Origin of the sequence: Bradyrhizobium yuanmingense (genome assembly GCF_025200905.1) — a bacterium.
In the GTDB taxonomy this organism is placed as follows: Bacteria; Pseudomonadota; Alphaproteobacteria; order Rhizobiales; family Xanthobacteraceae; genus Bradyrhizobium; species Bradyrhizobium yuanmingense.
In genome coordinates this window covers 5047608-5508980 of record NZ_CP104173.1, presented here as the reverse complement: position 1 = coordinate 5508980, position 461373 = coordinate 5047608, and the positions used below count along the sequence as shown (strand labels likewise).

Genomic DNA, 461373 nt, shown 5'->3' with positions numbered 1-461373 from the left:
GGCCACGAGAACCAGATCTTGGGCGACTGCATCCTTCACAGCCCGCAGACGACCGGAGAATTCATCGATATCAGCGAGCGGATGCCGCTCACCAATGAGTGAGTTCAGCTTTGGGAAGCAGCTGTCCTCGAGCGAGACGCCTGCCGCGCCAGCCTGACTAAGTTTGCGTGCGAGCAGGCGAGCATTGTTGAAATTACCGAAGCCGCCATCCCCATCAACGAGCACAGGTAGCTCTATCGAGTCCACTATGCGCTCGACGCTCTGGACGAGCTGGCTCCATGAAGCTTCATTGGCATCACGATAGCCCAGCGAGCTGGCAATCGACAGACCAGATGCCCATAGCCCCTTAAATCCTGAGCGCTGGGCGATTGTAGCGGACAGGCCATCATGCGCTTCCATCAAGAACGAGAGTTCATCATTCGAGCAGATCTGGGCGCGAAGCATTTCGACAGGCGACGGCCGCGCGCATTGAAGGCTGGGCGGAACGGCTTGTGGTTGATACTGCATGCCTAAATCCTGGAAAACGAGCGATTGGCACCAATGTCACTGCTCATATCGTTTCGGCGTGATGCCGCTCAATGACCAGCATTGGTAGTTTATTGGGACCGCAAAGGCTTGCATGATTGCCACAGGAGTCGCGCCGAACGCAAAGCTTTCGCTATGGATTGATTGGCGTCGTGCCCTAAAGGCTGGAAAGAAGAGTTTTGGATGCAAATGAGTGGCCTTTCGTTCGCAAGCCTGATGCTGCGGCCCCAGAGAGAATTGCCCCCGACTCCTCCGCGGGGGAGGAGCACCTAGTGAAAGGGTGATCTCCGGCTCACATAGAGTTGGACGCAAATATCGAACAGTCACGATTGTCGCAATGCTGCTGTCGCCTTGACGACATACGCCGCAAGCCTGTCTACAGGGCTGCGGCGGGATGGCCTGGATTTGCGCGAATGGCGTAGCAATCGCCGAACAATTTGTCCTGCCTCGCCGACAGTTTGCTGGCGCCACTGAGTGGTATGGCATTTGCTGATGCTTTCCTGTTCGTCTCTACTACAGGAGAAGTTCATGGCGGATGGGCAAGAGGTTGTGCTGTCGGCACGGGAAATACAGTGTTTGCGATGGGTCGAGGAAGGGAAGTCATCCTGGGCTATCGGAGTGATCCTGAAAGTGAGCGAGAATACCGTTAACTTTCATGTCAAGAATGCGATGCGAAAGCTGGAAACGTCCAGCCGGACTCAATGCGTCGTCAAAGCGCGACGTGAGGGTATGATCTAAGGTAACGGCATCGGTTCCGTTGCCCCCCAATGCAGATCTAGCGAAATGCAAGGGGCGACTGTGGGTCGCTCCGGCGGAATGCGAAGCTAATTACGCGCCCGCAGCTGTTTATGAACACGGCGTGCTTCTATTTCGTCGCCGATCGTCACGGCGCGCCGTGGACCACCAGGCGAGGTGAGACCACGGCGCATAACGCTCTTGAAAGCGCGACGGCCGGTCGGATCCCTATTTCAACGTTGTGATCGGTCCGTCCCCCTGGTGCGGACGCGGCGGTCGTATGAGTGTTGAACATTGGGAGCCGACGTAGCGGCTTGGTACTAAGTCGTTGTCATCGGAACGGCGGTGTAGACGGCCTGGGCCGGACACGAAGACGGCAATGATAATCCGTGGACAATCGAAAGCGTGCTGCTGTTAGACGTTGCACCATACTCTAGCGGTCTGCGTGCTACCAAACGGCCAGAGGGCGTCATCGATGATGTGGCAGTATCGGGGCGGCCTTGAGAAGGAGTCGAGGCGTGTAACGCGACTACAAATTGTTGCGCAATGTGGAACTCATATGCATTCTCCGCGAGGTGGGTACGACACGTGCGGAGCCATTAACGGCGCACGTTCCTGTCAAGCTGGTCAAGCATTCGAGCTGCAATTTCGTTCGTGTCGCATAGTGGAGAGCCGCCCGCATTGTTTGCGCCGCTGGCGGAGCATCAAGCCGACCACATCGGAAGGTATCCTCATCACGGTATGAACAGGGGCATGTGATTGAAGCGATCGTATAACCGCGCAGCTGATAGGGGTAAGCTTGCGATAGCTTGAAGGAAGCTTCTCTGAAGGCTTCAACTTGGTATTCGGATGCGCGATGATGCGCGAGGGGCGGACCACGCCGGAGCGCTATGATGCCGTCTATATCGTACCGTTGGGATGCCGGGCAGGCCGGCGGTGTTGCGAGCAAGATCGGCGATATCCAAAGCCTACTCCATAGACTTGTCATTGCGCGCTCGCGCCATTTGGTGCCGATCTGGACGGTCACCTCGCCACAGCGCCCGAGTCTTTCCAGCGTCAAGGCCCATGCGCGTCGCCGGCTACGACGGCAACGCTCTGCTTGCACTCATCAACTCGATGAAGCCAAACGTCGTCTTGCCTTAATCCGGCATTTCGTCGCCTCATCCGCCACGACCGCCTTGAAGATGCAGCAATCCGACTATTTTGCTCGGCTGGTCAGCTTCCGGAAAGCTGGACCTGCAACCGTGGCTTAGTGGAGATATCTCGGGGCTGATCTGCGACTGCACCAAACGTAAACATCGTCAAACGGGGTTGCGAGATGGTTCGAATCCAAGACACGCTCGATACGGCAACGTTGGACTCCGGCAGCGCATCAGCCGCCACGGGGCAAGGTGAAACGACAGGCCAGGCGGCCTTTGACCAGCACCTGCACGAGATGCCGTTGGAGCAGGAGCAACAAGGAGGTGCAGGTCCTTCCGATGCTGTTGTGCCGGGCGAGGTGGAGGACCGTCTCGATACGGTCAACCAGAAGCCCGAAATGAAGCTGGTTGTGATTTCGAACCGCGTTGCGCCGTTCGACCCCAATAAACCCCAGACCGGCGGGCTTGCGGCGGGCCTCGAGCCGGTGGTGGAACGTTCCGGCGCGGTTTGGATAGGCTCTTCGGAGGCCCGCGGCGATGGGATCGAGCGGCCCCTGCCACTGGTACCGACTGGTGCGGGCCACGTCGCCAGGCTCGATCTGCCGGCCGCGGACCATCCTGGCTACTATCGGGGCTATTCGAATTCAACGCTGTGGCCAGCATTGCACTCCCTGCCGGAGCGGATGTCGGTCTCGGAAGACGATTTTGGCAGCTATCGAAGGATTAACGACTTCATCGCGCGCGCGGCCTTCGACGTACGAGATCGGGACGCATTCTGGGTGCATGATTATCATTTGCTTCCGCTCGGGGCCGATCTGCATAGGCTCGGCATCGAGCGGCCGACAGGCTTTTTCCTACACACGCCATGGCCGACGCCCGACATGATAGAGCACGTACCCAATCATCACGAACTGATGAAGTCGATGCTGGAATACGATCTGCTCGGCTTCCAGACGAACCGGGATCTGAACAATTTCTTGGCCTGCCTGCGAACCGACTTCGGGCTGGAGAGCAAGGATGGCGTCGTGACCACGGAGCGTGGCCAGACGCGACTTCAAAAGTTCCCAATCGGTATCGATCCCAAGCAGTTCGCAGAGTATCTTGCGGCAGAGCTCGCGCCCGCAGAGCAGGAAAAAATCTCGTCATTATTGCAAAACGTCGAGGGCGCCAAGTTTGCCATCGGCGTAGATCGGCTCGACTACACGAAGGGCATCGACAAACGGGTCGAAGCATTTAGCCAGATCTTGGCGGCCGAGCCGGGAAGCATCTCGCTTTTACAGATCGCGCCGTCCTCACGCGCCGACGTGGACGAGTATCAAAAGTACAAGGAGGACGTGGAGAATGCGATCAACCATGTCAATGCCGAGCATGGCACAGACGAATGGAGGCCGATCCAATACACTAATGATTCGTTCAGCCAGGCTGCACTCGCGCGTCTTTACCGCGCCGCACATGTAGGTGTCGTCACGCCGCTCCGGGACGGCATGAATCTGGTAGCGAAAGAATATGTTGCTGCTCAAGATCCGAAGGATCCGGGCGTTCTGGTCTTATCGAAGTTTGCTGGGGCGGCTGAAGACTTCAATGCTGACGAGGCGCTGCTGGTGGATCCAAACCACCCCGAAGAAATCGCAGACGCGATTTTGAGAGCGACCAACATGCCGCTTGAGGAGCGTGTGAAGCGCTGGCGGTCGATGATGGATAAGATTGAATCCTATACCATCCACGACTGGTCGGCGGACTACCTCGGGGAGCTGGACAAAGGCAGCATCACCGTTCCGGCTGATCAGTTCCACATTCTCGGTCTCGGCTGGACCAACGAAGCTCACATGCCCTTGTATCAAAATTATGCCGCGGCGCTGACCGCCTATAACGAGATCGATCCCGCTGATGCCGCTTTGAAGGAGGCTGCCTATGGAGCCGTGAAGTCGGCCTTTGACGCTTTAGCGGCCCCACTGAAGCATACACAGGACAGACTCTGGGATCTGCCGGCGGCGACAGCTTCACGCGATGGTCATCGCGGACAAGAGCTCCGTGGCCGCGAGAACTGACCAGGTGAAAAAGCATAGCACCGGCGGGATGACAGGCTTCTGTAGCAGGACAGAGGAGCAATCCAGGTCTTTGGCGCTGACGCGGTTCTTGCGCACGACGCAGGCCTAAGAAGCCAAGGCATCATGCGAGTGGTCCATGACCAGAATGGGGCGATACAGTCAACTCGTGTTCTATGTCTAAACGACGCTGATGCGAACGGTGGCGGGGTCAGTCGGCGCGCTGCTGCCCGTTGATCGCTCCGCGGCGGAAAGCGGCGCTTGCTCTGGGCCCGCGACAGCACGTTACGGAACAGTTCGCAGTGAGGCACTAGCTTGAACCGGCCGCGGATGATCAGGCAGCAGCGGGCATTCTCGATCGAAAATTTCGCCCTTGATCTCGTTCGTGTAATAGGGGGGGCACGGCTCGTGCGTCGGTCCCCGCACCGATAGATCAGGATCGTTTCAAGTTGGACCGTAGCTCCCTCAATTGCCGCTGATGCCCAGCTTCATTTCGCCATTACGTTGCGCAGAAGAACCTGATCTGGTGCTTGTATGTTGTTTGTTGGCTCAATGCCAAGACGTGTTGCAGCGTAGGCCGTTTCTTGGGCATTTTTACTCTCCTCGTCTGGAGCGCAATCCTCCCGGCAATCAGTTAACGAACCGAGTTATCGGCGTGACATCGCGTGTTTCGCAAGGAAAAAGCTCCTCGAACTCGGCAATGCTTGCAGCCGACGGGTCCGAGCGCCATGCATACCACCCTTAGCATGATGTCGATCCGGCTGGCTGCTAATCAATGCGCTGATCTTTGTCCTGATGATGCCCGTCGACAAGTCTGCCCGTTGACGCCAGCTAGGAGAACCTCCGATAGGGAGGTAAGCAGCACCGCTGCGTCCCGGGCTTGCCACTGAAGATCGAAAAATGCTGGCGCTGTCTCACAGGCTGTCCGCCGACACGCTGTGATGTCCGCTTGGCAACCAATGGCGGCAACGGAACATGGTCGTGCAGCCTCCGAACGACTGAAACTTGCGACTCTTTAGCCGGCACGCAGCTTGCAGTGAGCGGCCCATGACATAGCGCAAGACGCGCGTCATGCGCTTGCGCGCTTTCCGCCGCTTCTGGTTGACGCGTCAGGACCCGCGCGCGTGGCCGCTCGACCTCAACCGGAGCAAATTCATGGAGACATCACTCCTCTTTGTCGCGCTGTTTTCGATTGCCTGCTTCACCTCCACGGCGTGTTTACAAGAGCGAACGGATGCGCCGATGACTGATGATCCATTCCGTTGGCTCGAGGAGATCGATGGGCCACGCGCATTGGCTTGGGTTCGCGCAGAGAACGAGAAGACGCTCGGGGTGCTTCAGTCAGATCCTCGCTATCGGCACTTCTACGAACAGGCGCTCTCCATCCTGAGGGCCAAGAAACGGATCGCAGACATTCCATTGGAAGGTGGTAGGGAGCATTTCTGGCAAGACGAGAAGCATGTGCGCGGCGTCTTGCGGCGCACCACGCGCGAGAGCGATCGTAGCCAAGATCTAAAGTGGGAAACCATCCTCGACGTGGACGCCTTGGCTGCCGCCGAAAACAGAAACTGGGTCTTTGAAGGTGCCAACTGCCTTCTGCCTGAAGGGCGCCTCTGTTTGATTAGTCTTTCCGATGGCGGCAAGGATGCCGTGTCCATACGAGAGTTCGATCGCTTCGCCAAGACCTTCGTCGCGGACGGCTTTTATCTCCCAGAGGGCAAGCAGGACGTCAGCTGGGTCGATGGTGACACACTCCTTGTTGCACGGGACTGGGGCGAGGGGACTTTGACGCAAGCCGGCTACCCCTTTGTAGTGAAGGAGCTCAAACGCGCTCAGCCGCTCGGTGAGGCTCGCGAGATCTTTCGTGGTGAGCCCACCGACAGCGAGACGCAGCCCCTCGTGCTTCGTGACATCGAAGGTCATATTCATGTGACCGGCGCGGTCCGCGCAATCAGCTTTTTCGAGTCCGAATATGTGGTCTTCGGCGCCGATGGGCCCGTGAAACTCAATCTGCCGAAGAAGGCGGAGATCGTCACGATCGCGTGCGGCCGCCTGCTTGTGAAACTTGACGAGGACTGGAGGCCGTCTGAAGACAACCGCTTCACGGCGGGCTCGGTGATCTCGTATGAACTCGACGAATGGAAGCAGGATCCGCTGCGCGCCAAAGCCTCGCTTGTCTTTCAACCTGGGCCCCGCCAGGCCCTGGGCGAGTTAACCGCCACAAAGAATTGTTTGATCCTGACGATCCTTGAGAACGTTCAGAGCAAAGCGTTCGTCTATGAGTACGATCAAGGAGCTTGGTCCGCAACGCCGATACCGCTGCCGGAACATACAGGTGTCAGCCTGTCAGTTGCCCACGATGAAGCGGACCGGGTCATGTTTACCGTCTCGAGCTATCTCGGACCAGCGTCAGTCTGGCATTTTGATGCCGAAAGCAAAAGGCTCGAGGAATTGAAGAACACACCGTCCGCCTTCGATGCGTCCAACCACGTCGTGGAGCAGCTCGAAGCCACTTCGCGTGATGGCACGTCAATTCCGTATTTTCTGGTGCGGCCAAAGAACGCTAGGTTTGACGGCGCAATTCCGACGCTTCTCCTTGGCTATGGCGGCTTCCAGATCCCGCTTCTGCCTTCTGATCTGGGGCCGGGCGGGCGGCTCTGGCTCGAACAGGGCAATGCCTATGTCGTTGCGAACGCCCGCGGGGGCGGCGAGTTTGGCCCACAATGGCATCAAGCCGCCCAGGGAGCAACGAAGCAGACGACATGGGATGATTTTATCGCCGTTGCCGAGGACCTGGTCCGCCGCAAGATCACGAGTCCACGCCGGCTTGGAGCAATTGGCGGCAGCCAGGGTGGCCTCCTCGTTGGCGCAGCAATCACCCAACGTCCCGAGCTCTTCAACGCAGCGATCATCGAGGTGCCGCTGCTTGACATGCTTCGATACACCAAACTGGGCGCGGGCGCCTACTGGATCGGCGAGTACGGTGACCCCGCCATTGCCGAGCAGCGTGCGTGGATCGAACGCTACTCGCCCTACCAGAAGCTGGTGGCGGGCAAGACCTATCCCGGGCCCTTAATTCTTACCTCCACCAAGGACGATCGCGCGCATCCAGCGCACGGCCGCAAGGCTGCCGCAAAGCTTGCCGCGCTCGGCCAGCCTTACCTTTACTACGAGAACATCGACGGGGGACACAGCGCCGCGGCCAATCTCATGGAAGAGGCGCGTCAACTGGCCCTTGAATACACCTATGCATGGAGGCGGCTTTGTTCCGAGTAACGTTTGCTCAACGGGCTGATCAAAGCAGACAGAACGGAGACCATTCGTTATCTCAACGTCTTCACGTTGCTTCGCTGAATTCATCGAAGCGGAAGTCAAGGCGAGAGGATGATGAGCCGCCGGCGGCGCGACGAAGTTCGTCAGATGCGCAAGTTACCGGTTTGAACATGCTCCGCCGTTTGTCGAGCAGGTTTGCGGGCTGGGATAACCTGCCAAATGTGCTTCCTTTAGGATTGTCTCGGCGGACGTTGTTCGGCGACAGGGCGCGACGTGCGATCAGATCCGAAGACAAACAGCCAAAGCGCAGCCCTGCGAGCGTCTTCGTGCTTGATAAAACACCCAGGGATCTTCATGCAGGCATGATCGGCTTGATAATCCTGTTCCAGGCTGCGCACAGGAGTTCAAGGCTTTGTTGTCAACGTCGATGAAAGCCATCTGCCGACTCTGGATGAGAGCGACATGCTCGAAGCTCCGCAACTCTTCTATAAGTCGGTGGCGCGCGACGGGTGAAGCGAAGGTCAAAGCGTCATCTGGGCTGAAACCTTGAGGCGAAACTGTCGTCGACGTCAGGATTGTTGTCGCGTCCACGATGCGGGCGGAGCGAGGCCACGCGATAAAAGAATGGAGCACGTGACCAGCGCAGCGACGCTGGGTGTCTCTTGCCGACCGTCTTGATGGACGGGAGACTCTTCGCTAGATCACAACGGTTCACTATGGAGATGCCGCCGTGGCAATGGGTATTGTGAAGTGGTTCAACTCGACCAAAGGTTATGGGTTCATCAGGCCTGACGACGGAGGTCCCGATGTCTTCGTGCACATCAGTGCCGTCGAAAAGGCCGGTTACACTACTCTCGAAGAGGGGGCCCGCGTCAGTTATGAGCTCAAGGCCGGGCATTCGGGTAAGATGTCAGCTGAGGATCTCCGAGTTGGCTGATCCGACTCGTCTTCGGAAAACTGCTCTCTCAGAGCGTGTTCTCGTACCTGTCCGGCGATGCGCTGTCACGGCGCGCCGGGCGTTCGGCCGTCGCTTCCAGCCATGAGGCTGTCTCACAAACCGCACGACAGCCTTGGTCTCCTCAGGCTATCGAGGGGGCACTGCGGCCAGAGTTACAGGAGTTGCAGCCTGGTCGCGCAGTGCTGGCGTAGCAAGATATTCCTGCCCGCGGGCCACAAACGGTCCGAACCGTACGCTCGTGACCAAATGCCGGAAAGTACACACCGGTCGGGCTGGTGCTCACCTGTCCAGGCGTGATCCATGTGGTTCATGACGGTGCTCGCAAAACCGAGCTCGTCCGTTGTAGACCATACCGCCCAGCTGCGCTGCGGCTGCAGGCTACTCTGCTACGCTGATGCCGTGAGCCTTCGAGGGCTCGTGTAACCAAAGCCGGGTTGGCTTGATGAGGCGCGGCGAGGTCAAGCCCCGAGGCGCCCATGAGTGGGTCGATCGTAGGAAGCGGTTGGCCGTACACGCGCCGGACCTGAATATCTTTTCGACGAATTATGTATTTCACGATGCTCTCGGCTCGGAAATTGCACAAGACGGGCGGCAATTCCTGTCTGCGATCGCAAAGGCCGTTTCCGGTCAAAGAGAGCGGCCCTGATCACCATCTATTTGTCGTCCAGCGAGGTCGCTGATGCTGGAAACCTTATTTCCTGCGCGCACACCGTCAGAGGCCGCCGCGACGCAGGAAGGGCGTGTCCAATCGACGCACAGCGCGACGCAGCAGTCGCCTCGACTGCGAAGCGCGCACCACCTAACTTCAGGTAAAGTGCTATCGTTCTCACGCAGCATCGATCAAATCGACAGCGGTTTTTGATGAGCCCGGAATGATTGTCTTTCCGAGCTGAGAAAGCGTGCGCGCAATCGTCGCTAGATAAACTGTGATCAGATTTGGTCAGCTGTCACTGTGCTGCGCATGTGAGCTGTCGCAGCACGCGATGGTCTTTGGGCGAGCGCAGGCGCTGTTGCGCCCGTGTGTTCATGCTGTTGATCAAGATCGGTTTCCACTCTCACGCTCGATGCTGGGTATGGCCTCGCCATACCAGTGGCATCGGCGCACAATTCTAGCGCGGATGTCGTTACTCGCGAGCCGGCTTCGGATGGGTCGAGAGGACTCTGGAGCGGGGCTTTGGTGAACCTTTCAATCGAACTTGTAAGAAGCCTGAAAGAATGTACCCCAGCGCTCCATGCTGTACTTCGCAAATGAGGACGAGTGCTCGATGCAGCCGTTACCGCAGTGCATGGACCCGGCGCCCCCTTTGGTCCACATGGCCCAATAGCGGCCACCAACGCCAATGCTAATGTTGTAGGTGAGGAAGTAGGACAGCACGCCTTCAAGCTGGACTCCGCCACCACCATTGCCGCGTTGTTCAGAAAAGGTGGTCTTGGGACGCAAGAGATGATAGTCACGCCCCTTGAAATCGGTCCATGGCAAGTAGGCCACGTCGGCGCTCAAACGCCAACGGTCGGTCAGCATGGTTTCGGCGCTCACGCCGATCCGGGGCGCATTCCATTGAGTATCCTCGCCGCCGATGATCCTGTTGTCACCCGGCGCCAAGCATGAATACAGCGGGTTGGCCACCTGCATGCATCCGGTCGAGTCCGAACTCTGGCCGTAATAGGTCCAGCCTATAAATCCGCCGACTTTGTAGTCGGTGCTGCGCAGAAAATCGTAACCGACGTCAGCCGTGTAATAGGTGAACCTTCCGTTTGACTGGCCTGAAAGGTTGTTGATGTAGGAAAATCCGTGGTTGGGTATCCAATCTTCATTATTTATTTTTCCTTTGTTGAAGCCCCCGGTACCAAGGTTGCTCTTCAGGAAAACTCCCCAGGGACTGTCAAGACGGCCGAATAACTCCCCAGACAATCCGTCCAAACCATGATACGTGAGCCGTGATATCAGCAATCCGGGATCTTGGCCTTCGTGCGCTGCGCTGTGATCCCACTGGAATTTCCCGCGGCTGAGCCAGAGCCGCGAGCCGCCTTCGAACGACCAACCGCTCGCGTAGGGAATGGGCTGCACGCTCGCGGGTGCCTTCGTGTACAGCGGAGCATTAGACCATTGTGCGGCCTTTGAGTCGGCGTCGAAATGGTAGTTAAGGCCAATCTTTCCGATGTGGTAGTTGCTGGACAGGCTGGTTGTGTTCGCCGGCAGAATCGCAAACGGCGGAAACTGCACTGTCGAAGCGGTCGCGACGCCGGGTCCGCCAAAGTGCAAATAGTCATACTCGACGTTCACCGACCATGCAGGCGCTAGGGCTTGCTCGATGCCCAGCCCGATGATGCCACCGACCCGGCCATAGCCGAAATGGGTTTTCTCCTGGGGCAGGTAGCCAGCTTCAAAGTTGTTGACGACATCGCCTCTATTGTTTTGCCAGGCAACGCCTGCCTTGAGATAGGCCAGCGTGTGCCCGAGGGCGCCAAAAGCGTAACCAATGCGGCCAGTGCCGGTCGCGAAGAGGTTGGGACCTGCCTTGCAGTTTGCGCTCACAACGAAACCCGAAGGGGCAAGGCATGTATTTGTGCCCTCAGAGACAGCACCGCTGGCATCGAGCTCAATGCCAAACACCCAGTTGTAATTCTGCCAGTTGTAACCGATCTGGCCACCTGCAAGGAACGCCGGGGTATCGACGATGCCGCCATAGATTGATGGGCCGTATGGATTGCTGAAGGAGGTGCGGCCGTACCCACCGCCGGCATGCCCGCCAATATAGCCTCCAGACCAGTTCCACACCGCCTGTGGCAGTTTAAGTTGTGGGTCCGCCGGCTTGGCTGCGCTGCTTGCGACGAGCGCAATTGTTGTCGCACCACAAAAAATAATTCTCGATCGCATCAAAGTTTTCCCTGCACTTCCCAGTTCACGACCCGCCTCCTCCAAGTATCGCCGCACGACGATCGTCGGAGCAGACCAGATACGCGGTAACGCGCCCCAGGTCCGTCCCGAAGATCACCGCACTACAATTGGTGATGATTTCCCGAATAAAGCAAACCGCGTGCCGAACTGAATTCGTATGCTTTGCGGGGTCTTCGGAGAGTTTGTCGCGTCAACTTGCCGACGTTGGTCTCAAGGCTGACAGTCGAAGTGTCCGGATGAGAAGCACGGTCGCAGCAGCCTGGTTAGAAGTGCCCTCCAGTTGAGAGGCGGCGGAGCAGGGAGTCGAACGCGCGGTACTGAGCTTATTGCACGAGGATTCCGGGGAACGCTCGATCATGAAAAGAAGGCTCTACCCGCAGGCTTGGATTAGACGTAATCCGCAGGCGAGCTCATATTCATTCGGTCCGGCGGCTCTAGGCCGGTTTGGTGAGGAGGGCTCTCCTGATGCCATCCGATAAATCGTAACGATCGTGAGGAAAGAACCGTCTCAACGAGCGATGACCGTCGCTCTGCAAGGGCCGCACGAGCGGCGTGTCGCCTGCTGAGGAGTACAAATGCACATGGCGAGACCCTAGATCAGCGCGGTCAGTGAGCGTAGATCTGGCTCATTGCGCGAGGAGTCAGACAATATTGTCTGCCGGGCGGCATGATCCCGACACATCTATCACGAATGTCAAAACCGCTATCAGGACGCTACCTCTCATTCGCCGAACGTGAGGAGATCGCCATGAACAGGAGGCTCGCGTGAAGAACGGACTTGTACTCGGCCCGACATGGCGTTGAGGCAGTGCGCGCCGCCATTACCTGCGTAAAGGTCAGCATGCCCGAGGAATTGCGCCGGTCGCTGAGTTTGGATCAAAGAGCTGAGCTGGCTCAGGCTGCACGTCTGAGGATCGATGCAGGGCTGCATTTCCACGATCCTCACAGCTCTTGGCAGCGCGGCACCTACGAGAACACCAAGGGCTGCTGCGCCAGTACTTTCCAATGGAGACCAATCTCCGCATGCACCAGGCCGATGATCTCGAGGTCGTGGCTCTCGCACTCACACGGGGGCCCAGGAAACCCTTGGCTGAAAAACGTTCGCAGAAGCTCTCGACCAACTGCTACAACTGAGCGATACACAGGGTGTTGCGACGAACGGTTGATCCTCAACGCAGTTGTTCAGACCACTGGCAGGTAGCTTTACCGACCTGCCGAAATCATGGGCGCGCCGTGATCACCTAGTCACGTGGTTTGACGCGCTTTCGCGGCAGCTGGATTGTCCCCTATGTTGCCCATCGCTGTGATTGTGAGCCGCGTGGGGCCGGCCGCTCCGCTCGACACCGATTGGACGCTAAGGACCCTCTTCACTCGACGGGGGATTAGCGGACATTTTCCGCGGGTCGTGGTCGATCTCTCTTCAATAAACCAAGGTGGTATGAGGAGTAGAATTCCCGCTCGGTAACTTTGGGCTGCTCAGCCTCGTTTTTGACGTAAGTGTTCCCGATCGGTAACTTTGCTGCTTCCCCTCGGGAGCTACTTGAAAGTTCCCGTCCGGTAACTTTGTGCTGGACATTCGCTGCCTCAACGCATAAAGTTCCCGCTCGGTAACTTACGACGAGAGAGCTATGAACACGCCTCCAAAGGGTACTCTCCCCTCGCCTCGAAACGACCAACCTGGCGAGACCGGTGTCGCGCGCCAAGCCGCCGAATTCGCTGCAGCATTCGGCCGCCTCATCCAAGAAGAACGCAAACGCCAGGGCCTCCGGCAGGACGAGCTCGCCATGGTGAGCGGGACAGGAAAGCGCTTCATAGTCGACCTCGAGGCCGGAAAAAGCACCTGTCAGCTCGGGCGCAGCCTGCACGTGGCAAACGTGCTCGGGCTGCGCATCGAGGATGTTCTTAAGGAAGCCCAAGCCCGCCGCGCGAACGCTTCCGAGACACCGGACATTCCCGACAGCGAGGAGGAGGAGGAGCCTCATGGACCGTCTTCCGGTCTACTTTGAGACGCGAGAGGTCGGATGGATCACGGCCGCCGACGAAGCGTCAGGCTTCACTTATGCTGAATCCTGGCGCGGGCTGACCGGGGCCTTTCCTGTGTCGCTCACCATGCCGCTCTCGCGGGCGTCGCACAATGCCTCGGCCATTCTGCCATGGGCGGCAAATCTGCTGCCGGAGAACGCAACTCTCGGCGCCGTAGGTCATATGCTCGGCAAGTCGCCAGCCGATGTCATTGGTCTTCTTGCCGAGATGGGCCGCGACATCGCCGGCGCGCTCTCAGTCGGACAACCGGGCACCGGGCTGGTCGCTGGCAAATGGCGCGAGATCCCCGACAAGGCCTCGCTCGAGCGTATCCTCAATGAGCTACCCCACAAGCCCTTCCTCGTCGGCGAAGATGGCGTGTCGATGTCGCTTGCCGGTGTGCAAACAAAGCTTGCCGTCGCTCTGGACAGCGACACCCTCTACGTACCGATCGACGGCGCACCATCGACCCACATCATCAAGCCCGATGGCGAGCGATTGCCCGGCGCCGTCCAGAACGAGGCATTCTGCCTGACGCTCGCGCGCATGATCGGAATCCCGACGCCGAACGTGACGACCGGGACGGCAGGCGAACGTAGTTACCTGCTGGTTGAGCGCTATGACCGCCGTCATGACGGCAAGAGGTGGCGGCGGCTGCATCAGGAGGACTTCTGCCAAGCCCTGGGCCGACCGCCAGCTGCCAAGTACCAGAACAACGATAGAGGCCTAAAAGGACCATCATTGGCCGACATGGTCGGTGTGACCCAGCGCCACATGACAGCACAGCAGACCGCCCGCTTTGTCGATCTTGCCATCTTCAATCCGATGGTGTGGAATACGGATTCCCATGCCAAAAACTACTCGCTGATGCTATCGGCGCGCGGCGCCGTCATGGCACCAGGGTACGACATCGTCTGTGCGGCGCCATATCCGAAGATCACCCGCAACATGGCGCAGAAGATCGGCGGGCAGAAGCAGGCGGACCAGCTCGGACGCAACCACTGGGAGCGCTTCGCCATCGACTGCAAGCTCTCTCCAGCCCAGACGATCCGGCGCGTCTCCGAGATTGCTCAGGCAGTGACGCACCATGCAATGGCGGCCAAGGCCGAGGTCGAAGCCATGCCTGCCGGCGGTCATGCCGTCCTGGACGCGGTGCTCGAGGCGGTGATTTCGCGCGCACGCGGCTACCTCGAACGCCTCAAGCAAGCGGAGCCCGCGCAAGGCGCAGCAGCCCCATCGCCTTAGCAGCAGACGCATGTCGTGACAAAAACATAGCCCGCCCGCCTCACCAGTCTGAAACGTGGCTGCACATCTGCCGAAACGGCGGGCACTGTGTGACGAAGCAAATCCCGGCAAGAAAATTCGCAGTGTTCGCGAGGCTCGTCGCAAGATCGGCTCCGAACAATTCAAGTTACGGCAAACAAGGCATCGCTCCAAAATGGTGAGAGGCATTCTGGCTGACGTCCGCAAAATTTTCTCTCTATATTGACCGCTGCCATACTGAGCGCTGCTATGGCCCTTGTAGCCTGCGGCTTTGGCTGTATCGTTCAAGGCACTCGTTTGTTTCAACAGCGACAACAGCACCGCCTGCAACCACGTGCTGCGGGAAAACCGACATCGTTTCTTTATAAGGAACGCTCAAGCGGCATTGGCATGCCGGTTGCTTGACGATTTGACGAAACCACTTATGACCATGATGCTCGTTGGGCATCCATCCAGGTGTTCAGATGAAACTTGCCGGCTTATCGATGGCAGAGCTCTCCCGATGCGCTTTCCAAAAGGTGCGAGTGCGCCGCGAACTCTGCCACGTTCGGACGCGCTCAGGTTTGCCGGGCAGAACTCGAGTGTCGTGTAGGGGGCTCGCAACGAATGGTCGTCCTCAACCAGATCGTGCTGCAGACCAGGGTAAAGGCGCTATACCATAGGACGATTGTTTGCGTCACTTTTGGCCGGTGGCTGAAGCGCGGGAATCTACGACATGCCGAGCCTGGGTTCGTGATGTCAAGCGGCGGCGTTCAGTCGGTGCTCTACAGATGGTCAATGAGCTGATGCAGGACGATTGGGATCCTGAGAAAATACTCAGGCAACAGGACGAGCTCAAGGTCACGCTGCTTCGCGCCCAATCGGTTGTCGCCGAATGTAAGGCAGGATTGGCGGATCTGGAGCGGAGGCTTGAGCGTCGAGCGGTATCATCGCCGAGCGATGAACGCCAGCGAAACTCCGCGGCAAACAATTCAATACGTAACGCAGGACCGCGCAAATCGCGTCGATGATCCTGTTGAAGGGATGCGGCCCTTGAATTTCCGCGTCGATCATGGGGCCTCTGAAAGCTGCCGCCGCGCACGTTAACGGCGACAGGCTTTGTCACTGACCTGCCGAAGATCTCAAGACCCATGTTGTTGCGAGCCCGGCGGGCGGTGCGGCCCTGCCGATAGGCTCGGCTTTTAGTTGACCGCGGTGCATTGGCCAGGGGATGCGCGTAGAGTAGCACCACATACGGGGCGTATCGCCGCGTCTTTGGCTAGAGTCGCCGGTTGGGAGCTGCTCACGTATTTGTCCTGAATCGAATGTCAAAGAGCTCTCCACCTCGAGCCAGCCAGTTCGCTCGTTTTGCCCGTCTTCAAGGCGCTCAAATTACCGGTAGAACTGTCTGGCGGCGGCGCGAGGGGGGCGCGTTCACTGAAGCAATGGTCTGCTATGGCGCGGGGCAAGGCATGCGAGTGACGGGCGGTCCTGACCGCGGAAGCCGACCATGCCTCATCTGGCATAGCTTGGATGATGACGAGAATTGGGTGACTATGTCCGCAAGCGATCACAATGCGATGCTAAGGAGGGCGGGCAACGGCAGTCACCTAAGTTCGTGCGAACCCAGGAAGAACGGTTCCGGTGCGATGCGATCCGGTGCCGGCCGTAGCTCGTCAGCTTCTCGAAAGCTTCTCCGAATACCGAATAACTTGATCCTCGAGGGGAGGCTGGCATGGACGCGCACAAGTTCGATATATCCGCTCCAGACGATCAGCACACGCCTTTGAGTAGCGATTGGATGCGGCGCGCGGGGCCGATCCCGCTGGCCTTGCCCGAGACCCCGGCCCCAAACCGCCGCCGAATGTGTCGCGCGCGGATTTTGATTACATTCACGAGATGATGAGCGGTGTCAGTACTCGCCGAAAACTGTCACCGTTGACCGCTGAGAAGTATGTTCAAATGCTTTATGGCGTTATCTCCGGGAACGCGGGCAGTCGCTCGAAGCCAGCGATGATAATGCACTAAATCAGCTGACAATGTGTTCAAGGAGAACAAGCACGTAGGTATGGCTTTGCGGGCGCTTCAAGAACAGCGCGGAGGTTCATCAGCAGTCAGGGTCAGGCGCATGCGTGCCGCACCTTCGGCGGGGGCCGGGCGCATACCTGTTGCTCCTACTGAGCTTGATGCGCCGCTTATCGAAAGCACTGGGCGCCGGCGACCGTCCAGCATCATGACATGCCCTTCGCAAGCTGTCGAACAGTCTCGGCACGCGGGCGAGACGCTTGCCGGAACAGGATGATGCGCTGTACGAATATATAAAAGGAGCGTTCCCGAAGAACTGGAAGAGAATGACGACTTCGCTCTGGCACCGGCTAAGTGGCCGGGCTCAATCGAAGCGCAGCTGCTTGGGCAACGCTTAGCCCGAGCGTCCCGAATCGCGCGGGCGCTCGACGTCGAGCTTGCCGCCCTGAAAGCCGCTCCCCCGGTTCGTCCACGGACGTGTCGCTACAAATCTGGCGCCGCGCCTTGCTGGCTGAACGGTAGCTTCCGTGTCAGGTGACCGCGGGCGCTCCTGTCAGTTCTTGTAGTGCGGCTGCGATCCAACGTCGATGCGGCGGAAGCGTCCGGATTCACGCGCAGTTGAGATGCCGGAAATCCGGACCGGTCGGGCCCTTAATCATTGTGAGATCGGTGAGAAGCTGTTTGGATTTGGACTGTCGCAACGCTTCGTCTTTTTCGCGCATAGGAAAGATGTTACGGCGCGATCGCAAGATACAGGCCTTTGCTGCGTCTTATAAATGTCATCTTGCGCAGGCCAGTGACGCGCGCGGCGGCTCGATCGAGCCAGCGCTCAATACCAGACAAGGCACGCGGCAAGGACGCGCGTGACAAAGCACGAGCAGGTCGATGACAAAGCGTTTTCGCAACTGGGCCCTATTGTCCATACTCGCCTCGATGGCTGTCTGCCCAGCCGCAAAAGCGCAAGACCGCCGGACTATCGCCGAACCTGTTGCACCTCATGCGGTTTGCGATCGCCCTGTGCCTACCGGCAAGAACGATACATTTAGCCTACAGGACGCCATTGAACATTGCCCCGCTGGCGCTGCAGTTTATCTCGGGCGCGGCGAGTTTCGCTCAGGTCCACTCGAGATGAAATCGGGCGTGACCTTATGGGTCGGACGCGGTGCGACGCTGATCGCCATTCCCGACCCTGCTGCTTACGACAAGGGCCTTGGACAGTGTGGTCGCATTGCGGGCAAGGGCGACGGTTGCCGGCCATTCATCAGCTTTTCTAAAACGCGCGGCGGCGGACTCTACGGGGAGGGCATCATCGATGGTCAGGGCGGTGCAATTATGGGCGGCGGCACCGAAACCTGGTGGCAGCTGGCCCGCCGCGCGCAAGCCGAGGGCGGCAACCAGAACGCCCCGCGCTTGATCCAGATCGATCATGCGCAGGACATCACGTTCTCCGGTGTCACCTTGCGCAACGCCCCCAATTTCCATGTCGCGATGAACCGGGTCGAAGGTGCCACTTTCTGGGGCCTCACCATCGATTCACCGGCGTATGCGCGCAATACCGACGGCATCGCCCGCGGGGCGAGTCAGGATGTGACCATTACCCACAGCTTGATCCGCACGGGAGACGACAACGTCGCGATCAAGGCCGGCGACAATGGTTCAAGCAGCCATATCTCCATCATCGATAATTATTTCGGCTGGGGGCACGGCATGTCGATCGGCAGCGAGGTGAATTCCGGGGCTAGCGACATACTGGTGCGTAATCTGACGCTGGACGGTACGACGTCTGGCCTGCGCATCAAGAGCGATGTCAGTCGAGGCGGTCTGGTCCAGCGCGTGACTTATGAGAACGTGTGCCTGAGGGGCAACCGGTGGCCTGTAGCGTTCGATGCAAAATATGATCCGAGCGCACAAGGCACGAGGATTCCAGTCTATCGGCAGATCGTTCTGCGCCATGTGCATGGCGACACTGGTGTGTTGCTGATGCGCGGCGTAGACGAGGGACATGCCCTTGACGTGGCACTCGAGGATGTCCGATTTGCCAATTCCGCGACTTGGCAACTTGAACACGCGAACGTGACTGCAAATCACTCCGACGTATCGCCGCCGCTGCCGGGACGAGCTGCAGAATCGCTGCCGCGCGGATTGGAGGCATGTGCCAGGGCATTCCGCGACGGCAAGCGGTAAGCACGAGACGGGGCGCCGAACCCGGGTGGTGAGTTCCGCATCGGCGGCCTAAATCTCTGGTGTTGCTGAAGGTCAGCCTCATGTCCGGTACTTCGTTGGACGCGGCCGCCGGGTTTGCAGGGCCGAAATTGCGAGAGTTCGTGCAGGTTCTGGTTTGGCGAGGAAAATATGTTTGACCATGCACGGCGGTCATCTCGGCCGGATATCGACTATGTCGAGCGTGCCGCGAACTCAACGAAGAGTGAGATCACATGCGAATTTCCCTGCCCAACGCGCTTCTGGCCGGATGTTTCTGCATCTCGGCAGCGTACGGTCAGCCACTATTGGTGTCTCATGCCGAAAATGCAGACTATCACTCCGTGCAGCAAGCCATCGACGCGTTGCCGGCGGAAGGCGGAAAGGTCCGGATCGCGCCGGGCATCTATCGCGAGAAGGTCAAAATCGTCAAATCCGGTATTCATATCGAAGAGACTGGCAGGAAGCCTGAGGATACAGTCATCGTGTATCGCGACGGCGCGATTAAGGTTGGAGGAACCGCCCGTTCGGCGACGCTGGATGCTGCTGGCGATGACTTCCGGCTCGATAATCTGACCATCCAGAACGACTACGCCCTCAATCCGGCCAATCCCTCCTCGCAGGCGGTCGCGCTGTCCGTTACCGGAGACAGGGACGTCGTTACGCGCGTCCGCCTGCTCGGCGCCCAGGACACGCTGTATGCCGGCAAGGGACCAAACGGCAGAATGTCACGACAATACTTCTCGAACTGCTACATCGAAGGGCATGTCGATTTCGTATTTGGCAACGCCAAGGCCTGGTTCCGGCAATGTGAGTTGCACGGCATCGCCAATCAAGCGGTCGTCTTCACCGCTCAGAGCAAGGCAGCACCCGATGAGGACAGCGGCTATGTTTTTGATCATTGCACCCTAAGTGCCGACCCTGCCGCGCGCGATATCGCGCTTGGCCGCCCCTGGCGGTCCTACGCCACAGTGATCTTTCTATCGACAAAGATAGATGCACAGGTCATTCCGGAAGGCTGGCGCGAATGGGATCCGGGGAAGACCAACAACTTGAGCACGAGCTATTATGCCGAATATAGATCCTTCGGGGCCGGGGCTAACCCCTCAGGCCGCGAACCCTTACTCCCATCAACTGACAGATGCCGAAGCGGGGAGATGGTCGCTGAGAGTGTCCTTCGGGGGTGCCACAGATTGGCTGCCAATGGAATCCTATGGATGGAAGACAAAGCAACGCTGACGGTCAGGGAACGACCGCGATCCTCGGATGGATGACGGAGGTGCAGCAACCAAACTGCCGGGGGAGTGTGAGAGGCAGCGCTTCGGCTGTTACTCCCCGTTAGAATTGCTCGTTACGACTCCCGATCGTTCGCCGCGAACAACCTGATCCCGGGGCCACCGCTTCGGGCAAGACAACTCTGTCCAAGGCGCTGATTGCGGCCATCCCGCCGCATGAACGCCTCAGTACGATCGAAGACACCCCCGAGCTCGTCACTGCTTCCGGTTGCTCTACGCCAGGGACGGACAGGGCGCCGGCCAAGATCGGCCGCCGCGAACTCCTGGAATCGTCATTACGCATGCGGCCTGACCGTATCCTGTTGCAGGAACTACGCGACGGCAGCGCTTCCCTTATCTCCGGAATGTGAAATCAAGGGCACCAGGATCGATCACGACGGTACACGCGGACAGCGTCGCCTTGTCTTCGAACCGCTGACGTTATTGGTCAAGGAGAGTGCGTAGGGACGCTAGCGACGAGATCCGTTCGCTGCTACCACATCTCGCCGATTTGGTCGGTCCAAATGCAGAAGCGCAGGGCCGGTATGGCATTGCGGAAATCTGTCATGACTCTGTTCGCCAACGCGACCATGTCCGTTCGACCACGTCCGTTAAGACCGCCTCGGCACGGCCCTGGCGCTCTGAACCGGAGCTGTTTTCTGCTGGTCGCCTCGAACGTTCTGGTACTCGGGCTCGAGCTTCACAATGCACATGCGCAAACGCGCGGGGGATTTCGACATGCCCAATGTCGATGTGGCGACGTCACCATTGCAGATGGAAGGAAATGTTCGGATGTCTACCGCCCCGACGGCGCCCGTAGTCCTTGCCAAGCGTCGCGGACTTGGTGGTAGTGCACCTCGGGCAGGTAATCCGGCGTGTTCAGGTTCAGCGTCTTGACGTCGAGATGGCCGATGGCGCTGAGCAGCGTGTAGGAGGCGATCACGCGGTCCCGCTGCGCGCCGATCAGGCGGGCCTTGGCCTGGATCAAATCCGCTTGCGAGTTCAGAACGTCCACCGTCGTGCGCTGTCCGCCGGCCGCTTCGCGCTGCACGCCCTGCAACGCCACGGTCGCGGCGTTCACCTCGGACTCGGAGGCTGAGACCGCGACCTTGGCACCTTTATGAGCGACCCAGGCGCTGATCGCCGCCGTGTGCGCCTGGTTGCGCACCTGGTCGAGCACGAGCCGGCTCTGCGCCGTGATCTCCTTGGCCTGGCGGGCATGCGCGGCAGCTTGGCCGCCGTCGTAGATCGACGCCGTGACTTTGGCGACAATCGAGGCCTGGCCCTCGGCGGAGGTGCCGGGCGTAGGATCGTTGTTGCGGCTCTTGTTGGCGTTGCCCTGGATGGTCGCGCTGGGCAGCAGCGTGCCTTCGGCGATGCGGATGTTGGTGGAGGCGACGTCGACGTCGAAGCTGGCGGCCATCACCGCCGGATGCTGGCGGATCGCCATCGTCATGGCGTCCTCGCGGCTCTTCGGCAGATAGCGGTCCACGGCCTCGGCAGGCCTGAGCTGCGACGGCGCATTGCCGATCACCTGCGCATAGGTGGCCTGGCTGACCGCAAGCGCGACCTCGGCAGCGTTGAGATCGGCAAGGCCACGGTTGAGGCGGGCCTCGGCCTGGGCGGTGTCGGTCGGCGTGACGTCGCCGGCATTGAGCCGGCGCTGCGTGACGGAGAGCGTCTCGCGCAGGAAGGCGACGTTGGAGCGCTGCGCCTCGACCAGCGATTGGTTGGCGAGAACGTTCGTGTAGGCGGTGACCGCATCGAGCAGCACGCCCTGGCCGACATTGCGCAGCGCCTCGCGGCCCGACTGCACCTGGAGCTCGGCGGCCCGCACGCCGTTAGCGGTGCGGAAGCCGTTGAACAGGCTCTGCGTCACGGTGATGCCGATGATCCAGGGCTTCAGATTGCCGGTCTGGATGGTGTTGTCCGGCAACAGATTGCGCACCGATTGCAGGCCGGCGCTGAGGCTCGCCACGATCTGCGGCCGGTAGCCGGCCAGCGCCTGCGGCACGTTCTCGTCGGTGGCGCGTTGGCGCGCGCGCTCGGCATTGAGCTGCGGATTGGTCTGATAGGCTTTTGCCAATGCCTCCGGCAGGGCTTCGGCCGATGCCGCGGAGGGCAGGGCGCAAGAGAGCGCGCCCGAGAGCGCCAGCGTGGTCCATGTCGCAAGCATAGAACCCGCGCCCGATCGACGTCGCGTCAACCCGCGACCAGCTCTGGCGGTACGCCCAATCATGTAATCCCGCTTAACCCCGGCTGTCCGCCCCCGCCGACGATGGCCTCTTAACTGTTTAGCCAGCCGAGGTCTCGCAGGCAAACTGCCGCGGGGCAACCTCTTCGTATGACGGTCTGAGGCAAGCAGGGGATTTCGCTCCAAGCTTCGGTCCAAGCCTCAATACTCCCCTTGAGCGATATGGCCTTTCGGCAGCTCTGTTGATCGGTACCGGCGGGTCCAGCAAATCCCGCATTCTCAAACAAGAGGTGGAGGCGTTCGGCCAACAAGAGCGTCGTCGTCCGCGACCTATCCCGTCACTGAGCTAACCCAGAGAGCTTGAGGATCTCGGCGACAGCGCAGGAAGCTGCTCACCTGCTGCAGTCAACCTCGGATGTTTGAAATATCGCGTAAAGGCTGCTCCGCACATTCAGCGCGAGAGCAGGCCTTTGTCAGGGACTTGCTGCACCGGTTGTCGGTATTAAGACAATGCAACAAGCCTGACAGTGCGAAGTGCCTGCTGAGCCTACGATCCACTCCGGCACGCGATTTGCTCCGTTCACCGCATCATCGCAATCGCAACGCGATTTGTCTTTGAGGTGGAAACGGCACATTCGCTGTTCGCGTCTGGTCCGTTCCTACGGTTTGCGATGGCAATGACTTGGCGCTCGGTTGTGGACCGGCAAATGCAGGGAAGTGTTGAATGCGATTTAAGGCTCTTCTTCATCAGCAACAGTTGCGCTCAGCGCTAGCGGTGTAACCAAAGCGGCAGATCTTGAACAGGAGTGAAACTGCGAATGGCACTGTGGAGGGTCCGGAGGCTATATCTGACAGACATGTCGGTGGCGGGTGGGTTGAGGCTCCTCCACCAATCCTTGCGGACATTCGATCTATGGCAGTCGGTTCGAGTCCTACGGCGGCATAACGCGCACTGTCGCTCGGATATGGGCCTCATTTCTGCCTTGCGCTGCGCTGGCGCGCCTGGAAATGCGCGGTGCGCCTTCCCCGCCTAAGCTTGAAACTCGACAAAGAAGCGACGTGGAAACTGAATAATGCGTTATGAGCATCTCGGTTTACTTCCAAGGGTTTGAACGAGCGCGGCGTCAGGTTGTAAGCACACGAGAGAACGTCGGCGACGAGACCTTCAAAATGACGGACCCATTTGTCGCTCCGCATCTTGCGGAATCCACCGCGAGCGAGCTCGTAGAATTCATGTCAGGAAGAGCCAAGCCGCGCTCCGGACGTTCGCATGCGCTTTCGCGGCTTTGTTGGCCGCGCTGCTGCGCGCTGCGCAAGCTGGACCCGCGGTCGAGACTCAGAACTGGTCCTACAGTAAGAAATCAAATGGCACCGATGCAGTCGCGGTCGAAAAGTCGATCTCTCTGATCTGGGACACTCGGATCGGCGCCGACATGACTGTAGCGCGGGACCCTACCACAACATGGGATTTATTGGCTGAGAAGGCCGCTAATCGCGGCAGCGTGCTGCAATCCTCCGGCACCGCCTGGGCTGCAGCTACCGCTCCCGGCGCAGGCTCCATCTGGGATAAAGCCGTTGTGGGCGCGCGCTTCGATTCGGGCCAGCAGAGTAGCAAGATCAGTATCTCCATCATGAAGTCGGTGCCGCTGCGGAGGAATGATTTGCTGGCTCTGCAGATCGACGCCGATGTTGCAAAGAAACAGATGCCGCTTTTCAGGCTGCTGGGACATGTGACTCGTGACTTCGAAATCCATCACTCTGCAAAAGTCACATTCACCCGGATTGGCACGAGCTTTGTCGTTGGCGAGACCATCTCGACTACGGACGACAAATGGCTCCGCTACTTTGGGGCCGAGCAGACACTGTCCAACGCTATCACCATCTCCGGCGTCATCCGAGAGACCGCACAAGGCAGCACCGACATGAGTCTGACAGCAGGATTTAAGAGAAGCTGGTGAGGACGGATGAGTTCCTGCCCCAGCTGCTGGTGAGATGTTAGCGGGGCAGACCGAAGCCACCAAGGAGATAAGTGATTGGATTTGTTGGAACTCAGTCATCCACCCAGGAGTCAGTAGCAAGCCTCAAAGAAGTCGGTAACATCATTGGCCGAATCTCAGAGAATTTTCGGCCACCGCACTTGCTCTGGAAGCGCAAGGCGCTGCAAACCAGGAGTTGCCCGGAACGTGCAGCAGGCGGCAAACGGTGCGACCCCGGCCGGCCTAAAATGTCGCAGCAGCAAACTGCGGTACGGATCAGACGGGCACCGCGTCAACGCAGGTGCCTCCTGAAGCCAGGTCCCCTAGTTGAGGATAGCAATCGTCTGAGCTGGAAGTGCAGAAGGGTCTGGCGACGATTTTGGAACAGTGACTCGATCTCGGCCGAGGCAAGGCAGCAGCGGCTTCAGCATAGAGCCCCAGAGCCGCGATGGTGCTTTATCTCAACGGCGGCCAGCGGAGGCTTTTCGGCCGAGTAGCTGAAAACAAACGGCGGCAGGCGGTCCGAATGCCAAGTTCACGGCGCCCCTCTCAGATGCCTCGGCAGTCGGCGTCGAGCTGGTCATTGCGAAGCTTGACCGGTTCACCCACAAGCTGGATTGCTACGCTCATCAGTAGCAACCTGAGCAACTCTGAGGTTCTGCAGCGACACTCGTCAGCTCATCGAAAGGTAGGCCTGCTAACGGCAGAACGTTACGCTAAGCCCTTGGCCTCCTACCGGACTTATCTGGTCAACGAGAGGGAGCAAGCTCGCGCAGTATCGGTCCATTCGCCACGGTCCGGCTCGTGTGAACCTGTACCCACTTAAGTCGGGCGGGAGCCGCAGAGCACGTGCACCGGCGGTCGAATGATCATTGCGCTGCGTAACCACCTGCTTCGCGGGCTTCAGAAGCGGGCGCATTCTTGTTCTGACGGTGGAGAAATTGATGAACACGGGACAGGCGCAGTGGAGTGCAGGTTCTTCCTCGGCGCCCTCTGAAGACGCGGACCAGGAAAGCTACCGCGGCGGCTTCAATCGAGCCGTGGCGAATTTGGTCGAAACCTTGACAGGGTATCGGACCCCAGCCTCCGCGCGCGCGCAGATCCTGGACAATTGGGTTGCCGAAGAGGGGCAGGGCGAAGCCGAGAATAGGCGGCAGGGACGCAGACGAATCAGGAATTCGGATAACACAAGCTCGCACTCGCTGGATTTGTCCTCGCTCTCGCTGACCGCTCTGCCTGCCGCGATGCCGCCAAGGTTGCTGGAGGTGCGCGCCAGGCACAACGAGCTAAGCAGCCTGCCGGCTATATTCCCACCCGGGCTCCGGCATCTTCTCATTAGCCATAATCGCTTGATCAGTTTGCCGGACGATCTTCCGGCGACTCTCTCTGAGCTGGAGGTCGCTGACAACAGCTTGACCAGTCTGCCGGCGAACCTTCCGGCCGGCCTCTCGATACTGAACGCAAACGACAACCGGCTAACCAGCTTGCCGGACACTCTCCCGAGCGACCTGACCTTGCTTGCGGTTAGTGGCAATCAGCTGACCGAGCTTCCCGCGTCCCTCCCATCGGGTCTCATTGAACTCGATGTCAGCAGCAATCAATTGACCAACGTCCCCGAGTCCCTTCCGAGCTGGCTTCAGTCGCTCAATCTCAGCGGTAACCGGCTGATCAGCCTGCCCGAGGATCTCTTATCGGGGAGTTTTAGCTATCCTCATTTGGAGAACCTCGAGTTCGGCGATAACCCATTCCCCGACGAGGTCCGCGCTCACCTCGCGGCACCGCATCTTGAGCAGCGGCCACTGTACGAGGCTGCCGCGCACTGGCTGGGGGACGATCCGGCGGCACTGGCCACGTGGCAGCACTTTGCGGATGAGCCCGGCGCCCAAGACTACGCACAGTTCCTGGAGAGGCTACGAGGCACCGTGAACTACGGCAATGTCGAGTTTCGGCGGGCAGTCGCTGATGATCTGCGGCAGGCCGCGGCAAATCCGAAACTGCGCGAACAGTTTTTCACACAGGCTTCCGAGGCCAACGCGAGCTGCGAGGATCGTGTCACCTTGCACTGGAACGGTATGCAGACCGCGCTCCTTAACGCTGACGTCGAGAACGGGGTGTACGACGACCGTCTTGGTGAACTGATCCAGCGCGGCCGCGTTGCGTTCCGCCTGGAGGCGCTGGACGGGATCGCGCGCGACAGGGTCGACTCGCTCGCCAGCGGCAACCCGAACGTAGACGACATCGAAGTTTACCTCGCCTATCAACATCGGCTGCGCGAGCCGCTGGAGCTCAGTCATCTAGCCCCTGACATGCGCTTCCTGTCGGTCTCTCACGTAAGCGAGGATGATGCGACGGAGGCGCTCGACCTGATCCGGGAGCGGGAAGGACGCCAGCTCGCCGACTACATGGCAACCCGCTGGCAACCCTGGGAGACGGTGCTGAGGCGCATCGCTCCGGACGAATATGAAGCGATGCAAGACCGGCTCGTGGAGGCCATGGGCGAAGAGTTTCAAATCCGCTTGGATCAGCGACTGGCCGACCATAATCTTATAGGCGATTCGGATGCCGAGCGGGTGCTCGGAGCCAAAGTCCGAAACGAGATCGCTGGCGAGATCAAACGCAAGGTCATGCACCGTGTGCTTGCGGAGCGTGGCCTCGAATTATGAGTAGCCGCCGAAAGAACAAGTCGCTCGCGCATTAAGAGCGAGTCATGCGAAGATGCATCTGAACGGATAGTCGGTGCGCGCCTAGAAAAACGTTCTCGTGCGAGCTCGGTTCGGCGCGTGCGGAAGAATGTTTTGCTAAAGAATGAAATAGGCGGCGCCGGTGAGCGAGCGGCGTTTTTGATTGAAGTACCGCGTGATGTCAGCGAGCGTCATCGCCTTGAACGCGCGATCCATGCAGCCGAAGCCAAGGGCAGCCTGATGCCGAATCGAACATCCATGGATGCGCGTTGATCTCGTCGGCGACGTCGTTCTTTGCGCATGCCTTCAGCATCGACGTCGATCTCGTAGCCCGGCCTGCGATGAAGCTGTCGACAGGTCAGAGATCCTCGCGCAAGCCCTTGGAAGGGTGCCGGACTTTCCTTCCGCGGACTTTGCGCGGTATTCGATCTCGGCGAGAAGCTTAAGGCGCCGCAGCGTTCGCGGGCATCATGTGCGATCCGGGAGAGCCGGGCTCAAGTCGATCGGCGTGCTGCCGGTGGCCTCTCCAAGGCAAGAAGGGCAAGGTCTCGACCAAAGCTAGTTCGAAGCGGCGCTGCGCCTGCAGTCGAAGCCTCACGAAGAGGTCGTCCCGGAGAAGCGGGAGAACCACGAGGTCTCGTAGAGGAACAAAGAGGAGGCCGTCGCCGTGGTCAAGAGCGGGCTGACGCCGCACCACGTCGCGCAACGCATGGGCGTGTACCATCGCGTCGATGGCGAAACAGAATTCGACGTGACGGCCCGGGTTAGGCCGGCAGGAAAGTTCGAGCCCTATGCCGACGCGATCGTCTCGATGATTGAGGCCGATACGGCGCGCAGCACGCACGCGCTATAGAAGGATTTCAACAAGGCTCATGGCCTGGAGGTGGCTCACACGAGCTTCTCGAGCTTCGTTGCGGAGATCGGATTTCGCGCGATCCTGCGACCGGTCAGTTCCGGCGAGTACGACCAGCATAATCCCGATTCGGGCGATCGGCAGTATGATCAGCGGGATCGGCAGCCGCATGATCAGCATGCCGATCATCAGATGAGGCATGCCGCCGACGCCGATGATCAGCAGCAGCACCGGCATGCCGATCGCCGCTGTGCTTGGCCGGGGGCTCGTCGACATGTCGAGCAGACGGCTACGGCGTTGTCGATGCCGTCGGCTTCGCAATTGAGACGCGCGCCAGAAGACCTTCCTTGCCTCCCGTGAGCCCGTACTCCTCTGCCGGCTTGCGATCGAGTTTGGCCGCTTCGGCTACGCCCTTCGAAAGCATGGCGAAGGTGTCGTCCGAAAGGCGCAGGGCGCCAACGCCGAGCCGTCGTCGCCATCTGGCTCCGCGTTCCCATGCTTCCATCCAGGCAAAACCCAGGTCGCTGCTACGCTTGACGGCATCGAATGCCTGAATGAGTGCGCCAGCCTGGTTGATGTCCTTCTTGGCCTTGTCCGCAAAGAAGACGTTCCGTTTGGTTGCGATGATCAACTTGTGGACAGCGTAGCGCTCTGGCGCTGGCACAAGAACCGGCACGCCGGCGTCGTGCAAGACCACGGAGCGGATCGGCTCATTGATCAGGTAGTCCAGGTACCGCAACACCTGTGCCCCCACGGATGGTCCCAATGAAGGCATCTGCGTCAATCTGGAGGAATAGTCCTCATCGCCGCGGTGTGGCGTAAGGAATTCGACCTTGAAGCCGGTTGCATTGGCAAAACCGCTGAACAGCTTGGTTTCGTCGGGGGAGAACGAGGGGGCGAATGTCGGATCGACCTTTTTCAGGATCTTTTCGATGTCAGGCATGCTGTCATCGATCGAAATCGAGATGCCGTAGAACTTCGCGATGTCCATATCCTCGGTCGTCACGAGTTCGTCGGGCAACTTGACGCCGAGAACGCCGCTGTATGTCTGATAGGCCATCGAACCGACGAGCGTGGCACGAAGCCGGAAGAGTCCCGCGCGCGCGAGTTCGTTGACGACAAGACCTTCCATGTGGGGAGGGGCAGGGCAGCCGGCTCGCCTCAACTTCGCTGCCAGCTCGCGACGCGCGCGATAGCCAATCTTGGTGCGCTGGAAAGCTTCGGCGCGTTTGGCTATCTCGCGATCATCAGCCGGACCGACATATTTGAGGGCCGTCTTCGTCGGTCCCTCGCTGCCGGAGGGTTGGTAGGCCTTGTAGTAATAGTATTCGCGATTGGCTCGCTTCTGTTTGAGAAAGGTCCCGTTTTCCCGGAAGTTCTCGTCGAAATCGGCGTCGGTCGCCTTCTGTACCAGGTCGGAGAACATGACCTGCTCAATGTGTGAGAACTGCTTCATAGGTGTTGTTACCATTTCGGCGAAGTAGTCTTGTATCCACGCTGCCAAACGGTAACAAAATAATTGTGTCCTTTTTGGCAAAATGGTAACAATAATAAATCAGGATCTTGCGTCCGAATTGTTCCGGAACTCTCTCAGAGCCAGACCCACTCCGATGCGATTTTCGCAGCCTCGACACCGTTCGGGCTGGAAAGCTATATCAGAACATACTAAGAACCATTCTTCCGATTGTATTTTCGACGGTCACACTCGACAATATAGTCCGGCAGAGTTTAGGCGGGGCCCTCGGGATGAAGTCGGTCCAAGGAGCGTTCATTGACCTTGTTCCGCCACCTGCACGACGACGCGTTTCTGGCCTTTTCGCGCGATCACAAGCACCTGTACGCGGCGTGTCTGCTCGATCTTCACGAGCGCTTTTTTTCGGGCGCGCCGGCGTTTCCGACGCCGCCGCAGGTCGTGCACGCCATCTACGACATCATGCGGGCCAATCCCACGATGTGGGCCGAGAGCGATGATTTCGGCAGCCTGCCGGAGATGATTTCGGCGGGGCGCCGCCGCATCCGGAAGGCGGATGTCGCGCTCGCCTCTGAGAAGGGCGACAAAGCGCTCGGCCTGGCACGGCAGCTCTACGCGCGGCTACTCGCCTGGGGATGGCTTGAGGAGGAGGAATATGGCCTGCGCGTCACCGTGGACATGGCGATGGGGCCTCTCCTGGTCATCCAGCGCTTGGCGAGCCTCAACAAGGATCTTTCGCAACGGTTCGGCGGACTGATCGTGCAGATACGCCTCAATCTCGAGGCCGTCGAAAAGCTCACGCCCGAGATCACCGACCGCAAGCAGCGCGAGGCCGCACTCGCCGTCCGTGAGGCGCGCAACCAGGCTGACCAGTTCACCAAAAGCCTGCGGGCAATTCTCGCCGACCTCAAGCGCATCCGCCGGACGGTGATGGAATCGAAAACCGTGGGCACTCGCCTGGAGGCCTTCTTCGAAGAGTTTGTCGACCAGCTCCTATTGAAGGATTTCGAGTCCATTCTGACCGTCAACCATCCGTACCGGTTCCGCGACGCCATCGTCGACCTCGCGCGCAGAATCTCCTACACGCCGGCCACCATGCAGGTGCTGGCCGAGGAGTACGTCTCCGCCAGCATGGCGTCCGACGTCGAAGACGGCCACACGGCCGCGGCCGACGACCTGCTGGCCATCGAGAACATCTTCGAACAGATCGGCGAGATGTTCGATCGGATCGAGACCTTCCGGCGGCAATTGGAGGCCCGCGTCCGCAACACCATCAAGTACGCGGAGCGCGGCGCACAAGGTCTGGTGGGCCGCGCCGGCGACCTCGTCCGTCGTCTCGACGCGCTGTTGCGAGACGGACGTCATGAGCGTGCTACCGTCGAGTGGAGCGTCGAGCCGCTTCGTTCTCCCTGGTCGGAGCACCACCAGGCACCGAGCCGCCAGCCGCGCCGGCCCGTCGAGGCGAGGGAGCTTTCGGCGCCGCCTTCGGATCCGCTCTATGAGCTGAGGAAGCAACTCCGGCTCGAATACATCGCGCGCATCGCGCCGCGGCCGGAGGACGTCCGAACGTTTCTCGAGGGTCAGGTCCCGCCGTTCGGAACGAGGGAGGCGCGCTTCTTCGAAATCGGGACGGTCGACGACTTCCTCGCGTTCGACTGCGCTCGCCGGTACGCCCTGACCGGCGAAGTGCCGGCGCAGATTGCCGGAAACTTCGAACTCGAACCGTCGCCCGACACGCCGCCGCACGACAGCGAGTGGCTGCGATGCGCGAATTTCGTGATCCGTCGTCGCGGTCTTGGCAGCGGCTCTGGCAAGGGAGCGACGCATGCTTAGCGAATTCGAGAACATCGAGCGCTCCGCCGGCGCCGACAAGGCCGCCGATCTGCGCAAGGCGCTGCACTTCCTGCTCCGCCGGCAGTTCGTGTTCGCGGGCGATCCTCGGACCGGCACCGTCTACAACTCGATCATGGACGGCCGCTTCCGCGACGCGGTCGACGGCTTTTTCGATACCTGCGGTTACCGCGTCCACCGCGATCCGGAGGCGCAGTGGGCGGGCATCGTCGCCATGGACGAGGACGTGCCTCTGCCGCGGATGAAATTGGACGAAACCATCGTGATGCTCGTCCTCGCCGCCTACTGGCAGCAGGAGATCAACGCGGGCGCGATGGAAGACCGCGCAATCGTGGTCGCCACCCTAAACGATCTGTTCGACCGCTATCGTGAGATGGTGCAGCCCAACGGCGGCAGCGCCATCTCGAGTCAGCGCTTCCGCGACATCCTCAAGGAGGCGGCGCAGCGCAGCCTGGTGGAGATCGGCGACTTTGACAACGAGCAGCAGGATTGCGAGGTCCGGATCCGACCTATGATCAAGCTGATCAGCGGTGGTGATGCCCTGCAGCGGCTGGAGCGATACGTCCGTAGCGAGGAGGTCCGCTTTCCGCAAGGCGCGGGAGATCAGGCATGATGGAGCTGCGGCATCTCGCCATGGTGAACTGGCACCTGTTCGACGTCGCCGACATCGCCGTTGCCGGACACATCGGCGTGCTGGGCGAGAATCGGTCGGGCAAGTCGACGATCCTGGACATGGCCCAGGTCGTTCTCACCGGCGGCAACCGCCGCTTTCTGCGCCTGAACGCGGTCGCCGGCGACAGCGGAAAGTCCCGCAGCGGATCCAAGCGCAGTGTCGTCGACTACTGCCTCGGCACGCTCGGCGAAGACCAGCGCCGCCGAGACGAGGCTCGAACCTACATCGCGCTCGGATTCGAGGATACCGACGGGGACCGGCCTCCGGTCACGATCGGCATGGCTCTCGAGGCGCGGAAATCCGACAGCAAGGAAACCGTGCTCGCGCTCTTCGTCTCCGTCGGTGCGGTCCTGACCGCGAAGGACTTCATCGAGTGCAAGGGCGCGCAGCAGTTCCCGGCGCATTGGGAGGACGTGCGTGCGCGGATCGTGTCCGCGGTGGGCGAGGCGAATTTCGTCAATCACCGGGACCGGGCCGGAGACTACGTGCGCGAATATATGCGTCATCTGGTGCCGCATGCGCCCTTCGGCGAGCAGAACGCGAGCGCTTTGCAGAAGTCCATCGTGAACGCGATGACCCTCGACCACAATCAGACCGCCACCCAGTTCGTCCGGGACTACATCCTCGAGGATAGCCGCATCGGTATCAAGGAGCTGCGCGAGTCCATTCAGACCTACCGCAATATCAGCGAGACGATCCGCAAGATGCGGGAGAAGCTCGACGCGCTGAAGGCGCTGCGGGCGATCCTGGCCAGCCTCGAGGAGACTCTGGAGACCAGGTTCCGCGAGGAGTGGATCGCCAAGCGGGCCAATTGGCTTGCGGCAAGGGCGACTAATCGCGATCTGAGAATCAGACTGCGCGATGAGCAGGCGCAGCGCACTGCGGCGACCGCCGAGCTCGCCGACATCGACGAGGACGTCAAGGCCATCGAGAAAGAGATCGATCGTCTCACGACGGCGATTGCCGAACATGACGCCAAGACGGGCCGCAAGGAACTGTCGCAGACCGCTGCGGTGGCCGAGCAGGCCGCGCAGCGCGCCCTCTCCGCCTTCAGGAGCCGGGTGGAAAGCATCCGGCGGCTTCGTCCGCTGCTTGCGATGTACGGCTGCGGGTTCGACGGGTTCATTCCCACAGTCGAGAGGCTCGTTGGCGAAGCCAAAACTGCGGAAATCGGCGCCGCGTCCGACGGGCTCTCGGCGGCCGAGCAGGCGTTCGTGTCGTCGGCTCCGGCATGGTCGGCCAAGGTAGACGAGGCGAGGCAGGCGATCATGGCCGAAGCGTCTCGGCTGCGCGCGCAGCGCGGCGAACTGCTCGAACGCATCCGACAGCACGACTCCGGAGGTGTGCGCGCACACCTTGAACCGGACACCGAACGGCTGTGCCACAGGCTCCGCCAAAAGGGCATGGCGCCGCGGGTGCTCTGCGAACTGATCGAGGTCGCGGATCCAGAATGGGCGGGAGCCGCCGAGGCACTCCTCGGCCGCGACAGGGACGCGGTGTTCGTTGACAGGCCGGACATCGGTGCGGCGACCTCGATCTTCAAGGAGGGGCGCCGCGAGTTTCGGCACACCTCGCTGGTCAGCCTAAACAAGCTGGAGCAATTCAGGGCCAAGCCGGACCGTGGAACTTTTCCTTCGATCTTCCGTACGGATGATCCTGACGCGTTGTCGTTCATCATGCGGCGCTACGGCTCCGTGCGCCTGGCCGATACGCTCGAACAATTCAACAAGCCGGGCAGGGCCGTCATGAAGGACGGCCTCTACGATGACGGCCTGGTGCGGACCCACCGTTCGATCGATCCCTCGCAGCACAAGATCGGCAAGGTGGCCCAGGCGAACGCGCTGAGAGCGCTGCAGGACCAAGCGGACGCACTTGAGGACGCCCTTGCGCAGAAGGCGAGGGAGGCTGAGGCGGCCGATGGCGCCTTCGTGGCCCTGAACTCTCTTTGCGCTGATGGGGGAGCCGGTCTGAGAGACTGCGCGATAGCCTTCTCCGCCGCGCAGGCCGAGAAGATCGATGCGCAGGCAAGATTGTCGGCGCTGGACGGGGCCGGCGATGGCGGACTTCGCGCCAAGAAGAAGGCTCAGCTCGACCTGAAGGAGCGCCGCCGCATCGAGCGGGAAACGCAGCAGAAGGCCTTCAACAAGCACAATGGTGAGGTGCGGCTCATTGAGGGCAAGCTCGGCGACGGCGAGAATGTGCCCGGCTCCGAGCTCAACTTGAGGGTCGTCCGCTCGATTTTCCTCAAGAACCGGCCGCTCTACGCCGCGAGCAAAGGGCGGGCGGCGTACCGGTCCCGCCTCGATGGGCGCGCGCAGAGGAGCGAAGCGGAGAAGCATCGTTCCATCGCCGAGAAGGCGCTGCAGGATGTGGAGGCGTCGGATGTGGAGCGCAAACGCATCGAGCGCCAGGTACGGGAATTCCTGGACGGATACTTCGAAGAATTCGGCACGAGCTCCCAAGTCGGCATCGAAAGCGAACCGCTCCAAGAGGTAAAGCCTTGGATGGAGCAGTTGATCGATGACATCGAATCCAACGAGCTGCGCAGGTACGAACGTCAGGCGCGCGAGGCCGCCGAGAAGGCTTCGACGCTGCTCCGCGGAGAATTCATCAATGCGTTGACGTCCCGGATCGGAAAGATGGAACGGGACCTGCAGTCGCTCAACCGTAGCCTCCAGTCCCATCCCTTCCACAACGAGCGCTATTCGTTCCATCGCACCCAGGTCGTAGAATTCCAACCGATCCTCAAGATCATCGAGATCGGCAAGACCTCTCCGGAGGCGCTGGACATGCTCTTCCGGGGCGACGTGCCCGACGACTTCCCTCACAAGGACACGATCAAGGCGCTGGAGGCTTTGCTCGAGGATCCCGAGAAGGACTTCACCCAGTTCGAAGACTACCGGAATTTCTACACCTTCGAGATTCACATGGAGGACGTGGCGACCGGTCGCTCGACCCGATGGGAGCAACGTCGTGGCACCGGCTCCGGCGCGGAGCAGCAGGTGCCGATCTACGTCGCTATCGGGGCTTCACTCGCCGCGGTCTACGGCAGTGCCGAGCGGCGCGCCGGAAAGCCGTCCGGCTTCGCGCTCGCGATGTTCGACGAGGCGTTCTCCAAGATGGACGGTCGAAATCAGCGCCAGATGATGGCGTTCTACAAGAAGCTCGGCCTGCAGTTCGTGATCGCGGCGCCGTTCGAGAAGCGGGTGGCGGTGCTGGAGCACATGGACACGATCGTGGAAGTCGACCGGATCGGCGAGCAGTCGAGGGCGACCGTGGTTTCGCTGAAGGAAAAGGCCAAATGCGAACTCATGGCGATCGATCCTGACCTCATGTCCGACCAGGATCTCGCTGCGCGACTCGCCGCCGAGTAATCATGCCGCGGCGATTCACAGACGCGAACGAACTGCTTGGCGATCTTCTCGACCGCTTCGAAGCCGGCGCCGTGAGTCCGATCGCGCATCCGGACTATGCGGCTTTCCCATCGGTTGTCGACGCCGACGCTTTCCTGAAACAGATCAGGGAAGCCGAAGCTGTCGGCGCGGTCTCCTTGGGTTGGGGCCGCGGCGCCAAGCGGGACCAGGTCGCACACGTGCGGCTGGCCTCGGCAGAGGCCCTGTACCGATACCTCAGCCGCACCCCGGCGCCGCAGATCGCGCAAGACGCCGCCGCACGGCTTGTCGCCGGATCGGCGCTGCACGACTCGTTGAAGGCGGGCGCTTCTCAGATCGCCGAGGTGTGGGGACGGGGAAAGACGTGGCACGGGTTCGCTTCGTCCGACGTCGACACACTCCGCCACGCGTTCGATCTCGCCCAGGCGATCTTGGACAACAAGCATCTTGACGTCGACTACAAGACATTTTCGCGACGGACGGTAAAGCATAGTAAGACGTTGGAGCGCGTCGAAGGCGTTGTCGTTCGGCTCCTGAGCGGCATCATGGAGTTTCCTCCGGGCGCACGGCCCCGCGAGGCACTGCGGGCGATCGGATTGGAGCGCTTTGCCCCGCCGCTGCTGATCGCGGGCAAGATCGATCTTCTTGGGGCCGATCTCTCCGGCGCGGCTCCGCTCTATCTCGGCATTGCGCCCAAGGAGGCGGATCGTGTCCGCTTCCGTGAGCCGCCGGCCTACGTTTTGACGATCGAAAACTTCGCAAGCTTCAACAGGCATATCGCCGAGGCCGATCCCGGTCGGCTGGGAACGACGATGTATGTCGGCGGGTATCCCTCGCTCGCCACCCAACACGCCCTGCGCACGATCTCGGGAATGGTGTCCAAACAGACACCGATCTTTCATTGGTCGGACATCGATCCGGACGGCACCTGGATATTCCACACGATCGAGCGCGCCGTCGGACGAGCGATCCTTCCGCATCTCATGAGCGTCGAAATTGCCGAGCGTTCGGGGCAGGTGCCTACCAAGAAGTCCGCCGCTGCTCGTTGCCCACCTGACTCCGGTATCGCTTCACTTGCGGCATACTTGGCAGAAGACGGCGCCAAGATCCTTGAGCAGGAGGAGCTGGATCCCGTGCTGCCAGCGGTGCAACCCGTGACTGGATGACCTCACGATCCTATATGCTCTGGCGCGGAGCACCCCACACAGCCGAGCTCACCCCATCGAGGGTCTCACCGCTTAGGTGCTTACAGGTCTGTGTCTCCTTTGATTTCAATGCGTTGCGCCGTGCGACTCGATCCTATCGTCAGATACCGTCGATCGTCTCGTTCCTAAAGTCAGCAGCGCCTCGTTCATTCGTGGCCGCGTCGAGGAATTTCAATGGTCTAGGCGACTCGCTGTTAATGTGGCGGCATAATGAGGCTCTCAAACCGCCGCAGAGATATTTATCACTGCTCTGTGGCGGTACGGAAAGATCGATCGTGAAGCCGCGCCCATGGCTTCCAAGGTGCTTTTGCCCCTTGGAAAGTGCGCGCTGCCGTCGACCACGGCCTTTCGGTCTTGCCGGGCGACGAAAATTCCCGCGCGCGAGGCGAGGCGTATCTGCGTCCAGTCGAAAGCCGCTTCGGGACGAGAGCTGCGTCGGTCGAAAACTTGTTGAGGAGAGCAAGGCGAGTGAAATCATCGGTTGCGGCGCTGCCGCAGCCAAACAGCTGGTTGACGAGGCAGCTGAACTGTTCGGCAGGTCTACTTGAGTTTCGGTCCTTACTGCGAGCTCCATTTTGGCAGGTAAGTTGTGGCTTTCAAGCATGCACCGCGTTGGCAGCTTACGATGGACAAGCCGTCGTGCAGGTGAAATTGTGCGCGCGTTAGAGCGGGGCGGTCCCGAGACTGCACGAGAAGCCTTGCGTCCCTCAGTCAAAGACTGAGCCAGATTGAGGTGAGCGAATTGAAGTCTGCCGGATCTTTTGCCGACTTGGCTTGCCAGGCCCGCAAGCGAACTGCGTGCTGGTTCAACTTTGAACCTTTCCGATCCCGAGAGGCGCTCGGCGATACGTGCTGCGAGCTCAGGACAGACTCTACATCTTCTCAAAAAAAATTGGCGGTCGTTCTTGATGCTCGAACGCGCTCGTCGCCACTGGGCGAGCACCTCGTCTTCAAGGGCGGAACTTCCTTTTCGAAGGCTTGCAGCGCAGTCCCCCGTTTCCCGGACGACGTGATCTCACATACGGCATTCGAGCAATAGCTCCGGACCTGTGAAACACAAGCGAGGACAATTCGGTCCTCTGAACCGCAGTCAAACCAAAAGCGGAACTCCAAGCCACGAGAACGCCTCCCGGTCTGCGTCACGGAAAAGACGTTGTGCGTCATCAATGAGCGTCTTCAAAAAAGAACAAGCTCACTAAGTTGATGCCAAGAACGACGAGATGCTCGCCAGGTACGATCCATTCGAGACTGGTAGCCGCTATGTGAGCCCCGCGGTGATGCTTGACTTCGGCGCACGATCGACAGGCAATCCATTGTTATATCGCGAGACGTATTGTCAGCTCGAACAGCGGGCCGGCGAAGAGGTGCGGCAAAACTGGAGCGATCCCGTCCCTCGTCAGGGTGCCGATGCGAGGCCGGCCTTGTGCGCAGCGATATCCTGATCTCGTCAGCTTTTCGAAAGGTTGCGGCTACAACAATCGAGAGTCTGAGTCTTACTGAATGAACTGCTATCTGGTCGTAATCCAGCCTGTAGGGATTGCTGCAGGGTCAAATACAAACGTGAGGAGAATAGGATGGATCCGGTTGACCCATTCTTCGATTCAGGAGCCTGGATGCGGGAGTACGCCGCCCTTCAGGGACGGACTGGGCAGCGAGCGGCCAACCCAAGCGAGCACGGTGACTTTGAACGGCAGCTGAAGGAGTTGAACCTCGATCCGTCTGATGAAAGGAACTCTACCTCGCCTGATCGGCCTCCCGCAGGAGGTGGTCGAGCAGTCCGGCGAGACGATTTCGGCGGTTCGATGCGGGTGCCGCCGTACTCCGCATTTGGGGAGAGTGCGCTAGATGGCACGCGCCGGAGCGCAGACATTCCCACGTTTCACCTTCCCGCTTCGGCGCAACCGCAGTCTAGTTTGCGAGATGATCTGTTCAGCAGCGCACGTTACAGCTTTCCGGACGCAGAGCCTGCCGCGGTGGCCAAGAGCGGAAAAAGCCGCGGTTTATGGTCACGCTTCAAGTCGGGAATCGGCAAGGCTCTTGGCGCCAGCGCCAGCGAAAAGTCGCCGCGCGAGGCGGGCCAATCTGACGTGTTTTCGACGAGTTTGCGAATTGATTGCGCAAGGCAGCCGGGCCGGACGCGCGGGGTCCCTGCGGCCGATGAGGAGCTCATCGAAGATTTCAGAAAGAAAGCGACGGGTAACCTCAGCGACGGCACCATCAAGAATGCGGCAGCCGATTTGCGCCATTTGAGCGCCCTCCTGAGCGACGCCGGCAGGCCCTCGATCGCCGATCGAATTCGCCGGGAATTGGAAAACGCGCAGTTGGAAAATCCCGATGTGGAAAACCACCAGCTCGAAGCTGAGCTCGATGTGGACGTCGACGCCTACACCCACACAAAGGACCGCCGCAGGCGCATCAAGGCCGCCCTGAAGAAGCTTCGTGAAGTCGGTGCCGGAAACACACTGGCGGCGGACGTCCGCCGGCTGGCTCCTCATGCTGAGGACGCAACCCTCATCCGCATGTGGGCGGCGGCGGAAAAGGCAACAAGCAAGATCGATCCAAAGACGATCGACAGGCAGGCTCGCCGCATGTTCAGGCTGAGTGAGTGGCTGCAGACGCATGACAGACTCCCGATCGCCGGCCGACTTTCCAACCCCGCATTTCTCCAAGATGTCGAGGAGTACAGGCGCGAAACTGACGATAGCAAGATCAACCCTGATCTGGTCAAGCTTCGCCAATACGAGCAAATCCTGGAGGCGAACAGGGCGCTTGGTTTCCGGACTCCTGAGGATCCCGGCCTGCCTTCTCGGGAAGCTGCTCGACAGCCGCACACATTGCAGGAGCCTCCCGCAACGCCAGCTACCCCGAGCGCGGGAGCCTGGGATTGGCTGGGCGAGCAGATCCACGGCCCCACTACATCGATGCCAACGCCGCCCAGCGGTTGGCAGGCCGGCGCGTCCCAGCTGCTTCCCGCAACGCCGGCGACGCCGAGCACGGGAGCCTGGGATTGGCTCGGTGAGCAAATCCACGAACCTGCCTCACCAGTGCCGGCGCCGCACTGGGCCCCGCAAGCTCATCCGCCGCTCGAGCTTCCTGTCACTCCGGCCACCCCGAGCGAGGGAGCCTGGGCCTGGCTTGGCCAACAGATGCAAGAACCCGGATCGACATCGTCCGTGAGGCCTCGATCGTCAAACGTCTACGCCGGTCTCGACTCTTTCGTTGATCTGGATCCAACCACACCCCACGACTTGCGCGACGATGCGCGCTCTGCGCCGGCACCTGAATTTGCGACCGCCTCGTGGTTCGCAGGACCGCCGGGGGCGACTCCGGAGCTGCGGGACATTGGAGCGATCGTTGGCGCCAACTGGCGCCACGGCTCCCAGGCGGCTCCAGACGTGTTGATCGATGTCTTGGGCAATATCAATCTGCTGCCAAACCAGTTCGGGCCAAGTCAGTTTGCGATCAACGGCGAGCGCTATTCGGCGACTCTTGGACCGGGGGGCCGCAGGGATATTCGCCTGGTACATCATCCGCGCGCCGGTCTGATGAACGAAGCCGGGCCATCCCAGCCGCTGCATCGCCCACCGCCAATCGTAACCGCAAGACAAACCGGGGAAGGTGCAGTCGATCTTGGCTATCTTATCCGGGGCGGCTGGGAGCATAGGGAGCGGTTCCTGCCGCCTTTCCTCGTGCGCGTTTTGGAAGGCGAGCGCATGATGCCCCAGCCCGGGCGGCCGACCTATTTTGAGATCCGCGGAATGCCTTATAGGGGCGAGTTGGTGGAAAGCGAAGGACGTCAGCGCGTTCGCATCTATCCCGAACCTCGGTGAAGAAGCAAACTTGGCTGCAATTCCAAATGCTCGTCGACCAGCTCGCGCGAGGCGTCCCGACGAAGGTAAAGGCGCCGCGGCCCTGTTCGGTTGTGCGTTTTTCTGCGCCGCATGTTGAGCAATCGCGCTGTCGATAAGATCCCGGTCCTCTGTAGTAGATCGGGATGGGAGCCCCCACCGCCGACGCGAGGGGGCGCGGAGCTGAAAATGCAAGCGAGCGGACACCGCCTCAGAATAGTCAGTGACCAGATCGCCTTTCGGGGCCTCACGAAGGCCGATCCCCACTTGGGAGATGCGGCTGATGAGTTGGAGCAGCTTGGGCACAATTTCGCCTGCGAGGTCCTGCTGTAGCTCCAGAAAATTCACAGCGGAGCGGTGGGCGCCAGAGATCTGTCGCTCGTCTATACGTATAGGGGCATTGAGATGTTTCAAGCGGTCGGAGCGAACAAGTTTGCAATCTTCGCTATCCAAAATTGATGATGATGGCGACGTGGCGGTGACGCTGATGCTCGCGGCTGAGCATGGCGTGCCGATGTATGCTGGAGGGCCCTCCTGGAATGGCAACGACTATAGCGCATTGAAGACCGGAATACTGAATGCGCGAGCTTCAGTTTGGTTTGTTATGAAGAGTGGAGGCTGCAATGGTCAAACTCAAAGTCGAAAAAAAGTCACGAATGTAGACCGCAAGCCGTTGCTGAGGTCAGCAGCAATTCGCAGATCCAGGCGAAAGCTTCGCTACCTGTTTTCGGTACCCTGCAGCACTTGCCCAAGCTCACTCCTGAGAACTCTGCTCTGCGTCGAATGCGATGTGCCCTTGCACGAAAGCCGACGTGGCGGGTTGATCATCTCGCCGTTCCTAAAGCTCCTCTGCTTATTCATCATCAAGCAGTCGCCGAAGCTCCCCTGTAGGGAACTGCTCTGGGTCGAAAGTAAATTCTTCTGGATCAATGGAGACCGAAGGGGCGAAGTGATTGTCCTGTCGTCCGTGAAGCTCGTCATGCAAGTCCTTGTCCAGTTGCTGAAGTTCCTCTGGAGGGACGGAGACTGGCGAACGGCTGGATTGATCAATAAGATGATCCGGTACTCGCCGAAGATCTGCGTGAGGGAGCTGCTCCGAATCGAATGCGACTTGCTCCTGGATGAAAGCCGGCGTGGCGGGTTGATCATCTCGCCCTTCCACAAGCTCCTGTGCGTCCTCATCCTCGAGCAGTCGCCAAAGCTCCCCTGGAGAGAACTGCTCTGCTTCGATGGTAAACTCCTCTGGATCAAAGGAAAACGACGGGCCAGGGGGGGCCTCCCATTGCCTGTGGAGCTCGTCACGCAATTCCTTTTCAAGCTGCTGAAGCTCCTCTGACGGGAGGGAAACTGGCAAAGGGATGGCTTCGTCATCAAGATGATCCGTTACGCGCCGAAGCTGCTCCTGAGGAAGCTGCGATGGATCGACCGCGACCTGTCCTTCGAGGAGAGCCGACGGGACGGGTTGGTTATCCTGCCCCGCGTGATGCTCCTCTTGCCGATTAGCTTCGTGCGACGCGCGGTGCTGTGCAGCGGCGCCGCCGATGCGTATCGGTTCCGCCAGTAACGCGCTTTCGGGATTGATGGGAGGCACTTTCTGGGGGGGAGGATTTAGCTTGGCGCGAGTGCGCCCCGGACGCACGATGGGCACGACGATCCCCGTCGACCGAAAGGTCCGCAGATGCTCTAATGCTTTAAGGAGTCTGTCGCTCTTGCCGAACTCGTGCAAGTCACCGCCGTTGGTCAGCGACTGGCCGTCCACCCGAGTAACAATGCTTGGCTTGTTTTTTGCGAACAGCCAACGGCTATAGCCAAGAAGAGAACTTACATATTGCTTCGCCGGCTTGGCAGTCATCCCGCCCTTGATGAGGGCCTCCTCAAGGCTCAGGATGGCGGTAGCATCCTCGGGATAAAGAGGGCGACTGTCCCACTGACTCCGGACTATGACGCCCATTGAGGCGACCGGCATCGCTCCGCTGCTTTGTCCTGAAGCGGCGTTTGCGCTTGGCTGCCGGTATATCACGACCTCTTCCGGATCGTTCAGCGTCCTCGGTCTCTTGGCCGCTCTCGATGGACCTGTGTCATGCTCATGATTGATGAGGACCTCCTCACGTGACAGGAGATTGCTCCTGGCACGTGCATCCATCGCTTCATTTGGGGATTGCTGGCTATCGTTAGATGTGTCTTTGGCTGAGGGGAGAGCGCGCGGTCGCCCGCGAGAAACTAAATGGTCGGGTTCATGATACGCCCTAAGAACGCTTACGGCTGTCTTCATGGCCGTGTCTTTCGGGAAGTAAGTATCTGCGTGATCAAGCAGAGACTTGTGGTCCCCTAAATCAGTCGTTTGGCCACGAGCGTGCAGATCATTCGCCAGCCGACGAAGTGCCTGAGTATAGAAACTGACCGTGCTCGGTTGCAGGTTTCTCTGAGCCGCATATTGAGCAATCGCCCTGTCGATAAGGTCCCGGTCTCCTGCAGATAGATGGGGATAGGAGCCCCCATTGCTTACGGGAGCTGAATCGGCCTGCCTTGCCTCGGCCAAGTGCTGCTCAAAGCCATCTTGTGCGGCCGGGCTGATCTGCGGCGCTTCCGAGACGGCGTGCTGCACCTGCGACCAAGCTGGTACGTCAAATGGGTCAAAATCTCGCGGGTCCACGCTAACCTCACCTCAAGGATCACCTGAACAGGTCTCCGTAATCGGGCAAGCTTTCGAGAACCTGACGAGGACATGGTTCCGTACGGGGAGTTGTTCGCGCTGGCCAACTTCCGAAATGACGACGACCGGGACAGCCTCAACAACCCGCCGATCCTCCCTGGAGAACTAGCGACATCCTGCCGTAATCTCTTCCAGCTGGCGTCCCCTCACATCCGACTTAGCGGGCTCGCCTAGCGCAAATGCAGGCCGATCCCCTTTCAAGAGCTCGCAAAGCTCAGGTCCCATGCGTCACAAGAATGCAGGAGCAGAACGGCGCTTGCGGTGATCAGAAGAATATTAACGTGGATACCAATAGATTCAGCGCATGTTCCGTTCGCGGCGTGTGTGTGATGCTTGTCGGGCGATGAATGTATGACAGTCCCACGCCCGCATATACTCCCGGAGCAAGATGGGCGGTATAAGTTCCAGTGATTGCCGTGGTATCGCGATGCGCAAGCTGGCCCTTAGCCAAGGCAGCATCCACCGCAAATGTGCTCCAACTCGTCTTGCCAGCAACCAGTGCGATCAGATCACTAGGCCGACTGGCAAATGCTCCCTTCGCATAAAGACGAAGCTCGTAATACCGGCTGATCCTGTTGAGCTCAGGTGGAGCTCCCATCACTGAGAAGCCGCCGTAGATGCCGCGAGACGGCGACCCAAAGGCATCACTCTGCCAGAGCTGCATGTCCGCAGCGAGGTAGTGAAAGTTATTTCCGCTCTCCCTCTGTTGCCTGGAATGGGCCAAATTCGTGTAGCGGCTACTGTTCAAACCAATGCCCGCCCGCAGCCACGTGTCCGGCACGCCCGGAGCGGCCTTGCTCCTGTAGCCGGCTTCCTCAACGAGAAGGATGCCTGCATTGGCCGTGCTCCAGTTCAAGCCGGTGGGATTTTCGGTTATGTGAGCATATGCACCATCTGGACTGATTGAGCGCTGGACGGAGGCCTTGTTGTACAGGCGATCGTCAAAATTGTACTTCAAGTTGACCGCCGGCGTCGGCGCAGCATTGGTGCTCATCCCTGCCTGGAACAAGGCAGACATGTTCGATCCCGTAATCCCTCCGAACAACGTGCCGGTGAACTCATTTTGGTTTCTGAGGTAGCCAAGCTTGAGCTCTAGTGTCCTGTCGAATAACGTCTGGTAGTAGGCGAGCGTATTAAGCCCCACTCGATCTGGTCCCGGGCGATCCCATGTCGAGTATTGCTGCTCGGCCCCTAGGACAATTTGTCCATCGGAAATGCCAAACCGGCTGAGATCGTACGTGACGATCATGAAGTTTGCGGACGCGAAGGTCGGGTTCTGGCCCATATAGAGCTGGTTTGCGATAGTGCTTCTGTCGGCATTCGGCAGCAGGTTGTTTGCAAAGCTGTTGTGTGTCCAGCCGATGTAGCCAATGCCGACATCTGCAAGCGCCGATCTAACGCCGCCCTTGTCCTGATCGATCGTGTCTGCAGGGCCGGGTATGTTGAACCACACCCCTTTTTCGCGCAGCTTGTCGTACTTTGCGAAGGGATCGATCGTCTTTTGCGGTCTCGTCTGAGCAGCCCTGCCCACATTGCCCCGCTTCTCGAAAGGCACTCCGGGACCTGCTGCTGGCCCTGGGGCAGCAGGGCGGATTGGCTGTCGGGTCAGCTCGATCGGAAGCTTTGCGGCCCGATCGGAAGTCTTTCCTCTTTTGCTGGTCTGATCCACGGGGCGGTTACTAGGATCAAGTCGGCTCGCGGTTTGTGCCAGTACGGAATTGCCGACCGGACAAGCCGCTAGCGAAAGGGCGATGGCAAGCCCAAATTGCTTTCCCTTTGGTCTGAAATTGAAAGAAAGTGCTGCCGTAGCTGAGTATGTCCGAGGCGAGGTCGTCGCAAGAAGGCAATCACGCATGGCGTACTTCGGTCCCATGTCTGCCGGCCATGAACAGATTGAACTGCAGCCTGATTGACCCAGAGTGAGCTGCAGGCGTTTTCGCGTCCGAGGGCGAGAGGAACGAGCCAGAACTCGATCTATCGGAAGAGAACCAGTCAGCTTCCTGAACCTCTCAGCTCGCGGCGCGATGACGATCCGGTCCGAAACGTTGCTTGTGCATGACGCCGGTACCTGAGAGCCAGCGGAGAGCGCTGGCTCGCCAAATGCTCACGACCAGCGCGCGGGAATTTGCTGTCCTGGCCACCAAACATAGCGAATGTCCGCCTTGCTCACTGTGAGTCAGGCGGGTCTGTCGGTGTGGCGTATCCGCAACGAGGGCGGCTTTCTGGACGAAACGGCAGCTACCAGGGAGTAAGGCTCGCCCTGCAAGAGGCTTGGTTTCACCAACCGCTTCATTGGCATCGTTGTCACCGAAACACGAAGCAATCGCCAGGCCTGAAGGCCGAAGAGCATTTGAATTTGCGCGTGCGGCAAGCAAACCAGAACATCTAACGTGATGGCCCAGGAGGCCGGAGGAATCAGCCATCGAGCAGCTTTGGCGCGTATCAGCGAGCAGTTGCTGGCTGCCGTCAGCGCGACACGACCTGTGTTGCATCCGAATCCTTGACGTGCGCGGCGTTAGTTGGCCACGCTTGCCACGTGCCCGTCATCTCGGACAACCTGTCGGAATTGGTAGTTGATCTGGTGCAATGGTTGCCGGTCCAACGGCCATTGCGGCTCGGCCGATCAGCTGTCGCGTTTACATGGCGCTCCCAGATGAAGGTGCTGGGTCTAGGGCAAGGCGTGGGGCGGGGCTCCATCCAACACACTGCAGGAATGAGTGGGTGGTTTGCAATCCGAGGCACGGTAAGAAAGTCTGCAAGGTTCTTCTGAATGATGAGAAAATGCCTGCACCAGGGCCGCGGAAGATGAGAACCATTGCTCGCTGGTGACGCAATCATGGAGAACGCGCAAATTGTCGCGTTGCTCAAGAACTAGTTTCATAGGAGCAGGGCATCCGATCGGGAAGCTCGGCTAGAATGATTATTGTCGACGCTGGCAGCTCCTGGAGCGTGTGAGCATCGCAGCCTATCGCGTCGAAAAACAAGCCTGGAATGGGATGTTGAGCGACGGACAATGGACTTGATTGATCAAGCGGCCGCTTCAGACTTGCGGCCGCTCTTGCACGGGCCGCCAAGACGGATTCTCTCCGTTTTTTTGCTCCCCTAGGTCGTGTGGACAGTTACCTTAGCCAGAGCATAGTTGCAGCGATAGTTACGAGGGCGAAGTAATTTCAGGCCGCAACAGCTTGGCTGCTTCCCCACATCATGCGCGTTTGCTTTCGGACAGAAGCAAAGGCTGGTGCACAAGCCGATTTTTGAGTCGCGCATGTGCGGCACTGTCGGTAAGCGAGTAACATTGCAGGCGGAACATTGATCACAGTATCCCTATCGCGCTTTGAAGGTGACGCGAGCAGCAGCGGTACGAACCGGCGGCCTTACCGCCTTTCGTCGAACCATGGCTAGCTCCATTTGCTTCGCGGCGGAGCTGCCGGCGGGCGGGTCTCATCGCGATCGCTCAATCGAGCATGGCGGCGGCCGAGTGGAGGATTGACAGGCCTCGCATGAACGGCCGCTTTACAGCTCCAGGCCGTACGGTTTGAGCACCTCGCGCGTCACCGCATCCCTGATGTCGCGGGCGATGTTGCTGCGGATCTGGGCTCCGAGCTCCCGCTCGGCATCGGGATCGCCTGTCAGGCCGTACTCGGCGAGAGCCCGGTCCAGGCGAGTTTGAAACTCCTCGCCCATCGCATCGACGAGCCGCTCCTCGATTTCCGGCCTGATGCGCGCCAGCACCGTCTCCCAAGGCTGCCAGCGCGTTAGCAGATAGTTCCTGAATCCCGTCGCCTCCTGGTCCCGCACTGACATCGCAGCCCTGGCAACGTCGTCTTGCGTCACGTGAGAGATGTTCAAGAAGCGCATGTTCGGGGCGATGTGCCATAGTTCCAGCGGCTCGCGCAGCTGAGTCTGGTAGGCAAGATAGACCTCGATCTCGTCGATATCGGCGTCCGCGTCGGTGTCCACGTCGGTGTCCGCGTCGGCGTCTATATCGGCGTCCGCATCGGCGTCGCGGAGCGAGTTGACCGTCTCGCACGCGATCCTGTCCAGCGCCTCCAAGCGGAACATGACACGGCCCTGCTGGAGCAGTTCGTCAAGCCGCCCGTCATAGGCGCCGGCCTCGACATCAGCGTTCACGCGTGCGGTCTGCATGCTGTTCCAAGTCAAAGTGATGCGATCCTCGCAGCTAGCGGTCGCTTCGGAGGCGAGCGTGAAAAATTGCTCACGCAGTCGCGGCCGTGCCGCCGCCTGCCGCAGATCCTCGGCGACCGCGTGCCGGAACGCGTCATTGCCGTAGTTCACGGTGCCCCGCAGCCTTTCCAGAAAGCCTGCGTAGTCCTGGGCTCCCGGCTCTTGAGCGAAACCCCGCCAGGCAGCCACCGTCTCCGGCTCGCCCTCAACCCAGCCCGCGACAACTTCATGCAACGGCCGCGGCTCGACTTCCACCGCTCCTTCGCCCATCTCCACCACTGCTTGGGTCATAGGCAAAAATATCCGCGGGCCGGCATAGTCCCCGGCATGCATGGCTGTCAGCAGATTGGTCTGCAACCAGTCGGGCAGCGGATTATTCTCCAGATCAACGCTGGACTCGGGGCCCAGCTGAGTCAGCAGAGTCTCGGGCACGCTGGTCAGCTGATTGTTGCTGGCGCCGAGCCATAGCAGCTCGGCGGGCACTGGGTCGGGCAGGCTGGTCAGTTGGTTGTTCGTGGCGCTGAGCCATTCGAGCTCAGCCGGGAAGGGATCGGGCAGATTGGTCAGCTGATTGTGGTCGACGTTCAGGCGCCGGAGCCCAGCTGGAAGCTCAGGCAGGGTGGTTAGCTGATTGGCGCTGGCATCCAGCTCCCGGAGCGTTGCGGGAAGGTTACCGGGCAGACTGGTCAACTGGTTATTGTCGACGCTCAGGCGCTGAAGGCCAGGCGGTAGATCTGCAGGCAGACTGGTCAGCCGGTTTCTGATAGCGGAGAGCCGCCGGAGCCCGGCTGGAAGTTCGGGCAAGCTAATCAGGCGATTGTTGCTGGCGTTGAGCCGCTGCAGATCGGCTGGCAACTCAGGTAGGCTGGTGAGCTGATTTCCCTCAACGTTCAGGCGCCGCAGCTCGGGCGGGAGGGGGCCAGACAAGGCGGTCAGGGACAAGGACGACAGATTAAGCGGCTGATTGACGTTGGCCGCCTCTTGCCAAGCCCGCGCTCGGCTTACGTCCTCTTGTGGACGCTCATCTTGGGCTTGCCCCTCTTCGGCAGCCCAGGCAGCAAGGACCTGGTCCTGCGACGAGGCGTAATCAGCGGCGGATGTGTCCGCCTCGGTCAAGGCTTCGGCCCACTGAGCCGCCGCCGGGGACCCTGGTTCTGAGGTTTCGGATTCGGAAATCTCGGAAGGAGTGCCAGCCCCAAGCTGGGCCCGTTCTGCATTCATCGATGCCGTCTCTTCGGTAGCTAAACGAAAGGGAATGTGCCGGAGCGCCGCTTCCCGAAGCCGGTAGCTCTCGCCATTGATGGTGATCACCGACTGGCGAGAATGCAGGCGATCACAGAGCGCGCTTGCCAAGCGACGAATACGCTGTGCTATTCGTCCAGAAGGTAGTTGCAGCCAGACGTAGTACGTCCGGACGGAATCTCTGAAAGAGCTATTTTGTTAGAGCAATCCATCCCATTCTCGTCTGCAGCAGATCAAGCCGGACCTCTCAGTCCAGCTGGACAGTACCCCATCTTATAAGACCTAGCTGTCGATAAACTGACGAGTCTCGGAAGACTCAGATACCTTGTCCTCAGTGACCTGCTCATCGTTGAAGCGACTTCCCGGGCTTTCGGCGTCTCGACAAACTCTTCAAGTTTAGCCCAAAGTTAGGCGCCAGCAGCACACGCCGAAGAGGACTAGGGCATGAAGCGCGGCCGCTTTACGGAAGAGCAGATCATCGGGATTTTGAAGGAGCACGAGGCTGGCGTGTCGGTTGCCGATCTGTGCCGGAAGCACGGCGTCAGTGACGCCAGCATCTACAAATGGAAGGCCAAGTTTGGCGGGATGGAGGTCTCGGAGGCCAAGCGGCTGAGGACGCTGGAGGACGAGAACACGCGGCTGAAGGGGCTTTGGCCGACGCCATGCTTGACAATGCGGCATTGAAGGACCTCCTGGGAAAGAAATGGTGACGCCCGCGGGGAAGCGGAAAGCTGTCGCGCATCTCGTGGAGGCCCACGGGATGAGCGAACGGCGAGCGTGTAAGCCATCGGCTGTTGCCGCATGACGATCAGATATCTGATGACCCGGGCGCATGACGCTGCCCTACGCCAACGCATGAGAGCGATCGCTGAGGTGCGCCGTCGCTTCGGCTATCGGCGCCTGCATGTTCTGCTCTTTCCGTCGGAGGCGCGCCAGTAATCGCCGGACCGAAGACAGCCGAGCCTTGAGGTCTGAGACGCTGCAGGCGTGGTCTAGTCTCCAACTGTGCTCGAGAAGGTGGACCGCAGCTTCGCAAAGCTGCCACCAGGCGTAAAAATGCCCGAAGCTTGTGCGGGCGCCGGCGTTTCCCGCAGTATGCCGCTGATCCGTCACCATCATCGAGAGCACTCAAGGCGAGGTGGGGCAGAGCCCTTTCCGCATGATCGAGCCGTGGCCCTGAACGGCGGCAATCCGCTGCGCCTCTCCTTTAGATCAGCTCCGTTTTATCAGCCCTCGCCAGTTCTGAGACCATATCTGAATGGGGTGTCATCACACCGCCGCCGCCTCCTCGAAATCTGGCCTGTCTGCCCGAGGCGCTTCTTCGGATCGCTTCCTTGGCAAGTGCTTAGGTGTGGGATCTGCTCACACGCCCGGCTAAGTTAATAGGGGGTACGGTCGAGACAGGTGTCGAATGCGGCAGCAACAGCACGAATGACAAACCGGTGCTCCTGCTTGACCCGGATGAATCCCTCTTCAATGTCCACTATCCCGTCATCGGCAAGCATTCCCAGGCGGTCGGCCGAATCGAGAAAAGCAATCGGATCAAATCCGTGAGCCGCGCAGATCGCTGGTACGTCGGCCTGCAAATCGCACATCAAACGCTCGATGATTGAGGCACGGAGGCGATCTTCGGCGGACAGACAATAGCCTTTTGAGGTTGCCAGGCGGCCGGCCCGAATGTGTTGATGATAGGAACCGGTTGCGATCTCGTTCTGGACGTAACCCTCACGCAAACGGCCGATGGCGGACGGACCTAAGCCGAGCACGGTTTTGCAGGTATCAGCCGAATAACCCAGGGAGTTACGGCGCAGCCGACCAGCTTTCTGCGCCAGCGCGAGCTCGTCGTTGGGCAGGGCGAAATGGTCGAGCCCGATCTGGCGGTAGCCGGCTGAGACCAGCGTGTCTGCAATGGCCGCGGCTTGCTCAGCGCGGGCGACATTGTCCGGCAGCGCCGTCTCATCGATCTGGCGCTGACGTTTCATATAGGAGGGGACGTGTGCATAGCCGAAAACCGCAAGCCGGTCTGGCCGCATGGCCAGAGCGGTCCGCGCGGAGTCCACGCAGGACCGCACCGTCTGATGCGGCAGTCCGAAGAGAAGGTCGAAATTGATGCGGCGTATCCCATGCTGGCGTAGACTTTCGACGACAGAAGCCGTCAGCGCCTCGCTCTGCAAGCGGTTGACGGACCTTTGAACCAACGGATCGAAGCTTTGCACGCCGATGCTCGCGCGGCTGATCCCGGCCGCCTGTAACGTTTCGACCATCTCGGCCGTGACCCCACGCGGATCGATTTCTATGGCGATGGTAGCTGATTTGCTGAATGCAAAGCAGTAGCGCAGGAGTTCCATCAAGGCGAGAAAATCGCTCGGTGCAATGATGGTCGGCGTCCCGCCGCCGAAATGCACGTCGCTCACCGGCAGAGCGCGCGGCACTTGCTCTGCGACCAAGCCGATCTCGTCCCGCACTGCTGCCAAGTAATTGCGGACCGGTCGCTCGCTGCGAGCGAGGCTTGTAGGGAAGCCGCAATACCAACAAATAGAGTGACAGAACGGAACATGGATGTAGAGCGAGACGGGCTCGTCGGGCGGCAGCCGCCTCAGCCATGTCTCACAAGTCTTGGCACCCACCATCGCGGAGAAATCCGGTACGGTTGGATAGATGGTGTACCAAGGCAGGCGAGCATCGCAATACTTGTTTAGGAGGGGGGTCTGCAAGGCTTAACTTTCCCATGCTCAAACAGGACGAAGCTGACCGATGCCCTCTCTTATGTCTTTGCGTTATGTCAAGCCCGCCTAGTGGTTCTGAGATCTGGTCTCGTTTTTGATCTACTGGCAACGCGACTTAGGGGCATGGCAGAGGGTAAGAGCCGCTCTTCGGCGATTATCTGGACGTTTAGGATGTGAATTTCTCGTGCGAGCACGGTTGAAGCGTTAGACGTGCCCGACGAGCCGGCGCGAACGAACAATCGCTCATCCAAGGGCACATCCTTTCGCTTTCGCTGATGGCCAGTCACCTTTGCGACGAAAACAGGGGCTTGTTGGTCTCGCCAGGAGCAGCTGAGCTTGCCACCGGATGTTCAAGCCGGTTTTTCAAGCAAAAGCCGATTTGGCTGCTTACAGAGTTCAGCTGATGCCTTCCGTCCAAGTTCGGCATGCCACAGAAGATAAGTTGCTTGCTAGTTGAGAGCGCTGCGAGCGCAATAGCACAACGTGACGCGACGTGCGATTCAAGTCGTTTGAAGCAGCCAACGAAAACAAGTGTACATCGGTCGCTAGTACCGAACGCATAAGCCTCAATTCCGCCACGCTGGTTGTCTCATTGCCAACAAGCATCATCACGGATGTACTGATGATGTTGGGGCGACCCCAGCGCACTTTCAGCCCCCCGGCGAAGTGCGTCGGGGCGCCTTGGTTCAGCGGCGTCTCGTCCCTGTCTAATGCAGCTCACCAACTCACAAACGGCTTTGGACGTCTTGCTGACGGCAAACCGAATCCCAGCCAGATGCATCGACGAGACACTATCTGCAATGGTTTCTATTCTGCGTCGTCCAACTGGTTGCTTTCTTTTAACATCGCCTTTGCAGCTATCGATCCCCTGCCAGAACGGCAGATCTATTCCGTTAACCTTCATGGGCGTCGCCTCGCTCTTGGAGCTCTCAGTTTCACATAGCCCGCCTGGTCAGGCGTCGACCGTCCCGTCACTACGTTCTGGATGCTGCGAGCTGAAGTCCTCTAAGCAGGAGCCGGCTGGGATCTTGGCACTGTTCATTGCGTGAAATTGGCCTTCATCCTGGGATTCCAGTCCATTCACAATGGATCGAGGGAAGCTTGTGGTTCGGTAGGCCAATCGAACCTGGAGCTCGTCTCGCGCGAACGGGAGCTGAGCCTACCTAGGCGTCAAGGAGATTGCTTCCAAAGAGCTTGATCATCGAAAGTGGGCACCCCACCCAACCTCCGTTGCCCACGCCGACGGCATCGCACTCATCGGGCTGTAATGGCAAGGCCGCGCAATCCCGTTTCCTCGCGTGTGTCGGTTACGTTCTCAAGGAGAATGTCAGGAAAGGTCATGTTCTGAGCGCTCAGAAATTCGCATGCAATTCGGGAGGGCGTGGATGCGAAAGCCGCGGCAATGGGCCACCTTGACGACGGAGCCGTACAAATGTTGCGCGTGGTGCCTTCGAAATCAGCCGCGCCAAAATAGTCATCCTTCCAACATTGAAGTAGATCGTCCATCCCTATCGCTCTTGATGAGGTCGAATGCGCCCGCTGGCGCGATCCGCTGGGTTAGCGAGAGCTTGCCAGATCGCCTCGCATCAGGTGCTCTTCTTCGTGCAGATAGTGCGCGCTAGATCAACGGGCTGCGCAAGCGATAGACGAAATGGAGATACGCCTCATCCCGCTCGCGCGCCGCGCCAACATTGCCCCTCCTGCCAAATGGGAAGACGAACGGGACGTGACTAGGGGCGGACCGCTCGGCTCAGGACGATCAGCTGGAATGCACGAGGTGATCACCCATCATCAGCCGAAGTTGGTACTTGATTGGGATGGAATAGGGCGGCGTTTAGGCCCTGGGGGGGCGGCACTCGAGGGGGCCGCCGAGGTGAGCTGCATTACTTTTGCTTTAGCTCACCTCGTGCCGCGGCTCGCAATGGTGCTGTCACCTTTCCTCCGCATGTCATGAATGCTTCGACGCACCTACCTAGTGACCAACCGTGCGCGTTCGAAGCCATTTCTGCGACGTTTGATTTTGGTGAAATCAACGACTGGTATGACACTTGCTAGTCTGGCCCGAGTCCTATCCCTGCTGGAGAAGCGCATGCAAAGTTTCCTCCGCATAAAGCAGTTCTCGCGGCTACGAATATCTCTCGTTGCGCCTTTGAAGTGGCCCATTTCTGCGCGTTCGGTACGTTTGCGCCAAACCTGCCGCACGGCGTCGATGAGACGCCGCAAAATGATGCGAGGAGTATGGCTTCTGCCCCGGCTGGTCCGTATTGCTTATCGATCGCGTTCCCGACGCCGTCACACGGCCGAGGATCAGCGAACGGCTAGCGATGGCAATTTGCACGATTGGGAAAAGAATGACTCTTCTGTATCTTTGTCTTTGGGCAGAGAGCGGATGCTGACATGAGCCCCGCATCGCCAAGCGCGTGCTCAAACTTGGGCTGATCACTTCCGCTCAGGCTCGGAGCAGGGATGCGGCGCTATCTCCGGTTGTTCAATGCGATCATGCAGGCGCATTCGGCGGCAGGGCAACGAATTCGGCGAATGGCCCCCGGCACAGCGCGAGCGCTCAGACTTCACGAAGAACAACCCGCGAGTTCAGCTCATGGACTGGAATTTGGCTCCGCCTGAACCAAGCGCGATCGAACACTATGACGGGGAGATCGATGGTCCTACTGAAGCGCCCATCATGAACCTCTTTAGCTTTACCGAATGCGCGAACCAGAGTCATTCACTCAGAGCGCTGTTCGAGCTTCTTGTACGCTGTGCCACCAAGGAAGGCTTCGGTGAAGTCGCCTACGGCGCTCTCAACTTCGTTGATCCACTTCGGCTGGCGGAGTATCCACCTCCGACGGTGGCTGTGAAGTGGCCGCCGACTGGTGCGACCAATACTTCAAGCGCAATTACCATGCTATCGATTCGGTGGTCCGGCGGACGCCGATGCTTTCGCGGCCGTTTTTGTGGGACCAACTCGCCGACTTCTATCAACTTCAACCAGACGAAAGACGCGTACTAGAAGAGGCGAGAGAGGCCGGTCTGAAGCATGGCATGAGCGTGCCGTTGTTTGGCCCGTTGGGTCGGGTATCTGTGGTGTCGTTTGCATCCGCGCTCGACCATGCTGATCCTCAGGACCGCATCGGTCATCTCAACGCGCTGGCCTGCCTCTTTCACAGCGCCTGTAGCGAGATCGCTCGTCCTTGCAATGATGTTTGCGAGAGAAAAGCGGCATTTTCGAAGCGAGAGATCAGTTGCATGCGGTGGCTGGCGGAAGGGAAATCGTCTTGGGAAATCGGAATGATCCTGGGAATCAGCGAGAATACAGTCAACTTCCATGTCAAGAATGCGATGCGCAAGCTTGGTGCCACCGGCCGAATTCAAGCGGTCGCTCGCTATTCGCCTCAATGTTCTTTGAATTGTGAGGAGCGGGCGCCCACTGCCAAATCGTTGACCCAGCTGGCATGTTGAGCATGGCACCTTTGGCGAGCTCGCAGATACGACGCTCCTTGGGGCAAGTCCGCTATCTCACGCTGCGTGAGGTTGGGGGAATCGACTGACCCGTTTCCCCAGTATGTTGGGGCATCTCCGCAACAAACCATCCAGGCGGATCCATTGCTCAGACGAGCTCCGCACCCGGTGCTTCGGAACTCACATTGGGGGCCAGCAGGAAGAGGAGCAGCTGAGGAAAGAACCCCGACCGCGGGTCGGGGTTCCGATTCACGCAGCCACGTGGAGGTCTCTACCTGGCAAACGGGGAGCCAAACTTATAGTTGAGCCGCGCCGTGATGAGATCGACGTCCTGGTGGACGCGATCCGCGCCAAGAGCCGCTGGGAAAGTTATGTTGCTGCGCTGCATGAACAAGTGGTTGTACTCGACGCCAGCTGACCAGTTCGGCGTGAGGCTGACTTCTGCGCCGGCGCCCAACACGCCCCCCCAACGCACATCACTGTCTTTGCCAATCTCGGCGCCAGTAGCGACCGAGTTGACGTGATAGGTGTTGCTGGTCACCGCAGCACCACCCTTGCCGTACAGCAGCACGGCATTGAACGCGTAGCCGATATGACCCGTGAGTAGACCGAATGCATTTGTCGTGGTGTGAACGGTGTCTGCCGGAAAGGCGGTGCTGACATTGGAGCCGCTGAAATCGGCCCAGTTGCCCTGGCCTTCGACGCCGTAGACCATGTTGAAGATATGCCAACGATAGCCAAGCTGGCCGCCAATGGTTCCCCCAGTCGAATTATGGCAACCCTCGGGAGTGACGCCATTGAAATCCCAGCAATTGTGGCTCGTACCCCAGCCGCCATTTGCACCGATATAGTAGCCGGACCAATCGATAATCGGGGCTGCGGCCGGCAGCGGTGCCGCCTTGACGTTAACAGGCTGCCCGGCCAAGTCCGTGCCGAACGAGGGGGCGGCCGCACTGAGTGCGCCGATGCTTGCAGTCAGAATCAGAATGTTTTTCATTCGAGTGTCGTTTCCTTTCGGTGCCCCCCGGCGCCGTGCGTTTAACAATACGAACGCGAATTGCTGTAACTGCCGCACAACATGTCTTGGAAAGAAATGTGTCCAATCGTACGCGGCGTCAGATTGCGGAGCGCGCCGATTGCCGCTGCTCCGCATCCATTGAGACGCTGCGGCCCGGCGGTGGGGGGCTCGCGCGGGTCCTTCTTTGAACACGAGCCGTTCATCATAACCTGCGATGCGCAGCAACGTGGGAAGTGCTCGCTCTCCTTCAGTCGCTAGCGAGCGGCAAACGAGGCTGCGCCTACACGCTTCATGCATGCTGGCGGCTCAGACAGTTCGGCAATGAGGACGGTTGATCGCGGTCGCGCCTCGGCGCTCAGGGTCATTCTTCTGGCCCGCTTGCAATCATGAGCGAGGTGGTGATTATCGATCGCAGGCTCGATCGCTTTGGCTCGGGAGCTATCACAGGTGTAGCTCGATGTCCGTCAACGTCTACCTCGATCGAAGGGTCGAAGGCGATGCGGCTATGCTTGAAAACGCTTTCGCTTGAAGTTGCGCAAGCTCGTACCGAGCTCAAGCTCAGTAGAAAAAGGGTAGGTGGCTTCTTGGCGCGAGCGATACTAGCGCTTGCCTCGTCTGGCGGCCCATCGGCTCTGGTGTCCAGCTTGCTGGTCTCGGGTCTAAAAGCCGCAGCGGCAAGAGCCAACGAACGTTCTCGTCTAAACGGGGCAGAACATAAGTAGAGGAAATTCTGCTCGACACGCTCTGAGACCGGATTTGTCTATCGCATAAGGCCCGTTTAGATGCGTTTACCACCCCAGACGCTTCCAGCAGTACGGGTGCAAGCGCTCATTGCTCGGTCGAGCGGCGCCAGTTCAGCGCGCAAGTTGCGTATCGCCTCGTTTGCCAGATTCAGAGTATTCCGTTCGCCGCTTTTTATCGAACACTCAAGGTGAGCACGCAATCGGCTGTGAAGAACGGCCTTGAGATTATGTGCCAGCAACGGATCCTTCTCGACAAACCCCCAAGCCTTGTCAAATGCGACGCTCACGACAGCATCTGGCACCTGCACTTGATCGGGAAAAACTTGATCCATCTCGAACACTCCTGGGCATCCTGATACAAGGGAGTACCTTCAACAGCTAACCGGGAGTTCATCACGTGTCTCAGCAAGCAAGACATCAGCGCCTCAGACTCTCGATCGAGCTGCTCTCGGTGCGTCAGGAGAGTTTATAGATGTTTGTTGAAAGTCCGATGACCGAATGATGTATTGCGCGGCCCAGTTCGAATAGTTCTGAAGGGAGTGAAACGGGCAGGGGTTGCCGCGCGCGTCTTTGCCATAGTGGGCTGTTGGTCGGGATGAAATGCGGCCAAGCCGCAATACGTGGAGGCAGCCTCGGAAAGCTGCTGATGTGAGGTTTTCGGTACGGCAGTTGGTGCGCGCCGCGCCTCAGCGCCACCGGTGCGCGGCCGGACCATGTCGAGGGCTCGGCGTGCGGTGTCGAAGCGCTAGGCAGCCGGTGAGAAAGCACTCTATGGGATCGCTCGACGTCAATGCCATCCTGCGCGGCCTTCCAGCTATGGATCCAGCATTTTGCTGCGAAAACGATACAGCCACATCGTGTCCAGGCCAAAAAGGACGGCAATTCCTGCGAAGCGAACCTGTCCTGAAGCTCCGCACCCAAGCATAGCGCCAACAAAGTTGCCGAGGGCCTCTCCGAGGCCCATACCGATGGCCTTGATTCCTAGCAAGGCGAGATGATCTGGTGTTCTGGACAACCAACACTGACAACACGCGCAGGGCGATAATCTCCTCGATCGTCAACGATGCGACGGCGAGATCGAGCATGGACAGGTTCACGAACGCCGATAGCAGCGCGAATCACGGTAAGACCAGGACAGTCGACAAGATCAGCGGCCCGACGTCGTCGACTTGCGCGAGCTCGAGCCCTTCATCAGCGGTATCCATGTCCCGATCAGCAAAGCTGCATTTAGGAGGCAATGGTCCAAAACGATTTCTGGGCCTGCCAACAGGAGGCTTAGCCGGATCGGCGCAAATGAAAAGATCTGCGCCAGGGCGAACCACGTGAAAACAGTGACCACGAATCCCAAGCGAAGGTCGGACTGCGTTGCGCTATAAAGCAGCGACTTCCACTAGCTGCCGCCGCGGTCCAGGACCGGCAACCCGTTCTCCAAAAGGCATGGCAGACCAAGCCACCCGACTGATCATCAAACCAGTGACGAGGAAGGGGTATTTAGGCCTGCTTTGGGTAGCGTATTGGAGTGGCGAGTTCCGGAGCCTACTGGTTTGCTTTCTGACATGTCCGTGACTCATTGTCGTACTCTTCACTCTGCGCATGGATTTCTGCTCTCAGCAGGGTGCTTGTTCCAGATCAGTCAGCCTAGAGAGGGAGGCGAGATGCAACGTCAAGTACGATGCCCACAATCGAGTGTTTCTCACCTGGCAAAGAAAGGTCGGTCGCCATTCATTGCGGGTTTGTAAGAGAGAGTGGAGTAGGAAGGCCGGCGCAAGGTGGTACCGCAAGCCGGGATAGCCGTCCGATGTCTCGAAATATATGTGTTGGGTTGCGCTTCCGCGCTATCAGCCCTTGCAGCTGGCCAGAGGCGTCGAGGAACAGTAAGGCCTAGCTAGATCGAGCGTGACTGTGTCGTCCGCGGGCGAGATAAAGCGAGCCTGCTCTCGAACGTGGTGGCGAGCAGTTGCGATATGGAAAGCCAGCGGAAGCGGTGCGCTTATGGACGGGAGCCCATAAGCCGCAAACCTTCTATCCCTCGTGCGGACGACCTTAGCACGATTGTCAGCCCAACGATAAACGTTCGGTCAGCGCCGTCAACGTTCAGAAAAGCCCAAATTTAATCTCAGTCCACTGCTGCACGCGAAAGAATCAGCTTGGCGATCGTCATTCGATTAGCGGAGGTTCGCAGCGCTGCCGGTAGTGCCGCCACAGTCTGATCGAATAGGCGTCCCAGAACCTGAAGATCTTCGGGGAGATAAACGCCACGGTCTCGCGAAAGCCGCATTCGTTCGTCGCTCGTTCCCGTATCGCCACGCTGGCCGAGCTCGAGCTCCGCCGTAATCATTTGGCTTATGAGTGCATTGAGGAGGCGGATCGCTTCGAGCTCGTTGCCTCCGTCACGCATGAGCGCGGCCACGATGTCGAGTTGCAGCTCGATGCGATCCTCGAGGTCCTGTATGCGTGAATTGGAAGGGTCAAGTTCCACGGTAGTTCTCCAAAGTGGTGAAATGTGAGACAGGCGGAGTGAAGGTTCCGTTTTCCGTTCGCCAGAGGGGATGCGTCGCTGGGCGAATGGTTGCTGCACAGGAGGTGCGCACGGGTCCAAAGAGAGTGGCAGACATGTGCCTCGAAATGATTGCAAAAAGGGGAGGCGAGCGTATCGAAAAGCGCTGTAGCTAGCCGGGATTTTGATTGGACCGAGCCGCCCAGCGCACCGGGCAATGGCCGGACTCCAGTCGCGGGCACAGGTGATGTACTGCTTTGGTTGGAGGTCTCGGCGATAACGTCGGATTGTTGACAGCGCGAAAAGTCCAGCCCGCGCCAGTGCAAAGGGCGCTTCACTTGCCGGAGTTCTATGCTGCGGACGCATTTACCTTCGCCCAAGAGTGTGCGTAAGAGCTGTCTCTGAAGCCGTCAAGTATCATGGCAAAGGGGGAGACGACAACGCGATAGATTGCGCGCCGGACTGCGATTTGTCATCGCACTGCATTGGCGCCCCGCGTGTGTCGCTGTCAAACATTGCGTGATGCAGCCACGACAGACGTGAACTGGCTGCGACCAAGCTGAAACGATTCATTGTCGCGCGACATTCGTGAACTGTTCTTTCCGTAATCCGGCGATCGACTTATGCGGTGGTTGGCTTGAATTAGTAAAATCGAAAGTGTTGATGGGATGCATCCAGTTCGTAGATGGCGAGCGTAAGCAGTCTCACCGCCTTCATCGGAAGCGGGTTAGTTGGTATGTCCTGCGATCTCGGCTTAGAGCGCAAGGGATGTTGGGCTGGGCTGCTGATCTGTTGATGACCGACCGTCGTTGACAAGACAAAAGTCACAGGGCTGCACGTTTGCAAATGGCTTTGAAATGGCCCCCAAAAAGCTCTTGGTAGTCCCAAGCCGAAGAGGGAGAGACATGCAATCTCGGCCGCGACTAGCCAGCAGGGCTGGGCTGACGGCAATCCCCCACTATAGGTGACGTGCAGAATCCTGGCTGTTTCACGCCGCCGCGCTCTCCCTTCCGCGCGTAGATCTGAGCTTGCGCTATATGATCGGCTACGAGAATGCGTAGATAGCGGTCTGGCCATTAATCTGATAGGGGTGGCGAATGCGACTCCAGAATGAGCCCGTGCTTGACCGCAAACATTGCTGGCTTCGCCTTCCTCGGCCTGAACCTTCAATCGCTTGGCCGCAGAAAGGTCATGCCCTCGAGCCCGGCAGACTTGTAAATGGCCGCTTCAGAGGTCCTTTGCTGGCCGGATCAGACGACGGTCCGCTATTTGTCGATCATCGGACGTAGCACGTCGGTGACGTCGACGCTGGGTAGCTCTGCGAGCGCCGCAACGAACGCGAAAAACGCTCCAAAAGCGGCAACTATGAGACAGCCAGCGAGCATCGCTGCGCCAACGTTCTGAAGTCGTGTCATCATTCGCGATACTTTGGGTTCGCGGAGGCCGCCTTGCATGCGAACATTTCTACACACTTTCAAAACGGAGCGTTGCGCCGGCGGCAACTCGGCCAGAACCCGAGTCTCTTTTTGGTCGAACCAGAGCCGGCCAATCTTACCGATCGGCCAAGCCAAACGTGCGTTGGCTCGCGAGCTTCCAACGACGGTGGAGCCTACAATCTGACGTTACGTGCGGATCAAGCCCTCTTCGGGAGCGCTGGATGCGCCAGGGGCACGGAACGCCGGGCTACGGCGATCTGTCCGCTTGAGCTCATAAGACTGCCAGCCCGTATCACAGCGACCGATCACCTGGCGTCACTCAGCTTGCCCTAACCGAAGAGTGAAACCGGCCGTAAGCGCGTCAGTATGGCTGATCCTCTAACCCGCTAAGGGCGAGATCGAGATATTGCATCAGACAGGGATCCCAACCAGCCAGACTGCGGGGCGCGCTTAGTCGTGCAAGTACCTTCAGGATCATCGAAACGCGAGAATCGGCGCCGGCGATTTCGCTGATCAGCGAGCGTGCTGCAACCGCGACGGCCCTTGTGCGATCGCCGCAAGGGTGCTCGCCCCCATCCATACAATCGCGAAGATCGTCACGGATTCGCCGCCAGCGGTCCTCGCGTTCTGCAGCTAAGTTGCAGGTGCATCTGGACGTCTGGCTACGGGTCTCGACCCGCGACATGGCATTCAGGGTGGCAGGCAGCTCATCCACACTTACCTGCACCTCGCCGTCGATGGTCATGTTGCGCAAACGGTCGCGCAACAGGGTTGCTCGGGCGACTTGAAGTTCTATGCGCTCTAGATGTTTGCGCAGCAGGTCCGTCAGTGAGGTCGTGCCCTCCATAGCCTTACGAATCTCGACTAGCGAGAAGCCAAGCTCACGCAGCGCGCGAATCTGGTTAACCCGTTGCATGCTTTCGCGGTCATACATCCGATGGCCGCCGTCAGTGCGCTCTGCGGCTGCTAGGAGCCCTGTGTGCTCATAATGGTGCAGCGTGCGTACCGTTACTCCGGTCGCCTCTGCAAGTTCTCCAATGCGCCATCGACGCCGTCTTGGTGTAGCTCTGTTCATGTTGTTCAATTTCAAAGCCTACAACCTAACGTCACGTATGATTCAAGCTGCTTTCAAAGCGCAAGCTGAATCCTCTTCCCTTCCAGCGCGAGAGTGGTGACTATCCTTAGAATGACGGCGGATCAACCCTGAGGGGAAAGGGTGATCAACAAGTTCGCCAGGCATGCCAGCTGAGCCTCGCCAGCCGCTGTACGCTCCAGGATGAGTCTGGCGATTGCTGTGCGATTTTCTGGACTCCGCATCGACGGGGGTAGCGCGCTAACGGCGCCGTCGTAAAGTCGTCCGAGGGCAGAAAGCTCTTCTGGGTCGAACACGCCGCTGCATAGCGTCAATCTTCAGCTCCTCTTTTAATTGCGTCGAGGGCAGCGCACGTCGTCAAAACGTTTGGCTGCGGTAGGGCCAAAAGAAGTCATACCTGCGGCGCAGAGCGAGGAAGATGCGATGCAATGTAGGGTGATGCGATAGGGTGACATGCATGCGCGAAGCTTCGATCCGCGCGTAGACCCTCGCCCGTACGCATGATCGATCGATCACCCTCTATGCTCATAATGCATTCAGGAGCGACTCCGAATAAGCCGATCGTCTCCATGCATCGCGAGCAACTACTGACACGGAGAGTTGACGACAATAGCCGCCTAGCAGTCCGAGTTCTCCAGAGAAGTGCGGGGGGCGGCCGCGGTTGCAACGTGAACACCCGGCCCAAGCCGCACGCACCCTCCCCGGCTCTGGACGTGCTAAGAACAACAAAAAAACCTCGTGAGGCGAGCGCGGCGAAAATCGTTATCCCGCAGCAAGCCAGGCGAGGTGGAATTGTATGTGCTTGCGGCTCGCAGAATTAGCGGACGTGCTTACGATAACGGCGAGACAGTTCGTCCGAAATGCCCGGCAGTGTCTGCTCCCTCTGGGATGCAGGTCACGGGGTGATCTTGTGCGGTTGCCATGCGGGTGGCCTCCTGCAACAAAATCTCTCGCATCCACAGGCTTTCCGGGTCGCTGTTGTGAAGCACGGGCCATTGGATCGCCTCAGTGAAGGCGGGGAATGGATGCGGAAGGTCGACAATCTGAAGAGGCATCGTTCTTTGGAAATGCCTTACGAGCCCCAGTGGCATCGTGCCAATGCGGCTCGTGCCCACCACTAGGGGCGGGATCATGTTGAAGCTCTGCACGAGAACGTCGATGCGCCGATTGGGGCCGAGACCGGTTAAAAAGGACTGCGCGACGGACGCCTTGTGCGCTCCTTCGTGCTTAACCGCAACGTGGCCCATCGACATATATCGATCAAATGTAAGTTGGCGTAGTAGTTCCCTGTTCGTGCAGCAGCCTACGCTTACGAGTCTCTCCACGAAGAGGGCCGCCCTGGGGTGAGCGCCGGACGTGAAAAAGTCTGGCAGGATAACAAAATCGACTTCGCCGCGGCGAAGGAGCTCCTGGTGTTCATCGGTAGGCGCCATAACGTCGAAGCTGACGGCCGGAGCTTCTCGTGCGACGCGCTCCACGACATTGCGGAAGAATGCAACGCTTATGAAATCAGAAAGGGCGATCCTGAATCGGCGGTTCGATCGAGCTGGCTCGAAGACGTCTCGCGCTATAATTGAGACTTCAATGTGCGTTAGAGCCTCACGCACAGGACCTGCGAGCCCCTCCGCGCGTGCGCTCAAAACAAGTTCGCGACCCCTCATTCCAAACAGCTCATCACCGAAATAGGAGCGCAGCCGGGCAACGGCAGCGCTCATGGCCGGTTGGCTGAGATTGATCTTGCGTGCCGCCGAGGTGAGGCTGCGCTCAGTTAACAGAGCATCCAGCACGACGAGAAGATTTAGATCCAGACCCTTGAAACGCATCTCTTCCTATCCGCCGCAAACGTCCTTGCGCCGCAAAAAGACGAGCGGCAGCGGCTGCGTCAGAAGCCGTCGTTTTTGCTCGCCCAAATGACGTTGGCTCCCTCTTGGGATCGCGAAAAGACGCTCGCGAATGACGCAGGAATGGAGAGCGCAGCAAGCCGATCAGCAGCGGCGGGAATGCTGCGGGAGCCACCAAGCTAATCGGTCTCGCCGCTCTTGGCGGGCCACGCAGCTGGACCCGGTCAGTTCACTAATGGCAGAACAAGCTAATGTCCGGTCAGCGCCGTGTGCTCGCCAAAACGCAACGTCGAGGGCTGCGTAGTGCAGCGCTAGTCACCCTACAACCTGACGCAGTGTGCGATTCAAGCGTTTTTCTTGGCCAAGCTGGACATTTGAACTGGAGGTGTGTTCTGCCGCAATAGTGCTTGGCGTAGCCTGTTGCAGCGCAAGCGCTTCAAATGACGCAGGGGTCACCACGCTCACGACTCGGCCGATCGCCGCATCGCGACGGCTGTAGCAGCGTTTCGCCGCAAGTCCTTGAGTGGGGAAAGGAACGGAGCGCGTCGCAGGAGTTTGAGCGTATTTGGCATGTTCCGCGCGTAGTTTACGGTAAGCGCTAGCAGCGCCTGCGAGTCGGATGCTCTTGATCCCCAGTTGCCATCTTGGATGCCTCCTCGAGCAATATGCGCCGCATCCAAATGCTCGCGGGCTCCGTATTGTGGAACGAGGGCCATTGCACAGCCTCGGTAAATGTGGGCAGCGGAAGAGGCGGTTCGACGATTCGCAGTGGCATCCGTTTTTCGAAATGTCTGGCGAGGCGTAAAGGCATCGTGCCGATACGACTCGTGTCTAACAATATGGGGGGAATTAGGCTAAAGCCCTGCACGACGACCTCTATTCGTCTCCTCAGACCGTGTTCAAGCAAAAACCATTCTTCGAGGTTCGGTCTCAGTGCCCGTCCGAATTTGGCCGCAACGTGTCCCATGGAGATGTATTTCTCGACCGTAAGCTGCCGGGATAGCTGCTTGTTCGCGCGGCACCCGACGCAGACGAGCGTCTCGTCGAACAGCGTTGCCTTAGGGTGCGCGCTCGACATGAACAGTTCCGGCAGAATAAGAAAGTCAACCTCGCCCCGACGGAGTAGCTCATCGGGTTCATCGGAAAATGGCAGCAATTCGAGCCGCACGGCGGGAGCTTCCTGTGCCATGCGGTCCACAATTCTGCGGAAGAAAACGATCGTCATGAAATCTGAGAGAATGACTCTGAAGCGTCGGCTCGACTGAGTCGGGTCGAACGCGTCTCGTGATATGATCGAGAGTTGGATGTGCAGCAGGGCCTCGCGAACCGGACCTGCAAGCGCCTCCGCGCAAGGCGTCGGGACGAGCTCGCGACCCCTCATAGTAAATAGTTCGTCCCGGAAATAGGTGCGTAGCCGTGCGATAGCAGCGCTCATAGCGGGTTGGCTCAGGTTAATGTTGCGAGCTGCCGCTGTGAGGTTGCGTTCCGTCATAACGGCGTCGAGCGCAACGAGAAGATTTAGATCAAGTCCCTTGAACCGCATGCTGTGAGTCTATCCATCGTGTGGATGTGTTCTATCGAAACAATCGATTGTACCAAATTGCGGGATGTTGGATAGCAAACTGAAGTTTGAAAAGTCATCAGGCACACACCACAATGGTTTCTGATCGTTCACGTGAGCTCGGGGAAAAGCTCCTGGAAGTACGAGCGCGCCGCCCCATCGATTTCGTGGGCGCCTATGGGCGCGCCGTGCGAGCCTTCGCTTCGTGCGAAGCTCTTTCGTTGGACGCCAAGCGAGTCCCGATAAACCTTGGTATGCGGGTGCCATCCGTTTCAATATTGGAGGTTTACTCGCGTACACTTGAGAGCGCACTCAGCGTCAATTTAGGGTCGGGAAGTAGCGGCAGGCGCAGATTGCGATGCCGAGCATTTCAGGCGCCTTTCCAAACGGCGCGCCTGTCCAGCGTTTTTGGGGCGTCTTGAAGATGTATGAGAACCAGTTTGATCTGATGCCGCTCAGATGCGCGATCGATGAGACACCGCGCGTCGATGGCTTGTGCCCTGACGTCGCTATGCCAGCCAGCGATGCGACCGCAGGAGTAAAAGCTCTCTGGTGCAGACAGGCTCTGGCTAGTCCAATCGCCTCGATGGTGCCTTCTGATATATCGCGCGCATGGCACATTGGCCGGATGACGAGCGCGCACCATCGTCGCGAGCAAAGACGAGCGGCGCGGGTGCAGGCGGGCGGCGCCGAGCTCCGACAAAGCATGGCGGTCGTCTTCAGCATTGACCGGCGGCTCGGCGAGTAACGAGTTCACGTGGTCATCCCCGCTCTTAACTCTGTTGGCGCAAGGACGCTCGCCATGAACATTGCCGTATCCCCGACCACGGAAGGTGCTTCCGCGCGCGCTCAAGTGCAGTGGGGCCGTCGTTGGGAAAGCGAACTGGGGCTTACCGATCATGCCGAGCTCTCTGAGTTCTTCCGCAAGAGTTACGGCCCGACGGGTGCGTTCAATGCGCAGCCTTTTCAGGGGAGCCGAAGTTGGGCCGGCGCAAGACCCGAGCTCCGCGTAATTGGTCACGACGCGCGCGGGGTAGCGGCTCACCTCGGGCTACTACGTCGCTTCATCAAAGTTGGTGGAGTCGATCTCCTCGTGGCCGAACTGGGGTTGTATGCGGTGCGCCCGGATCTCGAAGGACTTGGAATCAGCCATGCCATGCGGGTGATGTATCCCATACTGCAGGAGGTTGGCGTTCCATTTGGCTTTGGCACGGTTCGGTCGGCGCTTGGGAAACATATGACGCGACTGGTCGAGAGGCAGGGGCTCGCCACCCTGATGCATGGCATTCGCGTCCGCTCCACGCAGCCGGATGTCTATCCAAATTTATCGCCGACCCGCATCGAAGACGTGGTCGTGTTGGTGTTTCCCGTCGGAAGCTCGATCAGCGAATGGCCGGCCGGGACTGTCATCGATCGTAACGGGCCCGAGCTGTGAAAGAGCGCTTCGCCCTATCTGCTGTCCGTTGCGACTACGCTGACGTGAGCGAAAGTCGAGCTGTCTATCTAACCTTTGACGATGGGCCAAATCCATTTTGCACGCCCGAGGTGCTCGATGTGCTGGCGCAACATCAGGTACCGGCGACATTCTTCGTCATCGGCACGTACGTGACTGAGCATCCTGAACTCATTCGACGAATGATCGCGGAAGGGCATGAGATTGCGAACCACACGATGACGCATCCGGATCTATCAAAGTGCGGACCTTCGGAGCTGCACGATGAAGTGTTGACGGCGAGTGAGGCAATCCGTTTGGCGTGCCCGCAGGCAGCCCCCAGACATATGCGAGCGCCGTACGGCATATGGACACAAGAGGTGCTCGCTATGTCGGCGAGCGCTGGCCTCACGGCCGTTCATTGGTCGATCGATCCGAGAGATTGGTCCCGGCCCGGAGTTGACGGAATTGTGAATTCAGTACTGGCGAACGTTCGCCCGGGTGCAATTGTGCTCCTGCACGACGGGTATCCTCCCGATGAGGAGGGGCTGTGTACGGATGCATCGCTGCGCGATCAGACCACGATGGCGCTGGCATATCTGATTCCGGCACTACAACGGCGCGGGTTTGAAATCCGGCCACTCCCTCAACTTCACTGAACAAAACTGACATCCTATGGACCTACTCGCTACAACCAGTGCTGCCGCCGTTTCGACTTATGCACTACTCTCGACTATCTACAAGAGCGCGCAAGCGCTCTATGCTCAACCGACGATCAACACATCGCTAGAAGACGTGCTGGGACAATCGGAGGTGGTTTTTCCCACTGTGGACGTCATTGTGCCGTGCTTTAACGAGGATCCAAACACGCTCGCCGACTGTCTGAAGTCGATTGCCAGTCAGGACTACACCGGCCAGATACAGGTCTATGTGGTCGACGACGGATCTGCAAACCGCGACGTCGTCGCGCCTGTACACCAGATATATGCCAATGATCCGAGATTCAGTATCATCTTGCTGCCAAACAACGTGGGAAAGCGCAAGGCGCAGATCGCTGCAATACGCAGCTCGTCCGGCGACCTGGTCCTCAACGTCGACTCAGATACGATACTTGCTGCTGACGTCGTCTCGAAGCTTGTATTGAAGATGCATGACCCGGAAATCGGTGCGGCCATGGGTCAGCTGATAGCAAGCAATCGTAGCCAGACCTGGCTGACCAGGCTGATCGATATGGAATATTGGCTCGCGTGCAACGAAGAGCGAGCGGCACAGGCGCGTTTCGGGGCCGTCATGTGTTGCTGCGGCCCATGTGCCATGTATCGGCGCTCCGCACTTGCATTGCTTCTTGATCAATACGAAGCGCAATTCTTTCGTGGGAAGCCTAGCGATTTCGGCGAGGACCGCCATCTCACGATACTCATGCTCAAGGCCGGTTTTCGAACGGAATACGTCCCTGATGCGATAGCAGCCACAGTCGTCCCGCACAGTCTTCGGCCATATCTACGACAGCAACTCCGCTGGGCGCGCAGTACCTTTCGAGATACATTTCTTGCGTTCCGCCTGCTGCCAGAGCTCGATAGCTATTTGACGCTGGATGTTATCGGGCAGAATCTCGGCCCATTGCTTCTCGCCATTTCATCACTCGCTGCGCTCGCACAGCTCCTGATCGGCGGCTCTATCCCCTGGTGGACGGGATTGACGATTACTGCAATGACTTTGGTCCGGTGCAGTGTGGCAGCCGTTCGTGCTCGCGATTGGCGGTTTATCGGCTTCTCGCTCCATACACCGATCAATATCTTTCTCTTACTGCCTTTGAAGGCCTATGCGCTTTGTACGTTGAGCAATAGCGATTGGCTATCGCGAAAAGTCACCAATGTGCCGGCGGATGAGGAGGAACAGCGTGTCCTCCTGGACCCGAACGCCGGACGAAGTGCGGCTAGTGTAGGAGGAGGGCCGACCCCCATTCATAACGTCGGGTTATCGCACCTTCCATCGAGCCTGGCGGCGACGGAGTGTGTCTCCTGTCGCGATCGTTCGACTGCCTACAAATAAGTGGTCGGCTCATGACGCAGGACACGAATCGCCAGCTATTTGAGCGAGAGTTGGCTGTCGACGATCCATGGCGGCTCGACACTAGCACGTTCGAGCAGGAGCGATACGCGCAAATGCTCCAGATGTCGCGTTGCAACGGAGATGCTGGGTCTGCTCTCGAAGTAGGATGTGCAGCCGGTGCATTCACGGAGATGCTAGCGCCGCTCTGCGAGCGACTTACCGTGGTGGATGTCATGCCGCAGGCGATCGAGCGAGCACGCCTGCGGACCACTAAGTGGTCGCATATTACTTGGGTGACCTGCGACATTCAGCGGTTCTCGACCGCTGAGCAGTTCGATTTGATTGTCGTGGCCGAAGTTCTTTACTACCTCAAGGATATGGTCGAGATGCATGCGGCTATCCGCAACCTAGTGAGTATGCTTGCGCCAAGCGGCACTCTGATTTTCGGGTCTGCGCGTGATGAACTATGTCGACGCTGGGGGCACGCTGCTGGTGCCGAAACGGTGATCGCTCTCTTCAACGAGAGCCTGTCGGAGATCGAGCGTCGGCACTGCCGCACCGGGTCGGCCAACGAAGACTGTTTGATCGTCCAGTTTCGGAAGCCGGGCGGCTTGTCAGAACAATCACACTTCGGTCACTAGGCCAAGGGGGTCGTATGCGCATCTGCGGAATCAAGCTAACACACGACGGGGCAATTGCTGTCGTCGAGGACGGTCGGCTTCTTTTTTGCATCGAGCAAGAGAAGCGCGGCAACAGTCCACGCTATCAGTCCATCGACAATCTCGATGCAGTCGTGCTTGCGCTAGCGGAGCATGGCCTGGATCCGCGGGATATCGATCAGTTCGTCATTGACGGCTGGGACGGGGAGAATGAATCGCAGTTCGAGGTCCTAACCGGAGCTGTGCCGGTCGTGCTAAAAGGGGCGCCATATGTCGAGCGCCATTCCGAGGGCCTTCTTGATTCCGTTGACGGCTTTGGCCTGATCCTCGGAGGCAAGGTGTTTCCATATAAGAGCTATTCGCATGTCACGGGACACGTCGCTTCAGCATATTGCACCAGTCCATTTGCCAGCGCGGGAAAACCATCGTTTTGTTTAGTGTGGGACGGCAGCATCTTTCCACGTCTTTACTACGTCGAAGCTCGCGGCGCACGGCTCATTGCATCGCTGTTTCCGATGATCGGCCACGCTTATGCTGCCGCGGGCCTTCACTTCGGACCTTACAAACAGCCGAGCCGCTCTAGTTGGGATTTGGGCGTCGCCGGCAAGTTGATGGCATACATCGCGCTTGGTGCTGTCGACGAAAGCATCGTGGCAGCGTTTCAGGAGCTCTATGAAAAGCGCTTCGCGGCTGACACGGAGCAGGCTCGTCGCTATCGCGCGGACATTAGCAATGCGGAATCGTCTCTTGCGGCTATGCACGATTTCTTCGAGGCTAGCGCATTGCGCCTGACGGCCAAGCGAGCGGAGGACGTTCTTGCATCGTTTCATGTGTTTATGGAGCGTCTTCTCGTCAAGGAAATCGCGATGGTTCTGCTGCAACACTCGTCGCTGCCGGGCGCGCGAAATCTATGTGTCGCCGGAGGTTGCGGTCTCAATATCAAATGGAACAGCGCGCTTCGTGCGACGGGGCTGTTCGATGATGTCTGGGTGCCGCCGTTTCCGAATGATAGTGGCTCGGCAATCGGCGCCGCGTGCGGTGCTATGGCAGCGCAAGATGGCTTCGGGCCATTGGAGTGGTCAGTCTACAGTGGTCCGGCCCTACAGGAGAGCGAGATTCCGCCGGACTGGGAGGCGGCGCCTTGCAGTTTGCGTGAACTTGCGTCGATCCTTGCCGACAACAAGCCCGTCGTCTTTCTTTCCGGGCGTGCCGAGCTTGGGCCGCGGGCGCTGGGCGGCAGAAGCATTCTTGCAGCCCCAACGTGCCCGGCAATGAAGGATCATCTCAACGACATCAAGCGTCGCGAGCACTTCCGACCGGTAGCGCCCATCTGCCTCGAAGATCGGGCGCCGGAGATCTTCAGCCCGGGTACGCCAGATCCTTACATGCTGTTCGATCACCAGACCCGGGCGAATTGGCGAGACAAGGTCCCCGCGGTGGTCCACCTTGACGGCTCGGCGCGGCTGCAGACAATTTCCCGCAATTCTCCCCACAAAATTGCCGCGCTTCTCGTCGAATTCGAGCAACTCACCGGCATTCCGCTGCTCTGTAACACGAGCGCCAACCTCCACGGACGGGGATTCTTTCCGGACGCCGCGGCGGCCTGCCAATGGGGGCGTGTCGAGCATGTTTGGTGCGAGGGCATGCTCTGGAGCAGAACGGTCGTCACGAAGCCATCGTCCACGGAACGACTTCTGTCAGCCTAAGGTGACCATGTCCGCTGTGGCGATCGACCTTGCCCGTGTGAATAAGTCATTTGGCGACAAGCTTATCGTCAATGACCTTTCCTTCTCAGTTGCGCGCGGAGAGTGCTTCGGGCTGCTTGGGCCAAATGGAGCTGGCAAGAGTACGATTGCGCGCATGCTCCTCGGCATGATTTCGCCTGACGGTGGCAAGATTACAGTGCTCGATGAGCCTGTGCCTTCTCGCGCTCGTGCAGCGCGTGTGCGCGTCGGCGTGGTGCCGCAGTTCGATAACCTCGAACCCGCGTTCACGGTCCGAGAGAATTTGCTTGTGTTTGGCCGCTATTTTGGCATGAGCGCTCGTATGATCGAGGCGGTTGCACCCTCGCTGCTTGAATTTGCGCGCCTCGAACGCAAAGCGGATGTGCGCGTTTCCGAGTTGTCTGGTGGCATGAAGCGGCGGCTGACGCTGGCTCGTGCCCTGATTAATGATCCACATCTACTCGTGATGGACGAGCCGACGACTGGTCTGGATCCGCATGCACGTCACCTGATTTGGGAACGCCTAAGAGTCCTGCTTGCACGTGGCAAGACCATCCTGTTGACTACCCACTTCATGGAAGAGGCAGAACGCCTGTGCGATCGGCTGTGCGTGCTTGAGAGTGGATGCAAAATTGCCGAAGGCAAGCCAGACGCTTTAATTAACGAGCATATCGGCTGCAACGTGATCGAGATCTACGGTGGTGATCTACATCAACTCCGAGATCTGATCGCGCCTTATGCGCGGCACATCGAAGTGAGTGGTGAGACGCTGTTTTGCTACGCGCGGCAGCCGGAGCAAGTCCGCGTGCACCTGCGCGGGCGAGCGGACCTCCGCGTTCTGCAGCGCCCACCGAATCTCGAAGACGTGTTTTTACGATTGACCGGGCGCCAGATGGAGAAATGAGCGATGGATGATGGTTATGCGTCGGTAATGCCAGCTAACGCGTACAATTGGATCGCGGTATGGCGTCGAAACTTCCTGGCATGGAGGAAGGTCGCGCTTGCATCGCTTCTAGGCAATCTCGCAGATCCGATAACCAATCTGTTTGGCCTTGGCTTTGGCCTCGGACTCATTGTTGGGCGGGTTGAGGGGACTTCGTACATTGCCTTTTTGGCGGCCGGTATGGTCGCAATCAGCGCGATGACATCCGCGACCTTTGAAACCCTATATGCAGCCTTTGCCCGAATGGATGCCAAGCGCACCTGGGAGGGAATTTTGTTCACACAGCTCACGCTCGGCGATATCGTTCTAGGTGAGTTGGTGTGGGCGGCTAGTAAGTCCGTTCTCGCCGGGACATCTATTGGGATTGTCGCTGCGACGCTGGGTTATGCATCCTGGACGTCCATTCTCTTTGCGATGCCAACAGTTGCCCTTACTGGCTTGGTGTTCGGTAGTCTGGCAATGGTCGTCATATCTCTCGCTCCAACTTACGACTACTTCGTGTTCTACCAGTCGCTCGTCCTCACGCCCATGATGTTTCTCTGTGGCGCGGTCTTTCCGACAAGCCAGCTGCCCGACTCATTTCAGCACTTTGCCGGCGTGTTGCCGCTCGCACATTCGCTCGACCTTATTCGTCCAGCGATGCTTGAGCGCAGCGCCGAGAGTGCTGCCTTGCACGTAGGCGCGCTCTGTGCTTACGCGGTCTTGCCCTTTTTCGCGTCGACAGCACTATTGCGGCGCCGCCTGCTACGTTGACGTGAGTTGAGCGAAAGGGAGGACGAGAATCGATGCAGTGTCATGAGTCTTGCCGCCGTAGTTCGCGAGTGAGTGGGTCTGTTACAGCAGCTTCTGCAACGGCTTTAAGAGCCCACGATTGGGCCAGCTCTACGACCTGTTCGGCCCCTCGGTGTCGGACGCCAGCACCCTGTTCTAAGCGCCTGTCGCTAGACGTCGAGACAGGCTTTGCAAAGTCGTGTTGTGCCTTCTGGCCAGCGCACCGACGGAGCGTGACTGTTCAGGTTAGTTCGGTGGGATAGTTGGCCTTCCCATCATGACGAATGGAGAACGGAATGTTGTGCCTGGGACTGAGTGGTGGTCTTGATAGAATACATGAAAACTCTCCGCAGCTGCCGAATACATTTCTTCACGACGGTGCTGCGGTTCTTGTGCAGGATGGCCGCGTAGTTGCTGCTGTCGAAGAGGAGCGCCTCAACCGCCTCAAGCACTCCAACAAGTTTCCTAGCAATTCTATCCGATACTGCCTGTCTACCGCAGGCGTGGAGCTCGGCGAGATCGACCGTATCGCGTTCTACGCGACTGAAGCCTATTGCGGAACCATGCTCGAGCGTCTTTCTGTTTCTCAGCCCGTTCCGTTGGACGCCAAACTGTTGCTACGGCAGCTGCTGGCACGGGAATTCGGGGCCGAGATCGATCCGTCCCGGCTTTCCTTCGTGAATCACCACGAAGCGCATGCCGTGAGCGCGTTTGCCATGTCCGGGTTCGAGCAAAGTCTCGTCTTTGCGATCGATGGCGGTGGCGATTTTCTCTCAGGCTTATTGGCGGTAGGGTCTGGTACCGAAATTGCGCAACTCCAAACCTTCCCGGAACATAACTCCCTGGGGCTGTTCTATCTCGAGACGATCCGATATCTCGGCTACGGGATGTTCGACGAGTACAAAGTGATGGGGCTTGCACCCTATGGTGATCCCGATCGCTATCGCGCGCTCTTTGCGCAGTTCTACGAGTTGTTGGACAGCGGTGGCTACCGCGTTCACCTGGACCGAATCGGACCGGCCCTGGTCCGAAACATTCAGGTTCGGCGAAAGGGACAACCATTCACGCAGCAGCATCGAGATGTCAGCGCGTCGCTGCAGGAAGCGCTGGAGCGGATCGTGTTTCACACCCTGCGTCACCATCGTAAGGCGACTGGCATGACACGCTTGTGCCTAGCTGGCGGGGTGGCCCATAATTGCACGCTGAACGGAAAGTTGCTTTATTCTGGTTTATTTGATGACATCTTCGTTCAACCCGCGGCGCACGACGCTGGTTGCGCACTCGGCGCTGCATTGATGGTGTCAAACGAGCTAGGCAGCCCAGCGCCGCGCGAGCGACTGTCGGACATTTATTGGGGACCCGATCTCGGGAATGAGCAAGCCATCGAGCAAGAGCTCAACGCATGGTCAGGCCACCTCGACATTCAACGAAGTGATGACATAGCATCCAGTGCGGCAGACTGGCTGGCAAATGGCGCTGTAATCGGCTGGGTTCAGGGCCGCTCTGAATTCGGCCCACGGGCGCTTGGCAACCGCAGCATTCTCGCGGACCCGCGGCCTGCGGAAAATAAGGACCGCATCAACGCCATGGTCAAGAAGCGTGAGGGCTACCGCCCCTTTGCGCCATCTGTACTCGAGGAGGATGCGAGCGAGTTCTTTGAGCTCCCGAACGGAACGCGTCAGCTCCCCTTCATGAACTTCGTGGTTCGTGTGCGTGAAGCCAAACGTAATGGGCTCGGTGCCATCACGCACGTTGATGGCACTGCTCGGCTGCAGACGGTGTCTCGCGAGACAAACCCCGCCTATTGGGATGTAATTAGTGCGTTCAAGAGGCGAACAGGAATTCCGATCCTTCTGAATACCTCATTTAACAACAATGCCGAGCCGATCGTGCAGTCCGTGTCAGATGCGATCACCACGTTCTTGACGACTGAACTGGATGGACTTGTTATTGGGCCGTTCCTCGTCAGGAAGCGGGTAGCGTCACTGCGGGATTGGAGTGCACTGGGCGTGTCATTGCCGCCGTATGCATCCCTTCATCGCGTTCGTTCTTACACGACGCCTGATCGTCAGGAAACGGTCTGCGAGATCCGCACGGGACATTCCGCCCACTATAGTAAGCGTATCTCACCTGAGCTTTTCGAGGTGTTGATGCGGATCGAAGGCGAGGCGTCGCTCGGGTGCCTATTCGACGCAGCCATGATGGACCAGGCCAAGCGTGAAGATCTCGTGAAGGAATTGCGGCTCGTATGGGAGCTGCGGGGCGTTCGCCTTCATCCGCTGCGCGCAGCTTGAGGCCACAATAAAGTGCAAGGCGGAACATAGGCGTAGGTCATGAGCATCGCCAAGCCCGTAGGCGAGGGGGCCAGGCCATCCGACGGACAGGGGCATTGTGCATCCGACTTCCGGCAGGTCGATGCAGCACCGCTGAAAAAGGGAGAGAAAGTGTTGAGAGAACGCGGCCCATCACGGATAGCCCTGCTATGAAGTTCTACCGACGCAGCCCGCCGGGACCGCTTCGGACCGTGACGCCGGGCGAGAAGATACCCGAGATGTCTGTGTCGACGTCTTTTGTGCAACCAGCAACGCGCGAAAAGGCAATCCAGATGGTTAGCGGCTCGATGAATGATCGGTTCGTAGTGTCCCGACGACGTACGGGGTTCGGCGACTGTCTGTGGTCACTGGCGGCAGCCTGGCATTTTGCAAAGCAGACAGGGCGCACGCTAGTCATCGATTGGCGGGGGTCTTGTTATCTCGACAAACCATTCCGTAATGCCTTTCCAGTCTTCTTCGAACCGGTTCAAGACATAGCCGGCGTGCGAGTCATTTGCGACGACGACCTCAATGAACGTTCGTTTCCCGGGCCATTCTTTCCGGCATGGTGGAATAAGCCAGCTATTGATTGCGTCTATCGTCCGGACGAGCAGATTTTTCGCGAACGTGACCAGCTGGACCAACTGTTCCAAAGTAAGAGAGATTGTGACGCTAACACGGTGGTGTGTGATGCGTGTCTGATGTGGCGCTGCGATCAGAAAGCGGAGCGAGAGATCTTTCGGAGTATCAAGCCGCGAGCGGAAATTCAGGCTCGGATTAATGCTATGTACCGCGAGCACTTTGAGCCATATAGCGTAATCGGGATTCATGTCCGGCATGGCAACGGCGAAGATATTATGGGGCATGCTCCTTATTGGGCGGACCCGCAGCGCGCCTTGCGACAGGTCTGTAGGGCCATCGACAAGGCCAGGGGGTTACCCCACGCGAAGCCTGTGAGGGCGTTCCTGTGCACGGACAGTGCGCTCGTCCTTGAGCAGGTTTCGACAATATTTCCTGATGTTTTTGCGATCCCAAAACAGTTCCAGGCGCCTCACGCCGGCCCGTTGCACAGCGCCGCCCTTGGAGCTGAGGGTGGCGTTTCTGCCCTAATCGAGATGTATCTGCTTGCGCGCTGCGACACGGTGATCCGTTTTCCCCCAACGAGCGCCTTCACGCGCTATGCGCGTCTTTTTGCTCCACGCGTTATAGAATTCGACTTGAGCGATCCGAGCCGGTTGATCCTGATTGAAGACAAATCGCAAGAGCTCGTGGCTTCATGAAAGTCTTAACCCGCTTGATCGACCTGATTGCCGCTCTTTGCATCCAAGAGTACTGGCAGTTCTTTCACAAGCGACAACCGTCTGCCCAACGTGATGCTGTCGGCGCGAACTTCCAGCGACGAACAGAACGAGGCGACAGCTAAATGCCGTCTGCTGAGCCGCGAGATCGACAACAACGGCCCTAAAGTGTTGCGCAGCGGCAAGCAGGCGTAACACGTTGTCATCATCGCTCCGGGCCAACCACGATTCGACGTAAATACGTACGGGCGCGGATGATCACATCGCGCGCTCGCGCCCGCAACGAACCCGTCCGACGATCCCCGTGCTGTTCAGAGCAGGGTGCGAAAAATCAAAATCGACGGCCGACAAATCTAACGTGCGAGGCTGGTACGTCAGCTTTGGATTGCGCGGCTGTAGTCGGCCGTAGCGATCGTTGACTTCGAAGAATGGGGCCGACCAGCGGCGGGCTCATTCGCTTCGATCAAGGAAGCGAGCGCGGTTCATAGTCTCACATGAAGCAAGCGAGTGTGCTTGTAAACTTACGTAACTAATTCACCATCGCTGTCACAAAGCACACCAACGGATGTCTTGAATCAGCCAAGTCGTCCGCGTGCGCGGCAATAGGACGCAAAACGGAAGTAATTTACGTGCACCGCAGTGGCGCAAATCCTGCTACGCGTTCGCCGGCGCAACGTTAGAGGAGGCTGCCGTGAGTCTCGATCTGCCAAATGATAATCTGATCAGAGACCCGCTGCCCGAAACACATTTGGGGTGCCTCGTTCAGCCCGACAAGGCGCGTGTTGAGCGTAGAGAACAGAAGGCGATATTGCTCACCGGGGCATCGCGCGGAATTGGTCATGCCACTGCCAAGCTGTTCTTGGAGGCGGGCTGGCGCATCATTTCCTGCGCGCGTCAACCTTTCGATAGCGAGCGATGCCCCTGGGAGGCAGGGAACGACGATCATTTCCAGATCGACCTCAGCAATCATCGAATGCTGCCGCGCGCGATCACCGAAGTCAAGAAACGCTTGGCTGGTGCGCCCTTGCACGCGCTGGTAAATAACGCCGGTGTCTCGCCGAAAACGATCACTGGTGATCGGATGACGTCGTTGACCACGTCAACCGAAACCTGGATGAGGGTGTTTCATCTTAATCTGGTGGCTCCGATCCTGCTGGCGCAGGGTTTGTTTGACGAGCTAAAAGCCGCGTCAGGATCAATCGTCAATGTGACTTCAATCGCGGGTTCCCGGGTGCACCCATTCGCCGGTAGCGCCTATGCCACCTCGAAAGCGGCGCTTGCCAGCCTCACACGCGAACTGGCCCATGATTATGCGCCGCATGGCATCCGTGTGAATGCGATCGCGCCAGGCGAAATCAAGACCGACATGCTATCGCCAGAGACGGAAGCCCGTCTCGTGCCAAGTATCCCGCTGCGTAGAGTGGGGACCCCGGATGAAGTGGCCAAGGTCATCTTCTTCCTGTGCTCGGATGCGGCGAGTTATGTCACGGGGGCCGAGGTGCCGATCAATGGCGGGCAGCACCTGTGAAGCGGCCCACTTGGACGACGCGGCTGGCTTGAGCTGCAGCGGCACCTATGTGCTCCGCTGACACGCACACAATCCGCAAAAAGTGAAACGAAGGCACATGAAGTTTACTGTCGTGCATAAAAAGGTGTCACGGTTCCATGTCATCTCGTCAACACTTGGCGCTAGATCGAGAGTGACATGCAAGACCAAGCTCGCCAACCCGAACATGGCTCCAAGGAGGATAATCAAGACAACGGAGACAGGCTCATGCTGCATATTCCATCCTCGAGCGAAAGACCTGCCTCGCAGCCGGACCCGGAGCGTAAGCCCTCGGAGGTGCCGTCTTATGAGGGCGCTCTGAACGGCATCTTCGAAATATCGAAAATACTCAGCGCCCCTGATTATCTCGAAGTCACGCTGGCCAGGGTCGTTGGCCTCCTGCAATCGTTTGTGCAGATGCGACACGGCATCGTCTCACTGTTCGATGATGACGGTGTGCCGGAAACTACAGTTGGCGCCGGCTGGAGCGAAGGCAATGACGAACGTTACCGGACCTGCCTGCCGCAGAAAGCAATCGAGCAGATCGTAGCGACAGACAGGCCTCTTGTCGTCGAGAATGTAGCCGCCGAGCCGGCCTTCAGCGCTGCCGACCGGGAGGTTCTAGGTGCCTCCGATAGTATGCCCGTATCGTTCATCGGGGTTCCGATTCGCATTGATCCAAGGGTCGTTGGTACGCTGACGATAGATCGTACCCAGGACGATAGTTCAAGTCTTCGACTCGAGTACGATGCTCGGCTGCTCGCCATCGTCGCCAACCTGGTAGGACAAACAGTGAAGTTGCACCGCTTGTCCGCCTGCGAGCGAGAACGACTGCCAGCGGAGAAAGACCAGCCACAGAAGCAGATAGTTGAACTCGGGCGGCCCGCTCGCGAGCGCAAGAAGCTTCACGCCCACGGGATCATTGGCGACAGCGCTGCGCTGAGCGGGCTGCTCGAGAAGATTGCGGTTGTGGCCCAATCGAACAGCACGGTTCTGCTGCGTGGCGAATCCGGTACCGGCAAGGAGCTCGTAGCCAGGGCCATTCACGAGTCTTCGTCCCGTGCTAAGCGGCCGTTCGTTAAGCTGAATTGCGCGGCGCTCCCTGAGACGGTTCTGGAATCGGAATTGTTTGGCCACGAGAAAGGTGCCTTTACCGGTGCGGTCGGCTCGCGCAAGGGGCGCTTCGAGTTGGCTGACAAAGGGACGCTGTTTCTGGATGAGATCGGCGAGATCTCAGCTCCGTTCCAGGCGAAGTTGCTGCGAGTTCTGCAAGAGCAGGAGTTCGAGCGCGTGGGCAGCAATCACACGATTAAGGTCGATGTTCGAGTTATAGCTGCGACTAACAAGAACCTTGAAGAGGCCGTGACAAGGAGCGAGTTCCGCGCGGACCTCTACTATCGTATTAGCGTAGTTCCCTTGTTGTTGCCGCCGCTGCGCGAAAGACGCAGTGATATTCCGCTGCTGGCCAGAGAGTTCCTCAGAAAGTTCAACAGTGAGAACGGCCGTACGCTGACCCTGGAGGCGAGTGCGATCGATGTACTGATGAACTGCGGGTTTCCGGGAAATATCCGCGAACTCGAAAACTGCATCGAGCGAACAGCGACGCTGTGTGCCGGATCATCGATTGTGAGAAGTGACTTTGCCTGCTGCCAAGGGCAGTGCCTTTCCATGATGCTCTGGAAAGGAACATCGGACGACAAGCCAGAACAGGCGGTACCCATGCAACCGGTGCCCGCAAAGTCGCTCATTCCGCCAGCTCAAACGACCTTGCCGCCGCAGTCTATCGGCGAAATGACCTCACTTGCACCTGCCGGCAGAGTTCTCGATAGCGGTGCGAGGATGGCCGATCGCGAACGGGTCATCGCGGCCATGGAAAAATCTGGCTGGGTGCAGGCTAAGGCAGCGCGCCTACTCGGGCTAACCCCGCGCCAAATCGGCTACGCGCTACGGAAATACGGAATCGAGATAAAGCGGTTCTGAACGACCACGTCGGCGCGGAACTGCGACTGCCAATGAGATAGGTGAAGAACGATCCCGAATAGGCATCTACGCAATCTGAAGGGAAAGGGGCCCGCCGGCGGGCGCTGACGTGGCGCGCGCAACGAACTCGAGGCGAGCCCTTCTGTTCGGGGACAGATGGAATTATCCGCCACGAGTACAGAGCCGCAGCTGCGGGCCATACAATGGCAATCATCGGCAGCTCGACATGTAACAAGCTATTCACCCCTATTCTCAATCAAGGGAACGAGTGAGGAGCAATGCTTATTGGCCCTCAATCGGTCTGACGCCCGCAGGTGATTGGCGCAGGGCTTGCGTCACTCGGCTGGTGTGCCGAGCGGAACAGCGTTGTCGGCGCCATGACTTGTGTCAGCATTCGTTCGTCCGGAAGGGCGCGCTAGAGCGGCGTCTCACCCATTGAGCGCTTGTGATAGCGAGCCGATTCCAATCCGGTGGCGATGGTACAACACTTGCTGTCTCTTCGCAGCCATCGCATCTTTGGAGCAACATCGTGCACAATGTCGTCTGCATCAAGCAGGTTCCGGACTCGGCGCAGATCCGTGTTCACCCCGTCACCAATACAATCATGCGTCAGGGAGTGCCCACCATCATCAACCCATATGACCTCTTCGCGCTGGAGGCCGCGCTGGAGCTGCGCGATCGGTTCGGCGGCGAAATTACCGTGCTTACGATGGGACCGCCATCGGCGGAAGAGTCGTTGCGAAAGGCGCTCACTTATGGTGCTGATCGCGCCGTCCTACTCACCGATCGCTGCTTTGCGGGGTCCGACACGTTGGCCACAACGTATGCACTTGCAACCGCTATCCGGAAAATTGGTAAGGAATATGGCCCGACAAGCCTCATCTTCACGGGAAAGCAGACGATCGACGGCGATACTGCGCAGGTTGGTCCCGGCATCGCAAAGCGACTGGGTGTAGTGCAGCTAACTTACGTTGCGGAGATCAAATCCTTGGACCTCGTCGCCCAAACCATTGAAGCGGAACGACGCTCCGAAGGTGGTGTGCAGGTGTTGCACACCAGATTACCGTGCCTCATCACTATGCTTGAGGCTACGAATCAGATTCGGCGCGGCGCAATGACGGACGCCTTGCGGGCCGCGCGTGCCAAAATCGTGAAATGGAGCGCGCAAGATGCCGGTGTCGAAGACATCTCCAAATGCGGCCTCCGGGGCTCGCCGACGGTCGTCAAGCGGGTGTTCGCCCCCTCTGCGCGCGCCGAGAAGGCGGCACTGGTTGAGGCCGTGGAGCAACCGGCGCAGGCGCTGATTGACGCAATTTTCAAGCAGCAACCGAAGCTGGAAACCGATCTTGCTGCACTTGCACGTGACGCTCGATCTGGGGAGTCCAGGCAAGCATAGTGAGTAAGCCTCAAGGAATGTATCCCGCACCCGTGTCGATGGGCGCGCAACATGTAGCTACGCATCTCGGCCTGCTACTAATAGAGTCTGCCTCTGGCATCCGTCGATCTCGCGTTCAGCCGGGGCTGCATGTTCTGTACAAGACGTGTGGCCAAATCGATGCGCCGGAATCGCCCGGGATTGTTTGGACACGGCAAGGGGGGCGCATGCTCCAGATCCAGTGTTGGTGGTGTTCGACGACGTGGCGGGCCATTGCTGCGCCTAACGGTCGCGAACGAAGACCGAATACGTCAGCGACCGGGTCACCATACTGCGCTGCGGGCTGCGCGCCCAAAGCGCTGTCGCTGGTTCCGAGGCGCAAAGTCAACGTATGCGGCGCCTTTAAAGCAAACTCCGCCATTCAGCATCCCTTTACGCGTATGAGCAGCCGCTGGCTATTCGTTGTTTCGTTTCTGACGGCGGTCCGCAGCCTCTCAATTCCATACGCTTGCGATGAGAGGGCCTCACGAGCATTTGCCAACCTATTCAGAATCTTACTGAGCGAATTCAAGAGTTGGCATGATGATTGCTGTGAGCCAGTAAGAACTTAGAGGTGGTAATTACGAACGCGAGGGGCGAGCATGTTTTTGAGAGTGTTTGTGCGCCACCGAGGAATGCTGGCCGTGGCAGGCATTTGGGCGTCGGACTGCTGGTGGACCGGAAACCGACCGGCTCCCCATCGCTCCATTAACGAAGGCATTCCCTTCGATGTGCATGAGCTGGACTAAGCATGCCGTTGTCTGCCATCGCGCAGGAAACTACTAAAACGTCACCTGGAAGGTGAATGCAATCATTGGCCCTTCGAAGCCAGTGAACTGGGGTGCGTTAATGGTTGGTCCGGACACAAAGTGTCTTTGTCACAGACCATTCGCTTGTGCAGGGATCAAATGACATCTCAAACGTCTAGATTTGCAGCGGGTCAAGCTCCGAAGCTATCCTGCGAGTACTTGACCGAGCAAGCGCGGTCCTTGTTCGGCCCACATCCGTTCGCCTCGCAGCTGTCTGAAGATCAGGTCACCAGCCTGCTACCTGAGTACCTGGCGATGTCGCAGGCGTTCCCGTACCTGCAGGCGGGTGCTCAAAGAGATCTCATATTCGATGCAATCCATCACAATCGGGATCTTACAAGGGACATTGAACTGACCAGCGTGGTCGCGAATTTTATCTGCTGGGACGAGACCGGTGGCCACGGCCGGGTTCTCCAGGGCGGCAACGCCGCACTGCCGGATATTCTGTTGACAGAAAACTTTCACTCCAACCTGTTGAAAAAGGATGCCTCGCAACTACTCGGCAGAGCAATACTGCCCAACTATAGTTCTACGACGAAGCAGTACCTGCATTCTCTCTATGCCGGATTGTCATCGAAAGACTCCTTAGTTCGTTGCGCTTACATGGTCGCTTTTGAGCTACATGCTGCCGACATGATCCAGTCGCTATGGACCACTCTGGCTAAGACCTTTAAAGCGCGGCCTGACGATCTTGAGTATTTTCGGAGCCATGTCGGCGGAGAAGATCCCGCGGAGAAGTACCACGGTGAAATGACGAGCCGGCTGATTGGTGAACTTGTGCAGGCGGACGGTAGAGGTCGCTTTTTGGATGAATTCGTTCGAGCCTATCGGCTCAGCGTCCAGTGGTGCCACGATCTGCTCGGAATTGACGGGCTCACGGGAAATGATCACTCGGAGATCCAGCATCATGGCCGATGTCATTGCGGCTCTATCAAGTTCTACGTCAGAGCGCCCCGAGAGCTCTCTGCAGTTCGATGCAATTGCTCAATTTGTCAAATGTCCGGATTTGTCCACTTGCTCGTAACTGGCGATAAGCTACGTATCGAGTGCGGTGAAGAATTCCTCACTACGTACCAGTTCAACACGAACATTGCTCGGCACACGTTTTGCCGGCTTTGTGGCGTAAAGCCATTCTATAGGCCGAGGTCGAACCCCACAGGGTTCAGCGTAAATATTCGATGCCTGGATAGAACGACGATCGCACGCATAAAAATAACCGAGTTCGACGGCGAGCATTGGGAGCAAGCATTCGTTTCAATGCACAAGGACCCGGAGACCTGCATCGAAGATCAAAGGAGTGAGCTCGAATGGCGCGCGCAGTGAATGACAAATCCCGTCTGCTCTCTGAGGAAGTGTTAACAAAGTACCGCATAGAGCTGTTAGTAAAGGGGACGGTCGTGATCGCCCCCCACGTATTGTTCACCCAAGACGACTTGGCCAAGATCGATCAGCTGCAGGCTGAAATTCCCGAAGAAGAAGTGCGGGAGGGAGATGCCGGCGACTTGCACAGCGTCTTTGTCAAGCGCGTGAGGGTAGACCCTCCGGGCAAGGCGCCGAGCAACGTGAGTGGTACAGCTTCAGGGCAGATTATGGAGCTAGTTGAAAGCAAAGATCGCAGCTTTGCGCTGAGACATATCTTCGGAGCGTCCTCAGATTACGTGGTTCGCCGATGCCAAATGCACCGTATGCCGCCGGGTTCCTTTGTCGGCATCCATTTGGATGCGAAGAGTGATCCCGATTTCGAGTACTCGGTGATCGTGCAGCTAGCGAGAGACTTCGAAGGGGGTGAATTCGTGGTATATCCAACCGGGTACGAACAGCACGTATTCAGACCGCCATTTGGTGCTGTGCTTGTCACAACATGTAAGGTCCGGCATGAAGTAAAGCCGGTGTCGAGTGGGGAGCGACGATCTCTCGTCTACTTCTGCTCAAAACGCGGCGGAGCGAACCGCCGGATCGTCGAAAGCTCTGCCGCTCGGCTATGAGGTGGTGCGCCTGATATGGTTCTCTGAGAATCGGGGGCGGGCGAGCTTTCCGGGAATTTAATCGCTTTCCATCTTGTGGTCAGCCTGTCCTGGTAGAGTCTGCGGCAATTCTGGAAGGTTCTAGTTTCAGAGCTAGGCGCAGACATAGAAGCTCACATCGGCTCACAGACCCCGCGCGGGCGGTGAGTTGAGCGTGTGAACATCTCGTCGCTAAGACCTCAATAGTCGGTGTTGCTGATCGTGGGCCGCGGTCCTGTCGGGGGCTATCACAACGCACTCCACGGTACCAGCCTCTTCGTCGGCGGCAAGCGGGATCACGCCGGCCTTACGTGTGCGGTCAAATAGAAAACCTTCTTTGAAGAAGCGATCGTGCGCCGCTTGAAAGGATGGTGATCGCACATTTCTTACAGATAGAATAACGTTGCGACCTGAATAGTCGACGCCTAGCAGCCGGATGGCAATGTTGTGTAGCACCGAGCCGCCACCCCAGCGGCCGTTCGCCTCATTGAACAGCAACCTTCCGTTTTTGGCGAAAATGGCGTCGATGTTGATCATTCCGCGATAGCCGAGGTCTCTCGCTAGTGCCACAAATCGGTAGGCATGCTCCTGGGCAGTCAACCATTGCTCGTTCTCCAGGTCGCTAGGAAGCTCGAGCCCTGTCCAGATCAAAGCCCTTTCGGACCGGTCCGTGCTTTTACGCAGACGTATGTTTCCACTGTTGATAAAAGCGATTGATGCATCATCCTGGATTGCATACTCGAGGTAAAATAAGGATCGGGCCAAGTGATACGATTCCACAACCAGAGTCTTGCACGATGCTGTTGTGATCTCGGAGTAAAGCGCGTCAGGATCAAGCGAAGGCCACGAAATCCACCGAGTATCTCTGGCCCCAGGTAGCGGATCGCTTTTGCTGCTGGTCAGAATGACGTTTCCGACTCCTCCAGCTCCATTGTCCAGCTTTACAATGACTCTGCCGGTCTCGGATTTGAGGGATGTGACCGCTTTGAATAGTCCATTTGGGTCTGTCGCGACACAACCATGAGGGAGCGGAAGTGCGACGCTTGTTGCTAACTGACGGAAGTGGCTCTTCCGGTTCAAAAGATCAGGCCCGCGCTGCAGAGCGAAGCCCTCGCCGGTCTGCGGTATGCCCAGCATGGCCCCCAGGCGTGCGACGCCTTCCGTAAAGTAGCAGGGATACAATTGCCAGGCGGATTTCTGACGAATATGTCTTTTTATTTGCTCGACAACAGTCTCGCACAGCAATGTGCCGTCGTCGAGAATCGTTGAGTGGCCGTTCGCAGGTACAAGCAGGCGAAGGCTCGATGCGTCGAAATCGAGCGTCGCGCCAATGAAGGATAGAAGGTCCGCCGGGATCCCTACCGGGGAGACTATCAGGTCGCCCTCCTCCGCAAACCAGGCTGAACGGTATGCCGACCTGGCGGCCAGCGAAAGTTGATCCTTTGTTAGATGCGCGCCCGACATCTGAGGCGTACCGGCATTCATAATTAGGATCCGCGGCATTCGTGACCTCTGGCATCTGGATGTGATCAGGATGGGATCGTCATGGCAACCATCATGGCATTGCCATGCCGTGATGATGAGTGTGCCCCGCCTTGATGTCATCGGCGATGTAGTGGGAGAGAAGGGCCCGTCGACGATCTGCCGATCTCAATCGATAGCTCGGTCGCGTGGCGATTCGCGTCGGCAAAAGCGCAGGATGTTCCCCAGCGCGGTGTCCCGGTACTACGGAGGTAAATGATCTTGCGAGGCTCCCTAAAATGGGCTGTGACCAAACGTATGCGATTAGCGCTTGCGGCTCGATCCGGGCCCCCGGTGGCCTGGTCACATGAGCGACCGGTACTTCTTCACGGCGCGCATGGGGTCGACCGACTAGCCGCGTTCGCCTACATCCGGACGTTCCGTAAGCACTTGCACTATTCTTGTTGGATGGATATTCGCGGCCGAGATAATCGGGTGTTGTTTTACTGGCGTGAAGCGGAAAAGATCTATCGGCCCCGAAGCGTCCGATGTCCCGAGGCTGAGGATCTTGCTCCTGTCTCCCCTCTGGACACCAAAGTAGCTCTCGAAGGCGCGAGCGATCCCCTTGATGTGTCGATTGAGGATGAAATAGCTGGGCGTCTTCAGTTCGAAATGGATTGCGGTCTTGCCAGGCGTATATGTAGCGTTTCGCTCGACCAGCGCGGCGAAATCGAACTCGCTATTCATGTGCATCATCACACGGTCTTGGCAGAATCCGGCTTTCGTGACTTTCATAAGTCGCGAACAATCGATATTGCTCGTGGGGAATCTGCCGATTTGTCACTCCCCTCGCTCTGCGAAGCTGCAGTCGTGTGCATCTGTCGGTAGTGATAGGCACACCACGAGGAAGTTTGCTTGCCGCGTCTTTGATATATGGGCTCGCCGCATACGCCGCTCTCAGATCTCCATCTTTGAAGCCGATGATGCAGCGGCACTGTCCTTCAATATGATCAATTAGCTGAACCTTCTTAAGGCCATCCGGGTCTTTCAACTTGCTGCTCCAGCATCCCGAGAAATATCTTGCGGGTCCGCGCTGGTCACGCGGAACTACACGCGCAGGTCACTTTTCGAAGACCGGCGCAGCCCACCCATCTGCCACACCTTTGCGCGTTCGAAACGATTTGCCAGGTGCGTGAGAGCAGTTTGAGGGTAGGCGGTTCGACGAACTGAGTTGGCGCTGCGCCAGAGGAAGGGCTCGCGTCAGCTTCAGCAAAGCACGCCAAGCGCTTCGGATAGAGCTCGGCGTCGGTCAATTCTGACCTTATCGGCTCTTCCGCGACGCGGTCCCCGACAGTCACATCGTCCGAAACGAAATGCCGAACCATTCAAGGTTACGTCCTAGCTCTAGTGCCGCAATCAGAACTCGCCGCAAAGCCCTCCCATCTGATGGGCCATCGGCAACGAGGAGCATGATCGGCGATCGGTTCGGGGATCTGACCAGCTGAGGCATTCGGAGTCCTTCACCACCCCAGATAGGTGACACTCTCAAGAGCCTACGATGTAACGTTACGTCAGATTCAAGCCCCTTTTTGGCCGCCTGTAAGAATATGACCAAGCTCATGCTGCCCGAGGACGGCCGTCGGGCCGAGATGGTGTCGCGAGCATTTAGCGCTGCCCTGAGGGAAACGCAGGCTGTGGCTCTTGAAGCCTTTGAGGAGAGATCCCGTAAATGTGCAGCGGCGCGCCATCCAAAGCACGCCTACGCGGGTGACTCTCGACAAAATGCAGAGTTGCTAAGGGTGGGTATGCGGGCCGTCACCATTGGATGACAAGCCGTCAAGGGCCAGGTAAGTGGCGTAGAGCAAGGGCCATTGGAGCCACCGCTGAACCAGTTGAGCTGCTCGCAGCCAGCTTGGCGGCAGGCTTCTTAGGCCTGCGCGCAAGGCGCGACGCGGGCCTATCAGAGTCTTGCCGTGTGTAGACGCGCATCGCGGACCTAGTGTTCTCTCAGGAGAACACGCCGTTTTGCCTCCAGAAGATGCCCGTCCAGCGTCTCGTGAAGCGCACGCCTCAGCTCCGGCGGGATCGAGCTATCTGTGTCGATCAATTCCCGAAACTTCCGAATGATGTGTTCTATCGTTGCGATCGTTCCGAGTGTTTCAATCCTCTGCCAGGGCATCCTCGATTGTCTCCTTTCGGCGCGTAGCGCATAGCTCGTCGCGGGTCATCACCTCAGCAACCAGGGCTCGAACGACTCTAATGCACCAAATGTTCGCTGTCGGGCTGTGTGCTCAGCACGAGCTGTTTTGACCAGGATTTTCGAAAGCGGTGCTCCCTGACGATTCCACACAGGTGAAGCGCATCCGCGGCCGCAGTATTGTTTTGCGCGCGTAAGCTGCACCGTTGATGGTAATCATGGAGCATCAGCCAGCTCGGTTGTCAGGCGTTCGAAACCGCGATCAAGCGATTCAGTCGAGCGGCTGCAGCGCCCCGATCAAGCGAGTCTTGTCCAAGTGCCACGCCTTCCTGGAGGTTCGAGGCCCGCCCGGCCACCACCAGTGCCGCCGCCGCATTCAAAAGTGCGACATCACGAAAACGACCTGGCAGACCATCAAGCACCTTCTTTAACGCAACGGCATGAGCCTCGGCATCACTGCTCTCCGGCGTATCGGTGCGGTAGCGGGGGAGCCCGGCTTCTTCCGGCGTCACTTCGAACGTGCGGACTGTACCCGCCTCAACCGCAGCAACAAAGCTTGTGCCGCCGAGACTTATTTCATCGAGCCCGTCCGAGCCATGAACAACCCATACTGAATCGGCACCAAGGTTCCTCAAGACGTATGCCAGAGGCTGCACCCATTCGGGAATGAACACTCCAAGGATGTGCCGCTTGACCCTGGCGGGATTGGAGAGAGCCTCCATCAGATTGAACATCGTGTGGGTTCCAAGTACGCTCCGGATCTGGCTGATGCGGTGCATCGCCGGATACTCCGCTGACACAAACGTGAAACCAATGTTGGCTTCGTGCACACAACGTGCGATTCCGTCCGGGTTGAGATCGACCTTCACGCCCAGGCGGGCCAACACGTCTGCGTGGCTTGAGCCCGAAGATGCAGTACGGTTGACATTCTTGGCGACAGGAACGCCGACCCCGGCGACGATGAAGGAAGCGCACATCGATACGTTGAATGAACACGTAGCGGTGTCGCTCGTGCCAGCGATATCGATGGGGTCGCATCGCGTCTCGATCTTGGGCATAATATTTCGCATTGCGGACGCGGCTCCGGTAACTTCTTCGACCGTCTCGCCGCGAACCCTCATGCCAATCAACAAGGCACCAATTTGCGAGGGAGTTGCGTAACCTGCCATCATGCTGTCGAACGCAGACGCGGCTTCCTCACGCGTCAGAGTGGCGCCGGTGGCAACTTTCGCAATGATAGATTTAAGCGGTTCCATCGAACTTTACACGTTCCTTGTTCAATCTGAGGCCCGCTGTTCAACCAGACGTCTTTGCAACCGGGTGCCTTGATGTAGCCGCCGGTCCTATCCGCACGCGCTACGGTGCTAGCGCTCGAGGCGGCCGCTGGATGAACGTGGGCATCCCTCGCGACGCTACAACCTGACGCTACGTGAGGGTCAAGCTCTCTCCAATCGATGATGCCTTTGAGAGGACATTGGCGACTAGTCAGAGCACCTCAGTTGCTTGATCCCAAAACAATAGCTCTGTCTCGTGTCCGCTTGCCGGCGATGTTCCGGCCGAGCCACAAGGCCTTTTGCCCCCCGTGGCGGAGCCGCTGAGCAACTTCCTCACGTGCTATGAATACGATGCTATCTAGATTCCAATTTCAGGTTGAGGTCAGCTGGCTCTTCGCCCCACATCCTGTGATTCAACCTGCGCAGGACAGCCTTGAAGGAGTGATAGACGCGCCCCTCGACGCGCGCATCAGGTGGTTAGCCTTCCGGCGAACGCTCGGGTGACGACCTGCCCGTCACGTCGCGCCGACTTCTGAAACTATTCGGACGGAGAACAGGTCGTGGCATTCTCACTTTGATCCGCTGTTGTTTTTCCCTATCTCCCGCCCGGAGATCACGTAGCGACATTGCTGACTGAGGCTACCTTGCCTGGTCCTGAGGCAGGCAGTGATAGCGGTGCGATCTGGTATGTGACTGCTACAAAGGCGGAAGACGTCCTCGATGCAAGCTTCTTTCTCCTCTGCGGTCGGGGTTCGATCACCCGCGCTGACCGGTGCGAGCACTACAGCCTTCACTGCCACGCTAACCGCGAAAGCGCGGCAGTAGAGGCTAAGGCGCGAAGTCAAGTCAGTTCGGTTCTTTTGAAACATGACGTCCTTTCAAGTCGGTGGAGCTGCGAGTTCTTGCGGCGCAAAGCGCATCACCTGAAAGCCGGGTTACAGGCGCAAGTGCGTGCCGGCAAAACGCGTTCTTCCAGTTTGGCTGTTCTCATCGTGTGAAGCTTGTCAATCTGCATACAGCTGCGACACCTGCCGTACCGACAGAGCTCCACGAATAGGGGGGAGCACCGCTGGCTGTGCCGGCGCAGCAGATGATCATTTCGAGCTGCTGGTGATTGTGCGGCCGGTGCACTGCCTCGTTGTCGCGCGGCCTTGGGTTTGCCTGAGATGAGCTGAGGTACCATGGCTCAGCCTAATCGCCGGCCGACTAGCGACGACGTAGTCGCCGCGATATGGGGGCGAATTGGCCAGGGTAGCTCTCGTGAGGCATAGAGATCAGTCAAGCCAGTGCACTTAAACCGTTGTTGATGATGCATGCGATTCTGCAAGGCAACCTGATGGCGCGCTGAGTGTCAGAGGTGGTCTCTTTGTCCAGGACCGTACAATCTAACGCTGCGTGCGATTCAAGTCTCTTCGTGGCTCCGGTGGTCTGTAAGCATTCGTGCTGTGCATTCTTCGTACGAGCATCGTCCGCAACGTGTACCCGGCTGTTCCTTGTCTAACAGCTATGGAGTGGGCCTGACTGCTTCGGTAACCAGCTACGAGCGTCGTGCCTACGTGATTATACCGAGGGTCGGTGTCGCATTTCCTTGATCTACGAAATGCATGCTCTCGGCATGAATCCGAAAAGTAAACTCTACCAGCCCGATCACTGGCGAAGCCGCGCGGAAGCGACGCGAAAGAAAGCGGAAGCGCTCATTGACGGAAAAGCTAAGGACAGGCTGCTTAGGATTGCCCTGGAATACGACAAGCTAGCGCGCCGTGCCCACGTGTGGCAGATGCGCAAAAAAGAGGACGATACGTGGCCTGAGCAAAAGCTGTAAAGCGTCGCTACTGTCCGCAGCGCCTCAGCCTGTTGATCTCTATCCGGCAATCGCTAGGCAGATACCGTCCAACAAGCAAGTCGAAGCCGCCAGCAAGGGAGATTGAGGGAGCCATAGGGCGAGGCATCCCGACGGTCGTATGCCTGACGTGCATGAGGTCGGAGCTGGTCGCCTGCCAATACTCCTTCGGGTCAACCTGTTTCGTCAGCTTCTCGAAAGCAAAGTTTCATATTAAGGGAATATGGAGCCTGAACTTCTCAATTTGCGGCCAGCCGTCGTGCCTAACGTGGCAGGCCGGATGGCACCCGCGCGGGAACCCGCTGTTGAGCTGTTACAGGTTATTGTTTGGCACTTCATCGCGGTGCAACGGCATATCAGTGTCGCCAATCTGAAAGCATCAGCATTTCTTTCGCCCGCCGGAGCAGTGCACTCTATACCCAGGTAGCCGTGCGAAGTGCGCGTTGGAATAACGTCGTTCGCAGCCGAAGGGCTGCAGCATGCGAAAACCGCTCGCGCGGCTATGCCGGGTTACTTCAAAAGAACGCTGCGATGAGCCAGTAGATACCAGCCCAAAGCAGCGCATTTATGAGGAGTGCGGCCAGAAGCCACCAGTTCCACCTTTTCTGAGGTTGCTGGAAGGGACGATCGGGGCCGAAATGCTTGATCGTTGGGTGCATTCTGGCGCGGCAATGTGTCGTTCGATCACGCCGGGTGCCCGTCAACAGAGAAATTCCGAGCTTTGCATGCCTCCTATCGCTCATAAGCTAGCAGTCCTCTTTTCATGGGCGAGCATCAGAACCGGTGCTCGTTGCGCAGCGACCATTCTGCCAGTCAATTGCTCTTGCATATTCGGTACCGCGAGGTCGGGTCCTGTCAGCACAGCAATCTACATGCCAGCAGGTAGTATTGTCGGGGCCGCTTGCGACGAGGCGTCGGGCTTCTCCGAGTCGCTCCGCGATGTCGGAGTCGCGACGCACGCGTCGGAATCACAACACCAGCATTGGCAGCAAAGGGCGAGCGCTTCGCGAGCGCAATGCCGTAAACAATGCGTTAGGAGTTCCATCTTAGTGACGCGGAAAAAACGGCCGATCTACGCAGTTGCAGTTAATGAGAGTGACTACTCATTGGTCCTGACCGCTAGCTTACGAGGAGGAACCAAGAGAACCGGCAATACGCTGGACGTATCAGTCGGAGAAGGGGCGTGCCAGCTTGGCCGCCGTACAACTAAATCATGTTCAGATAAATGGCGCATTGGGACTGTTCAGCATTCGCGAAAAGGCTACGAGCGATCAAGTATCCTCCCACGAGGCAGCAAGGCGCCCCGAACTATCTAGTGTCGGCGCTGCCTTTTCGAGCATGATAAAATCTAGATGCAGCAGGCCAATGGAGCGACCCTGCCATGATGAAGACTAATTCATTCAGGACGAGGTGGCACGCCAACGGGCGCCCCTCGTATGCTCAAGCCGATCGACATGAAAACTGGATGGGATCGACGCATGCGTGAACGTGCGAGAGCGATGGCAAGCACTGCCGTTGCTGATGTGCGCTCTCCCGGCGATGGGCGGTGAACAACGTTTGGCATCGATGAGCAAACTGCTTCACCTTGGAGGGGCTTAATGATGGAAGTACATAACCGGGGCACGCGTAATCAGCGGGCCGATGGGCCAGCGCGTGATCGTGTTGCCGCTCATCCTCAGGCAACCAGTGCGAGAAAGCTGGATGTCTGTCATCACGGATGGTGGTCTGCAGACAGGCTATGAACGCTGAGCCGAAGACCGAGCAAGTCGAGATGTTGCGAGACAACATCATCCGCGTTGGTATTCGAGAGGCAAAGGAGCACGCGTGCGATCGCAGATGACGGAGAAGCTGGAGGCCGGCCGCGTACAACGCGGCCAGTTCGCTACTGGTCCAGGCTCTGGCCCTAGCGGCCTGTTCTTCGTGCAGGGGCCTTGCGGGTGTGAACTCAAGATAAGTGGATTCGTGCGCCCTGGCTGGGAGCATGTCGCTGTCTCAACCCCGCGTCGCTGTCCAAATTGGGAAGAGATGTGCTTCGTCAAAGACCTGTTCTGGGATGAAGAGGAGTGCGTCATGCAACTGCATCCGCCACATTCCCAATACGTGAATAACAGTCGATATTGCCTTCACCTGTGGAAACCCACCCATCGGGACATTCCGCTGCCGCCGCCGAGCTTCGTGGGTATCGTTGGATTAGGTCCCTCAGACGCGGCAACGTTGTTCGCGCGGATGAACGCGACAGCATGATGAGCTGAGTCATTAATATCCAAGCGGAAGGTGAGGCCGAGCCGGTGCGGAGGCCCGCTTCGGCGTCGCCAGAATGAGGTGCCACAAGCAGGTAAGTGTCGAGATCACCTAAAACCTTATTGCGATGAGGTCACGTCAAAATGGGCCGAATATAATTGGCGAGGTCGCTATCCGAAGTAGCCGTCACCCTGAATCCATCCGCAACTTCACAAACCCATCAGCCGTCGCTCTGGAAGAATGATTAGCTCGTCGGCAAGTACCGCCGCACCCGTCCTCGGGCTCGTGTGAAGTGACGATCGCGTCAGCTAGCAGTCTGGGGTAGCTTTCCTAAGGGGGACCTGGTGGTCAGCTTGTCGTCAGCTTGCAGCAATATCATTTGCAGGAATGGTGTAAGCAGCGCGTTTTGAGCAAACGTAAGTTGAAGAAGCAGGCGAGCGAGCATGCACAGTCGAGTTAATGGCCAATACACGTGCCCTAATCAAGGCGACAAACTGTGTCGGTCCGCGAATAGTAGCGAATTCGTCCAAGCACTCACCGATCTCGCTCGACGGCAGAACCTGCCGTCTGAGGAACTGTCCGACAGAATGGGATTGTGCTGTAGCAAGCCAGCTAGCTCAGATGCGACCCCGTATAGTCCACGCGCCTCGCGGCCCAGCGCATCCTCTCTGTCCTCAAGCTCGGGTCCATCCTTTCCAGCCAGCCCTGCCCGTCCTCTGTTCGAATACAGAACTGCTGAATTGCCCGGGGCCAATGTCACTGGAATTTGTGTTGGATTGGCAGCGGAGTGGCTCCTCAATCTCCCAAGCAGCCCTTCATCCCGCATGAGCGCTCTTCGCCCGGGTACTGATAGTCACCGTTCAGCGGCAATGCGGCAGCAGCGGTATGAGGAGATCAAAACTCGGTTGCGAAGCAACAGAGCGGAAGGTTCTCACAACCTCCAAGCAAAAAGCACGATGTTGCGCGAAGCCGGTCTAGAACCCGCCGCGTCACAGACGCAATATAGGTGTGGTACATCTTCGCGCATTGGCCAGATCGTGAACGAGGTCGCCAACGATGACTCGATCTATTTGGTGAGCTTGCGTTTCGCCGCCGGAGGCGCCCACACAATTGCAACTTGGACCTCGGGCGGAATGACGACCCTCTTTGATCCTAACTATGGGGAATTTTCTGTTCGGTCAGATCAGTTGGTTGAATTGTTCAAAAGCCTTGCCGACCGTTACAGCAACCCGAACCGACACCATATATCGACCGTCGTCACACAAAGGATGACGTGAGAGGCTTCGGAGGTTACAATAGACCTTCGGATGTTCACCCGCGAAGCCTCTCGCGATTGAGTTTAGACAGGCGCGTTGCCTCCAACAGTTGCAACAGCCCCTAAGGGACTACGGATTGCGGTGCCCTGAATGCGGGGGCGACGTGATGGCGGAACTCAATGCTGCCCTTAGGAGGTTGGGTGGTCCGCTCGACGGAGGGGGCAAATGTTCACTAGATACAGGTTTGCCGTTTACCCAGCTTCGTGAGCCCGCGCCTTGCGCGTCAAAGCCTCTGGCTGCGCTTGCACTTAAGCAGGATCGACCGTCCGCGAGAGCTTGTCCGAAAGCCGGCCAACCTTGTCGTGTTAGTCTCGTTACCTTTGCGACCGCCCGTCTCTGGGCTAAGATGGATGATAAGGAATCCATAAACCGGCACAAGTTGTAGTTCTTCTGCTTCAGAATCCCGGCCGGCTAGTTCTGCACTGACTTCACCGAGCAAACAGCTGCTGCCGTTGACAATTGCGGGCCGGCGCGCAAACCGTGTCCTCGCTCGCCACGAGCTCCGCAACAACCCGGGCCTTGCCCTGTGCATTGTTTCGTTCTCGCCTTGCGATCGAATCTTGCACCGAGCTGGACTACAAGGTCGTTTGAGGTATTACTTGCCGAAAGATGCGAGACATCCGGAATTTAGGACCTGGAGCTCTCTGCCAGAGCGAGCGCAAGCGGGCTATTGAGGATGATCTGGGAGATCGACGGATGGTGGTGTGGATAAGATCTCAGTTTTGCGCCGGAAGCGGCGCGGGCGCGGCTCAGCGCTGGTCGGCTGGGTGGATCAGACGCTGGTCTGCCACGCCCGCACTACTGGTTGAAGTTAGCAGAAACGTGACTCGGCGCCAAAATCCCCACGCATACTCGGGGCAAGCGCTGTCCCTACCACGCGCCGCTAACTTCATCATCGTTGTACATCAACTAGCTTTCCGAAAGCTGACGAACCGAGGGTTCTGAAGTGAGCCTGTGCGCGTCGATGCTCTCCTGTCCCGAATTTCAGTCATCTGCCTAGCGGACGACTCACTCGCGAATATTGTCAAGCATAGACGCCAGCCGGCACCTTGTGAGGGCGGTCCCTAGCTACTCTTAGGAGCGGTAGACACTTTTTTCAATTTTTCTGGCCGTGTTTAACGCGAAAAGATGCGATCAGATCGTGCCACACGTCGTGGTGCACTGGGTGATAAGTCACCGGCTTCGGCGGCTTTGATCCGGGAGGTTAACTGGCAGGCCGGCACGGTGACGATAGGATCATCGCTTAAAGATGCTCGATCGGCTCTACGAGAGAGAGTGCGCCATCCGTGCGCTGGACCAGCTGCGATCGCCACAAGCATTACGAGATCATTGAATGACTTGACCATCTTAATGCTGAGGCTGACTGTCAGATCGCTTAAACATGGCTGATGGGCCGTGCGTGAAACAACAGGAGCCCTATGGCATGGCTAGGTCATGGCGGTTATCTTGTTCCGGCAGCGATTCGTCCCCGCTTCGATTGAGCGAAAGGTACTACGAATGTAGGCGCGGGGCTTTTTGAACCACGTCCCTCTCGCGCCTTCGCGAGCGGCAAAAGCACGGTAGCGTCAGAATCGCCCAGGGCCGGCCATGAAACGGCGGCTGGTCATTATGGAGGCGGACGGAACGTGCTTAGGTCGGAGCGGTGTTCTGTCCTCTTCAGCGCGAAGCCATGCTGCGGTAGCGCGCCGCCAGGATATCCCGGAACGTGCCGCATTTTAGAAATAGGGCGTCCCACGCTAAATCCTGACGTGAAGAACGTCCGGCGTGCGCCAGATGTCAGATGTACTGCACCAATTTGAGGTAATCGTCTGTGAGGACAGGTGAGCGAATGGAACAAGCCGCGTCGTGAAGAAAGGTAGTCAGAGTCCGATTGGCTCGACTGCGGGCTTCGAAAGATTGTCGTGCTGGCGCGCGGGCCCGGAGAGATGCTAGTTCCGAATTTACCAGGTCAGCCGCTGCCGACGCGCAATCTGAAGCTGAGAAGCAATCAGTAGACATGATAGCTTTTGCCAGTCCAAGTGTGGTGAGCCAACCCGCATAAATCAGCACGGCACCGTCAGTCTCATTGAGCCCAGAAAGCTCGGCAATTGCACCAGCATGGACTGATGCCGCACCAACTGATCGAAAGAGATCGGCTACTTCATCACGCGTCGCTTTAGAGAGCAGGCATCGGCCGAGATGAGCTAGTAGCGCCTCCGTCGGACCTTCGAAGATGCGTAGGATGCGAGCGTCTCGATAGATTTTGGCTAAAGGCGTTCCCTCATCGTAACCGCGGCCGCCTAGCAGCTGGACGCATTGATCGGCGACAAGGCCGCACCACTCTGAGGACAGAACCTTGGTTGCCGACGCAAGGTGGACATTCGGCGTGCCCTGCGCTGAAACAAGCCGACAGGATGCGGCCAGCATCGCCTTCACGACTTCTCGCCGCAGCACCATCTGTCCAAATAGCTGCTCGATGTAGCTGTTCTCGATCATGCGCAGTTTACCAAGCCGCCGATGACTTGCATAAGAGGCTGCGACCTGGATAGCGCGCTCAAGGGCTCCCAGACCCATAGCCGCCACACCGATGCGACCGCGGTTCATACTAGATGCCGCCGCACCCCAGCCGTCTTGATCGCGGGAGAGCACGTAAGAGCGCGGCAGCTCGACATCCTGGAACTCAAGGGTATTCTGAATGATGCCTCGTAGACCAAGTGTGCGATGCTCGTGAGTGACCTTTAGGCCGGGCGCCTGTCTGTCAACGAGTACACCAACGAGCCGGCCTTTCGCGTCGGGTCCTGAGGCGCGCGCAAAGCAAACGATCCAGCGAGCCCAGTCAGCGAGGCCGATCCAGATCTTGCGGCCAGAGAGACGAACGTTATCTTCGTCTATGAAAGCTGAAGCCTCTATATGTCTCGGGGCAGAGCCAGCTCCAGGCTCCGTCAATGCGAAAGCGCAGAGATCGCCACGTGTTGCACCCCAAATGATATGCTTTTGTTCGGGTATGTGCGGAGCCGCTTCGATGCAGGGCAAGGCTAGGAAGTTATGGATAACGAGGGTGGATGCAGCGGAGACATCGAACGACGCCGTGGCTGAGATGAGCTCGATGGCCTCTTGCAAGGGAAGAGCTAATCCACCGTGCTCTACCGGGGCGGTCAGACCTAACAGTCCATGCCTTGCCAAAATGCTGTGTAGGGTGGGGGGGAATGCTCGGCGGTCGTCCGCGTCTGCGAAATTTAGCTGGCTGAGGTCAGCGATGACACTGGCGTATCGTGCAGTTGCACGGCCTTGAGTTGAGCGTTCCTGCGTCGCCCCGAATTGAACGTAGTCTTGAGTGTACATGGCCAAGACAATGGCCTCGGCCGCGCCTCATGCCAATTCATCCCACAGGCTAGCTTGGGTACACATTAGTATAGTGTGGATGCAAGCGCAGTTTCGGCATTTGGTAGGGGCGGGGCTCTTGCGGCGGCCCCGCTGAGGCATTTCGGCGCTTCCGACTACGCGACAGGAAAAGAAATTAGCCCGAACGCCAATGGCTCGAAGGTTTTGACGAGCAGAGGCAGATTCGTGAGGCAAAATAGCGATAGACCCGGCTCCATCGTCGTACTGCACGAGGTGCTGTCGCCGCTGAAGGAAAGGTCACAAGAAATTGGGCGGGCTCCTGCCGCCGCGCACATGGCCGATGGGCGGGATCTTTTGGGCGGCTTGCAAACGGCTACATTGCAAGGCCACCCCTTTAAGAAAAACCCTGACATTCCTGCCAGGGTTTTGCATGTCGTCAAGCATTTGAGAAGATGGATCAGAAGTCCATACCGCCCATGCCTGGGCTTGCAGGCATAGCGGGACCAGCCGCTGCCTTCTTCGGCAGCTCGGCGACCATCGCTTCCGTCGTGATCAGCAGCCCGGCCACCGAGGAGGCGTTCTGGACCGCGATGCGCACGACCTTGGTCGGGTCAATGATGCCTTTTGAGACGAGGTTGCTGTATTCGCCTGTCTGCGCATCGAAGCCAAAAGAGTACTGCTCGTTGTCTAGGACCTTGCCGACTACGATCGAACCGTCTTCGCCGGCGTTGATCGCGATCTGGCGGACCGGCCAGGACAGCGCTTTGCGCACGATCTCGACGCCGGTCTTCTGGTCGTCGTTCTTGGTGCGCAGGCCCTTGAGCTGCTCGGAGGCACGGAGCAGGGCGACGCCGCCGCCCGGAAGGATGCCTTCTTCCACGGCCGCGCGGGTCGCATGCATCGCGTCATCAACGCGATCCTTGCGCTCCTTCACCTCGACCTCGGTCGCTCCGCCGACGCGGATCACCGCGACGCCGCCCGCGAGCTTGGCGAGACGCTCCTGGAGCTTCTCACGGTCGTAGTCCGAGGTGGTCTCCTCGATCTGCGCCTTGATCTGGGCCACGCGCGCCTCGATGTCGGCCTTCTTGCCGGCGCCATTGACGATCGTGGTGTTCTCCTTGTCGATCATCACCTTCTTGGCGCGACCGAGCATGTCGAGCGTGACGTTCTCGAGCTTGATGCCGAGGTCTTCCGAGATCGCCTGACCGCCGGTCAGGATCGCGATGTCCTGCAGCATGGCCTTGCGGCGATCGCCGAAGCCCGGAGCCTTGACGGCCGCGACCTTCAGGCCGCCACGCAGGCGGTTCACGACCAGAGTCGCGAGCGCTTCACCTTCGACGTCCTCGGCGACGATGACCAGCGGCTTGCCGGCCTGCACCACGGCCTCGAGCAGTGGCAGCAACTCGTTCAGCGAGGAGAGCTTCTTCTCGTTGATGAGGATGTAGGCATCGTCCATCTCGACGCGCATCTTGTCGGCGTTGGTGACGAAGTAGGGCGAGATGTAGCCGCGGTCGAACTGCATGCCCTCGACCACGTCGAGCTCAGTCTCGAGCGACTTGGCTTCCTCGACGGTGATGACACCCTCGTTCCCGACCTTCTTCACCGCGTCGGCGAGGAACTTGCCGATCTCGGCATCGCCGTTGGCCGAGATGGTGCCGACCTGGGCGATCTCGTCGTTCGAAGTGACCTTCTTGGAATTCTTCTGGAGGTCGGCCACGACGGCTTCGACCGCCAGGTCGATACCGCGCTTGAGGTCCATTGGGTTCATGCCGGCGGCAACCGACTTGGCACCTTCACGCACAATTGCGGCCGCCAGCACGGTCGCGGTGGTGGTGCCGTCGCCGGCAGCATCCGCAGCCTTCGATGCTACTTCGCGCACCATCTGGGCGCCCATGTTCTCGAACTTGTCGTCGAGTTCGATGTCCTTGGCGACCGCAACGCCGTCCTTGGTAATGCGAGGCGCGCCGAACGACTTGTCGAGCACGACGTTGCGGCCCTTTGGACCAAGCGTGACCTGCACGGCATTGGCGAGAATGTCAACGCCGCGCAGCATATGATCCCGCGCGTCTACTCCGAACTTAACTTCTTTGGCTGACATAGAGAATTCCCTCAATTCCTATTTGTTCATTCCTTGGTGCGCCCGGTGGGCTCTCCTCAGAATGGGTGAGCTGTGCGAGCCCTGAACTAGGCGGCTTTCTTCTTGGAAAAAACGTCGGTGAGAACGCCCATGATGTCGCTCTCCTTCATGATCAACAGGTCTTGTCCATCGATCTTGACCTCAGTGCCGGACCATTTTCCAAACAGCACTCGATCACCGACTTCGATGTCGATCGGAATCAGCTTGCCGCTCTCATCGCGGCCCCCCGAGCCAACTGCAATGACTTCGCCCTGGGATGGCTTTTCCTTTGCCGTGTCTGGAATAATGATGCCACCAGCGGTCTTCTCATCGGCATCGATACGCTTGACCACGACGCGGTCGTGAAGCGGTCGGAAGTTCATAGATGTCTCCTGACGTGTAAACAAGTTGGAGTTAGGCCACAATATGACCAGCCCGGCTGTAGCAAGAGTCAGGCCAGAAGTAAGCTGAGCGATTCACCCCTTCAGTTCTACTGAAGCATGTACGGCCTGCGCATTTCTTTGTCCCGAAGCAAACGCCCATGAGGTGCACAGCCGGTCAGGCTGTTGCGAACACGACATTGCGTTTTGTCGAAATACCCGCACTGAGCCCCCGGGACACTCCAACATTGCACGGGCGGCGGTTGCACCGATCGAAAGGCCGCGGGTTTCGACGACGGCGTCGGGGTTGCACATGATTTCCTGACGGCACCATCTAGCAGCTGCGGCTGGCGAAGCGTGCGATCCACGAGCCTAATCCAAGAGCGGCTCGTCTAATCTGCCGTAGTCGGGTATGCGAACGAGTATGTAACGGTCTCGGAAAACTCGGCTACCGTTTCCTGTAGAAGGCGCGGTGCTCCAACACAGATCATCATCGTGTACCGAAGTCCAGCCGTGGCGCCGTCCCCCAAATGTTCTTGAAGAAGCGTGCATGCTCGCCGCGGAAGCTTGCTCGCGCTGAGCAACGCTTGCGTCGGGGGGCTTCCACCGAGTTCGAAATTCTCCGTCCAATCCGAGGCATGCATCGCCGGGAGCTACTCGCAAATCGCGTCAACGAATCTGAGATGGCGACCATCAGTCGGCAGAACAAATTTGTCATCGAGATGATTGGCTCTTGCTATGCAGGGGGGGCACTCTGCCCGGCAGGCGCCAGAAAACATATCCGACAGGTGACGCTCAGACGAAGGCGTGCTTCCGGCAATTCGAAAGGTCAAGACAACGATGTGGCTCAGCGAGGCTGTATTTGCCTACGCTAGGTCCGACATCGCATCGAGCGTGTTCGGTGGGCTTTCCATTTGATTTGGATGTCATCCAAACAGCTGTCGTGGGTCACAGGGGCTGGCGGATATATGAGTTGCATACCTTGATATGCGTTGTGCAGAGGCTTCTGGCGTGTGATGGCGGCTTCGAACTCGAAAAATCATCCGATCTCCGCGCACCATGGAAAAGCAGCTGTGTCGTCCCTAGAAGTACATCAACACATCGTCTCACTTCTTCAGAAGCCGAATCCGGTCATCCTGGATATAGGCTGCAATGACGGGACTGATACGCAAAAGTTTCTCGAGCTGTGTCCCCAACCCAGGCTCTACTGCTTTGAGCCGGACCCCCGCGCGATCGCGCGCTTCAAGAAGAAGCTGGGCCCGTCCCTCAACAAGGTGAAGCTGCTTGAAATCGCCATCAGTGATCGGAACGGGACGATCGACTTCCACCCAAGCAACGCAGATGGGGATGCGAAGGATTGGGACCTATCCGGTTCAATACGCCGTCCAAAGAACCATCTTACCGAGTATGATTGGGTGCGGTTTGATCACCCTGTAACGGTTGAAACACGGCGGCTGGACGACTGGTGCAGCGAAGCCATGCTGGACGAAGTCGATTTCATCTGGATGGATGTTCAGGGAGCCGAAGCCGACGTTATTGCCGGCGGCATGCGGACCTTGAGCAACACGCGCTTCATCTACACGGAATATAGCGACCGCGAGCTCTACGAAGGGCAGTTGTCCCTGCAAGCTATTCTTAACTTGTTGCCGTCATTTGAGGTGGCGGCTCACTATCCGCGCGCAGTGGAAGGTGATGTACTGCTCAAAAATATGCGTGCCTAGCGGCTACTCATATCGAGCGTCTCATCTATGGGAGGCCTGGTGAACGGATGCTGTGCTGACCACAGCTGCACAACGGCGTCGTCAAGGCTAGCGGATACGCTAGCGGGACAGGCAGTGCGGCTTCGGGCTCCCATTGCAGCCAGCGTGCACGCCGGCCGCTCTATCGAGAGCGGCCAGCGCTAGTGCAGTACGCGGGTTCGCGCGGTCCTGAGAGGCAGGGCCGTGCGGCAGCTGTGGCTGGATCGAACGATGGATGTAGGAACGCCGCGTTCGCGCGCTCATGGCGCCGCCAGGGGGCAGTTCCGCTCCACTGACAGATCGCCACGATCTAATGCCGATCGCGCCGAACCTGAACGGGCGACTTCACCGGCGTAGCCTCAAACCGGGTCCGGCTAATCGATATCACCTCCATCGCAACGGCAGAGGGGTGGCTGTATTTGGCGGTCGCCATGGATCTCTTCAACCGCAAGATAACCGCTTGGGCGAGGCGCGAACCCATGCGGATCGCAGCGTCGCTTCCTCGAGTTCGACGATCCGCTACCAACGGCTCCAAAGGCCCGATTGATTCATCATTCCGATCGCGGGTTTGCGCCACGCTTCACATTTATATCGCGCGGCCGTTGTCAGCGCCGGTGGCCGAAGGGCAGTGCTACGATAGTGGGCCAGGCGGGTCCGCACCATGCGCCTCGACCGGCAAGTAGGGAACACTTGCGGGATTCCAGCCGGCTTGGGCGGTGGTTTGGAAGTTCGTGAGCTGAACCGCGAGCCTTTGCGCAGACATTCAGGTGGATCCTGCTCGGCACGTCAATGATCGGGGCAGGGGGCGTAGAGGCCTATAATGGCTCATATGTTTGGACAATGAACGGATTCTGCAGGGATATGAAGTGGGATTCCTTTCGAACGGGGAGGGCTCAGCGCTGTCCCTTCTTCTCATCGAAACAAGGTGCGATGGCGTTAGCGGCAGACCACATCATGACGCAGGGTCCGGCGACCCGTCGGCGTGGCGTGTAGGCTTGCCCGTGCGTGACCCATTTCATGGAAAGCCCGGCTGTATTGTACTCCCGAGCAGGGCACGGCCGGCGCTCTGGAGCGTTCCCTCGTTTAGCGCTGCGTGCTGGGAAACCACGAAGCTGTCGCACATGGAGCGCGCTAGATTGCTGGTGGTATTGAGCGCCTCAGTTCCAGCAAGACCGCTGGCAATCCTGCAGACCTCAGCGCTCTGCCGCGCGGCGTTCGTGGCCGCGAGCCGCATTAGCATCGTCGTGCTCAGATTTACCTCATCCTTGAGCGCTTCTCTCCACAGCTCCTCCGTGGCCTCGTAGAAGAAGGAACGGGCGGAACGTAGCATGGCTTCGGCTTTGGCGATCTCCAGTTGTATATAGCCGCGCTCAGCCATCACGGGGGCTCCAGTGATCGAGGCGCGGCTTCCTGCCATGGCGATCACCTCGTCTAATGCGGAGCGCGCAATCCCGATGCCGACAATCGCATGCGCCTGTGCGGCAAAAGCCACGGCCGGATAACGATAGACCGGCCCGTCAAGTGTCGGCGGACCGCCGCGGATCAAGGTCCATTCCTCTGGAACAATGACATCGCTGACAACAACGTCGTGGCTGCCGGTGCCTTGCAGTCCGATCACGTCCCAATTTGGCCGGATTGTCACCTTGTCAGCCGGCATCACGGCTACGCGCGGAAGATCCCCTGTCGGATCGTCTTCCACAGTGATACCAACACCTATCAGATCGGCGCCCGTTGCGCCGCTAGCAAATGGCCACACACCGTTCACGACAAACCCATCGGCGCATCGCTTGGCGGGCTGGAGCGGGAAAAGCGCACCGGCCAACACCACGTCAGGTCCATTGGCGTACACCTGGCGAAGCGTGTCGTCCGGAAGAGCAGCGAGGTAGCGAGCTCCATCCCCGAAGCTGGCGACCCAACCGGCGGAGCCGTCGGCTTCGGAAATACGCTCGACGAGGCGACAAAAATCGGCTGGCGTTCGCTCCTCGCCGCCGAAACGTTTGGCGGCAATAGCCCTATAGACGCCGACGCGTCTGAAGCCGTCGATGATTTCTTTTGGAATCTTCTGCGCGCGGCTAAATTCGTTGCGACGCGCACGGATCTTGGCCAGTAGCGGCGACAGATTAGCCCAGGTCGCAGCCGCGGCGTTGGTTTCGGGAGTGGTCGTTTCTGGTGGAGCGTTCATAAATTGTCCTCCGTGTCTTGAGGCGATCATCGCCGTGCGTCACTCATATGGACTGCTCGCATAGCGAGCCCAGGTGAGTTGATACGGGCTCGACGGCATCCTCCAAGCTGCTGCAGTCGATATCGATGCATGAGATCGCACGCGTTAGCGTCCCAACTTAAGAGCCCGGAAACCTGACCGAGGATATAGCTGTCGCAGTTGAGGCTGGGTCGGAGCAGCCGATACGCGGCCGCGACATGGATCCGTCTTTGCCGCACTGGGGCTCCGGCGGTTGATCGGGGGAGCATGCGGCGTCATGTCTTCTCCAATGGAAGTGGTTTGGTCACATTTGGGACAGACCGGGTGTAACGGAGTCGGAATTACCGAGTTGTGTTTGCAAGGGCCCAAGGGTGCGGCTTCTTTTCTCTCTTCCCAGCAATCGACGTGCCATTAAGCATGGCTGCTGGTCTTGTTTGAATCGCCCGAGATCACTCCGCCTTGCCAGCATAATGCTCGTATGTCGGTGTCTGCTTTCAGGCACAACATGTCATTAACTCAGCAAGCCGCAGAGAAAACGTCAAAGACGACCTCCACCGCCTACCCGCCGGATTCAACGCTCCTGATTTGTTTAAGGCCCGCTCCGGTTTCGTGACGCTACCAACAGACCAATTTGCTGCTCGTGCGACTGCGGGTGAGTGCTTGGTCAGAAGCGGACCTCCATACGGCAGGTGTTCAACAAACTACGGCGGCTACAGACGCTGTAATTGCACGATCAAGGCGGGTTCGAGGTGACTGTAAGGGCTTTCGAGCCGCGCCAGCAACAGATGCGCCTATGTACGTTCGGCCGTACCGAATGCAAGAATTCGCGCGCGTTCCTGACCTCGCTACCTCTTTGCGGCCGCTGGCGGCTCTTTCTTCGGCGATATTCCAATGCGTCGAAGCTTGGTCGAGCTTACCAAATTCGTGCAGCAACTATGGGCGCATAACGAGCGCCGCGACAGACCGGGCACGCACGTTCTGAAGCTAGTGCTCTGTTCACACTGAGCGGCTCCGTGGTTTGAAGAGCCTGATTCCGGAAGCACTCGGTTGTCAATGATTTCCGGCCTGTAGGCGCGATACGCGCGCTTGGAATCATTGCTGCTGGTGCACCGAGTTCACCTGTACCAAAAAGTGTCCAAGTCCCCGCAGCGACTAAGAGCCTGCCAGTCTCCGTGTACAGCCGACGCACTTTGTAAGCTGCGAGTTTTATCTCGCGTCGGAATCGTCATGGAGGACATACAGTAAATTGTCCAAGTGGGGGTCTTGCGATTGCGTGAAACATTAGCGCGCATGCGGGAGCGTGGTGAGAATAGCCTTGCCGTCAACGGTACCATCGATGTGAGCCGCATCGGTGGCGACGAACGAGACAATCGAATCATTGATGCGAGGCTGGCTCTCTAGGTCGGGGTCTCCCAAATGGCTCATGCAGGAACTGCCTGAGCTACCTCTATTGGGCTAGGGGCTCAACCTGGAGGCATGAATGCTGTCGGACGCGGGATGTGCATCTCTTGATGCGGGCCGCGCGTTGCCAACATGAGTACGTAGAACACGAGAAGGACTACGAGGCCACGCATATCTAATGGGTTACCGAAATGATGACAATTGTGGAACGGATGGTAATCCGGCGCATATTCTGAAGACGATGGACCAACAAAACTGCGCGGAACAGAAGCGCTGTATCGGGCGGCAGAAGATCTGCCGCGGGTGTGAAGGCGATGGCGTCAGCTCACAATATCGACCTTGCCGGTGCCGATCCGATATAGTCCCCCGACGACCTTCAGTCGGTGCTGCTCGACCGCGGCGTTCAGAATCGGGCCCGTCGATTTGAGTTTGTTAACGTTATCGATCACATTTTGTCTGGTTGCTTGGGCGAATGTGTCGCCGGCTTGCTCGCGAGTTGCTTTCACTGCGGGAGCAAGCGCACTGACCAGGGATGAAATGTGCCCCGGCGGCGGCTTATCTTGATCGAGCGACTTGATCGTGGCGTCTATCGCACCACAATGATCGTGGCCAAGTACAAGGATCAGCGGTGTGTTCAGTACTGCGACCGCATATTCCATACTGGCGAGCGTATCATCGTTAACGAAGTTGCCGGCGACGCGGCAGACGAACAGATCACCTAGTCCGGCGTCGAAGACAAGTTCGGGCGCCACGCGAGAGTCGGCGCAGCTCAGAACCGCCGCACAGGGATTTTGGCCATCGACCAAGGCCGGGCGCTCGCGCCTGAAATCATCGACTCGTGGCACGCCTTGGACATACCGATCGTTCCCCTTCAGCAGCCGCTTCAGGGCAGCATCCGGGATGAGTAGGTTGTTTGGCTTGGGCGCGCGTCTTGCTTCCTTCGCATCGACAATGTTATTGCCGAACCCTAGGCAAACTGTCGAGGCGGCGAACAGAAACAGCGCCCGGCGCGAAGGCGCGATATTGGTTAAATGGTACATGTTTCAAGAATGGCCTGCGTTCATCTGTCGCCTCATCGCGCGGCCTTACGCCACCCCGTGGCTTCGGCTTCCGTTTCGCTACAAAGCCAGCGTTCGCCGCGCTTCTTCGTCATGTCGATTTGCTCGTAACCGAACTGCCCTGGCAGGTGATAAATGCGCTCGCCGCTGCGCTCGACGGTGCCTTTTATCAGGCACTCGGGCGATGGCGGTTCCGATAGCAGGGCGGATCCAAGCAGGACCTCCTGAGCGTCGATCGGAACCGACTTCGCGCCGACGATAATCGTGCGCCCGTTGCGGCGACGCCAGTCCCAGGGCGCGATGAACGCCCCAGACCACAGCCCCGTAGAGGCTGTGCTCGCCACCAACTCATAGACGGCATAGGTGTGTTGAGATGCGCCAACCGATAGTGGCCAGCCCGATAGTGCCCAGCCCGAGCGTACCATCCAGGCGTTCACATCCTCCCCTTCGATGAAGCAGCTGCCGAGGGTTCGCCTGTACTCATCGACTCTTTGGGTATGACAATTCCACTTTCGCCCATTCGAATGCTTAATAAGCTCGTCACGAGCAGCTACGCCGCAGGCCCATTTCCGGCCCTGGGAATCGAGGCAAATCTGATCAGTGTCAGGAGCTTCGATGCCTGAGAGCCGAACGTTGATTTGCTCGATCTCGATCGTATTGCCGTCGAGGATGCGCGGAGCACCGCTGAGTGTCGCGGCGCACACCGGAGATGTGATGAGAGTGAGCAATGCGAATATGATTTCGCGGTGCCTCATCCCAATTACAACCATTCGCTCCTGATCCATGTTCACGCACGATACGGCGCCGATACATTCGACTGCTCGACCGCAGATGTCCGTTCCGCCGGCATCTTTCGATGTGTGCTTTATGAGAGCTTGGCGTGAGTTCAAACCTACGCCCTGACGCTGCGTAAGGATCAAGAGGTTTCTTCCGGCTTGTGTGCGGCGGTACCCTTTGAGTATCGGCGGCTCTCTCACTGGGATCGCACTGTACTCTCTCGACCTGAGGAGGGAGATCCTCGCCGGTTGCGCCGAACTCGGATCTGGCGAACCCTGGGCCTCGGAATGCTGTGCTCTCTCCTTGTGTAAAAATGTGAGTGACTATGAAGCGTCGGCGCTCGCGGTTGGGTCACGCATGGAGGAGCAACCTACTATGGTTGGTGACGATTCCCATCGGCGAACTGGACGCTGCAGACGGTTCCGCCGAGGCCAATGAAAGTCGCCCTAAACTCTTGTCACGAAAAAAATCTGGTCTGGTTCGCTCTGACCGAGTTAGACGTAGATGCGATGGACTTCGGCGCGTAGATGGACCTCCTTTGTTCGAGCAAACCGCGCAAATCCGCTGCCTTCTTACGCCAGACAAGATGATCGTTGATACCAATCGCATTGTGGCTTTTGGCTCCTCCGCGCTGCACCCTAATTGTTCATGCTACCGCCCAAACGTTTGTGCAGGGATTGACTGAGGCGGCGCGACGCGCGACCGCTCTTGGGTAGTGGCGTTTCTACCCCAGCGAGCTCACATCTGTGGGCGTCTACTCCAGGATTGGAAAGGCTGCGATATTGAGCCGCGGCTTTGCCGTAGAGCCCCACCGGGGGGGGGAAGTTGCCCACGTGTTCGGACAATCGCGAGTGCCATCCTGACGCAGGTCAGTCCACAATACGCGGTTGCTCATCGCCGCAGTTGGGGCGGATAGCTCTGGTGCGGTTTAGCCGACTCAAGCTACACATCCTTCTTAAGCACTTCACTACACGACGGGAATGACATGGTCGCAGCCGGTCGGGAACTACCAATCTCTTCTTACGCGCTTGAAGTGGATGGCCGACTCAGAGCCGAGTTCGCAACCAGAGACGGTGCCAGGGCAGGTGGAGCAGAGCTAAAGAAGCGTTTTCCCATGCTTCAAATCCGGATCTATGACGTGCAGTTGAATGAGCGCGAGGAAATCTAGAGCAGAGTCAGTGTGGCCTCGGCGTTCCTCCCCACGGCTCCGTAGCTCATCGCCCTACGCACTCGCAATGGGGGGCGCTCGGGGGCTAACAGTGCTCCGTTTCGGCCGGCCTCCTGGCCGGCTTCATCTCAGCACTCGCTGCCTCGTACCATCTGAAAGGTAGGATTGCTCACACTGGCAATGCCTGGCGCGGGCGCCGGATCGGCCTTGGACGGAAGGATTGTCAGACGTGAAGAATGCATGAAAGCTAGTTCCCCCGCAAAGTTGGTGTCCTCTCAATAGGTGGAGTGCAGGCGGGCAAACAATATCTCGCAAACGAGTACACGCCGCTGAGCTCAACGCCTCGCGGAAAAATGCAATCGTGCCTGCCCGGCCTTTCCAATGACGGGCCGAAGGCTGCGAGAAAGGCTGCCCTGACTGTTGCGGAGCCGTAAACAACGCAACTGCAGAGCGCGTATGTCTTTTTAGTTGGTCCGAGGCGCTCGGCTGTGGAGGAGCCGTGGCGCGATGTTGCTCTGCGCGAACTTCTTAAGGCCTTCTCTCTCCTAAGTCTTCCTCTTCCTTTGGCTCGGTGCGTTGGAACCATGAGCCAGGAGGAAATTTCGCGATGCGCTTGGCGAATGAGGATTGTGGCTCCCAATCTCTTCCTTCACTCTTTTCGAAAGTGATGACGCCGTTGTGCGTAAAATAACGTGGTCCTTGGATATTGCAGTTCACCAAGAGCAGAACGCGCCACAGATCACCTTTCTCGGTCGGCTTGTCATCCTGCTTCGGTAAGTAGTCCACTCCAACAGGTTCAACGATAGTGCAGCTGCCCTGCCGCAGAAGATCGCCGAGCCGGCCTTGCGAGGTAGTCACGAAGTTGAAGTTGGTCGGATCATGCAGAAAGCGAAGATTTGCGTCCCTTTCGCCATCTGCGACTTCACGGGCGATCAACGAGAGTGCCAGAGCGCGCCAGCCCAATTCCATCGGCTTCGCATATGTTGACGCAAGTTCAATCGTACCGTCGGGCGCGATTTTCCAGGTGATAGCGTACTGTTCGTCTGATTTGTTGTCACGGTGTCTGGTCCACGAAACGAAAACGAAGTCGTTTTCGCCAAGTTCTGCGACGCCCCACATTTGAGGGACGAACTGTGCCACCTTCGAGACATTGGAGATGATTTGTTCTATCGTTTCACCATCTTGCGATCGCCAGGTTGACTTGAGTCTCTCGACAAGGGGGTTGTCGCTGGCGCGAGAATTGCTGCTCGTGGCGGCCGGCCAGGCGAGGCAGATTAGAAAGCTAGCTAGCCAAAGCCGAAGCGCGGATCTTCCACACAGTCTCTTCATAACCCCCGGCCTATCGCGTTTCATCCAGACATCTTTCAGCTATGAGCGGGCGCAAGAAGGTTACGGAGACGCGACGGGGCACCCGCTAGCTGTCCCGCACGAGTAGGTGCCTTCCTCCACGTCACGCGCCGCTAACTTCCCTCGCCAGCGGCAGCATCAATTCGCTGAGCTGGACATGCCCAGCAGGAGGAGTCTGCGCCTCCGGAGGATCTGCATTCTTCGTGCCAGGCAATAGGCGGAAAATTCGCACGGGCTTTGTGTTCATCTTGTCGACTTTCCGACCTGCTCACGTTTCGATGTTTCCATTCATTGTATCCGCCACAGCCTGTGCATCCGTGTGCCGCACCGGATAGTTAGCGGAAAAGGTGGACGCCTCGATGCCAAGTGCCTGCAGAATTGGGAGTGTGTTGGCTGCCAGTGGACCGTGTGGTTCCCTATCGTTGCCGTCGGCGTTCGCCTTACATGATGGCGACACGAAGCCGACTTAAGCCCGACCTTGAAGTCTGTCTGGCACGCAAATCAACCTGTTCGCCGCGTATGTTGGGCCTGTTCAATGTCTCCTTTAGTCGAAAGAACAGCTGGTCAGCGGACTTGCTGCGCGAACCGCTGGAGGTCGGAAGTCGCCTCTGCATTCTGCTTGGAATGGCGGTAATCCTGGCCGCGCAGACTGCTGTCCCTATCATCGATCTGGCGTACGGCGCCTTCTCAAGGCAGCTCCGATGCTCAATTTGACATCTGACAGGGGCATGTCTGATTACGACATCTGTGATGAGAGAATGTCTCTAGATGGTGGTTAATCATAGAGGTGCATGGTGAGTCACCTAGCAGATGTCGCAGATTAGCTTGGAGCACATAATCTGAGAGGTTGACGGAAGAGTTCTCCTGCCGCTAATTCAAGTCGTCGAGGTTCTCCGGTTCCCATTGGATCCGGAGCTAAGAGGGAAGCCGGTGCAAATGCCGGCGCTGCCCCCGCAACTGTAAGCGGCGAGCTACGTCCAATGATGTCACTGAAGCCTGCACGGCTTCGGGAAGGCCGGACAGGAGCGATGACCTGCAAGCCAGGAGACCTGCCCCGACAATATATTGGTCCACGGACGGGGTGTCTCGGTGGTGCGCCAAGCAGCCGTCGCTCGCGCGACTTCCCCTGCCTGCGTCCGCCATGGCCTTTGTCCCCAACAGGGGTTAACGCTAGCTATGTCTTCTCTCTCTCTTCCGGTTGCTACGCTCGGAACGCCACGCATCGGTCCACGGCGTGAGCTCAAACTCGCTCTCGAAAGCTACTGGTCCGGAAAGATCAGCGAACGGCAGTTGCACGAGGACGCATCCGGCCTGCGCGCAGCGAACTGGGCTCGTCAGAAATCTCTAGGCGTCACGATCATTCCCTCGAATGACTTCTCGCTGTATGATCAGATGCTCGATACAAGTGCCATGGTTGGCGCCATCCCGGAGATCTACGCCTCGAAAGGAGAATCCATTTCCCTCAAGACGTACTTCGCCATGGCCCGCGGATCACAATGCGACGACCAGGATGCGAGTTGCGGCCTAGGACCTCGGGGGTCTGGCGCACCCGCGCAGGAAATGACTAAGTGGTTCGACACCAACTACCACTACATGGTTCCCGAGTTTTACAGGGGACAGGCGTTCAGACTCTGCTCTCGCAAACCCATTGAAGAGTATGAGGAAGCAAAGGCTCTTGGCTTTCAGACCCGCCCTGTCCTGATCGGGCCAGTCACATTCCTAAAGCTCGGCAAGAGTGCCGATAGCGCGTTCCAGCCCCTCTCCCTACTGGATGATCTGATACCGGTCTATATCGAGGTGCTGCATGAATTGGCCGAACGAGGTGTAAGTTGGGTTCAGTTTGACGAGCCCTGCCTGGTCCTTGATCTTGACCAGGCGGTGCGAAAGTCATTGCTACACGCCTATAACCGGTTCGCCAAGGAGGGACCGGCTATCAAGATCATGGTTGCCAGCTATTTCGGCGACTTACGCGACAATCTGGATACCGCCCTGAGCCTCCCGGTTTCCGGTCTGCACCTTGATCTTGTGCGTGCGCCAGAGTTGTTGGATCAGATCATCGCTGAGGGCCGAAGTGATCTCGTCATGTCGCTCGGTGTCATCGACGGCCGGAATGTATGGCGCTCGAACTTATCTTCGCTCCGCCAGCGGCTGGAGCCCGCGATTGCGAAGCTCGGTAAGCACCGTGTACAGCTCGCTCCATCCTGCTCGCTGCTTCACGTGCCAGTCGATGTTGAACTAGAGACCGAGCTCACTTCCGACGTCAAGAGCTGGCTTGCTTTCTCGGTTCAGAAGATGCGAGAGCTTGCGATCCTGGCGCGGGTACTCGCCGGCGACCAGAATGTCGGACCAGCTCTTGCCGATTCAGAATGCGCTGCGACTGCCCGGCGGACTTCGCCCAAGATCCGCGACGCCAATGTCGCTGTCCGGATGAGGGCGATCGACCAGACAATGCGCCGGCGCGCCAGCCCATTTGCCCGTCGCTCCGAGATCCAAAGGGAACGCTTTGGACTACCCGCATTTCCTACCACGACGATCGGATCGTTTCCGCAGACCGCAGAAGTTCGAAATGCTCGTGCGGCGCATGCGCGAGGCGCGATGAGCGACGAACAATACGACAGGTTCCTCAAGGAGGAGATAGCCCGCGCGGTACGTTGGCAGGAGGACATCGGTCTTGACGTGCTCGTGCACGGCGAATTCGAGCGCAACGACATGGTGCAGTACTTTGGCGAGAAACTCGCCGGCTTCGCATTTACCAGGAATGGATGGGTACAGTCCTATGGTTCGCGCTGCGTCCGGCCCCCGATCCTGTTTGGCGATGTAGTGCGGTCGAAGCCGATCACGCTGGACTGGTGGCGCTACGCGCAATCACTAACTAGCAAACCAATGAAGGCGATGTTGACTGGACCGGTGACGATCCTGAACTGGTCTTTTGTTCGCGATGATATTCCCAGAAGCGAGGTCTGCCGCCAGCTTGCGCTCACGATCCGCGACGAAGTCCGCGATCTCGAGAATGCCGGTGCGGCCATGATCCAGATCGACGAAGCTGCACTCCGGGAAGGATTGCCATTGCGCCAATTGGAGTGGAAGGCATATCTCGATTGGGCCGGAGATTGCTTCCGCATCTGCTCGTCGGGCGTTGCCGATCAAACGCAAATCCATACACATATGTGCTACTCCGAGTTTAACGACATCATCGGTGCAATCGCTGCAATGGATGCGGATGTCATTTCGATCGAGACGTCGCGCTCGAAAATGGAGCTACTGGACGCATTCAGGAAGTACGAATATCCAAATCAAATCGGACCGGGCGTGTACGACATTCACTCTCCACGCGTCCCCGAGACGAGCGAGATAAAGGACCTGATGGCTCTGGCTCGGACGCGCTTGCAGGAGTCGCAGCTCTGGGTCAATCCGGACTGCGGCCTGAAAACGCGCAAATGGGAGGAGGTTCGGCCTGCGCTAACCAACATGGTCGCTGCCGCCCGCGAACTGCGCGCTGCATCCGATCCGTAAAACCAGGCTAGAGTCTGTTCTCGACAGAGCTAATTCCTTGTGGTCATTTGCGCTCTCACAATCTCGAGGCAAGCCGTCGGGTCGATAAAAAACGCCCGGCCCCGCTTAGGGGTCGGGCGGAAGTACAGTCTCGGAGGAGCGACGCTGACGCATCGCGCTACTTTCGTCGACGGAGGAGAATAGCCGACGGATCGATCACGGTGCGAACATTCACCGAAAATCTGCGCCTATATAAACCACCAAGTTATCGTAACTCAATTATACCGTGGTATGCGAGACCGTAAGCCTGAGATTTAGAAATCTAGACCGAGGTTTGTCGCTCATGAACACGTTGGCGCGGCTGCGACAGCAATGAACGAAGTATTGCCTGACGTCACAAAGGCACGCACCGCGGGCTCGGTCCGTTCCGAGATGATGCCCGTCAGGCTCGCTCATTCCATCGAGGCTACATCGTTCCCGAGGAGAGAGCGGCGAAGGCAGTCCTGCCCCAAACTCACGCTAATCTATTTTGCAGGATAACGCCGTTATCCGGGCCAGATACGCCAATGGGTCGGCTGCACGGCGACGTGCTCTCCGGTATTCGCATTGATCCATCCGCCGAAGACCCGGCGGCAAGAAAAGACCACCCGGTGAATTGAATTGCCCTCGATCACGGCAATCTCCAGATCCTGATCGAAGGGCGGCGCCGTTTCGAGCCGCTCCCAGGTGAGATCGCCCTTAGATCCTGGACGGAGTTCATTGCTGCGGGCTGACAAATTCAGATAACCTTGTGAATACTACGCACATCGCTCGGGTTCCGCGCAGACAGACTAAGCCCGATCGCTCGGACGGCCCGCGGTCTCGATCGCGTCCGCCGCAGAGGGCTATCGGCCGCGGCGCCGTTGTGACGGAACACGATCCGCTCGTGAACTGAAATATTTAGAATTCCGCCACGAAACAGCCCCTGAGCTTCCGTCGAATCGATAGGCGGCATCGCGAGTGGCGCAGCTTATCATGTGCAGGTCATTGGCGCGCGGCTCGGCTGCGCCCGGAAGCACTCCTAAAAATCGGCCGCTGATACCGGGACATGAATGCATCATGGGACGGCAAGTCCTTTTGTCTGCCATGCGTCTAACCTTACTGAAACATCGCTTCTATGAGCAGGCAGTCGACGCAGCATTGATGCCAGTCAAATTTGGTGCGCCTCCGGTAAAGGTTGTGCTCGAGCGGCTGTTACGAGCCGCAGACGCTTGCGTTCGCAGTCGGTATGTCCGAACTGGGGCTTCTGCCGGGGCCTCGCATTGTCTGCAACACGCCAGCGTGTTGATTTGAGGCGCAACTCGCGCCCATGGGCTACGATAGCATTTTTCCTGCATGGCTCCGTGCACGCAGATGCTCAGTTCGCTTTTCGCCTTTCGATGTCGCTAGCCTTGTCGGCGCTGATCCCACCCTTAAGCCTTGGCGCTGAAGTCCTGGACCGGAGCTCATCGAAACGAGGGCTCCCAAGCCTGATGATGGGCTTTGCTGTCGCGGCGGCAGGTGGACCGTCGGATGCAAGATCGGAGTTCTTGGTCTCATTGCGCCTTCATCGCTTGCGCTATAGCCCCGCCGCAGGCGCATATCAGAAATCAGCCCGCGATGCGCCGGCATTTGCGCCAGTGCTTCACGAAACTATCGCCTGTAAAGTTCGCTGCGGTCTTCCCTATAACCGCCGGCTGAGTATCAAAGCAAGCAAAGAATAAATCCCAGCATCTCGAGCGTGATAGCGCATGGTGGCCTCAATCGTCTCTGCGAGACAATCCTCGATGAGAGACTTGATTTTGCCCGTCAGCGGCATGAGCAGACCAGGAGGCGCTGCTCCTCAGCTCAAAGCAGCGTGCGACACGACAGGCAGGACAGACACGCGCTCGCGGTTCTTCGTGACAGCAGGAGGCTCGCGTCGCGCTGCTGCAGTCTGGACCTATCTTCAAAGGAGCGTACAGACTTCTTGGGATGCTGCTTGAGGCAGATCAAATACTCTCGCTGCGAATGGCAGAATACTGGATAAGCGAACCACAGGAAGAGAGGGGCATGCCTTCATTTAAAGTTCGGTTTATTAAGACCGTTTGTGACGATACCGGCGGCGAGCATCGTGCGTGCCAGGCAGCCTTCAAGGTCGATGCCGCCTCGCTGAGTGCTGCCGCTCAGCAGGCAGAGACCCATTTCTGCAGGCAAAAGAGTGTCCGCGATTGGACAATCTTCGCCGATGTGCTGGAGCTTCGAACCTCGTCTGCATGAGCTAATCCGTCCACATCAGCCTTTCGAACATCCCGCAAGGACGAGTTCTTCTGGTAAACAACGGCCTCGCACTTCCGAGTTTCCCACGGAAGCTGACCTTTTCAACACCGGCCAAGGCTCGTAGTTCACGTCCTCGCCAGTCATAGTATCGCCACCAGCATGGATGTCTTGGGCGCCCGGCGGGACCACGTGTTCGTCCCGGATGCCTACGGACACTGTGTCCGACAACCGCGCCTCGATTGGGGAAATACCTCGTCCTTTACAATGGTCGGGGCGGAGACGAAGTGATCGAGACTCCTCCCATGCTCCGATCACAATACTTCGAGACGCAATTTCTCAAGCCAATCTTCGCGTCCTATTTCGAACAAGGCGCGCGATGGTTAGTGATGCCACGCCCGTTAATGACCGACAGGTCATTTGGCCGTTCCTACGTCCTCTCAACAACGGTGGCCCAACAGAACCGATCAGCGATCCCGGAACGCACTCCTATGACGTTGGCCTGGAGCTGATGTGGGACGGTGCGCAGTGTTTGCGTTTGGGACGCGACCTGGTCGTAAATATTGCGACCGAGAATCACGCAATGGCATGTGATTGGGCTGGAGCGCCATTTGGAGGGACGATGTCGAATCTACCGTGCCTACAAGCTCAGCGATAGCCATATCGATAGCATGGTCATAGCGCTTGCACCGGGGCGGTTGCTCGTGCGGTCTCGCGAGGTGGCCGATTATTTGCCGGAAGCAATGCGCAATTGCGACATGATAATCGCCCCGGAACCACTCAAAAATAACTTCCCAACTTACGACGATGACGACCTGCTCTTGTCCAGCCTTTACATAGATATCAACGTCCTTTCGGTCGCTCCTGACGTCGTTGTGGTCGACGACGCCTGCCCCGAGCTGGCTCGGATCCTTGAACGGAACCGCTTTCAGGTGGTCCCGGTCCGACACCGCCACAGGCGGATCGTTGGCGGGGGGTCCACCGCTTTACTCTCACTCGTTTCGTGAAGGCGGGCCGGAGGATTACTTCAACTAGTCCCGACGATATACGTAATCCTCTGCTTCCCCGCGGCGACGATCGTAAAGCCGTTGCTTCGCGCCTGACAGCTGGCGGGGGCGTGCTCGCTAGAACTGGTCAAGCTTATACCGCATCAGCTAGTTGCCAGAATCGCAGCGTAGGCTCCGCAGTGCCGCGAAGTAGCTGAGCCAGTTAGATGGACTCTCCGCCTCGTCTCAGGTCGACGATCATCGAGTGCCCTCTCAGCGGCCCGTAGAGCACTCTCGCATATTGCGGCACCCTCGTGCCGTCACAGTCTTCACGGACCAGGACGGGAGCTTTGGAATATCATTCGATCCTCAGGTGACTCTAAAGAAGACCGTTCTTCGATGCCACCAGATGGATGAACGGCCGATCTACGCTCGTGCCTAGAGATACGCTAAATGTTCGATATCTATTTGAACCCAACACACGAACGATTCGCGCGGGATCGGGCGGCAATTGGAAGCGAAAGAAGCAGGGCGGTTCGTTTTGTGAGCGACGTCATTCGTCAAGATGTACAACGGCGTGGTTACGACCGACGTCGTTTGATCTCAAATGAGTCAAATGCGGCAGTTGAGAACTCGCCATACTCCTGGTCTACACAGCTATCTAATGCTGAACCGTTCTTCGGGACACTCTGGTCGGGATGTCGCCGATTCCGTCGAAAACGTTGCTTACCGCGGCGACGGCAGGCGGGTGTCGTGCATCGCGCTTAAGGAGGAAGCTCTCTTTTCGCCGCGCGGCTCTGAAGCTTACCTCCAGAAAAGTATTATGAGGCGTTTCCTTGAGTCCATAGCGTGCGCCTGAGTTTTCAGCTGTCCATACTGAAGAGACTTGCCGGCTAGCCGCGCGGTCGGGCGAGCATCGAAGTCGTTAAGAAGCATTTGGCTATCTATTATAGCAGCGGCCCGAATGGCCAGCTCGTATGCAGCGTATCGCAAGTCGCGCGTCTCAACTCGATATTTTCGGCCAAAGGCTGATCGAGCGGGAGGCCAGGTGCGGGATTATCACCTAGCACGCAAGAGATTATCTGAGACGCTGGTACACTTAGATCGGCGTACTATGCACGTTGAGCGAGAGATCGCGCAAGAGCTGAAAGCTGAGCAGCCGCCCCGTTTTACTTCGCAGCTGGGAACGAATGCACGCAGAAAGCGCCCCACGGCAAGCGATTGAGCCCTCGTAAACCGCTATCGGCGTGGCCGCCAGCCGCTCAATCCCTTGCTGATGGTGATGTACTTCGACTAGATCGCGAAGTTCAATTCAGAAACAGTGTCGTTGTTAATGGGTGTTGAAGTTTGTTCAATACGACTGGGGATATTGACTTGAGTCAACCTGAGGGATGGAGGATCCGGCCTTTCGCGCACATCAGCGCGGCTAAACTGATCTCGCGGAAGGCATTTTGGTCAGATATGAGAAAGATGGTCGATCGTTCAGGCAGAACCTGTGTATTGGTTGACGATGGCAGCCGGCGAGAGTCTCTGCCCGTCTTTGAGCGCTCCGCCCGCGCATGGTGCTGATCAGGCCTCACTCCCTTACGAGGCCGTGGATATAGCCGGAGCTTTGTTAAAGGCCGGTCTTTCTGCTCTTTCAGCAAATTCCTTATCGCGGAAACTGGACATGATGATCTTGCATTGGAATAAGGGCATCCCGGGCAGCGGGCGGCATGCTGGAATCCGAGCTCGACCTACAAGCATTTTGGATGGGAGGTCGGCACACGTGAACTTCACCAATAACCCATCACTCGAGGCCATCAAGCGGCGCCGGTCTCTTTAGGCGAATTTGAATCCGTAAGAAAGCGAAGTCGAGAAAGAGCACGCGATCAAGCAGAAGCTGAGCTTGGGTTTATCTACGCGGCCAACTCTTTCGAAACAATCGCGGGCGCGGAACACAACGTCTTTTCATTCTTGTCCGCACATCCCTTGGACCTGTTCAGCTTTGTCGTGATTTGCTAGAGCGTGTCGGTTCCTTAGCTTCGAATAGAAATGTCTCGATGAGAACGTTCTCAGAGTGCGAGGTCTGTATCAACCTTACAATTCCTCTGTATGAAATTTATAATCCAGCAGCTGCACTAGTCCAGCCGCTCGCGTTCGAAAGGCGGGACCGACGTGACTTCCAATGAGATTGTCTATTTTTTACGGTCGTCGCGCCGAGAAAACTATGTTACAAGCCCCCCTCTTCAAAAGGAGCATTCATCGTGAAGAAAGCAACCAAGAAACGCGTTAAGCGGCGCGAATGGACGAGGGCAGATATCAAAGAGCTCAAAGTCCATTCGAAGGCCCGAACCCCGGTCATAAAAATATCAAAGATGACCAAACGCAGCGTCGGTGCGCTCCGTCAGAAGGCCTTACATCTTGGAATCGGACTCGGACATCAGCGGTAGTTTTGGGCAGCGCTGGTACTGGCGCGGTAGGGCGGCTCGCAGCCGCCCTCAGTGCCTATACGGATTTTGTCGCAAATTAGCTTCGCCGATCCGCGCTGAGGGGTTTTTTGGACGAGTTTCAATGCTGGGCTCCAGCACCCTCTCATCATTGAAAGTGGTCTGAACGGTTACGACCGCTCGCGATCCATAACCGGCAGTGAAGACATTGCGTTGATCATAGCCGTCAAGGGTCTCCCACAGGAACGGCCGAACAATCTCGCTTCCGTCAGCAAGATGCGGCAAGCGCGCCTGCTGATCGGGTAATCTCGTGGCATCTTAGATCTGCTCCGTGATCTAACCCTTCTTAGCGCCGTCAGAAGCAACGTTGCAAGAGCCGCTAACCCAAATACGTCTTGCAGTTTGGACCAATGGGCTTGTGTAAAGCAAGCTGGTCGGAGCAATAAACCAGTGCGTTGACCGGACCAACGCCAGCGCCCATTGGAAAGTTGCATTTGGATCGCTCCTGCGTTGAGAAGATTGCTGCGTCCCGCTAAGTCTGATGTCCGCGATATGGTCTGCATCTCTGCAGCACTCTGCTCATATGCCGAAACTGTTGGGAGTATGCCGAGCATCAGCGAGGTACATGCCGCATTTGCCATCAAGGCTCCAGCGCATCCAACTTATGACGATACGCATAAGCCTTTCATGTGCGCGAGCGGGCTTCGGCAAACTTCCGTATAGTTCTTCCCAACCTTCACATATCCGCGATCAATCTCCGTGCAATTGAGCGGTCGCTTGACTTGGTTTTACTTGTCGAGCAATCGCATGAAGCGATTGCAGTCATCCCTTCTGCGATCCCGCCCGATCCATCGAACTGAACGGTTCCCAACGCGTGAGTGGCATGAAAAGATCTTGTCGTTTTTACACTTGGTACGAAAGCAGCTGCTCTCATGTGGTCCGGCGATTGGCTTTGTTTCGCGCAATCGAGCTAACGCCGACAAGGGGCGATTTTCAAGCACGAGTGTCCGACCGATGAGCGGACGTTCTAGCGGTTTGCCTGCGGTGTGCTTTCTCCTCGGTCTTCCACGATCCGGGACCACACTCCTGGCACATCTGCTCCAGCATCATCCAGACATTGTGGCTCCGCCTGAACCCTGGTTGATGCTGGCCCTTGAAGCATTTGGCAGGGTGGATCACCGCCATCCGGCGGGCAGCTCACTGATTGAGGCCGCGACCTTCGAATTCTTGGGGCGGATAGATCGCACGATCGTCAGCCGCGCTTTTGCCGATGCGGCATATAATCAGTATCTTGCAGAAGCGGACAAGCGGATCATCCTAGACAAGACACCACGCTATTGGACGGCGCTTGAGTTTCTCGAGTCTGTCTATCCAGAAGCGCCACATATCGTTCTGATGCGCAATCCCTATGCCATCGCGGCCTCCCTGAAATCGACGTGGGGCATCCCACTGCGGGCAGAAGGCTCGCATTCTCCCAGCGTCTCCAGTCTCGTCGATCTCATGCTCCGTCTGCCCGACGGCATCATATCTTCGCTCGCCGATTTGGTTCTGGGCCTTCCCAGGCTAGTCGCGCACCGCACTCGCCCGCAGACACAATCGGTGCAATACGAACTGCTCGTGGCGCATCCGGACAAGGAAATCCGGCGTCTGCTGACGGCGCTCGGGTGTGATCCTGCGGCCTTCACATCTACGGAGATGAGGCAGGCAGATTATCTCCGAACCAGCAGGTTCGGAGACCGGAAAATCCTAGAGCGAAGCGCCATCGACCAAAGCTCTGTTGACGCGTGGCAATCTCAATTGAGCGTCGAAGAGATGCAAACGGTGACCGATCTGGTCGGCGCCGAGGTTTTTCTAGAACTCGGATACGAGGAGGAACTGCTGCATGCCCAGCAAGCTGGAGTTCTGGACACAAGAGGGGAGGTAACCGAACTCTATCGCCGGACATTCCGGACATGGTGGGATTTGCGAATGACCAAATCGCGAGCGTTATCCGCCCCATCTCACGCTGGAGAGCCAGCCCACACTTCTTGGAAGGTTTCGGAGAATCGCGACGTGGCTATCGAGATGTTGCGAGGCGAGATCGCGCGGCTTGAGCAGATCCTCAATAACTCCTAAGGGGATCTGAATGCTTGCTATCAGAACACGCTCGTCGATGTGGCCACATACTTAACCCGCGCGAGCTGATCCCCGATCGGCTGTGACGCAGGCGCCGGCCACACCAGCGGCGGAATGCTCTAGGCTGCCGCGTCTGCAAGTCTGCTGTCCAACGTGGCTTGACCTGATGAACGAGCCATGCGTCGTCGCCGGCCGTTTCCGCCACGGATATTGTCACTCTGGGCGGGAGCCATAGAACGGCGGGAACAGAGATCCTGCATTGAAAAGAAGATATATGCTACCGAAACATCTGCGCCGTCTCGAAGCTGAATCCATTGAAATCATGCGTGATGTGGTCGCCGAGTTCAGAAGGCCGGTCATGCTTTACTCTATCGGAAAAGACTCCAGCGTGATGCTGCACATTGCGATCAAGGCGTTCTATCCGGCAAAATTGCCCTTCCCCCTGCTTCACGTGGACACGACCTGGAAGTTCCGGGAGATGATCAGCTTTCGAGACACGACAGTCGGGCGGCTCGGCCTCGACCTGATCGTCCATGTCAACAAAGAGGGCATCGCGCGCGGCATCAATCCGATCGATTCCGGCTCCGCGCTTCATACCCAGGTAATGAAGACCGACGCTCTGAAGCAGGCGCTCGACATCCACGGGTTTGATGCCGCCTTTGGCGGAGCCCGGCGCGATGAGGAAAAGAGTCGTGCAAAAGAACGGATACTCTCCTTCCGTTCGGCCGGACACGTATGGGACCCACGTGACCAGCGGCCGGAGCTCTGGAGCCTGTTCAACACACGTATCCGCCAGGGCGAAACGATGCGCGTGTTTGCCATGTCAAACTGGACCGAGCTCGACGTTTGGGAATACATCATGATCGAGAAAATTCCGGTCGTTCCGCTCTACTTTGCAAAACAAAGACCGATAGTGCGCCGAGATGGTGCGTTGATCCTGGTCGATGACCAGCGGTTGCCGCTTAAATGCGGCGAGACGCCGGAAATGAGGATGATCCGGTTTCGCACGCTTGGATGTTATCCTTTGAGCGGGGCTATTGAATCGGACGCGTCGACGATCGAAGAGATCGTCGCAGAAATGCGGACTACGACTGTGTCGGAGCGCCAGGGACGCCTAATCGATACCGATGACGCTGCTTCAATGGAGAAGAAGAAGCGGGAAGGCTACTTTTGATGTCTACAAAGCCGAAAACGGAACCCGTCCCGGCCCGGACAAAGGATCAGCTGCGATTCATCACATGTGGCTCGGTAGACGACGGCAAATCGACGCTGATCGGCCGATTACTGCACGACAGTAAGATGATCTACCACGATCAGCTCACGGTGCTGGAACGCGACAGCATCAAGCACGGTAGCACCGGGAATAACATCGACTTCGCGCTGCTCGTGGACGGGCTCGAGGCCGAACGGGAGCAGGGCATCACGATCGACGTCGCCTACCGCTTCTTCACGACGCCGCGGCGCTCCTTCATGGTGGCCGACACTCCGGGCCACGAGCAGTATACCCGTAATATGGCTACCGGCGCCTCGCATGCCCAGCTCGCCATCATCCTGATCGATGCCCGCAAAGGCGTAATGGTTCAGACCCGCCGCCACTCCTTTATCTGTTCGCTGCTCGGTATTCGTCATATCATGCTGGCAGTGAACAAGATCGATCTTGTCGCATACAACAAGGAATGCTTCGATCGGATCGCCCGTGACTACCTGGCCTTTGCCGCCGGTCTCGGCTTCACCTCAATCGTTCCGATCCCGATCTCGGCCTACTACGGCGACAATGTTGTGGACCGCTCCGCTCATACCAACTGGTATCATGGCCCCTGCCTCCTTGAGTATTTGGAGAGCATTGACATCCAGTCGGGCACCGCAAACCTCGGTTTCCGTTTTCCGGTCCAGTGGGTGAACCGGCCAAACTCGGATTTTCGGGGCTATGCGGGGACGGTGGCTTCCGGGAGGATCTCGGTAGGAGACGAGGTTGTTGTGGCCGCGTCGGGACGGACCACGTGCGTGAAGCGGATCGTGACCCACGGTGGCGACCTCGCGGGTGCCGAAGCCGGGGACGCGGTTACCATTACACTCGAAGACGAGATCGATATTGGCCGTGGCGACATTCTGTCGCGACCGGATGACGAACCGAACGTCGCCGACCAGTTCGCCGCACACGTGATCTGGATGGACAAGGAGCCGCTCGCTCCCGGACGCAATTATGTCCTGCGGATTGGATCGCAGACGATTTCTGGCAGCATTACTGCAATTAGACATCGGATCGACGTCAACACCTGTGAGCATCTGGCCTCCCGCATGGTTTCCCTGAACGAGATCGCCTTCTGCGATGTTGCGACCACAATGCCCGCAGTATTCGATCCTTACGACGTCAATCGAAAGACCGGATCATTTATCTTCATCGACCGTTACACGAACCGTACGGTCGGCGCCGGCATGATTGCCTTTCCGCTACGGCGGGCCGCCAATAGTGCTAGGCAAGCGCTATGCGTGGATAGAAGGGAGCGCGCTGCGCTGAAGAATCAGAAGCCTTGCGTCGTCTGGTTCACCGGACTGTCTGGGGCCGGAAAGTCGACGATTGCCAACCTCGTCGATCAAAAGCTGTTTGCCATGTCGAGGCATACCGTGCTGCTGGATGGCGACAATCTCCGGCACGGATTAAATGCGGACCTCGGTTTCTCCGAGGCGGACCGTGTGGAGAACATTCGGCGTGTCGGTGAAGTTGCCAAGTTGATGGCGGACAGCGGCTTGATCGTGATCTGCTCGTTCATCTCGCCCACTCGGGCCGAGCGGGACAGGGTGCGAAGTCTGGTTGGCAAGGAAGAGTTCATCGAGGTCTTTGTCGATACGCCGATCGAGGAATGCGCGCGGCGAGACCCAAAAGGGCTGTATTCAAAGGTGAAATCCGGCACCATCAAGAACTTCACGGGGATCGATTCGTGCTACGAAGCACCGGAAACACCGGACATTCATCTCAGGACCATAGAGCAGACGCTTGAGCATTCAGCGAAAGCGGTAGTGGATGTATTGATAGCGCGCTCAATTCTTAATGGTTAGATGTCCTCGCATCGCTCATCAATTCGCATGATGGCCTGATGCCGCGGCAGGAGAGTCGGCCCAGGCGGGCCCTGCGATCTGACTTTTCGCTCGAGAGGAATAAAATGGTCGCACCCACTCGTCGATTGCCCGCTTCCGGTTATGTACTCGAAGTGGATGGTCAATTCAAAACCGAGTACGCGAGCAAAGATGGTACATGGGCAGGAGCGGAGGAGCTCAAGAAACGCCCTCCGATGCTGAAGAGCAGAATCTACGACGCACTGAAAAAGACCAGAGAGGAAGTCCGGCTTCGGATAACTTGATTATTCCGAGCTAGCGATTCTTGCTGCGCGTTTGTTCAGCGACGCGCTGAGGTCTCGTTTGAGTCGAGCCGGAGCCGCGAACCGGCCGCTTCGATCTGTCGGCGCAGTGTGAGACTTGGGCCGGAGTGTTCCTGGCCTGTTCATCTGCGAGCTTTCGCTCGGTTTCGCGTACCCAGCGTCGATCACGACCGCTCCTGATGGGACGATTCCAGCGCTCGGGAAGCTTGCTTCCTTGTGTTCGCCGCTCGTCTGCGGACACCGTCGGCGTACGCCCCAAACCTTCGCATGCAGGCGTGGCTGCAGTGAACGTTAAGTAGCCTGTGCTAGGGAGTTCCCCCACGCTTTACGGTCCTACTCTGTTCCGGCTTCCCAGCGTTTTTGATCGCTATGAAGGCGGCGGCGGGCACGACAGAAAAGACAGAGGAGCTCATCTGTGGCAAGTGACCAAGGATGATCTCTTGATGATCCGCTCTGGTCAACCGTCAACGTGCTCGATCGCGCGAAACTGCATCGAACTCAGGCTCGCATCAACGATCAGGTGCTGCAGAGAGTCAACGCAAGCAGAACGGGTCGAAGTGAGGTTCACCGGGCCAGCCCCTAGCAGTCAGGTGCTTGTGTTCGTCGAGTGTCGGTGATGCCTAGACACTCCTGTCACCTTGCAGCCGAAGCTTTGGGCCAGCCATTAACCAAAGCACGTCGCCGCAGCCATGATCGATCAATGAAACGTTCTTGCCGCGAAGCAGCATGGACGCCCGAGAGGTGTTGCCAGCCTCGCGATCGCTTTCGGAAGGGACGCGTACGATCCTTCTGGAATCGGCTCCACATATTCCGGGCAATTTAGGGCGACACGTTCTGGTCGCCTGCAGATGTCGAACGGATCGTGGCTAACGCCCGCGAACCAAGGCCGCCCAATTGCTATCAAGCCCGCCTCGACTACGGTCGCAAAAGGCCGCTTCGCCCAAGCGCGACGACATGATGGAGGCTATGCGGCGTACACTTTCGACGCACCAGCATCCGGCAAGATCCCCCGGCACGGCGCAGAAGTCCTTACTGTTATCTGGTCCGATGGCCAGCAGCTCATGCGGACGGACGATCGGGATGATCGAGTCACTGCAAGTGTCCGCGCTCGCAGGTACAATCCCAACTGTCGGTGGTGATGTCGAACCCATAAATTATTCTAGCTCGCTGTGGACCTCCGCACGCAGCCGGGTCCGACGGATTGTCGCTATCAGAAGGCAGTCAAAAAAATACTCGAGAGGATCCTTGGAGAGGGTTGAAACGCCCGTAACGTCAAGTTGTACGATCTCCAAATGGACAATGACGGTATCAGCGCACCAAATCCTTCAACAGTGACAGAGTCTGTATGAATCAAGTCGAGCCATCAGAATTCCGCTGCGAAGGACCATCACCCATGCGCTGATCTGCATCCGGGCGCAATGACCCGACGGCATCGCTTTTCTGGACGTAAAGTGCACCTGAGTGGCACAGGTCACGCGTAAGTCGTCGACGACCTGGCGCTTGCCTGACGCAAGAAAGCGACGGCTCACCGGAGCATGCGTGATGGTTGGATGAGAGTGTGGGTCGGTGCGCCTTACGCTCGGGCGCGCAGTGCCAAGGGTGATTTGGGAGGGTCCGAATGGGTTCGGTAATAGCTTCGTGAAGGATCGCTGTGCGTCGGTGGTGAAAATTGGAGCTGTAATCTGTGGGGCTTGGAAGTCGCCGCCAAACGCGCCCGTGACCTATGGCGATTGATTCAAAGCTGTTGATCGAGGAAGGCGGCGCGCGCCACGGAAGGGTCATCTGGTGGCGTGGGCGTACTCCCGATCCAACGAAGAATGCAACTTGAGGAGAATGGTTTGACAAGACAGCGCTCTTTGCTGACGCCTGGTCCATTGTCATTGTCGCTGGCGGTGAGAAGCCAGATGCAGCTTGATCTCGCATCTCGCGATGACGAGTTCAAGGAGGTGACCGCCTGCATGAGGCGGCTGACCCTCGGCTTGCTGGGAAATGCTGAGGACTATTCCGTGGTGCCTATTCAGGGAGGCGGCTCCTTTGCAATGGAGGCCGCCCTCTCTTCATTTGTGTCGCGAGCCCACAGGCCGCTCGTTTGCATAAATGGCATCTACGGCGAGCGCATTTTACAAATGTTGCGGCTTTGGGGCGTCGAAGCGCTAAAGCTTGTCAAGCGAGCCACCGATCCTTTGGATCCTCAGGAAATTGGCGCGTATTTGAGCCAGAATCCTGGCGTTACCCACCTATGTTTGGTGCATTGCGAGACAACAACCGGGATCGTCAATCCGCTGCACGAGATAGTGGTGGAGGCGAGGCGACGTGGCGTAAAGACCATCATCGATGGGATGAGTTCTTTCGGCGCCCTCAATATCGACCTGAGGGAGCGCGGGCCTGACGTGCTGGTCACATCGAGCAACAAGTGCATAGAAGGGCCGCCGGGAGTAGCGTTTGTCATCGCCTCGCGCGAGCTGCTGGAGAATGCGGTTCAGGAACCGAGATCGTTTGTGCTCGATGTGAGAGATCAGTGGCTCTCGCTTGAGCGTACCGGTGAGTGGCGGTCGACCCCTCCGACCCACATCGTTCAGGCGACGACGATGGCGTTGAAGATTCTGCACGAGGAGGGCATCGATGCCAGGCGCCTCAGGTATGAGAAGGTCAGGGACAATATCGTCAAAGAACTCGAGGGGATGGTGTCTCCGCTGTTGCCCCCGGACTTGCAGTCGCCGGTCTGCGTTGCGTTTCGTGCGCCGTCCGGAATTGTGGATCAGGCTGGATTCGATGGGCTGTATCGCCACTTGGCGGCCCACAATCTCTACGTCTACTCGAAGCTGCATCTTGCGACGCGCAGTTTTCGCGTCGGTTGCATCGGGGAAATCCAATCCAGCTGGATCGAGCGGTTGGGGTGCGCTTTTCGTACATATTTTCGTTCCGGTCAGGCTAGGTCAGAAACGCTAATGTCGGGCCAAGAGGCATGGGGGGCTCGCGTAAAGGTGCCGGCTCGAGCGTCTGGGGACCGGCAGCTGTCGTTTTCTGCCGAGACTGCTGTTCTGCATGCGGGCTATCGACGCGATCCGGTGACAAAAGCTGTCGCAGTGCCGATCTATCAGAATACGGCTTATGAGCTCGATGGCGATCTAAACCACATCGCTGACGTCTACAACGTCAAGGCCGATGGATACACCTATACGAGGATCATCAATCCGACGACCCGCGCGCTGGAAAAGCGCTACGCCGCGGTCGACATGGGAAGCGATTCGCTCGCCGTTGCGTCAGGTCAAGCGGCGACGTTCCTTGCCATCGTCAACCTGTCGAGTGGCGAAGTTGGCGACAATGTCGTCGCCTCTCCGTATCTATATGGCAATACGTGGAATCTGCTCCACAATACATTAAAGCGCCTCGGCATTAGCGTCAGGACGGCAGATCCTCGAAGGCTGGAGACATTCGAGCGCGCCATTGATGATCGCACGATATGCCTGTTCGGAGAGGTGATTTCGAATCCCTGTCTGATTCCTCTCCCGGTCAAGCAGTTGGCGGAGATCGGCAGAAAATACGGCGTGCCTCTGGTCGTGGACAATACGACCACGCCGCTGGTATGCCGGCCCTCAGATCTCGGCGCTGCGATTACGACGTACTCCGCAACGAAATATATATCCGGCCATGGCACGACGCTCGGCGGGCTGATCGTTGACAACGGCGAGTTTAGCTACCGGGGAGCGTCCCGCTTTCCATTGTTCAACCGTCCCGACGAGGCGCATGGCGGAATTGTCTGGCATAACGCGGTGCGCGATGTCGGCGATCTTGGAAAGAGTGAGTTTCTCCTCAAGGCTCGCATGACCTGGTTGCGCGATACCGGCGCTGCCATCGCCCCGTTTGCGAGCTTTCAACTCATCCAAGGGCTCGAAACGCTGCCCCTTCGCATGAAGCAGCACTGCGCGAATGCCAAGATCGTCGCCGGTGTTCTCAAGGAGCATCCGAAGGTGCGTCGCGTCTTCTACCCGGGGCTCTTTGAAGGCGCCGATCAGGAAGTCGTCGAGCAGACACTCAATACCGCATACGGACACGGGGCGATGGTCATGTTCGAAGTGGAGGACGAACGGGCGGGACGAAAGTTCATTCAGAACGTCGATTTGATGTATCACGTTTCGAATGTGGGAGATGCCCGCACGCTCGTGACTCATCCTGTCTCGACGACGCATACCACTGTGCCGCGGGAAAAGCGTGAAGCCGCCGGCATATTTGGCGGCTCGATCCGGCTTTGTGTCGGGATCGAAGATGTCAACGACATCTTGCGCGATCTGGACAAGGCGCTTTCCGCAATCTGACAACCTGCAAGGTGATCAGGAGAGGTTATCATGAATCAGGCAGACGCTTGGAAATTGAGGTCATCACGCTTTGAGGCCGTTCAATTCAGTCGCGAGATCAATAAGCAACTCTCGGAGCTCAGGCCCGACAATATCACAGGGGCCGCCTACATTGCCAAAGATTACGCTGTCATCACGGTGTGCACGATCGCGACTGTCTCCGTCTCGTGGTGGCTCTACCCGCTGGCCGTTCTTCTGATTGGTGCTTATCAGCGCGGATTGACAACCATCGCTCATGATGCGGCACACCGCACGCTCGCCAAGAACACCACCTGGAATTATATCCTTGGTATTCTGTTCGCCTCCTATCCCCTGTTCCAGCGCCACTGGGCCTATCGGATATCCCATGTCTACTTGCATCATCCCTATCTTGGCGATCCGGACAAGGATCCTGATCTGAAGTTCTTCCTGGCCAGAGGTGTTTACGACGTGCAGCCTCCGGAGCGATACGCCTTCAACATGATCTGGAAGCCGATCTTCGGCGGCGCGACAGTAGCCTATCTGAAGTATCTTTGGACCAATCGGTTTTCGATCGATGAAGCCGAGGATCAGAGCCGGTCAGGCATACTGGTCGATAAGTGTTGCTTCTATCTCTTCTGGATCAGCATTCTGGCCGGTTCATACGCTCTTGGGCTGCTCCATATCGTCGTCCTGTTCTGGATTGTGCCCTATCTCACCACGTTTCAGGTCCTCGGTTGGTTCATCGAACTCGCCGAGCACTCACCCATGTGCGAAACCGAGACGCAGAACGTCTATCTCACAAGAAATCGGAAAGGCAGCTTCCTGGAGCGAGCCATCCTCGGGCAGAATTTGGATGAGTACCACCTTGAGCACCACCTTTCACCCGGTATCCCGTTCTGGCTGTTGCGCAAGGCCCAGAAAATCCGAATGCAGGATCCGAACTACGCGAAGGTCGCCGCGACTTGGGGCGGGCTCTTTGTCAAGGGACCTCAAGGTCAGCCTAGCGTCATAACTCAGTTGAAAGAGCGAAATCGTCGGCTGTATGAGCAGTCCGTTGCTGGCGCTGACACGCGAGGGCAGGTGGCGTGAGGTTGCAACAGCCCGAGCGCGCCCGAGCCGTTGTCGCGGTCACTTCGAACCGGCTTTTGGTCGATGGTGTGCATCGCGACTGGTTAAGGCGCAAGTACGTGCAGGCACTCCATCATCATGCGGGAGTGGCTTGCGTCATATTACCGACCGTCGATGCGGAAGATGTGAGGGAAGAAGTCGCCACGGCCATGATGCGGCGGCTCGACGGTCTGGTCTTGACAGGTGATGAATCGAACGTCGACCCCGCCGTCCTGTCAGCGCCTAAATCCTTTGCGGATCCTGATCGACAGGATGTTGAGCCTGGAATCCTTGACCGTCCGCGGGACAGGCTCTCTGCCGGAGCCATAGAGAGCGCCATCGCGCTCGGAATGCCTATTCTGGGTATCTGCCGTGGGCTTCAGGAACTCAACGTCTATTTCGGCGGCACACTCCGCGCGTCGCTTGCGGAGTGGAGCCGAGAAAGCGGTGCCATGCATGCCGAGAAGGCAGATCGCCCCAGGGACCGCCAGTACGATCCCGCGCACAACGTCAGGATATCATCCGAGGGCGCACTCTTTCCAATCGCCCGGACAATCGAAGCGCAAGTCAATTCGCTGCACAATCAAGGCATCGAGGCGCTTGCCCCAGCGCTGAGACGCGAGGCGTGGTCGCCCGACGGTCTGGTCGAGGCAGCTTCAGTGATTGGCGCTCCGACCCTGCAAATCGGTGTGCAATGGCACCCCGAATGGCACGTCTCAACCGACCTCCTCAGCAGGCAACTGTTCAAAGCATTTGGAGAGGCGTGTGCTGGGTACTGCTGGACCAAGAAGGGCTAGAGGCAGCTCGTGATATTGCAAACGAAACGTGGCCCGTCCGAGCCGAAAGCGCAGTCCTCCGAAATGGGCGCGTGCGCCTGGAATTCCGAGAGCGCCGCCCCCCGCCGCGGGTACGAGAAAGTTCGACGATCTACGAGTGGCTTCGCTCTAGGAGTGTTCTTTGTGGCCCTTTATGTCGTTCTGAGCGCGGCAGGGGAGGTTTATGCGGCATCGTATTTTCAGCAAGCAGACGTGTTCGTCGCGCTCCTGCTGTCTTTCGCCGTAGTTTGTCTGACGTTCAACTTCTTGGCTTGCCGCGAGGGAGGCGAGGCAAAAGTGGCAAATCGGTCGCTCCTGGTCCTTGTCGCACTTAACGTCGTGACGGCGATCAGCTGGATCGGCCTATTTATCGGACTGAAATATGCTGAACCTGCGATCGTCGTTGCCTTCATGGTAGCGTTGGGCCCCGCCGCAACGGTGTGGTTAAACGCATTGATCAGGCGCAGCGGCGCCCCGCCGAGATCCGATATTGTCGTGAGCGCCGCGATCGCGACGATCGGGGCTTACATGATTTGGATCTCGGCCAGTGGCAATGCGGGCGTGGAGTGGGGGGCTCGATCGTCCTTTGGAATGGCCCTGGCCATCGTGGCCGGCCTATCGCTCGCCCTTACAAATATACTGGTCAAATTGCTGTTCGACCGTGGGCTTTCCGGCCGACAAGTGCTGGCACATCGCTTTTATGGAACCATCCTCTTGCTGCTGGGGCTGGTCGACCGTTCCTCTATCGTGCTTGAGATCTCGCAGCACTGGTTTGCAATCGCAGCAATTGGGCTGTCAACGATCGTTTTGCCTTTGCTCTTGATCCAGCAGGGCATTCGCCGCGTAGAGCCCATCACCGTCAACATGGTCCTGTCCACCGCCCCCATCATCACCTTCCTGTTTCAGTACTTCGATTCTCGCATCGTGCCTTCCTCACATACGTTCGTTGGGAATGTCCTCATTACCGCTGTCGCTGTCGGCAACATCTACTTGCAGTACCGGAGATCCGCATGAAAGAACGGAATTGTGTAATCGTAGACGCATACTCTACCGGCCGATACCTCCCGGAAGAGTTCAAGTGTTATGGAATTGGAACGGTGCATGTGATGTCGGCTGCACAGATTCCACCGATATTCCAATCGCATTTCAATGCGGACCTCTATGACGAAGTCATTCGCCCCAGCGAGCGTATGGGGTATGACGAAATCGTTGAATATCATCTTCAGGCTCTCCATGGCAGGGAATTGGAGTTCGTAATCGCGGGCTGCGAGACCGGAGTTGAGCTCGCCGATTCTTTGTCGGAGCGGCTGGGCTTACCATCAAATGGGACCGCGCTATCCGCTGCTCGGCGCGACAAAGCCCGATTGTCTTGCGCGCTGACCTATGCGGGCGTGCGATCGATCAGACAAGTCGTGTCCGACAATGCTGCAGAGATCGTAAGCTGGAAGCGTGAAGCTAAGTTTGACGACATCGTGATTAAGCCTCTGAACAGTACGGGCACCGAGGATGTATTCTTTTGCTCGACGGATGCTGATATTCAGCGGGCTCTAAGCGCAATTGTCGGAAAAACGAACCGTGTCGGAGCGTTGAATCGTTTCGCCCTGGCTCAAGAAAAGATCAACGGTCAGCAATATACCGTAAACGCCGTCTCGATCCATGCGGAAGCCTTCGTTACGGAGGCCTGGACCTATGACACCGTTCCTATCGAGGGGGCATCATCGGTCTGCTCACTTGAGAGATTGTTGGAGGGCAGCGAACCAATCGTTCAGGAACTGTCCGGCTACCTGGACCGTGCGTTGCAGGCGCTTCAGATCACCGAAGGACCGGCTCATGCCGAGATCATCGTCGATCATCGGGGTCCGGTTCTGGTGGACTTCGGAGCGAGGCTTCAGGGGACTATGTCGGCAAAAGCGCGAACCATGGCGTTGGGGCATAACCATATGACGCTGACGGCCTGGCGCTACGCAGATCCCAAGGGCTTTAGTGAGTACATGAGGCAGCGCGGGCCCTATAAGCGAAAAGCGCACGCACAATGCGTCTCGCTGATCTCGGATAGGGGCGGTGTCGTTACCGGTTACCCGGGGCTCGAAGAAATCCGGAGGCTCCCAAGCTTTGCGGATGCTATCGCATTCGTCCCGATTGGTGGAGAGCTAGTTCCAACCATAGACTTGGCCTCGACGCCAGGCATCGTTTATCTCGTGAATAGCGACATGAATCAGCTCGATGATGACTACCGCAAGTTGCGGGCGATGCGTATGGACCAGGTGTTCGAATTGGTGACGCGGGATAGCGACTGATGCCAACTGAAGCAACGGTGGCCGGAGCTAATGCAGCCCAAGCCGCGATGTTCGGCGTGAGCGATTTCGACGGTGTACTGCGAGGCAAACACGTCTTAGGGGAAGATCTGTCGAACCGAGATAAAATCATCAAATTCTCTGAAGCAGTGTTGGCGTGGGATTGTTCTGATCGGGTCATTCCGGTCAGCTTCACGCAGAAGCCGCTATCAGCATTCGGGGATGCTGATGTGCGGATTCTGTCAGCCACAGGTCGTTTGGTGTCTTGTGTCGGCAATCAATATCTTTATCTCGCCGAGTTCACGGGCAAACATGAGAACATCTGCCCGCGGGGTATTCTGCGGAAGGTCCTGAGAAGGGCTGCTGACCATGGGTACAGATGCGCTGTCGGGTTCGAGTTTGAATTTATGTTGTTCAAGGAGAACGCCGACACAATTGAGGATAAGCCATTCGGCGAATGGACGCCTTTAACGCAGGGTCCGTTCGGCTACTCGATTATGCGATCCGTCGCTCAACATGAGCTGTTCGATGAGATCTTGGCGCTATGTGAGAAAGCTAGAATACCTCTCAGTGGACTACACTTCGAAACCGGGCCTGGCGTGGTCGAGGCGTCACTTCGTCATTGTGATGCGCTGGAAGCGGCCGATCGAGCAACCATGTTCAAGTCGATGATAAAAGCATGGGCGCAAAGGCGAGGCATGATGGCTACATTCATGGCCAAAGTCTCCGAGGAGTGGCCGGGCCAGTCCGGGCATATTCACGTTTCGATGTCCTCGGATGGTCGGAACGCGTTTTACGACAGCAATGCGTTCGGCAACGTCTCAAAGCTCATGAAGCAATTCATAGCCGGACAATTAAACTACATGAATGAGTTCTGTGTGCTCGCTGCGCCGAACTTCAATAGCTACAAGAGGCTGGTGCCTGGCTGCTGGGCACCAATCTCGCCAAGCTGGGGAGTTGACAACCGCTCCTGCGCTGTTCGTGCCATTCCGGGAGAGCCATCCGTCCATCGTCTGGAATATCGGCTGGCTGGTGCAGACGTGAACCCATACCTTGCGCTCGCATGTGCCATTGGTTCCGGAATATTGGGAGTCGAGAAAGGTCTGGCCCTGTCCGCGCCGAACGTCGGTGATGCAAGCGCAGAAATGATCCTTCCGTCCGCCAGGCTGCCTCAAAGCTTATCAGCGGCGACGTCTTGGTTTGCACAGTCGACCGCCGCCAACGATGTCTTCGGCGAAAGGTTTGTTGAAGCGTTTTCTTGCTCACGGCGCTGGGAATGGGAAGCCGTTCAACATCGAGTTACCGACTTTGAACGTCGGAGATACTTCGAGATTATCTAGCCGGCCGCTTGACAGTTCTGCGATTCATTCTTCTCGCGACCATGTGCGTTCCGCTTGACACACGCCTCCGCCCTACAAAACTCGGATTGAAGAGGCATTCAAGTTTCGTGGCTTTCGGCTAGGGTTGAGTGAAGACACCCAATGTCCATCCGCCATCGACGAGGATGCTTTGGCCGTGGATGTGGTCAGCCAAGCTGGAGCTGAGGAACATCACAGCATCTGCAATTTGTTGCGGAGTACCCCACTTTCCGTCGGGTGTCTGTGCTGCAAACTTCGCCTTGGTGTTCTTGTCGTAGATGTCGGTCATCGGCGTGTAGATAAAGCCGGGAGCGACGGCGTTCACGTTGATGCCATGCAGTGCGTAATCCATGGCGACTTGGCGGGTGAAATTGAGGGCGCCGCCTTTCGACGTGCAGTAAGCAGCGAAGCCCTGGTTACCCTGATAGTCGGAAATGGAACCGATAGATACCACTTTGTGTCGAAGGACGGTTCGGTATGGACCGCGTTGCCAAGCGGATCGAGAATAGCACCGACATCGTCATCGATATCATCGGGCAGCGGTATGACGTTAAAGGCGGGAATTTTCACGTATTCAGCAAATGGGCCCTGGATGTTGACGCCCAGCCCTTGTTGGTTGCGCGACATGGTGAAAGCGTCCGCTGCGAGCGGCGCGACCGTGCATTGCGATTACATGGCCTTCTCCCCGTCACACGCTGGCCGCATGCAAGGCCTTGGACGGCCGAGCCGAGATCAACTATCTCGCCCGCGAACTCGTGGTCCACCACCATCGGCACAGGCACTGTCCTACGAGCCCATTCGTCCCAGCGGAAAATATGAAGATCCGTACCGCAGATCCCGGTCTTCTTGACCCTGATCAAGACGTCATTCGGTCCGATCATGGGCACGGGCTCGTCGCGTAGACAGAGACCGGGCTCAGACTTGGTCTTGACGAGCGCCTTCATATCAGAATCCTTACGCTTTACTAGATACAGAGCCCTGCGATAGCGCGCGTTGAGTAGGCATCAGTGGCGATGGCGCAATTGCATGGGGCGGCGCGAGTGGAGACAGCAACTTCCATACCAACGTCCGGCGGAATGGATGAGCGCCCCCTGTAATCGCCCGTGAGGTGGTTTCACGTCGTCGGAATGCCTGCCGTGAGAGTTTCGATCCGGTTATGGGCCGAGCGTTCTTGTAGGCCGCGAAGGTTGGGAGAGGTTTGTAGGGATCGCCGGCCTCGGCGGCTGTTCTACCCGCGCCAGCGATCCGCGCAGCTTAACAGGATCATCTTGCGGCGGGGCTCCCGCGCCGCAAGGGAGGTCCGCGAAGCTCCACGATAGGAGGAGACCGAGGGACGGCTGAAAACCTCGACAGGTCAAAATGCTGAGCGCCTGAAGAGCGAACCAGCTCACCAACGTTGTACGAATATTACCTTCGTGAGGCTGTTGCTGATCGGCTGACACCCGGGCTGCGCTTTCACAAGCGCTAGCTCGCCGACAGCAACGGCTTGCGGGGCGAACGATGTTTCCTTCAATTGCCTGGCAAATTGCCGCACGAGCAACGCCTATTAACGTCTCCTCCTGTCGCAAAGGCGACATTCGGCCCCAAGAAGCAAGGCGAAGCGCACGATTCTTTGGCCTGGCTTTTGCTAGCCCACTTTGTGGCCACTCCGTCGGAGCACTCAAAGCGCTAGATCGGTAAGTCCAGAGTTCTGCACTCGCAGCGAAAGGAGGCACTATGCAAGCGAACAATGGGGATGCACTATCGATCAAAACTGTTGATCTTGAGGACCACTCGAGAGTTCTTGCAATCCTGACAGCCGCATTTACGATGTGTCCTTTGTTGAGGTGGCTGTATCCCGAACCGCAGCAGTACCTGCGGCATTTCAATGGATTTATTGAACACTACTGCGGCAATCCATATTCGATTAAGGGCGCATACCTTAACGATGGCGACAAGGGTGCCATCTTATGGGATACCGCTGGCCAAAAGCGCGACAACACCAGCATGATGGAATTCCTTCTGAAGAGTGTTCCAGCGCACCGACGTTCCGAAACCGAAAGAGTTTTTGAAGCGTTCGGTAAGTACCATCCCCATCAGCCGCATTGGTATGTCACCATGGTAGCCATTGATCCCATACATCAACGATCAGGGCTCGCAGAACATCTTCTTCGGCATGCAACCGAGATCTCAGATGCCGCGCAGCGACCTATGCACTTGGAGGCGACCAGTCCGCACGCGATGCGACTTTATGCTCGACAAGGCTGGAGTGTTTTGACGGAAGTCCAGGTCGGCGGTTCTCCACCGTTCTTCCCCATGTTGCGCCAACCAAAATCGGCTAAAAGCGTGATCGCTTGAATGTTGGCGGGGGCTCTTGATGCTTGATCAACAACACAAAAGACGCGTTGATGATCTATTTGAAGCCCCCTCGGCCTGAATCGGTCAGCTCGCCCTTGCTTCTGCTACGGCAATTGTATCCAGCACGGCATCACCTCAGAATGATTGCGAAAGCTTAAACCAGCGCAAGTACAAGTACGTTGCGCACGCCTGTCCAACCTCCGAAGGATTCCTGGCTACGCCGCGTTCAACGAGTGTGGGATAACAAACACGAGCTAACGAAGTACGCTGATATCCTGGACTACCTAAGTTCGCCGATCTCAGAACCTCGTCTGAAGCAGAACATTCGAATGAGTACCCTCCGCCTGCGGGCACTAGCGCACAGGGTGAAGACCTAGCGCTTGATCTTCGCTTTCTGCATGCGAGGACTGCGCTTTGACCCCATGGTCAATCCGAGCCGCATTTACCGGGCAGGAAAGACAGGAGCCTGCAATCCTCTGCCGTAAGACTGTGTAACAAGTAAAAGCGAGGCTTAATATTTGTTTTCAACGCACCAGGCAGTGGCTCGCTCAATCCGCGCCTGGGCACCATTTCCCCACCATTCGGTCTAAAAACCGCCAGCCATTGCAGAGCTCTCGTGGGCCTGTTCAGTCCCCAATCGGCATCTGCGGCGGTGTCGTCGCCGACGCCTCAGCGGATGGCAGCCTGTCGCTCCGCTCCGTGCCGCCTGGGCGCCACTTCAACCGCCGAAGCCAAAATGCTCGGCTGAAGCAGGGCGATGAACTCTTCGAGCGATACCGGCGGAGAGAAAATATACCCTTGCGCCATGGTCGCGCCGTTTTCGGCCGCGAACCGAAGGTCTTCGGCGGTTTCGATGCCCTCTACAACCGTTTCGAACCCCAATTCGTCCGCAAGTCCGAGCGCCAGGCGAAGGATCGTCTGCTTCTCGCGGTCTTCCGCGACACCCGCGACGAGCGTGCGATCGAGCTTCACGGCGTCGAAGGGGAGCCTCGCCATCGTCGAAAGATTCGAATAGCCAGCTCCGAAATCGTCCATTGCGAAGCGTATGCCCAATTGCCTGAGCAGGCCTATTCTCTCGCGCACGACATCAGGATTGCGCATCGCGACCGACTCTGTGACCTCGATCTCGAGGTGTGGCGGCGGGAAGTCGGCCTTGCGAACGGTCGTGACGATATCCTTGATGAACAGCGGGTCCTCGATTTCCGTTGCCGCGACATTTACGGCGAGCACGAGATTTGAGCCGGCCCGGATCAAGCCTCCGATTTCGGCGAGCGCGCGCCTGAGCACGAAGCGGTCGATCTCCATGATGAGGCCGATTTCTTCTGCGATCTTGATGAAGCGCTGAGGAGGAATGTTGCCCTCCTTCGGATGATACCAGCGCGCCAGCGCCTCCACCCCTACGATGCGGCCATCCACGCAGGACACCTTGGGTTGGTAGTGAACGACGAGTTCCTCATTGCGGATCGCCAAGGCGAGATCGGTTTCGAGCGCATGCCGGGCACGCGCGACCTCTGCGAGATCCGGAGTGAAGAACGCGTGGGTATTTCGTCCCGAGCTCTTCGCGACGTACATCGCAAGGTCGGCGCGGATCAGGAGATCGTCATAGGTTGTGCCGTGGGTGGGCCAGATCGCAACGCCGATGCTGGCGCCGATGGTCGCATGGTTGCTCTGGAGCTTGAAGGAAATCTGCAGCGTTTCGATCATCTCGCGGGCACAGAGGCTCGCGGCCTCGACCGTCTTCACCCCGGCGATGATGGCGACGAACTCGTCTCCGCCGACCCGGGCGAGCAGACTTTTGCCGGCAGCGACCTTCGACGTCAGCAAATTGCTCAGGCGCTCGGCCACCAACTTGAGCAGCTCGTCGCCAGCCTTGTGCCCGAAAGTGTCGTTGATGGATTTGAAGCCATCGAGATCGAGGAAGAACAGCGCTCCGCCTTCTTCAGCGTCGATGAGCGCCGGCGCATCGATACGCATCTTCTCCCGATTGGGAATGCGGCTCACCGTATCGTAGAAAGCGAGCTGACGAATTCTTCGCGTGCTGGCCCGCAAATGCGTCAGCATTCGCTCGAATGCGAGGCCGAGGCCGCGAACCTCGCCGATGCCCGTTGCGCGGAACGGAACGTCGAGATTGCCTCCCGCGATTTCCTGGGCAGTCTTGGCGAGCTCCGAAAGTCCTTTCGTGAGGTGCCTTACGGCGGCCAATAGCGCGACGACCAAGGCACCGAGCGCCAGCGCCGCGGATGCCAGGAACTGCCACATCAGCGAACGGGTATGGGCGGCGCCGATCTGGAACATCTGATCGCGTGTCGTCGTCACGAGCGATGCGTTCGCGAACGTACACACCTTGAGCGTCGCCTCATAATCGACGCAGCTCGCGACGTAGTTGCCGTCATCCGAGCGCTGCAGCCCGCCCGAACGCGTCCTGGCGCTGCTGAATTTCACCCCTTCAGGCCCCGCGGAAGACACGATCTCGTTGTCGCCCGCAATGATGACCACGCCGGCATTAGCCAACGAAGTGAAGTTCTCGAGAGTCCGCTCCGTGCGCCCGAGTGGTCGGATGGCGACAAGCGCGCCGACGAGGTCGCCGAAGTCGTCGAACACGGGCTCGATGGCGGTGTGCGCTATAGTGTGGCGCTGTGGCAGGCCGAGCGCTGACAATTCACTCAATTTAAGCTCATAGGTGCCTTCCTTGCCCCGTGGGTGCGAGCGGCTATTGTCCTTGAGGATCGCGCTGAGATTGACAGCGAGGTCGGTCCCCTCGATCGCCCCGTTCAGAGCGAGGAGGTCGAGGGGCGTGTTGGCACCGATCACGCGGCCGGTTTCGTCGAAGGCGATCAGCCTTTCGAAGCCGGAGGTAGAAGCAACGATGCTAAGCAGTTCCCGGATCGTCACATCGTTGTTCGAGGCGACCGCCTTGGCGACATCGGCGCGCTGAGCGATCTGACGCAGGCGTGATGCGGTTTGCGCGCCGAGGACCTCGATTCGCGCTCGCGCCAACTGCGCCTCGCCGTCGAGGCGACGAGCGAGCTGGTCTTCTGAGAGTTCGCCCAGTGCCGTAGCCTGCTGCCTCAGTTGCTCCTGCAGGCGTAGCGCCGTCAAGCCACCGATGAGGCCGAGCCCGAGCACGCCGGTCGCGAGAACGATGGCAACAAGGCGCATGGCGATAGACGAGGGGAAACCTGGGACCCCGGACGGAACGGCCCAACGACGCCAGCGGGGCGGCGCCCTCGATGCCTTCGCCATATCGGTGTCAGTCGCCACCACCTGCCAGCATCCTGAAATTGCGGGGACCGATCAACGTCGCTCACTGGGCCCCACTGATTTGTCTTCCAGGCGCTGAATTTAGGCGAGTGAACCCGTCTAAATCGTCTATTTGTTGTCTATTTGTGGCTAGTTAATTACCAATTGGTTTTTCGAAACCATCAGATTGTGTGCTTTCACTTTCTGTTCGCCACATTGATGATTCCAAAAGGCACGGCGTTGCGACAACAGAAGGTTTAAGTTTCTTTGCCAGATTATGCACCTCATGGTTCGAAGGGGTCTGCAATGGCATTTTCGAGGATAATGGCAGCCCTTTTGGGTCTTTGCCTTGCGGTGGTGAATGCCGCTGGCGCCGAAACACGAAAGCTCGACATCGTCGGGACTGGAGACGGCGTCGATGTCCTGCGCGCCATCGCCGCGAGCTTCATGCAGCAGGAAGGATCGGCACAGGTCGAGGTGCCGCCCAGCATCGGTTCCGGCGGAGGCATCGCGGCGGTGGGGTCCGGTAAGGCGATCTTAGGGCGCGTCGCACGCCGCCTGACCGACGCCGAAGCGGCTTCCGGCATCGTCTACAAGGCGATCGCCCGCCTGCCCTCAGCTTTCATCGTCCATCCCGGCTGTGGAGTGAGTGCCGTTACAAGCGCTCAGCTCGTTGCGATCTATTCAGGCCGACTTGTGAATTGGAAGGAGCTGGGCGGCGCCGATATGCGTATCCGCGTCGTGCGGCGCGAGGACCAGGACAGCACTCTCACCGTGCTGCGGGCCAGCATGCCCGGCTGGCATGATCTCGAGATCACCGAGAAATCGAAGATGGCAACGACCACACAGGAAGCGATCGAGACCGTTCGCGAGGTTCAAGGCGCGATCGGCTTCGGTCCCTACTCGCGGCCGTTGGAACAGGGGCTCACGGTGCTTCGCGTGGACGGCCACTACCCGACGGACGCGGATTATCCATCCAGCGTGGTGCTGGCGCTGATTTATTTAAATACATTGAAGGATCCGGACGCCCTGGCGTTTCTACGCTTCGCCGATGCCCAGAAGGCAGCCGACGTTATCACCAGCCTCGGTAGCCTGCCCGTCAGACCGTGAGGCGCCGGGGCTCGGCCGTCGGCGCTGCTGAACTCGGCATCGGCTCACAGACCGGGGCGATAAGGCCGCTCGCGGCTTCGCCATAGACGAGTGACTTTGTCCATCAGCGATGGTGTTTGAGAGCTCGGCAGGAAAGGATCGGCGTAGCATTGCGCATTGGCCGCGTGCGCCTTGTTCTTCACGATCTCGACGAGACCAACCGGGCCGGCGACGTAGACCGTATCCTCCAGCCCGAGCAGCGGCAGGTAGTGCGATGGACGCCCGGGCCTGATCCCCAGGGCAGACCCGACCTCCGTCGTCGCAATGACGTTGCGGACACCGTCGTCGATCAGCCACTGCAACGAGGGAAGCATATAGAGATTATCGGCATCCCGGCTGCCGGCGACGACCACCATCTCGCGGTCGCGCTGGGTCGAGCGCGCCGAGCGGGCGAGCGCCCAGATCGGGGCCCAGCCTGCGCCGCCGGCGACCAGCACCAGCGGCCCTTGGTCCTGTCGCAGATAAGCTTGTCCGAAGGGGCCCTGCACATGCACCGCATGGCCGGGCCTGATGGCTTTGCCGAGCTGTCTCGACACGGTGCCGTCAGGCAGGCACCGGATGTGGAAGACGAGTTCGATTTGCTTGAAGGAACCATCGAGCCGGAAAGTCGGGCTGAACTCGCGCGCAGGATACCCGGAAAACTTGACGCGCACATATTGGCCCGGCCGAAACTCGAGCGGCGCCGAGGTCGTCAGCACGACTTCGGCGATCTCCGGCGAGAGCTGGTTGATCTCGGTGACGGCGCCCGCCCTCTTCACCGGTAGCGGCAATTCTTCGAATTCGATCTCAGCATCGCCTGCGACCGCTGCCTGGCAGGCGAGCACAGTGCGGCCATGGCCCGAGCCGCCGTCATCGACCGAGCCCGAAACGACCCTCACCCGGCAGCTCTGACATTGTCCCGATCTGCAGTCGTGTGGAACGAGAATCGAGCCGCCGAGCGCCGCGTCGATCAGGCTTTCGCCCGCGCGGGCTTCGACGGGCTTGCCGTTGATGACGAGCCGACAATGCCTCTTCATCGCGAGGCCTCTGGGCGCTGCGAATGTCGGCGAGCAGGCCACTGATCGCCGAGCAAAAACGCGATGCGCGGGTGAGGACGAAGCCATGCTTCAGCAGAGCCGCGCCGTGGTGGCCTCCGGTCGAGCCCGTGGTGCGTCATGAGACGCCTATTTCTGCGACACGACACGCACCGGGCGGTTATGGCTCGCATGCCGCGTCTGTGCATGGTCGAAGACAGCGACCCACATGTAGAGATCTTTGCCTGGCACGAAGGCTTTGTCATATCTGCCATCGCTTTTCATGTTGCGCGTCAGCTCGAGGGTCCAATGTCCGTTGCTCCATTTTGAAACCCCGGAGACATTGGCTCGCTCTCCTTCGTTGTCGCCGGCAATAATCACGCCAGGCAAGATCGTGCCAACGGGAATCCTCGCGTCGGCCTCTGGCGTGTAGGGTTCGCTCTCCCAGTCGAACATGTACCAGCGGCCGTTCTCGTCGTCGCCGCTGTCGGGATTAAGATCGAATCTGCCGAGGGCTGCGACTTGCGCCTTCCAGTCCTTGGGCAGCCGCAGAACCGTGACGGGCCCTTTGTCGTTCCGGTGGATGAACTTGAAGTTGTAAGAATAAAGAGAGCGGCCAGGCTTATTCCAATAGCCGCCCTGATAGCGGGCATCGTAATTCTGCTCGTCCAGGGTCGGGGCGTAGGGCGGGCCGATATATTGGCTGTCGACGCGTCCAAGCATGCCCCCGCGCGACGCCTTCCACTGCCACATGTCTATGTAGCTGCCATCCGTCGTGTAGTGGAAGCCTCGGCCGTTAATCGGCTTCGGTTTGCCGGGCAGCGGGTTGGCGCCGAGACCCGTCGCGCCGGCACCGCCGAGCGATGGATTGTCCGAGAAAATAACCGCCAGTTTATCCTCGTAGAAGTCGGAGGCGTCCTGCAGACCCGCACGCTCGTCGAGGGCGTGCCAGCCATCCTCTCGCTTGATGATCGGAATGCGGCGGAGGGAGCGCGTGGAATCCTCCCAGCGGAAGGCAAAATAGATCTTCTGCCCGTCGTGCAGGGCGCGCACCTCCACGAGCGATTCGCCCGATCCGCCGAGATTGGCACCTTGCTGCGTGCGAATGAAGACCGGGGCCGCGCGCGACCAGGCGGGATCGCCCATGGCGCCGTCGAGCTTGGGCGCGGCGCGGACCCTCGCGATAACGAGCGTATCGCGCGTCGCCCAATCGAGCCCGGCGACGCCGCACGCGACTGCCACCCCGATTGCAGCTGCAACGAGAAGAGGCCTCGGCCGTACGGCCTTCGTGATCGCGAGCGACGTCGGCCGAAACACGCGGAAAATCTGCTGCCAGCCGCCATAGAGATAATGCGCCGCGACATGCGCGAAGATATAGACGAGCCCGACGAAGGCGGCGGTCGAGTGGAGATAAGCCCACCAGCCGCCATAGCCGAGATACATCATGACGCCCGTCCCCGTGAGGAAGATCACGAGCGCATAGACGAACCAGTGCAGGACGACGTTGACGGCTCCCCACTTGAAGCGAGCCGGGGCGCGCATCGCGAGAATCCGCGTCTTCTTGGGGCTGTTACGCTCGACGAGGCCGCTGCGCGCGAGGTAGGCGACGTAGGCCGAGCCGCAGAAGAAGACGGCGAACCCCGCGAGGAAATGCCAGGAAAAGATCTCGCCGTGCGGCAGGACCGGAGCGAGCCATTTCGAGAAGGGGGCGTGCAGCGCGTCTGCTGCGATGCGTATGCCGGTAACAAGGCATATGAGGAACGCGATCGCGATCGCCCAATGGAGGATGATCGTCCCGACATCGGTGCGTTGCGGGCTTTCTCGAGTCTTTGTCTGAGCGAGGCGTCTCTCGGTCAAGGCATCGGCGTTCGTTCGAGCGGTGACATCGTTCATGGCACAAAGCTTACCCACGGTAAACCAGCAGTTATGTCAGACAAGGCTGCGAAGCATTCGGGATTTTGCGAGATGGGCGTGGTTGCCGAAGAAGCCCAGGCGACCTGCAACGATCATTATCCCAATCAACGCGGTCGGCCAACGAGCTGACCTCGGGACCTACGCAGTCTCGAAGTCTGGTCTCTAACCCTGCTTCGCTCCGGTGCTGGGCGGCTCAGAGAGCGGGCGTTGCCCGGGTCCCAAAGCCGCGTCTATCATAAACTCGGCGGAAACGGTTGGGAGGACGTGGGTAGGCCGATGCGTCACGCAACTTGAATAGCAATTTCAATAGCATATGCTATCGCCCCGTATGATCGCTGGTTGGATCAATACAAGGACAATCCGAGTCAACAGACCAGTTGGGAATCGGAGTTGGCGATCGGCTGTTTGGCCATCCACCGACCCAGGAAGAGAATGACACCGCTCGTGCGCAGTCGTTAGATTTCTCCAGATTTCTCCGCTCCCGAGCTGGACTTGTACAAGATAGCAAGAATGGACCAGGCCTACCTGGAGGCCGCTGATGGCCACCTTTGCGCTCGCGGGCTATCTGACGATTGGCAAACTCGGCGGACAATGGCGCGAGCAACTGGGGCTGCCATACAGCGCGCGAGCCTCGTGCTCGCCAGTTGACCAAAGGAGAAACCCTTCCGGAATTTCCTTTTCCGAACTTCTCCGTGTTACCCGGTTCGGCAACCTCGCCGGCGCCACAGCAGGCAGTCTCCTTCCGGGATCTTCTCGATGGTTGGCAGGCCGAGCGACGGCCAATCGCCAAGTCCGTTTACGAATGTCGCGTGTCATCCGGGAGCTCGAGAAGTATCTTGGACATACCGATGCCCAGCTGACCGCTGAGAACATCGTCGACTGGAAGCGAGCGATGGTGGATGCCGGATTGCAGGCGAAAACCATCCAAGGTTCGAGGCTCTCCCGGCCACGCGAGATTGTCTGGATCATTGTTCGATGCTTCATGGTCCAGATGGGTCAGTTTTGTTGACCGTCTGCCCACATAAGCACCACCGGGATAAGGGTAAGTCAGGTCTGCAGTTCGTCATGCCTCAAATTGGTTGCGCTTCTTCTCGGTCGTCTAACTCTCTCCCGATGATCAGTTGGTTAGTTCAACGGGGGCAGGCAGCCTTCTAGTGACTTCGCAAAAAGCACGGCACTAGCCTCGATTGCCGATCATCCTTGCGTTACAGCGGCTCGTGCTTTTCAGTTATCTCTCGCGCAGCCAAGCTAAGCTCCAGTTCTCTGAGTTGCTCGATCAGCAGCTGTACGATGTCTTCGTAGTCAGATGGCGTGAGGGAATGCACCCCGCGCAACGTCAGTTGATTGTCGAGGATTGCCGCCATCATGGCTTTAACGCTCATGAGCCTTCTTGGTCCGAAAAATTATCGTCATAGAAACAAGCTGAAGTAGACGCTAAACATGCAGCGGGCGCGACGGCGATGACCTCACGTTCGGCTCCGTACAATTACGGCCCATTGGCGCTACGTTGCGTTGCGAAGTGCGCGTTTGTGAGATCAAGCGCCTCGCTCCGAATTCGGGTCCTTCGAAATAGTTCGTTAGCTTTCATGTGGCTTGCTGGGAGCGTGCCGATTACCGCCGATTGCGGCACATTGGAATGGGAATGCCGGCGCCGGCTGTTTCTCCGAACCAGCGGCTGGGGCCGTTTTGAACTTTCCTTGCATCGTTCAACCCGGTCCATAACCATGTTCAGAGGCATTGCCAGCGCGCTATTTGGAATGGGCATCTTTTGGCAGCTTGATCGAGCGTTCTTCTATGGCCGCCATACCGACGCCGCGCTCAAGCTTGCGCGGGAGATTGGCCGAGGCTTTGGGCTGTAGGTCGCCCGCGCTGCGCTCAAGATCGCTCGGGACTACTTCTTCAACAGCAGTCCCAACGTTCGCGCCATGCGCCCACCATCCGGCGTGGCGGCCGAGTTCGGCGGCTATCCTCGATGTGCCAAATCCCGCCGGGCGAGCCTGACTAATCGGCGAACCTGTTGGTTCGCCCATTGCTTTGGCATCGGTGTTTTCATGGTGCGGCGCTCGATCCGCACCAGTGATGCGCTCCTGGCGATGAGCAAGGACGTTCATCAGCTCGACAGGAAAGCGCGCTACGTCTGCGAACGTCTGAGGCAATATAGTCGTCGTAATTCCCACCAATAGCGGGATTAACAAGCCGCACCGCCTGACCGGTCCTGGTCCGCGGGCTTGCTCGCATTCGGCCATATGTCTTGAGTTTGTCGAACTTGCTACACTGCCCAGCCGAATCCTTCCACTCGCTAGCGGGCTGAAACACCGACAACTTCATCCTTTATCGGTCCGCCACCGCGGCATGGGATTTGCTCCATTAGCTGAGAGACCACGGGGCACTATTCGTGCCGCGCGGCACAGCGAAGGAAGGACACGAGTTGCTTGCGACCGGAAACGCTTCATGTGACCAGCAAAATCGCCGACAGCATTCTGCGCCATATCGGCGTAAGGGGTGGTACCGCGCAAAAGGGGGAACATCAATATTGTACGCGCCGGCCGCTGGCGCGCCTGCGCAATACCCTCACGCCGATGTTTTCATCTAGTCGCCACACGGCGAACGGCAGGGCGTTTGCGCTCGCAGGCCAGAACAACGGCCTCCAGCTTCGCAATAATCACGTAAACCGGCGCCGGGAAATCAAACGCTATGATTGTGCGTAGCCTACACGACGTTGAAGCGACCGATCACTTCGTCGATTGGGGCAATGGTACTAGCCACCGCCTTCTGACGAAAAAGGACGGCATGGGCTTTAGCATCTGCCACACCGTGGTGCGCGCTAACACCGTTTCGCTTCTGCAATACCGGAATCATCTCGAAGCCTGTTATTGCATCGCTGGAGAGGGCGAGGTCGAGGACATGGACGGCAATGTCTTTCCCATTCGCAAGGGTGACATGTATGTGCTTGACAAGCATGACAAGCATTTCCTGCACGGGGGACGGGGCAAGGACATGATCCTCGTTAGCATCTTCAACCCGCCCCTCAACGGAACCGAGCGCCACAAGCTCGACGACCCAACGGGCTCCGCATATTAAGCCATGCGAAGAACCGCCAATCTCATATGAACCGCCGCTTCTTGCGAGAAACATTCACTCGAGATCCAGCACTGCCTCGTACCGCATGGCGCGGACCTCAGAAAAAGTCTCCGCTGCGGGTTTCGCAGAGGCGCGAGCGAAGACGCTTAGGCTGAGCTGACAAATCACTTTGGCATTCCAGGTCCATTTTTCTTTGTCCGAAGCCCCGTGCGAGACTCCGGGTTGATTGTGCGTCCAATTGTACGATGTCCGGCACGCTGTTGGACACCTGACGTAGCACCGCTGTTCCTAAGGCATTGAGTGCAGTCGATTTCACCTTTGGCACGATACATGCGTAAGCTTCTAAAAGGCGGCGTGGAGGAGAAATCGTTCGATGAGAACGTTCACCAGAAACTCAGGCGCGGTTGACTGGCAGCTGCGGTACTTCCGGCGACATATTTGGTGATGCGAGAGCTTGGCAGGGAGGTTGGGAGATCTGGCTCTGGAGTGAGATTTCGTCCCATCAATGCAGGCCAGGTTAAGCCCCGAACAGGTTCGAACCAGTGTGAGCGATTTGCGTGGTGCGGCGCCTAGATGGGACAGGCCAGCATGATGCTGAAATCCTGAAAGGGTGAAGATGGTCCACCGATCTTCTCTCGGGCGCGCGATCCACTACGAACCACGCAATCGGGATGGACACTCTGCCATGCGATCAATCGTCTCCAGCGTGTTTGTTGGCAGCGGTACGCCCGCTATCCGCTGCGCTCAGCTGGCAATGGCAATGGAGCACGTCATTGGTGCAGCGCTGTGTGGCGATTCCACATTTGCTCAGTGGGCGACTGCTGCCAACATTCCGTGTATGGAAAGTGTTGAAGATCTCTCAGCGTTTTTAAAGGCGGAGCCGGTGGATTGGATCTTCTCAATTGCCCATCCATTCACATTGCCGCAGGACCTGTTTGGGCGAGTGCGTCGAGGCGCTTTCAAGTACCAGGACGCTCCATTGCCACGATGTGCGGGAACGCACGCGAGATCCTGCGCGCTCGCGCAAGGGACCGCGTGTGCCATCACGTGGCATCGGATCGACAGTGGTGTTGAAATGGGTGACGTCGTGGTTCGGCGCCCAGTGCCGGTTGCGCCCACAGATACGGCGCTGACCTTAAAGCTCAAATGTCATGATGCCGCGATCGATGGCTTCCGTGAACTTCTAACGGGTCTTGAGAGCGGGAAGCTTCCGACCAATCCGCAGGTGCTCGTTAATAGAAGCTCTGTTCCGAGAGGGCGATGGCCAGATTCAGGAGGGTGTCTGCGATGGGATCAATCCGCGCAACAGATGTCAGCGATGACACGGGCCTTAGAGCTTGGGCCATCTGATCACAATCCAATGTGTCTGCCCAAGGTTCTCCTGGACGATCAGGCTGTTACAATCAGGCACCTGCAGACATTGTCTCGAAGCTCTGGCCTTCCGGCTGGCTTCCTGGTTGAAGTCGACACCAATCATTGGCGCGTCGCGACGGGTACAGAGGATGTCGAGGTTTGCTTTGGCGAACCCCATGGACGGACGCTGGACGCACAAGCCCTCGCCACTCGTTTCAATGTGGATCAAGGTAGTCGCCTTCCTATCTTGAGCGATGAACAAGTGCAGAGCATAACTGCCGCACATGAATTGCTGGCGCCTCTGGAGGGTTTTTGGCGGCAGCGGCTCGAGCAGTTCAGAAGATTGCATTTTCCTTTCTTGTCATCGGCCGCGGCTGCAGCGCCTCCCCAATGGCGGTCGAGTTCGTGGTCCAGCCTAAGCGCTTTGGCTAAACTATCCCCACACGATCGCTCGGAATTTTTGCTCACGGCTTGGCTGATCTATCTCGCTCGGGTCACGGGAGAAAAAGAACCGCAACTGGGATGGAAGCCTGCATGGGATGGATTGCAAGATGGCTCCAAACTCGTCGATGCGTTGATCGCCTCCGTCGTGCCGATGGACGTGTGCATTGAGCTTGCTCATGATTTTGAAGAAGTGCGCAAAACAGTGGCGGCCGAAGTCGCTCAGCTGAGGGCGCACGCTAGCTTTGCCCGGGATCTTATTGCGCGCTGCCCGACATTGCGAGGTGTGGAGGCGTTACGGTCGCGCGAGCCTTGGCCGGTTGGCATTGCAATCACGACAGAGAGCGGGTCCGTCGCTGACGATCTGACGACGAGCCGCGAAGCTGGCCAAGTCTTGTGCGGCAATTTGCTGACCTTTGAGATTCGTGCGCTGGATGGGAGCTTCCGCTGGCATTTTGATTCAGCTCGATTAGCGCCAAAGCAGATCGACCGCATGATGCAGCATTTACAAACTTTGTTGCGCGGTGTGATGGACCATGCGGGGCAGCCCGTCGACCGAATCGACATTCTGCCAACCGACGAACGCACGTATCTACTTGAGGATTTGAATCGAACAGCGGCGCCTTATTTGTTCGAGCGATGTATCCATGAGTTGTTCGAGGCCCAGGTGCAAAAGGCACCGGAAGCGGTGGCGGTGGTCCATGAGAAGGAGAGACTGAGCTATGGCGAACTCAATGCGCGGGCCAACCGGCTGGCGCATCATCTGATCGAGCTCGGGGTCAAGCCGGACCAGCCGGTGGCGATCTGTCTGGAGCGCAGCCTAGCGATGGTGGTTGGTGTCCTGGCAATCCTGAAGGCCGGCGGCGCCTATCTGCCGCTAGATCCGGCTTATCCGTCAGCGCGGCTGCGGCAGATTGTCGATGATGCAAAACCGAAACTGCTGCTTTGCGATGTCGGCGGTCGAGGCGCACTGGGCGGCGGGGTCGTGGCCGATGTGACGGTGGTCGATCTGGAGATGGCGACCCCGTCCTGGGCCGAGCGGCCGCTTTCGAACCCGGACCCGGGCACGCTTGGCCTCACATCGCGCCATCTCGCCTATGTCATCTATACCTCGGGCTCAACCGGAATTCCCAAGGGCGTTGAAATGTCCCATGGCGCGCTTGTGAATTCGCTTGCGGGGATTAGCACTTTAAAACTGCGCACACTTCAATTCGCGACCCTGAACTTCGATGTGTCCTGCCAGGAATTGTTCATTTGTTGGAAGGACGGCGGAGTGCTTGTGCTCCTGCGGGAAGAGACCCGGCGGCGCTTCTCCGACCTGCTGGAACTTGTAGAGCGGGAGGCGATCGAGCGGCTCTTCCTCCCGTTCGTAGCATTGAATCATCTTGCGGAAGTCTGGAGCACGCAGCGCGTGCAGCTGCCCTCCTTAAGAGAGCTTTATACAGCCGGCGAGCGATTGCAGGCCACTCCACTGCTTAGGGCGTTCTTCGAAGCCCACCCGAACGCGAGATTGATCAATCAATACGGGTCGACGGAAATCAGCGTCATTTCCGAGCACCACCTTGCAGCTGATCCGTCATGTTGGCCACAGATGCCTCACGTCGGGCGTCCAATTGCCAACACGCGGGTGTACCTGCTGGATGGCGATCGCGCGCCGGTGCCGTTCGGTGCGGTGGGCGAGCTTTACATCGGCGGGGCAGGGGTGGCGCGTGGCTATTTGAATCGCCCTGAACTGACCGCGGAGCGGTTCATCGCCAGTCTCTTTGTCGAGGGCGACCGGCTGTACCGGACCGGCGACCTGGCACGTTATCTGCCGGATGGCAATCTGGAGTTCTTAGGGCGTAACGACGATCAGGTGAAGATCCGCGGCTACCGCATCGAGCCGGGCGAGATCGTGGCGCGGCTTTGCGAGCACGCCTGGGTGCGCGAGGCGGTGGTGGTGGCGCGCCAGAGCGGCGCCGGCGACAAGCATCTTGTCGCCTATGTGGTCTGCGCGCCCGAGGGCGGCTCGGACGAGGGCGATGGAGGCAGGCTTGCGGGCGCCTTGCGCGCGCACTTGAGTAGCCGGCTGCCGGACTACATGGTGCCGAGCGCGTTCGTGCGGCTGGCGGCGCTTCCGCTGACGGTGAATGGCAAGCTGGATCGGAACGCGCTGCCGGCGCCGGCCGATCAGGCCTATGCGCTGGCGGCCTACGAGGCGCCGCAAGGTGCGGTGGAAACGGCGCTGGCGCGGATCTGGGCCGAGCTGCTTGGTGTCGAGCGCATCGGGCGCAACGAGCACTTCTTCGAGCTGGGCGGCCATTCGCTCCTGGCCGTGCAGATGTCCAGCCGGCTGTCACAGGCGGTTGGGGTCGAACTGCCGCTGTCGACGCTGTTCGCAAGGCCAGTGCTGACTGACCTGGCGGCCAGCATCGTCGAGCTATTGCGCCGCTCCGGCCGGCGAGAGCTGCCGTCGATTGCAGCGGTGTCGCGTCATGAGCCGCTTGTGCTGTCCTTTGCGCAGCAGCGGCTATGGTTTTTGGCGCAGCTGAACGAAGGCAGCACGAACTATCACATTCCGCTGACCTTGCGACTGCGCGGGGTGCTCGACCGCAGCGCCTGGCAGCGCAGCCTTGACCGTGTGTTTGCACGTCATGAGGCGCTGCGCAGTGTCTTTGTCGCGAGGCAGGGCAAGCCCCGGGTTGAGGTTCTGCCGCCGGATGCGGGATTGCCGATAGTTGACCACGATCTGCGGGAGAGATCGGCTGCGGAAGCGGCACTTTTGGATCTGTGCCATGAAGAGGGGCGCACGCCATTCGATCTTGCGCGCGGTCCGCTGATCCGCGGGCATCTGGTGCGAATGTCGGACGTGGAGCACGTCTTCCTGCTGACCCAGCATCACATCGTCTCGGACGGCTGGTCGATGGGCGTGCTGCTGCGTGAACTTAGCCAGCTTTACCGAGCATTCGAGGCTGGGCAGGACGATCCCCTGCCGCCGCTTGCGATCCAATATCCGGATTACGCCGTCTGGCAACGCCAATGGCTGTCGGGCGAACGGCTGCAGAAGCAGGCGCAATATTGGCGCAGCGCCCTGGCAGGCACGACCCGTCTTGTCTTGCCGACGGACCGTGCGCGGCCTGCCCAGCAGTCGTTTGCCGCGGCCACGATCCCGATCGTCATCGATGCGGATCTGACGCGGGAGCTGAGGCGGCTAAGCCTGCAGCATGGCACGACGTTGTTCATGATCGTGCTGGCGGCCTGGGCTGCGGTGCTGTCGCGTCTGTCGGGGCAGGACGATCTTGTGATTGGCGTGCCGAGCGCCAATCGGGGGCACCGCGAGATCGAAGAGCTGATCGGGTTCTTCGTCAACACCCTGGCGCTTCGGCTGGATCTGTCGGGCAAGCCGAGCGTGTCGGAGCTTCTGGAGCGGACGCGGCGCACGGTGCTGGCTGCGCAGGAGCATCAAGACCTGCCGTTCGAGCAGGTGGTGGAGATCGTGCAGCCGCCCCGCGCTCTTGATCACACGCCATTGTTCCAGGTGATGCTGGCCTGGGAGAACAATGCGCTTGGGGCGTTGGACCTGCCGGGGCTGAGTGTCGAAGCTGCCGGGGACGAGATTGATCAGGTCGAGTTCGATCTGGAGCTGAGCCTTGGCGAGCATGGCGCGGAGATCGCCGGAACGCTGGCTTATGCCACGGCGCTGTTTGATCAGGCGACGATCGAGCGGCAGCGTGGTTATCTGCTGGCGCTGCTGCGGGCGATGGCTGCCGATGCGCAGCAAGAGGTCCGCCGGATTGAGCTGCTGTCCACTGCCGAGCGCACCTATCTGCTGGAGGAGCTGAACCAGACGGCGGCGAGATACCCCGCGGAGCGGTGCATCCACGAGCTGTTCGAGGCGCAAGTGCACAAGGCGCCGGATGCGGTGGCGGTGGTCTGCGACGATGAGCGGCTGAGCTATGCTGAGCTCAATGCGCGGGCTAACCGCCTCGCACATCACCTCATCGCCCTCGGGGTCAGGCCTGGGGATCGCGTTGCCACAGTGCTGGACCGCTCCGTCGCTCTTGTGGTGGCGCAGCTGGCGATTCTGAAGGCGGGCGGCGTGTATGTACCGATCGATCGCGCCCTTCCGTCGGCGCGACAAGAATTGCTGATGGCCGATTGTGCTGCACGCTTGGTGCTTTGCGGGGATGATCTGGTTGAGGCGACGATACCTGTTCTGGCTATTGAGCGGCTCATAGCTGGAACGGGATGTAGTTCCGATCCTGGGCTACCGTCGAGTGCTGAAACTGCCGCTTACGTCATGTACACCTCGGGCTCAACCGGCCTTCCCAAGGGCGTTGTTGTTCCTCATCGTGCCGTCAACCGGCTCGTGATCAACAGTGGGTATGTGAACATCGATGCAAGAGATCGGGTGGCATGGGCAGGAAATCCCGCCTTCGACGCAAGCACGTTCGAAGTATGGGCACCGCTGCTTAACGGTGGTTGCATTGTTGCCATGCATGCCGCCACCGTCAGGGATACTCCTAGTTTTGCCCGGGCGCTAGAACAGCACGGTGTGACATCACTGTTTCTGACAACAGCATTATTCAACCAATATACCTCATCGATTGCTCCGACGTTGGCGCACCTGAAGTACCTCCTCTGTGGGGGTGAGCGTGGCGATCTTGCCTCATTTCTAAGATTGCTGAAAGAAAAGGGCCCCGTACGTCTCATTCACTGCTACGGGCCCACCGAGACGACCACCTTCGCGACGTTCTGGACTTGCCCGGCTGATTTTGATGGATCGGTGGCCCCGATCGGGCGTCCAATTGCCAACACGCGGGTGTACGTGCTGGATGGCCATGGCGCGCCCGTGCCGTTTGGTGCGGTGGGCGAGCTTTACATTGGCGGGGCAGGGGTGGCGCGTGGCTATTTGAATCGCCCTGAACTGACAGCGGAGCGGTTCATCGCCAGTCCCTTTGTCGAGGGCGATCGGCTGTACCGGACCGGCGACCTGGCACGTTATCTGCCGGACGGCAATCTGGAGTTCTTAGGGCGTAACGACGATCAGGTGAAGATCCGCGGCTACCGCATCGAGCCGGGCGAGATCGTGGCGCGGCTTTGCGAGCACGCCTGGGTGCGCGAGGCGGTGGTGGTGGCGCGCCAGAGCGGCGCCGGCGACAAGCATCTTGTCGCCTATGTGGTCTGCGCGCCCGAGGGCGGCTCGGACGAGGGCGATGGAGGCGAGCTTGCGGGCGCCTTGCGCGCGCACTTGAGTAGCCGGCTGCCGGACTACATGGTGCCGAGCGCGTTCGTGCGGCTGGCGGCGCTTCCGCTGACGGTGAACGGCAAGCTGGATCGGAACGCGCTGCCGGCGCCGGCCGATCAGGCCTATGCGCTGGCGGCCTACGAGGCGCCGCAAGGTGCGGTCGAGACGGCGCTGGCGCGGATCTGGGCCGAGCTGCTTGGTGTCGAGCGCATCGGGCGCAACGACCACTTCTTCGAGCTGGGCGGCCATTCGCTCCTGGCCGTGCAGATGTCAAGCCGGCTGTCACAGGCGGTTGGGGTCGAACTGCCGCTGTCGATGCTGTTCGCAAGGCCAGTGCTGACTGACCTGGCGGCCAGCATCGTCGAGCTATTGCGCCGCTCCGGCCGGCAAGAGCTACCGTCGATTGCAGCGGTGTCGCGTCATGAGCCGCTTGTGCTGTCCTTTGCGCAGCAGCGGCTATGGTTTTTGGCGCAGCTGAACGAAGGCAGCACGAACTATCACATTCCGCTGACCTTGCGACTGCGCGGGGTGCTCGACCGCAGCGCCTGGCAGCGCAGCCTTGACCGTGTGTTTGCGCGTCATGAGGCGCTGCGCAGTGTCTTTGTCGCGAGGCAGGGCAAGCCCCGGGTTGAGGTTCTGCCGCCGGATGCGGGATTGCCGATAGTTGACCACGATCTGCGGGAGAGATCGGCTGCGGAAGCGGCACTTTTGGATCTGTGCCATGAAGAGGGGCGCACGCCATTCGATCTTGCGCGCGGTCCGCTGATCCGCGGGCATCTGGTGCGAATGTCGGACGTGGAGCACGTCTTCCTGCTGACCCAGCATCACATCGTCTCGGACGGCTGGTCGATGGGCGTGCTGCTGCGTGAACTTAGCCAGCTTTACCGAGCATTCGAGGCTGGGCAGGACGATCCCCTGCCGCCGCTTGCGATCCAATATCCGGATTACGCCGTCTGGCAACGCCAATGGCTGTCGGGCGAACGGCTGCAGAAGCAGGCGCAATATTGGCGCAGCGCCCTGGCAGGCACGACCCGTCTTGTCTTGCCGACGGACCGTGCGCGGCCTGCCCAGCAGTCGTTTGCCGCGGCCACGATCCCGATCGTCATCGATGCGGATCTGACGCGGGAGCTGAGGCGGCTAAGCCTGCAGCATGGCACGACGTTGTTCATGATCGTGCTGGCGGCCTGGGCTGCGGTGCTGTCGCGTCTGTCGGGGCAGGACGATCTTGTGATTGGCGTGCCGAGCGCCAATCGGGGGCACCGCGAGATCGAAGAGCTGATCGGGTTCTTCGTCAACACCCTGGCGCTTCGGCTGGATCTGTCGGGACAACCGAGCGTGTCGGAGCTTCTGGAGCGGACGCGGCGCACGGTGCTGGCTGCGCAGGAGCATCAGGACCTGCCGTTCGAGCAGGTGGTGGAGATCGTGCAGCCGCCCCGCGCTCTTGATCACACGCCATTGTTCCAGGTGATGCTGGCCTGGGAGAACAATGAGCTTGGGGCGTTGGACCTGCCGGGGCTGAGTGTCGAAGCTGCCGGGGACGAGATTGATCAGGTCAAGTTCGATCTGGAGCTGAGCCTTGGCGAGCATGGCGCGGAGATCGCCGGAACGCTGGCTTATGCCACGGCGCTGTTTGATCAGGCGACCATCGAGCGGCAGCGTGGTTATCTGCTGGCGCTGCTGCGGGCGATGGCTGCCGATGCGCAGCAAGAGGTCCGCCGCATTGAGCTGCTGTCGACTGCCGAGCGCACCTATCTGCTGGAGGAGCTGAACCAGACGGCGGCGAGGTACCCTGCGGAGCGGTGCATCCACGAGCTGTTCGAGGCGCAGGTGCACAAGGCGCCGGATGCGGTGGCGGTGGTCTGCGACGATGAGCGGCTGAGCTATGCTGAGCTCAATGCGCGGGCCAACCGCCTGGCGCATCACCTGATCGCCCTCGGGGCGAAGCCGGACCAGCCGGTTGCGATCTGCGTCGAGCGCAGTCCGATGATGGTGGTGGGGCTTTTGGCGATCCTGAAGGCCGGTGGGGCCTATATGCCGCTGGACCCGGCCTATCCGTCGGCGCGGCTGCGTCAGGTGCTCGATGATGCGGCGCCGCGGCTGCTGCTGGCCGATGTGGCCGGCCGTGCCCCCTTCGGCTTGGATGTGCCGGCCAATGTGAGCGTGGTGGAGCTCGATGCTGCGGCGCCGGCCTGGGCCAGCCTGCCGGAAGCAAATCCTGACCCGCGCGCGCTCAGCCTGTCCTCCCGCAATCTCGCTTATGTGATTTACACGTCGGGATCCACGGGCACGCCCAAAGGGGCACAGAATGAGCATCGGGCTATCGTTAATCGCCTGATCTGGATGCAGAACGCCTATGGTCTGAAGGCAACAGACCTCGTCTTGCAGAAGACGCCATTTAGCTTCGATGTGTCGGCCTGGGAGTTCTTTTGGACTTTGCTTGAAGGGGCAACGCTGGTGCTGGCGCCGCCCGGTGCGCACAGAGATCCCGATGCATTGGTCGACTTGATCGTCAGCCAGCGCATCACGACGGTGCACTTCGTGCCATCCATGCTGGTCAGCTTCTTGGATGCCAAGAGTGTTGACCGATGCACGTCCCTGCGGCGGGTTTTATGCAGCGGCGAGGCGCTCCCTGCGGCCAGTGTGCATAGGGTTCGGCGCGTGTTACCCTGGACGGAGCTGCACAATCTCTACGGTCCGACTGAGGCCGCGATCGACGTTACATCCTGGAGCTGCCCGGCTGAGTTTGATGAGGCCATTGTCCCGATTGGCCGTCCTATTGCAAACACGCGGGTCTATTTGCTGGATGGTCATGGTGGGCTGGTGCCGTTCGGTGCGGTGGGCGAGCTCTGCATTGGCGGGGCGGCGGTCGCGCGGGGCTACCTGAACCGCCCTGAGCTGACCGCCGAGCGGTTCATCCCCAGTCCCTTTGTGGACGGCGACCGCCTGTACCGGACCGGCGACCTGGCACGCTACCTGCCGGACGGCAATCTGAATTTCTTAGGCCGCAACGACGAGCAGGTGAAGATCCGCGGCTTCCGGATCGAACCTGGGGAGATCGTAGCAAAGCTTTGCGCCCACCCCTCGGTGCGCGAGGCTGTGGTGGTGGCGCGCGAGGATGGTCGCGGCGAGCAGCGGCTGGTTGCGTATGTCGTTGCCGCCGAAGCTGAAGAATCTCTTGCCGGCGGTTTGCGGGCGCATGTGAGTGCGGGGTTGCCGGACTACATGGTGCCGAGCGCGTTCGTGCGGTTGGCGGCGCTTCCGCTGACGCTGAACGGCAAACTCGATCGAAAGGCACTGCCAGTCCCAGGCGACGGGGCGTATGCGCGCCGGGCCTACGCACCGCCACAGGGCGAGATGGAGACGGTGCTGGCGCAGATCTGGGCCGAGCTGCTGGGGCTGGAGCGGGTCGGACGGCACGACAACTTCTTCGAACTGGGAGGGCACTCGCTCTTGGCGGTCCAGTTGATGGAGCGTCTGCGGCGGCGGTCACTGCGCATCGAGGTGCGCACCTTGTTCGTCAAGCCGGTGCTGGCGGACCTGGCCGCAAGCCTGGTCCGCCATCACGAGGTCGCGGTCCCGGCGAACCTGATCACCGAGAGGAGCGCGGCGATCACGCCCGAGATGTTGCCGCTGATCGAGCTGACGCAGGACGAGATCAACCGGATCATTGGCACGGTCCCAGGCGGGGTTTGCAATATCCAGGACATTTACGGCCTGACGACGCTGCAGGACGGCATCCTGTTCCATCATTTGCTAGCGGCAAAGGGCGATCCATACCTCCTGGTGTCCCAGATGGCGTTTGCTGAGCGTGGGCTGCTCGAGCGATATCTTGCCGCGGTCCAGCGGGTGGTGGATCGGCACGATATCTTGAGGACGTCCTTTGTCTGGGAGGGGCTGTCGCGGCCGGCCCAGGTGGTGTGGCGGAAGGCGCAACTGGAGGTGACCGAGATCGAACTGGATGGCGCTCATGGCGCTGGCGCCGAGCAGCTCAGGGAGCGGTTTGATCCGCGCCGGCATCGCATGGAGCTTGGCCGGGCGCCACTGCTGCGGTTTGTGATTGCGCGCGAGCCCGGCAACGCGCGCTGGCTGCTGCTGGAGCTGCAGCATCACCTGATCGGGGATCACACGACGCGTGACGTGATACATGCTGAGGTCCGGGCCGAGTTGGAGGGGCGCCAGCATGAGCTGACGGAGCCGCAGCCATTCCGCAATTTGGTGGCGCAGGCCCATCTGCGCGGTGATGCGAAGGCGGATGAAGCGTTCTTCCGGGAGCTGCTAACCGACATCGACGAGCCGACCACGCCATTCGGCCTGAGCGAGGTGCGCGGCGACGGCGGCGGGGTTCTTGAGGCGCATCGGATGCTGCCGCCAGCACTCCATGGGCACCTCGTGGAACAGGCGCGCCGGCTGGGCGTGAGTCTGGCGAGCCTGTGCCATCTGGCGTGGGGGCAGGTGGTGGCGCGCAGCAGCGGCCGCGAGCTGGTGGTGTTTGGCACGGTGCTGTTGGGCCGCCTGCAGGGCACCGCCGGCGCCGACCGCGCCATGGGGCTGTTCATCAACACCCTGCCGCTGCGGCTTGATCTCGATGAGACCGCCGTCGAGGTGAGCGTGCGGACGACGCACGCCCGGCTGGCTGAGCTGCTGGCACATGAGCATGCCTCGCTGGCGCTGGCACAGCGCTGCAGCGCGGTTGCGGCGTCAACGCCACTCTTCAGCACGCTGCTGAACTACCGTCACAACACGGCGCCGCCTGGGCCGGGCTCCGGGACAGACGATGTGTTGTCGGGTGTGGAATGGCTGGGCGCGGAGGAACGCACTAACTATCCGCTGACCCTATCGGTAGAAGATTTTGGCGAGGCGCTGGGCCTCACTGTGCAGGTGGCGGAGCCAATCTCAGCGGATCGGATCTGCGGCTACATGCAGCGCGCGCTCGAGCAGCTGGCAAAGGCGCTGGAGCATGCCCCGGATATGCCGGTACGCGAGCTGGACATCTTGCCGGCTGAGGAGCGCACCTATCTGCTGGACGATCTGAACCGAACGGCCGTAGCCTACCCATCGGAGCTGTGCGTTCATGAGCTGTTCGAGGCGCAGGTGCAAAAGGCGCCGGAGGCGGTGGCGCTGGTTTGCGAAAACGAGCGGCTGAGCTATGGCGAGCTCAACGCGCAGGCCAATCGGCTGGCGCATCATCTGATAGAGCTCGGGGTCAAGCCGGACCAGGCAGTTGCGATCTGCCTCGAACGCAGTGCGGCCATGGTGGTTGCTGTCTTGGCGATCCTGAAAGCGGGCGGTGCCTATCTGCCGCTGGACCCAGCCTATCCCAGCGAGCGGCTGCATCAGGTTGTCGACGATGCCGCGCCGAGGCTGCTGCTTTGCGACGTCGTCGGTCGCGCAGCACTCGGCGCCGAAGTGCTGACCGATGTGACGGTGATTGATGTGGAGACGGCGACCCCGCCCTGGGCCGAACGGCCCGCCTCAAACCCTGACCGGCGGACGCTTGGCCTCACAGCCGGCCATCTCGCCTACGTGATCTACACTTCAGGATCGACCGGATCTCCGAAGGGGGTCATGGTTCAACATCAGGGATTGGTCAATCTGCTATCGGCCCAGGTGGGTCACTTTGGCGCTTCTTCCAACAGCCGAGTCGTGCAGTTCGCCTCCATTGCCTTTGATGCAAGCGCTTGGGAGCTTCTTATGGCGTTTGGCTCCGGAGCCTCTTTGCACTTGCCTGCAGAAGAGATCCGACAAGCGAGTGACAAGCTATTGGATTATCTCCAAAGCGAAGCCATCACCCACGCAACATTACCCCCAGCCTTGCTTCAGACAAGCAAGGATCTGGAAGATTTGACCCCACAAGTTCTCATTCTTGCTGGAGAGCTGCCGAAGCCTGAACTCATCCGAAGTCTGACCCCAGCATCGATTGTCAACGCCTATGGCCCGACCGAGGCAACAGTCTGCGCGACGTTCTGGACTTGCCCGGCTGATTTCAATGGGTCGGTGGTCCCGATCGGGCGTCCAATTGCCAACACGCGGGTGTACCTGCTGGATGGCGATCGCGCGCCGGTGCCGTTCGGTGCGGTGGGCGAGCTTTACATCGGCGGGGCAGGGGTGGCGCGTGGCTATTTGAATCGCCCTGAACTGACCGCGGAGCGGTTCATCGCCAGTCCCTTTGTCGAGGGCGACCGGCTGTACCGGACCGGCGACCTGGCACGTTATCTGCCGGATGGCAATCTGGAGTTCTTAGGGCGTAACGACGATCAGGTGAAGATCCGCGGCTACCGCATCGAGCCGGGCGAGATCGTGGCGCGGCTTTGCGAGCACGCCTGGGTGCGCGAGGCGGTGGTGGTGGCGCGCCAGAGCGGCGCCGGCGACAAGCATCTTGTCGCCTATGTGGTCTGCGCGCCCGAGGGCGGCTCGGACGAGGGCGATGGAGGCAGGCTTGCGGGCGCCTTGCGCGCGCACTTGAGTAGCCGGCTGCCGGACTACATGGTGCCGAGCGCGTTCGTGCGGCTGGCGGCGCTTCCGCTGACGGTGAATGGCAAGCTGGATCGGAACGCGCTGCCGGCGCCGGCCGATCAGGCCTATGCGCTGGCGGCCTACGAGGCGCCGCAAGGTGCGGTGGAGACGGCGCTGGCGCGGATCTGGGCCGAGCTGCTTGGTGTCGAGCGCATCGGGCGCAACGAGCACTTCTTCGAGCTGGGCGGCCACTCGCTCCTGGCCGTGCAGTTGCTCAGTCGAGCATTAAAGCTTGGGCTGAGTTTTAACGCCACCGACCTCTTCCGAGCCCCCGTTCTGAAGGAGCTTGCATCGAAGATTCGTTTGCAGGTGCAACCCAGTAACTCTGCAGTGATTCCCGTTCGACCGACCGGCTCGCAGCCACCGCTCTTCTTTGTCCCCACAGGTTGGGGAGATTGTTCGTATGTCCTCGGTTTGGCGGCGGAAATGGACGCAGACTGCCCGGTCTACGCTCTACCATGGCCCCCTTTCGATGACGCTTGTCCACCGACATTTGAGGCGATGGCAGCAGAGGTAATTCTTGCGATTAAACAGATCCAGCCACGTGGCCCGTACCGCTTGGCCGGATACTCATCAGGTGCAATCCTGGCTTATGCAATCGCCGAGCAGTTACTAAGCATTGATGAAGTCGTGTCATTCATTGCGTTCATCGATGTTAGCCTACCTGCGGCTTCAAACGCGTCACTTAACCATTTGGCGGGAGAATTTGTTTTGGATCGTTGTGGAATCTTACGCGACGAACATCGCGAGGTTTTGGAACGCGATACCGAACAATGCTCCATCTCTGAGTTGCTTGAAAAGGCGCAGCAAATCGGAGCGTTAGCTCCAGATTACGACATCCAAAGTGGCGCTTCAACGTATCTAAGGGTCGCGACATTTCACCAGGCGCTGCAGTCTTATCGCCTTCGGTCGCTCCCGATTGAAATACACCACTTTTATGCCAATGAGCCTCTTGTCAATCGTTGGGTATCAGCTGACAAACAACTTGATCGCGACTTGCCGAGGCAGGGCTGGGACCACGTCCTGAATGCTGGGGCTATTCATGCGGTACCCGTTCCAGGCAACCACGAGACAATGGTGAGCAATCCAGAAAACCGCCGAGTTCTGGCTCGAGCCATTTCCACGGCCTTGATCGGGACTGTTGAATAGGCCCAAAGAACTTCTCCGAGGGCTCAGGGTTCGAAGGTTGTCTCGGGCCGCAAACTATTCACTACATGTGGCAAACGGACCTCTCGTGCACCTGGCTCCACTCTATGACATCGCGAGCATCCTTATGCGGCCACAGTCGCCGGTCGTGAGCTTTCCAGCAGGGCTAGGTGGACCGGCCATCGCGCGTCCTCAGGCGCTTACGTCGGCCATGCCTGCGATTGGCACTGTGGCCTTGTCGCCCCGCAGCAAGCACGGCAAGGTTACTTGCGAGAGGTTTCTCACTCCTGCCTTCGGGCGCTCGATCCGGAGCGGTCCGTGCGCCCATCTGTTCCAGCAAAGCAAGGAAGGCCCGGCCCTTGTCCGTTATGATCCACTGTCCGGGTTCTCGCGCAACCAGCCCTTGTCCGAAAATGTTGAGATCCGGCGCCCGCTCCGCCAATCGCTTCATACGATCCGTCCACTCCGGACCGCTGGTGTAGTAAACCGCCAGGTAATCCTTCAGGACAGCGAGACTCGCACAGCCATCAGGTTGGCCGGCGAGAATCTTAAGTATCGAGACCTGAAAACTCAATTTCTCCAACCAAACGCCTCTTAGCGCGGCACCGGTCGGACCCCGCGCTCGACTTCAAAACTAGAGCCTGAAAGAAATGCTGATGCACGGACCATCCGGCCAATTTGGATGAAGCTTAGGCTGTGCTTTGTTGTCTGGGGAGACCCTTTTTGAAGCAATCTTCGGCCGTGCTGGATGGCGTGCAGGCTGTCGAGCATCGAACCTGACTGATCGTGGACAGCCCAGAGCTTTGCGAAGGGAGCTTGCGCGTCTCACGTCAGGTCTCGCGAGCGAGAGTTTTTCGACTAAGGTCGACCCCGCAAGAAAGCTGAAGACTACCATACGCGCGTGAATGTATCGGCGCCCTTCAGCTTGCTGGGCTTGCCGTTCTGATCAACGTAGAGCAGCGTCCATGACGTTGGCATTTGAGGACCGTTGATTTTTCCAATCCAGCGGGTGAGAGAATTGCACTGCCCAAAAGTAACAACAAAATACAGTCCGGTTGGACGGACGGCTCCCGATGCGGGATAAGGGATACCCTGGCAGGCAAACCCTTGAGCATGGTTTGTGAAAGTACCTTGTATGGTCCCGCCATTCGTGGACCAAACAAACAGTTCCGACCCCCGTTCATTCTTCCAGTATGAGGGCGCAGGAAGTCCCTGCGCGCCCGCCTGACCGACGGCCAAGAAAAACTGACCGATCAACAAAAATGCCAGAAGTCTCTTCATAGTGAAGCCCCCAAACTCGCCTAAAAACGGCATTCGGGTCACCAGTCTGATACAATTTCTGGTGACGTTTGCTGCTCTTATTTCGCGTCTGGTGAAGGAATGCGGCGCATATGCAGGAGTTCACGCTGGAACTCGGCCTCGCTCCTCGGCTCTGCATCGGTGGGACGGTGCGCCTAAGCGGCCGAACTCCAAGACCATCATGGGCTAGCTGTCCGTCATGAGTTTAATCTCTAGAGGCAGAGGCAATTGCTGACACCGATAGCGGGACTTCCTTCGCGCACCGTGCCTCGCCCGCAGCTCTTGACCGGTGCCCATTATTACGTGAACGAGAAGCATCAAAGTCTGGGAATGGCAGCTGGAGAATGATGGAATCGATTGATGAGGCGAGCCCCTCGGAGTTACCGCGCGTATTGCACAAAAACTCATGGCGCTTGTCTTGGATTCTCGCGCTCGTGGTCATCTCCTTTGGTCTGTGTGCCGCGGCAGCCTACGTTTGGATTAACATCGAGACCATTTTGGCGAGGTCGTCGGCGCGTGAGCCTGCCCTGATTGGCTTGTCAACTGAGGATAGGGAAGCTCTGTCGGAGGTCCGATCAGGCCAACAGAAGGCGGTCGATGAAATTGCAGAACTCAATGGCAATATCGGTGCGCAGCAGGCCGAGTTGAAACGAATGGCGGACCGAATCGAGGCGCTCACCGCGAAGATCGAATCCTTGCAGAGTTCACTCATTGCTGCCTCTGCTGCTGCCTCTGCGCCGCCGGTTCCTTCTCAGCCTGTAGCCCCTCCTGTTTTGAGGCCAGCGAGGAGAGCGGTCCAGCCCTCTAAACCAGAAGGGCCGATTTCGGTTGGCGGCGCGCCGCTGATGCCCGAGCCTAGCGCTAGCCAGCATTGATGTAGACTGCAGTCTTGTCATGAGCGGACTTCGTAGGTGTAGCGCTTCCGTCCTTGCGAGTCGCGGCCGTGGCTAGTCTAGATCGACGGCTCAGTGGGTTCACGGCGCGCGGGGCAGACTCGACATAGTTAGTGATGCGCTATTCTCGATAGCTGATCGCAGTATGGTTGCGGGCGTAGCGCACCTTGCGGCCGCGTTCAGAAACCACGAATGCGATGCATCATGATCGCGTCCTGGGACTCGCTCGAGGACAAGTGCGGCAGCCTCTCTCGATGGTCCCAGTAGCGCTATCATCGTTCCCGTTCCGTGTGGTGGGTCCATTGACGCACACGGAAATTGGATCGAGATACTTCGATTCACTGATGCCAGCGCGCGGCGTCAGGCCCTTTACCCCGCTTTCAGAAACAGCTGCGCGGCCAGCAACCCAGCCCCACACTTTGCTCAAGAGCACGTACACCCGCGTTGCGCTCAGCGGAAACACTGGTGCGTTTGCCGGCAGTTCATCGCCGGCTTCCACTTATTATAACGATGGCAGGGCACCGCCACGATGCCTCAAGCGGCGGAATCCGCAGTCCTTTGTCCGCGGCTTAGCTCGGATGGATACAAAGAGCGGGAGAGTTGGCAGCCGAGGAACCGAAGAGAGGGCAACCACACGATGACCACTAGGGGGAGACCGCCCAAGCTGCTGCCTGCCGTTCTTCCAGCCACGATCAGGAAGCGACAATAACGCACGCGTTCGCGGTGCATGAGAAGATGGCCTACTTAAGTTGGGAGTGTCGCGGCTTTCTGACGAACTGTATGAATTTGTGAAGTTAACCGAAGTCAGCCACCGGAGGCGGCCAGATGGCACCTCGCCGGATCACGTGCATCACCAGGCATCGCGAAGACAGCTATCGGCGCATTCATGCCGTGGCGCGGCGGTTCAACTGAATAGAGCCAATTTAGCGTGCGTATTGAGCAATGGTGACTGCCTTGTTTTCTACAAAGGAAGCGCCAATGAGATCATGGCTCAAGATAGGCGTTTCGGTGCTGTCAGGCCAACCGTTGACCTGCCCTACTCTCCGAAGTACCTGAACCTTAAGCTTGCAGAGTGATGCGCTCAAAACGCGCGGCCCTGAGAGCGCGCCGCGAATTAGGCCACGCACCCGTATAGCTTCCGAGCAGTTCGCACCCGTTTGTTCCGGCGGCATTCGCACACAATCAACACCCACAACCGCACGAGCGCTAGGGGGTCCGCCTCCATCGGCCTCATTCACCAACATACTCAGCCACCCCAGGCTCCAAGCGCTCACAGGCATGCAACCGTGATTGCCGTGAAGCGAGTACAGCGCCAATTGCTAGCGCGGTTTCCTTCGTCCGCTTCCTTCTATCGCACGGACGACCCACCAGAAGTTATATGTGAAGGAAATTCCTCCGCCAATCGACTATCTGGATACCATTGTCCGTCACTCTCACGGAGAAAAGGGGGTGAGGTGCAATAATCAAGGCCGTTGTAGAGTCGTTAGAACTTGGGCCTCAGTAGCCAAATGCGACTCGGCACCGAAGTGATATATACTCGTCAGCGCACCGGCGATGTGGCATTCACTTTCAAGGTCGTAACCGTTTGTTATGCTCCCGGTTACGCGGACGCTGATTCTGCTGTACCTACGGCCTTCATGTTCGTACACGCTGAGGACTTCGCGACCGAGCGCATGAGCGAACGCAATAGCCGCTGAAGCCGCTCGAATACGTTACTCCATGTTGCCTCGCGAGGAGTAACGAGGCGGACCCGAAATGGTCTCGAAACATGTCAGGCCCGCCCCGGCATCACCAGCCCCTGCAAGACTGGTGTCGCTCATTGCACCCAAGCAAGCAACGTGCCTTTCTTCCAAAAGGCTGCTGTACCTCCCTGGCTGTGTATACTTGTCGAGTTTGTCCTATTTTGTTCTGTCCCAATGTCCATCAGGACGCAAAATGTTTGCAACCCGACATTCGCGTATCAGCGTTGAAGTCAAGCGCAGGTAAGCTCGCAATCGCACAGGAAGGCGACTTCAACGCACCGGAAGTAACATTGATGCTTTGCAGTCTACGACCCCTGCCGATCCCAAGCAGCGATGGGAGTTACTATTCTGAGTGCCGCCGACAATAAGCTGTGCATCGACAATAAAAATCGCGTCGCAAAAGATGGCAATCCCTTCGCTCTACGAATTCAAAGGGTCAGTTGCTCAACACTGGAATTTTGTACCCCTAATGGACCTTAGGTTTGCAGAGTGACTACCTTAACGGTCGCGACAATTCACGGCGCGCATAAACCGAATTTGCTGATTACTCGCAAGCTAGCGCATGCTATGATCATGCCGCAGGCGCAAATCCGAGTCGTAACGCAAAGCACGAAAATGAGTTCATGGGACGGACTTAGCCCTGGCCAATTCTTGGCGCGAGTAGCGTTTTCACTCGCTGTAACGTCCGCCGTCATCGCCGTGACTTTCTTCATAATCCGCTACATGGCCGGCTTTCATCGATGATCACAGCAGGCGCAGTGATCAAACGTCCCGCTCGGCCGCCCCAAACCGCTAGTGCGCGCGCAAAAACCACGAAAAAAGCGTACAAAACGCCGAATTTGGGTGCCCATGTGGAATTGGTTGCATTAGCTGATTTTCATCAGCATTGAGCGCTACGATTTCAGCGCTAAACGTGGGGGCCTCACGAAGGAAATCTCGGCGCCTCGGAAGAAACAAGAACGGGAAGCTTCGGCTATTCGCCGCACGGGAGCAGAATATGGCTCACCATTTGTACAGTCTCCGTATCGCACGATCTGCCATGAGGTACTCGATGTGCAGCGGCTCACGTCTGGCCACTCGCCCGCGACAACCGTCTAATCAGCGCTCGCTTCGCGTCTACCACATAGCTCCGGAATTGGGGCCGTTCTCAGCTGAGTGACGCGCCTGTAGCAGTGGGAGAGGAGTGTTCGCGCGGCTGATCATGTCTTTCTCGGTGAGACGCCGTTTACTAGTAGCGCCGACGGCTACTCAAGAAATGTTGAGAGAGAGAACTCGCGCCTATTGCGATCAGTTTGAGGACGAGTGAGCTTGCGATGGCGCCGATCATTACCGCTCATCGTTCGTCGCGAGTGATGGCATCTTGCGACAGGAGAAATCGAAAGTGCTGCCAGCGTTTACCTGAGTCCGTGGTTTGTTCGTAACTAGCTCATCTTGACCGGCGCTGGCGAAATGACATGGCCGTGCGATATCTGGATCTTGAGCGGAATCGTCGCGGATCCTAGCTTCGCTTCGACCGTGATCCGATGTCCAGACTCCTTCGCATTCGACTTTATGACTTCACCCTTGAACGTCGGGGGATCGGAGACCACTGGATCGTCGGGGGCTGGACTGAGACAATGGTATTGATCGCATCCAGCGCCTGGTGGGGCATCAGCTTCTCTGCGCCCAGTATGGACATACTCCGTGTGGCGCGTGCGTAGTTGCGCGTGACCACAAGCGCCATGCCGCTTCAGTACCAAGCGATTACGCCATTCCGATTGGGCCATCCTGACAAGGAAGCGCTCGAACCCGTAGTGCCCGCTAGCATATCGTGCGCGAGCGCGAGCTTACGGGATTCATTGAGAATGCGGGTTCGGACGCTTTCAGCCGATGCATTGTTGCCTTTTTTCACGATGTCTTCCCGGAATGGCCGACTTCGTCTCTTCTGCGAGACGCGCGAACGGCTCGAACTGCTGGAAGCAGCCGAGCTCTCGCGAGATTTCGATGACCTCGTTGCGCCGCCCCTCGTGACGTCCTTCATCGCTTTCATTGCTGGTTCGTCGCCGAGCTTGCTTCGGTAAGCGATCGAACTAGAATCACGCCTTGCAATTTTTTTTCGAGAGTCCGTCCAATCCCGGTCATGATTCCGTTGTCGCATCAGAGTGGCGATCGGACCGAAGAAGTACAGCACGGCGTTCATCAAGATAGAGCTCGAGCGGTTAAGCTCGCGGGCAAGGTCGCTTGGGACTGTCGGCGGCGAGGGGGCCGAGCACCTATCAAGCTGGCGAGCCCGGCGTGTCAGGGACGAGAAAGTCTTCGGGGAACGCAGGAGCAACGTCGTGGTCCGGCGGCTCGTCGGTTATGGGCGGTTCATTCGGATCGAGACGGCGGCGGCACGCAGCCGTCGGGTTCAAATTGGCTCCCGCGAAGTACCGTCGAGCTTTGCATGCCGTGATCAGGGCCTTAATGCACGCAGACGACGTGGCACAGACCTTGCTACTAATGTGCAGTCACCGCCAACGAGTGCTGAGTGCACATAGATGCGCGCCGCTCGAAGCTCTCCTTCCTTGAACGGATGTACCCCCTCATGAGTGAAAACATTCCTGCTTGTGACTTGGAGCGTCGGTGCGCTTAGCGGTGGCACCGACATTCGCCGCAGATCTCGCTGGGAAGCTGCCCTCATGCGGCAAGCCGGTCGCGCCTGCGATGCGAGATCACAAAAGGTCGCCCAAGGTTGGGCACTAGGTTTTGGAGAGTAACATGGTGCTCGGATTAGAATCCCCAGCTCCTCCGATAAAGGTGGAGAACTGGCTGCGTGGCCAGCCTCTCGCGAGCTTCCAGCCCGGAATCGTTTACGTCGTCGAATTCTGGGCAACTTGGTGCCCACCGTGTGTCGCGGCGATCCCGGAACTGGTGCAGTTGCAAGAGAAATACAAAAACAGCCGCATTGAGGTCCTCGGACTCGCGGCTCATGAACACGCTCCAACAGCGGACGAGGCCCGAGACGAGTTGGACGCCTGGTTGACTGAAAAGGTACCGAATCTCAATTACCGGATCGGGTTCGACTTCACAGGCGAAATGGAAAAGCTCTGGCTAGATCCCAGCTTGTCTCTTGGGATTCCCACCTCGTTCGTGGTCGACCGTGACGGCCACATCGCCTTTGTCGGTTTGCCGACACAGCTCGATGGCGTTTTGCCGAAAATTCTGACCGGCAGCTGGCGGACCAGCGATGAGGCTAAAGCCGCCGAAACAGAGCGGATCGCCGAAAACGAGCGTATAATGCGCGAAATGGAGCGCAAGAAGCCTGACTGAGCCGCTTTTCGGCAAATGTTGGGCTCGCGATAGAGAGATTGGGCCAAGCCGCGTTCCGCCCTCGAAGAGGCGTCGCTCTAAGGCCGGGTGAGCTTAGCGTCCGCGTGCTCCATGCGGATCCGTTGCTTCGAACAGACCGGTTTGCCAGTTGCGATTCAGTTTTTTCGCGGCGCGATAGGCAAGCACTGCGGGCTGTGGATGGAAGGGGCGGGACGAGTGCCGGCGACTTTAGTTAAAGGATGTGCGGTCCCATTGGCCACAAAGTATGCGTGTGCGGCTCATCAAGAGGGCCTAGAGAAATTGCTGGTCCATCATCGGTGGCGCCTAAAGCTAGTGCTGTCTCCACGACTGGACTGCACCCTTGTAATGAGACACGATATTACAGTGACAGTGGGTTGTCATGAATCGTTACGGCGCGTTGTTTTGCGCGAACGCGGTTCGAACCCAAGTGGCGGGCGGGGCATCGGCACCCAATCTTGCGCCCGTTTGTAGTTCGGTCGTATTTTCCACAAAGGCTAACATGCGAATCCACACGTCGGCAAAACCGGGCTAAGATGGGATTTTCCCTTCTGGGGGCACCTCATGTTCGATACGGCAACCAGCGCGCTTTTGCGCGCGGTACTTGATGAAATGTGCGAAAGCGTCTTAGGCCGACAGATCGGCGCACGGACGCACGTTGCTTCGAAGATCCTGGAAGCTGCGACCAGGGGCGAAGTCTCTCGCGAGAGGCTTAGGCCAATGGGGCGAGATGCCCTTTCGCAGGCGCCCAAGATGTGGCGTTGATCGCGGGGGGGGCGACGTGAACTTCCACGTCACGGTCCTCAAGATCCTCGTGGCATATCCGGATGGGTTTGCCGTGATGGAGGACCTCAAGAGGGACATGGCTATCCTGGCGACCAGCGGACGTGATTGGGCGGACCGAACCAGACGCCTCGCGGCGCGGGTGCCGGATCTCGACATCTGGTCACAAGGGCTCGTCGAACGCACAAGCGGTGGCTGGAGGCTGACTTCAAAAGGGCGGGAAGTGCTTGAATTTATGGAAGCCCGATCGACGCCGGAGCCAATCCAAGCGGCGGCGGCCAGCGAGACGCCCCCCCCGATAGCCGAAATAGCGGCGGTCCCTCCGCTGCCGCCGCAGCCCGCCGACCGTGCGAAGCTGCGGCGCGAACGCCGTGAACGCCGCCGCGAGGCCCGCGAACGAGCCAGGGCGAACGCCTCCTAGTCAAAGAAAAAGCCGCCAGCGGAGCTCGGCGGCTTTGTTGGTCCGGACTGTCGATTGCCTCCCCAGCTCCAAAGCGTACCGCCGTTAGCTTGGTTGCGGCCATGCCGGCCTGATCTACCGACCGCTTTCCGATTGGCCATCAGGCGGCCGACTTGTGCACCGCAGCTTTTACAGGCCCGATAGGGCCTGAAACGAAGTGGGCGGGAGGCGCACCCGCCCGATATCGCCGGCATTCTTCTCGGCGGCGGCTGAGTCTCGCGGCAGCCGGACAAGAGCTCTTCGATTGGCCGTCGCTCGGGCGCGGGCATTTTCCGGTTGAAGAGCTGGCGGCGGTCGCATTGGCCCTGGGTTATGCGGCTGCAGTCATTGCCGCTGTGAACCTCCCCGGCGGGTGTCGGATGCTGAGCTGGGCCGCACCGCTTGGCCGCATGGCGCTCACCAACTATCTCGCGCAATCTGTGATCTGCGGCTGGATCTTCTACGGCTATGGGCTAGGCCAATTTGACCGCCTCGGCGTGGCCGCGACACTGGCGATCGGCATTTTCGTGTATGTCGCGCAGGTGGTGTTCAGCGCGTGGTGGCTGGGCCGCTATCAGTTCGGTCCTGTCGAGTGGCTCTGGCGCTCTTGCATGTATGGGGTACCGCAGCCGATGCGGGCAAAGGTCAATTTAGCCATCCTGCGCGCGACCACAACAGATTGATGCGGCCCCCAGATACCAAAGCTGCGTTCTGCTTCAAGCGGAAGCCGCCCCAGCGCGTGAGGCTAGTTTTGGGCCCAAGCTGAACAAGAAACGAGGCGTCGCGGTATCGGCTGTCTACGGGAAACCGGACATTGCACCATGGTTTCGGCGACGGATCTCGGCCGGCGATATCGCGCCGGCTCCTCTCCTGCCCTTTGGGCGCTTGTGCCGTCTCTCAAGCGACCTCGTGGCACGAAGCGATCGGATGACGGACGGGACGAGAATGGCGCGGGGATCAGCAACCGGGTGCAAGTCTCAATACGACAGACCGCCAATTCGCGGGATTTCGAGGCCTGAGAGTGTCGCCTCGAATTGCTGAAGTACGTCGCGCCCACGTTCCTAAACGCACACGCTGCCGAGGCCCGGCAACTCGTTTTGATCTTGACGGCTTGCCCTCGCCCTACGCATGGCTGGGCCATTGGTGGAAGAGCAGATCCGCCTTAGCTGGAGCGGGGTAAAAGATCTATTGTCGGAACTCACGGACACAAAAAGGCTGCTTTCGGAGCTTGCTCCAGAAGACAGTTATGATTCGAACACCGGCACGTTTCCCACGGTCCCCCTATTGATGAGCGGAGCACGGAGCGTCCCGACGCTGAAACGCGGCGGAGATTTGCGAGCCTGGAAGGCTAACTTGTGCGACGAGCTAACAGCAACGTCGCTCCCAGACCGCACATGACAGCACCCGACGCCTGTCGCGTTTTGACAATGAACGACGGTCGCTTTGCAAATCCAGCTCTCGCTTTCGCGGCCCAATAGGTAACAACTAGATCTACGCTCGTATTAAGTGCGACGGAGATGAGGCCCAAAGTGATGAATTGAGTGGCAACGTTCGCCGATGGATCGACGAACTGCGGGATGAATGCGAGAAAGAAAGCGGCCGTCTTGGGGTTGAGCGCCTCAACGACGATGCCCTCAACGAAGGCTCGACGCGCTCCGGTTGTGTGCACGTCGGTCGGTTCGACGACACGCGCTTCGCGCCATGTTTTGATTCCCAGCCAGACGAGATACAGGCCTCCCGCGATCTTCAGCAAAGTGAAAGCCTCCGCGCTCGCCATGACGAGGGCGGAGAGGCCGACCGCGCCAGCCAGCACGTGCACAAGCCCACCGAGACCTAGACCGACGCTCGACGCCAAACCTTCGCCTCTGCCGCCGGCAAGCGTTCGCGCGACGATATAGAAAATACCCGGTCCTGGCGTGATCGCCACAAGCAGGGCCGCTGCCAAGAATAGGAGGAAAGTCTGGTGTCCGAACATGGGTGTCTCTTGTTGCGGTCCGGAGCACCCCGGCTCAGCCCTGGGTGGGACAAAGAAAGCCCACGTCTAAATTCCTGGGCCTCCTTGCTCCTGCAAGGCCGGCGGGCTCTTGGATGCGGTTAGCCTGTCGTGCGCTAGCCCTCGACTTGAGTACAGATACACACGTCCACGTCCACGCGCAACCGATTGCCGAAGCCGCGGTTTTTGCTCTTGTCGTCATCTGCTGCCGCTGGTTCGCGGAATTTTGGTGTTGATTTGATACGGGACGACCTCTTTCGATTGTACTGGCGTCGAGCGCACGTCCGATCGGCGGTAGCCCCCAGTGATGACGATCTTTGCGTTCGCAGGCTCTCCGGCGTGGCAGCCAACTGGACCAGGATGCGGCCATGATGCGAAAACGATCGGTGCACGTTCGAGACGGGGCAGGGACCTCCGAAACGGAGAACCGAAACCGCGTGGCGCTGCTACGCTTCAGCACATTTCCGGCGATGTCGATCTTCAAAAAAATACAACGGAATTCCCGGAGAGTTCCGACGTTGAAGTGTGCTCAAGCGGTGGCAGACCTGTTCGAGGCTCGTTCCGAAGCGTCGTTGAAGTCGTTGGAGTCGTACCGCGCCCAGCGCGCGGTGGTGAGGAAGGCTTCGTACGGCATGACCAGTGCGCCGGCATAGCAGTTGGCGAGAGCGAACCGTGCTAGCGGTGCGGCTTCCTCATTGCTTAATCGCCTGTCTGATCTGCCGCTCGATGCTCTCTCGCCGTTCCAGCAGGCCGATGACGTGAGCGATCCAGAACAGCCGGTTTCTACGCGGGCATCTCCAGATAGAAAAGAGTCTTGTCGTTGTTTCAAGGCGCCAGATCATCCCCTTGCCAAGATCCTCTGGAACTTGCGGCTCGCGGATCCCATACGCGTCGCGCAGAAACGTGATGAAGTCTCCACTGTGGTTCTCGGGATGGAAGTTTCGTCTCTCTGCGAGTCTTTGGGCGGCATGATCAAGCGGGTGGAAATAGTTCGCTTCCATTCAACCCAATCCCGGACCTCATGATAGGGAAAGCGGCTCGCGGCGCCCGAATCATTCTGTGCCACGCGCGTTTGCAGCGAACGATGCTCTACTCGAGCGCAAGCGCGCTGCGCAATCTCGGGAGCGACTCGGACTTCTGCGCTCGCCTCGTCGGCCGAGATGGCAGATGCGAGCAGCGGGTCGTTGGCGGTTTCACTCAATTCGCTCGCGAGACGCAAGTCATCGTCAGCCGCGGAATAATTCGATCCAATACCGAGCAGACGGCTGAGCCGCATTAGTAGCTTGCTCGTGGTCGGCCTTTGATCTCCTTCCATTTGGCTCAGATAGCCAGCCGAAATTCCAAGAGCGTCCGCGAGTTCGGCTTGGGTTGTCCCGCGTAGTTCACGCCGCCGCCGCAGTCGGTCGCGAGCAAAGATCTTCTGAATTCTGCTCACTTTGCAGACTTTGCACGTTGTGCCGCAGAGTCGACTGGCACTGACTGCGCCCGGTTTCGCGTTGCTATGCCCCGAGACAAGGTCATGATTGCGCATGTCCTTCCGCGGGACTGATGGGCGTTTCAGGCCTTCAGGGTGAATCAGGTCGGAGGCGCTACGTGAGCTATTTCACAATTGCGCGACTTGCCGGCAACGTGCCACCAACATGATCAAAAACGCTTGGGGCGAAGACCGGGACTTGAGCGACAAAGCGGGTCTTAGAGCAATTGCCGTGCCTGAGCTGGGAGAGGCTGAGCGCCGGAAGGCAAACATATCTCGACGGCGTTCGCGACGAACTCTAAGCGCGCGGTGAGCTTGTCGGATTGCTTAAGACATAAGGTCTGTTGACTTGTATTTGGTCCGGTCAGTTTCGGCCGCCACTTGCGCTGGGGGCGCACCAACCAGCTCCTCGTAGAGGCTGGGATCGGTCGCGCCCTCGGTATTAACTAGGAATACCCGTGCATCTTGTCCAAGGCCAATCCTGCCACGCAATGTGCAGTCCGAAGCAACCCTCAGCAACCCTGCAAGACCAACACCGCCACTTTCTCCTGCAACAATAGCGGGGTCTCCATCTCTGGGGTTTGCAAGGCGCTTCATAACATTTATTGCGTCCTCCTCGTCGACAGTCATGAAGGCGTCCGCTGCACGCGACAGGATGCGCCAAGCGACGAGCGAAGGCTCATAGCACTCGAGCATCGCCATCACCGTCGGCCGCCCATGAGGCACCTTGACCAGGCGGCCAGCTCGAGCACTCTCGAAGAGGCACGCTGCACGCGAGGGATCGACAACCGTAAAGAACGGGCGGTTGTTGCCGAATAGAAGCGAAAGATGTCCCGCTACCGCTGCGGCGATTCCGCCAACCCCGGCCTGGACGAAGACATGGGTCGGGATTTTGGCGAGCTGGCGCAGTGCTTCACTCAAGAGTGCGGTATATCCCTGCATCACAAATCCGGGGATACGTTCATAGCCCTGCCACGACGTATCAGAGACCGTGATCCAACCCTTTTCTGCGCCAACTCGGGATGCTTCTGCGACCGAGTCGTCATAGTTGCCGTTGACCCGGATCATCTGCGCACCAAAACGGGCGATTGCGTTGATACGTTCGTCGCTGACGCCCGAGTGAACGAATATGGCACATTTCGCGCCAACGAGTCGGGCGCCTAGCGCGACTGACCTGCCATGATTTCCATCCGTCGCGCAGGATACCGTCATTGCCCGAGCCACAGCCATCACGTCAGGTGTCTGAAGCTCAGAGACGTCAACAGCTCGGCCGAGCCGCCGAGTTGCTTCCTCCAAGACCAGCCGGATCACGGCATAGGATCCACCCAAGGCTTTGAAACTGCCAAGACCGAGCCGATGGCCCTCGTCTTTTATGTGGATCGCGGCCACGCCGATCTCACGAGCAAGGCCCGGCAGAGAGACGAGTGGAGTCTCCCTGTGGCCAGCGCGATGCCGGAGCAACCGCTCCACTTCGCGAGCGGCTTCGACGCTCAATGTTTCCGCATCCGATGCAGCCAAGGAGGTGCGGTGTTCAGTGTGCTGATTGAGAAGCAACATGGTTCGACTTTCTTGCTTGCTCGCACCATATCTGACCGCCCACCGTTGTGTAATTCATGTCACCTCGTTCCAGAAGTGAGATCAGGAGCGGACGGCGAAACATTCAGGATATCCGCTGCCTGCTGCGTCTTCAGCATCTATGCACGGGCACAAGCGTCACCGCATCGCCACGCGCGATATGCCGCAACAATTCCATCAGCAGGCACGATAGGCCTGGGGCAGGGTGATCTCAGTAGGCTTCTTGTGCTCGTCCTTGAGCACACGCAGCTTGCCGCCGCCTTGACCATGGGACGCGATTATCTGACGCAGCTGGTTGGTGGCCGCCTTCTCGCTGGCGGAGGCAGCCGGTCCACCCCTAGCTCATGGGCGTAGCCTGGCACGGTGTGATCTCGCTGATAGGCGGTATGTAAGCACCATTCGAGCAGACGCAATAAGCGCAATAAACGAAACAGACGAAATATCTGTCGCCCAAGGGGGGCCGAGGGGCTGTTGATTCAACACTTGGCCTGTGGGTTCGACTTAACCGTTGAACCCATTGATTGTTAAGGCAAAATGAGGTTTCACCAGCGAGGTATAAAATCAGCTAGGGTCGTTGAAACCATGGATTTTCAAGAACTTAACAATGACCAGCGCCGAGAGGTGGTCAATAGTCAGCAACGCTTCCAGGCCCTACGGGACGCAAAGGAGGCCTACAATGCTCATCGGGGTTCCGTGACTTGGGCAGAGTCCAAAGGCCGCCAATACCTCGTCCGGAGCTACTACAACAAGGCAGGCGTCCGGAAGCAGGCCTCGCTGGGCGCGCGTTCCCCCGAAACTGAAAAGATGAAGGCGGACTTCGAAGCGAAACGTGCTGCTGCAGAAGACAGGGTGAAGAATTTGCGCGATACCCTGGAACGGCAAGCGGCGGTCAATCGTGCGCTCGGCTTGGGCCGGGTGCCGTTGCTGGGAGCTCGGATCATGCGCGCTCTCGACGGCTTCGGAATTCTGGGTTCCGGAATTCGGATTCTGGGCGCGAACGCGATCTACGGTTATGAGGCCTCTTCCGGCGTCAGACTCGATCCAGGCTTGGCTACGACGGAAGACCTCGATCTGCTGTTCGACGCACGCGGCGGCCTTACGTTCGTCGCAGACGACGACGTCTCTGAATCATCGCTCATGAAGATACTCAAGCGAGTGGACACCAGCTTCGAACGTGCCAAGCAGACGTTCCGTGCCGTAAACCGGGATGGCTATCTCGTCAATTTGATCAAGCCAATGCAGAGCCCACCTTGGAAGAAGGCTCCAGACAAGATCGGCCTAGACCCGGACGATTTGCCCGCTGTGCAGATCGAAGGCCTCGATTGGCTGCAGAATGCCCCCGCGTTCGAGGCGGTGGCGATCGACGAAAAGGGCGAACCGGTGCGTATCGTCGCTCCCGACCCGCGGGTTTGGGCCGCCCATAAACTATGGCTGTCCCGTCGGCCGAACAGGGAGGCGCTAAAACGCCAACGAGATGCAGCGCAGGCTGGAGCCGTAGGCGCTCTGGTGGCGAACTATCTCACTCACCTCCCATTCGACACAGAGCAATTGAGGATGCTTCCGAAAGAGGTGCTCGACAGCGCGGCACCTCTGTTCGCCAAGAAAGATAGTCCTGCGCGAGCCTAGCAGCCAGGTCGGCAGCAATGGTACCGGCATATCCCGCCGATCATCCGCAGCACCAGGATGATCAGCATGCTGCTGCTCATTGCATGTCCGTGATGATGATGCCGGCAGATTTTTGGTGGGCAGGCCCCGGAAGTGGGGCCGCAACCGATATGCGAACGTACGAGCGAGCTTCAAGGACGTGGGACTGGGCGGTGCGGGCGCAAGATAGATCTGGGCATCCGCTGCGTTGAGATGGCGGAAAGTTAAACGAAGATGCAATGTCAACCGCTGCCGTATAATAACCGTTCCGGCCGGGCCCTATAGCATCGGTTCGAACTGGCAGTGCACGAGCATCTCGGAGACCGACGCATTGTTCGGCATCATGAGCGCAGCTTCCACCAAGCGTGCGATGTCGCCCGGCTGGCTCATCTCGTGGCGCGGGATCTCGTCCTCGTTCAGCGTCATGTCCGTGGCAACGTAACCCGGGCAGACGACCGTCGCCCGAATTCCCGCCGCGCGTCCTTCGCGGCGAATGCCGTGGGTGAGTGCAACCACGGCGAACTTGGTCATCGCGTAACCAACGTTGCTTCCGACGCGCTTGCCAGCTAGCGATCCCAGATTAACGACCCGGCCATGACCGCAGACGGCCAGATGGGGGAGGGTGGCCCTGGCGAGGCGCAGTGGACCTTTGACGTTCACGCGCCACATATCATCCAGCTCATTCTCGCCCTCATCAGAGACACGGACCGTCGGATGATGCCGGCCGCGTTGACCATGGCGTCGACGCCGCCCCACCGCGCGACCGTTGCGTTGACCCAGGAGATCGGGCTCTTGGCGTCTTCGGCGTCATAGCAGTGCGTCATGAGTCTCTCGCTCTAGACGAGGCGGCTCGGATCGCGAAGCCCCGCCGATACGCGAAAGCCCGACTCTAGCAGCCGGTCGACGACGGCGCGTCCGATGCCGCGCGAAGCCCCGGAGACCATGACGATCCGATTGCCGACTTCCAACACTAGTCCGTCTCCCATGGGTGAGCGAAGCGCATCGCAAATGTAAGGGATGCGCGGAGACGAGTAAGAGAAATTCATGCCTGCATCGGGTGCGCTTATGGCTTGCGCGCCGGACGACCTTCGGCCGGGGGATATTGGATGTCCTTATGAGGACAGAACAAATCCGCCAGACCCAGGACAGCCGCGGTATCATCAGCCGTCCGTTCACGCTCGCGCAATACGCCCGTCTGGTCAACGTGGAGCTCTACCCGCGCGTCCTCTGGACGACGCTGCGCATCAGCATCGTCACGTCGGTGCTTGCGACGGTGCTCGCCTATCCCGTGGCCTCGTGATGGTCAAGAGCCGTCCGATGGTGACGCGCATCATCACCCTGATCGTCATCGCGCCCCTGATCGTCAGCGTCGTCGTGCGCGGTTACGGCTGGCAATTGGTGCTTCAGAACGGTCCGAAGGGCATGCTGAACTGGATCCTGATGACGCTGCATGTCGTCGACGCACCGATATCGGTCCTCACCGAGGTCGCCGTCGTCATCGGATCGCTGCACGTGTTCTTCCCGAAGATGGTTCTGCCGCTGGCCTCGGCGCTCGGCAAGATCGATCCCAACCTCGAAGATGCAGCCCGGCTGCTCGGCGCGCCATGGTGGAAGGTGTTCCTCCGCGTGACGCTGCCGCTGAGCATGCCCGGTTTCATCGCGGGCTTTACCCTGGTCTTTTCACTCACCGCCGGCTCCTTCGTCATTCCGGCGATCTTGGGCGGCGCCTCGGCGGTCATGCTCGGCAATCTGATCGAGCAGCAGATCTTCGTCGTTTACGACTGGCCGTTCGCAGCTGCGATCGCTGTCGTTCCTCGTCGGCCTGGGCCTTGCGGTGAACGGCGTCTCGATGTGGCTTCTGGAAGGCCGGCGTCTCAGGAGGGCCGAGTGATGGATGAGCGGTTTTCCGGCTTCGGCGCCTTTATTCTCTACACCATCACCGCCGGCATGATGCTGTTCATCCTGTCGCCGCTCCTCCTCGTCATGGCGGTGTCAGTCTCTGACTCCGTCAGCCAGTCCAAGGAGGCGGCGCAGCCGCTGAAGATGATCGAGGAGCCAATGGTGCTGCAGCCGATCGACGTCGGCATGAAGAAGAAAGACCCGGCGCTGCTCGCGAAGATCAACCAGATCCTACTCGCGATGGACCAGGCCGGCGAGATCAACCAACTTTGGGACAAGTGGCTCTGTCCGAGCACCGAGTTTAAGATGACGCGCACCGACAAGGTCGCGCCCTCAGCCAGTTCACGCCGCTCCCATGATTTTTGAGTTGGCGCCATTCACATCGATTGGAGCAGGCTTTATCCCGAGCTAAGGGCTCGTCGCTGCTCTTTCGCCGGCGTGTGTACTTTCGAACGTGGTGCGAAGAACTTCAGCGCAGGGGAATGGTATTTTCGCCATCGAGTTGCGCCAGGAGCCAATCTGCAAAGGCCCGCACTGCCGATCTCTGGCGGCTAGCGCGCGGGTAGATCAGACGGTGACCGATATATCGGATATCGTTGGCGCGTCCAGCCAGCGGTGCAACTAATCGCCCGCTCGCCAGTTCACGTTCGGCGAGAAGCGTCGACTCAAGCGCTACTCCCAAACCCTCCGCCGCTGTCGCGATCGCGAGAAAGCTACGATCGAATCTCATGCCGTGGAGTGCAGGGGCTTCCAATCCGTTCGCCGTGAACCATTGGTGCCACTGAACCTGCTTCACGTCGGAGCGGATCAGCGTCTGATCGAGGAGATCGGCAGGTTTCCTTATTGATTTCGCAAGCGCGGGGGAGCAGAGCGGGGTGACCGTCTCTTCCGGCAGAGGAACGACCTCGACACCTTCCGCTCGGGGCGGACCGTAAACGATGTCGATATCAAAATCGTCGTTGCTGAAGCGAGCGTAGTCCGTGCTGGCAGCCAGCCGAACCTCGAGCTTCGGATAAGCGGTGAGAAACTGCGCAAGCCGCGGCGCCAGCCATTGCGCGGCAAAGCTGGGTGCGGAGTGCACACGCACCAGTTGCGGTCCGCGCGCGGCGACTTCCTCAAGGCCACGGCGAAGCTGATCAAAGGCCGCTCCCGTGTGACGCATCAGATTTTCGCCGGCCGGCGTGAGCCGCACGGACCGCGCGCTGCGTTCGAACAGAACGGTCCGAAGCGTGTCCTCCAGCTTGCGGATGGCATGACTGACTGCACTCGGCGTCAGGTGAAGCTCATTCGCCGCATCGCGGAATGATCCCGTGCGAGCAGCGGCTTCAAAGGCGCGAATTGCAGATATCGGGACGTTCGACAGCATTCCATAAGTGAACCAGATTCATCGATCCGTGACAACTGTGCGTTTGTCTGTTGCGCGTCCGCGGTGCATTCCTAGCTTGCCAAGGAAAAACAATCTGCGGGAGGAACCGATGCTGCTCAGCGGCAAGACGGGCATCATTTCGGGCGCGGCATCACCGCGCGGCATCGGCCTGGCCACGGCACGGCGGTTCGCCGCCGAGGGCGCTCGGGTCGCCATTCTCGACATTGACGCGAGCGCGGCGGCGGACGCCGCGGCATCGCTTGGCACGTCCCACATTGGGCTGCGATGCGACGTCGCCGACAAATCATCCTGCGAGCAGGCCGTCGCTCGCGTGATCGAATCCTTCGGAGGCATCGATATTCTCATCAACAACGCCGGCATCACCCAGCCGGTGAAGTTCCTGGATATCTCGCCGGCTGATTGGGATCGCATCCAGGACGTCAATCTGAAGGGCATCCTGTTCCTCTCCCAGGCCGTGATCCCGCATATGCGTGCACGGAAGTCTGGATCGATCGCGTGCATGTCGTCGGTCTCGGCTCAGCGCGGCGGCGGAATTTTTGGCGGCCCGCATTATTCGGCGGCGAAGGCCGGCGTGCTGGGTCTCGCCAAGGCGATGGCCCGTGAATTCGGCCCGGACGGCATCCGCGTCAATTGCGTGACGCCCGGCCTAGTCGGCACCGATATTACCGCGGGCAAGCTTACGAACGAGATGAGGGCGAAGATCCTGGAAGGCGTTCCGCTCAATCGCCTTGGCACTGCAGACGACGTCGCCGGCATCTACACCTTCCTGGCCTCGGATCTCTCCGCCTACGTGACCGGCGCCGTGATTGACGTCAACGGCGGCATGCTGATCCACTGAGCCAGCAAGACAAGGTCCAGATCAATGGAAACGCTGATCAACACGCCCAAGCTGGCGGACCGCGCCTACAATATTCGCCGCAATGCGCTGCGCATGGGCGAGGTTCAGGGCCAGGGCTATATCGCACAGGCACTGGACATCTCCGACGTCCTCGCCGTGGCCTATTTTCACGCGATGCGCTACCGGCCGGAAGATCCCTCCTGGGAGGAGCGCGACCGTTTCCTGCTATCGAACGGGCATTACGCCATCGCGCTCTATGCGGCTTTGATCGAGGCGGGAATCGTCTCCGAGGAAGAACTCGAAACCTATGGCAGCGACGAGAGCCGCCTGCCAATGTCTGGCATGGCCTCCTACACGCCCGGAATGGAAATGTCGGGTGGCTCGCTCGGGCTTGGGCTCAGCATCGCCGTCGGCATGGGCCTGGGCCTCAAGCGCAAGAAATCCGACGCGCGGGTGTACACGTTGTTCTCCGACGGCGAGCTCGATGAAGGCTCGGTCTGGGAAGCCATCCAGTCGGCGGGCCATTACAAGCTCGATAATCTGATCGGCATCGTCGACGTCAACAATCAGCAGGCGGATGGTCCTTCGACGCAGGTGATGGCGTTCGAACCGCTGGTCGAGAAGCTTCAGGCTTTCGGCTGGTTCGTGCAGCGCATCGACGGCAATGATCTCGATGCCGTGGTTGCCGCCTTCGATGTCGCCAAGTCTCATACGGCGCCGAAGCCGCGGATGATCGTCGCTGATACGCTGATGGGCAAGGGCGTTCCCTTCCTGGAGCAGCGCGAGAAGAACCATTTCATCCGTGTCGAGCAGCACGAATGGCAGCTCGCGCTTGCTGCGCTGGAAGCCGGGAGGCAGGCATGAAGACCATCAGATCAGCACCGCAGCCGGGCAAGCCGCGCCTGACCACCTCGGCCATGATCGCCTCGATCGCGGCCGAGGGACAGAAGACGAAGCCGGCGCCGTTTGGACACGCACTCGTCGAGCTCGCGCGCAGCCGTCCCGATGTGGTCGGCATGACGGCCGATCTCGGCAAATATACCGACCTGCACATCTTCGCAAAGGAATTTCCGGACCGCTATTATCAGATGGGCATGGCCGAGCAGCTTCTGTTCGGGGCTGCTTCGGGTCTCGCCGCCGAAGGCTTCATGCCGTTCGCGACCACCTACGCGGTGTTCGCTTCGCGGCGCGCTTACGACTTCATCCACCAGACGATCGCGGAGGAAGACCGCAACGTGAAGATCGTCTGTGCATTGCCCGGCCTCACCTCGGGCTATGGTCCGAGCCATCAGGCCGCGGAGGATCTCGCCCTGTTTCGCGCCATGCCGAACATGACGGTCATCGACCCCTGCGATGCGCATGAACTCGAGCAACTGGTGCCTGCGATCGCAGCGCATCAGGGGCCGGTCTATATGCGCCTGCTGCGAGGCCAAGTGCCGGTCGTGCTCGACGAATACGACTACAAGTTCGAGCTCGGCAAAGCCAAGCTGATCCGTGACGGGAAGGATGTTCTGATCATCTCATCCGGCATCATGACCATGCGGGCGCTCGAGGCCTTGCAAGCTCTGAAGAACGACCGCGTCGATGCTGCGGTGCTCCACGTTCCGACTATCAAGCCGCTCGACGCCGACACGATCCTGCGTGAAGCCGGCAAGTCAGGCCGCCTGGTCGTCGTTGCCGAAAACCACACGACGATTGGCGGTCTCGGCGAGGCGGTCGCCGCACTCCTGATGCGTTCAGGCGTCCATCCGCCGTTCCGCCAGATTGCATTGCCGGACGAATTTCTTGACGCCGGCGCACTACCGACACTGCACGACCGCTACGGCATTTCCACCGCCGAGGTCGCAAGGCAGATCAAGCAGTGGCTTTAGCGCACCGGCACTAAGCGCCAGCCAGGCCAAATACGAGTGAAGTGTTCCGCCCGCTGCATGTTGCGGCGGGCGAGCGATGGCTGTTGCCCGAATGCGGCCGGCGAAGAGCCCGGACAGCTGAAAACAGCGCAGGCTCATGCAGCCGGCACAACGTCAATACAGGACCAGGAGGAAAACATGACTGTCTCGAAGCCCGGACGCATCAGCCGCCGTTCGCTATTAGTCGCGGCGAGCGCGGTACCTCTCTGCGGGATTCTGACCCGTCCAGCGTCTGCCGCCGAGTTCGTCTACAAGTTCGCAACCGGACAGGATCCGACCCATCCGGTAAACATCCGCGCGCAAGAGGCGATCGACCGCATCCGCGAAGCGACCAGCGGACGGCTGGAGATCAGGCTGTTCCCGGCCAATCAGCTCGGCTCCGACACCGAGCTGCTGACCCAGGTTCGCAGCGGCGGCGTCGAGTTCTTTAACCAATCCTCCTCGATCCTTGCCATCCTGGTGCCAAGCGCCGGCATCGTGAACACCGGCTTCGCATTCACCGACTACGACAGCGTGTGGAAGGCGATGGACGGCGACCTCGGCACCTACATCCGTGCGCAGATCGCCAAGACACCGATCATGGCGGTGTCAAAAGCCTGGGACAACGGCTTTCGCCAGGTGACCTCGTCCGGCCGCGAGGTGCGGACGCCGGATGATCTGAAGAATTTCCAGATCCGCGTTCCGCCCGCGCCGCTGCTGACCTCGCTCTTCAAGGCGCTCGGCGCCGGGCCGACGCCGATCAACTTCAACGAGGTCTATTCCGCGCTGCAGACCAAGGTCGTCGACGGCCAGGAGAATCCGTTGCCCATCATTGCGACCGCGCGACTCTTTGAGGTGCAGAGCACGTGCAGCCTGACGGGGCACGTCTGGGACGGCTACTGGATCCTCGGCAACAAGCGCGCCTTCGAGCGCCTGCCGAAGGACGTGCAGGAGATCGTGACGCGCGAGCTCGACCGCTCCGCCGTCGATCAGCGCGCCGACATCGCAAAGCTCAGCCAGTCACTGCGCGCCGATCTTTCTGCCAAGGGCCTCAAATTCATCGACGTCGATCGCGCCGCCTTCCGCCAGGCCCTGGCGAAGACCAGCTTCTACGCCGACTGGAAAGCCAAGTTTGGCGAGGAGGCATGGTCGCAGCTCGAAAAAGCCGCGGGCCAGTTATCATGACCAGCGTGAGCCATACGCCCCACGTCGATGCCGGTATGGCGGCCGGTGCGTCTCAAGCGGGTTCGCGCCGCTGGGTGATCGCGGCGAACAGTATGCTCGGTCTTATCGTCGCTGTACCTGCAGCACTGCTCGTGCTCGCGGAAATCGCGGTGCTGTCCGCGGGGATTGTGAGCAGATATGTGTTCCGCTCGCCGATCGTCTGGTCTGACGAGCTTGCCGGCATTCTCTTCCTCTGGCTCGCCATGCTCGGATCGGTGATCGCGTTTCAGCGCGGCGAGCATATGCGGATGACCGCCATCGTCGGGATCCTCAGTGCGGAAGTTCGCGCGTTCCTGGATGTCGTGGCGGCCGCAGCATCGCTGGCCTTTCTCGTGCTAGTCGTCTGGCCGGCCGTCGAATTCGCCGCAGATGAGGTATTCGTCACGACGCCGGCGCTCGAGATCGTCAACAGCTGGCGTGCGGCAGCATTGCCGGTTGGGATCGGACTGATGCTGATCGCAGCGGTCCTCCGACTCATCCGCATCGCGAGCCTGCGCAGCTTGCTAGCTTCGGACGCAATGGTCACAGGCATCATCGGGGCGTTCGTTCTGCTCGCTCCCGTTTTGAAGCCGCTAGGCAATCTGAATCTCTTGATCTTCTTCGTGTTCGTGGTCGGCGCGATGGTCTTCGCAGCCGTACCAATCGCGTTCGCATTCGGCCTCGCCACGGTCGGCTATCTCGCCCTGACGACCAGTACGCCTGACGTGGTGGTGATCGGACGGATGGACGAGGGCATGAGCCACCTGATCCTGCTCGCCGTGCCGCTCTTCGTCTTTCTCGGCCTCCTGATCGAGATGACGGGCATGGCGCGGGCCATGGTCGGCTTCCTGGCGAGCCTGCTGGGCCACGTGCGTGGCGGACTGCACTACGTGCTGGTGGGAGCGATGTATCTGGTCTCGGGCATTTCTGGGTCCAAAGCGGCCGACATGGCTGCGGTGGCTCCGGTCCTGTTTCCCGAGATGCGGCAGCGCGGGGCCAAGCCGGGCGACCTCGTTGCGCTTCTGGCGGCAACCGGCGCGCAGACCGAAACGATCCCGCCCTCGCTGGTCCTGATCACGATCGGCTCGGTGACCGGCGTGTCGATCTCGGCGCTCTTCACTGGCGGGTTGCTCCCGGGCGTGGTGCTCGCGGTCATGCTCGCGGCCGTGGTCTGGTGGCGATACCGCCGCGAAGACCTGTCTCACGTCAGACGGGCTACCGGCCGGCAGATCGGCCGCGCCTTCGTGATCGCGATACCGGCCATCGCGCTGCCATTCGTGATCCGGACTGCCGTCGTCGAAGGGGTTGCGACGGCAACGGAAGTCTCGACTATCGGGATCCTGTACTCGGTCTGCGCGGGTCTGTTCATCTACCGTCAGTTCGACTGGCGTCGCATCTATCCGATGCTGGTCGAGACAGCCTCGCTGTCGGGGGCGATTCTGCTCATTATCGGCGCCGCGACGGGCATGGCCTGGGCGCTGACTCAGTCCGGATTTTCTGCATCTCTCGCAAAGTTCATGACGAGCCTTCCCGGAGGAGTTCCCGCCTTCCTGGCAGTAACGATCGTGACCTTCGTGATCCTCGGCAGCGTCCTGGAGGGAATTCCCGCGATCGTCTTGTTCGGTCCGCTGCTATTCCCGATCGCGCGGCAGGTCGGCGTAAACGACGTCCATTACGCCATGGTCGTCGTTCTGGCCATGGGCATCGGCCTGTTCGCGCCACCGTTCGGCGTCGGTTACTACGCCGCCTGTGCGATCAGCCGCATCAATCCGGACGAAGGCATGAAACCCATCGTAGGCTACATGATAGCGCTCCTGATCGGCACGCTGATCGTCGCGGCTGTGCCTTGGCTGTCGATCGGCTTCCTTTGACGACATGGCAGGACGCCTCGCGGAGCAAAGCGCGCGAGGCGTCTTGTCAGGCGAATCTTGGCAAATGCAACGGCAGGCCTTCGCAGGGCATATCGATCTCCTCAACCTGGCCCTTGCCGACCTCCGTCACCCGCAGCTTTCTGCCCTCGAGCGCAAAGGCGCAATTCGTCGGCTGGGGCCCATCCAGGATCAGGCGATCGGCGACCTCACCCCGCCGGTCGAGCACCGTAACATTCTTCTGGTTGTAGACCGTGCAATAGAGCCGACCGTCCGTTCCGAAGGCCATTCCGTCCGGACCTTTGAAATCGGGATTGGAATCCGACTGCAGCACGTTGCCGAAGACGACGCGTTTCGGCACGGCCTCGCCAAGCACGTCATATCGGTAGATCTCGCCGGTGAAGGATGCGTTGGCGTAGAGGTGGTTGTCGGGACCGAAGGCTATGCCGTTGGTGAAGCGGATCTTGCGATCGAGCACGCGCAGCACCTTCATGGCTGCTGGATCGATCTCATACACACGGCCGTCCCAGTCGAGATCAATATAACCGTCGACGAAGGCCTGGCCGTTGATGAAACCTTCCGCGATCATCCCGGAGTCGGTCATGTAGAGCAGTCCGTTCGGGCCGAAGCAGAGGTCGTTCGGAAACAGAAAGCGCTCCGCGCCTTCGCCCTGCATGCGCCGGATCTCGTTTCCGCCCTCGTCGATGCAGATCAGGGCCCGCAAACCAGCTTCCGCGATCCAGATGCGGCCGTGGCCATCCGTCGTCAGTCCATTCGGACGGCCGTCCGTCGTTCGGATCACGCGGCGATTGCCGCGAGGATCGAGCCGCGTGACGCAAAGGGTCGAGGCGGACATCTCCGTGACATACATCGAGCCGTCGGGCAGGCACACCGGACCCTCCGGCGCGCCAATTCCCGTTGCAAACAGTCTCGACGCCATTCATCCCTCCCGTTCTCGAATGTTGCTCTCGTTATGCGATGACCAGGCCGCTGGCCGGATCGATCAGCACCACGCGATTGAGGTCGATGGCTAGGTCGACCTGCTCGCCATGGCTGCTGACGTCGTGGGCCTGCAGCTCGGCAACCGCATCGACGCCGCCGATCTTGATGGTGGTGAAGGTGCGTGTCCCCGTCGGCTGAATGAGATCGGCAGTGGCCGAATAGGAGACCGCGCCTTCGCGCAATGGCCCGCCGGCCCGACTGAAGTGCTGGGGCCGAATGCCGACGAGAATCTCTCGCCTATCCATACTGGCCAGCGGCCTCGCCTTCGCGCTCGGAAGCGTCAGTTCACCGCCGGACTGAAACACCACTGCGGCGTCGCGGCCGTTTGTCTTGAGGATCGCGGGGATGAGGTTGATCGAGGGAGAGCCGAGAAAGCCGGCAACGAACCCCGTGCGCGGCTGCTCGAACAGCTCGAGCGGAGCGCCTTGCTGCTCGATCTGTCCCTCGCGCAGCAACACGATGCGGTCGGCCAGCGTCATCGCCTCGACCTGGTCATGGGTAACGTAGATCATGGTCGTCGTAATCTCGTGATGCAGGCGCTTGATCTCGGTGCGCATTTCGTCACGCAACTGAGCGTCGAGATTCGAGAGCGGCTCGTCGAACAGGAACAGGTCGGCCTTGCGAACGATGGCGCGGCCGATGGCGACGCGCTGACGCTGTCCTCCGGAGAGCTGCCGCGGATAGCGCTGGAGGAGATTGCCGATGCCGAGCATCTCGGCGGCTTCACCGACCCGCTTCCTGATCTCGATCTCGGGAGTCTTGCGCGCGCGCAGACCGAAGGCGATGTTCTCGCTGACGGTCAGATAAGGGTAGAGCGCATAGTTCTGAAACACCATCGCAATATTGCGCTCGCGCGGGCGCAAATCGTTGACCACCGCGCCGCCGATGGTGATCGTTCCACCATCCGGATCCTCGAGACCGGCGATGGTTCGCAACAGAGTACTCTTGCCACAGCCGGACGGCCCCACCAGCACAGCGAATTCACCATCGGCGATGGTGAGATCAACTCCCCTGACTGCATGCACGTTGCCGTAATATTTGTGTACTCCGGACAGCTTAACGTCAGCCACTCCGCTCTCCCTAACCCTTGACTGCGCCCAGCGAGATGCCGCGCACGAGATAGCGCTGCATCACCGAGACCGCGACGAAGATCGGCAACGTCCCCAGGACCGACATCGCCGCGATCTTCGCCCAGAAATTCGATTGGCCGCCGAAATAGTGCGTCAGCATCACCGGAAAGGTGATGACCTCGGTGCGCGTGAGCACGAGTGCGAACAGAAAGTCGTTCCAGGCGAACACGAAGGTGAAGACCGACGTCGCCATGAGGCCGGGGCGAACCATCGGGAAGACGACCTTCCAGATCACCTCCCATCGATTGAGGCCGTCGACGAGAGCGCTTTCCTCGAGCTCCAGCGGCACGTCGACGATGTAGCCGCGCATCATCCAGATCACGTAGGGAAGATTGAAGGCCGTGTAGAGCAGGATCAGCCCGAAATAGCTGTCGACGAGGCCGAAATACACGTAGATCAGGAAGATCGGGAAGACGACCGCAATCGGTGGGATCATGCGCTGGGAGATGATCCACATCGCGAGGTTCTCGCCGCCGGTGCCGAACCTGGCAAGGCTGTAGGCGCAGAGCGTCCCGAGAACGATTGCGATGCCGGAGCTGACGCCGGCGACGATTAGGCTGTTCAGGATCGCCAGGACGTCGCCATCTTTGAACAAGACGTAATAGTTTGAGAACTGGATCTGTCCGGGAATCCACAAGGGCGGGACGTGGTAGATCTCGTCCGGTGTCTTGAACGAAATCATGAACAGCCAGTAGACCGGGAACAGAAACAGCAGCGTTACGACGCCCGCGCCGAGATAGCGGGCCGTGAGGATCCGAGTCTTTCTCGCCGGAAGCCTGCCGATCCTCATCGCACAAGCTCCATGCGCTTGAGGACCAGGGTCGTGATCAGCGTCAGCAGCGCAATCACCAGGAAGGAGATCGCGGCCGTGTAGCTGGTCTCGAATTGCGAGAAGCCCTGCACATAGGTGTAGAGCGAAATGGTCTCGGTCATCGAGCCCGGCCCGCCTTCGGTGAGGGCCCAGATGATATCGAAGATGCGAACCAGATCGAGGCCGCGGATCAGGCAGGCGACGGCGATCACGGGCGCGATCGCCGGCAGAACGATCGCGCGAAGCACGCGCAGGTACGACGCCCCATCGATCTCCGCGGCCTCAAGCTGCGACTGGTCAACATTCGATAGTGCGGCGAGCAGCAGCAGGAACATGAACGGCGACCACTGCCAGACCTCGCAGATGATGATCGCCGGATAGACGTAGGCGGGATTGACAGTCCACAGGATCCGGACCGGCTCACCCGCGATGAAGCTGAGGATCTGGCCGATCGGACCGAAGCGGACGTCGAACATGAGGCGCCATGTCGCGCCCGCGACGATCGGCGAGATCACCGTCGGAAGCACCAGCAGCGCGACGAAGATCTGTCGACCCGGCATCCGATCAATGAAGAGCTGCGCCATTAGGAAGCCGATCAGCAGCTCCAGGGGCAGAGCGATCGCGGTGATGATGGCGGTATGACCGAGCGAAGCCCAGAGTCGGATATCCCTGAACAGCTCCGCATAGTTCAAGAGGCCGACGAAGGACGTGTCGTTCTCGGTCATCGTGATGCGCTGGAAGCTCACGATAAGCGAGTAGATCAGAGGGAACAGGCCGACCAGGAGGAGAATTAGGATAGCCGGTGCGACTATGAGATAGGGCAGACGGTCCTCGAGCATGCGCCCGAAGCGGCTGGGGCGGCGCTGCTCGGCGCCATTGAGGCTCACAGAAACTGTCATCATCAGTCCGGAAAACGGCACGGCACGGGAGGGCGATGCCTCCCGTGCGGTATCCAGTCAGTTATTGCGGGTAGGCGCCGGGCTTTGCGGCCCAGACCTTGTAGACGGCTTTCTGGTTCTCGACGCCGACCTTCTCCGTGATCGCGTCGAATTGTTGCGCCATGCGATCGAGAATGGCCTTGGGATCTTCACCGGCCCACAGGCTTGAAATCGCCTTGGTCATCGCCTCGTCGTACTTGTCCTGTTGCAGCAGCGAGAGATCGAGCAGGCCCTTCTCGCCCGACGTCTTGATCGTGTCGAGATAGGCGGCAGCGTCAGGCCAGAGGCCACGATACTTCTCGCTCGCGTAGTGGGAGAGGCGGAACGGATCGCGCAGCGTATAGGGGAGCTGGACGCGCTCGAGGCTGGTCTTCTTGCTGTTCAGCCACTGAATGAAGAGATACGCGGCCTCCTTGTTCTTGCTGGTGGCCGAGACTGACAGGTCGAAGCCGACGCCGAGCTCGGGGCGGCCGAGAGGCGTGAGCGCATAGCCGACTTTGCCGGCGACCTGCGATTTTGGCACCCACTTCAGGGCTTGCTCGCCCGAGCCGTAGCCCGCGGCCCAGCGACCGTAGGGCGGCCAGGAGATCGTCATCGCGGTCGTGCCCTGAAGGAACGCGGCGAGATTGTCGACGAAATTCCACTGCTCCACGCCCGGAGGCATGAACTTGTTCTCCGCCAGCATCTGCTTGAATACCTTGAGGCCGACGTCGCCATTCACCGTGGCCTTCATGGTATCCGCATTGAAGAATTTGCCGCCTTCCATGCGGAAGCGTTCCTGGAACATGTATTGCGGATAGGGCGCGGTGCGGAAGAAGCCGGCGCCGTAAACCTTGGGCGCCATCTTGTCGGTGATGAACTGGCCGATTTCGTCGAATTGTTTCCAGTCCTTGGGCGGCGCAAGCTCGTAACCGAACTTCGCCTTGAATTCGTCCTTCATCTTCGGATCCTCGAAGATGTCCTTCCGGTAATAGAGCAACATCACGTCGCCATCGTCCGGGAAGCCGTAGATCTTCCCGTCATACTGCATCTGATTGTCGCGATAGGCGGCCGCAATGTCCTGCAGTTCGTCGCGATAGCCGAACTTGTCGACATATTTGTCGAGCGGCTCGAGCGCGCCGGCGCGTGCAAGATCGGGCATCCAGGAGGGGATGACGTTCAGCGCGTCATAAGCCCCTGCGCCTGATTTGAAATCCTGCATGATCTTGGTGAACATCTGATCGGTCGGTACCTCGACTACCTTCACCTTGATGCCAGTGAGCTTCTCCCATTGCGGGCCCGAATAGTTCAGCGGGTCCAGAGACTGGAGACCGGCCTCCCAGACGATGCTGATCGTTGTGCCCGCGTACTTCTTCGCGGCTTCCACCGCTGTTTCGGCGGCATCCTTGTCGGCAGCCGGCGCCGAACCTGCAGCCAGCGTTAGCACTGCGGCCGCGCCGAGAAACGTCCTGAAATTCATCCCTTCCTCCTCCTCTTGGGCGTCCGGAGTCCGGGAGAGCCGGCTTCGGAGCGCTTCTCACGTGATCCTGGCCTGGTTAGTCAGCCGCCGGCGTGAACGGACGCCGTCGGCGGTGACCGGGCCGAGAGAAACAAATTCATCTATGTCGAGGATTTGCAGCGCAGGCGCATCGCGGGTCCGGGCTTGTCGCCCACAACCTGAATGGACGCCAGTTGGCGTTGTAGAAGCACGTATCCTCCCCAAAACGCTCGAGAGCGTTGACTTTGGGGCTAGTCTGCGTCGAGGCGGAACTGGTCGACAAATGAGAACTTTGCAAGCATTGGTGAACTGCAGTCACCTATTTGCTGAGGTCTCTCAGAAGCAAAGCGAGTCGATCATGCGGTTGCTCGATCGGGCAGGAGAACAGGCTTATAGGACTGTCCAGACGTAATGCTCGCGCCGGGTGCGATCGTAGCCGAATAGGCCGCGCTTCAGGACAGTGGTCGCGGGCGCGGCGCCATTTCCGAGTCGAGGATAAGTCGGCCGTCGAGACGGCCATCCAACCGCTTCACGTATTCCGAAGCTTCCTCCATATGCGCCTTCATGAGCGCGCGCACGCGCTCGCTGTCGCGTGCACGGGCGGCCTTGGCGATCTCCGTGTGAATCTTGACGTTGGCGCAGCCAAATCGCGTGTGCTCTTCCGGAGGCGTCTGGGTGCTGAAGACAACCAGCCGACGCAGCATCTCGTTGATCAGCTCGCATGCGAAGCGCAGGAAGGGATTGGGGTTTGCTGCAGCCAGGATGTCGTGAAAGTCGAGATCGGCCTGGCGTTGACGAACCAGAAGGGACGGGTCCTGCGAGGCCGGCTGGCATGTTTCAATGTTCTGCTCGAGCGCGTCGAGCTGCTCGTCCGACAGAAATGGCACCGAGCCGGCAGCTAATTCCGGCTCCAGCAAGCGGCGGGCCGCATAGATGTCCTCCATGCTGACCTCTTTGAAGAACAGGTAGTTCTGCAACAGCTGAAAGGTGCGCTCGAGCGGGACCTCCATGATCGTCGCCCCGCCGGTCGGGCCGGTGCTGATGGTGATCAGTCCCTGCACCTCGAGGGACTTGAGCGCCTCGCGGATCGTGCTCTTGCTGACCGAAAACAGCCGCTGAAGCTCTTTCTCCATCGGAAGCTTGTCGCCCGGACGGAGGTTCTTCTGGGTGATCAGCTGCTTGATCTCTTCGGTAACGAGGTCGGCGCGCTTTTGAATTTTCAGCCGCCCCCCAGGCCGCGGCAATTTTTCCAATTCGATCGTCATTCCGGTCTCCAAGTCTACCAGTAGCTTGAAAGGGCCTGTTCCGGGGCGAACCTGGCGCGGGCCAGGGAAAGAACCGACTCGTCGATTGACACTTCTCCCATAATAGGCATATTCATGCAAATCCGGTTTATAATGATAAATAGAATAGACCGGTCGGATAAGAAGGGAGCGAGTGGCGATGATGTGGAACATTCCGGAAATCTGGGCGGCGATTCACACCCCCTTCGATGCATCCGGTGCCATCGACGAGGCCGGAGTGCGCCGGAACGTCCGCCACTACATCGCAACCGGCTTGGCGGGCGTGTTTTGCAATGGGCTGATCGGCGAGGTCTGGTCGCTCACGCTGCAGGAGAGAAAGCGTGTCATCGAGGTCATTGCGGACGAGGCGTGGGGGCGCCTTGGGATTTCCGCGGTGATCTCGGGTCCCTCGGTCGAGGAAACCATCGAGCTCGGCCAGCACGCGCGGCGGCTGGGCGTCAGCCACGCCGTGCTCATGGTCCCAACCTCCGGGCCGCGATCCCCTGAGCAGCAGTTCGCGTATCTGCACCACATCTGCGTCCGCTTGGAGATGCCGATCGTCATCTTCAACGCGCGCACCGCCGCGGGCAGCCCATTGGATCCCGGCGTGTTCACGCAGCTCTGCTCACTACCAAATCTCAAGGTCCTGAAGACGACAGGCAACGCGGCCGAGAACGCAGCGCTTCGCCAGGCTGCACGAAACGGCGTGCTGGTGTCAGACCCGCTGGAAGAAAACTTCTTCGCCAACATGCAGGCCGAAGGTCAGTCGATCCTCTATGCCGACCCCGAGCCCTACCTCTATCAACGCGGCGAGTTTCGCCCGATCGCAGACTACGTGGCTCTGTTGGCGGCCGGGCGGACGGAAGAAGCAGCTCGCATCTGTGCTTCACTCGCCCCGCAACGGGTCATTTTCAACAAGTGGATCATGGACCCGCTGAAGCGCGGTCACATGCCGAATGCGGCGGTCAAACATTGGTGCGATCTGATCGGCCTTGCCGGCGGCGCCGTGCGCTCGCCGGTCACGCCGCTGTCCGCTGCTGAAAAACGGGAGCTGGAAGCCGATCTCATCGCATGTGGTGCGCCCGGCCTGCTGCCTGCTGCCGAACGAATTTCATCGTGAGTTGCTGATTGCAATCTTCAATGGAGGGGAACATGACTTTGAAGCCTGTTGACCGTCGCTCGGTGCTCCAGATGTTGGCCGCTGCCGGCTCCGCACCATTCGTTCTCAAGAGCACCGTTGCCCGTGCGGAGACGCCGCTCACCGTCGGAGTTCTCTACTCCGGCTCCAAGCAGGATTACGGCTTCAACCAGTCCCACGCGCAGGCTGCCGCGGCCCTGAAGAAGCTGCCCGGCATCAAGGTGATCGAGGAGGAGCGCGTCCCGGAAACGATCGCGGCCCAACGCAGCATGGAAGGCATGATCCGTCAGGACCGCGCTCAACTCATCCTGGCGACGTCCTTTGGCTATTTCAAGCCGCACGTTCTGGAAATGGCGGCCAAGTATCCGGACGTCACCTTCGCGCACACCGGCGGCGTGTGGGCGGCAGGCATGCCCGAAAACATCGGCACGTTCTACGCCTACATCTTCGAGGCGCAGTACATTTCGGGAATCATCGCTGGCCACATGACGAAGAGCAAGAAGCTCGGCCTCGTGGCTGCAAAGCCGACGCCCAATCTTCTGCGCAGCATCAACGCTTTTGCGATCGGCGCGCGTTCAGTCGATCCGGCAATTCAGGTGCAGGTCATCTTCACTGGCGACTGGGTGCTTCCTGTGCGTGAGGCGGAAGCGGCGAACACGTTGGTCGACCAGGGGGCCGACGTCATCGCCGCTCAGGTCGATAGCCCGAAGGTCGTGATCGAGACGGCGGAGAAGCGCGGCGTCATGTCATGCGGCTACCATTCGAGTCAGGCCGATGTGGCTCCCAACGGCTATCTCACGGGGGCCGAGTGGAACTGGATCACGCCGTACCTCGTCTATGCCGGCAGCGTGCGTGGCGGCAAGAAGCCGGAGCACTATCTCCGTGCCGGGCTTGGTGATCATTTCGTCAAGAACAGCTCGTTCGGGAAACTCGTTACGCCCGAGGCGCGCGCAGCGGCCGAGACGGCGCGCGCAGACCTCATCGGCGGCACGCGCGTGATCTACAGCGGCCCGCTCAAGGACAACAAGGGCAACGTCGTCATCCCAGCCGGCGTTATGCAGAGCAGCAACGACCGAGCGCTCGACGGCATCAATTATCTCGTCGAAGGCATCATCGGCCAAGTCTAGGAGGCGCTCTTGTCTTCGATTTCCGGAATCGAATCCGTGCCTTCGAAGCCGCTGGGAAATGCAGCCCAACTCAGTGTGGCCTTGCCCTTCCTGGCGGTGCTGCTAGCCTCGGCCATCTTCGCGGCGTTCGTCGCCTTGTACGGACAGAACCCCGCCACGGTGTTCGGCCTGATCGTCCAGGGCGGCTTCGGCAGCAGCTTCGCCTGGCAGGATACCTTGTCGCGCGCCGCTCCTCTTGTCCTCGTGGGGCTCGCCGTTGCGATCCCCGCGCAAGCGGGGCTGGTGATCATCGGCGGCGAGGGGGCCTTGGTGCTGGGCGGGCTCGCGGGAGCCGTTGTGACGCTGCCGTTCGCGGGGGCGCACGCGCTTCCCATGCAACTCCTGATGTTGCTGGCCGGCGGCTTGATCGGAGGACTCTGGTTCGGTCTGGTCGGTGTGCTCCGGCAATACCGCGGCGTCAACGAAACGATCTCCAGTCTGCTGCTGGCCTATATCGGAATCGCCGTCTTCCACCACCTGACCGAAGGTATGTTGCGCGATCCGGCAAGTCTCGACAAGCCGTCGACCCACCCTATCGATCCCTCCTACATGCTGCCGACGCTGCCAGGCGTGGGCGTCCACGCCGGCCTTGCCGTCAGTCTATTGCTGGCGATCGCCGCACATGTCGTGCTCCGTTACACGCGCTGGGGGTTTGCCCTGCGAGTGGTCGGCGGAAGTGCTCGGGTCGCGAGGATGATCGGTCTTGCCGTGAATCGCTGGATCATCGGCGCCTCGGTCGTGGCAGGCGGTATGGCGGGAGTTGCCGGCGCGATCGAAGTGGCGGCCGTGCAGGGGACCGCCAACTCCTCACTCATCGTTGGGTATGGTTATAGCGGGATCCTGGTTGCGTTCCTAGCGCGTCACCAGCCGCTTGCGATCGTCGCCGTCGCGCTGTTGATCGGCGGCATGCAGGCGAGCGCCAGTTTGCTGCAACGGCGTCTCGGACTTCCCGATGCGACAATGCTGGTGTTCCAGGGTCTGATCTTCGTTTGCGTTCTCGTCGCGGACGCAATTGCGCAACAACTCCGAGAAACGACGCGGAGGTAAGAGATGGACGCTACTTCAATCGGCTGGCTTGCGCTGCCGCTCGCGATCCTGGGTGGGGCGATCCGTGTGTCGACACCCTTCATTTTCGTGAGCATCGGTGAGCTGATCACGGAGAAATCGGGCCGTATCAATCTAGGCCTCGAAGGTACGCTAATGCTCGGGGCCATGGCGGGATACGCGATCTCCTACCTCTCCGGCTCGCCCTGGCTCGGCGTGCTTTCGGCCGGACTTGCCGGAATGGCATTCGGGCTGCTGCATGGCCTTTTATGCAGTGTGAAGCGCGTCAATGACACCGCGATCGGCATAAGCCTGATCGTGCTGGGGACGGGCTTCGCGTTCTTCCTGGGCAAACCCTTGATCGAGCCCAAAGCGCCGCCGCTTCCCTCGATTGGACTCGGATTTTGGTCGACCGTTCCGCAGGTGCGAGCTGCGCTGGACGTCAACGCACTGTTTTTCGTCGGAATTGCACTGGCTTTTGCTGTCTACGTTTTCCTGAACAGGACCGGCTGGGGGCTGATGCTGCGTACGGTGGGAGATAGCGAGGATGCCGCACGCGCGCTTGGCTTTCCCGTGCTGCGGGTACGAATCATCGCGACCATGGCGGGCGGCTTTCTCGCCGGCATCGGCGGCAGCTTCCTGTCGCTTTCGTATCCGGGGAGCTGGAGCGAAGGCCTGTCGAGTGGCCAAGGCATCATGGCAGTCGCGCTCGTCATCTTTGCCCGCTGGCGTTCGATCAACGCCCTCGGCGCATCGCTGCTGTTCGGCGGGGCGGGCGCTCTTGGTCCTGCGCTCCAGGGCATTGGCGTGACCGGCTACTACTACCTGTTCAATGCGGCTCCCTACATTCTGACCCTTGCAATCATGGTTGCGTCGACGTCGCGGGCGGCTCCGTTCGCCGATGCGCCGGGCGAGCTCAAGCTGCACCGGTGAGAAACGCTGTGACGAGAATTCATCCTCGAAGGATAGTCCGATGAGCGTTCCGCAAGTCGAGCTCAAGAACATGACGAAGCGTTTCGGGGCAAACCTCGCCCTGAACAACGTATCGCTGCTGATCCGCTCGGGCACCGTCCACGCGCTGCTCGGGGAGAACGGCGCTGGGAAGAGCACGTTGGTCAAATGCCTGGTGGGCTTTTACAATCCAGACGAGGGTCACATCCAGGTGGATGGGCGCGAGCACCGGCTGAACTCGCCGAAGGATGCCGATGCGCTCGGCATCGGCATGGTGTATCAGCATTTTACTCTCGTGCCGTCGATGACCGTGGCGCAGAATCTCGTCGTCAGCGGCGCGAGATTGCAGGCCTATATCAACTGGCAAAGCGAGCTGAGGCGGCTGGCGGAAGTCACCAAGAAGCTTCCTTTTCACGTGCCACTCGACGTACGCGTCTCGCAGCTCTCCGCGGGCGAGAAGCAGAAGGCCGAGATCGTCAAGCAGCTCTATCTCGGGCGCAAGCTCCTCATCCTGGACGAACCGACGTCGGTGCTGACGCCGGCAGAAGCCGATGAAGTGCTCGGCCATGTTCGCAGCCTGACACGGGCGGGCGAACTCAGTGCTATCCTGATCAGCCACAAGTTCCATGAAGTGCGCCGATTCGCCGACGACGTGACGGTGCTGCGTCGAGGCGCGTCAGTGCGAACGGGCGCCGTTGCCAATTTGACCGATGACGCTCTGGCAGAAGCTATGATCGGAGAGCCCGTCAGCAAGATGGTGCAGCACGCTTCGAAATCACCGCCAAGGTCCGATATTATCCTCTCCATCAGCGACCTCCGCGTGAACGGCGACAATGGTCTTCCCGCCGTGAAAGATCTCTCGCTCGAGGTTCGGGCAGGCGAGATTGTCGGGATTGCCGGGGTATCCGGAAATGGACAAATGGAGTTGGTCGAGGCCCTGATGGGGCAGCGGGATCGCAGCGGTACGATGACCGTGTCCGGCTCACCGTTCAACGGTACGCGACAGGAAATCGCTCGCCTCGGCGTCTATGGACTGCCGCAAGAGCCCCTGAAGAACGCCTGCATCGATCGCATGTCGCTGGCCGAGAATCTTGCACTGCGTAATTTCGATCGGATGCCGCTCTGCCGTGGTATCGCAATGAACTACGGCGCGCTCGCACAGCAGGCCGAGAGGCTGGTCGCACAATTCCGTGTCAAGGCCCCTGGCTTGCACGCAAGCATGAGCGCGCTATCCGGTGGCAATGTTCAACGCGCCGTGCTGGCGCGAGAGCTCACGCAAGACGTTCGATTGCTGGTCGCGTCGAATCCGACATTCGGTCTTGACTTCGTTGCGTGCGAAGAAACGTACCGTCGGATCCTCGAGGCCCGGAACGGCGGAGCCGCAGTGCTGCTCATCTCGGAGGATCTCGACGAGTTGCTTGGTTTGGTCGACAGGGTCCTTGTCATGAGCGCGGGTCGCATCGTCCATGAAGTGTCAGCCGAGGGTGCCAACAAGCGCGTGATCGGCAAGTACATGGCGGGAATGAAAGCGGCCTGACTTGAGGGCGGGTCTGATCAGAAAAAAAGGAGGAGACGTTCGTGGTCACGCAGATCAATCATTTCATCAACGGCAAGCAGGTCCCGGGTGGCAGCGAGCGCAGCTTGCCGGTCTTCAACCCGGCAACGGGCGAGCAGACGGGCCGTGTTGTGGCCGCGAACGCGGCCGTGGTGGCCGACGCGGTGTCCGCCGCCAGCAGGGCGGCCCAGGGTTGGGCCGACACGACGCCTCTACGCCGTGCACGCGTCCTCAATCGATTTCTGCGGATTCTGGAGGATCGCGCAAGTCAGCTCGCCGACGTGATCGTCGCCGAGCATGGCAAGGTTCACTCCGACGCTGTCGGGGAAGTTCAGCGCGGAATGGAGGTGGTCGAGTTTGCCACGGCCGCTCCGCAGCTCCTCAAGGGCGAGCTCACAGAGAATGTCGGTACCCACGTCGACAGCTATTCTACCCGCCAGCCGCTCGGTGTTGTCGCCGGAATCACGCCCTTCAATTTCCCGGTCATGGTTCCGATGTGGATGTTTCCGGTCGCCCTCGCCTGTGGAAACGCGTTCATTTTGAAGCCGTCCGAGCGCGACCCGTCGGCATCGCTTGTCATGGCGGAGTGGCTGAAGGAAGCTGGCCTGCCGGACGGTGTGTTCAACGTGGTGCAAGGCGACAAGGAGGCTGTCGACGCGCTGCTGCATCATCCAGATATTTCGGCGATCAGCTTCGTGGGCTCCACACCGATCGCGCAGTACATCTATTCGACGGCCGCGAACACGGGGAAGCGCTGCCAGGCGCTTGGTGGCGCCAAGAACCATATGATCGTGATGCCAGATGCCGACATGGATCAGGCAGTCGACGCGTTGATGGGAGCCGCCTACGGCTCCGCCGGCGAACGCTGCATGGCGATCTCAGTTGCCGTGCCGGTCGGCGAGGGGACCGCGGACAAGCTGATCTCCGCGCTCGAACCGAAGGTTCGAAGCCTGAAGATTGGGCCGGGTACCGACCGCGAAGCGGAGATGGGGCCTCTCGTGACGAAACAGCACCTAGAGAAGGTCCGGAGCTATATCGATGCCGGTGTCGCTGAGGGCGCAAAGTTGTTGGTCGACGGACGCAATTTCAGGATGCAGGGCTATGAGAATGGTTTCTTTGTAGGCGGAACTCTGTTCGATCATGTCAAGACGAACATGAAGATCTACAAGGAAGAGATCTTCGGACCTGTGCTGTCAGTCGTTCGAGCGCCAGACTACGCGACAGCGGCGCGCATGATCAATGAACACGAATTCGGCAATGGCACGTCCATTTTCACACGTGATGGCGATGCTGCACGTGAATTCGCGCATCAGATCAAAGTGGGTATGATCGGCATCAACGTTCCGATTCCGGTGCCGATGGCCTTTCATTCCTTCGGTGGATGGAAAGCATCGATCTTCGGCGACCATCACATGCACGGCCCGGAAGGCGTTCGCTTCAACACCCGGATGAAGACAGTCACCAGCCGCTGGCCGACTGGAATACGAGCCGGTGCCGAATTCGTCATGCCGACGATGTCGTAGGCAGAAGTGCTATCGAGTCTTTGAACGTCGCTTCCCCCTGACTCCGGGGGCCTCTTAGGCCCTCGCTTTTCTTCAGGTAACTTGATCCGCTACCCGCCGTGACACGTGACGATCGACGGATAGAGCCTATGTCCGCGTTTAACAATCGTGGAGATCTCCGTGAGATATGCTGCGGGCGCCTCGCGAAGCAATTCGCAAAAGATTGGTATCTCGCGCTGAAGGCCGGACTTCTCAAAAGAAGGAGAAGACCTTCAAACAAGCGGCCGAGCATGTCCTGAAAGAACACGAGATCATCTGACCTGCCGCTGTCCTCCAGCCTGTCCAGATAAGGGGTGAGAACCTGATCAGAGGCAATAATCTCTCGCAGCCTTGGTGTCCGCTCGATCTCGACCGCGATACGGTGTTGCTCATCCAAGCGAAAGCGCATCTCCAGCTCCACTTGAACGGAACACCGTCCGCATGGCCGAAAGAAGCCGAAGTCCTTGGTCGCGCTTTGTGATCGCTTTCCCGGCAACCGGTTGCAATGCCGGAATTTCGGGCCGCAGCAAAATCCGTTTGCCCTGGAAACCGAGCCAAATATCAGAAGGGGTACGAGGCGATCAAGAAGGCCGGCGATCCTCCGACTTTCACCGAGTATCTCGCTACTCACGACCCCCGCGTGGGATTAAAGATGCATGTAAACATGAACGTGAAGGTCTTTGACAAATGGACTCATCGGTAAGCACGTGAACAACATGAAGTGGGCGGTCGCGCCTCAAGCGCATCGACGAAGGCGCGATCCCCATCGGCCCTCGCGGATGGCATCGATCGTTCCGTGTTCCTTTTGCTTCTACGCCAGAGCCCTTTCGATCGCCGTTGCGACCAGGGTCGGTGGGAATGCGAGGAGCCCGTCCTGATCCCCTACGATGATGTCGCCCGCGTTCACGGGCATACCGCCGATCGTGATCGAGACGTTGATCGCTCCGGGACCGTCCTTTTATGGACTCACGATGAGTCACGCCGCGCGCGTACACGAGAAAAGTGCGTGCAAAGATTTCCGCAACGTCGCGACTGGCGCCGTCGAGCACCATGCCGGCAAGCCCGAGCGAGGCTGTGCTGAGCGTCATCATGCCACTGACCAGTGCGTTGGAGATATCGCCGGCGGCATCCGCAACCATCACGTCGCCGGAACGGCAGAAATCGTAGGCACGAAGGATAGCGAGGTTGTCGCCACCGCTCTTCGGAATGCCCTCGCAGGCGATCACCATGTCGGGGTACGAGACGAAGTCGCCCGGCTGTACCGATATGAAGCTGCCCGCCGATTCCGAGACGATGTCGCCCACCTTTCCGATTTGATCTCGCCCAGTGGCGAGGCGTTCGGGCCGGTTAGTTTTCTGGCATCGGTCAAGCTGCGCGCCTTTTGCTGTGATGGGGTGGACGCCCCCTCGACGGCATCAATGTGCCAAAGTGAAGGGTGTTGAACAGCCATCACGAGAGAGGAAGCGTCCGTGAACGAAGTTACTACGATCGGGTTGGATTTGGCGAAGTATGTTTTTCAGGCTCACGGAGCCAATGCCACCGGCAAGGTGGTTTTCCGCAAACAACTGCGCCGCAATAAAATGCTGGCATTCTTTGCCGAGCAGCCGCCTTGTCTCGTGGCAATGGAAGCCTGTTCGGGTGCGCATTACTGGGCTCGTGAGATCGGCGAGCTCGGCCATGAAGTGCGACTGATCCCGCCGGCTTACGTGAAGCCCTTTGTCAAGCGGCAGAAAAACGACATGGCTGACGCGGAGGCGATCTGCGAGGCGGCCCAGAGACCGACCATGCGCTTCGTTCCCGTCAAGAGCGAAGAGCAACAAGCGAGCGCAGTGGTGTTTCGGACTCGCGACCTGTTGATCCGGCAGCGGACCCAGATGATCAATGCCTTGCGCGGTCATCTCGCCGAATACGGGTTGATCGTGCCGAAGGGCACGGCTCATGTCACACAGCTTGTCGAGTGGGTGACGGACCCGAAAACCGACGTACCCGCAGCGGCACGGTTTGCACTCGACATATTGATCAAGACCATGGCCACACTGGAAACACAGATCAAGAAACTCGACCGTGAGATCGTCCGCCGCGCCCGAAAAGAAAAAGATGCCCGGCGCTTGATGACGATTCCTGGCGTGGGACCAATGACGGCGACGGCATTGCTTGCCCTTGCACCTGCCGCAGCAAGCTTCCGGTGTGGGCGGGACTTTGCCGCATGGCTGGGGCTGACGCCGTTGCAGCGCTCCACGGGTGGCAAACAGAAGTTAGGCGCGACATCGAAGATGGGGGAGCGAACGTTGCGGCGCTTACTCATCATCGGTGCGACGGCGGTCGTGCAGCATGCACGGTGACGAGGTGCGTCACCGTCATCATGGCTAGGGCGCATGATTGCCCGTAAGCCGCCCATGCTGGCGGCTACTGCCCTTGCCAACAAGATGGCTCGCATCGTCTGGGCTCTGATGGCCAACGGTGGGGTCTACAAAGCTCCGACCGTGGCGGCATAGCCGTCCGGTCAGAGGTCGTCGAGATGTAGGAAGGTCAAACGGAAGGTATGGCGCAACAGTCGAGAGACGGGGTCAGGAAAACCAGGACATGCCCAAGTGCTACCCGAGCACGCTGCTGTGATTTGGACCTGATCCGCGAACTCCCATACGGGCCGGCGACATTTGACGGTCGCGATAGAGGCCGGACAGATGTCAGCACCCGACTACAGCGCAGCGCTTGACGAAAGATTCTTCTTGCATCCCCGCGTCCACAGATGGGCATGTGGGCGCGCTATTGCGTTGCCAAAGCGCAGCGGCATGTCCACAGCGCCACGGGCTCAGGTCTTTCGGGCGGATGACCGTGTTCGGCGCAGCCTCTCGCCGGTGAAATCGAGACGGTGGGCGTTGTGGACGAGGCGATCGAGCGGGCAGGGATCTCGCGCGGGCTGCTGCGGCCCGTTGCGATGACAGGCGCTCCCTTGTCCACGGTTAAAGAATGATACGTTCACAGATCTTTTATGTTGGAAAGATACGTAAACAGAACACAATAGGTTGATGCCCGTATGTGAGCAGGATATGTATACGAATCTTTCTTTGGAAAAATGATACGAGTACAGATCATGGAGCGCGGCTCGGAGACCACCTTCCACCTAGGACGGCTCCTCCGGGATGCCAGGAAACAAGCGGGTCTGACTCAAGAGCAGGTGGCTGAACGCGCGGGGATTTCCAGGCCTCGTTACCGTGATATCGAGCAGGGCGCGGCCGCCGCGCGTGCCACGACCCTGATCAACGTCGCGCGCGCGCTGGGTATGGAGTTGATGCTGATCCCACAAGCAATGGTCCCGGGCGTCAATGCTCTGCTTCGCCCTTCCGACGACGAAGACCGACCGGCCTTCACCACCGATAAGGACGGTGATGAATGAGTGCCCAAGTCCGCGCCCCCAACACCATCCAATCGCTCGACGTGTTCCTTCAAAAGCTTAAGGTCGGAACGCTCGTACGCACGCCGGGCGATTTCAACGCTTTCAGCCTGGATCCAGCCTATCGAGCCATGGCAAGGCCTCCAATCTTGAGCCTTTCGTTGCGCTCCGCCGATGGCGGCCTTCGCAAAGATCCGAAACCCGTAGCGCACGTCTTGCCGGCCTTCTTCGCGAACATGTTGCCTGAGGACAGGCTCCGCGAGGCAATGGAGAAACACCACGCAGGAGCGGTGAGGCCGGGCAACGATTTCGACCTCCTGGCGGCGCTTGGCACGGACTTGCCGGGCGCCGTGCGCGTCGTGCCCAGCGACGGCACTACCACAAAAGCTGCTCAAAACGATCCACAATTGATCAAAGCTCGTTTTTCCCTGGCCGGAGTTCAGATGAAGCTCTCGGTGATGAAAAACACGGGCAGGGCAGGCGGATTGACCCTGTCCATCGGCGACGAGCAGGGTCAGTACATTGCGAAATTCCCCTCAACCAATCTTGTCGGATTGTCGGAAAATGAGTTCGCCATCCTGGCGCTCTCGGAGGCAATCGGTATGGATGTGCCTCAACGAGAGCTTGTTGAAAAATCGGATTTCGAGGAGATACCTGAAGAGTTCAACACCGTCTCGACCGGTAAAGTTTTGTTGGTGAAGCGTTTCGATAGGGGCCCCGACGGCAGGCGGATACATATCGAAGACTTTGCTCAGGTTTTCGGCCGGCAACCATCCAAGAAGTACGATGACGCTTCATACCACGATATCGCCTCCGCACTGAACGTCGCGGTGTCGACAGATGCCGCACTCGAATTTGTCCGCCGCTTGGCTCTTGCCGCGCTCGTCGGGAACGGAGACATGCACTTGAAAAACTGGTCTACGATCTATCCGGGCGACGGTTGCACTCCGGCAATCGCCCCAGTGTACGACGTGCTGTCGACCACGGCCTATTTTCCAAAGGACGACATGGCGCTGTCATTGGGGGGCGAGAAGTCCTTCAAGGCGCTTACTCCGGATCGTTGGCGGAAGTTTGCCAACCGGGCGCGACTACCGGATCCCGCCGTCATCTCGGCCGTCAAGCAAGTTGTTTCATCGGTGAACGATCTTTGGTGGCACCTTCCTGAGCGGGATGTGGTTCCGACGGCTGTCCTCGAAAAGATCGATCCAAAAATCCGCGAGATGAGCCTGGTTCTGGATCCGAGCTAAGTCTCAAGCCTTTTTGCCCTTCAGGCTCGCGAGCATTGCTGCCGTCGGGATGCTGCTCGCTCGGGCTCATCAAAGACAGCGAAGGAGCAAGGGATCGTGCTGCGCGAGGCCAGGTCTGGGCGGCAGCCTCGATGGCAAGCTTCGCTACGGCGCGCTGCGGCCCGATCCGCTCGTGGGCTCTCGATCATCGCGGGTGCGACAAGAGATGTGGGTCTTGGCGCGACCAATTGGATCAAGCCGTCGAACTTCTCGATTGCCGAGTCGCTGCCCGGCACGATTCGGGGCCCTGCTCTACGACCAGGGGATCGTACAAAATATCGCCGCAGATCGTGGCGCTTTGCAAGACTGACTGTGATGAGCTTGGTCGGGAGTTTAGGTTTGTCAACTGCTAAGGGGGACGTGTGCACGAGGTGTGACCAGGATGTCAAAAAAACCTCATCAGGATGTGACTAGAATCTAGCTGGTCTAAAGCGCCAAGACATTCAAAGCAGCGATCATAGAGGCATGGACCAAGCGGTCGCATTTCAGAAATGAGACGGCGACAAAAAGGTGAACGGCCGCGCGGCTGACACGTAACTACGACTCCAAATTGGTCCGTTGCAAAAGGCAGAAGGCGCGTATCACCATCGAACTCACTTGCCGGCCTCTCGGTGCGGTTGAACTCGCCACATTCGTCTTGACGTCAGCTCTGCAGGCCGAGCGCGCCAACGGCCTTTTCGATGATTGATCACCCGAAGGACGCCTGACGCATCGATCGCCGTGCTCCGTCGATCACCTCCGGCCCGTCGATCACCATCGAGGCCGGTGCGGGCTCGGAAACACAGATCAAGGAGAACTATTATGGCGAGCACCCGTACCTTCACGAAGACCGGCAACAACGAGCTCATCGGTGGAATCGTCACCCTCTCGCTCCAGGCCAGGAACGTGCGGATTGCCCCCGAAACCAACCGCTCCGGCGACAACCGAGCCACTGGGTCTACGTCGGCCGTTGGAGATCAGGGTCGCCCGGGCGAAGGGCTCCAACGAGGGGGTCTGAAGCTCGACGATCCGAGTTTCACCCCACCGATCTTCGTCAACCTGCCGACGAGGAAGGTGAGGGCTTCAGCCTGATCTGGCCCCGTCCCGGCCGCGCAAGGGCGACTGACCCCGACCATGCGAGGATCGCAGGACGGACGCACCGAACCCCTCAAGCAGCTTTAGTCGCAAGTAACGGAGGGCGCGTCGTTGTGCTTGAGGTGTCTCTTTCGGACATTGTAGCTTACCAGCCAGATCACGCCCACCGCGATCGGCACGAAGGCCGCGGTCAGGAACGATGGCTCTACTCGCAGTCCGACGTCATGCGCGCCCTTGGCAAGATAGCTAAACAGGCTGACCACATAATATCCTATCGCCCCGACCGACAATCCTTCGACCGTGCACTGCAGCCGAAGTTGCTGTCTCGCGCGCTCGTTGATAGCCTGCAACAGGTCATGATTCTGCCGTTCGATTTCGACGTCGACCCGGGTTCGCAACAGATCGGCGGCACGCGCTAGCTTGACCGATAGAGTCGCCTGACGGTCCTCAACGGTCGCGCAGGTTCGCATCGCCGGCGCCATACGGCGCGCTAGAAACGCCGACCAGGTTGGATAGCCCGAGACATTGTTGCCTTCAATGATGGACAGACGCGATTGGACCAGCTCGTTATAGGCCCTGCTCGCGCCAAAGCGAAACAGGCTGCCGGTCGCGCCTCTTTCGAAGGAGGCTGCCAGCGCCGTCAGCTCCGCAAGCAGATGGTTGTTGAACCGCAGCCCCTCACCGCTTTGCATCTTCTCGAGAGCCTCAACAAGCCCGCGGTCGATGCGATCAACAGATGGTGCAAGCTCAAGGGCCGCCGACAGACCAAGCAGCGCCAATGGACGGTAGGTCTCGATTTCCAGGAGCCGTTGCACCAGCGCTCCAAGATCGCGGGATGTCATGCCAAGGTCGCAAACGAGGATTTTCGTGAAGCCTTTTTCGTCCACGCGGAAGTCTGAGGCGGCAATGCCTGTGCCGCTCTTTGTGGCAACCATGGCGAGGCTGTTCTCGTCAAAAATCTGTTCGGCCCGCGTAGTCGGCGAGGCGTCCTGCTCCACTTCTAGCCTGATCGCGACCAGCAACTGTCCGGTCTGACGCAACGCGCGGATCAGCGATCGGACAGTACCATCAACTTTGTCAAATCGGTCTGCGGCAGAACAATCTGAATTAGTCCAGATCCAGGTGAGTGTTGTAAATTCAGAATGCTGCTCCCAGCGTAGCGTAGCGGGCCCGATGACAATCTGATGAAGTTTCGCCGATTGCTCAGGCGGCGTAAGATTGCGCTCGAGGCAAAAATCGATAAAACGGCAGCGATCGCTTGTGGCCGCCTCGCCCTGTGCAAGAAAAGCGAAGTGGATCACGCTGAACGGCGAATCAAGGCGCGTGAAGGGGCGCGCGTGCACTTCGCGGAGCACAGCGTCGCGTTGCGGATGTGGCGTGAAGGTTCGCAGATCCAGTTCGTCATCGATCATGTATTGACGCCTCGCTTCAGGTGAGCAGGCAACCGTCAGCCTAGACGCCGGAGGCAATGGCGGTGCTGGGAAACGGTTGCGCGCGGCTAGGTTGCTGACGAAGCCGTGTCGATGATCACGCCGCTTTGAACTCGGGAAAGAGGTCTTGCGGGACGCGCGTCAGACCAGGCAGATTAAGATGGAGCCGCCCCATCCAGCTTTCGACGCCATCAACGTATGGTCCGTTGTTTATGGCGAAATGCCGGCATTGAGGCTAAAGAGGTGTGGCGGTGCGCGCGCGCCTTCGCGGTGGCGCGCGGCACCGTTCGATGGATGCCTAGATCTAAGTGGACGTTGTTGTCTGACCGTCCCTCAGGTTCCGCCGCGTGTCCGCCGATGAGCACCTCGGTTTGTGGCTTGAGCATACCGGCGTGCAGGGAGATGCCGGGCGGAAGCTCCTTCGCGGCCATGACCCAAAGCTCCTGCTCGCCCTGCAAACGATTCGGGTGCGAGTCGGCGAGATTGAACACGGCGAAGGCCGAAATGAGGCTCGTCCCTGGAGGACGACGCTCGCATTTGGTCGACAGAGCCAGTGTGCGGGGCTTTACAGGAACGGGCATGAAGCCTGCCAAGACGTTTTTCGTCCCCACCAATATCGCTCGAGCGTGACAGACTTTCGGTCGCTAGATGCAAGCGCGTCTTTATGTCCCATACCAAATTTGGTAGGCAGCCGTTTAGCTCCGCGTTGCGTAAACCCTCGTTTCCACGGCAAAGGTTGATATTCGAAGCAGCGGCAATTTGCTCAAGCAGAATCCTCGGTCCCCAAAGCCGCTCCGCCGCAGCTTGCCGCGATGCCGCGACTAGCAGTTCGACGGTCGCGAATGAACCTTTGCCGCCATCAGGCCACGTCAGCAACTGCGGGTTCAAGGCTGAAGGGCTGACCGTCAAGCACAAAGGCAACTTCGTCATTCGATTCGCTTTGACGATCTCAGCCTTGGACGTTGATCGCCGTACCAGCTTTTGTGCCGACTCTGCTGATCATCCTGTGGGTCTATTTCGTGCTGCCGATTCTGATCGGCCACAGCGTGCCGGCGTTCGCGACCATGCTTGTCACGCTGGTCGGCTATAAAGGCGCATTCCTGAGCGAGATCGTGCGCGCCGGAATTCAAGCCTTGCCAACAAGTCAGATGGACGCGGCACGCGCCCTCGGACACAGCCGCCTCGGCGCGATGCGTTACGTGATTTTGCCGCAGGCGCTGTTCAACACGATCCCGAGCATCCTCAGCCAGTTTGCCTCGACCATCGAGGAGACCACGCTCGGCTACATCATCAACGTCCCTGAGCTCACCTTTGCTGCCGGACAGAACAACAACCGGCTGCTGACCAAGCCGTTTGAAGTCTACTTCATCCTTGCCATCAGCTACTTCATCGTTTGCTGGACCTTGACGCATGCCATCAACATGGTCGAGCGGCGGATAACCGCGCGCCGGACCGCAGGCCAGGTTGCCGTGTCTGCACTGCCTGCCGTACCCGCAAGCGCATCAGGGGCATGACCATGTCGTATGAGACTTCATCCCGGATGCCGATCCGATGATCAAATTCGTCGCTGTGCACAAATTGTTTGGTGCACTCGCCGAGTTGAGCGACGTCAACGCCGAGGTGAAGAAGGGCGAGGTGGTGGTTGGTCTGCGGGCCGTCCGGCTCGGGCAAGTCGACGCTCACCCGCACCGTCAATAGGCTCGAGGAAATCCAGTCCGGCTCGGTGCTGTTCGAGGGCAGGGACGTTCATGGCAAGTTGCTTGGCGCGGCGCTGAATCACGTCAGCGATGAAGCGAAGCCGCCGAGTCAGGGCGGATCGCCAAGGGCGAAAGCGCAATGCCGATCTTGGCTAAACAGAGGCTGGCGATGGAGGTACAGGATTGGGCGAAAGCGCTTTCGGTGGTCTAAGAAGCGGTCGCTGCTCTGCCGGATGGCCGGAACTTCCACAACCGCACGCCTTGATCATCCATGTGTAACGATACGGGAGGTTGATGACGAAGATCAAAGGCATGTCCAAAGTCTGGACGTATACGCGTCGTACGATGCTGTTGGGCAGTAGCTTCTTGGGTAGCGCGTTGTTCGGGGGCGTTACGGTGCCTACACCCAATCGGCCGCAGCGCAAGGTTGGCATGGTGTTGAAGGCGGCCGACTCTCCCTTCGTCGTTGGGTGCACACAAGACGGCATTACCTCGTTGCGTTATCGTAACGATGCGTATGACACGGATTATGTCCGGCCTGGAGCCGTGCTGGGGACAGCTCACGCTAGAATTCGGCGTGCCGGATCCGATTGGCATACGCTTCGAACCGGCGTTGATGCAACGAAGCCGATGCATAGCACGGCCCTTGAACTAGCAGCCCGCGATGCCGGCGTCCTTCTCACAACCCGCCTCGCAGTCGACGAGGCTGGATTGACGTGGGAGATCATGCTGCGGAACGACGGCATGGCGAGCGTGGAGGTTGGCGACCTCTATTTGCCCATGCCGATGAACACCGAATTTCCGGCAGGGCAACCGGTATCGATGGCTGTTTTGAAGCACAGCTTCGTCTCGGGGCATGGGTCGCACATCTTCTGGATTCGTGGCAACAGCACCGGTCCCCTCCTCATGCTCTTACCAGAGGCGGACACGTCACTGGAATATTGGGATGTCCACAAGGATTCGGCCGAAGCCGGTGGGACGTGGTGCGCCTACATTTTGGGCGGGGCGGCCGCCTGCGAGGCAGTGGCGGGCGGGACTCGCTGGCGACAGCCAACCCATTCCCTGTCCCTGTCGCCGGCCGAGCAACGGCGTTACCGTCTTCGCTTCCAGTGGGTTGCCGATTACGAGGCCGCGCGCAGGGCTATCGCGGACGCCGGTCTGGTGGACGTGGAAGTCATGCCGGGCATGACGGTTCCCACCGACCTGCATGTCGACATTGCGCTCGCGTCCTCCATTCCGGTGGAGCGAATCGAAGCGGAATTTACCGCCGACACGCTGGTGCAACGGTTGCCGGATCGTGCTGGCAGGCGACTGTGGCGGGTTCGCTTTTCGCGATTGGGCGAGAACCGGCTGACCCTGCACCAGCCGGGTGGGCGCCAGACCTTTCTTGAATTCTTCGCTACCGAGCCTGTCGAGACGATGATGAAGAAGCGGGCAGCCTTCATCGTGAAGCGGCAGCATCGTGACCCGTCCAAATGGTACGACGGTTTGTTTGGCGAGTGGAACATGGAGACGCAGGTCCTGCTTGGCCCGGACAATTACGACCGGATCAAGGGCTGGCGCATCTACGAGGTGACGTGCGACGATCCCGGGCTAAGCAAGCCCGCTTACCTCGCAATCAAGAATGCCGAGCATCCTGATGCGGCGGAAGTGGCGGCGCTGGACCGGTATATCGATACGTTCGTCTGGGGCGGGCTGCAACGTACCACACAGGAGGCATACGCCTACGGCCTCTACGGCATACCCGATTGGAAGCAGAACCGGGAAAGCAGCGATCCCAGCCCAAAGGGCCGCCTGCATATCTGGCGGCCTTATGACTATCCGCACATCTTCGCGATGTATTTGGCCATGCACCGCATCGCCCGTGACCATCCCGCGATACCCACCCGCCAGAGCGCACGAGATTATTTGGTACGCGCCTACGGTACGGCGCTGGCCATGTTCACGGTGCCGATGCGCGTGGTGATGTGGTCTGCCTACCGCACCGGCTTCTGCAACGAATGTGTTATCCTCGAACTGGTTTCGGCGCTTACGACGGCGGGCTTGACGCGCGAGGCAGCGACCTTGGAGGCGCACTGGGCGCGTAAGGTGCGCGCCTTCGTCGATGGAAAGGCGGACCTGTTCAAGTCGGAATATCCGTTCGATTCCACAGCCTTCGAATCAACACAGGTACTGGCGCGCTCGGCCCTTGACGAGCCTGTCGCCATGGGAGTTTCGAAGGCGGCAGCGCGTGCCTTCGCCGAGCGTCAGATCGCTGCAAATCTGTTCTGCCGTGGCTGGCTTGAACCTGCTTATTACTACCTGGGCAGCGATTATCGCTGCACTGCGGGCGACGCCTATACGTTGACTTACATGGCGCAGATGGGCGGCTGGGCGCTGCTTGATCATGCGCTGAACGATGCAGACGACCCGCATCCGCTCCTTCGTCTCGGCTATGCCTCACAACTCAGCGCTTGGGCTTTGCTGAACAGCGGCCCTGCGTCGGCCGGTCATGGCTATTGGTATCCGGGCGAGGAGAATGACGGCGCGGCCGGTGGCGGCTTCGAGCCGGCGCCGAGCGGGACCACATGGCTCGGTCAGCCGCATCACCGGGGAGCGTGGTATTACTCGTGCGAGATCGACCTGGGATTTTGTGGGGCGGTCCGCGCTGCTGCGACGATCGTTGCCGACGATCCCATCTTTGGTCAAGTTTGTTACGGTGGCACGATGGAGACGATCGCTCACACCCTGCGGATCTGCCCACGTGATGGCGTGCGCCGACGGCTGAACCTGCGGCTCCAGTCTCTCCGATTGGACTTGGTGCTGCTCGACGCCCGATTTCGCGCGGATCGACCGATCATTCTGAATTTGGGGGAGGGGTGGATCAGCCTTACGCCTGAGCCCTTTGCACCATCTGCATCGGGAGTGACGCTCGAATTGCGGTACGATGACGGGAGGAAGCGCAAGGAAGTCGTCGACATCACGGACAGCCGGATCGTCGTCCGCTTGCCTGCGGCGCGCTTACCGCGGATTCAGGTTCGCTAGATGTTTAGCCCCTGGCCTTGATGGTGCATCCTTATCGCACCATTGGAAGGAAGCGCCATGGGACATGATCTGAGACCGGAAAACTGGCCCATTTTTGGCTAGAGTACTCGGATCTCTCTTGCGTCATTGATGCTTTGCAACGATTACTTCGCGTGGCCCGCCGAAATAGGGACTTCGTCTCACGCATGCTTCAGGCCGATCGCGGGAATACGGTCCTTTGGGAGCACTATATACGTGGACCAAAGGCAGCCGGCCCAGGAGCACAGAGGCAATCCCCGAAGCTTGGAAAAACAAACGCTTCGGAAGCGCCGTCAAAAGAAAGCTTGCGCTATCACCGTCGGTCAAGGTCGTTCAAGCACGAAATTCCTGGAGCCGGTCCCCAGCACGTCATCCAAAACAGGCGGCACAAAACTTACGACGGGAGATCGGTAACACTCGATGGTGTCATACCTTTGAAGGAATAAACCGTGCAGGATATGAAAAAAACGTCGGCTATTCACGCGGCACATGGGCCGCTTCGTTCGGGAGGTATCAATGCGTTCGCTTGCTGCGTCAGTCGCCTTCACGTGCTTCTCATTTTCGCCTGCCGCGGCTTGGTGGCACGAAGGGCATATGCAGATCGCCTATCTCGCTTACAAGCAACCAATCCGGTGGCCAAAGAACACGTCGACATACTCCTGAAACTTAACCCGGATTACGCAAACTGGATCGCAGGCGCGCCCCAGGGCACGGAAAAGCTGTACGCCTTCGTGCATGCCGCTACATGGGCCGATGATATCAAAGCGAAGGACGATTACTACGAGGATCAAGTTAAAGATTCCACGGCAAAACAGATCCTCCCATATGGCCACCTCAAGCATGCCTATTGGCATTTCAAGGACGCTATGTACACGCCGGACGGTACGTCCCTGCCGCAGCCGGATCCCGTTGATGCTGTCTACGCAGCTCAAGGCTCTACTCGCTAAGCTGCCAGCCTCAGCGAGTGCTTCGGATGCTATGCGTTCCTACAGTCTCGCCTGGACACTTCATCTGGTTGGCGATCTACACCAGCCGCTTCATGCAATTGCCCGTTACACCGCGCAACTGCCCGACGATGGTGACGACCGCGGCGGTAACGCAGAAAAAGGCATTCCAACCACTGGCGAGACGATCCTGCTTCATGCTTATTGGGATAGCTTGTTCGGCGGCTATTCGTCAGTGTTCGGAGCGATCACCGACGCCGAGGAAAAATTCAACGGCCTCGAAAATGTCGTCCTCCCAAATTCCGCGAAGGCTCAGATTCTCGATCCTGCCACCTGGGCCCAAGAAAGCTTCGAGCTGGCCAAGCAGAATGCTAACTCGAGATTATGAGACCAACGCTCGCAACGTAGCTCGCAATCAGGCTGCGCTTGCCGCGGCGTGATTTGCCAATCTGCTGAACCAGATGTTGAAATGAATTCGAGCGTCACACGCTGCGCTGCCGGTCGTTCGCCAAAGGAAAGCGGCGAGCGGGCCGCTTATCGCCTTGGCTGCAAGTGTTCCCGGTATTGCGAAACGTAGGGTTGAAGAATACTCCCCTCCAGCCAAGCACGAGGCCGTGGCGATTTGCATGCTGATCTCCTATCGAGCTGATTAGGCTCGATAGGGAAGACCGAAATTATGCGCAGTTCGCCAGCCGGACGTCGTCCGAGAATCCCATAGATATAGGCTCCTGTTCTTGCGAGCTGCGCATAATCACGGGGTATGCCTATTCCCGCTTATGTCGAGCTTTACATAAGCGCGACGACCGGCCCTTCGTCGGGTTCCCGCCGCCGGCAGCGGTGATTACGCCTCGAGCGACCGACGAAGCGAGCATCCCCAGATGCATCTGGCGGTCTTCGCGGGCGTCCTGCAAGCCGATTGCTACAAAGCCGCTGTTCGACGCGCCGAAGAAGACACTGCCCATTATGCCGGCGTATTGCTTTGCCCATGACCGGCGAGGCTTTTTCGAGCTGGCTGACATCGAGAAAAATGCTCGGGAAGGCAAGAAGGGAACGCCGGTCCTCCCCATCGCACTGGAGGCCATCAGGGTTGTTCGAGATCGAGCGCGACATCAACGCCGGTGACGCTAAGGACCGGCGCGCCCTCCGCCAGGAACAGAGCAAGCCGCTTCTCGACGACATGCACGCCTGGCCGCTGCGCGAGCGCGAAACCCTCTCGCGCTCGTCCGAGGTGCTCAAGGCTATCAATTATATGCTCAGCCGCTGGGAAGGGTTCGCTCGCTTCCTCCATGACATCGCCCAGAATAAAGGCTTGCTGACGCGGGCTGTCCCTGATGGCGCGTCCATCGTGGGAACGGAGCTTCGCTCAGCTGATCTCAAGTTCGGCCGAGTTATGAAGACGCTCCGGCGAGCGCGGCGCCGAACTGCGCGCGCTCGCCGGCTCGCTCTACCGTTTCAGAGAATTGTGCTTTCCGTTTATTGTCGGCGTCAGCTTACGGACAGCTAAGCTGCTTATCGGCGGGGTCAGGTCTAATGACCTGAACACAATGCAGCAGCCATAGGAGTGTGGTCGCCATGGGCGGTCGAATTAACAATTGGTCGGATATTCCATCCGCTGATGAGTATCATTACGCGAGCTCCCCGGAGCACAGGAATGCTGACAATTTCGCGGACGCGTTCGGTAGAATGGGATTGCAGGATTCGGGTGCCAGCTCATCCTCGCAACCGAGTTATTACCTCACTTCAAGATCTCCCGTTTTTGAGATCGACCAAGCCGAATTCCGGGAACGGGTGAGGAGTTTTCATAGTGACGAGATCAATCATATCGCCAACAATCCGCAGGAATACTCAGATTTTGTATCCGAAAGAGCTAGGCGCACCGCGGAGGTCGCTAGCAGTTACGGGATCCGAAGGGATTCTGATGCCGCCCGATATTACAGCTACCAACTGGGAAATAGGAGCGTTGGCCTCCAAAGAACGGAAGCCGGATTTCCTATGGCGACTGAGTTCACCAGCCAACGGTGGCGAGAACAGTTCCCCGGACGAACTGACGTCACCTCAATCGTGGATTTTCAGGTTGCTCATCCGCTCGTCGGCAACGCCGGCGATATTCTGCTTGAGCACCAACTACGGCAAGACGGCGAACGGCCGCTGGTGAACTGGCGTCCTGCTAGCGATGAAGCGAGAGCCCGTGCAGAACAAATGGGCTTCGTTGATGTAGATCACAATGATATGGTACTCGATCCCACCCAGTCCAGACAGTGGAGATATAGGGATGGTGAATGGCAACGTGCAACCAATTCTCCGATGTATCTCTCCAAAGTCAAAACGCCGAGTGATGATGAACCTTCACCTGAGTCCGATTCGGATGGAGACTTTATGTGACGTGAGATCTCCACCAATTGATTGAGGTGAACCAGGAGCGCAGACCAACCGACAGCTGCGGCTTACGATCGAGCGTTGGATGGAACGAAGCCGAAGTCAAATTCGGCCCCAAGCGTGAGGTGCACTGTACTGACCTCACCGCGGCGGTTTAGGAGAGTTGTTGCCTATTATAGCACAAAAGAAAATCCCGGCTTCCAACCGGGGTTTTCGACTGTGGCCCGGGCGGGAAGCGGATTGCCTATGGCATGCGCGAGCTGACAAGTTAGTATTCGACTCGCTGCGGGCGAATGCGTTGTATCCTCCCAGAAATTGAGCTGCTGCCGGTTTGATGGACACCGCGATTAGGTGTTTCATGAAGCCGGAGGTGGGCGACGAAGAGACGGGGGCTGCTACGTCCGCCGCCGTGGGGCGCTGAGCGCGCTCTGTCGCAGAAATTTTTGCCGGCACATGCAGCCGGTCCACAACTCAAGCCGGTTCTGCTCGCGGCTACGCTCACCTACTCGACCCAAGCTGGCCGTCCTCGCTGTAAAGCGGAGCGATCTCGCCGTCGAGCCAGTCCCAATCGATCTTGTTGGCGAGCTGAACCAGCTCGTGCTTCATGTTAATGATCTGATCCAGCCGCGCCCGGAACACATCGTTCGATCCCGTCGTCTTGTGCTTCTTCGGCGCATCGTCCCCTTCGATGCGCTACTGAATCATGTCCGATGAGCTCATCGAGGTTGAGGCGTGCCGCTCCTGGCCACCGCTGGTCGGAAAGAGGAATGCTCGACATCGGGACAGAGCAGTATGGAGCGCCGGTTCGCGGAAGGTCCTGATCTGCATTAGCGCGCCGCACGACAAACGATCGAGCCCGAAGGAAACCAAGACGAAGAGAGCCCGCGCGCGGCGAGCTGTCGCGGTCGGCTTACTGAATTGCTGGAGCGCACGCTTCCGCTTCTAACAACGAGGTACTGACGCTTGAGAAACCAGCGGTCCAGGACGCACGTAAGACGCAAGAAACCAACGCTTTCCATTAGCCGTGACACACCAAGATAGCGTGGAAACGATTGCTCTGGATCAAGCGGATCGCGATGGCTGGCCATCCCAACTATTTTTCCGATGCGGTTGACAAAATCGCCAAGTGCGGCCTCTTCCGGTGAACGAAAGAGCACGTATCTGGTGCGATGGTTGCCTGATAAGTTATGTTATTATTGAGTTTTCTGGTGGGCCCGGCAGGACTCGAACCTGCAACCAGACCGCTATGAGCGGCCGGCTCTAACCATTGAGCTACAGGCCCAGTCCTGGCGACCACCGAAAAGCAGCCAGCGAGGTTGCAGGGGATCGTCTATTGGGTGGCTGGCATCCTTGCAATGCCAATAAGAACAAGTGCGAGGCTAAGTCTCACCGCGGACCAGAACAGGCAGATCGGCCAGGCGAGCATCTCGCCTTCCTACAGCAGGAGCGCCGGCACTGTCGCCCAGAAACGGTGAGCACGGCCGCTCACCGCGTCCTTTGCTCCCGTCGCAGATGGTGAGGTCGACGTCCGTGGCAATCGCATCCACGGGGTCCGAGCGGCCTCGCCTGGCAAAGCATGAAGCTGCCGCTCGTCGAGCGCAACGAGCTTGTAAAAAGGGGGTTCGAAGAGTTGCGGCCCGTGACCCCTGAAGCGCGCGCCCAACTGTTCGTCGAGCTCGGCGTCGATCCGATCAAGGCGGAAGAACACCTGCGCGATCCCCGCTGCGGACAATTGTCGAAACAGGACTTGAATCGGTTTGCAGCTGGCGAGCCTGTCATGTCAGTCGGATTCGTATCCGTGGCGGCCGGCGTGCTGCTGGCTGCGCAGTTTCTGCGCTTCGTTCATCTAGGCCGCGAGGGCCTCGTTGAGCATGGTGCCATGTTGATCGCCAACTTTTACCGACCTGGCCTTCGCTGGCTCCGGTCGTCGCCCGAACAAGGATGTGATTGCGCCACCCGGAGGTTGACGGACTGGTACTCGCGGTGGGGCGCATGAGTCACGACCGCTCAGTGAACGAGACACGTCCCGCGCCATTTCTGCCCGCCACCGCACACGATTGGAGAGCTGTGGCGCATGGCCGCCGCTATCATGCAAGGCAGGCAAAGCGACCGAGGGCTGTCCGCCAAGCCTCGTACACAGTTAGGTGCGGACATTTCCTGGGCCGAGAGCTGGAACGAGGAGTTCTTTCCACTGGCGATGTTCGCCGACCATCGCGCGGCTCGCCGCCGAGGATATGTTTCGATGGACGCCTGACGCACCCGCGGATTTTACGGTCACGTCCGCGGGGGAATTCATCGCGCTCCAATGTACGATGGCCCATCCGGTCTGGACCGCCGCCGGAGCCATGCCGCCCGGCCAGGTTCATCATCTTGAGATGCGCCAACACAGTCGGTTACTCGTCCCGTGACGGGCTTGTGTCGGCTCCCTGCGCGCAGGGGCCCTACGAGGACTTAAAGGGATAGCTTTCCGCGATATCCGACGCGCTCAAGAACAGCTCAAGCCCGGTTACGAAGCAGCCGTTTTTTGATTTTCGCGCGAGGTTGCCAGATCGACACCATTGATTTTGATTTCGGCAAAGTGTCAGGCCCGCGCTCGAGAGCATTGGCCGCCAGACGTGGGGACAAAGTTTTCAGTTGATCTATGTGTTGAATCCCCCAAGGCCGCCTTTTGCGCCTTTCTGCGCTAGCCAGTAGCGATAACGCCGCTTGGACGGTTGGGCGAGTCCGAGCGTTAGACTGCGCTCGCTACGGCCAACGTGAACTGCCTCCTGCGGGAGGATTTGAGTGAGATATGATATGGAGATAGGCGGTAGCTGTCGAGTAACATTCCCCGACTTGAGCTGGAAAGAGATCCTTAGGACCCGGAGCCGACAGGAGAGAGGTCAGGCTGCCTGCCGGATTCTTTCTTGCTCTTCGCGGAGAGTAGGCGGGTCGGATCGGAATTTGCTCACAGCTCTTTGGCTTGATCGACCAAGCCAATCGACTAGGGCGCCTTCTTCTGCGTGCAACTTACCGAGTGCGGAAAACACGACGGTACTGATGGCTTGTTGTTGGCTGCGCAGATGGTCTTCAACTAGCTTATGTCGAGTGACGTAGCCTGCATTAACTCCAGGAATTGAATGGTTCATGAGGAGCTTGGCGTCGAATTCGGGAACGCCAGCAGCCGTGGCAATTGTCCGAAATGTTTGACGAAGGTCATTGCCCCATTTTGATAAGATATCTCGGTCCTCCTTGGTTTCCGCCAGGTGTCCGGAGGCGCTCTCAGCTGGGAATAACCATTCTTGCGCCTGAGTCGGATGCAATTGCCTGCCGAAGCGAAGCACTCGAATGAGGCTCAGGATCATTTCCCGAGACAGCGGGATGTCGAACGCTCGCTTGCTGCCTCCCTTGGGCCTAGGGATGTGGAGCGTTCGCCGTCGAAAATTGATGTGTTCCGGCTTAGCTTGCTGCAATGCGGTTGGCCTAGACCCACACAGCAAGGTGAAAAGATGGAATTCGCGCCGGATTGGATTGTCCAGATTTGCCAGCTCTATGAACCATCTTTTCAAATCGCCGGTGCCCATACCCGTGTTCCTGCGCTCCTCCTGATTCCAATCGACAGCATCCGCGGGATTGTCACGCGGCAGCGATCGATTGGTCTTCCGAGCATGATTGTAGATGGCTCGCAGCGTCCGCATGCTCCCATTGGCCATGTAGGGACCGTTCTCCCTAGTAAGCTGATCATGCTTTTTGGCGACGCGAGCCGGATCATTCGCGAGATCGAGCAGAGGGGTGTCAAGCCATTCCGAAAAGAGACGTTCGACGTGATCCCGATAACCACTTATCGTTTTCTCGCTACGGCCTTTTCGGATTAGGTGGGCTTCCAAATAGCGTTGCCAAGCCTGCTTCAGGGTAGCGCCCGTTACCCCACTGTTCCCATCGGTCTCGGCCTGTCCGGCCTTTCCGCTTAGCCTCGCTTTCGGGTGCTGTCCCTTGCTGATCTGAGCAAGGTATTCCTTGGCAATTGCGCGAGCCGCTCGAGTCGTTAATTCGGTGGCATCTCCAATCGACACTCTTATGGAAGAGGCCCGCTTCCCCCGTTGTCTGAGGTCGCCTTGAACAGTGAAGGTCCTTTTCCGCTTACCCACGACGACAAAGAACCCTTTCAACTCGGTGTCGCGAGCCAAATACCAGCCATCTTCAGGAGTCGGTAGCTGAGCGATAGCTTTGTCGCTGAGAGCAATACGAATGTCGGTCATGGGGGCGGATGTGAACTGCTAAAACGGTTTTCAAACGGTTTTGGCGAGCCGAGGTGTTTGAAGGTCTGGGTTCGCTGGACTGCGAAGCTATGCGACAAGTCCCTAGAAATAAAAGACCTTCTTGGCCGCTGTCGCGGCATGGCGTAGATTCAGAAATCGTAGAGAGGCGCCCGTTTTGAACTCTTAATCAGCGGGTCCCAGGTTCGAGCCCTGGTGCGCCCACCAAGCTTTTCAAAGACTTGGCCAGACCGCGCGCAGAACGGACGTTTCGGTTGGAAGCTTGGCTTGATCGACCCTCTCTGTGGGCGAGACTAAGTCACACACCCGTTTGGCTCTGTCCCTCACTGCACATTCGCAGCATGAGATACAGCGCGAGGGTCGCGCAGTACAGGCGGATTACATGAGCGTCGTAGATTAGGACACTCTGGCGAGGAAAACGGACGTGCTCGAGCGGCTCTGCGTAATCGGCAAGAGCGCAGACGGTGCGATGAATAACTCGTTCGATCGAGAAGCTGCGGGACACCCGATGAGCGCCAGCGTTCTGTCGATCTCTTCGAAAAGGATAGCCAGGGCCTTGGATGCCACAGCCCCTTGCGGCAAATCCGTAGAGGACGGATCGACCTAGCAGCACCGCTTTGGCGCATAACTAGGAGCGGGGCCGCGGCCTGCCTCGACCAGTCGTCCGGGAAGGCGAGCGCCACGCTTCGAGGAGCATCTGGATAGATCCGCTATTTTGGGCGGGACGTGTTCTCCCTCTTGCTCTGTCCCTCCCGTGAAGCACGAGCTGGACTGTTAGCAGTTCGCTTCACAGCCTCAGCTCAACGCGTGACCGGCCAGCCCGTAAACCCACGGCTCGTTTCCCTTTCGGTTCAGGAATCGCCGTCCCTTGGACATGGTAGTGACTGTATCGTTCATTCCGAGGCGGCTCTGTTGAAGAAAATCCGCAAACAGACCCGTCTGCTCCCGCGTATCAACGCGGGCGAACTTTCCGGCGAGATCCTTGAGATGCACGGCCGTAAGATGGATCGCGTCACAATCATTGCTGGCGACGATAGGGCCGATCACATGACCGCGCCCGAATTCGCGCTTCATGGAATAACCGACGGTCTCACCGCCACGACGCAGGACGCAGATTGACGCACCTTCAGAAAGCAATGCAAGCAGCCTCTGACGACTGGTCCCGAACGCGCGTTCATCCAGTGCTGTGATCTCTTGGATATTCCCGGTGAGCGGGCTCAATTCGCCGTCGAGTGCCGGCACTGGCGGAGGTGGTGACACGGCCTCTCCCTGCCACTGATAGACGGTGGCTTCCTTCGTGAAGCCCAGGGAAAGATACAGATGATACGCGGCATCGGTCGAATTGAGGCTTAGAGTCCGGTCGCCACACCGCTCGAACACCTGCTCCATGAGCCAACGGCCGGTACCCTGCGCCTGGGTTCGGGGCGATGTGATCACCAGGCCAATGGTCGCGAATTCGCGGCCATATGGGAACCACATCGCGCTGCCGAAGACGCGTCCTATGCCATCAACGGCTACGATGCCGTGACCTGCGCGGCGCAAAAAATCCCAATCCTTGGGTCGATGCGGCCAGCCAACCCCGGTCGAGAGCGCGTGGAGCAGCGTCACATCAACGTCGTTGATGTCCTTCGCGGCCAGCTCAAAGGACTTCACGCGTACCGTTCGTCCCATCTCGACTCGTCCATTCCTTCGCGAGATGCCAATCTTTCGCACATCGCGCCTTATCTTTTCCGCCAGGGTAGCGGGCTTATTTCGCCCACTATCGCACGGAAAGCCAGCAGGTTTCCCCTGTTTGGGCCCTCTTTTCGAAATCTTCGGCCTGTCTTGCAACGTAATTCGGCAGGGAAAGCTCCGGCTCGCAGCTATCCTCTCGGTGTTCGGCAAAAATCGTGGAGGCAGACCGGATCGCCGTGAATCCCCACGAAAGTCTTGCAAGGCTAGTCGCTTTTCCCGACGTCGTCGACATACCGAGCGAGGCGGAGACGTGCATCGATGGCATTTCTTTTCAATTCTGATGCTGCCAGGGGCGCAGTCTTCCGGGAGGCTTTTGCGTGCGAGCTCCCTGACCTGGAATTTTACCATTGCAGCGAAGCTATCGATCCGGAAAAGATACGGTACCTGCTGACCTGGAACGTGCCAGACGATGTCTGGCGCTTTTGTAATCTGGAGCTGCTCTTTTCCATCGGCGCCGGCGTCGATCAGTTCAATCCGGAGACCATACCTGGCCACGTGAAGCTCGTGCGCATGGTCGAGGATGGCATCATACGCATGATGCAGGAATACGTCGTCCTTGGTGTGCTGACGCTGCATCGCGAGATGCTGGCCTACCAAGGGCAGCAGAGAAGGGGCGTTTGGCAAGCGCTTCCAACGTCCCAGGCGGCCGATCGCCGTATTGGCTTCCTGGGGCTTGGCATGCTGGCGCAAGCTGCAATCGACCGCCTGAAGCCGTTCCAGTTTCCCATCGCCGCGTGGAGCCGCAGCGAAAAAACTGTCGAGGGAGTCGCCTGCTTTCATGGGGACGACCAGCTTGGTGACTTCCTGCGAGGAACGAATATCCTCGTCTGTCTTCTTCCCCTGACGGAGCAAACAAGCGGCATCCTGAACGCAAGGCTCTTCTCGCTTTTGCCAGCGGGAGCGAGGCTGCTCCATGTCGGCCGCGGCCCGCAGCTCGACCAGGGCGCACTCATCGAGGCGCTCGACAGCGGGCACCTTGCAGCCGCCATGCTTGACGTCACCGATCCCGAGCCGCTGCCGGACGGCCATCTACTCTGGTCCCATCCGAAGGTGATCATCACGCCGCATATCGCATCCGTGACCCAACCGCATACGGCGGCACAATCGGTCATAGAGAACATCCGGCGCCACCGCGCTGGACGAAATCCGATCGGCCTTGTCGATCGAACACTCGGTTACTAACAGGAAAAAAGCCATGTCCCTTCTGGTCACCATTGACACCAATCCGGACTTCGCACCGAAGAACGCCTTGCCTGCTCCGGAACGGCTCATCTCCGGCAATCCATCGTTCAAGACCTGGGCACAGGACGCCTCGAAAGGCGAGAAGGTGCTGACCGGTGTCTGGGAAGCGACACCCGGCGAGACTCATTCCATCAAGGGCTCCACGTTCGAGTTCTGTCACATTCTCTCGGGTCTCATCGAGATCGAGGAAAAGGGTGGTGAGACCAGGAGGTACCGCGCCGGCGACAGCTTTGTGATGAAACCCGGCTTCGTTGGCGTCTGGCGCACGATCGAGACCGTGCGAAAGATCTACGTCTGTCATTATGATTGAGACGATGCTGAGGGCTGCACTAGCGGCCCTCAGAATATTCGACCTCCGAGACCGCGCCTGACCAGATTCAACGCGGCCAGACACTTCATTCTCAAGGAAAAATGCGGCGCGCGGTTCTGTACTGCTCGCATGAGATGGCTTCGTCTCGCCACGCGCAAATCCAGGCAGTGATGGTGAGGTCGGGCCCGAAACCAAGGAACAAGCCCATGATTGCATTGAAGGACAAGGATCTGTTTCGCCAGCACGCGCTGATCGGCAGCAACTGGCGGGACGCGAGCACGAGAGCCACCGTTGATGTCATTGATCCTGCCAGCCAGAAAGTGCTTGGCACCATCCCGGATATGGGCCGAGACGAGACCAGGGCAGCAATTGACGCGGCGGCCGCCGCGTTCAAGCACTGGAAGACCCGGGCTCATGCAGAGCGTGCTGCGCTGCTGGAGCGCTGGTATGAGCTCATGCGGCACCATGAGCAGGATTTGGCTCTTCTGCTCACGCTGGAACAGGGCAAGCCGCTTGCTGAATCTCTCGGAGAGATCCGTTATGGGGCATCCTTCGTCAAATGGTTTGCCGAAGAGGCCCGCCGCATCAACGGATCGACAATCCCGGCGCCCAGCGTCGATCGCCGCATTCTGGTGCTGAAAGAACCGGTCGGCGTCTGCGGGATCATCACGCCCTGGAATTTCCCCAACGCGATGATAACCCGCAAAGTGGCACCAGCGCTTGCTGCGGGCTGCACAGTGGTCATCAAGCCGTCTGAGTTTACGCCTTTTTCAGCTCTCGCCATCGCTGTCCTGGCTGAGCGGGCCGGAATCCCGGCGGGCGTGATCAACATCGTGACGGGCATGCCGGCGGACATCGGCGCGGAGCTGATGGCCAATGAAACCGTCCGCAAGATCTCGTTCACCGGATCGACACGCGTCGGCGCTTTGCTGATGAGGGGCGCCGCCGACAACATCAAGCGGCTCAGCCTCGAGCTCGGCGGCAACGCGCCGTTCATCGTCTTTGACGATGCCGACGTCGACCGGGCGGTCGAGGGGGCGATTGCGTCAAAATTCCGCAATGGCGGGCAAACGTGCGTCTGCTGCAATCGCATCCTGGTGCAAGCTGGCATCTACGACGCCTTCGCCCAGAAGCTCGCCAGCCAGGTTGAAAAAATGAAGGTCGGTGCCGGGACGGAAGAGGGGGTCGCAATCGGGCCGATGATCAACAGCGCGGCGATCGAGAAGATCAAGCGACACGTCACGGACGCCCTGGATAAGGGCGCAAAGATCATCTCGGAGAATGAGGCGGTGCCGGAAGGTCGGCAATATGCCCGCCCTCTCGTGCTCGGCGGCGCAACAACTGAGATGCTCCTGGCTTCGGAAGAGACCTTCGGGCCGGTCGCACCGCTTTTCCGCTTTGAGACCGAGGAGGAGGCGATTGCGATCGCCAACGGCACGCCTTTTGGCCTTGCCGCCTATTTCTACACGGAAAACCTCAAGCGCTCCTGGCGTGTTGCGGAGGCGCTCGAGTTCGGCATGGTCGGCTTGAACACCGGCCTGATCTCGACCGAGGTGGCGCCTTTCGGCGGTGTCAAACAGTCGGGCCTAGGACGCGAGGGATCTCAACTCGGGATAGAAGAATATCTCGAGACCAAGGCGCTCCACGTCGGCGGCCTGGACTGAGCGGCCCAATATCTGAAGCAAAAAAAGGGGGGCGGTCGAACCGCCCCCTTTTTTGCTTCACGGCGCACCGATCTCGATTGAAGCTTTTGAAGAACTGAAGCGCAACGAGAGAACCTGAGGGAACTGCGCTCACGCGCTCTTGCGCAGGGGCTCCAGGCCGACTGCTGCGGCAAGCCCTCCGATGTCAGCCACCTCGGTGTATTCATAGAAGGGGTTCGCGGGCTCGTGACCGCGGTTCACCCAGACCTTGCTCTTGATGCCCAGATCGTAGGCGGTCATCAGATCGTAGCGGAACGAGGAGGAGACGTGAGTGATATCTTCCGGGCCGCAGCCCAGCTTGTCGAACATGTATTCGAAGCCTTTCATGTGCGGCTTGTAGGCGCCAGTCTCCTCGGCCGTGATGACCGTGTGGAAGGGAGCGCCGAGCTTGTCCACGTTGGACATGATGAGGTTCTTCATGGAGTTCGACAAGATGACCAGCGGAATCTCCCTGGCAACCTTGGCCAGACCCGCCGGGACGTCCGGATGTGGACCCCACGTGTGGATCTCTTCATTGATGCGCTGGGCATCCTCCGGCCGAAATACGATACCGTTGCGCTTGCAAGCGCGCTCTACTGAATTGTGCACGACCTCGAAGTACGGCTTCCACGCGCCAAGAACTTCGTCCAGGCGATAGGCAGCGAAATCCTTGATGAAGCTTGCCATCGTCGTGGCAGAAAGTTGAGAGCCGTAGACCCTCCTTGCCGCGCCGGCCATGTCGAAATTGGTCAGCGTGCCGTAACAGTCGAAGGTGATGTATTTCGGTCTAAACGTTGCCATCGCTCGATCCTTTTCGGTCCTCACGCACCGCGGTCCGGTACGACAGGGATCATAGCGAGCAGAGGACCGGATAAAGCACCGCTGTCGCGGCGACGGAGAGCAGATTGTGTCGTATCGGATCGGCGCCGTGGCAGAGAGTTGTGTGAAAAGGCGCCTCCGAGTTGAGCGCCAATGCCAGGCACAGGCCGATGCCGGCACAAGATGCCGCGTCGATCGTCAATCAAAGTCAAAACGCCTTCCGTCCATGTCATGCCTGGGAGCAACTGCTGTTCCGGGCGTCTTACGTTGAGCTCCGAAGACATTGGGAGTGCCGCACAAGCGTGCGGTTGATCTGGAGGACAACATGTTGAGCAACTCGCTGGTTGAACTCGATCGCGCGCATCTGATTCATCCGGTCTCATCCTATCGCAGCCACGAGGCGACTGGCGTCCGCGTGCTGAAGTCAGGGAAAGGCGCGACGCTGACCGATGTCTCGGGTCGTCAATTGCTGGACGGCTTCGCCGGCCTGTGGTGTGTCAATGCCGGCTATGGGCAGGACAGCATCGTCGAAGCGGCCACCAAGCAGTTGCGCGAACTTCCCTATGCGACGGGTTATTTCGGATTGGGCTCCGACCCGGCCATCCGGCTGGCCGCCAGACTGGCTGAATTGGCGCCTGGCGATCTGAACCATGTCTATTTCACCTTGGGCGGCTCCGACGCCGTCGACAGCACGATCCGGTTCATCCGCTACTATTATCATGCCAAGGGTAGGCCGCAGAAGGACCAGTTCATTTCCGTCGAATCTGGTTACCATGGATCGTCGACGGCAGGATCTGGCCTGACCGCGCTGCCGGCTTTTCATGCGGGATTTGGAGTGCCATACAGCTGGCAGCACAAAATTCCCTCGCACTACGCCTATCGGAACCCCGTCGGTTCGCATCCCCAGGCGATCATTGCGGCGTCGGTCGCGGCTCTGCGCGCCAAGATCGCCGAGCTCGGCGCCGAACGCGTCGCGGCCTTCTATGTCGAGCCGATACAGGGGTCCGGAGGCGTCCTCGTTCCGCCGCCGTCCTGGATGAAAGCGATGCACGCTGTTTGCAAGGAGCACGACATTCTGTTCGTTGCCGATGAGGTCATCACCGGCTTTGGCCGTGTCGGTCCGTTGTTCGCCTGTGAAGAGGACGACGTCGTGCCGGATCTCATGACAACGGCAAAAGGGCTTACCTCGGGCTATGTGCCGATGGGGGCCGTTCTGATGTCCGACCGCGTCTACAACACGATCGCTGATGGCGCCGGCAAGGCTGCCATCGGCCACGGCTACACCTATTCGGCACATCCCGTCAGCGCAGCTGTCGGGCTTGCGTGCCTTGATCTTTACGAAAACGGCTTGCTGGAAAACGGCCGGAAGGCGGGATGCCGTCTCATGGAAGGCCTTCGCGCGCTGGCGGATCATCCGCTCGTCGGCGATGTCCGCGGTCGCGGCATGCTGGCTGCGATTGAGCTCGTCACTGACAAGGAGCGCAAGACGCCGCTGCCGGCGGAAGCCGATCCAGCGCGCCGTATTTTCGACCGCGCATGGGACAACGGTCTCGTCATCCGCGCCTTTGCCCAGGGCGTGCTCGGCTATGCGCCGCCGCTCTGCTGCACGGATGCGGACATCGACGGCATCATCGAGCGGACAAGGACTACGCTGGACCAGACGCTGGAAGATAGGGACGTGCGCGCAGCGATGAGAGGATAATCGCTGCGCCTGTTTGTCAACCGTTGAATATGCTTTCCAGCGGCAGATGGGATTTCACGATCGGGGACTTCAGCACGACAAAACTGAAATACTTGTCGATGCCGATATCCATCTCGACCAGCCGTTCCATGACGGCCTGGTATTCGCTGATACCCGCCGTGATGAACTTGACGAGATAGTCGTACCCGCCCGAAACGAGGTGGCATTCGACGACGGAATCGATCTTTTCAATGGTCGTGAGAAAGCGCGCGAAATCGATCTGCCGGTGATTCTTCAGGGTGATTTCAGCGAAGACGGTTAGAGTTTGTCCGAGCTTGGCAACATCGATCTGGGCGGAGTAGCCAGTGATGAAGCCCTCCGTCTGGAGCCTCTTGACGCGCATCAGGCACGGACTCGGGGAAAGGTTGATCAGCTCTGCGAGCTCGACGTTGGAGATCCGCCCGTTCTTCTGCAGTTCGCATAAAATCCTGATGTCGATCTTATCGAGCTTCATAGCAGTGCCATCAGATGGGGCCGACAACGGCGTGAGGGCTTTGAGACTTCAGCGTCATATGCATTGTCATAGCATCAACCAGCGTCTTTTCCCACCGAGGCGGAAGCTGCAATTCAGAACTCGCTGACCTTGCCCCAGGCGCTCTTTTTCAGCCGCGCCGGCCTGTAGGGGCGCGGGTCGACGATCGGCGGATCACCCGTGATGATGTCGGCGATCATATGACCCGCGCCTGGGCCAATTCCAAAACCGTGGCCGCTGAATCCCGCCGCAAGGATGAACCCTGGAATGGACTCAACTTCACCGATTGCTGGAATGCCGTCCGGCGTGCTGTCGATGTAGCCGGCCCAGACGTTTGAGATTTCGACGCGCTCAAGTTCCGGCACGAGCTTGCAAGCTCGTCGATGTGTCGCCCGAATCTGCCTCATGTCAGGGCGAGGATCGAGCGTCCGGTTCAGCTCCATCGGGGTCACCTCATCGAGCCCCCATTTCGCCAGGGATTCATGGCCGTGCCGCAGGCCCTCGAAAGCCCCAGGGCTGAGACTTCGCCAGCGGCGGGCGAACATGGGCAGGAATTCGCGGCCGAACCTGAATTGCTGCGGCGTCGGATCGACTCGCGCGCGCCCGCTGATTGCGAGCGTGTATCCGCCATTGCCGCGCCGCGTGAGCGAGACGAGCCCGGTGTAAAGGGCATCAGGAAGGCCGGCGGCGCCAGGGGCCACGGCGAGAATAGACTGGCGAACGGATGCCTGCGGGAAGCGAATTCCCAGCTGGTTGCAGAACGAGGACGCCCATGCACCTCCTGCCATGACCGCCGTCTTCGTCCGGATCGTGCCCGCTTCCGTCACCACTCCGCTGACGCGGCCGGCAGTGAGCTCTATGCCACGAGCCGCGCAAAGCTGGTGCACGCTGCCACCCGCCGCCATGATGCCGCGCGCGGCGACGGGCACGGCCTTTGAAGTATCTGCCGTGCCGTCTGTCGGCGAGAAGACGCCGCCCTTCCACTTGCGACCGGTCGCCCTGCCTCTCTCGCTCGCTTCTTCCGCACTCAGCATGTGCGTCGTGACCCCGACGGTCCTGGCAAAGTCTCGCCACTTTGCCCAGCCGGCCAGCTCATTGTCGTCGTTCGACAGATACAAAAGCCCACAGCGGCGAAAACCCGTATCTTCACCGGTCTCTCCGGCAACCCTTTCCCAGAGATCCAGGCTCTTGGTCGCAAGCGGTAACTCGCGCGCATCGCGGTTCTGTTGGCGGCACCATCCCCAGTTGCGGCTGGACTGCTCGGCGGCGACGCGGCCCTTTTCAAGCAAAGCAATCTTGAGGCCGCGGCGGGCGAGATAGTAGCTTGTGAACACGCCCACGACGCCGCCGCCGATCACAACGACGTCTGCCTCACGAGGTAGGGATGGATTGGATTCGATATGCAGGAGCGGCGCGCTCATCGGATTGGGGATCTCCGGTGGTTGCCGTAGCGTAACCGAGGAATTGCCACAGCCCTCACGGACTTTCGCCGTGAGACCGAATATCCTGCGGTTTGCTGCCTTTGACACAGGCTATTATTGCGAAAATACTTTGCTTGCATCGCAGCTTGCAGGCGGCCAGCCAGACGCACGCGCTCGCGCAATCCATTGCGCTCCCTCCTGGCTGGGCCCCACGGCGGGTCTCGCGGCGCAGACTGAAATGCCAAATCGGACTTCGTTTTCAGAAGTTCCTGCTGCTTCGATGCCGGCTTTCGGCGACTCTGCGGTGATCGACATCGTCAAGATCGGCAGAACCAACCGATCGATGGTCGAAGTCCAAAGAGGCAACTTGCATGAGCCTTGTCCAGGAGCAGGCCTTCGCGGAAGCGATCAAGCCATGACGTGGATGCCAACTGAGCTTCGCTTCGATCGAGCTGGCCAATTAGGTCGGTGCTGCGCTCTAAGCAACAGCTCTTGCTTCTTGCGCGAAGAGGCCTGAATCATGTCGCAGCCTCCAACGAAGGAATGGCAAGTTGAGCGGCGAATTATCGACCTGTCCAAGGAGCGTGGAGGCGCAAGGAGCCGAAGGCGCCGGCCGCAGCAAGATGACGGCACCGGCTTGAAAAAGGAGGATGCTTTCATGGCCTCTGGCATCCAGGTGGCAAGCCCCGTCGATGTCGCGCTGTCGGTGCGCGAGCTGACCGTGAGTCTGCCGGAAGGAATGGAGCGAGCCTACGCCGTCGAGAATATCTCCTTCGATCTGAAACGCGGGCAGATTCTCTGTATCATCGGGGAATCCGGATCGGGCAAGTCGGTCACCGCGAATGCGATCATGGGGCTTCTACCGAAAGCGATCCGGGTCTCTTCGGGTGCGATCCACCTGGATGGGGAGAACATGGTGGGCCTCTCGCCCGACAAGCTCCGCAGCCTGCGCGGCCGCATCGCTTCAATGATCTTTCAAGACCCTCTCTCGGCGCTCAACCCGCTGATGACCGTGGGCGCGCAGATCGAAGAGGTGATGGCTGCGCACGACGTCGGAACGCCGGCCTCCCGTCGCAGCAGGGCGATTGATCTGTTGATTGAAGTGGGTCTGCCCGATCCGCAGCTTATGTATCATCAATATCCATTCCGGCTTTCGGGTGGACAGCGGCAGCGCGTGATGATCGCCATGGCTCTGGCTCTCGAGCCCGCGATCCTGATTGCAGACGAGCCGACCACCGCCCTGGACGTGACGACCCAGGCGCAGATCCTCAAATTGATCCGCGACATTCAGCGCCGCAAGGCGATGAGCGTCATGTTCATCACCCACGATTTCGGCGTCGTGGCTGAGATCGCCGATTACGTTGTGGTGATGGAGAAAGGCCGTTGCGTGGAGCAGGGCAGTGCCGAGCAGGTGCTGAAGTCGCCAAGCCACCTCTATACGCGCCGACTGATCGCAGCCGTCCCGCACCTGACCGGCAAAAACCGTGTGCCCTTGGAAGCTGGTGACCCAGTTGCCATTCTCAAGGTTGAATGCCTCGCAAAAACCTATCGCAGCGGCAGCGCGTTTTTGCGCACGCAACGCATCGTGCCTGCGGTCAATGGGGTCAGTTTCGACCTCACGTCGGGCCGCACGCTCGGCGTCGTTGGGGAGAGCGGTTCGGGCAAGTCGTCGCTCGGTCGGCTGCTGATCAAGCTCATGGAGTGCGACAGCGGCTCGATTCTGTTCGAAGGGCGTGACATTGCCGGGCTTTCCGAGGCCGAGTTTCGATCGCTGCGGCCCAGGATCCAGATGATCTTCCAGGATCCCTTTGCCTCGCTGAATCCGCGATCGACGGTCGGGCATATTCTCACGGTCGGTCCCGTTGCGCATGGGGTGCCATACAGCGAGGCTGCCGAGCGGGCGCGGGACCTTCTGTCCCATGTCGGCCTCGATGCAGGAGCCTTCGACCGCTATCCGCACGAGTTCTCCGGCGGGCAGCGCCAGCGCATCGGTATCGCGCGGGCGCTGATGTTCAAGCCGAAGCTCCTGATTGCGGACGAAGCGGTCTCTGCGCTCGACGTATCGATCCAGGCCCAGATCTTGAGGCTGCTGGATCAGATTCAACGCGAGACGGGCGTCTCGATGATCTTCATCACCCATGATCTGCGCGTCGCAAGCCAGATCTGCGATGAAATTGCCGTCATGCATCGAGGACAGATCGTTGAACGGGGGCCGCCGTCCCAGATCTTCCTCAACCCGAAATCCAGCTACACGCGAGAACTGGTGGCAGCGATCCCCGGCGAGCAGCCCGGGAGCATGCCTCAAGATGAAAGCCACGTCGGACACAACAGCTAAGGAGAGACGTTATGACCGAGCGTTCTGCGACATCGAACTACTCGCGGCGCGATGCCCTGCGCATGGTGGCAATTGGCGGAGCCGCCGGCATCTTCGCGCCCAATCTCTTGGGCAAGCCGGCCCTCGCGCGCACCTCTCCGGCAAAGCCAACCGGCCGCGTGATCGTCGGACTTGGGCAGGAGCCGACCGTCTTCAATCCGCTGATGGCCCACATTGAAGTCGACGATGGTGTGCATTTCTCGGTCTTCGACGCACTCTTCCGCATCGATCCTCAAGGCGTCATTCAGCCCAACCTTGCATTGGAAGTGCCAAGCCAGAAGAACGGCGGCATTTCGGAAGACGGTCTCAAATGGCGCATTCGTTTGCGTGACGATGTCCGTTGGCACGACGGCAAGCCTTTCAGCGCCGAGGACGTGAAGTTCACGCTCGAGCTGATCACGAACCCCAACTTCCGGAGTTGGCGCACGTCCGGCCATTCTCTCGTGCGGGACATCACGGTGGTCTCACCCACGGAGATCTCGTGGCGAATGGAAGAGGCCTTTGCGCCGTATTTGTCGTTCCTGACCGAAACCTTCATCGTGCCCAAGCACATCCTGGAAAAAGAGGCCAATCCGAACAATGCCGCCTTCAACCAGGCGCCGGTCGGCACCGGCGCGTTCAAGTGGGGCAAGCGGGTCGCCGGTGACCATCTCGAACTCGTGGCCAACACCGAATACTTCGGTGAAGGCCCTCATATCGAGCGGCTGGTCTTCAAGTACATTCCCGATCTCACCGTCCTCTACACCCAGTTCAAGAGCGGCGACATCGATCTCGTCGGTCAGCCCTACATCACTCCCGATCATTATGGTGAAGCCAAGAAGCTGCCGAACCGCGTGGTGACGCTGGTCCCAAGGGCCTCGTTCGAGTCCTTCTACCTGAACCTCGAGCGCCCGCAGTTCAAGGAGCATGCGGTCCGCGAGGCGCTTTATGCGGCGATCGACAAGGAGGCGATCATCCAGGGACTCTACTACGGCGTGCCGACGCCGACGGAGACGTTCATGCCGCGGCAGTCCTTCTACTTCAATGCCGGCCTGCCGCTGCACCAGTTCAATCTGAATCGCGCGCGCAAGATTCTCGACGAGGCGGGCTGGGCTCCGGGAGCAGGCGGCATTCGGACCAAGAACGGTGTTCGCCTGTCGTTCACCAATTCGACCACCTCCGGAGATCCGCTCCGCGAGCAGGTGCAGCAATTCCTGCAGCAGACGTTTGCTCAGCTGGGCGTGGAGATGAAGATATCGAACCTGCCCGCCGCCGTGATGTGGGGCGAGTTCTGGATGCAATCGCAATTCGATTCCGTGATCGTCGGCAGCTCGTACCTGATCGGTGCCGATCCGGACGTCACCAATCGCCTTCACTCGCGTTCGATCGGAGCCAAGGGTGGTCGCGGCTCGAACAATGCGCAGTATGCGAATCCGGAGGTCGACGCTCTGCTCGACAAGGGCGCGCGGACCTTCGATCCTGAAGCCCGGCGCGCGATCTACTCTCGCGTCCAGGAACTTGTTCGTCGCGACCTGCCGTTCCTTCCGTTGTACCAGAGCAATGCGGTCGAAGGACTCAAGAAGGGCATCAACGGCTTCGTGCCGAACGGCAATACGCGCACGGAATCCTGGAATGCGCTGGCCTGGTACTGGGCGAGCTGATGTCCTGGCCGCCCTGCAAGGAGCGGCCGGTGGTCCTGTCACGCTAATGGAGGGCTCGCATGTCCGGCTTCCTGCTCAACCGTCTCTCGCAGAGCATCGTGCTGCTGGTGATCGTCTCGATCATCGGCTTCACGGTTCTCAACCTCATGCCTGGCGGCCCTCTCGCGCAATTCGGGCTCGATCCCGGCATGACCCAGAAGGACGTCGAGCGCCTCGCAGCCCAGCTTGGGCTGAACCGGCCCCTGTGGCTTCAGTATCTCGACTGGGCCTCGCGGCTGATCCGGGGCGACTGGGGACACTCCTTCCGCGATGGCTCGGCGGTGCTGTCGGTGATTGGCCGACATCTGTTGGCGACGCTGCTGCTGATGGGCACGTCCACCGTATTGGCCATCGCGGCCGGCACCTGGATCGGCATTCGCGGTGCTACCCACCGCTATTCCCTGTTCGACTATTGCGCGACGGTGGGTGCCATGGTGGCACTGTCGGTCCCGACCTTCTGGTTCGGCCTCATCGGCATCTACATCTTTACGCTGAAGCTCGGTTGGGTACCTGCGGGGAACATGTACACGATCGGCGACGGCTCGGTGCTGGATTATCTGCACCATCTGATCCTTCCGAGCCTGGTGCTGTCGCTGGTTCATGTCGCGATCTGGAGCCGCTACATGCGCACGGCGACGCTCGATGCGCTAAGTCAGGATTTCGTTAAGACCGCCCGCGCCAAGGGCGTGAGCGAACGACGCATCCTGCTCAAGCACGTCGTCGGCAATGCGCTGTTGCCGATGATCACCCTGGCCGGGATGCAATTGCCCAGCGTTCTGACCGGCGCACTCGTGACCGAGACTGTCTTCACCTGGCCGGGAATGGGGCGGCTGTTTCTCGACAGCCTCGGCTACAGTGACTATCCGATGGTGATGGGACTGTTGATATTCTCGGCCATCCTGGTCGTGTTGGGCAACCTGATCGCAGACATCGTCATCGCTACCGTCGACCCGCGCATTCGTCTGGGCTGAGCCCGCCGGCTCGCCCTGTTACCAGGAGGCAGCAGATATGACCACCATTGTCGTGCACGCAGCTCCTACTCGGTGGTGGCACAGCCGTGCGGTGGCGCGCTTCATGCGCCATCATCTGGCGCTTGTCGGCATCGCGATGATCACCCTGCTTGTGCTGGCGTGCGCTATCGGCCCCTATGCCTTGCCCTACGACTCCCTCCAGATCGATCTGCGTGCCCGCTTTGCGCCGCCTCTCAGCGGGCACCACTATTTCGGCACCGATCCCCTCGGACGTGACTTGGCTGCACGGCTATTGGAGGCCGGGCGTGTGTCGCTGCTGGTGGGATTCTCCGCGATGCTGCTGTCGACGCTGATCGGCACCCTGGTCGGTGTGACGGCGGGTTATCGCGGCGGTTGGGTCGGGGCAGCGCTGATGCGCGTGGTGGACGGCTTCCTTTCCTATCCCTCGATCTTCCTCGTCTTGGCGCTGGCCGCCATGCTGCGGCCGAGCCCGGTGATGATCACCGTGATCATTGCCGTCACGAGCTGGATGGAGACCGCCAGAATCGTCGAGGCCGAGGTCCGCTCGCTGCGCGAGCGCGAGTTTGTCCAGGCTGCGCGCATGGTGGGACTGAGCCGCAGGCATATCATGTTCCGCGAGGTCCTGCCCAATGCCATGGGTCCAATCATCGTCGCCGCAAGCCTCGCCGTCGCCCGTGCGATCCTTCTGGAAGCCTATATCAGCTTTCTCGGCTACGGCATCCAGCCGCCGCTGCCGAGCTGGGGCAACATGCTCAATGGCGCCCAGCAATATCTGGCGAGCGCTCCATGGCTCGCGATCATTCCCGGTGCCGCGATTACGATTGCGGTGACGAGCTTCAACTTCATCGGCGACGGTCTGCGAGATGCCCTCGACGTTCGAAACGACCACATCTGAACGAGTTCAACCGAGCCGCGGCTGAACCCATCAACCATCCCAGAAGCGAAGCCATGCACGCGCCGAGAATTGCCGAGAAAGCCACGCCCTATTGGTGGGAAGCCGCGCCGCTCAAGCCGCCGCCTCAGCAGCCGATAGCCAAGAGGCTCGACGTCTTGATCGTGGGCGCGGGCTATGCAGGGCTCTCGGCCGGTCTGGTGCTGGCACGCGAGGGCCGTTCGGTTGCGGCTTATGATGCCATGGACCCCGGTGAAGGAGCCTCGACGCGCAACGGCGGTATCACGAGCGGTTCCATTCGACCCGATTACGCGACGCTCACGCGCCGGTTCGGAGAAGAGAAGGCGCTGGCGATCGAGGCGGAAGGCTATGCGGCGCGCGCGTTCCTGTACGATTTCATCAGGACGGAGGGCCTCGCCTGCGACTTCCAGCCGGTGGGGCAGTTCAAGGGTGCCTTCGGTTATGAGCAATACGAAGCCATGGCGCGCACCGCGGAGAGGCTCGCAAGGAAGCTCGGGATCGAGGCTTACGCAGTTCCCTATGCCAAGCAGCGTCAGTACATCGGGACCGATGTCTATCGCGGCGGCACGGTTCGGATGGACATCGGCGGGCTGCATCCGGCCAAATTCCACGCCGAACTGCTGCGCGTCGCGCTCACGTCCGGATTGGCAGTCCACGCGCGCACGCCCGTGATCTCGATCGAAAAAGATGGCGCCGTCTTCCGCGTTGTCACCTCGGCCGGTCCGGTGCAGGCGCGTCAGGTGCTGGTTTGTACCAACGGTTACACCGATGGTGCCGTGCCCTTCCTGCGCCGCAGGCTGGTCCCGGTGCGCAGCCGGATCATTGCAACGGAGGAGCTCGCGCCCGACGTCATGGCGCGGCTGATGCCGAAAGGGATGATGATCACCGAGAATCGGGAGGTCGGCTTCTATTACCGGCCTTCGCCCGACGGCAGACGCATTCTGCTCGGTGGCCGCGACAGCTCTCGCGTCGGCGATCCAATCGCTCCGAAGCTGCTTCTGCGCAAGGGCTTGGTCAATCTGTTTCCGGAACTGGAGAGCGTTCGCCTCTCGCACAGCTGGTTCGGCAACGTCGCCATGAACCGCGACATGATTCCTCGCATCTTCGAGCAGGACGGCATCGTCTATGCCACCGGCTTCTGCGGTTCAGGCGTGGTCTGGGCGCCATGGGTCGGCATGCATGCGGCGCACAAGCTGATGGGACATGACGCGCAGGCGTGCACTGCCTTTGACTTCCGCCCTCCCGCCTTCATCCCGTTCTATCGCGGCAATCCCTGGTTCATGCCCGCGTTCATTCAGGGCTATCGCATGCGGGACCGCATCGCTCTGTGGCGCGCCAGCCGCTGACAGCAGATCGGTCGTTCAATCGCATCATCATTGAAATGCTGTGCCGAACTTGGCTCCAGTCCGATACGTAATGCTGTGAGGCGCAAGATAGGCTGCGGACCATGCGAGGATCACCCGGATAGCCCTCGTCTTGGCACTGGCGATCTGGCCGGCAAACCGAAAGAGACTTGCCCCATCATGACGACCGCAGCGGCCGAAGATCGCGTCCATGAAGATGTGGTCCTGCTTCCATTCGCCAGATCGCATCGGGAGGGCGCGCTAAGACTCTCGCAAGAGATGTCCTGGCCCTACCGGATCGAGGATTGGGATGTCGCGCTGCAGTTGGGCCGTGGCTTCGTCCTAGAGCGCGCCGGAGCGGTGATCGGAACGGCGGCGTGGTGGCCATATGGCGACACGCATGCTTCCGCCGGGATGATCATCGTCGCGAAGGCTGTTCAGGGCCGCGGCTACGGGGCGCGACTCATGGACGCGTTGCTGACGTCCGCGCGCCCACGAACGGTCGCGCTGAATTCGACAGCCGAAGGCATCGCCCTTTACCGACGCCGGGGCTTCGTGCCGATCGGGGTCATCCACCAGCATCAGGGAATTCCAAGCGAAACCGGCAGGTCGCCGCGCTCGGACCTCGTCAGGGCAATGGCTGCATCGGATTTCGATGCAGTCGTGCGGCTCGATCGCGAGGCCACCGGTTGGGAAAGGCAACGGATGCTGGATCGGCTCGTCCAAAACGCCGATGGCTATGTCCTGCACCGTGACGGCATAGCCCGCGGTTACGCCATCTCCCGGCTTTTCGGTCGCGGGCATGTCATTGGCCCTGTTGCGGCCGAAAGCCCGACCGATGCACGTGCGCTGATCGAGGCAGCGCTCGCACGCCTTGGTGGGCGCTTCGTCCGCATCGATACGTCTGCGGCATCGCAACTCGGGCCGTGGCTCGAAAGCATTGGCCTGCAGCATGTCAGCGACGCCACCACCATGACCCTGGGGATGCCGGCGCAATCGACCGGTCCGGCGCGCAGCTTCGCAATTGCCAACCAGTCGTTCGGCTAGGAGACATCGAAGTGCTAGGCCAGGCGATGCGCGGGACAGATATCCAGAGTGGCAAGGTCGCCGCGACGCTGGCCGCATTGGCAACTCCCGCCCTCCTGCTCGACAGGGACCGGCTGGATCGCAATCTTGCCCGTCTATCCTCGCGCATGGCCGCGCGCGGTGTGGTGCTGCGGCCCCACATGAAAACCGGAAAATCCATTGACGTCGCCCGGCGCGTCTATCGGTCCGTGCCCGGGCCAATTACTGTCTCCACCCTGGCGGAGGCGGAGTATTTCGCACAGCACGGTTTCCGGGACATGACCTATGCGGTAGGTCTGGCGCCGCACACCTCCGACAGAGCGATGCGCTTGCAGAAAGCAGGCATCGACATCAAGGTGCTGTTGGACTCGCCTGAGCAGGCTGCCATGCTTGGCGCGGCCGGGCGCGCAGCCGGTGTGACACCGTCCGCCCTTGTCGAGATCGACTGCGACGGTCATCGCGGTGGGCTGACCGCGACCGATCCGAAACTCGTGGTCGTTGCGGCCGCCATGGCCGAGGCCGGCGTCAAGATCGCCGGCGTTCTCACCCATGCCGGCGAATCCTACGGCCTCAGTACGCCTGCGGCCCTTGTCGCGGCTGCGGAGAGCGAGCGCGCCGTGGCCGTCGCCGCCGCGATGACATTGCGCGCGGCCGGCCATGAATGTCGTGTCGTCAGTGTCGGTTCGACGCCGACCGCGCATTTCGCCGACGACCTGACCGGCGTCACGGAAATGCGGGCCGGCGTCTACATGTTCTTCGATCTGGTCATGCACGGCGTCGGTGTCTGTACGACCGACGACATCGCAATCTCGGTGCTCGCCACTGTGATCGGGAAGAAGCCCGAGAAGGGCTGGATTTTGGTCGATGCGGGCTGGATGGCCCTGTCGCGCGACCGCGGCACCGCGGCACAGCCGGCCGACCAGGGATACGGTCTGGTCTGCGACGTGGCGGGCAAAGTCTTTCCCGACCTGATTGTTTCCCAAGCGAGCCAGGAGCACGGGATCCTCGCCGTCAGACCCGGGTCGGCGCACGCTTTGCCCGATCTTCCGATCGGCGCGAAGGTCCGCATCCTGCCCAATCACGCCTGTGCGACGGCGTCGCAACACGAATTGTACAACGTCGTTTCCGCGGACAGCGAGGCGATCGAAGCGCGATGGCCCCGGATGCGCGGCTGGTAGGCCGTCGAAAGGATCGCTTCCAATGACCTCGCCCCTTCGACACCTGACGGAAGCCGGCTTGCTCGGAAAATTCTACATCGACGGAGAATGGCGGAAGCCGATCGGATCAGTCGCGGCCGCAGCATCCGTCGTCAATCCGGCGACGGAGCAGTCGATCGCCGAGGTTACGCTTGGCGACGACGATGATGTGGACTGCGCCATAGCAGCTGCCAGACGAGCCTTCGCCGGCTGGTCCACGACACCGCCTGCTGAAAGAGCGGCGCTGCTTGATCGGGTTCATGGTTTGCTTCTCCAGCGGCTGGAGTTGTTCGCGCAGGTCCTCACGTTCGAGATGGGAGCTGCCATCACCTATGCGCGCCGAGCCCAGGTGCCGCTGGCCGCCGAGCACATCCGTGTCGCACGCGACAACCTTGCGAACTATCCGTTCGTCACCCCACGCGGCAGCACCGCGATCATGCGAGAGGCGATTGGGGTCTGCGGTCTCATTACCCCCTGGAACTGGCCTCTCTACCAGATCACAGCCAAGGTCGGCCCGGCGCTCGCGGCTGGTTGCACGGTGGTGTTGAAGCCGAGCGAATTGTCGCCGCTGAGTGCTTTGCTTTTCGCTGAGGTGATGGACGATGCCGCTTGTCCGCCCGGCGTCTTCAACCTCGTCAATGGAACAGGCCCGATCGTCGGCGCTCGTCTCGCGTCGCATCCGCAGGTGGACATGATCTCGATCACCGGCTCGACCCGGGCTGGCGTTCTCGTCGCGCAAGCGGCTGCACCCACCGTCAAGCGCGTTGCCCAGGAGCTCGGCGGCAAGTCACCGAATATCATCTTGCCTGATGCCGATTTTGGCCGTGCCGTTCCGCTGGGCGTCGCGGCCGCCTTCCGCAACCTCGGCCAATCCTGCAGCGCGCCGACGCGCATGCTGGTGCCTCGCTCACACATGAAAGAGGTCGAGGCCTTGGCGGCAGAGGCCGCTTCAGAGCTGGTGGTCGGCGATCCCCTTGCGGAAAGCACGACCCATGGCCCGGTTGCGAACCGGCCGCAGTTCGAGCGCGTGCAGACCATGATCGGTGTCGGCCTGGAAGAAGGCGCCAAGCTCGTCATCGGCGGGCGAGGTCGGCCCGGCGATCTTCGGACTGGCTTCTATGCGCGGCCGACCATCTTCTCGAACGTCCGTCCCGACATGAGGATCGCGCAGGAGGAAATCTTCGGTCCGGTGCTGTCGATCATTCCCTACGACACCGTGGACGAGGCGATCGCGATCGCCAATGACACCGTCTACGGGCTCGGCGCCCACGTGCAGGGCACCGATATGGAGACAGTGCGAACCGTCGCGGGGCGGATCCAGTCGGGTCAAGTCCATCTCAACTATCCTGACTGGGACCCCAATGCTCCCTTTGGCGGCTACAAGCGCTCCGGCAACGGTCGCGAATACGGCATCGAGGGCATGGAGGAGTATCTTGAGACCAAGGCCGTTCTCGGATTTTACCGATGAATGCTTCTGCGCTGAACTGGGACTCGGTCCCGCTAGAGCAGCTCGTATCACTCAAGTGGTTAAAAACCCGAACATCTTGCGAAGTCCTTGATGATTTCAGCACATTCTATCGACCGCACGATGCGATGAAGGGCTGATCGGAACTTTGCTTCCGCATTCTTGGCAGCCGAGGTTCGTTGGAACATGTCGCCCCACGTCGAGCGCATTCACAGCGATGAGCGTCTTCCGGCCGAGGCCGACGTCGTCATCGTCGGCGGCGGCATCCTCGGCTCTACGGCCGCCTATTACCTGGCGAAGCGCGGCCTCTCCGTGGCGCTGCTCGAGAAGGGCCACGTCGCCTGTGAACAATCGAGCCGAAACTGGGGTTGGTGCCGCCAGCAGAACCGCGACCGGCGCGAACTGCCGCTCTCGGTGCTCTCCATGCGGCTGTGGGACGAACTCACGCGCGATGTCAATCGGGACCTTGGATTTCGTCGCTGCGGTCTCGTCTATGCGACCCATGACGAGGCTGTGCTCGCGGGTTGGGAAAAGTGGCGCGAGGTCGCCAGGGAGTACGACGTCGACACCCGCGTGCTGAGTCGGGCGGAGGTGGCCGAGCGCGTCCCCGAAGCGCGCGACAAATGGGTCGGCGGCACCTATTCGGAGCGGGATGGCAAGGCCGAACCTGCGCTCGCCGCGCCGGCTATCGCCGAAGCGGCCAGAACTCTGGGCGCCACGATCCACCAGGGATGCGCTGCGCGGAAGCTCGACCTGGCCAATGGCAAGATCGCGGGCGTGCACACGGAGAAGGGCTACATCAGAACCAGCGCGGTGCTGTGCGCCGCCGGCGCCTGGTCCTCGCGCTTCCTTCGGCCGCTCGGGATCAGTTTCCCCCAGGCGAGCATCCGGCAGACCGCGCTGCGTTCTACCCCGACAATCAACATCGGCGAGGCGGTCTCCACACCGTACTGCACGATCACGCGCCGACTGGATGGCAGCTATACGCTTGCGATCAGCGGCAAGGCGAACCTCGAAATCACGCCCCAGGCGATCCGATACAGCCGGGAGTTCATGCCGCAGTTCTTGCGTCGCCTGAAGAACGTCAGGCTCGGCGTCGGCCAATCGTTCGTTTCGGGGCCGGATTCAATGGCGGCGCTGCTGGCCAACGACGATCGGATATTCGAGCAGAATCGCGTGCTGGATCCTCCGCCCTTGAAATGGCTGGTGAGCCAAGTGGTGGCGAGTGTCCGGAAAACCTTCCCCCAACTCGGCGAAATACAGATCGATAGCGCCTGGGGCGGCTTCGTCGATTGCACGCCGGACGCGGTGCCCGTGGTGTCGCAGGTGGACGGGGTGAAGGGCCTCGTCCTCGCGGCCGGCTGCTCGGGTCACGGCTTCGGTTTGGGCCCGGGGCTCGGCTATCTGGCCGCAGAGCTGGTCGTCAACGACACGCCTTGCGTCGATCCCGCACCGTTCCGGCTGTCGCGTCTGACCGACGGCTCGAGGCTGGACATAGCCGCCATCTGAAGATCGAGCCGGAAATCAGGCCCTGCAGTCCCCAAGGAGCGTTTCCTCCCCAACTTGAGCCACTCCTTCGGAGTGGCTCTTTCTTTATGCACGAGAGGATTTGGCTGATCGGGGTGCATCGGCCGAAGCCCCGCCGTTCGGAAGCATCGGCACGCCGGCTGATGGTTCAACTGGCAGACTTCCCTCCCATTGGGCAAACGATCGCGCCGGCGTTCATGATGTCCGCCGGATCAAAGGCGGTCTTGATCCGGCGCATGGCCGCGATACGCCCAGGATCGCTGTACCGGGCTAGAAGGTGCTTCTTGAAACGACCGACGCCATGCTCCGCGCTGAACGTGCCGCCGAGCGCGGCGGCCGTGTCGTAGAGTTGCAACGAAAGGCTGCTTTCGATCCGCTTGGTGAATTCCAGCCGGTCGACATCGCGAGGAACGAGCACGTTGTAGTGCAGATTGCCGTCGCCGACATGGCCGTAGACGGACAGTTCAAGGTCGGCGTCATACGATCGTACCTGCGAGCCGGCCAGGTCCAGAAAGCGCTGAATGGAGGAAAGCGGTACCGAGATGTCGTGCTTCACCGATCCGTTCCGGCGCTTCTCGCCTTCGGGGATGGTCTCCCGGAGCCGCCACATCGCGGTTCGCTGCGATCCGCTCTGCGCCAGCAATGCGTCATCGACGCAGCCGGTCTCGATCGCCTCGGCCAGAACGGCTTCCATCAGTTCGTCGAGATCGAGATGGCGTGAGGAAGAGGCGAACTCGACGAGAACGGCGCCTCCGGGGCCCGCGCCGAGGGAGGGCGGGTCAGTTATTGCTTCGGTCGCGAGCGTAATCGATCGGGATGTCATGAATTCGAACGTGGTCAGAAGATCCGCCGATTCGCGGCGGATCAGCGTGAGAAGCTCGGCGATTGGAGCGTCCTTCGCGAGCTTCAGCCAGGCAGTCGCGCGGCGGGTCGGCAAGGGCGCGAGACGCAACACTGCGCCCGTGACGATGCCGAGAGTCCCCTCGCTTCCGACGAAGCACTGCTTGACGTCGTAGCCGGTATTGTTCTTCCGCAACTTGCGCATGTCGGAGACCACCGTGCCGTCCGCCAGCACCGCCTCGATTCCGAGCAGCAGATCGCGCGTCATCCCGTACCTCACGACCGACAGCCCGCCGGCGTTCGTGCCGATATTGCCGCCGATCCGGCAACTGGCTTCCGCGCCGAGGCTGAGCGGCAACAGAAGGCCCGCAGCCGCCGCGGCGTCCTGGACGTTCTTCAGGATGGCGCCGGCATCCACAGAGATGCTCATGGAGACGGGATCGATTTCGCGGATCCTGTCCATCCGCTCGAGGCTCACGATAACCTGGCGTCCGGACGCGTCCGGCGTAGCGCCGCCGCAATAGCTGGTGTTGCCGCCTTGCGGAACGATTCCGATCCCGTAGTGCGCCGCCAGCCGTACGATATCGGCGACTTGCTGTGTCGTCGCCGGCTTCAGCACGGCAAACGTCGAACCCGTGAAAAGCTGACGTTGATCCATTGTGTAGGTGGCGATCCGCTCCGGGTCCTCAACGACGCCCCCGCTGTCGAGGAGGTCACGAAAAGGTCGGACGTGTACTGACTGGGACATGTCTCAGCTCCCGATTGGCGCTGAACCATCTTTGCGCGCTTGTACGGGATTGCCTGCCGTTCGGTGCTGCTTTCGAAGAAGCCAATGCTGAAATGCCGCGGTTGTCGGCAGTGCCAGGAAGGTGCTGCTTTTTTAGGTAGCCGAACCTTCCTATTGACTGCTGCCCGCAAGCGAGGGTGACCGCGGTGTCCCCTCCCAAATACTCTCGCGCCCCTTGCCCGGGACTGTTCCTCCTGAGAGATCTGGTCTCATTTGGAAGCGACTGCCAACCTATTTAAATTGCTAGAGGGGATTCCGCGACCATCTCTTGTCGCGTGTCCCCAAACCGTCAGGTGCCCTCCGCGGTTGGATATTTCGCTGTAAGTCATTGATCTCTAATGGTGGGATTTTGGCCCAGTTGGAAAAATTCTCTTGAAGAATCAACGGCCATAGCATGTCTCTTAATCAGCGGGTCCCAGGTTCGAGCCCTGGTGCGCCCACCACCTTTAAGCCCGCAAGGGCTTCTTTAAATTCTTCGATAGAGCAAAGCGCGTCTGGTGCGACGTTTTGTTGGAGTGGACACGGCCGGTTTGCTATTCGGTGTTTCCCTAGTTTCTATATCTTCACCCATTCGATACAGCGCGCAGATCCGATGGGACAAGTCGGTCACGTGCTTGTCGTAGAATAGGAAATCGGAGCGGGCAAAACGGACGGTGTGTTCTGTCCGGCGCAGCAAGATACCGCTTGCTGCAGAACCAGAATGTTCCGGATCTGGGCCCGCGAAGCGCAATGGGCAGTTCGATGCCGCGGCCAGCGATCGCTGGCGGGGTCATGCGCAAAGATCCGTTATGCACGCACGATCTAGCCGGCTTAACCTCTTTCGCGTCAGCCGCGCTTTCGCTGAGAGGGTAACGTAAATTCCACGACCTCGTGCTTGTCGCACGGATCAGGTGGCTGATTTTTCTTCACGATCAGCTCGAGCTCGAGAGCCTCGAAGGCGAGCTCATCCGCCAAGCGCTTGAACAGCTCGCGCTTCTCTATGTCCGTCGCCCGCTGACTCATCAGCGTAAATTCTCTGGCGTCAGCGCGGACCTTTTCCAAACGTCCTCGGAGGTCCTTCATGTGTGCCGGCGTAGCTTTTAATATTATCCTCGGCCCGAACAATCAGTTTGCTTGTTCGGATTCACCGGGAGTCAACTGCCGAAACTCGATACTGGTTCGATGCGGACCGCCAAATTCGTCGCTCATCGTGCTGCGATATTTGGCCATGCTCCATGACCCGGCCCCTGTTCAGGGACTGCGGGCTGAGGTCGGCCGTCCTGGCTGATGAGCTATCTCTGTCCGGCTCTCGCCCGATGATGCACAGAACGGGCATACCTGAAGGGGCATGAATGTTCGAAAGCGCACAGACGCGAGTGTTGCGCCCGACTAGGCTGCGAGCGATCCTGGGCGTTCGCGAAGCGCTCAGGGCCTGATGGCATCGGCGGATGCCAAATGTGCCGGCTGCAGCGAAACGGTTCCGTCCGCGAACGCAGTGTTGCCGGCTGCGTGCCGGGCATGAGGCAGGAGTAAGCTCGGCAGATTAGATCAACGATGGTCGTTCTCGTGCGTAGTGTCCTTCTCATAGTGGGAATATGGCTGCTGGTGAACGTTCTGTTCGTTGTAGCTGTCCTGCCCTCGCGCAGACCGGCACCTACTCGGCACGCAGCAATTCCATCTCCGGCGACGATCAACACGACGGCCGGTCGCTCGGATGGTCGCGAACCACCACTCCTGCAGCGCGGGATGACTCCAGTTGCAATCAGAGTTCTTTTCGTCGTCCTCCTCCTTCCAGCCCTTCGAGCGTGGAATGCGGTTAGGCGGCACTTCAGAGAGCATCACGACTAGAGTCGGGCCATCGTGCGCTTGAGTTCTCGTCGATGTCTTCACTGCGCCGCGGGCCCCCCGAGCGATTCAGCGAGACCGTCAGCCGGATCGCAAGTGCGGTCGCTACGGCCAATGGCTCCAACCATAGTCATGACCCGCGTTAAAACGATAATGTGAAAATCTCAGATCGGGAAACAGCCGGCGCCAGCATTCCCAACCCAAAATGCCGCAATCGGCGCTCAATTTGTCTGGCGCTTTTGAGCTGAAGCCTGATCGATCAGGAAATCGTCCAAGTCTCGGCCGCTTCGAAGCTGCGGCCGCAGCCATCGCGGCTGCCTGCCACGACCCGACCATGTCTCCGCTGGGTTCTTCGGATTGCGATATTTGGGACGGACGGGCGGATATGGACGACGGCGCTTGTAATTGAGCCGTGTGACCTCGCTGGCCAGTCTAATGCTGCGCAGCCTTTCCTCCAAACGTGCTTTTTGCACCAACATTTTCTGAGTGAGTTTGGCGGCGACCTCTTGGTGAAGGGTCCAGAGCTCGTCAACGGAGAGCGAATTAAAATGCGCGGTGTTCATGGCTCCAATCCGAATCTTGGGCAGAAGGCCCGGGCACACAAGTCGGGAATCAGGGAGCAGGCAAGCCGCCAGTTAAATATTGATCGCACAATCCACATTTAAATCCGCTAGGTGGCAGGGAGAAAGGCGCGACGATGGCAATATCGCGATGGAGTATTTAATTCGTAGCGGGGGTGTCCACCTATCGCGACATCCACGAACTCATCCCTCGGCAAGTTTTGCTTTGGTGTTCGGGAACGGGCGCAACTATCGCAATCGACCGGGCGGCTACGCCGCGGATCGAGGCCCGGCGCAACTCAGATGACCGATGAATCCATCGGCCTATCCTTGTTGCAGGCATCCCTGGAGTGCTGGACCGGCATATAAATTAGGTGGCCAAGAATACCATTAATTCATCGCGTTGCCCGATTTAAGCCGCATGGGGGCCGTTGTCGCCGCTAAGGCTCAAGCGGGGGCGCACCCGGGAGTTTCCGATGTCCGGACATTTGCGATTGTACTTCGCCAGTTTGCTCCTTGTCGGAGGTTTTTCGGCGACGCCTGCGTCTTCCAATCCTCTAACCGACTTCTTCAATACTGCTACGTCCCAACCCACGGTAACCACCCCTCCGCCGCAAGCCGAATGCGCGCCGCGTCCCGGTACCTCGACCAGTGGCGGACAGCATTGGGTCTACCGAACGGACGGTCGTCGCAGATGCTGGTTCCTGGCCGAGGGCATCGCGACGGTGAAGAAACCCATTCGGGCTCCCGCGGCCAAAGACCGTAGCGCCAGTTTCGACGAGAACCGGACCACGCAGACCACGCGGAGCGTGATCGTTGATGCGCGCGCGGAGTTGCTGCGCTCTGCACCGCCCGAGCAATCCCAGACGCCTGTAACGGAAATGCAGGTAGCAGATGCCACTTCCGATCTCGGCACGGGTGCTACCCTGATGTCGGCGGCTCCCGTCGGAGATATTCCCCGCAACCAGCTCAAGCACGAACACTCCGTGCCGGATCAAGTCAACGTTGGGCAGTTTCTCGCCGCCGCGCCTGCCGACCCACCTCAAGATATGCCGCTGGGCCCGCGCACTGCAGAGGGGCACGACGAAGCGCGCAGCTGGACGGGCTGGCTCGGTGGGCTGCTGATGACGCTTGGTGGCCTCTCGCTCTTAAGCTCGAGCCACACGCTTCGGCACGCAGTGAGACTACGCCACTGAGGTGGCGACATACGAGGTACTGCCGCCGCGCGACCGACGGATTGAACGAGCACGTATCGCCGAACTGCCACACGTACAATGGTTCCGTTGCATCGCACTTAGTTTGGCGCTGCCTTAACCGGACATTCGGGTACGATGATCGTCACCTTTTTGGATCGGACGGCATCATGCGGTATAAGGTTTTCGTGGTGGACGGCAGCCGGCAAGTGATCTGCACTGCAAAGCTCGACTGTATTGACGAGCAGGCGGCGAGACGCCGAGCCGAGCAAATGCATGACGAGCACGACGTTGAGCTTTGGGAAGGCGATCGGCTCGTTGCGGTGTTCCGAAGTGCAACGTCGAGTGAAAGTCGGAGCTAACGCCCGACCCTGAATGGGCGGCCGGTCTCGCCGCCGAGTTCGTTCAAGTGTTGTGAGGCACCCCGGCCTGGCTGGTTGGCGACGCGTCGTAGCGACGTCATCGCCGAGGCTCGCTAGGCGCAGATGAAAGCCGCCCAGTCCTCTTTCAAGGTAGAGGTGGACGCGAGGAACGCGGGCAATCCGTGCATCGACCGCGCGAGTGAGCCGGGTTATCCTCGGATCCGGCGGGTCTCTAAACGGCTCTAGCTATGCCGCTCGCTTTGGTACGCCGCCTTCTGCCGATTGGTTTTGTTTCTAGATGTCGGAGCTTACTTCGAAGTTTCTCCACCTCTCTGAGCTCCTCCAGAAGCGCCTGGTGCCGTTCGCTCAGAACAGCACTAGAAGAAATTTGACGCGTACTCGACATCACATGCCTCAGAAAAGGACTTAACTAGGAAGTCGACGAAAACGGAAGACAAAGAACGCCCGACTGAAGCTCAATGAGCTAAGGCCGCGGCGGCCAGATGTTCCCAGTACTCTGCCTCTGCAAGCAATTTCCAGCTTCGCGCAGGTTGGAGTACAGCAGTCTGACGGCAAAGCAAGGCCATTGCGCGAAAGCGGCGGGCAGCTTCCATTCCAACCTCCCAGGTTTTCTTTTCCCCAACATATTTTTTAATTTTGTGATGGAGTCATCATGATTATATACAATAATAAAATAATCGGTTGTTTTGCTTTTCCCGCACCCAGGGCAGATGCGCCGGCTACCGAGCCCGTAACAATGATGACGGGTCCTGGCTGCGCGCTACGCTCTAGAGCGTACCACCATCCCGCGATGGTCCGCCTCGCAAGGTGGGGTCCAGGAGCCCCTATGATTGCGGCACACCGGTGCAACTGACGGGAATCATGCGGCTGCAAGGCAGCGATCAGTGCGATCGGAATCTTCGAACGGATCACCTCACCCGTCGTGACAGATGTGCTGCGTCGCGCCTTCGCACGTCGCGAAATTTGCTCCATGTGCGCGGGCCAGGGGCGCAGCATCCGGTCGATTATATCGCCCTCACATGATTACCTATTAATCTTATTATAGCGCTGCTCATCCGTAATAATCCGGTGATTGCTTACCGACTCCAGCCAGCGCTCTGCCCAGGATCCGATTGTTGGTTCGGCCTATCGTATTTGATTTACGGCGCTTTTGTCGATTCTGAGATTGTTGTGACGGCTCGCTTCGCAGTGCGTAGATTTAAAATCGGAATTATATATTAAATGTTGACGCTAATAAGTATTTAATGAATAGTTTGTCGCTGGCGGGGCCGGAGATAAATCCGCAGCCGCTGAAGTTGCCAAGGTGTCTGAAAAATCCATCTTGAAAGAAGGGATTCCTCTATGTTGCATCATTTCATCGAGACCAAGGAAGCGTTGAAGCGTCTGCGGACGGACCAGGACGGCGTGGTGTCATTCGAGTACATCATCGTCGCGGTTTGCATCATCGGCGCAGTGTCAGCTGTGTTCGGCGTTGGGGCCGGCGGTGCGATCGGAACCGCGCTGACAGGCGGGATCACCGCGATCACCACCGCTTTTACTGCGGCAGTCTGATACGGCCGTCCGGCCAGAGGGGGGCATCGGAATGTGTCCCCCTCCGAATGTTATTTCTCTCCATTCTTATTGTTGCTGTGCCTTCCCACCACCCTGAGGCATGCATGAGCTGGGTTTCTTCCATCGTCTCGATACTGGAAATCTCGTTGTTGCTGTATGTCGCAACGCTCGACGTCGCGACCCGCACGATCCGAAATGACGTCTGTCTCTTGCTGGCGCTGCTCGGGATCGCCCGTCAGCTTGCCAGCCCAATGCAACTTGCCGAATCCCTCATCGCCGCGACGCTCCTGTTCCTGCTGCTGCTCGGGCTCTACCAGCGTGGCGGGATTGGCGGGGGCGACGTCAAGTTACTGGTAGCTTTGGCCATTGGCCTGCCGCCGACGGGCTTGATTGAGTTGCTGGCGGTAACCGCGCTGGCCGGGGGCGTTCTTGCCCTGGTGCATCTGGTGATGCGCGTCCTGCCATATCCGAAATTGGCGCCGGTCGGTTCGTCGCTCGCACGGCGCGTCTACGCGATCGAGCGCTGGCGCCACGTGCGACACGCGCCCCTGCCTTACGGGGTGGCCATAGCGTGCGGTGGCATCTGGACCATCTCGAGCAGAGGATTTTGACATGTCATCCACGTTGCGCCTCTCGATCATCCTGGTGCTCTTGCTCGCAACCACCGCATTCGGGCTGATCGCCTACAACATGAACCTGCCGAAACAGGTTCCGGTAACGGTTACGGCGCAAGGGCCGGCGCCTCCTTCGACTGTCGGGTATTTTGTCGCGGCACGTCCGCTGTCGAAAGGTACATTGGCCCGCGAAGAAGATTTCGCCGTGCGCTCGGCGTCGCCTGAACGCCTTCCCGCAGGGGCGATCCTGGAAACACCGGACTCGAAGGCCGGACTTCCCGGCTCTCTGGTCCGCAAGTTCGTCGACGCTGGCAGTCCCATCACCTTGCAGGACGTATTGCGACCTCGGGATCGTGGCTTCCTGGCCAGCGTCCTGGCACCGGATAGCCGCGCGATCAGCATCAAGGTGGACGAGGAGTCTGGCGTGTCGGGGCTGATCAGGCCGGGTGATCATGTTGATGTCTTGTTGACCCAGGTGTTCGAGAAGGCAGATCCCGCGCGCCGGGCCCTGAGCGAGACCGTTCTAGGAAACGTTCGAGTCATCGCGATTGACCAGGAAATCATGCAGGGTGGCCGAACCGTAAGCTCGGTAGCCGGCTCGGTGGCCGGCAAGCAAGCGCAGACTGTATCGTTGGAGCTTGCCCCGGACCAGGTCAAGAAGATCACGGTCGCAAGGCAGCTCGGAACGCTTTCCCTGGCGGTGCGGGCCGCAGTCGAGCAGTGGGATACGGCGGACACTGGCGCCATGTCCAGCTGCGATGTGTCGCCGGAAATCGCCCGCCAAAATGCGATTGCCGGCCGGACAGCAGCGGTCGTTGTTCATTCCGGTGGTCAGATAAAACAATACTCCGTCAGGAAACAGGAATCTGCCGACGGCGACGTTCCGATCAACTGCGACGGGTCGGAAGTGTCCCGCCGCGGAGCGACGATGGTGGTTCAGGCAGGCAAGTTGCTGGAGAAACGTTGATGAGCGTTAACATAGCGGCCCTCAGCACTCCTGAAGAAGCGACGTCTGTTGTCGCCCGCAATCGAATCGTCTGCTTCGTCAATGACGAATTGAGTGCCGCGGCTCTGCGCAAGGGCCTTGAAGGCAGCAATATTTCGATCAAGCGGGGCACGATCCGCAATGCCATACGGATGCTCGAAACGGACACCGAACTATTCGCCCTGGTGACGGACATCAGTGGTATCGATGATCCATTTGCCGAACTGGAGCGGCTGGCCGGCGTCTGTCCGCCCGATGTCCGGGTGGCTCTGATCGGTGAAAGCAGGGAGATCACCTTCTATCGCGCGCTTATGGAACTCGGCCTGACCGAGTACCTGCCGAGACCGATCACGCGGGACATGGTGCTGGACCAGCTGCGCCCAAAGCTGCTGGGCGATCGTGCGCCGGCGCCGACCGACCGAGGCGGGCATGTGATCTCGATCTGCGGCGCGCAGGGCGGTGCCGGCGCAACGAGCATCGCCATCAATCTTGCGCTGCAACTGGCGGAGACCACCAAGGCCAAGGTCGCGCTGCTCGATCTTCATCTTCAAGGCGGCGAAACAGCGGTGATGCTGGGTGTTCAGCCCGGACCAGGCCTGCGCATCGCCCTGGAGAACCCGATGCGGGCGGACACGTTGTTCCTCGAGCGCGCCGCAATCGCAGTCAACGAGCGGGTTAGCCTGATTTCCGCCGATGAGGAGCTGGACGCTCAGCTCGACATCACCGAAGCGGGCGTGAGGCACGTCCTTGGCCTGCTCCGCCAACGATTCAACTACATCGTTGTCGATGTCCCGGTCCCGTTTCCGTCATCCATCCATCCGGTGATTTCTCTTTCCCGGCACGTGCTGGTGCTGCTGGAGGCGGAGGTGACCGGACTTCGCAATGCCCACGCACTGCGGGCCGCCGTCACCAACATTGCCGGCAGGGATCGGGTCTTCACCTTGCTGAACCGTGCCAATCGCCCGGGCGGCCTTCCCAGGGCCGCGGTGGTCAAGGCGTTGGGGACAGAGCCTGACATGGTCGTACCCGATCTCGGGAAGGGCATGACCCAGGCGGTCAATCTCGGAATTCCCGCGCTGAAGCACGTATCTGCACTGCGACGCCATCTCGCGCCGATCGTACGGGAGATCACGGGGCTTGGCGCCGAGCAGAAGGGACGGCTGAGGAGGCTGCTGGGGCTATGAGAAAGTTTGGTAGGCGCGACGAGGAAACGCCGGTTCGCTTGCCTGCATCGACGCCGAGCTTGGCTGCAACGACGCCAAGCGTGCCTGCATCAACCTCAAGGCGCGACGAGGCTTCGATTGACCGGCCGGTGATGCCAGCTTCGCTGCGCGAACGCGTCATTGAGCAGATTGAGCCATCAGTGGCCGCAACTGTTTCGCGTGACGTCCTTCGGCGCCAGATCGAGGAAATCATCCATGGCATCGCCAATGAGGAACGGCTCGAACTGTCGGGTCGCGAGCAGCTTCAACTGGCGGACGAGATTGCCGACGACATGACCGGCTATGGGCCGCTGCGTCCGCTTCTGCTCGATCAATCGATCAACGACATCATGATCAACGGGCCGAGCAACGTTTATGTCGAACGAGCCGGCAAGCTGGAGCGGATCGCGGTGCGCTTCCGCGACAATGATCACATCGCATCGGTGGCCCAGAAAATTGCCGCGCAAGTTGGACGGCGCATCGACGAATCCAGTCCGATGGTGGATTGCCGCTTGTCCGACGGCAGCCGCGTCAACATCATCTTCCCGCCGCTGGCGATCCACAGCCCCTGCATCTCGATTAGAAAGTTTCCGAGCCGCCGCCTGGATATCGCCGCACTGATCGAAAACGGCTCGATGACCGCAGCCGTCGGACAATTGCTGGAGATTGCCGCCCGGTGTCGGCTCAATGTCCTGGTCTCCGGCGGCACCGGGTCCGGCAAGACGACGCTGCTCAACGCCATGAGCCAGTTCATCGATCACAGCGAACGCGTCGTCACCATCGAGGATGCGGCGGAGTTGCAGCTCCAGCAGCCGCACGTGATCAGCCTGGAGACCCGGCCTCCCAGCCTTGAAGGCACGGGGCAGGTGACACAGCGCGATCTGTTGTGGAATGCGCTGCGCATGCGTCCTGACCGGATCGTCGTGGGCGAGGTGCGCGGGGCCGAAGCGTTTGACATGCTGCAGGCGATGAACACCGGCCATGATGGTTCGATCTCCACGGTCCATGCCAATAGTGCTCGCGACGCCCTGACCCGCATCGAGAACATGGTGCAGATGGGGCAGGTGAATCTGCCGTCGCGAGCCATTCGAACTCAGATCGTCGCTGCACTGGATCTCATCGTGCAAGTCGAACGCATGCGCGATGGGCAACGTCGCATTATCCAGATCAGCGAGGTGATGGGGCTGGAATCGGATGTGATCACCACCAATGACATCGCAACATTCGAATACCAGGAGGAGGACGACAATGGGCGGATCTCGGGCACTTACCGGGCCACCCTTGCAGTCCCGAAATTCAAGAGCCGTCTCGTCTATTTCGGGCTCGATCGCGCCTGGGCCGAGGCAGTGAGGCAGATATGATACCTGAGGCCGTGATCGTCGCTGTTCTGGTGCTCGCGATGTGCGCAGCCGTCGGCTCGTTATGGCTCGACGGCCGGGAGCGACGCATGGACCGCCGGCTGGCGGTCGCTCTACCGGCCTCCCATCCGGCCAGCCTGCCATCCATTCGCCGGGCGGAGACCGGCTCCCGGTATCTGCTTCTCCACCGTTTGGCCAATTACAGGCCCGAGATGGTTCACGCCTGGCATCCGGCGTATGTGCTGCTTGCTGCCGCTATCGCCGTAGCAGCGATCTTCTACGCTAATCGCCTGCTGGGATTTTCCGTTTTCTACGTGTCTGTCGCGGCTGCGGTTGCCGCCGTGGTAGTCGTGCGAGGTCTGTTTGGCTGGCAGCAACGTCGGTTCGCCAGTCAACTTCTCCGGCAGCTGCCTGACGCCATTCAGCTGGTGACGAGTACGGTTCGATCGGGTCTGCCTGTGCACGAAGCATTTCGCACCATCGCGCGCGAAATGCCGCAACCGACGTCTGGACAATTTGCAATCGTATGCAGCGAAATGAATCTGGGAAGACCTCCGGAGGAAGCCGTCGAAGGCGTCTATCGGCGAACGCAAGTGGCAGAGTATGCGATGTTTGCGGTGACACTTGCGGTTCAATTGAAGTCCGGCGGCAGCTTGGCCGAGACCTTGCAGACGCTGGGCGACACGGTGAGTCAGCGTGTTGCGCTCGCTGCTCGCGCCAAGGCGCTGGCGGGAGAAGTGATCTTTTCCTCGCGAGCACTCACGATCTCGCCCCTGATTGCCGGAGCATTGCTATACGCGGCCAATCCGCAGAACGTCGATCTGCTGTTCACTGACCCGACCGGAAACAAGCTTCTGGCTTACGCGGTAGTCTCGGTGCTCATCGGGCATCTGGTGATAAGTTGGATGGTCAGGCGGGAAACAGAACTATGACTTTTGGTCTCGGGCTGGCGGCCCTCGCAGTCGTAGCTGGAACGGCGGCCTTCATGTTGATCATCCGCGAACTACACGTCCGTGCATTGGACACGCGGGTCTCAAACGCCGTGATGGGTATCCCTTACCGTTCAGCCCCCTTCAAAGACCTGACCGGTTGGTTCTCGTGGCTGGGCATGCGCTATCGGCGCTTCTACGCCGAGGAGAATCTGGAGGAGCTACGAACGGTCCTCCACTCATCTGGATTCAATCATCATAGAACCTTGCCGATCTGGATCGGCATCAAGATCGTCAGCATGTTCGCGCTGCCGGTCATTGCGCTGCTTCTGGCGCAACTTTCGGGAAGGAGACCTGCCGACGTGCTGGTCTTCACGCTGATGGGTGTGGTGATCGGAATCTTGGGTCCGCGATTGGCTCTGTCGGTGATGAAGCGGCGCTTTGATGCTGCCATTCGGCTGGGCACGCCGGATATGATCGATTTGCTGATCGTGTGCAGCGAGGCGGGAATGGGCCTGGAAAGCGGGCTGGGGCGCGTCGCCGAAGAAATGAAGTCGACCAATCCTGCCATGGCCTGGGTGCTGCACCGACTCCTTGATGATCTCCGGATACTGCCAAGTCGCGTCGAAGCATTCGAGAATTTGGCGGTCACTTCGGATGGTCTTCGCCGGTTCGGCACGATGATCAGCCAGAGCTTGCAGTACGGAACGCCGTTGGGTCAGGCGCTGCGCAGTATCGCGCTCGACCTGCGGCGGGAACGCATCACCAAGCTGGAAGAAAGGGCGCACAAGTTGGGCGCCAAGCTGACCATTCCGATGGTGCTGTTCCTGCTCCCAGCCATGTTCGTCATCATGGGGGGAAGTCCCGTTCTTCACCTCGTGCGTTCGTTCGCCAGCTTCGGAAAGTAGCCATGAGCACAATTGCCCTCTCCAAGAGCGGATCTTACGACCGGATCATGCGGCTGCTTGGCAGCTTGTGGTTCTTGTTGCTGGCTCTTTGCGTCGCCGTCAGGATTGGGGCGTCGCTGCACGATCCGTGGCCCTCGCTCTTGTCGAGCTTTTGCCTCGGCATCTTCTACATGCTCCTGGCACTGTTGATCATGACGCGCTCACCGGCAAAGGCGCATGCCGACGGCCTGCTTCCAAGAATAGCTGCCTTCGTCGGCAGCTATCTGCCGTGGTCGATCAGCTTCCTCGGCAAAACCGACGACACGCTGCCCAACCTGGCATCGACGGCTTGCGTGCTGGTCGGCACGATCATGATGCTCGTCACCATCCGACATCTGGGGCGGTCGTTCAGCCTGGTGCCGCAGGCGCGCTCGGTGGTCCAGACCGGACCCTATCGATGGATCAAGCACCCGCTCTATGTCGCCGAAGAAATCGTGGTGCTGGGCGTCGTGCTGCAATACCTGACACCGGTCACGGTGATGGTCCTGGTTCTGCATATAGGCATTCAGGTCTGCCGAATCCTTTACGAAGAAGACCTGCTTCGGCGCAATTGCCTCGAGTATTCGAGTTACGAAGCATCACGTTGGCGAGTGATTCCTTACGTTTGGTGAGCGGCTATGCGTGGCCGGATTGTGGTGGACATGGTTCAGATCGCTGCGGCTCGGGTGACGCGATCGCACGTGGCAAGTCCCCGTGGAGGCAGGCGCGCGTATCGTAAAGGGTCCTTCGTCGCCGATCAGCGCGGCGCCGTCGCGTTTGAGACAGTCATCGTTTACATTTTCATGGTGTCGTTCCTGCTGATGCCGCTTGCCGACGTCGCTGCCGCGGGCTTCCGGTTTATCTCTGCGTGGTCGGCCTTGCGCTCATTCGGACAATACATTCAATACAAGAGTCCGCCCGACCCGGCGAACCCGGGGACCTGGGTGTCGACGCTGCAGACAACGGTCGCCGGGCATACCATCGGCAACATCCAGGTCATGTGCGGAAGCACAGCCTGCAACTCCGGCAACCTTGGTTTGACTCCCAAGTACTTTACGTTTTCGACGACCGTCACTTTGGCCCCGATTGTGTTGACGTCGGTGCTGTGCCCCAGCAGTTGCACGTACACGCTGCCTTACTCCGAACGTTTCCAGTAGGTGTTCTCATGCGCAGTCTGCTCCGTTCCAGACGAGGCTCGGCCGCATTCGCAACAGTCATCGTGCTGATTCCGCTCATCGGCGTGGTCGCACTCGGGGCCGAGGCGGGATCGTGGTACGTCACCAGGCAGCACGCGCAGAATGCCGCCGATGCAGCGGCCTACTCGGGCGCCCTGCGACTTGCATGCGACAATGCTGGTGTGCTCTGCGATACATCAGTGGATTATCAAGCAAAGGAATTCGCGGCACAGAACGGGTTCTGCAACACCGGCGATACGGCCTATCCGGGCACCAACTGTGCGCCAAGCCTTCCAACGGGAATCTCGCGGGCGGTGCAGATCGACGTCGGCAGCTATAGTGCGGGTGCGTTCACAACGCCGCCCGCAGGAGGCGGCGGTAACGCCGTTCGCGCCCTCGTCAGTCAGCAACAGCCGGCCTACTTGTCGGCAGTGCTGGGTTTGACGACCGTCAACATCCCCGCCCAAGCCATCGCTCTGGTCGAACTGCCGAGCAAGGTGTGCGCCTTGGCGCTCGGACCTGATCCGAACGGCGGCGGAGGGGCGCTTAAGATTGCCGGTAACGTCAGCAACAACGGCACGGGTTGCCCGATAATGTCGGATGCCAGTGTTCAGTTTGCCAGCACTGCCTCTTTCACCGGTTCGGGATGGGCCGTCTTGGGTGTAACCGGCTGTAGTCCAGCCAGCACCTGCGCCAATCCCGGCGTCACGTACAACTATTTCATGCCGTATGCCAACAATCCACTTAGCAAATTGGACAGCCAATCGTTCAATAGCTTGACCTCGAGCGGGAAGCCAAACGATTTGGCATGCAGTGGTACGTTGACGCCTAATACCCCGCCGAGCAGCACTAACCTGTACCGCAACCTAACGTGCACGACCGGGAACGCGGTAGATTTTAGTCCGGGCACGTACTTTTTCTACAATGGCACGATAAGATTCAATGGCGGAACCATCACTTGCAGTGCCTGCACACCCTGGCCACCGGCTGGCACAGGTTTAGGCGTCACTCTTGTATTACTCGGGGATTCCAGCATTTCCATCTCTGGCGGCGCTGTAGTTAATCTGTCCGCGCCTTACACCAACACTTTCTCTTCTGATCTGAACGGCGTTCTGATTGATGATCAAGCACCGAGCAAGAGCAGTAATCAGGTCACCATCAACGGTGGTTCGGTTAAGCTGGGTGGTGCGATGTATTTCCCGCACGTCGACGTGACCTGGAACGGAGCGACGCAAAGTACCAATACGACCTGTTCACAAGTGATCGCCAAAACTCTCACCATGGGCGGTGGCGGCTTCCTGAGCACGGATGGATGTAATCCGGTCACCGTCCCTTACACCCAAGTTGTCCGCTTGGTGCAGTGATGAGAAAGCTCGATCAGCGGGGCATCGCATCGTTCGAGTTCATCCTCGCCTTTGTGTCCCTTTTCATGTTGATCTTCGCCATCTTCGATCTCGGACGCTATGCGATCACGATGCAGTCCTTGCGGACGCTCGCGAGCGCGGGGGCCCGAGCGGTCATGATCAACTGCTACACGCCTGCCTTGCTTCAAAGCCCGCCTCAGTCGCCGTCAAGCTGCGCGGGCGATCCCATGTCCACAACCGCAAAGCAGACTGCCGCGCCGTTCCTGTATCGCGGCGGTCTCACGCCGACGCTGAGCGTGGCATCCAGCGGCACCAATTTGACAGTGACCGCTTCTCAAGCCGGCTTCACCATGCTGATGCCGATATGGGGTACGACGCTCAATGCACCGAGCGCGTCAACGCAAATTCCCTTTTAGGCAAAATATGGCAACGTGCCTTACCCATCTTGGCCGACATCGCCTCGGGTCGGCGCTCGAGCTGGACAAACCCCTCGGAATCGAACTGCGCCAAAGCAATCTGAGCCTGGCCAAGTGCCGTTTGGAGACGACGAGCCGACGCCGTTCGATCGTGAGCCACGACGGAATCGCGCAAACGTGGTCGTGCTGCAGCAGTTCTGAACGGAGCTGCAGAGAGAAATGATGCGCGCCCGCAACATTGGAAAGTTTTCTTTGCCACTTGAGGCTGTGCGGTAAGCGTCTCTTCTTGCACGCAGGCAGCATCAAGGACGATGATCTTGGAAACGCGAAGTAACGAATTGTAGTCGGACATCTTGTAAGCTCTGCGGGGTGGTGCGCAGAGGGGAACTATTGGGGATATCGAGCACGTAGATTTGCGGGGGAGCCGCGGATCGCAGTTGGGGGGACTCGAATGGGTGGCGGTCGCATTTCGGGTAAGATAAGGAGGCTTCTCGCCTTCAGCGTGATGGGTCTTGGCGCGGCGCTCGCCTCCTTTGCGTCCGCTGACCCCGCGATGGCGGCAGACCGGCGGGGCTCCTCCGGCGGCGGCGTCTTCGTCAGCGAAATGAACGACGTCCAGCGGGTCAAGGTGGTGGTCAACAAGTCACGCACCTTCAAGGTCGATACGGCTTTCGCAACTATCGTGGCCGGCTCGCCCGACATTGTGGACGTGAAGTCGCTCAGCGATCACCTGATCTACGTCCAGGGCAAGCAGACCGGCACCACCAACGTCATCCTGCTCGACTCCTCGATGAAGCAGATCGGCATCCTCGACGTCGAGGTCGTGATCGATACCGGCAATCTCCAGCAGAATATCCGCAGCAGCACTGGCGGGCACGGGATCCGCGTCTCGGCTTCCGAGGGCCAGGTGGTGCTCAGCGGAACGGCCGCCGATGCGGTTACGGCCGAGCGGGCCATGGCGATCGCCACCAGCACAGTCGCGAAGGGGGGCACTGTCGTCAACGCGATGAGTGTCGCGGCGCCGCAGCAGGTGATGCTGGAGGTGCGTTTTCTCGAGGTCACCCGGGATGCCGGCCGCGACCTCGGTGTGAACCTGTACGCAGCGAATGCCAACGGGACCAACGTCGCGAATACGGGACGTGGCAATTTGAGCACTACGGCGGGCCGGCGACCGATTGGTGGTATCAACACCGCCAATAGCCCCCTGGGCGTTGGCGGCGGCGCTGTCGGTGCCCCCCCAACCGGCAGCCTGCCGTTACTCGGAACAGCTGGTACGCTTCTTGGCACAGCGGGCGGCATAGCTCCGATCCCGTTCGGAAGCTTGTTGACCAGCATCGTCCGAACCAGCAATGGCGGTTCGGTGGACTTGTTGATCTCTGCGCTGGAAACCAAAGGATTGGCTCGCAGGTTGGCCGAGCCGAACTTGACCACGCTTTCCGGAGATGCAGCGCGCTTCCTGGCCGGTGGTGAGTTTCCAGTGCCGATTCCGAACACGACCGCAGCCGGCTTTCCGACCATCACCATCGACTACAAGAAGTTCGGTGTCGAACTGGCCTTTGTCCCCACCGTGCTCTCGCGGGGGGTCATCAACCTTCGGGTGGAGCCGTCGGTCAGCGAGCTTGATTTCGCCAATGCAGTGACGATTCAGGGGACGACAGTTCCGGCGTTGACCCGCCGCGATGCACGGACCACGGTGGAGCTGCGGGACGGCCAGAGCTTTGCGATCGCCGGCTTGCTGCAAACCCGCAACCGTCAGGACGTTTCGCAATTGCCCTGGATCGGTTCGGTGCCCGTGCTTGGAGCCTTGTTCAGCAGCAAGTCGTACCAGCAGGAGGAAACCGATCTCGTCATCATCGTGACGCCGCGCCTGGTCGCACCGGCCGCACCCGGTCAGCAATTGGCGTCGCCGCTCGACTCTCGCCTTCCGGCCAACGACGTCGATTTCTTCCTCAATGGCCAGATGGAAGTCCGCAAGCGTTACAATGACTACGTCAACTCCGGCGGCGACGTTAAAGGACCTTATGGTCACATCATCGCTCCCGAGCTCACTGCGACCATTCCGGCACCGGCTGTTGCGAACCAGCCCGTCGTAAAAACGCTCAACTGAGAAGGAAGCGGGAGATGACCATCAGGTATCTGGCTCTGTTCGCACCGCTGCTGCTCGGGGGATGTTACGGGGTGGCCGGTCATGACGAGGTGGACCGCTATTTCCAGCGTTCAGACACCATCACGATGAGTGCCGGCAATGCCAAGGAGGTCAACGCGGTCACCCACACAATCCATCCATGGCCGCGAAACGTCGGTGATCGCAGGATCACGTACGACGCGCGGCGCGTGGGCGCCGCCGTGACTCGCTATGGCAACACGAAACAGCCAGTGGATCAGCTTCCCGACATTGGCGATGCGACGAAACAAATGGGCGTGCGGACTGCCCCAACCCAGAACGTCAACATAGAAGGATTGGGGGCTGGATCGACTGCTGGAGTATCAGTGCCGGTTGGTGGAGTAGGCGTAGGCGGCAGGTAACGATTTTTAGTGCGTGGTTTTGGCGATGTTGTTTGCGAACGGCGCAGTGAAGTTGCTGCGACGTGCGGGGGACCAAGGGGTTATGCGACGTATCATCTTCATGCTGACCTGTTGCTGGTTGGGGATCGGCCTTGCGGGGTGTGATCATACGCTGAGGCAGGCTGCCGTCGTCGCTCCCGTCGAGCCGCCTGGGGGGGACCCCGTGCAGGAGCCGACGGACGTCAAATATTATCCCTCGGACGAGCCGGTACGGCTGGGCTTGGAGCATTTCAACCGCGGCAGCTACGGGTTAGCCAATCGCTATTTCAGGGATGCGGTCGAGAAATCGCCGAAGGACGTGACGGCCTGGGTTGGACTCGCGGCGAGCTATGATCGGATACGTCGCTTTGATCTCGCCGATCAGGCCTATGCCCAAGCGATCCGGCTGGGCGGCGAAACCGTGCAGGTCCTGAACGACCAGGGATATTCGTACATGCTGCGCGGCAATCTGAGTGCGGCGCGCCGAAAGTTCGAGAAGGCCTATTCGCTCGATCCAGGCAACCCGGTTATCGCCAATAACCTCGAGCTTCTCAATGGCAGCCGGCGGTTCATTGAAAGACCACCGAACAACCAGCCTTAAGAGGGCGATCGACTACTGCGATCGCGGCCAGTTCTCGTCAATTGGGCCCAATTACAGCATCAGCGTGACGGCTGCCGCTGCGGACGATGACAACAACGCCATTGCGAACGGTAAATCTCGCGCCGAGCAGCTTCCGCACCTTGTCCGTGATCGGAGAGGAAAAGGGAACGGTTTCTCCCACGACGGGATCGCCGACCTTTGTCGTCTCAGTCGCGGGGCCAGCAACTGGTGCAGGCTTGATATAGTCTCGGACAAGCTGAATCTCTTCACGTGACAGGATGAGCGGAGCCTGGTCGCCTTGGATCTCCGACGGCGGTTTGGGTATTCCACGGCTTGCCTTTTCGCGCATCTCGTTCGTGCTTGCGATCTGATCGAGCCTGGCTACGCGTAGCTTGAGTGCGATGATATCACGTTGCAGTGTTGCGATCTCCAATTTGCGCGCGTTGACCTGCATGAAGACAATGATCGCGCAAACGCAACTCACGACGAAGCCGACGCTCAGCAGTGCGATCAACCAGCGCTCGAAGTTTCCCGTCGACCCCCCGGTCGTTCGGGGGAGTTGATCGCGCTGGAGATGGCGCCGCCAGATGCGACGTGCTCGGTCGATCCAATTGGTAGAGCCCGTTACACCGGTCCCCGCCCGGCCCGACCCAAAATGCGCGGGTGACGAGGCGGCTTTCTCTCGGGCCGGTTCAACGGACGACGACGTGTCGACTTGCTCAAGCCCAAGATTGTCGGCGACGCGATCCGCCGTCGTCAGATGCGCGGCAGGGTGGAACGGATCCATCTGCTTATCGAGCCGGCCCATCTCCGCTCTCCATGCAGCCATCTATCAACTTCGCCAGTTCCGCTGACGCGGCGGAATGAGGGTACCCGAGGATTCGATCAATCGGAACGGAAAAGGCTCCAATCCGCCGCGTGAGCCGCTCCAACGGTAGCTTGCAAGAGACACGGCGCCAACCAGGGTCTACCCCGCGGATGCTCCGACCGCGCGGATGTTAGCCGGTGAAATGCAGCACTTTGATCGTGCGACGAACGCCCACTTTCAGTCGGATAAGCCCGGTCGTGCGACCAGCAAGTCATTGATCGTTCTCAACCCAAGGCTGACTCTTAATCAGCGGGTCCCAGGTTCGAGCCCCGGTGCGCCCACCAAGTTCTTCAAGGACTTGCCCTCGCGAACCGTTTGAGACGACCGAACTGAAACGGTTTTTCAAACGGTGATTTTGGCGACCAATCGGCGGGGCCACTCTCGGCATTGTGATCTACTTTACCCGCCGAGGCGGAGGCGAAGCCGACTCGAAGGCCGCCCGACAGAACCGCTTTCAACGTTCTGTCTGGATTAGAGCCGGCCGACATAGCCGGCATCTTCCCACTTCGTTTCTTGTCGTCGGCGACGCATGGGGGCAGCTGCGCCGCGCTGCGAGTATGTAGAGAGACCGGCGCATCCTGGCCATGGCAACCCCACCTCACAGCAGGATTGTCGCTGCGAGTGGCACCAGTCATGCCGTCAATGCCGCTCGCGCAACGATTCCTGTCCTCTCGTCAGGCTCGGCGCCGTCGAGAAAGACTTTCACCGCGGTGCGAGCGCGCAAATCGATGTCGGAAAGCGTTGGTACGTCGCCGAGCTGAAGCACGGCCTCCAGATGGACGTTTCCATGGAGCATCCCAAGAAACTGACGGGCGCCGGCTTCGCAATGTGCTAGATCGATTTCTCCGGCCTGCTTCGCTTTTGCCAGAATTTTCGTAAGGACCGCGATGGCCGGCGTAGGTCCGTGTTGCGCGTAGGCCCGTGTCGCATCGGGGTAGCGGTCCGCTTCAAGTATGGCTGTATAACAGACCTCCAGCAACGACGGCGTCATCATCGTTTCGAGGAGATTGCGCCCAATGATGATGAGTAGTTCCCTGAGTGGCAAGGAAAGCTGGTCGGCACTGACGCTCAGCGCGTTGGACGAGTAATGGCGGACGACTTTGGTGAACTGGTCGACGAGAAGTTGCTGCACGTTCTCGCGCCGCGTTGACCTTTCGCGCAGTAGCTGCCGGTAGAGACCGTGCGGTGTCCATGTCCAGCTCGGTCGGCCGAGCAAGAACGCCGAGAGAACCGCGCAGTTCGACCAACCGCGAAGCTGGCTCGCCTTGCCCGGGACCGCTTCGCGGACCCGCAGGATATCACCCGTCGCACCCCACCGAAGAAATCTGACGGCATCGGCCGGTGGCAGGATCGTCACCATCATGCGCGTCCACCACGGCTCAACGAGCAGCCAACTCCCCGTGCTCGTGGGCCGCATGGCAAAGACATGCTTATGCCTGTGATGGACGAAGCGATGCCACCATTGCCGTCGAAGGCCGGGCACGAAACAGACGATCCAGTCGGCGGGGTCGACTGTCACCAGGGACCCATTATCGTCGATGCTGTTCGCCAGGTCCGCCGGGACGTCGCCGACAACCTTCAGTCTTGAAGGGCTCTCGCTCGGGCCAGACCATCTTGACCGGCCAATATCATTGGCTGCGCTCATCGCTAAATGCTCCTCGTGCTCCCACATCCATGAATGAAGCTTTCGATACTGGCTCTGACGCGGTCGGCGGCTGGGGCTTCGAGGCTGATTGCCGGAGTCAGCATCAGCGCCTGGTAGAGCGGTTCTCTCAGTAGTCCCAGCAATTGCTCGGCGTATAGCTGAGCGTCCGATATCGACAGGATCCCCCGCTCATTTGCTGCGGACAGAAACTCCCGTAGCTTGAGTGTGACAATCGCTTGTCCCGCCTCGTGCACCCGCTTCTTCAGCGCAGGATTGCGTGCACCCTCGTTCATCATCATCCGAACGAACCCGACCAGGGTGGTCGAGTACTCCTCCCAGGCAACGCGGCCGAACGCGATGAGTGTTTCGCGTGCATCATCTACGGTGCCGGGGTGCGCTCTCCTCACCAACGGCTGCGATATGAGGGAGGCTTTGTGTTCGGCGATCGCGACAATGAGATCGTCGACGCTCTCGAATGCCGATAGAATGTCTTCCGTCGAGTATCCGCTTCGATCCAAGATATTGTCGAGGTCAGCGGGCGCGCCGCTCGGATTGGCGAGAGCCTCGCTGACCGCCAGCACGATCTCGGCGCGAGGGTCTGGCCTCGACACGGCATTGGCTTGGCGGGAGGGTTTCGACGCGGGGTATGTCATGTACGGCTCCTCGGTTCGGGCTAACTGCGCCGCGCGCTTCTTCGCGTGCAGGGCAAACGCGATCTTGATGGTGACCAGAACCGGCGCAGCGATGACGAAAAGAAGAGCGATGGCAGCGAACGCGGTGTCGAAAGCGATCACCGTGGATTGACCGGTGAGGGCTCGACCCAACAGACCCATCGCAGTCCGGCCGGCGGCCACGCTGTCCATTCCTCGTGCTGCGAGCATGGCACTCGTCGTTCCCAGCCGCTCGCTGACCGCGGGAAGGCCTGCGGTGACACTCGCGCCAAGCACCGTGGCATTGGTGGTGACATTGTGGTCGATCATGGTCTGGAGCCCGGCTACCCCCATGAGGCCTCCGAGCTGGCGCCCGGCGTTGAAAAGACCGATGCCGGACGCTCGATTGCGGTTGTTGAGGTCGCTGAAAGCGATAAGGGTGATCGACAGGAAGAGGAAGCCAAGTCCAAAGCCGCGAAGCAGGATGGCGGCCATCATGTCGTCGGCGCCACTTTCGCTGGTCGAGCCGGACAGCATCCACATCGCGGCCATGATCATCAGGATTCCGAACGGCACCGTGGCGATAGGGGGAGCGCCCCTGACCTGCATGAGAAAGGCAGCAATGAGGAGCGCGCCGACGAAAAGCGCGCCGCTCGGCAATAGGAGCTGGCCGGCCTCACTTGGCGTGAACGCGAGTACGGACACGGCAAACGACGGGATCAGATACGCGCTGCCGAACAAGGCGGCACCGGCGACGAAACTGACGATGAAGGCGAAGGAGAAATCGCTCGACCGGAACAGGGTGAAATCGAACAGGCCTTGGCTTTTGGCCATCGCTTGTTGGCCGAGAAATGCCAGCAAGGCGGCTGCGCCGATCACGGTCAGCCACGCGATGCGAGGCTCTTCGAACCAGCGCCATCGGCTGCCTTGGTTGAGAACATAGGTGAAGCAGAAGAATGTGACTGAGATCAGCAAGAAGCCGACCCAGTCGAACGGAAGGCGCGCAGCCGCAACGGGCCTGGGGCCGTCTGCGATCAGCAGAAGTCCGATAGCGGCGAGGGCTACCGGAACAACGCCGAAGAAGATCCATGCCCACGACTGGCTGTCGATCAACCATCCCTGGAGCGCCGGAGCGATGGTCGCAGGAGCCACCACGGACCCCATCGCAAACAGAGCCTGAAGGATCGGCTGGTAGGATCGCGGATAGGCGAGAAAAATGATCGACTGTCCCGCGACAAGCAAGGTGCCGCCGGAGAAGCCCTGTATGATGCGGAGTGCGACCAGCAGATCTAACCGATACGTGATGGCGGCGATGCCGCAGGCCGTGCCCATGACCAGCGTCGAACCGATGATCAGGCGGCGCGGACTGGTGCGTGTCATGAGCCAGGAGGCGGCCATGAACCCGACTAGCTTTGTTGCGGTGTATCCGATGTCCAGCCAGGCGAACTCGTCGGGAGTCGCATGGGTGTCGCCAATGATGTCGTTGCGTCCGAGCGACAGGACGGTGCTTGCGATCGCCTCCGTCAGAGTGGCGAGCACGATGCCTGCGACAAGAATGCTTCCTGCCGCGCGCCTGTCGTAGCCTGGCGTGGCGTCGGCGATCGCGGTCATGTGCCGCTTCCTCGATCTATTTGGACACGCGCCGACAGGCCAGGCACGACGCGGCCGGGCAATGGATTTCTGTCGAAGCGGATTTTCACAGGCACCCGTTGAACGACACGAATGAAGTTCCCCGTCGCATTGTCAGCGGGGAGCAGGGTGAACGCAGAACCGCTGCCGGGCGCAAAGCTGTCCACCACACCTTCAATCGTCTGGTTCGGATAGCCGTCCACCTTGATGCGGGCGCGCTGACCGGGCCGGATATGTTCGATCTGGCTTTCCTTGAAGTTCGCCACCACCCACACGTCCTTGACCGGAACGATATCGAGCAAGGAGGTGCCCGGCGTGACAAGCCGGCCGACGCGAACCTGGCGGTTGCCGACGACGCCGTCGACCGGCGCATGCACCACGGTGTGGTCGAGATCGATCTGGGCGAGATCGCGTGCGGCGTGCGCTTGCGCCACTGCAGCAAGTGCAGCTTCGCGCTGGCTGGCAAGGACGGCGACGCGTGCCCGCTGGGCCTCCACCGTTGCCGCCGCCGCCGACACCCCCGCCTCGGTTCTCGATAGCGCCGCATCGCTTTCATCGACCTGCGCCTGGCTGATCGCGTTGGTGCGGATCAGTTCGCGGCGGCGATCGGAGGCCTTGCGCGCCAGATTCATCTCGGCCACGCTCGCAAGTCTTTGAGCTTCGGCCTGCCGTATCAGGGCATGCTGGAGTTGGATCTCCGCATCGACATTGGTGAGGCGGGCTTGGGCGGCTTCGACATTGGCCTCGGCTTGCGCCAGGCGTGCGCGGTAGTCGCGATCGTCGATCCGGAACAGGACGTCGCCTGCACGAACGGTCTGGTTATCCTGAACCTCCACGGCCGTGACGTAGCCTGCAGCCTTCGGCGCGAGCGAGGTCATTTCGCCGCGAATATAGGCGTTATCGGTGAATGTCTCGTTCGAATGGGCATACGCCCAGCCACCAGCCACAAGCACGACAGCGCCGAGGCACAGCACCAAGCCGACCGCCTTCTTGTTAACATGCACCACAATACCCTCCTGCAACGGTTGTTGTCGCTGACAGCTCTGCCAATTCACTCACGGTCCGGCCGCCATCGGCGGAGATCGCGGTTTCCCCGCAATTCGTCGCCAAACCTAGTTGCGCACCGTTATGGCCTTCTTGTATGTCGCGGGGTCATCGAGGATCTTGACCAAATACTCGGCCACGTCCGCGCGGGTGGCTGTTGAGGTGATGTTCCAGCGCAGATCGGTCCCGGCCTTCAGGTTTCCGCGAGCACGCTTGAATGTCAGCGTCGCCGGTCGAACGATCGTCCAATCGCAGTCACTCTCCCGGACAGCTGCCTCCTGCGCCTCCTTGTCTGCCATCACCTCCTTGAGTGCGAGCTTGACCATGAAGCCTGCGCCAAAACTCCCGGTGTGGTAGCTCTCACCGACACTCACCGAGCTCTCAACGATGAGTCGACTCTGGCCTGGAGGCATGGCGGCCAGAATGTTCTTGGTTCCCACCGAGCAAACCGGGACACCGGGCTGGCGTCGACCCAGATCCTCCTTCGCCTGAGGTACCATCCCCAACGTGCAGATCACCGCATCCGCACCTTGGACCGCAGAGGCCACCGAGGCTGCATCCATTGCATCGCCCTCGACGATCCTGAGATTCGGATGCGTCAAGGGCATGCGCTTCGGGTCACGGACAAAGGCAGTGACGACGTGACCCGCGGACAAGGCGGACTCAACGACGAGCCGTCCTGTCGACCCCGTTGAACCAAAGACAACGACGTTCATCACACTCTCCCATCGCGCGGCTGCGAGGCGCGATCGCCGTGCGGAGGGTCCGTGAAGCCAGCAGCATCTTTGCGCGGACACCCAGGTTGCGCCGGGGTCATCAACGGGAGCGCGCACTCGCCGTGGAGGGTGGCTTCCTTGACATGCATGTACACGCAGAAGGCGCAGCCGTTGACCTGCGAGGCGCGCACGGTCTCGTGTTTCATCGAGGTCGAGCTCCAAAAGGATTTTGAGTGAGCGGGCCGCGCTCCGGCGCCGGTAACGCGGCCCTTATCGAATGAGGTGCTTACGATGCGCCTCTCGATCGAACTGTGCGATCAGTAGTCCCAGAAGACCGGGACCCAACGAAAGGCGTCGCCGTCGACTGCCACATGTCCGACGGACGGGAACGGCAGGTGAGTGGCCACCAGCAGTCCACCGGTCTCAGCCAGTTCCCGCAACAGACTGATACGAACGCGGGCCGACTCCTCGGGATCGTGTTCGAAGCCGTTGTACCAGTCGGGGTGCTCGAACCCGACCGCGAACACGAGGTCGCCGGCGAACGTCAGCCGGTCGCCGCCGGACGCCACGCGGACGACGCTGTGCCCGGGGGTGTGGCCGCCGGTGCGAGTGACGATCACTCCCGGTGCCACCTCGTACTGCTCCTCGAACGGCCGTAGCTGGCTGCGGTACTCTTTCACGAACCGCTTGGCGGTCGATCGAAGCGCGTCCGGGAAACCCGGCGGCATGGCGACGTGGGAGAAATCGGGCGCCTCCCAGAACTTGACCTCGGCGGCTGCCACGTGGATCCGCAGGTCCGGACGTAGCTGTTCCTTGACCCCTTCGACGAGCAGCCCACCGATGTGGTCCATGTGCATGTGGGTCAGCACCACGTCGGTCACGGACGCAAGATCGATGCCGGCGGCCTCCAGTCGCTTGATCAATTGCCCGGCGCGCGGCAAGTGCAAGTCCGGGTCGAGCCCAAGCCCAGCATCGACGAGTATGGTCCGGTCGCCGCTACGCACCACGACCACATTCAGCGCCCAATCGTAGGCGTCGGGCGGCAGGAACATGTCTTTCAGCCAGGTCGCCCGGACGGCCGGGTCGATGTTGTGTGCCAACATTGCGGTTGGGAGCGGTAGCACGCCGTCGCTGACGACCAGCACGTCAATGTCGCCGACCTGCACCGCGTAGCGCGACGGAACCAGTTCGTTGGGCCCCGGTCCGCCGGAGTGTGAGGTGTTGGCTAAGTTCGTGTCGACGTCCATGTTCGATCTCCTGTTTCATGTTCAAGGCTACTGGCTGGTCTCGGTTGAGCTGGCCGCGCAGCCAGCGAGAAGCGCGGCCCATTTCGCGTGAAGCTTCTAGAAGAAGCCACTCACGTCAGTCACACGCTCCGGATCGGCAGCGGCCAGCGCGGCGGCACGCTCGGGCTGCGGCGGATAGATCCAGACGGTATTGATCTCCTGCTTGGTCTTCTTGGCGACCTCGCCGACCATCGCCACTTTGCGTTCCCAGCCAACGGTGAACAGCGCACCGGCTTCGCCGAGGTCGAGGCAGGTGACATAGCCCTTCTGGTGATAGGGCTTGGTCGGAACGCCCAGCAGTTCGGCGGCGGCGTTGTTGCCGGCAAAAGCGCCCATTCGCGTGGCGTGCTGACACGACATCAGCGCGTAATTGCCGATATCGTCGCTTGCGGCCCTGGCGGCATCGCCGGTAGCGAAGACACCTGGCACTGATGGCACGCGCAAATCCCGGTCGACCAGTAGGCGGCCGAAATTGTCGCGCTCGGCCGGGATCTGCTGGGTCAACGGTGCCGCGCGAATACCTGCCGCCCAGATCACGGTCTCGGCCTCGATGTGTTCGCCGTCGGAAAGCGTGACGCCGGATTCGTCCAGCGATGCAATGCCGGCGCCAAGCCGGGTCTCCACGCCGAGCTTGCGCAGGGCCTCCTCGATGACAGGGCGGGGGCCTTCGCCCATATCAGGTGCGATCGCCTTGTTGCGGTCGACGATGATGACGCGCGTCTTGGCGTCCTTGCCGAGGATTCCGCGCAGACGCGAGGGCATCTCGGTGGCCGCCTCGATGCCGGTGAAACCGCCGCCGGCAACGACAACCGTGTCACGCCCGTTCGCCGCCGGCCGTTTCGCCAGGCCGTGCAAATGCTTGTCGAGGGCGATTGCATCATCGAGCGAGTCGACGCTAAATCCGTGCTCGCTAAGGCCCGGAATGTTCGGACGGAATAGCCGGCTGCCGGTCGCCACCACCAGCCGGTCGTAGGAAAGGGTCTTCTTCGCACCCTTGGTGGCGACGATGCCCACCGTGCGGGATTTGGCGTCGATGGTTTCGGCGCTGCCTTGCACGTAAGTAACATCGACGGCCTTGAGCACCTCCAGCAGCGGCGCCGTCAGGGTCTCGGGCTTCGGTTCGTACAGCCGCGGCCGCACTACCAGCGTTGGCTCTGGCGCGACCAGCGCGATCTCGAGCTCCTCGGGCGAAACGCCCTGGATATCGCGCAGGCGGGCTGCGGAAAGTGCGGCGTACATGCCAGCGAAGCCGGCTCCTATGATAACAAGTCGCATGTGATCTACTCCTTGGTTTGATTTTCTCGGTAGTGCACCGCCGCTTCTCTTTGGCGGCAAGCATCCTCCGATCGACGTCGACGCGAACAGGCGGACAGAAGACCGGCGGACCTATGGTAGGCAGTTCGGTTCCGAAGACATCGGCATGGGGTTTTCACAAGCCGCGCGGCAGCCTCCGAAAGGGGATGCCCAGCCACGGTTAAGGGTCACGGGCAAAGCTGGGCTCGGGCCCCAGTTCTGGTAGGGGAGCTGGGCGCCTACTTTGGACATGATGGAAATCACGGGACTGGTCCGTTGCACGGCCTGCGCTGGAATTTCCACCTCCTCCCCCGCTGCTGAAGTGAAGCGAACTCCCAAAGAAAGTCCGTACACGAGTGCGGTCACGAAGCCTTTTCGGCGTGAAGTGATTGCAAGCCGGTCGACCAAGTTCTTCCTGAGCATGTTGTCTCCGTCTGCTGGGGCGTGGGGCACCCTCATGATCTAGCGGACCGAAGATGCGACTGCGCCAGAGCGATTGCTGTACCTGCAGAGCGATTGCTGCTAACGCATGCGGCGTTGCGCTAGGGCTTTCGCCCAGCCAATCGCTGAACGCCACGGCGAGGGCGTACGAGACCGCGTAGCCGAGCTCCGCCGCCAGCGAAAAAAAACCATGCGTCGGCGACTTGCAGCATGTTCATGGTGATCGAGCGGTACTGTGGCGCAGCCGAACGGACGGCGAGATCCCGGTGCTTTCCTTGAAGGCTCGGCAGAAGTGGAAGCTCGACAGGCCCGCCTCGCGAGTGAGACATCGGTATCGATGTCCGCGCAAGTGTTCGCCGGTGCGGCGGCATTGCCATCGGCGACAACGCGTCAATGACCGGCTGGATCGCGGTCCAAGAGATCGCAGGGGATGCCGTGCCGGACAACGCGCTCGACTGTTGTCTGCGGATTACAGCATCATGTTTCAAGAATCCGGGAATACCCATCGCGAGGTTGAGCCCGGTCGATGAGTGTCATCGTGCGAGAACGCGCCGCTCCAAACACCGCCGATATCCCACTCACCGCTAGAACCGCAGTGATGCCGTGGGGGAGAGCCATGGACGTGGTCGGCCATAAGTGCGACTGCGTCGTGGACATTTCCCGCTGTGGGGAAAAGCTTGTTACGGTAGAACGAATGCCGTCAACGCTTGTGACGTCTCCAGTCGCTTGGCGTTTCGCCGGTCAGTTTCTTGAATGCCGCGGCGAAGGCGGTCTGGGAGGAGTAGCCGAGGGCCGCCGCGATCGAGACGACGGATTCATCGCTATCGCGCAGCATGCTCATGGCCTGCTCGAGCCGGTACTGGCGCAGCCAGGCATGAGGCGAAAGCCCGGTGCTTTCCTTGAAGGCACGGCAGAAATGAAAGCGCGATAGACCGGCATCCGAAGCCAGCGCCGCGAGCGAGACGTCCGAATCGCTGTCCGAGCGCAAGCGGTCGGTGGCACGGAGCAGGACCTTCGGCGAAAGCCCGCCCATTGTTGGCTGGATCGTCGTTGGCGAGCCGGTGTGCGCAGCCAGAAGACGCGTGGCGAGGAGGTCTATTAATTGGTGCCTGAACAGCGTATCCAGCGCCTCATTGCTCTCCAGGACATCCGTCGCGCTCAAGATCAATCGGGACGTAATGGGGTCGTGATGCGCCGTTCGCTCCACGAGGTCGATCGGTGTGGCGGTGTTGGCTTCGTCAGCGACGCGCTTGAGCACTGCGTGAGGAAGATAGAGCTGAACGACATCAACAGGTTTCGGAATATCCCATCGTGAGCTTGATCCTTCCGGAATGATTATCAATACACCAGGCCGAAACGTTCCGATCGCAACCGATCTGCCTGTCCGACGCTCCATGCGCTGCATCGAGCCGTTGTAAGCCATGATGACGTGATGGCTCATAGGCTCGACGACGTCGTGCAATGGCTCATGTTTCCAGTGAGCGATCGCGCTCCCAGAGGGGTCCAAAGCCATGCTGAGTGGTTTGGTGTGAAGCACGCGTGCCATCTCAACATCGGCAGGACGGCGGTCGGCAACCTGCAAATAACGCTGCTGCGCGCCGGAAGCGTCTGACTGGTTTTGTTGGTGCGAATGATCGCGCAAGATTGGCTGGCTCATGAACCTGTCCTAGCTTCGAGGAGCATCGTTGAGCGTTCGGCGCGCGTTCTAAGCGGGTACAGGCCCAGCGTCTTTCTCAAAACTCCCGTGCTTTGCCTGATCCTGCTGTAAGCTGATGCTAGGAGCCCGCGCCGCGATTAAAGTCGCAATCAGCGCGGCGGACGGTGGCGGTTAACTGCTGTCGAAATAGGCAATCGACGCCGGGAGCCGTCGTAAGCGGCAGCGAATGGACAAAATCGCTGACGTTCTTGAGCAGACATCGAGCTTTGTGTCACGAAACTGCCACGACGAAACTGGACGACCGTGCGCTAGCGTCAGATAATGGTTCACGAAATCACGTGCGGGCGCTTGTCAGTCCAACTTCGCTGAGAGAGTTATCCTATGACCCAGGCGAGCGCCTTCGGCCGGAAGCTCGGGCGGTTTTTGCACCTGAAGGATGCGCCGCCCTCGCTGATAACGAGTTCGCTGCGCGGGGTGGAGCTCGCGGTCACCGAAACCCGGGATGACAATCCAGTGCCGGGTCTTTCCGGTTCCTTTACCGCGGAGGATGCTTTCGTCGTCAGCCTCAAACTTCACGATTATCCCGACTGCGAACTCTGGGAAAATGGCAAGTGCGTGATGAAAGCGGATGTTCCCGCGGGAGCGACCTATCTGTACGACCTCAAGCGCGATCCGCGCTACGTGATCGACAAGCCGTTCCACTCCCTGTTTTTCTATTTGCCGCGCTCGGCGCTCGACGCTCTCACTGAGCAGCCCCGCATGCCGCGCGTCGGTCAGCTTGCCTGTGAACTCGGCGTAGGCCATGACGACACGGTCGTCCGTCATATCGGCGCGTCATTGCAACAAGCGCTGCGTCGACCAGACGAGACGAACCAGCTTTTCATCGATCACATGATGCTCGCGCTCACCGCACACGTCGCCCAGGCCTACGGCGGGCTACGTCCTTCTGAACCGAATCGCGGCGGCCTTGCGCCGTGGCAGGTCAAGCGCGTCTGCGAAAGGCTGGAGTCCGATCTCGGCGGAAAGCTTTCGTTGCAGGAAATCGCGGCCGAGTTCGATCTTTCGATCAGCCACTTTTCGCGCGCGTTTCGCATCTCCACCGGCCTGCCGCCGCACCAGTGGCTGCTGCGCCAGCGTGTGAAGGCGGCCAAGCAACTGATGACGGTTCGCGACCTGTCGCTCTCGGAAATTGCAATATCGGCCGGGTTCGCCAATCAAAGCCACTTCACGAGGGTGTTTTCGTCTGTGGTCGGCGTCAGCCCGGGAACGTGGCGCCGCGAGGCGCAGGGTGCGCCGGAAAGCAAGAAGTGATCGGAGCCCCGGCAGAAGCCTTTTCGCTCAGCGACGCGTTGCCTGCGAGATTGCGTAAGCGGCGCGACGCACCGCAAACATTTCGTCCAACGGATGACCGATTCCATCGGCCAGAGTTGCCGGATTGAACATGGGTTCGTCGCAGGCATCATTTTCTTCGACACCAGTGATCACGATCGTTCCCAGCCGTACCGCTTCGCGTCCGTCCTCATCGGGCCATCGGACGGTCACGTCCATGACCGGGTCGCCCGGACGGTCCAGCAGCGCCATCACACTGAACCTCATATCGCGAGCCGCGATCCGGGATTCGAGGTCGTGCAGCAGCTCGGTGGGTTTTGCGTTGGCTGCGGCCCTGCGCCTCGCCGCCTGTTCGCCGACTGGCGTGACCTTGAACTTGATGAACCTTGTCTCGCCTCTTGAATTGGTCGCGGGAAACGCGTGCACGCCCCAATAGGTTGTTGAGGCAAAGCTTGCGGCAGGCGGATGCGCGGCGATGTAGCTCGCCTGATGCAGCGTCTCGGGATTGGCAACTGAAAATGTCTCGACCATTTCCAGATCCGGCTTGCCGTCGGGTCCTGGAATACGTGCTCGAAGGAAAGCCAGCATCTGGTCGGGGGTCCTCGCGAAATGAACCGGGGCACTCTGGGTTAAAATATCCGAGCGCTCGCCATCGCTGCCAAGCCGGAAGCTGAATCCGCGCAATAACAGGTAGTTGGTGTCTGGGCCTTCCGCCACCGAGAAGCGCGCCAGGAGGCGCGAAGGCTCGGTGAAGCTACAGGATTTCGTGATCTCCTTCGCCTGGTCCGATGGGGTATAGGTGCCGCGAACGCATCGGCCATTGGCAAAGCTCGCACGTGACTTTGGCGGAAGGCCGGCAACCGTCTTCATGGCGGCGACTATGGATGCGGAGCCGGCAAGGCCGCGGGGGAACTTGGGCAGGACGGGACCTCGTGATCTAGAGTTGGTAAAGTTCTTGGGCAGGACAACTTGGGCGTCTTTCCCGAATCCTTCCCGCCTTGTCCGTTTCTGCGACAAAGCTTGCCGACGGCAGCATCCCTGATGCGTACCGTTCGCAGGACCTCAGTTCGCTTCTGGTCCGGAGCTGACGCGAACGCTGCAGCTGGCGAAGCCCGCCTTGAGGGGAGCGGACGAGCAGCCGCTTACGTTCTGACGCTTAGCAATCGCGGAGCTCTCTCTGGACAGAGAACCTTCAAAAGACGATCGGCCACTCTCACCTAGGGCGTCAGCTCGACCACTGCGTTGGGGCTGCCCAGTCCGGTGCTGCACCACCGCCAATACACCTTCAGAAGCGAATTTTGGCCGAGGCTGATGCTTGGCCCGCCATTTCGGGCCAGGACCACGCATGTAGTGCAGCTCGGGCCGGTAGCTATCGCGTAGGTCCAAAAACAGGTTCTGAAGAATGCTGGCGATGTCGGACACGGTCACAGCCGCCTTCGAGAAAAAAACAGACTTTGCGGACCAGCGCGCAGAAGCCGGTGCGATCACACGAGGACTGACAATGTTTTTCCAGATCATCGTTTCTCTCCATCCGCTTGGATGTCGCCCGATGATTTAGCGGATCGGGTCTGCTGCTGCGCCAGAGCGATTGCCGTACCTACAGAGCGATTGCTGCTAATTCATGCGCCCGGCCAATCGGTCGTGCCTCCGCAGGTTCCGCGAGACCTTCAGGCACACCGTGACCTCGGCCAAGCGGCTCCCGATGAATCTGCTCGATGCCTTGCGAGCGCTCGAACATTTCAAGCGTGCTGCGGGATCATCTCGGGGAGTTCGTACCCGCCTATCTCAAGCTGAAGCATGAGGAGTGGAACGACTACGCACGCCATCTGACCCAATGGGAGCGAGACAACACTCTGGACTGTTGAGTTGCAACAGGTGTTCAGCACTGGCGCGATGGGAAGCCGGCACGCGCCGTATCACACACAGACGATCTGGAGGACCAGGTACCAAACCACTTGCTCGTCAACGAACCATCATTGTCGGTCCAGGGGATCGGTGGCAATTGCGGCAGGTAGGATGCATATGGCATCACTTTCGCAAGCGTCACCCTGCCCGGGTACCGTGCGAGAAAAGCCTTGTTCATTCCGCCGTCGAATCCGCTGTAGATCGGGGCAACTGGCACGTTGTCTTCAAGCAATTGCGCGTACGCGCGCTCGTCGGCGCGCCGCTTTTCCAGCGCCCTTCGCGCGATTTCCGGATTGACGACAAAGGGAGGGCATTTCTCGATCGGATTGAACACGAGAGGGTGCGGCGAATTCGGGGAAGGTTGCGCATCGAACACATAGCGGCGGTTACACACATCCACTTTGGGTTCGAGCTGTGTCGTCTCGAAATGATCGTTGCCGACCTTGAGCATTTCCCAGAAGGGCAGGTTGGGATTGTTTCGATGGCGCGCCAGATTCACCGGTGTCAGGCGGAACGGATAGGCTTGGACCTGGAACGATGTTCGGCCGCCGCGGAATGAGTCACGCGCCAGCGAATAGATCTCGCTGATCTGTTCGTCCGTCATGGCATAGCAACCGCTCGACCAGCAGTCGCCGTGGATCATGAGGAAGCTGCCGTTTCGCTTGTTTGCCCTGTCGAAGCTGTTCGGATAGCCGAGGTTGATCGAGAGATAGAAATTGGAGTTGGGGTTCATCAACTCAGGCGTAACTGTATAAAACCCTTCCGGAGCCTGTCGGTCGCCCTCGTACAATTTCGGCCCGAGATCGCCCGACCACCGGCAGATCGGATAGGTCTTCAGCAATTGGAAACGGCCGGCCGTGTCCTGCTTCCAGACTTCGAGCTCTGCCTCGTCCTTGAAAAGACGCACAAGGATAGGGGAATATTTCGGCATCTTCTTCTGTTCGAGCAGCGCGAGCAGCTCGGCCGGCAATTCCTGCGTCGCCTTGGCGGGCAACGGCTTGCTGCTTTCGCCAAAGCATGTGGCAGGTGCTAAGGCAGCGGCAAAAGCCGCCGCCAGCACAATTGCGTGTCGGACCATGGCGCATATCACTGCTGTACCTCCAGCCCGTCGCGCGCCGCTATTTCTCAAATCCGACGAACATCGTAGCCTCCTCGACCGACTTCCGCTCTGACACCATCGCATTCGCCGGAAAAGTCTCGTCATTCTACCCCCGATGTCGCCGAACCACCGGACGCTGCTTCAGCAGTTCGACGCCGCGCCGGCAAGCACGCGAAGGCGCAACACAAGTCGTTCGATTGCAAGACTATGGATCAATCGGACGACATCGTCTACGGAGTGAACGACCTCGAGGCAATGTGCTCTCCGCAAGCCTCGCCGGTTCGGCAGGCTCGGCTGAACTCGACGAGAGGTGATCGCGCTGGTGCACCGTGCCTCGCCGGTACCTCCGGCAGGCGCCAGGCGATCCATCACGGCGCCTGTACGCTTCAGCGCGCGATGACACATCATGGTTCTGCTGCAAGATGGTCCCCGCTCCGGGCGAAGGCACGCGCTGGCGCGACCACCATTACTACAAGATGGCTGTCTCAGCGCGGTTTTCATCTCGACGAACCGGCGTCGTCGCTAGCGACTAGCGCAGCACGACTTCTTGATCTGTCCAGCGAAGATAATGCCGCGGTGCAGCGCCTAGCTCGCGCTTAAACATGGCGGCGAATGCGCTCGGGCTGTCATAGCCCACGTCCAGCGCTACGCATGTGACGGGTTCGCCTGCGCCCAGGCGTGCCAAAGCTTCCAGGAGCCGCACGCGTTGTCGCCACATTGAAAAGCTCTGACCGGTCTCGCGGCGGAACAGCCTCGTCAGCGTTCGCCGGCTGAGGCTGTATTTGTCTGCCCAGTCGTCGAGCGTAAGGTCCGAGGAGGGGTCGCCAAGCACTGCCTTACAGATCGCCGCAAGGCGGGGGTCCGGTGGCACCTGCACGTGAAGCGTCACCTCCGGCATGTGTGAGATCTCGGCGAGCAGGAGTTCGAGAAGCTTGCCGTCGCGTCCGTCCTGGTCGTAGGTCTGCGGCATCCGCACCGCCTCGTCCATCAGGGCTTCGACGAGCGAGGATGCACGAATCAGGCGGCACGTCTCCGACGTTCCTCGTCGGCGATCAGGCGTGACATAGATCGTCTGGGCCTCGACTTCACCCCAGGCGCGCGACTGATGTACAACGCCAGCCGGAATCCATAAACCATGCCCGGGTGGAACCACGAAATGACCGCGCTCGGTCATCATCGCCGTGACGCCGGTGATCTGCAGGATGAACTGGTCGCGCCGATGCGCGTGCCGCGTGCTGGTGCTCTCGTTTGGATAAGTTGCGGTCATCGCGGCGACCGGCCGCGCGATCGTCTGAAGTTGTCCGGCATAGTTGGCGGCCGCTGCGGGGCCCTCCTGTTTGCTGCAGGTGCGCAATTCGCCAGTCACATCTCGCCGCGCTACGACTTTCACGTGTCGTGAACTCCCGATCCAAGTCCTTTTCTGCAAGGCTCTTATGCATCTTCCGGGCCAGATATGGCCCGATCGCGATGGTTCTTGTCCCCGATCAGGTAGCGCGGGACAGGGCGTTTGGCAACAATGCTCGCGCCGGCCAGATTCGTCAAAGCCGAATACGGCATCTGGCGAGGTCCTTCTCACGCCGATATGCGACACGGAGAGCTCGATGAACAGACGCGAATTCACCCAGGCCATGCTGGCCGCCGGCGCCGCTATCCCCTTCGGCATCACGCGAGCGGCCGGCCAGACCCGCGGTGGAACACTCAACACCATCATCCAGCCCGAGCCGCCGCTGCTGGTCACCGCCTTCAACCAGCAGCAGCCGACGCTGACGCTCGGCGGCAAGATCTACGAGAGTCTTCTCAAATATGGCGCTGACCTCAAGCCGATGCCGGGCATGGCGCAGTCCTGGGAGATTTCGCCGGACGGGCTGACCTATACGTTCAAGCTGTTTCCCAACATCACCTTCCACGACGGCAAGCCGATGACGTCCGAGGACGTCGTGTTCAGCTGCATGAAGGTGTTGACCGAGACGCATCCGCGCGCGCGGCAGAATTTTGCGCGCGTCGCTTCGGCCGAGGCGCCCGATCCGCTCACCGTCGTGTTCAAGCTGAAGCAGCCCTTTGCGCCGTTCCTCGGCTGCTTTGACTGCACCTCGGCGCCGATCGTGCCAAAGCACATCTATGAAGGCACCGACTACCGCAAGAACCCGCTGAACGACAAGGCGATCGGCACCGGCCCATTCAAGCTGAAGGAATGGGTGCGCGGCTCGCATGTCCATCTGGTGCGCCATGAAGGATACTATCTGAAGGACCAGCCGCACCTGGATGAGATCATCTACCGCATCATCCCGGATTCGGCATCGCGCGCGCTGGCGCTGGAGAACGGCACGGTGCAACTCGCGCAATGGACCGACGTCGAGTTCTTCGACGTGCAGCGCTTCAAGGCGCAGAAGAACCTCGAAGTCACCACCAAGGGCTATGAGTATTTCGCGCCGCACCAGTGGCTCGAGATGAACAACCGTATCGCGCCGATGAACGACAAGCGCTTCCGGCAGGCGGTGATGCACCTGATCGACCGCGACGCGCTCGCCAAGCGGGTCTATTTCGGCAGCGCCAAGGTGGCGACCGGGCCGATCTCGTCCAAGACGAAATTCTACGACGGCAAGGTCAAGCGCTACGACTATTCGATCGACAAGGCCAAGGCGCTGCTCGACGAGATGGGGCTGAAGCCCGACACCAACGGCAAGCGCGCTGAGATCAAATACATCGTGCCGCCTTACGGCGAATCCTATCAGCGCGCCGGCGAGTTCTTCCGCCAGAGTTTTGCCCGCGTCGGCATCGATCTCGTCCTCGTCGGCACCGACATGGCCGGCTGGGCCGAGAAGGTCGGCAACTGGGACTATGAGATGACCCAAAACCTGCTCTACCAGCTCGGCGATCCCGCGCTCGGCGTCTCCCGCACTTACGTGTCGTCGAACATCAAGAAAGGCATCCTGTTCTCGAATACCGAAGGCTATTCCAACCCTGAGGTCGATAGGCTTTTCGACGAGGCCGCGGTCACGCTCGACGAGGCCAAGCGACTGGAGCTTTATTCCAAGGTGCAGCAGATCCTGGTCGAGGACGTGCCGGTCGCCTGGACGCTGGAGCTCGAATATCCCATCATCTACGACAAGGCGTTCAAGAACATCGTGTCGACCGGCATCGGCTCGCACGAAACCTTCGGGTCGGTCTACAAATCGTGATCCGTCTCGGCAGCGCGGCGACGATCGGGCTGATGGCACTGAGCCGGATTGCCCAGCTCGTCGCCGTCATCCTCGTCATCGCCACTTTCAACTTCGTGCTGGTGCGGGCCGCCCCTGGCGATCCCGCCCAGGTCATGGCCGGCCAATCCGGCGCGTCCGATCCGAAGCTGCTGGAAGATCTGCGCAAGGAATATGGGCTCGACAAGCCCTACGCCGTGCAGCTCGCAAGCTATCTCGGCCGCGTCGTCAGGCTCGACCTCGGCTATTCCTACCGCCAGCGCCGCGCGGTGGTCGATCTCATCCTGGAAAGGCTGCCGGCGACGCTGCTGTTGACGGTGACGGCCTTCTGCCTCGCGCTGCTGATCGGCACGACCCTCGGCGCGCTCGCGGGGCTGGCGGCGGGCAGCGTGCTCGATACGGTCTTCACCGTGCTGTCGCTGGTGCTTTATGCGACGCCGGTGTTCTGGCTGGGGCTGATGCTGGTGCTGGTCTTCTCCGTGACACTCGGCTGGCTGCCGCCGTTCGGTTACGAGACCATCAACGTCAAGCTCTCGCCGCTGGAGCATGCGCTCGACATCGCCAAGCACATGATCATGCCGGTGACCTCGCTGGCGGCGATCTATCTCGCGATCTATGCCCGGCTGATGCGATCCTCGATCATCGAGGTCGCCCAGCAGGACTTCATCAAGACCGCGCGCGCCAAGGGCCTGTCCGGGCCCAGCATTGTGGTCGGCCACATGCTGCGCAACGCGCTGGTGCCCGTCGTCACCGTGGCCGGCATGCAGGCCGGCGCGCTGGTCGGCGGCGCCGTGGTCATCGAGACGGTGTTCGCCTGGCCGGGCCTCGGCCGGCTGACCTTCGATGCGCTGCTCCAGCGTGATTATCCCGTGCTGCTCGGCATTTTTCTCATTCTGTCGATCGTGGTCATCGTGCTCAATCTGCTGACCGACCTGATCTACAGGCTGATCGATCCCCGCATGACGACAGGAGCTGCGTGATGGATGCGGTTCGCGCCTTCCTGCGTCATCCTAGCGGCATGGTCGGCCTCGTAGTGCTGCTTGTCGTGGTCGTCATCGCGCTCATCGCGCCCACCGTCTTTCCGGTCTCGCCCTGGGAAATGGTCAGCGCGCCGTTCACGCCGCCCGGCGAGGACGGCCTGCTGCTCGGCGGCGACACGCTCGGCCGCGACGTTGCGGCCGGCGTTGCCTATGGTGCCCGCGTGTCGCTCGTCATCGGCATCGCCTCGGCCATGGCGGCTATGGTGATCGGCGTCACGATCGGCGCAATTTCCGGCTATTTCGGCGGCAAGGTCGATCTCGTGCTGATGCGGGTGACCGAGCTGTTTCAGACCATCCCCGCTTTCGTGCTTGCGATCCTCTTGGTCGCGACCTTCAACCCGTCGCTGCTGACGATCATCCTGACCATCGGTGCCGTGAGCTGGCCGCCGCTGGCGCGCCTCACCCGCGCCGAGTTCCTGCGTCTGCGCAATCGTGAATTCGTCGAAGCCGCGCTGTGCCAGGGCGAGGGCACCTTGCAGATCGTGCTCGGCCATATCCTGCCCAATGCGATCTCGCCGATCCTGGTCGTGACCTCCCTGACGGTCGCCACCGCCATCCTGCTCGAAAGCGCGTTGTCCTTCATGGGCCTTGGCGATCCCAATCTGATGTCCTGGGGTTTCATGATCGGAGCCGGCCGCACCGTCATCCGTAATGCCTGGTGGATGAGCGTGTTTCCGGGGCTCGCGATCCTCATCACCGTGCTTGCCATCAACCTGTTCGGCGAAGGTCTCTCCGATGTGCTCAATCCGCGTGTATCGAGGCGCCGGTCATGAGCGAGGCCGTGCAAGCCAAGGCACCCGTTCTGTCGGTCGAGGGGCTCTCGATCGCGCTGCCCGAAGGCGGCGATCGCCCGTTCGCGGTCGAGAACGTCTCCTTCCAGGTCAAGCCCAACGAGGTCGTCTGTCTCGTCGGCGAGTCCGGCTCGGGCAAGTCGATGATTGCCCATGCGGTGCTGTCGCTGCTGCCGAAGAGCGTCAATATTGCCGCGGGCGCCGTGACTGTCGCAGGACAAGATCCGGCAAAGCTCGACCGGCAGGCGCTGCGACGCCTGCGCGGCGGCGAAGCCGCGATGATCTTTCAGGAGCCGTTGTCCTCGCTGAATCCGCTCAAGCGGGTTGGCAGGCAGATCGAGGAGATGATCCTCACCCACCAGAAGCCGGTGCCGTCGGCAATTGAGGTGCACGAACGCGTGCAGCAGCTCCTGACGCAGGTCGGGCTGCCAAATCCAAAGCTGCTTGAGAAGAGCTATCCGTTCGAGCTGTCCGGCGGCCAGCGCCAGCGCGTCATGATCGCGATGGCGATGGCCAACCGTCCGGCACTCCTGGTCGCTGACGAGCCGACCACAGCGCTCGACGTCACCACCCAGCGTCAGATCCTGCGCCTGATCGACGATCTCCGACGCGACCGCGGCATGGGCGTGCTGTTGATCACCCATGATTTCGGCGTCGTTGCCGATGTCGCCGACCGCGTCGTGGTGCTTCGTCACGGCAAGGTGGTGGAGCAGGGGACGGTCGAGGAAGTCCTGCGCAGTCCTAAGGCTGACTACACCCGCGAGTTGATCGATGCCGTTCCGAAGGCGCGGCTCGACGAGATCCGCCGCACCGCGGTCCATCCTACACCGCTGCTCGAAGTTATCGGTCTTGAGAAGACATTCCGGGTCAAGCGCGGCCTGTTGCAGCCGCCGCGCGAGGTCGTCGCGGCCGACGGCATCTCGCTGACCTTGTACGAGGGCGAGACGCTCGCCGTCGTCGGCGAATCCGGGTCCGGCAAGTCGACGCTCGGGCGCATGATCATGCGTTTGACCGAGCCGGATGGCGGTGCCATCCGCTTCAACGGCCAGGATCTGCGCCAGCTCCGCGGCGAGGCGCTCCGCCAGGCGCGAAAACAGCTCCAGATCGTGTTCCAGGATCCGTTTGCGAGCCTCGATCCGCGCCAGAAGGTCGGCGATGCCATTGCGCGCGGACCAATGGCCTTTGGCACGTCGCGCACGGAAGCGATGGAGCAGGCGAGAAAGCTGCTGGTGCGAGTTGGCCTCAACGCCGTCGCCGCCGATCGTTATCCCCACGAATTCTCTGGGGGCCAGCGCCAGCGCATCTGTATTGCGCGCGCACTGGCACTCAAGCCGCGCGTGCTCATCGCCGACGAAGCCGTGTCGGCGCTTGACGTTTCCGTCCAGGCTCAGGTGCTGGCGCTGCTTGCCGAGCTCCGGCAGGAGATGAAGCTCGCCATGATCTTCATCACCCACGACCTGCGGATCGCCGCCGAGATCGCCGACCGCGTCATCGTGCTCCAGAAGGGGCGCATCGTTGAAGAGGGCGCGACCGCGGACGTTTTCACGGCCGCTCAAGCCGCCTACACACGCGAGCTGCTCGATGCGATCCCGGGCCGCGATTTCTTCGACCAGCCGGGCTTTGCCAGCGTGACCGGCGCACTACCGACAGCGAGGATGAGTTCATGACCGACAGCCGTCCCCTTCCAGCCGGCGCGCGCGAGCGCATCGAGGCCGCTGTGGATGCCGCCTTCGACGAGCAGATCGACACCACGATCGCGTTCACGGCAATCCCGAGCACGCGCGCGGCGGAGGCGCCCTGTCAGGACATGTTCGCAAAGCTGTTGCGCGATCGCGGCTACGAGGTCGATGACTGGGTCATCAACCAGGACGATCTGAAGGCGCTGCCGGGCTATGGTCCGGTCGAGACCGATTTCTCGCGTGCCCGCTCCGTCGTCGGCACCTGCCGGCCGGCCAGGGAAGAGGGCCGCTCACTGATCCTTCAGGGCCATTGCGACGTCGTGCCGGCAGGTCCGCTCGACATGTGGGAGCGGCCACCGTTTCAGCCGGTGGTCGAGAACGGTTGGCTCTATGGTCGCGGCGCCGGCGACATGAAGTCCGGTACAATCTCGGCGCTCTACGCGCTCGATGCGATCAAGGCCGCGGGCTACAGGCCCAAGGGCCGCATCCACCTGCAATCGGTGATCGAGGAGGAGAGCACCGGACTCGGCGCGCTCTCCACACTTCAGCGCGGCTATCGTGCCGATGTCTGCATCCTGCCCGAACCGACCGACGAGAAGCTGATGCGTGCCCAGGTCGGCGTGATCTGGTTCCGCCTGAAAGTGCGCGGGATACCAGTCCATGTCGCACGCGCCGGCACCGGCTCAAATGCGATCAAGGCTGCAATCCACCTGATCCAGAAGCTCGAAGGTCTCGAGGCCGAATGGAACGAGCGCGCGAAGACGCACCCCTCGTTCAAATCGGTCGAGCATCCGCTCAACTTCAATCCTGGAATCATCAAGGGCGGTGACTGGGCCTCCAGCGTGCCCGCCTGGTGCGATGTCGATTGCCGCATTGGTGTGCTGCCCGGCTGGAAGATCGCCGACGCCCAGGCCGAGATCGTGGATTTCGTCGCCAAGGCGGCGCGCTCGCATCCATTCCTCGCCAACAATCCGCCGGAGATCGTCTGGTCCGGCTTCCTGTCGCCGGGCTACGAGGCGACGGAGATTCAGGAAAGCGAGGCGGTTCTCGCTCCGGTCTACGAGCATGTGTTCGGCCGCAAGCTGACCAGCTTCTCGTCAACCGCACTGACCGATGCGCGCTTCTATGGTCTCGATTTTGGCGTGCCTGCGTTTTGCTTCGGCGCCACGATGCAAGGCGCGCACGGCTTCAACGAGCGCGTCGATCTCGCCTCGGTCAAGCGCGTCACCAAGGCGCTTGCGCTGTTCACCGCGAGCTGGTGCGGCATCGAGGCCAATTAGCCGAAAGAAGGAAACTCACCGCAAAAAGGGAGGTTCGCGAATGGGCAGCCAGGGTGCAGGCGGCAAGCCGCCGGTCAAGACGCAAGAGGATCTGCGCGCGCATTTCGGGCAGCTCAGCCCGCTCGCCGAGAAGAAGGTTCTCAGCCATCTCGACAGGTTCTGTCGCGACTTCATCGCGCTTTCCCCGTTCCTCGTCCTTGCCACCAGCGATGGCAACGGTCATGCCGATGCAAGCCCGCGCGGCGACGCGCCGGGCTTCGTCGCCGTGCTCGACGACAAGACGCTGCTGATCCCGGACCGGCGTGGCAACAACCGCGTCGACACCTTCGGCAATATCATCGGTTCCCCTGGCATCGGCCTGATCTTCCTGGTGCCGGGGATCAACGAGACCCTGCGCGTCAATGGCCGCGCCGAGATCTCGCAGGATGCCGAGCTGTTGACGCCGCTCGCGGTGCAGAACGTGGTCCCAATCATCGGGCTGAAGATCCATGTCGAGGAGACCTATTTTCATTGTGGCAAGGCGCTGATGCGCTCGAAGCTCTGGAATCCGGCTGCTCAGGTCGAGCGCAACAGTTTCCCGACGCTCGGCCGGATCATCGCCGAGCAGACTGTCGCCATCGCGGTCGAAGAGGCCGAGAAGACGATGGAAGAAGGATACCGTACGAGGCTCTACTGAGAATGACCAATCTGATCTAGCGGTCCGCCCTGCAGAAGGTTTCGACGATACGCTACATGCTCGCAGCCTGGCGCCCGTGAAATGTCTGCGAGGTAGGTAGCGAGCGGCAGCACTGAGCGCACAGACGCGACGAATCCGAACGGAAGCGGCATCGTCACGCTGCGAGGAAGAACCCGATGGCCGATGCCACGCTGTTGCCGCCGGCGCGAATGCCCGGAATGGCAACGATCAGGTGTTTTAAAGTGCGCTAAGATATCTCAAGCAATCGGACACGGGCTTGACACCTGTAGCCAAATCGAACGAGCGGATTTTCGGTCTCCTGAGCGCAGCCGGCGTGTTCTGCATCTGGTCCGGCTTTCTCGTCTTCTCGAGGGCCGGCATGCAAACCGGCCTGACACCGCGAGTTTCAAGATGCTCTCCGCAACGTGGCCCTCCAAGGTGCCGCCATGGTGAGCGATCCTTGGGAGTTTTTCTAGCCGAGAGTTCCGCAAGCCGCTGTAATCGGATCTCTGGGGTGCGGCCACGCTGTGCGATGACGGAATCAACGCCAGGAACACTTCCGGCGGCGCTCCGTTAGCGCAGCAAACGCCGGGAGTTGTCCATGACCAATTATCCAAAGCCGCCTTATCCTGCGCAGCAGCAGCCGATGCCGGGCTCGACGCGGGCCATGCAGCCGCGCCCGGATCATGGCGAGGAGAGTTACAAGGGCTCCGGCCGTCTTGCCGGAAAGAAGGCCATCATCACGGGCGGCGACAGCGGCATCGGCCGCGCGGTGGCGATCGCCTATGCGCGGGAAGGCGCGGATATCGTCATCTCCTATTTGAACGAGGAGGAGGATGCGGCCGAGGTCAAGGCGCTGGTCGAACGGGAGGGACGCAAGGCCGTCCTGATCCCGGGCGATATCAGCAATCCCGAACATTGCAGCGCCATCGTGCGTCGCACCGTCGAGGAGCTCGGCGGCATCGACATCCTCGTCAACAACGCTGCCCATCAGGCGACGTTCAAGGACATCGCGGATATCAGCGACGACGAATGGCGGCGGACATTCGAGATCAACATCCACGCCATGTTCTATCTGGCCAAAGCCGCCGTCCCCCACATGCGGCCGGGCTCCGCGATCATCAACACGGCCTCGGTGAACTCCGACATGCCGAATCCGAGCCTGCTGGCCTACGCCACGACCAAGGGTGCGATCCAGAATTTCACTGGCGGGCTTGCGCAGATGCTGGCCGGGAAGGGCATTCGGGTCAATGCGGTGGCCCCGGGGCCGATCTGGACGCCGCTGATTCCCTCGACCATGTCGGAGGAAAGGGTCAAGAACTTCGGCAAGCAGGTGCCCATGCAGCGCGCCGGCCAGCCGGCCGAGCTCGCGACGGCCTATGTCATGCTGGCCGATCCGCTTTCGAGCTACACGTCGGGGGCGACGTTGCCCGTCACCGGCGGCAAGCCGTTCATCTGATCCAGGCGATCACCATGGCGGCACCGCACTACCGGCGCCGCCACTCTCAATCAGTCGCTTTCAATCACGCAGCGCTGGACGCCTTGGCGTTGACGCCTTTGCGCAGGGCCACCGTGTTCAGCTTGGTGTTGGCGGCCTTCTCTTCGTTCAGATTGGTGGTGAGGAAGCGCACGATGTCGTCGTGGCCGAGCTCTTCCGCCCAGGCGATCAGCGTGCCGTACCGGCACATCTCGTAATGCTCCACCGCCTGTGCGTTGGCGACGATCGCGGCGTCCAGCACGGCCTTGTCCTCGATCTCGCCGGCGGTCTCGTCGGCTTCCTTGATCAGGCCGTCGATGGCCGGGCAATGCGTGCCGCTCGGCTCCTTGCCGAGCTTGGCGAAGACCTTGTCGAGGCGCTCGACCTGCTTGTTGGTCTCTTCCAGATGCGCCTTCAGCCCGGCGACGAGATCCCTGTTGGTGGCCTTGTCGATCATCTTCGGCAGCGCCTTCAGGATCTGCTGTTCCGCGTAGTGGATGTCTTGGAGCCCGTGCAGCAGCAGGTCTTCCATCGACTGGATGTCCTTGGTGAAGAATCCCATAAAAGACGTCTCCTTTTCACAATGATGGCAGTGGAACGCGGAGCGGCCGCCGCTGTTCCATTCCCGTGTGCAGATCGGGAGAGCCGAATGAGCGATGGAGTGGATCATTTTGTGGGCCTGCTCGGACGTGCGGCGATGGACGTATGGGGCGACATGCCTCGCGACATCCAGGAGGCACTGTTCGAGACCGCGATGAAGGGCCGCGACACCGAGCGTGAGGAGCTGGCGCGATTGCTGCACGAGCGGCATCCGCGCACGCTGCATCCGGCCCGGCCGGGCTGACGCCGGCGGGCTGGGAACGAACATGCGATCTCCTGATTGGTGAATCGGGCGGCGCCACACGGGCTCCAACGTGGACCGCGCGGGGCGCATCGCCCGAGCCTTTCAACCTGTGAGTCGACCGACGTGACTGAGAATATCGGCAAATGGTACGACCCGATTTCGGAGCGGTGGATCGTGCCTCGCCAACCCCACACCATCGCCGCGTTCGATCGGTCGAGCGCGGAGAACGTGCCGGAGGCGAACAAGAGAGAAGAGACGCAGCGGATCTGGAATCTGCTGGTCGATTGCTGCGCACGTGGATGATGCAGCGTCGGCGCCAAAACGAGCGACATGACGCGCTCGACGACGCTCGGGAGTGTCAACGGCCTTGAGGCTGGCTTTGCGCGGGGCAGGTCAGCGTTCCCGTCAACCCTGATCTCGACGACGTCCGGAGCGGATCGGTATATTACCACCCATGCCGACGACGCCGGAATAAGGATCAGAGATGGACGATACGATTGGCTTCCCCGACCCCGGTCTTGACCTGTCGGACGGCTTCAAGCCGCACACCTCGCATTGGGGCGTGTTCTCCGCGCGTCAGGGCGCGGCCGGGTTGGAGGTCAGGGCCTATGCGGGCGATCCCGATCCGAACGGCATCATCGACAATTTTCCGGGCGCGCTCCGCCACCAGGCGCGCATCGCCCAGCCGGCAATCCGCCGCGGCTGGCTCGAGCGCGGGCCGGGCCCGGACGATCGCCGCGGCCGTGACGAGTTCGTCTCCGTCAGCTGGGAGAAGGCACTGGATCTCCTCGGCGACGAGCTTGGCCGCATTCGCGACAACCGCGGACCCGGCGCCGTGTTCGGCGGCTCCTATGGCTGGTCGAGTGCCGGGCGCTTCCATCACGCCCAGAGCCAGGTGCATCGCTTCCTCAATATCGCGTTGGGCGGCTATGTGCGCTCGGTCAACACCTATTCGTCCGGTGCGTCCTCGATGCTGCTGCCGCAGATCCTGGCCGGCTACGAGGACATCACCAAGCGCAACGTCACCTGGGAGCAGATCGCGGCCGAGACCGACATCGTGCTGGCGTTCGGCGGCATGGCGCTGAAGAACTCCATGGTGGCCGGCGGCTCGATCAGCAAGCATGTCGAGCGCGGCGCCATGGCGGCGGCGCGGGCGCGCGGCTGCGAGTTCATCCTGGTCAGCCCGCTGCGCGACGATCTGCCGGTCGAGGCCGGCGCCGAATGGATGAGTTGCGTGCCCGGCACCGACACTGCCCTGATGCTCGGCATCGTCCATACGCTGGTCAGTGAGAATCTGCACGACCAGGCTTTCCTCGACCGCTACACCGAGGGCTGGGCAATCTTCCTGCGATATCTCAACGGTGAGAGCGACGGGCAAGCCAAGCACGCCGAATGGGCCGCCGCGATCTCAGGCGTCAGTGCGGATGCGATCCGCAAGCTGGCGCGGCATCTCGCCGGAAAGCGCGCGCTCGTCACCGTCTCCCATTCGCTGCAGCGCGCCGAGCACGGCGAGCAGCCGGTGTGGATGGGCATGGTGCTGGCGGCGGCCCTCGGCCAGATCGGCCTTCCCGGCGGCGGCTATGCCTATTCGCTGGGGGCGATCGGCTATTACGGCCGCCGCGTCAACGACGTGCCGGGACCGACGCTGGGGCAGGGCCGCAACGGCGTTGCCGATTTCATTCCGGTGGCGCGCATCGCCGACATGCTGCTCAATCCCGGCACCACGTATCGCTACAACGGCGAGACGCGCACCTATCCGGATATTCGTCTGGTCTACTGGGCGGGCGGCAATCCCTTCCATCACCATCAGGACATCAATCGCCTGCGCAAGGCCTTCGCGAAGGTGGACACGCTGGTCGTGCACGAGCTCGCCTGGACCGCCACCGCCCGCCACGCCGATATCGTGCTGCCCGCGACGATGACGCTGGAGCGCGAGGACATCGGCTATTCCACCAACGATCCCCTGATGGTCGCGATGCACCGGATCGCCGAGCCGTTTGGGCTCGCGCGTGACGATTACGATATCTTCGCCGATCTCGCCGAGCGCCTTGGGGCGCGCGAGCCGTTCACCGAAGGGCGCACGTCGCGGCAATGGCTGGAGCATCTCTACGAGCCGACCCGCGCATCGCTTGCCAAACGCGGCCTCGAAGCGCCGAGCTTCGAAGAATTCTGGGCGCGCGGCAGCCTGGTCGTGCCGCAGCAGCCCGATGACGGCGGCCGGCTACGCCGCTTTCGCGAGGATCCCATCAATCACGCTTTGCCGACGCCGAGCGGACGCATTGAGATCTACTCGGCCAAGATCGCGGGGCACGGTGATGCGGATTGTCCCGGACATCCGGTCTGGCTCGACAAGACCGATGTTCCCAAGCCGGGGGCACCGTGCTTCCTCGTCGCCAATCAGCCGGTGACGCGCCTGCACAGCCAGCTCGATTTCGGCGGACATTCGCTGGGCTCAAAGCATCGCGGCCGCGAGGTCGCGCGCATGAACCCGGTCGATGCACAGGCGCGCGGCATCAAGGACGGCGACATCATCCGCCTGTTCAACGCGCGCGGTGCCTGTCTCGCCGCGGTCCGCGTCACCGACGGCATCGTATCAGGCGTGGTTCAGCTGCCGACCGGCGCGTGGTACGATCCGATGGATCCGGAAGACGAGGCGCCGCTCTGCGTTCACGGCAATCCGAACGTGCTGACCCGCGACGTCGGCACCTCGTCCCTGGCGCAGGGCTGCACCGGCCAGTTGACGACCGTCGAGGTGGAGAAGTTCACCGGCAATCTACCGCCGATCCGCGCGTTCGATCCGGTTTAGGCAAACAAGGAGACCTTTAGATGATCCGCAAGGCAACAGCAGTCTGGAAGGGCACTGGTCGCGATGGCACAGGCCATCTGTCGAGCGAATCCGGCGTGCTTGCCGGGACGCCCTATTCATTCAAGACCCGCTTCGAGAACGAGAAGGGCACCAATCCCGAAGAGTTGATCGCCGCGGCCCATGCCGGCTGCTTCACCATGGCGCTCGCCTTCGGCCTGCAGATGGCTGGTTTCACGCCGGACGAGCTCTCGACCGAAGCCGCCGTCACGCTCGAGCCCGAAGGCAAGGGCTTCAAGATCAGCAAATCCGCGCTGACTCTGCGGGCGAAAGTGCCTGGTCTCGACGATGCCGGCTTCGCCCGGCTCGCCGGCGAGGCCGAGAAGAACTGCCCGGTGTCCAAGGTGCTCAACGCCGCCATCACGCTCGACGCCAAGCTGGTCTAGGGCGATGGACTGAGGCTAGATCGCTGCAAAGGCGGAGGTGCGCTCCCTCTCCCGCTTGCGGGAGAGGGTTGGGGAGATGGTGTTTCCGCAATGGGATAGTCTCCTGGAGGAGAAAGCCCTCACCCCGCCTACGGCGCGACCTCTCCCGTAAGCGGGAGAGGCTGCACCGAGCCCTAGCGACCGGGTGGGCGTCAACGCGCGGCTTTCGGCCGGGCGGCCGAAAGCCTATATGATGGACAAGCTTTTGAGCGATCATTGGGAGCACATCACATGACGACGGAACGCGCAGTTTTGGCCGGCGGCTGCTTCTGGGGCATGCAGGATCTGATCCGCAAGCAGCCGGGCGTGATCTCCACCCGCGTCGGTTACACCGGTGGGCACGTCAAGAACGCCACCTACCGCAATCACGAAGGCCATGCCGAAGCGATCGAGATCGTGTTCGATCCGGCCAGGACCAGCTTCCGGACCATGCTGGAGTTCTTCTTCCAGATCCATGATCCGACCACGCTCAACCGTCAGGGCAACGATATCGGCACGAGCTATCGGTCGGCGATCTTCTACACCAGCGAGGAGCAGAAGCGGATTGCCGAAGACACCATCGCCGACGTCGAGGCGTCCGGCCTGTGGCCCGGCAAGGTGGTGACCGAGGTCGCGCCCGCGCGCGAGTTCTGGGAGGCCGAGCCCGAGCATCAGGATTATCTCGAACGTTATCCTGACGGCTACACCTGCCACTTCATCCGGCCGGGCTGGAAGCTGCCGCGGCGCGCTGCGGCAGTCGGAGGCTAGAGCCTGAAGAAGGTGGCTCGCCGGCTGTGGCGGTCCACCTCCTCATCGGTCAATGCCGACGCGAGTCCGGTCACGCATCGACATGCAAGGTCCGGCGCTGCTCCGCGGTGACGATCCCCGCCGTCAACGTGACGAGACCCATCAAGGCGGCCAGCAGCCAGAATGCCAGCGGCAGTCCGCCGAGCTGTGCGACGAAGCCGACGCCGGCAGGGCCGAGCAGGACGCCTGCGTAGCCCGCTGTCGTGATCGCCGCGACCGCAAGTCCCGTGGGCATCACCTTTTGCTGCGCCGCCCGGCGGAATAGCACGGGCACGAGGTTCGAGGCGCCGAGCCCGATCAGCAGGAATCCGGCGATGGCGACCGCTCCCACGGGCGCGGTGAGCAGCACCACGAAGCCGGCGATCGCGATGAGGCTGCCCCACAGCAATGTCGTGCGGTCTCCGATGCGCGCAACGATGGCGTCGCCGCTAAGCCGGCCGATCGTCATCGCGATCGAGAACACGATGTAGCCGATGCCGCCTTGGGCCTCGCTGACGAGCCCGGCGCCGATCACGAGCAGCGCGCCCCAATCGAGCATCGCGCCTTCGACCAGGAAGGTGATGGCGCCGAGCAGCGCCAGCAGCAGCACCGATCCATGCGGCATCACGAACAATGGGCCTTCCTGCACCTGCACCGAGCGAAGCAGGCGCGGCCAGGTCACCAGCATCGCGATCAGCATCAGCACGGAGCAGATCAACGTCGAGGCGAGCGCGCCGAGCTGCAGAGAGAGCAGCGCCGTCATCAGCGCGGAACCGGCGAAGCCGCCGATGCTGAACAGGGCGTGGAAGCCGGACATCAGCGGGCGTCGCGCGGCGCGCTCCACCTCCACGGCGTGGATGTTCATGGCGACGTCGATCGAGCCTAGCGCGGCGCCGAACGCAAGCAGCGCCAGCGCCAGCGACAGCGGCGAGCTTGCGACCGCCAGCAGCGGCAGCACCAGCGTCAGACCGATCCCGCCCGCGACGATGATCGGCCGGCTGCCATAGCGCGCGCTGAGCACGCCGGTCAGCAGCATCGCCACGACCGAGCCGATGCCGAGGCTGAGCAGGAGCAGGCCGAGAACTCCGTCGTCGACGGCGAGCCGCGCCTTCGCGAACGGCACCAGGGGTGCCCAGCACGCGATGCCGAAGCCCGCAACGAGGAAGGCAAGCCGGGTGGCAAGGCGGGTTGCCGGCCGGTCGGCAGAAGACATGGGAACTCCGGGAAGCAGGGGAGGAGACGGTCGACAGGCCCGAGGATTGCCGCGGCTTTATGGCAGAGCCCTGCTCGAATGGTCGTGGCAGGCGCTCAACGGCTGCATGCCTCGACCTAGCCCCCGAGGATCCGGCGGCAGGCGTCGACGAATACCTCAGCTCCGGTGACGATGTCCGCATCGGAGGTGTTCTCGGTCCAGTGATGGCTGATGCCGCCGATCGACGGCACGAACAGCATGCCGGCGGGCATGACGGTCGCCAGCATCTGCGCATCGTGGCCGGCGCCGCTCGGCATGCGGATGGACCGGCCGCCGGCGACGGCCTTGCTCGCGGCCTCGATCGCGTCCTGAAAGCCCGCGTTCATCATCGCGGGTGCGCCGGTGCGCAGCTTCGTCACCGTGACGGTGCAGGGGCCATTTGCGCTGGCTTCGTCCGCCATGGTCCGCAGCAGTTGCTCCAGCCGCGCGATGACAAACGGGTCGTCGTCGCGGATCTGGAACAACATCTCCGCGCCACCGGGAATGATGCTCGGTGCGCCCGGATCGAGCGTGATGCGGCCGGTGGTCCAGACCGTGCGCGGGCCGCAGGCGGCGGGGAAACGCTCGTCGATCGCGACGCAGAACTTGGCCAGCGCCAGGCCCGCATCCTTGCGCACCGCCATGCGCGTGGTGCCGGCATGGTTCTGCTCGCCGGCAAAGTTGATCTGGTACTGCCAGATGCCGACGATGGATGTCACGACGCCGATCGCCAGGCGCCCGCTTTCGAGCGTGTCGCCCTGCTCGATATGCGCCTCGAGATAACCGACGTGCCGTCCCGGCTCGGCCGTGATGCGCGGACGCCCCGCCAGCCCCATGTCGGCAAGGGCATCGCGCATGGTGCGGCCGCTGGTGCGGTCGCGCGCGGCGTCGATGTCGGCCTCGGTCACCTGTCCGACATAGGAGCGCGAGCCGAGGAAATGACCGAAATGTCCCTCCTCGTCGCACCAGGCGGCGACCTCGACCGCGCCGTTCACCGAAGCGTCGGCATTGAGCACGCGCGCCGCCTCCAGCGCATAGACGACGCCGAGCGGGCCGTCGAGCCAGCCGGCATAGTTCTGGCTTTCCAGGTGCGAGCCCGCCAGCAGCTTCGGCCCGGGCTTCGAGCTCGCCCCGAACACATTGCCGATGCCGTCGATCGTCGCGGAGAGCTCGGCCTCGGGCAGCTTCTGGACGAGCCACTCCAGCGACAGCTTGTGCGGCTCGGAGAAGGTCGGCTTGTGCACGCCGGTCTTGTAGGCGCCGAAGGCACGCAGTGCATGGAGGTCGGCGAGAACGCGATGTCCGTCGGCACGAGCGTCAGGCATGTTCGGCAACCTTCAGCGCCTCGGTTCGGATCTCCTCGACCAGCCGTTCCTTCAGCTGGACGAATTCCGGCGTGGTCTTGATCTTGTAGGAGCGCGGATGCGGCAGGTCCACATTGATTTCGGCCTTGATGCGGCCGGGGCGCGCGCTCATGACGATGACGCGGCTGCCGAGGAAGATGGCTTCCTCGATATCGTGGGTCACGAACAGCACCGTCTTCTGGTCGCGTTCCCAGATCCCGAGCAGCATCTCCTGCATCAGGGCGCGGGTCTGGTTGTCGAGCGCGCCGAACGGCTCGTCGAGCAGCAGGATCTTCGGATCGTTGGCGAGCGCGCGTGCGATCGCGGTGCGCTGCTGCATGCCGCCGGAGAGCTGCTTGGGCCAATGGTTTTCGAAGCCGGACAGCCCGACCTGGCGGATGAAGGCATCGGCGATCTTGTGTCGCTCCGCCTCGGACACGCCGCGCTCGCGCAGGCCGAAGGCGATGTTCTCGCGCACCGTCAGCCAGGGAAACAGCGTGTAGGACTGGAACACCATGCCGCGATCGGCGCCCGGGCCGGTCACCTCGCGTCCGTCGAGCGTGACACGTCCACCGGTCGGACGATCGAGGCCGGCGACGATACGCAGCAGCGTGGACTTGCCGCAGCCGGAGGGACCGAGGATGGTGACGAAGTCGTTGTTGCCGATGGTGAGATCGGTCGGCTCGAGCGCCCTGGTCGGCGCGTTGCCGTGACGCGCGGGGAAGGTGCGCGAGACCTGTTCAACCTTAAGAATGGTCATGCGAGCTTCCAGGGAAACAGCCAGGCATTGAACGCCTTGAACAGGAAGTCCGAGATCAGGCCGATCAAGCCGATCACGATGATGCCGAAGATGATCTGGCCGGTGTTGAGCAGCGCCTGGCTGTCGGTGATCATATGACCGATGCCCGAGGACGAGCCGATCAGCTCGGCGACGATGACGTAGGTCCAGGCCCAGCCCAGCACCAGCCGCAAGATTTCTGCGATCTCCGGCGCGGAGGAAGGCAGCAGCACGCGGCGGATGATGCCGCGGTCGCTGGCGCCCAGCGTGTAGGCGGCCTCGACCAGATCGCGCCGCGTCGCGCCGACCGTCACCGCGACCATCAGGATCACCTGGAACACCGAGCCGATGAAGATGACGAGCAGCTTTTGCAATTCGCCAATGCCGGCCCACAGGATCAGCAGCGGAATGAAGGCCGAGGCGGGCAAATAGCGTGCAAATGAGACGAAGGGTTCGAGGAAGGCTTCGACCGGCTTATAGGCGCCCATCAGCACGCCGAGCGGCACCGCAATGACCGCCGCGAGCGCAAAGCCGCCGACGACGCGCCAGATTGTCATGCCGATGTCGAACAGGAAACCGTGCTTGGTGAGCAGCTCAAGGCCTTCCTGCACCATGGTGAGCGGATTGGCGAGGAAGGTCTTCGACACATGGCCGCCGAACGTCGCCCATGACCAGAGGGCGACGAACAGCACGAAGAACGCCAGGCCATATGCCGCACGTTGCTTCGATGTCACGGGATCCAGGGGACGCATCAAACTGTATCCGAATGGTGCGCCGGCTCCGCTTGAGGCGGAACCGGCAGCTTGGAGAACGTTACTTGATGAAGCTCGCGTCGTAGAGGTCCTCGACCTTCGGCACGGCCTTGATGATACCAATCTCGAGCAGGAGCTCGGCGGCCTCCTTGTTGAAGGTCAGGAACTCGCCCGCGAAGAACTTCTGGTTTGCAGCCTTGTCCTGCCAGCGCAGGTATTTCGCCGAGTTGCCGAACTGCTCGCCGGTCTGCTTCACGTCGGCGCCCATGATCTCGTAGGACTTGGCCTGGTCCTTGGCGATCGTCTCGAGAGCCTCGAAATAGCTGTCGGCGAGTGCCTTGGCGGCCTTGGGATTATCGGTGAGGAACTTCGGCGTGCAGCCGAACGTGTCCATGACCATCGGATAGTCCAGCGTGGTCGCGATGATCTTGCCCTTGTCCGGCGCGGCACGCACGGTCGACAAGTATGGCTCATAAGTCATCGCTGCATCGTTCTGGCCGGAGACGAAGGCCTGCGCGGCCGCCGCCGGCTCGAGGTTCACCACGGTCACGTCCTTGGTGGTGAGGCCGTTCTTCTTCAGCATCCAGGCCAGTGCAAAGTAGGGCGAGGTGCCCGGCGCGGAGGCGGCGACGGTCTTGCCCTTCAGGTCCTTGATCGCGGCGATGTCGTTGCGCACGGCCATGCCGTCGGCGCCGTAGCTCTTGTCGAGCTGGAAGATCTGCTTGGTGGCGACGCCGTTGGCGTTCCAGGAGATCCAGGTCTCGACCGTGGTCGCCGCACACTGGATGTCGCCGGAGGCGATGGCGAGATGGCGGTCCTTCTGCGGGATCTTCTTGATGGTGACGTCGAGGCCGTTTTTCTTGAAGATGCCGGCCTCCTTCGCCAGCGTCAGCGGCGCGAAGCCGGTCCACCCGGAAATGCCGATGCCGACCTTGACGTCCTGGGCGAGCGCCGGAGTGGAGGCCGCGAGAGCAATGATTGTCGCAAATACTGTCGAACTACGCATGATTATCGTCCTCTTGCCGATCGATGGTTTGACGTCCTGTTGATCTCTGCCGGCCCATATGGGCGGTTCCGCGAAGCGTTGCACGATTTGTGCCGACATATCCTCTCAACCTCCCTTGAATCGCGCGACAAGGCGATGTGAGTCACCGGGATAGAGCAGGCGCACGGCGGTGATCGTGCGTGCGCTGCGCCAGGTATAGCGGTCGATCACGAGACAGGGGGCGCCGACGGCGATCGCGAGCGCTTCCGCCGCACGGTCGTCCGCAACGATGGCGCTGATCGTGTGCTCGGCCTCGGTCCATGGGACATGGTGAAGCAGCCAGGAGCCGGGCGGCTCGCGCGAGAAATCCGCGGTCGCGGCGTCAGGAACGGACGAGAGATCGATCAGCCTGTCCTCGACCGCGAACGGGACCTTATCGGCGCTATGCCGGCAGGTGATCGCGATCACCTTGTTGGCCTTCTTCACGCCGAGCCGGTCACGGTCGGCGGCCGTCGCCGCGCGCAGCTTGCGGCCGATCAGCTCGTAGCCGTAACTGCGCCCGAGCGCGGTGATCTCGGCGCGGATGTCGGCGATCTTGAGCACCGCCGACTGATGCTGCGGCCGTCGCACGAACGAGCCGGCGCGCCGCCGCCGCTCGATCAGATCGGCCTGCGCCAGCTCAGACAGTGCCTTGTTCACGGTCATGCGCGAGCAGCCGTAGCGCGCGACCAGCTCGTGCTCGAAGGGAATGCGATGGCCGGGCGGCCATTCGCCGGTCAGGATGCGCTGCTCGATGTCGGCGCGGATGCGCTTGTAGAGCGTCGGCCTGTCGGCATCGGTGACGAGGCTCATGCCACGAGCCTCCGGATCGATGCGTTGAAGCGTTCGCGTGCGGCTTGGCGCAATCCATGCTGACCGCGCTCGACCACCTTGTTGCCCCCGGCCCAGACGCAATCGATGGCGGCGCCACCGGCAGAAAAAATCCAGCCGTCGATGGCCGCATCCTGCGCGCGTCCCGCCAGCGATGGATACGCCGTGTCGAGCGTGACGATATCGGCGCGCGCGCCGGGTGTGAGGCCGACCGTCGGCTGCGCTAGCGCCCGCGCGCCGCCGGCGAGCGCCCCGTCGAACAGCGAGCGTCCCGTAGAGCGACCTGCGCCGCCGGAGAGGACGTTGCGCTGGCGGTGCTTGAGCCGCTGGCCGTATTCGAGCTGGCGCAACTCGTCTGCGGCGCCGATCAACACGTTGGAATCGGTACCGACGCCGAAAAGGCCACCGGCGTCGACAAACTCCCGCGCCGAGAAAGTGCCGTCGCCGAGGCTCGCCTCCGTGATCGGGCAAAGGCCGGCGACCGCGCCCGTCTTGGCGAAAGCCGTCACTTCCTCACTCGTCATGTGGGTCGCGTGAATGAGGCACCAGCGCCGATCGACAGGCGCGTGCTCCAGCAGCCATTGCACCGGACGCCGGCCCGACCAGGCGAGGCAATCCTCGACCTCCTTCACCTGCTCGGCGGCATGGATGTGCACCGGCCCGCCCTCGGCGAGTGGAATGATGGCGGCGAGCTCGTCCGGCGTCACCGCGCGCAAACTGTGCGGCGCGATGCCGATATTGGCGCCAGGCAACGCGCTGATCGCCTGGCGCGAGGCCGTCATCAATGCGGCGAACTGATCGACCGAGCAGATGAAGCGGCGCTGCCCGGCATGCGGCGCTGCGCCTCCAAACGAGCCATGCGCATAGAAAGTCGGCAACAACGTCAGCGCAATGCCCGAGGCTTCGGCGGCCTGTGCAATCCGCGTGGCCATCTCGGCGGGGTCAGCGTAGGGCGAGCCGTCGCGGTCGTGGTGCAGATAGTGGAATTCGCCGACGCGGGTAAAACCCTGCTCGAGCATCTCGACATAGAGCAGCGTCGCCACAGCCGCGACGTCGTCGGGCGTCATCGCCAGCGCAAAGCGATACATCGTCTCGCGCCAGGTCCAGAACGTGTCGGTGGAATCGCCGCGCAATTCGGCAAGGCCTGCCATGCCGCGCTGGAAGGCGTGGCTGTGCAGGCTCGCAAGTCCGGGAAGCGCGATAGCATGGCGCTCGTCGCCGGCGGACGGCGCCACGCCCGGCGTCACCGCGGCGATCGCGCCGGCGGCGATCACCACCTGCACGTCATTGGCCCAGCCGGAAGGCAGGAGCGCGGAAGCGAAATGCAGTCGGGTCATGATCTACACGCCGGCTGGACAGAACCGTCTTACGATTATATGTCTAGACATATAAGTCAAGCATCCCCAGGGCGAAGGGATACCCGCATGGCAGAGCGCTTCGACCGGATCTGGCACAATGCCCGCCTCGCGACGATGCGGGTCGATCGTGCCGATCTTGGCGAGATCGAGCATGGTCTCATCGCCGCACGCGGCGGTCGCATCGCCTATGCCGGCGCGAAAGCGGATTTTCCCGCCGATGCAGACGCGATCGAGCGGATCGATTGCGAGGGGCGCTGGATCACGCCTGGTCTCGTCGACTGCCATACCCATCTTGTCTATGGCGGCAACCGCGCGCATGAATTCGAGCTGCGCCTGAAGGGGGCAAGCTATGAGGAGATCGCGCGCGCCGGCGGTGGCATCGTCTCGACCGTGGCGGCAACGCGCCAGGCGAGCGAAGCCGAGCTCGTCGCAGGCGCGCTGCCGCGGCTCGACGCGCTGACGGCTGAGGGCGCCACCACGGTCGAGATCAAGTCCGGCTACGGCCTCGACACAGAAACCGAGATGCGCCAGCTCGCGGCTGCGCGCAGCCTCGGCCGTGAGCGGTCGGTTACGATCCGCACGTCGTTCTTGGGTGCGCATGCGCTGCCGGTCGAGGCGGGTGGCGACAAGGATGGTTACATCGATCTCGTCTGCAAGGAGATGCTGCCGGCGGTCGCAAACGCGGGCCTCGCCGATGCCGTCGATGCCTTCATGGAGGGCATCGCATTCTCCGCCGAGCAGACCGCGCGGGTGTTCGAAACGGCGAGGGGACTTGGACTGCCGGTCAAGCTCCATGCCGACCAGCTCTCGAATCTCGGCGGCGCCGCGCTTGCCGCGAAATTCTCGGCACTCTCGGCCGATCATCTCGAGCACACCGACGAAGCCGGTGCCGCCGCCATGGCGAGGGCCGGCACTGTCGCCGTGCTGCTGCCCGGCGCGTTCTACTTCATTCGCGAGACGCAGAAGCCGCCGGTCGAGACGTTCCGCAAACACAACGTTCCCATGGCGCTGGCGACCGACTGCAATCCCGGCAGCTCGCCACTGACCTCGCTGCTGCTCGCGATGAACATGGGCGCGACATTGTTCCGGATGAATGTGGCCGAGTGCCTCGCCGGCGTCACCCGTGAAGGCGCGCGGGCGCTCGGCCTGCTGAACGAGACCGGCACACTGGAAGCCGGCAAATGGTGCGACCTCGCCATCTGGGAGATCGAGCGGCCGGCCGAGCTGGTCTACCGCATCGGCTTCAATCCGCTGCACAAGCGGGTATGGAGGGGGCAGTGACGGAGCAGGAGACGGCGATCGTCGTCAAGCCGGGAACAGTGAGCCTCGACGATCTCGCGCGCGTGCTCGAAAGCGCCCCCGTCGTGCTCGATCCTTCGTTCTGGCCGCGTGTCGATACGGCTGCGCTGATCGTTGCGCAGGCCGCGCAGGCCGACGTCCCCGTCTACGGCATCAACACCGGCTTCGGGAAGCTCGCATCGAAGCGCATTCCGCCGGACCAGACCGCGCTGCTTCAGCGCAACCTGATCGTCTCGCATTGCTGCGGCGTCGGCCAGCCGACGCCGGAGCCCATCGTCCGCCTGATGATGGCGCTGAAGATCGTCTCGCTCGGCCGCGGCGCTTCCGGCGTGCGCCGCGCGGTGATCGAGCAGTTGCAGGACATGCTGGCCCGTGGCGTCTATCCGCTGGTGCCGCAGCAGGGCTCGGTCGGCGCCTCCGGCGATCTGGCACCGCTTGCGCATATGACGGCCGTGATGATCGGCCAAGGGCAGGCGATCATCGATGGCAAGATCGTGTCCGGCAGCGAGGCACTCGCCGCCGCCGGCCTCAAGCCGCTGACCCTTGGGCCCAAGGAAGGCCTCGCGCTGATCAACGGCACGCAATTCTCGACCGCCTACGCGCTATCGGGCGTGCTGCGTGCATATCGCCTCGCCCGCGCCGCACTGGTGACCGGTGCACTGTCGGTGGATGCGGCGATGGCCTCGACGGCGCCGTTCCGCCCTGAAATTCAGGCGCTGCGCGGCCATGCCGGCCAGATCGCGGCGGCCGCGACGCTGACCGCGCTGCTCGACGGCAGCGACATCCGCCTCTCTCACCTGGAAGGCGACGAGCGTGTGCAGGATCCCTATTGCCTGCGCTGCCAGCCACAGGTTGCGGGTGCCGCGCTCGATCTGATCACGCAGGCCGCGCGCACGCTGATCGTGGAGGCCAATGCCGTCACCGATAACCCGCTGGTGCTGGTCGAGACCGGGGAGATCGTCTCCGGCGGCAATTTCCACGCCGAGCCGGTGGCGTTTGCCGCAGATGCCATCGCGCTGGCGCTGTCGGAAATCGGCGCGATCAGCGAGCGGCGCATCGCGACGCTGGTCGATCCCGCGCTCAATTTCGGACTGCCGCCGTTCCTCACCCCCGATCCCGGCCTCAATTCCGGCTTCATGATCGCCGAGGTGACGGCGGCCGCGCTCTATGCCGAGAACAAGCAGCGTGCGCTCGCCTGCTCGATCGATTCGACGCCGACCAGCGCCAATCAGGAAGATCATGTCTCGATGGCCGCGCATGCTGCGCGGCGCCTGTCCGACATGGCCGACAATCTCGCCGCCATCCTCGGCATCGAGCTTCTGGTCGCTGCCCAAGGCATCACGCTGCGCGCGCCGCACGCAACCAGTGCGCCGCTGGTCGCCGTCATTGCCGCGTTGCGTGAGCAGGTGCCCGCACTGGGCGCCGATCGCTACATGGCCGGTGATCTGGCCAAGGCCGCTGCATTGATCGAGGCCGATGCGCTTCCAGCTGCTGCGCTCGCCCAGCTTCCCACCGATCCGTTTCCGAGACTCGTCTGAAGAGGCCCGCATGAACCGCCGTCTGGACAATGACCGTACCATCCGCGCTCCCCGCGGCAGCGACATCAGCGCCAAGAGCTGGCTCACGGAAGCGCCGCTGCGCATGCTGATGAACAATCTCGACCCTGACGTCGCGGAACGCCCGAGCGAGCTCGTCGTCTATGGCGGCATCGGCCGCGCCGCGCGCGACTGGGAGAGTTTTGACCGGATCGTTGCGGCCTTGCGCAAGCTCGAAGCCGACCAGACGCTGCTGGTGCAGTCCGGCAAGCCGGTCGGCGTGTTCCGGACCCATGCCGATGCACCACGCGTGCTGATCGCGAATTCCAACATCGTGCCGCATTGGGCGACGCTCGATCATTTCAACGAGCTCGATCGCCAGGGCCTGATGATGTACGGCCAGATGACGGCGGGCTCCTGGATCTATATCGGCAGCCAGGGCATCGTGCAGGGCACCTATGAAACGTTCGTCGAGGTCGGTCGGCGTCATTACGGCGGCAGCCTCGCCGGTAAATGGATTCTCACGGCCGGCTTGGGAGGCATGGGCGGCGCGCAGCCGCTGGCGGCCACCATGGCCGGCGCTTCGATGCTTGCGGTCGAATGCCAGCCGAGCCGCATCGAGATGCGCCTGCGGACCGGTTATCTCGACCGGCAAGCCGCAACGCTTGATGAAGCGCTCGCGATCATGGCGGACGCCGCGAAGACGAACAAGGCGGTCTCGGTCGGCCTGCTCGGCAACGCCGCGGAGATCTTCCCTGAGCTGGTGCGCCGCGGCGTCAAGCCCGACATCGTCACCGACCAGACCAGCGCGCACGATCCCATCAACGGCTACTTGCCGAAGGGCTGGACGCTTGCCGAATGGGAAGCCAAGCGCGCGTCCGATCCGAAGGCAGTGGAGCGCGCCTCGAAGACGTCGATGGTCGAGCATGTCCAGGCCATGCTGGATTTCCATGCCCAGGGTATTCCGACGCTCGACTACGGCAACAACATCCGCCAGATGGCACAGGACATGGGCCTGAAGAACGCCTTCGATTTCCCCGGCTTCGTGCCCGCCTATATCCGCCCCCTGTTCTGTCGCGGCGTCGGGCCATTCCGCTGGGCCGCGCTGTCGGGCGATCCCGAGGACATCTTCAAGACCGATGCCAAGGTCAAGGAGCTGATGCCTGACGACAAGCATCTGCACAATTGGCTCGACATGGCAAAGGCGCGCATCAAGTTCCAGGGCCTGCCGGCACGGATCTGCTGGGTCGGCCTCGGCGACCGCCATCGCCTCGGCCTTGCCTTCAACGAGATGGTGGCACGTGGCGAATTGAAGGCGCCGATCGTGATCGGCCGCGATCATCTCGACAGCGGCTCGGTGGCGAGCCCCAACCGCGAGACCGAGGCGATGAAGGACGGATCGGATGCGGTGTCCGATTGGCCGCTGCTCAATGCGCTGCTCAATTGCGCCAGCGGAGCGACCTGGGTGTCGCTGCATCATGGCGGCGGCGTCGGCATCGGCTATTCGCAGCACGCGGGCATGGTGATCGTCGCCGACGGCACGCCCGAGGCTGCGAAGCGTATCGAGCGCGTGCTGTGGAACGATCCCGCCACCGGCGTCATGCGGCACGCCGATGCAGGCTACGACATCGCGATCGAGTGCGCGCGCGACAAGGGGCTCGATCTGCCGAGTCTGGCGGAGTAGACGAGGCTTTAGAGCATGATCCGGAAAAGTGCGTAGCGGTTTTCCGAAAAGATTATGCTCAAACAATAACCTAAAGCGCGCATCGCGCTTTAGGCCACGACCTTGGTCCCGGTGCCGTCGAGGCGCCGGCTCTCCTTCGCAAGATGGTCGCCAATCGCATCGGCCGGCATCGGCTTGGCGAAATAGTAACCCTGGATGAAGTCGCATCCCAGGCGGCGCAGGGTGTCGAGCTGAGCACGCGTCTCGACGCCCTCGACGACGCAGGCGATCTCCATGTCGTCGCAGAGACCGGTGAGCGATTTGATGATCTTGTGGCTAACGGGATTCTCGTTGATGTCGGAAACGAAGCTGCGGTCGACCTTGATCTTGTCGAGCGGCAGCCGGTGCACGTGGCTCAGCGACGAATAGCCGGTGCCGAAATCGTCCAGCGAAATGCCGCAGCCCATTGCCTTCAGCGTTGCGATCGATTGCTGTGCGCGGACGAAGTCGAAGGTGACGGCGGTCTCGGTGATCTCGAAATCGATCCGGCGCGGCGGCAGCCCGCTCTTCTCGATGATCGAGATCAGCGGCAGGATGCCCTCCGCCGCACAGACATCGTGGGCTGAGAGATTGAACGACAGGCGGATGTGATCGGGCCATGTCCTGGCGATGGCGAGCGCGCGCACGAGCAGCGCCTGCGTCAGCGGCCGGATCAGTCCGATGCGCTCGGCGGCCGGAATGAAATCGGCCGGGGAGACCAGGCCGAGGCGGGCGCTGCGCCAGCGCGCCAGGACCTCGAATCCGGCGGTGTGCTCGCTCATGGCATCGACGATCGGCTGGAACACCAGGTCCATCTCGGTGCTGAAATCGGCGGTGCGCAGCAGATTCTCGATGACTCCGCGACTGCGGATCTCGGCCTCGAGCTCGCTCGAGAAGATCACGGTGCGGCCGCGCAGATGGCGCTTGGCGTGATAAAGTGAATAGTCGGCGCACTCATAGAGGGCTTCCGCGGTCGTTGCCGATTGGGGAAACGAGGCAAAGCCGATCGAGCAGGACAGCCCGGTATGGGCGGTGTCGAGCTGGTAGGGAAGCCTGACCTGGTCGCCAATGCGCTGGCCCAGCCGCAGCAGGTCCGCATGGTCGGGGTCGCCGCAAACGACAAGGCCAAACTCGTCGCCGCCTAATCGGGCGAATTCGACCCGCTGCGGACCAAAGCCCTCGCAGACCTCGCGGATGCGCCGGCCGGCCTCGATCAGGACGCGGTCTCCGACCGAATGGCCGTAATTGTCGTTGATCGGCTTGAAACCGTCGAGATCGATGATGCCGACCGCGATCCGAACTTTCCTGCGTTCGGCATCGGTGAAGGCGCTCGACAGCTCGGCGAAGAAGCGGCGGCGGTTCGGCAGCTCGGTGAGTGAATCGAGATTGGCAAGGCGGAAGTTCTCGTCAGAGAGCGCCTGCGTCGCCGCCTGTTGCGCGAGCAGCGACTTGCGGCTGGCGACGAGATCGGCGAAGTCACGGTAGTAGATGAACAGCACCGTCACCATCGCGGCGGAAACCAGGAGGTTGTTGACCGCGATCGCCTTCAGCGTCGGCTCGCCCGTGGCAAAGAAGAACAGCACATAGGGCACGTCGACGATCAGCGTCACGATCAGCGCCGCCGAGCGCAGATGCATCAGCGAGAAGATGCAGCCGATCACGGTGACCGCCATGTAGAACGCGACCTGGCTCTTGGCGAAGGGATCGCCGTAGGGGTAGAGCGCGAAGGACCAGGCGGTGAAGCCGGCACCGATCGGCAGGGTCAGCCAGTTGGTGGCGCGCAGATTGCGCAGGATGTCGGCATCGCTGCGCACCAGCCGGCGCTGGCGTAGCCACCAGAAGGTCCGCAAGCCCGCGAGCACCGTCAGCACGGCCGGCACGATCATCGTCAGCCAGTCCGGCGCCACGTTCACATAGGTGTAGGCGACCGCAATCGTGTTGCTGATGAGGATGAAGTAGAGCAGCGGGATCTGCTTGGAGAAGGCGTCGAACTGCGCCCGCGTCAGGTCCGGATTGTCGGCGGGAACGCGAAACAATCGCATCGCGGCGGCAAGATGAGATTTCAAATCGGCAACAGGCATTGCAATACGAGCCCCAGATCCCCTGAAAAACGTGGGCAATCTTGCACGGCAGGGGTAAAGGGGCCGTTAGATCAATTCTGGCCCGGGCAGGCCAGCACTGGTTGCGCGCTGCCTTACGATTTTCCGATCGCGTGCATTGGTGAGGTCCCGTTAAGGATATCCGGCCGCAGCGTGCGCACGTCTCAGGCACAGGTCGCCCGAAATCGCTGCAGCTACCGCCTGCTATCGCCCATGCGCGACATCAGCCTAGCACATGGCCACGGTCGGATCAGGCGAGGACGGCCTGGCGCTCGCGCGCCGGTTCGCGGACGCGCTCGCTGGTCCGCGGCTCGGCAAGCTGCGTGAAGCTCCGATGGCTCGCCTGAACCGGTGCCTCGACGATCACGCCCTCACAGACGATCTGTCCGCCGAGCATCCTGAATTCCAGCTTGTCGTAGCGCGGCATTGTCTCGCCGGGTGCCGGGGGCAGCAGCCCGATGCTTCCCTGGATGTTCAGCGCGGCTTCGCCGGTGCCGTGCAGCCGAGGATTCCACATCCTGATTCCGCTCTCCGCCCAGCGCTGCCGGATCAGCGCCGCGCGGTCGGCGGGCTCTGCGGCTCTCGCGCGAACTTTCGGGACGTTGCGGATCTCTGGCGAAGGAGACGCGAGAGCCGGAGCCGGCTCGATATCGGTGACACCGCTCAAGGAGTCGTTAGTCGCAGCAGCGAGCGGAACATCGTTTGTAGGGACTTGCGGGCTTTCGACAACGAGCGCCGGTTCGCTGTCGGCGCTGGCTTCAGAGGCATCAGTCGTGACGCTATCGGCCTCGGCGCGGAGAAGCTCGACTTCTTCGACGGCGACCGGATCGACGGCAGCGGAAACGTCGGGCGAGGAGGCTGCCTCGATGATGACATCAGGGACATCAGTCAAGGCGGTCGCGACCTCCGCTGACGAAATCACAACCTCTTCTACGACGGCGGAGTCGACCTCTGCAGGAATCTCAGCAGGCGATGCATCATCATCAACGATGGCGAGATCAGAGGCTGCAACTGGCTCGCTCTCCGCACCGACCGATGCAGCCAGCACCTCCTCGGAGGCTGGCGGCGTCGCGGGCGCCTCGATTTCCGTCACGGTCTCCGGAGAGGAGTCCCCGCTGATACGGATTTCGTCGGACGGATTCTCCGCGACGACAGACACAGCCGCATCGTTCTCCGCGACCAGAGCCTGGATGGCGGGGACAGCGTCGTCGCGCACCGGGGCGGTGCTGATCTCGGCGCTTGGAGCTTGAGCCGGGACCGCGACGTCTTCGATGATGGCGGGCGCAGCGTCCGTGACGGTCGGCGCGACCTCAATGTTGCCGCTGTGCGGCACAGGCCGGAGTCGGGAAAACGCCCAGTTCACCGCAGGGATGCGGCGCAGCAACGATATCAGTCTCGAAAGCACTGGGAGTTGTCCAAGAGGTACTCGGCGTGAGGCAATCGCTGATTCGCCAGCAATGTGAAAACCTGCCCCGGCCGTCACATCCGTGTCAACGTAGGCAGGACCAATTGCAGAACATCCACGCATCCAGCGCGCATCCGCCCGAGTTACGCAACCCGCACAGCAGCCGATGATGCAATAATACCCCTGTTTTGCCCGACGCCGCAAGCGCGCCTTCGGTAATACCGAAAATGCTCAGGCGTTTCAACCCCATCGCTACTGTGCATGGGGTTGTTTTTTCACTTCTTGTTTTGCAGGCGTGCCTAGTCCGCGCCGGCGCGTTTTTTCTGTCAGACGAGGTGCACCGCCCGCATCAACTCTCGTTGCGATCCGAAGCTTGGGGTTCCCGCCATCCTCGCGAGCCGCTATTCAGAACCGTCATTGCCCAGCCCGGGACGTCGCATGAGGAAGCTTGTCACCATCGGAGCGGTTCTGCTCTGGTCCACCATCGCATCCGCACAGGATCGCACCATCACCGTGGCTTCGACCACCTCGACGGAACAGTCGGGGCTGTTCGGTCATCTGCTGCCGCTGTTTTCGAGGGCCGAAGGCATCGGCGTGAAGGTCGTCGCCGTCGGCACCGGTCAGGCGCTGGACATCGGGCGGCGTGGCGATGCCGACGTCGTGTTCGTTCACGACCGGACGGCCGAAGACAAGTTCATGTCCGAAGGGCAGGGCGTGAAGCGCTTCGACGTCATGTACAACGACTTCGTCATCATCGGCCCCAAGAGCGATCCGGCGCAGATCTCGGGCAGCAAGGACGTGGTCGATGCGCTGCGCAAGATCGCGACGCAGAAGGCGCCGTTCATCTCGCGCGGCGACAAGTCCGGCACGCATGCGGCCGAGCTGAGACTATGGAAGGAGGCAGGCGTCGACCTCAGTGCCGGCAAGGACATTTGGTACCGGGAGATCGGCCAGGGCATGGGTCCGGCGCTGAACATGGCCTCGTCGTCGAATGCCTACCTCCTGTCGGACCGCGGCACCTGGCTGTCGTTCAAGAACCGTGGCGAACTCGCCATCCTGACCGAGGGTGACAAGCGGCTCTTCAACCAGTACGGCGTCATGCTGGTCAATCCTGCAAAGCATCCGAACGTGAAGGCAAAGGAGGGACAGGCTTTCGTCGACTGGCTGGTTTCGCCGCAAGGGCAGCAAGCGATCGCCGGGTACAAGGTCGGTGGCGAGCAGCTATTTTTCCCCAACGCGCCCAACTAGGACGAAGGCGACGGTCGAGACCGCGACGCTGAGAGCGAGCAGGATCAGCCCGAGTCCGAGCGCCAGCGGCAGCTCGCCTTTGCTGGTTTCCAGCGCGATCGCCGTCGTCATCGTGCGGGTGAAGCCGCGGATGTTGCCACCGACGATGATGATGGCACCGACTTCCGCAATGGCGCGCCCGAACGCGGCGAGAAAGGCCGTCAGCAACGAGGTCCGGCCGAGCGCGAACAGCAGGGCCATGCTGCGCAGGGCCGACAGCCCGTCGATCCGCGCCAGGTCGCCATACTCCGCCCACAACAGGCTTGCCGGCCGGTGCACCAGCGCCACCACGATCGGCGTCGCCAGCAGCGTCTGCGCGATCACCATGGCGGCCGGCGTGAACAACAAGCCCGCCGCCCCGAACGGGCCGGACCGCGACAGCAGAAGATAGAGCGCGAGCCCGACCACCACCGGCGGAAGCCCGAGCAGGGCATTGGTCAGAATGATGATGATTTGGCGTCCCCGGAAGCGGGTGATCGCAAGCAGGGCTCCAAAGGGGGCGCCGATCAGGAGCGCCAGGATGCTGGCGGTCAGGCTGACCCGCAACGACAGGGCGACGATGCCCAATAGCTCGGTGTCGGCGTCGCCGATCAGCGCAAAGGCGGCACCGATGGATCGTGCGAAATCGTTCATCCGGTCTCGGGCAAGCCCCTGTTCCGCGGTAGCCCCGCGCCGCCCTTCTCGCTGCTGCCGCTGCCATAATCAAGGGGCCAGGGGGTGGGCAACCCCGCCGGAGCCGTTGGAGAAGGGCTCAGGATGATCGATAGACGCGGCCAGGGACCGACAATCGAGGCGCCTGGCGGCCCCGCGGGCGGCTTTCTTCCGGCCTCGGATGCGCTAAGGAACAGGATCGGGTCGCGCCGGCCCAATGGCGGTGCTAGACCCTAATGCAGGAACAATGGAGCCGGGCTGCGACTGGCGCGCCCGCAAGGATGAAGGATGTGACGCAATGATCCAGACCGTTGGCATCATCGGGGCAGGGACCATGGGGAACGGCATCGCGCAGGTCTGCGCGGCCGCCGGCCTCTCGGTCGTAATGGTCGATATTTCCGATGCGGCGGTGAACCGCGGCCTTTCGACCGTCGGCGGAAGCCTCGAGCGGCTGGTCAAAAAAGAGAAGATGTCGGCGGCCGACCGCGAGGCGACGCTCAAGCGCATCACCGGCACCACGGACCGGGCGAAGCTGTCGGATTGCGACCTCGTCATCGAGGCCGCGACCGAGAACGAGGAGCTCAAGGTCAAGATCCTGAAGGATCTCTGCGCCACCCTGTCGCCGCGCACGCTGGTCGCGACCAACACCTCCTCGATCTCAATCACCAAGCTCGCCGCCGCGACCGACCGTCCCGACCGCTTCATCGGCATGCACTTCTTCAACCCGGTGCCGGTGATGGCGCTGCTCGAACTCATCCGCGGCCTGCAGACCTCGGACGACACCCATGCCAAGGCGCTGGATTTCGCCAAGCGCGTCGGCAAAGTGGCGATCACGGCCAAGAACAGCCCGGGCTTCGCCGTCAACCGCATCCTGTGTCCGATGATCAACGAGGCGATCTTCGCGCTCCAGGAGGGCATCGCGACGGCGGAAGAGATCGACGCGGGCATGAAGCTCGGCTGCAACCATCCGATCGGGCCGCTCGCACTTGCCGATCTCGTCGGGCTCGACACCATGCTTTCGGTGATGGAGGTCTTTTACAAGGGCTTCAACGATCCTAAATATCGGCCAGCGCCGCTGCTGAAAGAGATGGTCGATGCCGGCCATCTCGGCCGCAAGACCGGGCAGGGCTTTTACACTTATTCCGCCTGACGAAGGCATTGGCGGCGGGCGCCCAGCGTCCGCCGCCAGATCCCGCAATTTGCGCTGCGACAAAGACGCCGCGTGCGATAGGCCCGACAATGTCGAACGGGCGGCCTGCGGGGATAACGGAACGGATAGCAAAGGACATGTCGGATCGACTGAAGGCCGAGCGGGAAGCTGCGGCCGCGCGCCGGAGCCTGTTGACCCAGGATGCGATCGAGCGAACCGGGATCACCGAGGAGATGATTGGAGAACTCGTCACCCGCTTCTACGGACGCGTGCGAGAGGACGCGCTGTTGGGGCCCGTCTTCGGCGTCGTGCAGAATTGGGACGAGCATCTCGCCAAGCTCAGGGATTTCTGGTCGTCGGTCGTGCTGATGAGCGGCCGCTATCATGGCTCACCGATGCGGGCACACCTGCCGCTCAGCCTGGCCGGCGGCCATTTCGATCGCTGGCTCGACCTGTTCGAGCAGACCGCGCGCGAGGTCTGCCCGCCGGCGGCGGCTGCACTGTTCATCGACAAGGCGCGTCGTATCGCCGACAGCTTTGAGATGGCGTCGGCAACACTTGCGGGCCGCATCGCTTCGCCGCGTCACGTGCTCAGGTCGTGAAGGACACGATGCCTGCGTGGGATTCCGCATCGCATCGTGGCGTCGCAGCAATTCCTCCATCATCGGATCTGATCTGCGAAATCATCATGCCATTCGCGCAAAGCGATGTAGAAATCGCGAAAACGCGCTTGAACGCATTTACTCCTGCGCAATCAACGCGAGCAAAGCCATATTGATGCACTGCGGCGCCAAGTCTTCGCCTTGTTTTCGGCAGAGTTCCAGCGCCTGCTAGCGGGCATGGCTCGCGCATCGTTCGATACCCATTCATCATCTTTCGAAAGTGCTACGGAACCCGACGTCGAAGCGGGCACCGAACAGACACGGCGATCCCTGCTGCTCGGTGCGATGGCGACGACGGCGTGTCTCGGCTGTTCAACCAGGGCCCGCGCAGGTGAGGATCCGCCCGGCTCGGATGAGCGGCCGCAGAAAGGTGATCTGCTCGTCTTCTCCGAAGGTGACCAGGAGGGAAAGCTCGTCACTGCGGCCGATCTCAAGGTCGGTGGACCGCCGCTCCATGCCTGGCCGAAGGACCCCACCACATCGGTGGTGCGCAGCGCCTCGCGGCTCAACGAAATCCTGATCATCAAGCTCGATCCCGCCGACCTCGACGAGAAGACCCGCGCGCGCGCCGTCGACGGCATCATCGCCTATTCGGCGATCTGCTCGCATGCCGGCTGTCCCGTCACCGCCTGGGTGAAGAGCGATGTCGGCGACAAGGAGGTTTTCAAGTGCATGTGCCACAACTCCGAATTCGATCCCCGCGCGGGCGCGCAGGTCGTGTTCGGGCCGGCGCCGCGGCGGCTAGCAGCGCTGCCGCTGGCGCTCGCTGATGGTTCGCTCAGCGTCGCCGGCAATTTCATGGGAAAGGTAGGTGGCACACAGCCAGGATGATGGACGGTTGCGGGCTGGGCCCGCCTCACGACTAGCCGCTTCCGCCGAAGGGCGGGCGACGGGACGAACGACAAGAATTCACAACAAGAATTCACAACAAGAATTCAAGCGGATGAAAAGGGGAACGTCCATGAAAACTTCCATGATCAGGAAGCAATGGTTACTGTCCGGCTTGGTCGCCTTCACGTGTCTTGCCTCAACCGCCGCTCTATCGGGGCCGATCGAGAGTTATTCTCCGGTCACCGCGCAGCGGCTGGAAAACCCCGAGCCCCACAACTGGATGCTTTACCGGCGCACCTATGACGGGCACGGCTATAGCCCGCTCGATCAGATCAACACCTCCAACGTGAAGAACCTCACACCGGTCTGGACCTTTTCCACTGGCGTGGTCGAAGGCCATCAGGCCCCGCCGATCGTCAACAATGGCGTGATGTTCGTGACGACCCCAATGGGCCAGGTGATCGCACTGAATGCGAAGACCGGCGACGAATACTGGCGCTACAAGCGGCAGCTTCCTGACGATCTGTTCCAGCTGCATCCGACCAACCGCGGCGTTGGTCTGTGGGAGGACAAGCTCTACCTCGCCACCACGGACGACCACGTGGTCGCGCTCGATGCCAAGACCGGCAAGGTGCTGTGGGACACGAAGGTGCAGGACTACAGGAAGGGGCAGTACCTCACCCTGATGCCCTTGATCGTCGACGGTAAGGTCATTGTCGGCGGCTCCGGCGGCGAGTTCGGCGTGCGTGGCTATATCGTTGCTTATGATGCCAAGGAGGGCAAAGAGTTGTGGCGGACCTACACCATCCCCGGTGAAGGCGAGCCCGGTCATGACACCTGGCAAGGCGACGACTGGAAGAACGGCGGCGGGTCGGCCTGGATGACAGGCAATTACGACAAGGAGACCAGGACGATCTATTGGGGTGTCGGCAATGCCGCGCCATGGCCCGGCGACTCGCATCCCGGCGACAATCTCTACACAGCCTCGGTGCTCGCGCTCGATCCCGACACTGGCAAGATCAAGGCCTATCACCAATACCACCAGAACGATTCCTGGGATTGGGATGAGGTCGACGCGCCGATGCTGATCGATTTGCAACGCAACGGCCGCACCATCAAGAGCCTGGTCCATCCCGGCCGCGACGCGATCTTCTGGGTGCTGGAGCGGACTCCGACCAAGATCAATTACGTCGCCGGATGGCCGTTCGTCTTCACTGACGTCTGGAAGGGCATCGACGAGACCGGCAAGCCGATCGTGGATCCAGCGCACAAGCCGGTGATCGGCAAGCGCGTCGAGTTCTGTCCCTCGCTGTGGGGCGGCAAGGATTGGCCATCGGCGGCCTACAGCCAGAGGACCGGCCTCGTCTACGTGCCTGCCAACGAGAATTTCTGCGGCGGCTTTACCGGCGAGAAAGTGCCACTCAAGCCGGGCGAGCTCTGGCTCGGCACCAAGCCGGAAGACATCGGCCTGAAGACAAAGCCGGGCGCGGATCATTTTGGCGAGCTCCAGGCCTGGGATCCCGCAACCGGAAAGAAGGTCTGGCAGCACAACTTCCCCAAGTCGCATCTGTTCGGATCGGTCACCGCGACCGCTGGCGATCTCGTCTTCGTCGGCGGGACCAACGACCGCTATTTCCGCGCCTTCCATGCCAAGACGGGCGAACTGCTGTGGGAGCAGAAGACCAACTCCGGCATCGTCGGCATGCCGGTGTCATATGAGATCGACGGCACGCAGTACATCGCGATCCAGTCGGGCTGGGGCGTCGACGCGCAGCGCATCCAGGATGCGCTCGTGACCAACAATATCGGCATCGAAGCCAACGTGCCGCAGGGCGGCGTCGTCTGGGTCTTCGCGCTGAAGAAATAGCTCCGCGGGCGGATCGAAAGAAGCGGAGCAGCGGGGGGTGGCGAATGCGGCGGATGGCAACATCCGCCGCATTTGTTTGCAGCGCCAGATAACTACTTCCCCTCGCGCTCGACCTTGTCCTTCTCCTTCTGGTTCATCTCGCGAATCTTGGGATCCGGATTGTGCTGCCCGGTGGTCTGGGTGGCGGAGGCGGGTGGGGCGTTGGCGTTCGGCAGCGAAGTCTGGTCGGGGCCGGTGGGGCGCGTCGCGGTGGTCGGCGGCGTCGTGTTGCTCTGGGCGAATGCGCCCGCGGCGGTCAAAAGAAAGGCGCCCGACAGCGAGACTGCGAGCGCACTTGAGATGTTGGTCATCGATCTGCTCCTGTCAGATCGATGGAAACGGCGCGAGGCGGCTTGTGTTCCGCCTCGCACTTCGGTTCCGTCTCACGCCTCCAATTGCTTGCCGATCGGAAGCGCGCGGATGCGTTTTCCCGTCGCTGCGAAGATCGCGTTGATCAGGGCTGGCGCGAACGGAGGAACGCCGGGCTCGCCGACGCCGCTCGGCGGCGTGTCGGGTCCGGGCGGCACGATGTAAACGTTGGTCACCACAGGCGAGTCGTCCATCCTGACGACCTGGAAGTCGTCAAAATTCTTCTGCTGCACCTTGCCGTCCTTGAAGGTGATCTCGCCGTATTTGGCGAGACTGAGCCCCATGATCGCCGCGCCCTCGATCTGCGAAGCGATGCGCTCGGGGTTGACATAGGTGCCGCAATCGATCGCCGTGTCGACCCGCGGCACCGTCAGCTTGCCCTTGTCGTCGACGGCGACCTCGACGATGGTCGCGATGTAGCTGACGAAGCTGCGGTGCACGGCGATGCCGAGACCGTGGCCCTTCGGCACCTTTCGTCCCCATTCGCCCTTCTCGGCGACCAGCTCGACCACCTTGCGCAGGCGCGCGGTGTCGATCGGGTAGCTGTCCTGGGGCTCGCCGTAATTCCAGAGGTCCTTCACGTTGGGCTTGACGATGCGAGGCGAGCCGATCAGCTCGAGCAGCATGTCTTTCTGGTCGCGGCCCGTTGCCTGCGCGATCTCGCCGACCATCGACTGGACGGCGAAGGCGCGCGGGATGTTCGAGACCGCGCGGAACCAGCCGATGCGGGTGAACGCCGCGGCTTCCGGGTTCTCGCACGAGATGTTCGCGATCTCGAACGGCATATCGACCAGGCCCATGCCGATCTCGAACGGCGCCTGATGCACCGTGCCGGCGGCAAAGGTCGAGGCGATGCTGGGAGCCACGCTGCGGTGGCGCCAGGCGATCACCTTGCCGCTCTTGTCGAGGCCGGCCTCGATCCGCTCGACCGAGACGGTGTGCAGGAAGCCGTTGTGGATGTCGTCCTCCCGCGTCCACTGCACCTTCACCGGCGCGCCGAGCTCCTTCGAGAGCAGCGCGGCTTCGAGCGCAAAGTCGCATTTCGACTTGCGTCCGAACCCGCCGCCGAGCAGCGTCACGTTGACCGTGACGTTGGCCTCGGGAATGCCGAGCGTCTTGGCGACGTCCTCGCGGGTGCCGCCGGGGCTCTGAACCGGCGCCCAGATCTCGGCCTTGTCGCCCTTGACGTCCGCGACCGCCACCGGCGTCTCCATGGCGACATGGGCGAGATGCGGAAGGTAGTATTCGCCGACGATCACCTTGTCGGCGCTCTTCAGGGCAGCGTCCGCATCGCCCTCCTTGCGCAGCACGAGCCCCGGCTTGCGCGAGGCCTCCTCGAGCTCCTTGCGGTAGGCGACGGAGTCGTATTTGCCGTTGGGACCGTCGTCCCAGGTCAGCTTCAGCGCGTCGCGGCCCTTGATCGCCGCGCCCGTGTTGCGCGCGATCACCGCGACGCCGCCGAGCGGCTGGAATTTCGAGGGCCACGGCCAGCCGCGCACCTGCATCACCTTCTCGACACCGGGGACCTTCAGCGCCTCCGCCGGCTCGAACTTGACCAGCTTGCCGCCGGTCACCGGCGGACGGGCGATCACGGCATATTTCATGCCGGGCAGCCGCACGTCGGCGCCGTAGTTCGCCTTGCCGGTGGTGATGTCGTGGAGATCGACGATGCCGATCTGGCCCTTGCCGAGATAACGGAAGTTCTTGGGGTCCTTCAGCTTGAGGCCCTCGATGCTGGGCACCGATTCCTTGGCGGCGTCGGCAGCGAGCTCGCCGAAGCCGAGCTTGCGCCCGCTGGCGCTGTGCACGACCTCGTGGTTGACCGCCTTGACCTCGGTCGCCGGCACGCCCCAGCGCTTGGCCGCGGCCTGCTCCAGCATTGTGCGGGCCGAAGCGCCGATCTGGCGCATCGGGATCAGATAATGCCGCGTGCTGCGCGAGCCGTCGGTGTCCTGGTTGCCGAACTTGACCTCGTCGCCATGGGCTTGCTGCACCTTGACCCTGGACCAGTCGGCCTCCATCTCCTCGGCCACGATCAGCGGCAGGCTGGTGCGCACGCCGGTGCCCATTTCCGAACGGTGCCCGACGATGGTGACGATGCCATCTGCGCCCACCGAAACGAACACGCGCGGATCGACCACGACGCCATGCGGCATCTTGCCGGCGCCGGTCTCGTAGGCGAGCGCCTGGCGCGACATCACGGGGGCGGCGAGCACGAAGCCGCCGGTGACGCCGAGCCCCTTCAGGATGCTGCGGCGCGACACCTTCTCGACCTTGATGTGCTTTTCGAAGCCGCGAAGCTTGCGGGGATTGTCGATGAAGTTCATGTCACACTCCCGTCGATGCGAGATGGACGGCGTTCTCGATGCGCTGATAGCAGCCGCAACGGCAGATGTTGCCGGACATCGCCTCGCGGATCTGGTCGTGCGAGGGTTTGGGATTCTCCATCAGAAGCGCCGCGGCCTGCATGATCTGGCCGGCCTGGCAGAAGCCGCATTGGGGCACGTTGACCTGACGCCACGCCTTCTGCACCGGGTGATCGCCGTTCGGATGCAGGCCTTCGATCGTGGTGACCTCGCGTCCGGCGACGTCGTTGACGGACGTGATGCAGGCGCGCACCGCTTGCTTGTCGACGATGACCGTGCAGGAGCCGCACAGGGCCTGGCCGCAGCCGTATTTGGTGCCGGTGAGACCGGCCTCGTCACGCAGGAACCAGAGTAGCGGGAGATCCGGGTCACCGTCCCAGCTCTGTTCCTGGCCGTTGATCTTCACCTTGATCATGATCGTGCCTCGCTCTTCATAAGCATGCCAAATTCAAAGTCCGCCGATGCCGGTCGGCGACCGCTCGTGCGTCGTCTCGCCACATCCCGCCGTAGTCCCGCGCGGGCAAATCCCGGAGGGAGGCAGGAACGCAGGTAGCGATGTCTGGATGTGCTCGATACCTCCCGTTTTCTTCTTAATTGATTGTACGTCGTGCGGCATCGTGACGGCGCGACCCTAGCAGAGATCGCGCCGACCCGGCGTTCACAGCCGAGTGTTCTCACCGGGAAAAGATTGCATCGACGGTTTGTCAAAAGCAGGGCGCGTCATCCGCCACGTTGCCTATCAAATGGACGCAACGAAAAAAGCTTCGTCCGCCGGCTGCACCGAACGGACGAAGCAGTAGGCCTCAGTCGAGGGAGGGAGAACGCAGAGCACCGCGAACTTCAAGCAGGAAGCGGACGGTCCTGCGCAGTCATTCAGAGACCAGGACTGAGGAGCCGATGGTCCTCACGCACGCGTGGTGCAGAAGCGGCGGCATCGCGCCGCGGTGGTCCCGGCAGCGGGGACCCGTGAGGCTCGCTGGCGGCAACGAACGCCAGCGAGTTGCAGATGGTGTAGCCAAGATCCGGCGGCCGGCCAGTTCAGGCGGGCGTCCAGGCAGTCTTCCTAAGCGGCTTTGGCCTTCGCGACATGGGTCGCGATCGCGTCCATCAGGGGCGGGGACAGGCAGTCATAGGGCTCGAGGCCGATCTCCTTCAGCCGCGAACGGATGCCGGCCATCTGCTCGGGCTTCACACCCGATTCGATCACGGAGGAAACGAAGGCGGCGAATTGCGGCGCCTGCGAGCCCTGCTCCTGGAACAGTTCGGGATGGATGAAGTCGAGGCCGTAGAACGGATGGTTCTTGTTCTCGATCCGGCCGTACATGTGCGTGCCGCAGGCCTTGCAGGCGTAACGCTGGATCACCGCGGAGGGGTCGACGATTTGGAGCTTGTCGCCGTTCTCGAGCACGGTGACGTTCTGGCGCGGCACGACGGCGACGACGGAGAAGGTCGCGCCCTGCGGCTTCCAGCACTTGGTGCAGCCACAGGCGTGATTGTGGGCGACGTCGCCCTTGATGCCGACCTTCACCGGGTGGTCGCTGCATTTGCAGGCCAGCGTGCCGCCGGCGAAGCTGCCGCTGCCTTGCTTGATGCCGTTGTCGATCGAGGGATGGAGTGCAACAGTCATGGTCGATCCTCCTTGGTGTGACGTTTTCGAGCTAGAACACGACGACTGAACGGATGGATTTGCCCTCGTGCATGAGGTCAAAGCCCTTGTTGATCTCCTCGAGCTTGAGCACGTGGGTGATCATCGGATCGATCTGGATCTTTCCGTTCATGTACCAGTCGACGATCTTCGGCACGTCGGTTCGCCCGCGCGCGCCGCCGAAGGCCGTGCCGCGCCAGTTGCGGCCGGTGACGAGCTGGAACGGGCGGGTGGCGATCTCCTTGCCGGCCTCGGCGACGCCGATGATGATCGAGGTGCCCCAGCCGCGATGGCAGGCCTCCAGTGCCTGGCGCATCACGGTGGTGTTGCCGGTGCAGTCGAAGGTGTAGTCGGCGCCGCCGTCGGTGAGGCCGACGAGGTGCTGAACGATGTCGCCGGTGATCTTCTTCGGGTTGACGAAGTCGGTCATGCCGAACCTGCGACCCCATTCCTCCTTGGAATCGTTGATGTCGACGCCGATGATCTTGTCGGCGCCGGCCATCTTGGCACCCTGGATGACGTTGAGGCCGATGCCGCCGAGGCCGAACACGACCACGTTGGAGCCCGGCGTCACCTTGGCGGTGTTGACGACGGCGCCGACGCCGGTGGTGACGCCGCAGCCGATGTAGCAGCTCTTGTCGAACGGCGCGTCCTCGCGGATCTTGGCGACCGCGATCTCGGGCAGCACGGTGAAGTTCGAGAAGGTCGAGCAACCCATGTAGTGGTAGATCGGCTTGCCCTTGTAGGAGAAACGGCTGGTGCCGTCGGGCATCACGCCCTTGCCCTGTGTCGCGCGGATCGCGGTGCAGAGATTGGTTTTCTGGCTGAGGCAGCTTTTGCACTGCCGGCATTCCGGCGTGTAGAGCGGGATGACGTGATCGCCCGGTTTCACCGAGGTCACGCCGGGGCCGATCTCGCGGATGATGCCGGCTCCCTCATGTCCCAGGATCGACGGGAAGATTCCCTCGCTGTCGAAGCCGTCGAGCGTGTAGGCGTCGGTATGGCAGATGCCCGTCGCCTTGATCTCGACTAGGACTTCGCCGGCCTTCGGGCCTTCCAGATCGACCTCGACGATCTCGAGCGGCTTCTTGGCTTCGAAAGCAACGGCGGCACGTGTCTTCATCGGTAGCTCCTCAAATTCTCATCAGGCGCCAAGAAGTAGTCCTGGCAGCCCTCGTAACGTTCATTTCTTGCCCATGCAGGCATCTTCAGCCTGGGTATAGGCCTCCGTCTTCTCCTCCTTTTTCGCAGGACGCTGCCGGCCCAAGGCGTCGGTGGAGCGCGCGCGGAGATAGACGTAGAGATCGTCCATGTAGCAGGCGACGTTCGGGTTGTCGCCGAAGGCCGGCATGACGTTCTCCTGCGCGGCCGAGATGTTCTTGCGGCCGGAGGCGACCACGCCGAGGAAGTCACCGTAGCTCATCGACTTCACGGAATCCCTCAGCGCCGGCGCGTATGTCGATCCCATGCCGTCGGGGCCGTGACACACGTGACAGTCCGAATGATAGCGGCGGTATCCGGAATAGGTGAACCAGTCCACGGTGCCGTCGGCCGAAATCTTGTAGGTCGGGTTTCCGTCCTTATCGAGCCACTTTCCGTCGTCTTCCTTCTTCACGGCGGTCGGGTCGCCCGGACCCTCTGCGACCGCGCTTCCTCCGGACACAACGAAGATCATCATCACAGCAATGACAGAGCAGATTTGACGCAAGAGATTGTTCCTCGGTCGGCATTCGGTGGAGACGAGCCGGCGCGTGGAGCGATCCACGCGCCGGAGCGATGCTGACGGGTTTAGTTCGGCAGCGAGAACACGGTCAGGGTACCGCCGAGCGCCGTGTAGTTGCTGAGGGCCGCGTAGCCGCCGACCGCACCGAGGCCTGCGGTCGGGTCGGTCAGGCCTGCCGCCAGTCCGATGCCGGCCCAGCCGCCCACGCCGGAGAGAATGGCAATGTATTGCTTGCCATTGTTCTCATAGGTGGTGACGTTGCCGATGATGCCCGAGGGAGTCTTGAACTTGTAGAGCTCCTTGCCGGTCTTGGCGTCGACCGCCTTCAGGTAGCCTTCGAGCGTGCCGTAGAACACCACGCCCCCGGCGGTTGCGAGCGCACCCGACCAGACCGAGAACTGCTCCTTGTTCGACCAGACGATCTTGCCGGTCTTGTTGTCCCAGGCGATGAAGTTGCCCATGTGGCTTTCGCCCTGCGGCGGATACATCGAGAGCGTCGCACCCACATAGGGCTGACCCGCGGTGTAGCTCACCTTGAACGGCTCATAGTCCATGCAGACGTGGTTGGTCGGAACGTAGAACAGCTGCGTGTCCGGCGAGTAGGCTGCCGGCTGCTGGTCCTTGGTGCCGAGCGCGGCCGGGCAGATGCCCTTTGTGTTCTTGTCCTCTCCGCCGTGCTCGGTCGAGTATTGTGCGACGACCTTGGGACGGCCGTAGGTCGGCGAGTTCTTGTCCATGTCGACGCCGCTGGTCCAGTTCACCTTCGGGTCGTACTTCTCGGCGACCAGCAGTTCGCCGCTCTCGCGGTCCATCGTGTAGGCGAGGCCGTTGCGGTCGAAGTGCGTCAGCAGCTTGCGGTTCTGACCGTTGATCTGCTGATCGCTGAGGATCATTTCGTTGACGCCGTCATAGTCCCATTCGTCGTGGGGTGTCATCTGGTAGACCCACTTCGCCATGCCGGTGTCGGCATCGCGGGCGAAGATCGCCATCGACCACTTGTTGTCGCCGGGACGCTGCTTCGGGTTCCAGGTCGAGGGATTGCCCGACCCGTAATAGACGAGGTTCAGAGCGGGATCGTAGGAGATCCAGCCCCAGGTGCAGCCGCCGCCGATCTTCCACTGATCGCCCTGCCAGCTCTTCAGCGAAGAGTCCGGGCCGACCGGCTTGCCGAGCGACGTCGTCTTCGCCGGATCGACCTTGATCTGATCATCCGGGCCTGTGGAATAGGCGCGCCAGACCTGCTTGCCGGATTTGAGGTCGTATGCGGTGACATGGCACTGCACGCCGAACTCGCCGCCGGAGATGCCGACCAGGACCTTGTCCTTGACGACCAGCGCAGACGACGTGCCGGTCTCGCCCTTCGCGGGATTGCCGTTGGTCGCGGACCAGGCCACTTGGCCGGTCTTGGCGTCGAGCGCAACGAGGTTGGTGTCGGCCTGATGCAGGATGATCTTGCCGTCGCCGTAGGACAGGCCGCGGTTGACGGTGTCGCAGCACATCACGGGTATGACGTTCGGATCTTGCTTCGGCTCGTACTTCCAAACGATCTTGTTCTCTTGCGAAAGGTCAATAGCGTAGACCTTATTCGGGAACGGCGTGTGGACGTACATCATGTTGCCGATGATCAGCGGGCCGCCTTCGTGGCCACGCAGTACGCCGGTCGAGAAGGTCCAGGCAACTTGGAGTTTCCCGACATTCTGTGCGTTGATCTGGTTTAGCTTCGAATAGCGGGTATTGGCGTAGTCGCCCGCCGGCATCACCCAGTCTTTCGGGTTTTGCGACATCTTGATCAGCTCGTCATTTGCTGAAGCGCTGCCGACGGCGAGAGCCGCCGCCGAACCAAGACAGGTCGCCAGAAGCACCTTGCGCATAGTCATTCCTCCGTTGGTCTCGTTTATTATTTCCGAAGCATTGCTCAATCGCCGGGCTTCTCGTCCGGCGTCTGCTCGTGCAGGGCGGTCACGATGGGGACCAGAAACGATGCTGTGCTGTTTCCTCCTCCTGATGAGAGCCACGGGTCCACGTGCAGGAGCGGCCCGTTCTTGTTGTTCCTGCCGCAATCCCTAACGGCTTCGCCATCGGGAAACTTGCCCAAGAGCGAAGGCGGTTTGCTCGACAGCGCACGGAGGTGAAGATTTTGATTTTGCAGTAGCGAATTCAGCGGCTTCGGTGCGCCCTCGAGGCCGCCTCGGCGCTCAGGTTCCCCTTGACGGCGCTGCAACTAAGGCGGAGGATTAAGTTTCAAGAGTGGCAATGGAACGATGGCGCTCGTTGCAAGAGACCGCTCAAATGCGAGGTAAACGTCACGCAATCACGGCTGAGGGCTCCGGCAGCGCTGGTTGCGATTCGCGCCGAACCTCCGGATCAAATCAGTGGCTGGATTAATGTCCGACACCATTCACACGCTCTCGACGACCGGGATGACGCCGAAGCGGCAGATCCAGAGCTGGATCGACGGGCTCACGAGCCTGTGCGGGCATTTCGACGTCGATCCGCTGGAAGCGTCCTCGCTCGAAGGTCGCATCGATTACACCACGGTCTCGCGCCTGAAGCTCTGCCAGATCGAGGTCAGCCAGCATCGCATCGCGCACACGCTGGCGCGCGCCAAGGCCAATGAACACCCGTACATAAAGATCCACTTCCAGACCTACGGCGTGTCTTATTTCGAACAAGAAGGCCGTCACATCGAGATCAATCCGGGCGACATCATCGCCTATGACGTCTCCTGTCCACATTCGATCATCAGTCCCGCCTTTACCCGTCACGACGTGGTGATCGTGCCGAAGGCGCTGCTGCGCGACCGCGGATTCCCATCGCAGCGGATGCCGGCGTGCAAATTGACGGCGAAGACGGGGACCGGGCGGATCGCCCACGATTTCGTCCATGCCACCTTCGACGAGGCGGCAAAGCTGTCGGCCAACAGCGCGGTCGGCGTCGCCGATTCGCTGATCGACCTATTGCTGCTGCCGCTGCGCGAAGCCGACACGATGTTCGATCGTGTCGGGCCCGAAGCGATGTATGTGCGCGCCCAGTTCTTCATCCGGGAGCACTTGCGCGACCCGGATCTGTGCATCGACCAGATCTCGGCCGAGCTCGGTTGCTCCAAGCGCTATCTGCACATGCTGTTCTCGGAGCGCGGCACCACAGTGAGCGACTACATCTGGCAGGCGCGGTTGCAGAACTGCCGCCAGGAGCTCGAGGCCCACGCCGGCAAGACCATCACCGACGTCGCCTTCTCCTGGGGGTTCTCCAGCTCATCGCATTTCAGCCGGGTGTTCCGAAAATACTTCGGCGTGGTGCCGTCCTCGATCCACAAGGCACAGCAGGGCGCTGCGAGCTCGGGCGAGCATTAGACGCGGTTTTTCCAGAAGCGGCGAGGCCGTCCTCCTGATGCGCCCAACTGTCTGATCAGGCCGGCTCGAGGCCCAACGACTTCGCGCTCTCGATCCAGATCGGCAGCTCGCGCTGGTACAGCGCATTAGTCTCCTTGAAGCCGATCGCGGGCTCGAGCACGAAAGTCGAGAGAACCTCCTTCACTTTTGGATCGGTGTTGGCGGCGACGCAGAGCTCGGCCAGGCGGTCGACCACGGCTTGCGGCGTCGCCTTGGGCACGGCCCAGCCGGTGAATCCGCTCACGGTGAAGAATTTCGACGTGGCGCCCTGCTCGGGAAGGGTCTTGATCGCGGGGATCGCATCGACCTTCTTCGAATGCACGGCGAACACCGTGCCGCGGTCGCTTTGCAGGACCGACTGCGCGGCCGTGTAGCTGCCCATCGCGGCATCGAGGGTGCCTTCCAGCATTCCCGTCCACATCGGCGCCTCGCCGCGATAATGCACCGGCTCGATGTTGAGGCCATACTGCTTGTTGAGCTCGTTGACGGTCATGTGCGGGGCCGAGCCCGCGCTGTAGGTGCCGAAATTCACCTTGCCGCTCTTGCGCGCGAAGGCGACGAAATCCTCCAGCGTCTTGACCCCGGTCTTGGGGTTCGCGACCAGCAACAGGCCCGCGCCGGGAATGACGCTGACGAGCGTCAGATCCTTGTCCATGTCGTAGCCGGGATTTTTCATCACCACACGGTTCATGATGTAGGTGGTCGAGATCGAGCACAGGATGGTGTGGCCGTCGGGCTCGGCGCGGGCGACTTCCGCCGTCCCGATCGCGCCGGAGGCGCCGGGCTTGTTCTCGATGACGACGGTCTTGCCGACCTGCTTGGAGATGAACTCGCCATAGGCGCGAGCGAGCAGGTCGGTCTGGCCGCCGGCGGGATAGCTGCAGATCATGCGAATCTGCCGCGCCGGCCAGCCGCCCTGTGCCGATGCGCCGCGCGCGACGAACGGCATCGCCAGTGCACCGGTACCGGCGGCGATGAAGTGGCGGCGATCGAGCTTGGCGGACATGATTCTCTCCCTGATTTTTGCCGAACCTACTGCATCAGGCCGTCGCTGCCATGGGCCGCAGGCGAGACAGATTGGCGCATTGGCTCGCACTGCGTTCGGGCCGCGGGAGCCTCACCGCTGGATGATCTTCGTCCAGACATCGCCGAGGATCGCGGGCTCGCGCGGCGGCAGATAGGTGAGGCCGGCCTGCTTGCCGAATTCGGCGATCTTGCCCGAAGCCGTGAGCTCCGTCAGCGCCTTGTTGACGGCCGCGATCAGCGCGCCATCGCTGGCGAGCCCGACATAGCCGCGATTGGCTCCGATCGGATAATAGTAGCCGGACGCCGTGATCGCCGTGTCCGGGTGCGCGGCGCGATGGGCGTCGAAGCGGGCAAGATCGATCAGCGTCGCGTCATGGTCGCCGCGCTCGAGTCCGCCGAGGAGATCGTCGCGGCCGGGGACGAGATGGGTGATGTTGTCGATCAGGCGCCCCTTGTCGAAGGTCATCAGGATGGCGTCGCCGAGCGATCCGCTTTCGATGGCGAGACGAAGGCCGGCGAGATCGCCGATGTCGCCGACCTTGCGCCCGCGGGCCTTTGGCCCCAGCACCACCGTCATCGGCGAATAGATGTAGGGCTGGCTCGGCGCGAGCACGCCGAGCGGGACGCGGCGCCGCCGATCGTCGCGCGTGGCGCCGGCGAAACCCGGCAAGCGCGCCGTCTTCATCCCGGGTGCGACAAGCGAATCCTGCGTCAGCGCGTAGCCGCCGACCAGCGAGCAGCGCCCGTCCGAGAGCAACGCATTGGCCTCGAGCTGCGGGCTCGAATCCTCATCCAGCCTGCTCTCGAACCACTGGATCTTCAGCGGGCGTCCCATCCGCTCGGCGATCGCCTGCGCCAGCAGCACGTCGAAGCCGGCATCCGGCTTGTCGCGGCGATGCACCGAGAGCGGCGGCCTGTCCTCGTCGAGACAGACCTTCAGAGGATCGTCGGCTGCGAGAGCGACCGACGCCATCGCGGATAGAACGGCCGCAACGCTCCAGGCAACGCGCCGGCCCCTCATGGCTTCCTCCGGCTGGAGACGAACGCCCAGAGGTTTCCGATCTCGTCGTCGCTGAGAATGTCGGCCCAGGGTGGCATCTTGTTGTTCTTGCCGTTCTTCACCGTGGTGACGAAGCGCGTCTTGTCGTCGGGAATGGCACGCAGATCCGGCGTGACGGTGCCGGAATTCATCAGATTGGGGCCGTGGCAGTGGGAGCATTTCGAGGCGTAGGTCGACTTACCATGGTCGATCTGCGCCTGCATGGAATTGCCGGTGGTGTCATCGGCGCGGGCGGTCGCCGCATGCGCGACCGAGAGCACCGCGACGGCGGCGATCATCGCCGCCGTCTTGTGAGAGATCACTTTCAGCATCGTACCCGTGTTTACTGCTTGACCGCAAAGACCCACAGCGAGCCGCCGGGCGGCACGTTGGCAAGCCGCTCGTCGCCGGAGAACAGCGAGTAGACGCCGCCATAGCCGCTCGTCACGGCGACATACTGTACGCCGTCCTGTTGCCAAGTCACCGGCTGTCCCTCGATGCCGGAGCCGGTCTGGAACTGCCAGAGCTTCTTGCCGGTGTCGGCGTCGAAGGCCTCGAACTCGCCGGTCAGCGCGCCAGAGAATACGACGCCTCCGGCCGTCGAGAGCACGCCGGAGAAGCGCGGAATGTCGCTCGGCGCTTCCCATTTCGATTTGCCGGTCATGGGATCGATAGCCTTGAGATGGCCGCGCGGCCCGTCGCCGTATTCCCAGAGGTCGGTCAGGTCCATGCCGAGGTACCATTCGCCCTGCTTGTAGGTGACGGGCTCGGTCTTGTACCTGCCGCCGAACGCGAGCGTGTTGGCATAGGCAAGGCCGGTCTGCGGATTGAACGACATCGGCTCCCAGTTCTTGCCGCCGAGGATCGAGGGATACACCGTCACCTTCTTGCCCTCGCGTGCGTCCTTCGAGATGTCGGTCTCGATCGGACGTCCGGTCTTCATGTCGATGCCGGTCGCCCAATTCACCTTCACGTAAGGATTAGCCGCGAGCAGCTTCCCGTTGGTGCGGTCGAGCACGTAGAAGAAGCCGTTGCGGTTGGCATTCATCAGCGTCTTGGTCGGCTTGCCCTCGATGTTCACGTCGGCGAGCACCATCTCGGCCACGGCGTCGTAGTCGAACGGATTGTTCGGCGAGAACTGGTAGTGCCACTTGATCTTGCCGGTCTTGGGATCCAGCGCCAGCACGGAGCAGGTGTAGAGATTGTCGCCGGGGCGCACCGCCGAGTTGAACGGACCGGGATTGCCGGTGCCCCAATACACCGTGTTCAGCTCGGCGTCATAAGAGCCCGTGATCCAGGTCGAGCCGCCGCCGAGCTTCCAGGTGTCGCCCTTCCAGGTGTCGCCGCCGGGCTCGTCCGGCGAGGGGATCGAGTGGGTTCGCCAGAGATGCTTGCCAGTCGCCGGATCCCAGCCGTCGATGAAGCCGCGGGTGCCGAATTCGGCGCCGGAAATGCCGGTGATGACGACGCCGTCGGCAACGAGCGGGGCCACCGTCATCGAATAGCCTTCCTTGATGTCGGCTGCCTTCTGCCGCCACAGCTCCTTGCCGTTCTTGGCGTCGATGGCAACCACGTGGGCATCGAGCGTCGTACGGAACAGCTTGCCCTCGTGAATCGCGACGCCGCGGTTGATGATGCCGCAGCAGACGATTCGCGGCGTCTCCGCCGGATATTCGATCTTGCTCTTCCAGATCTGCTTGCCGGTCTTGGCATCGACCGCCATCGTGGCATTGTGCGAGGTGACGTAGATGACGCCCTGATAGACGATTGGCTGTGATTCCTCGCTCCGATCGTCATTGAAGCTGTAATTCCAGATTGGGACGAGATTCTTGACCGTATCCTTGTTGATCTGCTTCAGCGTCGAGAAGCGCTGGAGATTGTAGCCCATTCCGTAATTGAGAACGTTCGATGTGTCGGTCGCACCCTTGACCAGCTGCTCGGTGGTTTGTGCATTTGCACAGGTTGACGCAAGCATGACGAGGCTCGCGGCCATCGCAAAGCGTTTCATCCGTTCCTCCCAAAATGCGCGCCTTTTGACGCTGCGGCTGCAACACTCCGTCGGAAACCAAAACGCGTCAATACGAAAGTCGTAACTGCCGTGCCGATATCGTCGGCGGTCACCTGACGGAAACCTGACAAAGGCAACTCCAACTTGTGCGCAGACGCTGAGAAATTCCGCGACGCGAAGCACTATTGGGAGCAGGGCAATGCATCTCTACCGGTTGTGGCGCGCGCAAGTTGCAGGTCCGGACTTGAACCGAGGGCCGCTTGCGGGTTTATCTCGGCTCTGCCCCATTGATCCGGGGGCTATGTCAGGGAGGTCTCGATGATTTCGGCTCGCTCGATTGCCCTTGCACTTGTGATTGCACTTTCGGCCGGTCCGGCGTGGTCGGCCTCCGGCAATGCGGTCAAGTTGTTCGACACCGACAATGACGGCACGCTCGATCTTGCCGAGGTGAAGAAGGTGGCCGCCGCCTCGTTCGCAAAGCTCGATCCCGATCGCGACGGCACGCTCGATGCGCGCGAATTGCGTGGACGGTTGAGCGCGAAAGAACTCGCCGCGGCAGACCCCGACCGCGACGGGACCCTCACCCTCGACGAATATCTGTCGGTGGTCGAGCAGCGTTTCAACGCAGCCAATCCCGACAAGGATGGAACGCTGGATGCGAAGGAGCTGAATTCGCGTGCCGGGCGCGCGCTCGTACGATTGCTCCGGTGAAGCGCCGCAAGCGGAACGGGCATGACGGGCGTAACGTTTGCGATCATTCCGGCCTGACGCTCGGGAACATCGGGCTGCTCGGCCTGTTTCTCCGCATGTCCTGCCGGCGCCGGGGCTGCGCTGCGGGAGAAAAGGAGATGCAAATGAATACGAAGCGTTCCCTTCTTGCTGCCTGCGCAATCCTGACGCTGAGCGCCGGGGTTGCGGTCGCCGGTCCCTGCAACACCGGCAGCGCCAGCACCGACAAGACAGACAAGGATGCCGGTTCTGGCCCTGTCACCGTGGGCTCCGCGCAATCGCACACGTCCGGTTCGGCGAGCGATAGCAGCCAGCATCCGCCGACCAGCACGATGAACCGGGCCAGCGGTGAATCGCCGGCGTCGTCCGAGGATGCGCAGCGGCAAATGCAGAGCGAGCCGACGGCGGCTCAGCGCGCCGCGGGCGCCAAGCCGAATGCCGAAATGGCCGACAAGGACTGCTGACGGCACCGTTGTCGATTGGACGCGCGGTGCATTGCACAAGGCGGTGTCTCGCTGGTCGTGTTTGACCAGGAGGGAACTTGCTTTGTCCGAGAGAGAAATTGCGGCCGCGAAGTATCGGCACAGACGTGACGGCAGTCGAATCGAGGCTTGAACTGCACTCGACGCAGCCCTAGGTTTTTCGCCGCGCGATGTCGCGCTCAATACCTTGGGAGACCCGAATGGCTTGGAAAGCTCCGAAGATCGTGGAAGTGCCGGTCGGCATGGAAATCAACATGTACGCCTGCGCCTCGCGCAAGTAAGACCGACGACCTGCCGCGGCTTCGATGGCAAACGCCGTCGGAGCCGTGGCAGTGTCGGATCTGCGCCTCGCCGTTGCGGATCGCGCGAAAGCCGCACGTGGAGGGGCTTCAATTCTTTCCCCGCAAAATTTCGACCGTGCTCTGCGGCAGTGTGTTACGCTGACGCCCGGTCAGCGCTGCTGCCGCATCACAGCGGCGCGCGCCTTTGGGGCACGGGATGGGCGGCAGAGCCTGCAAGTTCTGGACGGTGATCGTGTGCGCGATCGTGCTGGCGCCGGCGCGCAGCAGCGCCGCCGAGGCAGGTTTTGATACCGAGCACATCTTCGGCTTCATGATCGGCACCGATATCGGCAATGTCGGCGAGCGCGAATTCCAGACCCAGACGACGGGGCGCTTCGGCAGAGGCGGGGGCGCTTATCGCGCCCTTGAACATGAGCTCGAGATCGAGGTGGTGCCGCTGCCGAATTTTCGTGTCGAAGTCGGCGGCACCGCCAGCTTGCACCACATTACCGGCGTCCCTGACATCGACGACCGCCGCCAGTTCAACTTCCAGGGCATCTCGCTTGACCTGCGCTATCGCCTGCTCGACCGTGAGCGCGCACCATTCGGCTTCACGATTGCGGCCGAGCTCCACGGCGACCGCATCGACGAGACCAGCGGCGCGAAAGGGCGGATGTACGGCACCGAATTTACGCTCGCCTTCGATCGCGAACTCATTCCGAACTTCGCGATCGGCGCCCTCAACCTGATCTACCAGCCGGAATGGGCGCGCTTCGAGATTGGAGGGGCATCCGAGAAGAGCTCGACGATCGGGGCCGCGTTTGCCGGCCTGGTTCGCGTGCGGCCCAATGTGCTGCTTGGCGGCGAGATGCGCTACTTCCGGCAATATGAGGGCATCGGCCTTAGCGAGTTCTCAGGCCAGGCCCTGTTTGTCGGCCCCACCGCCTATTTCCAGCTCTCCGAGCGTTCCCGGCTCACCGCAAGCTGGAGCATGCAGGCCTGGGGGCGCCCGGCCGGCTCAGGCGGCAATCTCGACCTCGTCAATTTCGAGCGGCATCAGGCGCGATTGGTGTTTGGCGTGAACTTCTAGCGCGGAAGATCGTCTTGCCCGGGCTTCTCCCGGCTACGCTGCCGAAGCCGCTTCGGCGAGGCGACGGCCCGGGCATCCACGTTCTTTGTTCCACGAGGCAAGGCGTGGATGGCCGGGACAAGCCCGGCCATGACGAGGCTTCGGCGCTATGAAACTTCCCCCTCCTTCGCGCGTAGCTTCATGTGCTAATCTCTCCATCGCCCCCTTGCGAGAGGATCCCGGCATGAACCCGATTGACCTGGTGGTGACTGTGTGCGCGGTGCTCTCGCCTGCGACCTGCGAGGAGCGGCATCTGGTGTTCCACTATTCCGGGTCGCCGCGGCAATGCGCGATGGCCGCGCCGCCCTATATCGCGCAATGGGTCGGTGAGCATCCGAAGTGGCACGCGGTGAAGTGGCGCTGCGAATATCCGCACCCGAATGACAAGGCGTGAGCTGCCAGAATCGGTTCGAACGCTACTTAGTGCAGTCCTTCAGATCCTTGTCCGCAATCGAGAACACTGCATCCGCCTTGATCTCGATATCGCGGACGACGCACTGCCGTGCATTGGGGTAACTGACCCTGGCGTCGTAGCGGCCGGGCTCGACGCCGGTGATGCGCAACCGCTCGTCGTGGTCGACCTCCTTGTCCTTGTCATTCAGGCACTGGTTCGGACCCCAGTCGGTCTTGCCGGCGGGTGCGAGCTGGAAGCCGGAGATGGTCTCCGTCGTGAGATTCCAGAGCCTTATGCCCTTGCCCTTGGTCTGCGCGGCGGCTTCGCCGGCAAGCGTCAACAACGCGGTCAAAGCAAGAACCCCACGCATCAGCCAGTCCTCCCAAAGGGCGCCGTCATTCCCTGATCAGGCGCTCGCGGTTCTTTGCCTTGTCGAAATTCTTGGCGCGGTCAAGGCCGTTTGGTGCGATCAGCTTCGCCGAGACGAGATCGGCGCCGTCGAAATCGGCGTCGATGACGATGGCGCCGGTCAGATCGGCTCCGCCGAGTTGGGCGTTTTTCAGTGATGCGCCGCTCAGATCGGCGCCCCTGAGGACTGCGAATTCGAGGTCGACGCGCGACAAATCGGCGTTGCGCGCGTTCAGCCGTTCCAGCTTGGCGGATCTCAGCACCGCGCGCATCAGTCCCATCGACTGGTTGCGCATATCGGCGCCGAGATTCGCGTCCGCGATCGAGGCGCCGACCAGGCTTGCGCCGGTGAGGTCGGCAGCGATGCGCGCTCCTGACAGGTTCGCACCGTCGAGACGCGCGCGGGCCATTTGCGAGGCGAATAGATTGGCGCCCTTCAGGCTTGCGCCGGTAAGATCCGCATCCAGCAGCCACGCCTGATCGAGGATCGCACCGTCCAGCCGGGCGTCTCGAAGTATTGTCTTGTTGAGCCGCGCGGCGCGGAGAACCGTGTTGGACAGGTCCAGCCCCGAGAGATCGAGACCCGACAGGCGTTTGCCGGTGAAATCGGCAGGCTGCTTTGGGCTCGCTTTGGCCAACATGGCCTCGACCTCCGGCCTCGTCATTTCAGCCGAGACCATCGCGGGGGAGGTGAGGTCGACGCCACGCATCATGTCCTGCGCGCCCGCCGTCACCGCAACGAGTGCGAGGCTAAGCGCTGCAAGACCAAGCGTTGCGAAGGCGACTGTTCGTGTCATCATCAGCTCCGCCGCCCGCTAATCTAGCACGTCCGCCAGGCGACCGGCTATGAGGCATCTCGCTCAGTGCGGTCGCCTTGAGTTCGTTGCGCGAGGCCGGCCTTTATCGCTGCAATTTCGGCTTCGCCGCGTGTGTCGCGCGGGATGCCGATAGGCACCTCGGCCACGATCCGCGCTGGTCGCGGCGATAGGAAGAACAGCCGGTCGCCCAGGCGCACGGCATCGTCCAGGCTGTGTGTCACCAAAAGCGTCATCACCGGCCGGCTCGCGACGAGCGTTGCAATTTCATCGCGCAAGCGTCCGGCGAGAGCGTCATCGAGCGATGCCAGCGGTTCGTCGAGCACCAGAATATCCGGCTCGACGGCAAAGGCGCGGGCGAGCGCCACGCGCCGGGCCAAACCCAGCGAGAGCTCACCGGGATAGTGGTCGCGATGCGCTTCCAGCTCCAAAATCCTGAAGAGCTCGGCGAGCTTGGCATCAGCGACATCGGGCGCAGCCAGCCGTACATTCTGCTCGACCGAGCGCCACGGCAGCAGGCGCGGCTCCTGGAACACCATGCCGATCCGTGCCTCCGGCGGTCGCGCGACGTTGCCAGCAAAATCGTGGTCCAGTCCCAGAATGATGCGCAGCATCGTGCTCTTGCCGCAGCCGGAGGGGCCGATCAGCACGCCGACCTCGCCCGATTGCAGCGCGAACTTGACGGGCGCCAGAACCTCGTGCGTTCCGCCCGCGGCACTCCTGAAAGTCTTGCCCGTGATATCGACCTCAAGCCGCACGGGGCCGCCACCGGTTTGCGCGGGCTTCGAACGGCTGCACCAGCAAGGTTTCGATGACGAGCACGACGGCGGCGAAGGTGAGGGAATAGGCCAGCAGCCGCGGCGTGTCGAACAGCTGGAAGGCGACGCCGATCTCGAAGCCGACGCCGTTCGGCCGCCCCAGCAGCTCGGCGACGAGCACGATCTTCCACACCAGCGACAGGCCGGAGCGGGCCGAGGCCGCGATATAGGGCGCCAGTTGCGGCAGCACGACGTGGCGGAAGGCGCGCCAGCGCGGCATTGCGAACACGCTCGCCATCTCGTCGAGCGAACGGTCGAGCGCGCGCGTGCCCTCGCGCAAGGTGACGATGGCGGTCGGCAGCTTGTTGATGGCGATCGCTGCGATCGCGGCGGCCTCGGTGAGGCCAGCCCAGATATAGGCCAGCACGATCACGACCAATGCGGGCAGGTTGAGCAGCAGGATCAGCCAGGGATCACCGAGCCGGTCGGCGAGCTTCACCCGGCCCATCAAATAGCCGATGGCACTGCCGAGCGACATCGCGAGGGTGAAGGCGAGCGCGACGCGCGCCAGCGTGGCGCCGAGATGCAGGAACAGCGCGCCGCTTGATGCTTCCGCGATCATCACCTGAAGCACCGCCGGCGGGGAAGGCAGCTTTGCGCCGCCGACCACGAGCGCGGCAATCCACCAGATCGCGAGGAACAGAGCGAACGACAGCAGGCGCAGCACCTCAGTCTCCGGGGACTGCATGATAGAAGGTGCCGGGGTCGAGCTCGGCTGCGGGGCCGACGAGGTCGCGGCCGCCGATCTCGGCCAGCACGCGGTAGAGTACGCGCGCGTCCTTTTCCTCGTCATCGATGCTCCGGCGCGGAATGCCGTCGCGGTAGCGCTCGCGGTAGGTCCTGAGCAGGGCGGGATCCGTCGTGCCGGTGAGCGGCGCGACCTTGTCCCAGGCCGCATCCGAGGTCGCCAGCAACTCCTTGGCCTTGCGGGTCATCGCGATGAAGCGCGCGACGGCCTCCTTATGGCTCGCGGCCCAGCTCTCATCGAAGACATAGCCGACCGCGGCGACCGCGCCTTTGGCACCCAGCTTCGGCAAGATGTCCTCGATGCCGGTCAGGCGCCTGAAACCCTTGGCCTCGAGCTGGGCGCAGAAATTCCAGAAGTTGAGGCTCGCATCCATCTCGCCGTCCAGCGCCTTGGCGGCGATCAGCGGCGGGGCACCGTAGACGATGGTTGCTTCCGACTTGAGGTCGATGCCGTCCTGCTTCATCCGCGCCTGCAGCAGCAGCCAGCTCTTGTCGATCGCCCCGCCGGCGACCGCGAGCTTGCGGCCCTTGAGGTCGGCGAGCGTCTTGATCGGCGATGAGGCCGGCACCATCACGGCGCCGAGCGCGCTGGAATAGGGATAGAAGGTGAGCTTCGCACCGAGCGTGCGCTCGCGCGACACCCACAGCCAGTCCGACAGGATGATGTCGGCGCTGCCGGCGCGCATCGCGATCTTGCCGGCCTCGGTGCTCGCGAGCTCGGTGACCTCCAGCGCCAGGCCGGCCTCCTTGTCGAGGCCGGCGCTTCGGATCGCGGCCAGCTCCCACGAGAATGTTCCGGTCTTCTGCACCGCAAGGCGGATTGTGTCCGCAGCGCCGGCAGGTGCGGCTAGCGCCAGCACCGTTGCGAGCGCCCAAATTCGCGCCAAAACTGTCATCACCTTGTGAGCCGTTTCCTCTGACAGAGTGCTTTTCAGCACAATACGCATAGCATAGCCTTGGTCGCAACCAGCGGGAGGACGCGCATGGATCTGGCCGGACGGCTACGACCGATTGTCGCCGCATTGACGGCGCTCGCTGCCAGCGTATGCGTGGCACGGGCCGAAGAGGCCAATGATTATCCCACCGCGGCGCGCGCGGAATACGTCTATGGCTGCATGAAGGCCAACGGCGAGACGCGCTCCGCGATCGAGCAATGTTCCTGCTCCATCGACGTGGTCGCCTCGATCATACCCTACGAGCGCTATGTTACCGCCGAGACCGCGCTCAGCATGTCGCAAGTGCGCGGCGATCTCGGCGTGCAGTTTCGCACCTCGGAGCAGGCCAACTCGGCGGTGAATGACTTAAGGCGCGCGCAGGCGGAAGCCGAGGTGAGGTGTTTTTAGCTATCGCGGCACAGACGGTGCGATCTTCCTTCTCCCCTTGTGGGAGAAGGTGGCGCGAAGCGCCGGATGAGGGGTTCTATCGGCATATTCCAGCATGAGAGGCAGGTGGGCGCGGAAACATACCCCTCACCCGTCTCGCCGCTACGCGGCGATCCACCCTCTCCCGCAAGGGGAGAGGGGGCTTCAGCGAAAGTCTGACGAAACTAAGTCCCCGGCTTCTCCACCTCCCATTCATTGCGGAACACATGCCCGTCCGTATCCCGGGCCTCCGCACGAAAGCGCTTGGCGCCGTTGGAGAGATAGGTGAAGCGCAGGTTGGGATCTTCCGAGATCGAGATGCCGCCTTCCATCGACAGCACGGGGCTATCGTCCTGCGTCAATCTGAGCTGGTTGATGAAGAAGGCGGGGATATAGAGCTGCGTGACCTGGTCCATCTGCAGGCCGGAATTGTTGGGATGGCCGATCATGATCTGCGCTTCGCGCAACCGGCTTGCCGGACCTTCTTCACGGGCGAATTGCCGGTAGCGCATCTGGCCGAGCCGGTTCTTGGCTTCCTCCACGTTCTTTGCAGCCGGCGCCGAGCAGCCGCCAGAGGCCTTCACATAGACTTTCGAGACGTAGAGCTGGCCGTCGCTGAGCTCGGCGACCGCGTGCACGTCGGTGTAGTTGTTGACGCGCACACGGGTCGAGATTTCCGTGACATTGGCGTCCGGGCCGAGTTCGAACTTCGCGGCCATCGGCGCGGGATTGCGGTCGATCACCAGCGTGATCGAACGGATGCGTCTGCTGTCGCCGGGCGACAGCTTGCTGCGCAGCGTCACCGGCACGATGGCGGCATCCTCGGCGCGATAGGGCATCTCGATGCCGATGACCTCGGCGCCGTCGTTCATCGGCCGGTTGCTGAAGATGTCCTGCACCAGGCCCGGCCAGGGATCGGAGGCCTCGTCCGCCTGCGCCGGCACGGCAAAGGCGATGCCGAGGAGCAGGGCAATCAGGGGTAGGCGGCGTGTGCATGCCGTCATGGTCATGCTCCTCGGTTTAGGTGAAGCTGATCTTCTGCCAGCGTAGCGCGCCCGCTATTCCCATTCAATTTCCGAAAATGCTGCAGTTGCGTTGCGGGCGTTGTAGTCCTCGAACAGCTGCCAGTGCGGCCGCTCGTCCGCCGCCGCCTTGTCCGCAGCGGCGCGGATCGGCGCGCCCCTCTTGTTCAGGGCGCGGACGTCGGACAGCAGCGTTGACAGGTAACGTCGTTGATCGCTCAGCGCCGCTGGCCAGTCGCTCACAGGACCGTGACCGGGAACAACGCGCAGCGCCGGGATCGTCTCCAACTCTTTCAGCGTGGCGAGCCAGCCGCGAATGCTGCCGTCCATCACCGGAATGTGGCCGAGAAAGACGAGATCGCCGGCAAGCAGGGTGTTGGTGCTCTCGTCGAACACGGTCAGATCGTTGTCGCTGTGCCCGGCCGGCCAAGCGCGCAAGGTCAAGCGGCGCGAGCCCAGATCGAGCGTGAGCGTGTCCGTTACGAGCAGGGTCGGCGGTACGATCTTCACGGGATCGATCAGCTCGGGGCCCATGAGGCGCCTAAAATTGTCGAGATAGAAGGGCCCGCGGCTCGCCAGCGCCTGCGGCAGCTTGCTGTGGCCGACGAAGCTGGTTCCCTCCCCCATGAAGGCAGCATTGCCGAAGACATGGTCGGGATGGCCATGGGTGTTGATGACATAGCGGATCGGCTTTTGCGTGCGCGCTCGTACCGCCGCCAGCAGCGCCTCGCCTTCGCGCAGGCTGCCGCCAGTGTCGATCACGGCCACCGCGTCACCTCCGATGATGAAGCCGACATTGGCGATGCCGCCTTCGTTCTCGCGGCTCATCAGCGCGATGGCCCCGGAGTGTACGAAGATTCCCGGCGCGACTTCGCTCACAGGCAATTCGGCCGCCCCGGCGCGTGCTAGCGTGGCTGCTACCAGGGACAAGGCTGCGATCACGAGAGCGATGCGAGACACTTTTCCGCCTCAGTTCAAAGGATTGGCCTCATTGCACTGCAACAAAGCAAAGCCGGCAAAAGTTGGCACACGTGGCGCGTCATGCGTTGCATGGATAACATTCAAACAAAACGAGGAGGAAGCGCGATGACGCAGGCCGGACGACATCGTCGCTGGTGCTTTTTACTCTGGATCGTGATCGCATCGTGTGCCTATGGCGATCTCGCCATCGCGCAGACCAACGAGACCGGAGATCTCTCATTCGAGCTGGTCGACCCGAAGGTGCTGCGCGTCTGCGCCGACCCGCGCAACCTGCCGTTCTCGAACGAGAAGGGCGAGGGCTTCGAGAACAAGCTCGCCGAGTTTCTGGCGGACAAGCTGCAGAAGAAGCTGGACTACGTGTTCTTCCCGCAGGCCGCCGGCTTCGTGCGCATGACGCTGGGTGCGCATCGCTGCGACGTCATCATGGGCTACCCGCAGGGCGACGACCTCGTGCAGGGCACCAATCCCTACTACCGCACGACCTATGCACTGGTTGCGAAGACTGGCAGCGGGCTCGAGGACGTCGACACGCTGCAGGACGCACGCCTGAAAGGTAAGCATATCGGCATCGTCGCCGGCACGCCGCCGGCGACCAATATGGCGTTGGCAGGCCTGATGGGCGATGCAAAGCCCTATCAGCTGATGATCGACACGCGCTTCGACAATTCCGCGCAGGCGATGATCGACGACCTCGCTGCCGGCAAGATCGACGCCGGCGTGCTCTGGGGACCCATGGCCGGCTATTATGCGAAGAAAGCCGGCCCCTCGCTGCACGTCATGCCGCTGGTCAAGGAGACCACCGGGTCCAAGCTGGTCTATCGCATCGGCATGGGCGTGCGACCCGCCGACCAGAACTGGAAGCGGCAGCTCAACCGGGTGATCCAGGAGAACCAGGGCGAGATCAACAAGATCCTGCTCGATTTCGGCGTGCCGCTGCTGGACGAGAACAACCGGCCGCTCGGCGCGGAGACGGCCAAGAAGGCGCCATGAGCCGGCCGCTTGCCGCTGCGTTCGTCGTTGCCTTGCTCGTGGCCCCGGCGTCGGCGCAGCAGCAGGAGCCGTTCGAGCCCGAGGGATATCGTACCGACAATTATCGCGCGCCGGTGCCGGCGACGCTCGCTGGCGCGCGCGTGCTCACGACCGGCGAGGCGGAGGCGATCTGGCGTGCGAACAGCGGCACCTTCGTTGACGTGATGCCGCGCGCGCCGAAACCAAAGAACCTTCCTGTGAGCACGGTGTGGCGTGACGCGCCGCGCAGGAACATTCCGGGCAGCTTCTGGCTGCCGGACACCGGCTACGGCAACTTGCCGCCCGCCATGGACGATTATCTTCAGCGTGGCCTCGCGCGCGCCTCACGCGGCGACAAGGCCGCGCTGCTGGTGATCTATTGCCTCGCCGATTGCTGGATGTCCTGGAACGCGGCGAAGCGTGCACTCGCTTACGGCTATGCCAACATCGCCTGGTATCCTGACGGCACCGACGGCTGGGAGGGCGCGAAGCTGCCGACGGAAGAGGCGCAGCCGGAGCCGCGGCCGGAGCAACATTGATGCAAGCAGGAGAGATCAGGCGCCAGCGCCGTTACTTCTGCTTCTGCAGCTTCGTCAAGGTGCCCGTACCGTTGGTCTCGGTCGCAGAATAGCTCACCCTGTCGCCGGCATGGACGGCATCCAGCATCGCCGCATCCTTGGCCTTGTACTCCTGGAGCGCGCCGGCGCTGCCTGTGCTGGCGCCGACCGTGCCCTTCTGGGTCTGCTGGATCGAAATCGTGCCGTTGAGCCGATCGATCCGCGTGATCATCCCGGTCATGTCGTCAGCAAAGGCGCTGGTTGCGAGCATGCTGAGGACCGCAGCGCCCGCAAACATGATTCTTGTGGTTCCCATCGAGGCCTCCCGACGTCTTGAGTTCACGTCGACAAGCCATCATAAATCGATTTGGTTCCGGCACATAGCGCGGCGAAAGGTTAACGTTGCCGGAGCGATTGCGGGAACTTTTCGTGAGCGGTCAGCGTAACTGACGCTATTCCATTTCCTGCTGGATGACGCGTCCGAGCGCGAACAGGCGCTGGTCGAGCGACGTTGGAACCTCGCAGACGAAGCGCACCACCTTGTTACGGTCCTCGAAGATCCGGGTCTTCCAGATCAGCTCGTTGCTGAGCGCCTGGACCTTGGCCTCGTCACGCGGTGTGGCCCCTTGCAGGGCCTGGAGCTGAATTGCCTCCTCGCGGATCTTGTCGGCGGCATCGCGCTGCTTGCGGCTGACGCGCTCGAGTCCGTTCATGACCTGGGAGCGCTGGGCGTTGAGCGTGTCGAACAGGCCGGCGAACAGCAGCTTTGCGTTCGCGGTCTTGTCGGCAGCGGAACCCGCGAGAAACTCCTTCACCAGCTTTTCCGCATCATCCAGTGGCGTCTTGCGCGCCGCCAGTTTCGCAACGAGCGCGCTGATCTTGGCGTCGTCCTTCCATTTGTTCTGGACGTCGTCGAGCGGCGGACCGCCCCACACGGCCGCCAGCGAGATCTCGGGCACCTTCGCCTGGGTGCACGGCCAGTCCGGATAGCGCGGATCGGCGGCGTGCGCCGTCGTGCTCGCGACAGCGAGCACCAGTACAGAGGTGACCAGAACCCGAACAATCATCCTTCGCCTCCCGCAGGCCCGCGTCGCGCCAACCCGCGCGAGGGATCATAGGCCAGGATCGCACCGATCATGAAGACGATTGTGCAAACCGCGACCACCGCCAGCGAGATCCAGTTGATCTGGCCATACAGCGCGAAACGGATCAGCTCGACCGCATGGGTGAACGGATTGGCCTCGCACAGATAATAGAGATAGGGGTTGCCCTCCTGCACGCGCCAGAGCGGGTAGAGCGCGGAGGAGGCGAAGAACATCGGGAAGATCACGAAGTTCATGACACCGGCGAAGTTCTCCAGCTGCTTGATGCCCGACGAGATCAGCATGCCGAGCGAGCCCAGCATCAGCCCCGACAGGATCAGCGCCGGCAGCACGGTGAGATAGCCCTGGGGCGGCGGGGTGATGTCCCAGAGCCAGGCGATCAGCAGGAACGCATAGACCTGGAGCAGCGATACCGCGGTGCCCGCGAGCAGCTTGCAGAACAACAGGAACCCCCGCGGCAGCGGGCTCACCAGGAGCGTGCGCATGTTTCCCATCTCGCGGTCATAGACCATCGAGAGCGAGGACTGCATGCCGTTGAAGAGCTGGATCATCGCCATCAGTCCCGGCGCGATATAGACCTCGTAGAGGATGTAGGTCTCGTAGGGCGGGATGATGGAGATGCCGAGCACCTGGCGGAAGCCGGCGGCAAAGATGAACAGCCACACCAGAGGCCGCACCAGCGCCGAGACGAAGCGCTCGCGCTGATGCAGGAAGCGCAGGCCCTCGCGCCAGACGATGCCGCTGAGGCAGGTCATGTACTCGGCGAACGAGAAGCCGCGCGGCGCCTCGCGCGTCGTGATGCTGCTCATGCGCCGCCTCCAGGCATGGTTTGCGCGCCGGTCAGGCGCATGAAGGCGGTGTTGACGTCCTGCGCGCCGGCTTCCGCGACGACGCGGTTCATCGGTCCCTGCGCCAGCACCTTGCCCTGGTGCAGCACCACGAGATCGTCATCGGGCATGATCTCGTCGAACAGGTGCGTGGCCCAGAGCACGCCGATGCCTTGCTCGGTCACGAGCTGGCGGACGTGGCTGATGATGTCGGCGCGCGCCTTGACGTCGAGGCCGACGGTCGGCTCGTCGAGCAGCAAGAGGCGCGGCTGGTGCAGCAGCGCCCGGGCGATCTCCAGCCGCCGCATCTGTCCGCCCGAGAGGTCGCGCACCTTGCTTGCGGCGCGATCGGCAAGGCCGATCCGGCCGAGCAGCTCGGCGCTGCGCGCCGAGGCCTCGCGGCGGCCAATGCCGTGCAGCGCGGCGTGGTAGAGCAGGTTCTGCGTCAGCGACAGGTCGAGATCGAGCGTGCGCGGCTGGAAAACGACCCCGAGCAGCCGCAGCGCCTCGCCGGGGCTCTTACTGACGTCATGGCCGAAGATCGAGACTCGGCCGGACTGGATGCCGAACAGCCGCGTGATCAGCGAGAACAGCGTGCTCTTGCCGGCGCCGTTGAGTCCCAGCAGCGCCGTGAAGCTCGCGGGCTGCACATTGAAAGACACGTTCGTCAATGCGCGCCGCGGACCATAGGCATGGCTGACACCGTCGATCGACAATGCCGGCACCGCGGCCTCTTCGGGTCTCGGCGTCTCCTGGGCTTCGGCGATCGGGGCGGGGCTGGTCATGGCGCGATCGCGACGCCCCAGGGCAGCTCGCCGACCTGAATGGTCTTGATCACCTTCTGCGCGGCGACGTCGATGACGGAGACGTCGTTCGACACACCGTTGGTGGTGAGCAAATATTTCTCGTCCGGCGTGAACGCCATGTGCCAGACCCGCTGCCCGACCAGGAGATATTTCGTCACCTTGCGCGAGGCGACGTCGACCACGGCGATGCGGTTGGCGGGGCCGAGCGCGACGAACGCGGTTTTGTCGTCCCTGGTCATGCCGATGCCGACCGGCTGGATCGCCTCCTTGCGCAAGCCCGGAATCTCGAACGTGACCTTGCCGATCACCTCGTGCTTTTTGGGGTCGATGATCGAGACAGTGCCGCCGATCTCCGAGGACACCCACACCTCGGAAGAATCATGCTTGTACTCGGCGTAGCGCGGCCGCGCGTCCACCAGCACGTTGGCGACGATCTGGCGCGAGGCGGTGTCGATGAAATGCGCCATGTTGGTGGTTTCCGAGGTGTTGATCAGCGTCTTGCCGTCCGGACTGATGGTCATGCCCTCGGGCTCGACACCGACCTGGATGTCGCCGAGCCGGGCGCGCTTCTCGAGGTCGATCACCGTCACCGTGTTGTCGTTCTCGTTGGCGACGTAGAGCATCTTGCCGGCGGCATCCTGCGCGAACAGCTCGGGGTCGGGTCCGGAGGGCAGGCTGTCCACCACGGTTTGGGTCTTGGCGTCGATCACCTGGATGGTGTCATCGTCGCCGACCGCGACCATCACGAACTTGCCGTCGCGGGTAAGGTCGATGCCGCGCGGACGCTGGCCGACCTTGATGGTCTTGGTCACGGTCCAGCTGTCGGTATCGATCACCGAGACCGTATTGCTCTTCTCGTTCGAGACATAGGCGATGAACGCATGCGCGGGTGGTGCGGAGGTCGCCAGAACCATCAGCAACGCTGCGCTTAGCATGTGCGATCTCTGTCCGCGAGCGGTCCTCACCGCCCCCGCTGGCGGGGGAGGTCGCATCGCATCGACAGATGCGATGCGGGTGAGGGCTCTCTCCTCTTGGGGGTTCTCGCGCGTGGAGACACCCTCTCCCCAACCCTCCCCCGCGCGCGGGGGAGGGGGCGCACCGTCATCATTGTCGAGGCGGCTCGATCTCATCTCATTGCTCATTTCAGCTTGCATTTGCTCTCCGGGCGATCGTAGCCGAGCGTGTCGAGCTCGGAGACCTGGTGCAGGAATCCTTCCTGCGGCGACACCGACACCACCATGCGGCCGTCGACCAGGAGGATCGGCTGACGCAGCTGCAGGTTCCAGTCGCGCAAGGTCAGTCGCGTGCCCTTGAAGGCGGCGACCGAGAAATCCGGGCCCTTGATGAAATCGGTGACCTTCCTGACCTCGCCGGAATTGGTGCGCGAGGTGGCCTCGCCGATCATGCGCACCGCCGTCCAGGCCTGCATGTCGCGTGCGGTCATCCGGCGCAAATTCAGCTTGATGAAGCGGTTCTGCATCTGGATCGCGCCCCACTGATCCTGCGATGCGTCCCAGCTGCGCGGCACGAGGCCGGCCGAGCCGGCGACCGGGCGCGGATCCCAGGTGCGATAGGGCAGATAAGAGCCGAACACCTCGCTCTCGTCGGCGGCGACCAGCACGTCATAGGCCGGTGCCTGCTGCGTGAAGACGGGGATCTGACGCTGGATCTGCGCCACGCCGCTATCGGTGCGCCGCGCCCCGCCCTTGTCCTCGAAGGTTCGCTCCTGCACGATCTTGGCGCCGAACCGCGCCGCGGTGCGCCTGATAGCATCCGCGAACAGCTTGTCCTCGTCGTGCGAGCCGACCACCAGCAGCCAGCGCGACCACTTCTTCCACACCAGATATTGGCCGAGCGCGTCGGCGAGCATCGCACGCGTCGGCGCGGTGTGGATGACGTTGGCGCGGCAATCGGTCTCGCGCAGCCGCTCGTCGATCGCGCCGGCGTTGAACAGCAGCGTGCCGCGGTCGCGCAAGGCGTCCGCGACCTTCAACAGCGCATCGGCGGGCAGGTCGGCGATGATGAAGCCGTTCTTCTCGGCGAGCGCGGTCGCAGCCTGCGCCACGTCCTCGCCTTCCCTGATGCGGCGCTCCTCCAGCGTGAAGCGCTGGCCGGTGAATTTCCCGGTGGTGTTGTTGTCCTCGATGGCAAGGCGCGCGCCGGCGAGGCCGTCGTTCTCGGCAGGCTGCTCGGCCAGCGACAGCGTTGATCGGGTGCCGGCGATTGCGAGATAGCCGACGCCGATCGTGACGGGATCGGCCGCAAGCGCGCTCGTCGCGGCAAGACCAAAGCCGATCAGGCCGGCCAACCATCGGATCATGTTTCCTCCAGACGATCTCCCCGGCTTGACCGCCGGTGAAGAATTGTCTCTGCTTCAAGCATGACCAATTTGTCAGGCCGTGCAACCCCGCATTTCGTCCCCGCGCGCGCGAAGCCGGGCATCACGATCATGCGAGCATTGTTGGCAACCGCAGCATTGCTGTGGACGGGGGCGGGCGCGCTCGCCGATCCACCGAAGCTCGCGGTGTTCGATTTCGAGTTGGTCGACACCAGCCTGCCGGGCGAGTTCTACGGCTCCAAGCCGGAAGAGGCGCGGCTCATGCGCATCAGCGAGCAGCTGCGCAAGGAGCTGGCAGAGTCGGGCCGGTTCCAGGTGCTTGACATCGCGCCGATACGGGAGGCCGCCCGTGGCGCGAACCTGCAGGCCTGCGGCGGCTGCGACCTCAAGCTCGCCGGCCAGCTCGGCGCCGATCTGGAGATCACCGGCCTCGTGCAGAAGGTCTCCAACCTGATCATCAATCTCAACATCTATCTGCGCGACGTGAAGACCGGCAACATGGTCGCGGTCGCCAGCGCCGACATGCGCGGCAACACGGATGAATCCTGGTCGCGCACGATGAGTTATCTCATCCGCAACCGCCTGCTGGCGCCGAACTACGGCAAGCCGTGAGGTTCCCCCTCTCCCCTTGTGGGAGAGGGTGGCTCGCCGCGTAGCGGCGAGACGGGTGAGGGGTTTCCATCCCCACGAATGGTCGTGCGAGCGGAGAGAACCCCTCATCCGGCGCTTCGCGCCACCTTCTCCCGCAAGGGGAGAAGGAGAAAGACATCACCCCTTCAATCTCTCCGCATGCCAGTGCAGATGATCGCTCATGAAGGTCGAGATGAAATAATAGCTGTGGTCGTAGCCCGCCTGGCGCCGCAGCGTCAGCGGGATGCCCGCCTTGGCGCAGGCGGCCTCGAGCAGCTCCGGCCTGAGCTGCTCCTTCAGGAAATTGTCGGCCTCGCCGACGTCGACCAGGAAGCCGGAGAACTTGGCGCCGTCCTCGATCAGCGCCACCGTGTCGTGGTTGCGCCAAGACTCCTTGTTCGGTCCGAGATAGCCGGTCAGCGCCTTGATGCCCCAGGGCACGAGCGAGGGCGCCACGATCGGCGCGAACGCGCTTGCCGCGCGAAAGCGGTGCGGATTGCGCAGCGCCACCGTCAGCGCGCCGTGGCCGCCCATCGAGTGGCCCATCACCGATTGCCGCCTGGCATCGACCGGAAAGCTCTCCGCAACCAGCTTCGGCAGCTCGTCCGTGACGTAGCTCCACATGCGATAATTGCGCGCGAACGGCTCTTGCGTGGCGTCCACATAGAAGCCGGCCCCGAGGCCAAAATCATAGGCGTTGTTGGCATCGCCCGGCACATCGGGCCCGCGCGGTGAGGTGTCGGGCGCGACGAAGATCAGGCCGAGCTCGGCGCAGGCCTTGCGGAATTCGCCTTTCTCGGTGACGTTGGCATGCGTGCAGGTGAGGCCGGAGAGATACCAGACCACGGGCAGCTTGGCGCCGTCCCCATGCGGCGGGATATAGACCGAGAACACCATGTCGGTTCCGGTCACCTGGCTGGCATGGCGATAGACGCCCTGCACGCCGCCATGGGATTTGTTGGTCGAGACAGTCTGAATCGTCATGCCTAAGAGCTCCGTGGCATCTCACCACACCAAGATTGCAACGCTTGTGTGACCGAATTCGTGGCGTGGTCAGGCGACACCGCTGTCGATCGCCAGCCGCACCAGCTCCACCGAGGTCTTCACCCCGAGCTTCTGGCGCATGATGGACGAGGTATTGGCCACCGTCTTGTAGGACGATTGCACCAGCCACGCGATCTCGGACAGGCTCTTGCCGGCGCTGAGCAGCCGCAGAATCTCCATCTCGCGCGCGTTCAGCTTCGACAGCGGGTTTTGTGCCAGCGTCGGCCCGGCGAAGGCGATGCTGCGCGCGATCGCGGTCGGAAGATAGGTGCCGCCGCTTCCGACGGCGCGGATCGCCTCGACGAGGTCGTCGGGGTCGCCGGTCTTGGAGACGTAGCCCTTGGCGCCGCACTCGATCGCGCGCGCAGCGAAAGCGGGGTCGTCGTTCATGCTGAACATGATGATGCGGGCCTCGGGCGCGCGCTCGAGGATGCGGCGCGCGAGCTCGAATCCGGAGACGGTCGGCAGATTGATGTCGATGATGCAGAGGTCGGGACGTTCGACGATGAAGACGCACTCGCCGTCCTCGGCATCGGCGGCTTCCAAGATTTCGATCTCGCCTTCGTCGGCCAGCACGGCACGGCAGCCGGAGGCGACGATGGGATGATCGTCGACGATCAGAATGCGCATAGGCGTTCCCCGCGACAGCCCGTTCCCTTGGAGCTTGCCTGTTCTGCGCCGCATGAGACTGACCAGACAAGACGCGCGTCTCGTGTCGGCTCATGCAACCCGGCTGGGATTGCTGTACGCTTCCGATTAGATATCGGGCGGTTCGCCTCTGTCAACGTCGTCGGACAGGCGCCAACCCTTCGCGAGGCACGAGCGAGACCAATGTGGCAGAATCTTTCCTTGCGCGGGCGCATCAATCTCTTGCTGGCGCTGCTGCTGGCGCTGGGGCTCGCGGTCAATATCGGCCGCCAGATCGCCGAGGCGGGCCCGCGCGTGCAGGCCGAGGACCAGAGCGTGATCCGCCTCGCGCGCGAATTCATCGAGATGATCGTTGCCGATCTCAACGAGGCACCCGATCCTGATGCCAGGCTGAACCAGATCGCCCGCGATCTCAGCCGCCTGCGCCATGTCAGCATCGCGCTGCACGATTCCGGTGGGAACCCGCTGACGCCCCGCCGGCTTGGCTCCGATGTCGACACGCGTGCCCCGCCGGCCTGGTTCGTCAGCCTTGTCCATCCCGAGCAGACCGCGGTCAGCGTGCCGGTCTCGATTCGCGGCAAACCCGGCTCGCTCGTGATCACCTCGCATCCCGACGACGAGATCGCCGAGATCTGGGACGGCATCGTGACCCAGCTCGAGGTCGGCTCGGTGATCGCGCTTGCGCTGTTCTTCCTGATGATGAAGGTGGTCGGCCGTGCCCTGGCACCGTTGCAGTCGCTGGCGGACGCCATGGGGAAGCTCGAAAGCGGACATTACGAGGCCCGTGTCGCGCCGGGCGGCGCGCCGGAGCTCGCGGCGATCTGCACCAGGCTCAACCATCTTGCCGCGACGCTTGGTGAAGCGGTCGAGGACAAGCGTCGCCTTGCCGAGCGCGCGGTGTCGCTGCAGGACATCGAGCGCAAGGAGATCGCGCGCGAATTGCACGACGAGTTCGGGCCCTATCTGTTCTCGCTGCGCGCGCATGCGAGCGCGCTGGCGAAGCAGGCGGACGGACGCGAGCCGAGTGCCGATGCGGTGCGCAAACATGGCAGCGCCATGCTGGAGCAGATCAATGCACTCCAGCAGTTCAATCGCCGCGTGCTGGAGCGTCTTCGGCCCGTGGGCCTCGCCGAGCTCGGCCTGCGCCAGGCGCTCGAATCCCTGTGGCGGCTGTGGCGGGAGTCGCATCCCGACGTTGCGATCGAGACCTCGATCTCGCCGGCGCTGGGCCCCACCGGCGAGACCGCCGATCTCACCATCTACCGCATCGTGCAGGAGGCGCTCACCAATGTGTTCCGCCACGCCGGTGCGACCTCGGTCAGCGTCGTCATCGAGCCGGTCGAGCAGGCCGGCGGCCGCTTCTGCGCCCGGGTGCGGGTCAGCGACGACGGCCGCGGCATGGAGCCAGGCCAGAAGCTCGGCTTCGGCCTCGTCGGCATGCGCGAGCGGATCCTGGCGCTCGGCGGCACGCTCAATGTGGTCTCGAGTGAGGGCGGTGTGACCGTGGAAGCGCTGGTGCCGACAGCGGCAACCTGATCGCGTCCAAAGCGATCGGGAAAAATTCCCGATTTGGTCGGGAAAATGGGTGTGGATAGGGTCCGACCTTTTGTGGCTGGCGTCCCCATTGCGGCCGAATAAACTCGTCCCGACCAATCGGCGGAACATCAAAACAGTCGGTGGTCACGGATGGGAAGGCGGGGATGGGCAAGGTTGTTTCGTTCAAGCGTGCTTTGTTGATGGCTTCGGTGTCGACCGGGCTGGTATCGGGCTTGGTCTATGCGACCCCTGCCGGGGCCGCGCCGGACGAGGAGACCAACGTCCAGAACCTGCCGCCGGTCGAGGTGACCGCACCACCTTCGGCAGCGCGGCGCGCGGCGCCGTCGCGACCTGTTGCGCGCGTGGGGGCGCCGGGATCGGCCGCGCCGAGGACACGCCTTTACGTCTATCCGACCTCGCCGGGCACCGGCCGGGGTCTCGATGTCGACAAGGTTCCGTCGGCGATCAATGCCGTAGATGCCAACCAGATCAGGCGCACCGGTTCGCTGAACGTCACGGACGCGCTGCGCGACAACATCGCCGGCATCAACATCAGCGAAGTCACCGGCAATCCGTTCCAGCCGGATGTCGAATTCCGCGGCTTCGTCGCTTCGCCCGTGACGGGCACGCCGCAAGGCCTTGCGGTGTACCAGAACGGCGTCCGCATCAACGAGGCCTTCTCGGACGCCGTCAATTGGGACCTGATTCCGACGGCCGCGATCAGGTCGGTGACGCTGGTGACCAACAATCCGGCCTTCGGCCTCAATGCACTCGGCGGCGCGATCAACTTGCAAATGAAGGACGGCTTCACCTATCAGGGCGCCGAGCTCGACCTCATGGGCGGATCGTTCGGCCGCATCCAGGGCTCGGCGCAATGGGGCAAGCAGGTTGACCAGAACTTCGCCGTCTACGGTGCGCTCGAAGGACTGCGCGACAACGGCTTCCGCAATTTTTCCCAATCGACCGTGCGGCGCTTCTACGGCGATGTCGGCTACAGGGCCGGCGACAGCGAATTCCACGCCAATATGGGCGTGGCCAAGAACGATTTCGGCGCCAGCGCCACGGTCCCGGCCGAGCTGCTCGACAGATATTGGGGCGCGACCTATACCACGCCGCAGACCACCTCCAATCGCGTCGGCTATCTCAACCTGACCGGCAAGGTCGACGCGACGCCGACCTGGACGCTCGAAGGCATCGCGCGTGTGCGCAGGTACGAGCAAAAGGTGGTCGACGGCAACCCGACCGATGTGGAGGAGTGCGCTGCAGATCCGGCGCTGCTCTGCTTTGGCGACGACACCTCACCCGCCTACGGCGCGGGCGGCGTGCAGCTTGCCAACCCATTTGCGCCGGGCACGATCCTCGGCGCGATCGACCGCGGCTCGATCCGTTCGACCACGTTCGGCGTGTCGGGGCAGGCCACCAACACCGACCAGTTGTTCGGCCATGACAACCGCTTCGTGGTGGGCGCAACCTATGACGCCAGCGTCACGCGCTACAACGCCTCCTCCGAAATCGGCTCGATGGGAGAGAACTACGTCGTCAGCGGCAGCGGCGTTTTCCTGGGACCGACTCCTGTGACGGACCCCGTCGCCGGCCCGGTCTCGCTGCGGACCGTCAATCAGTACAACGGCCTCTACGCGATGGATACGTTCAACGTCACGGAAGCCTTCGCCATCACGGGGGGCGGCCGCTTCAATGCGGCGCGGATCACGTTGGAAGATCAGCTTGGGACTGCGCTCAACGGCGATCACACCTTCACGCGTTTCAATCCGATCATCGGCGGCACCTACAGGATCACGCCGGAATTGACCGCCTATGCCGGCTACTCCGAGGCCAACCGCGTCCCGACGCCGCTCGAGCTCGGCTGCTCCGATCCGGCCCGTCCCTGTCTGATCGCGGCGTTTCTGGTCTCCGATCCGCCGCTCAAGCAGGTCGTCTCCAAGACCGTGGAGGCCGGTTTCCGGGGCACCAAGGAGATGAACATCGGCACCCTCGGATGGAAGATCGGCGGCTTTCGCGCCACCAACCACGACGACATCATGGCGGTGCCGGTCGTTGGCCGGACTGGTTTCGGCTATTTTTCGAACGTAGGCCGCACCCGGCGGCAGGGGCTCGAAGCCGAAGTCAACATCAAGTCGCCCACGCTGCAGTTCCAGGCGAGCTACGCCTTCGTCGATGCGCGCTTCCTTGATCCGCTCGAGCTCGGCTCGGAAAGCCCGTTTGCCGACGACACCTCCGAGACCATCCAGGTCAGGCCCGGCAACCAGATCCCCGCAATCCCGCGCCACCGCGTCAAGGTCGGCGTCGACTATGCCGTGACCGACGTCTGGAAGGTCGGCGGCAATGCGCTGTTCGTCTCCAGCCAGTATCTGGTCGGCGACGAGTCGAACCAGTTCGCGAAGCTGCCGTCCTACACGGTGTTCAATCTCCATACCTCCTATCAGGTCGCGAAGAACGTCCAGCTCTACGGCCGCGTCGACAACATCTTCGACAAGCGTTACGTGACCTACGGCCAGTTCTTCGACCGCGACGCCTTGCCCAACTTCACCAATGGCGGCGCGGATTTCACCGACCCGCGCTCGCTGAGCCCGGCAAGGCCGCGCGCGTTTTACGCGGGGTTGCGGGTGACGTTCTAGATTTTCACTCCACCTTCACGCGCTCGAGCGGAGCCGCAGCGACGCTCGCCTGCTCCCGGCCTTTGGCCGCACTCGCGCGGTGGCGTCGCTGCACCAGATATTGATCGCCGAGCACGCCGACCAGGATCACCGTTCCCATCACCGCGAAATTGAGCGAGCTCGGAATGCCCAGCAGGTTGACGAGATTCTGCAGCACCTGGAGCAGCACGGTGCCGAGCACGACGCCGATGATCGAGCCTTCGCCGCCGCGCAAGGAGCAGCCGCCGAGCACGGCGGCCGCGATGGCGTAGAGCTCGTAGAACGAGCCGTGCACCGCCGGTGAAATCGAACGGGTGTACATCGCGATCAGGATCGCCGAAAACGCAGTCAGCCCGCCACAGATGACATAGGCCGAGATGATCACGCGGTTGGTGCGAATGCCGGAGTAGCGTGCGGCTTCCTCGTTCTTGCCGACGGCAAGGAGATAGCGGCCGAACACCGAGCGGTGAAGCACCACCCAGGCGATCACGGCCACCACGGCGAGCGCCACCACGCTGTGCGGCAGCGGGAATCCGAGCACGTTTGTGCGGCCGGCGGCCAGCCATTCCAGCATCGGAAAGCTCGCGCCGAAGCCGAAGCCCGCCGTCGCGTCCTCGGTGTAATAGCGCGCCGCGCCGCGGTAGATCAGGAGGCCGCACAGCGTGACCACGAAAGCCTGGATCCGCATCCTGGTCACCAGCGTGCCATGAATGAGGCCGATCACGAGCCCGGCCGCGACGATCATCGCGAGGGCTACGACCCAGTTGACGTCGTGATTGACGATCAGGTCGATGAACAGGACGCCCAGCAGTGCGATCACCGAACCCACCGACAGCTCGATCCCGCCGATGATGATGATGAAGGCTTCGGCGATGGAGAAGATGCCGAACAACCCGATCTGGTTGGCGGTGTTCGAGAGATTGCCGACGTACAGGAATCTCGGATTGATCAGGGCGACAACGGTCCCGACCACCAGAATCAGAACGAGAAGGCTCAGGTCTTTCTTGCTCAAGGTCCCTCCGCCGTGATTGTGTGGCCAACGGCAAGCTGCAGCACATTGTGCTCACTGAACTGGCTGCGATCAAGGAAGCCCGAGATCGCGCCTTCATGCATCACCGCGAGCCGGTCGCTGACCCCGATCACCTCCTCCATGTCGCTGGAGATCATCAGGATCGCCACCCCGGCATCGGTCAGGCGGCGCAGCATGCCGTAGATTTCCTGCTTGGCTCCGACGTCGACCCCACGCGTCGGCTCGTCGACAATCAGCACCTTCGGCCGCATCGACAGCCATTTGGCGAGCACGACCTTCTGCTGGTTGCCTCCCGACAGCGAGCCGACGGCGGTCTTGACGTCGGGCGCGCGGATTTTTAGGCGCTCCCGCTGACGCACCGCGTTCTCGTTCTCGCGATCCGTATCTACCAGCCAGAAGCGCATATAGGACGCCAGATCCGGCAGCGAGATGTTTTCGGCGATCGAGACGTCGAGCAGCAGGCCTGCGCCCTTGCGGTCCTCCGGAACGAGATAGATGCCTTGTTCGATGGCGGCCCGTGGGCTTGCGATACGGATCGGCTCGCCATCGAGTCGTATCGTGCCGCCACGCAGTGGATCGATGCCGAAGACGGCGCGGGCGAGCTCGGTGCGGCCGGACCCGACGAGGCCGGCAAGCCCGAGGATCTCGCCGCGGCGGACCGACAGGCTCACGGCGCGGCCGGGATAGGTGTCGGTGATCGCATCGACGATCTCCAGCACGCTGTCGCCGGGCGGCGCGGCCGGCGGAACGTAGAGGGATTTCAGGTCGCGGCCGATCATCAAGCGGATCATCGCCGCCGGAGAGAGCTCCGCACGCGTCAGCGCGCCGACCACGCGACCGTCGCGCAGCACGACCGCACGGTCGGCGCACTGCATCACCTCGTTGAGCCGATGCGTGATGAAGATGATGCTGACGCCGTGGGCTTTCAGGCCGGCCACGGTGCGCATCAGGCGGTCCGTCTCGGCGAGCGTCAGGCTCGAGGTCGGCTCGTCCATGATGACGAGACGAGCGTCGAGCGAAAGCGCCTTCATGATCTCGACCAGCTGGCGCTGCGCCAGCGACAGGTCGGCGAGCGGCGCATCGGCCGCGAAATCGCAGCCCAGCCGCTCCAGCAGCGGCGCGACATCGGCATACATCCGTTTGCGGTCGATCAGCCGCAAGGGCCCGCCGTGCACGGGCTCGCGGCCGATGAAGACATTGCCGGCGACATCGAGATTGTCGAACAGGTTCAGTTCCTGATGGACGAAGGCGATGCCCGCCTTGATCGCATCCGCCACGGTGAGCGAAGATCGCGCGGCCCCGTCGACACGGATGAAGCCGCCGCTGGGCTCCACGACCCCGCCGAGCACGCGCATCAGCGTCGACTTGCCGGCGCCGTTCTCGCCGATCAGCGCAACGACCTCGCCGGGCGACACCTGCAGACCGGCGTGGTCGAGGGCGACCACGCCTGGATAGCTCTTGCTGATGTCGACCAGCTCGAGGAACGGTTCTGGCATGGCAGGCTGCGCGGCGGGCAGCGCGGATCTCTCCTATTTCTTCAGCATCTGCTTCATCGAGCCCATGAACTCGTCGACATTCGCCTTTTCGATGACCTTGCCGGGCACGATGATGATACCGTTGGCCGGAATGCCGGACTTGTTGCCGCCGATGTAGTTCGCCATCAGCTTCATGCCCTGATAGCCCCATTCGAACGGCTGCTGCACCACCGTGCCGACGATGCTGCCTTCCTTGACGCCACCGAGCGTAATCGGATCCTCGTCGAAGCCGATGATCTTGATCTTGCCGAGCTTGCCGGCCTCCTTGAGCACCTCGTAGATCCGCGGTGTGTTGTAGGAGTAGAAGCCGACGAGGCAGCTCACATCGGGCATGGCGGCGAGGATGTCCTCGACGTTGCGCTTGGCGCGGGTCTGGTCGATCTCGTCGCCGCGAACGTCGACGAGCTCGACCTTCGAGCCTTTGAGCGTCTCCTTCACGCCTTCGATGCGCTCGCGTGCGTTGTCGGCGCCGGGTAGGCCGACGAAGCCGACGCATTTGCCGCCGTTCGGCAGCGCCTTGACCATCAGCTTTCCTGCCTCCTTGCCGAGGTCGGTGTTGGAGGAGCCGATATAGGCCACGCGCTTGGATTTCGGCGCGTCGCTGTCGGTGGTGAACAGCACGGTCTGGGACGCAACCTTGTTGAGATGCTCGGTCTGGTTCTTTGGATCGACTGCGCTGACCATGATGCCGGCGGCACCGGCGGCGACGAGGTCGTCCATCACGCGCTGCTGCACGGCGGCTGCAGCCTGTTCCGGATATTTGAACTGGAGCTCGTAGTTGGGCAGCTCGCCCTGCGCCTTCTTCATCCCGGCCTCGGCGATCTTCCAGAAGTCGGACGCCCCGTTGACGACGAAGGCCAGAACCTTCTTGTCCGCCGCATCCGTCGGGCCGACACCCGCTGCGATCGCGAAGGCAACAGACACACCTGCAACCAAGAGACGCTGCATATCATTCCTCCCCTAAGGCGGTCGGCCCTTTTTGATGGCCAACTCTGCTTGAACCCAGATTGGGCGCATGCCTCACCCCCAGCGGCACGGCAATCAGCCGCTACCCGCATCGTTGCGGCAGAGGCGGGTCACCAACCCGGCCGGCGAGGTGAAATGAGGCACGTACCTCAAGCTAGCAGAAGCCCGCCGCGCACGCAATTGGAAGCAACGGTCTGGACGTCAACCGCCGCGCTCAGGCTGGTGTCGCCGGTCCCGCGGCAGCCTTTTCGGGCAATCCGCAGCCCGCTTGCGCCTTTAACCGATTGGAAACCATCGCAAATGATCTGAAAATTGTAACGAAACTCTCCGGCCGTCTCCGCGTCGGTTCGCCGGAGGGCCCGTGATGACTGAGCAGCAGTTGAGAGAGCAGGAATTCCAGATTGCGCGGTACCGGCATCTGGAGCGCGAGGTGACCGATCCGCTTGCAGCGTGTCTGCTTCACAGCATCATCGAGGAGCTCGAGGCCGAGCTGCGCAAGGAAAGGCCGGATTGGCACGGGCCCGGTCATTAACCGTTTGTTGGCGCTAATGATGCCAATTGTCGGCGTGGGAATACCAGGGGAGGCTGCTCCCATGCTGAAGGACGGCACCTACGCCGCTTGGTACAAGACGCCCATCGACCAGGGTACCGGGATCGTCCATGTCGCAGACGGCCAGATCTGGGGCCGTGACAGCCTGATGACCTATCACGGCACCTGCCAGATCGATGGAGATCGCTTCACCGCAACCGTATTGACGAAGCGTCACACCGACGGACGCGCCACCGTGTTCGGCAACGATCAAGAGCTGACGTTGACGATCGAGGGAAGCTGCCCTGGCAAGATCGCGACCTACACCGCGACAGCACCTCAGGCGCCGGGCATGATCCTCCACGGAACGCTCATCCTCAGGGAACAACAGCCGCCCCCACCTGAACCACCAGGGCAGATGCCGGCATTCAATCCCGACAAGCTGCCGAAATTGCCGAAGCGCTCGCGCTGATCATCGCGACGAAATCGCACGTCGTCTCGACTGGCCGCCGGCCGGCTCCGAATCCAGCTCATCTGCAGCGCTTCGTCATTTTTCCTCCGGCCATCCCCGGGCGAGTATCGCCGCCTGTTGCAAGGTGATGCTTCGGACCAGCGGGTCCGCATGGCGGTGCACGAGTTGCCAATCCGTGCCGTCCTTGCGGTAGACTTCGGTCACGCGCAGCGACCAGTCTTGAGCCGGCAACCCGCCCACCTCGGCGCGCTGGCGCTCGACCATGACGAGAGCGACGAGCGCGTCGGATGCATAGGTTTGCAAAACCTCAAGTTCGGTTTCGCCTTCCCTGAAGTATCGCGATAGGGCAGCCAGACGCTGGGGGCTAGCGTCGAATCCCCGACTCGTAGGCCCGCCAAAGGGCTGCATCAGAGTGAAATCGGGCGCGATGCGGACAAGCTGGGACCAGCGCTCCACATCGCCACGCATGAAGGCGGCATTCTTCTCGCGGGCGCGTTCGACGAGGCCTGCTATCGCGTCGCTTCCAGCGGCCGCATCGGCCGAAAGCTGACCGGACAGGGGAATTGCTGCGGTAGCGGCCATCATCGAGCGCCGCGATATCTTTTCCTGCTCGCATGGCCACCTGTTCAGCCCGGACGGTTTGTTGGTCATTTCTCAGCTCCTGATCGAACGACGAGGCCCATGCATGAAGCCTTGATCCTAATGAATCTAGCGATATGATTTCAGCAACATGCTGAACCAAATTGATCTATCCAGGATTGATCTGAATCTCCTCGTGCTCTTCCGCGTGGTCCTGGAAGAGCGCCATGTCGCGCGTGCAGCCGCTCGGCTGAGCCTGACGCCGTCGGCTGTCAGCCATGCGCTTGGCCGGCTCCGTCTTCTACTGAACGATCCGCTGTTTCTGCGGACCCCGAAGGGGGTCGTTCCAACGGAGCGGGCCTTGGAGCTTGGAGAGCCGGTGGCCGAGATCATCGCGCGCGTCGAACAGCTGATCGGCTCGGCCACACCGTTCGACCCGGAGCAAAGTGGCCGTCGATTTACGATTGGCGCTCCCGATGCCGTACTGGTCTCAGCGATCGGTCCGCTGTTGCAATCGATCGCGACTGCGGCGCCCCACATTGATATCGGGCTGATCCACCTGATGCCTGCGCCGCGCGGTGGCGCAATCGGAGAGCCTTGGCAGCAAAGCCTAGACATGCTCGAACGACGCGAGCTCGATATCGCAATGCTGCCGCTGCCGGCGGTATCACCGCGTTTCGAGGCGCGCAGGCTTTACGAGGAGGAGTTCGTGCTGGCCATGCGCAAGGGACATCCCTTCGCAAAAGCGCCAACCCATGCTGCGTTCGCGCGATCACAGCACCTGCTGGTCTCTCTCAGTGGGGAACCGCGCGGTTTCGTTGATGAGATGTTGGCAAAGCGCGGCCTCGAACGCCGCATCGCTTTGACTGTTCCGAATTTCATGATGGCGCTTGCCCAGCTTTCCGGGTCTGATTTGATCGCCGCATTGCCGCGCCGACTGGTGGAGCAGCACGCCAGCCGTTTCGGCCTCGTGTTGGTCGAGCTGCCTTTCGCGCGCAAACCGGATACGATCCGGGCCATCGCGACCAAAGCGGCTATGAAAGACGCGGGCATCGCGTGGCTGATGCAGATTGTGGTCGGTTCAATCGGAGCAGGCCGACGCTAGAATCCGGTTTGAACTCAATAGGCGTTCATCTCGGCAAGGGAACGGCATTGTGCTGCCGCGCCTGCGGTGGCGGATCTGGGACCTCCTGCACCCGCTTCTCAAATCGCCCGGAACTGTTCATTGTGCCGGCCCGAAACGAAAAGAAGTGGAGCAGCATCAATGACGGAGGGGGTCTCGCGCCGCCGGTTTGCCAAGCTGGTGGGATTGTCCGCAGCTGGGATTGCGAGTCCCCTTGTCGCCGAAGCCAAGCCGGCTCGGCCGCCGCGCAATGCAGGCGGTTTTCCGGCGGGCTTTCTCTGGGGCACGGCGACCTCGTCCTATCAGGTCGAGGGCGCGGTCGAGGAGGACGGGCGAGGGGCCTCGATCTGGGACAAGTTCGTCCGCATCCCCGGCAAGATCGAGGACGGCACCACCGGCGACCGCGCCAACGAGCACTATCACCGCTACAAGGAGGACATCGCCCTCATCAAGGAGCTCGGCTGCAAGGCCTATCGCTTCTCGGTGGCCTGGCCGCGGCTGTTCCCGGACGGCGACGGCAAGCCCAATCCGAAGGGGCTCGACTTCTACAATCGTCTCGTCGACGAGCTCCTGAAGAACGGCATCGAGCCGTGGCTGACCCTTTATCATTGGGATCTGCCCCAGTCGCTCGAGGACCGGTTCGGCGGTTGGCGTTCGACCGAGACCTGCAAGATCTTCGGCGACTACGCGGCCTATGTCGCCGCGCACCTCACCGACCGCGTCAGGAACGTGTTCACGTTGAACGAGAGCGGGCGCTTCGTCTATTTCGGTTACGGCGTCGGCATCGACGCGCCGGGCTTGAAGCTGCCGCAAGCCGATGTCAATCAGATCAGACACAACAGTGCGCTGGCGCACGGGCTCGCGGTGCAGGCGGTGCGCGCCCATGGCCGCCGCGGCACCAGGGTGGGGCCGGCGGAGAACATCGATGCCTGCGCGCCTGCCTTCGACACGCCGGAAAACGTGCGGGCCGCGGAGATCGCGCTGCGCGAGATGAATGCCGGCTACCTCAACGTCATCATGACGGGCCGCTATACCGACGCCTTCCTGAAATACGCCGGGTCCAACGCGCCGAAATACACCGATGCGGAGCTCAAGATCATCTCTTCGCCGGTCGATTTTCTCGGTCTCAACATCTATGCGCCGCAGAACTACGTGGTGGCGTCCGACCAGGGCGCGGGCTTCAAGCCGCTGCCGATCCCGAAATCGTTCCCGCACATGAATTCTGACTGGCTGCGCGTCGGGCCCGAGACGATCTACTGGGTGCCGAAGCTGGCGGCGAAGATCTGGAAGACGGATGCGATCTATATCAGCGAGAACGGCACCTCCGGCGACGATGTGGTGTCGCCCGACGGCAAGATCTACGACACCGACCGCATCATGTATCTGCGCAACTATCTCGCCCAGCTCCAGCGCGCCACCGACGAGGGCGTGCCGGTGCGCGGCTATTTCCTCTGGAGCCTGATGGACAATTTCGAGTGGGTGTATGGCCTCAACAAGCGTTTCGGGCTGTACCACGTCAATTTTGACAACCAGGTCCGCACCGCAAAACTCAGCGCCAGCTTCTACCGCAACGTGATCGCGAAGAACGCGGCGGGGGTGTAGCTCTTCTCCCTCTCCCCGTTCTTACGGGGAGAGGGCAGGGGTGAGGGGCTCTCTCCGCGAGTCCATCTGTCACCCTGTCACCGTTTTTGCTGAGGCTCCCCCTCACCCGGATTTTCCGCTGCGCGTAAAATCCGGCCTCTCCCCGCACGCGGGGAGAGGCGAAGGGCGAGCGCCGCACATTGACTCTCTTCTCCCCCTTATTCAAAACCGTTCTCAACACCCATAAACAAGAGGACGACGCCAATGCCTGACGCGCTGATCATTGATGCCTGCCGCACGCCGCGGGGCATCGGCAAGGCCGGCAAGGGAGCCCTGTCGGGCATTCATCCGCAGCAGCTCGGGGCGACCGTGCTGCGCGCACTCGCCGACCGCACCGGCATCGATACCGCCGATGTCGACGACATCGTCTGGGGCTGCAGCGCGCAGGTGGCAACGCAAAGCGGCGATCTCGGCCGCATGTCGGCGCTCGATGCCGGCTACGACGTGCGCGCCAGCGCGGTGACGCTCGACCGCTTTTGCGGCAGCGGCATCACCAGCGTCAACATGGCGGCAAGCTCGATCATGGCGGGTGCGGAAGACCTCGTCATCGCCGGCGGCTGCGAGATGATGTCGATGGAGGGACGCCGCGGCGGCGGTCCGATGATGATGGACGGCGGCAATCTGCGTCTGCGGGCACGGCATCCGCAGTCGCATCAGGGCGTCTGCGCCGATGCGATCGCGACGCTGGAAGGCATCACCCGAAGCGACGTCGACGCGCTCGGGCTGGAGAGCCAGAAGCGCGCCGCGCATGCGATCGCGAACGGCCACTTCAAGAACAGCCTCGTGCCGGTCCACCGCGAGGACGGCAGTCTGGCGCTGGATCATGAAGAATACCCACGGCCGCAGACCACGATGGAAGGCCTCAGCAGCCTGAAGCCGGCATTCCCCGCCGTCGCGGACTACGCGCTCGACGACAAGGGCACGACCTATCGCGGCCTGATCCTGCAAAAGTACCCTGATCTCGAAATCGACTTCGTGCATCACGCCGGCAACTCCTCCGGCGTCGTCGACGGCGCTGCTGCGATCCTTTTGGCCTCGCCCGCTTATGCCAAGGCGCATGGCCTTAAAGCCCGGGCCCGCGTGGTCGCGATGGCCAACATGGGGGACTCGCCGACCCTCATGCTGAACGCACCGGTGCCGGCAACGCGCAAGGTGCTGGCCAAGGCGGGGCTCACCATCGACGATATCGACCTGTTCGAGATCAACGAGGCCTTCGCCGTGGTGGCGGAAAAATATATCCGCGACCTCAAGCTCGATCGGGCCAAGGTCAACGTCAACGGCGGCTCGATCGCGCTCGGCCACCCCATCGGCGCCACCGGCTCGATCCTGATCGGCACCGTGCTCGACGAGCTCGAACGGCGCGACCTCAAGCGCGGTCTTGTCACCATGTGCGCCGCCGGCGGCATGGCGCCGGCCATCATCATCGAGCGCGTCTAGCCAATCGCCCACTGACTTTCTCCCCATTTTTACGGGGAAGAAGACCGGCGACCAGCGATCCAACCCTTATTTTTCAGGGTGAAACACGACCGGCCTCTCATAAAGAGGCCGGTCGTCGCTTGTCGAAAGCGGCGAATCAGTTCTAGCAAGGTTGCGTGCGGGCCTTTGAAACAAGGCAAAAACCGCTGCCCGAGGCTTCCTCCGCTCTGGAAGTAGCTAAAAAGCAGGGTTTTTTGTCACAGCAGGCCAGAAAAGCCCGTAATTTCGCGACAAAACTGTGCAGAAGGCTATAGGCCTTCAACGGTTGGTCTAATATGCAACCGGCAACGAATCAGAGGAGACACGATGCCGACCCAGATGTCCAAATCGCAATTGATCGAAAAGATTGCGACCGCCACCGAGCTTTCCAAGCGTGACGTCAAGAACGTCATGGAGACGCTGACCGACGTCGGCCACAAGGAGCTCAAGAAGAACGGCCTGTTCCTGGTGCCGGGCTTCGCCAAGTTCGTGGTCATCAAGAAGCCCGCGACCAAGGCGCGCAAGGGCACCAACCCGTTCACGGGTGAAGAGATGATGTTCAAGGCCAAGCCGGCCCGGAAGATCGTCCGCGCCCGCCCGGTCAAGGCCGCCAAGGACGCCGTGGGCTAACAACGCAAAGGCCCCCTCGAACGAGGGGGCCTTTTGTCTGGGGTAGCCGCGAGGGTTCGAGACGGAGGGCTCAACCCTTGCGGCGCTTCACTCGGACCGTAGCAGGCTGAAGCCGCGGCTCGGGTCCTACGAGCCCATCGCGAATCCGGTCGATCGCGCGATCGAGCAATTGGCGCAGCCGCTGCGTCTTCCGCGACCGCTTCGCTCTTTCCAGCAGTTTCTTCATCGCATTCACTCCGCCGCTTCCTTGGCTTCAGCCGGCTCGAGCGCGGCGGCGATGGCTTCGTCGACGCGCTCCAGCCAGATGAACTCGAGGGTGTCCCGCGCGCTCTTCGGGATGTCGTCATAGTCCCGCTTGTTGCGCGCCGGCAGCATCACCCGCTTCAGGCCGGCAGCAGCCGCAGCCACCACCTTCTCCTTGATGCCGCCGACCGGCAGCACCAGGCCGCGCAGCGAGATCTCGCCGGTCATCGCGGTGTCACTCCTCACCGTGCGGTTGGTGAGCAGGGAGGTCAGCGCCGTGAACATCGCAACGCCCGCGCTCGGCCCGTCCTTCGGGGTTGCGCCCGCGGGGACGTGAACGTGGATGTCGCTCTTCTCGAACGCTTGCGGATCCATGCCGAGCTGAGAGGCCCGGCTCTTCACCAGCGTCAGCGCAGCCTGCACGCTCTCGCGCATGACGTCGCCGAGCTGGCCGGTCAAAATCAGCCCGCCCTTGCCGGGCACGCGCGTGGCTTCGATGAACAGGATGTCACCGCCGACCGGCGTCCAGGCCAGACCGGTGGCAACGCCCGGAACGCTGGTGCGCAGTGCGATCTCGCCCTCGAAGCGCGGCTGGCCGAGCACGGTGGTGATGTCCTTTGCCGTCACCACGACCTTCGCGGCCGTGCCTTCGGCGACCTGCACCGCGGCATGGCGGAGCACCTTGCCGATCTCGCGCTCGAGGTTACGCACGCCAGCCTCGCGGGTGTAGCCCTTGACGATCAGCTTCAAGGCTTCCGGCTCGATCTCGGCCTGCTCGGCCGAGAGGCCGTTGGCCTCCAGCTGCCGCCGCACCAGATAGCGCCGCGCGATCTCCAGCTTCTCGTCCTCGGTGTAGCCGGCGAGGCTGATCAGCTCCATGCGGTCCAGCAGCGGACCCGGGATCTGATCGAGCATGTTGGCGGTCGCGATGAACACGACGCGCGACAGGTCGAAGGGCACGCCCAGGTAATTGTCCCGGAACGTTCCGTTCTGCTCGGGGTCGAGCACCTCCAGCATGGCCGCGGACGGATCGCCCTGCACGCCGCGGCCCATCTTGTCGATCTCGTCCAGCATCATGACGCAGTTCCTCGCGCCCGCCTTCTTGATGCCCTGGATGATGTTGCCGGGCAACGCGCCGATATAGGTGCGGCGGTGACCGCGGATCTCGGCCTCGTCATGCACGCCGCCGAGGCTGACGCGCACGAAAGGACGATCCATCGCGCGCGCGATGGATTGGCCGAGCGAGGTCTTGCCGACGCCGGGCGGGCCGACGAAGCACAGGATCGGCGCCTTGCCCTGCGGGGCGAGCTTGCGCACCGCCAGATATTCGATGATCCGGCTCTTGATCTTCTCCAGGCCGAAATGGTCGGCATCCAGGATGGCTCGCGCCTCCTTGATGTCGATCGGCTTCTCCGCGGGCAGCGCCCAGGGCAGCTCGATCAGCCAGTCCAGATAGGTGCGGACCATGCCGGCCTCGCCGGCAGCCTCCGGCATGCGCTCGTAGCGGCGCAGCTCCTTCTTGGCATGCGCTTCCGCTTCCGGCGGCATGTTGGCCTTGGCGATCGCAGCCGTCAGCTCGGTGACCTCGGCCTGCTTGCCGTCGCCTTCGCCCAGTTGGCGCTGGATCGTCGCCATCTGCTCGCGCAGGATCGCCTCGCGCTGCCGCTCGTCGAAGGAGGCCTTGGTCTGCTGGCCGATTTCGTTGCTGATGCGCAGCACCTCCAGCCGCTCGGCCAGGTGCTTCGACACCTTCTCCACGCGAAGAGCCAGGTCGATGGTCTCCAGCACCTCCTGCTTGTCCTGCGGCTTGATGTCCATGAACGACGTTGCCAGATCCGCCAGCGCGCCGGGCGCGCTGGTGCCCTGGAACATCGCGGCGAGCTCGGGCGGCGCCTGCGGCAGCAGCTCGATCGCCTCGATGGCCTGGCGCTGCAGGTTCAGCGCGCGGGCCTCGATCTCGGGCGAGGTCGTGGTCGGCTCGGGGATCTGCTGGAAGCGCGCGGCCGGGAACGGCGTCCCCGGCAGGAAGTCGAGGATGCGCGCGCGCTGCACGCCCTGGCAGACGATGTGATGGGTGCCGTCGGGCGCGGTGATGTAGCGCACGATGTTGGCGATGGTTGCGACCCTGTAGAGGTCGTCCGGCCCGGGGTCATTGGTCTCGGGGCTGCGCTGCAGGACGATGCCAATCGGCCGCTGCTCGCGCAGCGCCTGCTGCGCGGCGGCAATGGACTTCGCCCGGCCGATCGTGATCGGCGCGATCGCGCCGGGAAACAGCACCATCTCGCGCACGGGGACGATGATCAGCGCGTCGTCGGGGATCTTCACGTCGTTATTGCTTTGTTCGTTGTTCATCTGTTCGGTGGCCATGATCGACCTCAGGATTTCGCGAGGCGCAGTGCGACGCAGCCGTCCATCACGAAGCGGCTGATGGCGTAACGGCCGAGGGGCAATGCAATGCGGCGCTCAAAACGCCCTTGCGGCAGCTCGAGCCGATGGATGCGGGCGTTGCGAAGCTCCGGCGGGAGGGTGCGCTGACCCGAGATGACGAGCACGCCGTCATGGATGACGGTCTCGACATTGTCCGGATTGACGCCGGGAAGCGCGACCAGGATCAGGAGCTCGCGCTCGGTCTCGAGCACGTCGATCGGCGGCTCCCAGCAGGCTTCCTGGCGGCCGAACTGCTGGCGCAGCCGATCGGCGCGGGTCAGCGAGTCCAGGGCTTCGGACAGCATCCAGTCGAGGGGATTTTTGGGTTGCATGATGCAGGCTCTGGGGTGGGAAAGCCTGCATATGGGGCCGGTTCCAAGGAAATCCAGTGCGGAAATCCAGTGCAGTGGCGCTGACGTGTTATGCGCCGCCGTGCGATCAAGGCAAGCGAACGCCGCGGCGTGGCCGCGACGTTCCGTTCATTGGCAGGGGGTCAGGCTGCGGCGCGGTACTCTTGTTCCGCTTCGAGGTTGATCACGGAGGTGGCGAGCTCGGTCAGCGTGCGATCGGTTGCCTCTTCCTCGTCCAGCGTCTCCTGGAGCAGCCTTGCGGCGTCCTGCATGCCGAGCTCCTCGGCCCAGGTGCGCAGCGTGCCGTAGCGGGAGATCTCGTAATGCTCGACCGACTGCGCTGACGCGAGCAGTCCGGCATCGAGCGCCGGCGCGCCCTTGAACTCCTTCATGATCTCGGCGCCCTCGTCGGCAATGCCGTTGATGGCCTCGCAGGGCTTGCCGCGCGCCGGCTTGCCCAGCATCTTGAAGATCTGGTCGAGCCGTTTGACCTGCCCTTGGGTCTCGCGCAAATGCTTGTTGAAGGCGGCCGTAAGCTCCTTGGAATTCGCGGCCTTGGCCATCTTGGGCAGGGTCTTGATGATCTTGTTCTCGGCGAAATAGATGTCCTTCAGCGTCTCCAGAAACAGGTCGCTGAGCATCTTCGGCGCCTGACGCGGCCGGCGCGCCGCGGTCTTCTTTGTCGTGCGTTTCTTCGCTCGTTTAGCCATACGTCCTCCTCATGAGGTAACACGGGAAGGCCTCGCCCTCCTCAATCCTCGGGCGATCAAAGCCGCTCCATGAACGAAAGTTCCAAACTGCCACCCGCGAGAGCTAGGTCGGGCGCTTGTAGGGATCTTCCTGGCGCTGCCGTGCCTCGGTGTTGCGATCGAGCTGCGCCCGCTCGCTGCGGCGCAAGTTGCCCGCCTTCATCACGCCGTAAACGAGCGCCCCGCCGAGCACGAACGCTCCGATGAACCAGAGCCAGAGCATCTGGGCCGAGGCGTGGCCCAGGAGCATGCTAATGCCGCTGTCGCTCATGATTGGTCTCCACGATTGTCCATTGCTATCACGCTGAGCTAAGTCGGCGGTCGAAACCTCGTTCCATGCGACCGCAGCCGGAGACGTCAGACCGGGTCGGTCAGCGGTTGCCGCACCGCTTGCGCTTTCGGCTCGCCGCCCCGGGCGGTGAAGTCTCCGGCTTCGGTGGAAGTCCGCAGCCATTTCGTCACGTCGCTGATTGCTTCCCGCGGCGAGTGGCCGAACTTGCGCAAGCCGCGAAAATATTCGAGCTGAAGGTGGGCCGACGTGCCGCGCTTGGGGATCGACTTCAGATGCTGGATGTCGTCTTCGATGCCGAGATGGTCGACGTGGGGTGCCACCATGGCGATCACCGAATCGAGCCAGCTTCTGAACGAGACCGGCTCGAACGAGACCAGGTCGATATAGGTGCCGTCGGTTCCGTAGCGCTGGGCGCGCCAGCGATTCTCCTCCACCAGCGCGCGGTGCACGGCCGAATAGGTGGCGTTCAGCTCGGGATGGTGGACGGCGTGGCGGACCAGCGCGCGGAACAGCGCCGCGATCGCCACCGAATCCGCGATCGCCGTGCAGCAATCGGTGATGCGCAGCTCGAGCGTCGGATGCTGCAGCGAGGGCCGCAACGCCCACCAGACATAGGTGGCGTTGGGGACGATGCCGGCATCGACCAAGGTCTTCACGTAGGTCTCGTATTCGGAAAGGTTCCGAAACATCTCGGGAAAGCCGGTCCGGGGCAGGGCATCGTTGGCGGCATTGCGGTAGCCCAGCAATCCTGTCGGGTAGCCGCACCAGAACGGTGAGGAGGTCGAGAGCGCCAGCAGCAGCGGCAGGAACGGCACCAGGCGGTGCATGATCTCGACGCGCAAATCGGGCTCGGGGACCTCGACATGGACGTGCAGTCCGCTGATCGGGTTGCCGAGGCCGACCATCCCGAGATCGCTGATGACCTTGCTGTAGCGACGCTTGCGCGTCATGCGCTGCTGCTGCGGCTGCGCCAGCGGGTGTGTGCCGGCCGCGATGATGCCGACGCCGTGGTCCTTGCCGACCTCGGTGAGCACCGCGCGATAATGCGCGAGCTCGGCCAGCGCATCGGTCGAAGACGTCAGCGGCGGCGTCGCCACCTCGATCTGCGATTGCAGGATCTCGGTGGTCAGCCGCTCGCCGAGCCGCTTTTGCGCCGCGGCCATGTAGGGCTTGGGCAGCTCGGATCGCGGCGCCGCGGACTGGCGGTTGACCAGAAAATATTCCTCCTCGATGCCGAAGCGGTAGCGGTGCATCGCCTACGCCGCCCCTTGTGCCTTGGCGTGGCGGCGAACCGCGTCTCCAAAAGCCGCCAGAATGCGCGCCGAGGCGTGGTCGGAGCTCGCCCAATAATCGGGATGGAAAAGCGTGCCGAGCGCAAAATCGCTGGCGCCCTCGACGCTGACGGCCTCGATCGAGCCGTCGTCAGCGACGGCCTCCGCGACGAGACCCGGTGCGAGATCGGCGATCAGGAAGCTGTGCAGCGAATTCACTAGAATCGAATCCGCGCCGCAGATCTGCTGCAGGACGCCGCCCTTGCGCAAGGCCACCTTCTGCCGCAGCCGATAGCGGGCATCCTCGTTGTCCGCGTCGGGCGTGCCATGGCGTTGCTCCTCGGGCAAATCGTCTGGCTCTTTCGCCAGCGTGCCGCCGAAAGCGACGTTCAGCTCCTGGAAGCCGCGACAGATGAACAGAGCGGGGATGCCCCGCGCCAGCGCCCGCGGGATCAGGCGCAGCGCGACCTCGTCGCGGAATTCGTCGAACGGGCCGTCACGCTTCTCGTCGACCGTTTGTCCATAGCGGGACGGATGGACGTTGGTCTGTCCGCCGCCGACGAAGAGGCCGTCGAGCCTGTCCAGATAGGCATCGATGTCAGCCTCCGGCGCCGCGGGCAGAATCCGCGGCACGGCGCCGGCGACGAGGCCGATCGCATTGACGCAGACCATCGAAACGGCGGCGAGCTGTTCGCCGCGCGCGACCATTGAATCGGAGAGAATGCCGATCTGCGGTGCGCCGCTGCGCCCCTGCCACTGCCCGCGCGAGGCGCTACGCCGCCACTGCTGAAGGCCGTACGCCACGGCATCCGCTGCGCTGCCGAATTGATGAATCGCCGCCTTGAGCTCTCTGACGTTTGTCCCTAATCGAAGTGCCCAACGGCTGCAGGCAACGGGATCGTGCGGATCAATTCTGGAACGGGGCTCGTGCAATTGCTTCGGCTGCTTCTGTTCGTGTATCGATGCACAGTGAAACGGCAATCGTCGGGAATGGTTGCTTTGCGATTGCACCGTTCGATCTCATTGCCTCCGCACCAGCCTTAACTTTTGTTATGGCTCTCGCGCGTCCTCGGCATGCTGCTCGCCGCCTATTCCGTGCAGTTCGTCATCAACGGGTCGGCCCGGATCGGCCTGCCCCAGTAGCTGCGACAATCTGTTAACCTGTCGCTATCCCGTTCGGCCGGAGTGTCACGGGATCCGGGACGCTTTCGCTTGCACTGTCATGTTGCTTTGACGTAACTCGGTCCAACAAGCCCTCGACAGGAAATCGACATGTCGATGACAGCGGACGAGCTCGGCAAGAGACAGGCCATTATCGACGCCTGCCGGCGCATGAACGCGCTGGGCATCAACCAGGGCACATCGGGCAATATCAGCGTCCGGCATGTGGACGGCCTCCTGGTCACGCCGACCAGCGTGCCCTATGAGGCCATGCGTCCGGACCAGATCGTCTTCATGGCCATGGACGGCTCGCACGTGCCCGACCAGAAGCCGTCGAGCGAATGGCGCTTTCATCGCGACATCCTGAAGTCGCGGCCCGACGTCAACGCCGTCGTGCATGCCCATCCGACCTATTGCACCATCCTGGCGATCATGGGCATGGAGATCCCGCCCGTGCATTACATGATCGCGGCGGCGGGCGGCGACAGCATCCGCTGCGCGCCCTACGCGACGTTCGGAACGGCGGAGCTGTCCGAGCACGCCGTGCGGGCGCTGGAGGGCCGGCTCGCCTGCCTGCTCGATCATCACGGCATGATCGCGATCGGCAAGACCCTGGACAAGGCGATGTGGCTGGCGGTCGAGGTCGAGACGCTGGCGCGGCAATATCACGGCTGTCTGCAGATCGGACAACCGCCGCTGCTCCCGAGCGACGAGATCGAGCGGGTCCGTCAGCGCATGGCCGGCTACGGCCTGTCGGAAGGGTAGGGCGGGCCAGACGGTGTTAGTGCGGATCAAACATCTCGTGGATCGCAAGAAGACGAACCGCACCATGGTTCGGCTGCGCGCCCTGCTGCGCAGCAACGAGTTCTACCTGATCCCGCTGGCGCTCGTGATCGGCACGCTCGCGGGCGCGGTCGTGACGCTGATGGCCCACATCGCGCAGATCGCGCATGTCGTGATCTACGGCATTCCCATTGACGTCCACCTGTCGGCCCACGCGAGCGTCAGCCCATGGGCGGCACTGATCGCGCCTGCGCTCGGCGGGCTGGTGCTCGGAATCATGGAATGGTCGCGGCGGCGCATGAAGATATCGAACGCGGTCGATCCGATCGAGGCAAACGCGCTGCGGGGCGGCAATCTGTCGATGCGCGACAGCGGGGTGGTCGCAGGCCAGACCCTGATCTCGAACGGCTGCGGCGCCTCCGTCGGCCTCGAGGCGGGCTACACCCAGATCGGTTCGGGCATCGCCTCGTTGATCGGCAAATTCTTCAATCTCCGCCGCAACGATCTGCGCCTGATGGTCGGCTGCGGGGCCGCGGCGGCGATCGCGGCGGCGTTCGGCGCGCCAATCACCGGCGCCTTCTATGCCTGCGAGCTGATCGTCGGCGTCTATGCCGTCGGCAGTGCCGCGCCGATCCTCGCCGCCTCCCTCGCGGGCGCCTTGACCGCGCAATGGCTGGGCGGCGCGCCATACTCGCTGGAGATACCCAAGGTCAGCGCCGTCGGCGTCGAGCAATATCTGGCACTGATCGGGCTCGCCCTCATCACCAGCGGCGTCGGCATCGCCGTGATGCGCTCCTCGCCGATGTTCGAGCGGCTGTTCGCCTGGATGCCGGTCTGGCTGCGTCCTGTGATCGGCGGGCTCATCGTCGGCGGGTTCGCCATCATCACGCCGCAGGTTCTCGCGGCCGGCCATGGCGCCATGGTGCTCGATCTCTTCCACGACATGACGATCGGCCTGATCGCGCTGATCATCGCCTTGAAGGTGACGGCCTGCCTGATCTCGCTCGCCTCCGGCTTTCGCGGCGGCCTGTTCTTCGCCTCGCTGTTCGTCGGCAGCCTGATCGGAAAGTTCTTTGCCGCGGTGCTGCTGCTCATCAGCCCGAACTTCGCGATCGATCCGCTGGTGGCGATGTTGACTGGCATGGCGACGCTCGGCGTCGCTATCGTCGGCGGCCCGCTCACGATGTCGTTCCTCGTGCTCGAGATGACACGTAACGTCGACGTCACCGCCGTGGTGCTGGCCGGCTGCATCGTGACCTCGATCTGCGTGCGCTTCATGTTCGGCCATTCCTTCTCGACCTGGCGCCTGCATCTGCGCGGCGAGACCATCCGCAGCGCCAACGACGTCGGCTGGCTGCGCAATCTCACGGTCGAGCGCCTGATGCGCTCGGACGTCGGCAAGGTGCCCTCGACCACGACGATCGCCGCCGCGCGCCGCGAGTTCGCGCTCGGCTCGCGGCCGGGAATCGTCATCGTCAACAATGCTGACGAATATATCGGCCTCGTCCTGCTGCCCGATTTGTTCTCCAGCGACCTCGACACCATCGCCGACGACATCCAGGTGATCGAGCTCGCCCGCCTGATCGACATCGTGCTGATCCCGGAAATGAACGTGAAGTCGGCGATGGCGGTATTCGACGAAGCCGAGGCGGAGATGCTGGCGGTGGTCGATTCCACCGACAGCCGCAAGGTGGTCGGCTTCCTCACCGAGAGCTTCGCCCGCCGCCGCTATGTCGAGGAAATCGACAAGGCGACGAGAGGCGTGCTGGGGGCGCTGTCGTAGGCGCGGTTACCGCCCGGGTGGTGCTGCGACGAGCCAGGCCACGATCCGGCGGACCAGCGGCAGCACCAGGAGCAGGGTCGGGAAGGCGACGAGCCAGGACAGTCCCCAGGCGCCCGGCCAGGCCGCCAGGAACGCCGGCGTTGCCCCCAGGCTCCGCAGCGTCGAAATGACCGATACCACCGCCGTCATGAGGATGGACAGCACGAATGGCGTCACGATCGGCGCATAGCGCGCCGGCAGTTTGCGAACCACAATCATCTGGTTTCTCTAGGAAAGGACGCGTCGATCTCTTGAACCTGGAAAATGGCATCGATCCCGACGGCGTCGGTTGATGCGTTGGTTCACGTAAACGCTTACGGCGACCGAAAACGGCGCGGCTGTTCATTAACCGCTCAGTTTGGCTGGTTCAAGCTGGGTCTGATCGTTCGGGATTTACAATCGTTCAAAGCGTGGCAGATCGCCGCGATCATGAAACCATTTCAGTGGTTTGCGGATTATAGATCGTTTGCTTATGTTTCTTTGGGCGAGAACAGAGGAAATTCGAACATGAGTATTGGACCCGTGATTTCCGCAGCCGGCCGCAACACGATCGTGGTCGCGCTCGCTGGCCTCGCCCTGATTGCGGCTTCCGCATCCCCGTCCGCAGCGGCGTCGGCCGGGACACCGGCCGCCAAGTCGGCTGTCAAGGCGGTCGTTGCCGGCCAGGCTGCCTCCGACGTCACCGATTTCAGCTCGCACCGGCGGCGTTACTATCGACGCGGGCCGAATGCCGCGGGTCTCGCCTTCATGGGCATGGCCGCAGGTCTGATCGGAGGCGCGATCGCCGAGAGCCGCCGCCGCGAATATCATGAAAACCGCTATTATTATGGCTATGGCCCGCGTTACTACGGCGGCCCTGGTTACTACGGCGGTTCCGGCTACTACTACGATCCGGGCTATCGTTACGCACCGTACTGAGCGCTCCAGGTCTCGACGAGCTCAATCTCGTCTCTCGTAGCCCGGATGGAGCGAAAGCGTAATCCGGGGCTGCGCGCTCGGCATCTTGCGCTGTCCCGGATTACGCTGGCGCTCCATCCAGGCTACGGGACCGAGGTGTGTCGCGGCGCTGTCAACCCGCTCGCGCGAAAATATTCCGCTTTACCGAAATCGGAAATGACGTATGTGTCGCCCATCCCGGCTCAATCTCGAGGGGCGATCATGAGGTCGTCATTGTCGCGAGCCGGGCTTGCGGTGGACGCGGCAGCGTCGTGTACGAGAGGCCAAGGGTGGGGCGGATTGCTCTCCGTGAGCCCGAGGCTTCGTACGGACGAGCGGCGCTGTCAGGTTCGTCGCGCCGGCATTTCGATGGCAACGTGCACAACGCCGTCGAACCCTGCGGCGCCAACGAACCGCGCGTACGGCAAAACCGTGTGGTCCTGGCCGTCGTTGCTACGGTCAAGCTCTGGCGAATGCGGCATTGGCGTCAACCGGCGCGGTGCCGGTGACTTTCGCGGGAGCGAGGGAGGCCAGAGGGAACTCGGCTCCCGGGAGAGCGCGGCATAAGCCGTCCGACCATCGCGCAGGGAAGGCCGTGTGTTGGGCTTCACCTGTATGCTGCTGTGCGGTTCTTCCTGCGTGTGCTCTAGCGCAGTGGACCGCGGGTGCCGCCGGCACCCGGCCTTCCCTGCGCCCTCTTGGCTATGAGGGCGGCGAGACGAAGCAAAGCTCGGGCGAAATGCGCCGCGAGGCCGAGTACGCACGTCTGCGTCCACACATTCGGTGTCATCGCCCGGCTTGACCGGGCGATCCAGTACTCCGAGACGCCAGTGATTGAATCGAGGGGCCGCGGCGTACTGGATTCCCCGCTCCAGTGCGCGATTGCGTACAAGGCGGGGAATGACAGTGTTACTTGGAGACGCACCATCGCCTCATCTTCGTCGTTCCGAACGCAGCACCACGCTCAGCTCTCGTGCCCCGGACGCAGCGCATCCGCGCCGGCGCCCTTTGCCCCGCAAAACCGTCCGTGGACTCACCTCCTGCAATCCGGTTCAATGGACGAGTTTTGAGGCGATCGAGCAGGCCGGGTGGCGTGCCCAACTCATGCGAGAGCCTCTCGCGCCCCTTGCGCGAAGCCCGACGGAGTGCTTTTTGCTGAAAGTTCCCCGGGGGGCGCATCGCCCCCGATCCAGAGAGATGAGATGAGCAAACTCGTTATCCGCGCCGGCGACTTCACCTTCGATGCCCGTTTCGAGGAGCAGGCGGCGCCCAAAACCGTCGCCGCCTTCCGCAAGGCGCTGCCGTTCGAAAGCCACATCATCCATGTGCGCTGGAGCGGCGAGGGCGTGTGGATGCCGCTCGGCGACCTCGACTTCGGCGTCGGCTACGAGAACCACACCAGCTATCCCGCCCCCGGCCAGATCATCCTCTATCCCGGCGGCATCAGCGAAACCGAGATCCTGCTAGCCTATGGCGGCGTGCATTTCGCGAGCAAGATGGGTCAGCTCGCCGGCAACCATTTCATCACGCTGACCTCGGGCCTGGAGAACCTCGCAACGCTGGGCAAGAGCGTGCTGTGGAAGGGCGCGCTGCCGATCCGCTTCGAGGAAGTCTGAGTGACCGAGCCCCGCTACCCGCGCGATCTCCGCGGCTACGGCCGCAACCCGCCGCATCCGCAATGGCCTGGTGACGCGCGGGTCGCGGTGCAGTTCGTCGTCAATTTCGAGGAAGGCGGCGAGAACAACATCCTGCACGGCGACCGCGCCTCGGAAGCCTTTCTGTCCGACGTGCTCGGCGCGCAGCCCTGGCCCGGCCAGCGCCACGCCAACATCGAATCCATGTTCGAATATGGCTCGCGCGCCGGCTTCTGGCGGCTGTGGCGGATGTTCAAGGAGCGGAACTGGCCGACCACGGTGTTCGGCGTCGCCACCGCGCTCAAGCGCAATCCCGAGATTGTCGCTGCGATGAAGGAGGCGGGCTGGGATATCGCCAGCCACAGCCTGAAATGGATCGAGCACAAGGACATGACCGAGGCGCAGGAGCGCGCCGAGATCGCCGAGGCCATCCGCGTGCATACCGAGGCGACCGGCGCACGTCCGCTCGGCTGGTACACCGGGCGCTCCTCGATCAACACCAACCGTCTGCTGATGGAGGAGGGCGGCTTCCTCTATCTCTGCGACTCCTATGCCGACGATCTGCCCTATTGGGTCAAGGGCGCCAGCGGCAAGCAGCTCATCATTCCCTATACGCTCGATGCCAACGACATGCGGTTCATCAACCCGCAAGGGTTTGCCGAGGGCGAGCAGTTCTATACTTATCTGAAGGACGCCTTCGACGTGCTCTACGCGGAGGGCGAAACCGCGCCGAAGATGATGTCGGTCGGCCTGCATTGCCGCCTCGCGGGCCGGCCCGGCCGCGCAGCGGGCCTGATCCGCTTCCTCGACTATATCGGCAAGCATGAGCGCGTCTGGGTGCCGACCCGGTTGCAGATCGCGCAGCACTGGCACGAGAAGCACGCCCATCTTGCCGCCGACGCATTCGAGATCGGGTGAGATGATGTCGCAGATTTCGCTCGCCGATCTCAACGCTGCAAGCACGGCCGACTTCGTCGCGGCGCTCGCCAACGTCGTCGAATATTCGCCGTGGATCGCCGAGCAGCTCGCGGCAAAGCGGCCGTTCGCCGGTATCAACGAGCTGCACGCCGCGCTGATGGCCGCGATCCAGAGTGCCGAGCCTGACGTGCAGCTGGCGCTGATCCGGGCGCATCCCGATCTCGCCAACAAGACGCAGCGCGCCGCGGGCCTCACCGCGGAATCGACCGACGAGCAGAACAGCGCAGGGCTCGACCGGCTGTCGGATGCCGAATATTCCGCGTTCGAGCGGGCCAACAACGCCTACCGCGACAAGTTCGGCTTCCCCTACATCGTCTGTGTGCGCCGTCACACCAAGGATTCCGTGCTGCGCGACTTCGAGGCGCGGCTGCTCAACATCGCCAAGACCGAGATAAGGCGTGCGATCGAGGAGATCGGCCGCATCTCGGCGCTGCGGCTCGACCAGCTGGTCGCCGCCGACGACAGGCTGAAGGTGCACGGCCGGCTCTCGACCCATGTGCTGGACAACCAGATCGGCAAGCCCGCACCTAGCATCCCGATCGAGCTCGTGGAGCTCGCGAGCCTTGGCGAGATCCGCGTCATCGCGCGCACGGTGACCAATGCCGATGGCCGCACCGACCAGCCGCTGATCGGCGGCCGTCCGCTGCCGATCGGCCGCTACGAGCTGCGCTTCAGCGTCGCCAAATATTACGCCGCGCGCAACGTGCCGCTGTCCGATCCGCCGTTCCTCGACGAGATCACGCTGCGCTTTGCGATCAGCGAGCCGGAAAGCCATTACCACGTGCCGCTGCTGGTCACGCCCTGGAGTTACTCGACCTATCGCGGCAGCTAGAGCATGATCCGGAAAAGTGCGTAGCGGTTTTCCGACAAGATCATGCTTAAACAATAATCCAAAGCGCGATGACGATTCATCCTAGTCGCATCGCGCTTTAGACATGCTGTGCCGATGCGGCGGCTGACGCCGCGTCGGCCTCCGCGGCAGCGCCACCGCTCAACCCGTTGAAGAAGGCATTGAGCAGCACCGACACGACCGCGCAGAGCAGGATGCCGGACTCCAGCAGCGGATGCAGATTGTGCGGCAGATTGCGGAAAAAACCGGGAGCAACGAGCGGGATCAATCCAAAGCCGATCGAGATCGCGACAATGAAGAGATTGTAGCGGTTGTTGCGGAAATCGACCGCGGCCAGGATGCGTGCGCCGGTGGCCGCCACCATGCCGAACATCACGAGGCCGGCGCCGCCGAGCACGACCAGCGGCACCGCCTCCACCAGCGCGGCGAGCTTCGGCAACAGCCCGAGCACGAGCAGGATGCAGCCGCCCGTCACCGTCACCCAGCGCGAGCGCACGGCCGTGACTGAGACGAGGCCGACGTTCTGCGAAAACGAGGTATAGGGAAACGTGTTGAAGATGCCGCCGAGCAACGTGCCGAGCCCGTCGGCGCGTAAGCCGCGGCTCAGGGCTTCGCGGTCGACGGCCTTGCCGGTGATCTCGCCAAGCGCCAGGAACATACCGAGCGATTCGATCATCACCACGATCATGACGATGCACATGGTGATGACAGGCACCAGGTGGAATTGCGGCATGCCGAAGCGGAAGGGAATCACGAGTGCGCCCCAGGAGGCGGCGGCGACCTTGTCGAAATGCATCACGCCCAGAATGCTCGCGAGCACCGCGCCGGCGATGATGCCGATCAGCACGGCGACGTTGGCGAGAAACCCGCTGCCCCATTTGATCAGGCCGAGGATGAAGAGCAGCACGAACAGCGAGATGCCGAGCCCCTGCAATTGCCCATAGGCCGGATTGGGAAAGCTGCCGGAAACGCCGTCGACCACCTTCGTCAACGTCGGCAGGCCGCCGCCGGCCCAGTTGATGCCGACGCGCATCAGGGAGATGCCGATGATGAGAATGATGGTGCCGGTGACGACGGGAGGAAACAGCGGCAGCAGCCGGCTGACGAACGGCGCAACGACGATGCCGAACAGACCGGCGGCGATCACGGAGCCGTAGATGCCGAGCAGGCCGATTTCCGGTGAAGCCGCCATCGACAGCATCGGGCCGACCGACGCAAAGGTCACGCCCATCATCACGGGCAGGCGGATGCCGACGCCGGGGAAGCCGAGGCACTGGACCAGCGTCACAAGTCCGCAGGCGAACAGGTCGGCGCTGATCAGGAAGGCGACGTCCTCCGGCGGCAGCTTCAGCGCGCGGCCGATGATGAGGGGGACCGCGACCGCGCCGGCATACATCACCAGCACGTGCTGGAGCCCGAGCGCGAGCAGGCGCGGGACCGGCAGGACCTCGTCGACGGGATGGACGTCGTTGCTCATGGATGTATCCCCCGAAACATCTATCTAGCCAAATTTGTCATGGAGCGCCGGAAACAGCCGGTCCGGCTTGAAGGGCGGCGCGGTGAAGCGAATGCCGGTGGCATCCGCGATCGCGTTGCCGAGCGCGGCGGCGACCGGATTGTAGGGACTCTCGCTCATCGACTTCGCGCCGAGCGGGCCGATCGTGTCGGACGTCCCGGCGAAGAACACTTCCGTGCGCGGCACGTCGGCGAAAGAGGGCAGGTGGTAGTCGCGGAATTTCGGATTGGTGACGCGCCCGCTCGCGTCGATCACCATCTCCTCGTAGAGCGCAGCGCCGAGCGCCTGCGCCACGCCGCCTTCGACCTGTCCGCGGCACTGCATGGGATTGGCGACGACGCCCGCGTCCGCGGCGTGCACGCTCCTGAGAATCCGGAGCTCGCCGGTCGCCTTGTTCACCGCGACGCGAAAGCCCTGCACGTTGAACCCCACCGATCGCGGCGTGCCGCCGGACGTGCCGCTGCCTGCGAACGGCCGGTCGCGCTCGCGGGCGAGCTTCGCCAGCTCCGTAAAAGGCATGCGGCGGACGCCGCTGACGACGGAGTCCGCATCGAGCGCGCAAGTCTCCACATCGCACAGCCAGGCGCCGGCGGCTGCCGCCTTCAGCTCGCTCGCAAGCTGCATGGCTGCCGCATGCGTCGCCTTGCCCGCAACGAAAGTGCCGGCGCTGCCATACGCGCCGGTGTCGTGGCCGCCATGGGCGGTGTCGGACTGGCGCAGACGAATCTTGTCGACGGTGGTCGCCAGCGTGGTCGCCGCGATCTGGCGATGCACGGTGCTGGTGCCGTTGCCGAACTCGGCCGTGCCTACGGTGAGGTCGAAGCCTCCGTCGTCGTTGAGTGCGATCGTCGCATCGGCGAAGTGGCCGGCCGGCGGCACGGTGTCGATCATGGTCAGCGCGATGCCGTCGCCGATGAGCCAATCCGGCGACAGCTCCGGCTGCGGGCCATCGGCCTGCATCGCGCGCTCGACGAGATCGAGGCACTGGTCGAGCCCGTAGGAGCCGTAGAGCACGTCGTGATATTCGGACGGCGGCGGCGACAGCATGGGATCGCCGGGCCTCACGATATTGCGCCGGCGCATCTCGTAGGGACTGATGCCGAGCTGCCCCGCCAGTTCGTCGATCGCCGCTTCCACCGCGATCAGCGCCTGCGGCAGGCCATAGCCGCGAAACGCGCCCGCCGGCACCGTGTTGGTGTAGACGGCGACGCCGTCGACCCGCTTGTTCGGACAATTGTAGACGGCGATGGACTCCGCCAGCGCGTGGAACAGCACGGGGCCGGCGTGATTGCCGTAGGCGCCGGTGTTGGAGAGCACGTCGAGCTGGAGCGCGGTGAGCTTGCCGTTGCTGTCCGCGCCGGCCTTGACGTGGATCCGCATCGGATGCCGCGTCGAGGTCGCGATGAACTGCTCCTCGCGTGTCAGCTCCAGCTTGACCGGCCGCCCGGTCTTCAGCGCGGCAAGCGCCAGTATGTCCTCGACGAACATCTCCTGCTTGCCGCCAAAACCGCCGCCGACGCGTTCGCAGAACACGCGGACCTTGTCCATGGGAAGCTGGAAGATGTCCGACAGGGCGCGCCGGGTCAGGAACGGCACCTGCGTCGAGGTGCGGACGGTGAGAACGCCGGAATCATCGAGCCAGGCGAGGCCGCCATGGGTCTCGAGCGCCGCGTGCTGCACGCGGTGACTGTGAAAGGTGGCCTCATAGGTGGCGGCAGATGTGGTGAGGGCCGATGCGACATCGCCGAACTCGCCATGCGTCTCCGCGACCAGGTTGCGCTGGGGATCGGCGACGCGGTTCGCAGTGGTGCGGTCGGGATGGATGACCGGCGCACCCGGGGCCATCGCCAGCTCTGGATCGATCAGCGCCGGCAGGATCTCGTAGCTGACCTTGAGCTTGCGGCACGCAGCCTCCGCGGCGGCTTCGGTCTCGGCGACGACGGCGGCAACCTTCTGGCCGACGAAACGCACGACGTCATCCAGGACGCGGGTGTCCTCCGGGTCCATCCAGTCTTTCTCATGCCGTGCCGTCGAGATCAGGACGGACGGCGCATCTTCGTGCGTCAGCACGGCGTGTACACCGGGGATGCTCAGCGCGTCCCACTTGTCGATCGCGACGATCCTCGCGTGCGCATGCGGCGAGCGCAGCAGCTTGATGTGCAGCAGACCATCGATTGCGGTGTCGAAGGTGTAGCGTGCCGTGCCGCGGACCACGTCGGGGCCTGCGGGGGCGGGCAGGCTGCGGCCGAAGGCGGCGCCGGCCTCGACGCTCGCCTCGACATTGGTCTTGCCGAGGATCGCGTCCTCGATCGACCGATAGCCGGTGCAGCGGCAGATATTGCCTTTCAGCGCCGTGCCGAGATCGGTGCGCTGCGCCTGGTTCAGCGAGGCGCAGGTCAGGATCATGCCGGCGGTGCAGAATCCGCATTGAAAGCCCTGTGCATCGAGAAAGGCCTGCTGCATCGGATGCGTGCCGTGATCGCCGCCAAGGCCTTCGATCGTGGTCACGCTGCGGCCCTCGGCCCGGAACGCCGGGATCAGGCAGCTGTGCACCGGCTCGCCGTCCAGCAGCACGGTGCAGGCGCCGCAGTCGCCGGCATCGCAGCCTTTCTTCACGCCGAAATGGCCGAGCTCGCGCAGGAACGTGCGCAGGCACTGGCCGGCGCGCGGCTCCTGGGAAAATGCCTCGCCATTGACCTCCAGGCTCATGCGGGTATCGCTCCCAGCAGCTCGACGCGAATGTCCTCGGCCAGGCGCAGCGTCATGTGCTTGCGCCAGAGTGGCGCGCCATGGATGTCCGTGTGGTACAGATCATCGGTAATCTCCTGCATGAGCGCGGCGCGCAGCGCGCCTGCGTCTGGGGCTTTGCGGAAGCGCAGCTGGATCGGCCGCACCGTCGACGCGGTGACCGTGAGTGTCAGCGTATCATCGGCTTCGAGACTGCCGATCAGCAGCGCCGCGGAGCGGCCGACGGGCGCCAGCGAGATCTGGCGGAAGGCCGTGCGGCGCTTCAGCGCGGGAAGCGGGATGTCGATCTGCCGGAGCAGGTCGCCTGGCGTCAGGCGATTGCGCTGGTTGCCGGTGACGAATTCGGTGACCGGAAGCCTCTGTTCACCGCCGCCGGCCTTCCAGATGGTGCAGACGCCGTCGAGTGCCGACGTCAGCGAGATCATCGGTCCCGCCGGCAGCGACATGCAGAGATTGCCGCCGACGGTCGCGGTCTTCCAGATCTTGAATGAGGCAAGGAAGGCCCGGCAGCACTGGTTGATCAGCGGCGCTGCGAGCCAATCAGAGGGGCAGGCGAGTCCATCGACCTCTGCGATGGTGCAAGTGGCGGCGATCGAGAGGTGGCTCTCTGTGATCGCAAGTGCCGGCCATTTCAGATCGGTGAGATCGATCAGTCGCGTCAGATGCGTTTGCGGCTCCGAGAACAGCCAGGTGCCGCCCGCGAGCCAAGCATCACCTGCCGTCCAAACGGGCAGCTGCGCGCGCGTTTGCGGATGGGCGACAGCTGTGATGGTATTCAAGTCCATGGCTGCGCCAACGCTTCCGACGGTTGAATGGTCCGAGCGAAGTGTTGCAAGACGGGAGCCAAGTGGCAACAACAAGTCGAAGCAAGGACGCAATCGTCCTCGGCCTTGCAGGTCCGCCGTCAGGGTGGGCGAGGAGAAGCAGGATCATGACTGAGGCAAGTTCGACCTGGATCAGGGATCCCCTGGCCATCCTCGCCGACGGGGCCGAGCGCGGCATTGTCGTGAAGGACGGCCGGATCGTCGAGCTCGTGCCGGCGGGCGGTGTGCCCGCAACCGCCGATGTCGCAGTGTTCGATGCGGGCGAACACGTCGTGCTGCCGGGCCTGATCAATACCCATCATCACTTCTACCAGACGCTGACGCGGGCGCTGCCGGCCGCGATGGACCGCGAGCTGTTCCCCTGGCTCCAGGCGCTCTATCCGGTGTGGGCGAAGCTGACGCCGGAAGCGCTCGAGCTCGGCGTCACCGTGGCGATGTCCGAGCTGTTGCTCTCCGGCTGCACCACCACGACGGATCACCACTACGTCTTCCCGCCCGGACTCGAAGACGCCGTCGATATCGAGGTGGCGGTGGCGAAGCGCCTCGGCGTGCGCGTGCTGCTCACGCGCGGCTCGATGAACCTGTCACAGCGCGACGGCGGCTTGCCGCCCGACAGTGTCGTGCAGGACGAGGACACCATTCTCGCCGATAGCGCCCGCGTGGTCGCCAAGCATCACCAGCGCGGCGCGGATGCGATGGTGCAGATTGCGCTCGCGCCATGCTCGCCGTTCTCGGTGACGACGTCGCTGATGCGCGCCACGGCCGATCTCGCCGACAAGCTCGACGTGCGCCTGCACACCCATCTCGCCGAAACCGAGGACGAGAACAGCTTCTGCCAGCAGATGTATGGCTGCCGTCCGCTCGACTATCTCGAGCAATGCGGTTGGCTCAATGCGCGCACCTGGCTCGCCCATGGAATCTTCTTCAATCCGGACGAGATGAGACGGCTCGGCAAGGCCGGCACGACCGTCAGCCATTGTGCGTGCAGCAACCAGCTGCTCGCGTCGGGCTGTTGCCCGGTGTGCGACATGGAAGAGGCCGGCGTCGTGATCGGCATTGGTGTCGACGGCTCGGCCTCCAACGACGGATCCAACCTCATGCAGGAGGTGCGGGCCGCGTTCCTGCTGCAACGCGCGCGTTATGGCGTCACGAAGGTCAGCCACAAGGATGCGTTGCGCTGGGCCACCAAGGGCTCGGCGGCATGTGTGGGCCGGCCGGAACTCGGCGACATCGCCGTCGGCAAGGCCGCCGATCTTGCGCTGTTCCGGCTCGACGAGCTGCGCTTCTCCGGCCACGGCGATCCGCTGGCTGCGCTCGTACTGTGCGGGGCGCATCGCGCCGACCGGGTGATGGTGGCTGGAAAATGGGCGGTGATCGACGGTGCGATCCCGGGTCTCGATGTGGCAGACCTCATCCGCCGCCACAGTTCCGCGGCGCGGGCCATGCAGGCTGGATAGCCGGGCGAAATAGAGAAAGAGGGGGCAGCCACAAGTGCCGGGTGCTTCTGGCCACCCCCTCCGAACCTCCTCCGGGAGGAGCAGGTGATTTAGTCAATGCAAGAAGCGTGCTACTTGCCCGGCAGCTTGTCGTCGATGCCTTTCACGTAGAAATTCATGCCGAGGATCTGGCCGTCATCCAGGTGACCGCCGCCCTTGCATTCGACCGGCTTGCCGTCCTGCCCAACGATCGGGCATTTGAACGGATGCAGCTTGCCCGCGGTGATCGCGGCCTGGGCATCCTCAGCCATTTTTTTCACATCGTCAGGCATGTTGGTGTAGGGCGCCATCGTGAACATGCGGCTGTCGAGGCCACCCCAAGTGTCCTCGGACTTCCAGGTGCCGGCGAGCTCGGCCTTGACCCGCTCGATGTAGTAGGGGCCCCAGTTGTTGATGATCGAGGTCAGCTGGGCCTTTGGCCCGAACTGGATCATTTCGGAATCCTGGCCGAAGGCCAGCTTGCCGCGTTCGCTGGCGATCTGCATGGCGGCGGGCGAATCCGTGTGCTGCATGATGACGTCGGCACCCTGGTCGATCAGCGCCTTGGCGGCGTCGGCCTCCTTGCCTGGGTCGAACCAAGTGTTGGCCCAGATGATCTTGACCTTGATGTTCGGATTGATGGTCTGCGCCGCCAGTATCGTCGCGTTGATGCCGGAGACGACCTCCGGAATCGGGAACGAGCCGATATAGCCGAGCACGCCCGACTTCGACATCTTCGCCGCAATCAGGCCTTGAATGTAGCGGCCCTGATACCATTTCGCCGAGTAGGTCGACATGTTCGGGTTGCGCTTGTAGCCGGTGGCGTGCTCGAAATGCACGTTCGGATATTTCTTGGCGACCTTCAGCGTCGGATCCATGTAGCCGAACGATGTGGTGAAGATCAGTTTGTTGCCGGCGCGGACGAGCTGCTCGATCGCTCGCTCGGAGTCCGGGCCTTCGGGCACGTTCTCGAGATACGTGGTCTCGATCTTGTCGCCCAGTTCTTTCACCAGCGCCTGGCGACCGAGGTCGTGCTGATAGGTCCAGCCGAGGTCTCCGATCGGACCGAGATAAACGAAGCCGACTTTCAGCTTGTCGGCGGCGGAGGCCGCACTGACGCTCCCAGCGAGCAAGAGCCCGGCAGCCAGTGCAAGAAGTGATTTCCTCATCATCGATCTCCAAACTTCGGGGGAAGCCACGATCCGCAGCATGCGCGCCCCATCGTGCACACTGCGGAAACGAAATCTAGCGGTCGGGCACGAACACCGTGCCGAGCGCGGCCGGTGCGGTCGAGCCGCCCGTGCGCGCGCGGGAGAGCAGGACCAGCACGATGACGGTCGCGAGATAAGGCAGCGCCGACATGAATTGCGAGGGAATGCCGACGCCCCATCCTTGCGCATGCAGTTGCAGGATCGTCACCGCGCCGAACAGATAGGCGCCGACGATGAGCCGGCCCGGCCGCCAGGATGAGAACACCACCAGCGCCAGCGCGATCCAGCCGCGTCCGGCGGTCATGCCCGGAATGAAGAACGGCGTATAGGCGAGCGGCAGATAGGCCCCCGCAAGACCCGCGCAGGCGCCGCCGAACATCACGGCCAAGGTGCGGATGCGCAGGACGGGATAGCCGAGCGCATGCGCGGAAGCGTGATTGTCGCCGCAGGCTCGCAGGATCAATCCCGCCCGTGTGCGGTACAGGAACCACCACACAGCGACGATCAGCGCGATCGAGAAATAGACGAAGCCATTCTCGCCGAACAGCACGCGGCCGATCAGCGGGATATCCGTCAGGACGGGAATAGAGAGGTGCACGGCCGGCGTGATGCGCTCGCCGACGAAGCCGGCGCCGATCAGGCCTGAGAGCCCGACGCCGAGGATGGTCAGCGCGAGGCCGGTTGCGACCTGGTTGACGGCAAGCCCGAGTGCCATCAGCGCGAAGACGAGCGACATCAGCGTGCCCGCGACGATGCCGAACAGCGCGCCGATAAAGATCGATCCGGTCAGCCAGGCGCCGGCAAAGCCACAGGCCGCGCCGACGATCATCATGCCCTCGACCCCGAGATTGAGCACGCCGGAACGCTCGGCCACGAGCTCGCCGGTCGCCGCAATCAACAGCGGCGTCGATGCGGCAAGCACCGCCAGGATGATGGCCTCAACCAGCTCCACGGGCCACCACCTTTCGGTTCGGGAACACCAGCTTGAAGCGGTAGAGAATGAGGGAGTCGCAGGCGAGCACGTAAAACAGCAGAATGCCCTGAAAGACCTTGGTGACATCCAGCGGAATCTTCATCGCGATCTGCGCCTGCTCGCCGCCGATAAAGGTCAACGCGAGGAAGAGGCCTGCAATTAGTATTCCAAGCGGGTTCAGCCGGCCGAGGAAAGCGACGATGATCGCGGTAAAGCCGTAGCCTGGCGAGATGCCGGGCTGGAGATGTCCGACTGGACCCGCCACCTCGATGATGCCGGCAAGCCCGGCCAGCGCCCCGGAGACGGCGAAGGTCAGGATGATGAGCTGGTTGGCGTTGAAGCCGCCGAACCGCGCGGCGCGCGGCGCAGCGCCGACCACGCGGATCTCGAAACCCTTGATGGTGCGCCCGAGCAGGATCGCGGCTGCCGCGACGACGAGCAGGGCGATGATGGAGCCGAGATGCAGCCGGCCGCCTTCGATCAGCAACGGCACGGTCGCTACCGGATCGAACTCGGCCGTGGTCGGGAAATTGAAGCCGTGCGGATCGCGCCAGGGGCCGCGCACGAGATAGTCGAGGAAGAGGTCGGCGACATAGACCAGCATCAGGCTGGTCAGGATCTCGCTGGCGCCGAATTTCACCTTGCAGATCGCCGGGATCAGCGCATAGAGCGCGCCCGCAGCGGCGGCGAGGACGAGCATAGCCGGCAGCACCCAGGCGCCGGCATCAGTACCTTGCGTCTTCACCGCGATCCAGCTTCCCGCGACTGCGCCGATCAGGAATTGCCCTTCGGCGCCGATGTTCCAGGCGTTGGCGAGATAGCACAGCGACAGGCCGATCGCGATCATCACCAGCGGCGTCGCCTTCACCGCGATCTCCTGGAGCGAATAGCCATCGGTGAGGGGCGCAATGAAATAGGCGTGCAGGGCAAGCAGTGGATTCTTGCCAAGGATCGCGAACAGGATGACCATGGTCACGATCGTGAGGCCAATCGCGATCAGGGGGGACACCAGCGCGATCGTGCCGGAGCGCTCGGCACGCTTCTCAAGCACCAGCTGCATGCGCGATCTCCTTTGGCTGCAGGCTGCTGCCGCCCATAAGAAGGCCCAGCTTCTCGCGGCTTGCTTCGCGTGCCGAGAGCGGAGCCGACAGCTTGCCGTGGAACATCACGGCGATGCGGTCGGCAATCTCGGCGAGCTCGTCGAGATCCTGGCTGGTCACGAGTACCGCGGCGCCTGCGGTGGCGAGATCAAGCAGCGCCTGACGGATGACGGCGGCGGCGCCGGCATCGACGCCCCAGGTCGGCTGGCTCACCACCAGTACCGTGGGATTGCGCAGGATCTCACGTCCCACGATGAACTTCTGCAGATTGCCGCCGGACAGGCTGGCGGCCTCGGGATCGCGCTTGGCCTTGCGGACGTCGAAGGTTTCGGTGGCGCGGTCGACCGTTCTCAGCGTAGCCGCCGTATCGATGAATCCGCGACGGACCATGCCGCTGGCGGCATGGCCGGTGAGCAGCGCGTTCTCCGACAGTCTCATCCGCGGCGCGGTGCCGTGGCCGAGTCGCTCCTCGGGAACGAAGGCCGCCCCCAGCTTGCGCCGCTGGGTGATCGAAAGGTGACCGGCGGCGATGCCCTCGATCACCACCGTTCCGGGGTTCTTCGCGAGACGCTCGCCGGAGAGCGCTGCGAACAATTCGTCCTGGCCGTTACCGGCGACGCCGGCGATGCCGAGAATCTCGCCGCCCTTCAGCTCGAATGAGATGTGCTCAAGCCGCACGCCGTGCGCTTCGACGGGAGCCAGCGAGAGATCGTTGACTACGAGCCGCGGCACGGTGGTCCTGCGGCCGGATGCGCCCTTCACCTCCTTGACCTCGCCGCCGACCATCATCCGCGCAAGTGAGGCGGCGGTTTCGAGCCGAGGGTTGCAGGTCTCGACCTTCCGGCCGCCACGCAGGATCGTCGCGGTGTCGCAGAGCCGCTTCACCTCCTCCAGCTTGTGGCTGATATAGAGGATGGCGCGGCCCTCGGCCTTGAGGCGATCCAGCACGATGAAGAGCTGGTCAGCCTCCTGCGGCGTCAGCACCGCGGTGGGCTCGTCCAGGATCAGGAATTTCGGATCCTGCATCAGGGCGCGGACGATCTCGATGCGCTGACGCTCGCCGACGGAGAGTTGCCACGCCTCACGCCTGGGATCGAGCGGCAGACCGTAAGTCTTCGCCACCTGTTCCAGCCGGGCCGACATGTCCTTGAAGGATTCCTTGCCGTCGAGGCCGAGCGCGACGTTCTCGGCAACCGTGAGATTGTCGAACAGCGAGAAGTGCTGGAACACCATGCCGATGCCGCGGATGCGCGCTTCGGACGGACCGGACAGCACGATCCGCTCGCCCTGCCAGTGAATCTCGCCGGCGCTGGGCTGGATCAGTCCGTAGATCGCCTTGACCAGCGTCGACTTGCCGGCGCCGTTCTCGCCCAGCAGGGCGTGGATTTCCCTCGGCCGGATCTCGATATCGATGCAATCGTTGGCGAGGAAATCGCCATAGCGTTTGGTGAGGCCGATGGTCCTCAGGAGCGGGGACTCGCCGGAATGCTGGCCGTTGGATGTCGGATCTAACATTCGTTGATGCGCTTGCATGGGTGACGTGCCTCAATACTGGGCCAGTTTGGACCCCGGCGTAAGATGTGAAAAAGCATCATCCCTTGCTCAACGCGTCGGCAGGCTCTCGGCCCAGCGCCGGTCATCGATTCCGAGCAATCATATCCCGCAAACAGCACCCGGACGGTTGGGGGCGATCGCGTCTGCGAGCGGTGCCTGTTGCAAATTTGTGACGGTCCAAGGCAAATCGGAACCCGCTGCGCAGACCTGACGCCATGTTGAGCAACGGACGCGTCGGTCGTCCATCGCGGGGAGCGCAGCGGCCGCAATGGCTGCCTCAATGCGGCACTCCACGGTGTCGTCCCCTTTGGGATGTGCTGCTACTTCGTCCAAACGCCGTCGTGCAGCGCTTCGGCTTCGTCTTCGAGCAGTGGGCCGACGACCTCCGTCGGCCGCTGGCCGCTGGCAAAGACCTCGCGGCATGGCAGGTTGAGCGTCGGATTTTCCGGATGGTTGCCGGTGATGCCGCGCAGGCGATGCTCGCTGAGGCCATAGACGACACGGCCAATACCGGCCCAATAGATCGCGCCGGCACACATCGCGCAGGGTTCGGCTGAGGAATAGAGCGTGGCCTTCGCCAGCACCTCGCGATCGAGCGTACGGCAGGCCTGGGTGGCTGCGAGACGCTCGGCATGCGCGGTGCCGTCGCGATCCGGCATGTAGCCGTTCTCAGTCTCGATCAGCACCTTGCCGTCGGCATCGACGACGATACAGCCGAAGGGATGGTTGCCATGGGTGAGGGAACGGCCGGCGACCGCGAAAGACAGGCGCAGAAAGTGTTCGTCCCGCCCGGATGCGTCGCCCATCGATCCTCCGTTCAGTGCCCTGCCATGTGGCGGCCGACCACCGTGAGATCGGCTTCGCTGGTCCGCGCTTCATACACGAATTCGCCGTGGAACATCACCACCAGCCGATCTGACAGTTCGAGCAGTTCGTCGAGGTCCTCGCTGACGAGCAGGACGGCGGCGCCGCGGTTGCGTGCGGCCATAATCTCAGCGTGGATCTGCGCCACCGCCGCGAAATCGAGGCCGAAGCAGGGATTGGCCGCGATCAGCACCTCGACGTCGCCGCCGAGCTCGCGGGCCAGCACCGCGCGCTGCACGTTGCCGCCCGACAGCGCCGAGATCGGCGTGTCAGGCGTGCGGGTCTTGATCTTGTACCGGGCAATCTTCGTCCTCGCGTCGTCGCGAAAGGCGCTGGGATTGAGCCACCAGCCGCCACTTGCAAAGGGTGCGCGGTCGAATTCTCGGAAGGCGATGTTGTCGGCGACGCTCATGCCGCCGACGCAGGCGTTCTTCAGCGGCTCCTCGGGCAGCAGCGACATCCTGTGCCGCCGCATCTCCTCGCGGCTTGCGTGATAGGGATCGCCGGCGACGCGCACCTCCCCGCTCTCGGCCTCGCGCTGGCCGGCCAGCACCTCGACGAGCTGGCGCTGGCCATTCCCGGAAACGCCGGCGATGCCGACGATCTCGCCGGCGCGAACGGTGAGCGAGACATCGTGCACGGCAACGGCACCCGCATCGTCCAGGGCGCGGAGCTTTTGGAGCTCCAGCCTGGCCTGACCGGCTTCGCCGGTGCGCGGCGGCTGCACCGTCAACTCCTCGGCACCGATCATGGTGCGGGCCATCGCGTCCGGCGTCAGCTCGGAAACCTTGCCGGCTCCAGCGAGCTTGCCGCGGCGCAGGATGGTGACGTCGTCGGCAAACGCCATGACCTCGCGGAACTTGTGCGTGATCATCAGGATGGTCAGCTCGCCCTTCACAACCATGTCGCGGAGCATGCCGAGCACCTCGTCGGCTTCCGCCGGGGTTAGCACCGAGGTCGGCTCATCCAGGATCAGGAAGCGCCGCTTCAGATAGAGCTGCTTGAGGATCTCGCACTTCTGCCGTTCGCCGGCAGAGATGTCGGAGACCTTTGCGGAGAGCGGTACCTTGAAGGGCATGCTGCCCAAGAACGCCTCCAGCTCCTTCATCTCCTTCGGCCAGTTCACCACGGCTGGCACGTCGTCGCGCGCCAGCACGAGATTTTCGGCAACGGTCATCGCCGGCACCAGCGTAAAATGCTGATAGACCATGCCGAGGCCGAGCGCGTGGGCATCCTTCGGGTTGGCGATCGCCTGCTCGCGGCCGCCGACGAGAATGTCGCCTTTGGTCGCGTGGTAATAGCCCATTATGCATTTGACGAGGGTGGATTTGCCGGCGCCATTCTCGCCGAGCAGCGCATGGAACGAGCCCGGCCGCACCTTCAGCTCGACATTGTCCAGCGCCAGGAAGTCGCCGAAGCGCATGGTCATGGCGATGGCATCGACGCCGAAGGCGCCCGATGGCGGCGGCGTTTCGCCGATGATCACGAAATCGCTCCGATGAAGGCATCAGAGGTCGAGACTGCGCCGAACACGCCGCCCTGCATCTTGATCATCTTCAGCGCGTGGTCGTGGTTGCTCTTGTCGGTCGCGCCGCAGCAATCGTGCAGCAGGACGCATTCGAAGCCGCGGTCGTTGGCCTCGCGCATCGTGGTGTGGACGCAGACGTCGGTCGTGATCCCGGTCAGCACGATGTTCTCGATGCCGCGCACGCGCAGGATCAGCTCCAGATCAGTGGCGCAGAACGAGCCCTTGCCGGGCTTGTCGATGATCGGCTCGCCCGGTAGCGGCGCGAGTTCTTCGATGATGTCCCAGCCGGGCTCGCCGCGCACCAGGATGCGTCCGCACGGGCCGGGATCGCCGATGCCGGCGCCGATCTGGCGCGAGCGCCAGCGCTTGTTGGCGGGCAGGTCGGAGAGATCCGGGCGGTGGCCCTCGCGGGTATGGATGATATGGAAGCCTTGGCTTCGCATCACTGCGAGCAGCCGCTTGATCGGCTCGATCGGTGCCCGCGTGAGGGAGAGGTCGTAGCCCATCTTGTCGACATAGCCGCCGACGCCGCAGAAATCGGTCTGCATGTCGATGATGATCAGCGCGGTGTTCTCGGGGCGGAGATCACCATTGTAGGGCCAGGCATAGGGCTCGGACTTGATGTAGCGCTCGGGCATGGACGACCTCGTGCGTGTTACCGTGTGATCGAGAGTTCGGCGGGCGCGCCGGTCAGCGTCCGCTTCGGCGAGCAGGTAATGATCATGATCGCCAGCGTCAGGATGTAGGGCGCGGCGTTGAATAGGTGATAGCCGGAGGTGACCCCGACCGATTGCAGTGCCGGACCCAGCGCCGCCGCGCCGCCGAAGGCGAGCGAGGCCCACAGGCAGAGCAGGGGATCCCAGCGCGCGAAGATGACGAGCGCCACGGCGGTGATGCCCTGGCCCGAGGAAAGGCCCTCGTTCCAGCTTCCGGGGTAGAACAGGGACAGAAACGAGCCGCCGATGCCCGCGAGGAAACCACCGGCCATGGTGGCGCGGAGGCGGATCAGCAGCACGGAATGGCCCATCGCACGTGCGGCATCCGCGCTCTCGCCGGCGGTGCGGATGAGCAAGCCCCAGCGGGTGGTGCGGAAGGCCCAATAGAGGATTGGCGCCAGCGCCACGCCGATCAGGAACAGCACGTTGATACGCAGCGCTGCCTGGACTTGCGGGATGTCGCTCCACCAGCCGAAGTCGACGGCGGGCAGCCGCGGCGCTGTCGGCTCGATCAGCGGCTTGCCGAGATAGAACGCAAGGCCAGTGCCGAACAGCATCAAGGCGATGCCCACGGCAACGTCGTTGACGCGCGGCAGCGAGCAAATGCCGGCATGCAGCGCACCCAGCAGCGCGCCGGTGATGCCGGCGGCAAGCACCCCGAGCCACGGAGAGCCGGTGAGATAGGAGATGCCATAGGCGCTCATCGCGCCCATCACCAGCGTGCCTTCCAGGCCGAGATTGATGCGGCCCGCGCGCTCGGTGATGCATTCGCCCAGGCTCACGAACAGGAATGGGGTGGAGACGCGAATGGCGCCGCCGAGGATGGCGAGCGGGACGGTCCAGAGGCCGATCGATCCGTCTGCCATCTCAGGATTTTCCCTTCAGGAATCCGATGCGGCCGTAGAGCGCATCGCTGGCGAGCACGAAGACGAAGATGATGCCCTGCAGCACCAGCACGGACGCATCGGGCAGCCCCAGGCGGCGTTGCAGCAGGCCGCCGCTGGCGCTGATGCCGCCGAGCAGGATCGCGACGGGAATGATGGCGAGCGGATTCTGCCGCGCCAGAAAGGCGACGAGAATGCCGGTGAAGCCGTAGCCGGCGGCGAGGTTGGCGTTGGTGCGTCCCTGCACGGCGGCGACCTCGACCATGCCGGCGAGGCCAGCCGCGCCGCCGGCAAGGAAGCAGACGGTCAGGATCAGCTTGTCGACGCCGAGACCGACGATCTTCGCAGCACGGATGTTGCCGCCCGCCACGCGCGCGGCGAAGCCGAACACAGTGTGATAGATCAGGATGTAGGAGGCGATGGCAGCGACCAGGCCGAACACGAGGCCCCAATGCACGTCGGTGCCTGGAATGGAGCCGATCATGTTGGCGGCGCCGATCTCGCGGGTCGACGGCTTGTTGAGGCTGGCGGGATCGCGCATCAGCCCCTCGACGAGATGGTTGAGGATCGCGAGCGCGATGTAGACGAGCAGCAGGCTCGAGATGGTCTCGTTGACGCCGCGATATTGCCGCAAGCCGCCCGAGAGCATGATCCAGAGCCCGCCGCCGATCACGCCGGCGCAGACCATGGCGACCTGCACCACGAGCGGCGGCATGCCTTGAAGCGCGAGTGCGGCGCTGGTTGCGGACAATGCGCCGATCAACAGCGCGCCTTCGCCACCGATGATGACCATGCCGAGCTGCGCCGGCAGCGCGGTACAGAGTGCGGTGAGGATCAGGGGCGCTGCGCGCGTCAGCGTGTTCTGCCAGGAGAACCAGGTGCCAAACGCGCCGTAATACATGTAGAAATAGAGATCGAGCGGATTCTTGCCGAACATCGCGACGAAGATGCCGAACACCGCGAGCGCGCCGACCAGCGCCGCGCCCGGGATCAGGACATATTCGATCGTGCCGCCGTGACGCTGGAGGAAACCGGGATCGGCGGCCGGGGCGACTGTCCCGACCGCGTCCGTGGAATCCGCCGCTTCCGTCGTCACGAAGTGGCTCCGAGCACGCCCTCGACCAGGTAGTCCATCTTCTCCAGTTCAGGATGCTTCTGGCCGCGGTCGGTACCGACAGGGATCACCGTCTTGCCCTTGTTGTCGACCAGCCCACCCTTGAAGATGGCGTAGCCTTCTGCCGACAGGAATTTGGCCTTGGCCTCGTCGGCCGCCTTGCGCGCTTCGGCCGAGACCGCTTCCCCATAGGGCGAGGTCTTGACGATCTCTTCCTTCAGGCCGCCGCGGTAGAAATTCGGAATGCCTTCACCGGAGGCGATCATCTTGACGAACTTCGGATAGAGCGCCTCCCAGTTCCACTCCGCGCCGGTGAGATAGGCCTTGGGTGCCAGCGCCGACTGGTTGGTGTGATAGCCACAGACGAAGGCGCCGCGCCGCGCCGCGTTCTCGACCATGGTCTTGGGCCCATCGACGTGGCAGGTGAGCACGTCCACGCCCTGATCAATCAGGCTGTTGGTGGCTTCGGCCTCCTTGACTGGCATCGACCAGTCGCCGGTGAAGATCACCTGCGTGGTGGCCTTTGGATTGACGGACTTGGCGCCAAGCGTGAAGGCGTTGATGTTGCGCAGCACTTGAGGGATCGGCTTGGCCGCGACAAAGCCGAGCTTGCTGCTCTTCGATGTCAGGCCGGCGACGATGCCGGAGATGTACTGAGCCTCGTCGATATAGCCGAAATAGCTGCCGGCGTTCTTGGGGTCCTTCTCGCTCCAGAGGCCGCCGCAATGCTCGAAGCGGAGCTTCGGGTACTTGTTGGCCATCTTGATCATGTGCGGATTGTAGTAACCGAACGAGGTCGGGAAGAGCAGGGTGGCGCCGTCGAGATTGATCATGGACTCGATCGTCTTCTCGACCGCGTCGGTCTCCGGCACCTTTTCTTCCTCGACCACCTTGAGCCCAGGAATCTTCTTCAGCGCCGCCGCGCCCTGCGCGTGTGCCTGGTTGTAGCCGTAGTCGTCGCGCGAGCCGACATAGATGAAGCCGATGGTGGTCTCGGCCGCGAAGGCCGGGCGGAGGCCCGCTGCCGCGCCGAGGGTGAGGGCCGCGCCGCCCTGCAACACATGACGTCGTGAAATCCTGCCAGAATCCATTGCTCGCTCCCCTTGGCGGATGCCCCGCCTTGATCTCACGGCTGCGCCGGCTTGGCGGAGCCGGGATCAGGTGTCGCAAGCTTCGTGCCAGAGACTATGAAGCGTGCAGTTCTTTATAAGTAATTGAATTAAATATCGAATGATGTGCGTTCTGAACTTGGCGAGGAAAGTGGCAGTCTAATTTATAGGCAATATAAAGGTATTGTATGCAGAGGAGTTGAGCAGCCAGAACCTGCTCGCGCATGTGCATGACCCGCGTCGGACGGTCGGCCGGCAAGGCGCATTCATGCTAACCACGCGCTGACTGAGACGGCGCCGGAGGATGTCCGCTGGCACCGAACTTGTATCGATTGTCGTCAGGACCGCGGTGTCCTCAGAAGATGGAAAGCTCGCCGAGATGGGCGCTGGTACCGTTCACGATGCATCGCTCGGCAATGAGATCGTTCGCCGGATCAACGAGCTCGGCGCGATCTCGGAAGAGCCCGAGAAGCTCACCCGCATCTTCCTCAGCAAGGAGCTGGGCAAGGCCGCGGACCTCATCATGGAGTGGATGCGCGAGGCCGGCATGAGCGCCCATCTCGATGCGATCGGCAATGTCTGCGGACGGTACGAAGGCGACCGGCCGGGCATGCCCTGCCTGATGCTCGGCTCGCATTACGACACCGTGCGCGATGCCGGCAAATGGGATGGACCGCTGGGTGTGATCACGGCGATCTCTTGCGTCGCCGATCTCAACCGCCGCGGCAAGCGCCTGCCATTTGCGATCGAGGTGATCGGCTTTGCCGACGAGGAGGGGGTGCGGTTCGCTTCGACCTTGCTCGGCAGCCGTGCGGTGGCCGGCACCTTCGATGAGAGCGTGCTGAATACGCGCGACCGCGACGGCGTGTCGATGCGCGAGGCGCTCGTGCAGTTCGGCCTCGATCCCGACCATATCGGTGCGGCCGCGCGCGCGCGGCGCGAGCTGCTTGCCTATCTCGAATTGCACATCGAGCAGGGGCCGGTGCTCGAAGCGCAGAACCTGCCCGTGGGCGTCGTCACCGCCATTGCCGGGGCCACGCGCCTTGCGGCCCGGCTCACCGGTATGGCCGGTCACGCCGGCACCGTGCCGATGGCGCTGCGCCGTGACGCGCTCGCCGGTGCGGCCGAATGCATCAATGTGATCGAGCAATTTTGCCGCACCGACGAGGCCGGCCTCGTCGGCACCGTGGGCTACATCCAGGCGAGGCCCGGCGCGACCAACGTCATTCCGGGTGAGGTATCCTTCACCATCGACATGCGCGCGCCGACCGACATGCATCGCAAGCGCGCGGTGGCCGATGTCGTCCGCCAGATCGAGGCGATCGCCAAGCGGCGACAGCTGGCGCTTCAGCTCGACGTTACCCACGAGAACCGCACCGCGCCCTGCGCGCCCTGGCTCAAGCAGCAGATCGCGCAAGCGATCGAAGCCGAAGGCTTCTCCGTGTTCGAGCTGCCGAGCGGGGCAGGGCACGACGGCATGGCGATGATCGACATTGCCGATGTCGGCATGATCTTCGTCCGCTGCCGCGGCGGCATCAGCCATCACCCGGACGAGCATGTCGCGCTTGCCGATGCCGATGCCGGAGCGCGTGTGCTGCTGCGGGTGATCGAGAATTTCGGGCCGCGTAAGGCCTAGGCGAGCGTCACGAACCCGCAAGTCACCGGGTAGAGATACGAATCAGTCATGTTTAAGATGGTGGCCATCATCACGAGGGTCACGAGACAATCAGCCGATTGACGGACATGAACAGCGACATCTCTTTTCCATCACATCGTGAAAACCGGTTCTATCAGGGGATGGCTGCGACCTTCGTCGCCAACGCCCTTCAGGCGGTCAATTTCCTCGGTGATCGATTCCTGAGACAATCGCATCATTCGTTGTCGGCGATCGAGGACCTCTATCGGCACTCGATGGACAGCGCCTTTTCGGTGACCGAGGCCTTCCTCGTCACCGGCGCACCGCACGCCTCGGCCTATTACCCCCGCGACTTCGCCTGGTTCTATCCCGACGTTCTCGATCCTGAAACCATCATGGATGCGCAGGACGCCGTGCGACGGGTCCGTCTGCTCGAGAAGAGCGTGCGCCTGCTGCTGGAGGCCGTCCGCGCCGACGTGGTCACCACGACCATCGTACCGGCCGGGCGCGGCCGGTATCTCGGCGTGAACTATTTTTCGCGACCCTCGGATACGCTGCTCGGCATTCTCGCCGGTCTGCAGCAGATGATCTCTGCCGAGGAGAGGGCGTCGTCCTACCTTGCGATGTCGCAATGCGCGCATGCCGGCCGCTTGTTGTTGGCCGAATATGGCGGAGACCTGAAGCGCGCGATCCTGAAGCTTGCGAGCGAGCTGGAGTCCTTCGACGCTGACGGCACCAGATATTTGCTGTGCGACGCCAGCGGCCCGCGCTCCGCGGCGACGGATACCCGCGCCGAGCGCCGGCGTTTCGTCACCAATGCCTGCGTCTACACGACCTTCGTGTGGGGCGTGCAGCTCGGGATCGTCGGCGAGAACGAGCTGAAGCGGCTGCTCGGGCGCGACCTTGCGCAGTACAAGAGGGATCTGCTCCGCCTCTTCGGCAAGAACGGCTACATCAGGCATTCCCTGGACGGCCCGGCGAGCTCACCGGCATCGTCGGTCGCATTGGATTTCGTCAGCGTGCATCGCGGCTTCTGGGATATGAGCGAGGCGAGCGAGCGCGCGCTGTTCGCGGCCACGACGGATCTGATCATCGCCGAGCCACGGTTTCGCATTCCGAGCACGTTCCACTTCCTGGTTTCGGCGGACAACCCGCGGACCAAGATGATCCACAAGATTGCAGCTCCCGCATATCAGGGGCGTTCCTCCTGGCCGACGTTCAACGTCGAATTTGCCGACCGCATGCTGGATTACGATGAGTTCTCGGGTGGCGATACCTATCGGGCCTGCGCGCAAGGAATCCTGAAGGACATTCGCGCCGCGACCGAACTCCACGGCGGCTATCAGGAGCTGATTTCGGAGCAGGGTCTGAAGTATCGCACCTGGGCCTATAAGGGTGCCGTGGCCCACTCGTGGTTTCCGCGCTTTCTGTCGGTCTGGAGGAGGGCCTACGGCACGCCACTCCTCCAGTGGAACGATTGATCGCCGAACCTCTATCCCGCCGTCACGTCGACCACCTCGCCACCCTCCAGCACCTTGGCCGCCTTGGCCGGGCGAGATCGCCTTCCCAGGCCGCGACCGCGACGGTTGCGACGCAATTGCCGACGAGGTTGCCGAGCGCGCAGGCCACGGTGCCAGATTGTCGCGGTTTCACCGGAGAAACCGGGTTATTCCGCCGCCTTCGCCGTCTTGCCGAACATCCGCGTCGGGGCCGGGAAGCCGCACGAGGTGCCGTCGGTGACCTTGACCTGATTTTCCCACGGCAATCGGAAGGTGCCGGCGACCATGTCCTGCATGAAGGTGTAGGGGCAGTCCATCGCGCCGCCCTTCACCGCGACATAGCCGCGGTGCCAGAGCTGGTAGATGTTGTTTTCGACGCCCCAGTTGATGCGGGCTTCGCGCACGAGATCCGGCCGGACCTCTGCGGTGATGATCTCGTCGGCACGGCCGGTCGTACCATGCGCCAGGACCGTGCCGTCGAAATTGACGATCATGCCTTCGCCCATGGAATCGAACGAGCCGTCCGAGCCGCACATGCAGACATTTGCGGTGATCATCAGATTCTGAAACGAATTGGCCTGGTTGGTGAAGCGCCAGGCTTCGCGGATCGGCGCGGTGTAGCCGGCGGTGCGGATCATGATCTCCGCGCCTTTGTAGGCGCATTCCCGTGCCATCTCCGGGAACATGCCGTCATGGCAGATGATCAGCGCGATCTTCGCGCCCTTCGGTCCCTCGATCACGGGAATGCCGATGTCGCCGGGCTCCCACGGCTCGACCGGAATCCAGGGATGAAGTTTGCGATAGTAGAGCTTGATCTCGCCGTGATCGTCGATGATCAGGCCCGAGTTGTAGGGATTGCCATGCGGGTTGAACTCCATGATGGAGAAGCAGCCCCAGATCTTGTTATCGACACAGGCCTGCTTGAAGGCCGCAACCTCCGGTCCGTCAAGCCGACACATGATCTCCGGATTGGTGTCCATCGACAGGCCGTGCAGCGAGTATTCGGGGAAGACCACCAGATCCATGGTGGAGAGATTGCGGCGGGCCTTGCCGACCATCCAGACGATGCGCTCGGTCTGCCTGGCGAGATCGGCCGCGCTCACCACGCTAGGCAGCTGCAGCTGCACAAGTCCGATAACCACACCGTTGGGGGATTTGTTCAGCCCGCCAAGCCCGTTCATGATCAGCTCCCTTGCCTGTCTGGCGCAGCGTCGTTGCGCGCCAGATCTTGTCGCAAGAAGCAAATCCGATTTCGATGAAGAGCTAAAGGTTATTTTTCAGGCGATGGCGCAGTTACGCGGCAGCAGGCGATCTCGTCACGCCACGAGATCGAGCAGCCGGCATGAGCCGCGCACCAGCACCTTGCGTCCTGTGGATGTTATCGCAGGCACGCCGTCATTCATGACAACGAGGCCGAGCTTGGCGAGGCTTTCGACGAGATAGGCCTTCGCGAGGCGACCGTTCGACACCGGGTTGCGAAGCGCCTTTAGCGCTTCCCACTGGTCGGTCGATAGATCAAACTCGAAATCGTTGCTCATGGTGCCTCAGCCGATCGTCCGGTTCGCGTGCCCCTGTTAGCGGCGCCGCATGAAGACCATGCGACGACAATGAGTCGGGAATTCGGTCAGCTGTTTAGAACATCTCTTCACAAATTGCGGCACTTCGTTGCGCCACAAGAGTTAACGTCGTTAGTGCACGACTACCGTCACGTTCTCCGATCACTAATTGATGATCCGCACTTGATGTTGCGATGCGAGCTGCCGCAGTGCACGGCAAGCATCACTGTCCTATTTGGCGTCGCGATATGCACAGAAATGATGAGGCGGGAGATTGAGGACTCTGTTACCTTGGCCTGCGGGGAATGGCTTCACACGGCCGGAGTGGAGTGCATGAACAGGCTGGTGGAAATTCGCAGGCAGGAATTCCTTTGCCGAGAGCGCGCGGCGCTCGATTCGAAGCGCCGGCCGTTCTGGCTGGCGCAGGCAGAAGAATGGGAGCAGCGCGCGCTCGACGAAATCGCGCGTCACTTTCGGGAATGCAATCAGGCCGAGCTGAACGCCGCCTGACGGAGGCGGCTGTTATTGCTTATTGATAAGTCGCCACAATATCGGAAACAGCGCGTTCGAGCTGTTGCGCGGTGGCGCATTGGCGCACGACGCTGCAAAAGGTTGCGTAGCGCGGCATCTCGGAATCGCCAAAGCCCCAGGCGAGCCGCCCCTCGGGATTGAGCCAGACCAACCGCTTCGAACGCTCGGAGATCCGGCGCAAAATGTCGGCGCGTGGGTCGAGATTGTTGCTGCGGGCATCGCCGAGCACGATCACCGTGGTCTGCGGCGTCAGCGCGCTCATGAACTCCTTCTCGAAATCGACCAGCGAGGCGCCGTAATCCGACGAGCCGAAACCGACCTTGGACATGATCTCGGACATCGCCTCCTCCGGCGACTTCGTCTCCAGGATCTCGCTGACCTCGATCAGGTGCGAAGAGAAGGCGAAGGAGCGGACGTCGTCGACCACCTCGTGCAGCGAGTGGATCAGCAGCAGGAAGAAGTCCGAGACTTGCGCAACGGAGCCCGAGACGTCGCACAGCGCGACGATCTTCGGCCTGTCGCGATGCTTGCGCTTCCATGCCGTGAGGAAGGGCACGCCGCCCCAGGCTGCGTTGCGGCGGAGCGTGCGGCGAACGTCGAGATGGCCGCGGCGCTGGCGCTTGCGCGGCTTGGAATAGCGCTCGCGCAGCCGGCGTGCGATCTGGCGGATGAGGGCACGCATCTCGGCGACCTGGCGCCGCTCGATGCGGGCAAGCGGCGCGTTGCGCAGGATCTCGTTGCGGAGGTTCTCGGCCTCCTCGCGGGCATAGAGTGCGAGCCCTTGCGAGACCGTATCGCGCACGGCTTCGCGCAAGGCATCGAGCGCGGCGCGCAGGCGCTCGGCCAGCGACGGGTTGGTCGCGGTCAGTTGGTCGAGATCGTCGCGCAGGCGCTGGAGGCCCATGGCGTCGAGGATGCGGCTGGAGAATATGCCGCGCTGGGTGGAGTAGCGGATGTCGGACAGGGAGGCCGCGCCGGAGGCGCTGGCAATCGCGGCAGCGATCGCGTTGCGATCCTGCGACAATAGCATCTGCGCCAAGGGACCCAGGCCCTGGGAAGGCTGACCTTCGCCCGCCTCGCTCGCCGAGCCGGCGGAGGGCGGCTGATCCTCGCCTTGCGCAGCATCGTCTTCGCCGGCAGCCTCAGGCTGCTCCTGTCGCGGCTCCGGCTGGCTGAAGAACAGATCAAAGCAGTCGCCGAGCGCGAGCTTCTCGTCCTGCGACTTGGCGAGCGTCAGCAGCAGCGCATCGCGTAGCACGGCGCGGTCGGAGATGCCGACCTGCGCGACGGCGCGCATCGCATCGATGCTTTCGGCCGGCGAGACGTGAACGCCAGCCCCGCGTGCCGCCCGAAAGAAGCGATGGAGATTTTCGCGCATCGGCGTCAACCGAAGACGTTGGACCGGGCCGCCTTGGCAATGAAGGTCGTCACCTGCGGCGTCGCGGCCTCGATGTCGGCTTCGTATTTCAGGAGCACGTTGAGCGTGTCCTTGACGATCTCAGTATCGAGTTCGGAAGCCTGGAGCAGTACCAGCACACGCGCCCAGTCGATGGTCTCGCTGACCGAGGGCAGCTTCTTCAGATCCAGCGAGCGGATCTCGTGGATGAAGCCGACCATCTGCCGGCGCAGCGTCTGCGAGATGCCGGGCACACGGCTTTCGACGATGCGCTCCTCGAGCCGCTGCTCGGGAAAGCCGATATGCAGATGCAGGCAGCGTCGCTTCAGGGCATCGCCGAGGTCGCGCTCGCTGTTGGAGGTGAGGATCACCGTCGGCGGCGTGATCGCCGAAACGGTTCCGAGCTCGGGGATCGTGACCTGGAAGTCGGACAGGATTTCCAGCAGCAGCGATTCGAATTCGGCGTCCGACTTGTCGATCTCGTCGATCAGGAGCACGCAGCCGCCCGGCTGCTCAAGCGCCTGGAGCAGCGGCCGCGGCTCGACGAATTCCTTGGAGAAGAACACGTCGCCGAAATCGTGGAGCTGGTCGAGCGCGGCATGCAGCGTCTGCGCGCCGCCGAGAACCTCGCCGAGCTTGTCCTTGAGGATCTGCGTGTAGAGAAGCTGCTTGGCGTATTTCCACTCGTAGAGCGCCTTGGCCTCGTCGAGGCCCTCATAGCATTGCAGGCGGATCATCTTCATGCCGCGCCAAGCCGCGATCGCCTTGGCGAGCTCGGTCTTGCCGACGCCCGCGGGGCCCTCGACCAGGATCGGCTTCTCGATCTGCTGCGACAAATAGACGGCAGTCGCGATCTGCCGGCTCGCGATGTAGCCCTGCGCGGCGAGGCCGCTCTCCACTGCCTCGATCGAGGTCGAGGCCTTCTGATCAGCCACGAAAGGGCGCTCCCAAAGGTCTTGCTTGAGGCTTGTTCTGCCTGCGTTCCAGGCAAAGAACAAGCCACGTTTGGGAGACATCTGACCCGCGTGAACGGCGTTTTTCCGCTAAGCGCAAATAGTTGAGCGCTTCGCTGTTGGCGCGATCAGTGCCGCAGCAGCTCCGGCTTGCGGATCGTCTGCCTCAGCTCGGCGCCGCAATCGGCGCATTCATAGACGAAGTCGATCTTGGCTAGGCTCCAATGCGGCTCGACCTCGCGCACATACATCGGCAGGAACCCCATACAGGTAGGGCAATTCACTGGCGCGATTTCGACGTCCTGATGATGCTGAACGTAAGCTGGCATCTCGGCTCTCCTTCGCAGGCGACCATCAAACCCCGCGCAAGGCTACTGCGGGTCGCCGCGGGGCCCTCATCAACTCTTTCGAACGGAGGCGGAACGGCGGCTGTTTGTGGTTCGCTGTGACATTCTTGTTACGGCTTCTATACTGTAACGGGCGGACCAAATGCCTATTTCACAGGCCGATCCGGTGTTCGAACTTTCATTTCAACGATAAAGGAGCACGCCCATGACGCATGCCATTCGCTTTCACAAAACCGGCGGTCCGGAAGTCCTGGTCTGGGAGGAGGTCAGCGTCGGCAAACCTGGGCCCGGCGAGGCGCGCATCCGCCACACCGCGGTCGGCCTCAATTTCGTCGACATCTATAACCGTTCCGGCCTCTATCCGGCGCAACTGCCGAGCGGGCTCGGCAGCGAGGCGGCTGGCGTCGTCGAAGAGGTCGGGCCTGGCGTCAGCGATCTGAAGCCGGGCGATCGCGTCGCTTATGGCGCCTCGCCGCTCGGGGCGTATGCGGAGGCGCGGCTGATCCCCGCCGACCGGCTGTTGAAATTGCCCGACGGCGTCGACGACAAGACGGCGGCGGCGATGATGCTCAAGGGGCTCACCACGCAATATCTGATCCGCCAGACCTATCGGGTGAAAGCCGGCGATACCATCCTGCTGCATGCGGCCGCCGGCGGTGTCGGCCTGATCTTGAGCCAGTGGGCCAAGCATCTCGGCGCGACCGTGATCGGCACCGTCAGCAACGACGAGAAGGCGAAGCTCGCCAAGGCGCATGGCTGCGACCATGTCATCATCTATACAAGGGAAGATTTCGTGAAGCGGGTCGACGAGATCACCGGCGGCAAGAAAGTGCCAGTGGTTTACGACTCCGTCGGCAAGGACACGTTCCTGAAATCGCTGGATTGCCTCGCCCCGCTCGGCGTCGCCGCGCTGTTCGGCCAGTCCTCCGGCGCGGTGGAGCCGCTTAATCTTGGCCTGCTCGCCCAGAAGGGCTCGCTCTACGTCACGCGTCCGACGCTGTTTACCTACGCCGCCAAGCGCGAAAATCTGGTGGCGATGGCGAATGAGCTGTTCGACGTCGTCAAGTCCGGCGCGGTCAAGATCGAGGTGCACCAGACCTACCCGCTAAAGGACGCCGCCAAGGCGCATGCCGATCTTGCGGCACGCAAGACCACGGGATCGACCGTTCTCCTGGTGTAATGCCCAACGGGACGGTGGCGCGAGCTCTAAAGCGCGATGCGATTAGGATGAATCGTCACGTCATCGCGCTTTAGGCTGTTGATTGATCATGATCGTTTCGGAAAACCGCTGCACACTTTGCGCTAACGCGGCCCTTCAGGTCTGGATCATGCTCTAGGCCTGAGTCACGTCCTCTCGTGCTTGCGCAGGTCGTGGATGTGGTCGAGGCGGATTGCCTGGAGATCGACGTCCTCGGGCTCGATCTGTGGGAGGGCCGCCTCGGCCAGGATGGCCGCGGTGACATCTTCGACCGAGTTCTCCACGATCTCGTGGATGAACGAGACGTTCCGATACTCACCCGAGGCGAGGCGGGAAATGACCTCGCGCCGGGTGATTTCGGGATCGACGACCGCCTCGCGGCCCCGCCGTCCATAATCGATCATCACGACGAAGTATTGCATGAAACGACCCTGCCGCGCCCCATGGTCGGGACGCGGCAGATTATTTCCGAAAATCGGAACTATGTCAAGTGTGATTTCTTTTAATCAGAAGTGGCAGCCCTCATTTGCCCTTCTTGCGCGGCCGCGCCGACTTCGCGCGCAGCCGCTCAAGCTGTCCCTTGGGCATGGACAGGCAGATCTCCCCGACCCAGTCAAGCTTGACGCCGACGATCGGCTTGGCATTGAAGCTCGTGAGGTTGACCACTGAGGGAGATTTGCCCCGCTCGATGGTCTTCAGATAGCGCTCGCCGGTCTTGAGGCGGACCACTGCCTCTTCGCCGTAGAAGCTCGACAGCGGGTGGCGCTGGTCCTTGTAGACGACGATCACGTCGCCGCTTTCGTATTTGGGCAGCATCGAATCGCCCACGATCTCGAATGCGATCGTCTCTTCCATGATCGGGAAGGGCAACGCGACGTCGCCGAGACCTTCCGGCGGAACCTGTTCGTAGTCCGGCTCGATCACGGCGCCGGCTCCGACGCGCCCCATGATCGGCGCGAGATTGAGCTCGAGATATTCCATGATCGGAATGATCTCCGAGGCCTTCACCAGGCGCTCGCCGCCGAGAATCTCCGAGACCGCGCCGGGCCGCACGCCCATGGCCGCAGCCAGGCCGCCCTTGCTCTTGCCCGTCTTCTCCAGGCCCCGCTCGATCATTGCTACGTCCAACATGGTGATTCCCTCGATTGCGCACCGTCTCGCCTCTTGTAATCCGAAATTCGGAATTGATGCAATTATGAATATCAGAAATACGGCTTGACTTCTGTATTCGGAATAACGGAATGTGCGTCTCGCCTCCCGGGTGGAGGCGCATCACAGGACAGCAGCATGGAACCGGGCCATTGGCCGTCGGAGCACTCCGACGCGCTTCGCGACTATTTTCACAAAGGCATGTCTTATGCGGAGATCGGAAGACAGATAAACGCAAGGTTTGGAACGGCTTATACGCGCAGCGCGGTGGTCGGCCGCGCCAAGCGGCTCGGGCTCATCGTGCCGCAATGGATGACGAGCCCGGCGCTCGCGCCGCCCTTGCCGGGTGAACCCAGCCTGCTTTCGCCGCGCCGGGTGGCGTGGCCGAGCCTCAATCTGCCGCCGAAGTCCGCCATGAAGCCTGCGGCGCGGGTGAAGTTGCGCTGTGTCGGCATCCAGCCGCGCCTGATCCAATTGGTCGAGCTCGAGCCGGCCGACTGCCGCTATCCCTATGGCGGCGACAAGGACGGTGAGGAGATCACCTTCTGCGGCCACCCGCGCCAGCCGGGCTCGAGCTATTGCGCGCCGCATGGCCGTCTGACGCGCCGTTCCGAGGCTGCGTCGGCGGCCCGTGCCGCAGGCCCGGTCGTGCTGAAGCTGGTCTCGGCGCTCTGACGGTGCCGCCCTCCGTTCAACTCTCAGTCTTGCAAGGAGATCCGAGTGGCTCGTGCCCGACGCAACAAGTCCTACAAATTGGCGCAGATCTACGACCGGCGGTCGCGGGAGGTGCCGTTCAACGCCGAGATCGCGGAGGTGGAAGTCGACAATCCGCTCGCGCTCGGTTCCGGCGAGAAGATCCTGGCGATCCGGTCGGTCCGCGGCGATCCGCTTGGCCGGCTGCACGCGCACCATCAGATCGACGAGGCGCAGTACCGCGGCGGCCGCGCCTTCCAGAACGATTGGGAGCGGGCGGAGCGCGGCCCGCAGGCGGTGGATACGACGCGCGAATATGTCGATGGGACGGGCACGCGTGAGGTCGTCACCGAAAGCCAGCGCCAGGCGGTGCTGCGGCTCAACAGGATCGAACGAGAGCTCGGCACCGACGGCGCCGCGCTGGTGCACGACGTGCTGGTGCTGGGTCTGACCATGGATCAGGTTGGGCAGCGTCGTGCCGTCCGCACGCAACGCTGGAACGATTACTTCGCGCGGCGTTTCCGCGAATGCCTGGACCGGCTGGCGCTGATCTACGGCTTCGCGACGGAGACGGGAACGGCGCGCGGGGGCCGACGTGGATGATTGCGGAGCGCCGGCGGTCTCGGCCGCCGGCGTCCCGCCCATTGCTTACGGGTGAGGGACGATCTGGTAAGGCGTGGTGTAGGGCTCGACGCGCAGCGAGGCATGGGCCAGCAGCCCGATCTTGGCTGTCGGTGCCTGCTGTAATTCGCCGTTGGGGCCACGATGCACGTTGTATTGCCAGACGGTGAGATCGCCCTTCTGTGCCAGCGCGTGTGCGACGGCGCTCGCATCATTGCCGCCGAGCGCCTGAAGCTCCTGCGCCGACAGTCCGACGACGATTTCGTCCTTGACGGTGACGATCTTGAACAGGTTCATCTTGGTCTCCTGCGCCCATGCGCCTTGTGTCGAGAGGGTGAGAAGCGCGATTGCGGCGCCCTTGATGAGATCGCAGCGAGAAAGCATGCCGTCGTCCTTTTGGTGCTGAGGCGCGCCCAAATCGAAGAGTTTTCAGCCATGGCGCCCGTGTCTGCGTGGCCGTGCCGCAACGGCTTGGTCGCTCGCGCGAGGACGGCGGTTCACGGTGGACCGGCCGCGAGATCGACTTTCACGCGCTTAATGCAACCGCCGGGACGGATTCAACAAATGCGTGTATCTTGCTGAAGAATCGCCAATTCGTGCGCGCTAACGTGCATTTGACATCGGAAACACGACGAAACCCCGTGTTGATTGACAGCAAGAGGGGCTGTGCGCGTGATTGATGACGCTTCTTGACGCAGGTGGGTGACGGCGATCGATATTCCTGTTATCCGGAAACGCTGTGGCGCGATGCAGACCAAGCATCGCTATACCCACGGTTGGGCTTGCCGGATGGGTTGTTGCTTGGCATAGTTGCAACCAGATGGAGGCCGTCGTTTGGACGCGGTTCAGCCTGCAACCCGGCGGGTCCCTTCGGCCGAACGTTCGTCGCCATAGTTCTGTTGCGGCGTTCGGTTCTCGAGCGGATCACGACCGATGCTTGTCATAGGTGCGAGATGAAAAACCTCAATTTCGCGGCTGAGCTGCATCTCAAGCTCGGTGTGCCTGCAGGCAGCACCGTGGAAAGTCTGCGCCTGCTCCGGGCCTTCCTGAAGCTCGCGCCGCGACAGCGCTTCGAGGTGATCAAGCTGGTCGAAGATCTCGCCACCGACGAAGCTCTTCCCGAGCACCCCTTATCCTAGAGCCCGGCCGCGCGCCCATCCTGCCCATTTTCCTGCCAGAGCAGGCTCCCCGGCATCGTTCGCCGGAGCGCTGGCGGCTGGATGGCGGTCAGGCAAATGTGGTATTCAGACGGAAAAAGGGAGGAGTGAGACCATGATCGAACCGAAAATCGAAGTTCCGGCCGAACTGCGTGATTTGGCCGAGAAGACCATCGACCAGGCCGAAAAGGCCTTCGGCATGTTCTTTGAAGCGGCGACCAAATCGATGTCGTCCGTTCCGGGGGCGGGGACAGAGGTGTCGAAGCAGGCGTTGGCTTTCACGGAGCAGAACATGAAGTCGGCCTTCGAGCATGCGCGCAAGCTGGTGCATGCCACCGACCTCCAGGAGGCGATGCGAATCCAATCCGATTTCCTCCGCAGTCAGTTCACCAGCGCCGGAGATCACATGCGTCAGATGACCGGCAGTCTCATGCAACCCGGCAAGGGCAAGTCCTGATTTTCGGTCTGTGTACAGCGTGCCCACAAATTGATCTTGTATGACGTGAAGATCCGCGCTTCGATACCGGTGCAGGTCCATGATGGGCCACCGAATGATCTCATTCGCCGTCTGTCATCCTTTCTGCTGATCCCTGCCGGTCCACCGGCAGGGATTTGCATTTGCAGCCTTCGTGCAGCCCGGCGTGACCATCCGGGATGAAGCTCAGACTATTGCTGAAGTATGACCTTCGGAAAAGCGCGCCGCTCGGTTTGCGCGAGCGCGGCCTTCGGCGGCCGATCAGGCATCTAACGCAGCGATGCGATGTAGGCCGCGATATCGCCGGCTTCGGTTCGGCTCAGGGGAATTTCGGCATCTTCGGGTGCGGATCGAGCAGGAAGAATGCGAGCCTTTCCGCACTGAAATCCGGCCTGCGCGCGACTGACGCAAAGGAAGGGACGTCGGCGCTCGCCTGAGCCTGTCCGTTCGCCACGACATGGCAGCTCGCGCACCAGCGCCTGGCGAGTTCGGCGCCGTGACCGGCATCAGCACCGAGAGCGGACGACGAGCCGAAGCCAGAGACGAGGCCAAGCAGCAGGAAAATCCGTCTCACATGTCGGAGCATAGGGCAATCTTTCTGCATTCGCTTGCGGCTGCCGCGCTCATCCGCAGCAGGATCCTGGAAATTGCGAGAGATCGATGCGAGCGACGATCGAGCGCAGCAGCCTGCGGGTCGAACGATAGAGATGCCGCATGAATGCCGGCACCCTCGCCGCGGGCAGGCCCTTCGGAACAAGGCTTTTCGTACCAAGACTTCCGGTATAGTGCGACACGTGTCTCTCCGACAGCATGTGGTTTCTTAGCGTGCCGTGTCGGAGCCGCCTTGATCTGCCGCAAAGCGTCCCGGCCAATAGTCGCCCGGGTTCATGATCATTGGGCTCTTCGTATCCGCAGGCGTGAGCGCGCTGCTGGCGCTGTCACGCAGGAAGCGGTCGAGCGTCTCCTCACGATGAGGCTCATCAGCGTCTGTGCCCGTGGAAACTCCGGCCGCGCACTCCGGCCTCATTCTGAGGAGCCCGCCTCAAGCGGGAGTCTCGAAGGATGGCCGCGGGGAAAAGCTGTCAGGATGCGACATCCCGCCCGAAGGACCGGGCGGCTAGAGACAGCTCGCCCGGCCGCGTTCGGGGCAGAGCCGGAACGCGCTCGACAGCGTGAAAAGAAAGCGTGGGCTGCGACGCTCGTTGTCCGGCGCCCGGTAGCTTAAGGGGACGGCGACGCCGAAATCGGCCTGGAGGTCGTCCGGCAGGAAGAAGCGCACACCGGCTCCGGCCGATGTCAGCGACAGCCCGTCGCTCAGGCGATAACCGTGGTTCCAGACTGCGCCAGCGTCGCCAAAGGCATAGAGCTGGTAGCCGGTCCAATAGCGGAAATTGAGCTTCTGGTCGAAGCGCAGCTCGAGCGAGCCGGCAAGGCCGTTGTCGCCGCTGATCTCGGCTGCGCCATAGCCACGGCCGAAGGCCGCGCCGCCGAGATAGAATTGTTGCGAAGTGAACAGCGGGCGCGACGCCGTCTGGCTCGCGGCAGCGAGCTTGAGCGACCAGACATCGTTGAGTGTCTGGTAGCGCGTGAACCAGAGGTTCAGGACCGAGAAGTTCGAGGAGGCTCCGTCGCGTGACAACAGATTGTCCTCGAAATGTGAGGCGCCAAAAACGTCGAGCCCCTGACGGTAGGTCAGAGTCGCAAAATTGGTGCCGCCAAAAGGATCCAACAGCCGGTAGTCGGCGGTCAGGCTCGCCGTCCTGATGTGGTCGTTGTACCAGGGCCCGTAAAGATCATGCTCGGACACATTGCTGAAGGTCGTGGCGGCGGTCAGCGTGAGCGTGGAGGATTGCGACTGCAACGGGACCATGCTGGCACGCAGCTCGAACGCCTGGGTCGTGGTGATGTCGCTATCGAGCCGGCGCATATCGCCCGGCCTTACCGCGCTGTACAGCACGGAAGCACCCAGGCGGACACCGTCGACGCCGACGGGCGCATCGTACGACAGCCGTGCGAAGCCGAGTTGGCGGGGGTCGTTGGCAATGGTCGACAGGTTGACCGCCAATGCATCGCCGGGCGTGAGGTAGGAGTTGAACGCGCCGGTGGCGTAGGTTTGCCAGGGACCGACCGACGAGGATCCGAGATTGTCGAGGCCGAACGAGGAGAAGACGTGCCAGGTTTTCAAGTAGATGGTCAGGCGGAAGCGGCCCGTCGTACCGCCGATCTCCTCCAGCGCAGTGTCGGTGATCCGGACGCCCGGCCTGCCATTGATCAGGAAGAGCTGGCGTTCGAGCGTTGCCAGTCGCGAAGGATGTTCGGTCAGAACCGGCGCCAGCATCGGCCTTATGCCGAACCGCTCTGCACCGTCGCCCTTCAACTCGGCCTGCACGATCGCACCTTCCAGGACCTGAATCCGGACACGGCCGTCGGCGATGTCTTGTGGTGGCACGATGGCGCGGCTCAGATGAAAGCCGGCTTCGCGGTAGAGGTCGCTGATGGCGCCTGCGATCGCGGCCAGATCCGCCTGCGAGACCTTCCGGCCGAGATAAGGCTGGTAGACAGCGGCGATGCGATCAGGGGAAACCGCATGGGCGCCGCCGACGCTGACGCCGCGCAGCACGAATTGCGGCTTGGTATCGCCGCCCGTCGTGGGCTGTCCGACGCTCGGCAACCGGACCGGCGGCCGGCCGAGCGATTCCTGCTCGGTCTGGTTATCAAAATATTTCTCGGGCTGGCGCGGGTCGAAGCCCGGCTGGTTCGCCTGTTGAGCGAGTGCCGCTGGAGTCGCCGCGAAAATTACTGCCGCCGATACCAATGCGGTAAGGAGATGCCGCTTCTCACCGCGCGCGTCGACTTTGTCTCCGTAGTTCGACGGAGGATCTGCCACGGGGCGGTAAGGGTTCGTTAGCCGCATGATTTTTCATAGGTTTTTATGGTCAACGATTGGTTAATCCGGCCGCTCCGCTGGCCGCTTTCCGATAATCCTATCTTGAGTGATTTCGGATACCCCTCAGGCTTGGCTGTAAACGCGGGCTGAGGATCATCATGTTCGGCAGAGTTGGAATGCGGCGCGCCCTGGCGGCGGCGCTGATCCTGGGAACGGCTTCCAGCGCATTCGCGGCGGACGACGGTGTGTGGTCGGTCAGCAAATCCTCGGGCGAGGTCTGGCTTGCGACGAGCGGCGCCCAGCAGGTGTCGTTGACGCCAGAAGGAACGCTGAAACCTGGCGATACCATTCGCACCGGTCGCAACGGGCGCGTTCTCCTCGTCCGCGGCGAGGAAACGATCCTGATCTCTCCCAATTCGGTGGTGGGCCTGCCGGCCGAGAAGAAGGACGGCCTGTCGACCACCATCATCCAGCAGGCGGGTTCGATCCTGCTCGAGGTCGAGAAGCGCAACGTCAAGCATTTCGAGGTCGAGACGCCCTATCTCGCCGCCGTGGTCAAGGGAACGCAGTTCAGCGTCACGGTCGGTGCCGGCAGCACCAAGGTCGGCGTGCTCCGCGGCCAGGTCGAAGTCTCCGATCTCAAGACGGGACAGATTGCGCAAGTGATGCCCGGACAAGCGGCCACCGTCTTCGAACACGGCAAGCCCGGTCTCAGCCTCAGCGGTGCGGGGACGCTCAATCCGATCGAGCAGGGCAAGCCCCGCGCACCCACGACCGAGCGTGTCCCAGTGCCGAAGTCGGGCCTGTCGGCGCCGCGCCATGCGGCCAATGGCCATGCCATCCATGCGCTCGGCCCCATCGACAAGGGAAGCAAGGCGGCCGGCGCACCCAAGGCCTTGGGGCAGGCGGCCGGGGGGCATGCCCCCAAGGCAGGAGCCGTGCGCATTTCGGCCGCGCTGGGAGAGGTCAAGCTGAACGTCCACAAGGCGACGCGCGGCCTTGCGCACGGCGGCGTTCCGCCGGGGCAGGCACGTAACGCGAATGCCAGGGGCGACAGTCAGACGGTCTGGAACGATGGCAAGACGAGCCCGGCTGCATCCAACGGTGCGGCAAGCAGCGGTGCCGCCAGCGCGAACGCCACGATCGCCGCAACGACGGCCGGCGCATCCAGCGATGCCCCGCGAGCAAACAACGGAAAGGACGGTGGCAACGGTAATTCGGGTAACAACAACGGCAACGGCGGCAACAGCGGCAACGGCGGCAATCAAAACAATAGCGGTAACGGCGGCAACAACGGTCACGGTAACAGCAGCCATGCCGACAACGGCGCCACCGGCAATGGCAGAGGCAACAACGGCCACGGCCACGGAAATGGCAGCAATGGGCACGGCAGACGCTGAACTCTAGGTGGACGCGTCCGTCGGGGCGGGTGTGGGGGGAGGCTCGGGTGAAACGCTATCGGCCGCATATTCTTGTCGTGATCGCGCTCGCGGTGGTGTTGTCCACGGGCTGGCACGCTGCGCTTCGCAATGCGCTCACCGATCTTCGATTCAAGTGGCAAACGCGTGCGGCCACCGGCGACATCGTCGTGGTTGGTATCGATGCGCCGTCGATCGACCAGATCGGGGTGTGGCCCTGGCCGCGGCGTCTCCATGCCGAAATGCTGCAAAGGCTGGAAGCGGCAGGCGCGCAGGAGGTTGCCTTCGATGTCGATTTCAGCACGCCGTCGGATCCCGCCTCCGACGCGGCCTTCGCCAAGGCATTGCGAGACGCCGGCGGTTCGACGATCCTGCCATCCTTCAAGCAGCCGACACCGAGGGGCGGCCCGGCCCATGTCAACCGGCCGCTGAAGTCGTTCAGCAACCAGTCGTGGCCGGCTCTCGTCAATGTCGCAATCGAATCCGACGGGCTGGTTCGCCGCTATCCGTTCGGCGAGAAGCTCGGCGATGCTTTCATGCCTTCGATGGCCGTCGTGCTGGCGGGACAGGACGCCAATCGGCGACCGCCCTTTCTAATCGATTTCAGCATTCGCGCACCCTCCATTCCCGCCGTCTCCTATGTCGACGTGCTGCGCGGCGATAGCGCCACGCTCGACAAGCTGAAAGGCAAGAAGGTCATCATTGGCGCCACGGCGCTCGAGCTCGGCGACCGTTTCAGCGTTCCCAACGGCAGTATCATCTCGGGGCCAGTCCTCCAGGCGCTCGCCGCTGAATCGATCCTTCAGAACCGGACCCTGCGCTGGACCTCCGATGTCGGCATGGTGGTCGGACTGGGCGCAATCTGCCTGCTGATGCTGTATTCGTGGCGCCGTATCGCGCCAGGACTTCGCGTCGCAATCCTGATCGCAGCCGGGGCGGTGGTCGAGCTGGCCGCAATCCTTGTGCAGGCAAGATGGCCCCTGGTCATCGATACGTCGCTGTTCCACATCGCCATCGTCGCTTACCTGACCGCGATTGCGCTCGACGAAATCGACTTCCGCAGCCTGCTCGGACGCATCGCCGAGAGCCGCTTTCATCGCATCGCGATGTCGCTCGGCGACGGGCTGGTCTGCACCGACGAGGATCACCGCATCACGGTCTGGAATCCCGGCGCCAGCGCGATCTTCGGCTACATGCCGGCCGAGATCATCGGCCGCCCGTTCGAAACGCTGTGCGCTTTGCCGGCACACGCCGGTGCAAGACCGTCCATGCACGACGCCGCGCGCCAGGCGCTCCTGGTTCCGGGCGGCGCCGTCGTCGTCGAGTTCGAAGGCCGGCGCAAGAACGGCGAAACCTTCCCGGTCGAGGCGAGCTTTTCGGGCTGGCAGGGAACGGACGGCTTTCAATATGGTGCCATCCTGCGCGATATCTCCGTGCGCAAACGTGAAGCCGAACGCATTCGATATCTCGCCGAACATGACGCGCTGACGGGGCTGGCCAACCGGAACATGCTGCATGTGGGCCTGACCGATCTGATCGCCGCGGCGGAGCGACCGTCTTCGAGCGTCGCGTTGCTCGTGCTCGGGCTCGACGGCTTCCAAGAGATCAATAACATGCTAGGGCACTCCGCCGGCGATCTGGTGCTGCGCGCGGTCGCCGAGCGGCTCCGGAGCGAGGTCGGTGGGAAGGCGATCGTCGCCCGGCTCAGCGGGGACGAATTTGCCATCGCGATCGATTGCGCAGAGATCACCGAGCCGGTCGCGGCGGTGACCGAGCGAATCGCGCGCGCGTTCGAAGCCCCTCTCGCAACCGGCACGCGCCAGCACCGGGTCAAGATCAGCGTTGGCGTCGCCGTCTATCCTGAAGGCGGGAGCAACGCCGATGACCTCCTGAGCAACGGCCATCTCGCGCTGACGAAAGCCAAGGCGACCAGGCGCGGCGGCCACGTCGTATTCGAAGCCGCGATCCGGCAGGAGCTCGAGAACCGCTTGAGGCTGGAGGGCGAGCTGGCGCTTGCCGCCGATCGCAGCGAATTCGAGTTGTTCTACCAGCCGCAAGTTCGTCTGATCGACGGCAGCCTGGTCGGAGCCGAAGCGCTGATCCGCTGGCGGCATCCGGTGCGCGGCTACGTCTCGCCGGCCGAATTCATGCCTGTTGTCAACACCTCTGCGCTGTCGGAGCGGATCGCGAACTGGGTGATGGAGACCGCCTGCCGCCAGGCGCGGGCTTGGGAATTGTCCGGCAGCGATGTGCGCGTCGCGATCAACCTCTCACCCTCGCAGCTTCAGTCCGGCGACCTCGCGCATTCCGTTGCAGCGCTGCTCGAAGAGACCGGGCTGGCGCCGTCGCTGCTCGAGATCGAAGTCACCGAAGACATCCTGCTGCATGACGAGCGCCGCGTGCTTGAAATGTTCAAGCGAATTCAGGAGCTCGGCGTCCGGATCCTGTTCGATGATTTCGGCACCGGTTATGCGAGCCTGAGCTATCTCAAGAAGTTTCCGCTCGACGGCCTCAAGATCGACCGGTCGTTCGTCTTCGGTCTTCTGTCGAATTCCGACGACGCCGCCATCGTCGGGTCGACCATCGGCCTCAGCAAGCAGCTCGGTCTCACCGTCGTCGCCGAAGGCATCGAGAACCGCGCAACGGCCGACTTCCTGGTCAGCATGGGATGCGAGGAAGGGCAGGGCTATTTCTTCGGCCGTCCGATGCCCGCCGAGGCGTTTGAGAGACAGTTCCTGGCGGCTGAGCTCGAGACTGTCAGCGCCGCCTGAGCGAGCGGCTTTGGCCTGCGCGTTGACACCAGCACTCCGAATGGAGGCTGGTTGTCTTGGCGAGCACCGTCGCGCGGGTCAACATCCGGTATTCAGCGTCCAGTGACGGTGCCCACATTCCTTGCTTCCCGCGAGTTCGCATCGCGATCTGAGCGCGGAAATGCGCCACGGGGATTGGCCTCGCATGGTCTGCTTTCGAAAGCTGAGCGGAGAGGCCTCTTGAAGTGCGCAGGGCAGCTTTTGACCCAACTCGGACATCGGACCGCGGCGAAGCCGGTTTCATCCCTACCAAAACGCTGGCCTCAGTCATATGATGCCGTCGTCTGCGGTTGAGGTAGGTATGAGGCGCCGGGATTTGCTTGGTGCTCTTGCTGGTCTGGTGGCCGTGCGGCCGGTAACGGGCCGCGCGCAGCAATCCCCTCGATTGCCAACCATCGGGTTCTTGGGTCAGAGCACCCCTTCGGTCGAGCGCCAACGGCTTGCTGCATTCTTGAAGCGACTGAGTGAACTCGGATGGATCGAGGGGCGAACAGTCGCGATTGAGTATGCGTGGGGCGAAGGAAACAGTGAACGCTTCGCTAAATTTGCGACGGATTTCGTTCGGCTTAGAGTCGATGTCATTGTAACCTCGGGGACCGCAAACGTTATCGCGGCGATGCAGGCAACATCGGTTATTCCGATCGTGTTCGCGGTGGCGGGAGACCCAGTTGCAAACAAACTGGTTGCGAGTTTGGCGAAACCTGGCGGCAACGTCACGGGCCTCTCGACGGTAGCAACCGATCTTGCCGGCAAGCGCCTAGAACTTTTGCGCGAGGCCATTCCAAGTCTTCGGCGTTTGGCAGCTATTGGGAACATTGGCAATTCCTTGTCTGCACTGGAGCTTAGTGAAGTGCAAGCGGCGGCGGCGAGGCTTGGTCTTGAGACCGACATCCTCACAATTCGTCAAGCAGAGGACATCCCGTCTGCCTTCGAGGCGCTAAAAGGTGGTGCAGGGGCATTGTATATAGTTGCCGATCCGCTTGTGAATACCCACCGCGATCGGATCCAGACTTTAGCAATGGGAGCGCGACTGCCAACAATCTATAACGCCAGAGAGCACGTCGAAGCGGGTGGCCTCATGTCTTATGGGCCGAATTTTACGGATTTGTATCGCCGCGCTGCCGAATACGTCGACAGGATTTTGCGTGGAGCAAAACCCGCTAATCTTCCGGTGGAGCAGCCGGCCAAGTTCGACTTCGTCGTAAACTTGAGGACCGCCAAGGCCCTCGGCCTAGCTTTGCTGCCGTCGATGCTTGCCCGCGCAGATGAAGTGATCGAATAGAGCTGTTGTTTGCTGCGGCGCATGAGTCCGTTCATGGCCCTTCTGCGAAGTTGCGCCTTGGCGGTCGGAAGTCCGCTCGTTGAGCCAGAGCGGACCAGAGTTGCTCAACCTGAGTTCTTCGCATTGTGACCCTAAGCGGAAGTCGTCCAAAGATTCAGGCGTCTTTTCCGGACGCACGAGATCGTGTACTCTTTAAATAGCTGTCGTCGCAGGCGGGAATGCCGAATTCCTCGCGGGACTGAACGGACAGCAGTCGTGCCATCGGCAGCATTGCACTCGAAAAACCGACTTCCTTTTTCGCCGGTCCTTCAGCATTCGCATTCCAACGCGGGTGCGCACAAGGCGCGCCCGGATGCTTTGAATCTGAAACGCGGGCCCCAGAGCGTGCCTGCGAGGGAGGAGATCTCCATGGCTGACCACCCCACTATTTCGACTGAATATGACCTGGCATCGCCGACCCTGCCGACCACGGCGGTCACTCGCCGCTCGCTCCTCGGCGGGGCCGGCATCGCAGTTGGCGCCGCCGTGCTTGCGTCTCCGCCGGGTATGTCCGGAGTAGCCCCGGCCGCGGCGCAGACCGTGGGCGTGGGCACGGAGGCGCGACCGCTCGACGCGGCGCTCAAGCGCCGCGCCTTCGAAGTCCGAGCGGCCTGCGCGAGCAATAACGAGAAAATTCCCATCGCGCCCCACCCGGCGAACGGCGATGAGGCGCGCTACACCAACAAGATCGGTTCCGATACGCGGGGCCTGCCGCACGACAAACGCGGCGAAGTGGAACAAGCTGCTTGGCAGGCTTTCTATATTGCTTGTCAGTCGGGCGATCCCGCTGATTTCGAGAAAATCCCGCTCGGCGGCACGCGCAAACTGGTCAATCCGGTAGGCACGCTGGCCGTCAGCCTGAGCGGCATGAACCCTACTCAGATTGCGCTACCGCCGGCGCCGACCCTTGCAAGTGCGGAGCGCGGCGGCGAGGCGGTCGAGGTATACTGGCAATCCCTGCTTCGTGATGTTCCGCTTACCGAGTTGCGCGACGACACCTCCAACCGCGACGTGCTTGCAGCGACCGAGGAAATCAACAAGCTTGCGGATTTCCGCGGGCCGAAGTCTGGTGGTCGGGTCACACCCGGTACGCTGTTTCGTGCCAATGCGCTTTACTTCGACCCGGCTGACCCGAAGGGCCGCTCCGTCACGCCTCCAGGCGTTCTGGACGGCCCGCTGATCTCGCAATTCCTGCTCCGGGACGTGCCCTATGCCGCACAGTGGATTAGTGCTCAAATTCGCGCCGCGTTGCCCGCGAGCGAATTCCTGACCGAATACGAAGAGTGGCTGGCGATCCAGAACGGCGCCGCGGCGAAACGCCGGTTGCAATTCGAGGCGACACCGCGATACATCACGACAGGAAGAGATCTCGCGGAGTATGTCCGCGCTGGTCCCGCACTCGGGTGGGCAGCAGCGCTGATGCTTGCAACCCCCGGCGGCGGAACGGACCAACGGTACTCCGGGATGTATCCAGTGACGGAGCCCGTATCCTACCCGTCTAGCCCCTATCGGAAATCGAAAACACAGGGCCCTGGAGGAGGCACATTCGGATTGGCCTATGTGCAGGCACTACTCACCACGGGGATCAGCAACTCCGTCCGCGCGTCCTACTGGCAGAAGTATTTCGTGCACCGGGCCGTGCGACCGGAAGCCTATGGCGGTCTGGCGCACCATCGCCTCGCCAATGGCGTGAGCGACTACCCGTTGCATGACAGCTTCCTGAAATCGGAAGCCCTCGATCGCAGTAAAGCGAAATACGGCACCTACCTCTTGTCACAAACCTATCCGGAAGCCGCGCCCCTTCACTCCACCTATCCCGGCGGTGCCACGGGCGTCGGTGCCGTTACGGCTACCATATTGAAGGCGTTTTTCGACGAGAGCCGCGTCATCATCAACCCGGTACAGCCCGATCCGGCTGACCCGACGAAGCTCATGCCCTATGACGGCCCGCCACTCACGGTTGGTGGAGAGTTGAACAAGCTCGCGGTGAATTTCGGTTTCGGACGGAATTGGGCGGGCATCCACTGGCGTTCCGACGCTTCGGCCTCAATGGCGATCGGCGAAGAAGTGGCTATCGGCATGCTGCGGGACGAGCGCATGACCCTCCGCGAACCTTTCGACGGCTTTTCCTTCACGCGCTTCGACGGCAGCCGCGTGACGATCTGACAGCAGTCGGGCGACGCCCCCCGCCGTGGGGCGCCGCCCCGGTCCTGTGCAGAGTAGTGGAAGCGTTTATGCCCGATAGCCTATTGGTGGGAGCTGAGCGCGGCGCCTGCTCAATCAACGAGGACCCAAGCCGGGGGCGACTCTCGTTCTGATCATCTTATGATGCGTGGTTGACCTGACCCGTGAACCGCAAACTTTCAATGACCGGAGCAGCCCACCAAATGCTTGCTTACCAACAATCTTAAAGACAGCGAAATTGCTCGGCATCGAGATTCCGGCATTCTTTCTCGACTGTGCCGACGAGGTGATCGAGTAGGCACAGTCCACTTCCGGAATTGGCACATCTGCGAAGTCGCGCTGGGTCTCACGGAGCTCCGCTCATCGCGGCGGAGCGGACCAGATTTGCTCAACCTGAGTTCTTCGCGTTTTGACCCATAGCGGACATTTTGGATCTTCCAGCACTTGCGAAAAAGATGTAATTTAGCGGATAGGTGCATTGACGCCGGTAGCGCAGCGCGTCGTCAACGCTCGTTTCCACGAGCGCAGACCAACTCGAAAGCTGTGCACAGAAAACCGAAGTAGGAGAGCAGCCAGCGTGAACCGTCGTTCCTGCCGACGGTTTACACATCCTGTCTTGGGAGGGATCTCGATGAAGGCGTCGGCCCCTCGTTTCGCGTTAGCAGCGATGTCATCAATTGCGAGCATTGGACCTGGTATCGCGGCTGAACCGTTGGAAGCACGAGACATGCTTGAGCTTGCGGTCTTGGCCTTGAAAGGGGATGAGGCGACAGCGCTCGAAATGTTCAATAGGGGCCATCCCGCGTTCAGGCGCGGCGACCTCTACGTCTACTGTGCGGACGCGAACGGCAAAATCCTCGCCCACGGCCTGCCGGACTTGATCGGCCGCGATCTTGCGGCGCTGAAGGACAAGACCGGCAAGGAGTTTGGCCTCCAGCTGCTGAACGAAGCGCGCTGGGAGCGGATTAAGGTTATCGGCTACTATCTGCCCAAGCCCAATGCCAGCAAAGAAGTGTACAAAGAAGACTACTTCACCAAGGTAGGGAAGCTCACTTGTGGTGTCGGTTACTACAGCACCAAGGACGAATAGTCAGGTCCTTGCGGGCCGCTGGGCTGAGACGGTCGAGATAGAATGTCCGATTCTGGGCCCTTAGCTGACCAATCGCGGCATGGTGCGCCACGGCAGCTTGTGGCCCGATAGCGAAGTTCGGTTTGGCTCAGATATGGTCCGCTGATCGGGGCACACCGGAAGTGTCACGGTTCAAACCGGCGCTTTTGACCTCAAGCGGCCCTAGAATGTTTGTCAAGCCTGATGAACAATCTTCCGCTTTCCGCATTCAAAATGAATGGAGATCGACCGGGAAAATCTGGCAATCAGCGCGCTCTGTCGAGAGCTGGCCAAGGTGTTTTCAGGAGAGATCAGCGACCGAGACTTGCCGGACATGAAAACGGAGCTGCTTGCTCGGCTTCGCGATGCTGCGGCAGCCGAGGCTCGCCAGCTGGATTGCGATAACGCTGTGCTCTTTGGCCGCCGTGTGCGCGGTCGGGTTTAGTTGGCAAGGCGACAACGGACGGTGGCTGGCCTCCCAGGGCAGTTTGCCCGTGACCCGCACCGGACCTCGCGAACATTTCAATGCCGGCGGAGGGTCTCCGATACAACATAGGATATAGGTACATTTCTGGATTGAACTGCTTAACGATCTAATCGACCCATAAATATTCTCAAAAAAGACCATGGGAGCCGCAATGTCCTCTCCAGAAGAAGACGATCGGCGCGAGTTTTTAAAATCCTGCGGCAGGTTCGCCTCCGTAACACCTCCGGAGATCACAGCCTTGCTTACGACCTCTCTTACTAGCAGCGCAATTACCAGCACCTTGGGCGGGGGTCGTGTATGCCTAATAACTATCGCTCAGGGCAGAAGGCTGCCCGAGAGGCAGCCTTAGACTGTCACCGGTTCTTGCCGCTGGTTAACGAAGCGAGAAGCTGGGCAATCGCGGCGACTTGCACTTTCAGGATTGGGGCCCCGCGAGGATCGGCGGCACGTGCTGAACGAGCGCCTCCGATTGCCAAGGCCTCTCTCTCATTGGCCGGATAGGCGGCTGCTTACTTGACCACATCTCTCCGCTCGGACGTGTCGGCTGATGGCCCATCTGCGAAGTTGCGCCGCATCTGCCGGAGGTCCGCTCACCCTTCCTCAACGGAAGTCGCGCGGTAGCATAGGGCGTTGGGCTCCGTCGCTTTTTGGCACTCTCAACGCGGCTGGCGACACAAACGCGGTGCGAGAATACATCGAAGGCTTTATCTGATATCTCTCAGCTCTATGTCCGCCTTTGGCCCGATGGCGAAGTTCGATTTGGCTCAGATATGGTCTGCTGATCGGGGCAGACCGGAAGTGACACGGCGCCCTTCAAACCGGCGCTTTTGACCCAACTCGGACATCGGACCGCGGCGAAGCCGGTTTCATCCCTACCAAAACGCTGGCCTCAGTCATATGATGCCGTCGTCTGCGGTTGAGATAGGTATGAGGCGCCGGGATTTGCTTGGTGCTCTTGCTGGTCTGGTGGCCGTGCGGCCGGTAACGGGCCGCGCGCAGCAATCCCCTCGATTGCCAACCATCGGGTTCTTGGGTCAGAGCACCCCTTCGGTCGAGCGCCAACGGCTTGCTGCATTCTTGAAGCGACTGAGTGAACTCGGATGGATCGAGGGGCGAACAGTCGCGATTGAGTATGCGTGGGGCGAAGGAAACAGTGAACGCTTCGCTAAATTTGCGACGGATTTCGTTCGGCTTAGAGTCGATGTCATTGTAACCTCGGGGACCGCAAACGTCATCGCGGCGATGCAGGCAACATCGGTTATTCCGATCGTGTTCGCGGTGGCGGGAGACCCAGTTGCAAACAAACTGGTTGCGAGTTTGGCGAAACCTGGCGGCAACGTCACGGGCCTCTCGACGGTAGCAACCGATCTTGCCGGCAAGCGCCTAGAACTTTTGCGCGAGGCCATTCCAAGTCTTCGGCGTTTGGCAGCTATTGGGAACATTGGCAATTCCTTGTCCGCACTGGAGCTTAGTGAAGTGCAAGCGGCGGCGGCGAGGCTTGGTCTTGAGACCGACATCCTCACAATTCGTCAAGCAGAGGACATCCCGTCTGCCTTTGAGGCGCTAAAAGGTGGTGCAGGGGCATTGTATATAGTTGCCGATCCGCTTGTGAATACCCACCGCGATCGGATCCAGACTTTAGCAATGGGAGCGCGACTGCCAACAATCTACAACGCCAGAGAGCACGTCGAAGCGGGTGGCCTCATGTCTTATGGGCCGAATTTTATGGATTTGTATCGCCGCGCTGCCGAATACGTCGACAGGATTTTGCGTGGAGCAAAACCCGCTAATCTTCCGGTGGAGCAGCCGGCCAAGTTCGACTTCGTCGTAAACTTGAGGACCGCCAAGGCCCTCGGCCTAGCTTTGCTGCCGTCGATGCTTGCCCGCGCAGATGAAGTGATCGAATAGAGCTGTTGTTTGCTGCGGTGCATGAGTCCGTTCATGGCCCATCGTGTCACATTGGTGAGCAAGATCGGCCGGACCGGTCGCGTTTGACCCGAAACGCACATCGCGGCCGCACCTGGTTCCCCAGTCGCGCCGGTACTTACGGGTGGGCGGCAGCCAAATTCTCCACCGAATTTCGCTAGCCTGACGCGGAATGAGGTGCGACACTCGCGCCCGCGGTTTGTCACGCAGTAGGCCACCATGGCTGACATCCCGGCCACTCACTATGTCAAAAGTGACGACGTCCATATTGCCTATCAGGTGATGGGCGACGGTCCGCGCGACCTGCTGTTCGTCCCAGGTTTTGTCTCCAATGTCGAAGCGCTCTGGCAATCGCCGGCACGCGCTTCCTTTTTCCGCAAGCTTGCAACGTTTGCGCGGGTCATCACGTTCGACAAGCGCGGCACCGGAATGTCCGATCGCGGTTCCCAAATCTTCACGCTTGAACAGCGGATGCACGACGTGCAGGCGGTGCTGGACCAGGTTGGTTCTCAGCGGGCCACCTTGTTTGGCGTGTCCGAGGGCGGTCCGATGTCGCTGCTCTATGCAGCTACGTATCCCGAACGCACGTCAGCTCTGGTGCTTTGTGGCACTTATGCGCGACGCTCGTGGGCCCCTGACTACGCATTCGCGTGGACCGATGCGCAGTGGAGCGCTTTCCTCGATGACATTGAGCACCATTGGGGTTCGGCAGATGCGATGAGTTTGCTGATGTGGGCGCCTAGCCTCGCTGGCAATAAGCAGGCACTTGAGCAAACCGCCGCCTACTTCAGGGCCTCGGCAAGCCCCGGCGCGGCATCGTCGATCATGCGCATGAACCGGGAGATCGATGTCAGGGACATCCTACCCGTGACGCGTGTGCCGACCTTGATTTTGCATCGCACCGATGAGCGCGTCATTGACGTGAAGCATGCGCGCTACATGGCGCAGCAGATTCCTTGCGCCAAACTGATTGAGCTCAGCGGTCAGGACCATATGGTCTGGGCTGGCGATCAGGATGCAATTATCAATGAGGTCGAAGAGTTCGTCACCGGGCATCGGCAAGCAGCGGAGCCGGACAGGGTGCTTGCAACTGTGCTGTTTGTCGACATTGCGGGATCGACGGAGCGCGCGGCCGCTCTCGGCGACGGCGCCTGGCGCGTGCTGCTGGATGCGTTCTATGCCAAAGCTCGGGGCGTGCTCGGCCAGTATCGCGGCCGCGAAGTCAATACCGCCGGCGACGGTTTCCTTGCCACGTTCGATGGCCCTGCGCGCGCTGTGCGTTGCGCAAGCGCAATCGGCGACGCGGTGCGCCCACTCGATCTGAAGGTCCGTTGCGGTTTGCATACCGGCGAGTGCGAATTCGTCGCTCACGATATTGTTGGCATTGCCGTGCATATTGGTGCACGTGTGGCCGCGCTAGCTGCCCCGGGTGAAGTTCTGGTCTCACAGACGGTTCGCGATCTCGTGGCAGGCTCTGGATTGACGTTTGAGGAGCGCGGCCGCCACATTCTCAAAGGCGTTCCCGACAAATGGCGTCTGTTCCGTGCGGTAACGACCTAGCACGTCTTCACCCGCCATGCGGTCAACGCACCGATGACCGCTTTTGGCCCACCGCTGACTTCGCCTCTTAGGCTCGCAGCGTCCGCTTCCGAGGGCTGAGGGGAAACCGTCGCCGGAGCCGCCGAGGGCAGCCTTTGCCCCAAAGCCGACCTGCCGCAATGGAATGAATGCAGACGACAAGGAGCTGCCCGAGCCAACACGGCCTTACTCGAACATACCCGGCTAGGCTTTCCTGCCTGACGACGGATCACCGGTCGGACGTCAGCGACTGGGGTCCGGACGGAGTACATCAGTCCTGATTCAAGCCGGTCCGAGTGTCAGCGGTGGCGTCCGCTGGGCGTCGACTCGCCGGACAGCCGACCCTCACGTACCAAAGCCTCGCTTCGTACCCCGCTGTGCCTTGAAACCTTGCATCTCAAGCTGCAGAATTGCCAGGCACCCCAAAGGCTGACGATGGATGCCGCTGCGGCAGGAACAACGGGTTGAGCGGCACCTTGCCGCGATTTTTGCGGCGGACGTCGCGGGCTACTCGCGATTGGTAGGCCTGGACGAACTCGGCACCTTGAAAAGCCTCGCCAGCGCGCGTGAGGTCATGGACACTCTCATTGAGGAGCATGGGGGCCGGATTGCCAACACTGCGGGGGACAGCGTCCTGGCGGAGTTCCCGAGCGCGGTCGATGCCGTTCAATGCGGCGTTGCGGTCCAGGGTCGACTGCTAGAAATGGGACGAGAGATCGCTCGAGACCGGCGTGTCCAGTTCCGGATCGGTATTCACGTGGGGGATGTCGTAGCGCGCGGGCGAGATCTGCTTGGAGATGGGGTCAATGTCGGCGCGCGGCTCCAAGAAGTCGCCGAGCCAGGGGGCGTGTGCATCTCGGGCGCCGTCTACGAGCAGGTCCACAAGGCGCTCCCATTCTCTTTCAAGAATCTGGGTCTTAAAAAACTCAAGAACATCGACCGAGCGGTCCAGGCCTACGCTGTTTCGAGCGAGAGCCTGGGTTCGGCGCGGACGGGCTTCGCCGACCCGACCGCGCACGATGGCGCGTCGCAGCGGGCGCGAAGCATTGCCCTTGCTGCGATCGCCGTCGCTTCCCTGGTGCTTGCGAGCGCGGGCGGAGCCGTGTGGTGGATGGGGGCCCAGCAGCGAGGCGGGGTGCAGAACGCGGGCGACAGCACCCCGGTGCGGTCCGACAAACCCTCAGTTGCCGTGCTGCCGTTCTCCAATCTCAGCGACGACAAAGCCCAAGAATACTTCTCGGATGGGATTACCGATGATGTGATCAACGAGCTTTCCAAAGTGGCCGGGCTCTTCGTCGTCGCCCGCAACTCCACCTTTACCTTCAAGAACACTGCCGTGGACGTGCGAAAGGCCGCTGCGGATCTCGGGGTCCGCTACGTGGTGGAAGGCAGCGTGCGCCGAGCCGCGGACCGGATTCGCATCAACGTTCGACTGGTCGATGCGGCGAGCGGCGGGCAGCTCTGGGCAGATCGCTACGAGGGCGCGATGGGAGATGTTTTCGGGCTGCAAGACGAAATCGCCGGCAAGATCACGCGAACATTGGCGGTTCAGTTGACATCCAAGGAGCAGGGGCAAATCGCCACCAAGCGCACCGAAAACCCGGTGGCCTACGACGAATTCCTGAAGGGTTGGAACAGGTACCTTCAGCAGAATCCGAAGGCCGCGCGCGAGGCGATCGGCCACTTCGAGCGAGCGATCGAAATCGAGCCGAATTACTCTCGTGCTTTTGCTGCGCTCGCGGCCACATACTGGCAGATTGCAAGGAGACAATGGCAGGAAGAGAGGTTCGGGCTAAGATCGGTGCACGATGCGCGCTTGAAGGCTGAAGAGTACATCACAAAAGCACAACAGTCTCCGATTTCCCTCAATCATCAGGTCGCTTCGGCCATTCTGTCTCAGCAAGGAATGCACGAGAAGGCGATCAAAGAGGGAGAGCGAGCAATCAGCATGGATCCCAACGACGCGAACGCCTACGTCGCGCTCGCTGGAGCGTTGAGCTTAGCCGGTCAGCCGGCCAAGGCTCTTGAGCTCGTCCTCCATGGCATGCGGCTCAATCCATTCTCCCCACCTTCTTACTTTTATGAACTCGGATTGGCCCAATTCGGGTTGGAGCAATTTCAAAGTGCAGCGGCAAGCTTGGAGCGGGCTATCGCTCTCAATTCAGACGACCGATGGGCTTATCGTGTACTTCTCGCCGCCTACGGCCATTTGGGCCGGAAAGCGGACGCTGAACGGATCTTTTCGTTGGCCGAGAAGAATCGACAGGGACTAGACCCACTCTCTATTCGAGGAACTGCTTTCTGGTATCCCTTCAAGGATTCAGCGGATTGGGAACGCATGGCGACGGGCCTTAGACTCGCCAACGTGCCCGATTAGCGGCCTCAAAATCTCATTACCTGACCTGGGGCGACGTCCAAGACCTGGACACTAGTAGATCCTAAAGCTTTCTTGAATTCGGCCGGGGTTCGGTTCAGCACCGGAAAGGTGCCGTAGTGTATTGGTATCACCGCTTTCGGCTTGATCAGCTCCCGAACCGCGTAAGCGGCTTCGTCGGGCCCCATGGTGAAAAAGCCCCCGATGCACACCAGCGCGAGGTCCGGGTTGTGGAGCTCCCGAATGAGCGCCATGTCGCCAAAGGCGCTGGTGTCGCCCGTGTGGTAGACCTTGAAGCCGTTCTCCATCTCAATCACGTAGCCAACGGAAACTCCGGCCCCTCCGCCTTGCCGGATGGATGCTGACTGGTCAGGGTTCCTTATGCCGAGAATATTGTAGTCGAGCGACGAGCTGTGATCGGCCGGCACCATATGGATCTTGACGCCCCGGCCGAGCGGCTCGGCCATGCCGCCCCTATTCATGGCAATGACGTTGTTCTCTTCAAGGAGACCCAGCGCGACAAGATTTCGTCCGAACTCGTAATTGGCAAGAACCTTGGCGCCCGTCAGACGTGCCAGATCGAGGAGATCGGAAATATGATCCTGGTGGCCGTGCGTCACTAGGATCAGGTCCACTTTTCCAATCGCCTTCAAGTCCCGGTACTCAGGCGGCGTCTTCGGGTTTCTGGTGAGGAAGGGATCAATCACTATCACTTTGCCGGCGACACTAGTGATGCGGGTCGTTGCGTGCCCAAGCCAAAGCACTTCCACCGGTTGGGCTGCGGGATAGCCCGGGACGATCACGAGAAAGAAGCTCACAAAGAGAGCCCACTTGGCTTTCATTGGAAACTCCGAACAACCGCTTCTGCTTTCGTGATTACTCTATCACGGTATTCGACGGAGTCGCACGCGATCCGACTGAGAGCCCCGCGGAACTTGGAACCATGTTCAGACGATCTAATTGGAACGTTGTCCATCTCAGCTGAGGACCAGCAGCTGGTAAGCATCTTGATGAGGAGGGAGCCAAAAATGGACGACGAACGAAAATCATCAAAAGCGGGGAAACGGGCCGCTGAAGGCTTGCGCGAAGCAGCTTCCAAGGAGGAAGAAAAAACCGAGAGCAAGATGGGGCAGGATCTAGCTAAGGGCGCTGATCGTTTCGAAGAGCGCTCGAAAAGCTCTGATGGAAGAAGCGCAGGCGAGAAACAAAAAGACTGAATCCACCAGCAGACCCGTCCCGGCTTTCCGGCTTTCTGACAGAACGCACCCTCAAACGACTGCGCGGCGTTTACGCATAAGGCGATGATCTGCCTGCGCTGGCTATTCGTGCCAAGGAAAGGGGCGGCTCGCGCGTGAAGCGCGCTTATGACCCCACGGCAGACGTTAGGCTGTTCGCGTTGGCAAGTTGCTCAAGCGGCCGTGCTGCTGCCTAAAGCACGGCGACATCGCGAACGCAATCGGCGGACGCTTGCGCGAGCCGCGCTCAGCATCCGACCCTTCAAGGTGAATTCTACCGTTGGCAGGTGCCACCGCGGCAATGCGACGAATAGTGCCTTCGGTACTCGGCTCCGGGACCGAACCGCAGCGCGAGCCAGTTCTGACGGAGGACGGTCTCACTAGGGGCGGTCGCAGACAACAGCGTTGAGGGACATTGGTTCGCGTCAGCTTTGGCTCCGCAGCGATTTTCACGATGCACCAAAGCGCGATGCGATTAGGATGAATCGTCATCGCGCTTTAGGTTATTGTTTGAGTATGATCTTATCGGAAAACCGCTACGCACTTTTCCGGATCATGCTCTAACGCACAGAGGCGTCGAATGCCGTCACCCGTTCAAGGCTGTAACAGCGAAAGGAGGCGTTGTCGGTCCTGATCAAGAACACGCTGGGCTCTGCGCAATGTGTCCAACTCTATTTCAGCGGTAGCGGTATCCTTTCCTTCCCGCTTCAACTGAAGGATCGCTCTCTCTTGCTCTGCAAGGCGTCGTTCTCCTTCAACTACATCGCGCTCGACCTGCCTCAACGCATCATAGACGAAGGTCTTGTCCATCAGTGTGCTCAGCTGGCGCCGCCAATCTCTTCTTTTTCGATCAACCTCAGCTCCGTCTCAACGTTCCCGCTCGCCACCGCTTTTCGCCGAAGCCAATCTCATGCGCCGGGCAGATTAAAGCTGCTTGTGCCCGCAGAGCACTGCGCTGGCGCCGGGCTGGTTCCTTGTCTGGCGATTCTTCAGAGCCGCCTCATCGATCCAGGTACCGCTTGGTCCCTCGGTGCCATTGCGAGAGAGAGCAGCCGCACGCGCTCGTTGTCACGCATGCCAGCATTCGGTCATCGTCTTGGATCCAGTCAGGCCCCGAGGAGGCTTGCTTGCCGGCTGTCGCCAGCCACAGCTTGTGTCCCTCGCATGCTCGGGCAGATAGATAGCTCGCCGTAAAGAAACTAATTCCCCAGCGGACTGCATCGTTCAAGTCCTGGCACAATTAAATATTAATATAATACGCCATTTTAAGTGAATTAAATGCTGGACGAGATTTAAATTTGGATTAGAATGAGGGCCGCTTGGCGCCGGATGAACGCGTCAAGGACCTCCTAGAAGCGGCCCCATCATCCCGCCCTGTAGCCCCGTTCCAAGGATGTAAGGGCCGCTTCTAGGGCAAATTGTGAGGCAAATCATGCACCTGTCATTAGGTGATTTGTTTCTCATCTCCGCGGCAACGGCTACGCTCCTCATGATTGAGATCGGAGTCTTGATGATCGTGGGTCTGATCTGAGCCAGTGAAGAAGAGCGTAGGGACTGTTCTGAGGACCACCTACATATCACGTCTCGTTGTAAGCGTGTTCGGCCTCGATCGCGCGGAGCAGGGCGGCAAGGCTGGGATATTCCGCGCCATTGCGGACGTAGCAATTGACGTGCTCGGCATAGCGGGCCGATCCGTCGGGCTTGCCCTGCAAGTGAACAGCAGCACGGCACTGTTGGCGGAGCTCCGGCTCGTTGCTTTCCGGAAAGCATCCGGAACGGAGACGTTCCTATTATAAAGCGAGGAGATTTTCGCCGGGGGCGAGCAGCTTCACGTAAGTGCCGCTTTCGTGAAGCATCAGCTAGATTAGCCGTTCTCGACCGTATAAGGCGATGCTGGCGCCACACTCTGTGGCGCTGACCTTTCGTTGGTAAAAGTAGCACTCCGCTTGGCTCTGACGTAGATCGGCTCCGAGGCCGGACCGCAGCGCCGAGCCAGGCCTGACGCAGGACGGTTTCACCCAGAGGGCGATCGCAGAACAGCTACCGCCGGCGCGCCACCGCGACGCCAAACAGGAAGGCGACGAACAGGCTGGCAAGCGGTGCTTCGCGCGTGATCGCGGAAACCGTCGCGAGTGCCCCGCCGGGCTTGCGCGATTCCTCGACTGCGGAGGTGAGGCGATCGACCGCTGCGTGCAGGCCTCCGGCGACTTCACCAATGGTGCGGGAGACGTCCGCGGCCGTATCGATGGCACGCTCGGCCATGCCGGGCTCGGACGAGGATTGCGGTATCTCCGTGCTCAAGGACGCGACCTCCTGGCGTGATGATCGAAGCCGGCACCTTTGGCTATCCGCGCGAGCGCTCGTTTTGAACAGCGGGTCTGGTGACCTTTGGCTATCCGCGACAGGCGCCGTGATTGACGGCGGGTGCCGGCCTTGGATGAGAAATTCAGCGCAGGGGATTTTGTTCCGGATGATATGCCGGCGGCTTGCGCGCTCCCCGGGAAACGACGGGTGCGAATCTCTGTTAGGCTGGGTGAACCTTGCTGACGTCAGGAGACAGCCGTGACCGACCGGACCATGACGGATCGAGCCCGGCACATCGCCTTGCTTGGCGCTCCCATCGACATGGGGGCTTCGCAGCGCGGCACCTTGATGGGGCCTGCGGCGCTGCGCACCGCCGGCCTTGCGACATTGCTGGAAAGTCTTGATCTCGAGGTCGTCGATTATGGCGATCTGTCCATAGCCGACGTCCGGGACCTCACCGACAGGCCGCCCGAACAGGCCAATCATTACCGCGAGATCCAGCGCTGGACGCGCGTTCTGAGCCGCAGAGGCTATGAGATCGCGACATCAGGTGCGCTGCCGATCTTTCTCGGCGGCGATCACACGCTGTCGATGGGGTCGGTCAATGCGATGGCGCGGCATTGGCAGGAGCGCGGCCGCGAACTGTTCGTGCTCTGGCTCGACGCCCATGCCGACTACAACACGCCGGAGACGACGATCACCGCGAACATGCACGGCATGTCAGCCGCGTTCCTGTGCGGCGAGCCCGGGCTCGACGGCCTGCTCGGCGACGATCCACGCGCCTCGATCGGCCCGGACAAGCTCGATCTGTTCGGCGCGCGTTCGATCGACAAGCTCGAGAAAGAGCTGATGCGCACGCGCCGGATCAGGATCGTCGACATGCGCCAGATCGACGAGTTCGGCGTGGCTGTCCTGATCCGCCGCGTCATCGAACGGGTCAAGGCGAGCAATGGCGTGCTGCATGTCAGCTTCGACGTCGATTTCCTCGATCCTTCCGTGGCGCCGGGCGTCGGCACCACCGTGCCGGGTGGCGCCACCTATCGCGAGGCGCATCTGATCATGGAGCTGCTGCACGATTCCGGCGTCGTCGGATCGGTCGACATCGTCGAGCTCAATCCGTTCCTGGACGAACGCGGTCGGACCGCGCGCACGGCGGTCGAGCTGATCGGCAGCCTGTTCGGTCAGCAGATCACCGACCGGCCGACGCCGAGCAATGCCATCGCACCAGGCGAGTGATGGGCGCCATGCCGGCAGCACGCCCCCTTCAAGCGAAAGGCCGCGCCCATGTCGAGCGCGGCTCTCGTGGCGCCTGATCGGCTGCTCTCACCAATGGCGGTGGTGCCGATGCCAGTGGTGCCGAACGACCGGATAGGACCCACCGTAATAGGCGTAGGCGGGGCGCACGACGCGGCGATAGCGATAGCCGTAGGAAACGGGCGCCGTGTAGTAGGTGGTGGTGTAGCCACCGCCCCATCGATAGGGCTCGTCGTATCCATAGTCGTAGGCGTAGGGGCCGCCGTAGTAACCGGCACTGTAATAGCGGGGACCGCCATAGTAGCCATAGCCAGGTCCCCAGCCGTAGGCGGAGGAGGCAAGGCCACCAATGACGGCGCCTGCGACCAGGCCGCCGGCGATGCCAGGTCCCCAACCTCGCCAATGGGCTTCGGCGGGAGACGTTGCTGCGATCGAGCTCAGGCCCAGAGCGCCGGCCATCAGGGCTGACATTGCAATCTTCTTCATCAACATACCTCTCACATCACATTGCCCTAGGGAATAACGGGAAGAATAAGCAATGGTTGCTGCTGGCCGGTGGCGAGAGCGAATGGGTGCTCGGCGTCGGGACGGCGTCACGGAGAGTTCGGGCCTGGACGGCGACGCCCGCCGTTCCCATCAGTTCGACCAAATGCCTCCAAGAGGTTCGGGACTGCCCCGAGCGGCGCGCGGCGCGCCGAGAAAGAATCCGATCAAATCGCCCCTGAATCATTAAATGGTCGAATACCGGGAAAAACCGGAAACTTTGGAGCCTGTCCTTAAGTTGGGACGCCACGAGGTTCGGATTTCCGGAGAGCAGGCATGGACGACGACAAGGTCTTGAAGAACGCCGCGGACACCGCCTGGACGGTGTACCGGGCGCGGCACCCCGAGGTCGCCGCGCACGACACAAGGCGCTGTCTGCTGGAACGCCATCTGCAGAGGAGGTGGGAAGAGCACCCAAGCGATACCGAAGAGCTCGCCTCTTTCGGGATAGCCTACCTGCACCGCCTTCCCAGGGATGAATGTTGACGTGCATGAAGATGCTCGTTGTCCGCGTGGCCCGCACGAGTACGAGGCCGAGTTGGACCCTGCTTGCGATTTCATGTCTCATCTCGGCGACCATCGTGACGGTTTTGCGCGTCGTGTGCGAGGGATAGAGCTTGCGCCCGGAGTGTCCGAGCCGGGAACTCCACCCAGCAACCCCGTCGCCTCGCGCGAGGCCACGACCGGCGCGGCATCGCCCAACGCTACGAGCTGCAACAGTAGGGGAACCGGAGGGGGCTCGACCGAATTAACCTGCGATAGGAAAATTTCGGACCCTTCGATGGCAAACGGTCGCTTCGCGTACTCCATGTCCAGAGCCCTGCGTCACCCCGGCGTGATGGCGTTGATCGTGGCGGGCGTGACGATTGCGGCCATGCTGATCGTCGACCACGGCCCGTGGAGCCGGGCCAAGACACAGCCGGCCCACGTCGCGATGTACGCCACCACGGGTGAAGCGGCACGGGCCGCTGGCGCCCTGGTGCTCCCGACCGATCCGAAATCGCTGATCGAGCCGCAGCGGCCGAAGACGTCTCCAACCGTCAATCCCGTGACGCCGTAAAGCGCGATGAATCGTCATCGCGCTTTAGGTTATCGTTTGAGCATGATCTTTTCGGAAAACCGCTAGACACTTTTCCGGATCATGCTTCAGCCTCTCAGCTCTTGCGGCCGTAGTTGAGGAGGCCGCCACTCGTCTTCGGCGGATGAGCCCGCAAGGCTTCCTCGTTCGGCTCGGTGCCCCAGCCGGGCCGGTTCGGGATGATGAGATGGCCGTTCTCGATCTCCGGCTCGTGCGTGAACAGCTCGCGATCCCAGGACAGACGATCGATGTCGATCTCCATGATGCGCAGGTTCGGCACCGCGGCGCAGAAATGCGCGTTCATCATCGAGCAGAGATGGCCGTAGAAATTGTGCGGGGCGACGTTGACCTCGAAGGCTTCGGCCGCCGCGGCGATCTTCATCGACTGCCAGACGCCGTTCCAGGGCGTGTCGATGATCGCGACATCCATGGCCTGCGCGTGGAAGTAGGGCAGGAATTCACGCAAGGAGAGCAGCGTCTCGCAGGACGAGATCGGGTGCGGGCTCTGCTTGCGGATATAGCCGAGCGCTTCCGGATTGAAGCTGTCGATCTCGACCCAGAACATGTCGAGGTCGGCGATGGTGCGCAGGATCTTCAAGTAGCCTTCGGTCTTGGCGTTGAAGTTGCAGTCGAGCAGGATGTCGACGTCGGGGCCGGCGCCGTCGCGGATCGCTTCCAGATGCATGTGCAGGTCGCGCAGGATCTTGCGGTCGACGTTGATCTCGGGCGCGAAGGGCGAGCCGAATCCGGGACGCCAGCCGGTCGGCTTGCCCTCGTCATAGGAAAAGATGTTGGTCTTGAGCGCGGTGAACTTCTTCTCGCGCACCTCGCGCCCCATCGCCTTGACGCCGTCGAGAGTTTCGATCGCCGGCTTGTACCAGGACGGGTGGTTGATGCGCCACGTGGCGCAATGCGACCAGTAGACCCTGACGCGATCGCGGATCTTGCCGCCGAGCAGCTCATAGCAGGGGACGCCGAGCGATTTCGCCTTGGCATCGAGCAGCGCATTCTCGATCGCCCCGAGCGCTTGCGCCACCACGCCGCCGGCCGCAGGACGCGTCGCCGCGAACAATTCGGCAAAGATGCGCTCGTGCTGGAAGACGTTCTGCCCGATGACCCGCGCCGAGAGGCGCTGGATCGCGGCGCCGACGCCGGGCGAGCCAAAGCCTTCGTCGAATTCGCTCCAGCCGACGATGCCGTCCTCGGTCGTCAGCTTGACGAAATGATAGTTTCTCCAGCCGGCATCGCAGGCGAGGATCTCGAGGCTCGTTGCTTTTGAAGATTTGGTCATGTCGCTCCCTACTCGCCCGGCCGGGCTTTTCTTATAGCCCGATCTTGAGCCGGGCCCGGACCGCATTGTTAAGCCAAGCGCGGAGCGGCGGGAAGATGCAGAGATGCGGCGCGGCAGCGCGTCCGAAGCAGGCCTTGCGTCAGCCGATCACCGACGAGCCGAGCAAAGCGAGAACGGCGAGCGCCATGACTGCGGTGCCGAGCCAGCCCAGCGCGATCAGCCAGGAGCGGGCCCTGAAGCGGCCCATGATGGTGCGGTTCGAGACGATCAGCATCATCATCGCCATGATGGGGACGGCGACGATGCCGTTGAGCACCGCGCTCCACACCAGCATGTTGATCGAGTCGATGCCGGTGAAGCCGAGGCCGAAGCCGATCAGGGTTGCCGCGGCGATGATGGTGTAGAAGCCGGCCGCCTCGTCCGGCTTGGCCTCCAGCGTGGCGCGCCAGCCGAAGATCTCGGCAACGCCATAGGCCGCCGAGCCCGCCAGCACGGGAATGGCGAGCAGGCCCGTGCCGATGATGCCGGTCGCGAACAGGGCGAAGGTGAAATCGCCGGCCAGCGGCCGCAGCGCTTCGGCCGCTTCCGTCGCCGAGCCGATATTGGTGATGCCGTTTGCGTGCAGGACCGATGCGGTGGTCAGGATGATGAAGAAGGCGATGCCGTTCGAGAGCAGCATGCCCGAGATGGTGTCCGTCTTGATGCGGTCGAGCTCGTGATCGCCGCCGCGCTTGAGCTGGCGAAGCGGCTTGTCGCGCTCGCCCTGGTTCATCTCCTCGACTTCCTGCGAGGCCTGCCAGAAGAACAGATAGGGGCTGATGGTGGTGCCGAGCACGGCGACCACCATCAGGAGATAATCGGCGCTGACATTCGGCTTCGGCCAGACTGCGGCGAGCAGCGCCGTGCTCCAGGGAATCTGCACCGTGAAGGCGGTCGCGACATAGGCGAACAGCGCCAGCGTGAGGAATTTCAGCACCGGCGAATAGCGGCGATAGGGCACGAACACCTGCAGCAGGGTCGAGCCGGCCGCGAAGATCAGCGCGTGCTCGTGGTTGAGGCCGCCGATGACGAGCGAGAGCGCCTCGGCCATCGCGGCGATGTCGGCGGCGATGTTGAACGTGTTCGCGGCGACCAGCATGGAGACCAGCGCCAGCACCGCCCAGCGCGGCGCGACGCGCATGACGTTGGCGGCGAGCCCCTTGCCGGTGACGCGGCCGATCTGCGCGCTGACGAGCTGGATCGCGATCATGAACGGCGTGGTCAGAAACACGGTCCACAACAGACCGAAGCCGAATTGCGCGCCGGCCTGCGAATAGGTGGCGATACCCGACGGGTCGTCGTCGGCAGCTCCGGTGATGAGGCCGGGGCCCAGCCGTTGCAACAGCGTCGGCGCGGATTTCGTCGGGGTGAGGGCGCTGTCGCTCATCAACGGGCTCGAACGGGTGCGGGACGTCGTCTTTAGCAAATGCGAATCGAATGCCATAAGTTCCCGCTGCCGAAGCGGGCGGCTGATTTCCGAAAATGCTAAGTCGAGTTTGCTCCGTCGGGCAAAACAGGGCTATATTGCCATCATCGGCCTACCTGATGCTGACGAACATGCCCCAGGCGGCGGCCAGCGCCGCGCCGGTGAAGAGAACCACCGGGTTGTCGCAGAACGTGCCGCCGTAGCTGCACACGTCCGCGCCGAATTGGCCGAGCTCATGACGGCTCGCGGAATAGAACAGTCCCGACAGCACCAGCAATGCAGCGGCGACGTAATACATCGAAGGTCTCTCCGGCTTGCCCCGTCCAGGCGACATGTCCCAGCATGAGGCGAAGAGATTTCACTTCGGCCAATCCGCTTTGCGGCATTTGAGATAAAGTTTGACCCGTCGGGCAAAACACCGGCAAGATGGCACAATCGACCGTGCCGGCGTGATGACCGGTCGTCGACATCAAAAAGGCCCCGCACCGCGGGGCCTTTGTCGTGTCAGAGCTTACCGCCCTATCGCCGCGAGCCTACGCCGTAGAGTTCGCGCTCGCGAACGACATCCTCCGGCGACAATGGCGGGCTTGCGGCGTCGAAGTCGGTCCAGCCGGACTTCTGCCATGCGGCGCTGCGCTCCTGAAGGTTGACCGATCGCTCGTGCAGAAGCGCATCGAGGCGCGCGCGGTCCTGGTCCGGCACCCTCGCGGACACCAGCGTGCCGCCGCGGCGGACGCCCTCGGCATAACGCGATGCGTCTTCCCTGGAGACGCCGGCCTCGGTCAGGGCGCCGATGATTCCGCCGGTGGCCGCGCCGGCAGCCGCGCCGGCCGCCGTCGAGGCGAGCCATCCGGCCGCGACCACCGGACCAAGGCCCGGGATGGCGAGCAAGCCGAGACCTGCGAGCAGGCCGGCGGCGCCGCCGAGCCCGGCCCCGATGCCGGCACCGGTGCCGGCGCCTTCGGCGCGATCATCGGTGCCGTCGCGGTCACGATCGACCTTGCCGGAGCGTGAGCCGTACCAATTGTCCGAATTGTTGGCGACGAGGCTGATGTCGGAATGCGGCACGCCGGCGCTTTCGAGCCGGGTCACGGCCCGCTCGGCATCGGCGTAATTGTCGTACAGGCGAGAGATGGTCGTCGTCATGTCTGGATCTCCTGATGTCGCGAATGACTTGATTTCGTAAATTACTTGGCGGGGTTGACGTTGCCCTGGAAGTCGACGCTGACGTCGGTCTTGGTGCCGGCCTTGTCCGCCTTGCCGCGCCAGACGCCGTTGTCGTCCTTCTGGAGGCCGGAGACGTTGGAATAGCCCGCGCCCTCGATCCGCGATTTCGCCTGTCCCTCGGTGAAGCTGTTGCGGCCCGCGACCGGTGCGTTGGAGTTGTTCTGGTCGGAGCTGTTCACGGCGTTGTTGCCCGGCCCGCTTTGCGCCGGCTGCGATTGGGCGCCCGCGGGCACCGAACCGAGCAGCACCAAGGTTGCGGCCAGCACTGTCAGACGTTTCATGTTGTTGTCTCCTGCAAGTGATTGTGCGGGCGACAACAAGTGAGAGTCGGATTGGTTGCTATTGGTTTGGATGAGTTTGCTGCGGCTCTTCGGTCGCGGCTCTTTGGTCACGACGACGAGCGAGTTGCCGCCGCGGCCGGACATGCGCCCGCCACCTGCTACTTTGAAGATTGCACAGACTCGGCTTGGCCCTTGGTGGGCTCCCACGGCGCCGGAAGTATCACGCGGATGGGGCGGGCTTCGGTGGCGCCCTGAACCACAGGTGCGGCCTGTTCCTTGACGGGCTCAGCCAGCGCTACGCTCATCAATGCAACCAGCAGCGCCAGGGAAGTTGTCACCAGCCGCACGTCCAGCATCGAAGCCTCCTGTTTGCGTGCTAACGCAATCCCCCGGAGTTGGTTCGGGGGCGATGGCCGGGAACAAGTGGCAATTTGTCGGGTTTGTAGAACACACGCCTGGAGGACCGGGCTGCTGGAGGAGGACACGATGAACATCAAGGCGATCATTGCCGCGGCCGTGCTGACGTCGGTTGCGGCTCCCGCGTTTGCGCAAACGTTCTACGTGGTGCAGGATGTCAAGACCAAGAAGTGCACCATCACCGAGTCGAAGCCGACGACCACGGAAACGACCGTCGTCAGCGGCGACACCGTGTACAAGACCAGGTCTGAAGCCGAGGCCGGCATGAAGACCGTCAAGGTCTGCACCTCGAACTGATGCACTGAGAGCGAAAGTCTCACCCGAGCCTGCGCTCGAAACAAAGCCCGCGCGGAGCGATCCGCCGCGGGCTTTATTTTTGCAAAGTTCATTAGTGTCGGTCCGCCACGCGCGGCCAGATAGGAACTTGGTCCGTCCCGGTCGATTGTCGTCGCACTTGAATGACGGGTGAGCCAACTCCGACCATGCAATCACGCTATCCCTTGCTGAAGCGGTGGACGGCGGACGAGCATGAGCGGCTGAAAGCGCTGGCCGAAGCCGGACGCCGCCCCGACGAAATTGCCGCAGAGCTCAACCGGAGCGAAGCCGCCGTGCGGGTGCGGGCCTGGCAGCACCGCATTGCGCTGCGCGGCGTCATGCAGAGGCGCGGCAAGTAGCGCGTGCTGGGGGCGTGGACTCGTCGACCTCGGTCAGCGGGTCGATGCCTGCTTCACGCTCAAGGCGGATTGGGAAATCAAGCGAAAAACCCGGCGTGTGAGCGTCCGGGCCGATCGCAAGTAAGAATTACAAGTCCAATGCAGGAGCTAAACCAAACCTCAACGGCCCTGTCTGTCCACTTTTGCACACCCGCGGCGAGCAACAAGTACAAGCTGCGTAAACAGCTCATGGACATCGCAATCGACCGTTCTTCGTGTGGTGCGCGTCTCGCAGGAACGACAGCGCAGCGTTTTCGTTGTGCTCGTCTTCTAGACAAGGAGGATAACGATCATGGACCGTGAACATGTGAAGGGCGCCGCTGACAAGGCAAAAGGCGCGATCAAAGAGGGGGCTGGCAAGCTTACCGGGGACAAGGACCTCGAAGCCGAAGGCAAGATGGATAAGGCCAAGGGATCCGCCCACAACGTCGCTGGAGATGTGAAGGACGCAGCGCGGGACGCCTCTGACGCCCTCAAGAAATAACCAAAAAAGGAAAGTCTGAAACTGGCCGCCTCAGGGCGGCTTTTCCTTTTCCGCCAAGCCCAGGGCGATGACGAAACACGCCTGAAACAGTGCTGAAACCAGATCGTCCTGAACTCGGCGCCCGCCGGGGCCGACCAACAAAGCGAAAAGGAGAGACAATCATGATCCAGATCGGTTCGAAGGAAGAAGTCGCGCTGCTGCTGGCGCTGTTCGGCACCCATACCCAGAAGGCAGAGCGGCCGAAGCCGAAATCGCAGCAGAGGTGAGAGACGCCATGCCCGGTTTGGCCGAATGCCAGAGCCTGCTCCGGCTCCTGATCGCCAGGGGCGATCCCAAGGCCATCCCGCTTGCCAAGGGCGCCATCGACCAGTTTCTGAACACCGCACCGTTAAGCATGCGCGGGCGCGGCCTGCGCGTGCTGCAGCGCGACGCACTCGACCAACACGATGCCGCGGTCGGCGTGCAGCGTTCGTTCGCCGAGACGGTGGACGCCTATATCGAGCGCAAGCTCGCGGAGGAGTGAGCCGGCGCGGCCCGATCGCGTGCCGCCCGGTGTTCCCGGAACCTGCTGATTTCCAAAGTGATTTTTTGCGGTTCTTTGCAACCTTCGCTCGCCCTCTGCGCTATAGGGGGGCAGAGGATTACGGTCATGACGCGATATTACTTTGATCTTCGCGACGACAAGGGAATTGCGCTGGACGAGGAGGGACTGGAATTGTCCAGTGCGCGTGCGGTTCAGGCCGAGGCCGCCAAGTCCGTTGCCGATCTCGCGCGCGATGCGATGCTCGGCGCGCCGCCCACCGGCGACCGGCAGGAAATGGCGATCGAGGTGCGCGATGCGACGGGCCCGGTCATGCAGGTGAAGTTCAATTTCCAGATCGAAGATCTCAGGTCGCGCCCGCAGTCACGCGGTCATTGACGCGTCAGCGTCGGCCGGGACGGCTCGGGCAGGGGCGGGCACAATTGCGCGGAGTCCAGCACCGCGATCTTTCGGCCGAGCTGCCAGACCTCGACCTTGCCGAGCCGCGTGAACCGCTTCGCAAAATCCAGGGCGGAGGAATCGGACGGGGCTTCGAACGCTTCGGCGGAGCGGAAGACCCCGTCCTCGCCGATGAGATAAGCGCGATATTGCATCATGTCGGCGCCCTCAGGCCGGGCGAGCGCAGCCAGGAATCGATCTGCATGGCGGTTTCGTCGCGGCGCGCCTGGCGCAGCAGCATGTCGCGGCGGGGGCCTGGGGTCAATTTGCGCGCTTCCTCGCGGCAGCGCTCCGCTTCGTCCGCGAGTCTCTCGCGCAAGGTGGTGGTCTGTTTGAATCGACGCCGCTTCTGCATCGGCGTGCTCCCTCGTTAGAGTAGGGCGGGAGCGCAACTGGCGTTCTCATCACCGATCGATGCCACGGGCCTTGCGGTGATGGATTAACCTTACGCCTACCGGCACAGCGGAGTCACATCATTTGATATGTTGCGCGGATTAATTTTCGCGAGAAGCTTGAGCGTGTTGAGTGGCTTACTCAATTTGCACCGCGCGAGTCCTAAAGTTCAATAGTGAACAGAGGCAACCTCTGTTAGTTGATGTTGCATCACCGGCCGAGGCTTTGTCCGTAGGCGTCGGTGGCTGAGAGACCGAGCGCGCTCCCGCCTGCAAAGCAAGGGGAGCACCGCGATGACCGTCTATCGGCCGTTGCCAGCCGACCGTGAGCAGACCGAATACATGCGCCAGATCGTGCGCGAATGCCGCGAGCTGTTGAAGCAATCGCCACCCGATACGTTTCTGGGACGCAGGACGCACGAGCCGTTCCAGCGCGAGGGCGACGCTACGCCGAACGAGGAGCGTTGACCGTCAGGGCAATCGCGATGGTTGGCGAGAGGCCGGCCTGCAGGGTGCGAGTTTGCTCGGCGTTGTCGCAGATGGCGCGGGCGATCGCGCGCTGACGTCAGGGCGAGGCGAAGCCGTTCTGCTTAGAGGAGGGCGGCATCGGCGCGCGCCAACAGAGGATCGGGCATTGATCCGTGCATGGGCGGTGCAACGCGGTGTGTTGCCGGTTGTTCATGGGAGGGCGGCCCGGTGTGGCTCTGGCGACGGCGCGCGCGGTATTTCTTGTTGTTGCGTGAACCCCTCTATCTTGCGCTCACCCGGAGCGCGGAAAACGCCGATTGACATTGTTCCCTATTTGTTCTAAAGAGGGTTTCAACCTCTGGGCGAACAGCCGAAGTTTGACTCACACTGGAATTTCTGCGGGGTCGTTGATGAGTAGCTCGCTTCTCTCTTTTGTCCTGTTGAGCAGACCGGTGACGCCTGACATGTCAGCAGTCGCCAAAGTTCTTCACGCCCGCCATCCGGAATTGGCAGCAGAGGCGCCGGACGATGACGAGCTGCAACCGGCTCAAGCGAATTCGCCGCTCATCCGCTGTGGCAACGAGCTTGTTGCGGTCATGTCGATGCCGGCGCCCATCCCGCAGGATCCGGGGCTTTGGGCGCGCGCTGCGCGAACTTGGCCCGAAAGCGAGGCTGTGGCAACGAACCATCAAGGCCACATCATCGTCTCGCTGCTCGGAAAATCTGAGCAGCCGCTGGTCGCCGCCCGCCTTACGACTGCAGTCATCGGTGCATTGATTGCCACCGTGCCGGAATGTTGCGGCGTGGTGTGGGCGGGCCGGGTGGCACAGCCGGCCGATCTTTGGCTCGATGCGTCTCGCTGGTCGCTCGCACCGTATCCGGACTATCCCTTTAGACTATGGGTCGACATTCTTCCGTTCCGGTCAGGTGCGAAGATCGGAGCGATCACGATGGGCTTGTCCGCGTTTGTCGGCCGCGAGATCGAATTCGTGACCGGTAAGCTCGCGCTTCCGGCGTTGTTCGACAAGGTGGCAGGACTTTCCGTGTATCTGATCGAGCACGGAAACGTGGTGAAGGACGGTGATACGATCGGAGCAAGTGCGAGGGAGCGGATTGCAGTGCGCTACAAGAACTCTGATGTTTTTGGAGGTCTGCCGGTGTTCTATTGTACGGATGAATTCGAGCACTAGTCTCCCAAACTTCTTGCACGTGTCGAATGGTAGTTGCACTGCTCGAAATCGCTTTGACACGTCGGGCAAAACACTGGCAGAATGGCATCATGGAGAAAGGCCGATCAAGCTCGCGGGAAGCCGCGGGCTTTATTGTTGCGCGCAAGCCTTGTTCCACGTGCAAGTCCATGGTGCGCAAAGAAATCGGCTTGAGAACTTCAAAGCTCTGAGAAGCGCCGTGGGCCGAGCGATAGGCAAGGGAGCGACAAACGATGCCCGAGTCAGGTATTGCAGCGCGAAAGAAAAAGTCGTCAAAGCTATACAAGTTCGAACGGGATATTAGAGTTAGCACGTCGCCCGGTTGGAACATGGAAAATTTCGACGCCTTGGGCGTTGGCCCGGTCGTGTCCCAGCTGGTGGTGTAGCTGGAGCGAAGCCGCTCGCGAAGCGCGCCCTCATATAGCGCCGTAGCGAGCGAGCGGCTTTGCGGGTGGTCACCGATGATTCGTCGGTAAGGTTTGGATTGCGACAGCCAACCTGATTCGAGGAACCACCGATGACCGACGACATGATGAACCTGCGCGCGCTCGTGGAGAAGACCCCTGATGCCGATCTGTTGCGCGAGATGATCGGCTTTGCCGCCCATCGGCTGATGGAGCTGGAGGTCGAAGGCCTGACCGGGGCCGCCTATGGCGAGAAGAGCCAGGAGCGGCAGGTCCAGCGCAATGGCTATCGCGATCGGAGCTGGGAGACGCGGGCCGGCACGGTCGAACTGCGCATTCCCAAGCTGCGCAAGGGCTCCTACTTCCCGGGCTTCCTGGAGCCGCGGCGAATGGCCGAGAAGGCGCTCACCGCGGTGGTGCAAGAGGCCTATGTCCAGGGCGTCTCCACCCGCTCGGTCGACGACCTGGTGCAGGCGATGGGCATGAGCGGCATCTCCAAGAGCCAGGTGTCGCGGCTGTGCGGTGAGATCGACGACAAGGTGAAGGCCTTCCTCGCCCGTCCGATCGAGGGCGATTGGCCGTATTTGTGGATCGACGCCACCTACGTGAAGGTGCGCCAGAACGGGCGCATCGTCTCGGTCGCGGTGATCATCGCAGTCGGGGTCAACAGCGACGGCCGGCGCGAGGTGCTCGGCATGGATATCGGCCCCTCCGAGGCCGAGACGTTCTGGACCGCGTTCCTGCGCAAGCTCGCCCGCCGCGGCCTGCGCGGCGTCAAGCTCGTGGTCTCCGACGCCCATGAGGGGATCAAGGCGACCGTGGCCAAGGTGCTCAACGCCAGCTGGCAGCGCTGCCGTGTCCACTTCATGCGCAACGCGCTGGCGCATGCCGGCAAGAGCGGGCGGCGTGTCGTCTCGGCCTTCATCGCCACCGCGTTTGCCCAGGACGATGCCGAGACCGCACGAGCGCAGTGGCGAAAGGTCGCCGACCAACTCCGCCCTAAGCTGCCAAAGCTCGCCGCCTTCCTCGACGAGGCCGAGACCGACGTGCTCGCCTACATGAGCTTCCCGGCCGCGCACCGCGCCAAGCTGCACTCAACCAATCCGCTCGAAAGGGTCAATGGCGAGATCAAGCGCCGAACCGAAGTGGTCGGCATCTTTCCCAATGAAGACGCCATCGTCCGCCTCGTCGGGGCGATCCTGCTCGAGCAGAACGACGAGTGGGCCGTCCAGCGCGGCCGCTACATGACACTGGAAACCATCGCCCCGTTGGGCGATGATCCCGCCGTCAGCTTCCCGGCAATCGCCAGCTGACCGATCCGGCCCATGCCGGCGAACGTGGTGACCCGCACTCAGCTACACCACCCCACGGGACACGATCGTTGGCCCCGTGCTGTATTCACCACGAGGCAAGCGAAGCTTTCCTCCGCTCCTAGAAACGCCGCGGCTGCTGATCGCCAGATCTCTCGGGCGGCCGCCGGCCGATTGGGAGCCATTTCACGACTTTTGGCTCGTGTCCGATCGGATGAAAAACGTTCTCGAGTCGGTGGACAGAGAGGGGGTTGCTTTTCTGAGATGCGAAACGCGGTCGTTGAGAGGAGAAGCACCGGTATATTGGCTCTGCGACATCGTCCGTGAGCTCGATGTCATCGATGAGGAGAAGTCGAACTTCAAAGTCCTGGAAGATGGGACTGATTTCAGGCGGTATGTCGGCACGGCGATGGATTCCACGTTCGTCTTTCGCGAAGAGGTCATCGGTTCGGCTCATATCTTCCGAGCCCGCTTTTTGAACAAAGTTGTTTGTAGTCAAGCAATGAAGGATGCTTGTAAGGCTGCAGGCCTGAAAGGTCTAAGATTCGGAAATCCCTACATCAATTGGGGTTGATTCCAGACGTAGCGCACTGAGATACCGTCGAAAGTCTCCCAAGACTCAATGATCTATCAACGCACGTGAACCGCCCGCGTCCGAAGGTGCTTGCGCGTTGTTGGCGCGGGGGATTCCCCCGATCTACGTGATGTAGCCAAGCCCTCCGCTGTCCCGAAGCCTTCCGGCAGATGCCGACGTCGGCAACAGCTTCGTGCCACAACGTTTACCGGCACGTCGGACGATACAACCCGCAAATCCAGCGGCCGGCCTCCCCCGTGCAGGCCATCCAAACAGCATTCAAACCAGAACGCCGGCTGCATTCAGGAGCAGCTCGGATGCCGGCGCACGGCAGGAGCCGCAATTTCATGTTTCAAAATCACCACATTTTACTTCAGCATTTCGCCGACCACCCGGTCGTCCGCTTTTTACGTGGACGGTTCGAAGTTGACGCAACTCGAAATCGTATGAGTTTGCCCTCCGTACAATCGGCGGCAAGCGATCTGGGTGCGAGCCCTCATACTGGAGGCCATCTCGGGGCGTATCATCAGGGGTTCGGCGACTACCTTAAGACGGTAGAAGAATCTCCGAGGTACGCGGCGGCTCTCGCGGGTGACTCGCATGAGCTCGATGAGCTGGTGTCGGACGTAAACGCACTCGTGGCGGCCGCCAAGTACGCGCTGGCGAGCGGTCATCTATTTGCCAATACTCCTACGGGAATGACCACCGAAAACGCAAATGCGGTGAACAAGCAATGGTTCGACAACTGGAGAGCATACGCCGCCGATCATCAGACGCAGATCCGGGAGATGCAGGAGACAGTGGACCAATTCCTCGCTGCCGGTCGCGCGGACGCGGCCTTGGACTTTCCGCTTCTCTCTCCAACCAGCGGTCTCAGCATGGCAGAGAGGATCGCAATCCTGAAGCGTTCGCCGAAAGGCTCTCCTATCTCGCTGCAATTTACCAACGTCGGACCTGTCCCCGATCTTCCGGGCCTGGTGCCGCCCTTCGTCAATACGCGTTTGCCAGGTTTTATTCCGCCGTCGCTTGAGGGAATCAACGAACCGGAAGGATTTACGCCTAGCAATCCGCTTATCACGTACGGGTTGCCGGGATTTCCGGCGACCAATCCTCGAGGCTTTGGACAACTACCTCCTACTACTGGGGTGGCCGAGGATCCTTTAGTGCTCAAGTTTGATCCTGCGACCGGTTGGCCAAATCCATTCTCCGAACGCTCACCGATATTGGACCCCGGCGCTCCGTTTCATGCAACGCCGCCCGCTGGCCTCTACATGGGAGCAGGACTTGCCGCGGCCGCGGTGTTAGCGCCGCAATTCTCGCCTGTCTGGGCTCGGGCAGCGGTCGCTGGGCTAGCTGCTGGCGTACCGACGCTGGCAACTGCTCGGACCAGCGACGGAGGAGTGTTCTCCACCGGAGCGCCCGCATATGATCCATTCAATCGCGACGAGACGAGCAGCTATGTTGGCGGCTTGAATGCGGGCCCTTGGTCGAACGAAGATGCCAAAACGATCGCAACGCCCTTGGCGATGGGGCACCGCGGAAATCAGGACGAGACCTCTGAGGGACCAACTGAGCAGCCGCAAGCGCTTCAATCAGGAGTCTCGCGCTTAAGCGCATCAGTCGCGCCCGAAGATGTCCGGCGTCTCGCCCGTGTGAATGAGACGAACGCGGGCAACGTGTTTATATCGGGCAGTGCGCCAGTCCCGTATCTGCCGTCTACCGCATTCGACGATCGGTATGGCAATTGGACTATCCCGGCCGCTCGCGGCCAGCAGCCGCAACCCAGCAAGCCGATCGGCGTGTTTGCAGACGAGCCGAGTTATCTCATTCCTCCACAGATCTTCGGAGTGGACGGCTCCCTCCATCCGCGCGATGATGGCGAGGAATGGTTCTCGCGCTGGATACGGCCTTTGCTTCCGCCGCAATGACGTTTGTGTAGTGGAGCGAGAGTGGTCGTTTGACACGTCGGGCAAAACACTGGCAGAATGGCATCATCGAAAAGTTCGGAACAAGCCCGCGGATCTGCCGAGGGCTTGTTTGTTTTGGCGGGGCACGAGACGTTCGCGCCCTACGCACCACCCGGCCCGAACCACTGCGTCAGCGCCTCCGCAAGTCCGTGTCCGTTCTCGTCGCCCACCCAGGCCACATGACCATCGGGCCGCACCAGTACCGCGCTCGGTGCGGTGACCTCGCCGATCGCCGGAAGCAGCCACCGGCCATCGTAATCGGCATCGACGATCACTATGCGCTCCGTCGAGAGAGAGATGTCGAGGCCGCCCGGCTTGCCGAAATTGAGCAGCACGCCGCGCGCGCCGTGCAGCAGCGTGAACAATTTCAGCGGCTGCCCGTCCGCCACGAGATCGAGATCGGGCATGCGGCGGCCGAGCAGCGCGTGGCCTTCGCCGAGATCGTAAGCGATGTCGAGCCCGCTCATCATCGCGCCAAGGCGCTGTCGCGGCTCGTCCATGGCGAGAAGCTCGGCGATCACCTCGCGCGCGGCCTTGCGGCCGTCGTCGCCGCGGCGGAGCAGGACGATCTGCGCCATGGTGTTCTTCAGGACGCGCGCGGCGACGGGATGGCGCTCGCTGTGATAGGTGTCGAGCAGGCTCTCGGGCGAGATGCGCCTGACCACCTGCGCCAGCTTCCAGCCGAGATTGACCGCATCCTGCACACCGAGGTTGAGGCCCTGGCCGCCGACGGAGTGATGAATGTGGGCGGCATCGCCGGCGAGCAGCACGCGGCCTCTGCGATAGGATGCGGCCTGCCGCGCCGCGTCGGTGAAGCGGGAGATCCAGGCGGGATTGTTGACGCCGAAATCGGTGCCGTACACGGCGTTCAGCGCCGCGCTGAGATCGCTTAAAGAGCGCTCGCCATCGTGTGCGAGATTTGCCTCCGTCAGCACGACCAGCACGCGCCCGCTTTCCGTCTTGCTGAGGCCGTGGAAGCCGAGCGCGTCGTGACGCAGGCCGAATGGGGGCGCCTCGCGCATCTCGACCTCGGCCATGAGGTTGCTGAGCGTAGGTTCGGAGCCGGGGAAATCGATGCCGGCGCGCTTGCGCACCAGGCTGCGGCCGCCGTCGCAGCCGACGAGATAAAGCGCGCGCAAGCGCATCCCGCCGGACAGTGTGACGTCGACGCCGCTCTCGTCCTCGGCAAAGCCCGTCACCTCGCGGCTGCGATAGATCGGCACCGCGAGCTCGGAGACCCATTCGGCGAGGAGGCGCTCGATGTGGTTCTGCCGCAGCGCGAGGCCGTAAGGATGGCGGGTCGGGAGATCGCTTATGTCGAGCCTGGTCCAGGCGAAGCCGGCGAGCTGGGTGATCTGCCCTTCGCGCAGGAAGCGCTCGGCGACGCCGCGCTGATCGAGGATCTCGATGCTGCGCGCGTGCAGTCCGCCGGCGCGCGTCTCGGCGATGTCCTGGCTCGCGCGCCGCTCGACGATGGCGACGTCGATTTGCGCCAGCGCGAGCTCGGCGGCCAGCATCAGGCCGGTCGGGCCGGCGCCTGCGATGATGACCGCATGGCCGGCGGCTGCGTGTTCCGCGCTGGTTCGGCCGCGCGAGCGGGACGTCGGAAGCGGCAAAGGCATGTCGTGACCCCTCGACTGGTTGTTCGGGTCGAGGCTTCTACACGATCAGCGGGGGATTGAAGCAAGCCTCCTGCGCACCACATATTGAGCTGGGAGGAGGAGCCTTTCCGATTTGCGCGCTGTCGATTGACACGTCGGGCAAAACACCTCCAGAATGGCATCATCGAGATGCGCGCGCCGCTCGTAGCGCGCTCAATCGTCCTTCGACATATCGCCGGGTTTGGTGGGCAGATCGATGCTGCCGCCCTCGCCATGCGCGAGATCGCGGCCGTCGTCCGGCGTTACATCGCCGTCTTCGGCGATCATTTGCTGCGTGGGGCATTCCTTGTCGACGCGCGGCTTCGAGCCCGGACGATTTCGCGACGTCTTGCTTGGCGATGTGCCGGGTGAGGTCTTGATGGTCATGGCCGGTCGCTCCTGATTGTCCAACGCGGCTTCTGCGAATTCGTTCGTTTGACACGTCGGGCAAAACACTGGCATGATGCCATCATCGAGACGAGTTGGTTCACCCGCGCGGAACGCGATCCGCCGCGGGTTTTTTCGTTCTCGATTCTGCAATCGGACGGCGGCGGCGCATCGCGGCCACGCACTCGCTTGATAACGCGTTGAGAGAGCGCCGATCGGCGCGCCGTCGTCCGAACCCATTGCTGGCCGTGCACGCGCGAACGTGCCGGCCCGCGGCGCCGGGCGTGCTGCCCGCGCCGCTGCGGTCTCCGGGACCGGAGATAGGGTTCGCGCCCGAAACGATCGCGCTCTTCGCGCGATCTGCCGCGCATTTTCTTGACCAGGAGAGATGATGACCGTCTATCTGATATCGCTGGCCCTCGCAGGCCTCGTTGCCATCGTGCTGTGGGAGACGTTCGCGTGAGCGAGGACATCACCGAAGGTCAGCTCGAGTCTGCACCGCTCCGGTTACCCGCGCGCGGGAAGACGGCGCGGGCGCGCAACCTGACCGAGATCCGCTCGCTTGCGCGCAGCCACAGCAGGACGGCCATCCGGGTGCTCGTCGGCATCATGCGCAGCGAAGATGCAACGCCTGCGGCGCGCGTCTCGGCGGCCAACGCCATCCTCGATCGCGGCTGGGGCAAGGCCGCACAGCCGGTCGAAAACGGTCAAGACGGCGTGCTGGAATTGATCCACCGGATCGAGCGCATCATCGTGCATCCGCCGAGCTCAAGTGGCGGCGATGCCGTCACGACGCTCGAGACGGCGGAGCTCCCGATCTGCAGCCGCGTCTCGATTGAGCGTTGACCCGTCGGGCAAAACACTGGCAGAATGGCATCATCGACAGAAGTTGGTGTTGCCCGCGCGGATGCAAATCCGGCGCGGGTTTTTCGTTTGATATCTCCGGCTAATTCTTGGTCTGCTTACTGGGCGGGCGTTGCACGGCATAGGCGCGCTGCACCTGGTCGCTGCAATAGGACAGCTTTCGCCCGTCGCCAGTGAAGCGCCCGTTGTGGATGATCCAGAGGATGACGGTCTTGTCGTCGATCTTCTTGAACATCAGGTTCTCGCGGTCCGGGGTGGTGCTCGGGTCCTGCACGCTGACGGCGTCAGGGCCGGAAGCCGCCTGTAAGGTGCAGGTAGCGTTGATCCTGACGGTGTCTGGGAGTTGAACACGCATCCGGCGGATATCGCACTTGTTCGAGGCCGTAACGATCGACTTCTTGGCGAACGCAACGACGGTATCGCTGAGTTTCGCGCAACGGTCCTCGAAATCGGCACCCAGTGCGGCGTAGACGCCATCTTGCGGATGAGCGCTCTTGAGAGCGAGCTCCTCTTCGGCCTTCCGCTTGGCTTCCTCGGCCTTCTGCTTGGCCTCTGCCTCGGCTCTTAGCCTCGCTTCAGCAAGCGCGCGCTGTGTATTGAGAGGGCAGTAAGCCGCGCGCCAGGGAGGATCCTTGAGCTTTCCGTTCAGGCTTTTCTGGACGGAGATCGCCGCCGCATCCAGTTGTTTGATGAACATGATCTCGTTGAATTTTCTGATATCCCAGTTGGGATCGCGCGGGTTGAGGTTCTGCGCCAGATTGTAATCGTCACAGACCATTTCAACCTTCAGCGAGCCCGGGCCGAGATCGTTGATCTTTTTGACCTTGCAGCCCCATTCGTAACCGCTGACCGATTTCCTGCCGAGATCGATCGTCAGGCCGCCACTTTCATCACAGTCTGACTGGAAGTTCTTGCCAGGTTCGGCATAGACGCCGGCCTTGGGACGCCACTTGTCGGATGTCGGAGCAGGTGGTTCCTGTGCGAAGGCAGGAAGTGCGAGAGCGACCGTCGCGGCCGCAGTGAGAACGCGGCGGATAGCTCTTTTCATGTCAGCCCCTCATTCCTCGGCCACGCAAGATCGGCTCGATCAAGACACCGCACGCGAACTAGTTAGTCAACTACCGCAAAGGATATTCAAATGTGGGACGACATGATGCGGCGCATTCTTCAGCCCGTCGAGGGCATCTCGCCCCATGTCACGAGTCCATACGGCGCGGAGACAGGCAGGCCACGCGGATCAAGCAACCCACACCGGGGCATCGATTTCAATTATGTTGGTGGTCAAAGTGCTCGGCTGAACACGAGCCACCCAGAATTGCGATCTCCCGTGAATGGCGTCGTCGAGCGCGCCGGTGATGATCAATGGGAGACAATCTCGATCAGAGACAATAACGGCTTGCGTCACCAGATACTGCATACCAACTCTCGGAAGGTGAAGGTCGGCGATGTGGTTGCGGCGGGTCAGGTGATTGGCACGATGGGTAATACCGGTCTTTCTGACAAGAAGGGCAATCCAGGGCACCACCACGTCCATTATCAAATCAAGGATCTTGCAGGTAATGTTCTTGACCCAGGTGAGTTTGCGGATGCACTGGGACCGTTCGATCCAGTTCCCGCGCCGGCCTACATTCCGGAGTACAAGCGATATCTGCAAAACGCGGATATGATGCCGCGGTCCGTTCCAAAGATGTCCGGGTTTTGAGGAGGATGCCTGCCGGAAAGTCCGATCGATCTGCTTTCGACTCGAATGATCCCGCACCGATACCCGCTATTCCGCCTGATGCTTTGTTTCCGTCTTCGCCACAATCCGACTTCGAAGGACGGTACGGAAAATGGCCTTCGCCTTCCGGAGGCGGTGTCTTTGCGGGCTTCAATCAAGTGCCGCAACGACAATCCGACGCCCCGGGCAACGAAGACTGGCCCGCGATGTGGCGCAGGCGCACCAGCCTGCCCTAGGATGAGTGAGCGCAGCCATTGTCCATCCTGAAGATTCCGACGGCCAAGATCTTCGAGCCGCTGCTCAAGCCTGCGCGCTACAAGGGCGTTTACGGCGGGCGCGGCTCGGGCAAGCTCCTGGTCTGGGACAAGGTTCTCGGATTGGGCTCGACGGACGCCCTGGCGGGATTTGCGGCGGTCACCGCCAATCTTGTGGTCTCATTCTATTTCGCCAAGCGCGGCTTCGAGAATGTCGCAAGGATCATCAAGCGATGAGGATGCAAGACGACGAGATCAGGGCCATTGTGGCCGAGACGCTGGCCGAGCAGCACAGGCTCCAGCAGGAGAGCATCGATGCGATCGTGTTGAAGGCGGTCGCCTCGGTGCTGGCTTCTTTTGGCATCGAGGATGACGACCGAAAAGAACTGCGAGCCGATTTCCAGCACCTGCGGAGGTGGCGAAAGAGCGTGGAGCAGGCCCAGAGCTACACCTTTAAGGCGGTGATCACCGTCATTGCCACCGGGTTGATGGGAGCGGTCTGGCTCGGCGTCAAGGTCGTACTGGGCAAGTGAGCCTTCGCGGCGGCGGCGAAGTCACCGGCGCCCGGTCAAGCTCTTCCGACGCAATGAGCCACTTCATGTACAGAATCGGTATCGTCGATGCGTCCGATGACGACGTTGCCGAGACCCTCGCCGATCTGCATCGGCTCACGTTCTTCGATACCGCGGCGATGCCCGCGTTCGACCTCGGCGCGTGGTGGATGGCTTATCACGACGAGGAAGCAGTCGCCTTCGCCGGAATTGTGCCCTCGACCCACGTTCGAAATGGCGGCTATTTCTCCAGAGTTGGCGTGTTACAACGGCATTGGGGACGCGGCCTTCAGCGCAGATTGATGCGTGCGGTGGAGGCGAGGGCGCGGCGTATCGGATGGGACAGCATTGTCTCCGATACGACGGACAACCCGGTATCAGCGAACAACTTCATTCAGACGGGCTATCGGCTGTTCGAGCCCGAGACCCCTTGGGCCTGGGCGCATACGCTCTATTGGCGGAAGTGGCTTCACTGAGCAGGTTTGCCGCCGCACGGAACGCGCCGTTTATCTAACGGCCAGTACGCGTCTGGAACGTCCGAGGACCCGGCAGCCTGAGCGCTGCCGGGTCCTTTTTGCGTATTGAAGCGATGCCGGCGTGGGACTTGCGAAGTCGGCGGCGCCGGGCTTTAAGTTTGCTCTTGCAGGAAATTCGGCGGCCATAAGCCGATGTAAGGGAGAGCGCGATCGATGCCCACCAAGCCTCAATTGCCGGTACGTGCCTCGCATGGGATGGGAGGCCCGACCGCGCTGGATGGCCTATTGGTCGTTGATTTCACGCGTGTGGTCGCTGGCCCGGCCTGCACCCAGACGCTCGCCGACTACGGTGCGCACGTCATCAAGATCGAGAATCCCGATGGCGGCGACGACACGCGCGCCTATGAGCACGCGGAGATTGGAGGCGAGAGCGCCGCCTTTCTCAGCCTGAATCGCAACAAGCGCGGCATCGCGCTCGATCTTGCTGTGCCGGAGGCGCGCGAGATCGCGCTGGATCTGATCCGCAAGGCAGATGTGGTCGTGGAGAATTTTTCGAGCGGGGTCATGAAGAAGTTCGGGCTCGACTATGAATCGGTCGCGCCGCTCAACCCGCGGCTGGTCTATTGCTCGATCTCCGCCTACGGACGCAGCGGACCGTTTGCCTCCCGGCCAGGCTTCGATCCGATCACCCAGGCGGAAAGCGGCTTCATGTCGCTTAATGGATTTGCCGACGGCCCGGCGGTTCGCACCGGCCCGCCAATTGTCGACATGGCGACGGGGATGTCCGCCTGCAATGCCATCCTGCTGGCGCTGCTCGCGCGGGAGCGGCTCGGCCGGGGGCAGCATGTCGAAGTTGCCCTGTTCGACGTCGCAATGGGAATGACCGGTTTCTACGGCATGGCCTATCTCATCAACGGCGAAAACCCCGGCCGGTTCGGCAATTCGCCGAGCGGGTCTCCCACCGTCGGCGTCTACGAGGCCTCAGATGGGCCGCTCTACATGGCCTGCGCCAACGACCGGCTCTACCGCAGGCTTGTGGTCGAGGTGCTGAATCGGCCCGATCTCATCACCGATCCGCGGTTTGCGACGCGCAAAGCCCGCTCGGAGAACAAGGAGCTCCTGCGGGCAGCCATCGCCGAAGTCTTCGCCAGTGATACGCTCGAAAACTGGATGGCGAAGATGAAGCTGGCAAATATCCCCGTCGGCTATCTCCGGACGGTCGAGGAGGGCTTCAACGCCCCCGAGGCTCGCGAGCGCCATCGTTTGAACCGGATTCCGCATCCGACAGCCGAGTGGGTGCCCAACATCGAGCCACCGATTACGATGAGCCTGACAGCCGCGGTCGACCCCGTCGCGGCACCTCTTTTGGGCGAGCATACCAAGCAGATCCTGCAAGATACGCTCGGCTACGACGAACGTCGGATCGCGGATTTTGGCGAGAAGGGCGCCTTTGGCTCGGTCAAGCCTCCAAGGTCGACTTGAGGCACTGGCTCGGCTTGATTTGGCGAAGGTCCCGCCGCATAAATGTGTGAAAGCGAGGGACACGAATGGCGCCTGGCCAGGAGCCGAGCATGACCCAGCCCGCAGGCTTGCAAGCCGGCGGTGAGATCTATGCGTCAATGATCGCGAGGGCCCGGGCGCTTCTGCCGCGACTCCGTGAGCGGGCGGCACGGACGGAGGAGCTGCGGCATCTTCCGGCGGAAACCGAAAAGGATCTCCACGATGCCGGCCTGTTCCGGATGCTGCAACCGGCCCGGATTGGTGGCGCTGAGCTCGACTATGTCGCCCTCGTCGATTGCGCTGAGCTGCTCGGGCAGGCGGATGCGTCGGTTGCCTGGAATCTCGCCAATCTGGCGAGCCATCACTGGATGCTCGGCATGTTCCAGCCGAAGGCGCAGGATCTGGTCTGGGGCCGCAATTCGGATACTTTGATCGCGTCCTCGTTCATTTTCCCCGCCGGACGCGCCACGCGGGTCAAGGGCGGATACCAGTTGCATGGCAGTTGGCCATTCTCCTCGGGCGTTGCCTCCTGCGAATGGAATATGCTTGCGAGCGTGGTCTATTCCGACGACGATGCCGACGGCATCGAGTATCGAATCTTTCTGCTGCCGAGCGGCGATTACAAGGTGCTGGACACTTGGAACGTCGCCGGATTGCGCGGGACGGGGTCGTGCGACGTCGAGGTCAGGGATGCCTTCGTGGCTGACCATATGACGGTCGCCGTAGGGAACCTCTCAGGTGGCCCCACGCCGGGAAGCGCGGTCAATCCGAATCCTCTGTACACGCTGCCTGTCTTCTCGCTATTTCCTTACGTCCTCTCCGGTGTCGCGCTGGGGAATGCACAGGCGTGCCTCGACGGTTATACGGAGGTCGCGCGTCATCGTATTTCGACGTACAACCGCGCCAAGCTGAGCGATTTTCAAAGCACGCAGATCAAGATCGCGGAGGCCTCGGCCAAGATCGACGCTGCGCGCCTGATCATGCGGTCGGCCTGTCTCGATGCCATGGAGGCCGCACGGCGCGGCCATATTCCTGACATGGCAACCAAGACCAGATATCGCCGCGACGGATCCTTTTCCGTGAACTTGTGCACGGACGCGGTCTCGATGCTGTTTGCCGCGAGCGGCGCTCGCGGGCTGTTCACGAGCGGCGTGTTACAGCGGCAGTTCCGCGATGCGCACGCGATCAACTCACATCTCGCGTTCAACTTCGATGCGGCCGGGACCAACTACGGACGGGTGGCCCTCGGCCTGCCCTCCGAGAATCTCACGCTGTGAGGTCGGCCGATGAATGACCTGCCGAAGCAGCCTCGCGCGCCGGATCCCGCCAATGAGTTCGCGAGCGACAGCTCGCAGATTGATCCTCGCGACTTTCGCAACGCGCTCGGAACTTATGCAACGGGCGTCACGATCATCACAGCGGCAGCGCCCGACGGCAAGCCGTACGGACTGACGTGCAATTCCTTCGCCTCGGTCTCGCTGAATCCGCCGCTGGTTCTGTGGAGCCTCGTCGTCTATTCCTCGAGCCTGACCATCTTCCAGAACGCCAGCCATTTCAGCGTCAACGTTCTCGGCGCTTCACAACAAGCGCTTGCGAACAAATTCGCAAAATCGTCGGATGACAAGTTCACCGGCGTCGACTGGACCCCCGGCCTTGGCAACGCTCCAGTGCTCGCCGAGAGCGTCGCCAACTTTCAATGCCGCTCCGTGAATCGCTATTATGGCGGTGACCATGTGATCTTTCTCGGCGCGGTCGAGGCATATACCTACAATGCGAAAGAGCCGCTGCTCTTTGCGCGAGGAGCGTTCGGTCGCTTCATGGCCGACGATGAGCGCAAGAACGTGCCGTAACGCGCCCCCTATACTGCTTTGCGCTCTGCCGCCGAAAGCTTGTAAATCTCCAGCGCGTCCGCGTCCGCACCTCGCGCGGCCTTCGCCAGCCTGAACAGCTGCCCGGCAAGCGCGGCCATTGGCACTGGCGTCGAAGTCGCCTGTGCAACGTCGGCCACCGTATCGAGGTCCTTGAGCATCGTGGCGATGTGGCCGAGCGGCGGGGTGTGAATGCCGTTGACCATTCGCGGCACGAACAGCTGGAGCGGGATGGAATCCGCAAATCCGCCGGCGAGTGCCTCGGGCAATCGGTTGGCGTCAATTCCGGCGTTCACGGCAAGGCGGGTTGCTTCCGCGAGCACGGCCATGGCGCATCCGACGATCACCTGGTTGCACAGCTTTGTGGTCTGGCCGGCGCCGAGCGGGCCCATATGCGTGAACCTGCGCGCCATGGCCAGCACATAGGGCCGCACCCTCTCGATGTCGCCAGCTTCGCCGCCCGCCATGATGGCGAGCGTTCCTTCCTCCGCGCCCTTCGTGCCCCCGGACACCGGCGCATCGATCCAGCCCACCCCGTTCGCGTCTTTCAATCGCGTTGCGAGGTCGCGCGCCGCGTCGGGATGAATTGACGAGAAGTCGACCACAAGCTTGCCCGCGCTAGGGGCCGCTGCCAGACCTTCGGGTCCGAAGATCACCTCCTCCACCGCCGCCGCATCCGTTACGCACATAAAGACGATATCCGAGCTCGCCAGGAGATCACGCGGCGTGACCACGTGCTTGGCACCAGCCTCGACGAGCGGCGCCACCTTGCCCTCCGAGCGATTCCAGACAGCGACCTGATAGCCGGCCTTCAGCAGGCGTCGGGTCATCGGCGTTCCCATGAGTCCGAGGCCGAGATAGCCGAGCTTCTCGGTGCGGTTCTTGCTGTCGTCAGCCATAGGTTGCCTCCTTCTGTCGTAGACGCCGCTTTACCATACATTGCCCATCTGCCGGCAAGACCGCCCACCTCGCATGGCTTGCCTGATTGTTTGAACCATGAAACATTTGAGGCGGTCGGGTTGGGGGCGCCAGTCGGCGCCGGAGCAGCGGAGTGGCACGATGCGAACCGTTTCGAAGTGGATCCTGGCTTTGGGGGCGGCAGCCGCCGTGAGCGCGGGCGCAAGCCCGTCATGGGGGCAGCAGACGATCCGCGTCGGCTGGACCATCCCTGCGGAGGAGTCCAAGTACTGGATGATGCGCAGGCCGGCAGAGTTTCCCAATCTCGGCAAGACCTACAACATCGAATGGACCCAATTCCAGGGCACCGCGCCGATGACGCAGGCCCTGGCGGCAGGTGCGCTGGACTGCGCGACGCAGGCGCCGCTCTCCCTCTCCAATGGGGTCGTCGGCGGCAATCTCAAGGCCTATATCGTCGCGCAGCATGTTTTCGAGATGCCCGGCGGCTTCTCGGTCTACTGGGCCGTCAAGGATGACTCGCCCATCAAGACAATCGCGGATCTCAAGGGCAAGACCGTCGGCATTTCCGTGATCGGTGGCGGTACGCAAGGGCCGTTCAATCTGCTCTTGAAGCAGAATGGCGTCGATCCGGCCAAGGACATCAAGCTGGTCGAGGTTGGCTTTGCCGTCTCCGAGGACGCGCTGCGCCAAGGCCGCGTTGACGCGGTCAATATGAACCAGCCGTTTGCTGCGCGCGCGGAGGCAAAGGGCGGCACAAGGAAGCTGTTCTCGCTCTCCCAGGCCATGCCGAACATCGTGCACATCCTGGAAGCCTGCCGTGCCGATTTCGTCGACAAGAACCCTGAGTTGGTCAAGGCCTATGTCCGCGATATTACCTCGGGCATGAAGAAGGCACTCGCGAACCGCGAGGAGACTCTCAAGGTCGTCAATGAAGTGCTGAAAGCCCCCATCCCGGTGCTTGAGACCTACTTGCTCAAGGACAATGATTTCGGCCGCGATCCGGGTGCTGCGCCGAACTTCCCGGCGATCCAGAAGATGCTGGATATCTATGCAGAAACAGGAATGCTGCCGAAGCTGGATGTCGCACAGTTCAAGCATCCGTCGATCGTCGCGCCGCTGCAATAGAAGCGGGACGAATTACCGAACCAACATCGTAGCGTTCCGGATCATCCGGGACGCTGCACGAAGAAGATGCATATATGAAGAAGTTGCGTTCCCGAGTCACCACAGACGGCCTCGACCGAGCGCCGCATCGTGCATTCATGCGCGCCATGGGGCTCGACGACGCTGCGATTGCGAAGCCGATGGTGGGCATCGTCAGCATGAAGGGTGAGCAGACGCCCTGCAACATGACCCACGACTTCCAGGTAGCTGCAGCGAAGACCGGGATCGATGAGGCCGGCGGTACACCGCGTGAATTCTCGACTGTTTCGGTGTCCGACGGCATCAGCATGAATCATGAGGGGATGAAGTTCTCCCTCTTCTCGCGTGAGCTGATCGCCGACTCGATCGAAGCCGTGGTCCATGGGTTGGCCTACGATGCGCTGATCGGATACGGCGGGTGCGACAAGACCCTTCCTGGCGTGATGATGGGAATGGTCCGCTGCAACGTGCCATCCATCTTCATCTATGGCGGCAGCTCGCTGCCCGGGCGCGTGGATGGACGTACGCTGACGGTGCTCGATTCCTATGAGGCTGTCGGCAGCTTCATGACTGGCGAGATCGATGGCGCCACGCTCGAGCGCATTGAACGCGCCTGCCTGCCGACGATCGGTGCGTGCGCCGGCCAGTTCACCGCGAACACCATGGGCATGGTATCGGAGGCGATGGGGCTGACCATTCCCAACGTCTCGATGGTGCCCGGTGTCTATTCCGAGCGTGCGCAGATTTCGCGACGCGCCGGCCGACTGATCATGGAGATGCTGGACCGCGGCGGGCCGCTGCCGCGCGACATCGTGACGCGGAAATCCCTGGAGAACGGAGCGGCGATCGTGGCAGCGACGGGCGGCTCGACCAACGCCGCGCTGCACCTGCCGGCGATCGCGAATGAGGCCGGAATTGCATTCAGCATCGATGACGTGGGGGAGGTCTTTGCCAGGACGCCGTTGATCGGCAATCTGCGCCCCGGAGGCAAGTATACGGCGAAGGATGTCTACGATATCGGCGGCGCTGCGGTCATCATTCGCGAGCTGATCCAGAGCGGTCATATCGATGGCGGCTGCTTGTCAATCACCGGCCGCACACTTGCCGAAGAGTACGGTGTGGCCAACGCACCCGACGGAGAGGTTGTGTACACGGCTCGCGCGCCGATCATGCCTGACGGTGGTGTCGCGGTGCTGAAGGGTAACCTCTGTCCCGATGGGGCGGTGATCAAGGTGGCGGGCTTGAAGAGCCAATTCTTCGAAGGCGTCGCGCGTGTTTTCGAGGATGAAGAAGCCTGCGTCGCAGCCGTTCGTGACCGCAGTTACAAGGCGGGCGAGGTTCTCGTGATCCGCAATGAAGGGCCAGTCGGCGGACCTGGCATGCGTGAGATGCTTGGCGTCACCGCACTGATCTACGGGCAGGGCATGGGTGAAAAAGTGGCGCTGATCACCGATGGCCGGTTCTCCGGCGCGACCCGCGGGATGTGCATCGGCTACGTGTCCCCCGAGGCATTTGTTGGCGGTCCGCTGGCGCTCGTCCGGAATGGTGACAGAATCCGGATTGATGCCGCAAATCGACGGATGGATGTCCTGCTCGAGGAACAGGAGCTTGCCGCACGGCGACGCGATTGGAAGCCGCGCCCGCCTCGCCACCGCGCAGGTGCGCTGGCAAAATATGCCCGGCTGGTTGGGCAGGCGCCGGGCGGAGCCGTGACGCATGAAGGCCCGGCAGAATGGCCGTGGTTCGAATGACGCACCGCACGGGCGCGAAAGTGACAGCCTGTCTGGCAGGCTTCTTGCTAAGCTGATGCCGCTGAATCCTCGTGCGAGTGGGACGGAAGGCGGGATGACGGTAGTATCTGCGAGATCGAGCGAATGGGTGAGACCGGTGACGCAACAAGACCCGGCTTCCGCAATCATCGAGATCGACCGCGTGTCGCAGGTCTTTAAAACCTCGGCACGCAAGAATCACGTTGCGCTTTCGGACATTTCGCTGACGATCGAGGAAGGAGCTTTCGTCTCCATCCTTGGTCCGTCCGGCTGCGGCAAGTCGACACTGCTCTACATTGTCGGCGGCTTCGTCAGTCCAACCAGCGGCGCGGCGAAGATGAAGGGACAGGCGATCACGGGGCCCGGTCCGGATCGCGGACCGGTATTCCAGGAATTTGCGCTCTTTCCCTGGAAGACTGTGCTCGGCAACGTGATGTATGGGCCGCGTCAGCAAGGAATTCGCGGCACCGAGGCCGAAGCGCAGAGCCGGGCCCTGATCGAGATGGTCGGCCTCAAGGGCTACGAGAACTTCTATCCCAAGGAGCTGTCGGGCGGCATGAAGCAGCGCGTGGCGCTGGCGCGGACGCTTGCCTACCATCCCGAAGTGCTGCTGATGGACGAGCCGTTCGGGGCACTCGACGCGCACACGAGGACGCGCCTGCAGAACGATCTTCTGAACATCTGGGAGCGTGACCGCAAGACGGTGCTTTTCGTCACCCATTCGGTCGACGAAGCCGTCTTCCTCTCGGACAAGGTCGTCATGATGTCGAAATCGCCCGGGCGAATCCGGCAGGTCATCGACATCGACCTGCCGCGGCCGCGCCGCCGCAACGAGCTGTTGCTCGATCCGCGTTACCAGAAGTACGTCGTCGACATCGAGCGCATGTTCGACGAGAGCGACGAAGCCGGAGCGCCCGCGTGATGTCGGCGGCCGGCATGACCAAGCGCGCTGCCCCGGTGCTCGCCTGCATCGGATTGCTGGTGGTGTGGCAGGTCGCGTCACTGGCGCTGAAGAATGACAGCTTTCCGACCGCGATTGGAGCGATGAGAGCGATTCCGGACATCCTTGGCGACAGGGAATCCCTGATCAATATTCTGGCCTCGCTCCGGCGCATGGCGATGGGATTTGGCGCGGCCGTGCTCGTGTCGATTCCGCTTGGCCTGTTGATGGGACGTAGCGCCGCGATTGCGGCCTTCTTCAATCCGCTGCTGATGGTGATCTATCCGGTGCCGAAGGCGGCCTTGATGCCGATCATCATGCTCTGGCTCGGCGTCGGCGACATCACGAAGACGCTCGTGATCTTCCTCGGCGTCAGCCTGCCCGTGATTTATCACAGCTTCGAAGGCGCCAAGGCGGTCGAAGAGAAGATGCTGTGGTCGGGCGCTGCGATGGGGCTCTCGCCGGTGCAACGCCTGGTGCGTATCGTGCTGCCGGCGGCGCTGCCGGAAATTCTGACGGGGTGTCGTACAGGATTGGTGTTGGCGCTGATCACGATGATCACCAGTGAGATGATTGCCCGTCAGTCCGGTGCCGGAAACATCCTGTTCAACGCGCTCGACATGGGCCAATACGAACCCGTCTTTGCGATGATCATCATCGTTGGAGCGATGGGAATCTGCCTCGACGCGATTTTCGAGAAGGTTCGTGCTAGGCTCGTGCGCTGGTCCGAGCCGCAGTTCGACATGCCGCTGAGCTTCTCATGATGTCGCGGCTTCTCGCCCCTAATTTCGTTCTTGGAATTGCTCCGATCGCACTGGTGATCGCGCTGTGGCAAGGCTTGGTATCTTTCGGCTTCGCGCCGGCAGTTCTGCTGCCGCCGCCTGGCTACGTCTTCGGCCGGCTGCTCCAGCAACTCGTAACCTCGACGTTCCAGCACGAGATCGCGGCGACCCTGATCAGGCTGTTTGCCGGCTTCGCGATTGCTGTCGTGCTCGGTGTCAGCATCGGCATTGCCGCCGCCGCCAATCCGGCGATCAACGCCGTGGTTCGGCCCATCGTGCGCGTATTGGCGCCTTTGCCCAAGGTCGCGCTCTATCCGGCCTTGCTGCTGCTGCTCGGATTTGGCCACGGATCGAAGATCACATTAGTGGCTGCCGACGCTCTTTTCCCGATCCTGCTGTCGACCTATTACGGTGCCTCGACCGTCGAGCAGAAGCTGATCTGGTCGGCTATGGCTGCGGGATCGTCACGCTACGAAATCCTCTTCAAGGTAGTGCTGCCGGCAGCGATGCCGTCGATCCTGACCGGGTGCCGGATTGGCCTTGTCATTTCCTGCATCGTGGTGTTTCTGGCCGAAATGATCACGTCGACGGACGGATTGGGGCACGCCCTCGTGACTGCGGCCAGAACCTTCCAGGCCGTGGACATGTTCGTGCCGCTGATCACGATCTCGCTGCTGGGCTTGATCTTGAACGGCCTGCTGGGAGCCGTGCGCTCGTACTTGCTCCGGGGCTTCCCCGAAGCGTAACTAACAAGAATCCTGAAGACCGGGAGAGAACCATGCTGGCTGATCGTATCGAGGCAAAATGGATCGATGCGTTTTGCGAGATCTTTGGGCGATGCGCCGTCAAGGCCGGCGATACCGCGGCGATCCTGTCGGAGACCCAGTCACGCGCGTTGAACGTCCATCTCGCGGAGCTGGCCCTGCTGCGGATGGGCGCGCGGCCGTTTCATGTGGTGATGCCGACGCCACGTAACCGGCATATCGTTCCGGTCCGCTCCACCGGGGCGAGCGAGGCGATCCAAAAGCTTGGTCCAGTGATCACGGCGCTTCAGCAGGCCGGCTTCGTCGTGGATTGCACCATCGAAGGACTGATGCATGCGGTGGAGACGCCGGAGATTCTCAAAGCCGGCGCGCGGATCCTGGTGATCTCTAACGAGCATCCCGAAGCGCTGGAGCGCATGGTGCCGGATTCCGCGCTCGAAAAGCGTGTTCGTGCGGCGGCCAAAATGCTGCGCGGAACGAAGCGCATGCGTGTCTCCTCGAAGGCCGGCACGGCGCTCGATGTCGATATGGTCGGAGCGTCGACGGTCGGTGTGTGGGGCTGGACCGACAAGCCCGGCACGCTCGCGCATTGGCCCGGCGGCATCGTCGTCAGCTTTCCCAAGAGCGGGACCATCAACGGCACTCTGGTGATGGCGCCCGGCGACATCAACCTGACCTTCAAGCGCTACCTGACCTCGCCGGTGAAGATGACTCTGAAGGACGACTATGTCGTGGAACTCGAAGGCGAGGGCACGGATGCCGCGATGATGCGCGCTTATCTGGCCGCCTGGGGCGATCGCGAAGCCTATGCCGTGTCGCATGTCGGCTTCGGCATGAATCCCGGTGCGCGCTATGAGGCACTATCCATGTATGACCAGCGCGACACCAACGGCACAGAGATTCGGGCCGTTTCCGGCAATTTCCTGTTCTCGACCGGTGCGAATGAATTTGCAGGGCGCTACACGGCCGGACATTTCGACCTGCCGATGATGGGAACGACGATCGAGCTCGACGGCGTTGCGGTCGTCCGCGAAGGCGTGCTTCAGGACGTCTTCGGGTAGCCGCGATCGAGCACGGGCGGCCGGGCGAGGTCGAAGTGCCGGAGCAGGTCGACCATGGCCTGCAACCGCTTCACGCGATAAGCATCGACGTCCATCCCGGAGTAATCCAGGAAGCCGGCGCCCGTGCGCAGGCCGATCCGGCCTTCATGCATGTTGCGGGAAATGACCTCCGGCGCGCGATAGCGGTCGCTACCAAGCGCGCCTTCGAGGTAACGGCTGGCGTAGTATAGGATATCGCCGCCGCCCCAATCGATGAATTCGAGCAGCCCGAGCACGGCATAGCGGAAGCCGAAGCCGTAACGGATCGCCTTGTCGATCTCTTCGGCGCTGGCGACGCCTTCCTCGACCATGCGCGCGGCCTCGTTCATTGCCAGCGCCTGGATGCGCGGGACGATGAAACCCGGTGTGGCGGCGCAGACCACCGGCACCTTCCCGATGCCTTCGAGCAGCGTCTTGACCTCGTCGATGACGGCCGGGTCTGTCGCCTTGCCGGGCGAAACCTCGACCAGCGGGATGAGATAGGCCGGGTTGAGCCAGTGCACGTTTAGAAAGCGGCGCGGGCTCACGATCGCGCCCGAGAGATCGTCGACGAGGATGGTCGAGGTCGTCGACGCGATGATCGTTTCAGGGTCGACCTGCTTTGCCGCCGCCCCCAGCACCTCGCGCTTGAGCTCGACCACCTCAGGAACGCCTTCGAAGATCATTCCGGCTTCGGCCAACGCTGCGCCGCTCCGGCTCGCCGGCACCACCGAGACCCGCGCGATCAGCGGATCGACATCCGCGTCGGTCAGCAGCCCCAGTTTTGACAGGCTGGCGAAGGTCTTCCTGACTTCGCCAAGCGCGTCCGTTTCCAGCTTGGTGAAGTCCTCCGCGGAACGCGCCTTGATATCGATCATCGTGACCATGTGCCCTGCATACGCGAAGGCAACGGCAATGCCCCGGCCCATGCGGCCAGCGCCGAGACAGGCGATATTGATGCGACTGGTCATTGATCAGAATCCATTGCGGAGCAGCGTCTGCAATTCAGCCTTGCTGAGCTCGCCGAGTCCCAGCGTCTGGAGCGTTCGGCCACCTCGCGCAAAATCTTCGCCGCAGACCGCGCCGCCGATTGACAGAAACGCTTTGGCCAGCGGTGTGTCCACGCCAGCGAGGCCCGCGACGGACACCAGCAGCGACAGCCCAAGCCGCAGATCCTCGCGCATGTAACGGTGCTCTGTCAGCACGATCCGCTCGCGCCAATCACCGGAATCGGTCAGTCGGTCGTGCGAGCCGCGGCCATACATCCAGATCTCGCCTTCCCTCGCGTAGTGATGAGCCAGCGGGAAATGTGGCGCGCCGTAGCCGAGTGCCTCGCGCACTGCGATGCGTTCTGCGTCGAGCGCGTCAGTGACCCGGCGGATCGCGGCTTGCGTACCTTCCTTGTGAATGTCCCAGCGCTCGAAATGTTCGATCGGCCCTGCGTTCATCACGATCAACGGCGGGTGAATGATCGGACCTGCGTTCATCAGGGCGCCCGACAGCGCGTCTCCGCATGTCTCGATCGCGTCTGGGAGAGCGCGCCCGATCACTGCGAGGGCGTGGGGCGCCTGCTCGAGCGGGAACACGCCGACCGGGAGCCGCTTGGCGCGGATGGTGATCGCGACCTCGAACGGTCCGTGCTTGCGGGTCAGCCACGGAAGCGTGCCCGTTTCGGCAAAGCTGGCCTTGGCATTGTTGCCGGCATCTCGGGCCGCCTGGGCGAAGATCATCGAGCCGAACGTCGCTGGCGGCAGAAACACGACCTGACCGTCCCGCAAATGCGGCGCGAGCAGGCGAGCGATATCTGCTTGAGCGAAGGCCGGAGCCGGGCACAGGATCAACTCCGTGCCTTCGACGGCGTCCGCGATGTCGGTCGTGACCAGCGCCAGCTTCACGTCATGACGGCCGTTGTGATCCTTGACCAGGATGCGCGAGCCGGCGGCGCGATGCGCTGCGACCTGATCGGCATCGCGGCGCCAGAGCCGCACCTCGTGCCCCGACAGCGCAAAATCGCCCGCGGCCGCGAAAGAGCCGTTTCCCCCACCCAGAACTGCGATCTTCAAGATGCTTCTCCTTGCGCCCGTGACTGCGCATCAAGCTGCTTCAGCAGGAAATGCTGGACCTTGCCCAGGGCCGTCCGCGGCAGGTCGTTGACGAAGACGATCTCGCGCGGAATTTTGTAGCGCGCGAGTTGCGCCTGAAGATGCGCCCTCAATTCGTCCGCCTCGAGCCGGCAGCCGGATCTCGCAATGACATAGGCGACCGGCACCTCGTCCCAGCGCGGGTCCGGCCGGCCGATCACGGCGCATTCGCTGACGTCGGGGTGTTCGAGCAGGACGCGCTCGACCTCGGCCGGGTAGACGTTTTCTCCGCCTGAAATGATCATGTTCTTCTTTCGGTCGCGGACCCAGAAATAGCCGTCGGCATCGCACAGGCCGATATCACCGGTGCGATACCAGCCATCCTGCAGCGCCTCGCGCGTTGCGGCGTCGTTTCCCCAATATTCAAAGAACACGTTGGGACCGCGCACCGCGATTTCGCCCGGCGTGCCCGCGGGCAGTTCTTCGCCGGCCTGGTCGATCACCTTTGCCTCGCAGCACAGGCCGGCAAGGCCGGTCGATGCCGCGCGCGAAAGATCGCCGCCAAGCCGCGTGTAGACGGCGATCGGGCAGGTTTCGGTCGAGCCATAGACCTGAAGCACCGGGACGTCGCGCGCGACGAAGCGCTCGATCAGGTGCGGCGGTACGATGGTCGAGCCGGTGGCGACGGCCTTGAGTGAGGAAAGATCAGCGGTCGCCCAGGCGGGATGCTCACTCACCGCCTGAAGGATCGCAGGAACCATCACCGTGAGTGTCGGCCGTTCCCCTTCAATGGCCGCAAGCGCGGCGTCCGGCGTGAAGCGCGCATGGACCGTGACGGTCGCGCCCAGCTGCAACGCCGGCGTAGTCTGGATGTTGAGGCCACCGACGTGAAAGAACGGCAGCACGGTCAGCACGTGGTCGTCGGATGTCATGTTGTGCATGTGCTGGCTCATGACGCCGTTCCAGAACAGCGCCTCCTGGCGCAGCACCGCGCCCTTGGGTCTTCCCGTCGTGCCTGACGTGTAGACGATGAGCAGCGGGCTGGAGAGGTCGGTGTGTGGATTTCGGCTCGTGCCGTCACCGCGGACCAGCAAATCTTCGAATACCGTGCCGCGAGGCGGCGTGAAGTCGAGGCCGACGACGGATGTCCCTGCCGCGGTCTGCCCCAGCTCGGCAAGCACTCCGGAAAACGCCTGCTCGAGCACCAGGACCTTGGCGCCGGCATCACTGAGAATGAACAGCTGCTCGGCGACGGCCAGTCGCCAGTTCAGCGGCACCAGCATCGCGCCGAGGCGCGCACAGGCGTAAAGCAGAACCAGATAATCCGGCCGGTTCAGGCTTAGAATCGCGACGCGATCGCCGCGGCCGACGCCAAGCGCCTGTTTCAAGGCCGTGGCCGTTTGCTCGATGCGTGCGGCGAATGCCGCATAACTCAGCCGCGTCCCTTCGAAGGCAATGGCCGTCTTGTCTGGCGCGAACGCCGCGTTGCGGTCGATCAGGCTACAGAGGTCCACGGTCAGTCGTCCGTTTCACCGGCCTCGTACAGTGCTTCGCGCCCGATCCGGTCGAGGCAGAGCTCGGCGGTCCAGGG

Annotated in this window: 365 protein-coding genes, 1 tRNA gene, 18 pseudogenes and 1 riboswitch (2 of these 385 running past the window's edge); of the genes and pseudogenes, 212 read left to right on the top strand and 172 right to left on the bottom strand. The window is 61.2% G+C overall.

The genetic code is table 11. From position 1 onward, the window contains the following. Window positions 1–444: the 5' portion of a phosphoenolpyruvate mutase gene (gene aepX / locus N2605_RS25730; RefSeq protein ID WP_260347489.1), read on the bottom strand. The gene continues 414 nt to the left of window position 1, outside the view; the window shows 444 of its 858 coding nt (coding positions 1–444); it begins with the start codon at window positions 442–444; its stop codon lies beyond the left edge, outside the window. 573 nt (window positions 445–1017) lie between these two features. On the opposite strand from aepX, the gene N2605_RS25725 reads away from it, so the two are divergent. The 4 genes from N2605_RS25725 to N2605_RS25710 all read left to right on the top strand — a co-directional run bounded on the left by N2605_RS25725 (window position 1018) and on the right by N2605_RS25710 (window position 8654). Beyond that, complete coding sequence (locus N2605_RS25725; RefSeq protein ID WP_311735382.1) at window positions 1018–1263, top strand: response regulator transcription factor; 246 nt, start codon at window positions 1018–1020, stop codon at window positions 1261–1263. 1315 nt (window positions 1264–2578) lie between these two features. Then, complete coding sequence (locus N2605_RS25720) at window positions 2579–4447, top strand: alpha,alpha-trehalose-phosphate synthase (UDP-forming) (protein WP_260343554.1); 1869 nt, start codon at window positions 2579–2581, stop codon at window positions 4445–4447. Between the two features lie 1068 nt (window positions 4448–5515). After that, window positions 5516–7720 carry a prolyl oligopeptidase family serine peptidase gene (locus N2605_RS25715; protein ID WP_260343553.1) on the top strand — a complete coding sequence of 735 codons (2205 nt, stop codon included), beginning with the start codon at window positions 5516–5518 and terminating at the stop codon, window positions 7718–7720. 727 nt (window positions 7721–8447) lie between these two features. Continuing rightward, window positions 8448–8654: a cold-shock protein gene (locus tag N2605_RS25710; protein ID WP_260343552.1), complete on the top strand. Its 207-nt coding sequence runs from the start codon at window positions 8448–8450 to the stop codon at window positions 8652–8654. Between the two features lie 1207 nt (window positions 8655–9861). Here N2605_RS25710 and N2605_RS25705 read toward each other — a convergent pair. Next, window positions 9862–11553, bottom strand: a complete 1692-nt coding sequence (locus N2605_RS25705) for an outer membrane beta-barrel protein (protein WP_260343549.1) — start codon at window positions 11551–11553, stop codon at window positions 9862–9864. A gap of 771 nt (window positions 11554–12324) precedes the next feature. Between N2605_RS25705 and N2605_RS36530 the strand changes: the two are divergent. The 6 genes and pseudogenes from N2605_RS36530 to N2605_RS25680 all read left to right on the top strand — a co-directional run. Then, window positions 12325–12740 (top strand): annotated as a pseudogene (locus N2605_RS36530) (transposase); the annotation flags it as partial. Between the two features lie 462 nt (window positions 12741–13202). Beyond that, a complete protein-coding gene (locus N2605_RS25700; RefSeq protein WP_425248812.1) occupies window positions 13203–13580 on the top strand; it encodes a helix-turn-helix domain-containing protein in 378 nt (125 codons plus the stop codon). Continuing rightward, complete coding sequence (locus N2605_RS25695) at window positions 13555–14841, top strand: type II toxin-antitoxin system HipA family toxin (protein ID WP_260343547.1); 1287 nt, start codon at window positions 13555–13557, stop codon at window positions 14839–14841. The genes N2605_RS25700 and N2605_RS25695 overlap by 26 nt, the downstream gene beginning before the upstream one ends. Window positions 14842–17748: 2907 nt before the next feature. Then, complete coding sequence (locus N2605_RS25690; protein ID WP_260343546.1) at window positions 17749–19047, top strand: glycoside hydrolase family 28 protein; 1299 nt, start codon at window positions 17749–17751, stop codon at window positions 19045–19047. Window positions 19048–19298: 251 nt separating this feature from the next. Next, window positions 19299–20336 carry a pectinesterase family protein gene (locus N2605_RS25685; RefSeq protein ID WP_260343545.1) on the top strand — a complete coding sequence of 346 codons (1038 nt, stop codon included), beginning with the start codon at window positions 19299–19301 and terminating at the stop codon, window positions 20334–20336. A gap of 89 nt (window positions 20337–20425) precedes the next feature. Continuing rightward, a complete protein-coding gene (locus N2605_RS25680) occupies window positions 20426–20707 on the top strand; it encodes an ATPase, T2SS/T4P/T4SS family (RefSeq protein ID WP_425248865.1) in 282 nt (93 codons plus the stop codon). Between the two features lie 425 nt (window positions 20708–21132). Here the strand turns inward: N2605_RS25680 and N2605_RS25675 are convergent, their stop codons facing one another. Beyond that, window positions 21133–22575, bottom strand: a complete 1443-nt coding sequence (locus N2605_RS25675) for a TolC family outer membrane protein (protein WP_260343544.1) — start codon at window positions 22573–22575, stop codon at window positions 21133–21135. 1244 nt (window positions 22576–23819) lie between these two features. On the opposite strand from N2605_RS25675, the gene N2605_RS25670 reads away from it, so the two are divergent. The 3 genes from N2605_RS25670 to N2605_RS25660 all read left to right on the top strand — a co-directional run bounded on the left by N2605_RS25670 (window position 23820) and on the right by N2605_RS25660 (window position 28040). Next, window positions 23820–24488 (top strand): hypothetical protein, encoded by a 669-nt coding sequence (locus N2605_RS25670; RefSeq protein ID WP_156447336.1) that lies wholly within the window; start codon window positions 23820–23822, stop codon window positions 24486–24488. Window positions 24489–25450: 962 nt separating this feature from the next. Then, window positions 25451–27169 carry a T3SS effector NEL-type E3 ubiquitin ligase NopM gene (nopM, locus tag N2605_RS25665; protein WP_260343543.1) on the top strand — a complete coding sequence of 573 codons (1719 nt, stop codon included), beginning with the start codon at window positions 25451–25453 and terminating at the stop codon, window positions 27167–27169. A gap of 685 nt (window positions 27170–27854) precedes the next feature. Continuing rightward, entirely contained in the window at window positions 27855–28040 is a 186-nt protein-coding gene (locus tag N2605_RS25660; RefSeq protein ID WP_260343542.1) for a hypothetical protein, read from the top strand. Here N2605_RS25660 and N2605_RS25655 read toward each other — a convergent pair. Beyond that, window positions 28035–28277, bottom strand: a complete 243-nt coding sequence (locus tag N2605_RS25655; RefSeq protein ID WP_260343541.1) for a hypothetical protein — start codon at window positions 28275–28277, stop codon at window positions 28035–28037. The two genes, N2605_RS25660 and N2605_RS25655, sit on opposite strands and share 6 nt — an antisense overlap. A 52-nt stretch (window positions 28278–28329) precedes the next feature. After that, window positions 28330–29466 (bottom strand): GSU2403 family nucleotidyltransferase fold protein, encoded by a 1137-nt coding sequence (locus N2605_RS25650; protein WP_260343540.1) that lies wholly within the window; start codon window positions 29464–29466, stop codon window positions 28330–28332. A 345-nt stretch (window positions 29467–29811) separates the two neighbouring features. Between N2605_RS25650 and N2605_RS25645 the strand changes: the two genes are divergently transcribed. From N2605_RS25645 to N2605_RS25625, 5 genes are all read left to right on the top strand, one after another. After that, window positions 29812–31344, top strand: a complete 1533-nt coding sequence (locus N2605_RS25645; RefSeq protein WP_260343539.1) for a Wadjet anti-phage system protein JetA family protein — start codon at window positions 29812–29814, stop codon at window positions 31342–31344. Further along, entirely contained in the window at window positions 31337–31975 is a 639-nt protein-coding gene (locus N2605_RS25640; RefSeq protein WP_260343538.1) for a DUF4194 domain-containing protein, read from the top strand. Before N2605_RS25645 ends, N2605_RS25640 begins: the two co-directional genes overlap by 8 nt. Beyond that, a complete protein-coding gene (locus tag N2605_RS25635; protein ID WP_260343536.1) occupies window positions 31972–35409 on the top strand; it encodes an SbcC/MukB-like Walker B domain-containing protein in 3438 nt (1145 codons plus the stop codon). The genes N2605_RS25640 and N2605_RS25635 overlap by 4 nt, the downstream gene beginning before the upstream one ends. Window positions 35410–35411: 2 nt before the next feature. Further along, a complete protein-coding gene (locus tag N2605_RS25630) occupies window positions 35412–36593 on the top strand; it encodes a Wadjet anti-phage system protein JetD domain-containing protein (RefSeq protein WP_260343534.1) in 1182 nt (393 codons plus the stop codon). A 1613-nt stretch (window positions 36594–38206) separates the two neighbouring features. Beyond that, on the top strand, window positions 38207–40462 hold the full coding sequence (locus N2605_RS25625) for a hypothetical protein (protein ID WP_260343533.1): 2256 nt from the start codon (window positions 38207–38209) through the stop codon (window positions 40460–40462). Window positions 40463–41333: 871 nt separating this feature from the next. Here the strand turns inward: N2605_RS25625 and N2605_RS25620 are convergent. The 3 genes from N2605_RS25620 to N2605_RS25610 all read right to left on the bottom strand — a co-directional run bounded on the left by N2605_RS25620 (window position 41334) and on the right by N2605_RS25610 (window position 48599). After that, window positions 41334–43133 carry a hypothetical protein gene (locus N2605_RS25620; protein WP_260343531.1) on the bottom strand — a complete coding sequence of 600 codons (1800 nt, stop codon included), beginning with the start codon at window positions 43131–43133 and terminating at the stop codon, window positions 41334–41336. A 325-nt stretch (window positions 43134–43458) separates the two neighbouring features. After that, on the bottom strand, window positions 43459–44748 hold the full coding sequence (locus N2605_RS25615) for a carbohydrate porin (RefSeq protein WP_260343530.1): 1290 nt from the start codon (window positions 44746–44748) through the stop codon (window positions 43459–43461). 1958 nt (window positions 44749–46706) lie between these two features. Then, window positions 46707–48599 (bottom strand): NEL-type E3 ubiquitin ligase domain-containing protein, encoded by a 1893-nt coding sequence (locus N2605_RS25610; protein WP_260347487.1) that lies wholly within the window; start codon window positions 48597–48599, stop codon window positions 46707–46709. A gap of 465 nt (window positions 48600–49064) precedes the next feature. On the opposite strand from N2605_RS25610, the pseudogene N2605_RS25605 reads away from it, so the two are divergent. Continuing rightward, a pseudogene (locus N2605_RS25605) lies at window positions 49065–49535 on the top strand (transposase); the annotation flags it as partial. A 464-nt stretch (window positions 49536–49999) separates the two neighbouring features. Here N2605_RS25605 and hemN read toward each other — a convergent pair. Beyond that, entirely contained in the window at window positions 50000–51334 is a 1335-nt protein-coding gene (gene hemN, locus N2605_RS25600) for an oxygen-independent coproporphyrinogen III oxidase (RefSeq protein ID WP_260343528.1), read from the bottom strand. 2871 nt (window positions 51335–54205) lie between these two features. Here hemN and N2605_RS25595 point away from each other — a divergent pair. Continuing rightward, window positions 54206–54805 (top strand): LuxR family transcriptional regulator, encoded by a 600-nt coding sequence (locus N2605_RS25595; protein WP_260343526.1) that lies wholly within the window; start codon window positions 54206–54208, stop codon window positions 54803–54805. 271 nt (window positions 54806–55076) lie between these two features. Here N2605_RS25595 and N2605_RS25590 read toward each other — a convergent pair whose 3' ends face one another. From N2605_RS25590 to nodD1, 6 genes are all read right to left on the bottom strand, one after another. Further along, a complete protein-coding gene (locus N2605_RS25590) occupies window positions 55077–55802 on the bottom strand; it encodes an outer membrane protein (RefSeq protein WP_260343524.1) in 726 nt (241 codons plus the stop codon). Window positions 55803–56601: 799 nt separating this feature from the next. Beyond that, on the bottom strand, window positions 56602–56898 hold the full coding sequence (locus N2605_RS25585; RefSeq protein WP_260343522.1) for a hypothetical protein: 297 nt from the start codon (window positions 56896–56898) through the stop codon (window positions 56602–56604). A 1784-nt stretch (window positions 56899–58682) separates the two neighbouring features. Beyond that, the gene (locus N2605_RS25580; protein ID WP_260343521.1) at window positions 58683–59045 is read right to left on the bottom strand and encodes a NolY; all 363 of its coding nucleotides are present in this window, start codon (window positions 59043–59045) and stop codon (window positions 58683–58685) included. A gap of 1815 nt (window positions 59046–60860) precedes the next feature. After that, window positions 60861–61574, bottom strand: coding sequence for a MerR family transcriptional regulator (locus N2605_RS25575; RefSeq protein WP_260347486.1), 714 nt, complete (start codon window positions 61572–61574; stop codon window positions 60861–60863). Window positions 61575–62422: 848 nt separating this feature from the next. Beyond that, on the bottom strand, window positions 62423–63415 hold the full coding sequence (locus N2605_RS25570) for a LysR family transcriptional regulator (RefSeq protein ID WP_260343520.1): 993 nt from the start codon (window positions 63413–63415) through the stop codon (window positions 62423–62425). A gap of 616 nt (window positions 63416–64031) precedes the next feature. Continuing rightward, window positions 64032–64976 carry a transcriptional regulator NodD1 gene (gene nodD1 / locus N2605_RS25565; protein WP_260343519.1) on the bottom strand — a complete coding sequence of 315 codons (945 nt, stop codon included), beginning with the start codon at window positions 64974–64976 and terminating at the stop codon, window positions 64032–64034. 376 nt (window positions 64977–65352) lie between these two features. On the opposite strand from nodD1, the gene N2605_RS25560 reads away from it, so the two are divergent. The 16 genes from N2605_RS25560 to N2605_RS25485 all read left to right on the top strand — a co-directional run bounded on the left by N2605_RS25560 (window position 65353) and on the right by N2605_RS25485 (window position 83919). Then, on the top strand, window positions 65353–65742 hold the full coding sequence (locus N2605_RS25560; protein ID WP_260343518.1) for a hypothetical protein: 390 nt from the start codon (window positions 65353–65355) through the stop codon (window positions 65740–65742). Between the two features lie 54 nt (window positions 65743–65796). Beyond that, window positions 65797–66429: a NodA family N-acyltransferase gene (locus tag N2605_RS25555; RefSeq protein WP_260343517.1), complete on the top strand. Its 633-nt coding sequence runs from the start codon at window positions 65797–65799 to the stop codon at window positions 66427–66429. Continuing rightward, the gene (gene nodB / locus N2605_RS25550) at window positions 66426–67085 is read left to right on the top strand and encodes a chitooligosaccharide deacetylase NodB (RefSeq protein WP_260343516.1); all 660 of its coding nucleotides are present in this window, start codon (window positions 66426–66428) and stop codon (window positions 67083–67085) included. The genes N2605_RS25555 and nodB overlap by 4 nt, the downstream gene beginning before the upstream one ends. Before the next feature lie 16 nt (window positions 67086–67101). After that, window positions 67102–68478 (top strand): chitooligosaccharide synthase NodC, encoded by a 1377-nt coding sequence (gene nodC / locus N2605_RS25545; protein WP_260343515.1) that lies wholly within the window; start codon window positions 67102–67104, stop codon window positions 68476–68478. An 11-nt stretch (window positions 68479–68489) separates the two neighbouring features. Continuing rightward, window positions 68490–69119, top strand: coding sequence for a nodulation methyltransferase NodS (gene nodS / locus N2605_RS25540; RefSeq protein ID WP_260343513.1), 630 nt, complete (start codon window positions 68490–68492; stop codon window positions 69117–69119). A gap of 14 nt (window positions 69120–69133) precedes the next feature. Beyond that, window positions 69134–70843: a nodulation protein NodU gene (nodU, locus tag N2605_RS25535; RefSeq protein WP_260343511.1), complete on the top strand. Its 1710-nt coding sequence runs from the start codon at window positions 69134–69136 to the stop codon at window positions 70841–70843. Window positions 70844–70850: 7 nt separating this feature from the next. Beyond that, window positions 70851–71765, top strand: coding sequence for a nodulation factor ABC transporter ATP-binding protein NodI (nodI, locus tag N2605_RS25530; RefSeq protein ID WP_260343509.1), 915 nt, complete (start codon window positions 70851–70853; stop codon window positions 71763–71765). Between the two features lie 3 nt (window positions 71766–71768). Then, entirely contained in the window at window positions 71769–72557 is a 789-nt protein-coding gene (locus tag N2605_RS25525) for an ABC transporter permease (protein ID WP_260343507.1), read from the top strand. A 314-nt stretch (window positions 72558–72871) separates the two neighbouring features. Further along, a complete protein-coding gene (locus tag N2605_RS25520) occupies window positions 72872–74869 on the top strand; it encodes a carbamoyltransferase family protein (RefSeq protein ID WP_260343505.1) in 1998 nt (665 codons plus the stop codon). 188 nt (window positions 74870–75057) lie between these two features. Further along, window positions 75058–76167: a nodulation protein NodZ gene (locus tag N2605_RS25515; protein WP_311735322.1), complete on the top strand. Its 1110-nt coding sequence runs from the start codon at window positions 75058–75060 to the stop codon at window positions 76165–76167. 27 nt (window positions 76168–76194) lie between these two features. Further along, the gene (locus N2605_RS25510) at window positions 76195–76380 is read left to right on the top strand and encodes a hypothetical protein (protein WP_260343504.1); all 186 of its coding nucleotides are present in this window, start codon (window positions 76195–76197) and stop codon (window positions 76378–76380) included. Window positions 76381–76876: 496 nt separating this feature from the next. Continuing rightward, complete coding sequence (locus N2605_RS25505; protein ID WP_057027290.1) at window positions 76877–77713, top strand: SDR family NAD(P)-dependent oxidoreductase; 837 nt, start codon at window positions 76877–76879, stop codon at window positions 77711–77713. A 177-nt stretch (window positions 77714–77890) separates the two neighbouring features. After that, the gene (nifA, locus tag N2605_RS25500) at window positions 77891–79711 is read left to right on the top strand and encodes a nif-specific transcriptional activator NifA (RefSeq protein ID WP_260343501.1); all 1821 of its coding nucleotides are present in this window, start codon (window positions 77891–77893) and stop codon (window positions 79709–79711) included. Window positions 79712–80240: 529 nt separating this feature from the next. Continuing rightward, the gene (locus N2605_RS25495; protein ID WP_260343500.1) at window positions 80241–81107 is read left to right on the top strand and encodes an electron transfer flavoprotein subunit beta/FixA family protein; all 867 of its coding nucleotides are present in this window, start codon (window positions 80241–80243) and stop codon (window positions 81105–81107) included. A gap of 986 nt (window positions 81108–82093) precedes the next feature. Next, the gene (locus N2605_RS25490) at window positions 82094–83257 is read left to right on the top strand and encodes a GFA family protein (RefSeq protein ID WP_260343499.1); all 1164 of its coding nucleotides are present in this window, start codon (window positions 82094–82096) and stop codon (window positions 83255–83257) included. Beyond that, on the top strand, window positions 83242–83919 hold the full coding sequence (locus tag N2605_RS25485; RefSeq protein WP_260343498.1) for a 2OG-Fe(II) oxygenase: 678 nt from the start codon (window positions 83242–83244) through the stop codon (window positions 83917–83919). The genes N2605_RS25490 and N2605_RS25485 overlap by 16 nt, the downstream gene beginning before the upstream one ends. Before the next feature lie 210 nt (window positions 83920–84129). On the opposite strand, the gene N2605_RS25480 is transcribed toward N2605_RS25485, so the two are convergent. From N2605_RS25480 to trpD, 3 genes are all read right to left on the bottom strand, one after another. After that, window positions 84130–85422, bottom strand: a complete 1293-nt coding sequence (locus N2605_RS25480; protein WP_260343497.1) for a preATP grasp domain-containing protein — start codon at window positions 85420–85422, stop codon at window positions 84130–84132. Between the two features lie 387 nt (window positions 85423–85809). Then, window positions 85810–86145, bottom strand: a complete 336-nt coding sequence (locus tag N2605_RS25475; protein WP_260343496.1) for a hypothetical protein — start codon at window positions 86143–86145, stop codon at window positions 85810–85812. A gap of 1692 nt (window positions 86146–87837) precedes the next feature. Further along, window positions 87838–88851, bottom strand: a complete 1014-nt coding sequence (gene trpD, locus N2605_RS25470; RefSeq protein WP_260343495.1) for an anthranilate phosphoribosyltransferase — start codon at window positions 88849–88851, stop codon at window positions 87838–87840. Window positions 88852–90457: 1606 nt separating this feature from the next. Between trpD and N2605_RS25465 the strand changes: the two genes are divergently transcribed. The 3 genes from N2605_RS25465 (at window position 90458) to N2605_RS25460 (ending at window position 94227) form a co-directional block, all read left to right on the top strand. Then, a complete protein-coding gene (locus N2605_RS25465; RefSeq protein ID WP_260343494.1) occupies window positions 90458–90691 on the top strand; it encodes a hypothetical protein in 234 nt (77 codons plus the stop codon). A 1854-nt stretch (window positions 90692–92545) separates the two neighbouring features. Then, window positions 92546–92953, top strand: coding sequence for a DUF7694 domain-containing protein (locus tag N2605_RS36525; protein WP_271518771.1), 408 nt, complete (start codon window positions 92546–92548; stop codon window positions 92951–92953). A 440-nt stretch (window positions 92954–93393) separates the two neighbouring features. Next, window positions 93394–94227, top strand: a complete 834-nt coding sequence (locus N2605_RS25460) for a YopT-type cysteine protease domain-containing protein (protein WP_311735321.1) — start codon at window positions 93394–93396, stop codon at window positions 94225–94227. Window positions 94228–96042: 1815 nt separating this feature from the next. Here N2605_RS25460 and N2605_RS25455 read toward each other — a convergent pair. From N2605_RS25455 to groES, 3 genes are all read right to left on the bottom strand, one after another. Then, window positions 96043–97587, bottom strand: coding sequence for an acyl-CoA dehydrogenase family protein (locus tag N2605_RS25455; RefSeq protein WP_260343492.1), 1545 nt, complete (start codon window positions 97585–97587; stop codon window positions 96043–96045). A gap of 457 nt (window positions 97588–98044) precedes the next feature. Continuing rightward, on the bottom strand, window positions 98045–99685 hold the full coding sequence (groL, locus tag N2605_RS25450; protein WP_260343491.1) for a chaperonin GroEL: 1641 nt from the start codon (window positions 99683–99685) through the stop codon (window positions 98045–98047). An 86-nt stretch (window positions 99686–99771) separates the two neighbouring features. After that, entirely contained in the window at window positions 99772–100086 is a 315-nt protein-coding gene (gene groES, locus N2605_RS25445) for a co-chaperone GroES (RefSeq protein ID WP_260343490.1), read from the bottom strand. 1070 nt (window positions 100087–101156) lie between these two features. Between groES and N2605_RS25440 the strand changes: the two genes are divergently transcribed. Continuing rightward, on the top strand, window positions 101157–101804 hold the full coding sequence (locus tag N2605_RS25440; RefSeq protein WP_311735381.1) for an FkbM family methyltransferase: 648 nt from the start codon (window positions 101157–101159) through the stop codon (window positions 101802–101804). A gap of 1033 nt (window positions 101805–102837) precedes the next feature. Here the strand turns inward: N2605_RS25440 and N2605_RS25430 are convergent. From N2605_RS25430 to N2605_RS25415, 4 genes are all read right to left on the bottom strand, one after another. Then, entirely contained in the window at window positions 102838–104004 is a 1167-nt protein-coding gene (locus tag N2605_RS25430) for an acyl-CoA dehydrogenase family protein (RefSeq protein ID WP_260343488.1), read from the bottom strand. A 1739-nt stretch (window positions 104005–105743) separates the two neighbouring features. Next, window positions 105744–106463, bottom strand: coding sequence for a carbonic anhydrase (locus N2605_RS25425; protein WP_260343487.1), 720 nt, complete (start codon window positions 106461–106463; stop codon window positions 105744–105746). 32 nt (window positions 106464–106495) lie between these two features. Beyond that, window positions 106496–107401, bottom strand: a complete 906-nt coding sequence (locus N2605_RS25420) for a thermonuclease family protein (protein ID WP_260343486.1) — start codon at window positions 107399–107401, stop codon at window positions 106496–106498. A 1553-nt stretch (window positions 107402–108954) separates the two neighbouring features. Further along, on the bottom strand, window positions 108955–109779 hold the full coding sequence (locus tag N2605_RS25415) for a nodulate formation efficiency C protein (protein ID WP_260343484.1): 825 nt from the start codon (window positions 109777–109779) through the stop codon (window positions 108955–108957). Window positions 109780–110642: 863 nt separating this feature from the next. Then, window positions 110643–110844, top strand: a riboswitch (cobalamin riboswitch). Window positions 110845–110949: 105 nt separating this feature from the next. Here N2605_RS25415 and metE point away from each other — a divergent pair. The 11 genes from metE (at window position 110950) to N2605_RS25360 (ending at window position 134318) form a co-directional block, all read left to right on the top strand. Further along, window positions 110950–113286: a 5-methyltetrahydropteroyltriglutamate--homocysteine S-methyltransferase gene (metE, locus tag N2605_RS25410; RefSeq protein ID WP_260343483.1), complete on the top strand. Its 2337-nt coding sequence runs from the start codon at window positions 110950–110952 to the stop codon at window positions 113284–113286. Window positions 113287–115257: 1971 nt separating this feature from the next. Then, complete coding sequence (locus tag N2605_RS25405; RefSeq protein ID WP_260343482.1) at window positions 115258–115542, top strand: hypothetical protein; 285 nt, start codon at window positions 115258–115260, stop codon at window positions 115540–115542. 4426 nt (window positions 115543–119968) lie between these two features. Further along, the gene (gene noeE / locus N2605_RS25400; protein WP_260343480.1) at window positions 119969–121069 is read left to right on the top strand and encodes a nodulation protein NoeE; all 1101 of its coding nucleotides are present in this window, start codon (window positions 119969–119971) and stop codon (window positions 121067–121069) included. Between the two features lie 274 nt (window positions 121070–121343). Next, the gene (gene cysD, locus N2605_RS25395; protein ID WP_260343479.1) at window positions 121344–122243 is read left to right on the top strand and encodes a sulfate adenylyltransferase subunit CysD; all 900 of its coding nucleotides are present in this window, start codon (window positions 121344–121346) and stop codon (window positions 122241–122243) included. Beyond that, a complete protein-coding gene (gene cysN / locus N2605_RS25390) occupies window positions 122243–124126 on the top strand; it encodes a sulfate adenylyltransferase subunit CysN (protein ID WP_260343478.1) in 1884 nt (627 codons plus the stop codon). The genes cysD and cysN overlap by 1 nt, the downstream gene beginning before the upstream one ends. Before the next feature lie 2224 nt (window positions 124127–126350). Next, the gene (locus N2605_RS25385) at window positions 126351–128762 is read left to right on the top strand and encodes a 2-aminoethylphosphonate--pyruvate transaminase (RefSeq protein ID WP_425248811.1); all 2412 of its coding nucleotides are present in this window, start codon (window positions 126351–126353) and stop codon (window positions 128760–128762) included. A 30-nt stretch (window positions 128763–128792) separates the two neighbouring features. Continuing rightward, on the top strand, window positions 128793–129851 hold the full coding sequence (rtxC, locus tag N2605_RS25380; protein WP_260343476.1) for a dhydrorhizobitoxine desaturase: 1059 nt from the start codon (window positions 128793–128795) through the stop codon (window positions 129849–129851). After that, window positions 129848–130666, top strand: coding sequence for a gamma-glutamyl-gamma-aminobutyrate hydrolase family protein (locus tag N2605_RS25375; protein ID WP_260343475.1), 819 nt, complete (start codon window positions 129848–129850; stop codon window positions 130664–130666). Before rtxC ends, N2605_RS25375 begins: the two co-directional genes overlap by 4 nt. 162 nt (window positions 130667–130828) lie before the next feature. Further along, a complete protein-coding gene (locus N2605_RS25370) occupies window positions 130829–131698 on the top strand; it encodes an EamA family transporter (protein WP_260343474.1) in 870 nt (289 codons plus the stop codon). Next, window positions 131695–132981: an ATP-grasp domain-containing protein gene (locus N2605_RS25365; protein WP_260343473.1), complete on the top strand. Its 1287-nt coding sequence runs from the start codon at window positions 131695–131697 to the stop codon at window positions 132979–132981. The genes N2605_RS25370 and N2605_RS25365 overlap by 4 nt, the downstream gene beginning before the upstream one ends. Further along, a complete protein-coding gene (locus N2605_RS25360; protein ID WP_260343472.1) occupies window positions 132981–134318 on the top strand; it encodes a glutamine synthetase family protein in 1338 nt (445 codons plus the stop codon). Before N2605_RS25365 ends, N2605_RS25360 begins: the two co-directional genes overlap by 1 nt. A gap of 118 nt (window positions 134319–134436) precedes the next feature. On the opposite strand, the gene N2605_RS25355 is transcribed toward N2605_RS25360, so the two are convergent. Together N2605_RS25355 and N2605_RS36520 are read right to left on the bottom strand one after the other, a co-directional pair. Continuing rightward, complete coding sequence (locus tag N2605_RS25355; protein WP_260343470.1) at window positions 134437–134790, bottom strand: SDR family NAD(P)-dependent oxidoreductase; 354 nt, start codon at window positions 134788–134790, stop codon at window positions 134437–134439. A gap of 5 nt (window positions 134791–134795) precedes the next feature. Then, window positions 134796–135280, bottom strand: a pseudogene (locus N2605_RS36520) (alcohol dehydrogenase catalytic domain-containing protein); the annotation flags it as partial. Window positions 135281–136052: 772 nt separating this feature from the next. Here N2605_RS36520 and N2605_RS25345 point away from each other — a divergent pair. Then, complete coding sequence (locus N2605_RS25345; protein ID WP_260343468.1) at window positions 136053–136673, top strand: GNAT family N-acetyltransferase; 621 nt, start codon at window positions 136053–136055, stop codon at window positions 136671–136673. A 669-nt stretch (window positions 136674–137342) separates the two neighbouring features. Here the strand turns inward: N2605_RS25345 and N2605_RS25340 are convergent. Continuing rightward, entirely contained in the window at window positions 137343–139832 is a 2490-nt protein-coding gene (locus N2605_RS25340; RefSeq protein WP_260343467.1) for a bifunctional diguanylate cyclase/phosphodiesterase, read from the bottom strand. Between the two features lie 387 nt (window positions 139833–140219). Here N2605_RS25340 and N2605_RS25335 point away from each other — a divergent pair, with 387 nt between their 5' ends. Further along, a complete protein-coding gene (locus tag N2605_RS25335; RefSeq protein WP_311735319.1) occupies window positions 140220–141023 on the top strand; it encodes a PstS family phosphate ABC transporter substrate-binding protein in 804 nt (267 codons plus the stop codon). Between the two features lie 44 nt (window positions 141024–141067). Here N2605_RS25335 and N2605_RS25330 read toward each other — a convergent pair whose 3' ends face one another. Next, the gene (locus N2605_RS25330) at window positions 141068–142078 is read right to left on the bottom strand and encodes a 2Fe-2S iron-sulfur cluster-binding protein (RefSeq protein WP_260343464.1); all 1011 of its coding nucleotides are present in this window, start codon (window positions 142076–142078) and stop codon (window positions 141068–141070) included. Between the two features lie 147 nt (window positions 142079–142225). Beyond that, window positions 142226–143968, bottom strand: coding sequence for an ethylbenzene dehydrogenase-related protein (locus N2605_RS25325; RefSeq protein ID WP_260343462.1), 1743 nt, complete (start codon window positions 143966–143968; stop codon window positions 142226–142228). Between the two features lie 559 nt (window positions 143969–144527). On the opposite strand from N2605_RS25325, the gene N2605_RS25320 reads away from it, so the two are divergent. After that, entirely contained in the window at window positions 144528–144998 is a 471-nt protein-coding gene (locus N2605_RS25320) for a hypothetical protein (RefSeq protein ID WP_260343461.1), read from the top strand. A gap of 196 nt (window positions 144999–145194) precedes the next feature. Here the strand turns inward: N2605_RS25320 and N2605_RS25315 are convergent, their stop codons facing one another. Both N2605_RS25315 and N2605_RS25310 read right to left on the bottom strand, forming a co-directional pair. Continuing rightward, window positions 145195–145371, bottom strand: coding sequence for a hypothetical protein (locus tag N2605_RS25315; RefSeq protein ID WP_260343460.1), 177 nt, complete (start codon window positions 145369–145371; stop codon window positions 145195–145197). Between the two features lie 366 nt (window positions 145372–145737). Next, entirely contained in the window at window positions 145738–146145 is a 408-nt protein-coding gene (locus N2605_RS25310) for a hypothetical protein (protein WP_260343459.1), read from the bottom strand. Between the two features lie 297 nt (window positions 146146–146442). Here N2605_RS25310 and N2605_RS25305 point away from each other — a divergent pair, with 297 nt between their 5' ends. After that, the gene (locus N2605_RS25305) at window positions 146443–146697 is read left to right on the top strand and encodes a hypothetical protein (RefSeq protein WP_260343458.1); all 255 of its coding nucleotides are present in this window, start codon (window positions 146443–146445) and stop codon (window positions 146695–146697) included. After that, window positions 146684–147070 (top strand): ectoine synthase, encoded by a 387-nt coding sequence (locus tag N2605_RS25300; RefSeq protein ID WP_260343457.1) that lies wholly within the window; start codon window positions 146684–146686, stop codon window positions 147068–147070. Before N2605_RS25305 ends, N2605_RS25300 begins: the two co-directional genes overlap by 14 nt. Window positions 147071–148400: 1330 nt before the next feature. On the opposite strand, the gene N2605_RS25295 is transcribed toward N2605_RS25300, so the two are convergent. After that, complete coding sequence (locus tag N2605_RS25295) at window positions 148401–148772, bottom strand: hypothetical protein (RefSeq protein ID WP_260343456.1); 372 nt, start codon at window positions 148770–148772, stop codon at window positions 148401–148403. 111 nt (window positions 148773–148883) lie between these two features. Between N2605_RS25295 and N2605_RS25290 the strand changes: the two genes are divergently transcribed. Continuing rightward, window positions 148884–161753 (top strand): non-ribosomal peptide synthetase, encoded by a 12870-nt coding sequence (locus N2605_RS25290; RefSeq protein WP_260343454.1) that lies wholly within the window; start codon window positions 148884–148886, stop codon window positions 161751–161753. 885 nt (window positions 161754–162638) lie between these two features. Here N2605_RS25290 and N2605_RS25285 read toward each other — a convergent pair. After that, complete coding sequence (locus tag N2605_RS25285) at window positions 162639–163031, bottom strand: avidin/streptavidin family protein (RefSeq protein WP_260343452.1); 393 nt, start codon at window positions 163029–163031, stop codon at window positions 162639–162641. 362 nt (window positions 163032–163393) lie between these two features. Between N2605_RS25285 and N2605_RS25280 the strand changes: the two genes are divergently transcribed. The 5 genes from N2605_RS25280 (at window position 163394) to N2605_RS25260 (ending at window position 170898) form a co-directional block, all read left to right on the top strand. Beyond that, on the top strand, window positions 163394–163924 hold the full coding sequence (locus N2605_RS25280; RefSeq protein WP_260343451.1) for a hypothetical protein: 531 nt from the start codon (window positions 163394–163396) through the stop codon (window positions 163922–163924). Window positions 163925–168423: 4499 nt separating this feature from the next. Continuing rightward, complete coding sequence (locus N2605_RS25275; protein WP_260343450.1) at window positions 168424–168975, top strand: TlpA disulfide reductase family protein; 552 nt, start codon at window positions 168424–168426, stop codon at window positions 168973–168975. 582 nt (window positions 168976–169557) lie between these two features. After that, entirely contained in the window at window positions 169558–169758 is a 201-nt protein-coding gene (locus tag N2605_RS25270) for a hypothetical protein (protein WP_260343449.1), read from the top strand. A 16-nt stretch (window positions 169759–169774) separates the two neighbouring features. Continuing rightward, a complete protein-coding gene (locus N2605_RS25265) occupies window positions 169775–170197 on the top strand; it encodes a hypothetical protein (protein ID WP_260343448.1) in 423 nt (140 codons plus the stop codon). Window positions 170198–170535: 338 nt separating this feature from the next. Next, entirely contained in the window at window positions 170536–170898 is a 363-nt protein-coding gene (locus N2605_RS25260) for a DUF418 domain-containing protein (protein WP_260343447.1), read from the top strand. A gap of 665 nt (window positions 170899–171563) precedes the next feature. Here the strand turns inward: N2605_RS25260 and N2605_RS25255 are convergent. The 5 genes and pseudogenes from N2605_RS25255 to N2605_RS25245 form a co-directional block, all read right to left on the bottom strand. Continuing rightward, window positions 171564–172190: a LysE family translocator gene (locus N2605_RS25255; protein WP_260343446.1), complete on the bottom strand. Its 627-nt coding sequence runs from the start codon at window positions 172188–172190 to the stop codon at window positions 171564–171566. A gap of 134 nt (window positions 172191–172324) precedes the next feature. Beyond that, a complete protein-coding gene (locus tag N2605_RS36515; RefSeq protein ID WP_425248810.1) occupies window positions 172325–172600 on the bottom strand; it encodes a hypothetical protein in 276 nt (91 codons plus the stop codon). Window positions 172601–172900: 300 nt separating this feature from the next. Beyond that, window positions 172901–173209 carry a hypothetical protein gene (locus tag N2605_RS25250; RefSeq protein ID WP_260343445.1) on the bottom strand — a complete coding sequence of 103 codons (309 nt, stop codon included), beginning with the start codon at window positions 173207–173209 and terminating at the stop codon, window positions 172901–172903. Window positions 173210–173514: 305 nt separating this feature from the next. Further along, a pseudogene (locus N2605_RS36510) lies at window positions 173515–173739 on the bottom strand (helix-turn-helix domain-containing protein); the annotation flags it as partial. A 270-nt stretch (window positions 173740–174009) separates the two neighbouring features. After that, window positions 174010–175239: a diaminopropionate ammonia-lyase gene (locus tag N2605_RS25245; protein WP_260343444.1), complete on the bottom strand. Its 1230-nt coding sequence runs from the start codon at window positions 175237–175239 to the stop codon at window positions 174010–174012. Between the two features lie 600 nt (window positions 175240–175839). Here N2605_RS25245 and N2605_RS25240 point away from each other — a divergent pair. Further along, window positions 175840–176883, top strand: coding sequence for a nucleotidyltransferase domain-containing protein (locus tag N2605_RS25240; RefSeq protein ID WP_260343443.1), 1044 nt, complete (start codon window positions 175840–175842; stop codon window positions 176881–176883). Window positions 176884–177180: 297 nt separating this feature from the next. On the opposite strand, the gene N2605_RS25235 is transcribed toward N2605_RS25240, so the two are convergent. Then, window positions 177181–177570: an SDR family NAD(P)-dependent oxidoreductase gene (locus N2605_RS25235; protein WP_260343442.1), complete on the bottom strand. Its 390-nt coding sequence runs from the start codon at window positions 177568–177570 to the stop codon at window positions 177181–177183. Next, window positions 177558–177725: a hypothetical protein gene (locus tag N2605_RS25230; protein ID WP_260343441.1), complete on the bottom strand. Its 168-nt coding sequence runs from the start codon at window positions 177723–177725 to the stop codon at window positions 177558–177560. The genes N2605_RS25235 and N2605_RS25230 overlap by 13 nt, the downstream gene beginning before the upstream one ends. 290 nt (window positions 177726–178015) lie before the next feature. On the opposite strand from N2605_RS25230, the gene N2605_RS25225 reads away from it, so the two are divergent. Next, a complete protein-coding gene (locus tag N2605_RS25225) occupies window positions 178016–178201 on the top strand; it encodes a hypothetical protein (protein ID WP_260343440.1) in 186 nt (61 codons plus the stop codon). Window positions 178202–178218: 17 nt separating this feature from the next. Next, window positions 178219–179166, top strand: coding sequence for an ABC transporter permease subunit (locus N2605_RS25220; protein WP_260343438.1), 948 nt, complete (start codon window positions 178219–178221; stop codon window positions 179164–179166). 103 nt (window positions 179167–179269) lie between these two features. Here the strand turns inward: N2605_RS25220 and N2605_RS25215 are convergent, their stop codons facing one another. Then, the gene (locus N2605_RS25215; protein WP_260343436.1) at window positions 179270–180166 is read right to left on the bottom strand and encodes a LysR substrate-binding domain-containing protein; all 897 of its coding nucleotides are present in this window, start codon (window positions 180164–180166) and stop codon (window positions 179270–179272) included. 109 nt (window positions 180167–180275) lie between these two features. Here N2605_RS25215 and N2605_RS25210 point away from each other — a divergent pair, with 109 nt between their 5' ends. The 5 genes from N2605_RS25210 to N2605_RS25190 all read left to right on the top strand — a co-directional run bounded on the left by N2605_RS25210 (window position 180276) and on the right by N2605_RS25190 (window position 185988). After that, window positions 180276–181025, top strand: coding sequence for an SDR family NAD(P)-dependent oxidoreductase (locus N2605_RS25210; protein WP_260347483.1), 750 nt, complete (start codon window positions 180276–180278; stop codon window positions 181023–181025). Between the two features lie 24 nt (window positions 181026–181049). Continuing rightward, window positions 181050–181889 (top strand): transketolase, encoded by an 840-nt coding sequence (locus N2605_RS25205; protein WP_260343434.1) that lies wholly within the window; start codon window positions 181050–181052, stop codon window positions 181887–181889. Continuing rightward, window positions 181886–182896: a transketolase family protein gene (locus tag N2605_RS25200; RefSeq protein WP_260343433.1), complete on the top strand. Its 1011-nt coding sequence runs from the start codon at window positions 181886–181888 to the stop codon at window positions 182894–182896. The genes N2605_RS25205 and N2605_RS25200 overlap by 4 nt, the downstream gene beginning before the upstream one ends. A gap of 177 nt (window positions 182897–183073) precedes the next feature. Further along, window positions 183074–184099 carry a TRAP transporter substrate-binding protein gene (locus N2605_RS25195; protein WP_260343432.1) on the top strand — a complete coding sequence of 342 codons (1026 nt, stop codon included), beginning with the start codon at window positions 183074–183076 and terminating at the stop codon, window positions 184097–184099. A 35-nt stretch (window positions 184100–184134) separates the two neighbouring features. Continuing rightward, a complete protein-coding gene (locus tag N2605_RS25190) occupies window positions 184135–185988 on the top strand; it encodes a TRAP transporter large permease (RefSeq protein WP_425248864.1) in 1854 nt (617 codons plus the stop codon). A 46-nt stretch (window positions 185989–186034) separates the two neighbouring features. Here N2605_RS25190 and N2605_RS25185 read toward each other — a convergent pair whose 3' ends face one another. From N2605_RS25185 to N2605_RS25160, 6 genes are all read right to left on the bottom strand, one after another. Then, window positions 186035–186925, bottom strand: coding sequence for an SMP-30/gluconolactonase/LRE family protein (locus N2605_RS25185; protein ID WP_260343430.1), 891 nt, complete (start codon window positions 186923–186925; stop codon window positions 186035–186037). A 31-nt stretch (window positions 186926–186956) separates the two neighbouring features. Beyond that, the gene (locus N2605_RS25180) at window positions 186957–188057 is read right to left on the bottom strand and encodes an ABC transporter ATP-binding protein (protein ID WP_260343429.1); all 1101 of its coding nucleotides are present in this window, start codon (window positions 188055–188057) and stop codon (window positions 186957–186959) included. 10 nt (window positions 188058–188067) lie between these two features. Then, on the bottom strand, window positions 188068–188907 hold the full coding sequence (locus N2605_RS25175; protein WP_260343428.1) for a carbohydrate ABC transporter permease: 840 nt from the start codon (window positions 188905–188907) through the stop codon (window positions 188068–188070). Then, the gene (locus tag N2605_RS25170; protein ID WP_260343427.1) at window positions 188904–189827 is read right to left on the bottom strand and encodes a carbohydrate ABC transporter permease; all 924 of its coding nucleotides are present in this window, start codon (window positions 189825–189827) and stop codon (window positions 188904–188906) included. Before N2605_RS25170 ends, N2605_RS25175 begins: the two co-directional genes overlap by 4 nt. Window positions 189828–189888: 61 nt before the next feature. Next, a complete protein-coding gene (locus tag N2605_RS25165) occupies window positions 189889–191325 on the bottom strand; it encodes an ABC transporter substrate-binding protein (RefSeq protein ID WP_260343426.1) in 1437 nt (478 codons plus the stop codon). Between the two features lie 470 nt (window positions 191326–191795). Continuing rightward, window positions 191796–192608, bottom strand: a complete 813-nt coding sequence (locus N2605_RS25160) for a FadR/GntR family transcriptional regulator (RefSeq protein WP_260343425.1) — start codon at window positions 192606–192608, stop codon at window positions 191796–191798. Between the two features lie 178 nt (window positions 192609–192786). Here N2605_RS25160 and N2605_RS25155 point away from each other — a divergent pair, with 178 nt between their 5' ends. The 6 genes from N2605_RS25155 to N2605_RS25130 are packed head-to-tail and all read left to right on the top strand — an operon-like array spanning window position 192787 to window position 200003. After that, window positions 192787–193746 carry a dihydrodipicolinate synthase family protein gene (locus N2605_RS25155; protein WP_260343424.1) on the top strand — a complete coding sequence of 320 codons (960 nt, stop codon included), beginning with the start codon at window positions 192787–192789 and terminating at the stop codon, window positions 193744–193746. 32 nt (window positions 193747–193778) lie between these two features. Next, window positions 193779–194891 carry a BMP family ABC transporter substrate-binding protein gene (locus N2605_RS25150; RefSeq protein ID WP_260343422.1) on the top strand — a complete coding sequence of 371 codons (1113 nt, stop codon included), beginning with the start codon at window positions 193779–193781 and terminating at the stop codon, window positions 194889–194891. Between the two features lie 9 nt (window positions 194892–194900). Beyond that, window positions 194901–195977 (top strand): ABC transporter permease, encoded by a 1077-nt coding sequence (locus tag N2605_RS25145; RefSeq protein WP_260343421.1) that lies wholly within the window; start codon window positions 194901–194903, stop codon window positions 195975–195977. A gap of 3 nt (window positions 195978–195980) precedes the next feature. Further along, window positions 195981–196907 (top strand): ABC transporter permease, encoded by a 927-nt coding sequence (locus tag N2605_RS25140; protein ID WP_260343419.1) that lies wholly within the window; start codon window positions 195981–195983, stop codon window positions 196905–196907. 40 nt (window positions 196908–196947) lie between these two features. Beyond that, a complete protein-coding gene (locus N2605_RS25135; RefSeq protein WP_260343417.1) occupies window positions 196948–198462 on the top strand; it encodes an ABC transporter ATP-binding protein in 1515 nt (504 codons plus the stop codon). A gap of 41 nt (window positions 198463–198503) precedes the next feature. Then, on the top strand, window positions 198504–200003 hold the full coding sequence (locus tag N2605_RS25130; protein WP_260343415.1) for a CoA-acylating methylmalonate-semialdehyde dehydrogenase: 1500 nt from the start codon (window positions 198504–198506) through the stop codon (window positions 200001–200003). Between the two features lie 829 nt (window positions 200004–200832). Here N2605_RS25130 and N2605_RS36505 read toward each other — a convergent pair. Both N2605_RS36505 and N2605_RS36500 read right to left on the bottom strand, forming a co-directional pair. Beyond that, window positions 200833–200943, bottom strand: a complete 111-nt coding sequence (locus N2605_RS36505; protein ID WP_425248863.1) for a hypothetical protein — start codon at window positions 200941–200943, stop codon at window positions 200833–200835. 100 nt (window positions 200944–201043) lie between these two features. Further along, window positions 201044–201160, bottom strand: a pseudogene (locus N2605_RS36500) (RraA family protein); the annotation flags it as partial. 330 nt (window positions 201161–201490) lie between these two features. Between N2605_RS36500 and N2605_RS25120 the strand changes: the two are divergent. The 4 genes and pseudogenes from N2605_RS25120 to N2605_RS25105 form a co-directional block, all read left to right on the top strand. Beyond that, window positions 201491–202516, top strand: a pseudogene (locus N2605_RS25120) (IS110 family RNA-guided transposase). Window positions 202517–203115: 599 nt separating this feature from the next. Then, window positions 203116–203418, top strand: coding sequence for a helix-turn-helix domain-containing protein (locus N2605_RS25115; RefSeq protein ID WP_126261749.1), 303 nt, complete (start codon window positions 203116–203118; stop codon window positions 203416–203418). Then, window positions 203415–204662 carry a type II toxin-antitoxin system HipA family toxin gene (locus N2605_RS25110; RefSeq protein ID WP_260343408.1) on the top strand — a complete coding sequence of 416 codons (1248 nt, stop codon included), beginning with the start codon at window positions 203415–203417 and terminating at the stop codon, window positions 204660–204662. Before N2605_RS25115 ends, N2605_RS25110 begins: the two co-directional genes overlap by 4 nt. Window positions 204663–205502: 840 nt before the next feature. Next, window positions 205503–205792, top strand: a pseudogene (locus tag N2605_RS25105) (DUF736 domain-containing protein); the annotation flags it as partial. Window positions 205793–205858: 66 nt separating this feature from the next. Here the strand turns inward: N2605_RS25105 and N2605_RS25100 are convergent. Both N2605_RS25100 and N2605_RS25095 read right to left on the bottom strand, forming a co-directional pair. Next, window positions 205859–207187, bottom strand: a complete 1329-nt coding sequence (locus N2605_RS25100) for a DUF3422 family protein (protein ID WP_260343407.1) — start codon at window positions 207185–207187, stop codon at window positions 205859–205861. Between the two features lie 209 nt (window positions 207188–207396). After that, window positions 207397–207798 (bottom strand): DUF2169 family type VI secretion system accessory protein, encoded by a 402-nt coding sequence (locus N2605_RS25095; protein WP_260343406.1) that lies wholly within the window; start codon window positions 207796–207798, stop codon window positions 207397–207399. A 390-nt stretch (window positions 207799–208188) separates the two neighbouring features. On the opposite strand from N2605_RS25095, the pseudogene N2605_RS25090 reads away from it, so the two are divergent. The 8 genes and pseudogenes from N2605_RS25090 to N2605_RS25060 form a co-directional block, all read left to right on the top strand. Beyond that, a pseudogene (locus tag N2605_RS25090) lies at window positions 208189–208719 on the top strand (amino acid ABC transporter permease); the annotation flags it as partial. 37 nt (window positions 208720–208756) lie between these two features. Beyond that, the gene (locus N2605_RS25085; protein WP_425248809.1) at window positions 208757–208903 is read left to right on the top strand and encodes a hypothetical protein; all 147 of its coding nucleotides are present in this window, start codon (window positions 208757–208759) and stop codon (window positions 208901–208903) included. Continuing rightward, on the top strand, window positions 208848–209264 hold the full coding sequence (locus N2605_RS36495; RefSeq protein ID WP_425248808.1) for an ATP-binding cassette domain-containing protein: 417 nt from the start codon (window positions 208848–208850) through the stop codon (window positions 209262–209264). Before N2605_RS25085 ends, N2605_RS36495 begins: the two co-directional genes overlap by 56 nt. Continuing rightward, window positions 209197–211926 carry a DUF5695 domain-containing protein gene (locus tag N2605_RS25080; RefSeq protein ID WP_260343405.1) on the top strand — a complete coding sequence of 910 codons (2730 nt, stop codon included), beginning with the start codon at window positions 209197–209199 and terminating at the stop codon, window positions 211924–211926. The genes N2605_RS36495 and N2605_RS25080 overlap by 68 nt, the downstream gene beginning before the upstream one ends. 467 nt (window positions 211927–212393) lie before the next feature. Further along, entirely contained in the window at window positions 212394–212891 is a 498-nt protein-coding gene (locus tag N2605_RS25075) for a phospholipase C/P1 nuclease family protein (protein ID WP_260343404.1), read from the top strand. Then, entirely contained in the window at window positions 212857–213276 is a 420-nt protein-coding gene (locus N2605_RS25070) for a S1/P1 nuclease (RefSeq protein WP_260343403.1), read from the top strand. The genes N2605_RS25075 and N2605_RS25070 overlap by 35 nt, the downstream gene beginning before the upstream one ends. A 407-nt stretch (window positions 213277–213683) precedes the next feature. After that, a pseudogene (locus tag N2605_RS25065) lies at window positions 213684–214179 on the top strand (IS66 family transposase); the annotation flags it as partial. 281 nt (window positions 214180–214460) lie between these two features. Next, complete coding sequence (locus N2605_RS25060; RefSeq protein ID WP_311735318.1) at window positions 214461–215270, top strand: effector protein NopP; 810 nt, start codon at window positions 214461–214463, stop codon at window positions 215268–215270. 504 nt (window positions 215271–215774) lie between these two features. Here N2605_RS25060 and N2605_RS36490 read toward each other — a convergent pair. Together N2605_RS36490 and N2605_RS25055 are read right to left on the bottom strand one after the other, a co-directional pair. Next, a pseudogene (locus N2605_RS36490) lies at window positions 215775–215954 on the bottom strand (IS5/IS1182 family transposase); the annotation flags it as partial. 516 nt (window positions 215955–216470) lie between these two features. Continuing rightward, a tRNA-Ile gene (locus tag N2605_RS25055) sits at window positions 216471–216546 on the bottom strand. Window positions 216547–216840: 294 nt separating this feature from the next. Between N2605_RS25055 and N2605_RS25050 the strand changes: the two genes are divergently transcribed. Then, window positions 216841–217260, top strand: coding sequence for a hypothetical protein (locus N2605_RS25050; protein WP_260343402.1), 420 nt, complete (start codon window positions 216841–216843; stop codon window positions 217258–217260). An 886-nt stretch (window positions 217261–218146) separates the two neighbouring features. On the opposite strand, the gene N2605_RS25045 is transcribed toward N2605_RS25050, so the two are convergent. Together N2605_RS25045 and N2605_RS25040 are read right to left on the bottom strand one after the other, a co-directional pair. Then, window positions 218147–219502 (bottom strand): integrase family protein, encoded by a 1356-nt coding sequence (locus N2605_RS25045; protein WP_260343401.1) that lies wholly within the window; start codon window positions 219500–219502, stop codon window positions 218147–218149. An 813-nt stretch (window positions 219503–220315) separates the two neighbouring features. Beyond that, window positions 220316–221191: a GNAT family N-acetyltransferase gene (locus tag N2605_RS25040; protein WP_036008192.1), complete on the bottom strand. Its 876-nt coding sequence runs from the start codon at window positions 221189–221191 to the stop codon at window positions 220316–220318. Between the two features lie 321 nt (window positions 221192–221512). Between N2605_RS25040 and N2605_RS25035 the strand changes: the two genes are divergently transcribed. The 3 genes from N2605_RS25035 (at window position 221513) to N2605_RS25025 (ending at window position 224470) form a co-directional block, all read left to right on the top strand. Beyond that, entirely contained in the window at window positions 221513–222436 is a 924-nt protein-coding gene (locus N2605_RS25035; RefSeq protein ID WP_109142886.1) for a 2-hydroxyacid dehydrogenase, read from the top strand. A 13-nt stretch (window positions 222437–222449) separates the two neighbouring features. Further along, window positions 222450–222806: a cupin domain-containing protein gene (locus tag N2605_RS25030; RefSeq protein WP_109142887.1), complete on the top strand. Its 357-nt coding sequence runs from the start codon at window positions 222450–222452 to the stop codon at window positions 222804–222806. Between the two features lie 206 nt (window positions 222807–223012). Then, window positions 223013–224470 (top strand): NAD-dependent succinate-semialdehyde dehydrogenase, encoded by a 1458-nt coding sequence (locus tag N2605_RS25025; RefSeq protein WP_260343400.1) that lies wholly within the window; start codon window positions 223013–223015, stop codon window positions 224468–224470. 129 nt (window positions 224471–224599) lie between these two features. Here N2605_RS25025 and N2605_RS25020 read toward each other — a convergent pair whose 3' ends face one another. After that, complete coding sequence (locus N2605_RS25020) at window positions 224600–225289, bottom strand: haloacid dehalogenase type II (RefSeq protein ID WP_036025117.1); 690 nt, start codon at window positions 225287–225289, stop codon at window positions 224600–224602. 343 nt (window positions 225290–225632) lie between these two features. Here N2605_RS25020 and N2605_RS25015 point away from each other — a divergent pair, with 343 nt between their 5' ends. Continuing rightward, the gene (locus N2605_RS25015; protein WP_260343399.1) at window positions 225633–227009 is read left to right on the top strand and encodes an aspartate aminotransferase family protein; all 1377 of its coding nucleotides are present in this window, start codon (window positions 225633–225635) and stop codon (window positions 227007–227009) included. Window positions 227010–227025: 16 nt separating this feature from the next. On the opposite strand, the gene N2605_RS25010 is transcribed toward N2605_RS25015, so the two are convergent. After that, on the bottom strand, window positions 227026–227502 hold the full coding sequence (locus tag N2605_RS25010; RefSeq protein ID WP_027544593.1) for an Lrp/AsnC family transcriptional regulator: 477 nt from the start codon (window positions 227500–227502) through the stop codon (window positions 227026–227028). Between the two features lie 113 nt (window positions 227503–227615). Then, window positions 227616–228941 carry an NAD(P)/FAD-dependent oxidoreductase gene (locus N2605_RS25005; RefSeq protein ID WP_260343398.1) on the bottom strand — a complete coding sequence of 442 codons (1326 nt, stop codon included), beginning with the start codon at window positions 228939–228941 and terminating at the stop codon, window positions 227616–227618. A gap of 658 nt (window positions 228942–229599) precedes the next feature. On the opposite strand from N2605_RS25005, the gene N2605_RS25000 reads away from it, so the two are divergent. The 9 genes from N2605_RS25000 to N2605_RS24960 all read left to right on the top strand — a co-directional run bounded on the left by N2605_RS25000 (window position 229600) and on the right by N2605_RS24960 (window position 241477). Then, window positions 229600–231276 carry an ABC transporter ATP-binding protein gene (locus N2605_RS25000; protein ID WP_260347482.1) on the top strand — a complete coding sequence of 559 codons (1677 nt, stop codon included), beginning with the start codon at window positions 229600–229602 and terminating at the stop codon, window positions 231274–231276. Window positions 231277–231287: 11 nt separating this feature from the next. Continuing rightward, window positions 231288–232955, top strand: coding sequence for a peptide ABC transporter substrate-binding protein (locus N2605_RS24995; RefSeq protein WP_036025125.1), 1668 nt, complete (start codon window positions 231288–231290; stop codon window positions 232953–232955). Between the two features lie 59 nt (window positions 232956–233014). Then, the gene (locus tag N2605_RS24990) at window positions 233015–233965 is read left to right on the top strand and encodes an ABC transporter permease (RefSeq protein WP_036025127.1); all 951 of its coding nucleotides are present in this window, start codon (window positions 233015–233017) and stop codon (window positions 233963–233965) included. Window positions 233966–234002: 37 nt separating this feature from the next. Next, complete coding sequence (locus N2605_RS24985; protein ID WP_036025129.1) at window positions 234003–234881, top strand: ABC transporter permease; 879 nt, start codon at window positions 234003–234005, stop codon at window positions 234879–234881. A gap of 53 nt (window positions 234882–234934) precedes the next feature. Continuing rightward, window positions 234935–236245, top strand: coding sequence for an NAD(P)/FAD-dependent oxidoreductase (locus N2605_RS24980; RefSeq protein ID WP_225148551.1), 1311 nt, complete (start codon window positions 234935–234937; stop codon window positions 236243–236245). 177 nt (window positions 236246–236422) lie between these two features. Continuing rightward, window positions 236423–237289 carry a GNAT family N-acetyltransferase gene (locus N2605_RS24975; protein ID WP_225148550.1) on the top strand — a complete coding sequence of 289 codons (867 nt, stop codon included), beginning with the start codon at window positions 236423–236425 and terminating at the stop codon, window positions 237287–237289. 26 nt (window positions 237290–237315) lie between these two features. Beyond that, window positions 237316–238485, top strand: a complete 1170-nt coding sequence (locus tag N2605_RS24970) for an alanine racemase (protein WP_225114744.1) — start codon at window positions 237316–237318, stop codon at window positions 238483–238485. 22 nt (window positions 238486–238507) lie between these two features. Beyond that, a complete protein-coding gene (locus N2605_RS24965; RefSeq protein WP_225114736.1) occupies window positions 238508–239971 on the top strand; it encodes an aldehyde dehydrogenase family protein in 1464 nt (487 codons plus the stop codon). Between the two features lie 183 nt (window positions 239972–240154). After that, window positions 240155–241477 carry an NAD(P)/FAD-dependent oxidoreductase gene (locus tag N2605_RS24960; RefSeq protein ID WP_260343397.1) on the top strand — a complete coding sequence of 441 codons (1323 nt, stop codon included), beginning with the start codon at window positions 240155–240157 and terminating at the stop codon, window positions 241475–241477. A 166-nt stretch (window positions 241478–241643) separates the two neighbouring features. Here N2605_RS24960 and N2605_RS24955 read toward each other — a convergent pair whose 3' ends face one another. The 3 genes from N2605_RS24955 to N2605_RS24945 form a co-directional block, all read right to left on the bottom strand. Beyond that, a complete protein-coding gene (locus N2605_RS24955) occupies window positions 241644–243083 on the bottom strand; it encodes an FAD-binding oxidoreductase (protein ID WP_225173903.1) in 1440 nt (479 codons plus the stop codon). Window positions 243084–243947: 864 nt separating this feature from the next. Then, window positions 243948–244184, bottom strand: a complete 237-nt coding sequence (locus N2605_RS24950; protein WP_109142896.1) for a hypothetical protein — start codon at window positions 244182–244184, stop codon at window positions 243948–243950. 983 nt (window positions 244185–245167) lie between these two features. Beyond that, a complete protein-coding gene (locus N2605_RS24945; protein ID WP_074448231.1) occupies window positions 245168–245509 on the bottom strand; it encodes an H-NS histone family protein in 342 nt (113 codons plus the stop codon). Window positions 245510–245982: 473 nt separating this feature from the next. Here N2605_RS24945 and N2605_RS24940 point away from each other — a divergent pair, with 473 nt between their 5' ends. From N2605_RS24940 to N2605_RS24885, 12 genes are all read left to right on the top strand, one after another. Then, entirely contained in the window at window positions 245983–246702 is a 720-nt protein-coding gene (locus N2605_RS24940) for a hypothetical protein (protein WP_036008225.1), read from the top strand. Between the two features lie 1721 nt (window positions 246703–248423). Further along, complete coding sequence (locus tag N2605_RS24935; protein WP_036008144.1) at window positions 248424–248633, top strand: hypothetical protein; 210 nt, start codon at window positions 248424–248426, stop codon at window positions 248631–248633. A gap of 104 nt (window positions 248634–248737) precedes the next feature. Then, the gene (locus N2605_RS24930; protein ID WP_260343396.1) at window positions 248738–249244 is read left to right on the top strand and encodes an A24 family peptidase; all 507 of its coding nucleotides are present in this window, start codon (window positions 248738–248740) and stop codon (window positions 249242–249244) included. A 1-nt stretch (window position 249245) separates the two neighbouring features. Then, window positions 249246–250214, top strand: a complete 969-nt coding sequence (gene cpaB / locus N2605_RS24925; RefSeq protein ID WP_036031705.1) for a Flp pilus assembly protein CpaB — start codon at window positions 249246–249248, stop codon at window positions 250212–250214. Further along, window positions 250214–251416 (top strand): CpaE/TadZ family protein, encoded by a 1203-nt coding sequence (locus N2605_RS24920; RefSeq protein WP_036031703.1) that lies wholly within the window; start codon window positions 250214–250216, stop codon window positions 251414–251416. Before cpaB ends, N2605_RS24920 begins: the two co-directional genes overlap by 1 nt. After that, complete coding sequence (locus tag N2605_RS24915) at window positions 251413–252795, top strand: TadA family conjugal transfer-associated ATPase (protein ID WP_036008135.1); 1383 nt, start codon at window positions 251413–251415, stop codon at window positions 252793–252795. The genes N2605_RS24920 and N2605_RS24915 overlap by 4 nt, the downstream gene beginning before the upstream one ends. Then, window positions 252792–253724 (top strand): type II secretion system F family protein, encoded by a 933-nt coding sequence (locus N2605_RS24910; protein ID WP_260343395.1) that lies wholly within the window; start codon window positions 252792–252794, stop codon window positions 253722–253724. The genes N2605_RS24915 and N2605_RS24910 overlap by 4 nt, the downstream gene beginning before the upstream one ends. Continuing rightward, the gene (locus tag N2605_RS24905; RefSeq protein WP_036008129.1) at window positions 253721–254629 is read left to right on the top strand and encodes a type II secretion system F family protein; all 909 of its coding nucleotides are present in this window, start codon (window positions 253721–253723) and stop codon (window positions 254627–254629) included. Before N2605_RS24910 ends, N2605_RS24905 begins: the two co-directional genes overlap by 4 nt. A 47-nt stretch (window positions 254630–254676) precedes the next feature. Continuing rightward, on the top strand, window positions 254677–255279 hold the full coding sequence (locus N2605_RS24900) for a methyltransferase family protein (protein ID WP_260343394.1): 603 nt from the start codon (window positions 254677–254679) through the stop codon (window positions 255277–255279). Window positions 255280–255309: 30 nt separating this feature from the next. Beyond that, entirely contained in the window at window positions 255310–255804 is a 495-nt protein-coding gene (locus N2605_RS24895) for a hypothetical protein (RefSeq protein ID WP_225114733.1), read from the top strand. Between the two features lie 8 nt (window positions 255805–255812). Then, complete coding sequence (locus tag N2605_RS24890; RefSeq protein ID WP_260343393.1) at window positions 255813–257186, top strand: pilus assembly protein TadG-related protein; 1374 nt, start codon at window positions 255813–255815, stop codon at window positions 257184–257186. Further along, complete coding sequence (locus tag N2605_RS24885; protein WP_225150331.1) at window positions 257186–257602, top strand: TadE family protein; 417 nt, start codon at window positions 257186–257188, stop codon at window positions 257600–257602. The genes N2605_RS24890 and N2605_RS24885 overlap by 1 nt, the downstream gene beginning before the upstream one ends. On the opposite strand, the gene N2605_RS24880 is transcribed toward N2605_RS24885, so the two are convergent. After that, the gene (locus N2605_RS24880) at window positions 257565–257954 is read right to left on the bottom strand and encodes a hypothetical protein (RefSeq protein ID WP_260343392.1); all 390 of its coding nucleotides are present in this window, start codon (window positions 257952–257954) and stop codon (window positions 257565–257567) included. The two genes, N2605_RS24885 and N2605_RS24880, sit on opposite strands and share 38 nt — an antisense overlap. A 99-nt stretch (window positions 257955–258053) precedes the next feature. Here N2605_RS24880 and N2605_RS24875 point away from each other — a divergent pair, with 99 nt between their 5' ends. The 3 genes from N2605_RS24875 (at window position 258054) to N2605_RS24865 (ending at window position 260747) form a co-directional block, all read left to right on the top strand. Then, window positions 258054–259709, top strand: a complete 1656-nt coding sequence (locus N2605_RS24875; RefSeq protein WP_260343391.1) for a type II and III secretion system protein family protein — start codon at window positions 258054–258056, stop codon at window positions 259707–259709. Window positions 259710–259723: 14 nt separating this feature from the next. Next, window positions 259724–260128, top strand: a complete 405-nt coding sequence (locus tag N2605_RS24870; RefSeq protein WP_036008116.1) for a hypothetical protein — start codon at window positions 259724–259726, stop codon at window positions 260126–260128. An 82-nt stretch (window positions 260129–260210) separates the two neighbouring features. Further along, window positions 260211–260747: a tetratricopeptide repeat protein gene (locus N2605_RS24865; RefSeq protein WP_085969012.1), complete on the top strand. Its 537-nt coding sequence runs from the start codon at window positions 260211–260213 to the stop codon at window positions 260745–260747. A gap of 37 nt (window positions 260748–260784) precedes the next feature. Here the strand turns inward: N2605_RS24865 and N2605_RS24860 are convergent, their stop codons facing one another. The 10 genes and pseudogenes from N2605_RS24860 to N2605_RS24815 all read right to left on the bottom strand — a co-directional run bounded on the left by N2605_RS24860 (window position 260785) and on the right by N2605_RS24815 (window position 271976). Next, window positions 260785–261555, bottom strand: a complete 771-nt coding sequence (locus N2605_RS24860; protein ID WP_260343390.1) for a hypothetical protein — start codon at window positions 261553–261555, stop codon at window positions 260785–260787. Between the two features lie 691 nt (window positions 261556–262246). Further along, window positions 262247–263260, bottom strand: coding sequence for a TetR/AcrR family transcriptional regulator C-terminal domain-containing protein (locus N2605_RS24855; RefSeq protein WP_260343389.1), 1014 nt, complete (start codon window positions 263258–263260; stop codon window positions 262247–262249). Between the two features lie 2 nt (window positions 263261–263262). Next, window positions 263263–263553 (bottom strand): TetR/AcrR family transcriptional regulator C-terminal domain-containing protein, encoded by a 291-nt coding sequence (locus N2605_RS24850; RefSeq protein ID WP_240538129.1) that lies wholly within the window; start codon window positions 263551–263553, stop codon window positions 263263–263265. A 390-nt stretch (window positions 263554–263943) separates the two neighbouring features. Next, window positions 263944–265521: pseudogene (locus N2605_RS24845) on the bottom strand (DHA2 family efflux MFS transporter permease subunit); the annotation flags it as partial. Next, complete coding sequence (locus N2605_RS24840; protein WP_425248807.1) at window positions 265518–266543, bottom strand: HlyD family secretion protein; 1026 nt, start codon at window positions 266541–266543, stop codon at window positions 265518–265520. The pseudogene N2605_RS24845 and the gene N2605_RS24840, both read right to left, overlap by 4 nt. Window positions 266544–266651: 108 nt before the next feature. Next, window positions 266652–267299, bottom strand: coding sequence for an NAD(P)-dependent oxidoreductase (locus N2605_RS24835; protein WP_225148545.1), 648 nt, complete (start codon window positions 267297–267299; stop codon window positions 266652–266654). 101 nt (window positions 267300–267400) lie between these two features. Beyond that, window positions 267401–267490: pseudogene (locus N2605_RS36485) on the bottom strand (carboxymuconolactone decarboxylase family protein); the annotation flags it as partial. A 126-nt stretch (window positions 267491–267616) separates the two neighbouring features. Further along, window positions 267617–268546, bottom strand: coding sequence for an MBL fold metallo-hydrolase (locus N2605_RS24825; RefSeq protein WP_260343386.1), 930 nt, complete (start codon window positions 268544–268546; stop codon window positions 267617–267619). Window positions 268547–268642: 96 nt separating this feature from the next. Then, window positions 268643–269860, bottom strand: a complete 1218-nt coding sequence (locus N2605_RS24820) for an NAD(P)/FAD-dependent oxidoreductase (RefSeq protein WP_225150353.1) — start codon at window positions 269858–269860, stop codon at window positions 268643–268645. A gap of 1159 nt (window positions 269861–271019) precedes the next feature. Further along, window positions 271020–271976, bottom strand: a complete 957-nt coding sequence (locus tag N2605_RS24815) for a helix-turn-helix transcriptional regulator (RefSeq protein WP_057026662.1) — start codon at window positions 271974–271976, stop codon at window positions 271020–271022. A 381-nt stretch (window positions 271977–272357) separates the two neighbouring features. Here N2605_RS24815 and N2605_RS24810 point away from each other — a divergent pair, with 381 nt between their 5' ends. After that, window positions 272358–273287 (top strand): helix-turn-helix domain-containing protein, encoded by a 930-nt coding sequence (locus N2605_RS24810; RefSeq protein ID WP_225142617.1) that lies wholly within the window; start codon window positions 272358–272360, stop codon window positions 273285–273287. 27 nt (window positions 273288–273314) lie between these two features. Here the strand turns inward: N2605_RS24810 and N2605_RS24805 are convergent, their stop codons facing one another. Beyond that, window positions 273315–274226, bottom strand: a complete 912-nt coding sequence (locus N2605_RS24805; protein WP_425248862.1) for a catalase — start codon at window positions 274224–274226, stop codon at window positions 273315–273317. A gap of 481 nt (window positions 274227–274707) precedes the next feature. Here N2605_RS24805 and N2605_RS24800 point away from each other — a divergent pair, with 481 nt between their 5' ends. Both N2605_RS24800 and N2605_RS24795 read left to right on the top strand, forming a co-directional pair. Further along, window positions 274708–274863, top strand: coding sequence for a hypothetical protein (locus tag N2605_RS24800; protein WP_157786037.1), 156 nt, complete (start codon window positions 274708–274710; stop codon window positions 274861–274863). Window positions 274864–274977: 114 nt separating this feature from the next. Further along, window positions 274978–275170, top strand: a pseudogene (locus N2605_RS24795) (type III glutamate--ammonia ligase); the annotation flags it as partial. A 14-nt stretch (window positions 275171–275184) separates the two neighbouring features. Here the strand turns inward: N2605_RS24795 and N2605_RS24790 are convergent. The 3 genes and pseudogenes from N2605_RS24790 to N2605_RS24780 all read right to left on the bottom strand — a co-directional run bounded on the left by N2605_RS24790 (window position 275185) and on the right by N2605_RS24780 (window position 277699). After that, complete coding sequence (locus N2605_RS24790) at window positions 275185–276288, bottom strand: L,D-transpeptidase family protein (protein ID WP_036029291.1); 1104 nt, start codon at window positions 276286–276288, stop codon at window positions 275185–275187. A gap of 40 nt (window positions 276289–276328) precedes the next feature. Beyond that, window positions 276329–276412: pseudogene (locus N2605_RS24785) on the bottom strand (nitroreductase); the annotation flags it as partial. Between the two features lie 426 nt (window positions 276413–276838). After that, window positions 276839–277699: an AraC family transcriptional regulator gene (locus N2605_RS24780; protein WP_109142911.1), complete on the bottom strand. Its 861-nt coding sequence runs from the start codon at window positions 277697–277699 to the stop codon at window positions 276839–276841. A gap of 211 nt (window positions 277700–277910) precedes the next feature. Between N2605_RS24780 and N2605_RS24775 the strand changes: the two genes are divergently transcribed. The 7 genes from N2605_RS24775 to N2605_RS24745 all read left to right on the top strand — a co-directional run bounded on the left by N2605_RS24775 (window position 277911) and on the right by N2605_RS24745 (window position 286431). Further along, the gene (locus N2605_RS24775; RefSeq protein WP_225133261.1) at window positions 277911–279488 is read left to right on the top strand and encodes an ABC transporter substrate-binding protein; all 1578 of its coding nucleotides are present in this window, start codon (window positions 277911–277913) and stop codon (window positions 279486–279488) included. Next, window positions 279485–280486 (top strand): ABC transporter permease, encoded by a 1002-nt coding sequence (locus N2605_RS24770; RefSeq protein ID WP_225114620.1) that lies wholly within the window; start codon window positions 279485–279487, stop codon window positions 280484–280486. The genes N2605_RS24775 and N2605_RS24770 overlap by 4 nt, the downstream gene beginning before the upstream one ends. Then, complete coding sequence (locus N2605_RS24765; RefSeq protein ID WP_036008084.1) at window positions 280486–281319, top strand: ABC transporter permease; 834 nt, start codon at window positions 280486–280488, stop codon at window positions 281317–281319. The genes N2605_RS24770 and N2605_RS24765 overlap by 1 nt, the downstream gene beginning before the upstream one ends. Next, a complete protein-coding gene (locus N2605_RS24760) occupies window positions 281316–283004 on the top strand; it encodes a dipeptide ABC transporter ATP-binding protein (RefSeq protein ID WP_036008080.1) in 1689 nt (562 codons plus the stop codon). Before N2605_RS24765 ends, N2605_RS24760 begins: the two co-directional genes overlap by 4 nt. Beyond that, entirely contained in the window at window positions 283001–284296 is a 1296-nt protein-coding gene (locus tag N2605_RS24755; RefSeq protein ID WP_260343384.1) for an ArgE/DapE family deacylase, read from the top strand. The genes N2605_RS24760 and N2605_RS24755 overlap by 4 nt, the downstream gene beginning before the upstream one ends. 40 nt (window positions 284297–284336) lie before the next feature. Beyond that, complete coding sequence (locus tag N2605_RS24750) at window positions 284337–284972, top strand: pyridoxamine 5'-phosphate oxidase family protein (RefSeq protein ID WP_225114623.1); 636 nt, start codon at window positions 284337–284339, stop codon at window positions 284970–284972. A 601-nt stretch (window positions 284973–285573) separates the two neighbouring features. Then, window positions 285574–286431: an SDR family oxidoreductase gene (locus N2605_RS24745; protein WP_225142994.1), complete on the top strand. Its 858-nt coding sequence runs from the start codon at window positions 285574–285576 to the stop codon at window positions 286429–286431. 64 nt (window positions 286432–286495) lie between these two features. Here N2605_RS24745 and N2605_RS24740 read toward each other — a convergent pair whose 3' ends face one another. Further along, window positions 286496–287011, bottom strand: a complete 516-nt coding sequence (locus N2605_RS24740; protein WP_036008066.1) for a YciE/YciF ferroxidase family protein — start codon at window positions 287009–287011, stop codon at window positions 286496–286498. Between the two features lie 87 nt (window positions 287012–287098). On the opposite strand from N2605_RS24740, the gene N2605_RS24735 reads away from it, so the two are divergent. The 5 genes from N2605_RS24735 to msrA all read left to right on the top strand — a co-directional run bounded on the left by N2605_RS24735 (window position 287099) and on the right by msrA (window position 291328). After that, the gene (locus N2605_RS24735; RefSeq protein ID WP_036029310.1) at window positions 287099–287293 is read left to right on the top strand and encodes a hypothetical protein; all 195 of its coding nucleotides are present in this window, start codon (window positions 287099–287101) and stop codon (window positions 287291–287293) included. Window positions 287294–287416: 123 nt separating this feature from the next. After that, on the top strand, window positions 287417–287596 hold the full coding sequence (locus tag N2605_RS24730; RefSeq protein ID WP_036008060.1) for a hypothetical protein: 180 nt from the start codon (window positions 287417–287419) through the stop codon (window positions 287594–287596). Between the two features lie 181 nt (window positions 287597–287777). Beyond that, on the top strand, window positions 287778–290099 hold the full coding sequence (locus tag N2605_RS24725; protein ID WP_260343383.1) for a molybdopterin guanine dinucleotide-containing S/N-oxide reductase: 2322 nt from the start codon (window positions 287778–287780) through the stop codon (window positions 290097–290099). 20 nt (window positions 290100–290119) lie between these two features. After that, on the top strand, window positions 290120–290542 hold the full coding sequence (locus tag N2605_RS24720) for an OsmC family protein (RefSeq protein ID WP_036029314.1): 423 nt from the start codon (window positions 290120–290122) through the stop codon (window positions 290540–290542). Between the two features lie 270 nt (window positions 290543–290812). Further along, window positions 290813–291328, top strand: coding sequence for a peptide-methionine (S)-S-oxide reductase MsrA (gene msrA, locus N2605_RS24715; protein ID WP_036008049.1), 516 nt, complete (start codon window positions 290813–290815; stop codon window positions 291326–291328). A 70-nt stretch (window positions 291329–291398) separates the two neighbouring features. Here msrA and N2605_RS24710 read toward each other — a convergent pair whose 3' ends face one another. The 7 genes from N2605_RS24710 to N2605_RS24680 form a co-directional block, all read right to left on the bottom strand. Beyond that, window positions 291399–292559, bottom strand: a complete 1161-nt coding sequence (locus tag N2605_RS24710; RefSeq protein ID WP_260343382.1) for an MFS transporter — start codon at window positions 292557–292559, stop codon at window positions 291399–291401. A gap of 116 nt (window positions 292560–292675) precedes the next feature. After that, window positions 292676–293902, bottom strand: a complete 1227-nt coding sequence (locus N2605_RS24705) for a Zn-dependent hydrolase (RefSeq protein WP_260343381.1) — start codon at window positions 293900–293902, stop codon at window positions 292676–292678. Next, complete coding sequence (locus N2605_RS24700) at window positions 293895–294680, bottom strand: ABC transporter ATP-binding protein (protein ID WP_192893118.1); 786 nt, start codon at window positions 294678–294680, stop codon at window positions 293895–293897. The genes N2605_RS24705 and N2605_RS24700 overlap by 8 nt, the downstream gene beginning before the upstream one ends. Further along, window positions 294677–295450: an ABC transporter permease gene (locus N2605_RS24695; RefSeq protein WP_036008029.1), complete on the bottom strand. Its 774-nt coding sequence runs from the start codon at window positions 295448–295450 to the stop codon at window positions 294677–294679. Before N2605_RS24695 ends, N2605_RS24700 begins: the two co-directional genes overlap by 4 nt. A gap of 61 nt (window positions 295451–295511) precedes the next feature. Further along, the gene (locus N2605_RS24690; RefSeq protein WP_036029324.1) at window positions 295512–296456 is read right to left on the bottom strand and encodes an ABC transporter substrate-binding protein; all 945 of its coding nucleotides are present in this window, start codon (window positions 296454–296456) and stop codon (window positions 295512–295514) included. A gap of 105 nt (window positions 296457–296561) precedes the next feature. Then, window positions 296562–297287, bottom strand: a complete 726-nt coding sequence (hutC, locus tag N2605_RS24685) for a histidine utilization repressor (RefSeq protein ID WP_036008026.1) — start codon at window positions 297285–297287, stop codon at window positions 296562–296564. Then, window positions 297284–298642 carry a formimidoylglutamate deiminase gene (locus N2605_RS24680; RefSeq protein ID WP_260343380.1) on the bottom strand — a complete coding sequence of 453 codons (1359 nt, stop codon included), beginning with the start codon at window positions 298640–298642 and terminating at the stop codon, window positions 297284–297286. Before N2605_RS24680 ends, hutC begins: the two co-directional genes overlap by 4 nt. 87 nt (window positions 298643–298729) lie before the next feature. On the opposite strand from N2605_RS24680, the gene hutI reads away from it, so the two are divergent. From hutI to hutU, 3 genes are read left to right on the top strand one after another with little or no spacing between them, the layout of a single operon-like run. Then, complete coding sequence (gene hutI / locus N2605_RS24675; RefSeq protein ID WP_260343379.1) at window positions 298730–299944, top strand: imidazolonepropionase; 1215 nt, start codon at window positions 298730–298732, stop codon at window positions 299942–299944. Then, entirely contained in the window at window positions 299941–301500 is a 1560-nt protein-coding gene (hutH, locus tag N2605_RS24670; protein WP_260343378.1) for a histidine ammonia-lyase, read from the top strand. Before hutI ends, hutH begins: the two co-directional genes overlap by 4 nt. Window positions 301501–301510: 10 nt before the next feature. Then, complete coding sequence (gene hutU / locus N2605_RS24665; RefSeq protein WP_225133235.1) at window positions 301511–303181, top strand: urocanate hydratase; 1671 nt, start codon at window positions 301511–301513, stop codon at window positions 303179–303181. Window positions 303182–303270: 89 nt separating this feature from the next. On the opposite strand, the gene N2605_RS24660 is transcribed toward hutU, so the two are convergent. Both N2605_RS24660 and N2605_RS24655 read right to left on the bottom strand, forming a co-directional pair. Beyond that, entirely contained in the window at window positions 303271–305280 is a 2010-nt protein-coding gene (locus N2605_RS24660) for a putative bifunctional diguanylate cyclase/phosphodiesterase (protein WP_260343377.1), read from the bottom strand. Between the two features lie 268 nt (window positions 305281–305548). Continuing rightward, window positions 305549–306682: a hypothetical protein gene (locus tag N2605_RS24655; RefSeq protein ID WP_260343376.1), complete on the bottom strand. Its 1134-nt coding sequence runs from the start codon at window positions 306680–306682 to the stop codon at window positions 305549–305551. 459 nt (window positions 306683–307141) lie between these two features. On the opposite strand from N2605_RS24655, the gene N2605_RS24650 reads away from it, so the two are divergent. Continuing rightward, window positions 307142–307951 (top strand): ABC transporter substrate-binding protein, encoded by an 810-nt coding sequence (locus tag N2605_RS24650; RefSeq protein ID WP_260343375.1) that lies wholly within the window; start codon window positions 307142–307144, stop codon window positions 307949–307951. Here the strand turns inward: N2605_RS24650 and N2605_RS24645 are convergent. Further along, window positions 307925–308623, bottom strand: a complete 699-nt coding sequence (locus N2605_RS24645) for an ABC transporter permease (protein ID WP_036007971.1) — start codon at window positions 308621–308623, stop codon at window positions 307925–307927. The genes N2605_RS24650 and N2605_RS24645 overlap by 27 nt on opposite strands. Before the next feature lie 316 nt (window positions 308624–308939). Between N2605_RS24645 and N2605_RS24640 the strand changes: the two genes are divergently transcribed. From N2605_RS24640 to N2605_RS24625, 4 genes are all read left to right on the top strand, one after another. Beyond that, a complete protein-coding gene (locus tag N2605_RS24640) occupies window positions 308940–309791 on the top strand; it encodes a 3-hydroxybutyryl-CoA dehydrogenase (RefSeq protein WP_036007996.1) in 852 nt (283 codons plus the stop codon). A 137-nt stretch (window positions 309792–309928) separates the two neighbouring features. Further along, window positions 309929–310393, top strand: a complete 465-nt coding sequence (locus tag N2605_RS24635; protein ID WP_036029348.1) for a group III truncated hemoglobin — start codon at window positions 309929–309931, stop codon at window positions 310391–310393. A gap of 237 nt (window positions 310394–310630) precedes the next feature. Next, a complete protein-coding gene (locus N2605_RS24630; RefSeq protein WP_260343374.1) occupies window positions 310631–311284 on the top strand; it encodes a QcrA and Rieske domain-containing protein in 654 nt (217 codons plus the stop codon). Window positions 311285–311426: 142 nt separating this feature from the next. Further along, the gene (locus N2605_RS24625; RefSeq protein WP_085969009.1) at window positions 311427–313151 is read left to right on the top strand and encodes a methanol/ethanol family PQQ-dependent dehydrogenase; all 1725 of its coding nucleotides are present in this window, start codon (window positions 311427–311429) and stop codon (window positions 313149–313151) included. A 92-nt stretch (window positions 313152–313243) separates the two neighbouring features. Here the strand turns inward: N2605_RS24625 and N2605_RS24620 are convergent, their stop codons facing one another. The 7 genes from N2605_RS24620 to xoxF5 form a co-directional block, all read right to left on the bottom strand. Then, the gene (locus tag N2605_RS24620) at window positions 313244–313501 is read right to left on the bottom strand and encodes a hypothetical protein (RefSeq protein WP_036007962.1); all 258 of its coding nucleotides are present in this window, start codon (window positions 313499–313501) and stop codon (window positions 313244–313246) included. 72 nt (window positions 313502–313573) lie between these two features. Further along, window positions 313574–315886, bottom strand: a complete 2313-nt coding sequence (locus N2605_RS24615) for a xanthine dehydrogenase family protein molybdopterin-binding subunit (protein WP_036029355.1) — start codon at window positions 315884–315886, stop codon at window positions 313574–313576. A 1-nt stretch (window position 315887) separates the two neighbouring features. Further along, on the bottom strand, window positions 315888–316340 hold the full coding sequence (locus N2605_RS24610; protein WP_024342565.1) for a (2Fe-2S)-binding protein: 453 nt from the start codon (window positions 316338–316340) through the stop codon (window positions 315888–315890). 648 nt (window positions 316341–316988) lie between these two features. Beyond that, the gene (gene gfa, locus N2605_RS24605) at window positions 316989–317552 is read right to left on the bottom strand and encodes an S-(hydroxymethyl)glutathione synthase (protein ID WP_036007953.1); all 564 of its coding nucleotides are present in this window, start codon (window positions 317550–317552) and stop codon (window positions 316989–316991) included. 31 nt (window positions 317553–317583) lie between these two features. Further along, window positions 317584–318693, bottom strand: coding sequence for an S-(hydroxymethyl)glutathione dehydrogenase/class III alcohol dehydrogenase (locus tag N2605_RS24600; RefSeq protein ID WP_027574628.1), 1110 nt, complete (start codon window positions 318691–318693; stop codon window positions 317584–317586). 60 nt (window positions 318694–318753) lie between these two features. Further along, window positions 318754–319245: a c-type cytochrome, methanol metabolism-related gene (locus tag N2605_RS24595; protein ID WP_036007993.1), complete on the bottom strand. Its 492-nt coding sequence runs from the start codon at window positions 319243–319245 to the stop codon at window positions 318754–318756. Between the two features lie 113 nt (window positions 319246–319358). After that, complete coding sequence (gene xoxF5 / locus N2605_RS24590; RefSeq protein WP_036029357.1) at window positions 319359–321164, bottom strand: lanthanide-dependent methanol dehydrogenase XoxF5; 1806 nt, start codon at window positions 321162–321164, stop codon at window positions 319359–319361. A gap of 513 nt (window positions 321165–321677) precedes the next feature. Here xoxF5 and N2605_RS24585 point away from each other — a divergent pair. Next, window positions 321678–322646 (top strand): helix-turn-helix domain-containing protein, encoded by a 969-nt coding sequence (locus N2605_RS24585; RefSeq protein ID WP_025037738.1) that lies wholly within the window; start codon window positions 321678–321680, stop codon window positions 322644–322646. Window positions 322647–322701: 55 nt separating this feature from the next. Here the strand turns inward: N2605_RS24585 and N2605_RS24580 are convergent, their stop codons facing one another. From N2605_RS24580 to N2605_RS24565, 4 genes are all read right to left on the bottom strand, one after another. Beyond that, complete coding sequence (locus N2605_RS24580; protein WP_036029360.1) at window positions 322702–323691, bottom strand: Bug family tripartite tricarboxylate transporter substrate binding protein; 990 nt, start codon at window positions 323689–323691, stop codon at window positions 322702–322704. A gap of 111 nt (window positions 323692–323802) precedes the next feature. Further along, window positions 323803–324732, bottom strand: a complete 930-nt coding sequence (locus N2605_RS24575; protein ID WP_036007940.1) for a substrate-binding periplasmic protein — start codon at window positions 324730–324732, stop codon at window positions 323803–323805. Beyond that, window positions 324729–325082 carry a c-type cytochrome gene (locus N2605_RS24570; RefSeq protein WP_225127672.1) on the bottom strand — a complete coding sequence of 118 codons (354 nt, stop codon included), beginning with the start codon at window positions 325080–325082 and terminating at the stop codon, window positions 324729–324731. The genes N2605_RS24575 and N2605_RS24570 overlap by 4 nt, the downstream gene beginning before the upstream one ends. 11 nt (window positions 325083–325093) lie before the next feature. Further along, entirely contained in the window at window positions 325094–326758 is a 1665-nt protein-coding gene (locus tag N2605_RS24565) for a methanol/ethanol family PQQ-dependent dehydrogenase (RefSeq protein WP_109142933.1), read from the bottom strand. Between the two features lie 318 nt (window positions 326759–327076). On the opposite strand from N2605_RS24565, the gene N2605_RS24560 reads away from it, so the two are divergent. The 5 genes from N2605_RS24560 to N2605_RS24540 all read left to right on the top strand — a co-directional run bounded on the left by N2605_RS24560 (window position 327077) and on the right by N2605_RS24540 (window position 329773). Continuing rightward, entirely contained in the window at window positions 327077–327469 is a 393-nt protein-coding gene (locus N2605_RS24560) for a lanmodulin LanM (protein ID WP_036007934.1), read from the top strand. Continuing rightward, window positions 327466–327951, top strand: coding sequence for a hypothetical protein (locus N2605_RS24555; protein WP_225127670.1), 486 nt, complete (start codon window positions 327466–327468; stop codon window positions 327949–327951). Before N2605_RS24560 ends, N2605_RS24555 begins: the two co-directional genes overlap by 4 nt. A 218-nt stretch (window positions 327952–328169) precedes the next feature. Further along, entirely contained in the window at window positions 328170–328250 is an 81-nt protein-coding gene (gene pqqA / locus N2605_RS24550; RefSeq protein ID WP_008562446.1) for a pyrroloquinoline quinone precursor peptide PqqA, read from the top strand. Window positions 328251–328467: 217 nt separating this feature from the next. After that, window positions 328468–329340: a hypothetical protein gene (locus N2605_RS24545; RefSeq protein ID WP_260343373.1), complete on the top strand. Its 873-nt coding sequence runs from the start codon at window positions 328468–328470 to the stop codon at window positions 329338–329340. A 223-nt stretch (window positions 329341–329563) separates the two neighbouring features. Continuing rightward, window positions 329564–329773, top strand: coding sequence for a hypothetical protein (locus N2605_RS24540; RefSeq protein WP_036007926.1), 210 nt, complete (start codon window positions 329564–329566; stop codon window positions 329771–329773). Window positions 329774–329795: 22 nt separating this feature from the next. Here N2605_RS24540 and N2605_RS24535 read toward each other — a convergent pair whose 3' ends face one another. The 5 genes from N2605_RS24535 to N2605_RS24515 are packed head-to-tail and all read right to left on the bottom strand — an operon-like array spanning window position 329796 to window position 333457. Further along, window positions 329796–330143, bottom strand: coding sequence for a hypothetical protein (locus N2605_RS24535; protein ID WP_085969007.1), 348 nt, complete (start codon window positions 330141–330143; stop codon window positions 329796–329798). Window positions 330144–330168: 25 nt separating this feature from the next. Next, window positions 330169–330978, bottom strand: coding sequence for a pentapeptide repeat-containing protein (locus tag N2605_RS24530; protein ID WP_036007988.1), 810 nt, complete (start codon window positions 330976–330978; stop codon window positions 330169–330171). A gap of 47 nt (window positions 330979–331025) precedes the next feature. Continuing rightward, window positions 331026–331754, bottom strand: coding sequence for an ABC transporter ATP-binding protein (locus tag N2605_RS24525; protein WP_128263283.1), 729 nt, complete (start codon window positions 331752–331754; stop codon window positions 331026–331028). Continuing rightward, window positions 331744–332481, bottom strand: a complete 738-nt coding sequence (locus N2605_RS24520; protein ID WP_036042015.1) for an ABC transporter permease — start codon at window positions 332479–332481, stop codon at window positions 331744–331746. Before N2605_RS24520 ends, N2605_RS24525 begins: the two co-directional genes overlap by 11 nt. A gap of 1 nt (window position 332482) precedes the next feature. Continuing rightward, complete coding sequence (locus N2605_RS24515) at window positions 332483–333457, bottom strand: ABC transporter substrate-binding protein (RefSeq protein ID WP_109142937.1); 975 nt, start codon at window positions 333455–333457, stop codon at window positions 332483–332485. Between the two features lie 87 nt (window positions 333458–333544). Between N2605_RS24515 and N2605_RS24510 the strand changes: the two genes are divergently transcribed. Further along, on the top strand, window positions 333545–333904 hold the full coding sequence (locus N2605_RS24510; RefSeq protein ID WP_109142938.1) for a hypothetical protein: 360 nt from the start codon (window positions 333545–333547) through the stop codon (window positions 333902–333904). 203 nt (window positions 333905–334107) lie between these two features. Here N2605_RS24510 and N2605_RS24505 read toward each other — a convergent pair whose 3' ends face one another. Next, entirely contained in the window at window positions 334108–334926 is an 819-nt protein-coding gene (locus N2605_RS24505; RefSeq protein ID WP_225156477.1) for a quinoprotein dehydrogenase-associated SoxYZ-like carrier, read from the bottom strand. A 54-nt stretch (window positions 334927–334980) separates the two neighbouring features. Next, window positions 334981–335904 carry a quinoprotein relay system zinc metallohydrolase 2 gene (locus tag N2605_RS24500; RefSeq protein ID WP_036029391.1) on the bottom strand — a complete coding sequence of 308 codons (924 nt, stop codon included), beginning with the start codon at window positions 335902–335904 and terminating at the stop codon, window positions 334981–334983. A gap of 126 nt (window positions 335905–336030) precedes the next feature. Here N2605_RS24500 and N2605_RS24495 point away from each other — a divergent pair, with 126 nt between their 5' ends. Further along, window positions 336031–336915, top strand: coding sequence for a substrate-binding domain-containing protein (locus N2605_RS24495; RefSeq protein ID WP_036029394.1), 885 nt, complete (start codon window positions 336031–336033; stop codon window positions 336913–336915). Further along, window positions 336912–337472 carry a PQQ-dependent catabolism-associated CXXCW motif protein gene (locus N2605_RS24490; protein WP_036029396.1) on the top strand — a complete coding sequence of 187 codons (561 nt, stop codon included), beginning with the start codon at window positions 336912–336914 and terminating at the stop codon, window positions 337470–337472. The genes N2605_RS24495 and N2605_RS24490 overlap by 4 nt, the downstream gene beginning before the upstream one ends. Before the next feature lie 31 nt (window positions 337473–337503). On the opposite strand, the gene N2605_RS24485 is transcribed toward N2605_RS24490, so the two are convergent. The 6 genes from N2605_RS24485 to N2605_RS24460 all read right to left on the bottom strand — a co-directional run bounded on the left by N2605_RS24485 (window position 337504) and on the right by N2605_RS24460 (window position 342546). Then, window positions 337504–337806, bottom strand: coding sequence for a copper-binding protein (locus N2605_RS24485; RefSeq protein ID WP_036007909.1), 303 nt, complete (start codon window positions 337804–337806; stop codon window positions 337504–337506). A gap of 136 nt (window positions 337807–337942) precedes the next feature. After that, complete coding sequence (locus N2605_RS24480) at window positions 337943–338557, bottom strand: BAR domain-containing protein (RefSeq protein WP_260343372.1); 615 nt, start codon at window positions 338555–338557, stop codon at window positions 337943–337945. Beyond that, window positions 338554–339402 (bottom strand): ABC transporter permease, encoded by an 849-nt coding sequence (locus tag N2605_RS24475; RefSeq protein WP_036029401.1) that lies wholly within the window; start codon window positions 339400–339402, stop codon window positions 338554–338556. The genes N2605_RS24480 and N2605_RS24475 overlap by 4 nt, the downstream gene beginning before the upstream one ends. After that, window positions 339399–340205, bottom strand: a complete 807-nt coding sequence (locus tag N2605_RS24470) for an ABC transporter ATP-binding protein (protein ID WP_036029404.1) — start codon at window positions 340203–340205, stop codon at window positions 339399–339401. The genes N2605_RS24475 and N2605_RS24470 overlap by 4 nt, the downstream gene beginning before the upstream one ends. Beyond that, window positions 340202–341161 (bottom strand): YVTN family beta-propeller repeat protein, encoded by a 960-nt coding sequence (locus tag N2605_RS24465; protein ID WP_036029406.1) that lies wholly within the window; start codon window positions 341159–341161, stop codon window positions 340202–340204. Before N2605_RS24465 ends, N2605_RS24470 begins: the two co-directional genes overlap by 4 nt. A gap of 203 nt (window positions 341162–341364) precedes the next feature. Further along, complete coding sequence (locus N2605_RS24460) at window positions 341365–342546, bottom strand: ABC transporter substrate-binding protein (RefSeq protein WP_036029408.1); 1182 nt, start codon at window positions 342544–342546, stop codon at window positions 341365–341367. A gap of 60 nt (window positions 342547–342606) precedes the next feature. On the opposite strand from N2605_RS24460, the gene N2605_RS24455 reads away from it, so the two are divergent. Continuing rightward, entirely contained in the window at window positions 342607–343176 is a 570-nt protein-coding gene (locus N2605_RS24455; protein WP_085972392.1) for a DUF3280 domain-containing protein, read from the top strand. A gap of 156 nt (window positions 343177–343332) precedes the next feature. Here N2605_RS24455 and fghA read toward each other — a convergent pair whose 3' ends face one another. Together fghA and N2605_RS24445 are read right to left on the bottom strand one after the other, a co-directional pair. Continuing rightward, window positions 343333–344178, bottom strand: a complete 846-nt coding sequence (fghA, locus tag N2605_RS24450; protein WP_036029411.1) for an S-formylglutathione hydrolase — start codon at window positions 344176–344178, stop codon at window positions 343333–343335. 69 nt (window positions 344179–344247) lie between these two features. Then, complete coding sequence (locus N2605_RS24445; RefSeq protein WP_036007891.1) at window positions 344248–344868, bottom strand: response regulator; 621 nt, start codon at window positions 344866–344868, stop codon at window positions 344248–344250. 201 nt (window positions 344869–345069) lie between these two features. On the opposite strand from N2605_RS24445, the gene N2605_RS24440 reads away from it, so the two are divergent. Further along, window positions 345070–346422, top strand: a complete 1353-nt coding sequence (locus N2605_RS24440; RefSeq protein WP_036029415.1) for a histidine kinase — start codon at window positions 345070–345072, stop codon at window positions 346420–346422. Window positions 346423–346586: 164 nt separating this feature from the next. Beyond that, window positions 346587–349058 (top strand): TonB-dependent receptor, encoded by a 2472-nt coding sequence (locus N2605_RS24435; protein WP_260343371.1) that lies wholly within the window; start codon window positions 346587–346589, stop codon window positions 349056–349058. A gap of 4 nt (window positions 349059–349062) precedes the next feature. Here the strand turns inward: N2605_RS24435 and N2605_RS24430 are convergent, their stop codons facing one another. Genes N2605_RS24430 through N2605_RS24420 form a run of 3 tightly spaced genes read right to left on the bottom strand, consistent with a single transcriptional unit; the run spans window position 349063 to window position 352589 of the window. Then, entirely contained in the window at window positions 349063–350088 is a 1026-nt protein-coding gene (locus tag N2605_RS24430; protein ID WP_109142951.1) for an ABC transporter permease, read from the bottom strand. Further along, window positions 350085–351602: a sugar ABC transporter ATP-binding protein gene (locus tag N2605_RS24425; RefSeq protein WP_260343370.1), complete on the bottom strand. Its 1518-nt coding sequence runs from the start codon at window positions 351600–351602 to the stop codon at window positions 350085–350087. Before N2605_RS24425 ends, N2605_RS24430 begins: the two co-directional genes overlap by 4 nt. Before the next feature lie 33 nt (window positions 351603–351635). Further along, window positions 351636–352589 (bottom strand): sugar-binding protein, encoded by a 954-nt coding sequence (locus N2605_RS24420; protein WP_260343369.1) that lies wholly within the window; start codon window positions 352587–352589, stop codon window positions 351636–351638. A gap of 382 nt (window positions 352590–352971) precedes the next feature. Between N2605_RS24420 and N2605_RS24415 the strand changes: the two genes are divergently transcribed. Together N2605_RS24415 and N2605_RS24410 are read left to right on the top strand one after the other, a co-directional pair. After that, a complete protein-coding gene (locus N2605_RS24415) occupies window positions 352972–353139 on the top strand; it encodes a hypothetical protein (RefSeq protein ID WP_192893123.1) in 168 nt (55 codons plus the stop codon). Between the two features lie 61 nt (window positions 353140–353200). After that, complete coding sequence (locus N2605_RS24410; protein WP_036007872.1) at window positions 353201–353608, top strand: hypothetical protein; 408 nt, start codon at window positions 353201–353203, stop codon at window positions 353606–353608. 75 nt (window positions 353609–353683) lie between these two features. Here N2605_RS24410 and N2605_RS24405 read toward each other — a convergent pair whose 3' ends face one another. Next, window positions 353684–354259, bottom strand: a complete 576-nt coding sequence (locus N2605_RS24405) for a YybH family protein (protein WP_260343368.1) — start codon at window positions 354257–354259, stop codon at window positions 353684–353686. A 79-nt stretch (window positions 354260–354338) separates the two neighbouring features. On the opposite strand from N2605_RS24405, the gene N2605_RS24400 reads away from it, so the two are divergent. The 4 genes from N2605_RS24400 to N2605_RS24385 all read left to right on the top strand — a co-directional run bounded on the left by N2605_RS24400 (window position 354339) and on the right by N2605_RS24385 (window position 359036). Then, window positions 354339–355292, top strand: coding sequence for a LysR family transcriptional regulator (locus N2605_RS24400; protein WP_225125434.1), 954 nt, complete (start codon window positions 354339–354341; stop codon window positions 355290–355292). Window positions 355293–355451: 159 nt separating this feature from the next. Beyond that, window positions 355452–356912, top strand: coding sequence for a GH1 family beta-glucosidase (locus tag N2605_RS24395; RefSeq protein WP_260343367.1), 1461 nt, complete (start codon window positions 355452–355454; stop codon window positions 356910–356912). A gap of 243 nt (window positions 356913–357155) precedes the next feature. Beyond that, on the top strand, window positions 357156–358388 hold the full coding sequence (locus tag N2605_RS24390) for an acetyl-CoA C-acetyltransferase (protein ID WP_260343366.1): 1233 nt from the start codon (window positions 357156–357158) through the stop codon (window positions 358386–358388). A 345-nt stretch (window positions 358389–358733) separates the two neighbouring features. Continuing rightward, window positions 358734–359036: an HU family DNA-binding protein gene (locus N2605_RS24385; protein WP_018320691.1), complete on the top strand. Its 303-nt coding sequence runs from the start codon at window positions 358734–358736 to the stop codon at window positions 359034–359036. Between the two features lie 70 nt (window positions 359037–359106). Here the strand turns inward: N2605_RS24385 and N2605_RS24380 are convergent, their stop codons facing one another. The 8 genes and pseudogenes from N2605_RS24380 to N2605_RS36480 form a co-directional block, all read right to left on the bottom strand. Then, complete coding sequence (locus tag N2605_RS24380) at window positions 359107–359262, bottom strand: hypothetical protein (protein ID WP_167361688.1); 156 nt, start codon at window positions 359260–359262, stop codon at window positions 359107–359109. Between the two features lie 5 nt (window positions 359263–359267). Then, a complete protein-coding gene (gene lon / locus N2605_RS24375) occupies window positions 359268–361646 on the bottom strand; it encodes an endopeptidase La (RefSeq protein ID WP_260343365.1) in 2379 nt (792 codons plus the stop codon). A gap of 8 nt (window positions 361647–361654) precedes the next feature. After that, entirely contained in the window at window positions 361655–362038 is a 384-nt protein-coding gene (locus N2605_RS24370; protein WP_024342525.1) for an Hsp20/alpha crystallin family protein, read from the bottom strand. A gap of 161 nt (window positions 362039–362199) precedes the next feature. Then, window positions 362200–362766 (bottom strand): YciE/YciF ferroxidase family protein, encoded by a 567-nt coding sequence (locus N2605_RS24365; protein WP_036007836.1) that lies wholly within the window; start codon window positions 362764–362766, stop codon window positions 362200–362202. Window positions 362767–362869: 103 nt separating this feature from the next. Then, window positions 362870–363076 (bottom strand): hypothetical protein, encoded by a 207-nt coding sequence (locus tag N2605_RS24360; protein WP_036007833.1) that lies wholly within the window; start codon window positions 363074–363076, stop codon window positions 362870–362872. Window positions 363077–363162: 86 nt separating this feature from the next. Beyond that, window positions 363163–364350 carry a carboxylate-amine ligase gene (locus N2605_RS24355; RefSeq protein ID WP_260343364.1) on the bottom strand — a complete coding sequence of 396 codons (1188 nt, stop codon included), beginning with the start codon at window positions 364348–364350 and terminating at the stop codon, window positions 363163–363165. 3 nt (window positions 364351–364353) lie between these two features. Next, window positions 364354–365172: a gamma-glutamyl-gamma-aminobutyrate hydrolase family protein gene (locus N2605_RS24350; protein WP_244608944.1), complete on the bottom strand. Its 819-nt coding sequence runs from the start codon at window positions 365170–365172 to the stop codon at window positions 364354–364356. A gap of 51 nt (window positions 365173–365223) precedes the next feature. Further along, window positions 365224–365379 (bottom strand): annotated as a pseudogene (locus tag N2605_RS36480) (hypothetical protein); the annotation flags it as partial. Window positions 365380–365424: 45 nt separating this feature from the next. Between N2605_RS36480 and N2605_RS36380 the strand changes: the two are divergent. The 3 genes and pseudogenes from N2605_RS36380 to N2605_RS24340 all read left to right on the top strand — a co-directional run. Further along, window positions 365425–365511 (top strand): annotated as a pseudogene (locus N2605_RS36380) (MarC family protein); the annotation flags it as partial. A 129-nt stretch (window positions 365512–365640) separates the two neighbouring features. Beyond that, entirely contained in the window at window positions 365641–366294 is a 654-nt protein-coding gene (locus N2605_RS24345) for an L-fuculose-phosphate aldolase (protein ID WP_260343363.1), read from the top strand. 13 nt (window positions 366295–366307) lie between these two features. Then, the gene (locus tag N2605_RS24340) at window positions 366308–368095 is read left to right on the top strand and encodes a chloride channel protein (RefSeq protein ID WP_057026746.1); all 1788 of its coding nucleotides are present in this window, start codon (window positions 366308–366310) and stop codon (window positions 368093–368095) included. A gap of 6 nt (window positions 368096–368101) precedes the next feature. On the opposite strand, the gene N2605_RS24335 is transcribed toward N2605_RS24340, so the two are convergent. Next, on the bottom strand, window positions 368102–368353 hold the full coding sequence (locus N2605_RS24335) for a DUF2798 domain-containing protein (protein ID WP_036042074.1): 252 nt from the start codon (window positions 368351–368353) through the stop codon (window positions 368102–368104). 45 nt (window positions 368354–368398) lie between these two features. Here N2605_RS24335 and N2605_RS36475 point away from each other — a divergent pair, with 45 nt between their 5' ends. The 4 genes from N2605_RS36475 to uraD all read left to right on the top strand — a co-directional run bounded on the left by N2605_RS36475 (window position 368399) and on the right by uraD (window position 372514). Beyond that, a complete protein-coding gene (locus tag N2605_RS36475; protein ID WP_425248806.1) occupies window positions 368399–369052 on the top strand; it encodes a hypothetical protein in 654 nt (217 codons plus the stop codon). A 1220-nt stretch (window positions 369053–370272) separates the two neighbouring features. Continuing rightward, window positions 370273–370686 carry a DUF3830 family protein gene (locus N2605_RS24325; RefSeq protein ID WP_036045261.1) on the top strand — a complete coding sequence of 138 codons (414 nt, stop codon included), beginning with the start codon at window positions 370273–370275 and terminating at the stop codon, window positions 370684–370686. Further along, window positions 370687–371622, top strand: coding sequence for an allantoinase PuuE (gene puuE / locus N2605_RS24320; protein WP_225156496.1), 936 nt, complete (start codon window positions 370687–370689; stop codon window positions 371620–371622). A gap of 4 nt (window positions 371623–371626) precedes the next feature. After that, complete coding sequence (gene uraD, locus N2605_RS24315; RefSeq protein WP_192893406.1) at window positions 371627–372514, top strand: 2-oxo-4-hydroxy-4-carboxy-5-ureidoimidazoline decarboxylase; 888 nt, start codon at window positions 371627–371629, stop codon at window positions 372512–372514. A 97-nt stretch (window positions 372515–372611) separates the two neighbouring features. Here the strand turns inward: uraD and N2605_RS24310 are convergent, their stop codons facing one another. Genes N2605_RS24310 through N2605_RS24300 form a run of 3 tightly spaced genes read right to left on the bottom strand, consistent with a single transcriptional unit; the run spans window position 372612 to window position 377581 of the window. Then, a complete protein-coding gene (locus tag N2605_RS24310; RefSeq protein WP_109142964.1) occupies window positions 372612–374009 on the bottom strand; it encodes a nucleobase:cation symporter-2 family protein in 1398 nt (465 codons plus the stop codon). A gap of 24 nt (window positions 374010–374033) precedes the next feature. Further along, complete coding sequence (locus N2605_RS24305; RefSeq protein WP_260343362.1) at window positions 374034–376757, bottom strand: molybdopterin-dependent oxidoreductase; 2724 nt, start codon at window positions 376755–376757, stop codon at window positions 374034–374036. Continuing rightward, window positions 376754–377581 (bottom strand): FAD binding domain-containing protein, encoded by an 828-nt coding sequence (locus N2605_RS24300; protein ID WP_225142932.1) that lies wholly within the window; start codon window positions 377579–377581, stop codon window positions 376754–376756. Before N2605_RS24300 ends, N2605_RS24305 begins: the two co-directional genes overlap by 4 nt. A gap of 146 nt (window positions 377582–377727) precedes the next feature. Between N2605_RS24300 and N2605_RS24295 the strand changes: the two genes are divergently transcribed. Next, window positions 377728–379077, top strand: coding sequence for an 8-oxoguanine deaminase (locus tag N2605_RS24295; protein WP_225142931.1), 1350 nt, complete (start codon window positions 377728–377730; stop codon window positions 379075–379077). Window positions 379078–379187: 110 nt separating this feature from the next. Here N2605_RS24295 and N2605_RS24290 read toward each other — a convergent pair whose 3' ends face one another. The 10 genes from N2605_RS24290 to N2605_RS24245 form a co-directional block, all read right to left on the bottom strand. Then, complete coding sequence (locus N2605_RS24290) at window positions 379188–380264, bottom strand: BMP family ABC transporter substrate-binding protein (RefSeq protein ID WP_225111998.1); 1077 nt, start codon at window positions 380262–380264, stop codon at window positions 379188–379190. A gap of 76 nt (window positions 380265–380340) precedes the next feature. Continuing rightward, window positions 380341–381258 carry an ABC transporter permease gene (locus N2605_RS24285; protein ID WP_225142930.1) on the bottom strand — a complete coding sequence of 306 codons (918 nt, stop codon included), beginning with the start codon at window positions 381256–381258 and terminating at the stop codon, window positions 380341–380343. Further along, entirely contained in the window at window positions 381245–382339 is a 1095-nt protein-coding gene (locus N2605_RS24280; RefSeq protein WP_128263315.1) for an ABC transporter permease, read from the bottom strand. The genes N2605_RS24285 and N2605_RS24280 overlap by 14 nt, the downstream gene beginning before the upstream one ends. Further along, on the bottom strand, window positions 382323–383894 hold the full coding sequence (locus N2605_RS24275; protein ID WP_260343361.1) for an ABC transporter ATP-binding protein: 1572 nt from the start codon (window positions 383892–383894) through the stop codon (window positions 382323–382325). The genes N2605_RS24280 and N2605_RS24275 overlap by 17 nt, the downstream gene beginning before the upstream one ends. Window positions 383895–384253: 359 nt before the next feature. Further along, window positions 384254–384739 (bottom strand): nucleoside deaminase, encoded by a 486-nt coding sequence (locus N2605_RS24270; protein WP_225111995.1) that lies wholly within the window; start codon window positions 384737–384739, stop codon window positions 384254–384256. 11 nt (window positions 384740–384750) lie between these two features. Then, a complete protein-coding gene (locus tag N2605_RS24265; protein ID WP_260343360.1) occupies window positions 384751–386283 on the bottom strand; it encodes an ABC transporter ATP-binding protein in 1533 nt (510 codons plus the stop codon). Continuing rightward, complete coding sequence (gene biuH, locus N2605_RS24260; protein ID WP_260343359.1) at window positions 386280–386963, bottom strand: biuret amidohydrolase; 684 nt, start codon at window positions 386961–386963, stop codon at window positions 386280–386282. The genes N2605_RS24265 and biuH overlap by 4 nt, the downstream gene beginning before the upstream one ends. A gap of 17 nt (window positions 386964–386980) precedes the next feature. Beyond that, window positions 386981–387907, bottom strand: a complete 927-nt coding sequence (locus N2605_RS24255) for an ABC transporter permease (RefSeq protein WP_225142923.1) — start codon at window positions 387905–387907, stop codon at window positions 386981–386983. Between the two features lies 1 nt (window position 387908). Then, complete coding sequence (locus tag N2605_RS24250; RefSeq protein WP_225142921.1) at window positions 387909–389021, bottom strand: ABC transporter permease; 1113 nt, start codon at window positions 389019–389021, stop codon at window positions 387909–387911. Next, window positions 389018–390130, bottom strand: coding sequence for a BMP family ABC transporter substrate-binding protein (locus tag N2605_RS24245; RefSeq protein WP_260343358.1), 1113 nt, complete (start codon window positions 390128–390130; stop codon window positions 389018–389020). The genes N2605_RS24250 and N2605_RS24245 overlap by 4 nt, the downstream gene beginning before the upstream one ends. A gap of 397 nt (window positions 390131–390527) precedes the next feature. Between N2605_RS24245 and N2605_RS24240 the strand changes: the two genes are divergently transcribed. Both N2605_RS24240 and N2605_RS24235 read left to right on the top strand, forming a co-directional pair. Beyond that, window positions 390528–391784: an allantoate amidohydrolase gene (locus tag N2605_RS24240; protein ID WP_260347478.1), complete on the top strand. Its 1257-nt coding sequence runs from the start codon at window positions 390528–390530 to the stop codon at window positions 391782–391784. A 107-nt stretch (window positions 391785–391891) separates the two neighbouring features. Then, window positions 391892–393265, top strand: coding sequence for a hypothetical protein (locus N2605_RS24235; protein ID WP_036007712.1), 1374 nt, complete (start codon window positions 391892–391894; stop codon window positions 393263–393265). 11 nt (window positions 393266–393276) lie between these two features. Here N2605_RS24235 and N2605_RS24230 read toward each other — a convergent pair. The 3 genes and pseudogenes from N2605_RS24230 to N2605_RS24220 all read right to left on the bottom strand — a co-directional run. Continuing rightward, window positions 393277–393413, bottom strand: a pseudogene (locus tag N2605_RS24230) (C4-dicarboxylate transporter DctA); the annotation flags it as partial. A 37-nt stretch (window positions 393414–393450) separates the two neighbouring features. After that, on the bottom strand, window positions 393451–394464 hold the full coding sequence (locus N2605_RS24225; RefSeq protein ID WP_036007710.1) for a formamidase: 1014 nt from the start codon (window positions 394462–394464) through the stop codon (window positions 393451–393453). 135 nt (window positions 394465–394599) lie between these two features. Next, the gene (locus N2605_RS24220; RefSeq protein WP_036007707.1) at window positions 394600–394821 is read right to left on the bottom strand and encodes a hypothetical protein; all 222 of its coding nucleotides are present in this window, start codon (window positions 394819–394821) and stop codon (window positions 394600–394602) included. 351 nt (window positions 394822–395172) lie between these two features. Between N2605_RS24220 and N2605_RS24215 the strand changes: the two genes are divergently transcribed. Then, complete coding sequence (locus N2605_RS24215) at window positions 395173–395349, top strand: hypothetical protein (RefSeq protein ID WP_167361687.1); 177 nt, start codon at window positions 395173–395175, stop codon at window positions 395347–395349. 19 nt (window positions 395350–395368) lie between these two features. Here N2605_RS24215 and N2605_RS24210 read toward each other — a convergent pair whose 3' ends face one another. From N2605_RS24210 to N2605_RS24200, 3 genes are all read right to left on the bottom strand, one after another. After that, window positions 395369–396748: a vWA domain-containing protein gene (locus N2605_RS24210; protein ID WP_036007773.1), complete on the bottom strand. Its 1380-nt coding sequence runs from the start codon at window positions 396746–396748 to the stop codon at window positions 395369–395371. Window positions 396749–396753: 5 nt separating this feature from the next. Then, window positions 396754–397701 (bottom strand): AAA family ATPase, encoded by a 948-nt coding sequence (locus tag N2605_RS24205; protein ID WP_036007771.1) that lies wholly within the window; start codon window positions 397699–397701, stop codon window positions 396754–396756. Between the two features lie 146 nt (window positions 397702–397847). Next, on the bottom strand, window positions 397848–398048 hold the full coding sequence (locus N2605_RS24200) for a hypothetical protein (RefSeq protein ID WP_036007702.1): 201 nt from the start codon (window positions 398046–398048) through the stop codon (window positions 397848–397850). A 223-nt stretch (window positions 398049–398271) separates the two neighbouring features. Between N2605_RS24200 and N2605_RS24195 the strand changes: the two genes are divergently transcribed. Continuing rightward, a complete protein-coding gene (locus N2605_RS24195) occupies window positions 398272–399246 on the top strand; it encodes a quinone oxidoreductase family protein (protein ID WP_036007700.1) in 975 nt (324 codons plus the stop codon). Window positions 399247–399410: 164 nt separating this feature from the next. Here N2605_RS24195 and N2605_RS24190 read toward each other — a convergent pair whose 3' ends face one another. Then, on the bottom strand, window positions 399411–399686 hold the full coding sequence (locus tag N2605_RS24190; protein WP_036007697.1) for a hypothetical protein: 276 nt from the start codon (window positions 399684–399686) through the stop codon (window positions 399411–399413). 100 nt (window positions 399687–399786) lie between these two features. Further along, on the bottom strand, window positions 399787–400395 hold the full coding sequence (locus tag N2605_RS24185) for a S24 family peptidase (RefSeq protein ID WP_036045323.1): 609 nt from the start codon (window positions 400393–400395) through the stop codon (window positions 399787–399789). A 156-nt stretch (window positions 400396–400551) separates the two neighbouring features. Here N2605_RS24185 and N2605_RS24180 point away from each other — a divergent pair, with 156 nt between their 5' ends. Both N2605_RS24180 and N2605_RS24175 read left to right on the top strand, forming a co-directional pair. Next, on the top strand, window positions 400552–401088 hold the full coding sequence (locus N2605_RS24180) for a GcrA family cell cycle regulator (RefSeq protein WP_157283862.1): 537 nt from the start codon (window positions 400552–400554) through the stop codon (window positions 401086–401088). 45 nt (window positions 401089–401133) lie between these two features. Next, a complete protein-coding gene (locus tag N2605_RS24175) occupies window positions 401134–401709 on the top strand; it encodes a hypothetical protein (RefSeq protein ID WP_225142695.1) in 576 nt (191 codons plus the stop codon). Between the two features lie 45 nt (window positions 401710–401754). Here the strand turns inward: N2605_RS24175 and N2605_RS24170 are convergent, their stop codons facing one another. Continuing rightward, window positions 401755–402111: a hypothetical protein gene (locus tag N2605_RS24170; protein WP_036007687.1), complete on the bottom strand. Its 357-nt coding sequence runs from the start codon at window positions 402109–402111 to the stop codon at window positions 401755–401757. Window positions 402112–402680: 569 nt separating this feature from the next. Here N2605_RS24170 and N2605_RS24165 point away from each other — a divergent pair. Both N2605_RS24165 and N2605_RS24160 read left to right on the top strand, forming a co-directional pair. Beyond that, complete coding sequence (locus tag N2605_RS24165) at window positions 402681–402866, top strand: hypothetical protein (protein ID WP_036007684.1); 186 nt, start codon at window positions 402681–402683, stop codon at window positions 402864–402866. A gap of 133 nt (window positions 402867–402999) precedes the next feature. Next, window positions 403000–403341 carry a phasin gene (locus N2605_RS24160; RefSeq protein ID WP_036007681.1) on the top strand — a complete coding sequence of 114 codons (342 nt, stop codon included), beginning with the start codon at window positions 403000–403002 and terminating at the stop codon, window positions 403339–403341. A 287-nt stretch (window positions 403342–403628) separates the two neighbouring features. Here N2605_RS24160 and N2605_RS24155 read toward each other — a convergent pair. Next, window positions 403629–403945 (bottom strand): annotated as a pseudogene (locus N2605_RS24155) (c-type cytochrome). Between the two features lie 301 nt (window positions 403946–404246). Here N2605_RS24155 and N2605_RS36470 point away from each other — a divergent pair. Next, window positions 404247–404333, top strand: coding sequence for a hypothetical protein (locus N2605_RS36470; protein WP_368736791.1), 87 nt, complete (start codon window positions 404247–404249; stop codon window positions 404331–404333). Between the two features lie 143 nt (window positions 404334–404476). On the opposite strand, the gene N2605_RS24150 is transcribed toward N2605_RS36470, so the two are convergent. Beyond that, complete coding sequence (locus N2605_RS24150) at window positions 404477–406273, bottom strand: ShlB/FhaC/HecB family hemolysin secretion/activation protein (RefSeq protein ID WP_260343357.1); 1797 nt, start codon at window positions 406271–406273, stop codon at window positions 404477–404479. 131 nt (window positions 406274–406404) lie between these two features. Here N2605_RS24150 and N2605_RS24145 point away from each other — a divergent pair, with 131 nt between their 5' ends. The 9 genes from N2605_RS24145 to N2605_RS24105 all read left to right on the top strand — a co-directional run bounded on the left by N2605_RS24145 (window position 406405) and on the right by N2605_RS24105 (window position 421455). Then, window positions 406405–407646, top strand: a complete 1242-nt coding sequence (locus tag N2605_RS24145) for a FecR family protein (protein WP_260343356.1) — start codon at window positions 406405–406407, stop codon at window positions 407644–407646. Window positions 407647–407693: 47 nt separating this feature from the next. After that, window positions 407694–410435 carry an EAL domain-containing protein gene (locus N2605_RS24140; RefSeq protein WP_036007668.1) on the top strand — a complete coding sequence of 914 codons (2742 nt, stop codon included), beginning with the start codon at window positions 407694–407696 and terminating at the stop codon, window positions 410433–410435. 340 nt (window positions 410436–410775) lie between these two features. Further along, window positions 410776–411756 carry an ABC transporter substrate-binding protein gene (locus N2605_RS24135; protein ID WP_225150506.1) on the top strand — a complete coding sequence of 327 codons (981 nt, stop codon included), beginning with the start codon at window positions 410776–410778 and terminating at the stop codon, window positions 411754–411756. 408 nt (window positions 411757–412164) lie between these two features. Next, window positions 412165–413961, top strand: a complete 1797-nt coding sequence (locus N2605_RS24130; protein ID WP_109145698.1) for a vanadium-dependent haloperoxidase — start codon at window positions 412165–412167, stop codon at window positions 413959–413961. A 649-nt stretch (window positions 413962–414610) separates the two neighbouring features. Further along, window positions 414611–415069 (top strand): cache domain-containing protein, encoded by a 459-nt coding sequence (locus N2605_RS24125; RefSeq protein ID WP_260343355.1) that lies wholly within the window; start codon window positions 414611–414613, stop codon window positions 415067–415069. 256 nt (window positions 415070–415325) lie between these two features. Beyond that, window positions 415326–415532 (top strand): hypothetical protein, encoded by a 207-nt coding sequence (locus tag N2605_RS24120; protein ID WP_225172380.1) that lies wholly within the window; start codon window positions 415326–415328, stop codon window positions 415530–415532. Window positions 415533–416501: 969 nt separating this feature from the next. After that, window positions 416502–417482 carry an ABC transporter substrate-binding protein gene (locus N2605_RS24115; RefSeq protein WP_260343354.1) on the top strand — a complete coding sequence of 327 codons (981 nt, stop codon included), beginning with the start codon at window positions 416502–416504 and terminating at the stop codon, window positions 417480–417482. Between the two features lie 237 nt (window positions 417483–417719). Beyond that, complete coding sequence (locus N2605_RS24110) at window positions 417720–419060, top strand: adenylate/guanylate cyclase domain-containing protein (RefSeq protein WP_036007665.1); 1341 nt, start codon at window positions 417720–417722, stop codon at window positions 419058–419060. Window positions 419061–419517: 457 nt separating this feature from the next. Then, a complete protein-coding gene (locus tag N2605_RS24105) occupies window positions 419518–421455 on the top strand; it encodes an adenylate/guanylate cyclase domain-containing protein (RefSeq protein ID WP_036007663.1) in 1938 nt (645 codons plus the stop codon). Between the two features lie 5 nt (window positions 421456–421460). On the opposite strand, the gene N2605_RS24100 is transcribed toward N2605_RS24105, so the two are convergent. Continuing rightward, the gene (locus N2605_RS24100) at window positions 421461–422294 is read right to left on the bottom strand and encodes a metal-dependent hydrolase (RefSeq protein WP_050992072.1); all 834 of its coding nucleotides are present in this window, start codon (window positions 422292–422294) and stop codon (window positions 421461–421463) included. Between the two features lie 186 nt (window positions 422295–422480). Here N2605_RS24100 and N2605_RS24095 point away from each other — a divergent pair, with 186 nt between their 5' ends. Continuing rightward, entirely contained in the window at window positions 422481–422669 is a 189-nt protein-coding gene (locus N2605_RS24095) for a hypothetical protein (RefSeq protein WP_225130304.1), read from the top strand. Window positions 422670–423281: 612 nt separating this feature from the next. Here the strand turns inward: N2605_RS24095 and N2605_RS24090 are convergent. The 3 genes from N2605_RS24090 to N2605_RS24080 form a co-directional block, all read right to left on the bottom strand. Further along, window positions 423282–423497 (bottom strand): hypothetical protein, encoded by a 216-nt coding sequence (locus N2605_RS24090; RefSeq protein WP_036028847.1) that lies wholly within the window; start codon window positions 423495–423497, stop codon window positions 423282–423284. A gap of 767 nt (window positions 423498–424264) precedes the next feature. Further along, window positions 424265–424399 carry a hypothetical protein gene (locus N2605_RS24085; RefSeq protein WP_260343353.1) on the bottom strand — a complete coding sequence of 45 codons (135 nt, stop codon included), beginning with the start codon at window positions 424397–424399 and terminating at the stop codon, window positions 424265–424267. A gap of 328 nt (window positions 424400–424727) precedes the next feature. Beyond that, window positions 424728–424988, bottom strand: coding sequence for a hypothetical protein (locus N2605_RS24080; protein WP_260343352.1), 261 nt, complete (start codon window positions 424986–424988; stop codon window positions 424728–424730). A 261-nt stretch (window positions 424989–425249) separates the two neighbouring features. On the opposite strand from N2605_RS24080, the gene rocF reads away from it, so the two are divergent. Further along, on the top strand, window positions 425250–426227 hold the full coding sequence (gene rocF, locus N2605_RS24075; RefSeq protein WP_260343351.1) for an arginase: 978 nt from the start codon (window positions 425250–425252) through the stop codon (window positions 426225–426227). An 87-nt stretch (window positions 426228–426314) separates the two neighbouring features. Here rocF and N2605_RS24070 read toward each other — a convergent pair whose 3' ends face one another. Then, complete coding sequence (locus N2605_RS24070) at window positions 426315–426731, bottom strand: hypothetical protein (protein ID WP_036007763.1); 417 nt, start codon at window positions 426729–426731, stop codon at window positions 426315–426317. Between the two features lie 333 nt (window positions 426732–427064). Here N2605_RS24070 and N2605_RS24065 point away from each other — a divergent pair, with 333 nt between their 5' ends. Both N2605_RS24065 and N2605_RS24060 read left to right on the top strand, forming a co-directional pair. After that, entirely contained in the window at window positions 427065–427274 is a 210-nt protein-coding gene (locus N2605_RS24065) for a hypothetical protein (RefSeq protein ID WP_036043996.1), read from the top strand. A gap of 295 nt (window positions 427275–427569) precedes the next feature. After that, window positions 427570–427848, top strand: a complete 279-nt coding sequence (locus tag N2605_RS24060; RefSeq protein WP_260343350.1) for a hypothetical protein — start codon at window positions 427570–427572, stop codon at window positions 427846–427848. 94 nt (window positions 427849–427942) lie between these two features. On the opposite strand, the gene N2605_RS24055 is transcribed toward N2605_RS24060, so the two are convergent. The 6 genes from N2605_RS24055 to N2605_RS24030 all read right to left on the bottom strand — a co-directional run bounded on the left by N2605_RS24055 (window position 427943) and on the right by N2605_RS24030 (window position 432486). Beyond that, window positions 427943–429157 carry a mandelate racemase/muconate lactonizing enzyme family protein gene (locus tag N2605_RS24055; RefSeq protein ID WP_225145331.1) on the bottom strand — a complete coding sequence of 405 codons (1215 nt, stop codon included), beginning with the start codon at window positions 429155–429157 and terminating at the stop codon, window positions 427943–427945. Window positions 429158–429296: 139 nt separating this feature from the next. Beyond that, on the bottom strand, window positions 429297–430583 hold the full coding sequence (locus N2605_RS24050; protein ID WP_036007761.1) for an NRAMP family divalent metal transporter: 1287 nt from the start codon (window positions 430581–430583) through the stop codon (window positions 429297–429299). Window positions 430584–430734: 151 nt separating this feature from the next. After that, on the bottom strand, window positions 430735–430920 hold the full coding sequence (locus N2605_RS24045) for a hypothetical protein (protein ID WP_057028642.1): 186 nt from the start codon (window positions 430918–430920) through the stop codon (window positions 430735–430737). A gap of 221 nt (window positions 430921–431141) precedes the next feature. Then, window positions 431142–431768 (bottom strand): hypothetical protein, encoded by a 627-nt coding sequence (locus N2605_RS24040; RefSeq protein WP_036028865.1) that lies wholly within the window; start codon window positions 431766–431768, stop codon window positions 431142–431144. Window positions 431769–431809: 41 nt separating this feature from the next. Continuing rightward, window positions 431810–432130, bottom strand: coding sequence for a hypothetical protein (locus N2605_RS24035; RefSeq protein ID WP_225175191.1), 321 nt, complete (start codon window positions 432128–432130; stop codon window positions 431810–431812). 158 nt (window positions 432131–432288) lie between these two features. Further along, a complete protein-coding gene (locus N2605_RS24030) occupies window positions 432289–432486 on the bottom strand; it encodes a hypothetical protein (RefSeq protein ID WP_036028871.1) in 198 nt (65 codons plus the stop codon). Window positions 432487–432616: 130 nt separating this feature from the next. Between N2605_RS24030 and N2605_RS24025 the strand changes: the two genes are divergently transcribed. The 5 genes from N2605_RS24025 (at window position 432617) to N2605_RS24005 (ending at window position 434663) form a co-directional block, all read left to right on the top strand. After that, window positions 432617–432844: a hypothetical protein gene (locus N2605_RS24025; RefSeq protein ID WP_225130315.1), complete on the top strand. Its 228-nt coding sequence runs from the start codon at window positions 432617–432619 to the stop codon at window positions 432842–432844. A gap of 185 nt (window positions 432845–433029) precedes the next feature. Continuing rightward, the gene (locus N2605_RS24020) at window positions 433030–433221 is read left to right on the top strand and encodes a Myb-like DNA-binding domain-containing protein (protein ID WP_109142990.1); all 192 of its coding nucleotides are present in this window, start codon (window positions 433030–433032) and stop codon (window positions 433219–433221) included. A gap of 331 nt (window positions 433222–433552) precedes the next feature. Further along, a complete protein-coding gene (locus N2605_RS24015) occupies window positions 433553–433744 on the top strand; it encodes a CsbD family protein (protein ID WP_036043977.1) in 192 nt (63 codons plus the stop codon). 274 nt (window positions 433745–434018) lie between these two features. Beyond that, a complete protein-coding gene (locus tag N2605_RS24010) occupies window positions 434019–434267 on the top strand; it encodes a hypothetical protein (RefSeq protein ID WP_057028647.1) in 249 nt (82 codons plus the stop codon). Window positions 434268–434393: 126 nt separating this feature from the next. After that, the gene (locus N2605_RS24005) at window positions 434394–434663 is read left to right on the top strand and encodes a DUF6894 family protein (protein ID WP_260343349.1); all 270 of its coding nucleotides are present in this window, start codon (window positions 434394–434396) and stop codon (window positions 434661–434663) included. Here the strand turns inward: N2605_RS24005 and N2605_RS24000 are convergent. Together N2605_RS24000 and N2605_RS23995 are read right to left on the bottom strand one after the other, a co-directional pair. Next, window positions 434657–434881 (bottom strand): hypothetical protein, encoded by a 225-nt coding sequence (locus tag N2605_RS24000; RefSeq protein WP_109142993.1) that lies wholly within the window; start codon window positions 434879–434881, stop codon window positions 434657–434659. The two genes, N2605_RS24005 and N2605_RS24000, sit on opposite strands and share 7 nt — an antisense overlap. Next, entirely contained in the window at window positions 434878–435078 is a 201-nt protein-coding gene (locus N2605_RS23995) for a hypothetical protein (protein ID WP_109142994.1), read from the bottom strand. Before N2605_RS23995 ends, N2605_RS24000 begins: the two co-directional genes overlap by 4 nt. A gap of 331 nt (window positions 435079–435409) precedes the next feature. On the opposite strand from N2605_RS23995, the gene N2605_RS23990 reads away from it, so the two are divergent. From N2605_RS23990 to N2605_RS23970, 5 genes are all read left to right on the top strand, one after another. Continuing rightward, window positions 435410–435583, top strand: a complete 174-nt coding sequence (locus tag N2605_RS23990; protein ID WP_260343348.1) for a hypothetical protein — start codon at window positions 435410–435412, stop codon at window positions 435581–435583. A 464-nt stretch (window positions 435584–436047) separates the two neighbouring features. After that, window positions 436048–436773: a DUF4261 domain-containing protein gene (locus N2605_RS23985; RefSeq protein ID WP_260343347.1), complete on the top strand. Its 726-nt coding sequence runs from the start codon at window positions 436048–436050 to the stop codon at window positions 436771–436773. Window positions 436774–437308: 535 nt separating this feature from the next. Beyond that, window positions 437309–438508 (top strand): IS256 family transposase, encoded by a 1200-nt coding sequence (locus N2605_RS23980; RefSeq protein ID WP_260343346.1) that lies wholly within the window; start codon window positions 437309–437311, stop codon window positions 438506–438508. A 76-nt stretch (window positions 438509–438584) separates the two neighbouring features. Further along, window positions 438585–439079 (top strand): imm11 family protein, encoded by a 495-nt coding sequence (locus tag N2605_RS23975; protein WP_260343345.1) that lies wholly within the window; start codon window positions 438585–438587, stop codon window positions 439077–439079. Window positions 439080–439396: 317 nt separating this feature from the next. Beyond that, a complete protein-coding gene (locus N2605_RS23970; protein ID WP_260343344.1) occupies window positions 439397–441007 on the top strand; it encodes a hypothetical protein in 1611 nt (536 codons plus the stop codon). Between the two features lie 140 nt (window positions 441008–441147). Here N2605_RS23970 and N2605_RS23965 read toward each other — a convergent pair whose 3' ends face one another. Both N2605_RS23965 and N2605_RS23960 read right to left on the bottom strand, forming a co-directional pair. Continuing rightward, the gene (locus tag N2605_RS23965; RefSeq protein WP_260343343.1) at window positions 441148–442668 is read right to left on the bottom strand and encodes an FAD-dependent monooxygenase; all 1521 of its coding nucleotides are present in this window, start codon (window positions 442666–442668) and stop codon (window positions 441148–441150) included. 192 nt (window positions 442669–442860) lie between these two features. Further along, window positions 442861–443073 carry a hypothetical protein gene (locus N2605_RS23960; RefSeq protein WP_260343342.1) on the bottom strand — a complete coding sequence of 71 codons (213 nt, stop codon included), beginning with the start codon at window positions 443071–443073 and terminating at the stop codon, window positions 442861–442863. 459 nt (window positions 443074–443532) lie between these two features. On the opposite strand from N2605_RS23960, the gene N2605_RS23955 reads away from it, so the two are divergent. Then, window positions 443533–443919 (top strand): hypothetical protein, encoded by a 387-nt coding sequence (locus N2605_RS23955; RefSeq protein WP_260343341.1) that lies wholly within the window; start codon window positions 443533–443535, stop codon window positions 443917–443919. A 100-nt stretch (window positions 443920–444019) separates the two neighbouring features. Here N2605_RS23955 and N2605_RS23950 read toward each other — a convergent pair whose 3' ends face one another. Further along, the gene (locus tag N2605_RS23950) at window positions 444020–444715 is read right to left on the bottom strand and encodes a hypothetical protein (protein ID WP_260343340.1); all 696 of its coding nucleotides are present in this window, start codon (window positions 444713–444715) and stop codon (window positions 444020–444022) included. Window positions 444716–445075: 360 nt separating this feature from the next. On the opposite strand from N2605_RS23950, the gene N2605_RS23945 reads away from it, so the two are divergent. The 7 genes from N2605_RS23945 to N2605_RS23915 all read left to right on the top strand — a co-directional run bounded on the left by N2605_RS23945 (window position 445076) and on the right by N2605_RS23915 (window position 450288). Further along, on the top strand, window positions 445076–445639 hold the full coding sequence (locus N2605_RS23945; RefSeq protein ID WP_225148144.1) for a M23 family metallopeptidase: 564 nt from the start codon (window positions 445076–445078) through the stop codon (window positions 445637–445639). A 272-nt stretch (window positions 445640–445911) separates the two neighbouring features. Then, window positions 445912–446148 (top strand): hypothetical protein, encoded by a 237-nt coding sequence (locus N2605_RS23940; RefSeq protein ID WP_057028654.1) that lies wholly within the window; start codon window positions 445912–445914, stop codon window positions 446146–446148. Continuing rightward, window positions 446145–446444: a hypothetical protein gene (locus N2605_RS23935; protein ID WP_225125589.1), complete on the top strand. Its 300-nt coding sequence runs from the start codon at window positions 446145–446147 to the stop codon at window positions 446442–446444. Before N2605_RS23940 ends, N2605_RS23935 begins: the two co-directional genes overlap by 4 nt. A 65-nt stretch (window positions 446445–446509) precedes the next feature. Continuing rightward, window positions 446510–446938, top strand: a complete 429-nt coding sequence (locus N2605_RS23930; protein ID WP_260347477.1) for a GNAT family N-acetyltransferase — start codon at window positions 446510–446512, stop codon at window positions 446936–446938. A gap of 213 nt (window positions 446939–447151) precedes the next feature. Continuing rightward, entirely contained in the window at window positions 447152–448420 is a 1269-nt protein-coding gene (locus tag N2605_RS23925) for a CaiB/BaiF CoA transferase family protein (protein ID WP_109143000.1), read from the top strand. 89 nt (window positions 448421–448509) lie between these two features. Beyond that, entirely contained in the window at window positions 448510–449715 is a 1206-nt protein-coding gene (locus N2605_RS23920) for an acyl-CoA dehydrogenase family protein (protein WP_260343339.1), read from the top strand. 9 nt (window positions 449716–449724) lie between these two features. Next, the gene (locus N2605_RS23915) at window positions 449725–450288 is read left to right on the top strand and encodes a flavin reductase family protein (protein ID WP_225152399.1); all 564 of its coding nucleotides are present in this window, start codon (window positions 449725–449727) and stop codon (window positions 450286–450288) included. A gap of 8 nt (window positions 450289–450296) precedes the next feature. Here the strand turns inward: N2605_RS23915 and N2605_RS23910 are convergent, their stop codons facing one another. Next, window positions 450297–451205 (bottom strand): NAD(P)-dependent oxidoreductase, encoded by a 909-nt coding sequence (locus tag N2605_RS23910; RefSeq protein WP_225152401.1) that lies wholly within the window; start codon window positions 451203–451205, stop codon window positions 450297–450299. A 160-nt stretch (window positions 451206–451365) separates the two neighbouring features. Here N2605_RS23910 and N2605_RS23905 point away from each other — a divergent pair, with 160 nt between their 5' ends. The 6 genes from N2605_RS23905 to N2605_RS23880 all read left to right on the top strand — a co-directional run bounded on the left by N2605_RS23905 (window position 451366) and on the right by N2605_RS23880 (window position 457683). Further along, entirely contained in the window at window positions 451366–452349 is a 984-nt protein-coding gene (locus tag N2605_RS23905) for an ABC transporter substrate-binding protein (protein ID WP_036007594.1), read from the top strand. Between the two features lie 74 nt (window positions 452350–452423). Further along, window positions 452424–454118: a dihydroxy-acid dehydratase gene (gene ilvD / locus N2605_RS23900; protein WP_225150541.1), complete on the top strand. Its 1695-nt coding sequence runs from the start codon at window positions 452424–452426 to the stop codon at window positions 454116–454118. Window positions 454119–454212: 94 nt separating this feature from the next. Next, entirely contained in the window at window positions 454213–455058 is an 846-nt protein-coding gene (locus N2605_RS23895; protein ID WP_050996053.1) for an ABC transporter ATP-binding protein, read from the top strand. Beyond that, a complete protein-coding gene (locus tag N2605_RS23890) occupies window positions 455058–455840 on the top strand; it encodes an ABC transporter permease (protein WP_249795320.1) in 783 nt (260 codons plus the stop codon). Before N2605_RS23895 ends, N2605_RS23890 begins: the two co-directional genes overlap by 1 nt. Then, window positions 455837–456604 carry an ABC transporter permease gene (locus tag N2605_RS23885; RefSeq protein WP_225111951.1) on the top strand — a complete coding sequence of 256 codons (768 nt, stop codon included), beginning with the start codon at window positions 455837–455839 and terminating at the stop codon, window positions 456602–456604. Before N2605_RS23890 ends, N2605_RS23885 begins: the two co-directional genes overlap by 4 nt. 32 nt (window positions 456605–456636) lie before the next feature. Then, the gene (locus N2605_RS23880; protein WP_260343338.1) at window positions 456637–457683 is read left to right on the top strand and encodes a 2,5-dihydroxypyridine 5,6-dioxygenase NicX family protein; all 1047 of its coding nucleotides are present in this window, start codon (window positions 456637–456639) and stop codon (window positions 457681–457683) included. Here N2605_RS23880 and N2605_RS23875 read toward each other — a convergent pair. The 4 genes in view from N2605_RS23875 to N2605_RS23860 are tightly spaced (at most 3 nt apart) and all read right to left on the bottom strand, a layout consistent with a single transcriptional unit that may run on beyond the window. Continuing rightward, window positions 457665–458672 carry a 3-hydroxybutyryl-CoA dehydrogenase gene (locus N2605_RS23875; RefSeq protein ID WP_260343337.1) on the bottom strand — a complete coding sequence of 336 codons (1008 nt, stop codon included), beginning with the start codon at window positions 458670–458672 and terminating at the stop codon, window positions 457665–457667. The two genes, N2605_RS23880 and N2605_RS23875, sit on opposite strands and share 19 nt — an antisense overlap. A gap of 3 nt (window positions 458673–458675) precedes the next feature. Then, window positions 458676–459764 carry an NAD/NADP-dependent octopine/nopaline dehydrogenase family protein gene (locus tag N2605_RS23870; protein WP_225152410.1) on the bottom strand — a complete coding sequence of 363 codons (1089 nt, stop codon included), beginning with the start codon at window positions 459762–459764 and terminating at the stop codon, window positions 458676–458678. Beyond that, window positions 459761–461296, bottom strand: a complete 1536-nt coding sequence (locus tag N2605_RS23865; protein WP_225152411.1) for a class I adenylate-forming enzyme family protein — start codon at window positions 461294–461296, stop codon at window positions 459761–459763. Before N2605_RS23865 ends, N2605_RS23870 begins: the two co-directional genes overlap by 4 nt. 2 nt (window positions 461297–461298) lie before the next feature. Beyond that, on the bottom strand, window positions 461299–461373 hold the end of the coding sequence (locus N2605_RS23860; RefSeq protein ID WP_225152413.1) for an acyl-CoA dehydrogenase family protein. 1215 nt of this gene lie beyond the right edge of the window; 75 of the gene's 1290 nt are visible here — the last part of the coding sequence; its start codon lies off the right edge, out of view; it ends in the stop codon at window positions 461299–461301.

Bases quoted from the DNA above. Each gene is read 5' to 3' on its own strand.
- N2605_RS25255 (WP_260343446.1), bottom strand. From the start codon at position 172,190: ATGTTCGGACACCAGACTTTCCTCCTATTCTTGGCAGCGGCCCTGCTT.
- N2605_RS23875 (WP_260343337.1), bottom strand. From the start codon at position 458,672: ATGACCAGTCGCATCAATATCGCCTGTCTCGGCGCTGGCCGCATGGGC.
- gfa (WP_036007953.1), bottom strand. From the start codon at position 317,552: ATGACTGTTGCACTCCATCCCTCGATCGACAACGGCATCAAGCAAGGC.
- N2605_RS24560 (WP_036007934.1), top strand. From the start codon at position 327,077: ATGATTTCGGCTCGCTCGATTGCCCTTGCACTTGTGATTGCACTTTCG.
- N2605_RS23945 (WP_225148144.1), top strand. From the start codon at position 445,076: ATGTGGGACGACATGATGCGGCGCATTCTTCAGCCCGTCGAGGGCATC.
- N2605_RS24195 (WP_036007700.1), top strand. From the start codon at position 398,272: ATGACGCATGCCATTCGCTTTCACAAAACCGGCGGTCCGGAAGTCCTG.
- N2605_RS24460 (WP_036029408.1), bottom strand. From the start codon at position 342,546: ATGATCCGATGGTTGGCCGGCCTGATCGGCTTTGGTCTTGCCGCGACG.
- N2605_RS24480 (WP_260343372.1), bottom strand. From the start codon at position 338,557: ATGATTGTTCGGGTTCTGGTCACCTCTGTACTGGTGCTCGCTGTCGCG.
- N2605_RS25330 (WP_260343464.1), bottom strand. From the start codon at position 142,078: ATGAAGAGGCATTGTCGGCTCGTCATCAACGGCAAGCCCGTCGAAGCC.
- N2605_RS24645 (WP_036007971.1), bottom strand. From the start codon at position 308,623: ATGAACGATTTCGCACGATCCATCGGTGCCGCCTTTGCGCTGATCGGC.
- N2605_RS24815 (WP_057026662.1), bottom strand. From the start codon at position 271,976: ATGAGCCAGCCAATCTTGCGCGATCATTCGCACCAACAAAACCAGTCA.
- N2605_RS25555 (WP_260343517.1), top strand. From the start codon at position 65,797: ATGAACATTGCCGTATCCCCGACCACGGAAGGTGCTTCCGCGCGCGCT.
- N2605_RS24610 (WP_024342565.1), bottom strand. From the start codon at position 316,340: ATGATCAAGGTGAAGATCAACGGCCAGGAACAGAGCTGGGACGGTGAC.
- N2605_RS36525 (WP_271518771.1), top strand. From the start codon at position 92,546: ATGACGGAGAAGCTGGAGGCCGGCCGCGTACAACGCGGCCAGTTCGCT.
- hutC (WP_036008026.1), bottom strand. From the start codon at position 297,287: ATGAGCCTCGTCACCGATGCCGACAGGCCGACGCTCTACAAGCGCATC.
- N2605_RS36470 (WP_368736791.1), top strand. From the start codon at position 404,247: ATGATCATTGGGCTCTTCGTATCCGCAGGCGTGAGCGCGCTGCTGGCG.
- N2605_RS25630 (WP_260343534.1), top strand. From the start codon at position 35,412: ATGCCGCGGCGATTCACAGACGCGAACGAACTGCTTGGCGATCTTCTC.
- N2605_RS24485 (WP_036007909.1), bottom strand. From the start codon at position 337,806: ATGGGAACCACAAGAATCATGTTTGCGGGCGCTGCGGTCCTCAGCATG.
- N2605_RS24380 (WP_167361688.1), bottom strand. From the start codon at position 359,262: ATGAAGAAACTGCTGGAAAGAGCGAAGCGGTCGCGGAAGACGCAGCGG.
- N2605_RS24355 (WP_260343364.1), bottom strand. From the start codon at position 364,350: ATGCACCGCTACCGCTTCGGCATCGAGGAGGAATATTTTCTGGTCAAC.
- N2605_RS24890 (WP_260343393.1), top strand. From the start codon at position 255,813: ATGCGCAGTCTGCTCCGTTCCAGACGAGGCTCGGCCGCATTCGCAACA.
- N2605_RS24100 (WP_050992072.1), bottom strand. From the start codon at position 422,294: ATGAAAGCCAAGTGGGCTCTCTTTGTGAGCTTCTTTCTCGTGATCGTC.
- N2605_RS24995 (WP_036025125.1), top strand. From the start codon at position 231,288: ATGACCGAGCGTTCTGCGACATCGAACTACTCGCGGCGCGATGCCCTG.
- N2605_RS24470 (WP_036029404.1), bottom strand. From the start codon at position 340,205: ATGACCAGCCCCGCCCCGATCGCCGAAGCCCAGGAGACGCCGAGACCC.
- N2605_RS24410 (WP_036007872.1), top strand. From the start codon at position 353,201: ATGCTGAAGGACGGCACCTACGCCGCTTGGTACAAGACGCCCATCGAC.
- N2605_RS25430 (WP_260343488.1), bottom strand. From the start codon at position 104,004: ATGAACGCTCCACCAGAAACGACCACTCCCGAAACCAACGCCGCGGCT.
- N2605_RS24305 (WP_260343362.1), bottom strand. From the start codon at position 376,757: ATGAGCCTGGAGGTCAATGGCGAGGCATTTTCCCAGGAGCCGCGCGCC.
- N2605_RS25270 (WP_260343449.1), top strand. From the start codon at position 169,558: ATGTTCGATACGGCAACCAGCGCGCTTTTGCGCGCGGTACTTGATGAA.
- N2605_RS25035 (WP_109142886.1), top strand. From the start codon at position 221,513: ATGGCATTTCTTTTCAATTCTGATGCTGCCAGGGGCGCAGTCTTCCGG.
- N2605_RS25385 (WP_425248811.1), top strand. From the start codon at position 126,351: ATGCAGCTTGATCTCGCATCTCGCGATGACGAGTTCAAGGAGGTGACC.
- N2605_RS25295 (WP_260343456.1), bottom strand. From the start codon at position 148,772: ATGCAATCTTCTGAACTGCTCGAGCCGCTGCCGCCAAAAACCCTCCAG.
- N2605_RS24615 (WP_036029355.1), bottom strand. From the start codon at position 315,886: ATGAACTTCATCGACAATCCCCGCAAGCTTCGCGGCTTCGAAAAGCAC.
- N2605_RS24855 (WP_260343389.1), bottom strand. From the start codon at position 263,260: ATGAGCGCAGCCAATGATATTGGCCGGTCAAGATGGTCTGGCCCGAGC.
- N2605_RS24275 (WP_260343361.1), bottom strand. From the start codon at position 383,894: ATGTTAGATCCGACATCCAACGGCCAGCATTCCGGCGAGTCCCCGCTC.
- N2605_RS23990 (WP_260343348.1), top strand. From the start codon at position 435,410: ATGACCGTCTATCGGCCGTTGCCAGCCGACCGTGAGCAGACCGAATAC.
- N2605_RS24435 (WP_260343371.1), top strand. From the start codon at position 346,587: ATGGGCAAGGTTGTTTCGTTCAAGCGTGCTTTGTTGATGGCTTCGGTG.
- N2605_RS24020 (WP_109142990.1), top strand. From the start codon at position 433,030: ATGCAATCACGCTATCCCTTGCTGAAGCGGTGGACGGCGGACGAGCAT.
- nodU (WP_260343511.1), top strand. From the start codon at position 69,134: ATGCGCATCTGCGGAATCAAGCTAACACACGACGGGGCAATTGCTGTC.
- N2605_RS24295 (WP_225142931.1), top strand. From the start codon at position 377,728: ATGACTGAGGCAAGTTCGACCTGGATCAGGGATCCCCTGGCCATCCTC.
- N2605_RS24540 (WP_036007926.1), top strand. From the start codon at position 329,564: ATGAACCCGATTGACCTGGTGGTGACTGTGTGCGCGGTGCTCTCGCCT.
- N2605_RS24030 (WP_036028871.1), bottom strand. From the start codon at position 432,486: ATGCTGGACGTGCGGCTGGTGACAACTTCCCTGGCGCTGCTGGTTGCA.
- N2605_RS25650 (WP_260343540.1), bottom strand. From the start codon at position 29,466: ATGTTCTCCGACCTGGTACAGAAGGCGACCGACGCCGATTTCGACGAG.
- N2605_RS24280 (WP_128263315.1), bottom strand. From the start codon at position 382,339: ATGCAGCTGGTGCTTGAGAAGCGTGCCGAGCGCTCCGGCACGATCGCG.
- N2605_RS25315 (WP_260343460.1), bottom strand. From the start codon at position 145,371: ATGAGCGTTAAAGCCATGATGGCGGCAATCCTCGACAATCAACTGACG.
- N2605_RS25015 (WP_260343399.1), top strand. From the start codon at position 225,633: ATGTTGAGCAACTCGCTGGTTGAACTCGATCGCGCGCATCTGATTCAT.
- N2605_RS25425 (WP_260343487.1), bottom strand. From the start codon at position 106,463: ATGTACCATTTAACCAATATCGCGCCTTCGCGCCGGGCGCTGTTTCTG.
- N2605_RS24970 (WP_225114744.1), top strand. From the start codon at position 237,316: ATGCGCGGGACAGATATCCAGAGTGGCAAGGTCGCCGCGACGCTGGCC.
- N2605_RS24535 (WP_085969007.1), bottom strand. From the start codon at position 330,143: ATGCGTGGGGTTCTTGCTTTGACCGCGTTGTTGACGCTTGCCGGCGAA.
- N2605_RS24660 (WP_260343377.1), bottom strand. From the start codon at position 305,280: ATGCCTGTTGCCGATTTGAAATCTCATCTTGCCGCCGCGATGCGATTG.
- cpaB (WP_036031705.1), top strand. From the start codon at position 249,246: ATGTCATCCACGTTGCGCCTCTCGATCATCCTGGTGCTCTTGCTCGCA.
- N2605_RS25275 (WP_260343450.1), top strand. From the start codon at position 168,424: ATGGTGCTCGGATTAGAATCCCCAGCTCCTCCGATAAAGGTGGAGAAC.
- N2605_RS23995 (WP_109142994.1), bottom strand. From the start codon at position 435,078: ATGCAGAAGCGGCGTCGATTCAAACAGACCACCACCTTGCGCGAGAGA.
- N2605_RS24415 (WP_192893123.1), top strand. From the start codon at position 352,972: ATGACTGAGCAGCAGTTGAGAGAGCAGGAATTCCAGATTGCGCGGTAC.
- N2605_RS25640 (WP_260343538.1), top strand. From the start codon at position 31,337: ATGCTTAGCGAATTCGAGAACATCGAGCGCTCCGCCGGCGCCGACAAG.
- N2605_RS25590 (WP_260343524.1), bottom strand. From the start codon at position 55,802: ATGAAAAACATTCTGATTCTGACTGCAAGCATCGGCGCACTCAGTGCG.
- N2605_RS24700 (WP_192893118.1), bottom strand. From the start codon at position 294,680: ATGACCATTCTTAAGGTTGAACAGGTCTCGCGCACCTTCCCCGCGCGT.
- N2605_RS24935 (WP_036008144.1), top strand. From the start codon at position 248,424: ATGTTGCATCATTTCATCGAGACCAAGGAAGCGTTGAAGCGTCTGCGG.
- N2605_RS24940 (WP_036008225.1), top strand. From the start codon at position 245,983: ATGTCCGGACATTTGCGATTGTACTTCGCCAGTTTGCTCCTTGTCGGA.
- N2605_RS23965 (WP_260343343.1), bottom strand. From the start codon at position 442,668: ATGCCTTTGCCGCTTCCGACGTCCCGCTCGCGCGGCCGAACCAGCGCG.
- trpD (WP_260343495.1), bottom strand. From the start codon at position 88,851: ATGGAACCGCTTAAATCTATCATTGCGAAAGTTGCCACCGGCGCCACT.
- N2605_RS24290 (WP_225111998.1), bottom strand. From the start codon at position 380,264: ATGAGGAAATCACTTCTTGCACTGGCTGCCGGGCTCTTGCTCGCTGGG.
- N2605_RS25160 (WP_260343425.1), bottom strand. From the start codon at position 192,608: ATGACGATCGAATTGGAAAAATTGCCGCGGCCTGGGGGGCGGCTGAAA.
- N2605_RS25135 (WP_260343417.1), top strand. From the start codon at position 196,948: ATGAGCGTTCCGCAAGTCGAGCTCAAGAACATGACGAAGCGTTTCGGG.
- N2605_RS25675 (WP_260343544.1), bottom strand. From the start codon at position 22,575: ATGATTGGGCGTACCGCCAGAGCTGGTCGCGGGTTGACGCGACGTCGA.
- N2605_RS24775 (WP_225133261.1), top strand. From the start codon at position 277,911: ATGAACAGACGCGAATTCACCCAGGCCATGCTGGCCGCCGGCGCCGCT.
- N2605_RS24985 (WP_036025129.1), top strand. From the start codon at position 234,003: ATGACCACCATTGTCGTGCACGCAGCTCCTACTCGGTGGTGGCACAGC.
- N2605_RS25100 (WP_260343407.1), bottom strand. From the start codon at position 207,187: ATGATCGATGACGAACTGGATCTGCGAACCTTCACGCCACATCCGCAA.
- N2605_RS25245 (WP_260343444.1), bottom strand. From the start codon at position 175,239: ATGTTGCTTCTCAATCAGCACACTGAACACCGCACCTCCTTGGCTGCA.
- N2605_RS24150 (WP_260343357.1), bottom strand. From the start codon at position 406,273: ATGCGGCTAACGAACCCTTACCGCCCCGTGGCAGATCCTCCGTCGAAC.
- N2605_RS24990 (WP_036025127.1), top strand. From the start codon at position 233,015: ATGTCCGGCTTCCTGCTCAACCGTCTCTCGCAGAGCATCGTGCTGCTG.
- N2605_RS24950 (WP_109142896.1), bottom strand. From the start codon at position 244,184: ATGAAGGACCTCCGAGGACGTTTGGAAAAGGTCCGCGCTGACGCCAGA.
- N2605_RS24820 (WP_225150353.1), bottom strand. From the start codon at position 269,860: ATGCGACTTGTTATCATAGGAGCCGGCTTCGCTGGCATGTACGCCGCA.
- N2605_RS23910 (WP_225152401.1), bottom strand. From the start codon at position 451,205: ATGGCTGACGACAGCAAGAACCGCACCGAGAAGCTCGGCTATCTCGGC.
- N2605_RS24345 (WP_260343363.1), top strand. From the start codon at position 365,641: ATGTCGATGACAGCGGACGAGCTCGGCAAGAGACAGGCCATTATCGAC.
- N2605_RS25195 (WP_260343432.1), top strand. From the start codon at position 183,074: ATGACTGTCTCGAAGCCCGGACGCATCAGCCGCCGTTCGCTATTAGTC.
- N2605_RS25685 (WP_260343545.1), top strand. From the start codon at position 19,299: ATGCGAATTTCCCTGCCCAACGCGCTTCTGGCCGGATGTTTCTGCATC.
- N2605_RS25715 (WP_260343553.1), top strand. From the start codon at position 5,516: ATGCGCTTGCGCGCTTTCCGCCGCTTCTGGTTGACGCGTCAGGACCCG.
- lon (WP_260343365.1), bottom strand. From the start codon at position 361,646: ATGGCCACCGAACAGATGAACAACGAACAAAGCAATAACGACGTGAAG.
- N2605_RS24945 (WP_074448231.1), bottom strand. From the start codon at position 245,509: ATGAACACCGCGCATTTTAATTCGCTCTCCGTTGACGAGCTCTGGACC.
- N2605_RS24025 (WP_225130315.1), top strand. From the start codon at position 432,617: ATGAACATCAAGGCGATCATTGCCGCGGCCGTGCTGACGTCGGTTGCG.
- N2605_RS25340 (WP_260343467.1), bottom strand. From the start codon at position 139,832: ATGCGCCTTGTTGCCATCGTTCTCGCGACCGGCGTGCTCGGGCTCGGC.
- N2605_RS24225 (WP_036007710.1), bottom strand. From the start codon at position 394,464: ATGAACGGGCTTGGCGGGCTGAACAAATCCCCCAACGGTGTGGTTATC.
- ilvD (WP_225150541.1), top strand. From the start codon at position 452,424: ATGAAGAAGTTGCGTTCCCGAGTCACCACAGACGGCCTCGACCGAGCG.
- N2605_RS25150 (WP_260343422.1), top strand. From the start codon at position 193,779: ATGACTTTGAAGCCTGTTGACCGTCGCTCGGTGCTCCAGATGTTGGCC.
- N2605_RS23890 (WP_249795320.1), top strand. From the start codon at position 455,058: ATGTCGGCGGCCGGCATGACCAAGCGCGCTGCCCCGGTGCTCGCCTGC.
- N2605_RS24860 (WP_260343390.1), bottom strand. From the start codon at position 261,555: ATGGGCCGGCTCGATAAGCAGATGGATCCGTTCCACCCTGCCGCGCAT.
- N2605_RS23905 (WP_036007594.1), top strand. From the start codon at position 451,366: ATGCGAACCGTTTCGAAGTGGATCCTGGCTTTGGGGGCGGCAGCCGCC.
- N2605_RS24365 (WP_036007836.1), bottom strand. From the start codon at position 362,766: ATGGCTAAACGAGCGAAGAAACGCACGACAAAGAAGACCGCGGCGCGC.
- N2605_RS25170 (WP_260343427.1), bottom strand. From the start codon at position 189,827: ATGACAGTTTCTGTGAGCCTCAATGGCGCCGAGCAGCGCCGCCCCAGC.
- N2605_RS24800 (WP_157786037.1), top strand. From the start codon at position 274,708: ATGCTGGCGATGTCGGACACGGTCACAGCCGCCTTCGAGAAAAAAACA.
- N2605_RS24215 (WP_167361687.1), top strand. From the start codon at position 395,173: ATGAACAGGCTGGTGGAAATTCGCAGGCAGGAATTCCTTTGCCGAGAG.
- N2605_RS24915 (WP_036008135.1), top strand. From the start codon at position 251,413: ATGAGAAAGTTTGGTAGGCGCGACGAGGAAACGCCGGTTCGCTTGCCT.
- N2605_RS24790 (WP_036029291.1), bottom strand. From the start codon at position 276,288: ATGGTCCGACACGCAATTGTGCTGGCGGCGGCTTTTGCCGCTGCCTTA.
- N2605_RS25475 (WP_260343496.1), bottom strand. From the start codon at position 86,145: ATGAATAGCGAGTTCGATTTCGCCGCGCTGGTCGAGCGAAACGCTACA.
- N2605_RS24165 (WP_036007684.1), top strand. From the start codon at position 402,681: ATGAAAAACCTCAATTTCGCGGCTGAGCTGCATCTCAAGCTCGGTGTG.
- N2605_RS24090 (WP_036028847.1), bottom strand. From the start codon at position 423,497: ATGGACAAGACCTTCGTCTATGATGCGTTGAGGCAGGTCGAGCGCGAT.
- N2605_RS24255 (WP_225142923.1), bottom strand. From the start codon at position 387,907: ATGGCAGACGGATCGATCGGCCTCTGGACCGTCCCGCTCGCCATCCTC.
- N2605_RS24300 (WP_225142932.1), bottom strand. From the start codon at position 377,581: ATGGACTTGAATACCATCACAGCTGTCGCCCATCCGCAAACGCGCGCG.
- N2605_RS24095 (WP_225130304.1), top strand. From the start codon at position 422,481: ATGGACGACGAACGAAAATCATCAAAAGCGGGGAAACGGGCCGCTGAA.
- noeE (WP_260343480.1), top strand. From the start codon at position 119,969: ATGAGCGGACGTTCTAGCGGTTTGCCTGCGGTGTGCTTTCTCCTCGGT.
- hutU (WP_225133235.1), top strand. From the start codon at position 301,511: ATGAACCGCCGTCTGGACAATGACCGTACCATCCGCGCTCCCCGCGGC.
- N2605_RS24595 (WP_036007993.1), bottom strand. From the start codon at position 319,245: ATGATCTTCGTTGTGTCCGGAGGAAGCGCGGTCGCAGAGGGTCCGGGC.
- N2605_RS24600 (WP_027574628.1), bottom strand. From the start codon at position 318,693: ATGAAGACACGTGCCGCCGTTGCTTTCGAAGCCAAGAAGCCGCTCGAG.
- N2605_RS25005 (WP_260343398.1), bottom strand. From the start codon at position 228,941: ATGAGCGCGCCGCTCCTGCATATCGAATCCAATCCATCCCTACCTCGT.
- N2605_RS24130 (WP_109145698.1), top strand. From the start codon at position 412,165: ATGGCTGACCACCCCACTATTTCGACTGAATATGACCTGGCATCGCCG.
- N2605_RS24905 (WP_036008129.1), top strand. From the start codon at position 253,721: ATGACTTTTGGTCTCGGGCTGGCGGCCCTCGCAGTCGTAGCTGGAACG.
- N2605_RS24635 (WP_036029348.1), top strand. From the start codon at position 309,929: ATGTCGGATCGACTGAAGGCCGAGCGGGAAGCTGCGGCCGCGCGCCGG.
- rtxC (WP_260343476.1), top strand. From the start codon at position 128,793: ATGAATCAGGCAGACGCTTGGAAATTGAGGTCATCACGCTTTGAGGCC.
- N2605_RS25695 (WP_260343547.1), top strand. From the start codon at position 13,555: ATGGACCGTCTTCCGGTCTACTTTGAGACGCGAGAGGTCGGATGGATC.
- metE (WP_260343483.1), top strand. From the start codon at position 110,950: ATGTCTTCTCTCTCTCTTCCGGTTGCTACGCTCGGAACGCCACGCATC.
- N2605_RS24680 (WP_260343380.1), bottom strand. From the start codon at position 298,642: ATGACCCGACTGCATTTCGCTTCCGCGCTCCTGCCTTCCGGCTGGGCC.
- N2605_RS24510 (WP_109142938.1), top strand. From the start codon at position 333,545: ATGGATCTGGCCGGACGGCTACGACCGATTGTCGCCGCATTGACGGCG.
- N2605_RS25025 (WP_260343400.1), top strand. From the start codon at position 223,013: ATGATTGCATTGAAGGACAAGGATCTGTTTCGCCAGCACGCGCTGATC.
- N2605_RS24040 (WP_036028865.1), bottom strand. From the start codon at position 431,768: ATGACGACGACCATCTCTCGCCTGTACGACAATTACGCCGATGCCGAG.
- N2605_RS24565 (WP_109142933.1), bottom strand. From the start codon at position 326,758: ATGAAACGCTTTGCGATGGCCGCGAGCCTCGTCATGCTTGCGTCAACC.
- N2605_RS25455 (WP_260343492.1), bottom strand. From the start codon at position 97,587: ATGTACACTCAAGACTACGTTCAATTCGGGGCGACGCAGGAACGCTCA.
- N2605_RS25345 (WP_260343468.1), top strand. From the start codon at position 136,053: ATGCAAGCGAACAATGGGGATGCACTATCGATCAAAACTGTTGATCTT.
- N2605_RS25225 (WP_260343440.1), top strand. From the start codon at position 178,016: ATGAGGACAGAACAAATCCGCCAGACCCAGGACAGCCGCGGTATCATC.
- N2605_RS25285 (WP_260343452.1), bottom strand. From the start codon at position 163,031: ATGAAGAGACTTCTGGCATTTTTGTTGATCGGTCAGTTTTTCTTGGCC.
- N2605_RS24440 (WP_036029415.1), top strand. From the start codon at position 345,070: ATGTGGCAGAATCTTTCCTTGCGCGGGCGCATCAATCTCTTGCTGGCG.
- xoxF5 (WP_036029357.1), bottom strand. From the start codon at position 321,164: ATGCGCAAGGTGCTTCTGGCGACCTGTCTTGGTTCGGCGGCGGCTCTC.
- N2605_RS25560 (WP_260343518.1), top strand. From the start codon at position 65,353: ATGCCGAGCATTTCAGGCGCCTTTCCAAACGGCGCGCCTGTCCAGCGT.
- N2605_RS25365 (WP_260343473.1), top strand. From the start codon at position 131,695: ATGAAAGAACGGAATTGTGTAATCGTAGACGCATACTCTACCGGCCGA.
- N2605_RS24710 (WP_260343382.1), bottom strand. From the start codon at position 292,559: ATGTCTTCTGCCGACCGGCCGGCAACCCGCCTTGCCACCCGGCTTGCC.
- N2605_RS24170 (WP_036007687.1), bottom strand. From the start codon at position 402,111: ATGCTTTCTCGCTGCGATCTCATCAAGGGCGCCGCAATCGCGCTTCTC.
- N2605_RS25240 (WP_260343443.1), top strand. From the start codon at position 175,840: ATGGATTTTCAAGAACTTAACAATGACCAGCGCCGAGAGGTGGTCAAT.
- N2605_RS25060 (WP_311735318.1), top strand. From the start codon at position 214,461: ATGGGCGGTCGAATTAACAATTGGTCGGATATTCCATCCGCTGATGAG.
- N2605_RS24625 (WP_085969009.1), top strand. From the start codon at position 311,427: ATGATCAGGAAGCAATGGTTACTGTCCGGCTTGGTCGCCTTCACGTGT.
- N2605_RS23950 (WP_260343340.1), bottom strand. From the start codon at position 444,715: ATGGTCTGTGACGATTACAATCTGGCGCAGAACCTCAACCCGCGCGAT.
- N2605_RS25300 (WP_260343457.1), top strand. From the start codon at position 146,684: ATGATTGTGCGTAGCCTACACGACGTTGAAGCGACCGATCACTTCGTC.
- N2605_RS24825 (WP_260343386.1), bottom strand. From the start codon at position 268,546: ATGGACGTCGACACGAACTTAGCCAACACCTCACACTCCGGCGGACCG.
- N2605_RS36475 (WP_425248806.1), top strand. From the start codon at position 368,399: ATGGCATCGATCCCGACGGCGTCGGTTGATGCGTTGGTTCACGTAAAC.
- N2605_RS24185 (WP_036045323.1), bottom strand. From the start codon at position 400,395: ATGTTGGACGTAGCAATGATCGAGCGGGGCCTGGAGAAGACGGGCAAG.
- N2605_RS24695 (WP_036008029.1), bottom strand. From the start codon at position 295,450: ATGCGTCCCCTGGATCCCGTGACATCGAAGCAACGTGCGGCATATGGC.
- N2605_RS24120 (WP_225172380.1), top strand. From the start codon at position 415,326: ATGGAGATCGACCGGGAAAATCTGGCAATCAGCGCGCTCTGTCGAGAG.
- N2605_RS24810 (WP_225142617.1), top strand. From the start codon at position 272,358: ATGACCCAGGCGAGCGCCTTCGGCCGGAAGCTCGGGCGGTTTTTGCAC.
- N2605_RS24360 (WP_036007833.1), bottom strand. From the start codon at position 363,076: ATGAGCGACAGCGGCATTAGCATGCTCCTGGGCCACGCCTCGGCCCAG.
- N2605_RS24760 (WP_036008080.1), top strand. From the start codon at position 281,316: ATGAGCGAGGCCGTGCAAGCCAAGGCACCCGTTCTGTCGGTCGAGGGG.
- N2605_RS25190 (WP_425248864.1), top strand. From the start codon at position 184,135: ATGGCGGCCGGTGCGTCTCAAGCGGGTTCGCGCCGCTGGGTGATCGCG.
- N2605_RS25575 (WP_260347486.1), bottom strand. From the start codon at position 61,574: ATGAACAGAGCTACACCAAGACGGCGTCGATGGCGCATTGGAGAACTT.
- N2605_RS24160 (WP_036007681.1), top strand. From the start codon at position 403,000: ATGATCGAACCGAAAATCGAAGTTCCGGCCGAACTGCGTGATTTGGCC.
- N2605_RS24370 (WP_024342525.1), bottom strand. From the start codon at position 362,038: ATGCAACCCAAAAATCCCCTCGACTGGATGCTGTCCGAAGCCCTGGAC.
- N2605_RS24910 (WP_260343395.1), top strand. From the start codon at position 252,792: ATGATACCTGAGGCCGTGATCGTCGCTGTTCTGGTGCTCGCGATGTGC.
- N2605_RS24240 (WP_260347478.1), top strand. From the start codon at position 390,528: ATGGGCGCTGGTACCGTTCACGATGCATCGCTCGGCAATGAGATCGTT.
- N2605_RS24875 (WP_260343391.1), top strand. From the start codon at position 258,054: ATGGGTGGCGGTCGCATTTCGGGTAAGATAAGGAGGCTTCTCGCCTTC.
- N2605_RS24475 (WP_036029401.1), bottom strand. From the start codon at position 339,402: ATGAGCAGCATCACGACGCGCGAGGCGCCGCGCGGCTTCTCGTTCGCC.
- N2605_RS24035 (WP_225175191.1), bottom strand. From the start codon at position 432,130: ATGAAACGTCTGACAGTGCTGGCCGCAACCTTGGTGCTGCTCGGTTCG.
- N2605_RS23880 (WP_260343338.1), top strand. From the start codon at position 456,637: ATGCTGGCTGATCGTATCGAGGCAAAATGGATCGATGCGTTTTGCGAG.
- N2605_RS25585 (WP_260343522.1), bottom strand. From the start codon at position 56,898: ATGGATCAAGTTTTTCCCGATCAAGTGCAGGTGCCAGATGCTGTCGTG.
- N2605_RS25220 (WP_260343438.1), top strand. From the start codon at position 178,219: ATGGTGACGCGCATCATCACCCTGATCGTCATCGCGCCCCTGATCGTC.
- N2605_RS24650 (WP_260343375.1), top strand. From the start codon at position 307,142: ATGAGGAAGCTTGTCACCATCGGAGCGGTTCTGCTCTGGTCCACCATC.
- N2605_RS24965 (WP_225114736.1), top strand. From the start codon at position 238,508: ATGACCTCGCCCCTTCGACACCTGACGGAAGCCGGCTTGCTCGGAAAA.
- N2605_RS24270 (WP_225111995.1), bottom strand. From the start codon at position 384,739: ATGGGCGACGCATCCGGGCGGGACGAACACTTTCTGCGCCTGTCTTTC.
- cysN (WP_260343478.1), top strand. From the start codon at position 122,243: ATGTCTACAAAGCCGAAAACGGAACCCGTCCCGGCCCGGACAAAGGAT.
- N2605_RS23885 (WP_225111951.1), top strand. From the start codon at position 455,837: ATGATGTCGCGGCTTCTCGCCCCTAATTTCGTTCTTGGAATTGCTCCG.
- hutI (WP_260343379.1), top strand. From the start codon at position 298,730: ATGGCAGAGCGCTTCGACCGGATCTGGCACAATGCCCGCCTCGCGACG.
- N2605_RS25155 (WP_260343424.1), top strand. From the start codon at position 192,787: ATGATGTGGAACATTCCGGAAATCTGGGCGGCGATTCACACCCCCTTC.
- N2605_RS24530 (WP_036007988.1), bottom strand. From the start codon at position 330,978: ATGACACGAACAGTCGCCTTCGCAACGCTTGGTCTTGCAGCGCTTAGC.
- N2605_RS25625 (WP_260343533.1), top strand. From the start codon at position 38,207: ATGGATCCGGTTGACCCATTCTTCGATTCAGGAGCCTGGATGCGGGAG.
- N2605_RS24425 (WP_260343370.1), bottom strand. From the start codon at position 351,602: ATGCCAGAACCGTTCCTCGAGCTGGTCGACATCAGCAAGAGCTATCCA.
- N2605_RS24570 (WP_225127672.1), bottom strand. From the start codon at position 325,082: ATGCTGAAAGTGATCTCTCACAAGACGGCGGCGATGATCGCCGCCGTC.
- N2605_RS25215 (WP_260343436.1), bottom strand. From the start codon at position 180,166: ATGCTGTCGAACGTCCCGATATCTGCAATTCGCGCCTTTGAAGCCGCT.
- N2605_RS24385 (WP_018320691.1), top strand. From the start codon at position 358,734: ATGCCGACCCAGATGTCCAAATCGCAATTGATCGAAAAGATTGCGACC.
- N2605_RS24900 (WP_260343394.1), top strand. From the start codon at position 254,677: ATGCGGCTGCTTGGCAGCTTGTGGTTCTTGTTGCTGGCTCTTTGCGTC.
- N2605_RS24725 (WP_260343383.1), top strand. From the start codon at position 287,778: ATGGACGATACGATTGGCTTCCCCGACCCCGGTCTTGACCTGTCGGAC.
- N2605_RS24105 (WP_036007663.1), top strand. From the start codon at position 419,518: ATGCCGCTGCGGCAGGAACAACGGGTTGAGCGGCACCTTGCCGCGATT.
- N2605_RS24515 (WP_109142937.1), bottom strand. From the start codon at position 333,457: ATGACAGTTTTGGCGCGAATTTGGGCGCTCGCAACGGTGCTGGCGCTA.
- N2605_RS25010 (WP_027544593.1), bottom strand. From the start codon at position 227,502: ATGAAGCTCGATAAGATCGACATCAGGATTTTATGCGAACTGCAGAAG.
- N2605_RS23960 (WP_260343342.1), bottom strand. From the start codon at position 443,073: ATGACCATCAAGACCTCACCCGGCACATCGCCAAGCAAGACGTCGCGA.
- N2605_RS24110 (WP_036007665.1), top strand. From the start codon at position 417,720: ATGGCTGACATCCCGGCCACTCACTATGTCAAAAGTGACGACGTCCAT.
- N2605_RS25525 (WP_260343507.1), top strand. From the start codon at position 71,769: ATGGATGATGGTTATGCGTCGGTAATGCCAGCTAACGCGTACAATTGG.
- N2605_RS24310 (WP_109142964.1), bottom strand. From the start codon at position 374,009: ATGAGCAACGACGTCCATCCCGTCGACGAGGTCCTGCCGGTCCCGCGC.
- N2605_RS23920 (WP_260343339.1), top strand. From the start codon at position 448,510: ATGACCCAGCCCGCAGGCTTGCAAGCCGGCGGTGAGATCTATGCGTCA.
- N2605_RS24690 (WP_036029324.1), bottom strand. From the start codon at position 296,456: ATGCGTAGTTCGACAGTATTTGCGACAATCATTGCTCTCGCGGCCTCC.
- N2605_RS25210 (WP_260347483.1), top strand. From the start codon at position 180,276: ATGCTGCTCAGCGGCAAGACGGGCATCATTTCGGGCGCGGCATCACCG.
- N2605_RS25570 (WP_260343520.1), bottom strand. From the start codon at position 63,415: ATGCGTTTCAAGGGTCTGGATCTAAATCTTCTCGTCGTGCTGGATGCT.
- cysD (WP_260343479.1), top strand. From the start codon at position 121,344: ATGCTACCGAAACATCTGCGCCGTCTCGAAGCTGAATCCATTGAAATC.
- N2605_RS25460 (WP_311735321.1), top strand. From the start codon at position 93,394: ATGCACAGTCGAGTTAATGGCCAATACACGTGCCCTAATCAAGGCGAC.
- N2605_RS24755 (WP_260343384.1), top strand. From the start codon at position 283,001: ATGACCGACAGCCGTCCCCTTCCAGCCGGCGCGCGCGAGCGCATCGAG.
- N2605_RS24495 (WP_036029394.1), top strand. From the start codon at position 336,031: ATGACGCAGGCCGGACGACATCGTCGCTGGTGCTTTTTACTCTGGATC.
- N2605_RS25030 (WP_109142887.1), top strand. From the start codon at position 222,450: ATGTCCCTTCTGGTCACCATTGACACCAATCCGGACTTCGCACCGAAG.
- N2605_RS25175 (WP_260343428.1), bottom strand. From the start codon at position 188,907: ATGAGGATCGGCAGGCTTCCGGCGAGAAAGACTCGGATCCTCACGGCC.
- N2605_RS25115 (WP_126261749.1), top strand. From the start codon at position 203,116: ATGGAGCGCGGCTCGGAGACCACCTTCCACCTAGGACGGCTCCTCCGG.
- N2605_RS25720 (WP_260343554.1), top strand. From the start codon at position 2,579: ATGGTTCGAATCCAAGACACGCTCGATACGGCAACGTTGGACTCCGGC.
- N2605_RS24070 (WP_036007763.1), bottom strand. From the start codon at position 426,731: ATGAAGAAGATTGCAATGTCAGCCCTGATGGCCGGCGCTCTGGGCCTG.
- N2605_RS25165 (WP_260343426.1), bottom strand. From the start codon at position 191,325: ATGAATTTCAGGACGTTTCTCGGCGCGGCCGCAGTGCTAACGCTGGCT.
- N2605_RS24135 (WP_225150506.1), top strand. From the start codon at position 410,776: ATGAGGCGCCGGGATTTGCTTGGTGCTCTTGCTGGTCTGGTGGCCGTG.
- N2605_RS25040 (WP_036008192.1), bottom strand. From the start codon at position 221,191: ATGGGACGAACGGTACGCGTGAAGTCCTTTGAGCTGGCCGCGAAGGAC.
- N2605_RS24325 (WP_036045261.1), top strand. From the start codon at position 370,273: ATGAGCAAACTCGTTATCCGCGCCGGCGACTTCACCTTCGATGCCCGT.
- nodD1 (WP_260343519.1), bottom strand. From the start codon at position 64,976: ATGCGGTTCAAGGGACTTGATCTAAATCTTCTCGTTGCGCTCGACGCC.
- N2605_RS25250 (WP_260343445.1), bottom strand. From the start codon at position 173,209: ATGGAAGCGAACTATTTCCACCCGCTTGATCATGCCGCCCAAAGACTC.
- N2605_RS25235 (WP_260343442.1), bottom strand. From the start codon at position 177,570: ATGTGGCGCGTGAACGTCAAAGGTCCACTGCGCCTCGCCAGGGCCACC.
- N2605_RS24420 (WP_260343369.1), bottom strand. From the start codon at position 352,589: ATGCAGCGTCTCTTGGTTGCAGGTGTGTCTGTTGCCTTCGCGATCGCA.
- N2605_RS24190 (WP_036007697.1), bottom strand. From the start codon at position 399,686: ATGCAATACTTCGTCGTGATGATCGATTATGGACGGCGGGGCCGCGAG.
- nodS (WP_260343513.1), top strand. From the start codon at position 68,490: ATGACGCAGGACACGAATCGCCAGCTATTTGAGCGAGAGTTGGCTGTC.
- N2605_RS24630 (WP_260343374.1), top strand. From the start codon at position 310,631: ATGGCTCGCGCATCGTTCGATACCCATTCATCATCTTTCGAAAGTGCT.
- N2605_RS25335 (WP_311735319.1), top strand. From the start codon at position 140,220: ATGGCATTTTCGAGGATAATGGCAGCCCTTTTGGGTCTTTGCCTTGCG.
- nifA (WP_260343501.1), top strand. From the start codon at position 77,891: ATGCAAGACCAAGCTCGCCAACCCGAACATGGCTCCAAGGAGGATAAT.
- N2605_RS24865 (WP_085969012.1), top strand. From the start codon at position 260,211: ATGCGACGTATCATCTTCATGCTGACCTGTTGCTGGTTGGGGATCGGC.
- N2605_RS25635 (WP_260343536.1), top strand. From the start codon at position 31,972: ATGATGGAGCTGCGGCATCTCGCCATGGTGAACTGGCACCTGTTCGAC.
- N2605_RS25705 (WP_260343549.1), bottom strand. From the start codon at position 11,553: ATGCGATCGAGAATTATTTTTTGTGGTGCGACAACAATTGCGCTCGTC.
- N2605_RS25515 (WP_311735322.1), top strand. From the start codon at position 75,058: ATGAAGTTCTACCGACGCAGCCCGCCGGGACCGCTTCGGACCGTGACG.
- N2605_RS24870 (WP_036008116.1), top strand. From the start codon at position 259,724: ATGACCATCAGGTATCTGGCTCTGTTCGCACCGCTGCTGCTCGGGGGA.
- N2605_RS24220 (WP_036007707.1), bottom strand. From the start codon at position 394,821: ATGAGCAACGATTTCGAGTTTGATCTATCGACCGACCAGTGGGAAGCG.
- N2605_RS25185 (WP_260343430.1), bottom strand. From the start codon at position 186,925: ATGGCGTCGAGACTGTTTGCAACGGGAATTGGCGCGCCGGAGGGTCCG.
- N2605_RS25415 (WP_260343484.1), bottom strand. From the start codon at position 109,779: ATGAAACGCGATAGGCCGGGGGTTATGAAGAGACTGTGTGGAAGATCC.
- groL (WP_260343491.1), bottom strand. From the start codon at position 99,685: ATGTCAGCCAAAGAAGTTAAGTTCGGAGTAGACGCGCGGGATCATATG.
- N2605_RS24620 (WP_036007962.1), bottom strand. From the start codon at position 313,501: ATGACCAACATCTCAAGTGCGCTCGCAGTCTCGCTGTCGGGCGCCTTT.
- N2605_RS24400 (WP_225125434.1), top strand. From the start codon at position 354,339: ATGCTGAACCAAATTGATCTATCCAGGATTGATCTGAATCTCCTCGTG.
- N2605_RS25325 (WP_260343462.1), bottom strand. From the start codon at position 143,968: ATGAACGATGTCACCGCTCGAACGAACGCCGATGCCTTGACCGAGAGA.
- N2605_RS25655 (WP_260343541.1), bottom strand. From the start codon at position 28,277: ATGCCGGTGCTGCTGCTGATCATCGGCGTCGGCGGCATGCCTCATCTG.
- N2605_RS24835 (WP_225148545.1), bottom strand. From the start codon at position 267,299: ATGAACGTCGTTGTCTTTGGTTCAACGGGGTCGACAGGACGGCTCGTC.
- N2605_RS24115 (WP_260343354.1), top strand. From the start codon at position 416,502: ATGAGGCGCCGGGATTTGCTTGGTGCTCTTGCTGGTCTGGTGGCCGTG.
- N2605_RS24585 (WP_025037738.1), top strand. From the start codon at position 321,678: ATGTCCGACACCATTCACACGCTCTCGACGACCGGGATGACGCCGAAG.
- N2605_RS24920 (WP_036031703.1), top strand. From the start codon at position 250,214: ATGAGCGTTAACATAGCGGCCCTCAGCACTCCTGAAGAAGCGACGTCT.
- N2605_RS24465 (WP_036029406.1), bottom strand. From the start codon at position 341,161: ATGCTAAGCGCAGCGTTGCTGATGGTTCTGGCGACCTCCGCACCACCC.
- N2605_RS24955 (WP_225173903.1), bottom strand. From the start codon at position 243,083: ATGTCCCAGTCAGTACACGTCCGACCTTTTCGTGACCTCCTCGACAGC.
- N2605_RS24065 (WP_036043996.1), top strand. From the start codon at position 427,065: ATGGACGACGACAAGGTCTTGAAGAACGCCGCGGACACCGCCTGGACG.
- N2605_RS25200 (WP_260343433.1), top strand. From the start codon at position 181,886: ATGAAGACCATCAGATCAGCACCGCAGCCGGGCAAGCCGCGCCTGACC.
- N2605_RS24405 (WP_260343368.1), bottom strand. From the start codon at position 354,259: ATGACCAACAAACCGTCCGGGCTGAACAGGTGGCCATGCGAGCAGGAA.
- N2605_RS24235 (WP_036007712.1), top strand. From the start codon at position 391,892: ATGAACAGCGACATCTCTTTTCCATCACATCGTGAAAACCGGTTCTAT.
- N2605_RS23895 (WP_050996053.1), top strand. From the start codon at position 454,213: ATGACGGTAGTATCTGCGAGATCGAGCGAATGGGTGAGACCGGTGACG.
- N2605_RS24765 (WP_036008084.1), top strand. From the start codon at position 280,486: ATGGATGCGGTTCGCGCCTTCCTGCGTCATCCTAGCGGCATGGTCGGC.
- N2605_RS25020 (WP_036025117.1), bottom strand. From the start codon at position 225,289: ATGGCAACGTTTAGACCGAAATACATCACCTTCGACTGTTACGGCACG.
- uraD (WP_192893406.1), top strand. From the start codon at position 371,627: ATGTCGCAGATTTCGCTCGCCGATCTCAACGCTGCAAGCACGGCCGAC.
- N2605_RS25045 (WP_260343401.1), bottom strand. From the start codon at position 219,502: ATGACCGACATTCGTATTGCTCTCAGCGACAAAGCTATCGCTCAGCTA.
- N2605_RS24895 (WP_225114733.1), top strand. From the start codon at position 255,310: ATGGTTCAGATCGCTGCGGCTCGGGTGACGCGATCGCACGTGGCAAGT.
- N2605_RS24885 (WP_225150331.1), top strand. From the start codon at position 257,186: ATGAGAAAGCTCGATCAGCGGGGCATCGCATCGTTCGAGTTCATCCTC.
- nopM (WP_260343543.1), top strand. From the start codon at position 25,451: ATGAACACGGGACAGGCGCAGTGGAGTGCAGGTTCTTCCTCGGCGCCC.
- N2605_RS24060 (WP_260343350.1), top strand. From the start codon at position 427,570: ATGGCAAACGGTCGCTTCGCGTACTCCATGTCCAGAGCCCTGCGTCAC.
- N2605_RS24145 (WP_260343356.1), top strand. From the start codon at position 406,405: ATGTTCGGCAGAGTTGGAATGCGGCGCGCCCTGGCGGCGGCGCTGATC.
- N2605_RS24575 (WP_036007940.1), bottom strand. From the start codon at position 324,732: ATGAGGGGCCGGCGCGTTGCCTGGAGCGTTGCGGCCGTTCTATCCGCG.
- N2605_RS24735 (WP_036029310.1), top strand. From the start codon at position 287,099: ATGAGCGATGGAGTGGATCATTTTGTGGGCCTGCTCGGACGTGCGGCG.
- N2605_RS24200 (WP_036007702.1), bottom strand. From the start codon at position 398,048: ATGCCAGCTTACGTTCAGCATCATCAGGACGTCGAAATCGCGCCAGTG.
- N2605_RS24975 (WP_225148550.1), top strand. From the start codon at position 236,423: ATGACGACCGCAGCGGCCGAAGATCGCGTCCATGAAGATGTGGTCCTG.
- N2605_RS24055 (WP_225145331.1), bottom strand. From the start codon at position 429,157: ATGACCAAATCTTCAAAAGCAACGAGCCTCGAGATCCTCGCCTGCGAT.
- N2605_RS25690 (WP_260343546.1), top strand. From the start codon at position 17,749: ATGACAAAGCGTTTTCGCAACTGGGCCCTATTGTCCATACTCGCCTCG.
- N2605_RS24395 (WP_260343367.1), top strand. From the start codon at position 355,452: ATGACGGAGGGGGTCTCGCGCCGCCGGTTTGCCAAGCTGGTGGGATTG.
- N2605_RS25070 (WP_260343403.1), top strand. From the start codon at position 212,857: ATGCTGTCTACGCAGCTCAAGGCTCTACTCGCTAAGCTGCCAGCCTCA.
- N2605_RS24045 (WP_057028642.1), bottom strand. From the start codon at position 430,920: ATGTATTACGTCGCCGCTGCATTGCTGGTGCTGTCGGGACTGTTCTAT.
- N2605_RS25405 (WP_260343482.1), top strand. From the start codon at position 115,258: ATGCTGCTTGAGGCAGATCAAATACTCTCGCTGCGAATGGCAGAATAC.
- fghA (WP_036029411.1), bottom strand. From the start codon at position 344,178: ATGACGATTCAGACTGTCTCGACCAACAAATCCCATGGCGGCGTGCAG.
- N2605_RS25610 (WP_260347487.1), bottom strand. From the start codon at position 48,599: ATGAATGCAGAACGGGCCCAGCTTGGGGCTGGCACTCCTTCCGAGATT.
- N2605_RS24445 (WP_036007891.1), bottom strand. From the start codon at position 344,868: ATGCGCATTCTGATCGTCGACGATCATCCCATCGTCGCCTCCGGCTGC.
- N2605_RS24580 (WP_036029360.1), bottom strand. From the start codon at position 323,691: ATGTCCGCCAAGCTCGATCGCCGCCACTTCATCGCCGCCGGTACCGGT.
- N2605_RS24720 (WP_036029314.1), top strand. From the start codon at position 290,120: ATGATCCGCAAGGCAACAGCAGTCTGGAAGGGCACTGGTCGCGATGGC.
- N2605_RS24125 (WP_260343355.1), top strand. From the start codon at position 414,611: ATGAAGGCGTCGGCCCCTCGTTTCGCGTTAGCAGCGATGTCATCAATT.
- N2605_RS23935 (WP_225125589.1), top strand. From the start codon at position 446,145: ATGAGGATGCAAGACGACGAGATCAGGGCCATTGTGGCCGAGACGCTG.
- N2605_RS23970 (WP_260343344.1), top strand. From the start codon at position 439,397: ATGCCGGCGCACGGCAGGAGCCGCAATTTCATGTTTCAAAATCACCAC.
- N2605_RS24245 (WP_260343358.1), bottom strand. From the start codon at position 390,130: ATGGATTCTGGCAGGATTTCACGACGTCATGTGTTGCAGGGCGGCGCG.
- N2605_RS24880 (WP_260343392.1), bottom strand. From the start codon at position 257,954: ATGTCCGACTACAATTCGTTACTTCGCGTTTCCAAGATCATCGTCCTT.
- N2605_RS24705 (WP_260343381.1), bottom strand. From the start codon at position 293,902: ATGCCTGACGCTCGTGCCGACGGACATCGCGTTCTCGCCGACCTCCAT.
- N2605_RS24335 (WP_036042074.1), bottom strand. From the start codon at position 368,353: ATGATTGTGGTTCGCAAACTGCCGGCGCGCTATGCGCCGATCGTGACG.
- N2605_RS23930 (WP_260347477.1), top strand. From the start codon at position 446,510: ATGTACAGAATCGGTATCGTCGATGCGTCCGATGACGACGTTGCCGAG.
- pqqA (WP_008562446.1), top strand. From the start codon at position 328,170: ATGGCTTGGAAAGCTCCGAAGATCGTGGAAGTGCCGGTCGGCATGGAA.
- groES (WP_260343490.1), bottom strand. From the start codon at position 100,086: ATGAACTTCCGACCGCTTCACGACCGCGTCGTGGTCAAGCGTATCGAT.
- N2605_RS25480 (WP_260343497.1), bottom strand. From the start codon at position 85,422: ATGAATGCCGGTACGCCTCAGATGTCGGGCGCGCATCTAACAAAGGAT.
- N2605_RS24850 (WP_240538129.1), bottom strand. From the start codon at position 263,553: ATGAACGAGGGTGCACGCAATCCTGCGCTGAAGAAGCGGGTGCACGAG.
- N2605_RS25230 (WP_260343441.1), bottom strand. From the start codon at position 177,725: ATGACGCACTGCTATGACGCCGAAGACGCCAAGAGCCCGATCTCCTGG.
- N2605_RS25000 (WP_260347482.1), top strand. From the start codon at position 229,600: ATGGCCTCTGGCATCCAGGTGGCAAGCCCCGTCGATGTCGCGCTGTCG.
- N2605_RS23915 (WP_225152399.1), top strand. From the start codon at position 449,725: ATGAATGACCTGCCGAAGCAGCCTCGCGCGCCGGATCCCGCCAATGAG.
- N2605_RS24390 (WP_260343366.1), top strand. From the start codon at position 357,156: ATGCCTGACGCGCTGATCATTGATGCCTGCCGCACGCCGCGGGGCATC.
- N2605_RS24960 (WP_260343397.1), top strand. From the start codon at position 240,155: ATGTCGCCCCACGTCGAGCGCATTCACAGCGATGAGCGTCTTCCGGCC.
- N2605_RS25080 (WP_260343405.1), top strand. From the start codon at position 209,197: ATGACGAAGATCAAAGGCATGTCCAAAGTCTGGACGTATACGCGTCGT.
- nodI (WP_260343509.1), top strand. From the start codon at position 70,851: ATGTCCGCTGTGGCGATCGACCTTGCCCGTGTGAATAAGTCATTTGGC.
- N2605_RS25050 (WP_260343402.1), top strand. From the start codon at position 216,841: ATGAAGCTGCCGCTCGTCGAGCGCAACGAGCTTGTAAAAAGGGGGTTC.
- N2605_RS25485 (WP_260343498.1), top strand. From the start codon at position 83,242: ATGGCGCGCGCAGTGAATGACAAATCCCGTCTGCTCTCTGAGGAAGTG.
- N2605_RS24640 (WP_036007996.1), top strand. From the start codon at position 308,940: ATGATCCAGACCGTTGGCATCATCGGGGCAGGGACCATGGGGAACGGC.
- N2605_RS25140 (WP_260343419.1), top strand. From the start codon at position 195,981: ATGGACGCTACTTCAATCGGCTGGCTTGCGCTGCCGCTCGCGATCCTG.
- N2605_RS25320 (WP_260343461.1), top strand. From the start codon at position 144,528: ATGGCCACCTTTGCGCTCGCGGGCTATCTGACGATTGGCAAACTCGGC.
- N2605_RS24490 (WP_036029396.1), top strand. From the start codon at position 336,912: ATGAGCCGGCCGCTTGCCGCTGCGTTCGTCGTTGCCTTGCTCGTGGCC.
- N2605_RS24005 (WP_260343349.1), top strand. From the start codon at position 434,394: ATGACGCGATATTACTTTGATCTTCGCGACGACAAGGGAATTGCGCTG.
- N2605_RS24210 (WP_036007773.1), bottom strand. From the start codon at position 396,748: ATGCGCGAAAATCTCCATCGCTTCTTTCGGGCGGCACGCGGGGCTGGC.
- N2605_RS25205 (WP_260343434.1), top strand. From the start codon at position 181,050: ATGGAAACGCTGATCAACACGCCCAAGCTGGCGGACCGCGCCTACAAT.
- N2605_RS24750 (WP_225114623.1), top strand. From the start codon at position 284,337: ATGGGCAGCCAGGGTGCAGGCGGCAAGCCGCCGGTCAAGACGCAAGAG.
- N2605_RS24180 (WP_157283862.1), top strand. From the start codon at position 400,552: ATGGAACCGGGCCATTGGCCGTCGGAGCACTCCGACGCGCTTCGCGAC.
- nodC (WP_260343515.1), top strand. From the start codon at position 67,102: ATGGACCTACTCGCTACAACCAGTGCTGCCGCCGTTTCGACTTATGCA.
- N2605_RS24505 (WP_225156477.1), bottom strand. From the start codon at position 334,926: ATGACGGCATGCACACGCCGCCTACCCCTGATTGCCCTGCTCCTCGGC.
- N2605_RS23925 (WP_109143000.1), top strand. From the start codon at position 447,152: ATGCCCACCAAGCCTCAATTGCCGGTACGTGCCTCGCATGGGATGGGA.
- N2605_RS23980 (WP_260343346.1), top strand. From the start codon at position 437,309: ATGACCGACGACATGATGAACCTGCGCGCGCTCGTGGAGAAGACCCCT.
- N2605_RS25520 (WP_260343505.1), top strand. From the start codon at position 72,872: ATGTTGTGCCTGGGACTGAGTGGTGGTCTTGATAGAATACATGAAAAC.
- N2605_RS25110 (WP_260343408.1), top strand. From the start codon at position 203,415: ATGAGTGCCCAAGTCCGCGCCCCCAACACCATCCAATCGCTCGACGTG.
- N2605_RS24980 (WP_225148551.1), top strand. From the start codon at position 234,935: ATGCACGCGCCGAGAATTGCCGAGAAAGCCACGCCCTATTGGTGGGAA.
- N2605_RS24545 (WP_260343373.1), top strand. From the start codon at position 328,468: ATGGGCGGCAGAGCCTGCAAGTTCTGGACGGTGATCGTGTGCGCGATC.
- N2605_RS25725 (WP_311735382.1), top strand. From the start codon at position 1,018: ATGCTTTCCTGTTCGTCTCTACTACAGGAGAAGTTCATGGCGGATGGG.
- N2605_RS24455 (WP_085972392.1), top strand. From the start codon at position 342,607: ATGACCAATTTGTCAGGCCGTGCAACCCCGCATTTCGTCCCCGCGCGC.
- N2605_RS25700 (WP_425248812.1), top strand. From the start codon at position 13,203: ATGAACACGCCTCCAAAGGGTACTCTCCCCTCGCCTCGAAACGACCAA.
- N2605_RS25280 (WP_260343451.1), top strand. From the start codon at position 163,394: ATGATGGAATCGATTGATGAGGCGAGCCCCTCGGAGTTACCGCGCGTA.
- N2605_RS24930 (WP_260343396.1), top strand. From the start codon at position 248,738: ATGAGCTGGGTTTCTTCCATCGTCTCGATACTGGAAATCTCGTTGTTG.
- msrA (WP_036008049.1), top strand. From the start codon at position 290,813: ATGACGACGGAACGCGCAGTTTTGGCCGGCGGCTGCTTCTGGGGCATG.
- N2605_RS24000 (WP_109142993.1), bottom strand. From the start codon at position 434,881: ATGATGCAATATCGCGCTTATCTCATCGGCGAGGACGGGGTCTTCCGC.
- N2605_RS24010 (WP_057028647.1), top strand. From the start codon at position 434,019: ATGCCCGGTTTGGCCGAATGCCAGAGCCTGCTCCGGCTCCTGATCGCC.
- N2605_RS25085 (WP_425248809.1), top strand. From the start codon at position 208,757: ATGATCAAATTCGTCGCTGTGCACAAATTGTTTGGTGCACTCGCCGAG.
- N2605_RS25360 (WP_260343472.1), top strand. From the start codon at position 132,981: ATGCCAACTGAAGCAACGGTGGCCGGAGCTAATGCAGCCCAAGCCGCG.
- N2605_RS24015 (WP_036043977.1), top strand. From the start codon at position 433,553: ATGGACCGTGAACATGTGAAGGGCGCCGCTGACAAGGCAAAAGGCGCG.
- N2605_RS24745 (WP_225142994.1), top strand. From the start codon at position 285,574: ATGACCAATTATCCAAAGCCGCCTTATCCTGCGCAGCAGCAGCCGATG.
- N2605_RS23985 (WP_260343347.1), top strand. From the start codon at position 436,048: ATGTCAGCAGTCGCCAAAGTTCTTCACGCCCGCCATCCGGAATTGGCA.
- N2605_RS24050 (WP_036007761.1), bottom strand. From the start codon at position 430,583: ATGAGCGACAGCGCCCTCACCCCGACGAAATCCGCGCCGACGCTGTTG.
- N2605_RS24740 (WP_036008066.1), bottom strand. From the start codon at position 287,011: ATGGGATTCTTCACCAAGGACATCCAGTCGATGGAAGACCTGCTGCTG.
- biuH (WP_260343359.1), bottom strand. From the start codon at position 386,963: ATGCCCGAGCGCTACATCAAGTCCGAGCCCTATGCCTGGCCCTACAAT.